The sequence below is a fragment of the Micromonospora sp. NPDC018662 genome (assembly GCF_044391475.1).
GTDB lineage: Bacteria > Actinomycetota > Actinomycetes > Mycobacteriales > Micromonosporaceae > Micromonospora.
On the sequence record NZ_JBISAC010000001.1, the window covers coordinates 323907 to 775074 of the forward strand.

Annotated in this window: 431 protein-coding genes, 5 tRNA genes, 6 pseudogenes and 2 riboswitches (1 of these 444 running past the window's edge); of the genes and pseudogenes, 250 read left to right on the top strand and 192 right to left on the bottom strand. The window is 72.2% G+C overall.

The features are described from left to right. Positions 1-301 precede the first annotated feature (301 nt). Entirely contained in the window at positions 302-1867 is a 1566-nt protein-coding gene (locus ACH495_RS01575; protein WP_396855822.1) for an LPXTG cell wall anchor domain-containing protein, read from the bottom strand. A 169-nt stretch (positions 1868-2036) separates the two neighbouring features. Between ACH495_RS01575 and ACH495_RS01580 the strand changes: the two genes are divergently transcribed. Beyond that, the gene (locus ACH495_RS01580; protein WP_396855823.1) at positions 2037-2522 is read left to right on the top strand and encodes a SigE family RNA polymerase sigma factor; all 486 of its coding nucleotides are present in this window, start codon (positions 2037-2039) and stop codon (positions 2520-2522) included. After that, positions 2519-3565, top strand: a complete 1047-nt coding sequence (locus tag ACH495_RS01585) for an LCP family protein (RefSeq protein ID WP_396855824.1) — start codon at positions 2519-2521, stop codon at positions 3563-3565. Before ACH495_RS01580 ends, ACH495_RS01585 begins: the two co-directional genes overlap by 4 nt. Positions 3566-3571: 6 nt before the next feature. Here the strand turns inward: ACH495_RS01585 and ACH495_RS01590 are convergent, their stop codons facing one another. After that, positions 3572-3784: a hypothetical protein gene (locus tag ACH495_RS01590; RefSeq protein WP_281933614.1), complete on the bottom strand. Its 213-nt coding sequence runs from the start codon at positions 3782-3784 to the stop codon at positions 3572-3574. Positions 3785-3919: 135 nt separating this feature from the next. On the opposite strand from ACH495_RS01590, the gene ACH495_RS01595 reads away from it, so the two are divergent. Further along, on the top strand, positions 3920-4303 hold the full coding sequence (locus tag ACH495_RS01595; protein WP_396855825.1) for a phage holin family protein: 384 nt from the start codon (positions 3920-3922) through the stop codon (positions 4301-4303). Positions 4304-4435: 132 nt separating this feature from the next. Further along, positions 4436-5458 (top strand): class II fructose-bisphosphate aldolase, encoded by a 1023-nt coding sequence (gene fbaA, locus ACH495_RS01600; protein WP_281933610.1) that lies wholly within the window; start codon positions 4436-4438, stop codon positions 5456-5458. A gap of 99 nt (positions 5459-5557) precedes the next feature. Here the strand turns inward: fbaA and ACH495_RS01605 are convergent, their stop codons facing one another. Beyond that, a complete protein-coding gene (locus tag ACH495_RS01605; RefSeq protein ID WP_396855826.1) occupies positions 5558-6769 on the bottom strand; it encodes an LOG family protein in 1212 nt (403 codons plus the stop codon). A 247-nt stretch (positions 6770-7016) separates the two neighbouring features. Between ACH495_RS01605 and ACH495_RS01610 the strand changes: the two genes are divergently transcribed. Then, positions 7017-7445, top strand: coding sequence for a DUF3151 domain-containing protein (locus ACH495_RS01610; protein WP_396855827.1), 429 nt, complete (start codon positions 7017-7019; stop codon positions 7443-7445). A gap of 47 nt (positions 7446-7492) precedes the next feature. On the opposite strand, the pseudogene ACH495_RS01615 reads toward ACH495_RS01610, so the two are convergent. Both ACH495_RS01615 and ACH495_RS01620 read right to left on the bottom strand, forming a co-directional pair. Next, positions 7493-8590 (bottom strand): annotated as a pseudogene (locus ACH495_RS01615) (MinD/ParA family protein); the annotation flags it as partial. A gap of 1321 nt (positions 8591-9911) precedes the next feature. After that, entirely contained in the window at positions 9912-10913 is a 1002-nt protein-coding gene (locus ACH495_RS01620; RefSeq protein ID WP_396855828.1) for a hypothetical protein, read from the bottom strand. Between the two features lie 122 nt (positions 10914-11035). Here ACH495_RS01620 and ACH495_RS01625 point away from each other — a divergent pair, with 122 nt between their 5' ends. The 3 genes from ACH495_RS01625 (at position 11036) to purD (ending at position 14744) form a co-directional block, all read left to right on the top strand. Next, positions 11036-12325: an adenylosuccinate synthase gene (locus ACH495_RS01625; protein ID WP_396855829.1), complete on the top strand. Its 1290-nt coding sequence runs from the start codon at positions 11036-11038 to the stop codon at positions 12323-12325. A gap of 158 nt (positions 12326-12483) precedes the next feature. Next, a complete protein-coding gene (locus tag ACH495_RS01630; RefSeq protein ID WP_396855830.1) occupies positions 12484-13407 on the top strand; it encodes a type IV toxin-antitoxin system AbiEi family antitoxin domain-containing protein in 924 nt (307 codons plus the stop codon). Between the two features lie 89 nt (positions 13408-13496). After that, positions 13497-14744, top strand: a complete 1248-nt coding sequence (gene purD, locus ACH495_RS01635) for a phosphoribosylamine--glycine ligase (protein ID WP_396855831.1) — start codon at positions 13497-13499, stop codon at positions 14742-14744. Here purD and ACH495_RS01640 read toward each other — a convergent pair. From ACH495_RS01640 to ACH495_RS01660, 5 genes are all read right to left on the bottom strand, one after another. Continuing rightward, positions 14728-15930, bottom strand: a complete 1203-nt coding sequence (locus ACH495_RS01640) for a serine hydrolase domain-containing protein (protein ID WP_396855832.1) — start codon at positions 15928-15930, stop codon at positions 14728-14730. The genes purD and ACH495_RS01640 overlap by 17 nt on opposite strands. Positions 15931-16026: 96 nt before the next feature. Further along, positions 16027-17436: a N,N-dimethylformamidase beta subunit family domain-containing protein gene (locus ACH495_RS01645; RefSeq protein ID WP_396855833.1), complete on the bottom strand. Its 1410-nt coding sequence runs from the start codon at positions 17434-17436 to the stop codon at positions 16027-16029. A 154-nt stretch (positions 17437-17590) separates the two neighbouring features. Beyond that, complete coding sequence (locus ACH495_RS01650) at positions 17591-19156, bottom strand: AMP-binding protein (protein WP_396855834.1); 1566 nt, start codon at positions 19154-19156, stop codon at positions 17591-17593. A 128-nt stretch (positions 19157-19284) separates the two neighbouring features. Next, a complete protein-coding gene (locus ACH495_RS01655) occupies positions 19285-20499 on the bottom strand; it encodes an acyl-CoA dehydrogenase family protein (protein ID WP_396855835.1) in 1215 nt (404 codons plus the stop codon). A gap of 2 nt (positions 20500-20501) precedes the next feature. Continuing rightward, on the bottom strand, positions 20502-20954 hold the full coding sequence (locus tag ACH495_RS01660) for an SCP2 sterol-binding domain-containing protein (RefSeq protein WP_396855836.1): 453 nt from the start codon (positions 20952-20954) through the stop codon (positions 20502-20504). A gap of 67 nt (positions 20955-21021) precedes the next feature. Between ACH495_RS01660 and ACH495_RS01665 the strand changes: the two genes are divergently transcribed. Beyond that, entirely contained in the window at positions 21022-21660 is a 639-nt protein-coding gene (locus ACH495_RS01665; protein ID WP_396855837.1) for a TetR/AcrR family transcriptional regulator, read from the top strand. Positions 21661-21674: 14 nt separating this feature from the next. Here ACH495_RS01665 and ACH495_RS01670 read toward each other — a convergent pair whose 3' ends face one another. The 7 genes from ACH495_RS01670 to ACH495_RS01700 form a co-directional block, all read right to left on the bottom strand. Then, on the bottom strand, positions 21675-22328 hold the full coding sequence (locus ACH495_RS01670) for a DedA family protein (RefSeq protein WP_396855838.1): 654 nt from the start codon (positions 22326-22328) through the stop codon (positions 21675-21677). A 24-nt stretch (positions 22329-22352) separates the two neighbouring features. Beyond that, positions 22353-23615: an adenylosuccinate synthetase gene (locus ACH495_RS01675; RefSeq protein WP_396855839.1), complete on the bottom strand. Its 1263-nt coding sequence runs from the start codon at positions 23613-23615 to the stop codon at positions 22353-22355. Next, positions 23612-24571, bottom strand: a complete 960-nt coding sequence (locus tag ACH495_RS01680; RefSeq protein ID WP_396855840.1) for a hypothetical protein — start codon at positions 24569-24571, stop codon at positions 23612-23614. Before ACH495_RS01680 ends, ACH495_RS01675 begins: the two co-directional genes overlap by 4 nt. 10 nt (positions 24572-24581) lie before the next feature. After that, positions 24582-25337 (bottom strand): serine/threonine protein kinase, encoded by a 756-nt coding sequence (locus tag ACH495_RS01685; protein WP_396855841.1) that lies wholly within the window; start codon positions 25335-25337, stop codon positions 24582-24584. Continuing rightward, entirely contained in the window at positions 25334-26086 is a 753-nt protein-coding gene (locus ACH495_RS01690; RefSeq protein WP_396856494.1) for an NUDIX domain-containing protein, read from the bottom strand. Before ACH495_RS01690 ends, ACH495_RS01685 begins: the two co-directional genes overlap by 4 nt. An 84-nt stretch (positions 26087-26170) precedes the next feature. Further along, the gene (locus ACH495_RS01695) at positions 26171-27205 is read right to left on the bottom strand and encodes a MaoC/PaaZ C-terminal domain-containing protein (RefSeq protein ID WP_396855842.1); all 1035 of its coding nucleotides are present in this window, start codon (positions 27203-27205) and stop codon (positions 26171-26173) included. Further along, positions 27206-28561: a 3-oxoacyl-ACP reductase gene (locus ACH495_RS01700; RefSeq protein WP_396855843.1), complete on the bottom strand. Its 1356-nt coding sequence runs from the start codon at positions 28559-28561 to the stop codon at positions 27206-27208. It abuts the gene before it with no gap. A gap of 54 nt (positions 28562-28615) precedes the next feature. Here ACH495_RS01700 and ACH495_RS01705 point away from each other — a divergent pair, with 54 nt between their 5' ends. The 6 genes from ACH495_RS01705 (at position 28616) to purB (ending at position 33919) form a co-directional block, all read left to right on the top strand. Continuing rightward, positions 28616-29908, top strand: a complete 1293-nt coding sequence (locus ACH495_RS01705) for an acetyl-CoA C-acetyltransferase (protein ID WP_396855844.1) — start codon at positions 28616-28618, stop codon at positions 29906-29908. A 94-nt stretch (positions 29909-30002) separates the two neighbouring features. After that, positions 30003-30776, top strand: a complete 774-nt coding sequence (locus ACH495_RS01710) for a TNT domain-containing protein (protein WP_396855845.1) — start codon at positions 30003-30005, stop codon at positions 30774-30776. 41 nt (positions 30777-30817) lie between these two features. Further along, positions 30818-31066: a hypothetical protein gene (locus ACH495_RS01715; protein ID WP_396855846.1), complete on the top strand. Its 249-nt coding sequence runs from the start codon at positions 30818-30820 to the stop codon at positions 31064-31066. Between the two features lie 78 nt (positions 31067-31144). Further along, a complete protein-coding gene (locus tag ACH495_RS01720; RefSeq protein WP_396855847.1) occupies positions 31145-31660 on the top strand; it encodes a SigE family RNA polymerase sigma factor in 516 nt (171 codons plus the stop codon). Next, entirely contained in the window at positions 31657-32409 is a 753-nt protein-coding gene (locus tag ACH495_RS01725; RefSeq protein WP_396855848.1) for a hypothetical protein, read from the top strand. The genes ACH495_RS01720 and ACH495_RS01725 overlap by 4 nt, the downstream gene beginning before the upstream one ends. Positions 32410-32494: 85 nt before the next feature. Next, the gene (gene purB / locus ACH495_RS01730) at positions 32495-33919 is read left to right on the top strand and encodes an adenylosuccinate lyase (protein WP_396855849.1); all 1425 of its coding nucleotides are present in this window, start codon (positions 32495-32497) and stop codon (positions 33917-33919) included. Between the two features lie 146 nt (positions 33920-34065). Here the strand turns inward: purB and ACH495_RS01735 are convergent, their stop codons facing one another. Both ACH495_RS01735 and ACH495_RS01740 read right to left on the bottom strand, forming a co-directional pair. Next, the gene (locus ACH495_RS01735) at positions 34066-34629 is read right to left on the bottom strand and encodes a YbjQ family protein (protein ID WP_396855850.1); all 564 of its coding nucleotides are present in this window, start codon (positions 34627-34629) and stop codon (positions 34066-34068) included. 23 nt (positions 34630-34652) lie between these two features. Beyond that, positions 34653-35336, bottom strand: a complete 684-nt coding sequence (locus ACH495_RS01740; protein ID WP_396855851.1) for a S1 family peptidase — start codon at positions 35334-35336, stop codon at positions 34653-34655. Between the two features lie 458 nt (positions 35337-35794). Between ACH495_RS01740 and purS the strand changes: the two genes are divergently transcribed. The 6 genes from purS to ACH495_RS01770 all read left to right on the top strand — a co-directional run bounded on the left by purS (position 35795) and on the right by ACH495_RS01770 (position 42599). Then, positions 35795-36058, top strand: a complete 264-nt coding sequence (gene purS, locus ACH495_RS01745) for a phosphoribosylformylglycinamidine synthase subunit PurS (RefSeq protein ID WP_396855852.1) — start codon at positions 35795-35797, stop codon at positions 36056-36058. After that, positions 36055-36738 carry a phosphoribosylformylglycinamidine synthase subunit PurQ gene (gene purQ / locus ACH495_RS01750; RefSeq protein ID WP_396855853.1) on the top strand — a complete coding sequence of 228 codons (684 nt, stop codon included), beginning with the start codon at positions 36055-36057 and terminating at the stop codon, positions 36736-36738. The genes purS and purQ overlap by 4 nt, the downstream gene beginning before the upstream one ends. 49 nt (positions 36739-36787) lie before the next feature. Beyond that, complete coding sequence (gene purL / locus ACH495_RS01755; RefSeq protein WP_396855854.1) at positions 36788-39532, top strand: phosphoribosylformylglycinamidine synthase subunit PurL; 2745 nt, start codon at positions 36788-36790, stop codon at positions 39530-39532. A 10-nt stretch (positions 39533-39542) separates the two neighbouring features. Continuing rightward, complete coding sequence (locus ACH495_RS01760) at positions 39543-40292, top strand: 2-phosphosulfolactate phosphatase (protein WP_396855855.1); 750 nt, start codon at positions 39543-39545, stop codon at positions 40290-40292. Between the two features lie 280 nt (positions 40293-40572). Then, positions 40573-42054: a helix-turn-helix domain-containing protein gene (locus tag ACH495_RS01765; RefSeq protein ID WP_396855856.1), complete on the top strand. Its 1482-nt coding sequence runs from the start codon at positions 40573-40575 to the stop codon at positions 42052-42054. After that, complete coding sequence (locus ACH495_RS01770) at positions 42054-42599, top strand: GNAT family N-acetyltransferase (RefSeq protein WP_396855857.1); 546 nt, start codon at positions 42054-42056, stop codon at positions 42597-42599. The genes ACH495_RS01765 and ACH495_RS01770 overlap by 1 nt, the downstream gene beginning before the upstream one ends. A gap of 60 nt (positions 42600-42659) precedes the next feature. Here ACH495_RS01770 and ACH495_RS01775 read toward each other — a convergent pair whose 3' ends face one another. Further along, on the bottom strand, positions 42660-44831 hold the full coding sequence (locus tag ACH495_RS01775; protein WP_396855858.1) for a carboxypeptidase-like regulatory domain-containing protein: 2172 nt from the start codon (positions 44829-44831) through the stop codon (positions 42660-42662). Positions 44832-45021: 190 nt separating this feature from the next. Here ACH495_RS01775 and ACH495_RS01780 point away from each other — a divergent pair, with 190 nt between their 5' ends. From ACH495_RS01780 to amcA, 5 genes are all read left to right on the top strand, one after another. Next, positions 45022-45345, top strand: a complete 324-nt coding sequence (locus ACH495_RS01780; protein WP_396856495.1) for a sterol carrier family protein — start codon at positions 45022-45024, stop codon at positions 45343-45345. 157 nt (positions 45346-45502) lie between these two features. After that, entirely contained in the window at positions 45503-47020 is a 1518-nt protein-coding gene (gene purF, locus ACH495_RS01785) for an amidophosphoribosyltransferase (RefSeq protein ID WP_396855859.1), read from the top strand. 55 nt (positions 47021-47075) lie between these two features. Beyond that, positions 47076-48230, top strand: a complete 1155-nt coding sequence (gene purM, locus ACH495_RS01790) for a phosphoribosylformylglycinamidine cyclo-ligase (RefSeq protein WP_396855860.1) — start codon at positions 47076-47078, stop codon at positions 48228-48230. A gap of 161 nt (positions 48231-48391) precedes the next feature. After that, on the top strand, positions 48392-49483 hold the full coding sequence (gene amcB / locus ACH495_RS01795; protein WP_396856496.1) for a cyclophane-forming radical SAM peptide maturase AmcB: 1092 nt from the start codon (positions 48392-48394) through the stop codon (positions 49481-49483). After that, positions 49464-49676: a multiple cyclophane-containing RiPP AmcA gene (amcA, locus tag ACH495_RS01800; protein WP_396855861.1), complete on the top strand. Its 213-nt coding sequence runs from the start codon at positions 49464-49466 to the stop codon at positions 49674-49676. The genes amcB and amcA overlap by 20 nt, the downstream gene beginning before the upstream one ends. A gap of 148 nt (positions 49677-49824) precedes the next feature. Here the strand turns inward: amcA and ACH495_RS01805 are convergent, their stop codons facing one another. Both ACH495_RS01805 and ACH495_RS01810 read right to left on the bottom strand, forming a co-directional pair. Beyond that, positions 49825-50040 carry a DUF3073 domain-containing protein gene (locus ACH495_RS01805; RefSeq protein ID WP_396772249.1) on the bottom strand — a complete coding sequence of 72 codons (216 nt, stop codon included), beginning with the start codon at positions 50038-50040 and terminating at the stop codon, positions 49825-49827. Positions 50041-50339: 299 nt separating this feature from the next. Continuing rightward, the gene (locus ACH495_RS01810) at positions 50340-51422 is read right to left on the bottom strand and encodes a Glu/Leu/Phe/Val dehydrogenase (protein ID WP_396855862.1); all 1083 of its coding nucleotides are present in this window, start codon (positions 51420-51422) and stop codon (positions 50340-50342) included. A 176-nt stretch (positions 51423-51598) separates the two neighbouring features. Here ACH495_RS01810 and ACH495_RS01815 point away from each other — a divergent pair, with 176 nt between their 5' ends. Together ACH495_RS01815 and ACH495_RS01820 are read left to right on the top strand one after the other, a co-directional pair. Next, on the top strand, positions 51599-52438 hold the full coding sequence (locus tag ACH495_RS01815; protein WP_396855863.1) for a hypothetical protein: 840 nt from the start codon (positions 51599-51601) through the stop codon (positions 52436-52438). Between the two features lie 256 nt (positions 52439-52694). Further along, positions 52695-52904 carry a BldC family transcriptional regulator gene (locus ACH495_RS01820; RefSeq protein WP_007073996.1) on the top strand — a complete coding sequence of 70 codons (210 nt, stop codon included), beginning with the start codon at positions 52695-52697 and terminating at the stop codon, positions 52902-52904. 58 nt (positions 52905-52962) lie between these two features. Here ACH495_RS01820 and ACH495_RS01825 read toward each other — a convergent pair whose 3' ends face one another. Continuing rightward, complete coding sequence (locus tag ACH495_RS01825) at positions 52963-53361, bottom strand: PPOX class F420-dependent oxidoreductase (RefSeq protein ID WP_396855864.1); 399 nt, start codon at positions 53359-53361, stop codon at positions 52963-52965. Between the two features lie 52 nt (positions 53362-53413). Here ACH495_RS01825 and ACH495_RS01830 point away from each other — a divergent pair, with 52 nt between their 5' ends. Beyond that, positions 53414-54193, top strand: a complete 780-nt coding sequence (locus ACH495_RS01830; protein WP_396855865.1) for a class I SAM-dependent methyltransferase — start codon at positions 53414-53416, stop codon at positions 54191-54193. Between the two features lie 52 nt (positions 54194-54245). Here the strand turns inward: ACH495_RS01830 and ACH495_RS01835 are convergent, their stop codons facing one another. Next, positions 54246-54533 carry a hypothetical protein gene (locus ACH495_RS01835; protein ID WP_107157979.1) on the bottom strand — a complete coding sequence of 96 codons (288 nt, stop codon included), beginning with the start codon at positions 54531-54533 and terminating at the stop codon, positions 54246-54248. A 166-nt stretch (positions 54534-54699) separates the two neighbouring features. Here ACH495_RS01835 and ACH495_RS01840 point away from each other — a divergent pair, with 166 nt between their 5' ends. Further along, positions 54700-55557, top strand: a complete 858-nt coding sequence (locus tag ACH495_RS01840) for a 3-hydroxyacyl-CoA dehydrogenase family protein (protein WP_396855866.1) — start codon at positions 54700-54702, stop codon at positions 55555-55557. Then, the gene (locus ACH495_RS01845) at positions 55554-56297 is read left to right on the top strand and encodes an enoyl-CoA hydratase/isomerase family protein (protein ID WP_396855867.1); all 744 of its coding nucleotides are present in this window, start codon (positions 55554-55556) and stop codon (positions 56295-56297) included. The genes ACH495_RS01840 and ACH495_RS01845 overlap by 4 nt, the downstream gene beginning before the upstream one ends. Before the next feature lie 61 nt (positions 56298-56358). Here the strand turns inward: ACH495_RS01845 and ACH495_RS01850 are convergent, their stop codons facing one another. Then, the gene (locus tag ACH495_RS01850) at positions 56359-57696 is read right to left on the bottom strand and encodes an ABC transporter substrate-binding protein (protein WP_396855868.1); all 1338 of its coding nucleotides are present in this window, start codon (positions 57694-57696) and stop codon (positions 56359-56361) included. A 166-nt stretch (positions 57697-57862) separates the two neighbouring features. Here ACH495_RS01850 and ACH495_RS01855 point away from each other — a divergent pair, with 166 nt between their 5' ends. Both ACH495_RS01855 and ACH495_RS01860 read left to right on the top strand, forming a co-directional pair. Further along, a complete protein-coding gene (locus tag ACH495_RS01855) occupies positions 57863-58252 on the top strand; it encodes a hypothetical protein (RefSeq protein WP_396855869.1) in 390 nt (129 codons plus the stop codon). A 29-nt stretch (positions 58253-58281) separates the two neighbouring features. Next, positions 58282-58986: a DUF2786 domain-containing protein gene (locus tag ACH495_RS01860; RefSeq protein ID WP_396855870.1), complete on the top strand. Its 705-nt coding sequence runs from the start codon at positions 58282-58284 to the stop codon at positions 58984-58986. A gap of 22 nt (positions 58987-59008) precedes the next feature. Here ACH495_RS01860 and ACH495_RS01865 read toward each other — a convergent pair whose 3' ends face one another. Continuing rightward, positions 59009-59524: an SRPBCC family protein gene (locus ACH495_RS01865; protein WP_396855871.1), complete on the bottom strand. Its 516-nt coding sequence runs from the start codon at positions 59522-59524 to the stop codon at positions 59009-59011. A 162-nt stretch (positions 59525-59686) separates the two neighbouring features. Here ACH495_RS01865 and ACH495_RS01870 point away from each other — a divergent pair, with 162 nt between their 5' ends. Beyond that, complete coding sequence (locus tag ACH495_RS01870) at positions 59687-60595, top strand: hypothetical protein (protein ID WP_396855872.1); 909 nt, start codon at positions 59687-59689, stop codon at positions 60593-60595. A 681-nt stretch (positions 60596-61276) separates the two neighbouring features. Further along, entirely contained in the window at positions 61277-62719 is a 1443-nt protein-coding gene (locus tag ACH495_RS01875) for a tyrosine-type recombinase/integrase (RefSeq protein ID WP_396855873.1), read from the top strand. A gap of 536 nt (positions 62720-63255) precedes the next feature. Here ACH495_RS01875 and ACH495_RS01880 read toward each other — a convergent pair. Continuing rightward, complete coding sequence (locus tag ACH495_RS01880) at positions 63256-64755, bottom strand: ATP-dependent nuclease (protein WP_396855874.1); 1500 nt, start codon at positions 64753-64755, stop codon at positions 63256-63258. A gap of 853 nt (positions 64756-65608) precedes the next feature. On the opposite strand from ACH495_RS01880, the gene ACH495_RS01885 reads away from it, so the two are divergent. Next, positions 65609-66451 carry a hypothetical protein gene (locus ACH495_RS01885; RefSeq protein WP_396855875.1) on the top strand — a complete coding sequence of 281 codons (843 nt, stop codon included), beginning with the start codon at positions 65609-65611 and terminating at the stop codon, positions 66449-66451. On the opposite strand, the gene ACH495_RS01890 is transcribed toward ACH495_RS01885, so the two are convergent. The 9 genes from ACH495_RS01890 to ACH495_RS01930 all read right to left on the bottom strand — a co-directional run bounded on the left by ACH495_RS01890 (position 66417) and on the right by ACH495_RS01930 (position 73252). After that, positions 66417-66956, bottom strand: coding sequence for a DUF488 family protein (locus ACH495_RS01890; protein WP_396855876.1), 540 nt, complete (start codon positions 66954-66956; stop codon positions 66417-66419). The two genes, ACH495_RS01885 and ACH495_RS01890, sit on opposite strands and share 35 nt — an antisense overlap. A gap of 669 nt (positions 66957-67625) precedes the next feature. Next, positions 67626-67699, bottom strand: a tRNA-Phe gene (locus tag ACH495_RS01895). A gap of 74 nt (positions 67700-67773) precedes the next feature. Further along, positions 67774-67847 (bottom strand) — tRNA-Asp (locus tag ACH495_RS01900). A 33-nt stretch (positions 67848-67880) separates the two neighbouring features. Beyond that, positions 67881-67953, bottom strand: a tRNA-Glu gene (locus ACH495_RS01905). A gap of 155 nt (positions 67954-68108) precedes the next feature. Then, a complete protein-coding gene (locus tag ACH495_RS01910) occupies positions 68109-68900 on the bottom strand; it encodes a polysaccharide deacetylase family protein (RefSeq protein WP_396855877.1) in 792 nt (263 codons plus the stop codon). A 78-nt stretch (positions 68901-68978) separates the two neighbouring features. Next, positions 68979-69926, bottom strand: a complete 948-nt coding sequence (locus ACH495_RS01915) for a MerR family transcriptional regulator (RefSeq protein ID WP_396855878.1) — start codon at positions 69924-69926, stop codon at positions 68979-68981. Beyond that, on the bottom strand, positions 69916-70590 hold the full coding sequence (idi, locus tag ACH495_RS01920) for an isopentenyl-diphosphate Delta-isomerase (RefSeq protein ID WP_396855879.1): 675 nt from the start codon (positions 70588-70590) through the stop codon (positions 69916-69918). The genes ACH495_RS01915 and idi overlap by 11 nt, the downstream gene beginning before the upstream one ends. After that, positions 70587-72068, bottom strand: a complete 1482-nt coding sequence (gene crtI, locus ACH495_RS01925) for a phytoene desaturase family protein (protein WP_396855880.1) — start codon at positions 72066-72068, stop codon at positions 70587-70589. The genes idi and crtI overlap by 4 nt, the downstream gene beginning before the upstream one ends. A 29-nt stretch (positions 72069-72097) precedes the next feature. Beyond that, complete coding sequence (locus ACH495_RS01930) at positions 72098-73252, bottom strand: polyprenyl synthetase family protein (RefSeq protein ID WP_396855881.1); 1155 nt, start codon at positions 73250-73252, stop codon at positions 72098-72100. Positions 73253-73316: 64 nt separating this feature from the next. Between ACH495_RS01930 and ACH495_RS01935 the strand changes: the two genes are divergently transcribed. Beyond that, positions 73317-74243: a phytoene/squalene synthase family protein gene (locus ACH495_RS01935; RefSeq protein WP_396855882.1), complete on the top strand. Its 927-nt coding sequence runs from the start codon at positions 73317-73319 to the stop codon at positions 74241-74243. Next, entirely contained in the window at positions 74240-75562 is a 1323-nt protein-coding gene (locus ACH495_RS01940; protein ID WP_396855883.1) for a cryptochrome/photolyase family protein, read from the top strand. The genes ACH495_RS01935 and ACH495_RS01940 overlap by 4 nt, the downstream gene beginning before the upstream one ends. Positions 75563-75837: 275 nt before the next feature. Here the strand turns inward: ACH495_RS01940 and ACH495_RS01945 are convergent, their stop codons facing one another. Beyond that, positions 75838-76938: a serine hydrolase domain-containing protein gene (locus ACH495_RS01945; protein ID WP_396855884.1), complete on the bottom strand. Its 1101-nt coding sequence runs from the start codon at positions 76936-76938 to the stop codon at positions 75838-75840. Between the two features lie 92 nt (positions 76939-77030). Between ACH495_RS01945 and ACH495_RS01950 the strand changes: the two genes are divergently transcribed. After that, the gene (locus ACH495_RS01950) at positions 77031-78515 is read left to right on the top strand and encodes a dihydrolipoyl dehydrogenase family protein (protein WP_396855885.1); all 1485 of its coding nucleotides are present in this window, start codon (positions 77031-77033) and stop codon (positions 78513-78515) included. A gap of 4 nt (positions 78516-78519) precedes the next feature. Here ACH495_RS01950 and ACH495_RS01955 read toward each other — a convergent pair whose 3' ends face one another. The 3 genes from ACH495_RS01955 to ACH495_RS01965 form a co-directional block, all read right to left on the bottom strand. Further along, entirely contained in the window at positions 78520-79284 is a 765-nt protein-coding gene (locus ACH495_RS01955; protein ID WP_396855886.1) for a crotonase/enoyl-CoA hydratase family protein, read from the bottom strand. A gap of 146 nt (positions 79285-79430) precedes the next feature. Then, a complete protein-coding gene (locus tag ACH495_RS01960) occupies positions 79431-79856 on the bottom strand; it encodes a PIN domain nuclease (RefSeq protein ID WP_396855887.1) in 426 nt (141 codons plus the stop codon). Beyond that, positions 79853-80062: a type II toxin-antitoxin system VapB family antitoxin gene (locus ACH495_RS01965; RefSeq protein WP_396855888.1), complete on the bottom strand. Its 210-nt coding sequence runs from the start codon at positions 80060-80062 to the stop codon at positions 79853-79855. Before ACH495_RS01965 ends, ACH495_RS01960 begins: the two co-directional genes overlap by 4 nt. 111 nt (positions 80063-80173) lie before the next feature. Between ACH495_RS01965 and ACH495_RS01970 the strand changes: the two genes are divergently transcribed. Further along, positions 80174-81025, top strand: coding sequence for a Rieske 2Fe-2S domain-containing protein (locus ACH495_RS01970; RefSeq protein WP_396855889.1), 852 nt, complete (start codon positions 80174-80176; stop codon positions 81023-81025). A gap of 57 nt (positions 81026-81082) precedes the next feature. Here the strand turns inward: ACH495_RS01970 and ACH495_RS01975 are convergent, their stop codons facing one another. From ACH495_RS01975 to ACH495_RS02030, 12 genes are all read right to left on the bottom strand, one after another. Then, positions 81083-82111 (bottom strand): LysM peptidoglycan-binding domain-containing protein, encoded by a 1029-nt coding sequence (locus ACH495_RS01975; RefSeq protein ID WP_396855890.1) that lies wholly within the window; start codon positions 82109-82111, stop codon positions 81083-81085. A 14-nt stretch (positions 82112-82125) separates the two neighbouring features. Further along, positions 82126-82554 (bottom strand): hypothetical protein, encoded by a 429-nt coding sequence (locus ACH495_RS01980; protein ID WP_396855891.1) that lies wholly within the window; start codon positions 82552-82554, stop codon positions 82126-82128. Next, positions 82551-83021: a TadE/TadG family type IV pilus assembly protein gene (locus ACH495_RS01985; protein WP_396855892.1), complete on the bottom strand. Its 471-nt coding sequence runs from the start codon at positions 83019-83021 to the stop codon at positions 82551-82553. Before ACH495_RS01985 ends, ACH495_RS01980 begins: the two co-directional genes overlap by 4 nt. Beyond that, positions 83018-83428 carry a TadE/TadG family type IV pilus assembly protein gene (locus ACH495_RS01990; RefSeq protein ID WP_396856497.1) on the bottom strand — a complete coding sequence of 137 codons (411 nt, stop codon included), beginning with the start codon at positions 83426-83428 and terminating at the stop codon, positions 83018-83020. Before ACH495_RS01990 ends, ACH495_RS01985 begins: the two co-directional genes overlap by 4 nt. A 74-nt stretch (positions 83429-83502) precedes the next feature. After that, entirely contained in the window at positions 83503-83718 is a 216-nt protein-coding gene (locus tag ACH495_RS01995) for a hypothetical protein (RefSeq protein ID WP_343444108.1), read from the bottom strand. A gap of 27 nt (positions 83719-83745) precedes the next feature. Then, positions 83746-84606, bottom strand: a complete 861-nt coding sequence (locus tag ACH495_RS02000; protein ID WP_396856498.1) for a type II secretion system F family protein — start codon at positions 84604-84606, stop codon at positions 83746-83748. Further along, positions 84606-85562: a type II secretion system F family protein gene (locus ACH495_RS02005; RefSeq protein ID WP_396856499.1), complete on the bottom strand. Its 957-nt coding sequence runs from the start codon at positions 85560-85562 to the stop codon at positions 84606-84608. Before ACH495_RS02005 ends, ACH495_RS02000 begins: the two co-directional genes overlap by 1 nt. After that, a complete protein-coding gene (locus ACH495_RS02010) occupies positions 85505-87049 on the bottom strand; it encodes a CpaF family protein (RefSeq protein WP_396855893.1) in 1545 nt (514 codons plus the stop codon). The genes ACH495_RS02005 and ACH495_RS02010 overlap by 58 nt, the downstream gene beginning before the upstream one ends. Next, positions 87039-87863, bottom strand: coding sequence for a ParA family protein (locus ACH495_RS02015; RefSeq protein WP_396855894.1), 825 nt, complete (start codon positions 87861-87863; stop codon positions 87039-87041). The genes ACH495_RS02010 and ACH495_RS02015 overlap by 11 nt, the downstream gene beginning before the upstream one ends. Continuing rightward, positions 87863-88528, bottom strand: coding sequence for an SAF domain-containing protein (locus ACH495_RS02020; protein WP_396855895.1), 666 nt, complete (start codon positions 88526-88528; stop codon positions 87863-87865). Before ACH495_RS02020 ends, ACH495_RS02015 begins: the two co-directional genes overlap by 1 nt. Then, positions 88525-89472 (bottom strand): hypothetical protein, encoded by a 948-nt coding sequence (locus ACH495_RS02025; protein WP_396855896.1) that lies wholly within the window; start codon positions 89470-89472, stop codon positions 88525-88527. The genes ACH495_RS02020 and ACH495_RS02025 overlap by 4 nt, the downstream gene beginning before the upstream one ends. Beyond that, positions 89466-90032 carry a hypothetical protein gene (locus tag ACH495_RS02030; RefSeq protein WP_396856500.1) on the bottom strand — a complete coding sequence of 189 codons (567 nt, stop codon included), beginning with the start codon at positions 90030-90032 and terminating at the stop codon, positions 89466-89468. The genes ACH495_RS02025 and ACH495_RS02030 overlap by 7 nt, the downstream gene beginning before the upstream one ends. A gap of 579 nt (positions 90033-90611) precedes the next feature. Here ACH495_RS02030 and ACH495_RS02035 point away from each other — a divergent pair. Continuing rightward, positions 90612-91385 (top strand): prepilin peptidase, encoded by a 774-nt coding sequence (locus ACH495_RS02035; protein ID WP_396855897.1) that lies wholly within the window; start codon positions 90612-90614, stop codon positions 91383-91385. A 94-nt stretch (positions 91386-91479) separates the two neighbouring features. Here the strand turns inward: ACH495_RS02035 and ACH495_RS02040 are convergent, their stop codons facing one another. Beyond that, complete coding sequence (locus tag ACH495_RS02040) at positions 91480-91947, bottom strand: hypothetical protein (protein WP_396855898.1); 468 nt, start codon at positions 91945-91947, stop codon at positions 91480-91482. Between the two features lie 60 nt (positions 91948-92007). Here ACH495_RS02040 and ACH495_RS02045 point away from each other — a divergent pair, with 60 nt between their 5' ends. Together ACH495_RS02045 and ACH495_RS02050 are read left to right on the top strand one after the other, a co-directional pair. Beyond that, positions 92008-92784 (top strand): SAM-dependent methyltransferase, encoded by a 777-nt coding sequence (locus tag ACH495_RS02045; protein ID WP_396855899.1) that lies wholly within the window; start codon positions 92008-92010, stop codon positions 92782-92784. A 228-nt stretch (positions 92785-93012) separates the two neighbouring features. Next, positions 93013-94146 (top strand): MFS transporter, encoded by a 1134-nt coding sequence (locus ACH495_RS02050; RefSeq protein ID WP_396855900.1) that lies wholly within the window; start codon positions 93013-93015, stop codon positions 94144-94146. 6 nt (positions 94147-94152) lie between these two features. Here ACH495_RS02050 and ACH495_RS02055 read toward each other — a convergent pair whose 3' ends face one another. Then, on the bottom strand, positions 94153-94446 hold the full coding sequence (locus ACH495_RS02055) for a hypothetical protein (RefSeq protein WP_396855901.1): 294 nt from the start codon (positions 94444-94446) through the stop codon (positions 94153-94155). Further along, a complete protein-coding gene (locus tag ACH495_RS02060; protein WP_396855902.1) occupies positions 94443-95342 on the bottom strand; it encodes an RNA polymerase sigma-70 factor in 900 nt (299 codons plus the stop codon). Before ACH495_RS02060 ends, ACH495_RS02055 begins: the two co-directional genes overlap by 4 nt. A 162-nt stretch (positions 95343-95504) precedes the next feature. Between ACH495_RS02060 and ACH495_RS02065 the strand changes: the two genes are divergently transcribed. From ACH495_RS02065 to ACH495_RS02105, 9 genes are all read left to right on the top strand, one after another. After that, on the top strand, positions 95505-95990 hold the full coding sequence (locus ACH495_RS02065; protein ID WP_396855903.1) for a carboxymuconolactone decarboxylase family protein: 486 nt from the start codon (positions 95505-95507) through the stop codon (positions 95988-95990). A gap of 511 nt (positions 95991-96501) precedes the next feature. Further along, positions 96502-96732, top strand: a complete 231-nt coding sequence (locus ACH495_RS02070; protein WP_396855904.1) for a winged helix-turn-helix domain-containing protein — start codon at positions 96502-96504, stop codon at positions 96730-96732. A 189-nt stretch (positions 96733-96921) separates the two neighbouring features. After that, entirely contained in the window at positions 96922-97836 is a 915-nt protein-coding gene (locus ACH495_RS02075) for an endonuclease domain-containing protein (RefSeq protein WP_396855905.1), read from the top strand. Next, positions 97823-98476, top strand: a complete 654-nt coding sequence (locus tag ACH495_RS02080; RefSeq protein WP_396855906.1) for a hypothetical protein — start codon at positions 97823-97825, stop codon at positions 98474-98476. Before ACH495_RS02075 ends, ACH495_RS02080 begins: the two co-directional genes overlap by 14 nt. After that, positions 98476-101649, top strand: a complete 3174-nt coding sequence (locus ACH495_RS02085; protein ID WP_396855907.1) for a helicase HerA domain-containing protein — start codon at positions 98476-98478, stop codon at positions 101647-101649. The genes ACH495_RS02080 and ACH495_RS02085 overlap by 1 nt, the downstream gene beginning before the upstream one ends. 212 nt (positions 101650-101861) lie before the next feature. Further along, positions 101862-102155 carry a hypothetical protein gene (locus ACH495_RS02090; RefSeq protein WP_396855908.1) on the top strand — a complete coding sequence of 98 codons (294 nt, stop codon included), beginning with the start codon at positions 101862-101864 and terminating at the stop codon, positions 102153-102155. After that, positions 102155-102775: an RNA polymerase sigma factor gene (locus tag ACH495_RS02095; protein ID WP_396856501.1), complete on the top strand. Its 621-nt coding sequence runs from the start codon at positions 102155-102157 to the stop codon at positions 102773-102775. Before ACH495_RS02090 ends, ACH495_RS02095 begins: the two co-directional genes overlap by 1 nt. Next, the gene (locus ACH495_RS02100; protein WP_396855909.1) at positions 102762-104654 is read left to right on the top strand and encodes an EAL domain-containing protein; all 1893 of its coding nucleotides are present in this window, start codon (positions 102762-102764) and stop codon (positions 104652-104654) included. The genes ACH495_RS02095 and ACH495_RS02100 overlap by 14 nt, the downstream gene beginning before the upstream one ends. 307 nt (positions 104655-104961) lie before the next feature. After that, positions 104962-106422 carry an endo-1,4-beta-xylanase gene (locus ACH495_RS02105; protein WP_396855910.1) on the top strand — a complete coding sequence of 487 codons (1461 nt, stop codon included), beginning with the start codon at positions 104962-104964 and terminating at the stop codon, positions 106420-106422. A gap of 15 nt (positions 106423-106437) precedes the next feature. Here ACH495_RS02105 and ACH495_RS02110 read toward each other — a convergent pair whose 3' ends face one another. From ACH495_RS02110 to ACH495_RS02125, 4 genes are all read right to left on the bottom strand, one after another. Beyond that, a complete protein-coding gene (locus tag ACH495_RS02110; protein WP_396855911.1) occupies positions 106438-106875 on the bottom strand; it encodes a MerR family transcriptional regulator in 438 nt (145 codons plus the stop codon). Positions 106876-106891: 16 nt separating this feature from the next. Then, on the bottom strand, positions 106892-107932 hold the full coding sequence (locus ACH495_RS02115; RefSeq protein WP_396855912.1) for an NAD(P)-dependent alcohol dehydrogenase: 1041 nt from the start codon (positions 107930-107932) through the stop codon (positions 106892-106894). Between the two features lie 134 nt (positions 107933-108066). Beyond that, complete coding sequence (locus ACH495_RS02120; RefSeq protein ID WP_396855913.1) at positions 108067-109251, bottom strand: helix-turn-helix domain-containing protein; 1185 nt, start codon at positions 109249-109251, stop codon at positions 108067-108069. After that, positions 109241-109405 (bottom strand): hypothetical protein, encoded by a 165-nt coding sequence (locus tag ACH495_RS02125; RefSeq protein WP_396855914.1) that lies wholly within the window; start codon positions 109403-109405, stop codon positions 109241-109243. Before ACH495_RS02125 ends, ACH495_RS02120 begins: the two co-directional genes overlap by 11 nt. A 103-nt stretch (positions 109406-109508) precedes the next feature. On the opposite strand from ACH495_RS02125, the gene ACH495_RS02130 reads away from it, so the two are divergent. Continuing rightward, on the top strand, positions 109509-109910 hold the full coding sequence (locus ACH495_RS02130) for a GntR family transcriptional regulator (RefSeq protein ID WP_396855915.1): 402 nt from the start codon (positions 109509-109511) through the stop codon (positions 109908-109910). Between the two features lie 266 nt (positions 109911-110176). On the opposite strand, the pseudogene ACH495_RS02135 reads toward ACH495_RS02130, so the two are convergent. The 7 genes and pseudogenes from ACH495_RS02135 to ACH495_RS02165 all read right to left on the bottom strand — a co-directional run bounded on the left by ACH495_RS02135 (position 110177) and on the right by ACH495_RS02165 (position 115165). Further along, positions 110177-110592, bottom strand: a pseudogene (locus ACH495_RS02135) (type II toxin-antitoxin system VapC family toxin). Beyond that, positions 110574-110828, bottom strand: a complete 255-nt coding sequence (locus ACH495_RS02140) for a FitA-like ribbon-helix-helix domain-containing protein (RefSeq protein WP_396855916.1) — start codon at positions 110826-110828, stop codon at positions 110574-110576. The pseudogene ACH495_RS02135 and the gene ACH495_RS02140 overlap by 19 nt, the downstream one beginning before the upstream one ends. A gap of 38 nt (positions 110829-110866) precedes the next feature. Beyond that, entirely contained in the window at positions 110867-113080 is a 2214-nt protein-coding gene (locus tag ACH495_RS02145; protein ID WP_396855917.1) for an ATP-dependent RecD-like DNA helicase, read from the bottom strand. 28 nt (positions 113081-113108) lie between these two features. Next, entirely contained in the window at positions 113109-113522 is a 414-nt protein-coding gene (locus ACH495_RS02150; protein ID WP_396855918.1) for a hypothetical protein, read from the bottom strand. A 21-nt stretch (positions 113523-113543) separates the two neighbouring features. Next, entirely contained in the window at positions 113544-114221 is a 678-nt protein-coding gene (locus tag ACH495_RS02155; RefSeq protein WP_396855919.1) for a cytidylate kinase family protein, read from the bottom strand. A gap of 97 nt (positions 114222-114318) precedes the next feature. After that, positions 114319-114651 carry a DUF5713 family protein gene (locus tag ACH495_RS02160; RefSeq protein ID WP_396855920.1) on the bottom strand — a complete coding sequence of 111 codons (333 nt, stop codon included), beginning with the start codon at positions 114649-114651 and terminating at the stop codon, positions 114319-114321. A gap of 340 nt (positions 114652-114991) precedes the next feature. Then, positions 114992-115165 carry a hypothetical protein gene (locus tag ACH495_RS02165; protein ID WP_265008133.1) on the bottom strand — a complete coding sequence of 58 codons (174 nt, stop codon included), beginning with the start codon at positions 115163-115165 and terminating at the stop codon, positions 114992-114994. A 699-nt stretch (positions 115166-115864) separates the two neighbouring features. Here ACH495_RS02165 and ACH495_RS02170 point away from each other — a divergent pair. Together ACH495_RS02170 and ACH495_RS02175 are read left to right on the top strand one after the other, a co-directional pair. Further along, positions 115865-116089 carry a winged helix-turn-helix domain-containing protein gene (locus ACH495_RS02170; RefSeq protein WP_396855921.1) on the top strand — a complete coding sequence of 75 codons (225 nt, stop codon included), beginning with the start codon at positions 115865-115867 and terminating at the stop codon, positions 116087-116089. A 299-nt stretch (positions 116090-116388) separates the two neighbouring features. Further along, entirely contained in the window at positions 116389-116838 is a 450-nt protein-coding gene (locus ACH495_RS02175; RefSeq protein ID WP_396855922.1) for a hypothetical protein, read from the top strand. A gap of 2 nt (positions 116839-116840) precedes the next feature. Here the strand turns inward: ACH495_RS02175 and ACH495_RS02180 are convergent, their stop codons facing one another. Both ACH495_RS02180 and ACH495_RS02185 read right to left on the bottom strand, forming a co-directional pair. Next, the gene (locus ACH495_RS02180) at positions 116841-117773 is read right to left on the bottom strand and encodes a hypothetical protein (RefSeq protein ID WP_396855923.1); all 933 of its coding nucleotides are present in this window, start codon (positions 117771-117773) and stop codon (positions 116841-116843) included. 627 nt (positions 117774-118400) lie between these two features. Then, a complete protein-coding gene (locus tag ACH495_RS02185) occupies positions 118401-119189 on the bottom strand; it encodes a Shedu immune nuclease family protein (RefSeq protein WP_396855924.1) in 789 nt (262 codons plus the stop codon). 569 nt (positions 119190-119758) lie between these two features. On the opposite strand from ACH495_RS02185, the gene ACH495_RS02190 reads away from it, so the two are divergent. From ACH495_RS02190 to ACH495_RS02200, 3 genes are all read left to right on the top strand, one after another. Continuing rightward, positions 119759-121111 (top strand): helix-turn-helix domain-containing protein, encoded by a 1353-nt coding sequence (locus tag ACH495_RS02190; RefSeq protein ID WP_396855925.1) that lies wholly within the window; start codon positions 119759-119761, stop codon positions 121109-121111. 198 nt (positions 121112-121309) lie between these two features. After that, on the top strand, positions 121310-121618 hold the full coding sequence (locus ACH495_RS02195) for a hypothetical protein (RefSeq protein WP_396855926.1): 309 nt from the start codon (positions 121310-121312) through the stop codon (positions 121616-121618). A gap of 270 nt (positions 121619-121888) precedes the next feature. Next, positions 121889-122647, top strand: a complete 759-nt coding sequence (locus ACH495_RS02200) for a DUF5131 family protein (protein WP_396855927.1) — start codon at positions 121889-121891, stop codon at positions 122645-122647. A 32-nt stretch (positions 122648-122679) separates the two neighbouring features. Here ACH495_RS02200 and tcmP read toward each other — a convergent pair whose 3' ends face one another. Together tcmP and ACH495_RS02210 are read right to left on the bottom strand one after the other, a co-directional pair. Next, the gene (gene tcmP / locus ACH495_RS02205; protein WP_396855928.1) at positions 122680-123861 is read right to left on the bottom strand and encodes a three-Cys-motif partner protein TcmP; all 1182 of its coding nucleotides are present in this window, start codon (positions 123859-123861) and stop codon (positions 122680-122682) included. Positions 123862-124089: 228 nt separating this feature from the next. Beyond that, on the bottom strand, positions 124090-124944 hold the full coding sequence (locus ACH495_RS02210) for a DUF4365 domain-containing protein (protein WP_396855929.1): 855 nt from the start codon (positions 124942-124944) through the stop codon (positions 124090-124092). Between the two features lie 1138 nt (positions 124945-126082). Here ACH495_RS02210 and ACH495_RS02215 point away from each other — a divergent pair. The 3 genes from ACH495_RS02215 to ACH495_RS02225 are packed head-to-tail and all read left to right on the top strand — an operon-like array spanning position 126083 to position 129065. Beyond that, complete coding sequence (locus tag ACH495_RS02215) at positions 126083-127651, top strand: replication initiator (protein ID WP_396855930.1); 1569 nt, start codon at positions 126083-126085, stop codon at positions 127649-127651. Continuing rightward, a complete protein-coding gene (locus tag ACH495_RS02220) occupies positions 127648-127845 on the top strand; it encodes an excisionase family DNA-binding protein (RefSeq protein WP_396855931.1) in 198 nt (65 codons plus the stop codon). Before ACH495_RS02215 ends, ACH495_RS02220 begins: the two co-directional genes overlap by 4 nt. Further along, positions 127845-129065 (top strand): tyrosine-type recombinase/integrase, encoded by a 1221-nt coding sequence (locus ACH495_RS02225; RefSeq protein WP_396855932.1) that lies wholly within the window; start codon positions 127845-127847, stop codon positions 129063-129065. The genes ACH495_RS02220 and ACH495_RS02225 overlap by 1 nt, the downstream gene beginning before the upstream one ends. Before the next feature lie 83 nt (positions 129066-129148). On the opposite strand, the gene ACH495_RS02230 is transcribed toward ACH495_RS02225, so the two are convergent. Next, a tRNA-Lys gene (locus ACH495_RS02230) sits at positions 129149-129220 on the bottom strand. 279 nt (positions 129221-129499) lie between these two features. On the opposite strand from ACH495_RS02230, the gene ACH495_RS02235 reads away from it, so the two are divergent. From ACH495_RS02235 to ACH495_RS02265, 7 genes are all read left to right on the top strand, one after another. Continuing rightward, positions 129500-130573 (top strand): LacI family DNA-binding transcriptional regulator, encoded by a 1074-nt coding sequence (locus ACH495_RS02235; RefSeq protein WP_396855933.1) that lies wholly within the window; start codon positions 129500-129502, stop codon positions 130571-130573. Further along, the gene (locus ACH495_RS02240; protein WP_396855934.1) at positions 130570-131859 is read left to right on the top strand and encodes an ABC transporter substrate-binding protein; all 1290 of its coding nucleotides are present in this window, start codon (positions 130570-130572) and stop codon (positions 131857-131859) included. The genes ACH495_RS02235 and ACH495_RS02240 overlap by 4 nt, the downstream gene beginning before the upstream one ends. Next, entirely contained in the window at positions 131859-132812 is a 954-nt protein-coding gene (locus ACH495_RS02245) for a carbohydrate ABC transporter permease (RefSeq protein ID WP_396855935.1), read from the top strand. The genes ACH495_RS02240 and ACH495_RS02245 overlap by 1 nt, the downstream gene beginning before the upstream one ends. 1 nt (position 132813) lies before the next feature. Beyond that, a complete protein-coding gene (locus ACH495_RS02250) occupies positions 132814-133659 on the top strand; it encodes a carbohydrate ABC transporter permease (RefSeq protein ID WP_396855936.1) in 846 nt (281 codons plus the stop codon). Position 133660: 1 nt separating this feature from the next. After that, positions 133661-134734, top strand: coding sequence for a hypothetical protein (locus tag ACH495_RS02255; protein WP_396855937.1), 1074 nt, complete (start codon positions 133661-133663; stop codon positions 134732-134734). A gap of 18 nt (positions 134735-134752) precedes the next feature. Next, positions 134753-136774 carry a hypothetical protein gene (locus ACH495_RS02260; RefSeq protein ID WP_396855938.1) on the top strand — a complete coding sequence of 674 codons (2022 nt, stop codon included), beginning with the start codon at positions 134753-134755 and terminating at the stop codon, positions 136772-136774. Between the two features lie 84 nt (positions 136775-136858). Next, on the top strand, positions 136859-137893 hold the full coding sequence (locus ACH495_RS02265) for an NAD-dependent epimerase/dehydratase family protein (protein WP_396855939.1): 1035 nt from the start codon (positions 136859-136861) through the stop codon (positions 137891-137893). Positions 137894-138007: 114 nt separating this feature from the next. Here ACH495_RS02265 and ACH495_RS02270 read toward each other — a convergent pair whose 3' ends face one another. The 5 genes from ACH495_RS02270 to ACH495_RS02290 all read right to left on the bottom strand — a co-directional run bounded on the left by ACH495_RS02270 (position 138008) and on the right by ACH495_RS02290 (position 142662). Continuing rightward, positions 138008-139204 (bottom strand): hypothetical protein, encoded by a 1197-nt coding sequence (locus tag ACH495_RS02270; protein WP_396855940.1) that lies wholly within the window; start codon positions 139202-139204, stop codon positions 138008-138010. Positions 139205-139279: 75 nt separating this feature from the next. Next, positions 139280-140029 (bottom strand): ZIP family metal transporter, encoded by a 750-nt coding sequence (locus ACH495_RS02275; RefSeq protein ID WP_396855941.1) that lies wholly within the window; start codon positions 140027-140029, stop codon positions 139280-139282. Between the two features lie 39 nt (positions 140030-140068). Then, positions 140069-141268, bottom strand: coding sequence for an enhanced intracellular survival protein Eis (gene eis / locus ACH495_RS02280; protein ID WP_396855942.1), 1200 nt, complete (start codon positions 141266-141268; stop codon positions 140069-140071). Between the two features lie 53 nt (positions 141269-141321). After that, positions 141322-142041 carry a PP2C family protein-serine/threonine phosphatase gene (locus ACH495_RS02285; RefSeq protein WP_396855943.1) on the bottom strand — a complete coding sequence of 240 codons (720 nt, stop codon included), beginning with the start codon at positions 142039-142041 and terminating at the stop codon, positions 141322-141324. Between the two features lie 93 nt (positions 142042-142134). Beyond that, positions 142135-142662, bottom strand: coding sequence for a helix-turn-helix domain-containing protein (locus ACH495_RS02290; RefSeq protein ID WP_396855944.1), 528 nt, complete (start codon positions 142660-142662; stop codon positions 142135-142137). 19 nt (positions 142663-142681) lie between these two features. Here ACH495_RS02290 and ACH495_RS02295 point away from each other — a divergent pair, with 19 nt between their 5' ends. Next, positions 142682-143938, top strand: coding sequence for a benzoate/H(+) symporter BenE family transporter (locus ACH495_RS02295; protein ID WP_396855945.1), 1257 nt, complete (start codon positions 142682-142684; stop codon positions 143936-143938). A 63-nt stretch (positions 143939-144001) separates the two neighbouring features. Here ACH495_RS02295 and ACH495_RS02300 read toward each other — a convergent pair whose 3' ends face one another. The 5 genes from ACH495_RS02300 to ACH495_RS02320 form a co-directional block, all read right to left on the bottom strand. Next, on the bottom strand, positions 144002-144727 hold the full coding sequence (locus tag ACH495_RS02300) for a DUF3800 domain-containing protein (RefSeq protein WP_396855946.1): 726 nt from the start codon (positions 144725-144727) through the stop codon (positions 144002-144004). Between the two features lie 59 nt (positions 144728-144786). Then, positions 144787-145152: a hypothetical protein gene (locus ACH495_RS02305; RefSeq protein ID WP_396855947.1), complete on the bottom strand. Its 366-nt coding sequence runs from the start codon at positions 145150-145152 to the stop codon at positions 144787-144789. A 29-nt stretch (positions 145153-145181) separates the two neighbouring features. Then, a complete protein-coding gene (locus ACH495_RS02310; RefSeq protein WP_396855948.1) occupies positions 145182-145430 on the bottom strand; it encodes a hypothetical protein in 249 nt (82 codons plus the stop codon). 77 nt (positions 145431-145507) lie between these two features. Next, the gene (gene mscL, locus ACH495_RS02315) at positions 145508-145978 is read right to left on the bottom strand and encodes a large conductance mechanosensitive channel protein MscL (RefSeq protein WP_396855949.1); all 471 of its coding nucleotides are present in this window, start codon (positions 145976-145978) and stop codon (positions 145508-145510) included. Positions 145979-146016: 38 nt separating this feature from the next. After that, a complete protein-coding gene (locus ACH495_RS02320; RefSeq protein ID WP_396855950.1) occupies positions 146017-146700 on the bottom strand; it encodes a FadR/GntR family transcriptional regulator in 684 nt (227 codons plus the stop codon). A gap of 49 nt (positions 146701-146749) precedes the next feature. On the opposite strand from ACH495_RS02320, the gene ACH495_RS02325 reads away from it, so the two are divergent. After that, a complete protein-coding gene (locus ACH495_RS02325) occupies positions 146750-148042 on the top strand; it encodes an MFS transporter (RefSeq protein WP_396855951.1) in 1293 nt (430 codons plus the stop codon). Between the two features lie 10 nt (positions 148043-148052). On the opposite strand, the gene ACH495_RS02330 is transcribed toward ACH495_RS02325, so the two are convergent. Next, the gene (locus tag ACH495_RS02330) at positions 148053-148409 is read right to left on the bottom strand and encodes an STAS domain-containing protein (RefSeq protein ID WP_067310147.1); all 357 of its coding nucleotides are present in this window, start codon (positions 148407-148409) and stop codon (positions 148053-148055) included. Positions 148410-148568: 159 nt separating this feature from the next. Here ACH495_RS02330 and ACH495_RS02335 point away from each other — a divergent pair, with 159 nt between their 5' ends. Genes ACH495_RS02335 through ACH495_RS02360 form a run of 6 tightly spaced genes read left to right on the top strand, consistent with a single transcriptional unit; the run spans position 148569 to position 154155 of the window. After that, positions 148569-149429, top strand: a complete 861-nt coding sequence (locus ACH495_RS02335) for an STAS domain-containing protein (protein ID WP_396855952.1) — start codon at positions 148569-148571, stop codon at positions 149427-149429. Then, entirely contained in the window at positions 149429-149842 is a 414-nt protein-coding gene (locus ACH495_RS02340) for an STAS domain-containing protein (protein WP_281943728.1), read from the top strand. The genes ACH495_RS02335 and ACH495_RS02340 overlap by 1 nt, the downstream gene beginning before the upstream one ends. Further along, positions 149839-150258 carry an ATP-binding protein gene (locus tag ACH495_RS02345; protein WP_396855953.1) on the top strand — a complete coding sequence of 140 codons (420 nt, stop codon included), beginning with the start codon at positions 149839-149841 and terminating at the stop codon, positions 150256-150258. The genes ACH495_RS02340 and ACH495_RS02345 overlap by 4 nt, the downstream gene beginning before the upstream one ends. Then, the gene (locus ACH495_RS02350; RefSeq protein WP_396856502.1) at positions 150255-151268 is read left to right on the top strand and encodes a SpoIIE family protein phosphatase; all 1014 of its coding nucleotides are present in this window, start codon (positions 150255-150257) and stop codon (positions 151266-151268) included. Before ACH495_RS02345 ends, ACH495_RS02350 begins: the two co-directional genes overlap by 4 nt. Beyond that, positions 151265-152614 carry a sensor histidine kinase gene (locus tag ACH495_RS02355; RefSeq protein ID WP_396855954.1) on the top strand — a complete coding sequence of 450 codons (1350 nt, stop codon included), beginning with the start codon at positions 151265-151267 and terminating at the stop codon, positions 152612-152614. The genes ACH495_RS02350 and ACH495_RS02355 overlap by 4 nt, the downstream gene beginning before the upstream one ends. Before the next feature lie 2 nt (positions 152615-152616). Continuing rightward, a complete protein-coding gene (locus tag ACH495_RS02360) occupies positions 152617-154155 on the top strand; it encodes a SpoIIE family protein phosphatase (protein WP_396855955.1) in 1539 nt (512 codons plus the stop codon). A gap of 189 nt (positions 154156-154344) precedes the next feature. Here ACH495_RS02360 and ACH495_RS02365 read toward each other — a convergent pair whose 3' ends face one another. After that, on the bottom strand, positions 154345-154968 hold the full coding sequence (locus ACH495_RS02365) for a helix-turn-helix domain-containing protein (RefSeq protein WP_396855956.1): 624 nt from the start codon (positions 154966-154968) through the stop codon (positions 154345-154347). 217 nt (positions 154969-155185) lie between these two features. After that, positions 155186-157279, bottom strand: coding sequence for a S9 family peptidase (locus ACH495_RS02370; RefSeq protein ID WP_396855957.1), 2094 nt, complete (start codon positions 157277-157279; stop codon positions 155186-155188). Between the two features lie 100 nt (positions 157280-157379). Between ACH495_RS02370 and ACH495_RS02375 the strand changes: the two genes are divergently transcribed. Beyond that, positions 157380-158828 carry an FAD-binding oxidoreductase gene (locus tag ACH495_RS02375; RefSeq protein WP_396855958.1) on the top strand — a complete coding sequence of 483 codons (1449 nt, stop codon included), beginning with the start codon at positions 157380-157382 and terminating at the stop codon, positions 158826-158828. Positions 158829-159020: 192 nt separating this feature from the next. On the opposite strand, the gene ACH495_RS02380 is transcribed toward ACH495_RS02375, so the two are convergent. Continuing rightward, entirely contained in the window at positions 159021-161081 is a 2061-nt protein-coding gene (locus tag ACH495_RS02380) for a SpoIIE family protein phosphatase (protein WP_396855959.1), read from the bottom strand. Between the two features lie 180 nt (positions 161082-161261). On the opposite strand from ACH495_RS02380, the gene ACH495_RS02385 reads away from it, so the two are divergent. Both ACH495_RS02385 and ACH495_RS02390 read left to right on the top strand, forming a co-directional pair. Then, on the top strand, positions 161262-165626 hold the full coding sequence (locus ACH495_RS02385) for a HAMP domain-containing protein (RefSeq protein ID WP_396855960.1): 4365 nt from the start codon (positions 161262-161264) through the stop codon (positions 165624-165626). Continuing rightward, positions 165623-166180, top strand: coding sequence for a two-component system response regulator (locus ACH495_RS02390; RefSeq protein WP_396855961.1), 558 nt, complete (start codon positions 165623-165625; stop codon positions 166178-166180). Before ACH495_RS02385 ends, ACH495_RS02390 begins: the two co-directional genes overlap by 4 nt. A 4-nt stretch (positions 166181-166184) precedes the next feature. Here the strand turns inward: ACH495_RS02390 and ACH495_RS02395 are convergent, their stop codons facing one another. Next, positions 166185-166697: a GbsR/MarR family transcriptional regulator gene (locus ACH495_RS02395; RefSeq protein ID WP_396855962.1), complete on the bottom strand. Its 513-nt coding sequence runs from the start codon at positions 166695-166697 to the stop codon at positions 166185-166187. Between the two features lie 53 nt (positions 166698-166750). Between ACH495_RS02395 and ACH495_RS02400 the strand changes: the two genes are divergently transcribed. Both ACH495_RS02400 and ACH495_RS02405 read left to right on the top strand, forming a co-directional pair. Further along, complete coding sequence (locus tag ACH495_RS02400) at positions 166751-167653, top strand: ATP-binding cassette domain-containing protein (protein WP_396855963.1); 903 nt, start codon at positions 166751-166753, stop codon at positions 167651-167653. Continuing rightward, positions 167650-169242 (top strand): ABC transporter permease, encoded by a 1593-nt coding sequence (locus ACH495_RS02405; RefSeq protein ID WP_396855964.1) that lies wholly within the window; start codon positions 167650-167652, stop codon positions 169240-169242. Before ACH495_RS02400 ends, ACH495_RS02405 begins: the two co-directional genes overlap by 4 nt. Before the next feature lie 90 nt (positions 169243-169332). On the opposite strand, the gene ACH495_RS02410 is transcribed toward ACH495_RS02405, so the two are convergent. Then, a complete protein-coding gene (locus ACH495_RS02410) occupies positions 169333-169650 on the bottom strand; it encodes an STAS domain-containing protein (protein WP_107154615.1) in 318 nt (105 codons plus the stop codon). Between the two features lie 237 nt (positions 169651-169887). Between ACH495_RS02410 and hemL the strand changes: the two genes are divergently transcribed. The 6 genes from hemL to ccsB are packed head-to-tail and all read left to right on the top strand — an operon-like array spanning position 169888 to position 175903. Next, complete coding sequence (gene hemL, locus ACH495_RS02415) at positions 169888-171225, top strand: glutamate-1-semialdehyde 2,1-aminomutase (protein ID WP_396855965.1); 1338 nt, start codon at positions 169888-169890, stop codon at positions 171223-171225. Between the two features lie 2 nt (positions 171226-171227). Beyond that, positions 171228-171875, top strand: coding sequence for a histidine phosphatase family protein (locus ACH495_RS02420; protein ID WP_396855966.1), 648 nt, complete (start codon positions 171228-171230; stop codon positions 171873-171875). Further along, the gene (locus ACH495_RS02425) at positions 171875-172450 is read left to right on the top strand and encodes a TlpA family protein disulfide reductase (protein WP_396855967.1); all 576 of its coding nucleotides are present in this window, start codon (positions 171875-171877) and stop codon (positions 172448-172450) included. The genes ACH495_RS02420 and ACH495_RS02425 overlap by 1 nt, the downstream gene beginning before the upstream one ends. Then, positions 172450-173307, top strand: coding sequence for a cytochrome c biogenesis CcdA family protein (locus ACH495_RS02430; RefSeq protein ID WP_396855968.1), 858 nt, complete (start codon positions 172450-172452; stop codon positions 173305-173307). Before ACH495_RS02425 ends, ACH495_RS02430 begins: the two co-directional genes overlap by 1 nt. After that, a complete protein-coding gene (locus ACH495_RS02435; RefSeq protein WP_396855969.1) occupies positions 173307-174926 on the top strand; it encodes a cytochrome c biogenesis protein ResB in 1620 nt (539 codons plus the stop codon). The genes ACH495_RS02430 and ACH495_RS02435 overlap by 1 nt, the downstream gene beginning before the upstream one ends. Continuing rightward, entirely contained in the window at positions 174926-175903 is a 978-nt protein-coding gene (gene ccsB / locus ACH495_RS02440) for a c-type cytochrome biogenesis protein CcsB (RefSeq protein WP_396855970.1), read from the top strand. Before ACH495_RS02435 ends, ccsB begins: the two co-directional genes overlap by 1 nt. A 47-nt stretch (positions 175904-175950) precedes the next feature. On the opposite strand, the gene ACH495_RS02445 is transcribed toward ccsB, so the two are convergent. The 3 genes from ACH495_RS02445 to ACH495_RS02455 form a co-directional block, all read right to left on the bottom strand. Then, the gene (locus ACH495_RS02445) at positions 175951-177297 is read right to left on the bottom strand and encodes a hypothetical protein (RefSeq protein WP_396855971.1); all 1347 of its coding nucleotides are present in this window, start codon (positions 177295-177297) and stop codon (positions 175951-175953) included. Positions 177298-177373: 76 nt separating this feature from the next. Next, the gene (locus tag ACH495_RS02450; protein WP_396855972.1) at positions 177374-178735 is read right to left on the bottom strand and encodes a DNRLRE domain-containing protein; all 1362 of its coding nucleotides are present in this window, start codon (positions 178733-178735) and stop codon (positions 177374-177376) included. A 62-nt stretch (positions 178736-178797) separates the two neighbouring features. Next, positions 178798-179037: a hypothetical protein gene (locus ACH495_RS02455; RefSeq protein ID WP_396855973.1), complete on the bottom strand. Its 240-nt coding sequence runs from the start codon at positions 179035-179037 to the stop codon at positions 178798-178800. 108 nt (positions 179038-179145) lie between these two features. Here ACH495_RS02455 and ACH495_RS02460 point away from each other — a divergent pair, with 108 nt between their 5' ends. Continuing rightward, a complete protein-coding gene (locus tag ACH495_RS02460) occupies positions 179146-180357 on the top strand; it encodes a pectate lyase (protein ID WP_396855974.1) in 1212 nt (403 codons plus the stop codon). Between the two features lie 51 nt (positions 180358-180408). On the opposite strand, the gene ACH495_RS02465 is transcribed toward ACH495_RS02460, so the two are convergent. Next, positions 180409-180879 (bottom strand): MarR family winged helix-turn-helix transcriptional regulator, encoded by a 471-nt coding sequence (locus tag ACH495_RS02465; RefSeq protein ID WP_396855975.1) that lies wholly within the window; start codon positions 180877-180879, stop codon positions 180409-180411. Positions 180880-180942: 63 nt separating this feature from the next. On the opposite strand from ACH495_RS02465, the gene ACH495_RS02470 reads away from it, so the two are divergent. From ACH495_RS02470 to ACH495_RS02480, 3 genes are all read left to right on the top strand, one after another. Next, positions 180943-181497 (top strand): carboxymuconolactone decarboxylase family protein, encoded by a 555-nt coding sequence (locus tag ACH495_RS02470; RefSeq protein WP_396855976.1) that lies wholly within the window; start codon positions 180943-180945, stop codon positions 181495-181497. A gap of 89 nt (positions 181498-181586) precedes the next feature. After that, on the top strand, positions 181587-182180 hold the full coding sequence (locus tag ACH495_RS02475; protein ID WP_396855977.1) for a type IV toxin-antitoxin system AbiEi family antitoxin domain-containing protein: 594 nt from the start codon (positions 181587-181589) through the stop codon (positions 182178-182180). Continuing rightward, the gene (locus tag ACH495_RS02480; protein WP_396855978.1) at positions 182177-183058 is read left to right on the top strand and encodes a nucleotidyl transferase AbiEii/AbiGii toxin family protein; all 882 of its coding nucleotides are present in this window, start codon (positions 182177-182179) and stop codon (positions 183056-183058) included. Before ACH495_RS02475 ends, ACH495_RS02480 begins: the two co-directional genes overlap by 4 nt. A gap of 32 nt (positions 183059-183090) precedes the next feature. On the opposite strand, the gene ACH495_RS02485 is transcribed toward ACH495_RS02480, so the two are convergent. After that, positions 183091-183351 carry a hypothetical protein gene (locus tag ACH495_RS02485; protein ID WP_396855979.1) on the bottom strand — a complete coding sequence of 87 codons (261 nt, stop codon included), beginning with the start codon at positions 183349-183351 and terminating at the stop codon, positions 183091-183093. Between the two features lie 237 nt (positions 183352-183588). Here ACH495_RS02485 and ACH495_RS02490 point away from each other — a divergent pair, with 237 nt between their 5' ends. Both ACH495_RS02490 and ACH495_RS02495 read left to right on the top strand, forming a co-directional pair. Then, a complete protein-coding gene (locus ACH495_RS02490) occupies positions 183589-184380 on the top strand; it encodes a helix-turn-helix transcriptional regulator (RefSeq protein WP_396855980.1) in 792 nt (263 codons plus the stop codon). Continuing rightward, a complete protein-coding gene (locus tag ACH495_RS02495; RefSeq protein WP_281943667.1) occupies positions 184368-184559 on the top strand; it encodes a DUF397 domain-containing protein in 192 nt (63 codons plus the stop codon). The genes ACH495_RS02490 and ACH495_RS02495 overlap by 13 nt, the downstream gene beginning before the upstream one ends. A gap of 12 nt (positions 184560-184571) precedes the next feature. Here the strand turns inward: ACH495_RS02495 and ACH495_RS02500 are convergent, their stop codons facing one another. Then, the gene (locus ACH495_RS02500; RefSeq protein ID WP_396855981.1) at positions 184572-185444 is read right to left on the bottom strand and encodes an alpha/beta fold hydrolase; all 873 of its coding nucleotides are present in this window, start codon (positions 185442-185444) and stop codon (positions 184572-184574) included. 110 nt (positions 185445-185554) lie between these two features. Here ACH495_RS02500 and ACH495_RS02505 point away from each other — a divergent pair, with 110 nt between their 5' ends. Together ACH495_RS02505 and mqnP are read left to right on the top strand one after the other, a co-directional pair. Continuing rightward, positions 185555-187015: a menaquinone biosynthesis decarboxylase gene (locus ACH495_RS02505; RefSeq protein WP_396855982.1), complete on the top strand. Its 1461-nt coding sequence runs from the start codon at positions 185555-185557 to the stop codon at positions 187013-187015. Beyond that, complete coding sequence (mqnP, locus tag ACH495_RS02510) at positions 187012-187914, top strand: menaquinone biosynthesis prenyltransferase MqnP (RefSeq protein ID WP_396855983.1); 903 nt, start codon at positions 187012-187014, stop codon at positions 187912-187914. Before ACH495_RS02505 ends, mqnP begins: the two co-directional genes overlap by 4 nt. Before the next feature lie 28 nt (positions 187915-187942). On the opposite strand, the gene ACH495_RS02515 is transcribed toward mqnP, so the two are convergent. Further along, positions 187943-188908, bottom strand: a complete 966-nt coding sequence (locus ACH495_RS02515) for a terpene synthase (RefSeq protein ID WP_396855984.1) — start codon at positions 188906-188908, stop codon at positions 187943-187945. 100 nt (positions 188909-189008) lie between these two features. Between ACH495_RS02515 and ACH495_RS02520 the strand changes: the two genes are divergently transcribed. After that, the gene (locus ACH495_RS02520) at positions 189009-189653 is read left to right on the top strand and encodes a UbiX family flavin prenyltransferase (protein ID WP_396855985.1); all 645 of its coding nucleotides are present in this window, start codon (positions 189009-189011) and stop codon (positions 189651-189653) included. 60 nt (positions 189654-189713) lie between these two features. Here ACH495_RS02520 and ACH495_RS02525 read toward each other — a convergent pair whose 3' ends face one another. Further along, the gene (locus tag ACH495_RS02525; protein WP_013473529.1) at positions 189714-189980 is read right to left on the bottom strand and encodes a BldC family transcriptional regulator; all 267 of its coding nucleotides are present in this window, start codon (positions 189978-189980) and stop codon (positions 189714-189716) included. A gap of 224 nt (positions 189981-190204) precedes the next feature. On the opposite strand from ACH495_RS02525, the gene ACH495_RS02530 reads away from it, so the two are divergent. The 3 genes from ACH495_RS02530 to ACH495_RS02540 all read left to right on the top strand — a co-directional run bounded on the left by ACH495_RS02530 (position 190205) and on the right by ACH495_RS02540 (position 192949). Beyond that, the gene (locus ACH495_RS02530; protein WP_107154636.1) at positions 190205-190663 is read left to right on the top strand and encodes an Lrp/AsnC family transcriptional regulator; all 459 of its coding nucleotides are present in this window, start codon (positions 190205-190207) and stop codon (positions 190661-190663) included. Between the two features lie 341 nt (positions 190664-191004). Further along, the gene (locus ACH495_RS02535) at positions 191005-191847 is read left to right on the top strand and encodes an SDR family NAD(P)-dependent oxidoreductase (protein ID WP_396855986.1); all 843 of its coding nucleotides are present in this window, start codon (positions 191005-191007) and stop codon (positions 191845-191847) included. A gap of 10 nt (positions 191848-191857) precedes the next feature. After that, positions 191858-192949 carry a PLP-dependent cysteine synthase family protein gene (locus ACH495_RS02540; RefSeq protein WP_396855987.1) on the top strand — a complete coding sequence of 364 codons (1092 nt, stop codon included), beginning with the start codon at positions 191858-191860 and terminating at the stop codon, positions 192947-192949. A gap of 13 nt (positions 192950-192962) precedes the next feature. Here ACH495_RS02540 and ACH495_RS02545 read toward each other — a convergent pair whose 3' ends face one another. Next, positions 192963-193862 carry an SDR family NAD(P)-dependent oxidoreductase gene (locus ACH495_RS02545; protein ID WP_396855988.1) on the bottom strand — a complete coding sequence of 300 codons (900 nt, stop codon included), beginning with the start codon at positions 193860-193862 and terminating at the stop codon, positions 192963-192965. Between the two features lie 91 nt (positions 193863-193953). Between ACH495_RS02545 and ACH495_RS02550 the strand changes: the two genes are divergently transcribed. After that, on the top strand, positions 193954-194514 hold the full coding sequence (locus ACH495_RS02550; protein ID WP_396855989.1) for a TetR/AcrR family transcriptional regulator: 561 nt from the start codon (positions 193954-193956) through the stop codon (positions 194512-194514). Positions 194515-194533: 19 nt separating this feature from the next. Here the strand turns inward: ACH495_RS02550 and ACH495_RS02555 are convergent, their stop codons facing one another. The 4 genes from ACH495_RS02555 to ACH495_RS02570 all read right to left on the bottom strand — a co-directional run bounded on the left by ACH495_RS02555 (position 194534) and on the right by ACH495_RS02570 (position 200873). Continuing rightward, positions 194534-195154, bottom strand: a complete 621-nt coding sequence (locus ACH495_RS02555) for a putative glycolipid-binding domain-containing protein (RefSeq protein ID WP_396855990.1) — start codon at positions 195152-195154, stop codon at positions 194534-194536. 108 nt (positions 195155-195262) lie between these two features. Continuing rightward, on the bottom strand, positions 195263-197221 hold the full coding sequence (locus ACH495_RS02560) for a DEAD/DEAH box helicase (protein ID WP_396855991.1): 1959 nt from the start codon (positions 197219-197221) through the stop codon (positions 195263-195265). Positions 197222-197432: 211 nt separating this feature from the next. Beyond that, positions 197433-199091, bottom strand: coding sequence for a hypothetical protein (locus tag ACH495_RS02565; RefSeq protein ID WP_396855992.1), 1659 nt, complete (start codon positions 199089-199091; stop codon positions 197433-197435). Positions 199092-199199: 108 nt separating this feature from the next. Beyond that, positions 199200-200873, bottom strand: coding sequence for an NlpC/P60 family protein (locus ACH495_RS02570; RefSeq protein ID WP_396855993.1), 1674 nt, complete (start codon positions 200871-200873; stop codon positions 199200-199202). 230 nt (positions 200874-201103) lie between these two features. Here ACH495_RS02570 and mqnE point away from each other — a divergent pair, with 230 nt between their 5' ends. The 3 genes from mqnE to ACH495_RS02585 are packed head-to-tail and all read left to right on the top strand — an operon-like array spanning position 201104 to position 203042. Continuing rightward, positions 201104-202273, top strand: a complete 1170-nt coding sequence (gene mqnE / locus ACH495_RS02575; protein ID WP_396855994.1) for an aminofutalosine synthase MqnE — start codon at positions 201104-201106, stop codon at positions 202271-202273. 40 nt (positions 202274-202313) lie between these two features. Further along, complete coding sequence (locus ACH495_RS02580) at positions 202314-202742, top strand: hypothetical protein (RefSeq protein WP_396855995.1); 429 nt, start codon at positions 202314-202316, stop codon at positions 202740-202742. Between the two features lie 27 nt (positions 202743-202769). Continuing rightward, entirely contained in the window at positions 202770-203042 is a 273-nt protein-coding gene (locus ACH495_RS02585; RefSeq protein WP_396855996.1) for a DUF4229 domain-containing protein, read from the top strand. Positions 203043-203097: 55 nt separating this feature from the next. Here the strand turns inward: ACH495_RS02585 and ACH495_RS02590 are convergent, their stop codons facing one another. Beyond that, positions 203098-204438 carry a C39 family peptidase gene (locus ACH495_RS02590; RefSeq protein ID WP_396855997.1) on the bottom strand — a complete coding sequence of 447 codons (1341 nt, stop codon included), beginning with the start codon at positions 204436-204438 and terminating at the stop codon, positions 203098-203100. Positions 204439-204644: 206 nt separating this feature from the next. Here ACH495_RS02590 and ACH495_RS02595 point away from each other — a divergent pair. The 4 genes and pseudogenes from ACH495_RS02595 to ACH495_RS02610 all read left to right on the top strand — a co-directional run. Next, positions 204645-205955 (top strand): annotated as a pseudogene (locus ACH495_RS02595) (M14 family metallopeptidase); the annotation flags it as partial. A 121-nt stretch (positions 205956-206076) separates the two neighbouring features. After that, positions 206077-206170: riboswitch (cobalamin riboswitch) on the top strand. 107 nt (positions 206171-206277) lie between these two features. Next, entirely contained in the window at positions 206278-207210 is a 933-nt protein-coding gene (locus ACH495_RS02600; RefSeq protein WP_396855998.1) for an ABC transporter substrate-binding protein, read from the top strand. 122 nt (positions 207211-207332) lie between these two features. Further along, on the top strand, positions 207333-208367 hold the full coding sequence (locus tag ACH495_RS02605; RefSeq protein ID WP_396856503.1) for a FecCD family ABC transporter permease: 1035 nt from the start codon (positions 207333-207335) through the stop codon (positions 208365-208367). Continuing rightward, entirely contained in the window at positions 208364-209140 is a 777-nt protein-coding gene (locus tag ACH495_RS02610) for an ABC transporter ATP-binding protein (protein ID WP_396855999.1), read from the top strand. Before ACH495_RS02605 ends, ACH495_RS02610 begins: the two co-directional genes overlap by 4 nt. A gap of 297 nt (positions 209141-209437) precedes the next feature. Here ACH495_RS02610 and ACH495_RS02615 read toward each other — a convergent pair whose 3' ends face one another. The 3 genes from ACH495_RS02615 to ACH495_RS02625 all read right to left on the bottom strand — a co-directional run bounded on the left by ACH495_RS02615 (position 209438) and on the right by ACH495_RS02625 (position 211926). Continuing rightward, positions 209438-210196 carry a VOC family protein gene (locus tag ACH495_RS02615; protein ID WP_396856000.1) on the bottom strand — a complete coding sequence of 253 codons (759 nt, stop codon included), beginning with the start codon at positions 210194-210196 and terminating at the stop codon, positions 209438-209440. A gap of 95 nt (positions 210197-210291) precedes the next feature. Continuing rightward, positions 210292-211029, bottom strand: coding sequence for an ABC transporter permease (locus ACH495_RS02620; protein ID WP_396856001.1), 738 nt, complete (start codon positions 211027-211029; stop codon positions 210292-210294). A gap of 9 nt (positions 211030-211038) precedes the next feature. After that, positions 211039-211926: an ABC transporter ATP-binding protein gene (locus ACH495_RS02625; protein WP_396856002.1), complete on the bottom strand. Its 888-nt coding sequence runs from the start codon at positions 211924-211926 to the stop codon at positions 211039-211041. Positions 211927-212073: 147 nt separating this feature from the next. Here ACH495_RS02625 and ACH495_RS02630 point away from each other — a divergent pair, with 147 nt between their 5' ends. The 4 genes from ACH495_RS02630 to ACH495_RS02645 are packed head-to-tail and all read left to right on the top strand — an operon-like array spanning position 212074 to position 214298. Then, positions 212074-212394, top strand: coding sequence for a type VII secretion target (locus tag ACH495_RS02630; protein ID WP_396856003.1), 321 nt, complete (start codon positions 212074-212076; stop codon positions 212392-212394). A gap of 10 nt (positions 212395-212404) precedes the next feature. Further along, positions 212405-213331 (top strand): WXG100 family type VII secretion target, encoded by a 927-nt coding sequence (locus ACH495_RS02635; protein ID WP_396856004.1) that lies wholly within the window; start codon positions 212405-212407, stop codon positions 213329-213331. A gap of 9 nt (positions 213332-213340) precedes the next feature. Then, positions 213341-213694, top strand: coding sequence for a YbaB/EbfC family nucleoid-associated protein (locus ACH495_RS02640; RefSeq protein ID WP_396856005.1), 354 nt, complete (start codon positions 213341-213343; stop codon positions 213692-213694). A 4-nt stretch (positions 213695-213698) separates the two neighbouring features. Beyond that, the gene (locus ACH495_RS02645) at positions 213699-214298 is read left to right on the top strand and encodes a hypothetical protein (RefSeq protein WP_396856006.1); all 600 of its coding nucleotides are present in this window, start codon (positions 213699-213701) and stop codon (positions 214296-214298) included. Between the two features lie 33 nt (positions 214299-214331). Here ACH495_RS02645 and ACH495_RS02650 read toward each other — a convergent pair whose 3' ends face one another. After that, a complete protein-coding gene (locus ACH495_RS02650) occupies positions 214332-216401 on the bottom strand; it encodes a HelD family protein (RefSeq protein WP_396856007.1) in 2070 nt (689 codons plus the stop codon). A 365-nt stretch (positions 216402-216766) separates the two neighbouring features. On the opposite strand from ACH495_RS02650, the gene ACH495_RS02655 reads away from it, so the two are divergent. Genes ACH495_RS02655 through ACH495_RS02665 form a run of 3 tightly spaced genes read left to right on the top strand, consistent with a single transcriptional unit; the run spans position 216767 to position 219519 of the window. Next, positions 216767-217348, top strand: coding sequence for an ArsR/SmtB family transcription factor (locus ACH495_RS02655; protein ID WP_396856008.1), 582 nt, complete (start codon positions 216767-216769; stop codon positions 217346-217348). A gap of 42 nt (positions 217349-217390) precedes the next feature. Next, the gene (locus ACH495_RS02660) at positions 217391-218743 is read left to right on the top strand and encodes an MFS transporter (RefSeq protein ID WP_396856009.1); all 1353 of its coding nucleotides are present in this window, start codon (positions 217391-217393) and stop codon (positions 218741-218743) included. Beyond that, the gene (locus ACH495_RS02665) at positions 218668-219519 is read left to right on the top strand and encodes a menaquinone biosynthetic enzyme MqnA/MqnD family protein (RefSeq protein ID WP_396856010.1); all 852 of its coding nucleotides are present in this window, start codon (positions 218668-218670) and stop codon (positions 219517-219519) included. Before ACH495_RS02660 ends, ACH495_RS02665 begins: the two co-directional genes overlap by 76 nt. Positions 219520-219524: 5 nt before the next feature. On the opposite strand, the gene ACH495_RS02670 is transcribed toward ACH495_RS02665, so the two are convergent. Further along, a complete protein-coding gene (locus tag ACH495_RS02670) occupies positions 219525-220460 on the bottom strand; it encodes a hypothetical protein (RefSeq protein WP_396856011.1) in 936 nt (311 codons plus the stop codon). After that, a complete protein-coding gene (locus tag ACH495_RS02675; RefSeq protein ID WP_396856012.1) occupies positions 220460-221452 on the bottom strand; it encodes a hypothetical protein in 993 nt (330 codons plus the stop codon). The genes ACH495_RS02670 and ACH495_RS02675 overlap by 1 nt, the downstream gene beginning before the upstream one ends. 371 nt (positions 221453-221823) lie before the next feature. On the opposite strand from ACH495_RS02675, the gene paaA reads away from it, so the two are divergent. From paaA to ACH495_RS02705, 6 genes are all read left to right on the top strand, one after another. Next, complete coding sequence (paaA, locus tag ACH495_RS02680; RefSeq protein WP_396856013.1) at positions 221824-222891, top strand: 1,2-phenylacetyl-CoA epoxidase subunit PaaA; 1068 nt, start codon at positions 221824-221826, stop codon at positions 222889-222891. A gap of 53 nt (positions 222892-222944) precedes the next feature. Then, a complete protein-coding gene (gene paaB / locus ACH495_RS02685) occupies positions 222945-223232 on the top strand; it encodes a 1,2-phenylacetyl-CoA epoxidase subunit PaaB (RefSeq protein WP_396856504.1) in 288 nt (95 codons plus the stop codon). Continuing rightward, positions 223229-223951: a 1,2-phenylacetyl-CoA epoxidase subunit PaaC gene (paaC, locus tag ACH495_RS02690; RefSeq protein WP_396856014.1), complete on the top strand. Its 723-nt coding sequence runs from the start codon at positions 223229-223231 to the stop codon at positions 223949-223951. Before paaB ends, paaC begins: the two co-directional genes overlap by 4 nt. Further along, complete coding sequence (gene paaD, locus ACH495_RS02695) at positions 223945-224421, top strand: 1,2-phenylacetyl-CoA epoxidase subunit PaaD (protein WP_396856505.1); 477 nt, start codon at positions 223945-223947, stop codon at positions 224419-224421. Before paaC ends, paaD begins: the two co-directional genes overlap by 7 nt. Next, positions 224418-225539: a 1,2-phenylacetyl-CoA epoxidase subunit PaaE gene (gene paaE, locus ACH495_RS02700; protein ID WP_396856015.1), complete on the top strand. Its 1122-nt coding sequence runs from the start codon at positions 224418-224420 to the stop codon at positions 225537-225539. Before paaD ends, paaE begins: the two co-directional genes overlap by 4 nt. A 312-nt stretch (positions 225540-225851) precedes the next feature. Next, positions 225852-227684, top strand: a complete 1833-nt coding sequence (locus ACH495_RS02705; protein WP_396856016.1) for an FG-GAP-like repeat-containing protein — start codon at positions 225852-225854, stop codon at positions 227682-227684. A 164-nt stretch (positions 227685-227848) separates the two neighbouring features. On the opposite strand, the gene ACH495_RS02710 is transcribed toward ACH495_RS02705, so the two are convergent. Beyond that, positions 227849-228157, bottom strand: coding sequence for a hypothetical protein (locus ACH495_RS02710; RefSeq protein ID WP_396856017.1), 309 nt, complete (start codon positions 228155-228157; stop codon positions 227849-227851). Positions 228158-228365: 208 nt separating this feature from the next. On the opposite strand from ACH495_RS02710, the gene ACH495_RS02715 reads away from it, so the two are divergent. The 22 genes from ACH495_RS02715 to ACH495_RS02820 all read left to right on the top strand — a co-directional run bounded on the left by ACH495_RS02715 (position 228366) and on the right by ACH495_RS02820 (position 252385). After that, entirely contained in the window at positions 228366-229214 is an 849-nt protein-coding gene (locus ACH495_RS02715) for a helix-turn-helix domain-containing protein (protein ID WP_396856018.1), read from the top strand. 7 nt (positions 229215-229221) lie between these two features. Further along, complete coding sequence (locus ACH495_RS02720; RefSeq protein WP_396856019.1) at positions 229222-229416, top strand: DUF397 domain-containing protein; 195 nt, start codon at positions 229222-229224, stop codon at positions 229414-229416. Between the two features lie 150 nt (positions 229417-229566). Further along, positions 229567-230757, top strand: a complete 1191-nt coding sequence (mqnC, locus tag ACH495_RS02725; protein ID WP_396856020.1) for a cyclic dehypoxanthinyl futalosine synthase — start codon at positions 229567-229569, stop codon at positions 230755-230757. Between the two features lie 423 nt (positions 230758-231180). Next, on the top strand, positions 231181-232434 hold the full coding sequence (locus tag ACH495_RS02730) for a cell wall anchor protein (protein WP_396856021.1): 1254 nt from the start codon (positions 231181-231183) through the stop codon (positions 232432-232434). An 89-nt stretch (positions 232435-232523) separates the two neighbouring features. Then, positions 232524-233237: a demethylmenaquinone methyltransferase gene (locus tag ACH495_RS02735; protein WP_396856022.1), complete on the top strand. Its 714-nt coding sequence runs from the start codon at positions 232524-232526 to the stop codon at positions 233235-233237. A gap of 73 nt (positions 233238-233310) precedes the next feature. Further along, entirely contained in the window at positions 233311-233532 is a 222-nt protein-coding gene (locus tag ACH495_RS02740) for a hypothetical protein (protein WP_396856023.1), read from the top strand. A 134-nt stretch (positions 233533-233666) separates the two neighbouring features. Continuing rightward, positions 233667-234941 carry a geranylgeranyl reductase family protein gene (locus ACH495_RS02745; protein WP_396856024.1) on the top strand — a complete coding sequence of 425 codons (1275 nt, stop codon included), beginning with the start codon at positions 233667-233669 and terminating at the stop codon, positions 234939-234941. A gap of 132 nt (positions 234942-235073) precedes the next feature. Next, positions 235074-235439, top strand: a complete 366-nt coding sequence (locus tag ACH495_RS02750) for an NADH-quinone oxidoreductase subunit A (protein ID WP_089154551.1) — start codon at positions 235074-235076, stop codon at positions 235437-235439. An 11-nt stretch (positions 235440-235450) separates the two neighbouring features. Continuing rightward, complete coding sequence (locus tag ACH495_RS02755; protein WP_091062855.1) at positions 235451-236128, top strand: NADH-quinone oxidoreductase subunit B family protein; 678 nt, start codon at positions 235451-235453, stop codon at positions 236126-236128. Then, positions 236125-236862, top strand: a complete 738-nt coding sequence (locus tag ACH495_RS02760; protein WP_396856025.1) for an NADH-quinone oxidoreductase subunit C — start codon at positions 236125-236127, stop codon at positions 236860-236862. Before ACH495_RS02755 ends, ACH495_RS02760 begins: the two co-directional genes overlap by 4 nt. After that, positions 236859-238184, top strand: coding sequence for an NADH-quinone oxidoreductase subunit D (locus ACH495_RS02765; RefSeq protein ID WP_396856026.1), 1326 nt, complete (start codon positions 236859-236861; stop codon positions 238182-238184). The genes ACH495_RS02760 and ACH495_RS02765 overlap by 4 nt, the downstream gene beginning before the upstream one ends. Beyond that, positions 238181-239278, top strand: coding sequence for an NADH-quinone oxidoreductase subunit NuoE (gene nuoE / locus ACH495_RS02770; protein WP_396856027.1), 1098 nt, complete (start codon positions 238181-238183; stop codon positions 239276-239278). Before ACH495_RS02765 ends, nuoE begins: the two co-directional genes overlap by 4 nt. Then, positions 239275-240591 (top strand): NADH-quinone oxidoreductase subunit NuoF, encoded by a 1317-nt coding sequence (gene nuoF, locus ACH495_RS02775; protein ID WP_396856028.1) that lies wholly within the window; start codon positions 239275-239277, stop codon positions 240589-240591. The genes nuoE and nuoF overlap by 4 nt, the downstream gene beginning before the upstream one ends. After that, entirely contained in the window at positions 240591-243110 is a 2520-nt protein-coding gene (locus ACH495_RS02780; RefSeq protein ID WP_396856029.1) for an NADH-quinone oxidoreductase subunit G, read from the top strand. The genes nuoF and ACH495_RS02780 overlap by 1 nt, the downstream gene beginning before the upstream one ends. Then, complete coding sequence (nuoH, locus tag ACH495_RS02785; RefSeq protein WP_396856030.1) at positions 243107-244462, top strand: NADH-quinone oxidoreductase subunit NuoH; 1356 nt, start codon at positions 243107-243109, stop codon at positions 244460-244462. The genes ACH495_RS02780 and nuoH overlap by 4 nt, the downstream gene beginning before the upstream one ends. A gap of 1 nt (position 244463) precedes the next feature. Then, a complete protein-coding gene (nuoI, locus tag ACH495_RS02790) occupies positions 244464-245105 on the top strand; it encodes an NADH-quinone oxidoreductase subunit NuoI (RefSeq protein ID WP_091583682.1) in 642 nt (213 codons plus the stop codon). After that, on the top strand, positions 245102-245872 hold the full coding sequence (locus ACH495_RS02795) for an NADH-quinone oxidoreductase subunit J (protein WP_396856031.1): 771 nt from the start codon (positions 245102-245104) through the stop codon (positions 245870-245872). Before nuoI ends, ACH495_RS02795 begins: the two co-directional genes overlap by 4 nt. Continuing rightward, on the top strand, positions 245869-246168 hold the full coding sequence (nuoK, locus tag ACH495_RS02800; protein WP_089154544.1) for an NADH-quinone oxidoreductase subunit NuoK: 300 nt from the start codon (positions 245869-245871) through the stop codon (positions 246166-246168). Before ACH495_RS02795 ends, nuoK begins: the two co-directional genes overlap by 4 nt. Positions 246169-246178: 10 nt before the next feature. Then, positions 246179-248107, top strand: coding sequence for an NADH-quinone oxidoreductase subunit L (nuoL, locus tag ACH495_RS02805; RefSeq protein ID WP_396856032.1), 1929 nt, complete (start codon positions 246179-246181; stop codon positions 248105-248107). 64 nt (positions 248108-248171) lie between these two features. Then, positions 248172-249704: an NADH-quinone oxidoreductase subunit M gene (locus ACH495_RS02810; protein ID WP_396856033.1), complete on the top strand. Its 1533-nt coding sequence runs from the start codon at positions 248172-248174 to the stop codon at positions 249702-249704. Further along, positions 249701-251254 (top strand): NADH-quinone oxidoreductase subunit NuoN, encoded by a 1554-nt coding sequence (nuoN, locus tag ACH495_RS02815; protein ID WP_396856034.1) that lies wholly within the window; start codon positions 249701-249703, stop codon positions 251252-251254. Before ACH495_RS02810 ends, nuoN begins: the two co-directional genes overlap by 4 nt. 90 nt (positions 251255-251344) lie before the next feature. Next, on the top strand, positions 251345-252385 hold the full coding sequence (locus tag ACH495_RS02820) for a polyprenyl synthetase family protein (protein WP_396856035.1): 1041 nt from the start codon (positions 251345-251347) through the stop codon (positions 252383-252385). A 291-nt stretch (positions 252386-252676) separates the two neighbouring features. On the opposite strand, the gene ACH495_RS02825 is transcribed toward ACH495_RS02820, so the two are convergent. Continuing rightward, on the bottom strand, positions 252677-253858 hold the full coding sequence (locus ACH495_RS02825; RefSeq protein WP_396856036.1) for an MFS transporter: 1182 nt from the start codon (positions 253856-253858) through the stop codon (positions 252677-252679). A gap of 153 nt (positions 253859-254011) precedes the next feature. Here ACH495_RS02825 and ACH495_RS02830 point away from each other — a divergent pair, with 153 nt between their 5' ends. Then, positions 254012-254794, top strand: coding sequence for an IclR family transcriptional regulator (locus ACH495_RS02830; protein WP_396856037.1), 783 nt, complete (start codon positions 254012-254014; stop codon positions 254792-254794). A 74-nt stretch (positions 254795-254868) separates the two neighbouring features. On the opposite strand, the gene ACH495_RS02835 is transcribed toward ACH495_RS02830, so the two are convergent. After that, positions 254869-256992: a PhoX family protein gene (locus ACH495_RS02835; protein ID WP_396856038.1), complete on the bottom strand. Its 2124-nt coding sequence runs from the start codon at positions 256990-256992 to the stop codon at positions 254869-254871. 267 nt (positions 256993-257259) lie between these two features. Here ACH495_RS02835 and ACH495_RS02840 point away from each other — a divergent pair, with 267 nt between their 5' ends. Both ACH495_RS02840 and ACH495_RS02845 read left to right on the top strand, forming a co-directional pair. Continuing rightward, positions 257260-257754, top strand: a complete 495-nt coding sequence (locus ACH495_RS02840; RefSeq protein ID WP_233219431.1) for a sigma-70 family RNA polymerase sigma factor — start codon at positions 257260-257262, stop codon at positions 257752-257754. Beyond that, positions 257751-258440: an anti-sigma factor family protein gene (locus tag ACH495_RS02845; RefSeq protein ID WP_396856039.1), complete on the top strand. Its 690-nt coding sequence runs from the start codon at positions 257751-257753 to the stop codon at positions 258438-258440. The genes ACH495_RS02840 and ACH495_RS02845 overlap by 4 nt, the downstream gene beginning before the upstream one ends. 88 nt (positions 258441-258528) lie before the next feature. Here ACH495_RS02845 and rarD read toward each other — a convergent pair whose 3' ends face one another. From rarD to eccE, 4 genes are all read right to left on the bottom strand, one after another. Next, positions 258529-259458, bottom strand: coding sequence for an EamA family transporter RarD (gene rarD, locus ACH495_RS02850; RefSeq protein WP_396856040.1), 930 nt, complete (start codon positions 259456-259458; stop codon positions 258529-258531). A gap of 52 nt (positions 259459-259510) precedes the next feature. Continuing rightward, a complete protein-coding gene (locus ACH495_RS02855) occupies positions 259511-259942 on the bottom strand; it encodes a GNAT family N-acetyltransferase (protein ID WP_396856041.1) in 432 nt (143 codons plus the stop codon). Between the two features lie 97 nt (positions 259943-260039). Further along, positions 260040-260426, bottom strand: coding sequence for a phage holin family protein (locus tag ACH495_RS02860; RefSeq protein ID WP_396856042.1), 387 nt, complete (start codon positions 260424-260426; stop codon positions 260040-260042). A 48-nt stretch (positions 260427-260474) separates the two neighbouring features. Continuing rightward, positions 260475-262184, bottom strand: coding sequence for a type VII secretion protein EccE (gene eccE / locus ACH495_RS02865; protein ID WP_396856043.1), 1710 nt, complete (start codon positions 262182-262184; stop codon positions 260475-260477). Positions 262185-262514: 330 nt separating this feature from the next. On the opposite strand from eccE, the gene ACH495_RS02870 reads away from it, so the two are divergent. Together ACH495_RS02870 and ACH495_RS02875 are read left to right on the top strand one after the other, a co-directional pair. Beyond that, positions 262515-262832: a WXG100 family type VII secretion target gene (locus ACH495_RS02870; RefSeq protein ID WP_396856044.1), complete on the top strand. Its 318-nt coding sequence runs from the start codon at positions 262515-262517 to the stop codon at positions 262830-262832. Between the two features lie 22 nt (positions 262833-262854). Beyond that, complete coding sequence (locus ACH495_RS02875; protein ID WP_396856045.1) at positions 262855-263148, top strand: WXG100 family type VII secretion target; 294 nt, start codon at positions 262855-262857, stop codon at positions 263146-263148. Positions 263149-263350: 202 nt separating this feature from the next. On the opposite strand, the gene mycP (ACH495_RS02880) is transcribed toward ACH495_RS02875, so the two are convergent. Further along, a complete protein-coding gene (gene mycP / locus ACH495_RS02880; protein WP_396856046.1) occupies positions 263351-264556 on the bottom strand; it encodes a type VII secretion-associated serine protease mycosin in 1206 nt (401 codons plus the stop codon). Positions 264557-264708: 152 nt separating this feature from the next. Between mycP (ACH495_RS02880) and ACH495_RS02885 the strand changes: the two genes are divergently transcribed. Both ACH495_RS02885 and ACH495_RS02890 read left to right on the top strand, forming a co-directional pair. Next, positions 264709-268161, top strand: a complete 3453-nt coding sequence (locus ACH495_RS02885) for an SseB family protein (RefSeq protein WP_396856047.1) — start codon at positions 264709-264711, stop codon at positions 268159-268161. Beyond that, positions 268158-268523, top strand: coding sequence for a hypothetical protein (locus ACH495_RS02890; protein WP_396856048.1), 366 nt, complete (start codon positions 268158-268160; stop codon positions 268521-268523). Before ACH495_RS02885 ends, ACH495_RS02890 begins: the two co-directional genes overlap by 4 nt. A 1-nt stretch (position 268524) precedes the next feature. On the opposite strand, the gene ACH495_RS02895 is transcribed toward ACH495_RS02890, so the two are convergent. The 6 genes from ACH495_RS02895 to ACH495_RS02920 form a co-directional block, all read right to left on the bottom strand. After that, positions 268525-269457, bottom strand: coding sequence for an alpha/beta fold hydrolase (locus tag ACH495_RS02895; RefSeq protein WP_396856049.1), 933 nt, complete (start codon positions 269455-269457; stop codon positions 268525-268527). 134 nt (positions 269458-269591) lie between these two features. After that, positions 269592-270926: a phosphatase PAP2 family protein gene (locus ACH495_RS02900; protein WP_396856050.1), complete on the bottom strand. Its 1335-nt coding sequence runs from the start codon at positions 270924-270926 to the stop codon at positions 269592-269594. A 110-nt stretch (positions 270927-271036) separates the two neighbouring features. Then, positions 271037-271870, bottom strand: coding sequence for a hypothetical protein (locus ACH495_RS02905; RefSeq protein ID WP_396856051.1), 834 nt, complete (start codon positions 271868-271870; stop codon positions 271037-271039). Positions 271871-272058: 188 nt separating this feature from the next. Beyond that, positions 272059-272460 carry a hypothetical protein gene (locus tag ACH495_RS02910; RefSeq protein WP_396856052.1) on the bottom strand — a complete coding sequence of 134 codons (402 nt, stop codon included), beginning with the start codon at positions 272458-272460 and terminating at the stop codon, positions 272059-272061. 182 nt (positions 272461-272642) lie between these two features. Then, positions 272643-275105: an immune inhibitor A domain-containing protein gene (locus tag ACH495_RS02915; RefSeq protein ID WP_396856506.1), complete on the bottom strand. Its 2463-nt coding sequence runs from the start codon at positions 275103-275105 to the stop codon at positions 272643-272645. Positions 275106-275455: 350 nt separating this feature from the next. Then, positions 275456-278248 carry an immune inhibitor A domain-containing protein gene (locus ACH495_RS02920; protein ID WP_396856053.1) on the bottom strand — a complete coding sequence of 931 codons (2793 nt, stop codon included), beginning with the start codon at positions 278246-278248 and terminating at the stop codon, positions 275456-275458. Positions 278249-278649: 401 nt separating this feature from the next. On the opposite strand from ACH495_RS02920, the gene ACH495_RS02925 reads away from it, so the two are divergent. Together ACH495_RS02925 and ACH495_RS02930 are read left to right on the top strand one after the other, a co-directional pair. After that, complete coding sequence (locus ACH495_RS02925; RefSeq protein ID WP_396856054.1) at positions 278650-283311, top strand: hypothetical protein; 4662 nt, start codon at positions 278650-278652, stop codon at positions 283309-283311. Then, positions 283308-283892 (top strand): hypothetical protein, encoded by a 585-nt coding sequence (locus ACH495_RS02930; protein ID WP_396856055.1) that lies wholly within the window; start codon positions 283308-283310, stop codon positions 283890-283892. The genes ACH495_RS02925 and ACH495_RS02930 overlap by 4 nt, the downstream gene beginning before the upstream one ends. 63 nt (positions 283893-283955) lie before the next feature. Here ACH495_RS02930 and acs read toward each other — a convergent pair whose 3' ends face one another. Then, positions 283956-285944: an acetate--CoA ligase gene (gene acs, locus ACH495_RS02935; RefSeq protein ID WP_396856056.1), complete on the bottom strand. Its 1989-nt coding sequence runs from the start codon at positions 285942-285944 to the stop codon at positions 283956-283958. A 207-nt stretch (positions 285945-286151) separates the two neighbouring features. On the opposite strand from acs, the gene ACH495_RS02940 reads away from it, so the two are divergent. Continuing rightward, positions 286152-286898: an oxidoreductase gene (locus ACH495_RS02940; RefSeq protein WP_396856057.1), complete on the top strand. Its 747-nt coding sequence runs from the start codon at positions 286152-286154 to the stop codon at positions 286896-286898. 39 nt (positions 286899-286937) lie between these two features. Here the strand turns inward: ACH495_RS02940 and ACH495_RS02945 are convergent, their stop codons facing one another. The 3 genes from ACH495_RS02945 to ACH495_RS02955 all read right to left on the bottom strand — a co-directional run bounded on the left by ACH495_RS02945 (position 286938) and on the right by ACH495_RS02955 (position 288612). Further along, positions 286938-287744, bottom strand: a complete 807-nt coding sequence (locus tag ACH495_RS02945) for an HAD family hydrolase (protein ID WP_396856058.1) — start codon at positions 287742-287744, stop codon at positions 286938-286940. A gap of 378 nt (positions 287745-288122) precedes the next feature. Next, a complete protein-coding gene (locus ACH495_RS02950; RefSeq protein ID WP_396856059.1) occupies positions 288123-288410 on the bottom strand; it encodes a hypothetical protein in 288 nt (95 codons plus the stop codon). Then, entirely contained in the window at positions 288403-288612 is a 210-nt protein-coding gene (locus tag ACH495_RS02955; protein WP_396856060.1) for a hypothetical protein, read from the bottom strand. Before ACH495_RS02955 ends, ACH495_RS02950 begins: the two co-directional genes overlap by 8 nt. Positions 288613-288905: 293 nt before the next feature. Here ACH495_RS02955 and ACH495_RS02960 point away from each other — a divergent pair, with 293 nt between their 5' ends. Both ACH495_RS02960 and ACH495_RS02965 read left to right on the top strand, forming a co-directional pair. After that, positions 288906-290129: a helix-turn-helix domain-containing protein gene (locus ACH495_RS02960; RefSeq protein ID WP_396856061.1), complete on the top strand. Its 1224-nt coding sequence runs from the start codon at positions 288906-288908 to the stop codon at positions 290127-290129. Positions 290130-290153: 24 nt separating this feature from the next. After that, positions 290154-290621 (top strand): NUDIX domain-containing protein, encoded by a 468-nt coding sequence (locus ACH495_RS02965; RefSeq protein WP_396856062.1) that lies wholly within the window; start codon positions 290154-290156, stop codon positions 290619-290621. 120 nt (positions 290622-290741) lie between these two features. On the opposite strand, the gene ACH495_RS02970 is transcribed toward ACH495_RS02965, so the two are convergent. After that, complete coding sequence (locus tag ACH495_RS02970) at positions 290742-291221, bottom strand: Imm1 family immunity protein (protein WP_396856063.1); 480 nt, start codon at positions 291219-291221, stop codon at positions 290742-290744. Positions 291222-292139: 918 nt separating this feature from the next. Between ACH495_RS02970 and ACH495_RS02975 the strand changes: the two genes are divergently transcribed. The 3 genes from ACH495_RS02975 (at position 292140) to ACH495_RS02985 (ending at position 295732) form a co-directional block, all read left to right on the top strand. Then, complete coding sequence (locus ACH495_RS02975) at positions 292140-293324, top strand: IS110 family transposase (RefSeq protein WP_396856507.1); 1185 nt, start codon at positions 292140-292142, stop codon at positions 293322-293324. Positions 293325-293598: 274 nt separating this feature from the next. Further along, positions 293599-294081, top strand: coding sequence for a hypothetical protein (locus tag ACH495_RS02980; RefSeq protein ID WP_396856064.1), 483 nt, complete (start codon positions 293599-293601; stop codon positions 294079-294081). A 1081-nt stretch (positions 294082-295162) separates the two neighbouring features. Beyond that, the gene (locus tag ACH495_RS02985) at positions 295163-295732 is read left to right on the top strand and encodes a hypothetical protein (RefSeq protein ID WP_396856065.1); all 570 of its coding nucleotides are present in this window, start codon (positions 295163-295165) and stop codon (positions 295730-295732) included. 934 nt (positions 295733-296666) lie between these two features. Here the strand turns inward: ACH495_RS02985 and ACH495_RS02990 are convergent. From ACH495_RS02990 to ACH495_RS03000, 3 genes are all read right to left on the bottom strand, one after another. Then, positions 296667-298313, bottom strand: coding sequence for a hypothetical protein (locus ACH495_RS02990; protein ID WP_396856066.1), 1647 nt, complete (start codon positions 298311-298313; stop codon positions 296667-296669). Between the two features lie 306 nt (positions 298314-298619). Continuing rightward, complete coding sequence (locus ACH495_RS02995) at positions 298620-299162, bottom strand: hypothetical protein (RefSeq protein ID WP_396856067.1); 543 nt, start codon at positions 299160-299162, stop codon at positions 298620-298622. A 403-nt stretch (positions 299163-299565) separates the two neighbouring features. Beyond that, entirely contained in the window at positions 299566-300156 is a 591-nt protein-coding gene (locus ACH495_RS03000) for a hypothetical protein (protein WP_396856068.1), read from the bottom strand. Between the two features lie 422 nt (positions 300157-300578). Between ACH495_RS03000 and ACH495_RS03005 the strand changes: the two genes are divergently transcribed. After that, positions 300579-300839, top strand: coding sequence for a hypothetical protein (locus tag ACH495_RS03005; protein ID WP_396856069.1), 261 nt, complete (start codon positions 300579-300581; stop codon positions 300837-300839). 499 nt (positions 300840-301338) lie between these two features. Further along, on the top strand, positions 301339-303267 hold the full coding sequence (locus ACH495_RS03010; RefSeq protein WP_396856070.1) for an FG-GAP-like repeat-containing protein: 1929 nt from the start codon (positions 301339-301341) through the stop codon (positions 303265-303267). 67 nt (positions 303268-303334) lie between these two features. On the opposite strand, the gene ACH495_RS03015 is transcribed toward ACH495_RS03010, so the two are convergent. After that, positions 303335-304222, bottom strand: coding sequence for a hypothetical protein (locus ACH495_RS03015; RefSeq protein ID WP_396856071.1), 888 nt, complete (start codon positions 304220-304222; stop codon positions 303335-303337). A gap of 121 nt (positions 304223-304343) precedes the next feature. Next, positions 304344-305021, bottom strand: a complete 678-nt coding sequence (locus ACH495_RS03020) for a hypothetical protein (protein ID WP_396856072.1) — start codon at positions 305019-305021, stop codon at positions 304344-304346. A 308-nt stretch (positions 305022-305329) separates the two neighbouring features. On the opposite strand from ACH495_RS03020, the gene ssd reads away from it, so the two are divergent. The 7 genes from ssd to ACH495_RS03055 all read left to right on the top strand — a co-directional run bounded on the left by ssd (position 305330) and on the right by ACH495_RS03055 (position 310393). Next, positions 305330-306433, top strand: a complete 1104-nt coding sequence (ssd, locus tag ACH495_RS03025) for a septum site-determining protein Ssd (protein ID WP_396856073.1) — start codon at positions 305330-305332, stop codon at positions 306431-306433. After that, positions 306430-307641 (top strand): TadA family conjugal transfer-associated ATPase, encoded by a 1212-nt coding sequence (locus tag ACH495_RS03030; RefSeq protein ID WP_396856074.1) that lies wholly within the window; start codon positions 306430-306432, stop codon positions 307639-307641. Before ssd ends, ACH495_RS03030 begins: the two co-directional genes overlap by 4 nt. After that, the gene (locus ACH495_RS03035; protein ID WP_396856075.1) at positions 307638-308408 is read left to right on the top strand and encodes a type II secretion system F family protein; all 771 of its coding nucleotides are present in this window, start codon (positions 307638-307640) and stop codon (positions 308406-308408) included. The genes ACH495_RS03030 and ACH495_RS03035 overlap by 4 nt, the downstream gene beginning before the upstream one ends. Continuing rightward, entirely contained in the window at positions 308408-309136 is a 729-nt protein-coding gene (locus ACH495_RS03040) for a type II secretion system F family protein (protein ID WP_396856076.1), read from the top strand. Before ACH495_RS03035 ends, ACH495_RS03040 begins: the two co-directional genes overlap by 1 nt. Positions 309137-309159: 23 nt before the next feature. Next, positions 309160-309327 carry a DUF4244 domain-containing protein gene (locus ACH495_RS03045; RefSeq protein ID WP_013283643.1) on the top strand — a complete coding sequence of 56 codons (168 nt, stop codon included), beginning with the start codon at positions 309160-309162 and terminating at the stop codon, positions 309325-309327. 146 nt (positions 309328-309473) lie between these two features. After that, positions 309474-309791: a TadE family type IV pilus minor pilin gene (locus tag ACH495_RS03050; RefSeq protein ID WP_396856508.1), complete on the top strand. Its 318-nt coding sequence runs from the start codon at positions 309474-309476 to the stop codon at positions 309789-309791. A gap of 179 nt (positions 309792-309970) precedes the next feature. Next, positions 309971-310393: an Rv3654c family TadE-like protein gene (locus ACH495_RS03055; RefSeq protein ID WP_396856077.1), complete on the top strand. Its 423-nt coding sequence runs from the start codon at positions 309971-309973 to the stop codon at positions 310391-310393. 117 nt (positions 310394-310510) lie between these two features. On the opposite strand, the gene ACH495_RS03060 is transcribed toward ACH495_RS03055, so the two are convergent. From ACH495_RS03060 to ACH495_RS03070, 3 genes are all read right to left on the bottom strand, one after another. Next, positions 310511-311089: a hypothetical protein gene (locus ACH495_RS03060; RefSeq protein ID WP_396856078.1), complete on the bottom strand. Its 579-nt coding sequence runs from the start codon at positions 311087-311089 to the stop codon at positions 310511-310513. A 208-nt stretch (positions 311090-311297) separates the two neighbouring features. After that, positions 311298-311504, bottom strand: a complete 207-nt coding sequence (locus tag ACH495_RS03065; RefSeq protein WP_107154710.1) for a hypothetical protein — start codon at positions 311502-311504, stop codon at positions 311298-311300. A 369-nt stretch (positions 311505-311873) separates the two neighbouring features. Continuing rightward, on the bottom strand, positions 311874-314396 hold the full coding sequence (locus ACH495_RS03070) for a DEAD/DEAH box helicase (RefSeq protein ID WP_396856509.1): 2523 nt from the start codon (positions 314394-314396) through the stop codon (positions 311874-311876). A gap of 104 nt (positions 314397-314500) precedes the next feature. Here ACH495_RS03070 and ACH495_RS03075 point away from each other — a divergent pair, with 104 nt between their 5' ends. From ACH495_RS03075 to topA, 6 genes are all read left to right on the top strand, one after another. Beyond that, positions 314501-314851 (top strand): STAS domain-containing protein, encoded by a 351-nt coding sequence (locus tag ACH495_RS03075; RefSeq protein ID WP_357295558.1) that lies wholly within the window; start codon positions 314501-314503, stop codon positions 314849-314851. After that, a complete protein-coding gene (locus tag ACH495_RS03080; protein WP_396856079.1) occupies positions 314851-315288 on the top strand; it encodes an ATP-binding protein in 438 nt (145 codons plus the stop codon). The genes ACH495_RS03075 and ACH495_RS03080 overlap by 1 nt, the downstream gene beginning before the upstream one ends. A 298-nt stretch (positions 315289-315586) precedes the next feature. Continuing rightward, positions 315587-317935, top strand: a complete 2349-nt coding sequence (locus ACH495_RS03085) for a sodium-translocating pyrophosphatase (protein WP_396856080.1) — start codon at positions 315587-315589, stop codon at positions 317933-317935. Positions 317936-318037: 102 nt separating this feature from the next. Continuing rightward, positions 318038-318577, top strand: a complete 540-nt coding sequence (locus ACH495_RS03090; RefSeq protein WP_396856081.1) for a hypothetical protein — start codon at positions 318038-318040, stop codon at positions 318575-318577. Next, the gene (locus ACH495_RS03095; protein WP_396856082.1) at positions 318568-319182 is read left to right on the top strand and encodes a hypothetical protein; all 615 of its coding nucleotides are present in this window, start codon (positions 318568-318570) and stop codon (positions 319180-319182) included. The genes ACH495_RS03090 and ACH495_RS03095 overlap by 10 nt, the downstream gene beginning before the upstream one ends. Positions 319183-319479: 297 nt before the next feature. Next, positions 319480-322287: a type I DNA topoisomerase gene (gene topA / locus ACH495_RS03100; RefSeq protein ID WP_396856083.1), complete on the top strand. Its 2808-nt coding sequence runs from the start codon at positions 319480-319482 to the stop codon at positions 322285-322287. A gap of 242 nt (positions 322288-322529) precedes the next feature. On the opposite strand, the gene ACH495_RS03105 is transcribed toward topA, so the two are convergent. Beyond that, positions 322530-323846: a D-arabinono-1,4-lactone oxidase gene (locus ACH495_RS03105; RefSeq protein ID WP_396856084.1), complete on the bottom strand. Its 1317-nt coding sequence runs from the start codon at positions 323844-323846 to the stop codon at positions 322530-322532. Positions 323847-324065: 219 nt separating this feature from the next. On the opposite strand from ACH495_RS03105, the gene ACH495_RS03110 reads away from it, so the two are divergent. Further along, entirely contained in the window at positions 324066-324641 is a 576-nt protein-coding gene (locus ACH495_RS03110; protein WP_281943818.1) for a TetR/AcrR family transcriptional regulator, read from the top strand. A 70-nt stretch (positions 324642-324711) separates the two neighbouring features. Here ACH495_RS03110 and ACH495_RS03115 read toward each other — a convergent pair whose 3' ends face one another. Then, positions 324712-325920, bottom strand: coding sequence for an amino acid deaminase/aldolase (locus ACH495_RS03115; RefSeq protein ID WP_396856085.1), 1209 nt, complete (start codon positions 325918-325920; stop codon positions 324712-324714). 216 nt (positions 325921-326136) lie between these two features. Between ACH495_RS03115 and tmk the strand changes: the two genes are divergently transcribed. The 6 genes from tmk (at position 326137) to ACH495_RS03145 (ending at position 332233) form a co-directional block, all read left to right on the top strand. Next, a complete protein-coding gene (gene tmk, locus ACH495_RS03120) occupies positions 326137-328293 on the top strand; it encodes a dTMP kinase (RefSeq protein ID WP_396856086.1) in 2157 nt (718 codons plus the stop codon). Continuing rightward, entirely contained in the window at positions 328290-329651 is a 1362-nt protein-coding gene (locus ACH495_RS03125) for a DNA polymerase III subunit delta' (protein ID WP_396856087.1), read from the top strand. The genes tmk and ACH495_RS03125 overlap by 4 nt, the downstream gene beginning before the upstream one ends. Positions 329652-329806: 155 nt before the next feature. Then, on the top strand, positions 329807-330136 hold the full coding sequence (locus ACH495_RS03130) for a YbaB/EbfC family nucleoid-associated protein (RefSeq protein ID WP_396856088.1): 330 nt from the start codon (positions 329807-329809) through the stop codon (positions 330134-330136). A 1-nt stretch (position 330137) separates the two neighbouring features. Then, a complete protein-coding gene (locus tag ACH495_RS03135; RefSeq protein WP_396856089.1) occupies positions 330138-330443 on the top strand; it encodes a hypothetical protein in 306 nt (101 codons plus the stop codon). Further along, positions 330443-331111: a hypothetical protein gene (locus tag ACH495_RS03140; protein WP_396856090.1), complete on the top strand. Its 669-nt coding sequence runs from the start codon at positions 330443-330445 to the stop codon at positions 331109-331111. Before ACH495_RS03135 ends, ACH495_RS03140 begins: the two co-directional genes overlap by 1 nt. 261 nt (positions 331112-331372) lie before the next feature. Next, positions 331373-332233 (top strand): stage 0 sporulation family protein, encoded by an 861-nt coding sequence (locus ACH495_RS03145; protein ID WP_396856091.1) that lies wholly within the window; start codon positions 331373-331375, stop codon positions 332231-332233. A 151-nt stretch (positions 332234-332384) separates the two neighbouring features. On the opposite strand, the gene ACH495_RS03150 is transcribed toward ACH495_RS03145, so the two are convergent. Next, positions 332385-332753 (bottom strand): VOC family protein, encoded by a 369-nt coding sequence (locus ACH495_RS03150; RefSeq protein WP_396856092.1) that lies wholly within the window; start codon positions 332751-332753, stop codon positions 332385-332387. Between the two features lie 60 nt (positions 332754-332813). Here ACH495_RS03150 and ACH495_RS03155 point away from each other — a divergent pair, with 60 nt between their 5' ends. Continuing rightward, complete coding sequence (locus tag ACH495_RS03155) at positions 332814-333302, top strand: MarR family winged helix-turn-helix transcriptional regulator (RefSeq protein WP_396856093.1); 489 nt, start codon at positions 332814-332816, stop codon at positions 333300-333302. A gap of 42 nt (positions 333303-333344) precedes the next feature. On the opposite strand, the gene ACH495_RS03160 is transcribed toward ACH495_RS03155, so the two are convergent. Beyond that, the gene (locus ACH495_RS03160) at positions 333345-335081 is read right to left on the bottom strand and encodes a metallophosphoesterase family protein (RefSeq protein WP_396856094.1); all 1737 of its coding nucleotides are present in this window, start codon (positions 335079-335081) and stop codon (positions 333345-333347) included. Positions 335082-335213: 132 nt separating this feature from the next. Between ACH495_RS03160 and ACH495_RS03165 the strand changes: the two genes are divergently transcribed. Continuing rightward, positions 335214-335287: transfer RNA gene (locus ACH495_RS03165), tRNA-Thr, on the top strand. Positions 335288-335535: 248 nt separating this feature from the next. Here the strand turns inward: ACH495_RS03165 and ACH495_RS03170 are convergent. Together ACH495_RS03170 and ACH495_RS03175 are read right to left on the bottom strand one after the other, a co-directional pair. Further along, positions 335536-337314, bottom strand: a complete 1779-nt coding sequence (locus ACH495_RS03170) for a CocE/NonD family hydrolase (RefSeq protein WP_396856095.1) — start codon at positions 337312-337314, stop codon at positions 335536-335538. A 324-nt stretch (positions 337315-337638) separates the two neighbouring features. Continuing rightward, a complete protein-coding gene (locus ACH495_RS03175) occupies positions 337639-337887 on the bottom strand; it encodes an ATP-binding cassette domain-containing protein (protein ID WP_396856096.1) in 249 nt (82 codons plus the stop codon). 444 nt (positions 337888-338331) lie between these two features. Between ACH495_RS03175 and ACH495_RS03180 the strand changes: the two genes are divergently transcribed. Beyond that, positions 338332-338730: a VOC family protein gene (locus tag ACH495_RS03180; protein WP_396856097.1), complete on the top strand. Its 399-nt coding sequence runs from the start codon at positions 338332-338334 to the stop codon at positions 338728-338730. A gap of 142 nt (positions 338731-338872) precedes the next feature. Here the strand turns inward: ACH495_RS03180 and ACH495_RS03185 are convergent. Beyond that, positions 338873-339319 (bottom strand): annotated as a pseudogene (locus tag ACH495_RS03185) (SRPBCC family protein); the annotation flags it as partial. A gap of 140 nt (positions 339320-339459) precedes the next feature. Between ACH495_RS03185 and ACH495_RS03190 the strand changes: the two are divergent. Next, positions 339460-341607, top strand: coding sequence for an acyltransferase family protein (locus ACH495_RS03190; RefSeq protein ID WP_396856098.1), 2148 nt, complete (start codon positions 339460-339462; stop codon positions 341605-341607). Between the two features lies 1 nt (position 341608). Here the strand turns inward: ACH495_RS03190 and ACH495_RS03195 are convergent, their stop codons facing one another. Then, positions 341609-342229: a pyridoxamine 5'-phosphate oxidase family protein gene (locus ACH495_RS03195; RefSeq protein ID WP_396856099.1), complete on the bottom strand. Its 621-nt coding sequence runs from the start codon at positions 342227-342229 to the stop codon at positions 341609-341611. A gap of 167 nt (positions 342230-342396) precedes the next feature. Here ACH495_RS03195 and ACH495_RS03200 point away from each other — a divergent pair, with 167 nt between their 5' ends. From ACH495_RS03200 to ACH495_RS03210, 3 genes are read left to right on the top strand one after another with little or no spacing between them, the layout of a single operon-like run. Then, a complete protein-coding gene (locus ACH495_RS03200; RefSeq protein ID WP_396856100.1) occupies positions 342397-342903 on the top strand; it encodes a DUF2231 domain-containing protein in 507 nt (168 codons plus the stop codon). Continuing rightward, entirely contained in the window at positions 342900-343436 is a 537-nt protein-coding gene (locus ACH495_RS03205; protein WP_396856101.1) for an Hsp20/alpha crystallin family protein, read from the top strand. Before ACH495_RS03200 ends, ACH495_RS03205 begins: the two co-directional genes overlap by 4 nt. A 7-nt stretch (positions 343437-343443) precedes the next feature. Next, positions 343444-344562, top strand: coding sequence for a glycosyltransferase family 9 protein (locus tag ACH495_RS03210; protein WP_396856102.1), 1119 nt, complete (start codon positions 343444-343446; stop codon positions 344560-344562). On the opposite strand, the gene ACH495_RS03215 is transcribed toward ACH495_RS03210, so the two are convergent. Together ACH495_RS03215 and rfaE2 are read right to left on the bottom strand one after the other, a co-directional pair. Further along, entirely contained in the window at positions 344537-345409 is an 873-nt protein-coding gene (locus ACH495_RS03215; protein ID WP_396856103.1) for a glycosyltransferase, read from the bottom strand. The genes ACH495_RS03210 and ACH495_RS03215 overlap by 26 nt on opposite strands. Continuing rightward, complete coding sequence (rfaE2, locus tag ACH495_RS03220; RefSeq protein ID WP_396856104.1) at positions 345406-347217, bottom strand: D-glycero-beta-D-manno-heptose 1-phosphate adenylyltransferase; 1812 nt, start codon at positions 347215-347217, stop codon at positions 345406-345408. The genes ACH495_RS03215 and rfaE2 overlap by 4 nt, the downstream gene beginning before the upstream one ends. 140 nt (positions 347218-347357) lie before the next feature. Between rfaE2 and ACH495_RS03225 the strand changes: the two genes are divergently transcribed. Together ACH495_RS03225 and ACH495_RS03230 are read left to right on the top strand one after the other, a co-directional pair. Next, positions 347358-347915 (top strand): type 1 glutamine amidotransferase domain-containing protein, encoded by a 558-nt coding sequence (locus tag ACH495_RS03225; protein WP_396856105.1) that lies wholly within the window; start codon positions 347358-347360, stop codon positions 347913-347915. Between the two features lie 55 nt (positions 347916-347970). Next, a complete protein-coding gene (locus ACH495_RS03230) occupies positions 347971-349647 on the top strand; it encodes an MDR family MFS transporter (protein ID WP_396856106.1) in 1677 nt (558 codons plus the stop codon). A 144-nt stretch (positions 349648-349791) separates the two neighbouring features. Here the strand turns inward: ACH495_RS03230 and ACH495_RS03235 are convergent, their stop codons facing one another. Further along, positions 349792-350283 (bottom strand): NUDIX domain-containing protein, encoded by a 492-nt coding sequence (locus ACH495_RS03235; protein ID WP_396856107.1) that lies wholly within the window; start codon positions 350281-350283, stop codon positions 349792-349794. 84 nt (positions 350284-350367) lie between these two features. Between ACH495_RS03235 and ACH495_RS03240 the strand changes: the two genes are divergently transcribed. Then, positions 350368-352017, top strand: coding sequence for a fatty acid--CoA ligase (locus ACH495_RS03240; RefSeq protein ID WP_396856108.1), 1650 nt, complete (start codon positions 350368-350370; stop codon positions 352015-352017). A gap of 175 nt (positions 352018-352192) precedes the next feature. Here ACH495_RS03240 and ACH495_RS03245 read toward each other — a convergent pair whose 3' ends face one another. From ACH495_RS03245 to ACH495_RS03260, 4 genes are all read right to left on the bottom strand, one after another. Next, positions 352193-353206, bottom strand: a complete 1014-nt coding sequence (locus tag ACH495_RS03245; protein ID WP_396856109.1) for an NADPH:quinone reductase — start codon at positions 353204-353206, stop codon at positions 352193-352195. A 103-nt stretch (positions 353207-353309) separates the two neighbouring features. After that, positions 353310-353966 (bottom strand): HAD family hydrolase, encoded by a 657-nt coding sequence (locus ACH495_RS03250; RefSeq protein ID WP_396856110.1) that lies wholly within the window; start codon positions 353964-353966, stop codon positions 353310-353312. A 31-nt stretch (positions 353967-353997) separates the two neighbouring features. Further along, complete coding sequence (locus tag ACH495_RS03255) at positions 353998-354846, bottom strand: hypothetical protein (protein WP_396856510.1); 849 nt, start codon at positions 354844-354846, stop codon at positions 353998-354000. Positions 354847-354985: 139 nt separating this feature from the next. Then, entirely contained in the window at positions 354986-355657 is a 672-nt protein-coding gene (locus ACH495_RS03260) for an FKBP-type peptidyl-prolyl cis-trans isomerase (RefSeq protein ID WP_396856111.1), read from the bottom strand. A 186-nt stretch (positions 355658-355843) separates the two neighbouring features. On the opposite strand from ACH495_RS03260, the gene ACH495_RS03265 reads away from it, so the two are divergent. Beyond that, entirely contained in the window at positions 355844-356236 is a 393-nt protein-coding gene (locus tag ACH495_RS03265) for a PPOX class F420-dependent oxidoreductase (protein WP_396856112.1), read from the top strand. 55 nt (positions 356237-356291) lie between these two features. Here ACH495_RS03265 and ACH495_RS03270 read toward each other — a convergent pair whose 3' ends face one another. Then, the gene (locus tag ACH495_RS03270; protein ID WP_396856113.1) at positions 356292-357242 is read right to left on the bottom strand and encodes a Ku protein; all 951 of its coding nucleotides are present in this window, start codon (positions 357240-357242) and stop codon (positions 356292-356294) included. Positions 357243-357328: 86 nt separating this feature from the next. Between ACH495_RS03270 and ligD (ACH495_RS03275) the strand changes: the two genes are divergently transcribed. Together ligD (ACH495_RS03275) and ligD (ACH495_RS03280) are read left to right on the top strand one after the other, a co-directional pair. Continuing rightward, positions 357329-358267: a non-homologous end-joining DNA ligase gene (ligD, locus tag ACH495_RS03275; RefSeq protein ID WP_396856114.1), complete on the top strand. Its 939-nt coding sequence runs from the start codon at positions 357329-357331 to the stop codon at positions 358265-358267. Further along, positions 358257-359171, top strand: a complete 915-nt coding sequence (ligD, locus tag ACH495_RS03280; protein WP_396856115.1) for a non-homologous end-joining DNA ligase — start codon at positions 358257-358259, stop codon at positions 359169-359171. The genes ligD (ACH495_RS03275) and ligD (ACH495_RS03280) overlap by 11 nt, the downstream gene beginning before the upstream one ends. Here ligD (ACH495_RS03280) and ACH495_RS03285 read toward each other — a convergent pair. Continuing rightward, complete coding sequence (locus ACH495_RS03285) at positions 359098-360255, bottom strand: hypothetical protein (RefSeq protein ID WP_396856116.1); 1158 nt, start codon at positions 360253-360255, stop codon at positions 359098-359100. The genes ligD (ACH495_RS03280) and ACH495_RS03285 overlap by 74 nt on opposite strands. Positions 360256-360456: 201 nt before the next feature. On the opposite strand from ACH495_RS03285, the gene ACH495_RS03290 reads away from it, so the two are divergent. From ACH495_RS03290 to ACH495_RS03300, 3 genes are all read left to right on the top strand, one after another. After that, on the top strand, positions 360457-361194 hold the full coding sequence (locus ACH495_RS03290) for a TIGR03089 family protein (RefSeq protein ID WP_396856117.1): 738 nt from the start codon (positions 360457-360459) through the stop codon (positions 361192-361194). A 62-nt stretch (positions 361195-361256) separates the two neighbouring features. Then, the gene (locus ACH495_RS03295; RefSeq protein ID WP_396856118.1) at positions 361257-362102 is read left to right on the top strand and encodes a patatin-like phospholipase family protein; all 846 of its coding nucleotides are present in this window, start codon (positions 361257-361259) and stop codon (positions 362100-362102) included. A 131-nt stretch (positions 362103-362233) separates the two neighbouring features. Then, a complete protein-coding gene (locus ACH495_RS03300) occupies positions 362234-363082 on the top strand; it encodes a GNAT family N-acetyltransferase (protein WP_396856119.1) in 849 nt (282 codons plus the stop codon). An 88-nt stretch (positions 363083-363170) separates the two neighbouring features. Here the strand turns inward: ACH495_RS03300 and ACH495_RS03305 are convergent, their stop codons facing one another. The 4 genes from ACH495_RS03305 to ACH495_RS03320 form a co-directional block, all read right to left on the bottom strand. Then, positions 363171-363602 (bottom strand): hypothetical protein, encoded by a 432-nt coding sequence (locus ACH495_RS03305; protein WP_396856120.1) that lies wholly within the window; start codon positions 363600-363602, stop codon positions 363171-363173. 4 nt (positions 363603-363606) lie between these two features. After that, positions 363607-363744 carry a type II toxin-antitoxin system HicA family toxin gene (locus ACH495_RS03310; protein WP_396856121.1) on the bottom strand — a complete coding sequence of 46 codons (138 nt, stop codon included), beginning with the start codon at positions 363742-363744 and terminating at the stop codon, positions 363607-363609. An 83-nt stretch (positions 363745-363827) separates the two neighbouring features. Next, on the bottom strand, positions 363828-364097 hold the full coding sequence (locus ACH495_RS03315; protein WP_396856122.1) for a hypothetical protein: 270 nt from the start codon (positions 364095-364097) through the stop codon (positions 363828-363830). Further along, positions 364094-364369, bottom strand: coding sequence for a DivIVA domain-containing protein (locus ACH495_RS03320; protein WP_396856123.1), 276 nt, complete (start codon positions 364367-364369; stop codon positions 364094-364096). Before ACH495_RS03320 ends, ACH495_RS03315 begins: the two co-directional genes overlap by 4 nt. Positions 364370-364629: 260 nt before the next feature. Between ACH495_RS03320 and ACH495_RS03325 the strand changes: the two genes are divergently transcribed. The 5 genes from ACH495_RS03325 (at position 364630) to ACH495_RS03345 (ending at position 368823) form a co-directional block, all read left to right on the top strand. Beyond that, positions 364630-364839 (top strand): winged helix-turn-helix domain-containing protein, encoded by a 210-nt coding sequence (locus tag ACH495_RS03325; RefSeq protein ID WP_396856124.1) that lies wholly within the window; start codon positions 364630-364632, stop codon positions 364837-364839. 39 nt (positions 364840-364878) lie between these two features. Next, on the top strand, positions 364879-365124 hold the full coding sequence (locus tag ACH495_RS03330; protein ID WP_396856125.1) for a toxin HicA: 246 nt from the start codon (positions 364879-364881) through the stop codon (positions 365122-365124). Next, positions 365124-365465: a type II toxin-antitoxin system HicB family antitoxin gene (locus ACH495_RS03335; protein WP_396856126.1), complete on the top strand. Its 342-nt coding sequence runs from the start codon at positions 365124-365126 to the stop codon at positions 365463-365465. Before ACH495_RS03330 ends, ACH495_RS03335 begins: the two co-directional genes overlap by 1 nt. A 755-nt stretch (positions 365466-366220) precedes the next feature. After that, positions 366221-367381, top strand: a complete 1161-nt coding sequence (locus tag ACH495_RS03340; protein WP_396856127.1) for a DUF262 domain-containing protein — start codon at positions 366221-366223, stop codon at positions 367379-367381. Between the two features lie 62 nt (positions 367382-367443). Further along, the gene (locus tag ACH495_RS03345; RefSeq protein ID WP_396856128.1) at positions 367444-368823 is read left to right on the top strand and encodes an ATP-dependent nuclease; all 1380 of its coding nucleotides are present in this window, start codon (positions 367444-367446) and stop codon (positions 368821-368823) included. A gap of 121 nt (positions 368824-368944) precedes the next feature. Here ACH495_RS03345 and ACH495_RS03350 read toward each other — a convergent pair whose 3' ends face one another. After that, positions 368945-369127 carry a transposase gene (locus ACH495_RS03350; RefSeq protein ID WP_396856511.1) on the bottom strand — a complete coding sequence of 61 codons (183 nt, stop codon included), beginning with the start codon at positions 369125-369127 and terminating at the stop codon, positions 368945-368947. Continuing rightward, positions 369066-369485, bottom strand: coding sequence for a hypothetical protein (locus ACH495_RS03355; protein ID WP_396856129.1), 420 nt, complete (start codon positions 369483-369485; stop codon positions 369066-369068). The genes ACH495_RS03350 and ACH495_RS03355 overlap by 62 nt, the downstream gene beginning before the upstream one ends. Before the next feature lie 687 nt (positions 369486-370172). Here ACH495_RS03355 and ACH495_RS03360 point away from each other — a divergent pair. After that, positions 370173-371804, top strand: coding sequence for an AAA family ATPase (locus tag ACH495_RS03360; RefSeq protein WP_396856130.1), 1632 nt, complete (start codon positions 370173-370175; stop codon positions 371802-371804). 75 nt (positions 371805-371879) lie between these two features. Here the strand turns inward: ACH495_RS03360 and ACH495_RS03365 are convergent, their stop codons facing one another. Continuing rightward, positions 371880-373559: a DNA repair helicase XPB gene (locus tag ACH495_RS03365; protein ID WP_396856131.1), complete on the bottom strand. Its 1680-nt coding sequence runs from the start codon at positions 373557-373559 to the stop codon at positions 371880-371882. Positions 373560-373669: 110 nt separating this feature from the next. Between ACH495_RS03365 and ACH495_RS03370 the strand changes: the two genes are divergently transcribed. Both ACH495_RS03370 and ACH495_RS03375 read left to right on the top strand, forming a co-directional pair. Then, complete coding sequence (locus tag ACH495_RS03370; protein WP_396856132.1) at positions 373670-374539, top strand: L,D-transpeptidase family protein; 870 nt, start codon at positions 373670-373672, stop codon at positions 374537-374539. A 96-nt stretch (positions 374540-374635) separates the two neighbouring features. Beyond that, positions 374636-374869 carry a hypothetical protein gene (locus ACH495_RS03375; protein WP_396856133.1) on the top strand — a complete coding sequence of 78 codons (234 nt, stop codon included), beginning with the start codon at positions 374636-374638 and terminating at the stop codon, positions 374867-374869. Between the two features lies 1 nt (position 374870). Here ACH495_RS03375 and ACH495_RS03380 read toward each other — a convergent pair whose 3' ends face one another. Beyond that, on the bottom strand, positions 374871-377336 hold the full coding sequence (locus tag ACH495_RS03380; RefSeq protein WP_396856134.1) for a helicase-associated domain-containing protein: 2466 nt from the start codon (positions 377334-377336) through the stop codon (positions 374871-374873). Positions 377337-377373: 37 nt separating this feature from the next. On the opposite strand from ACH495_RS03380, the gene ACH495_RS03385 reads away from it, so the two are divergent. After that, complete coding sequence (locus ACH495_RS03385) at positions 377374-377997, top strand: HAD family hydrolase (RefSeq protein WP_396856135.1); 624 nt, start codon at positions 377374-377376, stop codon at positions 377995-377997. A gap of 28 nt (positions 377998-378025) precedes the next feature. Continuing rightward, positions 378026-378412 (top strand): cold-shock protein, encoded by a 387-nt coding sequence (locus ACH495_RS03390; protein ID WP_073826071.1) that lies wholly within the window; start codon positions 378026-378028, stop codon positions 378410-378412. Here the strand turns inward: ACH495_RS03390 and ACH495_RS03395 are convergent. Beyond that, complete coding sequence (locus ACH495_RS03395; RefSeq protein ID WP_396856136.1) at positions 378373-379203, bottom strand: 1,4-dihydroxy-6-naphthoate synthase; 831 nt, start codon at positions 379201-379203, stop codon at positions 378373-378375. The genes ACH495_RS03390 and ACH495_RS03395 overlap by 40 nt on opposite strands. Positions 379204-380075: 872 nt before the next feature. On the opposite strand from ACH495_RS03395, the pseudogene ACH495_RS03400 reads away from it, so the two are divergent. Both ACH495_RS03400 and ACH495_RS03405 read left to right on the top strand, forming a co-directional pair. Beyond that, positions 380076-380270, top strand: a pseudogene (locus tag ACH495_RS03400) (helix-turn-helix domain-containing protein); the annotation flags it as partial. Positions 380271-380324: 54 nt separating this feature from the next. Continuing rightward, positions 380325-380957, top strand: a complete 633-nt coding sequence (locus tag ACH495_RS03405) for a GNAT family N-acetyltransferase (protein WP_396856512.1) — start codon at positions 380325-380327, stop codon at positions 380955-380957. Here ACH495_RS03405 and ACH495_RS03410 read toward each other — a convergent pair. Together ACH495_RS03410 and ACH495_RS03415 are read right to left on the bottom strand one after the other, a co-directional pair. After that, on the bottom strand, positions 380929-381579 hold the full coding sequence (locus tag ACH495_RS03410) for a futalosine hydrolase (protein WP_396856137.1): 651 nt from the start codon (positions 381577-381579) through the stop codon (positions 380929-380931). The two genes, ACH495_RS03405 and ACH495_RS03410, sit on opposite strands and share 29 nt — an antisense overlap. Continuing rightward, a complete protein-coding gene (locus tag ACH495_RS03415; RefSeq protein WP_396856138.1) occupies positions 381576-383249 on the bottom strand; it encodes an MFS transporter in 1674 nt (557 codons plus the stop codon). The genes ACH495_RS03410 and ACH495_RS03415 overlap by 4 nt, the downstream gene beginning before the upstream one ends. A 65-nt stretch (positions 383250-383314) precedes the next feature. Between ACH495_RS03415 and ACH495_RS03420 the strand changes: the two genes are divergently transcribed. Continuing rightward, on the top strand, positions 383315-384154 hold the full coding sequence (locus tag ACH495_RS03420; protein WP_396856139.1) for a DUF3027 domain-containing protein: 840 nt from the start codon (positions 383315-383317) through the stop codon (positions 384152-384154). Positions 384155-384158: 4 nt separating this feature from the next. On the opposite strand, the gene ACH495_RS03425 is transcribed toward ACH495_RS03420, so the two are convergent. Next, on the bottom strand, positions 384159-384374 hold the full coding sequence (locus ACH495_RS03425) for a DUF2530 domain-containing protein (RefSeq protein WP_396856513.1): 216 nt from the start codon (positions 384372-384374) through the stop codon (positions 384159-384161). 138 nt (positions 384375-384512) lie between these two features. Between ACH495_RS03425 and ACH495_RS03430 the strand changes: the two genes are divergently transcribed. From ACH495_RS03430 to thpR, 5 genes are all read left to right on the top strand, one after another. Then, positions 384513-385994, top strand: coding sequence for an NCS2 family permease (locus tag ACH495_RS03430; protein ID WP_396856140.1), 1482 nt, complete (start codon positions 384513-384515; stop codon positions 385992-385994). Positions 385995-386055: 61 nt separating this feature from the next. After that, on the top strand, positions 386056-386505 hold the full coding sequence (locus ACH495_RS03435) for a MarR family winged helix-turn-helix transcriptional regulator (protein WP_396856141.1): 450 nt from the start codon (positions 386056-386058) through the stop codon (positions 386503-386505). A 69-nt stretch (positions 386506-386574) separates the two neighbouring features. Further along, complete coding sequence (locus ACH495_RS03440; RefSeq protein WP_396856142.1) at positions 386575-387861, top strand: MFS transporter; 1287 nt, start codon at positions 386575-386577, stop codon at positions 387859-387861. Between the two features lie 125 nt (positions 387862-387986). Next, on the top strand, positions 387987-388496 hold the full coding sequence (locus ACH495_RS03445; RefSeq protein WP_396856143.1) for a hypothetical protein: 510 nt from the start codon (positions 387987-387989) through the stop codon (positions 388494-388496). A gap of 4 nt (positions 388497-388500) precedes the next feature. Then, positions 388501-389079 carry an RNA 2',3'-cyclic phosphodiesterase gene (gene thpR / locus ACH495_RS03450; protein WP_396856144.1) on the top strand — a complete coding sequence of 193 codons (579 nt, stop codon included), beginning with the start codon at positions 388501-388503 and terminating at the stop codon, positions 389077-389079. 61 nt (positions 389080-389140) lie between these two features. Here the strand turns inward: thpR and ACH495_RS03455 are convergent, their stop codons facing one another. From ACH495_RS03455 to ACH495_RS03470, 4 genes are all read right to left on the bottom strand, one after another. Next, positions 389141-390127, bottom strand: a complete 987-nt coding sequence (locus ACH495_RS03455; RefSeq protein ID WP_396856145.1) for an aldo/keto reductase — start codon at positions 390125-390127, stop codon at positions 389141-389143. 70 nt (positions 390128-390197) lie between these two features. Next, positions 390198-391289 (bottom strand): septation protein SepH, encoded by a 1092-nt coding sequence (gene sepH, locus ACH495_RS03460; protein ID WP_396856146.1) that lies wholly within the window; start codon positions 391287-391289, stop codon positions 390198-390200. A gap of 188 nt (positions 391290-391477) precedes the next feature. Beyond that, the gene (gene serC / locus ACH495_RS03465) at positions 391478-392605 is read right to left on the bottom strand and encodes a phosphoserine transaminase (RefSeq protein WP_396856147.1); all 1128 of its coding nucleotides are present in this window, start codon (positions 392603-392605) and stop codon (positions 391478-391480) included. A 259-nt stretch (positions 392606-392864) separates the two neighbouring features. Then, positions 392865-393971 (bottom strand): citrate synthase 2, encoded by a 1107-nt coding sequence (locus ACH495_RS03470; RefSeq protein WP_396856148.1) that lies wholly within the window; start codon positions 393969-393971, stop codon positions 392865-392867. 274 nt (positions 393972-394245) lie between these two features. Here ACH495_RS03470 and pdxH point away from each other — a divergent pair, with 274 nt between their 5' ends. From pdxH to ACH495_RS03505, 7 genes are all read left to right on the top strand, one after another. Beyond that, positions 394246-394875 carry a pyridoxamine 5'-phosphate oxidase gene (gene pdxH, locus ACH495_RS03475; protein ID WP_396856514.1) on the top strand — a complete coding sequence of 210 codons (630 nt, stop codon included), beginning with the start codon at positions 394246-394248 and terminating at the stop codon, positions 394873-394875. After that, entirely contained in the window at positions 394872-396164 is a 1293-nt protein-coding gene (locus ACH495_RS03480) for an MFS transporter (protein WP_396856149.1), read from the top strand. The genes pdxH and ACH495_RS03480 overlap by 4 nt, the downstream gene beginning before the upstream one ends. A gap of 15 nt (positions 396165-396179) precedes the next feature. Then, positions 396180-397106, top strand: a complete 927-nt coding sequence (locus ACH495_RS03485; RefSeq protein ID WP_396856150.1) for an aldose 1-epimerase family protein — start codon at positions 396180-396182, stop codon at positions 397104-397106. 2 nt (positions 397107-397108) lie between these two features. Further along, entirely contained in the window at positions 397109-397711 is a 603-nt protein-coding gene (locus ACH495_RS03490) for a nitroreductase family protein (RefSeq protein WP_396856515.1), read from the top strand. A gap of 55 nt (positions 397712-397766) precedes the next feature. Further along, positions 397767-398072 (top strand): type II toxin-antitoxin system VapB family antitoxin, encoded by a 306-nt coding sequence (locus ACH495_RS03495; RefSeq protein WP_107154773.1) that lies wholly within the window; start codon positions 397767-397769, stop codon positions 398070-398072. 4 nt (positions 398073-398076) lie between these two features. After that, the gene (locus tag ACH495_RS03500; protein ID WP_396856151.1) at positions 398077-399237 is read left to right on the top strand and encodes an acyl-CoA dehydrogenase family protein; all 1161 of its coding nucleotides are present in this window, start codon (positions 398077-398079) and stop codon (positions 399235-399237) included. 99 nt (positions 399238-399336) lie between these two features. Then, positions 399337-400101: a DUF4230 domain-containing protein gene (locus ACH495_RS03505; RefSeq protein ID WP_396856152.1), complete on the top strand. Its 765-nt coding sequence runs from the start codon at positions 399337-399339 to the stop codon at positions 400099-400101. Between the two features lie 63 nt (positions 400102-400164). Here ACH495_RS03505 and ACH495_RS03510 read toward each other — a convergent pair whose 3' ends face one another. Further along, a complete protein-coding gene (locus ACH495_RS03510; RefSeq protein WP_343443872.1) occupies positions 400165-400368 on the bottom strand; it encodes a PspC domain-containing protein in 204 nt (67 codons plus the stop codon). Positions 400369-401224: 856 nt separating this feature from the next. On the opposite strand from ACH495_RS03510, the gene ACH495_RS03515 reads away from it, so the two are divergent. The 8 genes from ACH495_RS03515 (at position 401225) to ACH495_RS03550 (ending at position 411806) form a co-directional block, all read left to right on the top strand. After that, on the top strand, positions 401225-402595 hold the full coding sequence (locus ACH495_RS03515; protein WP_396856153.1) for an L-serine ammonia-lyase: 1371 nt from the start codon (positions 401225-401227) through the stop codon (positions 402593-402595). A gap of 65 nt (positions 402596-402660) precedes the next feature. Then, positions 402661-403488 carry an ABC transporter permease gene (locus tag ACH495_RS03520; RefSeq protein ID WP_396856154.1) on the top strand — a complete coding sequence of 276 codons (828 nt, stop codon included), beginning with the start codon at positions 402661-402663 and terminating at the stop codon, positions 403486-403488. Next, complete coding sequence (locus ACH495_RS03525; RefSeq protein ID WP_396856155.1) at positions 403489-404232, top strand: ABC transporter ATP-binding protein; 744 nt, start codon at positions 403489-403491, stop codon at positions 404230-404232. An 89-nt stretch (positions 404233-404321) separates the two neighbouring features. Further along, positions 404322-406268, top strand: a complete 1947-nt coding sequence (locus tag ACH495_RS03530; RefSeq protein WP_396856516.1) for a DUF5941 domain-containing protein — start codon at positions 404322-404324, stop codon at positions 406266-406268. Positions 406269-406284: 16 nt separating this feature from the next. After that, positions 406285-408474 carry a CDP-glycerol glycerophosphotransferase family protein gene (locus ACH495_RS03535; protein WP_396856156.1) on the top strand — a complete coding sequence of 730 codons (2190 nt, stop codon included), beginning with the start codon at positions 406285-406287 and terminating at the stop codon, positions 408472-408474. A gap of 104 nt (positions 408475-408578) precedes the next feature. Continuing rightward, a complete protein-coding gene (locus ACH495_RS03540; RefSeq protein ID WP_396856157.1) occupies positions 408579-409889 on the top strand; it encodes an ABC transporter ATP-binding protein in 1311 nt (436 codons plus the stop codon). Positions 409890-409986: 97 nt separating this feature from the next. Then, positions 409987-410562 (top strand): ArsR/SmtB family transcription factor, encoded by a 576-nt coding sequence (locus ACH495_RS03545; protein WP_396856158.1) that lies wholly within the window; start codon positions 409987-409989, stop codon positions 410560-410562. Then, complete coding sequence (locus tag ACH495_RS03550; protein WP_396856159.1) at positions 410562-411806, top strand: MFS transporter; 1245 nt, start codon at positions 410562-410564, stop codon at positions 411804-411806. The genes ACH495_RS03545 and ACH495_RS03550 overlap by 1 nt, the downstream gene beginning before the upstream one ends. An 11-nt stretch (positions 411807-411817) precedes the next feature. Here the strand turns inward: ACH495_RS03550 and ACH495_RS03555 are convergent, their stop codons facing one another. Then, positions 411818-412288 carry a MarR family winged helix-turn-helix transcriptional regulator gene (locus tag ACH495_RS03555; RefSeq protein WP_396856160.1) on the bottom strand — a complete coding sequence of 157 codons (471 nt, stop codon included), beginning with the start codon at positions 412286-412288 and terminating at the stop codon, positions 411818-411820. A 42-nt stretch (positions 412289-412330) separates the two neighbouring features. Then, positions 412331-412546, bottom strand: a complete 216-nt coding sequence (locus ACH495_RS03560) for a hypothetical protein (protein WP_396856517.1) — start codon at positions 412544-412546, stop codon at positions 412331-412333. A gap of 213 nt (positions 412547-412759) precedes the next feature. Between ACH495_RS03560 and ACH495_RS03565 the strand changes: the two genes are divergently transcribed. Both ACH495_RS03565 and ACH495_RS03570 read left to right on the top strand, forming a co-directional pair. Next, a complete protein-coding gene (locus ACH495_RS03565) occupies positions 412760-413560 on the top strand; it encodes a Scr1 family TA system antitoxin-like transcriptional regulator (protein ID WP_396856161.1) in 801 nt (266 codons plus the stop codon). Then, entirely contained in the window at positions 413551-413739 is a 189-nt protein-coding gene (locus tag ACH495_RS03570; protein ID WP_393512124.1) for a DUF397 domain-containing protein, read from the top strand. Before ACH495_RS03565 ends, ACH495_RS03570 begins: the two co-directional genes overlap by 10 nt. A gap of 264 nt (positions 413740-414003) precedes the next feature. Here ACH495_RS03570 and ACH495_RS03575 read toward each other — a convergent pair whose 3' ends face one another. Together ACH495_RS03575 and ACH495_RS03580 are read right to left on the bottom strand one after the other, a co-directional pair. Further along, positions 414004-414543 carry an AAA family ATPase gene (locus ACH495_RS03575; protein ID WP_396856162.1) on the bottom strand — a complete coding sequence of 180 codons (540 nt, stop codon included), beginning with the start codon at positions 414541-414543 and terminating at the stop codon, positions 414004-414006. A gap of 15 nt (positions 414544-414558) precedes the next feature. After that, positions 414559-415083 carry a hypothetical protein gene (locus ACH495_RS03580; RefSeq protein WP_396856163.1) on the bottom strand — a complete coding sequence of 175 codons (525 nt, stop codon included), beginning with the start codon at positions 415081-415083 and terminating at the stop codon, positions 414559-414561. A gap of 110 nt (positions 415084-415193) precedes the next feature. Here ACH495_RS03580 and ACH495_RS03585 point away from each other — a divergent pair, with 110 nt between their 5' ends. Genes ACH495_RS03585 through ACH495_RS03610 form a run of 6 tightly spaced genes read left to right on the top strand, consistent with a single transcriptional unit; the run spans position 415194 to position 421254 of the window. Then, entirely contained in the window at positions 415194-415598 is a 405-nt protein-coding gene (locus ACH495_RS03585; RefSeq protein ID WP_396856164.1) for a GntR family transcriptional regulator, read from the top strand. After that, the gene (locus ACH495_RS03590; protein ID WP_396856165.1) at positions 415595-416503 is read left to right on the top strand and encodes an ABC transporter ATP-binding protein; all 909 of its coding nucleotides are present in this window, start codon (positions 415595-415597) and stop codon (positions 416501-416503) included. The genes ACH495_RS03585 and ACH495_RS03590 overlap by 4 nt, the downstream gene beginning before the upstream one ends. Beyond that, entirely contained in the window at positions 416500-417564 is a 1065-nt protein-coding gene (locus tag ACH495_RS03595; protein ID WP_396856166.1) for an ABC transporter permease, read from the top strand. The genes ACH495_RS03590 and ACH495_RS03595 overlap by 4 nt, the downstream gene beginning before the upstream one ends. A 53-nt stretch (positions 417565-417617) precedes the next feature. Continuing rightward, positions 417618-418085, top strand: coding sequence for a DUF4442 domain-containing protein (locus ACH495_RS03600; protein WP_396856167.1), 468 nt, complete (start codon positions 417618-417620; stop codon positions 418083-418085). Between the two features lie 47 nt (positions 418086-418132). Then, positions 418133-418885, top strand: a complete 753-nt coding sequence (locus ACH495_RS03605) for a beta-phosphoglucomutase family hydrolase (RefSeq protein WP_396856168.1) — start codon at positions 418133-418135, stop codon at positions 418883-418885. Continuing rightward, complete coding sequence (locus ACH495_RS03610; protein ID WP_396856169.1) at positions 418882-421254, top strand: glycoside hydrolase family 65 protein; 2373 nt, start codon at positions 418882-418884, stop codon at positions 421252-421254. Before ACH495_RS03605 ends, ACH495_RS03610 begins: the two co-directional genes overlap by 4 nt. Before the next feature lie 48 nt (positions 421255-421302). Here ACH495_RS03610 and ACH495_RS03615 read toward each other — a convergent pair whose 3' ends face one another. The 3 genes and pseudogenes from ACH495_RS03615 to ACH495_RS03625 form a co-directional block, all read right to left on the bottom strand. Further along, positions 421303-421482, bottom strand: coding sequence for a hypothetical protein (locus ACH495_RS03615; protein ID WP_396856170.1), 180 nt, complete (start codon positions 421480-421482; stop codon positions 421303-421305). 64 nt (positions 421483-421546) lie between these two features. Beyond that, complete coding sequence (trxA, locus tag ACH495_RS03620; protein ID WP_396856171.1) at positions 421547-421894, bottom strand: thioredoxin; 348 nt, start codon at positions 421892-421894, stop codon at positions 421547-421549. Beyond that, a pseudogene (locus ACH495_RS03625) lies at positions 421864-422254 on the bottom strand (MerR family transcriptional regulator). Before ACH495_RS03625 ends, trxA begins: the two are co-directional and overlap by 31 nt. Before the next feature lie 463 nt (positions 422255-422717). Here ACH495_RS03625 and ACH495_RS03630 point away from each other — a divergent pair. Continuing rightward, positions 422718-423380, top strand: a complete 663-nt coding sequence (locus tag ACH495_RS03630; RefSeq protein WP_396856172.1) for a dienelactone hydrolase family protein — start codon at positions 422718-422720, stop codon at positions 423378-423380. Positions 423381-423411: 31 nt separating this feature from the next. On the opposite strand, the gene ACH495_RS03635 is transcribed toward ACH495_RS03630, so the two are convergent. After that, positions 423412-424602, bottom strand: coding sequence for an AI-2E family transporter (locus ACH495_RS03635; RefSeq protein WP_396856173.1), 1191 nt, complete (start codon positions 424600-424602; stop codon positions 423412-423414). 129 nt (positions 424603-424731) lie between these two features. On the opposite strand from ACH495_RS03635, the gene ACH495_RS03640 reads away from it, so the two are divergent. After that, positions 424732-424914: an antitoxin gene (locus ACH495_RS03640; RefSeq protein WP_396856174.1), complete on the top strand. Its 183-nt coding sequence runs from the start codon at positions 424732-424734 to the stop codon at positions 424912-424914. 63 nt (positions 424915-424977) lie between these two features. Here ACH495_RS03640 and ACH495_RS03645 read toward each other — a convergent pair whose 3' ends face one another. Both ACH495_RS03645 and ACH495_RS03650 read right to left on the bottom strand, forming a co-directional pair. After that, positions 424978-425595 (bottom strand): C39 family peptidase, encoded by a 618-nt coding sequence (locus ACH495_RS03645; RefSeq protein ID WP_396856175.1) that lies wholly within the window; start codon positions 425593-425595, stop codon positions 424978-424980. 143 nt (positions 425596-425738) lie between these two features. Then, positions 425739-426152 (bottom strand): pyridoxamine 5'-phosphate oxidase family protein, encoded by a 414-nt coding sequence (locus ACH495_RS03650; RefSeq protein ID WP_396856176.1) that lies wholly within the window; start codon positions 426150-426152, stop codon positions 425739-425741. Between the two features lie 212 nt (positions 426153-426364). Here ACH495_RS03650 and ACH495_RS03655 point away from each other — a divergent pair, with 212 nt between their 5' ends. Then, entirely contained in the window at positions 426365-428155 is a 1791-nt protein-coding gene (locus ACH495_RS03655; RefSeq protein ID WP_396856177.1) for a trypsin-like serine protease, read from the top strand. 89 nt (positions 428156-428244) lie between these two features. Here the strand turns inward: ACH495_RS03655 and ACH495_RS03660 are convergent, their stop codons facing one another. The 3 genes from ACH495_RS03660 to ACH495_RS03670 form a co-directional block, all read right to left on the bottom strand. Continuing rightward, a complete protein-coding gene (locus ACH495_RS03660) occupies positions 428245-428580 on the bottom strand; it encodes a hypothetical protein (RefSeq protein ID WP_396856178.1) in 336 nt (111 codons plus the stop codon). Positions 428581-428621: 41 nt separating this feature from the next. Further along, positions 428622-429446, bottom strand: coding sequence for a hypothetical protein (locus ACH495_RS03665; RefSeq protein ID WP_396856179.1), 825 nt, complete (start codon positions 429444-429446; stop codon positions 428622-428624). Positions 429447-429588: 142 nt separating this feature from the next. After that, positions 429589-429978, bottom strand: a complete 390-nt coding sequence (locus ACH495_RS03670) for a hypothetical protein (RefSeq protein WP_396856180.1) — start codon at positions 429976-429978, stop codon at positions 429589-429591. Positions 429979-430186: 208 nt separating this feature from the next. Here ACH495_RS03670 and ACH495_RS03675 point away from each other — a divergent pair, with 208 nt between their 5' ends. Further along, the gene (locus tag ACH495_RS03675) at positions 430187-430789 is read left to right on the top strand and encodes a lipocalin family protein (protein WP_396856181.1); all 603 of its coding nucleotides are present in this window, start codon (positions 430187-430189) and stop codon (positions 430787-430789) included. A gap of 74 nt (positions 430790-430863) precedes the next feature. Here the strand turns inward: ACH495_RS03675 and ACH495_RS03680 are convergent, their stop codons facing one another. The 3 genes from ACH495_RS03680 to eccB form a co-directional block, all read right to left on the bottom strand. After that, complete coding sequence (locus ACH495_RS03680; protein WP_396856182.1) at positions 430864-432138, bottom strand: WXG100 family type VII secretion target; 1275 nt, start codon at positions 432136-432138, stop codon at positions 430864-430866. Then, positions 432131-432502 carry a hypothetical protein gene (locus tag ACH495_RS03685; RefSeq protein WP_396856183.1) on the bottom strand — a complete coding sequence of 124 codons (372 nt, stop codon included), beginning with the start codon at positions 432500-432502 and terminating at the stop codon, positions 432131-432133. The genes ACH495_RS03680 and ACH495_RS03685 overlap by 8 nt, the downstream gene beginning before the upstream one ends. Positions 432503-432606: 104 nt before the next feature. Further along, complete coding sequence (eccB, locus tag ACH495_RS03690) at positions 432607-434076, bottom strand: type VII secretion protein EccB (protein WP_396856184.1); 1470 nt, start codon at positions 434074-434076, stop codon at positions 432607-432609. A gap of 139 nt (positions 434077-434215) precedes the next feature. On the opposite strand from eccB, the gene ACH495_RS03695 reads away from it, so the two are divergent. Further along, positions 434216-435409, top strand: coding sequence for a type VII secretion protein EccE (locus tag ACH495_RS03695; RefSeq protein ID WP_396856185.1), 1194 nt, complete (start codon positions 434216-434218; stop codon positions 435407-435409). Here ACH495_RS03695 and eccD read toward each other — a convergent pair. Continuing rightward, the gene (eccD, locus tag ACH495_RS03700; protein WP_396856186.1) at positions 435393-436790 is read right to left on the bottom strand and encodes a type VII secretion integral membrane protein EccD; all 1398 of its coding nucleotides are present in this window, start codon (positions 436788-436790) and stop codon (positions 435393-435395) included. The genes ACH495_RS03695 and eccD overlap by 17 nt on opposite strands. Positions 436791-436945: 155 nt before the next feature. On the opposite strand from eccD, the gene eccCa reads away from it, so the two are divergent. Beyond that, entirely contained in the window at positions 436946-440911 is a 3966-nt protein-coding gene (eccCa, locus tag ACH495_RS03705) for a type VII secretion protein EccCa (protein WP_396856187.1), read from the top strand. 54 nt (positions 440912-440965) lie between these two features. Here the strand turns inward: eccCa and ACH495_RS03710 are convergent, their stop codons facing one another. Next, positions 440966-441442: a hypothetical protein gene (locus ACH495_RS03710; RefSeq protein ID WP_396856188.1), complete on the bottom strand. Its 477-nt coding sequence runs from the start codon at positions 441440-441442 to the stop codon at positions 440966-440968. A gap of 110 nt (positions 441443-441552) precedes the next feature. Here ACH495_RS03710 and ACH495_RS03715 point away from each other — a divergent pair, with 110 nt between their 5' ends. The 4 genes from ACH495_RS03715 (at position 441553) to ACH495_RS03730 (ending at position 443833) form a co-directional block, all read left to right on the top strand. Then, positions 441553-442725 carry a serine hydrolase domain-containing protein gene (locus ACH495_RS03715; RefSeq protein ID WP_396856189.1) on the top strand — a complete coding sequence of 391 codons (1173 nt, stop codon included), beginning with the start codon at positions 441553-441555 and terminating at the stop codon, positions 442723-442725. 176 nt (positions 442726-442901) lie between these two features. Beyond that, on the top strand, positions 442902-443201 hold the full coding sequence (locus ACH495_RS03720) for a hypothetical protein (RefSeq protein WP_396856190.1): 300 nt from the start codon (positions 442902-442904) through the stop codon (positions 443199-443201). A gap of 16 nt (positions 443202-443217) precedes the next feature. Continuing rightward, a complete protein-coding gene (locus ACH495_RS03725; protein WP_396856191.1) occupies positions 443218-443526 on the top strand; it encodes a WXG100 family type VII secretion target in 309 nt (102 codons plus the stop codon). Between the two features lie 28 nt (positions 443527-443554). Beyond that, complete coding sequence (locus ACH495_RS03730) at positions 443555-443833, top strand: WXG100 family type VII secretion target (protein ID WP_396856192.1); 279 nt, start codon at positions 443555-443557, stop codon at positions 443831-443833. A gap of 73 nt (positions 443834-443906) precedes the next feature. Here the strand turns inward: ACH495_RS03730 and mycP (ACH495_RS03735) are convergent, their stop codons facing one another. Both mycP (ACH495_RS03735) and ACH495_RS03740 read right to left on the bottom strand, forming a co-directional pair. Continuing rightward, positions 443907-445145 (bottom strand): type VII secretion-associated serine protease mycosin, encoded by a 1239-nt coding sequence (mycP, locus tag ACH495_RS03735; RefSeq protein ID WP_396856193.1) that lies wholly within the window; start codon positions 445143-445145, stop codon positions 443907-443909. 60 nt (positions 445146-445205) lie between these two features. Beyond that, positions 445206-445550, bottom strand: coding sequence for a helix-turn-helix transcriptional regulator (locus tag ACH495_RS03740; protein WP_396856194.1), 345 nt, complete (start codon positions 445548-445550; stop codon positions 445206-445208). Between the two features lie 171 nt (positions 445551-445721). On the opposite strand from ACH495_RS03740, the gene ACH495_RS03745 reads away from it, so the two are divergent. Further along, positions 445722-446375 (top strand): carbonic anhydrase, encoded by a 654-nt coding sequence (locus ACH495_RS03745; protein ID WP_396856195.1) that lies wholly within the window; start codon positions 445722-445724, stop codon positions 446373-446375. Positions 446376-446436: 61 nt separating this feature from the next. On the opposite strand, the gene ACH495_RS03750 is transcribed toward ACH495_RS03745, so the two are convergent. From ACH495_RS03750 to ACH495_RS03765, 4 genes are all read right to left on the bottom strand, one after another. Continuing rightward, complete coding sequence (locus ACH495_RS03750) at positions 446437-447462, bottom strand: coiled-coil domain-containing protein (RefSeq protein ID WP_396856196.1); 1026 nt, start codon at positions 447460-447462, stop codon at positions 446437-446439. 3 nt (positions 447463-447465) lie between these two features. After that, positions 447466-447597: riboswitch (cyclic di-AMP (ydaO/yuaA leader) on the bottom strand. Positions 447598-447751: 154 nt separating this feature from the next. Further along, positions 447752-449059, bottom strand: a complete 1308-nt coding sequence (locus ACH495_RS03755) for a YibE/F family protein (RefSeq protein WP_396856197.1) — start codon at positions 449057-449059, stop codon at positions 447752-447754. Between the two features lie 140 nt (positions 449060-449199). Further along, a complete protein-coding gene (locus ACH495_RS03760; RefSeq protein WP_396856198.1) occupies positions 449200-449379 on the bottom strand; it encodes an SHOCT domain-containing protein in 180 nt (59 codons plus the stop codon). A 156-nt stretch (positions 449380-449535) separates the two neighbouring features. Next, on the bottom strand, positions 449536-449835 hold the full coding sequence (locus ACH495_RS03765) for a metal-sensitive transcriptional regulator (protein WP_396856199.1): 300 nt from the start codon (positions 449833-449835) through the stop codon (positions 449536-449538). Positions 449836-449915: 80 nt separating this feature from the next. On the opposite strand from ACH495_RS03765, the gene ACH495_RS03770 reads away from it, so the two are divergent. The 3 genes in view from ACH495_RS03770 to ACH495_RS03780 are tightly spaced (at most 35 nt apart) and all read left to right on the top strand, a layout consistent with a single transcriptional unit that may run on beyond the window. Beyond that, positions 449916-450122, top strand: a complete 207-nt coding sequence (locus ACH495_RS03770; RefSeq protein WP_396856200.1) for a heavy-metal-associated domain-containing protein — start codon at positions 449916-449918, stop codon at positions 450120-450122. A gap of 35 nt (positions 450123-450157) precedes the next feature. Next, complete coding sequence (locus ACH495_RS03775) at positions 450158-451099, top strand: hypothetical protein (RefSeq protein ID WP_396856201.1); 942 nt, start codon at positions 450158-450160, stop codon at positions 451097-451099. 16 nt (positions 451100-451115) lie between these two features. Beyond that, on the top strand, positions 451116-451168 hold the 5' end (the start) of the coding sequence (locus tag ACH495_RS03780; RefSeq protein ID WP_396856202.1) for a heavy metal translocating P-type ATPase. It continues 2203 nt past the right edge of the window; 53 of the gene's 2256 nt are visible here — the first part of the coding sequence; its start codon is at positions 451116-451118; its stop codon lies beyond the right edge, outside the window.

Genomic DNA, 451168 nt, shown 5'->3' on the forward strand with positions numbered 1-451168 from the left:
GCGGGGGGGGGGGGGGGGGGGGGGGGGGGGGGGGTGGTCCCCCCCCAGTTGTTGTTTTTTCCTTTTTCTGGGTTTTTGGGGGGTGGGGTTTTTGGGGGGGGCGGGGGGGGGGTTGCGGGGGGAGCCCGACCCGCTCCGGGCGGTCAGGCTTGATCCCTGCGCGGGTCGGGCTCCCCCGGAAACCTGTCGGGGTCGGGCTCCGCGGGCCCCGCGCTGCTTGTGGGTTTGTTCTGTTGTGGGGCTTGGATATGGGAGTGCCCCGCCGATGTGGTGGTCGGCGGGGCACCCGGGGTGTGCTCGGTCAGGCGACGAAGCGGGTCTTGCGGCGGCGGGCCACCACGTAGCCGCCGAAGCCGGCGGCGAGCAGCAGCGCGCCGATGCCGGCGATCAGGCCGGTGGACGAACCGGTGATCGGCAGCGTGCCGCCGTCACCGCCACCCTGGCCGCCGTCGCCACCCGCGGCGGCGTTGACGACGACCTTGGCGGTGTCGTTGGCCGGCTTCAGGTCACGGATGAAGCCGCCGTCGCACTGGCACGTGACATTGATCTTCACCGGCCCGGTCGCGTTGGCGATCACCTTGTCGATCCGGAGCGAGAAGTCCAGCATCGCCGACTCGCCGGCCTTCAGCACGCTGCCGAAGTAGCAGAAGTAGCTGCGCTGGCCCGGCTGGCCCGGCTCGCCCCACTCGTCGCCGTTGCGGGTGATGCAGTTCTCCGGAACGGCGACCGCCGTCGTGCCCTGCGGCACGTCGAAGTTCAGGTAGGTGACCGAGCTGCCCGCCCGGTTGTAGTCGAGAGTCGCCGGGCCGTTGTTACGCAGCCCGAAGGTCGCCTTCACCGTGGCGCCGGCCTTGCCGGTCACCGAGGTGCCGAGCGCCTCGAGGTCGGTGCCGTTCTTACCGGTCGCCGTCACCGTCATGTGCGTGCCGTTGTTCTCCGGCTGCCGGTCGGCCTGGAAGCCCCGGGCGGTCGCCTTGCCGGGGACCGGGGTGAGGGCCAGCTCGCCGTCGGTGCCGGGCTTGCCGACGGTGTCCTGGTAGAAGTCCACGTCCTTCTGGAAGTCCTCGAACTCGGCCGGGGTCATCCAGATGATCTCGCCGTACTTGGAGCTCGGGGCGTAGGTGTCCGCGCCGAGGACGTACGGCAGCGACGCGCTGAAGGTGCTGCCCGAGGGCAGTTCCTCGTCGAACGTGCAGGTGCGCAGCTCGTCGCCCACGTAGGTGCAGTTGTTGAAGTGCTTGGCCGCGTTGAGGCCGTAGTCGTTGTAGAAGATGGCAACGGCGCCCTTGGCGGGGGTCTCGCCCGCATTGCTGACGGTCGTCGCAGCGGCGAAGGCGCCGCCCGGCGCGGCCGACGCCTTGGTCTCGGGACCGGCGGCCAGGTCGACGCCCTCGCCGACCCGGATCTTCGCGTCGTGCGAGACCGGGTCGTAGCCGGCCGCGGTCATGGTCACCTTCAGCGTGCCGGCGTCGCCGTCCTTCGCCTTGGCGGTGGCCTTGAGCTGCACCTCGAAGATGCCGGTCGAACCCCACTCGTAGGCGTCGATGTCGAACGGGTCGGCGCAGAGCAGCACGTACTGCGACGGGGTGCTGCAGTAGGGGTCGTCCGCGGCACTGACGGTCACCTTGCCGGCCAGGTCGGAGAAGTCGTAGCGGACGGCGACGTCGTGCAGCACGGTCGGGGCGGAGCTGTAGATCCGGCTCCTCTCGATCTTGCCGTCGGAGCCGGTGGCGACCGTCGTGTCGCTGAACCAGAGGCCCAGCTTGACCTGGGGGGCCGCGGCGACGGCGGGGGTGGCGGAGGCGGCGACGAACGCGCCTGCGACGCCCAACCCGGCGAGCCAGCGCCGGGTGGAGTTGCTGAGCATGGTGGAGGGTCCTCCCGTGGGGGTGATCAGGTGGAGCCCGTGGAGCTTAAAGATTCCTTAAGTCGATCCGTGGCCCCGCACGGCGAACATTGACCGAACGGTTGATCACGATCGCCGCAATGTTCGGTGCCCCCGTACCCGTCTATCGAGCGGGACACCGGGAGGTGCAGTGACGTACGAGGAGTTCGCCGACGCGCGGCTGGGCGCGCTGCTGCGGTACGCGGTGATGTTGACCGGCGACCCGCACCAGGCCCAGGACCTGGTGCAGGAGACCATGGTCCGGGTCCAGCTCCACTGGCGACGGGTGGCCCGCGCGGACGCGCCGGAACGGTACGTGCGTCGGATGCTCACCAACCAGTTCGTGGACTGGCGGCGTGGCTCGTGGGCCCGCCGGGTGCTGCTGCGTGGCGAGCCGGACGAGGCGGTGCCGGCACCGGCCGACCACGCCCAGTCCGCGGTGGACCGGGACCAGGTCTGGTCCTGGCTGTCCCGGCTGCCCCGACGGCAGCGCGCCGCGCTGGTGCTGCGCTACTACGAGGACCTGTCCGACGCGGAGATCGCCGACGTGCTGGGCTGCGCCGTCGGCACCGTCCGGTCCAGCATCTCGCGCGCCCTGGCCACGCTCCGAGCCGAACACGTGGAGGTCTGCTCATGATCGAGGACGAGCTGCGGGCCGCGTTCGCCCGGTACGAGGCGCTGACGCCGCCCACCGGCCCGGTCCGGGCGGCCGTCGACCGGGCGGTGGCCCGTCGGCGGAGTCACCGCCGACGGGTGCGCCTGGCCGGCACCGCGCTGGCGGTGGCCGCCGTGGCGCTCGTCGGCTTCACCGTGGTGGCGCCCCGACCACCGCAGCCCACGCGTCTCGCCACCGTCCCGCCGTCGCCGGTCCCCGCCACCGCGCTGAACGTGCTGCTGCTCGGCCTGGACCAGGCGGACGCGAGCCGGCGGGCCGACTCGATCGTGCTGGTGCACGTGCCGGCCGACCGGAGCCGGCTCTATCTCGTGTCCATCCCGCGTGACCTGCTCGTGCCGCTGCCCGACGGCGGGACGGACAAGCTCAGCGCGACGTTCGCCCGGGGCGCCGGGTCGGGGGACCTGGCGGCCGGCTACCGGGCCACCCGCCAGGCGGTGACCCGGCTGACCGGGGTGCCGGTGGACGCCGGGGCGGTGCTCACCTACCGGGCCACCCGGACGCTCACCGACGCGGTCGGCGGCGTACCGGTCTGCCTGCCGGCGGCGGTGCGCTCGGTGCACACCGGCCGGCGCTTCCCGGCCGGCTGTCAGCGGCTCGACGGCGCGCAGGCGGTGGACCTGCTCCGCCAGCGGTACGGCCTGCGCGAGGCCGTGCTGGACCGGGAACGCAACGCGCTCCGGTACGCGGCCGGCCTGCTCCACCAGGTGCGCGAGCAGGGGATCACCACCGACCCGGTACGCCTCGGCCGGCTGATCGGTCAGGTCGGGCCGGCCCTGACCACGGACACCGGTGACCTGTCCCTGCCGGCGCTGCTCTCCGTGGCCGGCCGGGCGAGCACGGCGGACCCGGTCGCGCTCGGCCTGCCGGTCCGCTACCAGGAGTGGATGGTACGAGGCTTCGCACCGGACCCGACGCTCGTCGACGGCTTCCTGGACGCGTTGCGCGGCGATCGGCTGGCCGGCTGGACCGCCGCCCACCCGGCGCAGGTCACCAGCCTGCGCTGACCGCCGTCAGCGGTAGTCGTCCTCGTCGGCGCCGACCACCCGGGCCTGCTCCATGGCGTCCCAGTCGGCGACCTCCAGGCCCCGGTGCGGCTCGCCGTCGGTGTCGTCGAGGGTGGCCGGGGCGGCCTGCTCGACCGCGTCGGCCGGCTCGGCCTCGGGGTCCCGCTCCTCCGGAGCGAGGTGGTCGCTCGGGGCGAAGTCCTCGTCGGGCTGTCCCATCGTCCCTCCCTGCGTCTCGTGCCGACCGTGCCCCACCACCGTACGGGCTGGTCCGGGCCACCGCTCGGAGCCGGGCGAAGCGCGGAGTCGGCGATTGCCCCTCCCCGGGCGCGCGCCCGGTGCCAGGATGGGGGCGTGGGCTTCCTCATCCGGCTGGCGATCACCGCGGTCGCGTTGTGGGTCACGACGCTGATCGTGCCCGGGGTGCAGGTCACCGGCCGTAACGGCGGCAACACGGTGTTCACGCTGATCGTGGTGGCGCTCGTCTTCGGCGTGGTCAACGCGGTGCTCAAGCCGCTGATCAAGGTGTTCGGCTGCGTGTTCTACCTGCTCACGCTCGGTCTGTTCGCGCTCGTGGTGAACGCGCTGCTGTTCCTGCTGACCGACTGGATCGCCGGCGTGCTGCGCCTGCCGTTCCACGTCGACGGCTTCTGGGCCGCCTTCTGGGGCGCCATCGTGGTGTCGGTGGTGAGCTGGCTGATCAGCGTCGCCGTGCCGGACCGCCTGGAGGAACGGTGAGCGGTGCCCGGGTCGGTTGTGCCCAGGGTTCGCTCCTACGGGATACTGCCCGCGGTGGACAGCGCGGTCCGGCGCACCCGAGGAAAGACGGCGGCCTGCACGGCCGAGAGCGGTAAGTAAGGAGCGTTCGACATGCCCATCGCTTCCCCCGAGGCTTACGCGGAGATGCTGGACCGGGCCAAGGCCGGCCGGTACGCGTACCCCGCGATCAACGTGACCTCGTCCCAGACGCTGAACGCGGCGCTCAAGGGCTTCGCCGACGCGGAGAGCGACGGCATCATCCAGGTCTCCACCGGCGGCGCGGAATACCTCTCCGGCCCGTCGGTCAAGGACATGGTGACCGGCGCGACCGCGTTCGCCGCGTACGCGCACGAGGTGGCCAAGAACTACCCGGTGACCGTCGCGCTGCACACCGACCACTGCCCGAAGGACAAGCTGGACAAGTTCGTCCGGCCGCTGATGGCCATCTCCCAGGAGCGGGTCAAGAACGGCCAGGAGCCGCTGTTCCAGTCGCACATGTGGGACGGCTCGGCCGTGCCGGTGGCGGAGAACCTGGAGATCGCCGAGCAGCTCCTCGCCGAGGCCGCCAAGGGCAAGATCGTCCTCGAGATCGAGGTCGGCGTGGTCGGTGGCGAGGAGGACGGCGTCGAGAACGCCATCAACGACAAGCTCTACACCACCGTGGACGACGGCCTGGCCATGGTCGAGGCGCTCGGCCTGGGCGAGAAGGGCCGCTACATGGCGGCGCTGACCTTCGGCAACGTGCACGGCGTCTACAAGCCGGGCAACGTGAAGCTCCGTCCCGAGGTGCTCAAGCAGATCCAGGACGCGGTCGGCGCCAAGTACGGCAAGGAGAAGCCGCTCAGCCTGGTCTTCCACGGCGGCTCCGGCTCGCTGCTGGAGGAGATCCGCGAGGCGCTGGACTACGGCGTGGTGAAGATGAACATCGACACCGACACCCAGTACGCCTTCACCCGCCCGGTCGCCGACCACATGCTGCGCAACTACGACGGCGTGCTGAAGATCGACGGCGAGGTCGGCAACAAGAAGCAGTACGACCCGCGGGCCTGGGGCAAGCTGGCCGAGGCCGGCCTGGCCGCCCGCGTGGTCGAGGCCTGCGAGCACCTGCGCTCCACCGGCACCCGAATGAAGTGACGCCCCGCATGTAAGGAGGGGCCCCTTGTTAACAGGCGTCTGTTAACAAGGGGCCCCTCCTCTACCGCAGGCGTTAAAAGGGGGCCCCTCCTTGCACGGTCAGCGGACGAGGAGGGCGACGGCCTCGCGGACGTCGTCGGTGAGGTGGATCGTGCGGGACAGGTCGCCGAACGGGGAGGCGGCGAAGAGCGGCCGCAGCAGCGACTCCACCGGCAGCTCGGCGGTCCAGAACGCGCGGTCGAGGAAGACGTACGCGCCGCTCGCCCCGTCGGTGCCGTAGAACGTCTTGGTGGCGGCCTGGAACACCTCCTGCACGGTGCCGGCCCGGCCGGGCGCGAACACGATGCCGCCGCGGGCCAGCCGCAGGATGGTGTCCTCCCGGATGGCGTTGGAGAAGTACTTGGCGATCCGGCCGGCGAACAGGTTCGCCGGTTCGTGGCCGTACAGCCAGGTGGGGATGGCCAGGCCGCCGGAGCGGGCCCACCCGGTGTCCGGCGCCGCCGGCCGGGGCGTGGGCAGCGACGGGCCGTCCGCGTACCGCTTGCGCACCGCCAGCGCCGCCGCCGTGTACCGGTCGTGGTCGGTGAAGTCCGGCGCGGCGGCCAGCACGTCGATCGCGGCCGACAGCTCCTCGGCCGGCCAGGCCGCCAGGAACGCGCCGAGGTTCGCCGCCTCCATCACGCCCGGCCCGCCGCCGGTCACCACCAGGCGGTCGGCCCGCGCCAGCTCCCAGCCCAGCACCGCCGCCATCCGGTACGCGGCGCTGCCGCGCGGCACCGCGTGCCCGCCCATCACGCCCACCACGGACTGCGGCCCGTGCGCGGCCAGCCACGACCGGGTCGCGTCGGCCAGCGCGTTGTCCACGCCGTGGTCGTGCAGCCGCTGACCGAGCGCCTCGCGTACGTCCGGCAGCGCGCCGCCGTGCGCCCGGAAGTGCGCGTACACCCGGGTGTCGTACATCTGGGTGAACCCGCCCTCGGCGAAGCCGGCGGCCAGGTCGTCGGCGGTGTAGAGGTGGGACGGCTGGGTCGGGTAGGGCAGCCCGGAGAACGGCGGGACGACGTTGGCGCCCCGGCGGACCAGGTCCGCGCCCACCTCGCGGTCGGCGAACCGGCACCCCACGAAGAGCGTGCCGGCGACGTCGACGCCGCGCAGGTCGGGGACCGGATCCAGGTCGAGGCGGAGACCCTGCACGGTCAGGCCGGCGAGGGTCCCCCCGGCCAGCCGGTGGTCGAACTCCGTCCGGGTCTGGACCTCGTCGACGTGGGGCGCGTGCGGCTCGATGACGTCCGCGGGTGGTGGGGTCGGCACCCGCCCATCCTGCCCCCATGCGGCAACCCTCACGCGACAGGAGCCCGGCGGGCACGCCGCCGGGCTCCTGCGTAACCGGTTCCTGGGGAGGCTCCGGACCTGTATTTGTAGTGCAAGAACCACCGCGGCGGCATGGGCCGCGGGTACGTGTGGTCCCGCCGAGGCGTGACGAAACCCTCAGCCGTTCAGCCGACCGGCCGGCCGGACCCCCTCGCGCGCGCCAGGGCGAAGCGGGTTGAATGGGGCGATGCAGAACCTGTTGCCAGAGCCACCGGCCACCCTGCTCCCGGTCTCCGAGGAGGCCGACGCCGCGCTCGCCGCCGCGGCCGAGCAGGGCACCGACGAGGCGTACGCCGAGGTCGCCGCCCGTTTCCCGACCTACAGCGCGGGCTGGGCGGCGCTGGCCGGCCGCGCGCTCACCGCGGGCCAGGTCGTCCCGGCGTACGCGTACGCCCGCACCGGCTACCACCGTGGCCTGGACCAGCTCCGCCGCAGCGGCTGGAAGGGGCACGGCCCGGTGCCCTGGTCGCACGCGCCCAACCAGGGCTTCCTCCGCTGCCTCTACGTGCTCTCCCGCGCCGCCGGCGAGATCGGCGAGGCGGACGAGGCGGCCCGCTGCGCCCAGTTCCTCCGCGACTGCGACCCGGCCGCCGGGGACGCGCTGTCCAGCGACTGACCCGGTTCGCGACGGCCGGCCCACCGCGGGCCGGCCGTCGCGTCGTCCTACAGCCCCTCCGCCACCGACGCGGCGATCTTCAACCAGGCGTCGCGGGTGGCGGCGGAGAGCTGGCCGTAGCGCAGCGGCTCGCCGGTGTCGATGAGTCGCTCGTACGGCGCCAGCAGCACCGCCCGGGTGCGCGCGGCGAAGTGGGCCTGGATGGCCGGCAGGTCGATCTCCTTGCGGGAGGGTGGCATCGAGACCACCGTGACCGCCTGCCGGACCAGCCGCTGCCGGCCGCTCTGCTCCAGATGGTCCAGCATCCGGGCGGCGGTCTCGGCCGAGTCGTTCCGCGCCGACATGGTCACCACCAACTGGTCGGTGGCGTCCATGGCGGCCTGCCAGTTCTGCGCCCGGACGTTGTTCCCGGTGTCCACGAAGATCAGCTTGTAGAAGCGGCTGACCACGTCCCGGATCTCGGCGAACGCGGCGGCGGTCAGCATCTCGCCGCCGGTCGCCGACTCGTCCGAGGCGAGTACGTCGAACATCCCCTCGCCCTGCGAGCGGACGTACTGCGACAGGTCGCCGACCCGCCCCTGCGCGCCCTGGAACTGGCCCAGGTCGCGCAGCATGTCGCGCACCGTACGGGCGTGGAAGTCCTGCTGGGCCCGCATGCCGAGGGTGCCCTGGGTCTCGTTGTTGTCCCAGGCCAGCACGTACCCGCCGCGCTTCTGGCCGAACGTCATGGCGAGCAGCAGGATGGCCACCGTCTTGCCGGCGCCGCCCTTCGGGTTCACCACTGTCACCTGGCGCAGCCCGCCGAAGTTGCGGCGGACCATCTCGATGTCGCGCTTCATCTCCTGCTCGTGCCGGCCGGGCGCGAGCCGGACCAGCCCGATCCGGTTCACCACGGCGCGGACGCCCATGGTGGCCACCGGGTCGACCGGGCGGACCTGACGCCGCCGGGCGAAGTCCTCCGCCGTCGGCGGCACCACCTGCGGCGCCGGCCAGCCTTTCTCCGGATACACCCCGGGTGGCACGGCGGGCTGGTGCGGTGGTCCGGGCGCCGGCGGGTACGGCGGCCCGGTCGTCGGTGGGGCGGAGGCCTGCAGGTGCGGGGGCCCGGTCACCGGTGGGGCGGGCGCCTGGGGGTACGGCGGCCCGGTCGTCGGTGGGGCGGGCGCCTGCGGGTATGGCGACTGTGCCGGTACACCCGGTTGCGGCGGCCCGGCGTGTGGCGCCCCGGCCTGGACCGGGCCGGCCGCCTGTGGCGGCACGCCCGCCCGGGTCGGTCCGCTGTCCTGGGCGGGTCCGTTGGTCTGGGCCGGGCTCCCCGCCTCCTGCGACGCACCGGGCTGCGGCGTCCACCCCGGCGGGTACCAGCCCGGCTGGCCGGGCTGCGGCGGGTAGCTGGCCAGCGGGTAGGCCGCGCCGTTGCCGTACGGCGACTGCTGCAACGGCACGCCCGGCGACGGCGGGAACGGGCCGAGCCGGGGCGGGGCCTCCTCGGCGGGCCCGTCCGGCCCGGGCGCCGGCTGTGCACCGGGCACGGGTGCCGAACCGACCGGCGCGAAGCCGACGGCCGACCCCGCGCTCATCGGCGCACCGGCGGTGAGGGGCGGACCGCCGGTGGTGGTTCCGGCGTCCGGCCTTCCGGGTGCCCCGGACCCGGCCGGGGTGGGGCCGTCCGTCGCGCCGGCGGCCTCGGTGGCGGCGCGCTGCGGCGGCTGCGCCCACGGCGACTCGGCCCGTCCGTTCGCCGGGGCGTCACCGTCGCCGTCCGCCCGCGTCGGGGTCGGGTCGGCGTCGTCCGCACGCGCAGCGGTGGCGTCGGGTCCGGCCGCCGGGGCCCCGGTCCGGCCATGAGTCGTCGCCGATCCGTGCGCAGTGGCCGGTCCGGGTGAAGCGGCACGGCCGTGCACGGTGGTCGGTCCGGGTGAAGCGGCACGGCCGTGCGTCGTCGCCGGTCCGGCCGTGATGGCCGGCCCAAGCGTCGTGGCCGGCCCAAGCGTCGTGGCCGGTCCAAGCGTCGTGGCCGGCCCAAGCGTCGTGGCCGGTCCAAGCGTCGTGGCCGGCCCAGGTGCCGTGGCCGGTCCGAGCGCGGTGACCGGTCCGTGTGTCGTCGCCGGGCCCTGTGCCGTGGCCGCTCCGTGCGTCGTCTCCGGGTGGTGCGCGGGTGCTGGTGGCCCGACCTGACCGGGAACGGGTGCCGCAGTGGCCTGCGGCGGCGGGACCGGGGCGTTGACCGGCGGGAGCGGCCAGGGTGGCACGGCCGGCTGGGCCGGAGCCGCCCACGGCGGCGCGGTGACCACCCCGTCGATCTCCTCGGGTGGCCAGAGCGGCTCGACGTCCCGCTCCGGCACCTGCGGTCGGCCCGGCACGTGGGCCCGGTCGTCGTTCTCGTGCACCACGATTCCTCCAGATCCCTCCCGCCGAGGATAGGCGGTCCGGCCAGCGGGTGGCCCGGGCACGGATCGATCAGGGTCAGCCCGTCCAGACCGCCCAGGCGCCCGGCTCGGTCCACCAGGACCGTTTCCGGCTCAGCTCCCCCTCGACGCCGTCGTCGAGGAAGGGCACCCGCTCGTCCCGGGGTACGACCGCCACGGCCCGGCCCCGGGCCCGGCGTACCTCGAGCCGGACCTTCCTCCGGCCCAACGCGGATCGGGTGACCACGGGCACGGCCACGCCCACCGCGATCCGGCCGTCGGTCGGATCCGGGTCGGCCAGCAGCGTCACCTCGCCGAGGTGCGCGTATCCGCCGGCGTTGCCGATGGCGCACGCCGTGATCGGCTCGGTGCCGTCGCTGAGCACCGTGCCGTCGACCTCGACCCGGGCCCGCCAGTGCAGCGGCCGGCCGGCGTCGTCGGCCGCGCCGAGCAGGGCGCCGTCCAGCGTCACCGAGCCGCCGTCGTTGCGCAGCAGGTCCAGCCGGCGCGCCGTGCCCTCCAGCACCGCCGTGGCCACCGCCGCCGGGTCGCGCGGCAGCCCGAGCTGCGCGGCCAGGTCCCGCGCCGTCGGAGTCCGGGCCGGGTCGAGCGGGAGTACGCCGACCGGCGGCAGGTCGGGCAGCGTCCGGTTCTCGGGCAGGTCGGCGGGGCGGCGGCTGGGCGGCGGAGCGTACCGCCGGACCAGCCGGCGCAGCACGGCGCGTAACTGACCGTCACTGGCCGTGGCGACCACCAGCCGGGTCTTGCCGTCGGGGTCCGGCCAGGTGAGACCGTCGGAGCGGGGCGGGCCGTCGAGGCGGGCCAGCACCTCGTCGATCTCCGCATCCGACCGGGCGGTCACCGTGGTGACCCGGGCACCTCGGGCGGTCAGCGCGTCCGCGCAGGCCAGCACCGGTACGCGCGGCGTCTCGCAGCGCTCGGCGTCGGTCGGGGCGGCGGCGGTCCCGTCCGCGCCACCGCAGCAGGCTCCGCCACTGCCGCAGCCCCCACCGGGAGCGTCCCGCCCCGAGCCGAGGGTGAGCAGCACCACGTCGTACACGAACGAGCCTCCTGCTTCTCGACGAACCCCTGCCGGTCCCGCCGCCACTACTTGTTAGCCTGACACCCCGGGCTCGCCGACCGGTCGCCACCTGGCACCCGAGCCTTCTGGAGGCGGAGAAGATGCCAGCGATCGTGCTCCTCGGCGCCCAATGGGGCGACGAGGGCAAGGGCAAGGTTACCGACCTGCTGGGTGAGCGGGTCGACTACGTCGTGCGCTACTCCGGCGGCAACAACGCCGGCCACACGGTGATCACGCCGGACGGACAGAAGTACGCGCTGCACCTGATGCCGTCGGGCGCGCTCTCGCCGAGCGCGATGATCGTCATCGGCAACGGCGTGGTGGTCGACCCGAAGGTGCTGCTGCAGGAGATCGACGGGCTCGCCGAGCGCGGCGTGGACGTCTCCCGGCTGCGCATCTCCGGCGACGCGCACCTGATCATGCCGCACCACCGGGCGCTGGACCGGGTGGTCGAGCGCTATCTGGGCAGCGCCCGCATCGGCACCACCGGCCGGGGCATCGGCCCGGCGTACGGCGACAAGGTCGCCCGGATGGGCATCCGGCTCCAGGACCTGCTCGACCCGGGCATCCTGCGCAAGAAGCTGGAGCTGGCGCTGCGCGAGAAGAACCAGCTCCTGTTCAAGATCTACAACCGCAAGGCGATCGACGTCGACGAGACCGTCGAGGAGTACCTCCAGTACGCCGAGCGGCTGCGGCCGTACATCGCCGAGACGCGGGTGATGCTCTGGGACGCGCTCGACCGCGGCGAGACCGTGCTGCTGGAGGGTGCCCAGGCCACCATGCTCGACATGGACCACGGCACGTATCCGTTCGTCACCTCGTCGAACCCCACCGCCGGCGGGGCGTGCGTGGGCGCGGGCATCCCGCCGACCGCGATCACCAGGGTCATCGCGGTGAGCAAGGCGTACACCACCCGGGTGGGCAGCGGCCCGTTCCCGACCGAGCTGTTCGACGAGAACGGGCAGCACCTGCGCAAGATCGGTCACGAGTACGGCACCACCACCGGTCGCGAGCGCCGGTGCGGCTGGTTCGACGCCGTGGTGGCCCGCTACGCGTGCCGCCTGAACGGTGTCACCGACCTGGTGGTCACCAAGCTGGACGTGCTGACCGGCCTGCCCAAGGTGCCGATCTGCGTCGGCTACGAGATCAACGGCGAACGCTTCGACGACATGCCCATGACGCAGACCGACTTCCACCACGCCACGCCGATCTACGAAGAGCTCGACGGTTGGTGGGAGGACATCACCAAGGCCCGCACCGAGGACGAGCTCCCGGAGAACGCCCGCCGCTACATCGCAAGGATCGAGGAGCTGACCGGCACCCGCGTGAGCGTAGTCGGAGTAGGCCCAGGCCGAGACGAAAACGTCCTCCGCCACCCCCTCCTCCCCTAACCCTCGTCGAGTCGATCAAGAGGTTTGCGTCAGGATCCGAGCCGATCGAGACGTAAACCTCTTGATCGACAACGCCGGGACGGGATGGGGCGGCTGGTTGTCCACAGGGTTGTCCACAGGGGTTCTGGGGAGATGGGTCTCGGGGGCAGCCTGGGTCGGTGGCTGATCGTGTTTCGTTGAGTCGGGTCGCCGCGCGGCAGGGCGGGGTGGTGACCGCAGCCCAGGCCCTCTCGCTGGGTTTCAGTCGGGACCAGGTGCGTCATCTCGCTCGGTCCGGGCGGTGGATCCGGGTCGCGCGCGGCTGTTTCGTGCCTGTGCCGGAGGTGGATGTCGCCTCGCTCCGGCGGGCCCGGATCCGGGCAGCCGTCGAGAGTCTCGGCACCGGCGCCGTCGCCGTGCTGGACACCGCCGCCGAGCTGCACCGCATCGGCGGCCTGCGTGCCACGTCGGTGGTGCACGTCTCGGTGCCTCCGGACCGTCCGCGTCCGCAGCGTCCGACCGACCCCGATCTGGTGGTGCACCAGCTCACCCTCGGTCCTGACGACGTCGGCACCGCCGCGGGTGTCGCAGTCACGACCCCCACCCGCACGGTGGCTGACGTGATCCTCCGCGCCGACCGCTACCCGGCGGTGTGCGTTGTCGACTCGGCGCTCAACCGGAAGTTGCTCGACGAGTCGGATCTGTCCCTGGTGGCGGCGCTCATCGCCCGGCGGCGGGGTGCCGTGGCGGCCCGGCGCTGCCTCGACGAGTCGGACGGCCGGGCCCAGTCACCCTTGGAGACGCGGGTCCGACTGCGGTGCGTGGACGGCCGCGTGCCCCCCGACGCGTTGCAGTTGGCGGTCCGCGACGACGACGGCTATCTGCTCGGCATCGGCGACCTGGCCTGGCGTGGTGCACGCGTCATCGCCGAGGCCGACGGCCAGGTCCCACACGGATCACCCCGGGCGATCTACGAGGACCGCACCCGGCAGAACCGCCTGGCCAACGCCGGTTGGACGGTCCTCCGCTTCACCTGGCCCGACACGCTCCGCCCCGACTACATCCCGCACACCGTCGCATGCGCCCTCCGGCGGCCTCGTTGATCAAGAAGTTTGCGTCACGAGGGGCCGGAAATGAGACGCGAACTCCTTGATCAACGGGGAGGGGTGGGGTGGTCAGTAGGATGCGGGGCGTGCGGGTTCTTCTGGTGGGTGGTGGGGGGCGGGAGCATGCGCTCGCGCTCGGGTTGGTTGGCGATCCGGCGGTTGAGGGGCTCGTCGCGGCTCCGGGTAATCCGGGGATCGCCGAGGTCGCCTCGCTGCGGGAGGTGAACGCCAGCGATCCGGCGGCCGTGTCGGCGCTCGCCGTCGAGGTGGCGGCCGATCTGGTGGTCGTCGGGCCGGAGGCGCCGCTGGTCGCGGGCGTCGCCGACGCGGTACGCGCCAAGGGCATCGCGGTGTTCGGCCCCGGCGCGGAGGCGGCCCGGCTGGAGGGTTCGAAGACGTTCGCGAAGGACGTGATGACCGCCGCCGGCGTGCCGACCGCCCGCGCGTACACCTGCGTCGACGCGGCGGGCGTGGCGCGGGCGCTGGACGAGTTCGGCGCGCCCTACGTGGTCAAGGACGACGGGCTCGCCGCCGGCAAGGGCGTGGTGGTCACCGACGACCGGGCGGTCGCCGAGCGGCACGCGGCCGAGTGCGGCCGGGTGGTGATCGAGGAATACCTCGCCGGTCCCGAGGTCTCGCTCTTCGTGGTCACCGACGGCGAGGCGGCCCTGCCGTTGCTGCCGGCGCAGGACTTCAAGCGCGTCGGCGACGGCGACACCGGGCCGAACACCGGCGGCATGGGCGCGTACACGCCGCTGCCGTGGGCGCCGCCGGGCCTGGTCGACGACGTGATGCGCGACGTGGTGCACCCGACGCTGGCCGAGATGCGCCGCCGGGGCACCCCGTTCGCCGGCCTGCTCTACGTGGGCCTGGCGATCACCCCCGCCGGCCCGCGCGTGATCGAGTTCAACGCGCGCTTCGGCGACCCGGAGACCCAGGTGGTGCTCGCCCTGCTGGAGACGCCGCTGGCCGGGCTGCTGCACGCCGCCGCCACCGGCACGCTGGGCGCGCACCCGCCGCTGCGCTGGCGCGACGGCGCGGCGGTCACCGTCGTGGTGGCGGCCGAGGGCTACCCGGCGGGCCCGCGTACCGGTGATGCGATCTTCGGCGCGGACCGCGCCGGGATCATCCACGCCGGCACCCGCCGGGACGCCGACGGCACGTTGCGCTCCGCGGGCGGCCGGGTCCTCTGCGGTACGGCCACCGGCCCGGACCTGGCCGCCGCGCGCGACGCCGCCTACCGGTTGGTACGCGGCGTCGAGCTGGCCGGTGCCCACCACCGCACCGACATCGCGGCGGCGGCGGTGGACGGCCGGATCACGATCCCGGGCTGACCGGGGGCGCGGGCGGCAGCATGGCGAGCGCCGCACCGATCACCGCCTGGGCGGTCGGGCTCAGCTCCTCGCCCTTGGCGTCCGTCGCGGTGATCGAGTACTCGACCCGGAACCGGCCGTCCCGGGTGGCGGCGACGCCGGCCAGGTAGCCGAACCGGCTGCCGCTCTTGAACCACAGCGTCTGCCCGCCCACCTGCATGGCGGTCAGGCCGGCGCTGTACTCACCGATGCTGCCGTCGGCGAGCACCGGCCGGGTGAACATCTCGGTCAGCAGCGGCTCCGGCACCACCCGGCCGGCGAACAGCGCGGTCAGGAACGCGTCCAGGTCGGACCGGCTGGAGATCAGGTTGCCGGAGGCGGGCGTGAACGTCTGGCTCCACACCGTCGCGTCCACCAGCTCGGTCCGGCCGTCCCGGGTGACCGCCTGGTAGCCGTGGGCGTGCGGGCCCCGGATGCGCGGGTCGTCGCCCGGGGCGTACGTGTCCCGCAGGCCGAGCGGCCGGGCGATGCGCCGCCGCACCTCCTCGGCGTACGAGTGGCCGGTGACCTTCTCGATCAGCATGCCGGCCACGATGTAGCCCATGTTGGTGTAGTGCTGCCGCGTGCCGGGTTCGAACTCGCGCCCGTTGCGCAGGCCGAGGCGGACGACCTGCTCCGGCGTCCAGGTGTCGTAGCGGTGGGCGAGCTGCCACTCGATCCCGTCCGGCATGGTCGGGCTGGGGATGCCGTGGGTGTGGTTCAGCAGTTGCCGGACGGTCACCGGCGGGTAGTCGGCGGGCAGCAGGCCGGGCAGGTGGTGCTGCACCGTGTCGTCGAGGTCGAGCCGTCCCTCGGCGGCCAGTTGCAGGGTCAGCGCGGCGGTGAACACCTTGGTGACGCTGCCGACCCGGAACCGGGCGTGCGGTGGCACGGGGGCGGGGCCACGCAGGTCCCGTACGCCGGTGGTGCCGGTCCAGCAGCCGGCCGGGGTGGTCACGTGGACCTGGGCGCTGGTGGCGTCGTCGTTCGGCAGGCCGGCGATCGCCTGCCGCAGCGGGGTCGGGTCGAGGGTGCCGGCCGCACAGCCCGGTCGGTGGGAGCCGCCGGGTGACGCGGCGAGGGCGGCACCCGGCACGGCGGTGGCGAGCAGTGTGCCGGCCAGCGCGGCGGCGACCGTCCGGCGGCGGGCCGTATCCATGATCTTCATGGCCTCGATCCTGTCGCCACCGGCCGGCCCGGGGCATCCGGGACGATCCCGCAGCGCACCCGCGATCGTCCTGGGTGGAAACCCCGTAGGTGCCCGCTAGGCGGGGGCGGACCGGTCCCGGGCGACCATCCGGTCGAGCACGTTGGCGGTGGCCCGCTCGATCCGCGGATCGCGGTGGCCGCGCCGGTCCAGCGCCATGGTCCAGCCGAGCGTGCCGCTGGCGAAGACGACCGCGCCCTGCGGCGTCTCGTGGACGTGGCTGCCCTGGAGCCGCCGGCCGCCCTGCTGCGCCGGGTACGGCGACGAGCTGAGCATCGTCCCGCCGGGCCGGGGAACGCCCGCGTTCAGCCCGTCCGCCTCGCCGACGACCACGCCGGGGATGCGGTCCCCGTCGGCCACCCCGGTGCCGGCCCACACCCAGTGGTCGGCGGAGCGCACCACGAGCGGCTGCGGGGTCAGCACGATGCCGTTGTACTGCACGCCGAGCAGCGCCTGCTCCGGCTGGCCGAGGTCGCGCCAGGTGACAGTCGGGCCGGCGGCGTCCTCGCCCGGGTCGGGCCGGGTCTTGGCGCACTCGACCATGCGCTCCGGGCGGCCGTCGGCGGCGGCGCCCACGCGTACGTGCCAGTAGACGCTGTTCGCGCCGAGGAAGGCGAGGCTGGTGCCGCCGGCCAGCCCGGCCTCGACGGCCCGGCGCATCTCGGCCGACCAGTACTCGTCGTGCCCGCAGAACACCAGGCCCCGGTGCCGGGCCGGGTCGAGGCGACCGGAGTGCAGGTCGAAGCTGGTCGCGTAGCTGACGTCGTAGTGGTGGCGTTCCAGCCACCGGATCGCGTCGTGGTCGCGGTCGGCCTGGATGGGCAGGCCCGCGCCGGCGTACGGCCGGTCGAAGGAGACCGCGCGGGCCCGCAGTTCGGGGTCGCGTCGCCCGTCGGGGCGGTAGCCGTTGTAGAGGCTCCGGCCGGCCCGCCGGTCGCGGGGCCACTGGTTGTAGGCCTGCCAGGTGGTCACCGGCAGCACCACGCAGAGCGCGGCCCGCCGGTCGTCGCGCACCACGAAGGGGGTGCCCGCCCGCCAGCCGTCGGCCGAGGTGAAGACCGCCTGGTAGAGGCCGGAGGCCCAGCCCTCGGGCACGCGCAGGCGCCAGGAGCGCGGCCACCGGCAGTCGAGCGCTCCGGTGGCCGGGTCGGCGGGTGGCACCGGCTGCGGCACACCCGCCAGCTCGGGGCTGGTCAGCAGCGTGCGGGCGCCGGCGCCGGCGTACCAGCCGATCCGGTGCACGGTGATCCGGAACGGACCGGCCGGGTCGACCGCGACGTGGAAGTCGATCGTCTCGCCGGGGGCGACGCTGGTCGTCGACGCGTACCCCTGGATCTGACGCCGCCGGTCGTCGGCGGCCCGGCCGCCGTGCGCCGGCCACCAGGGCTCGCCGGCCGCGCGGTTCTCCACCTCGACGGGCGGGACCTGGCGCCGGACCGGCCGGGCCTCGCGGTGCTCGCCGTGCACCGGCTCGAGAGGGCCGAGTGCGGAGGCTGACGCGCCGCCGAGGAGGAGGCCGAGCGCGGTTCGTCGGCGGAGTCGGACCATGGTGTTTTTCCCCGTTCACCCTCTGAAACGGGGGCAAAGGTAGCACCGTCGTCCGTCCTGTGTGGTCAACCGATCAGTCGAAGTAGCGGCGTAGTTCCCGACCGAGCACCTTGCCGGTGGCGTTACGGGGCAGGTACTTGACGAAGATCACGTCGCGGGGCACCGAGAAGCGGGCCAGGTAGCGCCGGACGTACTCGCGGACCGCCTCCGGGTCGAGCGTCTCGCCGGCGCGCAACGCCAGGAACGCGGCCAGCCGCTGCCCGTACTCCGGGTCCGGCACGCCGATCACTGCCACCTCGCGGACCTGCGGCAACCGGGCGATCAGATCCTCCACCTCGGACGGGAAGACGTTCTCGCCGCCCGAGACGATCATGTCGTCGGCCCGCCCGTCCACGAAGAGCAGGCCCTCCGGGTTGAGCCGGCCCAGGTCGCCGGTGTCGAGCAGCCCGTCGCGGCTCTCCCGGCCGGTGCCCGACGTGTAGCCCTCGAAGAGCATCTCGTTGCCGACGAAGATCCGGCCGACCCGACCGTCGCGGACCGGCTGGCCGGCCTCGTCCACGATCTCCAGCCGGGTGCCGTGCGGCGGTCGGCCGGCCGTGGTGGGCGCGGCGCGCAGCTCGGCCGGGCCGGCGATGGACGCCCAGGAGACCTCGGTCGAGCCATAGAGGTTGTAGAGCACGTCGCCGAAGCGGTCCATGAAGCCGGTCGCCAGGTTGCCCGGCAGGGCGGAGCCGCTGACCGCGACCACCTTGAGCGGCGGCCGGGGCTGCGGCGGCGCGACCTCCATCAGCCGTTGCAGCATCACCGGTACGGCGAAGAGCGCGTCGCACGGCTGCCCGGCGAGCGCGGCCAGCGTGGCGGCCGGGTCGAAGCGCCGGTGCAGCACGACGGTGGCGCGCAGCGCGAACGACACCTGGAGGGCGGCGTACCCCCAGGTGTGGAAGATCGGGGCGGCGATCATGACGACGTCCCGCGCGTGCAGCGGGATCCGGTCGATGATGGACACCAGCGGGCCGAAGCCGTGCGGGGTGGGCCGGCGGGCGCCCTTGGGCGTGCCGGTGGTGCCGGAGGTCAGCACGATGGTCCGACCGTCGCGGTCCGGTGGCTGGAGCCGGTCGCCGGGCACCGCGCCGGCGATCAGCTCCTCCTGCCGGCGCTCGTCGACCCGGTGCAGCTCGGCCGGGAGACCGAGCACCCGGTCGGCGAACTCGGCGTCGTGCACCAGCACGCGCAGGCCCTGCTCCTCGGCGACGGTGACCAGCTGGGCCGCGGAGAGACCGGTGTTGACCAGCACGGCGTCCGCGCCGAGCAGCATCGCCGCGACGATCGCCTCGATCAGCCCGTGGTGGTTGCGGCAGAGCAGTCCCACCCGGTCGCCGGTCCGCACGCCGAGGCCGGAACGCAGCGATCGGGCCAGCCGCTCCGAGCGGTCCAGCAGTTCCTGGTACGTCACCGCGGCGCCGTGCTCGTCCACCACGGCGACCCGGCCGGGATCACGGGCGGCGGCCTGGCGCAGCTCCCCGGCGAGGCTCCAGCCCCACCGGCGCAGCGCGTTCAGTTGCGAGGCCACCCGGATCGGGCGGCCCGGGGTGAGCAGTCCGCGTCGGGTCAGCGTGGCGACGATGAACGGCAGGTCCACGGCGCAACCTCCTTCGCGTTCGAGGTCTCCCGATCATGCCGCCGACCTGGTCGGCGGCGCGAGGGACCCGGCCCGCGACGGGGTACGCCCGGCACGGCGTGCCGTCGCGGGCCGGGATCCGGCGGCGATCAGCGGATCTGCATCCCGGAGATGGCCCGGGAGATGACCAACCGCTGGATCTCGGAGGTGCCCTCGAAGATGGTGTAGATCTTGGCGTCCCGGTACCACCGCTCGACCGGGTGGTCGCGCAGGAAGCCCGCGCCGCCGAGCAGCTGGACCGCCTTGTCGGTCACCGAGACGGCCACCTCACCGGCCTTGAGCTTCGACATCGAGCCCTCGCCGGCGGTGAACGGCCGGTTGTTGCGGCCCATCCAGGACGCCCGCCAGACCAGCAGCCGGGCGGCGTCGATCTCCATCCTCATGTCGGCGAGCGCGAACGCGACCGCCTGGTTCTCGATGATCGGCCGGCCGAACTGCACCCGCTCCTTGGCGTAGTCGAGCGCGTACTCGTAGGCGGCGCGCGCCACGCCGAGCGCCTGCGCGCCGACGGTCGGGCGGGACAGCTCGAACGTGCGCATCGCCGCCTGGCCGGAGGCGCGCTGGCCGGACCGGGCCCGGGCCAGCCGCTCGTCGAGCGCGTCCTTGCCGCCGAGCAGGCAGCGGCCCGGCACCCGGACGTCGTCGAGGAAGACGTCGGCGGTGTGCGAGGCGCGCAGCCCGAGCTTGCGCAGCTTGCGGGTGGCGCTGAGGCCGGGCGTGCCCGGCGGTACGACGAACGCGGCCTGCCCGCGCGAGCCCAGCTCGGGCGCGACGGAGGCGGTGACCACGTGCACCCCGGCGATGCCGCCGTTGGTGGCGTACGCCTTCTGGCCGTTGAGCACCCACTCGTCGGTGGCCTCGTGGTAGACGGCGCGGGTCCGCATCGACCCGACGTCGGAGCCGGCCTCCGGCTCGGTGGTGCAGAACGCGGCGACGGCCGGCTGGTCCGCGTCGCCGAAGCACTGCGGCACCCACTCGACGAGCTGGTCGGGGGTGCCGGCGCCGTAGATGCCGGCGACCGCGAGCGCGGTGCCGAAGATGCTCAGGCCGATGCCGGCGTCGCCCCAGAAGAGCTCTTCGCTGGCGATGGGCAGGGAGAGGCCGGTGGGGTCGGCCCAGCAGGTGGCGAGGAACTCGAACCCGTACAGGCCGACCTTCGCCGCCTCCTGGATGACCGGCCAGGGAGTCTCCTCCCGGGCGTCCCACTCGGCCGCGGCCGGGCGCACGACCTCGGCGGCGAAGCCGTGCACCCAGTCGCGAAGGTCCCGCTGTTCCTCGTTCAGGTCGAGCGAGAACTCGGCCATGGTCAGGCCTTGGGGATGTCGAACAGGTTGGCGATGTTGGCCGCCAGGCCCAGGTCGCCCTTGGCCTTCAGCTTGCCGGTCATGAACATCATCACCGGGTTGGCGCCACCGGAGACGATCTTCAGGAACTCGACCGGGCCCATGGTGAGGCTGAGCTTCGGGTCCCGGGTCGGGGTCTCCGAGACGGTGCAGGTGCCGTTCTCGATGACGATCTCGTAGGTGTCGGTGCCACCGTCCGGACGGCCGGTGATGTTCCAGTGGATGACCGCGTTGGTGGAGCCGGCGCGGTCGGCGCGGAACAGCGTGGGCATCCGGTTGAAGACCTCGCTGAGGATCTTGCCGCGCGCGTCACCGGACATGATCTCGGCGATCTTGTCGTCCGGCGTGGACTTGACCAGCTGCGCGAACTCCTTCGGGCCGACGTTCGCGAAGGTGGCCGGGTCGAAGTCAGTCATGGGAAGACACCTCTCGATTTTGGTTACTCCGGCGTAACCTTACGCACGAGTAGGTATGCTTGCAAGGGTGTCCAGCACACCGACGTTCAAGCGCCTCCCCCGAGCCGTACGCGAGCAGCAGATGCTCGACGCGGCGGTCAAGGTCTTCTCCCGACGCGGCTTCCACGCCGCCAGCATGGACGAGATCGCCGACGACGCCGGCATCTCCAAGCCGATGGTCTACGCCTACCTCGGCACCAAGGAGGAGCTCTTCATCGCCTGCCTGCACCGCGAGGGCACCCGGATGATGGAGGCCATCGCCGGCGCCGCCGCCCCCGACCTGCCCGCCGACGAGCGGCTCTGGCGCGGGCTGCGCGCGTTCTTCGGCTTCGTCGGCGCGCACCGGGACGGCTGGGCCGTGCTCTACCGGCAGGCCCGCGGCTCCCAGCCGTTCGCCGCCGAACTGGCCACCATGCGCGGCCGGCTGGTCGAGGTGGTCGCCGGGATGCTCGACCACGCGCTGCGCGCCTCCGGCCGCGAGGTCGGCGCCACCGACCTGGAAGTGGTCGCGTACGCGCTGGTCGGCGCCACCGAGTCGCTCGCCGACTGGCTGGCCGACCACCCCGAGGCCGACGCCGAGAAGACCGCCACCCGCATGATGAACGTCGCCTGGCTAGGCGCCGACCAACTCCTGCGAGGCGTCACCTGGCGCCCCGGTGTGGGGTAAGGCGGGGCCCCCGGTTAACGCCTCCGGTATAGGCGGGGCCCCCTTTTAACACCGCGCCGAGAGGCGGCCCGGGCGTGGGCCCGGCGGCGGGCCCAGCGGACGGCCTCGAACAGGCCGGTGATCGCCAGCGAGATGCCGATGCCGGCGAGCAGCCCGGTGACCGGGTTGTGCTCGAACGCCAGCCCGCCGAAGTAGCCGAGCAGCCCGCAGTAGATTCCCCAGGTGCCGCACGCCAGCGCGTCGTAGAGCAGGAACGAGCGCGCCGGGTAACGGACCGCGCCCATGGTGAGCGTGACCGCGGTGCGGCCGCCGGGGACGTAGCGGGCGGTGGTCAGGATCATCCCGCCGCGCCTGTCGACCGCCCGCCGGGCCCAGTCGGAACTGGCCCGCCGCCGGCTGTCGGCAGGCAGCCGGGCCAGCCGGTGCGCGCCGCCGCCGCGCCCGATGGCGTACGAGACGTGGTCGCCGATCAGCGCGCCGAGCGCGGCGGTCACGATCACCGCGACCAGGTTCGGCTCGCCGCTCGCCGCGAAGACCCCGGCGGTGATCACCACGGTCTCGCCGGGCACCGCCGGGAAGAACGCGTCGACGGCGGTGACCGCGATGATCACCAGGTACACCCACGGCGAGGTCACCGTCTGGTGCAGCAGGCCGAGCACGTCCCCCATGCCCCCATGCTCGACGCTGGGGTGTTAAGCGGGGGCCCTTCCTATACAAAATGCGTTAACAAGGGGCCCCGCCTTCTCCTCAGCGGTGGGGCCATGCGACGTCAGGAGCACGGGGGTGGCGAGCGCCTCCGACACGGCCGCCGGCCAGTCGGCGGGCGCCTCGTCGAGCACCGGCCGGGCCCGCAGCAGCCGCTCGGTGAGCGCCGCCTGCCGCTCCAGGTCACCGGCCGGCCCGGGGACCAGCCGGTCGGGCCCGTCGGCGTACCGCCTGCACATGCGCAACCGAGGGCCGGTCAGGTCGAGGTGGGTCAGCGCCAGCCCGTCCACGCCGCCGGCCACGTCGAGGGCGTACCGGTGGGCGACCGCGTCGAAGTGCCCGAACCGGAACCGGCCCTGCCAGGCGTTGGTGGGGTTGCGCGGGTCGGTGAACGGCAGCGCCGGGTCCTCGGTGACCAGCGGCCCGGGGCCGTGCCGGGTGGTGGTCACCCGCAGCACCCCGAGCCGCTGCGCGGTGCCGGCCATCCCCGCCTCGGCGAGCAGCGTCTCGGCGTTGGCGAACGTCGTGGTGCTCCACGTGGTGTACGGGTGGAAGCCGTGCCACTCGTCCAGCAGCACCCCCTGCGCGCCCTCGAAGACGCAGGTGCCGGCGCGCAGCGCCCCGGTGAGCCAGCTCCGGTCGACGATCGCCACCCGGTCGGCGAACGCCGCGTACGCGGGCAGGCAGTCGTCGACCGGCGGCGCGTCCAGCGCCCCCAGCTCGGCGGTGAGCCGGTCGCGCAGCGCGGTGAGCCGGCGACGCAGCACCGCGGGCCGGTGGCAGTCCGCGACCCGGGGTGCCTCGTCGGGGTGGGCGAGGCCGTACGCGACCGCCTCGCCCACCCCGAGCCCGCAGGAGCCGTGCCGGTCGGCTCCCCGGGCGGTCTCCCGGGCCCGGTTGGCGGCCCGGTGGTACGGCGTGGCCAGCAGCGCCTCCCCATCCACGGTCAGCCGGTCGAACGCGTCGGGCACGCCGACCGCCGCGAGGTGGTCGGCCTCGGCGGCCAACGCCAGCGGGTCCACCACCACGTGCCGCGCCAGGTGCGTCCGGACGCCGGGGCGGAACGTCCCGGCGCCGAACTGCGCGAACGTGTGCTGCCGCCCGTCGCGCAGCACGACGTTGTGCGCCGCCTGCGCGCCGCCGTTGAAGCGGACCACGGTGTGCACCGGCCGGGTCGCGCAGAGCGCGTCCACGACGGTGCCCTTGCCGGCGTCGCCGTAGCCGAGGTCGACCACCATCACGTGGTTCACAGCCGGGTGACCCCGCTGCCGCCGTCGGTCGGGGTGAACGGCAGCGCCGCGACCGCGCGCCGGCCGCCGCCGAGCCCGGCGAGCGCCCGGGAGACGGTCCGGGTGGCGGTCGAGCCGGCCCGGTCCAGGTCGCTCAGGCCGGCGTCCAGGTCGATGGCCTGTTCGCCGAGGCCGACGGTGAGCGCGATGGTCTCGCAGACCGCGTCCAGGTCGTCCAGCTCGACCGCGTTCTGCCCGAGCAGGCCGCGCCAGAAGTCGAGCACCTTGCGGTTGCCGGCGTAGTGGCTGCCGGCGGGGAGCAGGTAGTAGGTGTCCCAGCGTGCGGTGACCTCGTCCACGACCTGCCGGATCGGCAGGTCCTCGGCCAGGCCGCCGCCGATCAGCCGGGTCACCTCCCGCGCCTTCACCCGGGGGTACGCCAGCTCGTCGCCGATGATGAACAGGTAGCCGCGCCGGCCCCGCTTCTCCCAGCTGTCGGTGACCGTGTGCCGGGCCATGAAGTGCAGCGCCAGCTCGTACGACTCCATCATCTGGCCGCCTCCGCCGCCTTCCAGCACGATCCGGCCGAGGTCGTCGTCCATCCGGTTGTCGGACTCGAACTGCCCGACCTGGAGCGGCACCCGGTCGCAGGTGGCGTCGCCGATCGCGCCGAACAGCACCTGCGGGTCGCGGGCGTACCCCTGGCGGAGCAGCAGGCCGAGCAGTTGCGGCAGCTTGCGTTGGAGCACCCGGGGCACGTGTCCCATCGAGCCGGTGACGTCGAAGAGCACCGCGATCGGCGTCGACTGCGGGTGTTCGGCGGAGTCGCGGCTCTCCCGCGTCGCGTCGCGCGGGTCGAGTGCGGGGTGCACCTGCCGTGCCCCGCTGTCGCTGTAGGAGAACGCGCTCCTGCCGGTCCGGCGCCGGTAACGGTCGGCGGCGTCGTACACGTCGGTGGACCAGATTCCGCTGCCCATGGCAGCCTCCCTAGGGGTTGAGGGTGAAGGGTCGGAAGGTGCGCGGCCCGTAGCGCCGCTCCAGCACCTCGTCGAGTTCGCGCAGCAGCCGCCAGGCGTCGTCCGGCCGGGCGGTCAGCGCGGGTTGCCGGCAGCCGGCCGCGAACGCGCGCAGCTCGCGCGGCGCGCGGTCGGCCATCAGCCAGGTCATGCAGCGGGCCGCCAGCGCGAGGTCGGTGCCCGGGCCGCAGGGCCGCTTCCCGGTGACCTCCGGCGGATACCAGTCGGCCGCGTCGGTGACCAGCGCCGGCACCAGCCCGCCCGGCTCGGTCGAGAAGCACCAGTCGACGAGCACCAGGCCGTGCGCGTCCGGCTCGATGAGCACGTTCCGGGGGAGCACCGCGCCGTGCACCACGCCGGCCCGGTGGGCCAGGCCGAGCGCGACCAGCAGCCGCCGCCACATCCAGGCCGCGTCGCGCGGGTCGACCCCGTCCGGGTACGCGCGGCGCACGTCGTCGAGGCTGTGCAGCCCGGCGACCATCTCCAGCTCGTTGACCAGCAGTTCCGCGCCGGTCGCCGGGTCGCGCACCGGGTAGGAGTCGACCAGCCGGGGCACGTACGCCAGGTGGCGGGCGTCGCCCCGCTCGGCGATCCGCCGCAACGCGCGTGCCTCGCGGGCCATCAGGTCGTTGTCGCTCGGGTGCTGCGGCGCCTTGAGCTGCCGGTGATAAGCGGGGGCCCCGCCTCTACCGGAGGCGTTAAGCGGGGGCCCCTCCTTGCACCTCATCGCACGGTCTCCTCGCGGGCGGGGCGCAGCAGGGCGGGGTGGAGGAGTCGGGCGTCGCCGGCGCGGTAGAGCTTGGCGCGGGGGCCGCCGCGGGCGCCGCCGCGTTCGGTGCTGGCGCCGGTGCTCTCCACGAAGCCCGGCACGGAGAGCACCTTGCGGTGGAAGTTGCCGGCGTGCAGCGGGTGGCCCCAGACCGTCTCGTAGACCGCGCGCAGCTCGGTGATGGTGAACTCGGGCGCGAGGAACCGGGTGGCCAGCGGCGTGTACTCCAACTTGGAGCGGGCCCGCTCCAGCCCGTCGTCGATGATCCGGCCGTGGTCGAACGCGAGCTGCCGGCTGGTCAGCGCCGTGACCGGCAGCCAGATCGCCTCGTCGGCGTCGCTGTCGGCGACCGGGTCGGGCAGGTCGGGGGCGAACGCCAGGTGGGCGGCCGAGACCACCCGCATGCGCGGGTCCCGGTCGGGTGCGCCGTAGCTGCCGAGCTGTTCCAGGTGCACCCGGCGCAGCCGCTCGCCGCCGAGCCCGGTCTCCTCGGCCAGCTCACGCCGGGCGCCGGCGGCGAGGTCCTCGTCCGGGTGGACGAAGCCGCCGGGCAGCGCCCAGTGCCCCGCGTACGGCGGCGCGCCCCGGCGGATCAGCAGCAGGTGGAGCGCGTCCTCGCGGATGGTCAGCGCCACCACGTCGACGGTGACCGCGACCGCCGGGTAGTCGCGGGGGTCGTATCCGGCGAGGAAGTCCTGCTCGTCCACGGCGCTCACTCTCTCAGGTTGAGAACAACTCAATCTGAGAACAACTTAACGCAGAAAAGCGGGGACGCCAAGTCCCCACTTTCCTCAGCGGACGGTGCCGACCAGGTGCGGTCGTCCGTCCCGCCCGCCATGCAGCCCGAAGTCCCAGCCCGCGCCCGTGGCGGTGGCATGGAACGCCACCGTGGACGGCAGCGGCACCGGCAGCTTGAACGCCACGTCCACGGTGTACGCGTCCGGCAGCCGGCTCTCCAACGCGGCCAGGCAGCGCGCCTTGCTCCACATGCCGTGCGCGATCGGGCGCGGGAAGCCGAACAGCCGCGCGCCCAGCTTCGAGGTGTGGATCGGGTTGTGGTCGCCGGAGACCCGCGCGTAGTCCGTACCCACCCGCGGCGTCACCCGCCACTGCGCCGAGGCGGCCGGCGGCACCGGGCGGTCACCCCGGTCGCGCCGCGGGCCGCCGCCCGCCGCGCGCTCCTTGCCGAGGTACGTCGAGACGCCGCGCCACACCTCCTCGCCGTCGATCGAGCCGACCAGCACCACGTCGAGCTGCCGGCCCCGGTCGTGCGGGCGCAGGTTCTCCGCGTACGTGCGGAAGCCGACGGTCTCGTCGACCCGGACCGGCCGGTGGACGGTGATCCGGTTGGCCACGTGCACCACACCGGTGAGCGGGATCGGGAAGTCGGCGGCGGTCATCAGCCGCAGCGACAGCGGGAACCCGAGCACGTGCAGGTACGTGGCGGGCAGCCGGTCGGCCAGCCGGAAGCCGCAGACCCGGTCGTAGTCGGCCAGGTGCGCCGGGTCGACCGGCACCCCGGGGACCGCCAACTCCACGGCCGGCAGCTCCCGCCCCCGCCGCCCGCCCAGTCCGGGCACCGCCCCCAGCAGCGCCCGCCGGTACAGCCCACCCGCCGCCGGCATCCGCCCCAGCGCGACGCGCCGCCGCCCGCCCGGCCCCCCACCCGGTTGATCATGAAGTTGGCGGCCTTGTGGATCTCCAGATGTGCCGTCAATTTCATGATCGCCGGAGCGGGGCGGGGCGAACGCGGACAGGTCCTGGGTGGGGCCCGCGATCAGGTCGGGGAGGGTCAGGTCGTCGGGGTCGTGGTCGCGGAATGGCATCTACGCCCCCAGCAGGCTCTGGCCGCAGACCCGGACCACGTTGCCGCTGACCGCGCCGGTCGCCGGCCAGGCGAGCCAGCCGATCGTCTCGGCCACGTCCACCGGCAGGCCGCCCTGGGCCATGCTGTTCATCCGCCGGCCCGCCTCGCGCAGCGTCAGCGGGATGCGCGCGGTCAGCCGGGTCTCGATGAACCCGGGCGCGACCGCGTTCAGGCTGATCCCGCGCCCGCGCAGCACCGGGGCGAGCGAGTCGACCAGGCCGATCACGCCGGCCTTGCTGGTCGCGTAGTTGGTCTGCCCACGGTTGCCGGCGATCCCGGCGATCGAGGAGACCGAGACGATCCGCCCGCCGGCCGGGATCAGGTCGCGTTCCAGCAGCACGTCGTTGATCCGCTCCTGGCTCGACAGGTTGACGTCGAGCACCGAGTCCCAGCGGTCGGCGTCCATCCGGCCGAGCGTCTTGTCCCGGGTGATGCCGGCGTTGTGCACCACCACGTCGACCCGGCCGTGCCGGGACGCCAGGTGCTCGGCCAGCCGGGTCGGCGCGTCCGGCGCGGTCAAATCGAGCTGCACCGCGCTGCCGCCGATCCCGTTGGCCACCGCCGCCAGTTCGTCGCCGGCCGCCGGGACGTCCAGCGCCACCACCTGCGCGCCGTCTCGGGCCAGCACTGTCGCCAGCGCCGCACCGATGCCCCGGGCCGCGCCGGTGACCAGCACGACCTGCCCGGCCAACGGCCGGTCCCAGTCGGCCGGGACGACGGCGGTGCCGGCGCCGACGCGGACTACCTGCCCCGAGACGTACGCGGAGCGGCCGGAGAGCAGGAAGCGCAGCGTGGACTCCAGGCTCACCGGCGTGCCGGCGTCGCCGTGCCGGGTGACGTACACGAGCTGGGCGGTCACACCCCGGCCGAACTCCTTGCCGATGCTGCGGGTCAGCCCCTCCAGCGCGCGCTGGGCGGTCGCCTCCCGGGGCGAGTCGCACTCGGCCGGTGGTGTGCCCAGCACGATCACCCGGCCGCTGGGCAGCAGGGACCGGGCCTGCGGGTGGAAGAAGTCGTAGAGCTGGCGCAGCCCGGTGGAGTCGGTGACGCCGCTGGCGTCGTACACCAGGGCGGCGAAGCGGCTGTCGGCGGCGGTGGCGGCCGGTTCGGTCAGCTCGACCCCGGCGGCGGCCAGGATCGTGCCGGCCGGCTCGGCGAGCCGGCCGCCGGTCGAGGAGCCGAGCAGGACCGGCCCGGGGACGAGCGGGTCGCCCGGCGTGTGCCGGCGCAGTCGGGGCGGGTCGGGCAGCCCGAGGCGCTTGACCAGCGCGCGACCGGCCCCCGTCTGGACGAAGCTCGCGTACCTGTCGGTCATGGGCGTAGCCTACTGGCGAGTAGGGTTGGGGCAACAGCTTCGAGGAGGCCGATCGTGCAGAGTGTCCGGCGGGTCGCGGTGATCGGCGGCAACCGCATCCCCTTCGCCCGGTCCAACTCGCGCTACGCGCAGGCGTCCAACGCCGACATGCTCGGCGCGGCGCTCGACGGGCTGGTCGCCCGGTTCGGGCTGGCCGGCGAGCGGCTCGGCGAGGTGGTGGCCGGCGCGGTGCTCAAGCACTCCCGGGACTTCAACCTCACCCGCGAGGTGGTGCTCGGCTCCCGGCTCGACCCGCACACCCCGGCGTACGACGTCCAGCAGGCCTGCGGCACCGGGCTGGAGGCCGCCATCCTGGTGGCCAACAAGATCGCCCTCGGGCAGATCGACGCCGGCGTCGCCGGTGGCGTGGACACCACCTCCGACGCGCCGTTGGCGGTCAACGAGGACCTGCGCCGCACGCTGATCCAGCTCAACTCGGCCCGCACCCTCGGGGCGCGGCTCAAGCTGGCCGCGAAGCTGCGCCCGCTCCAGCCGTTCAAGCCCGAGATCCCGCGCAACGCCGAGCCGCGCACCGGGCTGTCCATGGGTGAGCACGCCGCCCGGACGGCGCTGCGCTGGAACGTCGACCGGGCCGCCCAGGACGAGTTGGCGCTCCGCTCGCACCAGCGGCTCGCCGCCGCGTACGAGAACGGGTTCTTCGACGACCTGATGACCCCCTACCTGGGGTTGACCCGCGACCAGAACCTCCGGCCGGACACCAGCGCGGAGAAGCTCGGCTCGCTCAGGCCGGTCTTTGGCGCCACCGGCCCGGACGCCGAGCGCGCCACCATGACCGCCGGCAACTCCTCGCCGCTCACCGACGGCGCGTCGACAGTGCTGCTCGCCTCGGAGGAGTGGGCGCGGGCGCACAACCTGCCGGTGCTGGCCTGGTTCTCCTGGTCCGAGACGGCCGCCGTCGACTTCGTGCACGGCGACGAGGGGCTCCTGATGGCCCCCGCGTACGCGGTGCCGCGGATGCTGGCCCGGGCCGGGCTGAAGCTCCAGGACTTCGACTTCTACGAGATCCACGAGGCGTTCGCCTCGCAGGTGCTGGCCACGCTGGCGGCCTGGGAGTCGCCGGAGTTCTGCAAGGAGCGTCTCGGCCTGGACGCGCCGCTCGGCCCGATCGACCGGGACCGGCTCAACGTCAACGGCTCGTCGCTGGCCGCCGGGCACCCGTTCGCGGCCACCGGCGGCCGGATCGTCGCCACGCTGGCCAAGCTGCTCGACCGGAAGGGGAGCGGGCGCGGCCTGATCTCCATCTGCGCGGCCGGCGGGCAGGGCGTGACCGCGATCCTGGAGCGCTAGCTCGATCAGGTAGCTAAACGGACAAGTCCTCACATTAATGCCGAGAACCTCTCAGGATGGGTCGTACTGATCCAGCCCATCTTGGAGGTTCTCGGTGAAGACACGCCGTTGGTTGCTCGCCCTCGTCTCCGGGGCGGCATTCGTTCTCGTACCCGGCGCCGCCCAGCCGGTCGGCGCGACCGCCGCCACCACGCCGGCCACCAGGACGGTCGCCCTCCCCTCGGTCGGCGACGCGTCCGATTCCGGCCGGCCGCAACCCCCGCCCCCGCCCACGCAGAGCCTCTGCCGCCCGGGCACCCCGCCCGTCGCGCCGCCCACCACCGAGTTCTACGACAACAACCCGATGCTCGGCCCGGCCGTGCTGCCGACCGCCTCGCCGGTCGGGCCGCTGCTCGCCGGCTACCAGCGGTTCGGGGCGCTGACCGAGAGCCAGTTCCTGGCGCAGTACACCACCGGCACCCCGGCGGCGTACGTCTACCCGCCGGCCAACGGGTTCGTCATCGCCCCGGACGGCCGCCCGATCAAGCAGGCCCAGACGTTGCTGGCCGGCTACCGGCTCGACCGCTTCGGCTTCACCGGTGGCGCGTTCCTCGCCCCGCTCGGCACGCCGTTCAGCTCGCGCGCGCTCACCCCGCAGAGCCTGAACACCCCGGCGAACGCGCCGCTGGCCAACTACCACACCTACTGCGTGGTCAAGCCGTTCACCGTCGACTCCGGCCCGATCGCGTCGTGGTTCGCCCAGCCCGGCATGGGCACCCAGTTCCAGCTCAACCCCGCGTACCTGCCGCAGGCCGGGGCCATGCTGACCGTGCAGTGGCTGCTCGACAACGGTTTCCTGGTGGAAGAGGATCTGACCGCCGGGGCGTGAGCGCACGCCCGGCCGGATCTCGACGAGACAGGAGGTCGGGCGTGGACCGGCACCAGGTACGCGCCGCGCTGCTCGCGGCCGGGCTGTCCCCGGACGCGTTCGCGCTGGAGGGCGTGCACGAGCACGTGCCGGTCCCGCCCGACTTCTGGTTCCTGCGCCGCGCCCGCGCCGGCGGCTGGGAGATCGGCGCCTACGAGCGCGGGACGTACGACGTCCGGCAGCGCTTCGACACCGAGGAGGAGGCGGGCGACGCGCTCTGGCACGCGCTGACCGGCCGCCCCACCCCGTGAGTGCGTCGCCGAGGCGGGCAACCCGACCGGGGTCGCCTTCCGTCCCCTGGGCATGAGGCGAGCGACGGGCGTTGTTCCGTGACGGGGCGCGACGACGAGTTCCGGGAGTACGTGTCCGCCCGGCTGGAGCCGCTGCGCCGCACGGCGTACCTGCTCTGCCGGGACTGGCACACGGCGGACGACCTGGTCTCGATCACGGTGAGCAAGCTCTACCGCAACTGGCGGCGGGCACGCGCCGCGGACAACCTCGACGCGTACGTCCGGGGGATGCTCACCAACGCCTGGCTGGACGAGCGGCGACGCCCGTGGCGGCGCGAGCGCAGCACCGACGACGTGCCGGACCGGGCGGACCTGACCGCCGGGGAGCCGGCCGTCGGTGAGCGGGAGGCGCTGCTCGACCTGCTCGGGCAGCTCGCCCCGCGGCGACGCGCGGTGGTGGTGCTCCGGTTCTACTGCGACCTCTCGGTCGAGGAGACCGCCCAGGTGCTCGGCGTCAGCAGCGGGACCGTGAAGAGCCAGGCCGCCCGGGCGTTGGCGACGCTCCGCCTGCTCGCCTCGCAGGACTCGGCACTGGAGAGCGGGAGGCAGAGATGACGTACCGGCAGATCTTCGACGAGGCGATCGGCGAGCCGCCGCCATCGGCGGTGGACATCGACACCCTGGTGGCGCGGGAGGAAAGGCGGCGTCGCCGGCTGGTCGGGAAGTACACGGCCTCCGTGGCGACCGCGGTGCTGGCGCTGGCGCTCGGCGCCGGCACGCTGGTCGGGCCGGGTTCGGCCACCGGGCCCGCCCCCGCCTACTCGGCGGCGTCCGCCACGGCGGTGGACCGCGCGGGGCGCCTCCGCTCCGCGATGCTGGCCGCGCTCGACCGGGAGGCGCCCGACCTGCGGTGGGTACGCGGTGCAGGTCCGGTCACCGACCAGGCCACCTGGGGCGGCCCGCTCACCGGCACGCCCCAGTGGTCGGTGCAGCCGTTCCAGTGGGAGTCCATGACCGGCTGGTCCGGGGTCGGCGTGGCGGCGCGCGGCGACGTCCGCTCCTACCTGGGCGTCTTCGTGGGTCGACCCCGGCCCGGCCAGACCGCCGGTCCCCAGCGCTGCACCCCTGGCCCGCTGAAGTGCCGATCCTTCACCGGCCCCGACGGCGAGCGGGTGGTCGTGGCGGACTTCGAGGGCCGGCGCACCGTGCCGGGGCCCGTCGTCCGGATCGTCGAACGGTTCGTGACAGTCGTGCGCACGGACGGGACCTGGGTGCAGGTCGAGACGCACCCGGCTGCCGACCGGTACCTGCTGACGGCCGAGGAGATGATCGGCGTCGCGCTGGATCCGGCGATCCGGCTGTAGCCGGCCGCGTGGGCCCGGCCCGGCCCGTGCTCCGGGCCGGGCCGGGCGGCCGGCGTGGCGGGGGCGCCGTGAAAGACTGAGGTACGTGACGACGATCCCGAACGTGCTCGCCAACCGTTACGCCTCGCCCGAGCTGGTCGCCCTCTGGTCGCCGGAGGAGAAGGTCCGGATGGAACGCCGGCTCTGGCTGGCGGTGCTCCGGGCCCAGCGCGACCTCGGCGTGCCGGTGCCGGACGGGGTGGTCGAGGCGTACGAGCGGGTGGTCGACGACGTCGACCTGGCCTCGATCGCGGCGCGCGAGCGGGTCACCCGGCACGACGTGAAGGCGCGGATCGAGGAGTTCAGCGCGCTCGCCGGGCACGAGCACGTGCACAAGGGGATGACCTCCCGAGACCTCACCGAGAACGTCGAGCAGCTCCAGATCCGGGCCTCGCTGGAGCTGATCCGGGACCGGGTGGTCGCCACGCTGGCGCGGCTGGCCTGGCACGCGGGTGAATACTCCGGCCTGGTGATGACCGGCCGGTCGCACAACGTCGCCGCGCAGGCCACCACGCTGGGCAAGCGCTTCGCGTCCGCGGCGGAGGAGCTGCTGATCGCGTACGAGCGGCTGGAGGACCTGATCGGCCGCTACCCGTTGCGCGGCATCAAGGGGCCGGTGGGCACCGCCGCCGACCAGCTCGACCTCTTCGACGGCGACGCCGGCAAGGTGGCCGAGCTGGAGCGTCGGGTGGCCGGGCACCTGGGCTTCAGCCGGGTGCTGGACAGCGTCGGCCAGGTCTACCCACGCTCGCTGGACTTCGACGTGCTCTCCGCGCTGGCGCAGGTGGCCGCCGCGCCGTCGTCGCTGGCCACCACGATCCGGCTGATGGTGGGGCAGGAACTGGTCACCGAGGGCTTCAAGCCGGGGCAGGTGGGTTCCAGCGCGATGCCGCACAAGATGAACACCCGCTCGTCGGAGCGGGTGAACGGCTTCGCGGTGATCATCCGGGGTTACCTGTCGATGGTCGGCGAGCTAGCCGGTGACCAGTGGAACGAGGGCGACGTCTCCTGCTCGGTGGTGCGCCGGGTGGCGCTGCCCGATGCGTTCTTCGCCACCGATGGCCTGTTCCAGACGTTCCTGACCGTGCTGGACGAGTTCGGCCCGTACCCGGCGGTGATCAACCGGGAGCTGGAGCGCTTCCTGCCGTTCCTGGCCACCACGAAGATCCTGGTCGCCGCCGTGCGTCGGGGCGTCGGCCGGGAGGTCGCCCACGAGGTGATCAAGGAGCACGCGGTAGCCGTGGCGCTGGCCATGCGGGAGCAGGGCGCGGCCGGGAACGACCTGTTCGACCGGCTGGCCGCCGACGGCCGCCTGAACCTGACCCGCGCCGACATCGACGCCCTGGTCGCCGACCGCAACACGTTCACCGGCGCCGCCGAGGCCCAGGTGTCCCACCTGACCGCCCGCGTCACCAAGATCGTCCAGTCCCACCCCGACGCCGCCACCTACTCCCCACCCCCCATCCTCTGACCCCCCTCCCTGACCCCCCACCCCCCTGACCCCCCTCCCTGGTGCCCGCTGATTCACGGAAAGAGTGGCTATTTCGCGCTCGATGGCCGCACTTTCCGTGAATCAGCAGCGACAAGACGGCGACAAGACGGCGTCGAGACGTGGGGTCAGGGGCCGGTGGGGGTTTCGGCGGCGGTGGACAGGTTGGGGGCGCTGGCCGGCTCGGCGATGCCGCCGGGGGCAGTGGCGATCTCCGGGTCGTGGGCCGTCTCGGCGGCGATCATCGGCTGGTCGGGGGGCATGACGTCGGGTGTCTTCGGCGCGACGATCACCGCGGTGCCGTACGCGCAGATCTCCATCCACATCTCGCCGCAGTCGCGGCTGTCGAAGCGCATCCCGATCACCGCGTTCGCGCCGAGCCGTTGCGCCTCCTCACCCAACCGGGCCACCGAGTCGGTCCGCCATCGGGTGAGGTTGTCCGGGGCCATCGGGTCGTAGGCGCCACCGCGTAGGTTCTTGACCCCCTCGCGGTACGGGTTGCGGGTCCTCGCCATCGAGGAGACCACTTCGCCGAGGATCTGGCGGATCTCGTAGCCGGGCAGTTGATCCGTCGTCACGACCAGCACGGTTTCGATGCTGTCAGCCGCCGGCGGCGCGGTTGGGGTGCCGTGGGCACCCGACCGGATGCTGCAAAACGGCGCGGCGCGGACGGTCGGGCGGGTCCCGGCCATCCGCGCCGCTTCGGCGCCAACCGTCAGACACCGGCCACCGAGGTGATCCAGGACCGGTTGTACGCGACACTGCCGTAGTTCTGGATGCTGGAGCCGTCGGCGGTGGAGGCCACGCCCACCTGCTGACCGTTGTAGAACTGCGGGCCGCCCGAGTCGCCACGCCACGCGTTGCCGTTGATCCGGGTGCTCCGGATCGCCTGGCCGCCGTACGCGTCCGTGACGTTGGTGCTGGTCACCTGGACGTTGGCGGTCTTGAGCTGGGGCGACGCGCCGCAGCCGCTGTAGCAGGTCATGCCCCAGCCGTAGATCGAGTTGGTGGAGCCGACCGGCGGGTTGCTGCTGGCCAGCGACACGGTGGAGGTGCTGACCGTGCTGGAGAGCCGGAGCAGGGCCAGGTCGTTGCGGGTGTAGGACGCGCTCACGGTGCGGGTGACGCCGCCCGAGGCGGAGTAGACGCTGCCGACCCGGACCGACATCGTGCCGTTCACGCAGTGCCGGGCGGTGAGCACCCACTGGGACGCGATCACGCTGCCGGAGCAGGTGAACGAGCCGTTGCTGAAGACGGCCGCGGCCCACGGCGCAGACGAGACGGTGCCGCCGCCGATGATCGGCTGCGGGCCGGCCGGCGCGGCGCCGGCGCCGGACGCGGTGGCCAGCACGCCGGCCAGCGCGGTGGTCAGCACGGCGAGCAGGGGACGGAGGCGCATGTCGGGGCTCCTTCGGCGCGGACACCCGGGGTCGCCGGGTGCGGGTCGGTGCCCGCCGGGCGGGGTGGACCGGCGGGAACGTCGATCATTGACATCGACATCTGACGATGCATGCTACGGCCGGGGCGAGTCCCGTCACAAGACATGAATCGAACCGGGTCGATGGGCTGGGGCGTGTCGGCCGGCGTGGCGGCCCGCTGTCGGAAACCGGCCCCGTCGACCGGCGAGACGCGGCGAAATGCCTGGTGAAGGCCGTTATCCAAGCCTCTCGACCGGAGCGCTGCGCAACGAATGCGTATCGACGCCGCAACGAACGCGCAACGGTCTCCGGGGCCCCGCCGTCCACCCCTCGAACTGGCCCCGGCCGGTGCGGGTGGGACGGCATCTGCCAGGTAGGCTGGCTGCGCTCGGCCGTTTGTGGGCCGGCACCCAACTGCGTACACAGTCAGGAGTGCCCAGTGCCTCGCGTCGTCGTCGACGTCATGCTCAAGCCCGAGATCCTCGATCCGCAGGGCCAGGCCGTCGCAAACGCACTGCCCCGGCTCGGCGTCAGTGACGTCGCCTCGGTCCGGATCGGCAGGCGGATCGAGATCGAGTTCACCGGCGAACCGGACCTGGACCGGGCCCGGGAGATCGCCGACAAGCTGCTCGCCAACCCGGTCATCGAGGACTTCACCGTCCGCGTGATCGAGGCCGACGAGAACGCGGGCGCGCACTCGTGACCGCCCGGGTCGGTGTGGTGACCTTCCCCGGCTCGCTCGACGACGGGGACGCGGCCCGGGCCGTCCGGATCGCCGGCGCCGAGCCGGTCCGGCTCTGGCACGGCGACCCGGACCTGCACGGGGTGGACGCCGTCGTCCTGCCCGGTGGCTTCTCCTACGGCGACTACCTGCGTTGTGGCGCCATCGCCCGGTTCGCGCCGGTGATGGAGACGATCGTGGACGCCGCCCGCGGTGGCCTGCCGGTGCTGGGCATCTGCAACGGCTTCCAGATCCTCTGCGAGGCGCATCTGTTGCCCGGGGCGCTCACCCGCAACCAGCACCTGCACTTCCGCAACCGGGACCAGGTCCTCCGGATCGAGGCCACCGGCACCGCCTGGACGAACGCGTTCCAGCCGGGCCAGGAGGTGCTCGTCCCGGTCAAGAACGGCGAGGGCTGCTACGTCGCCGACGCCGCCACGCTGGACCGGCTGGAGGCCGAGGGCCGCGTCGTGGCCCGGTATCTCGGCGGCAACCCCAACGGTTCACAGCGCGACATCGCCGCCGTCACCAACGAGGCCGGCAACGTCGTCGGCATCATGCCGCATCCCGAGCACGCGGTGGAGGCACTCACCGGCCCCTCCCTGGACGGCCTCGGCTTCTTCACCTCGGTGCTCAAGCACCTGGTGGGAGCCCCGGCGTGAGCGAGGGCGATCGTGTGAGTGTGCGGGGCGAGCGCAGCAAGGAGACGTCATGACCACCCATCCGGATCCGGCCCTGCGCGAACCGCGGGGCGTGGCGCCGCAGGCCGGCCCGACCGACGACTGGGCGCCGGGCGTGGACACCGTGCCGCAGGCCGCCGGCACGCCGGAGGAGCTCCAGCCGTACGCCGAGCTGGGCCTCCGCGACGACGAGTACGACCGGATCCGGCAGATCCTCGGCCGGCGGCCCACCCAGGCCGAGCTGGCCATGTACTCGATCATGTGGAGCGAGCACTGCTCCTACAAGTCGAGCAAGGTGCACCTGCGTCAGTTCGGCGAGAAGGCGCCGCCGAGCGACCGGCTCCTCGCCGGCATCGGGGAGAACGCCGGCGTGGTCCGGGTCTCCGACGAGCTGGCGGTGACCTTCAAGGTCGAGTCGCACAACCACCCGAGCTTCGTCGAGCCGTACCAGGGCGCGGCGACCGGCGTCGGCGGCATCGTCCGCGACATCCTCGCCATGGGCGCCCGCCCGGTGGCCGTGATGGACCCGCTGCGCTTCGGCGCGGCCGACCACCCGGACACCGCCCGCGTGCTGCCCGGCGTGGTGGCCGGCGTCGGCGGCTACGGCAACTGCCTCGGCCTGCCGAACATCGGCGGCGAGGTGGTCTTCGACCCCTGCTACCAGGGCAACCCCCTGGTCAACGCGCTCTGCCTGGGCGTGCTGCCGGTCGACCGGCTCCAGAAGAAGGACGCCACCGGCCCCGGCAACGTCGTGGTGCTGATGGGCGCCCGGACCGGCCGGGACGGCATCGGCGGCGTGTCCGTGCTGGCCAGCGCCACCTTCGACGAGGGCAGCGAGCAGCGCCGCCCGTCCGTGCAGGTGGGCGACCCGTTCATGGAGAAGCTGCTCATCGAGGCGTGCCTGGAGCTGTACGACGCCGAGCTGGTCGTCGGCATCCAGGATCTCGGCGGCGCCGGCCTGACCTGCGCCCTGACCGAGACCGCCGCCTCGGCCGGCACCGGCATGCGGGTGTGGCTGGAGCGGGTGCCGCTGCGCGAGCCCTCGATGGAGCCGCACGAGATCCTGGCCAGCGAGTCGCAGGAGCGGATGCTGCTGGTCGTCACGCCGGAGAAGCTGGAGGCGGTGCTCAAGACCGCCGAGAAGTGGGGCGTCTGGGCCACCGCCATCGGCGAGGTCACCGCGCCGTCACCGGACGGCCGGCCGGGCCGGCTGGTCATCACCTGGCGGGACCAGCTCGTGGTGGACGTGCCGCCGGGCTCGCTGGTCGACGACGGACCGGTCTACGCCCGCCCGATGCGCGAGCCGGCCGACCTGATCCTGCTCCAGGCCGACCGGGCCGAGACGCTGCCCCGCCCGAGCACCCCGGACGCGCTCCGGGAAACCGTGCTGCGCATGATCGCCTCGCCGAACCTGGCCGACAAGACCTGGGTGACCGAGCAGTACGACAGGTACGTGCTCGGCAACACCGTGCTCGCCCAGCCGGAGGACTCCGGCGTGATCCGGATCGACGAGCGCAGCGGCCTCGGCGTCGCGCTCTCCGTCGACGGCAACGGCCGGTACGCGCGCCTCGACCCGTACCACGGCACGAAGCTGGCGCTGGCCGAGGCGTACCGGAACGTGGCGGTGACCGGCGCGAAGCCGATCGCGGTGACCAACTGCCTCAACTTCGGCTCGCCGGAGGACCCGGGCGTGATGTGGCAGTTCGCCGAGGCCGTGCGCGGCCTGGCGGACGGCTGCCTGGAGCTGGGCATCCCGGTCACCGGCGGCAACGTCAGCTTCTACAACCAGACCGGCGCGGCGGCCATCCACCCGACCCCGGTGGTCGGCGTGCTGGGCGTGCTCGACGACGTGGCGCAGCGGGTGCCGATGGGCTTCGTGCCGCGGCCGGCCGGCGACCACGACCAGCTCTTCCTGTTGGGCGAGACGCACGTCGAGCTCTCCGGCTCGGAGTGGGCCTGGGTGACCCACGAGCACCTGGGCGGCATCCCGCCGCAGGTGGACCTGGCCCGGGAGCGGCAGCTCGGCGAGCTGCTGGCCGAGGCGGCCCGGGTCGGGCACGTCAGTTCGGCGCACGACCTTTCCGACGGCGGCCTGGCGCAGAGCCTGGTCGAGTCCAGCCTGCGCCGGGGCGTCGGCGCCCGGATCACGCTGCCGGAGCACTTCGCCGACGGCTCGATGCCGTTCGTGTTCCTGTTCAGCGAGTCCGCCGGCCGGGTGCTGGTGTCGGTGCCGCGCGGGCACGAGAAGGCGTTCACCGCCCTCTGCGCCGAGCGTGGGGTGCCGTGGGAGCACATCGGCGTGACCGACCCGGCCGGCGGCGCGCTGGAGGTGCGCGGTCAGTTCCGGATCGGCCTGGACGAGCTGCGCGAGGCGCACGGCGCGACCCTGCCGCGCCTCTTCGGCGGGGCCGAGGCGGCGCGGGTGGAGGTGGCGGCGACCCGTACCGGCACCACCACCGTGCTGCCGGCCACCGCCGAGCAGCCGGTGGGGGTCGACCCGGCGCAGGTCGACGCGGAGCCGATCGCCCGGACGGCCCCGGACGCGCACGCGCCGGCAGCGGCGGGCGACCCGACGCAGCCGGGCGCGGACACCGAGCCCGCCTCGCCCGAAGCCGGGGACGCGCCGACCGGTCCGGCGCCTGTGCCGGCCGAGGGCGAGTCCGCCGAGCCGGCTCCGGCGCGGGCCGAGGCCTCGCCGGCGGAGGTCACCGGGCCCCCGTCCGACTCCGTCCCGGGCGACACCCGTCCGGCTTCCGGCGAGCCGGACCAGCGCTGAGGCCGCGACCTTGGGCGTCTTCACGCAGCCCGGCGCCGGGGCCCGGTTCGACTGGGGCCTGACCGGGGCGGCGGAACTCGGCCGGGTCTGCGCCGTCCTGGTGGTGGTGGACGTCCTGTCGTTCACCACCGCCGTGGAGGTGGCGGTGAGCCGGGGCTCGCGGGTGCACCCGTTCCCCTGGGGTGAGCAGGCGGCCGAGTACGCCCGCCGGGTGGGCGCCGTCGCCGCGGTGGGCCGCCGGCAGACGACCCCGGAGCATCCGTGGTCGCTCTCCCCGGCGGCGCTGCGGACCGCGCCGGTGGTCGCCGACCTGGTGCTGCCGTCGCCCAACGGCTCGGCGATCAGCGCCGCGGCGAGCGCCACCGGCATGCCCGTGGTGGCGGCGTGCCTGCGTAACGCACGCGCCGTCGGGCGGTGGCTCCGCCACCAGGGGTACGGCACTAACGACGCCCCGGTGGGCGTGGTGGCCGCCGGTGAGCGCTGGCCCGACGGGTCGCTGCGCCCCGGCGTGGAGGACCAGCTCGGGGCGGCCTGCGTGCTGGACGCCCTGGCCGGCGTGCCCGGCGGCCTCTCGGTGGAGGCGGCCGTGGCGCTGGCGGCGCTGGCCAGCACGCCGGACGTGCCGGCGGCGGTGCGGGGCTGCGTCTCCGGCCGGGAACTCGCCGAAGGCGGCTTCGCCGAGGATGTCGAGGTCGCCGCCCAGGTCGGTGTCTCCGACGTGGTGCCGGTGCTCCGCCAGGGCTACTTCGCCCCCGCCTGACAGTTTCCTCGCCTTCCGGCGATGTTCTCGCTTCTCGGGATCATCATCCTGCCGTTCGGGAAGCCTTGAGATCTTGGTGCGAGGCGCCCCCGGAGGGGCCATTCCATACCAAGATCTCGGGCCGATGGACCGCCGTCGGCGAGAGTCGTCCGTATGCATGGCGCGCATACCGTGACGCCGGGAAACGGCTTGAATGGTTAGGCTCGATTTCGGACACAGCCACCCGCGCGGAGCGAGGTTGCCGGTGACACACGCGAACTGTCCCCGCTGCGGCGGACGCTTGGCCCGCGACAATGACAGTGGACGGTGCGCGCCGTGCCAGGCCGCCGAGCGGGAGCGGCTGAGCGCGCCGCCGCCGGTGCCGGGGCCATTCTGGGAGCACGAGCCGGTACGGCTGGCGCTGGCCGGGCGGCATCTCGGGCGGGTGATTCGGGCCTACCGCCACCACCCGTACCACGGTCGCACCCCGTTGCCGCAGAGCGCGGTGGCAGCGTGGCTGGGCATCACGCAGGCCCAGTTGAGCCGGGTCGAGAACGGGCCACCGGTCGTTCACCTCGACCGGCTCATCCACTGGGCCCGGCTGCTCCGAGTTCCGGAACAGCACCTGTGGTTCAGCCTGCCCGGCCAGACACCCCCCACCGCCCGCGCGGGCGTCGAGCGGCCGGACCCACAGTCGGTCACATCAGTGAAGACAGCTGGACCGGTGACGCCGCCGATCCGGCTGGATGCCGCGACAACGGCATCTGATCAAGGAGGTGGCATCACGGACCGCCGACAGTTTCACGCCCTGGCCGCCCTGGCCGGCATCGCCACGACCGGCTTTCCCCACCTGTTCGACGGGCCGGCCGACGCACCCCTGAGCATCGGAATGGACCAGGTGCGCCAGGCCAGCTCGCTGGTGGAGCAGTTCCGTCAGGCCGACACGGTAGCGGGTGCCGATCAGCTCTGCGACATCGCCGTCCGGGTCCACTCGCGCCTGTCGTCGTGGGCGACGAAGGCGACCTACAGCCGAGAGGTGGATGCTGCCCTGCAGGCCGCCCTGGCCGATCTCGCGATCGAGACCGCTTGGCTCGCTGTCGACTCCGACCGCAGGCCGGAGGCGCGGCCGTACCTCAACGAGGCGATCACCCGTGCCCGTATCGCGGACGATCCGCGGATGGAGGTGCGCGCCTTCGCTCAACTCGCCCTGCTGGTGCGGGACGCTCACCCCGGCGAGTCGCTGCACAGCGCAGAAGCGGCACTGCGGGCCTCCGCCGGATGGGGAACACCAAGGCTGGCGACGCTGCTTCACCTGCGGACCGCTCACACCTACGCCGTTCTGCGGGACACGAGCAGCTTCAGCCGGGCGATGGCCAAGGCCCGCCGTGAACTGGAACGCGGCACCAGCGAGGACGACATGCCGTTTCTCCACTTCGTCACCGCGCAGGAGGTCAGGGGCATCGAAGGGCTGTCCTACCTCGCGCTGGGCAGAGCCGACCGCGCGGCGGACGCCTTCCGGGCGATCACCGAGAGCATTTCGCCCGCGTTCCGCCGCAATCGCATCTACTACGCGGTCCAACTCGCCGGCGCGCAATGCCGGCTGGGCGACATCAACGAGGCGGCGCGGACGGCGATGGATGCCCTGCCGGACACGTGTCAGGTGAGTTCCCGACGAGTCTGGCGGCACCTTGCCGAAGTCAGGTCGAGTCTGGCGCAGGCGCAGCGCCCAACCGCCCGGAGCCGCGAATTCGTCGACGCCTTCGACCAGGCGGTGAGCCGGTAGTGCGTGACCTGGATCTTCGTCACTACACGGCGGCCGAGGCGATGCCGCTCGTCGAGGGCCTCGTCGACCTGTATTTGCGGGTCTACCCGGACGGCGGGGAGTTCCACAGCGAGGACCGCTACCGACGCCAGCTCTCCACCCACATGGAGCGCCACGGGTGGAGCCTGGTCACCGCCACGGCCGACGGCGAGTTGATCGGATACATCTACGGCTTTCCGCTGCCCGCCGAGACCGGTTGGTGGGCCGGCCTCGAGGAGCCAGTTCCCACCGGTTTCACCGAGGAGACGGGGCGGCGCACCTTCGCCGTCAGCGAGTTGCTCGTACATCCGCGTCGGCGACGTCAGGGCGTGGCGCGAGCCTTGCACGATCAGCTCGTGGGCCGCCGCGCCGAGGAACGCGCCACCCTCCTCGTGGACCCGGACAACACCGTCGCTCGACGCGCCTACGACTCCTGGGGATGGCGGTACGTCACCCACCTCACGCCGAGCTGGGAGAACGCGCCGAGGTTCATGGTCCTTGTCAGCACGGTGCCGCAGTCCGGGTGACCTGACGAGCGTGGCCGCCCGGCAGGAGCCGGACGGCCACGGGTGGCACGGGGAATGTGGTCAGTCGTCCAGCCAGTCGAGGCGTCGACCGCCCCGCTCCGGCGTACCGTCGGCACGGCCTCGACCAGCCTGCGCCGGATCGTCGGGGTAGCCGCCCGGGTTGTCGTAGCCGGGGCCGCGCTGCTGCGGCGGCTCCTGGCCGTACCCGCCCGGCTGGGCGTAGCCGCCCTGCTGGCCGTAGCCGTCACCGTAACCGCCACGCTGGTCGTAGCCGCCCTGCTGGTGGCCGCCGTCGTAGCCGCCGGGCGCGTTGCCGTAGCCGCCGCCGGCCGCGCCGGCCTCGTAGCCGCCCGGCTGGCGGGCGTCGTAGCCGCCGGTCGGGGCGTCGCCGTAGCCGCCCTGCGGCCGGCCGCCGTCGTAGCCGCCCGTCGAGGCGTTGTCGTAGCCGCCGCCCGTGGGCGCGTTGTCGTAGCCGCCCGGCCGGCTGTCGCCGTAGCCCGGGGTATCGCCGTAGCCGCCGGCGGGGGCGTTGTCGTAGCCGCCCGTCGGGGCACCGCCGTAACCGCCGGTCGGGGCACCGCCGTAGCCGCCGGTCGGGGCGTCGCCGTAGCCGCCGCCCGGCGCGGCGCCGTAGCCACCGCCGGTGCCGTAGCCCTCGGCCTGCTCCGCGCCCCGGCCGTACTGACCCGAGCCGGGCTGGTCGTAGCCGCGCCCCTGCTCGGGCTGGTAGGTGCTGGTCGGGTACGGGTCGGCAGCCGGCGCGTACTGGGTGCTGTCGCCGGTGTAGCGGCCGGTCGGCTCGTCGAAGCGTTCGTGGCCGTACCCGCCGCCCTGGGCCGCGGAGTAGCCGGCCGCGCCAGCCGCCCCGGCCGCCCCGGCCGCGTAGTCGGGGCTGCCGTAGCCGGCCCCGGAGGACGGGCCGGTGCCGTAGCCGCTGCCCGAGGAGGGCGCGTTGCCGTAGCCGCCGCCGTAGCCGCCCTGACCGGGCGCGTCGTCGCCGTAGCCGTAGCCGGCCTGGCCCGCCCCGACGCCGTACCCGGTGCCGGGCGGCGCGCCGTACGGGTCCGGCGGGACGTCGTCCACGACCGGGCGTTGGAGCATGGTCGGCGCCTCGCTCATCGCGGCGCCCCCGACCATGGTCGGGGCCGGCCCGGCGCCCATGCCGTTGACCACCCGGGTCTGGTCGTCCACGCCCCGGTAGGCGCCGCGGGCCGCGGGGATCGCGCCCGCCGCGGCGGCCCCGCCCGGACCACCCGGGCCGACCGGCCCGTCGGGACCGTCGCCGTCGCCCTCGTCGTTCTTGCGGCGCATGTAGAGCAGCACGATGGTGCCGACGCCGACGGCGACGAAGAGGCCGCCGAGCAGGATCAGCAGCCAGTTGCCGAAGCCGCCGGAGTCCTCGCTGGCGGTCGACGGCTGGGCGGCCGGCGCCTCGGTGGCCGGGCCCTCGGTGACCTCGTCCTCGGTCACCTCCTCGGACGGCGGCGCGGACTCGCTGGCCGACGGCGTCGCGCTCGGGCTGGCCGACGCCTTGAGCGCCACGCTGATCCGGACGCCGGTCACGGACTGGCCGGCGGCGGCGTTGATCGACTTGGCGCTCGGGGTCGCGCCGTCCGCGGAGGCGCCGAGATCGATCCGGCCCGGTGCGATCGGGTTGTCGGCCGAGCCGCCGAAGCTGAAGTTGCCGCTGCCGTTCGTGTTCGTCCGGCGCTCCTTGCCGGCGCTGTCGCGCAGCATGACGAGGGCGCCGGCGATCGGGTCACCGTCGGAGTTGACCACCTTGCCGGAGACCGTCTTGACGGTCTGCGGCTGCTGCGGCGGCGGAGGAGGAGCAGCCGCGCCCTTGACCGTGACCCGGAGCTGACGCCCGCCGTCACCCGTGACCGTGATTCTCGCCTGCCTGCCGTTGGCGTCCGGCGCGTTCCCGGCGGCGGACAGCGTCAAGCTGACCTGCTTTGTCGGCTGGCCACCGAAGTCGAGCGGACCGCAGCCCCCGCAGGTCACGCCATCCGGCAGGCCGGTCACGTCGATGTCGGCGGACGTCTCACCGTCAGCCAGTCTGACCAGGACGTTGATCGTGCTGCTCTTGCCGGCCTCGATCGTCACGGAGTTGTCGGCGGTGACGATGTTCGCCGCGAGGGCGGGTGTGGCGGGGACGGTGAGCAGGGCGCCGAAGACCAGCGCTACGACCACACCGGCCCGATGCTTCCAGGCACGTCGGTGTGTGGACACGTCCACCGCCTTCCGGGTCTGATCTTCCCGCCGGCCGGTCCGGCCGGGTTGATCACTCACGGTACGAATTACGCCGTCGGCAACTATGCCTTGTCTGACCGGATCATCTCTACCCAGGGCCGGCGTCGGGCGGCCTTCTGTCGGGTCGTATCGTCCCGTCGTGTCCTCTCCGCGCGCTTATTCCGACTCGGTGCTCACCGCCCTGACGGCGCTGGACGAGGGGCGTACGCCCGAACGGCCGGTGCTCCGGGAGGCGGTCCGGACGCTCTTGACCGCCCTCGCGGAGCGCGCTCCCGGCCGATCGGTGGAGGTGCGCGTCCCACCCTACGGCGCGGTCCAGTGCGTGCCCGGGCCGCGACACACCCGTGGCACCCCGCCGAACGTGGTGGAGATGGACCCGGCCACCTGGCTGTCGGTCGCCACCGGGCGGCTCGGCTGGGCGGAGGCGGTCACCGAGGGTCGCGTCCGGGTCTCCGGCAACCGCGCCGACCTCTCCGCGTACCTCCCGATTTAACCGGCCGGGTCCCCACGCTCTGCGGGCGCTTCGTGACTGTCGGTGGCGACGTGTGTTCGCGTACACTGGTGGCCGACGACGGTCCCGGCCCACGGTGCGGAGCTGCCCCCCGACTCCGCCAGGCCAGTCCAGACCCCCCAGCACGAGGGAGCGGCAGGTGCCCCGAGGCGATGGCCGGCTGAGCCACGACCTTGACCCCCAGCGACCCGGCCCCCAGGACGCGTGCGGCGTCTTCGGTGTCTGGGCGCCCGGGGAAGAGGTCGCCAACCTCACCTATTTCGGGCTCTACGCCCTCCAGCACCGCGGCCAGGAGGCCGCCGGCATCGCGGTCAGCGACGGTTCCGGCGTGGTGGTCTACAAGGATCTCGGCCTGGTCGCCCAGGTGTTCGACGAGCCGACCCTGGCCAGCCTGCGCGGGCACGTCGCGATCGGGCACGCCCGCTACTCGACCACGGGCGGCTCGACCTGGGAGAACGCCCAGCCGACGATCCGGGCCACCACCGCCGGCACCACGATCGCGCTGGCCCACAACGGCAACCTGGTCAACACCGCCGAGCTGCAGCGCGAGGTGTCCGCCCAGGGCCTGGACTCCGACGGGTCGAGCAACGACACGTCGCTGGTCACCATGCTGCTGGCCAGCCGGCCCGACCTCTCGGTGGAGGCGGCCGCGCTGGAGGTGCTGCCGCAGCTGCGGGGCGCGTTCAGCTTCGTCTTCATGGACGAGTCGACGCTCTACGCGGCGCGTGACCCGCACGGCGTGCGCCCGCTGGTGCTCGGCCGGCTGGAGCGCGGCTGGGTGGTGGCGAGCGAGACCGCCGCGCTGGACATCGTCGGCGCGAGCGTGGTCCGGGAGGTGGAGCCGGGTGAGCTGATCGCCATCGACGAGGACGGGCTGCGCTCCAGCCGGTTCGCCGCGCCGGAGCCGAAGGGCTGCCTCTTCGAGTACGTCTACATCGCCCGGCCGGACGCCACCATCGCCGGCCGGAACGTGCACGCGGCCCGGGTGCAGATCGGCCGCCAGCTCGCCAAGGAGCACCCGGTCGAGGCCGACCTGGTGATCCCGGTGCCGGAGTCCGGCACCCCGGCGGCCATCGGCTACGCCGAGGAGTCCGGCATCACCTACGGCCAGGGCCTGATGAAGAACCCGTACGTCGGGCGCACGTTCATCCAGCCCTCGCAGACGCTGCGGGCGCTCGGCGTACGGCTCAAGCTGAACCCGCTGCGGCAGAACGTGCGCGGCAAGCGCCTGGTGGTGGTGGACGACTCGATCGTCCGAGGCACCACCCAGCGGGCCATCGTCCGGCTGCTGCGCGAGGCGGGCGCGTTGGAGGTCCACGTCCGGATCTCCTCGCCGCCGGTCAGCTGGCCCTGTTTCTACGGCATCGACTTCGCCACCCGGGCCGAACTGCTGGCCAACGGGTTGGACAACGAGGGCATCCGGCGGTCGATCGGCGCCGACACGCTGGGCTACGTATCCCTGCCCGGTCTCATCGCGGCGACCGAGCAGCCGAAGACCCGACTCTGCCGGGCGTGCTTCGATGGGGAGTACCCGATCGAGCTGCCGGCCGGGAACCTGATCGGCAAGCACGTGCTCGAGGGAGTGGGTCGCCGGGTCGTCGCCGAGGCGGCCGAGCCCACCGGCCCGCTCGTCGCCACACCGACCCATCACCCGTAGCACCACCGACGCGGGTCCGGCGTTCCGGCCCCGCGGAACCACAAAGGGGAGAACCGTGACGCACGTGTCCGAGCGCAGCGGCGCAGGATCCAGCCCGACGGGCGCCGGCGGCGACCGCCAGCCCTGGTCGGCGGGGTCCAGCCGCACGCAGCGCAAACGCTCGGTCTCGTACGCCGACGCCGGGGTGTCGATCGAGGCGGGCGACCGCGCGGTCGAGCTGCTCAAGTCCAAGGTCAGGGAGACCCGGCGCCCGGAGGTCATGGGTGACCTGGGCGGCTTCGCCGGCCTGTTCCGGCTGGACACGAAGAAGTACAAGAGCCCGATCCTGGCCTCCTCCACCGACGGCGTGGGCACCAAGCTGGTGATCGCCCAGCAGCTCGACATCCACGACACGGTCGGCATCGACCTGGTCGCCATGGTCGTCGACGACCTGGTCGCCTGTGGGGCCGAGCCGCTGTTCCTGCTCGACTACATCGCCACCGGCGAGGTCGTGCCGGACCGGGTCGCCGAGATCGGCGCCGGCATCGCCGACGGCTGCCGGTACGCCGGCTGCGCGCTGCTGGGTGGCGAGACCGCCGAGCACCCCGGCGTGCTGCGCCCGGACGAGTACGACATCTCGGCCACCGGCGTCGGCGTGGTGGAGGAGAGCGAGATCCTGCGCCCGGAGCGGGTCGAGGTGGGCGACGTGGTGATCGCCATGCGTTCCTCGGGCCTGCACTCCAACGGCTACTCCCTGGTCCGGCACGTGCTGCTGGGCGCCGGCCGGATGCGGCTGGACGTGGTGATCGACGACTTCGGCCGCCAGCGCACGCTGGGCGAGGAGCTGCTCACCCCGACCAAGATCTACGCGCAGGACTGCCTCAAGCTGATCGCCGAGGCCGAGGTGCGGGCGCTGGCGCACGTGACCGGCGGCGGCATCCCGGGCAACCTGGTCCGGGTCCTGCCGGAGCACGTCGACGCGGTGGTCAACCGGTCGACCTGGAAGCCGCAGCCGATCTTCGACCTGATCCAGTCCAAGGGCCGGATCGAGGACCCGGAGATGGAGTCGACGTTCAACATGGGCGTCGGCATGTTCGCCATCGTCGCCGCCGAGGACGCCGACCGCGCGCTGGCCACCCTGACCGGCCGCGGCGTCGAGGCGTGGCAGGCCGGCGAGATCATCGAGGGCTCCGGCCACGTGCAGATGGTCGGGCAGCACACCCGGGGCTGAACATGTTGATCACCCGGGGCTGAACATGTTGATCACCCTGCGCTGATCAGCCGGGCACCTGATCGGGGGTTCACCCGAGTGGCCGCCGCCGCATAGCCTGAAGGTTCGGTTTTTTCAGGCACGCGGGGGAGGGGTCGATGGCTGCACGCACGCCCCGGGGGATGCGGGGCATCGCCGCCGTCCCCTCGTACGTGGTGATGCAGCCGACGACGCTGTGCAACCTCGACTGCGCCTACTGCTACCTGCCGTTGCGCGCGGCGAACCGGCGGATGCCGGTGGCGGTGGCCGAGGCGGTGGCGGCGTCGGTGAACCGGTGGGCGGCCGGGGGCCGGTGTTCGGTGGTCTGGCACGGCGGGGAGCCGCTGGCGGCCGGCCGGGAGCACCTGGCCGCGCTGCTGGCCCCGTTCGGGCCGGAGGTCGAGCATCACGTGCAGACCAACGCGACGCTGATCGACGACGCCTGGTGCGCGTTCTTCGCCGAGCACCGGGTCCGGGTCAGCGTGAGCGTGGACGGCCCGCGGGCGCGCAACGCCGAGCGGGTCACCCGGGGCGGCGGGCCGGCGTACGACCGGATCGTGGCCGGCGTGGCGGCGCTGCGCCGGCACGGGCTGCCGTTCTCGGCCCTGGCGGTGGTCTCCCGGCCGGAGCCGGGCCTGGCGGCCGAGCTGTACGCCTACTTCCTCGACCTGGGTTGCGAGGTGCTGGGCGTGAACATCGAGGAGACCGAGGGGGTCAACACCCGGTCGAACGCCCGGGACGGCGCGTCGGTCACCGGCTTCTGGTCGGAGCTGGTCGCCGCCTGGCGGCAGGATCCCCGGATCCACCTGCGCGAGGTGGAGTGGTCGCTGCGGTACGCCGGCGCGGTGCTGGCCGGCGCCGCGGACGATCTGCTGCCCCGTCGGCTCGACCCGATTCCGACGGTCGGCCACGACGGCTCGGTGGTGGTGCTCTCACCCGAGCTGGCCGGCTTCACCGACGCCCGGTACGGCGACTTCGGCAGCGGGAACGTGCTGGTCACGCCGCTGGGCGAGATCCTCGCCGACGCCGGGTCGACGCCCTGGGTCGGCGAGTTCCTCAGCGGCGTGGAGGCGTGCCGGGCGTCCTGCGCGTACTTCGGGTTCTGCGGCGGGGGCCACGCCGCCAACCGCTACTTCGAGCAGGGGCGGTTCGACGGTACGGAGACCGAGCACTGCCGCAACAGCAAGATCCGCCTACTGGAGGGAGTGTTGGAGCATGCCCGAGATCACCAGTGACACCGACCGGGAAACGGTCGCCGGCCGGGTGCGGGACGCCGCTGCGGGGCTGACCGCGCTGCTCCACGAGGCGGAGGCGGCGCGGCTGCTGCGGGCGGAGGCGCCCGGCGGCGACGGCGGCAGCGCGGTGTGCGCGTGGAACCACTTCGAGAACATCCCGACGTTCTACAACTGGAACAACCGCCCGCGCTGAGCGCCGGGTCCGCGATCAAGGACCTGCCGGGCGCAGCCGGGGAGGCATCCCGGTGCGGCAGGTCCCTGATCGTCGGCGCTCTGCCGGCTCCGGTTGAGCACATGCGTGAGCACGCGGGGGCTACCGCGTGCTCAGATGTGACCGGAGGTCAGCGGGCCGGACGGGCCCAGGGGTCCGGGTCGTCGTCCGCGTGGTCCTCGTCATCGTCGTCGACATACTCTTTGTAGTCGTCGTCGAAGTTGTGCTCAGACTTACCACTACCCGCCAGTTCACGCTGCAAGGCGGTTAGGTCGGTGTTCGGGGAGTGGTACTTCAACTCCCGGGCCACCTTCGTCTGCTTGGCCTTAGCACGGCCGCGCCCCATGGCTCGACCCCCTCGCACAGAATGCGGGGCAGCCCGAAGGCGGGCCCCGATGACGTCAGGCATCTCTCGTGGCTCTTACGGTACATGGGGATGCCATCGTTCGGCACCTCGGGTCACCGTCGACCGGCCCTGCGCGTCGCAGTGTTCCGACCGTCACAAAGTGTACCCGGTAAGGGGTGATTGCCGGGGCCGGCCGTGACAGCGGTCAAACCGCTACGTAACCACCGAAAACAGCTTAACGCCCAACCCGGGCACGTGCTGCCCGGGGGCGGACCCGCGGCCCGCCCCCGGGCAGCCGTTCACCGCAGGTGGATGGCGCGCAGCCGGCCGACCTCGGCCATCCGGCGCTCGGCGAGCCGGTCCGCGGCCACCGCCGGCGGGACCCCCTCGTCGTCGGCGAGCCGGAGGATCTGCCGCGTGGTGTCGAAGATCCGGGTGGCGCGCAGCTTGGCCCGCTCGAAGTTGAAGCCCTCGATCTCGTCGGCGACCTGGATCACGCCACCGGCGTTCACCACGTAGTCCGGCGTGTAGAGGATGCCCCGGTCGGCGAGCACCTTCTCGATGCCCGGGTGGGCGAGCTGGTTGTTCGCCGCGCCGCTGACCACCTTGGCGCGCAGCACCGGCACCGTGTCGTCGTTCAGCGCGCCGCCCAGCGCGCAGGGGGCGTACACGTCGATGTCGGACGCGACCAGCGCCGCGGTGTCGTCGACCAGTGTGACCTGCGGGTGGGTGGCGCGCACCCACTCCTGGGCGCGCGGGTTGACGTCGGTCGCCACGACCTCCGCGCCGTCGTCCAGCAGGTGCGCGGTCAGGTACTTGCCCACCTTGCCCAGCCCGGCCACGCCGACCCGGCGACCGGCCAGCGTCGGGCTGCCCCAGACGTGCTCCGCGGCGGCCCGCATGCCCTGGAAGACGCCCCAGGCGGTGAGGATGGACGAGTCGCCGGCGCCGCCGTGCTCCACGCTGCGGCCGGTGACGTAGCGGGTCTCGCGGGCGATCACGTCCATGTCGGCGACGTAGGTGCCGACGTCGCAGGCGGTGTAGTAGCGGCCGTTGAGCGACTCCACGAAGCGGCCGTACGCGCGCAGCAGGGCCTCGCTCTTGAGCTGCTCCGGGTCGCCCCAGATGACCGCCTTGCCGCCGCCCAGGTCCAGGTTGGCCAGCGCGTTCTTGTACGCCATGCCCCGCGACAGGTCGAGCACGTCGGCGAGGGCGTCGGCCTCGCTGGCGTACGGGTAGAACCGGGTGCCACCGAGCGCGGGGCCCAGCGCGGTGGAGTAGATCCCGATGATCGCCTTCAGGCCGGACTGCTTGTCCTGGCAGAACACGACCTGCTCGTGACCCGAGGATGACGGGTCGTCGGTGCTGGCGAATACGCCCATGGCTGACTCCTGTGTCGGTGTGCGCCCTTGTGGGGCGCGGAACCTTCGGTGGCACGCCGGCGGGATGATGCCGGTGCCGTTGAGCCTAATATCGGCCGGAACCGTACTGTCGCGCACGTCACGCCGCCGGTGTGACGGCGGCGACGGACGGTGTCGTCTCGTGGGAGGATCGCGCCGTGCCGTCGCTCTTCGCTTCATACCTGCGCGTGTACGAGCCGCTGACCGCCTTCGACCGGGACCGGCAGTCGTACTGGCGTCGGTACGTCAGCGAGGGCCGGGCGATCGCCCCACTGGAGGGGCCGGTCCGGCAGCGCACCTCGGTGATCGAGGCGCTCGGCGCGGGCTGGACCCGGCTGCCCGACCTGCCGGACGAGGCGTACGTCCTGGAGGCCGACGACACGCTGCTGGTCTGCCCCTGGAACCTGCGGATCCGGGTCGCCGAGGCGGCGCTGAGCGCCCGGGACGGCGTGCCCCCGGTGCTCGCCGACGCGTTCGTGCCGCCGGTCCTGGCCGGTCAGGCCAAGGCCGTGGTGGAGGACTGGCGCAGCGGGGCACGGGTGCTGGAGCACGGCGTGCCCCGGGTGCACGAGCAGGTCGCCACCTGGGGGGTGCCGCTGCGGTGGTTCGTGCTGTTCGAGGCCGGCGAGCGGCATCTGGTCACCGACGCGGAGCGACGCGCGCTGCGCTACCGGACGGAGATCTCCAAGGCGCGCCGCCGCTCGTCCCGGGCGCTGTCGGTGCTGCGCAAGTCGGTCGGGGAGGCGCCGATCACCGAGGCGGTCGAGGAGGCCGCCCGCTGGCTGGAGGAGTTCCATCCGCGCTCGGTGGTGGAGCTGGACTACGGCGGCCTGGTGCAGTTGCTGCCGGACGAGACGCTGGTGGCCGACGACTCGACCGAACTGGTCGCGGCGGGCCTCGCCGGGTTGTCCCGGGGCGAGGCCGAGGAGGCTTCGGCGGCGTACGACAAGCTGGTCGCCCGCTGGCGCGCGGTGCAACTTCTGGAACGCTGCAACTGACGGTCGTTTTGCCCCTATTCAGGGTACGGGATACGAGAGTGTCTCGTAGTTGACGCATCACGAACCGTGATCATGAGTCCGAATAAGGTACTTTCTGACGTGTAAAAGTCGTAAAAATCGGGCATGGTTCATCCGTCCGTCTAGGGACCTTCAGCCGTTCGGCCCATGTCGGACATCGGGGACTAGCCGGACCATGGGAGACGCGTCGGCCGGCGGGACCCCGGCCGATGTCTATACATGTGGAGGAGTGACCCCGATGGCATCGCGAACGCACGAACCCGAGCCGCTACTCACACCGGCCGAGGTGGCGTCGATGTTCCGTGTCGACCCGAAGACGGTGACCCGGTGGGCCAAGGCTGGCAAGCTCAGCGCCATCCGGACCCTGGGCGGCCACCGCCGTTACCGCGAGTCGGAGGTTCGGGCCCTGCTTCAGGGGCAGATCCCCCAGCAGCGGCAGGGTGACTGACGACCCGGAGTTTTTCCAGCTTTTCGATGAAGGGCGGTCGGCCGACGGGCCACCGCCCTCAATCGTGTCCGGGGGGCGGCGCGTCCAGCACGATCCGCAGCCCCACCGTGCCGCGCTCGCCCCGGCGCAGCCGGCTGCCCAGCAACGTCATCCGGCCGATCAGCCGGTACTTGTGCTTCAGCAGCCCGCGGACCCGGCGGGAGCGCTCCGGATCGTCGATCGTCGCGTGGCCCGGCACCGCCTCGCCGTGCGGCCGGCCCCGCACGTCGCACGGGGCCACCGTGACCCGGCCGTCCCGCCGGATCCGCTTCACCTTGCCCGAGTCGGACACCGTCCACACCGCCAACGCGTCGCCGTCGCGCACGGCCCACACCGGCGTCGGCACCGCCCGGCCGTCCTTGCGGAACGTGGTGAGCAGGACGTACTTCTCCGCCGCCAGGCGGTCCAGGTCGGTCACGCCGCCAGGATACGGCTGCGACAGCGTCGCCGAGCCCGGATAGCGTGCACCCATGACCGGGGACCCCACGATCGGCGACGTGTTCGGCGAGATGATCCGCGACGCGTACGCGGTGGCCACCGGGGTCGGACCCCGCCCGTTGGCCGGCGGACGGCTGCCCCGCCCGGTCATCGAGATCATCGAACGGGACGACGGGCTGGTCAACGGCGCGCCCGCCGGGCACTACCTGGACCCGCCGCAGCAGTGGCAGCCGCACGACCACCGGGCGGTCGACCGGGTGCACGGGCACGTGCTCGACGTCGGCGTGGGCGCCGGCCGGATCGCGCTGCACCTCCAGGAGCGCGGGGTGCCGGTCACCGGGCTGGACACCTCGCTCGGCGCGCTGCGCGTCAGCCGCCACCGCGGCGTCCGCGAGCTGGTGCACGCCACCGTCGACGAGCACGTCGCGCACGGCCGGCGCTATGACACGTTCCTGCTGCTCGGCAACAACCTCGGCCTGTTCGAGGGGCGCGAGCGGGCCCCCGCGCTGCTGGCCGCGCTCGCCGCGCTGGCCCGCCCCGGGGCGCGCGTGATCGCGCACGGCACCGACCCGTACGGCACCACCGACCCGGTGCACACCGGCTACCACGAGGCGAACCGGCGGCGCGGCCGGCTCGGCGGGCAACTGCGGTTGCGGCTGCGTTACCGGCTGCTCGGCACCGACTGGTTCGACTACCTGGTGTGCTCGCCCGACGAGTTCGCCGAGCTGGTCCACGGCTCCCCGTGGCGACTGACCGACGTGGACGACACCGACCGTCCCTACTACCTCGCCACGCTCACGCTCAGACGTTAAGAGGGGGCCCTTCCCATCGCCTAGGCGATAAGAAGGGGCCCCTCCTTACCTCTCACACCTGGACGGTGGGCGTGGTCTCCTCGGGCGGCAGGCCGCCGTCGCCGTCGACCACCTCGTCCGGCGTGCCGTCCTCGTCGATGTCGACCATGGTGATGTCCACCTTGCCGTCGCCGTCGGTGTCGAACTGGAACAGGTCGGCCTTGCCGTCGCCGTCGGTGTCCACCACCCACACGTCGGTCTTGCCGTCGTTGTTGGTGTCCGCGCGAAGCAGGTCCACCCGCTCGTCACCGCGCGTCTCGACCGTCTCGGTGCGCTCCGCGCTCTCCGGTGCCTGGCTCATCTCGTTCCTTCCTTCGGCGTTGACGGCGATCTTTACCCCGTCCGCCCGGCCCCCACGCATGCCCGGCGTCCCCGTCGGCGCATAGGGTCGCACCCAGGGACGAGCGAGCGGCCGGCCCGGTGCGGCGGAGACCCCGCGCGCCACCCGCCGCGACGAGGGGACAGCGATGAGTGGTCGTTTTGTGGTCGTCGGGGCCGGCACCATGGGCCTCGGCATCGCGTACGTGGCGGCCGGCGCCGGGTACGCGGTCGAGCTGGTCGAGGTGGACCCCGAGCGGGGGGCCGCCGCCGTCCGGCGGCTCGGCGAGCTGTGGGACCGCGCCGTGCAGCGGGGGAAGCTGACCGCCGAGGCGGCCACCGCCAACCGGGTACGCGTGACCCTGCGGACCGGGCTGGCCGAGGTGGCCGACGGGCCGGACGTGATCGTGGAGGCGGTACCGGAGCGGCTCGACCTCAAGCGCGCCGTGCTCCGCCAGGCCGAGGGCCGCCGGCCGGCGCTGCTGGGCAGCAACACCTCCAGCATCCCGATCGCCGCGCTGGCCGACGGGCTGACCCGCCCCGCGGACTTCCTCGGGCTGCACTTCTTCAACCCGGTCTGGGCGATGGCGCTGCTGGAGGTCGTGGTCGGCCCGGCCACCGCGCCGGAGACCACCGAGGCGGCGGTCGCGCTGGCCGGCCGGCTGGGCAAGGACCCCGTCGTGGTACGCGACATGCCCGGCTTCGCCACCTCCCGGCTCGGCGTCACGCTCGGCCTGGAGGCGATCCGGATGGTGGCCGACGGGGTGGCCGCCCCGGCCGACATCGACAAGGCGATGGTGCTCGGCTACCGGCACCCGGTCGGCCCGCTGGAGCTGACCGACCTGGTCGGGCTGGACGTCCGGCTCGACATCGCGCGTACGCTCCAGGTCGCGTACGGGGACCGGTTCGCGCCGCCGCCGCTGCTGGTGGAGATGGTCGCCGCCGGCCGGCTGGGCAAGAAGTCCGGTCAGGGCTTCTACACGTGGGAAGGCGGCGTCAAGCAGTGAGCGGGCTGCGGATCGAGGAGCTGCCGGACCGGCTCGTGGTCACGCTGGACCGGCCGGAGAAGCGCAACGCGATCGACGCCGACCTGGTCGGCGAGCTGCACGCGGTCTGCGCCGAGCTGGAGGCACGCCCCCGGCTGATGCTGCTCACCGGCGGGACGGCCGGCATCTTCGCCGGTGGCGCCGACATCGCCCAGCTCCGCGAGCGCGGCCGGCTGGACGCGTTGGCCGCCATCAACCAGGGCGTCTTCGCGCGGATCCGGGCGCTGCCGCTGCCCACCGTGGCGGCGGTCGACGGCCCGGCGCTGGGCGGCGGCGCCGAGCTGGCGTACGCCTGCGATCTTCGGGTGTGCACGGGCCGTGCGGTCTTCGGTCAGCCCGAGGTGCGGCTGGGCATCCTGGCCGGCGCGGGCGCGACCTACCGGCTGCCCGCGTTGATCGGCGAGGCCCGGGCCAAGGAGCTGCTCTTCACCGGCCGGCGGGTGGCCGCCGACGAGGCGCTGCGGATCGGCCTGGTGAACCGGGTGGTGGCCGACCCGGCGGAGTTGCTGCCGACCGCCCACGGCCTGCTCGACGAGATGGCCAAGGGCTCGGCGTTGGCGCTGCGGCTGACCAAGCTGGCGGTGGACGCGCCGCCGGCCGCGCACCCGCAGCTCGACCTGCTGAGCCAGGCGGTGCTCTTCGAGGACGAGGAGAAGCACCGGCGGATGACCGAGTTCCTGGAGCGGCGCCGGGCGCGTTGAGCCCCGGCACGCCGAGGGCCGCACCGGGGCGCCCCGGTGCGGCCCTCGACGGCCGGACGGCTCAGTTCCGGATCTGCACCCCGGCGTCGGCCAGTGCGGTGATCGCGGTCGCCGACTCGCCGAACCCGATCACCAGCACGGCCTCCGGGCCGAAGCTCTTGATGTCCTTGGCGAGGCCGGTGAAGTCGACAGGCGTCTTCGGGTCGTCCGGCGGCACGTAGGTCAGCAGCTTGACCCGGTCCGCCCCGACCCCGGCCTTCTCCAGCTCGGCCCGGACGTTCTCCTGGAGGCCCTCGCCGTAGGAGTCCTTACGGGCCAGGAGCACGATCTTGCGGGGGCCGTCCCGCAGCATCACGTCGGCCAGCGCGCGGCCCTGGAGGCTGTCCGGCGGGGCGGTACGGAAGTAGAGCCCCTTGTCGTCCACGGTGCTCAGCCCCGCGTCCGTGTTCGACGGCGAGAAGAGGATCCGCCCGGCGGCCACCACGTCCGGCAGCACCGCGCGGGAGACGCCGGACGCGCCGGCACCGATGATCACCGGTACGCCCTGGGCGACGTGCGTGGCCACCGTCGCCTTCGCCACCGCCGGGTTGGTGCCGTCGTCGCCCTCGATGAACTTCACCGGCTCGCCGAGCACCCCGCCGCCCGCGTTGATCTCGTTGATCGCGAGCGTGATCGCGGCGGCCATCGGCGGGTACGCCAGCGCCAGGTCACCGGTCTTCGGCAGCAGGCCGCCGAGCACCAGCGGCGCGTCCTTCGCCTTGCCGCCGCGGGGCTTGCGGCCACGCGGCGGGGACTTGGTGCTCGCCCCGGAGTCCTCGCCGGCACCGACGAACTCGGTCTTCGCGTCGTCGAGCTGCTGATTGTCGAAGTGCAGCGTGCCGTAGCTCGCGGTGGCCGGCTCACCGTTGTCGGTGAAGCCGGCCCGGGTCAGCGACACGCCCCGGTACTCCAGGTCCTGGCCGGCGCGGGCGAGCTGGAGGCAGGCCGCCACCTCGTCGCAGCGCTGGCCGCCGGTGGTCACGCCGACGATCTGCTTGGCGATCTCGGCCGGCGCGGTGGTGCCGGCGAGCTGGGCCGCCAGCGCGCTGATCACCACGGCGTCGTACGACTCCGCGGAGTAGAGGTAGTCGGTCAGCTTCGGATTGACGTTGCGTAGCCGTTCCTTGAAGCTCTCGGGCAACGGCGTGAGCGGGGTGGTGCCCTTCATGCCGTTGAGGAGATTCGCCCGGTCCTTGAGTTCCGCGGCGAAGGAATTTTGCATGTTGCCGTCGGTGCCGTAGAGGCGGACCTGGGTGGTGCCCGCGTCCTTCGGCTCGTCACTCCCGCAGGCGCTGGTAGCGAGCAGGAGCGCCGCGCAGGCCATGGACAGGGCCGCGCGCGACGTGCGATTTCCAAGCATGGTCGTCCTTCCTCCGGCGAAGGTCCGCTGCGCACATTAGCGTGCCGGTGCGGCACGTGGGACTGTGGACCGGGCTCCGTCGGCACCCCGACTGCGGGTATCACTCTCGGTGATCGACATGCTGATTCCGGGTCACCGCTTGACCCCCGGCGTTACTGTTCCGCGGGTGACCGATGACGCACAGCAGACGCTGGACGACGCGACCGCCGTGCTCCGTTCGGCGCTGGCCGGCGACGGCGCCGGTGTGGTCGGCGCCTTCGACGCGGTGGTGGACCGCTCCGGGCTGGCCGGTGCGTACGGGGTGGCCTGGTGCCTGGCCGCCACCATGCTCGGCGACGACGCCCCGGTGGGCGCCGCCGCGCTCGACTTCCCCGGCATCGACCAGGCCGACTACGACACCCGCTGGGTGGCCCGTTTCGTCAGCGCGTACGCCAACGACGACGCCGACACCGGCGAGGCGCTGTTCGGCGCGGCCGCCGCCGACGGGCTGCTGCCCGACTGCCTGCTCACGCTCGCCGGCTCGACCATCGCCACGCTGCGCAGCCGGGCGGACTGACCGCTCCGTCGTTGTGGTACCTCTGACTGATGTCCGAGGCGATGCTCAGCAAGGTGCGCAAGCTGCTCGCCCAGGCCGAGGACCCGGCCTGCACGCCCGCCGAGGCGGCCACGTTCATGGCCAAGGCCACCGAGCTGATCGCCCGGTACGGCGTCGACCGGGCACTGCTCGCGGCCCGTGAACCGGACGGCGACCCGGTCGGCGACCGGACGGTCGAGGTGGTCGCCCCGTACGCCCGGGACAAGGCCGGCCTGCTCGCCGCCGTCGCCGACCCGCTGCGGTGCCGCTGCGTCCGCCGTCGGCAGGGCACCGGCTTCGCCATGCACCTGTTCGGCTTCGCCAGCGACCTGGAACGGGTCGAGCTGCTCTTCACCTCGCTGCTGGTGCAGGCGGCGCACGGGCTGGCCGGGGCCGCCGTGCCGGTCGGGGAGCACCCGGCCGCGTTCCGGCGCACCTGGCTGGCCGGCTTCGCCCAGGTGGTCGCCGAGCGGCTGCGCGCGGCCGAGGCCGGCGCCGTCGCCGAGGCCGGCGTGCCCTCGGTGGCGCTGGTGCTCGCCGACCGCTCCGACCGTGTCCAACGCCGGCTCGCCGAGGTGTACCCGCGACTGCGTACCGCACCGCGCCGCCGGCTCGCCGGTGGTGGCTTCGGCCCGGGCGCCGCCGCCGGCCGCCGGGCCGACCTGGGCGACACCGGGCTGACCGGCACCGGGGCGCGTCCGGGCATCGCCGGCTGACCCGCGGTCGCGCGGCGGCCGGTCAGTCGGTGGCGCGGGTTACCGTCGCCAGGTAGCGGCAGAGCAGTTCGTGCCAGCCGGCGGTGAGCGCCTCGCGGTAGCCCTCGGCGGCCGAGCCGTGCCGGTCGAAGTAACGGTGCTCGACGTCCACCCGGGTCGAGTCGGGGCCTTCCGGGTGGAAGAGCACCTCCACCTCGCTGGCCCGGGCCGGGTCCGGCACCGGCACCCGGTCCGGCCCGATCTGCCAGGTGAAGACCAGTCGGCGGGGCGGATCCCAGGTCAGCACGCGGCCCCAGTCGTTGCGGAAGCCGTACGGGCCGATCTCGTAGAGCATGCCGCCGGCCCTCGGCTCGACCCCGAGCGCGGCCAGCGCCTCCGGCCCGGACCAGGTGTATTCGCGGACCCACCAGTCGGCCAGCGCGCCGGTGAAGACGGCGTACGCCCGCTCGCTGGACGCCGGGACGAGGATGCTGCTGCGCAGGGAGAAACGGTCGGATTCCTGCCGGACCTCATCCGGATCGGCCATCTCCTGTCCCATAAGCCCGGACCATACCGGCTGATGTCTCGCTGTGCAGCTTTGGTTTCGCCCGCTTCCGGACAGCGGGAACGCGGGTTCCCGACCGCGGGACCGGCGGTGGATGTCGTACCCGAAACCGGGTAACCGCCGCTGACCCGGACCGGCCGATGGGGGAGCGGGAGCATGAGCGACAGCGGAGCGACCGACGAGCGGGCCACGCCGCGGGGTACCGCCGGACCGGAACCGGACGTCCTGCTCGACGTGCCGGAGTTGTCGGTCGACGAGATCCGGCTCGCGGTCGACGGGCTCGACGCGGACCTCTCCTTGCGCGCCCGGCTGGCCAACCTGCTCCAACTGGACGCCGGCGTGCGGGTGCACCTGGAGGGCGTCGAGCTGGACATCACCGGGGTCCGGGCCGAGGCGCTGCTGAAGGTACGGCTGGAGAAGCTGGTGCAGATCCTGGACCGGGCGCTGACCACGATCGACCGCAACCCGCACCTGATCGACGCGCTGGCCCGTTCCGTCGGGGTGACCGTCGACGACGTGCACCGGGCGGCCGGCCAGGTCGTGGAGCAGGTGACCGGGACCGGTGAGGTGCTCGACCGGACCGGACAGCAGGTGGCCGAGGTCGATGAGGTGGTCGACCGGACCGGGCCGGCGGTGATGGATCGGATCGAGCGGGATACGCCGTCCGAGTCGGGTGCGCGGGCACCGTACGGGGGCGGGCCGGCGGCGGGATCCTCAGCCCCGGCAGCGGAACGGCCGGCCGGTACCGCGCGGCCGGCCGAGACGGGATCGGTGCGCGAGCCCGGGTCGGAGGCGGTGGGTGACGCCGCCTCCTCGGGGGCCGGAGCCGGGGTCGCCCCCGCCCAAGCCGCCGGGTCCGGCGGCGACGCCGAGCCCGGGACGGGACCGGGATCCGCCGCCCGTGCCTCGCCGGCGGACGGCGAGGTCGGGCCGGGCGGGGCGGCGCAACCGGGGGCCGGGGCAGCCCACCTGGCCGGGCAGGCCGGGCAGACGTTGCGGCAGGCCGGTCGGAGCGTGTGGGAGGCGATCCAGGGCGGCATGAGCCAGCACCGCCCGAGACGGTGAACGCGCGCTCAGCCCGGCCGTGGGAACTGGTGTCCCGGCGCGAGCCGCCACGTCAGATCTTGGCAGGAAACGGCCCTCGGAGGGGCCCGGAGCTTCCAAGGTCTACCGTCGGTGCCCTACGCCGAAATCGGTGCCTACAGCAAGATCCCCACCGGCGTTTCCGCTGGTGGGGATCTCTGTAGCCCGGCGAAAGGCTATGTGGCCAGGGGCGGGGTCGAACCGCCGACCTTCCGATTTTCAGGGGGAGGTTAGTGAGGGCTCTGGCCTGCGCCTATAGCAATTTGTCCGAGTTCTTTATGTATCAGGTTCTACAGAAAGTGACGATAGGGCGCCCCATATCTCGTCTCCTGTGCCCCCATGGGGGCACAGGAGACGAGATATGGGGCGCCGACCTGAATCTAGTTGAGGCGCGGGGGATCGTAGGTGCGCTCTCGGCTGCAGAAGAGCGGAGAGCGCCTCCGGCTGTCGCGGCCTCCCGTCCGGCAAGGGCGGGGCGAGCGGGAGGAGTTGAACCGCCGACCTTCCGACTTTCTGATTGCATTCAGTGAGGAGTGAGGTGCGATATGCGCCGCCGACCGGTGAAAATCTGCGAAGAAATCTCTACGCAGTGTGACGCTATACTGCGTCGAATCCCCTTGGTGCAGGCCCCATGGGCTCACGAGGCGGCGATTGGGAGGCGCGGTGGCGAAGATCGAAATCAGGTCCGGGCGGTACCGGGTTGCGTGGCGCCTGTGCGATAACGACGGCCGGCTGATCCGGAACGAGCACGGGAAGCCGTTATACCAGTCCTCTACCTGGTTGACGGAGAAGCTGGCGAAGCGGGCTCGGGACATCGCCGAGGGACATCGCCACTCGTGGACGGCCCAGCAGGTGGAGCACGAGATCCTCGGACCTCCCGCCGAGGAGCCGACCTCCGGTAGTCCTACGCTCGCGCAGTGGTTCGACCAGTGGCTTGGATCCACCACCCGCATCACGCCGGGCACCCGGGCGACCTATCAGCAGCAGTTCCGTGATCACATCAGCTCGACCTTCGGCCCCATGCCGTTGGACCAGATCACGGCGCTCGACATCGGCAGGTGGGTGAACCGCCGCAGGGCCGACGGAGCGAAGAACACCACCGTCACCCGAGATTTTTCCCTGCTGCAGCAGTGCCTCGACGCCGGGATTCGAGCACGTCACATCGAACGCAACCCCTGCAAGGACACCGACTTTGTCCGCAACCAGACCGCTGACGACGACACCGGCGAAGATGAGGCCGCAGCCTTTTCCCATGACGATTTTGTGTTACTGCGCGAGCGATTCGACAAGAAGTGGCACCCGCTGCTGAACTTCCTCGCCTACACCGGCACCCGTTGGTCCGAGGCGACCGCGGTGGCGACGGAGCACATCGTCGCGCCGTCCGCCAACAGTCCGCGACCGAAGGTGCGCATCAGCCGCGCGTGGAAGCGCACCGGCCTCGGTGCCGAGCGGTACCTCGGCACCACAAAGGGCCGGCGCCGACGCGAGCTGACGATCGACATGGAACTCTTCGAGGACCTCAGGCCGCTGCTGGAGAACAAGAAGAAGGGAGACCTGGTCTTCTCCGGCGACGAGGGCCAGATGATCGACTACTCGAACTTCTACCACCGTGTGTGGCGCCCGGCGATGATCGAAGCGCAGCGCTGCCCATCACACCCGCCACCCATGCGCGGCGAACGAACCCCGGGCCTGAAGGGCCGGTGCCGAGACCACGGCGGGACCAACGACCACGGCAAACCGTGCGGAGCTTGGCTCTCGCCGGGATGGAACCGGTGCGCCAATCACATCGGCGCGCATCCAGAAGCGGTCTCGGACTGCGACTGTTCAGGAATCCTCCGCCTAGAGGTTCACGACGGCGGCCCTCACCGACTGCGCCACTCGTGCGCAACCTGGATGTTCGCCCGTGGCGTTCCACCGCTCGTGGTGTCACGCCGGCTCGGTCACGCCACCCTGGCAATAACCAGCGAGATATACGGCCACCTGATGCCGGACTCAGACGAGGAGGCGGCTGCCGCCCTAGGCGGGATGCGCTCGAAGCCGGCCGTGGAAAAGGCTGCTGACGAGGACGACGTCGACCAAGACGCGGACCTGGGCGAAGAGGAGTAGGCCGTCTGGAGAGGTTCGCCGGCGCGCGGGATCGCCACGGCTTGACAGGCCCACTACGCTCAGTCCGTCGCTACGCGATGCTCAGCACCCAACGGGCGGACTGAGCGTAGTGGGCCCACTGTTGCTGTCGTCCTCGACCCGGAGTGGCAACCAGGCTCCCCCATCATGGGGGCCCCCAGGTCGTAGCCGCTTGGCGCATAAAGATCGAACCCTCGCTCTGGAAGGCACCCTTCCGGTATTTAAGGGATTTGTCCGCATTGCGGACGAAGAAGGACTTAGAATCGATCCTTCTGGACGGCTGGAAGATGTCGTACCCCCGTGTCATCCTTGACTCAGTCGGCTCTTGGAGGTATGCGATGGCTCCCGCCGTGCACTACCAGGTTCGACACGCGACCGCGCCGGCCCCGAATGGATGTCGGTGGTGTGGCGTCGAGCAGCGCTCTCATGGACAGCGGTGGACCAAGGGTGCCGGGTTGCATACGTGGACGACACCGACACCGCAGCAGCGTCTCGCGCGCATGCGATCTCGGCGCGCATCACGCGTCGGGGGGATTGGCCAAATCGATCAGCGCAGTAAAGACGTCGCGTAGTTCCTCTGGGACGTCCTCCGGACGTTGGAGCGTCGCAACTAGATCGTAAACCATCTCGGCTTTGCGCTGCGGTCCCTCCATACTCTCGGTCTTAAACTCCCGCAGGAGAGCATCGCTGAACTTCTTCTCTTGGCGCTTCTCCGCGATCAGCTCCGGAGTCCACGCGTTCCCGTCGTTCCTTGGCCAAGTCTTATTAGCTGTAGTGGCCCACTGTTCATCCGAGAAAAGATACTCCAGCTCTCGGTCGTCACCGCCAATCATGAACCTGTCTCTGTCGGGATCAAGGCCATATTGCTTTATCTTATCGTCGCTGAAAATCTTCTGCTTCTCCCGGCTGTCTGCATCGATGACGAGGGCTACACGCCGGTTATGGGTGGCGAGGAACTTTGCAAACATCAGGGCACCCTCGTTGTTGTTGCATGCCCAGAGCGCGATCCCGGCGGACTGCAGTGGCATTCCCGCGGCTAAGCGGAATAGCACGGGTAATGATTGTTGCTCCGTCGGCCCTTCAACACCTACGAAAAGCCGCTCGTGCAGCAATACGCTGTTGCGCAGCCCTAGTGCCGTAGCGATGCCAGAGAGGTGGCGATCGACCTCCTCGTGCCCCGAGTCGTCCGCCAGGCGCTCCATAACGGTGCGATCATCAACCAAGGTGAGATGAACGATGGAGGATATATCAACGCCGTCAATCAAATTCATAGAGTGCGTAGCAATGATCATGCGCACCTGCGGAAGGGCGCACTGTTCCCGAATAAGTTGCATTACGCGGCGCTGGTGGAAGTAGTCCAGATGCGTGTCCGGCTCGTCGTAGGCGATCAGGACATCTGAGTTGGTCTCGTCTTGGGTGTCCGCGTTCTCGCCTTGGGTGCCGGCCAGGCAAGGGGAGGGTCCTGCTCCCAGCGTGGAGGGTGGGGCTGCGGCCTCATTCCTCAGGATCTCGTTAGCCCATTCCCAAACGGCCAAGCTGATGCGTCGGGCTCGGCCTGCCCCGGCTGCATCCACAGCGACGGCTTCGCCGTCCGTTCGAGCGAGGCGAAGCTGTGCAGACTTGAAGCCGCTGGAAAAGGAGACTGTCGGCAAAACTTCCACTTGGACGAGGTCTGGGCAACGTTGCTTGATGTGTTCGCACAGCTCGGTTGCATCCGCCTGCAAGCGTTCGCTCAGCTCCGTCTCAAGTTCACGGACCCTGACGTTGAGGTCTGGGTCTTCTAGATGTCCCTTATATCGGGCATTCAAGATCGTCTTGACCGCGGTGTCGACCGAGGTCTGTTCGCCGCCGAATCGAAGGAGACGTGGCAGCCGCTCCTCGACGGCCGGCGAAGCAACAACCCAGTCGTCGACGTGAGGCCGCTCCAAGGAGAATTGTTCCAGCAGGTCCAGCCAATCCTGCTTGTTGGTCGGAGTCCTATTGATTGGGACCGAGAACTTTTCCGCCAACTCACGCAATTCGGCAATCTTCTTGCTCCGTAGGTTTCTCAGCTCCAAATCCGCCGGCACTCTTGTGAAGACTTCGAGTATCGGCGAGCAGTTACCCAAGGCGCTCCGGCGTATGCGAGTGACTGGGGGTAGGCCCAGCTGGCTTTGCTCCAGCATGCTGAGTGTGAATGAGCCTTCGACCCAGGTATGGTCAACCCGCTCCCCGCCATCAACTGACGGCTCCTGGGCGCCTGGCAAGGGGTCGCAGGGTTCGATTTCTGCGTAATGAGTAGGCGTGCTTGCGGCTCGAAGGAAGGAGCGGTCCGCGTTCTGGAGCGTATAGGGGCCGAGCAGAAACCCGATAGCATCGAGGGTAGCTGTCTTTCCCCCGTCATTATGCCCCGTGAGGATTGTAGGTGCCCCCAGCGGTATAGGGCCGACTAGCGCCAAGCTTCGGAAGCCGGACACCAGGACTGACTCAAGACGCACGCTGGTCACCTCGTCACAGGAAATTTCCGTACTGGCGCTGCTGTCCGCCAGTGACGCACGAACGGGTCTATCACACCAGAGATGATCATTTCTTGTCGCAACGCGGCATCTGGATCTTTGTGCGTGGCCGTTTGTTAAAAATGACCAAATTGCGTTTATTCGTCCCTCGCGTATCGAGGTTGAGTGCCGCTCCCGCTCCTGTCGACTACCCGACATGCCTGGGCTTGAGTGGAGCGTCGTTCTGTCGAGATCCCGCAGACGACGAAGTGGCAGCTTGCCGGGCGTGAACTCTCAGTCGAGAAGAGCCAGTGACTCGGTGCTTCCGCAAGACCACATTCTGTGGTGCCATCGAAGGGGTGTGCGCAGCATCGCCTGAGAATCTTGGGGGTGTCGGGTGGCTCAGCTATCACTCTTCGGCCCGTCCGGTGAAGAGTTGAATCCCAAGCCGGCAAGCGACGAAGTGGTACGGCTGCGTGTACTCATAACCGTCAAAGCTGCACCAAACCCGTCAGAAAAGTACGGGGAGACGGTGTGTGTGGCAGGGGTGCGGGCGGAGCTTGAGCATCCGGGATGGGTCCGCCTCTACCCGATCAACTTCCGCTACCTCGACTCGACGGAGAAGTTCGACAAGTACGACGTCGTCAGCGTAGACGCCATCCCGGCGCGGGGAGGTGACCAGCGGCGTGAGAGTTGGCGCCCACTAATGGGCACTCTTGTAAGAGAGCGGCGCCTGCCCCCTTGGAGACAGCGAAGGGCCTGGCTGGATTCGTACATCCAACCTTCGATGTGTCAACTCAACCAGGGTGCGCGGAATACGGCGGACAGCCAGTCCTTGGCCTTGGTCCAACCAAGCGAGGTCGGGGACCTGAAGATCAGGCTGCATGAGGGCTGGACTAAAGAGGAACAACGCAAGATCGACGCCTACGTCAACCAGCTTGACCTCCTTGATGACCAGGACCGAACGCCACTGGAGGCACCGAGGTTCCGAGGCGCCTATCGATATCGATGCTGGGACCGGCGTTGCCGGGGGCATGAGCAGGGTCTGTTGGACTGGGAGTTCGTGGCCCTCCAACGACGTTTGCGCCACTGCTCGGACGAGGAAGCACGCGGTGAACTCAAGAAGAAGTTCCTCGACATGATGTGCGCGCCAAAGCGGGACGTCGCCTTCTACGTCGGCAACCAGGCCAAACGCCGGCACGTCTTCAGCGTGCTGGGCGTCTACTACCCCGAGCGCTAACCGACCGCCGAACGGCTTCTGCAAGCACCACGTCTCGGTGACAGCGGTGCTGATCGGCCTCGAAGCACAGCACCGCGACCCGCTCGGCAGCCCCAGCAGCAGCTAGAGCGTCGAGCGCACCAGCGGCCTCCGGTCGACTCAGTAGCGCGGCAAAGACATGGCGAGCCTCGGCGAGCTCGGCTGGCGAGCCGGCGAAGCCTGCACGGTTGCTCTTGGGATTACCCAGCTCAGGCCGGTGTTCGTACGCAACGCCTACGGCGGCAAGCGCCCGCGTCAAGGCCGTCTTACTGAAGCCCGGTTTACGTGATAACGGAGTGAGTCGTACATCCACGAGCCGACTAACCTGCGCGTCGGCGAGTCCGTTCGCGAAGCTGGCGATATCACGCCCCTGGTAGCCAACTCCGATCAAACCGGTCGGCTGCGCAAGTACCTGGCTCTTCATCCTCAGCCCTGCCACGCTCTCCGCAGTAGCGACGACTTCCGGCATCGTCTGCGATCTTGCCATCAACTACCCAGCCTGCCACGGCCGAGGGCCGCAGTCTCGCCGTAAGAGCAGAAAACCGCGTGGGGTCTCGCCCTAGCGGTCACACGCCGCTCCCTCCGTGACATGGCTGATCGCCCGGTGTAGGTCCGACAGGCGGACCGTGACCACTCTGTCTTCGGCTGCGGCGCGCTTTCCGCCAGCGACCAGCTCCCGCAGCATCACCGATGGGTTGGTGCCTCGACGGCTCGCTTCCTCTACCAGCCATCGAGAAAGGTCGTCAGGAAGGCGGGTTGAGTAGACCATGGTCACCTTGCGGGGCGTGGTCTCCACCTCTGCGCCCGACCAGTCGATGGGTTCTTGTGCTGCCCGGGCAGCTTCATCACGATTCATGGTCGCCCTTCCGATGGCTCGGCAGTCGGTGGCCGATCGGTGTCGGGCAGTGGCCACGTCTCTACCTACGGTGATCCCCGTCACGCTCCAGTGCAGTCTACAAGCGTAAACAGCAGCTAACTGTCCCGCCCTGGTCACCTTCAGTAAGATCGGCGAGGCATGTCTCGCGCACTTGAGCCCTTGGGCTCACGACGGGCTCACGGTTGAGCGGACTTCTATCGATGAATGAGGCGGACAAAAAGAAGGGCGGTGACCGCGTTTCCGCAGGTCACCGCCCTTGTAGCCCGGCGAAAGGCTATGTGGCCAGGGGCGGGGTCGAACCGCCGACCTTCCGATTTTCAGTCGGACGCTCGTACCAACTGAGCTACCTGGCCGTGGTGCTCGGCACATGCTACCGCACGGCCGATACGCAGAACGCCGCGCATGATGTGCGCGGCGTCAGCGCTTGCGGTCCTGACGGGACTTGAACCCGCGACCTCCGCCTTGACAGGGCGGCGAGCACTCCAACTGCTCCACAGGACCTTGCTGGTGTTGCCTCCGGCGCGAGCCGGACCGTGCCCCCAACGGGATTCGAACCCGTGCTACCGCCTTGAAAGGGCGGCGTCCTGGGCCGCTAGACGATGAGGGCGGCCCCGCCATCATTGCACACTCGCAACTTCAAGCGGACTTGCTCCCATCCGGCCCCGCCGGAGGCAGGAGAAGCATATGCCATCCCTCCTCGGACGACCAAACCGGTATGGCCGCACCCACACCGCTGAGCGAAGTCGCAGCTCAGTGGCGGTGTCACCGCAGCCGGACGATGCCGTACCGCCGCTTGAGGTCCGGGATCAGCCGCCGGCAGGCGGCCATGGTCTGGGTCCGGTCGCCGCCCGCGTCGTGCATCAGCACCACCGAACCGTGATGGGCGGCCGACTCCACCCGCGTGATGATCTTCTTGGCCGGTGGGTGGTCCCAGTCCTGCGGGTCGACGCTCCAGTGCAGCGGACGCAGGCCCAGTTGCCGGGCGACGACGAGCTCCTCGGCGGTCCACCGGCCGCCCGGCTGGCGGAACCAGGTGATGGGTGCCTTGGGCGCGGCCGCGTGGATGACCCGGTTCGTCCGTTCCAGGTCGGCCCGGATCTCGGCCGCCGGCCGCCGGCCGAGGTCCACGTCGTGCCGCCAGCTGTGGTTGCAGAGCTGGTGACCCTCGCGGACGATCTGGGCCACCAGGTGCGGGTAGCGCTTGGCCTGCTTGCCGACCAGGCAGAACGTGGCGGTGACGTGGGCCGCCCGGAGCTGGGCCAGGATCTGCGGGGTGTAGCGGGGGTCCGGCCCGTCGTCGAAGGTGAGCGCCACGCCCGGGCTGCCGCTGCGTCGGTGCAGCCCGGCCGGGAGCTTCTTGGGCAGCGGACGCAGCTTCGGCTTCGGCGGCGGGGTGGTGCGGGACGGCTGGGGCTTCGGACTGGGGCTCGGCTTCGGCGCGGCCGAGGCGGACGGCTGGGCGGTGACCCGTTGCGGGGTCTTGCCCGAGCCGCCACAGCCGGCGACGAGGAGCACCAGGCCGAGGGCGAACGCCAACAGGGTGCGTGGACGCATCTGTCGCTCCCGGAGGGGGTCGGGTCAGACGGACTTTCCGACCGTAGTGGACGCCACCGGGGAGCGGGAGAGGGGCCCTCAACCCGCCGTCGACTGATCCAGCGAATCCCGTACGGCCACGGCCAGCGAGAGCGCCTCGGCGAGGTCGACCGGGCGGACCACTCCGGCCGGTAGCGAGTCGGCCCGCCACCCGGGACCGGCGGCCAGCACCAGCAGCGGGCGGCGCGGGGCGGCCAGCAGCGCGGCGAGCTGGTGCGGGTCGGCGGTGGCCCGGGTGTGCGACCAGAGCACCACGGCCGCCGGTCCGGTCCGGTTGACGGCCTCGACCAGGGCGGCCACCGGCACCCGGGCACCGAGCATGCGGTAGCTCACACCGATCTCGGCCAGCGCGGCGGCCAGCGCCTCCAGGGGCAGCGAGTGCTGTTCCTCGTCGGCGCAGGAGAGCAGGATGCGGGGCGGCCCGACGGCCGGGTGCGCGCGCGCCACCGAGGCGAACGCCTCGGAGACGCACCGGGACATCAGGTGTTCCACCTCGATCAGGCCGGCGGTGGCGACGTGCCGTTCACCGATGCCGGCGAGCACCGGCCGGAGCAGCCCCTCCCAGGTGGCCACCACGCCGTCCGTGGCGAGTGACTCGGCGATGGTGCGACCGATCGCCACCGTGTCCAGCCGCATGGCGGCCCGGGCCAGGCCACGGGCGACCGGGCCGGCCCGGCCGACCGGGATGGTGGTCCCGCCGCCGTCCCGGACCGTGGTGGCGCCGGCCTTCAGGCCGAGCCGTTCCGGTGGCAGCACGGCCGGCGCCTGCCGGGCCCAGCGGGCCGCCTCGGCGGGTGCCACCCCCTCCACGGTGAGCCGCCGCATGATCTCCAGGCGGGCGAGGTCGGCGGGCGTGTAGCGCCGGTGGTGGCCCGGCACGTGCGCGCTGGGGCCGAGGCCGTACCGCTGGTGCCAGGTGCGGAGCGTGGTGACCGCCACGCCCAACCGGCGCGCGACGGCCCCCGCGCTCAGCGCCTCATCGGCCACCCGACCGCTCCGGTGCCTCGGCGGCGGGCACGCCCGTCCGGGACGACTCGACGGGCACGCCCGTCCGGGACGACTCGACGGGCACGCCCGTCCGGGACGACTCGACGGGCACGCCCGTCCGGGCCGGGTCGGCCGGGTGCAGCAGCCGGTTCACCACGCCGCCCAGCCAGGGCGCGTACGCCCGGGGGTCGGCGTCGAGGTCGGCGATCACCGCGACCGGATCCGCCCAGCGCAACTCGGCCACCTCGTCCGGGTCGGGCCGGGTGGGCAGGTCGGCCGGCACGTCGGCGCGCAGCACGTGGTCGTACTCGAACTCGACCCGGCCGGTGGCCGGATCCTCGGCGTAGTAGAGGTAGATCCCCACCTCGGTCAGGTCGACCGGGCCGAGGCCGAGCTCCTCGTCGAGCCGGCGGTTGGCGGCGTCGGCCAGCGACTGGCCGGGCAGCGGGTGCCCGCAGCAGGAGTTCGCCCAGCGCAGCGGGAAGCGGGTCTTGACCGCGGCCCGCCGCTGGAGCAGGACCCGCCCGGCGGGATCGACCAGCAACACCGAGAAGGCCCGGTGCAGCCGGCCGGGCGGCTGGTGGGCGGTGGCCACGGTGGTCTCGCCGAGCGCCCGGCCACCGTCGTCGACCAGCTCGACCAGGTGCTCCTCCCGCCCGGTCACGACGAGTGTCCGGTGATCCGGGCGGCGGCCAGCTTGCCGCTGATCAGCACCATCGGCACCCCCACGCCGGGCTGGGTGCCGGAGCCGACGAAGACCACGTTGCCCAGCGTGCGGTGCAGGTTCGACGGGCGGAACGGGCCGGTCTGGAAGAGGCTGTGCGCGGCGGCGAACGGGGTGCCGGCGGCCATGCCCTGCGCCGCCCAGTCGGCCGGGGTGACGGCGCGCAGCACCTCGATGCCGTCGCCGAACCCGACGTAGCCGCGCTCCTCCAGCGTGGTCACGAGCTGGTCGGCGTAGCGCTCGGTGAGGTCGCCGGGCCAGTCGAACGGCGCCCGGTCGAGGTTCGGCACCGGGGCCAGCACGTAGTAGGTGTGCTTCCCGGCCGGGGCCACCGACGGATCGGTGCGGCTCGGGTTCGTCACCAGCAGCGACGGGTCGGTCATCAGCTCGCCTCGCCGGATCACCTCGTCGAACGTGCCCTTCCAGGCGCGTCCGAAGTGGATGTTGTGGTGGGCGATCTTGCCATAGCCCTGCTTGCTGCCGATGTGCAGCACCACGCAGGACGGCGAGTAGGTGAGCCTGCGCTGCCGGCTGGACGGCAACAGCTCCTGGTAGGCGACCGGCAGGTCGGGGTTGAGCACCACCACGTCGGCGGGGACGAACTCGCCGTCCGAGGTGATCACGCCGGTGGCCCGCCCGTGGGCGGTCTCCACCCGGGTCACCGTGGTGCCGTACCGGATCTGCACGCCGTGCTTCTCGGCCGCGCCGGCCATGCCGCGGGAGACCGCGTGGATGCCGCCGCGCGGGAAGCTCACCCCGGCCACCGAGTCGAGGTACGCGATGACCGTGTAGATGGCCAGCGCGTCGTGCGGCGACAGGCCGGCGTACATCGCCTGGAAGGAGAAGATCCGCTGGGTACGCGGGTCGCGGAAGAACTGGTTGATCTTCGTCTGGAGTCGCCGGAAGGCGCCGTTGGCGAACAGCTTCAGCAGGTTGCCGGTGATCAGGTCGGTCGGCGCGTCGAGGTTGCGCTCGATGAAGTCGGCCCGCTCCCACTTCCACAGGTTGCGCGCGTAGTCGACGAAGCGCAGGTAGCCGTCCGCCTCCCGGGGACCGCAGACCTTGGCGATCTCGGCGGCCATCCGGGTGGTGTCGGTGATGACGTCCAGCGTCGACCCGTCCGGGTAGTAGGCACGGTAGGCCGGGTCGAGCGGGGTCAGGTCGAGCCAGTCGCCCAGCTCCTCGCCCACCGCGCCCAGCGCCTCGGCGATCAGGTCGGGCATGGTGAGCACGGTCGGGCCGGTGTCGAACTCGTACCCGTCGACGCTGAGCCGACCGGCGCGCCCGCCCGGCACCGGCTCGCGTTCCAGCACTGTCACCTGCCGGCCGCTGCCGGCCAGGTGCAGCGCGCAGGCCAGCCCACCCAGCCCGGCGCCGACCACTACCACCCGGTCGGTCCGTCCGTTGACGGTGCGCATTCCGGCTCCCTTGTTCGCGAGGTTGCTCATCAGGACCGCCGCGCGGTGGCGGCGGTGGCGAGGCCGGTCAGCGCGGTGCGTGCGGTCTCGTCGATCGGTGCGGCGTCCAGCGCGACCAGCGCCTCGGACACCCGTTCGGAGATCATCCGCTCCACCCGCGCCACGGCCCCGGTGTCCCGGACCAGGTCGGTCAGGCGGGCCAGCTCGCGTGCGTCGGCGACCGAGCCGGCCCGGTCCAGCGCGCGGCGCTGCGCCGGGTCGGCGAGCTGCCGGGCCAGCATCAGCAGCGCGGTCGGCTTGCCGGTGCGCAGGTCGTCCCCGGCCGGCTTGCCGGTGGTCGCCGGGTCGCCGTAGACGCCGAGCAGGTCGTCGCGGAGCTGGAACGCCTCGCCGACGGCCAGCCCGTAGCGGGTGTACGCGGCGATCAGCGGGCCGTCCGCGTCGGCGCCGGCCAGGCAGGCGCCGAAGAGCAGCGGTCGCTGGACGGTGTAGCTGGCGGTCTTGTAGCGGGCCACCCGCAGCGCCCGGTCGACCGACCAGCTCGCCGCGTCGTTCTCGCCGAGCACGTCCAGGAACTGCCCGGCGACCGTCTCCACCCGCATCTGGTCGTAGCAGCGACGCACGTCGAGCAGCCGGTCCGCGGGCACGGTGGCGTGCGCCATCAGCCGGTCGGCCCAGACCATGCAGAGGTCGCCGATGAGCACGGCGACGGCCTCGCCGTACCGGTCGGGGTCGCCGGTGTGCCCGGCGGCGCGGTGCCGCGCGGCAGCGTCCCGGTGTGCGGTGGGCCGGCCGCGTCGGGTGTCGGAGGCGTCCATCACGTCGTCGTGCACCAGTGCGAACGTGTGCAGCAACTCCAGCGCGGAGAGCGCGGGCAGCACCGCGGGCAGCGGATCGTCGCCGCCGACCACGCCGCGCCAGCCCCAGTACGCGAACGTCGGACGCACCCGCTTGCCGCCGGCCAGCACGCAGTCGCGTGCGGTCGCGGCGAAACCACCCATCGCTGCGTCGATCTCGGTCAGTGAGTCGACTTCGGCGGCCAGGAACGCCGTCAGCGTGTCATCAACGCCTCTGACCAGGTCTTTCGTGAACGCGGCCAGTACGCCGCGGACCGGATCGTCCGTCGCTTCCGGCTGTGCCGGCGCGACGCGGAGCGCATTACCCGCAACTGCGTCGTTGGCCATGTGAGGGAGCGTACCCTAGGGTTACGAGTTGCGTCGATTGCTGCGTCGAAACCGAGGAGGGCCGGTGGACACCGATCTCACCGCTGCCTATGACCGCTGCCGCGAGCTGCACCGGCGTCACGGCCGTACCTACTATCTCGCCACCCGGCTGCTCCCCGCTTGGAAACGACGGCATGTGCACGCCCTGTACGGCTTCACCCGCTACGCGGACGAGATCGTCGACCGCACCGAGGACCTGCCGCCCGCCGAGCGGGCCGCCAAGCTGCGCGAGTGGTCGGACCGCTTCGTCGCCGGCCTGCACGGTGCGTCGGTCGACGACCCGCTGCTCCCTGCCGTGCTGCACACCATCGCCGTGTTCGACCTGGACCGCGCCGACTTCGCGTCGTTCCTGCGCAGCATGGCGATGGACCTGACGGTGATGTCGTACCCGACCTACGACGACCTGCTCGACTACATGGAGGGCTCGGCCGCGGTCATCGGCACCATGATGCTGCCGATCCTGGGCAGCTCCGACCCGGCCGCCGCCCGGGAGCCCGCCCGCCAGCTCGGGTTCGCGTTCCAGCTCACCAACTTCATCCGGGACGTCGCCGAGGACCTCGACCGCGGCCGGACCTACCTGCCCGACGAGGACCTGGCCAAGTTCGACGTCACCCGCGACGACCTGCTCGCCGCGAAGGCCGCCGGGCGGACCACGCCGGCGATCCGCGAGCTGATCGAGTACGAGGTGACCCGCGCCCAGGCCCACTACCTCGCCGCCGCGCCGGGCATCCCGCTGCTCAACCCCGCCTCCCAGGCGTGCATGCGGACCGCGTACGCGCTCTACGGCGGCATCCTCGACGAGGTGGCCGCCCAGGACTTCGACGTCTTCGTCCGTCGGGCCCTGGTGCCGCAGCGGCGGCGGATGGCGGTCGCCGCGCGGTCGCTGCTCACCCCGACCGGCACGCCGGTGCGGGTGCCCGGCCCGGCGCTCACCCCGGCCCTGGCCGGATGACCGAGCGTACGGCGGTCGTGCTGTTCACCCGCGACCTGCGGGTGCACGACCACCCGGCGCTGGCGGCGGCCGTCTCGGCGTTCGACCGGGTGGTGCCGCTCTACGTGCTCGACCCGACGTTGCAGAAGCTCTCGCCGAACCGCACCCGCTTCCTGCACCAGAGCCTGGCCGAGCTGCGCGAGGCGCTCCGCAAGCGCGGCGGCGACCTGGTCGTCCGGCGCGGCGACCCGGTGGCCGAGACGGTCAAGCTGGCCCGCGCGGTCGGCGCCGAGGGCGTCGGGCTCTCCGCCGACGTCAGCCGCCACGCCCACCGCCGGGAACGCCGCCTGCGCGCCGAGTGCGAGCGGCACCGGATGTTCCTGCGGCTCTTCCCCGGGCTGACCATCGTCGAGCCGGGCGCGCTGCGGCCGACCGGCGGCGACCACTACCGGGTGTTCAGCCCCTACTTCCGCGCCTGGCAGGGCGTGGAGCTGCGCGAGGAGTTGGCCGCGCCGAAGCGGATCCGGCTGCCCGACGACGTCGACCCGGGACGGCTGCCGGAACCGCCGAAGGGCGACAGCCCGGACGCCGCCGAGGGCGGGGAGAGCGTCGCCCAGCGCCGGCTCAAGGCCTGGCTGCCCACGCTCGACCGGTACGACGACATCCACGACGACATGGCCGGCGACGACACCTCCCGGCTCAGCCCGTACCTCCGGTGGGGTTGCCTCTCGCCGCTCGCGGTGGCGAACCGGGCCGGCGACCGGGACGGGCCGTTCGTCCGGCAGCTCTGCTGGCGCGACTTCTACCACCAGGTCGTCGCCGGTTTCCCCGACCTGAGCACGACGGCCTACCGGCGCGGCGCCCGGGAGGACTGGCGGGACGACAGGCACGCGCTGGCCGCCTGGACCGAGGGGCGCACCGGGATGCCGATCGTGGACGCCGGCATGCGGCAGATGCGCGCCGAGGGCTGGATGCACAACCGGGCCCGGCTCATCACCGCCGGCTACCTGACCAAGCACCTCGGCCTGGACTGGCGTCCCGGCCTGGACGTCTTCTTCCGCTGGCTGCTCGACGGCGACCGGGTCAACAACTCCGGCAACTGGCAGTGGGTGGCCGGCACCGGCAACGACAGCCGGCCGTACCGGGGCTTCAACCCGGTACGGCAGGCCGAGCGCTACGACCCGGACGGCGCGTACGTGCGGCGGTGGGTGCCCGAGCTGGAGTCGGTGGCGGGCAATGCGGTGCACCAGCCGTGGCGGCTGCCCGACGAGACGCGGCGCGCGCTCGACTACCCGCCGCCGCTGGACGTCCCCGGCAGCGACCCGGTCTGGCTGCGCTGAACCGACCGGCGCGCGCCTCGGTCACCTTCCGTAACCCAAGCGGCCCAACCGGACGCTGCCTGCGGCCCCCTTTGCTCTGCAGCCATATCCGCATCGGTTACGGAGCGTGGCTGTACGCCCCGCCGCGCCGTATCGGCGCGGCTGCTGAACTGCCAGCTCAAGCAGGTGCTGCGCCATTGGCTGCAGAGCAAAGGCGAAAAATGAGGCACGGGTCTTCCCACCCCGAGGATCACCCTGCGTAAGAGGGCTCCACCGTCACGCTCGGTGGCAACCAGTCATAGGCAGGCGTGCAACGCCTCGGCCAGCTCGTCCACCCGGTCGTGCTCGGCCAGCCGCGCGGTCGCGTAGGCGAACGCGTAGCCGCGCTCCGGATCGGCCCAGGCGCTGCTGCCGCCGATGCCGCCCATGCCCCAACTGCCGTCCGGCTCCCACTGCATGCCGAGCGTCCAGTGCGCGGTCCGGTCCAGCACCAGGTCCGGGCCGGCGTACTGCACCCGGGTCGCCTCGGCGACCAGCTCCGGGCCGAGCAGGCGTACCCCGTCGAGGGTGCCGCCGGCGAGCAGACCCGCGTAGAACCGGGCCAGCGCCGACGCGGTCGCGTGCAGGTTCACCGCCGGGATCTCCGCGGCCCGCCAGCGGTCGCCGTTCACCACCGCCACGTCGCGCCCGCCCGGCGGGTTGTCCAACGCCCGCGCCCGCAGCGATCCGGGCTCGCCGCGCGTCCGGTCCGGCCAGCCCGGATCGCCGTACGACAGGTCGGCGCACCGCCGCCGGTCCGCCGGCCCCAGCCCGAAGGCCAGGTCCAGGCGCCACGGGCCAGCGATCTCCTCGGCCAGGAAACGTCCCACCGAGCGCCCGTCCACCCGGCGGACCAGCTCACCCACCAGGTGCCCGTACGTCCAGGCGTGCTCGCCCGCGACGGTGCCCGGCACCCACTCGGGCTCGGCCGCGGCGAGGTCGGCGCAGAGCAGCTCCCAGTCGGTGACCGCCTCGGCGGGCCGGGGCACCGGGAAGGCGGGCAGCCCGGCGGTGTGGTCGAGCACCTGCCGCACGGTCGCCGGGGTCCGGAACCCCGGCCAGTACGCGGACACCGGGGCGTCCAGCTCGACCCGGCCCCGGTCGACCAGCAGCAGCAGGCACAGCGCCACCACCGGCTTGCCCACCGAGTAGACGTCGACCAGCGTGTCCGGCCGCCACGGCCGTCGCGCCCCCGCCGCCGGTACGACCGCGCCGGGCGGCACCGCCGCGCGGGTGCCGCCCACCAGCTCCACCACCGGGACGCCGTCGTGCCAGACGGACAGCGCCGCGCCGGTCTCCCGGCCGGTGGCGAACAGGTCGTGGAAGCAGTCCCGGACCGGGGCGAAACGCGCGCGCATCCGGCCACGGTAGGCGGTCCCCTCGTTACGGGCGGAGGAATTCCGGTCGGGTCCGGTGGCCGGGGCACCCGGCGGTGCGGAATGCTGGCGGAATGGCAGAGCCGGAACTGGTGGACGTGGTCGTGGTCGGGCTCGGCGTCGGCGGCGAGGAGGTGGCCGGGCGGCTCGCCGAGGCCGGCCTCGACGTGGTCGGCATCGAACGGGACCTGGTTGGTGGTGAGTGCCCCTACTGGGGGTGCGTGCCGAGCAAGATGATGATCCGGGCGGCCAACGCGCTGGCCGAGGCGCACCGGGTGAACGAGCTGGCCGGCTCCGCCGAGGTGCGACCCGACTGGGCGCCGGTGGCGAAGCGGATCCGGGCGGAGGCCACCGACACCTGGGACGACAAGGCGGCGGTGGACCGCTTCACCGGCAAGGGGGGCCGGTTCCTGCGCGGCGCCGGCAGGCTCGACGGCCCCAACCGGGTACGCGTCGGCGACCGGGTCTTCGAGGCCCGCTTCGGGGTGGTGCTCGGCACCGGCACCCGGCCGTCGGTCCCGCCGATCGACGGGCTGGCCGACACGCCGTACTGGACCAACCACCAGGCCATCGAGGTCGAGGAGTTGCCCGGCACGCTGCTGGTGCTCGGCGGCGGCGCGATCGGGCTGGAACTGGCCCAGGTGTTCGCCCGGTTCGGCGTGCGCGTCACCGTCGTCGAGGCCGCCGACCGGGTGCTCGCCGTCGAGGAGCCGGAGGCGTCCGCGCTCGCCGCCGAGGCGCTGCGCGCCGACGGGGTGGAGATCCGCACCGGGGTCAAGGCCGGTCGGGTCAGCCACGACGGGGACGCGTTCACCATCCACGCCGACGGCGCCACGTTCAGCGGCGAGAAGCTGCTGGTGGTGACCGGCCGCCGGGCGCACCTGGAAGAGTTGGGGCTGGACACGGTCGGCATCGACGCCACGCAGCGCTACCTGCCGGTCGACGACCGGATGCACGCCACCGAGGGCATCTGGGCGGTCGGCGACCTCACCGGTGAGGGCGCGTTCACCCACATCGCCATGTACCAGGCCGGCATCGTGGTGGCGGACGTGCTCGACCACGTGCGGCGCACCAGGGGCGGGCCCGACGCCAGCGGCACCGCCAGCGTGGTCGGCGGCGCGGCCGGCGTGGTCAGCGCCGTCGGCGGCGCGATGAGCGCGGGCGGGTCCACGGTCGCGCCGGGCAGCGTCCCGGTGGCCGACTACCGGGCCCTGCCCCGGGTCACGTTCACCGACCCCGAGGTGGGCGCCGTCGGCCTGACCGAGCAGCAGGCCCGCGACCGGGGCCTCAACGTCCAGATCGGCTACACCGACCTGACCTCGTCGACCCGGGGTTGGATCCACAAGACCGGCAACGCCGGCTTCATCAAGCTGATCGCCGACGCGGACCAGGGCGTGCTGGTCGGCGCCACCTCGGCCGGCCCGGCCGGCGGCGAGGTGCTCTCCGCGCTGGTGGTGGCCGTGCACGCGGCCGTGCCGATCAGCCAGCTCCGGCACATGATCTACGCGTACCCGACGTTCCACCGGGCCATCGAGGACGCGTTGCGGAACCTGAAGTGACGCCTCAGCCGGCCGGCGCACCGTGCCGGCCGGCCCCGGCGGCGAACCGGCCGGCGCCGCGCACCCCGTCGACCGCCAGCGACTCCATGCCGTAGGCCAGCTCCACGGCGAGCGCCTCCGGCTCCGGCCGGCCGGCGCCGTCGAGCAGCGCCGCCCGGTCGTTGCGCAGGCAGGTCTGCGGGTGCCGGGCGATCCCGGCGGCCAGCCGCTCGGCCTCCGCCCGGGCCGCACCGGGCGCGACCAGCCGGTTCACCAGCCCCATCGCGTACGCCTCGGCGGCCGGCACCGGCCGCCCGGTGAGGATCAGGTCCATCGCCCGGCTCTCCCCGATCAGCCGAGGCAGCCGCAGCGTCCCGCCGTCGATCAGCGGCACGCCCCACCGCCGACAGAACACGCCGAGCGTCGCGTCCGACTCGGCGACCCGCAGGTCGCACCAGAGCGCCAGCTCCAGGCCGCCGGCCACCGCGTACCCGGAGATCGCGGCGACGACCGGCTTGGACAGCCGCATCCGGGTCGGACCCATCGGGCCGTCGCCCTCGGCCTCGACCCGGTTGCCGCGTGGGGTGCCGATCGCCTTGAGGTCGGCGCCCGAGCAGAACGTGCCGCCCGCGCCCCAGAGCACGGCGACCGCCGCGTCCGGGTCGGCGTCGAACGCGCGGAACGCGTCGGCCAGGGCCCGGGCGGTCGGCCCGTCCACCGCGTTACGGGCCTCCGGCCGCTCCAGGATCACCGTGGTCACGCCGTCCGCGTGCTCAACCCGTACCCCCATAACCCCCCAGCATGCCCGCGACCGCGCCCGACGCGCCAGCGGAGCCCGGGCGCGCTGATTCACGGAAAGAGTGCTTATTCGGGGCGCGATGGGCACTCTTTCCGTGAATCAGCGGGCGGGGAGGGGTGGGTGAGGGGTCGGGGCCGCTACTTGATCGCGTTGGGTGGGGCCAGCCAGCGCATCGGCTGGCCGGTGACCGCGCCGACCTGGTCGAAGTCCCGGTCGTAGTGCAGCAGCGAGAGCTCGTGACATTCGGCGGTGGCGGCGACGAGCAGGTCGACGGCACCGGCCGACCGGTGCGTCCCCCGCGCGGTCAGTTCGCGCTGTGTCTCGGCCGCACGCTCGTAGATCCGGTCGGGCATCGCCACCCAGCCGAAGACGGTCCGGAGCTGATCCACCAGTTGTGCGCGGTCGGCGACGGACCGGGCGGTGTAGAGGAACTCCAGTTCGACGAGTGGACAGACGGCGACCAGCCCGGCGGTCACCGTCTGCTCCCAGCGGTCCAGCACGTCGGGGTCGCGGAGAAGCCGGACCAGAGCACTGGTGTCGATCAGGTAGTCGGCGAGCTTCACGACCGGTAGTTGCCCTTGTCGAGTAGTTCGTCGAAGTCGCCGGCCCGCCCACGACCGGCCAGTTCGGCCAGCGCGCGGGCACGGCGCAGGCGTGCCGCACCCTCGCGGAGAGCCACGTTGACCGTGTCCTTCTTGGTCTTGGTGCCGAACGCCTTGGCCGCGTCCGCCAGTGCCTCGTCGTCGACATCCACCAGGATCTTGGTCATCGCCACCCCCTATATACGGTAAGCGGTAGAAGTATATCCGCCGGCCGTGCGGCGGACCGGGTTTTGCCCGGCGTCCGGTTTGGGGGCTCTGCTGCCGGGAAGTCGGAACAGGTGCGCGAACTACTGACGAAGCTCGAACAGGCCTCCGGGCTCGACCGGGTCAGCGACCGGGTCCAGCGCGTCGTGCAGGGCACGCTGCGCTCGCAACGCGTCCGGGACGCGCTGCACGGCGTCTGGCTGGGTCATCCGCTGCACCCCGCGATGGTGCAGGTCCCGGTCGGCGCGTGGATCTCCGCCGCCGTGGTGGACCTGCTGCCCGGACAGCGCCGCGCCGCCACCGCGCTGGTCGGCCTCGGCACGGTCAGCGCGTTGCCGGCGGCCGTCGCCGGGTGGAACGACTGGGCGACGCTCTCCCGTGACCAGCGCCGGGTCGGGCTGGTGCACGCCGGCGCCAACATCGTCGGCCTGACGCTCTACGCCGGGTCGCTGGCGGCCCGGCTGAACGGGCGGCACGGGCTCGGCCGGGCGCTGGCCTACCTGGGGCTGTCCGCGGCGGGCGGCGGCGCGTACCTGGGCGGGCACCTCGCCTACAAGCAGGGGGCCCAGGTCAGCCAGAGCGTCTCCGAGCTGCACCTGATCGGTGACGGCTGGCACCCGGTGGGCGACCTAAGCAGCCTGCCGCAGCGCGAGCTGGTCACCCGGGAGATCGACGACGTCTCGGTGATCCTCTACCGGCACGGTGACGACGTCACCGTGATGCTGGAACGCTGCCCGCACCAGAGCGGCCCGCTCGGCGAGGGCGAGGTGCAGCAGATCGACGGCCACGCCTGCGTGGTGTGCCCGTGGCACGGCAGCGCGTTCCGCCTCAACGGCGGCGAGGTGGTGCACGGCCCGGCCGCCAACGACCAGGTCGTGCTGCCCACCCGCGTGGTCTCCGGCCGGGTCGAGGCCCGACTGCCCTGATCCGGCCGCCCGCGCCGGCAGCGCATTCGGCAACCGGCGCCCGCCGGCTCGCCGACCTCAGTCGCGGCGGTGCCGTCCGCTGCCCAGCGCGCGGGCCGGCACCGGCCGGCGGCGCAGCCCCAGGACGGCGCCGATCTGCGCGCCCACGATGCTCGCCACCGCCAGCACCGCCGAGATGGCCAACGGGCGGTTGATGCCCTCCTCGGCCGTGGCCCGGGACGCGCCCGCCGCCATGGCCGGCGGCTGCCCCTCCGGCGCCTCCACGGTGGGCGTGGTGTCCCGCGCCGGTGTGTGCGGCGCGGGCTTCGGCTTCGGCTTCGGTGCCGCCGAGGACGCGCCGTCCCCGCCGGGCTTCGCCGGGGCCGGCTTCGCCGGCGTCACCACCAGCCGACCGGCGGCGTGCCGGCGGGCGCCCTCGTCCACCGCGCCGCCGGGCAGTTCGAGCAGTTGACCGGGGCGGATCCGGTCCGGGTCGGCGAGCCGGTTCAACCGGGCCAGCTCCCGGTAGCTGTCGAAGTCGTCCAGGTAGCGGTCGGCCACCTCGCCCAGGTAGTCGCCCTTCGCCACCCGGTACACCGCCGGGCCGGTGGCGTCCGGTGCGGCCGACGCCGGCGTCGCGACCTGCGGCGCGGTGTACGCCGTGGTGACGGCCGGCGCGGCGACCACCGGTTGCGGCGCGGCCAGGGTGGCGGCGCTGGCCGCGGCCGGGCTCGCCGCCAGGATCAACGCCACGGAACCGACAAGCGCGGCGGCGGCCCGCTGCTGGCGGTGCATCCCGGGCAGCTTCGGCGCGGGTCGGCGCAACGCCGACGCGAGCAGTTCCACCAGTACGGAGAACGCGAACGTGGCCCAGCCGAACCAGCCCACCACGGCCAACGCCCGCAGGAAGAGCTGCCCGTCGTCGCGGCTGGTCAACGCCGTACCCACCTCGGCCAGCGTGGGCAGGTGGTCGGGCAGCGGGTTGCCGGCGAAGGCCAGCAGCGCGACCGGTCCGCCGGCCAGCAGCCCGACCAGCACGACGAGTGCGCCGAGCCCGGTGAGGACCTGGCCGGCGCGGTGGACGGCGGAGCGTCGGGGTGCACCCATGGCGGCCTTCCTTCCTACGGTCCGGTGAGCGCCCGAGCGGTGGCCTCACCGGTGACGGTGGCGGTCTTCTGCGCGCCGAAGAGCCCGATCAGGTCCCGGCGGTAGGTGATCCGGACGCGTACCCGGATCTCGGTCTCGAGGCCGACCACGGGGAAGTCGACGTCGTGGCCACCGACCCCACCCGCGGCTCTGAGGTAGTCGGCGACGGCCCTACGGGCGGCGACCTGGTCGATCCGCTTCGGACCGCCCTCGATGGCGCTCGCACGGTCGATCATCTGGCCGCCGCTGCGGGCCGCCTCGGCGGCCAGGTTGTCGGCGCGTTGCAGCGTGCGGAGCTGCCCGGCGCCGTCGTAGGCGAGGCTGACGATGGCCAGCACGCCGGTCATCGCCACGGCCAGGAACAGGCTCACCCGGCCGCTCTCCGCCCCTTGCCGCCCGGTCATCCGCGACTCCGGTAGGTGTCCAGCGGCGAGGTGAAGCGCGCCGCTACCGTCTTGCCGCCCGGCACCCCGGGCAGGCCGGGCGCGCGCAGGTCGTCGAAGGAGACGGTGCAGGTGACCGTCACCGTGACGGTCGCCGGCACGCCGGCCGCGCTCCGGTACGCGGTGGCGAAGGTGGTCTGTTGCCCGGCCACCGACCCGCTCAGGTCCAGCCTCGGCGGGGCGGTGCAGCGCAGGCCGGACCAGTTGAGCTGGTCGCGGGCCGCCTGCTCGGCGGCCTTCTCGCCGGCGCGGGCGTCGCGCGCCAGGGAGGCGGCCCGAGCGGCGTCGTGCGCGGCGGACTCCACCGCCTCGTCGGCGACGGCGGTCCGGCCGGCCACCCCGGCGAGCACCATCAGCCCGATGAACGCGGGGGCGAGCACCGCCACCTCGATCGAGACGGAACCGCGGTCCCGCGATGCCGGCCTCATCCCGTGGTCCAGCGTTCGACGGGACCGTGCGCGGTCTGCGTGACCTCGAAGTCGACGCCCGGGACGACCGACAGGGAACGCCCGCGCACCGTGCAGGTGACGTCGACGGCGGTCTCCACGCAGGTCGGTCCGTTCTTGTCCCAGCCGACCAGCCAGTCGCCGGAGCGGCGCAGGAACGTGATCGCCTGCGCCCGGCCGGCGTCCGGCCCGGCGTCGAACGTGCGTTGCGCGTTCACCCCGGTCTGCGCCGCGTTGAGCGCGGTGGACCGGGCGACGAACCAGACGCCGACCTGGATCGAGCCGAAGAGCAGCACCAGGATCGCCGGCATCATCACGGCCAGTTCGACCGGGTTGGCGCCCCGCTCGCGCCCGCCCGCGGCGAGGCGGGCGCGCAGCGTGGCGGCGATCCGCCCCGGACCGCGCGGACCGGGCCGACCGGCGGGTGCCGGTCGACTCCGGGCCGTACGGGCGGGGCGGGAGGTCACTTCGTCACCACCGGGTCCTTGTGGTCCGGGATGCTGGTCATCCAGTCCCGCGCCTTGGTCAGGGCGAGTCCGGTGACCACGACGGCCACCGCGACCAGACCGAAGATGATCACCGCGGTCGGGACCGGGCTGTCGCCGCGCTCGGCCTGGTGGCGCAGCTCGGCGAGGCGACTCCGGACCGCCGCGTAGACGTAGGTGCTGAACAGTTGCATGACCGTGCTCCTTCTCGGGGGTGGGGTTCACAGGCGGGCGAGGAACGGATAGACGGCGAAGCCGAGCAGGACGAAGACCAGCAGCGAACCGGGGATGTCCAACTTGCTGGTCACCCCCTCGGCCCGGGTCAGGTTGTCGGTGCGGATCTGGTCGCGCAGCGAGTCGGCGCGGGAACGCAACGTCTCGTGCACCTGCGCGCCCTCGCTGCCGGAGGAGCGCATGATGGCGCCCACATCGCCCAGCTCCGGGATGCCGATCCGGTCGGCCAGGTCCTGCAACTCGTCCCACGGCGAGTGCATCTGGAGCTGGGCGAGCCGCAGCGCCTCCCGGATCCGGTCGAAGACCCAGCCGTCGCAGACCGCCGCCGCGCGTTCCAGCGACTGCACCGGGCCGTGCGCGGCGGAGAGCTGCAACGCCACCAGGTCGAGGTAGGTGCAGACAGCCTGCCGGAACTCGTCCCGGGCGGCGTTGGCCTTGTCGAGCACCGAGCGGTGCGCGACCAGTCCGGCGAGCAGGGCCAGGCCGAGGCTGGCCAGCACCGGCACGGCCACCGGCACGGACACCCCGCCGAGGAAGAGCACGGCCGAGAGGACCGCCGGCGTGGCGAACCCGATCAGCGCGGAGAGCAGCACCGACAGGGCGTACTGCTCCGGGGTCCGGTCGAGCAGCGCGAGCTGCCGGGTCGGCGGGCGCAGCCAACGGGCGAAGCCGCCGAGCCAGTCCGGCCCCGCGCCGGCCGCCGGGGCCTGACCGGGCGGCTGGTGCAGCCGGCGCAGCGCCGGGCCGAGCGCCGGGGTGGCCGGCAGCGCCTCGCGGACCACGAGGAAGAGGCCGAGCCCGACCGCCGACCCGCCCAGCACCGCCGCCGCGAGTTGCCAGTTCAGGATCATGCGATCGCCTCCTCCGGATCGGGCGCCGGCAGGAAGCGCGCCGGGCGCGGCGGCTGGCTCATCGACCGCACCCAGACCAGCAGCCCGATGAAGGCCGCGCCGAGCACCGCCATCACGAGCTGGCCGGTGACCGTGCCGTAGGGGCGGATGTAGTCGCTGTTCACCAGCCCGTACGCCAGCGTGGCGAGCGTCATGCCGGTGAGGAAGCGGACCGCGAACCGCGGCTGGGTCCGCTTCGCCTCCACCTCGCGCCGGGTGGCCACCTCGGCGGAGGCGGCGCCGGCGATCGAGCGGAGCACGTCGCCGAGGCGCTCGCCCCGATCGGTGAGGTGCAGGATCAGCGCGGCCACCACCTGGTCGGCCACCGGGTCGGCGATCTCGTCGGCGAAGGCGAGCAGCGCGGACTTCGCCGACCAGCCGGCCTGGAGGCGGGCGGCCAGCGTGCGTACCTCCTCCTGGATCTCCTCCGGCGCGGTGGTGATGGTGCCGACGATGGCCTGCTGGAGCCCCTGCCCGGTGGCCGAGATGTCCTTCAGACGGCGGGTCCACTCGCCGACCGCCTCGACCCGGGCGATGGCCCGCTGCTCGGCCCGGCCGACCGCGAACAACCACGGCACCCCGGGCACCGCGAGCGCCACCAGCAGGCCCACCACCGGCAGGCCGGTGAGCAGGAACGCCAGCGCGCCGGCCACCACCGCGCCCCCGAGCAGCAGTTGGTGACGCCGCTGGTCGGCGTGGCTGGCGCCGGCGCCGGTCCAGAGCCGGCTCAGGCCCGGCCCGGCGCCGCCCGGCGTCGATCCCGGCGGCCGGCGGGTGCCGACCAGCGCGACCACGGTCAGCACCAGCCCGGCCACGCAGGCCGCGCCGGAGACCAGCGCGATCAGCTCGATCTGCGTCATGCCGGACCCCCGTTCGGCCGCCGCCCGAGGCGGGTGTGCCGGGGTCGCCGCCAGGCGCCGACGCCGGCCTCGACGAACCGGGTGAGCAGCCGGGCGTCGTAGCCGACGCGCAGCAGTTGGTCGCGGATCCGCTCCGGCAGGTGGCGGGGGACCGCCCGGCCGTCCGGCCCCGGACCGAAGACCGTGGTGGTGGTGATCCGGTTGCCCTCGCCGACGCCGATGACCTCCTCGACGTGCGAGACGAAGCGGTGCTTGCGGCCACCGATCGCGGTCTCGTCCTCCACCGTGACGTAGACGATCAGGTCGAGCGCGTTGCCGGCCATCCGGCGCGCCTGGTCGACAGTCATCTCCCGGCCGTGGGAGAGCGCCAGCTCGATGATCCGTTCGCTCACCCCGGCCGGGGTACGGGCGTGGATGGTGCACATCGACCCGCGGCTGGTGGTCATCGCCTGGAGCATCGGCACGATCTCCCGGGACCGCACCTCGCCGACGATGATCCGCAGCACGCCCATCCGCAGCGACACCGGGATCAGGTCGGCGATGCTGACCTCACCGGCCGGTCGCCCGTCCGCGCCGCGTTCGCCGTGCCCCTCCCGGGACTCGAAGCTCATCACCGCCCGGTGCTTGTGCCCGCGTCGGGCCGGCAGCAGCTCCCGGCTCTCCTCCAGCAGCACGTACGGCTCGTCGGCCGGGATGTCGTCCATCAGCGCCCGGATGACAGTGGTCTTGCCGGCCCCGGCCAGCCCGGCGACCATGATGTTCAGCCCGGCCCGCATGGACGCGCGGAGGAAGTCGCGCAGCAGCGGGTCGATCATCTCGTCAAGGTCGGGCCGGCCGCCGGCGATGTCCTCCAGGCTCACGTCCAGCGTGTTGTGCTTGCGGATCACCGCGTACGGGCGGTGGCTGACCAGGAAGACCGCGGCGAGCCGGCTGCCGTCGGGCAGTTGCAGGTCGAGCGTGGGCTTGGAGGTGGAGAGCGACCGCTCGGTGGCGCCGGCCCGACGGGCCGCCGCCTGGAGGATCTCCACCAGCTCGTCGTCCGTCTCGGCGATCGGCTCGGACCAGTCGACGCCGCCACCGTGCCGGGTGATGCGCACCTGGTCGCAGCCGAGGATGTGCACCTCCTCGATGGTGTCGTCGACCAGCAGCGTCTGGAGCCGGCCCAGCCCGACCAGTTCGGCGGTCACCTGGTCGAGCAGCATCCGTTCCGCGTCGGCGGGCATCGGCGTGCCGGCCCGGCGCACCGAGTCGGCGTACGCGGAGACCACCGCGACGGCCAGCCGGGCCCGTTCGACCTCCTCGGCGTCGGCGTCGAACTCCCGCCCACGCTGCCAGTGGGTGAGTCGCTCGCTCAGTTCCCGGCGCAGCTCGCGGACGACCGCGAAGTCGACCCGGGGCCGGGGCGGCGCCACCGGCGGCGGGGCGGGGAGCGCCGGGCCGGCCACGTGGTGCCGTCCGTTCGGCGGGGCCAGCGGCGGGACCGTGGAGACGACGCCGGGTTGCTGCCCGCGCGGGTCGTGCGAGACCGGCTCAAACCGCACCGGGCACCCCCGGCGCGCTCACCGCTGGCGTGGCGGTCACGCCGGGCCAGGACAGGCGGGCCCGGCGTCGGTCCAGCAGCGCCCGGACCGGCACCTCCAACGCGCCGGCCGCGCGCATGAGCGGCCGGTTGGCGCGTACGGTGCCGCCGCGGCCGAGCACCTCGGCGGTACGCGGGTCGTGCGGCAGCCGGGCGATCACCGGCAGCCGCAGCGCCTTGCTGATCTCGCTGGTGCCGTGCCCGTCGCCGACCACCAGCAGGCGCAGGTTGCCCGGGGGGACGCGGTGCTCGGTGAGGTCCCGTTCGATCGCCCGGACCGTGGCCCGGGTGGCGGAGAGGTCGGGCAGGTGCGCGCGGGTGACCAGCAGCACCACCGCGGCGGCCCGCAGCAGCGGCCAGGGTGGACCGCCGACCGCCAGCCGACCGCAGTCGACCAGCACGTCGTACGGGGGCACGCCCCGTTCCAGCCCGCTGAAGTAGTCGGCGAACCGCTGCCAGAGCGGGATCACGCTGCCGGCCTGCGCCGGGTCGACCACGCCGGGCAGCAGCAGCCGCTCGCGGTGGGGCGCGTCCAGGTCGACCAGCTGGGACCAGAACGTGCTCTCCAGGCTGCCGTCGCGCAGCTCACCGACGGCCAGCTCGCCGATGCCGCGCGGGCCGTCGAGCGCGCCGCCCAGGTAGCCGGCGAGGATGGAGCCGCCCGACGGGTCGCACTCGGCCAGCACGAGCCGGCGGTGCCAGCTCAACGCGGCGGCCAGCGCGGTGGTGGTGACGCCGGGCGAACCCTTCGCCGAGACCAGGGCGATGATCGCCATCAGGCCGCCTCGGTGAGCACGAGCGCGATCCGGTCGTCGGCGGCCAGCACCACCACCGCCGGCACGTCCCGGACGGCAAGCGCCAGGTAGACCACCACGTCGCCGCTCTCCGGCGTGGCGCTGTCGATCACGGTGGCCGCGAACCGGGTGCCGCCGCCACGGGCCGCGTCGGAGCCGCTGGTGCCGGCGCTCGGCGTGCTGACCAGCAGCACCTTGTCGCCGGGGTGCAGTTCGCGGGCGGGCACCTGGTCGGACGCCAGCCCCAGCGCGATCTGCTGCTGGCCGGGGCCGAGCAGCGGCGCGTCGGTGAGCTGGGCCGGGGTGAGCAGCGTGCCCGGGGTGAGCCGGACCGCGGCGCGCAGGCCGAGCAGCTCCTTCAGCCGGTCGGCCGGCACCGGCCGCAGTTCGCGCCCGCCGGAGACGCGGACCGGCACCAGGTCGTCGGCGGTGATCTGCTGGCCCACCTCGACCGGCCGGGCGACCGCCAGGTAGCTGCCGGTGGACCGGACCGAGGTGACCGCGAACGCCGCGCCCAGCCCGCCCAACGCGATCAGCAGGATCGCCAGGCCGAGCAGGCCGGGCCGGATGCGCCGCTGCCGGACCACCTTGGGCGGCGCCACGGGCGCCTCGACCGGGGTCCCGTTCCGGGCTGCCACCACACTCATCGGGTCACCACCTGGAGTTCGTTGATCTGCACCGGGACGACGCCGCTGACCCGGCTCTGGTCGATCTGGCCGCTCTCCCCGCCGCTGGACGACCACTCGACGGTCCAGAACGTGGTGGCGTAGACCCGGTAGGTGCCGGCCTTGGGGTAGCCGTTGGGCAGGCCGCAGTCGGGTGACGGGGCGCCGGCGTGCGACCCGCTGGAGCTGTAGGGCGTCCCCGGCCCGTGGCACTCGACGTCGAGGCCGTCGCCCATGTGCCAGACGATCCGGCCCACCTTCGCGGTGATCGAGACGGTGAGGCCCCGCTCCGACGCGGAGGCGCTCAGCGGTCCGAAGTAGGAGGCGCCGGGGCTGGCCCACATCCAGACCGGCAGCCCGACCAGCCCCGGCCCCTTGCTGCGCCGGGGCGCGACGGCCGCCCGGGGCGGCAGCAGCGAGATCGAGGCCAGCGCGCGACGGGCCAGTTCCTCCGGGTCGGGCGGGGTGCCGAAGCCGCCCGGCGGCGCGTCGAGCAGCACGTTTCCCTGCTGGCCGGTGGCGCCGCCGACGCAACTGGCCGTGTACCACTGCTTGCCGTCGGGCGCGGGGAGTTGGGGCTCGGTCAGCTTGTAGTAGCAGCCGTCGCTGTTGTTGAACCAGCCCATCACGTCGTCGTAGCACTTGACGACCTGGCCGTTCCACTGGCACTTCGCGGTGCCGCCCCCGTTGCCGCCTCCGCCGCCGTCATCGCCGCCGCCCGGCCCGCCGCCGCCGCCCGGGACGCCCGGGTCGTCGTCCCAGACGTCGCAGTTGGTCTGGTCGGGCGGGCAGGAGCCGCCGGTGTCGGCGGCCCGCGCGGGCGTGCCGGTCAGCGTCAGCAGCACGGCCAGGCCGGCGACGAACCACCGGCGGCGGGGCGTCCCGGCCCGGTGGGCCGGGACGCTCCCTCCTCCCCAGGTCAGCACGGCTGGTCCTGGTGCGCGGCGCCGGAGTTGATCAGCCACCGGCCGTCCGGGTAGCGGGCCGCGGTCGCGGTGGCGAGATACCGTCCGCCCCGGGCACCGGGCACGGCCTTGCGGTCCTTGGCGTAGACCAGCCGGTAGTCGGTCGCGTCCAGGCAGTCCTGGATCTCGACGGTGGGCGTTTCGGCGACCAGGTCGACCGAGACCACAGTGGGGGTGGAAACCAGTTTTCCGGTACGCATCGCGCCGTGCTCCTTCGCGTCACGAATTGCCAGCCGCACCTGGGTCAGCAGCGGGTCGGCCAGAAATCGGTCGAGTGCGGGATGGCGGGGATCGCTGCGGGCGCTCGCCGTCCGGGACGCGGCGAGATAGCCGGAATAGGCGGTGAGTGCCGCTTTTTCGGCCGCCTTCTCCTCGGCGGTGGAATGGGCGGCGGGCGCGGCGGCGCGGCCGGTCAGCGGGCCGGTGGTCGCCTCGGGACCAGTGCCGCAGCCGGCGAGGCCGACCGCCAGCACCAGGCCGATCAGGCAACTTTCCCATCGGTGGGATTGCCATGTGCGCAACGCCGAGCCCTCCTCGGTGCCGGCCCGGTGCGGTCGCGCGGAGCGCTCCGGGCATGCGGAAGTGCGCCCGGATCTGTCGGACCGGACCTCGACCGCCACCGTGTGCATTTACCTGTGCTGATCTTCGTCAAATGTGGAAGTGATGTCTCCGGTCCGCCTCCGACGCCATTGAGCGGGGGTTGCGTCGTACCCAAGGGGCGAGCATAGGCTGACGTCCGCCGATGCAACAGAGGCAATTCACGTGAACACGGTGAGTGAAGATGGGTGGTGGCGGCCGGTGGCGTTCCGGGCGGTGACGAGCGGGTCGTCCACGGCCTTCCCGGTGGTCGGAGTGCGCGCACCCGCACCCGTCCCGCCGCCCCCGCCGGCCGGTCGCCGCGCCGCCGGTATGGGTGGTGTGCACCCCGCTCGTCCGATCCGTCCCACCGGTCGACAGGTCCCGGCACGTGACGCCGGTACCCCCCGCGCCGGGTCCCCGCCGGACGCCGCTTTCCGCGCCATGCGCGACACACCGAGCACGCCGACGTCACTCTGCGTGCTCCGTAGTGGAACCGCCGGCGACCGGACGGGGGAGCCGGCATGACCACCGAACGGGTCCGCCACCCCGACCGGCCGGCCGTCACCCGCCGCCCGCTCGTCCGGCTGCTGGCCACCCTCGCGGTCGTGCCGCCGGTCCGGCTGGCGGTGGCGCGCTACGCCGTACCGCCGGATCGCCCGGACCGGACGGCGTGCGACGCCTGCGGCACGCCGATCGGGCTGGACCGGCCGCTGCCCGCGCTCGGGCCGGCGGCCCGCTGCGCGGGCTGCCGGGCGCGGGTCGGCGCGCCACCGGCGGTGGCGGAGGCGGCGCTCGCGGTCGCCGTCGCGGTGCTGGCGTTGGCCGGCGGGCTGCCCGGCGCGCGTCTGGCGCTGGCCTGGTGGCTCGCCTGGGCGGTGCCGATGGCGCTGGTGGACGCCGCGGCGCACCGGCTGCCCGACCGGCTGACCTGGCCCGCCGCCGGCGGCACCGCGCTGCTGCTCGGGGCGACCGCGCTGGCCGGGCCCGGCCCGACGCCCTGGGTGCGGGCCGTCGCGGCGGGCCTGGCGCTCGGCGCCGGCTTCGCGGCCACCACCGTGCTGTTCGGCGCGCGCGGCTTCGGCCTCGGCGACGCCAAGCTGGCCCTGGGCGCGGGCGCGTTGCTCGGCTGGTACGGCTGGCCGGTGCTGGTGGCCGGGCTGGTGCTCGCGGTGACCCTGGCCGCGCTGGCCGGGCTGGTGCTGCTCGCCGCGCGACGGGTCCGCTGGCGCAGCCACCTGCCGTTCGGACCGTTCCTCATCCTCGGCACCGCCGCCACGCTGCTGCTCACCACCTGAGACGGTTGTGCGGCCACCCCAGCCCGCAGGTAAGGAGGGGCCCCCGCTTAACGCATTCGGTAGAGGAGGGGCCCCCGCTTAACACCCACACCCGTCACGGCTGCTGGGCCGGCACGCCGGACATCCGCTCGACGATCTTCTCCAGCGCCTCGAACGCGTACGCCCAGTTGTGGCACTTGAAGCTGCGCAGCCCGGTGATCGGGGTGCGGCAGTCGGCACAGTGGACGCCGGGCACCGCGTCCGGCACCTCGGTGTTGACGTACTTCCGCTCGCCGAGCACCACCCGGGCGATCATCGCCGTGTCGTGCACCCCGTGCAGCGCGGACGAGACGATGTCGTACCAGGTCACCCGGCGTCCGCACTTCGGACAGTCCGGCTCGTCGCCGCTGACCCACAGCGGCGCCCCGATGCTGTGCGCCGGGATGTTCAGCAGCCGCTCCAGCCGACGTACGTCCGCCTCCGGGGTGGTCCACCGGTGCCGCCCCGGCAGCGAGGCGGGCGAGTCGTAGACGGCGCGGAACAGCGCCGGGTCGACCTCCACGGTCTGCCGTCGATCGGTCATCGGTGCCTCCTGGGAACAACGGGTCAGCGGTTCGTCGCCCAGGGTGCTACACATCAGGGCGTGACGGCTGCTGAAACGCGACCCAACGTCGCCCGGATGTACGACTACTACCTGGGCGGTTGCCACAACTTCGCGGTCGACCGGGCCGCCGCGGAGGAGATCCTGAAGATCTTCCCGGACACCGGCGTGGCGGCCCAGACCAACCGCGCGTTCCTGCGCCGGGCGGTGCGCTGGGCGGCCGAGCGGGGCGTACGCCAGTTCCTCGACGTCGGCGCCGGGCTGCCCACCCAGGGCAACGTGCACGAGGTGGTCCGCGCGGTGAACCCGGACGCCCGGGTGGTCTACGTGGACACCGACGAGGTGGCCGTCGCGTACGCCCGGCGGTTGCTGCCCACCGACGGCGGCCGCACCGTGGTGGTCCGCGGTGACCTGCGGCGGCCCGACGAGCTGCTGGCCGACCCGACGCTGCGCGCGACGCTCGACCTCACCGAGCCGGTGGCGCTGCTGCTGGTCGCGGTGCTGCACTTCGTGCCCGACGCGGACGACCCGTGGGCGGCCGTGGCCCGGCTGCGCGACGCCACCGCCCCCGGCAGTCTGCTCGCGCTCTCCCACCTGACGATGGACGGCGCCCCGCCGTTGCCCGCGCGGGCGGGCACCGAGGTCTACCGGCGCAGCAGCGCGCCGCTGGTGCCCCGCACCCACGCCGACGTGGCCCGATTCCTCGACGGGTACGACCTGGTCGAGCCCGGTCTGGTCCGGCTGGCCGACTGGCGGCCGGACGGCGAGCCGCGAGCGGCGGTGTCGCACGGTTACGGCGGGGTGGGGGTGCGTCGCTGACCTCCCGACGCTATCCAAGTTAGCAAGCATCGGGCGTCTGCGGTATCGGTCGACGAACCGATGAAACCGGTGGGAAATCCCCGTTAGATTCGCCGAGCTGATCTGACGGGGAGGTCACCGGTGTCCACTGTGCCCACGATCGAAAAACGAATTCCGCCGCTGGTCCGGCGGGGACTCGTTCCGGAAACGCGACCACAACGCATTCTCGCGCTGGCGACGTTCGTCAACATGATCGGCAGTGGCGTCTTCATGGTCACCGCCGCGCTCTTCTTCACCCGCGTGGTCGGTATGCCGCTGGCCCAGGTCGGCCTCGGGATGGGCGTCGCGGCCGGTGCCGGCCTGCTCGCCGGCGTACCGGTGGGGCACCTCGCCGACCGGCGCGGGCCGCGGGAGGTCTATCTCGGAATGCTGCTGGTCCAGGGCGCGGCGATGGGCGCGCTGCTGGTGGTCCGCAATTTCTGGCTCGTCCTCGTGGCGCTCTGCGTGAGCGAACTGGCCCGGTCCGCCGGAGGCGCGGCGCGGGGCCCACTCGTCCGCGGAATCGGCGGCGCCGACCTGGCGCGATTTCGCGCATATCTGCGTTCGGTCGCCAATCTGGCCGGCAGTTGCGCGGCGATCGCGACCGGGTTCGCCGTGCAGTTCGACAGCCGCCCGGCCTACCTGGCGCTGGTGCTGACGAACGCGCTCAGCTTCGTCGCCGCGGCGGCCGTGGTCGCGGCCCTGCCGCCGCTGCCGCCGGTGCCCGCGCCGCCCCGCACCGGCCGCTGGGCGGTCATGCGCGACCGGGGATACGTGGCCGTCACCGTGCTCGACGGCGTCATGTCGATCCACCACCAGGTGCTGCTGTTCGCGCTGCCGCTGTGGATCGTCGGGCACACCGACGCGCCCCGCTGGCTGGTCGGCGCGACCGCCCTGGTCAACACCGCGCTGGTGGTGCTGCTCCAGGTCCGGGCGAGCCGGGGCGTGGACAGCAGCGACGCGGCCGGTCGGGCCGTACGCCGGGCCGGTGTCGCCTTCCTCGCCGGGATGGCGGTCGTCGCCGCGACCGCCACGCTGCCCGCCTGGCTCGCCGTCGCCGGCATCGGGCTCGGCGTCTTCGTGCACACCGTCGGCGAGCTGTGGCACACCGCCGGTTCCATGGAGTTGCGGTTCAGCCTGGCCCCGGCGCACGCGCAGGGGCAGTACATGGGCCTGTTCGGGTTCGGCGCCGGCCTGGCGAACGTGGTGGCGCCGACCGTGCTGGCGTTGTTCTGCATCACCTGGGGCGCGCCCGGCTGGCTGCTGCTCGGCGGCGTGTTCCTGGTGGCCGGGGTGGTGACGCCGGGCGTGGTGCGCTGGGCGGAGCGGAACCGCCCGGCGTGACGGACGTCAGTCGAGGCCGCGGTGGGCGGCCCAGAGCGCGGCCGCCCGGTCGGCCGCCGCGGCCACCAGCGCGGCCAGCTCCGGCCGGTCCGGCACCCGGAACGACACGTACGCGCCGCGCCCACCCGCCGTGGGCCGGCCGTACGCCTTCGCGGCGAGCCGGCCGTCCGGCAGCAGCCGGATGTTGAGCGTGGTCAGCGTGAACTCCTCGCCGCGCCGGGTGTCGGTCCAGCGCAACGCGTCCGGGACGGCCACGTTGATGGCGAGGGCGTTGACGTCGGGCGGGGCGTCGCTGCTCATCCCGGCATCGTCGCACGTCGGCTCAGCGTCGTCTCCCGGGTCATCCGGGACAGCTTCTCCGGGTTGCGCACCGCGTAGAGCGCGGTGATCCGGCCGTCGTCGAGGCGTACCGCGACCACCGTGTCCAGCTCACCGTCGAACCGCACGACCAGCGCCGGGTACCCGTTGACCTGCGCCGGCGCCATCGACGCCACGTCGGCGACGCGGCCCCAGCCGCCGGCCAGCAGGCGGGCCACCTTGTCGGCGCCGCCGACCGGGCGTGGAATCGCCTGCTTGATCCCACCGCCGTCGCCGACCAGCACGACGTCCTCGGCGAGCACGGCGAGCAACGACCGCAGGTCACCGGTCTCGACCGCCCGCCGGAACGCGTCGAGCGCGTCCCGGGTCTCGGCCGGTGAGACGGTACGCCGGGGCCGACGCGCCGCCACGTGGGCGCGCGCCCGGTGCGCGATCTGCCGCACCGCGGCCGGGCTCCGCTCGACCGTCGCGGCGATCTCGTCGTACCCGACGTCGAACACCTCACGCAGCACGAACACGGCCCGCTCGGTCGGCGCGAGCGTCTCCAGCACCAGCAGCATCGCCATCGAGACGCTGTCGGCCAGCGTCACGTCGTCGGCCACGTCGGGCGTGGTGAGCAGCGGCTCGGGCAGCCACGACCCGACGTACGACTCCTTGCGCCGGCCGAGCGCGCGGAGCCGGGACAGCGCCTGGCGGGTGGTGATCCGCACCAGGTAGGCCCGCCGGTCCCGGATCTCGTCAAGGTCGACGCCGGCCCACCGCAGCCAGGTCTCCTGGAGCACGTCCTCGGCGTCGGCCGCCGAGCCGAGCATCTCGTACGCGACCGTGAAGAGCAGGTTCCGGTGGGCGACGAAGTCCTCGGTGGCCCGGTCCGTCATGGCTGGCTCCTCCGCTGCTCGACGGCGTTCCCCACCAGACGCCGGTCGCCGGCCCGGTGTGACACGTCGCCGCTGTGGCGGGGGTCACCCGGGCGTGATGTCACGCCGGCCCCACCGCCGGCATCTCGTGTGCGACCGAATGCCATCGGAGAGGACGCCACCATGGAAACCCGGATCAACCTGTTCGAGAACCCGGTCGCCGCCACGTTCTTCAAGCGGTTCGCCAACGCGGGCCTGGTGATCCAGCAGTCGTCGCTGCCGTACTCCGTCCAGGAACTGGTGTCGCTGCGGGCCAGCCAGATCAACGGGTGCGGCTGGTGCATCGACATGCACACCAAGGAGGCCACCGCCGCCGGCGAGAGCGCGGTCCGGCTGCACCTGGTCGCCGCCTGGCGTGAGTCGACCGTCTTCACCGAGGCGGAGCGCGCCGCGCTGGCGTTCGCCGAGGAGGGCACCCGGCTCGCCGACGCCCACCACGGGGTGTCCGACGAGACCTGGGCGCAGGTGCGCAAGCACTTCGACGACGACCAGGTCGCGGCGCTGATCTGCCAGGTCGGGCTGATCAACGCGGCGAACCGGTTCGCGGTGATCGCGCACCAGTCGGGTGGCTCGTACGAGGCGGGGTCGTTCGCCGCCGCGCTGGGCTGACCGACGGGGGATCGGCCCGGCCCGGAGATCGTCTCCGGCCGGGCCGGTGACCGTGTGGTGGTCACCGCCGGTCCGTCGACCGCCGTGCACGCGCATTCTTGCTCGGTCCGGCCGCACTTCCGCTCTCTCCACGCGAGTCAAAGCGAGCCGGTGCGTTGCCGGCCAGTCGCCTAGCCTTGATCCGGTCCCGCGCCCACCGCAGGGACGGGCATTCATCGTGCCGATCCTGGCATCGGGCGCAGTCGCCCACGATCCAGTGCCATCGGATGATTCGCTTCGCCAGCTCCGGCACCCACTCTGACCGGGGCGCCTCCCTCTCGACCATGGCAGCCTCCATAGACAGGCAGGTCCGGGCACGGAGTCATACGTCGCGTGCCCGGACCGCTATCCGGACACTCCGCCAGTTGCCGACCGGAGGAGCGCTACCCGAAACCTGCCATGGATAGCCATTGGTAGTCAAGGACTCCCCATGGGTGATTGAGTAGGGGTGCCGACCGGAGGAGAACCACCAGTGCCACCGCAGTACCGCTACCAGCAGGTAGCCGACGACCTGGCGAACCGCATCAGGTCCGGGGAGTTCCCACCCGGCTCGCGTCTGCCGAGCCGGGCCGAACTCTGCGAGCAGTACGAGGTGTCGAGCTTCGTCGCCGACCGTGTGTACCTGATGCTCAAGATGCAAGGTCTCACGGAGTCGCTGCCGGGTGCCGGTGTGTTCGTGAAGGACAGCGCCCCGGACCAGTGAAGTCCGGGGCACTGTCGGTTTGCGGTCAGCGCGACAGCCTGGCGTGGCCCGAAGCTGATTCGTACCCTGACCCGGGACGTCTCGGTCGACGGTGGGGAGGGGTTCGCGCTGCTGTCGAACCGGAGCCTCGCCGACGTCCCGTCCGATCGCGTCGTCGCCCTGCCCGACGCGGACATCGACGCGCTGGCCATGCTGATCGCCCGCGACCACCCGGACCTCGCCGCCGTGGTGCACCGCCCGGCCGCCCGACCCGCGACGCCGGCGGACGCCGTGCACGCCGCCCTGGACCGGCTCGAACAGGTCGCCGTCGAGCTGCTGCCGGCCTGGCTGCCGGAGATCGCGGACGGAATCCGCCCGGACACGGCCGGGCTCGCGGCGGTCCGGGTCGCGGCCACCGCGCGCGCCCGCCGCGAGCGGTTCCCCGGCTCGTTCCTGCCGGACCTGGCCGTCTTCGCGGTGACCGGTCGGCGGCGGGCCACCCCCGCGCCGCTTCCGACGCGTACCCGGGCAGTGGCGCTGGCCCGCCTCGTCGCCGGCGCGTTCGGGCGGCGGCGGGTGGTGCTGCTCGTCGCCCCACCCGCCGGGGACGGCGGGGTGATCGCGGCCGGGGCCGCCTGGCTCGTGCAGCACGGCGGCCCGGCGGTCTGGCTGGTGGGGGTGGGCGGGGAAGGACTGCCGGAGTTCCGCGTCGCGCCGCCGCCCGCCCTACCCGCCTGGACCGAGACGGTGGTGGGGAGGCCGCACCCGGGCAGTGACGTCGAGAAGCGGCTGGAGGCGGCACTCGCCGTCGAGAGCTGGGCCGCCGGGCGACGGTGGAACCAGAGCTACCAGTCCCACGGCTTGGCCCCGCCGGTGCGACTCGATCTACTGTGGCCGGACGAACGGTGCGTGGTGGAGATCGACGGGCCGGAGCACTGCCGTCCGGTCCACTACGAGGCCGACCGGCAGCGCGACGTCCAGCTTCAACTGGACGGCTACGCGGTCCTGCGCTTCACCAACGCCCGGGTGATCCACGACGTCGGCGCCGTGGTCCAGCAGATCGGTACGTATCTGCGGGCCCGTCGCCGGGACATGGCGGAAGGACGGCATCATGGCCGGCGATGACCTGACGGCATCCGAGAGCGCGATCCTCGTCGTGCTCATGGCCGAGGCGCGGGAGGTGTTGAACACCGAACTCCGTGACCGCTACCACCTGGACGTACGCAAGCCGCAGCGGGACAAGCTCACCCGCCTCCAGTACGTCGCCAGCCGCCGGAGCGGGTCGACGTACGCCCTCCAGCTCGACGACAAGGGCTGGGTACGCATGCAGACCGACCTCGACTTCACGCTGCGCGGCGCGTCCGCGCTCGGTGCCGCGCTGGCCGCCCTCCAGACCAACCTGCGCGAACGCGTCCTGGCACGCAGCGGCTGCGCCACGCTGGCCGAGTTGTTCGCCCTGACCGACGTGCGCGCCCCGGCCACCGCTCCGGCGGCCGGGTCGGCCGGGTCGATGGAGGCGCGTGTCGTCAGCGCCTACCGGGCGCTCGCCGACGAGCCGGGGGCCTGGGTGAGCCTGCGGCGGCTGCGCCCGTTCTTCGCCGACGTGCCGCGCGACGAGGTGGACGAGGCGTTGCGCCGGCTCAGCCGGACCGACGGCGTGACCATCGCGCCGGAGTCGAACCAGAAGACGCTCACCGAGGCGGACCTCGCGGCGGCGCTGCGCCTCGGCGGGCAGGAGAACCACCTGCTGGCGATCGGCGTGTGATGGACGAGGCGGAGCGGTCCGCGCTGGCGGCCCTGCGGTTCGACTGGGCGCCGGTGCCCGACGACGTGTGGCGACCGTTGCCGTTCCACGTCGACGGCCTGCACGTCCCGGTCGTCCGGGACGTGCTCGCCGGGGTGGACGAGGCCGCGTCGAACCCGCACGGCAGCCCGCTCGGTCTGGTCGTACGGGGCCAGCGCGGGTCCGGCAAGACCCACCTGCTGGGGGTGATCCGCGAGCAGGTGCAGCAGCGAGGTGGCTACTTCTTCCTGGTCGGCCTGCTCGACGCCGAGGGTTTCTGGGACGGTGTGCTCGCCGCGATGCTGGACGGCCTGGCCCGGCCGGTGCCCGGCAGCCCGGAGACGCAGCTCAAGCTGCTGCTGCGGCGGCTGTCGGCGTTGGTGGGCGCGCCCCGGACGGCTCGTCGGGCCGTGATGGGCGACACCGAACTCACCCGGGCCGCACTCGACGCGTTCCTGGACGGGCTGGGCGACTTCGACCGGCACGCGGCCCGGACCTGCCAGGAGACGGCGCGGGCGCTCGCGTTGAGCGCCTCCGAGGACATCACCCACCGCGACGTCGCGGAGAACTACTTCCTCTCCGGCGAGGAGATGGCGCCCGGCGAACGCGCGGCCTGGGGAATGCGCCGGGTGCCGCGCCCGGCCCAGCAGATCGTGCAGGACCTGTCCTGGCTGCTGGCGCTCACCGGCCCGTCCGTCGTCGCGATCGACCAGATCGACACGCTGATCGCCCAGTTGGCGATCCAGAGCGACCCGGCGCTGGTGGGCGCCGCCGCGATGAGCCCGGAGCAGGCACTGACGCTGGCCCGGATGGCGGACGGCCTGATGTCGCTGCGCCAGACGACGCGGCGCACGCTGACCGTGCTCGCCTGCATCCCGAACTCGTGGACCATCATCCGGTCCACCGCCGCCGACACGGTTGCGGACCGGTTCCGGGAGACGCCGATGCTGCGGCGCATCGACGACGCCGACCTGGCCCGGGCGATCATCGAGAAGCGGTTCACGCTGCGCTACCAGGGGGTCGGGTTCGTCCCGCCGTACCCCTCGTGGCCGGTGTCCCCGCGCGCCTTCGCCGACGCCGGGTCGTTCACCCCGCGCCAGTTGTTGATCGAGATCGACGGGCACATCCGGGCCTGTCTCGCCGACGACGAGGTCCGGGAGATGACCGCCCTCGGCGAGCCGTCCGCCACGCAACCCCGGGTACCCGGGCCCGATCCGGCGACCGCCACCACCGAGGAGATGGCCCGTTACGACACCCGCTTCGCCGAGCTGCGGGCGGCCGCCGATCTCGTCGCACCGCGCGAGCGGACGTCGGAGGACCGGGCGATGCCGGCACTGCTGACCGCCGGGCTCACCGCCTGGATCCTGGAGCGCGGTGACGCCGGGGCGGCGTTCAGCGTCGATCCGCCGCCGAGTACGGACCCGCCGCTGCACGCCCGGCTGCGCCTGACGCTGGACGACTACACCGAGGACCAGGTGCACTGGTGTTTCCGGGCGATCAGCGACGACCACCACGGCAACGCCGCGCTGGCCCGGCTCCGTAAGGCGTGCGTGGCGTCGGCCCTCGACACCGGCCTGGCGAAACGCAAGCTGTTCCTGCTGCGCAACCGCGGGTGGTCGACCAGCGCGGCCACCCGGAAGGCGGTCGACGCGTGCCACGCGGCGGGCGGTCGGACCATCGGCCTGGACGACGAGGACCTGCGGATCCTCTCGGCGCTGCGGGTGATGCTCGCCGAGACCACCATGGACCTGCGGGGCTGGCTGGCCGAACGGCGGCCGAGCCGGGAGCTGACGTTCCTGCGGCACGCGCTGGTGGACGCCGACGGCTGGACGGCGGCGGCCGGACCGCCACCGGAACCCGCCCAGGCGACGATCGGGCCGTCGATGTCCGCGCCCGAGCCCACGGCAGCGCCCGAGCCGGCGTTCGTCGTCGGCCACGGGTACGACGACGACGCCCCGGTCCCGCTGGCCCTCGAAGCGCTCCGGAAACACGCCACGATCTTCGCCGGCTCGGGTTCGGGCAAGACGGTGCTCATCCGCCGCATCGTCGAGGAGTGCGCCCTCGCCGGTGTCTCCGCCATCGTGCTCGACCCCAACAACGACCTGGCCCGGCTCGGCGAGGCGTGGCCCGAGCCGCCCCCGCAGTGGCGGCCGGGCGACGCGGCCCGGGCGGCGGACTACCTGGCCCACACCGACGTGCTGGTCTGGACACCGCGCCGCAGCTCGGGCCGCCCGCTGAGCTTCCAGCCGCTGCCCGACTTCACCAGCGTGCGCGACGATCCGGACGAGTTCGGCGAGGCGGTCGAGGCGGCCGTCGCGGCGCTCGCGCCACGCGCCCTGGTCACCGGCCGCGCCACCCGGGCGCACCTGGGACTGGCGGTGCTGCGCAAGGCCGTCGAGCACTACGGCCGGCGCGGCGGCTCCCGGCTGAAGGGCCTCGTCGACACGCTGGCCGACCTGCCGGACGGGATCATCGACCTGGAGGACGCCGACAAGATCGGTCTGAGCCTGGCCCAGACGTTGACCGCCGCCATGGTGAACGACCCGCTCTTCGGGGGCGAGGGCACGCCGATGGATCCCGGCGTGCTGCTCACCCCCGCCCCCGGCAAGCGGGCCCGGGTGTCGGTCGTCAGCCTGGTGGGCCTGCCGTCCGACGACGTCCGGCAGAGTTTCGTCAACCAGCTCCAGATGGCGCTCTTCGCCTGGATCAAGAAGCACCCGGCCGGCGACCGGCCGCTGCTGGGGCTGCTCATCATGGACGAGGCGCAGACGTTCGCCCCGTCCGGGGCGATGACCGCCTGTACCCAGAGCACGCTGGCGCTGGCCGCCCAGGCCCGGAAGTACGGGCTCGGGCTGATCTTCGCGACGCAGGCGCCGAAAGGGCTGCACAACCGCATTCCCGGCAACGCGGCGACGCAGTTGTACGGCCTGATGAACAGCCCGATCCAGATCGAGGCGGCGCGCGAGATGGCCCGGGCCAAGGGCGGCGACGTGCCGGACATCTCCCGCCTGACCGTGGGCGAGTTCTATCTCGCGGCCGAGGGCGCGGCGCCGCGGAAGATCCGGACGCCGCTGTCGCTCAGCCACCACCCGCGCAGTCCGCTCACCGTCGAAGAGGTGCTGGATCGGGCGCGCGGGACGGGCCGTGGTGGTTGATCGGTAGCCGAGAGTGACGGAGGACCACGCGCAAATTGCCCCCATGGGATTGTCATGACCACTTCGCGCAGCGTTTCGGCGAGATGACTTTGTGCTGTATGTGCTGCCAGCAGCCTTGATCATCGATCTTCCAGAACATTGTGGACGCGAAGGCGTCTACATCCGCTGCCCGCCACGGATAGTAATTGGCGACCGAAGGGGGCAGGGGAACGATGAACGAAGCGCTGGCGGAACCGCTCACCGGCTATCAGGTGATGGCCGTGGCTGTGGCCGTCGCGGGGGCGGTGGCCGGACTGGTGCGCGCGTGGGTCGCGTACCGAGCACGCATACAGGAGGAACGCGAGGCGACGACACGTACCACAGCCCGGGTCACCTGGTTGATCAGGCTCGCGGAGGCCGACCACGACATGGTGCGGATCGTGGAGCGCGACCGCGACGGGCACCGCGAGGTGGAGTTGGGTGGCCGCAGCGCGGCGAAGGCCGAGGCCGTCGAGGAGGCGGCGTGATGGAGTTCGAGGGCACCGCCGCCCTGACGACGGACCAGGCCGACCGCGAGACGGCGCGGAAGGCTGAGGCCGCTCGCGTGAAGGCCGCGCACGACCAGGAGTTCGCCGTGTTCGCCGAGGCCTCCTACCACCAGGTGGAGCGGATCCTCAGGTCGGCGTGCCGGGACCGCGAGGTGGTCGAGGACGCGCTCAACGAGGCGTACCTGCACGGGCGGGTCAAGTGGTCCGAGCTGCGAGCCCACGACCGGCCGATCGGCTGGATCGTGGTAACCGCCCGATTCAAGATCATGAAGGACCGCCAGCGGTGTCAGCGGGAGGCCGCGATGGCCCCGGAGGACCTGCCGCCGGTACCGCGCTCGAACATCGCCGACGTGTGGGAGGCGCAGGAGACGCTGCGGGGCTGGTTGCACCAGCTCCCGACGCGGCACGCCGAGGTGTTCCAGATGGCGCAGGAGGGATTCTCCAACCAGGAGATCGCCCGCATCCTCGGGCTGACCGAGAACAGCGTCCGCTCCTACAAGGTGGCCGCCCGGCGAGGGCTGCGCGAGTTGGCCGAGAAGGCCGGCTACACCGGCCCGGACGGCCACCGGCGGCAGGGGGAGAGCCGTGGATCTCGATGACATCCTGGCGCTGGCCGAGACCACGCCCAGCCCGCTGGAACTCGCCCGGGCGCGGCGGGTCGCGCGCGCCGCGCAGAGCCAGTACGACGTCTCACTCGCCGAGGGCTACAAGATCCTGGTCGACGCCGACCTCGTCGACCCGTTGACCTGCGACGCAGACGAGGCGGCCCGGGTCGCGCGCGCCGCCCAACTGTCGAAGTTGGGCACCGTCACCTGGACAGCCGGTGGGACCGAGGGCGTCGGGCGGATCTTCTGGTCGGACGAGATGGCGCGGATCTTCGGGCACGCGCCAGGAACGTTCCGGCTCACCCCCGACACGCTTCTCGGCCTCGTGCATCCCGGGGACGCGGGGCGGGTCCGTGCGGCGGTCCGGGCCGTATGGGAGCGGAAGCGTCCCGGCGAGGTCGGCTTCCGGGTGATCCGCCCGGGCGGCAGCATCCGCCACGTGCACTGCCACCTGGAGATGACGACCGACCGGGGCGAGCCGTCCGGAATCATCGCCACCGGTGAGGACGTCACCACGCTCGAACTCGCCCGGCGGGAACGCCGCCGGCTCGCCGTCCGCAGCCGCATGCTCTGCGCCGACCCGGCCGCGCGGGACGCCCTCACCGGTCTGGCGACCCGCGGCTACGTCATCGACGAGGTCGATCGGGCCCGCCGCACCACCGGTGGCGCCGTCGTCGTCGTGGCGACCGAACCCGCCACCCGGCTGCCGGAGGCGCTCACCGACGAGGACCGCGACCAGTTGACCGCGGCGGTCGCCGGTCTCCTGCGCACGGTCGTCGGGAGCGAGCTGACGGGGGGCCTGGTTGGCTCCGGCCTGTGGGGAGTGCTCCTCGCGCCGGCCGGGGACAACGCCGAGCGCCTGGCGGCTCGGATCGTCGAGCGGTTCCGGAACCATCTGTTCAGCGTCCGGCAGAAGACGGTGCGACTCAACACCTCGGCGGGCGTGGTGCATTTCGGCGGCGGGATCAGTGCGAGCGGATTCGACCTGCTCGTCGACGGCGAGCACGCGGCCCGCGACGCCCGCCGCACCACGACCTCCATCACCGTGCTCGACCAGCCGGTCGCCGACGGCGAGCGGGCGGACCGGTGCCGTTCCCGGGTGCGGCACGCGGTCTCGGCGAACAGATTCGCCCTCTACGCGCAGCCCATCGTCGATCTCCAGCTCAACCAGGTCACCCGCCACGAGATCCTGCTGCGGGTGCGGAGTGACACCGGTGAGCCGGTCGCACCCTGGGCCTTCCTCGACATGGCCGAGCGGGTGGGGGAGATCCTCACGGTGGACAAGTGGGTCGTCGACCACGCCCTGGAGTTGATCGGCCGGGGTGCCCAGACCTCCCACTACCAGGTCAACCTCTCCGGCAGGTCGCTCGCCGACCCGGGGCTGCTCGCCTTCGTGACCGAGGCGATCGACCGGCACGGCGTCAAGCCGGAGTGCCTGACGTTCGAGATCACCGAGACCGCCCTCATCGAGAACCGGAACGAGGCGCTGGCCTTCGCGACGGGGATCAGAGAGGTCGGCTGCCACCTGGCACTGGACGACTTCGGCACCGGCTACAGCACGCTCAGCCATCTGAAACAACTCCCGGTGGATCTCGTCAAGATCGACGGGACGTTCATCGTCGACCTCTGTCGGTCGCCGGCAAGTCAGACCCTGGTGTCCATGCTGGTCAAGCTCTGTGCGGCGCTCGGCATCCGGGTCGCCGCCGAGTACGTCCAGGACGAGGAGACCATCGAGCTGCTGCGGAACCTCGGGGTCGACTTCGCCCAGGGTTACCGGACCGGACGACCCGAGCCGATAACCGTCAGCCGGACGGAGGCGCAGACGGTCGAGCTGGAACTGCGGTTCCCACCACAGTGCACCGCGCTCGGCTGATCGTCGTCGGGCGCGGTGCGAGCCGCGGTCCGGACGAGTTGACGGATCTCGGTCGGTCCCGCATCGCCTGACGCACGGCACCCGACGACTGGAAGTTTCGGCGACTGTACCGAGCCGATTTCTGGGCTCATTGACGTTGACCGATCAATATCTCGCGAGTATGTTGCGGTGAAGTTACCGGTAGCTTTCCGGAAGTTTCGGGGCCGGTGATCCGGGCCGCGCACCACCGTCCCGGTGGTGTCCCCACCAGGTGCGCGGTCCGTGCCCACAACCTTGCGCATCCTCGTCCGAGATGAAGAGGAGTGTCATGAAACGTCTACTCAGCCGTGGCCCCCACCGCCTGCTGCTGGCCGCCACCGCCGGCTCGCTGGCCCTGGCCGGAGCCGCGCTGATGGTGCCCACCCCGGCCCAGGCCGCCAGCACGCTGGGTGCCGCCGCCGCGCAGTCGGGCCGTTACTTCGGCACCGCCATCGCCGCGAGCCGGTTGAACGACTCGACGTACAGCACCATCGCGGCGCGTGAGTTCAACATGATCACGGCCGAGAACGAGATGAAGCCGGACGCGACGGAGCCGAACCAGAACCAGTTCAACTTCAATTCCGGTGACCAGATCTACAACTGGGCCACCCAGCGTGGCCTCAAGGTGCGGGGACACACGCTGGCCTGGCACGCCCAGCAGCCGGGCTGGATGCAGAACATGCAGGGCAGCACGCTGCGCAACGCGATGATCAACCACATCAACGGTGTGATGGCCCACTACAAGGGCAAGCTCGCCGCGTGGGACGTGGTGAACGAGGCGTTCAACGAGGACGGCAGCCGCCGCAACTCGAACCTGCAGGGCACCGGCAACGACTGGATCGAGGTGGCGTTCCGTACCGCGCGGGCGGCCGACCCGTCGGTGAAGCTCTGCTACAACGACTACAACATCGAGAACTGGTCGTACGGCAAGACGCAGGGCGTCTACCGGATGATCCAGGACTTCAAGTCCCGGGGTGTGCCGATCGACTGCGTCGGTCTGCAGACCCACTTCACCGGCGGCAGTTCGCTGCCGAGCAACTTCCAGACCACGCTGTCCAGCTTCGCCGCCCTCGGCGTGGACGTGGCGCTCACCGAGGTCGACGTCACCAACGCCTCCACCAGCCAGTACGCCGGGCTGACCCAGGCGTGCCTGAACGTGCCGCGCTGCATCGGCATCACCGTGTGGGGGGTGCGCGACAGCGACTCGTGGCGCTCCGGCGAGAGCCCGCTGCTGTTCGACGGCGGCGGCAACAAGAAGGCCGCGTACACCTCGGTCCTGAACGCCCTCAACGCGGCCGGCCCCGGGCCGACCGCCTCGCCCACGGCGACGCCGACCACCTCGCCGACCACGCCGCCGCCGTCCGGCGGCGCCAGCCGGATCGTCGGCAGCCAGTCGGGCCGGTGCGTCGACGTGCCCAACTCGTCGCAGACCAACGGCACCCGGGTGCAGCTCTACGACTGCCACGGGCAGACCAACCAGCAGTGGACCTACACCTCCAGCAAGCAACTGACGGTGTACGGCGGCGCCCGCTGCCTCGACGCCGCCGGCTCCGGCAACGGCGCGGCGGTCCAGATCTACGCCTGCAACGGGCAGGCCAACCAGCAGTGGAACGTCAACGCCAACGGCACCGTCACGGGCGTGCAGTCCGGCCGCTGCCTCGACGTCTGGGGCACCGCCAACGGCCAGCAGATCCAGCTCTACGACTGCAACGGCCAGGCCAACCAGCAGTTCCGGCTCGTCGCCAACTGACCGACAGGCGGTGGCTCACCGTGGCGACGGTGGGCCACCGCAGTCGTCGGGCAGGTCGTCGTCCTCGCAGGTGCGGCCGTGCGCCATCAGGTCGCGGAAGTCCGCCATCTTGTGCCGCATGACCCGCAGGTCCTCGTCCAGCTCGGCGCGGCGGCGGTGCAGCCGCTCCTCCTGCTCCTGAAGGATGCGCAGCCGCTGCGCGGCGTGCTCCGGGGTGCCGGGGCCGAGCGCCACGAAATGGCGGATCTCCGCGATCGGCATGCCGGTGCGGCGCAGCGCCTGCACCAGGCGGACGAAGCGGACGGCCGCCGGCCCGTACCGGCGGCGGCCGTCCGAGGTGCGCTTCACCAGCGGGATCAGGCCCTCACGCTCGTACCAGCGCAGGGTGTCGAGACTCATGCCGGTCAGCTCCGACACCTCTCGGATGCCGACTGCGGTTGCGGTGGCGGTCACCCGGCAACCGTACGCCTCAGCCCAGGTCCGACAGGTCCAGCACGAACCGCCAGCGCACGTCGTTGCGGGCCAGCCGGTCGAGCGCGCGACCCACGTCCCGCGCCGGGACCTTCTCGACGTCCGCGACGACGCCGTGGCGGGCCGCGAACTCCAGCATCTCCCGGGTACGGGGTTGGCCGGCGCTGCCGGACGCCGCCAGCCGCTTGTAGCCGAGCAGCAGCGCCAGCGCCTCCGGCTCGTACCGGTCCGGGATGCCCAGCATGCAGAGCGTGCCGTCCATCCGCAGCGCCCGCAGGTACGGCGACGGGTCGTGCTTGGCCGACGCGGTGTCGAGGATGAAGTCGAACCGGCCGGCCTGCGCCGCCATCGCCGCCGCGTCACCCGAGACGATCACCTCGTCGGCGCCCAGCTCACGCGCCCCGGCCTCCTTGCCCGGCGAGGTGGTGAACACCGACACCCGCGCGCCCAGCGCCCTGGCGAACCTGACCGCCAGGTGCCCGAGGCCGCCCAGCCCCACCACGCCGACCCGGTCCCCGGCGCCCACCTCCCAGCGGCGCAGCGGCTCGAACACGGTCGCCCCGGCGCACATCAGCGGTGCCGCGCCGGCCGGGTCCAACCCCGCCGGCAGCGGGTACGCGAACGACTCCCGCACCACGTAGTCCCGCGCGTACCCGCCGAGCGTCACGCTGCCGTCGACCCGGTCCCGACCGCCGTAGGTGAGGGTGGGATGTTCCACGCAGAACTGCTGCTCGCCGGCCCGGCACGCGCCGCACGTACCGCACGAGTCGACGATGTTGCCGACCGCGACCGGATCGCCCACCCGGAAGCCGGTCACCTCGCTGCCCAGCGCCGTGACCTCGCCGACGAACTCGTGCCCCGGCACCAACGGCGGGGCGTCGGCGGTCAGCGCCTCGGCCGCGTGCAGGTCGGTGTGGCAGACCCCGCACCAGGTGACGCGGACCGCGATGTCGTCCGGGCGCAGGGCCCGGCGTTCGAACGTGTACGGCGCCCAGCTTCCGCCGGGAGCCGTCAGGGCCATGCCTGTCGTCTGTGCCATGGCGGCGACGCTAGGCGCTGGAGTTCACTCCAGCGCAAGCCTCCGCTCAGCGGGAAGGACACCCGTCGCGAGTGGGCCTCCGACAACGTTCCGTAGGGGATGGTTGATGCTTGGTCAAGCAGGCGGCGCTGCGGTCACGCCCCCGACCCGTCGAGCGCGGTGGCCAGCGGGAGGAGCGTCGCCGGAGCGTCCGGGTTCCGGGCCACCCGCTCGAGCAGATCCCGGGCGGCCGGCCGGCACCGCACCTCGCCCGGGGCGACGCGGTCGGCCGCCACCAGCAGCCGGCCGGCCCCGGCCGGATCGTCCGCCAGGAGACGCCCGCGCGCCGCGTCCACCAGGTGGGCCGCCCGATGCTCGACGGGCAGCCACCGCCAGCCGTCGCCGTCCACGGCCCGCCGGTGCCAGGTCGCCGCCGCGCCCACGTCGCCCAGCTCCACCGCCGCCACCATGCGCGCCGACACAACCGCCGCCGGCCCGAACGCCGTCCGACAATGATCGGACCCGTCGCCCAGTCGGGCCGCCAGCTCGGCCGCCTCGCTGAACCGGCCCGCCACGGCCCGCCCGTCGCCGGTGCGGGCCGCCGCCAGCGCGGCCTGCACGAGCAGCGTGCCGCACAGGGCCAGGTGCGCCGGCGGGTCGCCGTCAAGGCTGATCCGGTACGCGGCGGCGCGCATCACCGGCACCGCCGAGCCGGCCCGGCCGGTGGCCCGCAACACCTGCCCCAGGTGCACCGCCGCCGCTGCCACCAGCACGGGATCCCCGGCCGCGACGGTCATCGCCCGGTCCGCGGCCAGCCACGCCAGATCGTCCTCGCCCAGCTTCAGCAGCAACGACGCGGTCACCCGGTACGCGTCCACCAGCGACACCCGCCCCGCCTCCGGCCGGTGGGCGTGGCTGCGCTGCGCCGCGAGCAGCAGATCCGGCAGCGCCTCCGTCAACCGGGCGTAGCGCGCGTGCTGGTAGGTGCTCCAGGCGTACCCGACGTCGCGGGCGAGTCGATCCGACGACGGCGCCTCCCGTCGTCCGGCGTCCATCTCGTACGTCGACAGCGCCGCCCGGATCCGCCCCACGCCCGGGGTTGTCGAATGCTGGCCGGCGGGACAGGCGCCGGGGCCGAGCAGAACCGCGCGGTCGATCCGCAGGACGGCGGCGACGTCCGCGATGGTGGACACCTTGTCGAGTGCGCGGGCACCGCGCTCGACCTTGTCGACCCAGCTCTTGGACTTGCCGAGCCGGTCGGCGAACACCTGCTGCGACATCCGCCGCCGGCTCCGCCAGTACGCCACCCGCCGACCGATCGGCAACGGCTCACCGCCCATGACGCCGCTGCCGATCCGGTACGGCCCGGGTCGTCTCCTCGACCGGTATCCGCTCCGCCTCGGCCTGAGCGAGCAGCCGGCGTATCGCCGCTTCCCGTTCGGCGGCGTCGATCTCCTCGCCCCTGCCGGGCTTACCGGCCTTCTTCCTGCTCATTTCCACCTCCGGTGACAGTCGAGCCGCAGCACCTATCACTGTAACGACGTAGTACTGTAGATACAATAAGATGTAGGGCTGTCGGACACGTAGCGTCGCGATCGTGATCGACCCCAGCGCGGACCGGGCCGTGTTCCGGCAGCTCGCAGACCTGCTGCGAGACCGGATCACGTCTGGCGACCTCGCGCCGGGGGCCTCGCTGCCCAGCGAACTGCGGTTGGCTCAGGAATATGGGTTGAGTCGCACGAGCGTCCGACAAGCAGTAGCGCTGCTCCGGTCGGAAGGGCTCGTGATCGTGGAACCGCCGCGCGGCACGTTCGTCCGTGCCGTCGAGCCGACGGAGACGGTGACCCTTCGCAAGGGCGACACCGCCACCGCTCGGATGCCGACGCCAGGTGAGCGACGCGAGTTGGAAATGGGCGAGGGCATCCCGGTCATCGTGATCTTCCGTGCCGACGGTTCCCGCGAGCTGTTCGCTGCCGACCGAATCCGCCTAGGAAGATAGGGGTGGGCAGTGGCAGAGGTCCGCTGAAGACGCGTTCGATCCGTCAGCTCTGCCCCAGGCCGCGTTGATCTTGCACTTTCGGCCCATAGAACGCGGCTTATACGCCATTTGTCCGGGCAGTAAGCGCAAGATCGACGCGCTGGTGGGTCGGGGTCAGGATCCGGCTACTCGGCCTGATCCGCTGCTGGTCGCTCCGGTGGTCGAGAGCTTCGAGGACAGGCTGGAACTGGTCGCGGCCAGCCAGGTGGGGGGCGGCCGCCCGCCGGTCAGGGCGCCGCGAGCAGCCGGATCTCGCAGCGGACGCCGCTGGCCTTCGCGAGCCGACCGTCTCCGGTCACCAGGGGGCAGGCCAGCAACTCCGCCGCCGCGACATACGCCGCGTCGTAGGCCGTTACGCTGCCCCGCAACTGCCACATCCGGCCGAGCAGCATCCCGACGCCCACCTCGTCGACGACCAACGAAGGCAGGGTGTCGATCGCCTCCTGGGCCCGAGCAAGACCGAGCTTCCCGCCGAGCACCTTGCCTCTGATCACGGAGACGACTTCGACCAGTAGGTGACCGGGTGCGACCCAGTGCGGATCGCCGGTCAGCTCAGCCCGCGCCGCGTCACCATCGGCCCGTCATCGACCAGCGCATCGGCCAGGACCGACGCATCCACGACCATCACGCGGCGCTTCCCCATGGTCCGCGCTGCTTCCGCTGTTCGTGCAACTCGTCGGCGCTCTCCCCCGGCAGGGAGTGGGTGCCGTCCGACCGGCCGGCGAAGCGATCAAGGGCCGCCGTGTCGCGGAGACGTCGGGCCTGCGTCTCCACCAGCTCCAGCAGGTACGCCTGGAGCGACTGCCCGCGCGCCTTGGCCTGGGCCGCCAGGGCGTCCCGCACCTCTTCCGGCACATCCCGGATCTGGAGAGCAACCATGCATTCATGATGCCTGCGGTTGGTGTCGACTCGGGCTGTCACGCGAGGCGGTGGTTGAGGGCGGTGTGCCGTCGTCCGGCGCCGACGGTACGGACGGCGGCGGCGAGCGCGCGGCGGGAACCGACCAGGACGACCAGTTGCTTGGCGCGGGTGACGGCGGTGTAGAGCAGATTGCGTTGCAGCATTATCCAGGCGCTGGTGGTCAACGGGATCACCACGGCCGGATACTCCGAGCCCTGGGACCGGTGGATCGTCATGGCGTACGCGTGGCTGAGTTCGTCCAGCTCGTCGTAGTCGTACCCGATGTCCTCGTCCTCGTCGGTGCGGACGGTGAGGGTCTGGTCCTCGGGCGAGAGGGCGGTGACGATGCCGAGCGTGCCGTTGAAGACGCCCGCCTGGCCCTTGTCGTAGTTGTTGCGGATTTGGGTGACCTTGTCGCCGATGCGGAACACCCGCCCGCCCATCCGCCGTTCCGGCTGCCCCTCGCGCGGCGGGGTGAGTTTCTGCTGCAACAGCGTGTTGAGCGCGCCGGCGCCGGCGGGGCCGCGGTGCATGGGGGCGAGCACCTGGATGTCGCGGCGGGCGTCCAGGCCGAACCTGGCCGGGATGCGGGTGCAGGCGACGTCGACGGTCAGGGCGGCGGCGGCCTCGGTGTCGTCGCAGGCGAAGAGGAAGAAGTCCGGCAGCCCCTGGAGGACGGGCGGCCGGCCGGCGTTGATGCGATGGGCGTTGGTGACGACGCCGGACTCGGCGGCCTGGCGGAAGACCTGCGTCAGCCGCACCCGGGGAATCGACGGGGCGGCGAGCAGGTCGCGGAGCACCTCACCGGCGCCGACCGACGGAAGCTGGTCGACGTCACCGACCAGCAGCAGGTGCGCGCCGGGCGGGACGGCCTTGACGAGCTTGTTGGCGAGGACGAGGTCGAGCATGCTGGCCTCGTCGACCACGAGCAGATCGACGTCGATCGGGTTGTCGCGGTCGTAGGAGGCGTCACCGCCGGGGCGTAGCTGCAACAGCCGGTGCACGGTGGCGGCCGGATGGCCGGTCAGCTCGGCGAGACGCTTCGCGGCGCGGCCGGTCGGCGCGACGAGCGTGACCTTCGCCTTCTTCGCGATGGCCAGCTCGACGATCGAGCGTACGGTGAAACTCTTGCCGCAGCCCGGCCCGCCGGTGAGCACCGCGACCTTCGAGGTCAGCGCGAGCCGGACGGCCTGTTCCTGCTCCGCGGCGAGGTCGTTGCCGGTGCGGGCCCGCAACCACCGCTGCGCCTTGCCCCAGTCCACGTCGTGGAAGTGGGGCAGCCGGTCGACCCGGTCGCGCAGCAGCCGGGTCAGCGAGGTGGCGAGCGACCGCTCGGCGCGGTGGAGGGGCACCAGGTAGACCGCCGGAACCGGTTCCCCGTCCCTGCCGGGCAGCGCCTCGCGGACGACACCCTCGTCGGCCACCAGGTCGTCGAGGCAGCGGGTGACCAGGTCGGCGGGCACGTCGAGGATCTTCGTCGCGTCCGCGACCAGCTCCGGTTCGGGCAGGTAGCAGTGCCCGTCGTCGGTGGCCTCGGAGAGCGTGTACTGGAGGCCGGCCATCACGCGTTGCGGGCTGTCGTGCGGGATGCCCACCGACCGGGCGATCGTGTCGGCGGTCTTGAAGCCGATGCCCCACACGTCAGCGGCCAACCGGTACGGCTCCTTGGTGACCACGTCGACGGAGGCGTCGCCGTACTGCTTGTAGATCCGCACCGCCAGCGAGGTCGACACGCCGACGCCCTGGAGGAAGACCATCACCTCCTTGATGGCCTTCTGTTCCTCCCACGCGGCGGTGATCTTCGCCGTACGCTTCGGGCCCAGCCCCGGCACCTCGACCAGTCGGGCCGGCTCGTCCTCGACGACCCGCAACGTGTCCAGGCCGAAGTGCGCGACGATCCGCTCGGCGAACACCGGCCCGATCCCCTTCACCAGACCCGAACCGAGGTAGCGCTGGATGCCCTGGATCGTGGCGGGCAGCACGGTGGTGTACGAGTCGACCTCGAACTGCCGGCCGTAGCGCGGGTGCGACGACCAGCGTCCGTGCAGGCGCAGGCTCTCACCGGGCTGCGCGCCGAGCAGCGCGCCGACCACGGTCAGCAGGTCACTGCCCCGGTCGGTGGCCACCCGGGCCACCGTGTAACCCGTCTCCTCGTTGACGTAGGTCAGGCGCTCCAGGACCGCTTCCAGCGTGGCCAGCGGTGGACGGGGTACGGCGGTCACGGCCACCATCCTGCCTTCGACGACCCGGACGACGCGGCTACCAGCTCGCCCGCCAGTGGTACCAGGGCCCGTCGACCCGGTCGAACCGTGGCCCCTCCCATTCGCCGTTGCCGAGGCCGTCGCCCGGCCCGTTCGGGAAGTAACCCCATCCGGAATCGTCGAGGCCGGGGCTGTCGGTGGCATAGAAGATGTAGCCGCCCTCCACCCCGTACGACGACGAGATGCGACACGAACCGATCTTGTCAGGAGCATCGACCGAGTCGAACGCGCCCGGCTCGGTCGGTGGCGGCGGCAGTGTCGCCACCACCTCGTCGAAGCTGGCCCGCTCGAAGCACATCGCGAACGGATTCCACAGCCACGGCACGATGACGATCAGCACCGCTGGCAGCGCCATGAGCGTGACGCTGATGACTGGAATCGCGACGATCCACCACCAGTTCGCACGGCGCACCTGCCGGAGTCTGCCAGACGTTCATCGAGGAACGGAGAACTCCCAGGCCGGCTGCCGGGGCTCGTCGTTGTGCACGACGACATCCGCGTGACCGGTCGGGCGGACCGTGGCGAAATAGAGCCGTTGGGCAGGGATGTACCGCTCACGCCACCGCCGTTCGATGGCGGCCCGGGAGGACACCCGGCGCTCCCGGACCACGGCACGCTCCACGGTCCGGTCGAGCGCGGTCGACACGAAGACGCGCAGGTCCCACCGGTCGATGAGTTCCGGGCGCATCAGGAAGACGCCGTCGAAGACCAGCACGGCGTCGGCGGGGGCGCTCGTGACCGGCGGGGACAGGACAGCATCCGAGGTGTGGTCGTACACCGCGGCTTGGAAGCGTCGGTCCCCACCCGGACCGAGCGGATCCAGCAGCACCCGGTTCAGCGCGGCGTGGTCATGGGTGTCGAAGTAGCAGCCCTCGGCCGAGTACTCGCCGCGTGGGTAGCGCTGGGCCCGGGGGAAGAGGAAGTCGTCGATCGTCGCACGAATGACGTCGCGGCCCCGTTCGCGCAGGACGACGGTCAACTCGTCGGCGAGGGTGGTCTTGCCGGCGGCGGGCGGCCCGTCGATGGCGACCCGCGTCGGGTGGGTGGCGGTGACGGATCCGACGGCTTCGGCCAGGTGGTCGAGCAACTCGTCGCGGGTGCCGTGCTCCATGGGCTGCCGCCGTCCTGGTCTCGCGAAGACTCCGTGTCGGATCGACCCTGCGCGCCAGCCTATTCGCGCGGCCGGTGCCCCGGGGTGCGCGGTCGGCTCACCATTCCCGATTGGCGATCAGTCGCTCGCTGTCGGCGTCAATGAAACCGTAGCTGGTCGCGATGAACCAGAAGTCCTCGCCGATCGCCTCACGCGCAGTCGTTTCGATCTCGCTGCCGGCCTCCTCGAACTCCGCCTCCAGCAGGTTGAACTCGTCCGTCGCGGCGTCGGTGAGCACGTACAGGGCGGCCAGATCCTTCGGCTGCTCCGCCTCGATGTGCTCGCACAACCGCACCAGGATCGCTCGGCCCTTGTCGACGACATGGTTCGGGAAGTAGTCGTCCTCGTACAGCTCGTGCAGGAAGGCGTGAGCTGCCACGTGCTGGTTCATGATCGGCATTATGCTCCCGAGATGTGGCGGCGGGCAGGTCCACGTGATGGGTACCCTCGCCCGCCGTCGGAGCGGGTAGGCGACGACGAGTGGGTTCTGGATGCGTCTGTGGTTGCCAGGGCGACAACGAACGCGCCGGAAGGTTCGGAAGACCAATCAGTGGCCCGTCCGTTGACCTGATGTTCCAAGGGTGGGCCGCCAGGGACTCGAACCCTGAACCTATGGATTGCCGGCGAGCGGGTTTTTTGCGGTGTGGTTCGAGGTCATCCGGGCTGCTGGCTTGCTTCTCGGCCCGGTTCGGTTGGCACGGTTGCTGTACTTCGCTGCTGTACTGCTGGCATCAGACGAGGCGTTGGATACGGACCTTCGGGCGCTCGTTCCTGAGGTGGCCTTGCTTGTGCTGGCGGACCTGCTCGTCCCAGACCTCTTGGTCGTAGTCCGGGTTCGGCGGGATCCACTTGTGGGAGCCGTCGCTGTAGTGGAACTTCTCGTCGCCGGGTCGCAGGATGCTCATCGGGTCCAGCCGAGGAAGCGGTGGTGCAAGTGGCCGGCGGGGACGTGGGCCAGGTCCTGGGCGGCGTCGACGAGCTGGGCGGCCAGGTAGAGGGCGAGTGACACTGGGGCGCGGTCATACTCCGCTCGCAGTTCCCGCCGGCGGGTCTGGCAGGGCCAGTCGGCACCGCAGCCGCCGCAGGTCCAGGCCGGTGTGACTGGGAGGTGTGTCGTCATCGGGGTGCATCCTGGCTCGGCCAGTGGCCGCGGTTGATCGGGATGGGATGACGGCTTCGGCAGGGCAGGTCGCTTCCACAGCGGCAGATGCGGCGCCAGTGCTGCCATGACCAGACGGGTCGGTGCCGGCGGGCGAGGGTGAGTGCCACCGCCAGGACGTACTCGTCGTAGGAGGCGCGCCGCCGGTTGTTGTCCTGCCTCTGGTGGTACCCGGTATCCGGCATGGCACCTGCGGTCGGATCAGTTGCATCGTTCGGTCTGGTCATCACACCTCCCGCCGACGCTTGGGGTCCCGTGGGCACCCGGTCAGCCGTGTCCGGAGACAGGGCACCCACGGCAGGACGACCCGGCCGCCAAGCTGGGTAGCCCCACGAGCAACTTAGGACGCAATGTGCGCAGGGTCAACAGCTACGACACATAGCGTTGTAAGTCGAGCGTGTGGTGTGGTCTGCTTGCACCAGCCGCCAAGCTGGGAGCACCACCTATGTCTGAAGCTGCCTACCTACAGGTCGCCCGGGATATCCGCGAGCAGGTCAGCTCCGGCCAGTTGAAGCCGGGTGACAAGCTGCCGTCGTTCGCCGCCCTCTGCGAGCACTACGAGGTCAGCAACACCGTGATCCGGGCCGCCATGCTGCTGCTCAAGGCCGAAGGGCTGATCGACGGTCGGCAGGGCAAGGGCGTATACATCGCCAGCCCGCTTCCCAAGTAAGCCCCGGTCGCCCTCTGAAGGGCGCGACGTCTCGCTTCTAAGGTCTGGGCATCCTTCCGATTGCGTCCACCGTCGGCCGGCCCGCGCTCGTTGGACCCACGAAGAGCGGTTGATCGTCCGCCCTTGTTCGTCATCGTTGCTACAGGCGCTGCTACACCCCTGGCTGGTCCCGCCTAGATCCTGACCTCTGCAAGCTGGTCGGGTGCAGTCCCTGCCCTGACCAGGTCAGCCCCGTGGGGGACGCACACGGCCGGAGGTGGCACTACGGGCGTGACTGCTGGAGGCAGTACCGTCAGCGCGTGAACCCGGTGGTCAAGTGGAACCCGACCAACATCGGCAACGAGATTCATGGCGGCCAAGTGCCAATCTTCCCAGTTGTTCTGCCAGGCTGGCGGCTTGTGCGGGAGTGGCGCGCCACGGTGCGCGCCTTCGCGGACCAGTGGTCGTCCGTGAGGACAGCGGACGGGGAGTTCTTCTCTGAGTATCCGGCGACGATGAATGGCTGTAGCAACCATCGCTTCCGCCTCCGGTGGCGAAGTGTCGGCGGAGTTCCTGTCCGGTTCGCTTGTGGGACCGTCGCAGGCGACGTGAACACCCTCGTCGAGGAGGAGCTACCAGAGCCGACAGCGCAGGGATGGGCACAACTTCACGGCTGCGGATGGCCCCTGTGGCGGTACGTTGCGCAGAGGGACGGCGGCAACCTCGGCGATATTGCCGTCGAAATCCAGCACTGGGAGGCCGCGGTGTAGGGCTACTCGGTGGGTACACCGGCTCTCTGCATGAGCTCCTTGGCGTAGCCCGTAAGCACCAATCCTAGGGCGCTGTTGCCGGCACCTACGATGGTGTCCACGGTCCGCATGAGCATGGTTCTCACGATGTGTTTGTCCGGCTGGCTCCGCTGCAGCTCGCCTTCGATGACTTCAGCGTTGTGCTGCACGGCCGCGGCTTGTTCGCCTGACAGACCCAGGACGGGCAGCGCTTCTGTGATGGCGTGGATCAGGGCTACGAGTTCTTCGCTGGCGATGCCGGTCGTCGTTGCGGTCTGAGTGACGCGCTCGCTGGCCCATGAGACGTTGCTACCGGACACCGGCCCGTGGAAGTGGGTGATGTTGGCGGCCTGCTCCTTCCCCCGGTTCAGGTAGGCGGCCACGTCTCCTCCTGCCTCGACACACTCTTGGCCTTTCCGTGTCAGCTGGGCCGTCAGTGGTCTGTCGTCCTTTGTTGGGTGCCGGCGGACGATCAGCCCTTCAGCATGGAGGTCGTCAGCCAGGCGTCGGAAGAGCTGCCCCGGAAGGCGACCGCCTTCGAACAAGGCGTAGTTGGTTGATTCGATTCGGTCTATCTCGCACCAAAACTCACGGTAGGGGTCTTTCTCATACAGAAATAGGAGAAGCCCGGTCGCGGCAGCGGCCCTACGCCGAGCTGGATCCTCTCTCCGAGCACGACGGGCCTCCACGTCTGCCCGACCCGCTTCGGTGATGAACGCCGATATTCCATCGAACCCCATGGTCTCCGCCAGCCTGATGAGCCCTTCCTCGTCCAAGGCTCGCAGCGTGCCACGCCACAGGTTCTGCGCCAACTGGTCGGGCTCTTGGCCCAGGAACTCAACGATGCTTGCTACGTCGCCCGGATAGTCGTACAGCCAGTCTAGAAGCTGGGCTCGGCGTACCTGGCTGCCAGTCAAGACCCATCTCCTTCGGGCGCAAGGTTTGAGAACGCCCTTCAGGAGGGTGAGCGGGCGCCATGATGATCCTAATGGCTGCCGGGTTGGCATCAGCCCGGCGAAAGCGCCGCCAGCCAGGCTCACGCGTAGCTCCGTTAGGCCTGACCCGGACTTCACCTCTCGGCCGCCGGCGGTCGCGGGCGATCTACGCATTACGAGTTGGTCCCCGGCTGCTGGTCCGCCGCCTGGTCCTGCTACTCCAGCAGGTATCCCAGTCTGCGATAGTCCGCTGCTGCTCGCCGGATTGGCTGCTTGGCGGTGGGGCTCCGCGTGCACCCACCGAAGGGAGCATGCGGCCCAACCCGCTTTCCTAGTCTGCCCAGTGCGGTTCGTGTCCGGTCGACAGCCTTCGTGCCGCAGGTGCGGGCAAGGGGGTGGACGTTGTCGATCGCCGCTGGTTGGCCATGAACGAGGCGGGAGCTGAGACAACCCAAGCTTCGGCCATCAGCACGTAGGAAGGTTGGCCATCTGCGGGACCAGTCTGACGGCTTGATGGCGGCAGCCGAGGCGTGGTCTTCGCCTACTCGCTCACTCGCTACAGGGCACCTCGCCTAGGAGCTACGAGAGTGCTTGCCTGCAGCGACACCGCTACGTCGACGGATCAAGCATTTCCGCCAAGTTCTCTATCCCAAGAAACAGCTCATCATACGTAATGATGCTGAGATCCTTGAGCGATGTTCGGAATATCTCGAAAGAGCGCCTTTGCGGCTCGGTTAGGGGAGTCTGGTGAGCGTCCCCCGCGATAACGACAGCAGTAGGACTATGTGCAGTCAGCTCCGGTGACTCATGGCGAAGTGAATGAAGGTAGTTCATGAGGGTCATGCGATACTCTAACGCCTGCACGCAGGCTCCAATCAGCTCCGCTGATGGCGGGTAGGCATTGTTGCGGTACTGAGCTCCTGCAAGTTTGGTGGAAGGCGTCTTTAGCTCAACCAGTACAGCATTCCCGCGACATTGAACTAGGAAATCGGCCACTCTGCCGCCGTGGTTCGTTACGGATTTGCCACCAACATAACACTGCTCGTTAAGCACATACGGACGACCGCTTAGGGTGGGCATCAACAGCTCAGGCCGACCCCGAAACAACCTCTGCCAAAAACCTTCGGAAGTGTTAAGCCGCTCAGACTCCCAAATATCCAGCGCCTCTCGAAACCGATTAGCGCGAGAGGGTGGAGCGGCCTCGCCATTGAGGGAGGAAACAATGGTTGCGACGCGGTCGATGTGCCGCTGGCGCATCAAGGCTAACCGCTCTGAGGTGTACTCATCGGGCAGGCGATCGATTAATTCGTGGTGGCTGGGGCAAAGCAAGAGAAGGTTTTCGTGCGACGCCTCCCCTGAAGCAGTCGTTTCGGGGTCGAACCGGGGTGCTCCGGGCATGGCTGACCTTATATAGACAACCTGTAAGATTGGCGTGCCGTCGGGAAGCCGAGATGGGTAAGGGCAGTCGCCGGCTCCGCAGGTCCCGCCGAAGTCGGCATACAGCCTCTTGATGAACGCGCGCCTGACAGCGCCTCGGCGGATCCGCAGCGTCGTGATCCGTTGAATCCGGGGTTCGAAGTCCACCGATCTTCAATACACGCAGTCGCCATGGCTTGTCGAGTGACAGGTCCGAGATTCGGAACCTTGTTCACCACTGCCCCCTAGCGCCTGACGAGCTGGTGGGGCACGGCGCGGACTTGAACCCTGAATCGCTCTGGTGGAACGTCGACCATGTTAGATGGGACGGATCGGCGCGCTGGCCTGGGCGGTGTCTCTCGTTCTCTTACAGCGATTGACAGCCCTTCTCGTGGTCGTTTGTGCCCGCCGTGTGCTCGATGATCTCGTTGAGGCGGCGCCGCTGGGAACACCTGATGCGCGAGCGGTCACGGCGGGCCGGGCAGTATTGCGGTGTCGGAAGACCGGCGGCATCCCGGGCCCTGGCCGGTGCCGGGCAGTAGGGTCGGCGTGTGCTGAACATCGATACGTCCAAGCGGCCCGTTCGTCCCGCTGAGTGGGCGGCGGTGCTGGACGCGATCTACCACGCGGAGCCAGCCGATGAACAGACCTGGCTGGAATGGAAGTCGACACTCAACCTGCGGTCCAAGGAGCAGATGGCCACGATCGTGGCCAAGGCCATCATTGCGCTGGCCAACCGCGATCCGGTAGAGGCCGCCACCCACGTCGCTGGAGTCGGAATTCTGGTGATCGGTCTGGAACCTGGCAACGTGCCCGGGGTTGAGCAGATCGACAACGCCGATCTCGACAAGATGCTCACCACCTACCTCGGTGCTGACGGGCCTGTCTGGCAGCCACACTGGGACCGCTACCAAGCCAAGACCATTCTGATCATCGAGGTCTTCCCTCCAGCATTCGGGGATCCGCCACATGCCTTCCGCAAGGAGTTCAACAACATCCCAGATGGCGCCATCTACGTACGCCGTCGGGCTCGATCCGTTCCAGCCGATCACCGCGACGTACGTCGGCTAGCTGACCGCTACGCCAACCGGCCCGAGGAAAACTCCCTCGATATCGCGGTGGCCGTCGACTACGGCGGCCCCTTGTCCCGATTCACCTGGACCGACGCCGACGTTGATGCATTCATCGAGGTGGAACGGGCTCGGCTACTGGAGCCCCTCGACGAGGTCCCGTCAACTCGGCCAAGGGGGCTCACATTCGCTGGGATGACGTTGGGCACCGATGGAGAGAGCCGCACGGCCCAGCAGTACAAGGACGAGGTTGATCAGTATCTCGACCAAGTGCGCCTCTCTTGGCCGGAAACCATGCGCTCTGTCGCGGCCTACGTCCTGCCCACGACAGTCTTCACGGTGACCAACCTGTCCACCCGCAACTACCGACAGTTGGAGGTCACGCTGCACGTCGCCGGTGACGCCGACGCGGTCGAGGTGGAACAGGACGCGGAGTTGGACCTATGGCAGCTCCTACCAGCTCAGCCTGAGAAGTGGGGAAGCCAAGCGGCAAGCTTGCTTGGCGCAACGTGGTTGCCGTACCGGCCCCCGAGCATGCCCTATGTCGGGCCTGTCGGCCCGGCGACGACCCTGGAGCGCGGCGGAAGCTTTACCCTCATTGTCCGGCCCCTGGATTTGCGTCCCCGCCAGACCGCGGTTCTCGAAGGGGACTACGTCGTGCTCATCCCGGCCACCCGCACGGACGAGGTGATTGTCTCGTGGTCCGCTACCGCCACGAACGTGGATGCCACAGCCCGAGGCCAATTTACTCTCGCCTTCGAGGGACAGGACGTTAACATCTTCGAAGAGTGCATCCGAAGCTTCGCCGAACCACCCGGCAGCGAGGAGCCGTAGCCCCCGTCGTCGGTACCTCGCTTACGAGCTCTGTGCACTTTGTCTGGCAGGGTCCGTCCATGTCCGCGACCTCGGGCGGCTGTCTGCACTCGTCCGCCGGCGACTGTCCTCGTCCCGGCCGGTTGCTGTCAGCGCTGCTGTCACGCTGCTGCCGCACGCGCGGACCGGTAGAATGCAGGAGTCCTCGTCGCACCTGGCGTGGGTCTGGCGGCTCCGTTCGATTCGGGCGTCACCGCAATGCTCGTTGTCCTACTCACGTTCCTAGCCGGGGTTCTGAAGCACTTGGTCGATGACTCCACGAAGCTCGACGAGTCAGCTAACCCGACGGCAAAGAAGGCGAGGACCGACATGGGAGCAAACATGAAGAGGGTGGCCTTCGGCCTCCTCGACACTGCCCACAACATGGGCTGCGCGGTGTCCAGTGGTCTGGCCCAGGCCAGGTGCGACGAGGTCGAGGACCTCGTCCTAGTTCACGAGGCAGACCACCAGTTCACCAACTACAGGTAAGTAGGCGACCGGCGGCCTGGCCATTGGGCCGGCCACGCGTGGTGACCTGGGCAGACGTCGTCATCATTGTTCGTCGTTGGTCGCTCACGATCGACCTACGACGGCCTGGTTACGGCTTGGCCGAATCTCGTGCTGCCTCATGAACGTTGGTCGAGCGGAGCATGAGCAAGGCCGCGCTTCTTGCTCAGCCGCCAAGAAAGATCGCCTCTACGCCTTTCAATCCGTACGCACGTTCGACAGAATCGTCTCAGCCGGCCGGGGAGTGTGGTGATGGCAGACAAGAGCTCCATCGAGTGGACCGAAGCCACGTGGAACCCGACAACCGGTTGTGACCGCATCTCGCGCGGCTGCGATCACTGCTACGCCCTGACCTTGGCGAAGCGACTGAAGGCCATGGGCTCCGCCAAGTACCAGACCGACGGTGATCCGCGCACCTCCGGCCCAGGCTTCGGGGTGGCGGTGCATCCCACTGAGTTGACCCTGCCGTTAAGGTGGCGAGACCCCCGGGTGGTGTTCGTCAACTCGATGAGTGACCTGTTCCACGCGAAGGTCCCCTTCGACTTCGTCGAACAAGTCTTCGAGGTCATGGCGGCAACCCCGCAGCACACTTACCAGGTACTCACGAAGCGAGCGGCGAGACTTGCCAAACTCGCTCCCCGGCTGACCTGGCCGGCCAATGTCTGGATGGGCGTCTCCGTCGAGGACGATGAACAGGCGGAGCGCATCGACCACCTCCGCCAGGTGCCCGCCGCCGTTCGGTTCGTCTCGGCCGAACCGCTACTCGGCCCGCTAGACGACCTCAACCTTGAAGGCATTGACTGGCTGATTGCCGGTGGTGAGTCTGGTCCCGGCTGCCGCCCTGTCGATCCCGATTGGGTGCGATCCCTGCGCGACCAGTGCACCGACGACAGGACGGCGTTCTTTTTCAAGCAGTGGGGCGGCAGAACGGCAAAGGCCGGCGGTCGGGAGCTGGACGGCCGGACATGGGATGAGATGCCGACGGCACGGGAACTGACCTCGATCGGGTAGGGGTCACTCGACGACGGAGGGCTACGGTCGCCCTATGGGCGCCGCAGCTGCTCCTTCCAGAAGTCGCCCTTACCGGTGTTCGCCACAGACGTTCCGCTTAGTAGCTTCACGGCGGCCCTCACGTGAGGGGTGCCAGCCTGACCCAACGTCGTGCCGTAGACCTCCGGTACGTGGTCGGCGGGGCAGAAGGGCCCCAGCTCGTCGAGCAGCCGCTCAAGGTTCGCTTTGATGATCTTCGTCCACTCCGGACCATGCGTCTTGCTGTAACTTCCGATCGTTGGCAACTCGTCGTCGCCAAACAGCGAGCCCTGCCCGTACTTGTCCCCCTTACGTAGCTGCTCCGTCTTCCACGCCACGGACCACTCCACGCCGGCTTTACCTAGGGAGTCTGCGAAGTGCCATGCGCCTTCGTTGCTTGTCGTGAATAGTGCTAACACGTACTTCGGCAACAGGTCCGGCCTAGGTCGTACTGGCATCTTGATCGCCTGGTATCCGGTACCGCTCGTTAGGAGCTTTTCGTATCTTTCGCACACTTCCAGGGCAATCTCTGTCGCCCGTTGGTCATCGCCTTCGTCGCGGACCCTGGCGAAGTGATCCTGCCACCAGTCGCCGCCAAGGAAGCGGTTCAATCGATCTGCGGTCTTTTGATCAGCAGGTGAGAGATCCCCGCGCTTGGAGCGGGCTACCTGGACCGCCCGGCCCATCCTGGCGACGGCCGACACGCTGAAGTGCAGCAGGACCTCGGTAGGCGGCCACGATGGCCGACCGAGCAGGGCGGCCTTGAGCACGTCGTAGTCCAACGCCGGGCCGAACGGGTCGAGAAAGGCGAACAGTGACGCGCCCTGGGCCCGCGTTAGGACTTCAGGCAGGTGCTCGTCAACCGAGCCGGGCCGAACGATGCGTTCAGCGTCGCCACCCTTCTCGTCGAGTACGCGCTTCAGGTTGGCGAAGTTGTCAGGGTTCTGCTCGACGAAGAACCCCAGCACGTTGCGATAACCCTTCACGAACTCTGCACACCGTGACAGCAGCAGCGGCGACCCCGGCTCTCCGTCGTCGTACTCGCCGCGGCCGGCGTAGCCGTCGAGAAAAACCACCCGGTTACCGTCGACACTCTTGCCCGTCTTCGACGCGAACACGACCGGGTACCGGCTCAAGATGCCGTGCTTGAACACAGCAGCCGCCTTCTTAGACGCGAAGAAGTCACTCCCGGCCACACGCCCTCCCCCGGAGCTACTGAAAGTAGCGTCACGCTAGCGGAAGGTCGCTAGATGTGGAAGATCTGCTACCGCTCCCGGGATGCTCGAAGAGCTTTGAAGGAAGCCTCCCCTGCCGCATAACACGTAAATGGTGCACCGATCCACGCAGGGTCAACTGTCGCAAATCCGACTAACTTCCGGCGTAGGATCTCGTCTGGCTGCGGCGGCGGCGCTCAACCACCCGCACTAATAGCCGTCCGGCGGAAAGTCAGATGAATCCCATTTTTCTACCGAGCCGTAAACGCCTTTGTACCAAGCCCCTATCATGCCGGACACCAACCCAAGCAGCGGCCAAGGAAGCGCTTCACCCTCGGCTGCTTCCTCAACCGTGGCCATTGTCAGTAGCATGACAGCTTGATCAAAATTCTCTTCGACCGAATATTCTCCTTCGACGTCGGCGCGAGAAATGTTTTTGTATGCATTCCTAAGCCGTTCATCGAACGCTTTCGTATACCCACCTTCGTCCATGATTCCAACGAATCGCACTGCCTCAAATCCAATGTGGGCCTGCCTCTGCCTGAAAGGGAGGTACTCGTCACCGCTTATGTCCTCCCCCTCTTGCACCTGTGCATGAAGAGCGGCCGCCCGCCTGTTCAGGTGATCCATCCGAGCACGCCAGGTCAGCCGCCGGACGACCAGCTCGTCAAAGACGTTGTCATCGGGGACTCTTAGAGTAATGAAGTCGTCTTTACTCATCAAGACCTCAAACGCATCCAGGCATTGAGCTGGCATCACGTACCAACCGATGTCTCGGGATACGTCCCATAGAACAACCACGACGGTGTCCCCCATGGTGGACCACCTCAACGCATGATCCCGCGACACTTTGACAGACCTATGTCCATTTCTGGGCCTCGCCGCTACACGCTCCCTGCTCTTAACCTGGATCCAGATTTTCGAGAGATCGACCTCACCCCGCCATGAAGTCTGCACGAACAGGTCTTCGCCATAGTCATTCTTCACTTCTTCGACGGCGGCACCCGTATTGGCTAGAACCTTGACCACAGAGGCGACAGCACGAGAAGCCAGCTCATGCTGCACAGGACGATTCGGCATAAGTCAAGCTCCATTCTTAACCGTATAGTCGGGATTCAACCTCAACGAGCAGCTTTCCGCCATCCCGTGTGCCGTCGACCCGCCCTCCTTGGGAGCGGGCCGCCGCCCGGCCCGCCACGTCAAGACGGCCTTGACGCACGGTCGGACGCTGGCGGGTCGGGCGGGGGTCTGCTCGGCTCGCCCGGGTCGACGGCACACGGGATGGCCTGCGCAACCACCCACGGACCGCAAGACGCCGACGGGGTTGCAACCATCTCGGAGCCCGAGCGCCCCCGCGGGAGGCGCAGTAACCGCAGCCCCGCGACCGGCCGCCAGCTCGTCGACGCGGCCGGCGTGCGCTTCCCTGCGCCGCGCGGGCTCGTGGCCGCGCGGCCCGGCCGGCTGCCGGCCCATCACCACCCGGGTCAACGCCCCCTGTCGTTCTGTGGCGGCTCCTTGGGCTTTCCGCTCCCCGCGCCAGCCGCCGGGCGTGTTGCGTGGCCGGAGTCGGAGCGCCAGCGGAGCGACGGACGCGCGCCCAGGCGGCGGCGCGTGCGGCCCGTTCAGGGCCGCCTTGATAGACGTACAGAAAGTCCTCCCACACCGGCCGGCAGCCGGCCGTCCTGCTCCGGTGCAGAGGTCACGGCGGGTTGACGTGTCGGTACCCGGTGCTACTCTGGCGCTCGTCGAGCACGCTAGCGCGGCCTTCCTGCCGGATCGCTGGACTCGACGTCGAAGATGCTGAGCGGCCTTCCTGCCGCTGATGCGGGCCACGTCCCGCCGGCTCTCGATCGCACCGGCCACCATGCCGGTCTCCCGAATCCGTTGAGCGGCCCAGCACGGTCTTTACTGCCGTCCTCGATGGTCCGGATTCGCACACCTCCACGGGTGGGAAGCCTGCGGCAATCCGCCGGATGCCGATATTCCAGGCTCCCCACCCGTGCCGGCTCACTCATCGGGCTCGACGAGCGCGAAAGGACATGACCCATCGGCGGGCAGTGGTACGACCACGTTTCCGCCCTCCGGCGTCAGCCGCCCTCTCGGTGGTGCCAGGAGACATGACGAACACCACCAGCGGACACGCGTCCACGGCTGGTGGTGCTTCGTCTCCCGTCCCTGCCACCCCCTGATGAGGAGATAAGTCGTGTCCACCACCCCGCTCGCCCTCTACCGGCCCGGTCTCGCCGTCGGCCGTGACGCCCAAGTCCTGCACCGCGCTGCCTCGCCAGAGTTCTCCGGCTGGATGGAGCACGCCCGCCCCGCCGGCGGCTGTGCTCGCCCGATCCGCCTCACCGGCACCATCGCCGCCGTCGGCCGGAACACCGGCCGCATCACCGGCCAGCTGCACACCGACGAGCTGCCCGACCGGACGCTCTACAAGGCGTGCGGAAACCGCCGCGAATCGGTGTGCCCGGACTGCGCCTGGGTCTACCAGGGCGACGCCTACCAAGTCGTCTGTCGCGGCCTGACCGGCGGCAAGGGCGTCCCCGACTCGGTCGCCCGGCACCCGGTCGTCTTCGCCACCTTCACCGCCCCGTCCTTCGGCCCGGTCCACCACCGCCACGTTCCTCAACACACCTGCCGCAACCGGCAGCGCTGCGACTGCCGACCCTCCCCCTGCCACCCCCGCAGCAACGCCGGAACCTGCAAGCACGGACAGCCCGTAGCGTGCTTCGCCCGCCACGACGCCGACGATCCGCGGCTCGGACAGGCGTTGTGCCTCGACTGCTACGACCACGCCCACCAGGTCGTCTGGAACTACTTCTCCGGCGAGCTGTGGCGGCGCACCAAACAGGCCATCGACCGCCACCTCGCCACGCTCTGCCGTCGACGCGGTATCCCGAAGGTCGGCATCGTCACCGCCTCCGGAAAGGTCCGCTGGGTGCCGCCCGTGCGGGTGTCCCATGGCAAGGTCGCCGAGATGCAGCGCCGGGCCGCCGTGCACTTCCACGTCCTGCTGCGCCTCGACGGCGTCGACCCCAACGATCCGGACGCCCTCGTACCGCCACCGGCCGGCATCACCGTCGACGACCTGGAGGACGCGATCCACGCCGCCGTCCGGCAGATCACCATCACCACACCCGCGCACCCCGACCGGCCGCAAGGGTGGCTGATCGCCTGGGGCGAGCAGGTCGACGTCCGACGCATCAACAGCAGCGACGGCGAGTTGACCGACGGCAAGGTCGCCGCCTACCTAGCCAAGTACGCCACCAAGGCCACCGAAGCCACCGGCCACACCTCCACCCGGCTCACCCCGGCCACCATCGACGACTACGCCGACCCCGGAGGCGACCACACCGCCCGCCTCATCGACGCCTGCTGGCACCTCGGCCGCCCCACCCACACCGACACCAGCAGCGGCGCCGCAACCACCGACAACCGTCAAGACAGCCTTGACACCAAACCCAACCCCTACTGCGGGCTGCGCCGCTGGGCCCACATGCTCGGCTTCGGCGGTCACTTCCTCACCAAGGCCCGCCGCTACTCCGTCACCTTCCGCCTGCTCCGCGACACCCGCGCCACCTACCGGCGCGAAGAGGACGACCAACCGGCCGACACGATCACCGTCGGCACTCTCACCTACCTCGGGTCCGGCTGGCTCACCGAAGGCGACGCCCTGCTCGCCAATACCGCCGCCCACCAGCGGCGCGAAAGCAGACGCATCGGCCGGGAAGAACTCGCCCACGAGTCGTGGCTAGGGGTGGCCGCATGACCCACGACCTTCGCCCCCGCTGGTACTCGCCGGCCGAGGTCGCCGTCCTGCTCGGCTTCGGCATCTCCAAGGTCAAGATGAAGATCGCCACCGGCGAACTGCGCTCCATCAAGGACGGCAAGTACCGCCGCATCCTCCCCGAATGGGTCGACGACTACATCCGCGAACAGGTCGCACGCCAGGAGGCCGCCTGATGCCCGGACGCGCACGAGCCAACGGCGAAGGCTCGATCTTCCCGTACCGGAACGGGTTTGCCGCGTACGTCTGGGTCGAGAAGCCCGACGGCAAGCGGGGCCGGAAGTGGGTCTACGGCAACACCCGCGAGGCAGTCCACGACAAGTGGATCAAGCTGCACGGGCAGGCCAAGGCCGGCCCGGTGGCGACGCGCTCTCCGACAGTGGGGGAATACGCCGGCTACTGGCTGCGCGAGATCGTCAAGCCGAACCTGGCCCCGGGCAGCTACGTCACCTACGAGGTGGTGGTCCGGCTCTACCTCGTGCCGGGGCTGGGTCGGAAGCGCCTCGACAAGCTTCGGGTCAGCGACGTGCAGACCTGGATCAACGAGGTGGGGCGGACCTGCCAGTGCTGTGCCCAGGGCAAGGACGAGCGGCGAAAGCCCGTCCAGCGTCGCTGCTGCGCCCTCGGCCGCTGCTGCCGGGATCTGCCCTCGGCAACCAGCGTCACCCACCTGCGGACCGTGCTCCGGACACTGCTGTCCCAGGCGATCACTGAAGGGCTGATCTCCCGCAACGTGGCGTCTCTGGTCAAGCTGCCCCCGGTTCGGAAGCGCAAGCGGAAGGCGTGGACGAGCGACGAGGCACGGCGTTTCCTGGAGTCGGCCCGCGCCGACGACGACCCGCTCTACGCCGCGTACGTCCTGGTCCTGGTGCTCGGTCTGCGCAAGGGCGAGATGTTGGGGCTCACCTGGGCTGACGTTGACCTCGACGCGGGGGAGCTGACCATCGATCGGCAGCTCCAGCGGGTCGGTGCCGAACTGCTGCACCGGGAGACGAAGACGGCCGCCTCGGACGCCACCCTGCCGCTGCCGGACATCTGCACTGTGGCCCTCGACCGCCGCTGCGCCGCCCAGGCCGCCGCCCGGGAGGACGCCGGCCCGGCTTGGCAGCCCTCAGACCTGATCTTCACCACCCGCTACGGCCGACCGGTCGAGCCACGGAACTTCAACCGCTTCTGGGACCGGCGCTGCGACGCGGCCGGCGTCCGGCGGATCACGGTCCGGGACGCCCGGCGGACCTGCGCCTCGCTCCTGGCGGACCTGGACGTGCATCCCCGGGTGGCGATGCAGATCCTCCGGCACGCGCAGTTCGCCATCACCATGGAGATCTACACGGTGGTGTCCTCGGCGGCCACCCGCGACGCGCTTAAGCGGCTCGGCAGCGCGCTGGACCGGTAAGCACTACTGCTGTACTTCGCTGCTGTACGAGCCGTGCTGACCAAAACAGCGGCCCCGCAAAGGGCCGCTGACCTGCGGGAGAGTGGGCCGCCAGGGACTCGAACCCTGAACCTATGGATTAAAAGTCCACAGCTCTGCCATTGAGCTAGCGGCCCGCCCGCCCAGGCTACCGGAACCTCCCCGCGCCGGGCTTCCGCCTTCCACCGCCGCCGGGGGAACGAGGTTCCACGGCAGGCGTCGGTCCTGCGGCGGGAGGGGCCGCCCGTCGCGCCCAACCGGCGTCCGTCCGCCGGCAGATCCGCCCGACCAGCACCCTGACCTGCCGCCGGGCCGCCCCATGTCGATCGGGCGCTACCGGTTGTGGAGTTGGTGGAACGGGTCTAACCTCCGTTTCTTAAACCGGTTTAGTCGTACGCCCGACGAGGGAGGTGCCGGTGACCCGGCCAGGTCGACCAACCATCCGCGACGTCGCCCGCGCGGCCGGCGTATCGAAGGGGCTGGTGTCCTTCGCGCTCAACGGCCGACCCGGGGTGGCCGACGAGACGCGGGAGCGGATCCTCACCGCCGCCCGCGCCCTGGGCTGGGAGCCGAGCCACCGGGCCCGCGCCCTGTCCGCCTCGCGGGCGTTCGCGGTGGGCCTGGTGATCGCCCGCCCGCCCGAGCTGCTCGGCGCGGACCCGTTCTTCCCCGCCTTCATCGCCGGGGTGGAGCGGACCCTGTCCGACCGGGGGCAGGCGCTCGTCCTCCAGGTGGTGCCGGAGTCGACCGAGGAGGCCGGCTACCGGCGGTTGGCCGCCGACGGCCGGGTGGACGGGGTCTTCCTGCTCGACCTGCGGGTGGACGACCCACGGCTCGCGCTGCTGGAACAGCTCGGGCTGCCGGCGGTGACCATCGCCCGGCCGATGGCGCCCACCCGCTGGCCGGCGCTGCTGATCGACGACCGGCCGGGCATCGCCGCGGCGGTCGCCCACCTGGTCGAGCTGGGGCACCGCCGGATCGGGCACGTCGCCGGGCCGGACCACTTCCTGCACGGCCGGGTCCGCCGGTTGGCCTGGGAACGGGCGTTGGCGGACGCGGGCCTGCCCGCCGACCTGTGCGTGGCGTCGGACTTCTCGGCGGCCGGTGGCGCGCAGGCCACCCGCACGTTGCTCGACCGGGCCGAGCGGCCGACCGCGATCGTGTACGCCAACGACCTGATGGCCATCGCCGGGCTCGCGGTGGCCCGGGAACTCGGCGTCGACGTGCCCGGGCAGCTCTCGGTGACCGGCTTCGACGACGCGGAGCTGGCCGGCTACGTCAGCCCGCCGCTGACCACCGTGCGGACCGACCCGTTCGAGTGGGGTCGGGCGGCCGCGCACGTCCTGCTCGAACTCATCGACGGCGAGCCCGTGGCCGACGTGGCCACGCCGCCCGCGCAGCTCGTTCTCCGCGCCTCCACCGCACCACCACCGGCGTCGCCCGTCCAGCGGCGCCGTCCCCCCGCACCGTCCCGATCGGAGCAGACATGAAACGCACCCTTCCGGCCCTGCTGCTGACCGCCGCCCTCGTCGTCACCGCGGGCTGCGACGGCAGCGGCGGTGGCGGCGACGCCGCCGAGGCCAACGCCGCCCGCGGGCCGATCGACATCTGGCTCTCCAACAACCAGGAGGAGCTGGCCTGGGGCAAGGCGATGGTCGAGGCGTGGAACGCGCAGCACGCCGACCAGAAGATCACCGCCCAGGAGATCCCGGCGGGCACCAGCTCGGAGGAGGTGATCGGGGCCGCCATCACCGCCGGCAACGCACCCTGTCTGATCTTCAACACCGCGCCGGCGGCCGTGCCGCAGTTCCAGAAGCAGGGCGGACTGGTCGCCCTGGACTCGTTCGACGGCGGCGCCGCCTACATCGCCGAGCGCACCGGCCAGACGGCCGAGCAGTACAAGTCGCCGGACGGCAAGTTCTACCAGCTGCCGTGGAAGTCGAACCCGGTGATGATCTTCTACAACAAGGCGATCTTCGCCAAGGCCGGCCTGGACCCGGAGCGGCCCTCGCTGGCGACGTACGACGAGTTCCTCGCCGCCGCCCGGAAGATCAAGTCTTCGGGTGCCGCGCAGGCCGCCATCTACCCGGCCCCGACCAGCGAGTTCTTCCAGTCCTGGTTCGACTTCTACCCGCTGTTCGCGGCCGAGACCGGCGGCAAGCAGCTCGTCGACCAGGGCAAGGCCCAGTTCGACTCGCCGGAGGGCCAGCGCGTCGCGGAGTTCTGGAAGACGCTCTACGCCGAGGGCCTCGCCCCGAAGGAGAAGTACAACGGTGACTCGTTCGCCGACGGCAAGGCCGCCATGGCCATCGTCGGCCCGTGGGCGATCTCGGTGTACGGCAGCAAGGTGAAGTGGGGCGCGGTGCCGGTGCCGACGTCCACCGGCAAACCGGCCGACCAGATCCGCACCTTCAGCGACGCGAAGAACGTCGCCATGTACTCCGCCTGCCAGAACCGGGCCACCGCCTGGGACGTGATGCGCTTCGCCACCAGCAAGGAGCAGGACGGCGCGCTGCTGGCCAAGACCGGCCAGATGCCGCTGCGCACCGACCTGGCCGCCGCCTACCCGGACCACTTCGCCAAGAACCCGGCCTACCAGGCCTTCGCCGACCAGGCGGCCCGGACGGTCGAGGTGCCGAACGTGCCGAACTCGGTGGCCGTCTGGCAGGCGTTCCGCGACGCGTACTCCGAGTCGGTGATCTTCGGTAAGAAGCCGGTGCCCGACGCCCTCTCCGGCGCCGCGGACAAGGTCGACCAGCTCGCCACCGGCTCCTGATGTCCACCGCCCACACCGCGGCGGCCCCCGCCCCCGGGGCCGCCGCGCGGAGCCCGAGACCGGCGGGCCGGGGCCCGGTGGCGGCCGTGCTGGGTCGCCACCCGGTGGGCATGGTGCTGGCCGCGCCGTACGCCGTGTTCATCGCCGTGGTGTTCGCCTACCCGCTCGGGTTCGCGATCTGGATGAGCTTCCACGACTACTTCTTCGCCGCGCCCGGTGCGGTGGTGGACCGGCCCTTCGTCGGGCTGGACAACTACCGCGCGGTGCTCGCCGACCCCGCGGTCCGCCAGTCGTTCGCCAACATCGGGATCTTCCTGGTCATCAACGTGCCGCTGACCACGGTGCTGGCGCTGCTGCTGGCGGTCGCGCTGAACCGGGTGGTGCACGCCCGGACGTTCCTGCGGGTCGCGTTCTACGTGCCGTACGTGACTGCCAGCGTCGCGGTGGTCGGCGTGTGGCTGTTCCTGTTCAACGCCGACGGCCTGGTCAACTCCGCGCTCGGCCCGCTGGCGCCCGACCCGTCCTGGCTGGTCAACGCCGGGCTGGCAATGCCGGTCATCGCGGTGTTCGTGGTCTGGAAGCAGCTCGGCTTCTTCATCCTGCTCTACCTCGCCGCGCTCCAGAACGTGCCGAAGGAGCTGTACGAGTCGGCGTCGGTCGACGGCGCGGGCTGGTGGCGGCGGTTCCGGTCGGTGACCGTGCCGGCGGTCCGCCCGGCGACCGCCCTGGTGGTCATCCTGGCCACCATCACCGGCGCCAACCTGTTCACCGAGCCCTATCTGCTCACCGGCGGCGGCGGCCCGAACGGGGCGTCCGCCTCGCCGGTGCTGGTGATGTACCAGCGCGGCATCCAGCAGGGCCAGCCGGACGTGGCCGCCGCCATCGGCGTGCTGCTGGTGATCGGGGTGCTGATCATCTCGTTGGTCAACCGCCGGCTGATCGAGAGGGACTGACGTGACACCGACCTCCACCGCCCGGTGGCCAGGACTGCTCCGCTACGTGGCGCTGTTCGCCGGGGCCCTGCTGTTCCTCTTTCCCTTCTACTACATGCTGATCGGCAGCCTGCAGTCCGAACCGGACACCTCGGTCGCCGGGGCGTTCCCCACCTCCGGCCTGACCTTCGACAACTACCGGGACATCAACTCCCGGGTCGACCTGCTCGGCTCGCTGATCAACTCCGGCGTCTTCACCGGCGGTGTCATCCTCGGCACCGTCGTCTTCGGGGTGCTCGCCGGCTATGCGCTGGCCCGACTGCGGTTCCGCGGCCGGGGCACGCTGTTCGCCCTGGTGCTGCTGGTCCAGGTGATTCCCTTCCAGCTCCTGCTGATCCCGCTCTACGTGCTGATCGTGCGCGGCTACGGGCTGGCCGACTCCTACCTCGGGATGATCCTGCCGTTCGCGATCAACACCACAGCGGTCTTCGTCTTCCGGCAGTTCTTCCTGCAACTGCCGGACGAGCTGTTCGCCGCCGCCCGCATCGACGGCGCCGGCGAGCTGCGGCTGCTCTGGTCGGTGGCGTTGCCGCTGGTCCGGCCCGCGCTGCTGACCGCGGTGCTGCTCACGTTCATCGGGCCGTGGAACGAGTTCCTCTGGCCCTTCCTGATCACCAAGCAGGCGGACATGCAGCCGCTGGCGGTCTCCCTGGCCAACTACATCAGCAACGTGGCGGCCCGCGCCGCCAACCCGTACGGGGCCGTGCTGGCCGGCGCCTGTGTGCTCGCCGCGCCGGCCGTCGGCCTCTTCGTGGCCTTCCAACGACACTTCATCTCCACCGACATCGGCTCCGGTGTGAAAGGTTGACATGCGATCCCTCGAGACCACTGTTCCCTACACGCTGACCCGGCTGGGCGTGCTGATGGCGCCCGACCCGGCCGAACCGTTCGAGGCCGCCGGGGTGCTCAACCCGGCGAGCGGGCGTACCCCGGACGGTCGGCTGCACCTGCTGCCCCGGCTGGTCGCCGACGGCAACGTGTCCCGCGTCGGGCTCGCCGAGGTCGAGCTGCGTGACGGCGTACCGGTCGGCGTGCGCCGGCACGGCGTCGTGCTGGCCCCGGACGAGGGCTGGGAGCGCGGCCTGCACAACGCCGGGGTGGAGGACCCGCGCACCACCTGGGTGCCGGACCTCGGCCAGCACCTGATGACCTACGTGGCGTACGGGCCGCTCGGGCCCCGCCTCGCGCTGGCCGTCTCCACCGACCTGCGCTCCTGGCGGCGGCTCGGCCCGGTGCAGTTCGCCTACCAGCCCGACCTGGACACCGACCTCAACCTGTTCCCCAACAAGGACGCGGTGTTCTTCCCCGAGCCGGTGCCCGGCCCGGACGGCCGGCCCTGCTACGCCATGCTGCACCGACCGATGTGGGACCTCGGCTGGTTCCGCCCCGGCGAGGGCGTGCACCTGCCGGCCGGCACCACCGACGAGCGGCCCGGCATCTGGATCTCGTACGTGCCGGCGGCCGAGGTGCACGCCGACGTCACCGCGCTGGCCCGCCCCCGCGACCACCGCGTGGTGGCGCTCTCCGAGTTCCCCTACGAGGAGCTGAAGATCGGGGCCGGCCCGCCGCCGCTGCGGGTGCCCGAGGGCTGGCTGCTCATCCACCACGGGGTGACCGGGTACGCCCCCGCCGGTTGGGACCCCACCACCCAACGCGTCGAGTACGCCGCCGGGGCGATGCTGCTGGACCCGGCCGACCCGTCCCGGGTGCTGGCCCGCACCGCCGAGCCCATCCTCGTGCCGGACACCGAGGACGAGAAGGCCGGCACCGTGCCCAACGTCGTCTTCCCCACCGCGATCGAGGAGGTCGACGGGGTGCGGTTCGTGTTCTACGGGATGGCGGACACGAAGATCGGCGTCGCCCGGCTCGACCGCACCCCCTGAGCCCCCGAGGAGACCATCATGAAACGCCGATCGGTCCTGCTGGGCGGCAGCCTCGCGCTGACCGCACCCCTGCTGGCGCCGGCCTCCGCCGGGGCCGCCACCACCAACGCGTTGACGAACCTGTCCCACCTGGACCATCTGGGTGACCGGGTCACCCCGCCCGCGCAGGCGGGGCACACCACGTACCGGCTCGCCGACACGCCGGCGGTCGGGGTGCTGTGGACGTACGCCGAGCCGACCCCGGACGGCCCGTACCGCCGGGTCGGCGGCGGGGCGTACGACCCGGCGACTGACACCTGGGGGCAGGGCGCCTACAACGCCGACGACATCGCCCGCGCCGCCGTGGTCTACCTGCGGCACTGGCGGTCCACCGGCGCCGCCACCAGCCGCGACGCCTCGTACGCCCTGCTGCGGGGGCTGACCTATCTCCAGACCGCGACCGGGCCGAACGCCGGGAACGTGGTGCTCTGGATGCAGCCGGACGGCACGCTGAACCCGAGCGCCGAGCCGGTCGAACTGCCCGACCCGTCCGACAGCGGCCCGTCGTACTGGCTGGCCCGCACGATCTGGGCGCTGGGCGAGGGGTACGCCGCCTGGCGTACCGCCGACCCCGGGTTCGCGGCGTTCCTGCGGGAGCGACTCGACCTCGCGGTCGCCGCGGTGGAGCGTCAGGTGCTCGTCCGGTACGGCACGTGGCAGGTCGTCGACGGCGAGCGGACGCCCGGCTGGCTCATCGCCGACGGCGCGGACGCCACCGCGGAGGCCGTCCTGGGGCTGGCCGCGTACGTGCGGGCCGGTGGTGGCGCCGGCGCCCGACGGGCGCTGAGCCGGTTCGCCGAGGGCATCGCCGCGCTCTCCGACGGGAACGTCCGGGAATGGCCGTTCGGCGCGGTACGCCCCTGGGCGCTGTCCCGGTCGGTGTGGCATGCCTGGGGTTCGCAGATGCCCGCCGCGCTGGCCGTCGCCGCACGCGTGCTCGACGACCGGCGGCTGCTGCCGGCGGCGGTGGCCGACGCGGCGGTCTTCACGCCGTGGCTGCTCACCTCCGGCGGCCCGGACAACGGGCGGCAACCGACGCCGACGGACCGGTCGCAGATCGCCTACGGCGTGGACTCGCGGGTGCAGTCGCTGCTCGCCGTCGCCGACGCCACCGGGCGCGACGGGTTCCGGCAGCTCGCCGGCATGGTGGCCGCCTGGTACTTCGGCGCCAACGCGGCCGGCGTGCCCGGCTACGACCCGACGACCGGGCGCACCGTCGACGGCATCGCCGGTGACGGGACGGTCAACCGCAACGCCGGCGCCGAGTCGACCATCCACGGCCTGCTCAGCATGCTGGCGCTGGACGCCCACCCCGAGGTGGCGGCGCTGGCCCGGCAGGGCCGGATCGTGGCGCGGGTCGGCGGCTCCACGGTGGAGGCCGAGCAGGCCACGTTGACCGGTGGCGCGGAGGTGGTCACCCCCGACTCGACGTGGACCGGCGAGTCCGCGTTCAGCGGCGCGTACGCCCTGCTGCCGGCCGGCGCGACCGCCCGCTGGCGGTTGCCGGCGGCGGATCAGCCCCGGCTGGTGCTGCCGGTGGTCGAGCTGCGGCCGGGCAGTCGGGCCGTCACCCGGTGGTCCGCCTCCACCGCCGGCCGGGAGCGGCCAGTGGGCACCGTCCGGCACGGGCGGGTCGGTGCCCAGGGGACCTCACCGGCGCCCGGCGCGCTGCTGCCGGTGACGCCGAGCGGCCCGGCGGAGGTGCCGGCCGACGCCGCCGACCTGGTCGCCGTCTCGGCCGGCGGTGACGCAGTGGTCGACGCGGTCCTGCTCGAACCGCTGGTCTCCCGGTACGTGATCGCCGGCCCCGGGTCGACGACGGCGCTGCTGCGCAGTGCCGCCCGCACGCCCCGGACCGTCCCGGTCACCGTGCCCGGCCCGGGGACGGCGTGCGTCGAGACGTACGACGCGCAGGGCGTGCGGCGGTCCCGGACCCGGGCCCGGGGTGGCACGGTGCCGGCGGTGGTGCTGCCCGGCGGCTTCACAGTCGTCCGACGGTGACACGTGCGTACCCGGGCGGGCAGCCGCCCGGGTACGCACGCCCCGGAGCGGTTGCTGTCCGGTTCAGCGGGTACCGCACCGACCATGCGCATCGTGATCGTGGGGGCCACCGGCAACGTGGGGACCGCCGTACTCCGCCGGCTGCGGCAGGAGTCGGCGGCCGAACTGGTCGGCGTGGCCCGCCGGCTGCCCGGGCCGGGCGCCGGTGAGCCGTACGACGACGTCCAGTGGCACTCCTGTGACATCGGCGCCCCCGGCGCGGCCGACGAGCTGGTGCGGATCTTCGCCGGGGCGCGGGCGGTCGTGCACCTGGCCTGGCAGATCCAGCCCAGCCACGACCGGCGCACGCTCTACCGGACCAACGTCGGCGGCAGCCGCGCGGTGATCGAGGCCACCGTCCGGGCCGGCGTGCCCGCCCTGGTGTACGCCTCATCCGTCGGCACCTACGCGCCCGGCCCGAAGGACCACCCGGTCAGCGAGAACTGGCCGGCGACCGGCGTGCGGACGTCGTCGTACAGCCGGGACAAGGCCGAGGTGGAGGCGCTGCTGGACGACGTGCAGCGGGAGCACCCGGAACTGCGGGTGGTCCGGCTGCGGCCGGGCCTGATCTTCCAGCGCGACGCCGGCACGGAGATCAGCCGCTACTTCCTCGGCCCGCTGGTGCCGGTGCGGCTGCTGCGCTACGGCCGGATCCCGCTGGTGCCGTCGCACAGGCGGCTCCGGATGCAGGCGGTGCACGCCGACGACGTGGCCGACGCTTACGCCCGGGCGGTCCTGGGCGACGCGCGCGGCGCGTTCAACGTGGCGACCGACCCGGTGCTGACGCCGGCGCTGGTGGCGCGGCACTTCCACGGCTGGACCGTGCCGGTGGCGGTGCCGGTGCTGCGCGCCGCGGCGGCGGTGACCTGGCGGGCCCGGCTGCAACCGGTCGACACCGGCTGGGTCGACCTGGCGTTGAACGTCCCCCTGATGTCCACCGAGCGGGCCGAGGCCGACCTCGGCTGGACGCCCGCTGTCGACACGGTGACCGCCCTGAAGGACCTGATCGCCGGCATGTCCACCAGGGCGGGGACCGCCGCGCCGCCCCTGTCGACCGACCCCACCCTCCCCGGCCGCTGACCCCCTACCCCCACCCCTCGTTGCCTCGCGCGCTGATTCACGGAAAGAGTGCCCATCCGACCGCGAATAGCCACTCTTTCCGTGAATCAGCGTCACCGCCGCGGCAGCGGCGGGTCAGGAGAGGCGGGACGAGGTGACCGTCGGGGGGCGGGCGCCAAGGAAGAAGATGCCGGGGAAGCCCTTTGTCTCGAAACCCTTGCTGGGGTTGCGGCGCAGGGTGCTGCTGGTGATCGACAGGGTGCCGGTGCGGTTGTTGCTGACGAAGAAGATGGCGCCGCCGCCCTCGTTCGCGGTGTTGCGTTCGACGATCGTGCCGGCGAGCCGCACCGTGAACTCGTTGCCGTCGCAGTAGATCGCGCCGCCGCTGCCGCCGCCGGGCGTGCCGCCCCGGGCCGGGTTCGCGCCGGTGCCGACCGCCTGGTTGTCGCGGAAGACGCTGTTCAGCACCGTCCAGGAGACGCCGATGCTGCTCAGCGCCGCGCCGTTGGCGCACACCCCGCCGGTGAAGGTGCTGCCCACCACGTACACCGGTTTGTTCTCGAACTGGCTGAGCACGCGCAGCGCGCCGCCGCCCAGGTCCGGACCGGTACGGTCGCAGCGGTTGTCGACGAACCGCGAGTTGACCACCTTCACCCGGCCACCGCGGACGAAGATCGCGCCACCCCCGCCGCCCTCGGCCTTCTCGCCTGTCGAGTTGCCCCCGGTGAACGTCAGGTTCTGCACGGTGAGCTGCGGATGGTCCTGGTTCTGGCAGTGCGAGGTGGTGAAGCCCTGCGCCGGGTCGCAGGTGTTCAGGTAGAGGATCCGGCGGCTGCCGCCGCCGCTCAGGGTGACCTTGCCGCCGCCGTCCAGCACGATGCGCGGGCCGTGCGCGTTCACCACCTTGGCGGTGGCCTTCATGGTGATGGTCACCGGTGCCGGGCCGCAGTCGAACGTGATCACGCCACCGGCCGCCACCGCCTTCACCACCGCCGCCGAGGTGCAGCTCGCCGGCGTGCCGCTACCGACGGTACGGGTCGGACGCGAGGTGTCCACCGCCCGCGCCTCGGCCGGTACGGCAGCCCGCCCGGCGGGGTTGCCGGCGCGGAACGCGAGCGTGGCCGGGCTGGGGCTCGGCTTGGCGCTGCCGAAGCCGGCGCGGGCGCTCGGCGAGGCCGCCGGGGCGGCCACGTCCGGGGCGGAGGGGGCGGCGGACGGCGTGGCGGCGGCCGGGGCGGTCCCCCGGTCGGACGCGTCGTCACCACCGCACCCGGGCAGCGCGGCGGTGGCCAGGGCGAGGACGAGCAGGGAGACAGCGGACTTCACGCGCACCCGCCGATGCTAGGGGGACCGGCTGCCCCGGCACGACTCCGACGGCGATCCTTAACCTGCGGCTAAGCCGGGCGGTCAGGCGTGCGAGAGCGCGAACGCGACCAGGAAGCCGAGCACCGTGATCAGGCCGACCAGCAGGTGGGCGTCCTCGAACGCCTCCGGGACCATGGTGTCGGTGATCATGGCGAGGATCGCGCCGGCGGCGAGCGCGGTGATGGTGGCCAGCACCTCCGGCGGGGCGCCGCCGAGCAGCGTGTACCCGGCCAGCGACGCGGCGCCGGAGATCAGCGCGATGGCCGCCCAGAGCCCGAACACGTAGCGCCGGGTCCGCCCGGCCTGCCGCATGCCGGCCGCGCTGGACAGCCCCTCCGGCACGTTGCTGAGGAAGACCGCGATCACCGTGACGAAGCTGACCGGGCCGCCGGCCAGCAGGCTCGCGCCGATCACCACCGATTCCGGTACGCCGTCGAGCAGCGCGCCGACCGCTATCGCGTTACCCGAACCGGGCTGCTCCTGCTCCGAGGGCTGCTCGTCGCCGGAGCGCTTGCGGTGCCGCGCCCCGTGCCGGGCCAGCAGCACGTTCGCCCCGGTGTACGCGAGCGCGCCAGCCGCCGCGCCGATCGCCACCGGCAGCAGGCCGCCCTGCTCGTGCGCCTCCTCGATCAGCTCGAACGAGACGGCGGAGAGCAGCACGCCCGCCCCGAACGCCATCACCGAGGCGGTGGCCCAGCGGGGCACGCGTGCGAAGAACCCGACGGCCGCCCCGATCAACAGGGCGGAACCGGCCAGCAGACCCCAGAATCCCGCTTGCAACCACTCCGGCACGCGCAGGAACCTACCCGCGGCCCGGCGGCGGCAACCCGATCAGAAGTCGGCGAACAGGTACGGCAGTTCACGCGGGAAGAGTCGGCGCAGCTCGGTGGCGGCGTCCACCGGCACCTCGCCCAGCCCGCGTACCGCCACCTCGGCCGGGTCGAGCACCCCGTACGCCAGGGCGGACAGCCCGGCGGCGGTGAGCCGGGCGGTCGGCACGGTGCCCTCGGCGGCGCTGTCGACCGGCAGCACCGCCAGCTTGCCGGTGGTGCCGTCGAGCAGGTGCCGGCCGGCGAGCCAGCGGTCGCCGGCCAGCTCGACGAGCACCCGGCCGACCCCGACCGGCTGGTCGGCGAGCGCCTCCAGGCTGAGCAGCCGGGCCATCGGCGCGGTCGGGTAGGGCCGGGCCACCTGCGCGTCGACGCGTACGTCCAGGTCGGTGAGCCACAACTCGGGCAGCTCCTCGGGCGGCAGTTGGACGCTGACCCGGGCCACCTGCTCGACGTGCCGGGCGAAGAACTGGAGCAGCGACGCCCGGGCGTACGGGTCGTCGAAGAGCAGGTCGTCGGCGATCAGCGTGCCGGCGTGGTCGTCGATCCGGTAGGTCACCGCGCCGACCGTCTCGCCGTGCCGCACCACGCTGAGCAGCCAACGGTCGTCGCGCTCGCGCAGCCCGACCGCGCGGAAGTCGGGGAAGGCGGCGAAGCCGTGCCGCTCGCGCAGGCACCGGTCGGTGTAGTCGCGCCAGCGCGGGTAGCCCGCGCCGATCCGCTCCAGGACCAGCTCGTCGGGCAGCTCGGCGCGGAGCAGCGGCGCCAGGTCCGCGGGGGCGAACACCGCGGTACGCCGCCGGGGCAGCCCGACGTAGCCGAAGCGCTCGTAGAACGAGGCACGGAACGGGTGCAGCGCGCTGAGCTGGTGCCCCTCGTCCCGCATCCCGTCGAGGAGCTGGTGCATCAGCGTCCGGACGTGCCCACGCCGGCGGGCCAGCGGATGGGTGGCCACCCCGGCGACGCCGGCCATCGGCAGCACCGCGCCGCGCAGGTTCTGCCGCATCGGGATCGCCGAGGCCGCGGCGGTGGTGACGCCGTCCTCCTCGACCACCAGCGTCGTGTTCCCCACGTTGTACGGCAGGTAGGCCCGGAACTCGTCGGCCCGGGCCGGCGTCATCGGCGACGCCTCGAACGCGTACGCCTGGAGCGGGAAGCTGGTGGTCAGGCGTTCCTCGGCGGCCAGCCGGCGAATGTGCATCCGTTCATCCCAACGTGCCCGACTCGGGGTCGCAACCCGAATGCGGTCTCCGGTCAGGCGTCGGCGACGTCGGAGATGACCACTGTGACGTTGTCCGGTGCGCCGGCCTGGTGGGCCAGCTTCACCAGCTGCTCGCCGCACTGCTGCCGGTCGCCGTAGGTGGCGAGCGCGGCGGCGATGGCGGCGTCCTCCACGTAGTCGGAGAGGCCGTCGCTGCACAGCAGCAGCCGGTCGCCGGGGAAGACGGTGAGCGCCCCCACCGCCGGTGGCGCGTCCTGGCCCTGCACCGCGCGGGTGACCAGGGAACGCTGCGGGTGGTGCCGGGCCTGGTCGCGGGAGAGCGCGCCCTGGTCGACGAGCGCCTGCACGAACGTGTCGTCGCGGGTGAGCTGGGTCAGCTCGTGGTCGCGCAGCAGGTAGCAGCGGGAGTCGCCGACCTGGGCGAGGACCAGCCGGTCGCCGGCCAGCAGCGCGGCGGTCAGCGTCGTGCCCATGCCGTCGCGGGCCGGGTCCACCGTGATGGCCGCCCGGATCCGCTGGTTGGCGGTGCTGACCACGGCGCGCAGCGCGTCGGCTGCCTCCTCGGCGGCGGTGGGCGGCGTCAGCTCGTCCAGGATCCGGATGACGATCTCGCTGGCCACCTCGCCGGCCGGGAGGCCGCCCATGCCGTCGGCCACCGCCACCAGGCGGTCACCGGCGAGGGCGGAGTCCTCGTTGTTGGTCCGGACGAGGCCGACGTCGTTGAGGATGGCCGAGCGGAGGATGAGCGTCATGGGGACAAGCTTGCCAAGAAGACCGGCTCCGCGTCTCTACGCGCTGCCGGGTCGGTGGAAAGAAATGTCACCGACTTGCATTCCCGGTATCCGTCAACTGTCCTTCCCGGATGGACGCGGATAGCGCAGCAGCAGGCTCGCCCGGACCTGCTCGTCGCCCACCGCGGCGTAGCTGTGCGGGACGTCGGAGGTCCAGCGCAGGTATTCCCCCGGACCGCCGGTGAGCGGGGCGTCCACCGGGCCGGCCCGGAGCACGCCGGAGAAGACGGTCACGTGTTCGGTGACGCCGGCCTGGTGGGCGGGGGAGAGCTGCGCCGGCCCCGGGCTGACCCGCATCCGGTACAGCTCGTAGGTCGCGTCGTGGTCGTGGAACACCTCCAGCAGCGTGGCGCCGACCGCGACCCCGCGTACGGTCGGCGTCTGCTCGGGGGCCGACAGCACGGCGGTCAGCGGCACACCGAGTTGCGCGGTGATCGCGTACAGCGTCTCCAGGGTGGGGTTGCGGACGCCGTTCTCCAGGCCGGAGAGCGTGGCCTTGCCGACCCCGGCCAGCCGGGCGAGCTCGGAGAGCGAGATCCCCCGTGCCATCCGGAGGGTGCGGATCCGCGGGCCGACGTCCATGCGGCTATCGTGCTACATCATGTCGTTCCGTAAACGGAACACGGGAGGAGGCGGCGTGCCCGGTCGACTCCAACCCGTGCTGGCCGGCGTGGTGGCCGCCCTGGTCGGCTTCGCCAGTTCGTTCACCGTCGTGCTGGCCGGGCTGCGCGCGGTCGGCGCCGACCCGGCCCAGGCCGCCTCCGGCCTGCTCACGCTCTGCGTGGCCAGCGGCGCCTGCGCGGTCTGGCTCGGCCTGCGGCACCGGCTGCCGCTCGCCATCGCCTGGTCCACGCCGGGCGCGGCGCTGCTGGTCGCCACCGGGCCGGTCCCCGGCGGCTGGCCCGCCGCCGTGGGCGCCTTCCTGCTCACCGGCCTGCTGATCATCGCCGCCGGGCTGATCCCCGCGCTCGGCCGCGCGGTCGCGGCGATCCCCGGCCCGGTCGCCTCCGCCATGCTCGCCGGGGTGCTGCTGCCGCTGTGCACCGCACCGGTACGCGCGCTGGTCGAGGTGCCCCGGCTGGCCGGTCCGGTGGTGCTCGTCTGGCTGCTGCTGCACCGGTTCGCCCGCCGCTGGGCGGTGCCCGGCGCGCTCGCCGTGGCCGTGGTGGCGATCGCGCTGACCACCTCCGGTCCGGCCCGGCTGGACGTCGCCCCGGTCGTCACGCTGACCGCGCCGGCCTGGACGCTGCCCGCCGTCGTCGGGCTCGCGCTGCCGCTGTTCCTGGTCACCATGGCCGCGCAGAACGTGCCCGGCACCGCCGTGCTCGCCGGCTACGGCTACCGGGCGCCGCTGGGCTCCGCGCTGCGGGTCACCGGGATCGCCACCGCGCTCGGCGCGTCGGCCGGCGGCCATGCGGTGAACCTGGCCGCGATCACCGCCGCGCTCGCCGCCGGCCCGGACGCCCACCCCGACCCGGACCGGCGCTGGATCGCCTCGATCACCGCCGGGCTCGGTCTGGCGCTGCTCGGCCTGGGTGCCGGTGTGGCGACCACCCTGGTGCTGCTCTCCCCACCGGTGCTGGTCGAGGCGGTGGCCGGGCTCGCGCTGCTCGCCGCGTTGGCCGGCGCGGTGTCGGCGGCGGTCGCCCAGCCGGAGACCCGCGAGGCGGCCGTGGTCACGCTGGTGGTCACCGCCTCCGGGGTCAGCCTGCTCGGGATCGGCGGCGCGTTCTGGGGCCTGGTCGCCGGCTGCCTGATGCTGCTCCTCTTCCGCCGCCCGCCTGCCCCGGCTGAAGTGCCCCGCAAACGAGGCGAGGAGGACACCGCGCCTTCGCTTCCCGTCCGTTCTGTGCGGTGAACTGCTAATCTGGGAGACGCAGGAGGCCCGTCAGGGTTCCCGCAACCGCCTTAGGGCCCGCTGTCAAGCGGGCCCTTCGTGCATGGGACGACCGGTCGGGTGCCAGCACCAGGAGTGGTATCTGCGCGGCTCGACCCAGGACCACAGCCGCTGGTTGGTCGTCAACTCCCGGGCGTCCGCCCCCATGCCGCTCGCCATTCTCCGGAAGAGGAAGGTGACGAGATCTGCGGCTTGGACCAGCCGAGAGGCATACGACGGGGCGAAGTGCAGCGTATCGACGATCCTTTTGAGCCGTCGGGAACGGTAGCCGCCGGTTCCGTCGACCCGGTAGCGAGTGAGGTCGGAGCGATGGGTAGCCGGATTGTCGACCTCATCAGCGATTACCAGGGCTAGTTCGTCCCGCATCGCCGCATACCCGTCGACCCGTTCGAGGAGGTGTGAGAGCACCACCTCATGAGCTGGCCGGGTCAGTCCGTATCGCTGCACGAGACCATGACGGTCGACGCCGCGCAGAATGATCGTGACGTCGTATGTTCCGATCGCCTTGAGCGCGGCGTTGTAAACGGCGATCCGGGCACGCGGCGGCACGCCGCTCCATGCTGCGCGCCCCTGGAACAGGTCGTACCCATGAAGTTCGACGGCCCTGTCGGTGCCGTACGCCTTTGCCGCGTCCGTCATCACCTCGTCCAGGGCGGTGCTGAGCGGAATGGCCACGCTGTCCGGGACCAGAAGTGCGCCGATCCAGTACCAGCGATCGGTGTACGACTCGTCCACATAGGTCAGCAGCACCTGGCGAGCCTAGGTTGTCGCCTGCCCCGCCGCCGTTCACGACGCGCAGGTCGTGGTGGTCACTCCTCGGCGGGCAGCTCCGCGGCCGGGACGGTGAGGCGTACCGCGCCGTCGGCCACGGCCGCGATCCGGTCGGCCAGCACGTAGACCGCGCCGGAGCCGGCCGGCTCGGTGGAGACCTTGAGGTAGCCCTCGCGCAGCAGCCGGGCGGCCAGGTCGGCGGGCACGTCCGGCTCGTCGACGGCGGCCGACTCGATCAGCTCGTCCAGGCTGCTGCCCGGATCGACCGGGGCGGGCGCCTCCACGGTCACCGCGGCCGGGTCGCCGCGCTGGACGAGATCCACGGTGCCCACCTCGGCGCCGGTGGAGTCGACCACCCGCATGCCGGTGGTGATCCGGGAGACGGTCTCCTGCTGCTGGCTCATGCCGGAGCGGTTCCCGGGGCGCGCGGGCGCTAAACGGAGGGGGCCCAGCCGCCCGGCGGGCGGGGGGACAGCTCGCGCCACGTGTCGGGCCCGTCGAGCAGCGCGCGGACCGTCTCCTCCGCCTCCTCGACGCATGCGTGCTCGTAGAAGCGGGAGACACCCTCGGCGCCACCGGCGCGCTGCTCCACGTGCCAGCGGTCGCCGTCCACCCGGAGGAAGACGTCCCGCCGGGCGAGCCGGCCCCATTTCCCGTTCCACCAGTGCCTACGCTGCTCCATGGCCGGACTCTATCGAACATGTGTTCGATTCGGGTCGGCCCCCGCGGAATCTCCGCGGGGGCCGATGAGCTATGGCGTCAGCGCGGGGCCGGCGGCTCCTGCCGGCGGCCGAGCACGTCGTCCAGCGCGCCGCGCTGGGCGGGCGTGCCGTGGTTGCCGGCGAGCAGCGCGTCCCGGATCTCGGTGAGCAGCTTCACCTCTTCGCTGGGCGCGGAGGGCGGCGGCTCCTCGCCGCGCTTGCGCCGCTCGGCGAGCCGGTTCATCGGGTAGACGACCAGGAAGTAGAGCGCCGCCGCGGTGAGCACGAACGTGATCGCCGCGTTGACGAACGCCACCCAGTCGAACGGGATCTCCCGGAACTTGGGCGTCGAGCCGGTGAGCCCGTTCTTGTTCCCGGTGATCAGCACGATGAACACGCGTACCAGCGGTTCCAGGAACGACTTGGTCAGCTGCGTGACCACGCCGGTGAACGCGGCACCGATGACGACGCCGACCGCCAGGTCGACGACGTTGCCACGCATGATGAAGTCTTTGAAGCCCTTGAGCATTAGCACTCCCGTGCTGTCCGATTCTCGGTCGGCGCACACTATGCCCCGGTCGGCCCCTCGAGAAAAGCGCCGGCCTCGATCGCTGCCCGCGCCGGATCGCCGGCCCGGATCGCCTCGACCAGTCGACAGTGGTCGACGTACCGCTCGGCGGTCAGTGCCGGACCCATGGCCTGCGCGACGGTGCGGCGCAGCGCGGTGCCGACGGAGGCGTACAGCTCGGCGAGCATGGCGTTGTGCGCGGCGGCCACCACCGCCGTGTGCAGCGCGGCGTCGGCCTCCACGAACTCGTCCACCCGGCCGGAGCGCCACGCGGCCTCCCGGGCGGTGAGCGCGCCGTCGAGCGCCGCCAGGTCCTCGGGGGTACGCCGCAGCGCGGCGAGCCGGGCGGCCTCCACCTCGAACGCGCGCCGGACCTCGATCACCTCGGTCGTCCGGTCGTCGGTGAGCCGGCGGGCCACCACCGGGGCCAGCTCGTCGGTCGACACCACGTACGTGCCGGAGCCCTGCCGGCACTCCAGCACGCCGGCGTGCACCAGCGCGCGGACCGCCTCGCGGACCGTGTTCCGCCCCACGCCGAGCGCGGCCACGAGCTGGGGCTCGGTGGGGATGCGTGCGCCCACCGGCCACTCGCCGCCCAGGATGCGTGCCCGGAGCTGCTCGATGGTCCGGCGGACCCGGTGGCCGCGCGGCGGCACGACGACGGAATCCACTGCGGGTGTCACCGGTTACACCTGCTGCCGAAATTCATCCCATGATTGTAGGTTCGAGGTCATGACACCGCCAACCCCGCCCACCGCGACCGCGCCCACCACCGACGTCACCCCCGGGCCGGCGCCGGCGGGCATCCCGGACCCGCCGGCCGTCTCCCCGGCGCGCGGCGGACTGTTGGTGCTGGTCGGGATGCTGCTGGTCGCGCTGAACCTGCGGGCCGCGGTGACCAGCCTGGGCGCGCTGCTCGACGAGATCCGCGTCGGACTGGGCCTCTCCGGCGCCATGGCCGGCGTGGTCACCACGCTGCCCACCGTCGCGTTCGCCGGGCTCGGCGCGCTCACCCCGTGGCTGGTCCGCCGCTGGGCGGCGCCCCGGGTGCTGGTGCTGGCCATGGTCGCGCTCACCGCCGGGCAGGTGCTGCGCGCGGTCACCGGCTCGGCGGCCGTCTTCGTGCTCACCAGCGCGCTCGCGCTGGCCGGCATCGCGGTCGCGAACATCCTGCTGCCGATGCTGGTCAAGCAGCACTTCCCGCACCGCACCGGGCTGGTCACCGGGGCGTACACGATGGCGCTGACGGTGGGCACGACGGTGGCCGCCGCCTCCGCCGTGCCGGTGGCCCACGCCTTCGGCTCCTGGCGGGCCGGGCTCGGCGTCTGGGCCGGGCTGGCCGCGCTGGCGGTGATCCCGTGGGTGCCGCTGGCGTTGCGGGCGCGCGCCGCGCGCCGCGCCGCCGACCGGGCCGCGACCCCGACGGTCGTCGCCACCCCGGCGCGGGTGCGGCCCGGCCGGACCCGGCTCGGCTGGGCCATGGCGGTCTACTTCGGGGCGCAGTCGCTGAGCGGGTACGCGATCATGGGCTGGCTGGCCCTGCTCTTCCGGGACGCCGGCTACCGACCCGAGACGGCCGGCCTGCTGCTGGCCGGCGTGACCGCGCTGGGCGTGCCGGTGGCGCTGATGATGCCGACGCTGGCCGGCCGGCTGGCCACGCTGCGCCCGCTGGTGCTGTCGCTGACCGCGTTCTCCGCCGCCGCGTACCTCGGACTGGCGCTCGCGCCGCGCGGCCTGGCGCCGCTCTGGGTGCTGCTGCTCGCGCTCGGCCAGGGCGCGTTCCCGCTCATCCTGACCACGATCGGGTTGCGCGCCCGGACCGCCGAGGGCACCGTGGCGCTCTCCGCCTTCGCGCAGAGCACCGGGTACGTGATCGCCGCGCTCGGCCCGCTGCTGGTCGGCATCCTCTACGAGGCGACCGGCGGCTGGACCGCCCCGATCGGCTTCCTGCTGGTGGCGCTCGCCGTGCAGACGACCGCGGGCATGGTGATCGCCCGTCCCCGCTACATCGAGGACGAGCGCTGAGCGGGGTCGGTCAGGAGGAGGCCGGGGTGGGGTCACCCGCGACGGCTTCGTCCACCGTCGGGTAGGTGTGCAGCACCTCGACCAGGCCGCTGACCTCGAGGATGCGCAGCACGCCGCGCTGCGGGGCGGCCAGCCGGACCACGCCGCCGGCCTCGTCGCAGCTGTTCTTGGCGCGGACGAACACCGACAGCCCGGTCGAGTCGCAGAACGACACCTCGGCCAGGTCGAACACGAGGCGGCTGCGCCCCTTGTCGAGCAGGTCGGTGATCTGGTCCTGGAGTTGCGGCGCGGTGGCCATGTCCAGCTCGCCCGCGACCGACACCACGACCACGTCGCCGCGCTGTTCCGTGTGCACCGTCAGGGACATTCGTCGACCTCCTGTGTTCGGTGGAACGGTATCCCACTATGACCGCGCCGCGCAGAACGGGAGCCGGCACAGGTGCTGTCGATCATTTCTTTGTCCCGTGGCAAGTAGTGCGGCAACCCCCGGTGATAGAGTCCGCCCGTCCAGATCTGGGAGGTCAACGTGGCATTGAGCGCAGCACAGGGCGGTCGGCTCGCCGAGCTGCTGAGTCGACACGCAGACCGGTTGACCAACCGCTGGATCGAGATCGTCGCCGGTTCGTTGCGCGGCCGGCTGAGCCGGGCCGAGCTGGCCCGTCAGGTGCAGGAGCTGCACCGGGCCGTGGCCGACGCCGGCCGACAGGGCATCGGTGACCTGGCCGACGAGCACGGCGGAGAGCTGCGGGCGGTGCTCGCCGAGATCTCCACCAGCCGGGCCCGCCAGGGCTTCAGCGCCACCGAGACCGCGATCAGCGTGTTCGCGATCAAGGACGCCCTGCTGGAGCTGATGGAGCAGGAGCAGGGTGACAGCACCCTGCGCGACTTCGTCGCCTTCTCCGCGTTGATCGACCAGATGGGGCTGTTCACCTTCGAGACGTTCGTCCGGGCCCGGGAGAGCCTCATCGCCGACCAGGCGGAGCAGTTGCTGGAACTCTCCACGCCGGTGGTCAAGCTCTGGGAGGGCGTGGTCGCCGTCCCGCTGGTCGGCACGCTCGACTCGGCCCGTGCCCAGGTGGTGATGGAGCGCCTGCTCCAGACGCTCGTCGACACCGGGTCGCCCTACGCGATCATCGACATCACCGGCGTGCCGGCGGTGGACACCCAGGTCGCCCAGCACATCCTCAAGACCGTGGTGGCCGCCCGGCTGATGGGCGCCGACTGCATCATCTCCGGCATCCGGCCGCAGATCGCCCAGACGATCGTCGCGCTGGGCATCGAGTTCGGCGACATCGCCACCAAGGCGAGCCTGGCCGACGCGCTGCGGCACGTGCTGCGCCTGACCGGGGTCGAGACCAGCGCCCGCCGCGCCCGCCGGGAGGCGTGATGGAGCGGGTGCCGATCCTCAAGATCGGCGACATCCTGCTGGTCTCCATCCAGGTCGACATGTCCGACCAGACGGCGATCCAGCTCCAGGAGGACCTGGCCGAGCGGATCGTCGCCACCGGCTGCCACGGCGTCATCATCGACATCACGGCGCTGGACATCGTCGACTCCTTCGTCGGCCGGATGCTCTCCACCATCGCGTCCATCTCGAAGGTGCTGGACGCCGAGACGGTGGTGGTCGGGATGCGTCCCGCCGTCGCCATCACGCTGGTCGAGCTGGGGCTGTCGCTCAACGGCATCCGGACCGCGTTGAACGTCGAGCGGGGCATGGAGCTGATCGCGGCGAGCCGTGCCGACGACTGGGACGCGGCGCTCGTCGACGACGAGGACACCGAGACGACGGCGACGCCATGACCGCGGGCGTCGACCTGGGGGTGCCGGCGACGCAGGCGATCCGCAGCGACGAGGACGTGGTGCGGGTCCGGCAACTGGTGCGTACCACCGCGGTCGCGGTCCGGCTCTCCCTGGTCGACCAGACCAAGCTGGTCACCGCCGCCAGCGAACTGGCCCGCAACACGCTGATCTACGGCGGCGGGGGCAGCGCCGAGGTGACCACCGTCTCCGACGGCCGCCGGCGCGGCGTCCGCATCGTCTTCGCCGACCAGGGTCCGGGCATCCCCGACCTCGACCTGGCCCTCACCGACGGCTACACCACCGGCGGCGGGCTGGGCCTCGGCCTCAGCGGTGCCCGCCGGCTCGTCGACGACTTCGACATCCGAACCGCCGTCGGCGAGGGCACGGAGATCACCATCACCAAGTGGTCACGATGAACACCGACGTGGTCCCCGACCACGGCGTGTGGTTCCGGGTCGACAACGGGGCGACCGCCGGCGGCGTACGCCGGGCGGCCGAGCGGCTCGGTCGGCAGCTCGAACTGAGCGCGCCGCGCGTCGCGGACCTGGCCATCGTCACCGCCGAGATCACCAGCAACCTGGTCAAGCACGCCCGCGAGGGCACCCTGCTGATGCGTCCCGCGCGCCGGGACGGGCGGGCCGGGGTGGAGCTGGTGGCCATCGACTCCGGCCCGGGCATGGCCGACCTCACGGTCTCCTCGGCCGACGGGCACTCCACGGTGGGCACGCTCGGCATCGGCCTCGGTGCGATCGCCCGGCAGTCGAGCCGGTTCGACGGCTACTCGCGGCCCGGCCGCGGCACGGTCCTGACGGTCCAGCTCTGGGACGGGCCGCCACCGGCGCCGGACTGGGCCGGCGGGCTGGCCCGGCCGATCACCGGCGAACAGGACAGCGGCGACGGGTACGCGGTGCGGATGGTCGACGGCCGGCGGCAGGTGCTGGTCTGCGACGGGCTGGGGCACGGCCCGCTGGCCGCCGCCGCCACCGGCGCCGCGGTCGCCGCGTTCCGCTCGGCCCCGGCCGGCCCGCCGGACACCGTGGTCCGGCACCTGCACGCCGCCATCTCGCACACCCGTGGCGCGGCGCTCGCGGTGGCCGAACCCGATTCCGGGACCGGGCAACTGCGCTACGCCGGCCTGGGCAACATCGCCGCCATGATCGTGGCCATCGGCGAGCGGCGGCGCGGCCTGGTGTCGCTGCCGGGCATCGCCGGGCACCAGCGCCCCACGGTCCGCGGGTACGACTACCCGTTCCCGCCCGGGGCGACGCTGGTGATGCACAGCGACGGCGTGGTGGACCGCTGGGACCTGGACGACTATCCCGGGCTGGCCGGTCGACCGCCGCTGCTGGCCGCCGCCGCGCTGCTCCGCGACGCCGGGATCCGCCGTGACGACGCCTGCGTCCTGGTCGCCCGGGGGACCCCATGACCGAACCGCTCCTGCACCTGGCCCTCCGGGTCGAGCAGGACATCTTCCTGGTCCGGCAGCGCGGCCGGGAGGTGGCCGCGGCGATCGGGCTGGAACACCAGGACCAGGTCCGGATCGCCACCGCGCTCAGCGAGGTGGCGCGGGAGTTGCTGCACGGCGTGGCCGGGGCCGACGTCACGTTCGCCGTCGACCGGGACGCCACGGCCGGCCGGACGGAGCTGCGGGTGGACCTGTCACCGGTCCGCCCGTTCCCCGGCGGCCGGTACGAGCCGCGGTCCGGCGCGGTCGCGCGTCTGGTGGACTCGTTGCGGGTGATGTCGGTCGAGGGCGTTACCGTCGTGAGGATGTCCCGACGAGTACCGGACCACGCCGCGGAGCTGACGCCGGAACGCGCCGCCCAGCTCCGCGCCGAGCTGGCCGGGCGCGCTCCGGTCTCCGCGCTGGACGAGTTGACCGCGCAGAACGCCCAGCTCATCGCCGCGCTCGACGAGGTGCGTTCGCAGCGGGACGAGCTGGCGGTGCTCAACGCCGAGCTGCAGGAGACCAACCAGGGCGTGATGGCGCTCTACAACCAGCTCACCGAGGAGCTGGAGGAGACCAACCGCGGCGTGGTGGCGCTCTACGCCGAGCTGGACGAGAAGTCCGCCCAGTTGCGGGCCGCCAGCGAGTCGAAGAGCCGGTTCCTGGCCAACGTCAGTCACGAGCTGCGTGCCCCGGTCACCGCGATCATCGGCCTGGGGCGGCTGCTGGCCGACTCCGCGTCCGATCCGCTGACCGGCGAGCAGGCCCGCCAGGTGGGGCTGATCAGGTCGTCCGCGGGCGACCTGCTGGCGCTGGTGAACGAGCTGCTGGATCTGGCGAAGGCCGAGTCGGGCCGGATCGAGCCGGACTGGTCCGAGGTCGACCTGCGCGCCGTGTTCGGGCAGTTGCGCGGCACGCTGCGGGCGTTGGCCACCCGACCCGAGGTGGAGCTGGTGGTCGAGGAGCCGCCGGCCCTGGCGACGGTCCGCTCGGACGAGGTGCTGCTCGCCCAGGTGCTGCGTAACCTGCTGCACAACGGCCTGAAGTTCACCGAGCGGGGTGAGGTGCGGCTGCGTGCCGAGCGCCGCGACGAGGTGTGGTCGCTCGCGGTCACGGACACCGGCGTCGGCATCCCGCCCGAGCTGCACGAACGGATCTTCGAGGAGTTCTACCAGGTGCCGGGCACGACCCGGGTCGGCGGCACCGGCCTCGGCCTGCCGTACGCCCGGCGGTTGGTCGCCCTGCTCGGTGGCACGCTGGAGCTGACCAGCGAAGCGGGCCGGGGCAGCACGTTCACCGTGGTCCTGCCCGTGGGCGGAGTGTGACGGTGGACGGCGGGCCGGCGACGGTGCTGGTGGTCGACGACAGCGGCCCGAAGCGATACCTGCTGGTGAACTGGCTCACCCGGGCCGGCTTCGTCACCGTCGAGGCCGAGAACGGCACGGCGGCGCTGGAGCGGGTGGCCCGGGAGCCGGTCGATCTGGTGGTGCTGGACGTCCGGCTGCCGGACATGAGCGGCTTCGAGGTCTGCGAGCGGATCAAGGAGGCGCACCCCTCCGTCCCGGTCGTCCACGTCTCCGCGCACGCGGTGGACGTGGTCGACCGGGCGCAGGGGCTCACCCGGGGCGCGGACGCCTACCTGGCCGAGCCGATCGAGCCGGAGGAACTGGTCGCCACCGCGCACGCGGTGCTGCGTTACTACCAGGCCCGGCGGCGGGCCGAGCAGCTCGCCGAGCGGTTGGCCGCGTTGGCCGACGCCACGGTGGAGATGCACGCGGCGCCGAACTTCGTCCGGCTGCTGGAGGCCGCCGCGTCGGGCGCCGCCCGGGTCTTCCGTTCGCCGGCGGCGGTGGTCGCCGAGACGTTCGACGGGGACTGCCTGGCCGGGGTGGCCGCCGACCCGCACACGCCGGCCGGGATCGTGCCGTGGGTGGTGGACGACACGGGCGTGCCGATCGGCACCCGGGTGTGGGTGGACCAGCCGGGAAACTGGCCGCTGGCCGACTGGCCGGAGGGTGACACGGTGACCGTGGCCGCCTCCCGGCTGCGGGAGGACCGGGCCCCGCTCTACGTGGTGGTGCCGACGTCCACCCAGACCGTGCGGACGCCGGTGCTGGTGCAGCTCGCGCAGGCCGTCGCGTCGGCGGTGGAGGCGCAGCGATCGTTCGACGAGGAGCACCGCATCGCGGTGACGCTCCAGCGCAGCCTGCTGCCCCGGCGACTGCCCGAGGTGGCCGGTCTGGACCTGGCCGTCCGCTACGAGCCGGCGAGCGCGCAGACCGAGGTGGGCGGGGACTTCTACGAGCTGGTGATGCTCGACGGGCACCTGCTGGTGGCGATCGGCGACGTGGCCGGGCACTCGTTGCACGCCGCCACCGTGATGGCCGAGCTGCGGCACGCGGTCCGGGCGTACGCGGTCGAGGGGCACCAGCCGGGCATGATCCTGGACCGGGTCAACGAGCTGATGCGGACGCTGCTGCCGACCGAGCTGGCCACCATCTGCGTGCTGCTGCTCCACCCGGGCACCGGGCTGATCCGGATGGCCAGCGCCGGGCACCTGCCCCCGCTGCTGAGCCGCGACGGTCGGGTCGAGTTCGTCTCGCAGTCCGCGGCGCTGCTCGGCGTGCGCGCGCCCCGCCCGCCCGACCTGGAGTTCGTGCTGCCGGCCGGGGCCACGCTCGTCCTCTACACCGACGGGCTGATCGAGCGCCGGGACGCCACCATCGACGACGGCATGGCCGCGCTCGGTGTGGTGGCCACCCGGGTGGACGACGACCTCGACCAGTTCTGCCAGCGGCTGCTGATCGAGCTGGCTCCGCCGGAGATCCACGACGACGTCGCCGTGGTGGCGGTCCGCCGTCGCTGACAGGCGGCACTCACCCACAGTAGTTGCTCGCGATCGTCACTGAACGTGCCCGCCAGCTCGGGGTGATGGGCGTGGGCTTGCGCCCCTTTGCTCTGCAGCCATCGGCGCAGCACGGCCTTGAGCAGGTGTTGTGAGTCGACCAACGCGAAGGTGATCGGGCCGGCGTTGTCACCCTCCGTGCGCGATGCGTCAGTGGCTGCAGAGCAAAGGCGGTCCGAGGTGTCCTCGGTGGTGCCAGTCGCAGTCACCCAGCGCAACATCTTCGGCGGGCACGCCGCGCCGCGCCCGCCACGCGCGGCCGCGTCGGCGGATCAGCCACCGCGCGTCGGCCAGCGATCGGGCGTACGCGGCGGGCGAGACGCCGGCGACGGCGGTGAACTCGCGGACCAGGTGCGCCTGGTCGGCGTACCCCAGCTCGGCGGCGACCCGCGACCAGTCCAGCGGCCCGGTGGTGGCCTGTTCGATCGCCTCCTGGAGCCGGTACCGCCGGATCACCCACTTCGGACCGACGCCGACGTGGTCCAGGAACAGCCGTTGGAGCCGGCGGGTGGAGACGGCGTGCCGCCGGGCGAAGTCGGCGACGCGCAGGACGCCCCGGTCGGTGCGGATCTCCTCGACCAGCGCGGTGGCCTCGGCGGCGGCCGGCACCGGCACCGGCGCCCACGCGGTCAGCAGCTCGTCCAGGCGGCCGCACCGCTCGTCGTCGTCGCCCCGGCAGACCGGCCCGGCGGAGGCGGGCCGGCCGACGCCGGACGTACCGTGGGAGCAGCTGGCCTGGTTCGCGGTGGGCGGGATGGCGGCGGTGCTGCTCACCGTCGTGATCGGCCTGCTCTTCCTGCGCGCCGCCACGTCCGTGGAGGAGCTGCGCACCACCTGAGCCGGCGGGCTCAGCGGCCGAGCAGGCCGGCCGAGCCGGCGACGGCCAGGCCGACCACGGTCGAGCAGCAGCAGACCACCAGTGCGGCGGCGACCACCACGAGGATCAACCAGGTCGGCCCGCGTCGCGCCGCCGGTCGGCCCCCGCCCGACATCACGCCCGGCCGAGGCGGTCCAGCGTCCAGGCGTTGACGAATGCCTCCTCGCGCCAGGCGTCGTACCGGCCGCTGGGCCCGCCGTGGCCGGCGCCCATCTCCGTCTTCAGCAGGTAGTCGCCCTGCGGGGCCAGCGCACGCAGCCGGGCGATCCACTTGGCCGGCTCGTGGTAGAGCACCCGGGTGTCGTTCAGGCTGGTCACCGCCAGGATCGCCGGATAGTCGGCCGCTGTGACGTTCTCGTACGGGGTGTACGACTTCATGTATGCGTAGACCTCGGGGTCGTCCAGCGGGTTGCCCCACTCCTCCCACTCGGTGACCGTCAGCGGCAGCGACGGGTCCAGGATCGAGGTGAGCGCGTCCACGAACGGCACCTGCGCGACGATCCCGGCGAACGCGTCCGGGGCCAGGTTGGCCACCGCGCCCATCAGCAGGCCACCGGCCGAGGCGCCCCGGGCCACCAGCCGGTCGCTGGCCGTCCACCCGGCCTTGACCAGGTGCCGGGCGCAGGCCACGAAGTCGGTGAACGTGTTCTTCTTGGCCAGCAGCTTGCCCTCGTCGTACCAGCGACGGCCCAGCTCGCCGCCGCCGCGGATGTGCGCGACCGCGAAGATGACGCCCCGGTCGAGCAGGCTCAGCCGGGCGATCGAGAACCACGGGTCCATGCTGGCCTCGTACGACCCGTAGCCGTAGATGACCGCCGGTGCGGAGCCGTCCCGCGGGGTGTCCCGGCGGCAGACCAGCGAGATCGGCACCCGGGTGCCGTCGTCGGCCAGCGCCCAGTCGCGGTGCTGCTCGTAGTCGGCCGGGTCGTACGCCCGCCCGTCCGGGCCGGGCCGCACCGGCTTGCGCCGCAGCAGCGTCAGATCGCGGGTGGTCAGGTCGTAGTCGTAGACCGAGTCGGGGGTGACCAGCGAGGTGTAGCGCAGCCGTACCGAGCCGGTGCGGTATTCCGGGTTCGCGTCCAGCCCGACGCTGTAGATCGGCTCCGGGAAGTCGATGTCCCAGCTGTCGTCGCTGCCGACCGGCAGCACCCGCAGCCCGGTGAGCCCGTTGCCCCGCAGCGAGACCACCAGGTGGTTCTCGAACGCGTCGACCGATTCCAGCCGGGTGCCCGGCGTGTGCGGGATCAGCGGCGTCCAGTCGCCCGGCGCGTCGGCCGAGGTGTACGCCAGCGCGAAGTCCTCCGCGCCGTCGTTGTGCAGGATCAGGAAGCGGTGGCCGTGGTGCTCGACCGCGTACTCGACGCCCTGGCGTCGCGGGGCCACGATCGCCGGCTCGCCGGTCGGGTTCGCCGCCGGGATGACCCGGACCTCACTGGTGATCTTGCTGTGGATGTCGATGACCACGAAGCGCTCGGAGCGGGTCAGCTCGACGCCCACCCAGAACCGCTCGTCGTCCTCCTGGTGGACCACCACGTCCTCGCCCGAACCGGTGCCCACGGTGTGCCGCCACACCCGGTTCGGCCGCCACGCGTCGTCCACTGTGACGTAGAACAGCGTGGAGGCGTCGCCGGACCACGCCGTGCCGTAGAACGTGTCGGGCACCTCGTCGGGCAGCAGCTCGCCGGTGGCCAGATCCTTGATCCGCAGCGTGAACCGCTCGTCGCCGGAGAAGTCGGTGGAGAAGGCCAGCCAGCGACCGTCCGGGCTCACGTCGAACGCGCCGAGCGAGAAGAAGTCGTGCCCCTCGGCGAGCTGGTTGCCGTCGAGCAGCACCTCCTCGCCGTCGAGCGGGGCGCCGTCCGCGCTGACCGGGGGCGTGGTCTCGCCCGGGCGGACCGCGCGCCGGCAGTGCACGCCGTACTGCTGCCCCTCGACGGTGCGGGTGTAGTACCAGTGGCCGTCCTTGCGGGTCGGCACCGACAGGTCGGTCTCCTGGGTGCGCCGACGCGTCTCCTCGAACAGCTCGGCCCGCAGCTCGGCCAGGTGCGCGGTGCGCGCCTCGGTGTAGGCGTTCTCGGCGTCCAGGTAGGCGATCGTCTCCGGGTCGTCCTTGGTGGCGAGCCAGGCGTACTCGTCGACGACGGTGTCACCGTGGTGGGTCCGCTCGGCCGGAACGCGCTTCGCCGTGGGCTGTGGGGTCGTGGTCACGGCGCCACGTTACCGGTCGACGGGCCGCCGCCGGGGGGCCGCGCCGCGCGAATCCGCCGACTCCCCGCCAGCATTTTCGAACATGTGTACGATGACCGCCATGGCGGCTGCTGCGCGTTCCACCGACCGACCCGGAGCCCTCGAGATCACCCGGAAGCTGGCCGAGATCTGTGGCCGGCCGTTCGCCCGTTTCGCCGGCCCGGCCGACGAGGTGGCCGGGCGCACCGCCCGCTGGGTGGCCGTGCCGGGCGGCCCGCGTGCCGCCGCCGAGGTGCTCCGGCTGGCGGCGGCGCACGACCTGACCGTGGTGCCGCGCGGCGCCGGCACGAAGATCGACTGGGGCGCCGCCCCGGCCCAGGTCGACATCATGCTCGACACCGGCCGGCTGGCCGGCGTCTGGCACGAGCCGAGGGACGCCGCGGTCGCCGAGATCGGCGCCGGCACGCCGCTGCGGGCCGTCCAGGCCACGCTGGGCCGCACCGGCCGGCGGCTCCCGGTCGACGCGCCCTCGCCGGGCGCCACGCTGGGCGGGGTGCTCGCCGCCGACGAGGCCGGCCCGCTGCGCCACCGGCACGGCGGCCCGTGCCCGCAGCTCGTCGGCGTGCGCTACCTCGACGCCGACGGCGAGCTGGTCAGCGTCGGCGAGCCCGGCACGGCGCGGCTCGGGCGGGCGGCCCCGGCGGCCGGCTCCGACGGCCTGTTCGCCGCCGCTTCCGCCGGTGGTGGTGACGCGGTCCTCGGGCGCGGTGACCTGCCGGGGCTGGACGTGGCCCGGCTGCTCTGCGGCTCGCAGGGCGGCCTCGGGGTGCTGGTCTCGGCCACCATGCGGGTGCAGGCCGTGCCGGCCGGCCGGGTCTGGGTGTCCCGCCCGCTCTGGTCGCCGTTGGAGCTGCCCGACCTGGTCCGCGCGGTGCACGCCGCCGGGGTCGAGCCGGCCGCCGTCGAGCTGGACGTGCCGGCGCCGATCCCCCTGCCCCGCCGCCGGATCCCCGCCAGCCATCCCTCGGTGGCCGGCCGCCCCGACCATCCGGCGGTGACCGGGCGGCCCGCGGTGGGCAGCCTGGTGGTGCTGCTGGAGGGCGGCCCGTCCGACGTGGCGGAGCGCGCCGAGCGGTTGACCGCCGTGCTCGGCGGCGGGGCCGCGGTCAACCACCACGCACCCGAGTGGTGGGGGCGCTACCCGTTCGCCCCGGGCGACACGGCGCTGCGCGTCGACGTGCCGGCCACGGACCTGCACTCCGCGGTCTACGCGCTGCGCGACGCCGCCGGCACCCCGATGCCGGTGCGCGGCTCCGCCGGGATCGGCTCCGCCTATGCCGCGCTGCCCGGTGCGCTGTCGCCGGAGCGGGTCGCCTCGATCCTCACCGCGGTCCGCGACGTGCTGATCGCCCGACAGGGCCGCTGCGTGGTGGTGGCGGCGCCGGCCGAGGTGCGCCGTGCCGTCGACCTCTGGGGCGAGCTGCCCGCGTTGCCGCGACTGCGCAGCGCCAAGGCGCACCTGGATCCGCACCGCCGCTTGGCCCCCGGCCGCCTCCCCGGCGGCCTCTGACCGGGTCGTGTCGCGACCGTCCGGGAAGGCGACGCCCGGACCTTGTCGGGCGTGTCGTCGGCGGCAGAGCAGTGAGGTCGAGAGCGATATACCTCTCGGTCATGAATATGACTCAGAGGTATGCCGCCTCTGGCCCGGCATCCCCGTGGAGCCGTTACCTGGCGTAACCAGAAGCCGAGCGGCCCGGGCGCCTCAGAGGATGTCGTTGCGGAGGACCAGGACGGCTATGTCGTCGCGCGGGGGTTCGGGGGAGAAGGCGATGGTGGCGGCGCGCAGTCGCGCGGCGACCACGTCGGCGGAGTAGCCGGCCAGCGGCGCCGCCGACTCGCGCAGCCGCTCGGTGCCGAACAGCTCCCGGCCGCGCCGCCGCTCGGTCACCCCGTCCGTATAGAAGATCAACGCGTCGCCCGGCTTGAGCGCCAGCTCGGCCGTCGGCGTGGTGATGGTGTCGAGCAGGCCGAGCGCGGTGCCGCTGGCGCCGACGAACATCGCGCCGCCACCGCCGTGCAGCAGCACCGGCCGGTCGTGGCCGGCCAGGTGCAGGGACACGTCGAGCTGGTCGCCGTCGCCGGGCGCGACCGCCGCCAGCGCCAGCGTGCAGTAACGCCCGCCGCCACGCTCGACGAGCGTCTCGTTGAGCCGGCCGAGCACCTCCGGCAGCGGCTTGCCGTCGCCCACCAGCACCCGGATCACGTCCCGGACCAGGCCGGTCACGGTGGCCGCCTGCACGCCCTTGCCGGAGACGTCCCCGACCACCACCAGCCAGCGGTTGTCCGGCAGCGGCACCACGTCGTAGAAGTCGCCGCCGACCTCGGCGTCGTCGCCGGTCGGCACGTACTCGGCGGCGAAGCCGATGCCCTCGACCACCGGCAGCACCGGCGGCAGCAGCGACTTCTGGAGGGCCTGCGCGACCCGGCGGCGCTCGGCGTGGATGCGGGCGTTCTCGATGGCGAGCGCCGCCCGCCGGGCCACGTCCTCCAGCACCGAGACCTCGTCGGGGTCGTGCCGGTGTCGCTGGTGCCGGCCCACGGCGAGCGTGCCGAGCCGCTGCCCGCGGGCGATCAGGGGTACGGCGAAGCCCTCCATCGGCCCGCCCAGCGGCACCTGCGTCTGGCTGCGGGACGCCTCGCGCAGCCGGGACTGGATCGAGTCCGGGCCGGTCTCGGCGAGGACCCGGTGCAGGTGCGGCAGCATCGCCTCGTCGGCGTGGCTGGACGCGGCGAGGCGCAGCCGCCCCCACTCGTCGGTGGTGTGCACCGCGCACCACTGGCCGAGCCGGGGCACCACGAGCTGCGGGACGAGCGCCATGGTCAGCTCGACGTCCAGCGACTGGGCGAGCAGCTCACTCGCCTCGGCGAGGAAGGTCAGCCAGGCGGACCGGCGGACGTCGGCGCGGCGCAGCCGGTCGTTCTCCAGGTGCAGCGAGAGCCGCTCGGCGGCGAGCACCGCGAGCGGTCGTGCGTACGCCGAGGGCGCCGCGTCCAGCTCCAGCTCGCCGGCGTACGGGCGGTGCACGGCGAGCGGGACGCGCAGCAGCTCGTTGCCCTCCCGGGGCGCCCGGCCGTAGCGGGCGAACAGCTGGGTGCCCAGCCCGTCCCCGCGGTCCAGCCGGACCGTGCCGCCGGCCGCGCCCACCATCTCGGCGACCCGGGTCAGCAGCCCGGTGGCGAACTCGGGCAGCGGGTCGTCGGCGTACGGGTCGGGGGTGGTCTGCATCAGCTCGCTCATCGCCGCGGCGCTCGGCGTGCCCTGGTCCGGGCGTTCCGCGGTGGCCCGGGGCGGGCCGGCGGACGGTCGGGTGGGCCCGCTCGGGCCGGGCCGGTCGAGGCGGAACCAGACGCCCTTGCCGGTGGGGAGGTAGGTGGTGCCCCACCGGCTGGCGAAGTGGTCGACGAGCAGCAGGCCGCGACCGCGCGCGGCCACCTCGGTGATGTCGGCGGTGGCGTTGCGGACGCCGACGACGAGCTCGTCGACCGGGCCGGAGGCGAAGTCGGTGACGGTGACCGTGAACCCGGCGGGGTCGGCCTCGACCTCGATGTCCAGTTCGGTGCGCGCGTGCTCGACCGCGTTGGTGGTCAGCTCGGTGGTGAGCAGCAGCGCCTCGTTGAGCAACTCGGGCAGGTCGACTTCGAGGAGCATGGCCCGCACCAGCGCCCGGGCCGCCGCCGGGGTGCGCCGGTCGGCGGGGAGGCGGACGCGTCGGACGTGCTCGTCCGCACCGCCGCTGTGGGCCGGCCCCGCCTCCGCTGACACCTCCGTATCCTCCACCGCCGCCGCCCCGGGTGCCAAGCGCCCCGGCCGAACCGGCGACTCGGGCGGATACCCCCCGTGACGCGCCCGCAGCCGGCGGTGACCTCGACGGATCGCGCGGCAGAATGATGGGATGGCCGCGTGTCGGCACGAGCCGGTGGGCCCCGAGCTGAGCGAGGAAAGATGACCACGGCGAAACAGTCGGTGACCGCGGATCCGTCCGCCGCCGACCACGAGGCGCTCCTCGGCGAGCTGGTCGAGGCGTTGCAGCGGGTGGCTCGCGGCGACCTCCGGGTTCGCCTGCCGCGACGGGCGGGTCGTTCCGGCGAGGTGGCCGACGCGTTCAACGACGTGGTGTCGCTCCAGGAGCGGCAGCATCTGGACCTGCGCCGGATCAGCCGCATCGTCGGCCGGGACGGCCGGCTGACCGAGCGCCTCGACGACGAGGGCCTGGAGGGTTCCTGGGCGGAGGGGCAGCGGGCGGTCAACTCGCTGATCGACGACCTGGGCCGGCCGGCCACCGAGATCGCCCGGGTCATCGTGGCGGTGGCCGACGGCGACCTGTCCCAGCACATGGCGTTGGAGATCGACGGGCGTCCGCTGCGCGGGGAGTACCTGCGGATCGGCCGGACCGTGAACACCATGGTCGACCAGCTCTCGTCGTTCGCCGACGAGGTGACGCGGGTGGCCCGTGAGGTGGGCACGGAGGGCAAGCTGGGCGGCCAGGCCGACGTGCGCGGCGTGGCCGGCACCTGGAAGGACCTCACCGACTCGGTGAACACCATGGCGTCGAACCTGACCGGCCAGGTGCGGTCGATCTCGCAGGTGGCGACCGCGGTGGCGAAGGGCGACCTGTCGCAGAAGATCACCGTCGGGGCGCGCGGCGAGGTGGCCGAGCTGGCCGACACGATGAACTCCCTCACCGACACGCTGCGCCTCTTCGCCGAGCAGGTGACCCGGGTGGCCCGTGAGGTGGGCACCGAGGGCAAGCTCGGCGGTCAGGCGCAGGTGCCGGGCGTGGCCGGCACCTGGAAGGACCTGACCGACAACGTCAACTCGATGGCGTCGAACCTGACCTCCCAGGTCCGCAACATCGCCCAGGTGTCGACAGCGGTGGCGAAGGGCGACCTGAGTCAGAAGATCACGGTGGCGGCGCAGGGCGAGATCCTGGAGCTGAAGGACACCGTGAACACGATGGTGGACCAGCTCTCGTCGTTCGCCGACGAGGTGACCCGGGTGGCCCGCGAGGTGGGCATCGAGGGCAAGCTGGGCGGTCAGGCGCAGGTCCGCGGTGTCTCCGGCACCTGGCGCGACCTCACCGAGAACGTCAACCAGCTCGCCGGCAACCTGACCAGCCAGGTCCGGAACATCTCCCAGGTCTCCACCGCGGTGGCGAAGGGCGACCTGGGCCAGAAGATCACCGTGGACGCGCAGGGCGAGATCCTGGAGCTGAAGAACACCGTCAACACGATGGTGGACCAGCTCTCCTCGTTCGCCGACGAGGTGACCCGGGTGGCCCGTGAGGTGGGCACCGAGGGCAAGCTGGGCGGCCAGGCCCAGGTGAAGGGCGTCTCCGGCACGTGGCGGGACCTGACCGACAACGTGAACTCGATGGCGTCGAACCTGACCAGCCAGGTGCGGAACATCGCGTCGGTGACCACGGCGGTGGCGCGGGGCGACCTGGGTCAGAAGATCACGGTGGACGCCCGGGGCGAGATCCTGGAGCTGAAGTCGACGGTGAACACGATGGTGGACCAGCTCTCGTCGTTCGCGGACGAGGTGACGCGGGTGGCCCGCGAGGTGGGCACCGAGGGCAAGCTCGGCGGCCAGGCCCAGGTGCGCGGCGTGGCGGGCACCTGGCGGGACCTGACCGACAACGTGAACTCGATGGCGTCGAACCTGACCGCCCAGGTGCGGAACATCGCCCAGGTGTCGACAGCGGTGGCGAAGGGCGACCTGAGTCAGAAGATCACCGTGGACGCGCAGGGCGAGATCCTGGAGCTGAAGTCGACGGTGAACACGATGGTGGACCAGCTCTCCTCGTTCGCGGACGAGGTGACGCGGGTGGCCCGCGAGGTGGGCACCGAGGGCAAGCTGGGCGGCCAGGCCCAGGTGAAGGGCGTCTCCGGCACCTGGCGGGACCTGACCGACAACGTGAACTCGATGGGGTCGAACCTGACCAGTCAGGTCCGCAACATCGCGTCGGTGACGACCGCGGTGGCGCGGGGCGACCTGGGTCAGAAGATCACGGTGGACGCGCAGGGCGAGATCCTGGAGCTGAAGAACACCGTCAACACGATGGTGGACCAGCTCTCCTCGTTCGCGGACGAGGTGACCCGGGTGGCCCGCGAGGTGGGCACCGAGGGCAAGCTCGGCGGTCAGGCCCAGGTGCGCGGCGTCTCCGGCACCTGGCGCGACCTCACCGAGAACGTCAACCAGCTCGCCTCGACGCTGACCACGCAGCTACGCGCCATCGCGCAGGTCTCCACGTCGGTGACCCGCGGCGACCTGACCCAGCGGATCAACGTGAAGGCGCAGGGCGAGGTCGCCGACCTGAAGGACAACATCAACCAGATGATCGTCACCCTCCGGGAGACGACCAAGAAGAACGCCGAGCAGGGCTGGCTCGACTCGAACCTGGCCCGCATCGGCGGCCTGCTCCAGGGCCAGCGGGACCTGGGCGAGGTCTGCCGCATGATCATGATGGAGGTGACCCCGCTGGTCGACGCGCAGCTCGGCGCGTTCTTCCTGGCGGACAGCTCCGAGGGCAGCATGCGGTTGCGGCTCACCGCCTCCTACGGCTACGTGGCCCGCGGCCACGACGTGACGTTCGGCCCGGGCGAGGGGCTGGTCGGGCAGGCCGCCCTGTCCCGCCGGACGATCCGGGTCAAGGCGCAGCCGGGCGGGCGGCTGGTGGTGCGCTCCGGGCTGGCCGACACGCCCCCGGCCGACCTGGTGGTGCTCCCGGTGCTGTTCGAGGGGGAGCTGCTCGGCGTGATCGAGTTCGCCGGCGTGACCACCTTCTCCGAGCTGCACCTGTCGTTCCTGGAGCGGCTGGTGCTCACCATCGGCGTCGCGGTCAACACCATCCAGGCCAACCGGCGTACGGAGGAGCTGCTGGCGCAGTCGCAGCGGCTGGCGCACGAGATGCAGGACCAGTCGGCGGAGTTGCAGCGCACCAACGCCGAGCTGGAGGACAAGGCGAAGCTGCTGTCGGAGCAGAAGGCCAACATCGAGACACAGAACCGGGAGATCGAGCTGGCCCGGCTGGGCCTGGAGGAGAAGGCGCAGCAGCTCACCCGCGCGTCGGCGTACAAGTCGGAGTTCCTGGCCAACATGAGCCACGAGCTGCGGACGCCGCTGAACTCGCTGCTGCTGCTGGCGCGGCTTCTGGCGGAGAACCCGGAGCGGAACCTCAGCGCGAAGCAGATCGAGTTCGCCCGGACCATCCACGGCGCCGGCTCGGACCTGCTCTCGCTGATCGACGACATCCTCGACCTGTCCAAGATCGAGGCGGGCCGGATGGACGTGGAGCCGGCCGAGGTCCACTTCTCCGAGATCCGCGGCTACGTCGAGCAGGCGTTCGCGCCGCAGGCGGAGGAGAAGGGGCTGGACTTCCAGGTCCGGGTCAGCCGGGAACTGCCGCCGGCCCTGGTCACCGACGCCCAGCGGTTGCAGCAGATCCTGCGCAACCTGCTGTCGAACGCGGTGAAGTTCACCGACAACGGGGCGGTGACGCTGCGCATCGGGCCGGCCGCCGAGAACGCGGTCTTCGACGTGCCGGCGCTGACCAACGCCCGGCGGGTCGTCGCGTTCACCGTCATCGACACCGGGATCGGCGTCTCGGACGACAAGCTCTCGCTGATCTTCGAGGCGTTCCAGCAGGCGGACGGCACGACCAGCCGGCGCTACGGCGGCACCGGGCTGGGCCTGTCGATCAGCCGGGACCTGGCCCGCCTGCTCGGGGGCACGATCACCGTGTCGTCCGCGCCCGGGCAGGGTTCGACGTTCACCCTCTTCGTACCCGATGTGCTGGCACCGGACGCGGTGGTCGCGCCGGCGCCACCGTCGCCGAGCCGCGCGGGCCTGCCGTCGTCGCTGCTCATGCCGATGGAGCTGCCGCAGCCGCAGGAGACGCCGGCGACCCGCCGGCTGGACGGGGTGACCGTCCTGATCATCGACGACGACGTCCGGAACGTGTTCGCGCTGACGTCCGCGTTGGAACTGCACGGGATGACCGTGTTGTACTCGGACAACGGCGTGGACGGCGTACGCCAGCTCGCCGAGCATCCGGAGGTGGACATCGTCCTGATGGACGCCATGATGCCGGACCAGGACGGCTACGAGACGACCGCGCAGATCCGTCGCAACCACCGCTTCGCGGACCTGCCGATCGTGTTCCTGACCGCGAAGGCGATGCCCGGCGACCGGGAGTCGGCGCTCGCGGCCGGCGGCAGCGACTACATCACCAAGCCGGTGGACCTGGACGAGCTGATCGGGCTGATGGCGTCCTGGATCGGCCGCAGCAAAGGCGAGGAGAACGCGTGACGCAGACGGCCAAGGCCCTGCTGGTGGACGACCGGCGGGAGAACCTGATGGCGCTGGAGGCCATCCTCCAGGGGCTCCCGGTGCAGTCGGTCGCGGTGGAGAGCGGTGAGGCCGCGCTCAAGCAGTTGCTGGTGGACGACTTCGCGGTGATCCTGCTGGACGCCCAGATGCCGGACATGGACGGTTTCGAGACCGCCACCCACATCAAGCGGCGCGAGCGCACCCGGCACATCCCGATCATCTTCCTCACCGCGGCGGACAAGGACGCCCAGCTCGCGCTGCGCGGCTACCAGGTCGGGGCGGTCGACTACCTGACCAAGCCGTTCGACCCGTGGGTGCTGCGGGCCAAGGTGACCGTCTTCGTCGAGCTGTGGGTGAAGACCCGGCAGCTCGCCGCCCAGTCGGATCTGGTCCGGGAGCGGGACGTGCAGTGGCGGCACCTCGCCGAGGCGGTGGACACCGCTACCGCGTTGCTGCGCGCCGACGACGACCCGGCGTCCCGGGAACGGGCCGCGGACGTGCTGGAGCAGGCCCGCTGGGGCAACACCCGCTGAGTGCTCAGCCGCCGTGCCCGGTGGCGGCCCGCCGGGCCCGCCACCGTTCGCCGAGCGACTCCACCTCCTCCTGTACGAAGAGGAAGAAGTCCCGCATCTCGGCGACCCGTTCGCCGGCCGGGGTGCTGCGGCCACGCAACGCGTCGACGCCGCCGCCGGCGATGTCGATGAAGTTCTTGTAGAGGTTGGTCTTGGTGATGGTCGCCTCGTACCAGGGGTTGTCCGGCATCCGGTAGCGGTCGCGCCGGGAGCCCTTGACCGGCTCGCGGACCAGCATGGCGAACTGGGTCAGGTAGCGCACCGCGCCGGAGACGGCCGCCGCGCTGACGCCCAGCCGCTCGCCGATCTCGCCCGCGGTGAGCGGGTCGTCGGCGCTCATCACGGTGAACAGGACCCGGCCGGCCATCCGAGGGAAGCCCACGTCGGCGAAGGCCATCGCCATCCGTTCGACGAAGAGGTGGACCTCTTCCTCGTCGTGGTGGGACGGCTCGGTCATGGTCGGCTCCTCGACACTCACGCTGTGACCCTACAGCCTTCACAAGTTTATGAAATCAGCGTAACTTCCGAAGTATGGAAAACACCATTGAGGTGTCCGGCCTGGTGAAGACGTTCGGCCGGACCCGGGCGCTCGACGGACTCGACCTGAGCGTCCGCACCGGAGAGGTGCACGGCTTCCTGGGCCCCAACGGCTCGGGCAAGTCGACCACCATCCGGGTGCTGCTCGGCCTGCTGCGGGCGGACGCGGGGGCCGCCCGACTGCTCGGCGGCGACCCCTGGCAGGACGCCGTCGCGCTGCACCGCCGCCTCGCGTACGTGCCAGGCGACGTCACACTCTGGCCCAACCTCAGCGGCGGCGAGGTGATCGACCTGCTCGGCCGGCTACGTGGCGGGCTCGACCCGCACCGCCGCGCCGAACTGCTGGAGTCGTTCGAGCTGGACCCGCGCAAGAAGGGCCGCACCTACTCCAAGGGCAACCGGCAGAAGGTCGGCCTGGTGGCCGCGCTCGCCTCCGACGTGGAGCTGCTCATCCTCGACGAGCCGACCTCCGGGCTCGACCCGCTGATGGAGGAGGTCTTCCAGCACTGGGTCCGCCGGGCCCGCCAGGACGGCCGCACCGTGCTGCTCTCCAGCCACATCCTCGCCGAGGTGGAGGCGCTCTGCGACCGGGTCACCATCATCCGGGCCGGCCGCGCCGTCGAGTCCGGCACCCTCGGCGACCTGCGCCACCTGCACCGCACCGCGATCGACGCCGAGGTCACCGCGCCGCTCGACGGGCTGGCCGACCTGCCCGGCGTGCACGACCTGCGGGTGGACGGCCACCGGGTGCGCTTCGACGTGGACGCGGCAGCGCTGGACGCCGCGCTGCGCCGCCTCACCGAGCTGGGCGTCCGCAGCCTGGTCAGCACGCCGCCGACGCTGGAGGAGCTGTTCCTGCGGCACTACGAGACCGCCCCGGCGGAGGTGCTCTCATGAGCGCGTTCACCGGGACCCGGCACCTGGCCCGGCTGATCCTGCGCCGGGACCGCGTCCTGCTGCCGCTGTGGGTGCTGATCCTCGCCGTGCTGCCGATGTCGTACGCGACCAGCTTCTTCGAGCTGTTCCCCACCGCCGCCGAGCGGGCCGCGTACGCCGAGGGCACCGCGCGCAACCCGTCCATCGTCGCGCTGCTGGGCCCGGTCTACGGCGACAGCGTCGGCGCGTTGACCGCCCAGCGCAGCGGCTTCCTGCTGGTGATCGTCGCGCTGGCCAGCCTGCTCACGGTGATCCGGCACACCCGCACCGAGGAGGAGGCCGGCCGGCGGGAACTGCTCGGCGGCAGCGTGCTCGGCCGGCACGCCGCACTGACCGCCGCGCTGCTCGTCACGTACGCGGCCGACCTGCTGCTCGGGCTGCTCACCGCCGCCGGGCTCGCCTCGACCGGGCTGCCGGCCGCCGGCTCCTGGGCGTACGGCCTCGCCGCCGCGCTGACCGGGATGGTCTTCGCCACGCTCGGCGGGCTGGCCGCACAGCTCACCGAGACCGCCGGCGGGGCACGGGGGATCGGCCTGGCCGGCCTCGGCGCCGCGTTCGGGCTGCGCCTGGTCGGCGACACCGCCGGCAACGACTGGCCGAGCTGGCTGTCGCCGCTGGGCTGGGCGGCCCGGGTCCGGGCGTACGAGGGGGACCGGTGGTGGGTGCTGCTGCTGCCGCTGGTCGCCACGGCGTTGCTCGCGGCGCTCGCGTACCCGGTCTCGGTCCGCCGCGACCTCGGCGCGGGCCTGCTGCCGCCCCGACTCGGCCCGGCCACCGCCGGCGGCGCGCTCTCCGGTCCGTTCGGCCTGGCCTGGCGGCTGCACCGGGGGCAGCTCCTCTGGTGGTCGGTCGGGTTCGGCCTGCTCGGGCTGATCCTGGGCGGCGCCGCCGAGGCGGCCGGCCGCTCGGTGGAGGGGAACGCGCGGCTGGAGGAGATCATGGCCCGGATCGGTGGGGCCTCCGGGCTGGCCGATGCCTACCTGGGCGCCACGCTGAGCCTGGCCGGGCTGGCCGCGGCCGGGTACGGCATCCAGGCCGCGCTGCGGATGCGCGTGGAGGAGACCGCCGGCCGGGCCGAGCCGGTGCTCGCCACCGGCACGCGCCGCTCGACCTGGTTGCTCTCGCACGTGGCGTTCGCGCTGCTCGGCCCCGTCGTGGTGCTCGCGGTGACCGGCCTGGCCACCGGCCTGACGTACGGGTTCAGCGTGGGTGACGTGCCGCGGCAGGTGGGCCGGATGCTCGGTGCCGGGCTGGCTCAGGCGCCGGCCGCGTGGGTGCTGGCCGGGCTCGCCGTGCTGCTCCACGGGCTGCTGCCCCGACTCGCGTCGGGCGCGTGGGCGGTGCTGGCCGCCTGCGTGCTGCTCGGCCAGCTCGGCGCGGTGCTGAACCTGAACCAGTGGCTGCTGGACCTGTCCCCGTTCACGCACACCCCCCAGGTGCTCCGCCCCACCTGGACCTCAACCCCGCTGATCCTGCTGACCGCCCTGGCGGCAACCCTCACCCTGACCGGCCTGCACACCTTCCGCCGCCGCGACCTCCCCGTCACCTGACTCCGTGGATCTTGCACTTTCGGCCCCGACGTAAGGGATGAATCACCTAAACGTGGGGCCGGAAGTGCAAGATCGCGGGGAGGGAGGGGGTCAGCGGATCATCAGGGCGCTGCGGAGGCCGGTGATGTCCAGGACGCGGAGCAGGAAGTCGCCGACGTTGCTCAGCATCAGCACGCACTGCGCGTGGCTGGCCTTGCGACTGAGCACCACCAGCGTGCCGAGGCCCTGCGAGTCGCAGAAGGTGACGCCGCCCAGGTCGAGCACGATGCGCGGGGGCGGATCCGCCAGCACCTCGTTGACCACGGTCGAGAGCTGGGCAGCCGTGAGCATGTCGATCTCACCGGCCAGGCGAAGCACGGCTTCGTCACCCGTCCGGTGCACGGTGATGGACAGTTCGGCACGATCCACCCGGTCAGCCTATCGCGATCCCCACCAACGGGCCCGTCGAGCGCTCCCGCACCCCCACCCGCCACCCCCCACCCCCACCCCGCGTGGTCGGCCGCTGTTTCACGGAAAGAGTGGCCATGGAACGCGAAATGGCCACTCTTTCCGTGAAACAGCGCGGGGGTGGGTGGGTGAGGCGGGTAACGCGGGGGACGGGGTGCTGGTGGGGGAGGGGGCGGGCGCTGACACAATGGGGGCATCGTGACCGAGACCTTTTCCGCCGGATCCGGCCGTTACCCGGCCGACGCTCCGGCCTCCGAGGCCCTGTTCGACCGCGCCAAGGCCCTGGTGCCCGGCGGGGTCAACTCCCCTGTGCGTGCGTTCCGTGCGGTCGGCGGCACCCCACGCTTCATGGTCCGGGGGGAGGGGCCGTGGCTGTTCGACGCCGACGGCCGGCGCTACGTCGACCTGGTCTGCTCCTGGGGCCCGCTGATCCTCGGCCACGCCCATCCGGCGGTGGTCGAGGCGCTGCGCGAGGCCGCCGCGCTGGGCACCAGCTTCGGCACCCCCACCCCCGGTGAGGTGGACCTGGCCGAGGAGATCGTCGCGCGGACGCCGGTGGAGCAGGTACGCCTGGTCAACTCCGGCACCGAGGCGACCATGTCGGCGATCCGGCTGGCCCGGGGCTTCACCGGCCGCGCCAAGATCATCAAGTTCGCCGGCTGCTACCACGGCCACTCCGACGCGCTGCTCGCCGCCGCCGGCTCCGGCGTGGCCACGTTCGGCCTGCCCGACTCGCCCGGCGTGACCGGGGCGGCGGCCGGCGACACCATCGTGCTGCCGTACAACGACCTGCGGGCGGTGGAGGAGGCGTTCGCCGCCGAGGGTCCGCACATCGCCGCGGTCATCACCGAGGCGGCGGCCGGCAACATGGGCGTGATCGCGCCCCGCGACGGCTTCAACGCCGAGCTGGCCCGGATCGCCCACGCGCACGGCGCGCTGCTCATCGTCGACGAGGTGATGACCGGGTTCCGGGTCTCCCGCGCCGGCTGGCACGGCCTCGACGCCTCCGACGCCGACCTGTGGACGTACGGGAAGGTCATGGGTGGGGGCCTGCCCGCAGCGGCGTTCGGCGGGCGCGCGGAGATCATGGCGAGGCTGGCCCCGGCCGGCCCGGTCTACCAGGCCGGCACGCTCTCCGGGAACCCGCTCGCCTGCGCGGCCGGCCTGGCCACGTTGCGGCTCGCCGACGACGCGCTCTACCGGCGCCTCGACGAGACGTCCGCCGCGCTGGGCAAGCTCGCCACCGAGGCGCTGTCGGAGGCCGGCGTGCCGCACCGCCTCTCCACCGCGGGCAACATGTTCTCGATCTTCTTCACCGACGCCGACGTGCACGACTACGACAGCGCCCGCACCCAGCAGGTGCCGGCGTTCAAGGCGTTCTTCCACGCGATGCTCGCCGGCGGCGTCTACCTGCCGCCGAGCGCGTTCGAGTCGTGGTTCGTCTCGGCGGCGATCGACGACGCCGCGTGGGAGCAGATCGCCGCCGCCCTGCCGGTGGCGGCGCGCGCGGCGGCAGCGGCCGGAAACGGGGGGTAACCATGGCGGAGACGGTGGTCCACGTGCTGCGGCACGGCGAGGTGTACAACCCGGACGGCATCCTCTACGGCCGGCTGCCCGGTTTCCGCCTCTCCGAGCTGGGCGTGCAGATGGCCAAGGCGGCGGCCCAGGCGCTCGCCGAGCGGACCGTGGTGCACGTGGTGGCCAGCCCGCTGGAACGCGCCCAGCAGACCGCCGAGCCGATCGCGGCGCAGTTCGGCCTCTCCGTCGGCGTCGACGAGCGGCTGATCGAGAGCGCGAACTGGTTCGAGGGCAAGAAGGTCTCCCCGGGGGACGGCGGGTTCCGCGACCCGCGCAACTGGTGGGTGCTGCGTGATCCGGTCACGCCGTCCTGGGGCGAGGCGTACCAGGTGATCGCCGAGCGGATGTTCGCCGCGCTGCACGCCGCTCGCGTCGCCGCCGAGGGGCGCGAGGCGGTGCTCGTCTCGCACCAGCTCCCGATCTGGACGCTGCGCCGGCACGTCGAACGCAAGCGGCTCTGGCACGACCCGCGCCGCCGGCAGTGCGGCCTGGCCAGTCTCACCTCGTTCCACTTCGACGGTGCCAAGATCGCCGGCATCGGCTACTCCGAGCCGGCCGCCCACCTGATCGCGATCTCGCCGACCGCCCGGACGGCCAAGGGGGCCTGATGCTCGCCCGGAGGCTCGCCGCCGCCCTGCTCGCCGCCGTCACCGCCGGTACGGCGCTGGTCGGCTGCTCCTCCGGCAGCCAGGAGAGCCGGTGCGCGGCGGACGGGCTCACCGTGACCTGCGCCCCGGAGCAGCGGTCCAAGACCCCGAAGGTGAGCGGTGAGCTGCTCATCGGCGGCAGCTACGACGTCGCCCGCGACCGTGGGCAGGTCGTCGTGGTCAACTTCTGGGGTTCCTGGTGCGCGCCCTGCCGGGCCGAGGCGGACGACCTGGAGGCCACCTACCAGGCCACCAAGGGCGCCGGCGTGACGTTCCTCGGCATCAACGTGCAGGACAGCAAGGACAAGGCGATCGCGTTCGAGGAGGGCCGGGTCACCTACCCGAGCATCTTCGACCCGTCCAGCCGGCAGGCGCTCAACTTCGACATCCCGCCGAACAGCACCCCGGCGACGGTGGTGCTGGACCGGGACGGACGCATCGCGGTGGTGATCCGCCGCGCGGTGACGCGGGACGAGCTGCGGCCGATCGTGGAGAAGATCGCCGCCGAACGGCCGGCGCCGAACGGCTCCCGCTGATGGGTGAGACGTTCCGCCAGCTCGCCGCGTCCGGCCCGCTGCTGCTCGCGATCGGCGCGGCGGCCCTGGCCGGCCTGGTCAGCTTCCTCTCCCCGTGCGTGCTCCCCCTGATGCCCGGCTACCTCTCCTACGTCACCGGCCTGGCCGGCGCCGACCTGGAGGGTGCAAGGAGGGGCCCCCGCTTAACGGATTCGGTAGAGGCGGGGGCCCCGCCTAACACCGGCGGCGGTGTGAGCGTGGCGGAGCGGGCGGTGGCGCCGGCCCGGACCGCCGCCGCCGTGAAGGGGCGGGTGCTCGCCGGCACGCTGCTCTTCATCGCCGGCTTCACCGCCGTGTTCGTCGCCACCGCGATCCTCTTCTCCGGCGTCGGCAAGCTCTTCTTCCGGTACGAGCGCACGCTGGAGATCGTCATCGGCGCGCTGGTGGTGGTGCTGGGGCTCGGCTACCTCGGGGTGATCCCCGGCATGCAGCGCGAGTTCCGCATCCGCGCCCTGCCCGCCGCCGGCCTGCTCGGTGCGCCCGTCCTCGGCGCGGTCTTCGCGCTGAGCTGGCTGCCCTGCACCGGGCCGACGCTCGGCGCGGTGCTCGGGCTGGCCGCCACCGAGGGGAGCGCCGACCGGGCCGTAGTGCTCGCCGTGGCGTACTGCCTCGGACTGGGGATACCGTTCGTCGTCTTCGGGCTGGGCTTCCAGCGCCTGCTCGGGGTGTTCCGCGCCGTCCGGCGCAACAGCCGCTGGGTCACCCGCGTCGGCGGGGCCCTGCTGATCGTGATCGGCCTGGCGCTGGTCACCGGCGGCTGGCAGAACGTGGTGATCTGGTTGCAGACGCACGTGGGTGTGGGTGAGGTGAGCATCTGATGACGTCCGTGGACGACCGGCCGGCCACCCCGCCGGCCGAGACGCCCCGGCGGCGGGTCAACCCGGTGCTGGCCCTGCTGCGCAACTCGTGGCGGCAGCTCACCAGCATGCGTACCGCGCTGATCCTGCTCTTCCTGCTCGCGGTCGCCGCCATCCCCGGTTCGGTGCTGCCGCAGCGCGGGGTCAACCCGGAGAAGGTCGACCAGTGGTTCGTCGACCACCCCGACCTGGCGCCCCGGCTGGACCGGATCGGCGCGTTCGCGGTCTTCGGCTCGGTCTGGTTCTCCGCGATCTACCTGCTGTTGTTCGCCTCGCTGATCGGCTGCATCCTGCCGCGTACCCGCGACCACGTCCGGGCGCTGCGGATGCGCCCGCCGGCCGCGCCGAAGCGGCTGGAGCGGCTGCCGCAGCACGCGGTGCTGGAGGCCCCGGCCGCCGCCGATCCGGAGGCGATCGCGGCGGTGCTGCGCCGCCGCCGGTGGCGGGTCACCGTCCGGGGCGACGAGGTCTCCGCCGAGAAGGGCTACCTCAAGGAGACCGGCAACCTGCTGTTCCACACCTCGCTGATCGCCGTCCTGCTCGGGGTCGCAGTCGGTTCCTGGTACGGCTGGCACGGCAACCGCATCCTGGTCGCCGGCGCCGACAACGCGTTCTGCAACACCCGCCAGCAGTACGCCGAGGCGTCGCTCGGCCCGCGGGTGGACAGCGCCGACCTGCCGCCGTTCTGCCTCACGCTGGAGAAGTTCGAGGCCGACTACCTCGACTCCGGGCAGGCGTCCCGGTTCTGGGCCACGGTCAGCGTGGACGAGCCCGGCGGCACGCCCCGCACCGCCGGTTTCTCGGTGAACTCGCCGCTGCGGCTCGGCGCGGCCAACGTCTACCTGCTCGGCAACGGCTACGCGCCGGTGCTGAAGTACACCGACCGGTTCGGCACCAGCCAGACCAGCGACGACCCGTTCCTGCGTACCGGTGACCCGAACGCCACCGAGGAGGGCGTGGCCGTCTTCCCGGACGCGAACGTGGACCCGAAGACCGGCACCCGGGCCCCGGACCAGCAGGTCGCGTTCGACGGGCTCTACCTGCCGACCGCCGGTGACCGCGCGCCGTTCGTCGCGTCGCAGTTCCCGGCCGAGCGGAACCCGGCGCTGAACCTGACCGCCTACCGCGGCAACCTCGGGCTGGACGCCGGCATCCCCGGCTCGGTCTACCAGCTCGACCAGCGGCAGGTCGACAACGGCAAGCTGAAGCAGGTCGGCACGAAGCTGCTGCGGCCGGGCGAGACGTGGACCCTGGACGACGGCAGCACACTGGAGTTCGTCGGCACCCGGCCGTACGTGACGCTCGCGATCCGGCACGCGCCCGGCCAGACGCTGCTGCTGGTGGCCAGCGGCACGCTGCTGCTCGGCCTGATGGGGTCGCTGTTCGCGCGTCGGCGTCGGGTCTGGTTCCGGGTGTCGCCCCCCGACGGTGGATCTCCGACGAGCGGTAGTAGCTTGGTGGAGGCCGGTGGGCTGCCGCGCACCGAGCACCCAGGGTTCGCCGACGAGTTCGCGCAGCTCGTCGCCGCGGTCAGCGGCGGCGGGCCGGACGAGCGGCGGGCGCGAGAAGGAGACGAGTGATGTCCGCACTCTCGGATCAGCTGGTCACGTTCGCGATCCTGGCGTACCTGGTCGCGATGATCAGCCACGCCGTGGAGTTCGCGCTGGGCAACGCGCGGAAGGTGGCCGTGGCCGCCCCGGCCCGCGAGCTGGTCGGCGCCGGCGTCGGCGGCCCGGGTGGCACGCTCGACCAGCCGGTCGCGCCGGTCACGTCGGAGCGCCCCGACCGCTCGGCCGCGCGGGCCGCGCTCGCCGGGCGGATCGCCGCCTGGCTCACCGCGCTCGCCGCCGCGCTGCACCTGGGCGCCGTGGTCACCCGGGGCCTCGCCGCCGAGCGGATGCCCTGGGGCAACATGTACGAGTTCGTGCTGACGGTCACCTGGATCGGTGCGGCCGCGTGGCTCGTGGTGCTCTGGAAGCAGCCGTCGCTGCGCCGGCTCGGGCTGTTCCTGACGCTGGTGATGGTGCTGCTGCTGGCGTTCGCCGAGCTGAAGCTCTACGTCCAGGTGGTGCCGCTGATGCCGGCGCTCCAGTCGTACTGGTTCATCATCCACGTGTCGACGATCATCTTCGCGTCGGGCATCTTCCTGCTGGGCGTGGTGCCGGCCGCCGCGTACCTGATGCGGGCCGGTTGGGAGCAGGGGCGGCGCAGCTTCCCGTACACCCTGGCCCGCCGGCTGCCGGCGGCGGCCGGGCTGGAGCGGCTGACCTTCACGCTGCACGCCTTCGCGTTCCCGATCTTCACGTTCGCGGTGATCGCCGGGGCGATCTGGGCCGAGGCGGCCTGGGGGCGTGCCTGGGGCTGGGACCCGAAGGAGACCTGGGCGTTCATCTCGTGGGTGGTCTACGCGGGTTACCTGCACGCCCGGGCTACGCCGAGCGTGCGGCGCAACGTGGCGACCTGGATCGCCGTGGTGGGCTTCCTGACCATGTTGATGAACCTGTTCGGCGTCAACTTCTTCTTCACCGGCCTGCACTCGTACGCCGGCGTCAACTGACGCCGACCGCCGGGAGTCGGGTGACTCCCGGCGGTCGCGTCGTCGGCTCAGCCGATGACGACCGGGGCGGTGTCGTTCGTCGGGTCGTCGTCGGGCCGTGGGTAGCCGTAGGGCACGGCCACCGAGCCCGGCGCGCCCAGCGGGCCGTCGATCCGCAGGTCGACGTCGACCAGGAAGGTGTCACCGGCCGGGAAGACACCGTCCGGCACCGTGCAGTACCAGGTGATCGGTGCGCCCGGGTTCTCCTCGTCGCCGTTGCCCGAACAGTGCTCCGGCGCGTTCGTCACCACCGTCCCGGCCGGTGGGGTGAACGTGAAGCGGGCGGCGCTGTCGCCGGAGACGGTGCCGTCCGGCACGCCCGGCCCGTCGTTGCGCAGGCCGACCCGGACCCGCACCGTGTCGCCGGGCGCCCCGGCAGCGGTCGCGCCGAGCGCCACCACGTCGAACGCGCCGCGGACGGCGCGGAGATAGTACTGACCGGAGGCGGACTGCTGATCCGGGCCGAGCACGTCGACCGTGCCGCCGACCGGGCGCAGCCGCAGGGCCGCGTCCGCCGGGCGACGCCGCAGCACCACGCCCTCGGGCAGCGGACCGGCGGTGACCTCGGGCGCCACGGTCTGCACGATGCGCTTGTCGCCGATCGCGGCGGGGCCGACAGTGGTCGGGAAACCACCGGGCACCTCGTAGCGCCGGCCCGGCGTCAGCTCGCGGCCGAAGTGGCAGACCACGATGGTGCTGAGCTGGCCTCCCGTGCCGTACCGGCAGTTGCGGAAGGCGGCCGGCGCCAGCCCGACCGGGAAGCGGAACGTGGCCCGCAGGCCGGTCACCGGCTGGTCGCCGGCGCTGACCAGGGCCACCGGCACGGCCAGCCGGTCGCCGGTGCCGGCGCCGTCCACGTACGCGTCGACCAGGTCGACGGCATCCGGCCCGGTGCGCACCGTGACGGCCGCCTGCTGGGCCTCGCCGTCGACGCCGTCGGCCAGCGTCGCCCAGCCGATCGTGCCGGCGGCGCCGTCGACCGCACCGGCCACCGCGCGGAGCACGATCGGCACGGTGCCGGTGACACCGCCGAACTCGTCGGTGGTGGCGTCGGCGGGCATCGGGCAGGTCGCCACCGCGCCCGCCCGGTCGCACCCGGCCGGGAACGTGGCGGTGGCGACGCCGGCGAGGCCGCTCACGTCGATGCGGACGCGCGGGTGCACCGCGTCGGCGTCGCTGTAGAGCGAGAAGGCGGCGGTGCGGGCGGGTGCGGCCGGGCCGCCGAGGGTGGTGTCGCCGAGCCAGCCGCCGACCCAGCCGGCACCGGGGTCGGCGGTGGCCGGCGCCGGCAGCGCCGCGACCACCCCGAGCGTGGCCAGCGCCGCCGCGCCGGCCGAAATGCGCAGACGTCTCATCGAACTCCTTGCGGACGGGGACGCCGACCCGAGCGGCCGGCGTCCGCGATCCTATGAGGAGGGTGTGACGGTGGGGTCAGTGGCAGGTGCCGCTGCCGGAGTCGGTGAAGGTCGCGCCGGCCACCGGTAGGAACTGCCACGTGTAGGCGTTCGGGGAGAGCGTCAACTTGAGCACCCCGAACGTGGTTCCGTTCTTGACCTGGCTGTTGGCGGCGGGCTCGGGGAACGTCTTCATCAGCGGACGACCCCCGGTGCCGACCACGAACTCCCGGATGCCCCGGGTCGGGTCGGCCACGCCGGACGGGTTCTGCGGGGCGAACCGCTCGTACTGGTGGTTGTGGCCGTTGATGACGATCTCGGCACCCGCGTCGTAGAGCGCCTGGAAGAGCGGACGCACGTTCGACGACGTCCGGCCGCCGGAACTGAACAGCGGGTGGTGGTACTGGGCCAGCGTGCATTGGTTCGGGTGCGCGGCCAGGTCGGCGCGCAGCCATTTTTCCTGGGGCGAGCCGGCCTGGCAGCCGCCGACGTGGGAGCAGTTGCTGTTCAGCACCACGACGTGCCAGCCGGCCTTGTCGAACGAGTAGTAGCCCTTGCCGGGCGGCAGGACCGGGCCGAAGTAGTCGAACGTGGGGATGGCGCCGGCCGTGAGGTAGTCGTGGTTGCCGAGGATCGGCTTCGTGCGGCTCTTGAACTGGCCCCACGTCGGGCCGTAGCAGGTGGCGAGCTGCTGGGCCGTTCCGCTGTCGGTCAGGTCGCCGCCGGCCATCACGGTGCCGGGCTCGCGGGCGATGATCTGCGCGGTCTGGTTGGCGCCGGTGGTGCTGCACGCGGAGATGTCACCGCCGTTGAGCAGCACGTTGTCCCCGGTCTGCGGCGGCCCGGTGGTGACGATCAGCATCGGCGCGTACGTGCCGGACTCCCGGCTGTCGTAGAACGCGCCGTCCGGGTTGGTGGAGGTCAACGAGAACGCGACCACGCCGTTGCCGGTGACCGCGCTGGTGACGTCCAGCTCGTACCAGGTGTTGCTCCGTACGGTGGCGAGCGAGGCGAGCGGGGCGCCGACGGACGCCGGCCGGTTGGCGTAGGTCAGCGTGCTCTCCGACCAGGACGTGCCGACCTGCTGCGCGGTGCCGCCGTTCGGGCTGGGGGCGTTGGCGGTGTTCTGTACGTGCAGCCGGAGTCGGGCGGTGGAGACCGGGTCGGTCAGCCGGGTGACGGTGAACTGGAGGTAGGAGATCCGGACCGGGGCGGCGCCGACCACGAGCGAGTTGGTGCTGTTGAAGTTGGCGTTCGGGCTGGACGAGCTGACGTAGCTGTCCTGAGTGGCGGCGAACGGGACCGTGGTGGTGGCGGCCGACGCCGGGGGCGCGCCGACGAGCAGCGCGGCGGTGAGGGCCAACGCGGCCAGCCCGGCGGGGAGCGCGCGTCCAGTCATGGGGACCTCCTGGTTCGATGGCCCCCGGCCGTGTCGTCCGGGCAGGTCGGCCGAGACGCAGCCTATGTGCGCAGCGTCACCTGATCGTCACCATGCGTTCGGGGCGGGTGACGGTCGAGCCCGGTCAGCACGCCGGTCACGCGCAGGGTGATCTGGTAGGCCACCTCGGGCAGGTCGGCCAGGTCGAGGCGGTCGGCCCGGAGCGCGAACTGGGCGTGCAGCTCGCGGGCCACCGCGTCGCGGATCTCGGTCTGGAGCGGGCTGAGCCCGTCGGGATCACCCACCACGTACGCGTCGTCCATCCGTCCAGCATGACGGAGGGTGGCCCTTGCCCTGACATCGATGAATGTCTATGGTTATGAGAAAGCGCTTTCTAACACAGAGTACACACGCTTGAAAGGGGAAACCGGATGAGACGCAAAGTCGCCACGCGGTGGCTGACCGGCGGCGCAGCTGTGGTCGCAAGTGCCGTCGTCGCGCTGGCCTTGCAGGTGCCCAACGCCTCGGCCGCGACGAACCTGAGCCTCGGGGCCGGCGCCGACGGCTCCAGCAAGGCCAGTGGCACCAGCTACGGCAACGTCATCGACGGCAACGCCGGCACCTACTGGTCGCCGAGCGGCTCGACCGGCACGGTCTCGGTCAAGTGGGGCAGCGCCACCACGGTGTCCTCGGCCGTCATCGTGCAGGCCTCGGGCGGGGGCTCGATCAGCGGCTGGCAGCTCAAGAACTTCGACACGGGCGCCGTCCTGGCCAGCGGCGGCAGCGCCCCGAGCACCATCACCTTCTCCTCGACGTCGCTGAAGAAGATCTCCTTCGTCATCACCAGTGCGTCCGGCACCCCGCGGATCGCCGAGTTCGAGACGTACTCCAGCGGCGGGTCGACGCCGACCAGCGGCCCGACCAGTGGCCCCACCAGCGGTCCGACGTCCGGCCCGACCGGCAACCCGGGCACGCCGACCGGTGCGTGGCCGTCGTCGGCCGGCTCGGTGAACATCTCGAGCACGGTCAACGTCTCCGGCACCTTCGACGGCGGGATGAAGACCTACTGCTGCATGGGTGACGGTGGGCAGGGCGAGTCGCAGGACCCGATGTTCAAGATCGCCAACGGTGGCACGCTGCAGAACGTCATCCTCGGTTCGCCCGCCGGTGACGGCGTGCACTGCGAGGGCACCTGCACGATCCGCAACGTGTGGTGGAACGACATCGGTGAGGACGCCGCCACCTTCAAGCAGACCAACGGCGGTACGTCCTACGTCATCGGTGGCGGCGCGCGCAGCGGCAGCGACAAGACCTTCCAGCACAACGGCAACGGCACGGTCAACATCTCCGGCTTCTACCTCAAGGGTTCCGGCAAGCTGTACCGCGCCTGCGGCAACTGCTCCACCTCGTACACCCGCAACGTGCGCATCGACAACGTCCTCGTCGACGACATCGACATGCTCGCCGGCATCAACAGCAACTGGAACGACACCGCGACGATCACCCGCGTGGTCGTGATCGGCTCGGCCACCATCTGCGGCAAGTACAAGGGTGTGGCCAAGGGCAGCGAGCCCAGCTATCTCGGTGAGGGCTGGAACGACGCCAACTGCCGGGTCAACCGAAGTGACGTCATCTTCCGGTAGTGGTGTTCAGGAAGGGGCACCCGACGCCGGTCGGGTGCCCCTTCGTGTCCATCACCCGCCGAACCAGCCCGGGACGTCGAGGCGGAACACGTCGGCGGGGACCATCCGGCGCAGGTCGTCCTCGATGGCGGCGACCCGGTCGGCGCCGAGCGTGGCTGCCCACCGGTCGCGCAGCTCGTCGAAGACGACCGCCGAGCGGTGTAGCCCGTCGTGGCCCCGGGCGGTCATCCGGACCAGTTTCCGGCGCGCGTCGGCGCTGTCGTCCACGCGTTCCAGGTAACCGAGCGCGACCAGCCGGTCCACCGTCTTGCCGGCGGCCTGCTTGGAGACGCCGAGGCGTTGCCCGAGGTCGGAGGCGGTGGTGCCGGCCGGTCCGACGGCCTGAAGGACGAAGCCGTGCGCCGGGCGCAACTCGGGGTGCCCGTGCCGGGCCAGCTCGGCGTGCAGGTCGTCGACGAGCGTCCGGAAGCCGGCGAGCAGGAGCAGCGGCAGCGCGAAGCCGGGGCGGTCAGGCGTTGCCATGTTCGACAACCTGGTTTACGGTTTGGTCAACCACGTTGACTATCTTACGAGAGGGGACCGCGGATGTCCCGCTTCACCGCGTACGAACCCGACACCGCACCGGCCGCCGCCCGCCCGGTCATGGCCGGCGTCCACCGCAAGCTGGGCCACCTGCCCGCCGCCGTCGGCCTGATGGCCGGCTCACCCGAACTGCTCAAGGGCTTCCTCGCCGCCAACGCGGCCTTCGAGGCCACCGACCTCGACCCGGTCGCCCGGGAGGTGGTCGTGCTGACGGTCGCCACCCGCAACGAGTGCCACCTCTGCGTGGCCATGCACACCGCGACGCTCACCCGCGACGGCGCCGCGCCCGAACTGATCGACGCGCTGCGGGCCGGCGGGACGCTGCCCGAACCCCGGCTGGAGGCGCTGCGCCGGTTCACCGTCGCCGTGCTCGACCACCGGGGCGCGGTCCCCGACGCCGAGCTGGACGCGCTCCTGGCCGCCGGCTGGCAGCCCCGGCACGCGCTGGACGTGGTGCTCGGCGTCGGGACGTACACCATCTCGACGTTCGCGAACCGGCTCACCGCCGCGCCGCTCGACAAACCCCTGAGCGCGTACGCCTGGGAGCCGGCGGCCTGAAGTGCTGCGCCAAACTACAGATAATTTTTAGTTTAGCGTCAAGACGCGAACAGAAACTAAAAATTATCTGTAGTTTGCTACCCTGACGTGTGTCCGGAGATCGGCAGCAGCATCGGCGCAGGCTGCTTAGCCTCGCCGCCCGTCAGCATGGCTACTTCACGGCTGCCCAAGCGGTGGAGGCGGGCTACTCCCACCAGGCTCAGAAATATCACGTCGACTGTGGCAACTGGGTGCGCGTCGATCGGGGAATTTTTCAGATTCCGGACTGGCCGGCGCATCAGTTCACCCCCCTGGTCCGTTGGGTGCTGTGGAGCGGCGGGAGAGGCGTCGTGAGCCATGCCAGTGCGCTGTCCCTGCACGACCTCGGGGACGTCGACCCGGCAGTGGTGCACCTGTCGGTGCCGCCGCGGTTCCGACGGTCGGCGGCAGGCGTCGTGCTGCACCGAGATCTCCCTCCCGCCGAGCACATCGAGGACCGGGAGGGATTTCGCGTGACCACACCAAGCCGAGCCCTGGCGGAGTGCGCGCAGGGGCGGATCGAGCAGCAGTGGCTCAACGACGCCGTCACTGATGCGCTCGGCCGAGGTCTGACCACACCACGCCGGCTGCGCGCCGCCGCCACGGAACTCGGCCCGACGGCAGAGCTGGGTGTCGAGGTGGCCCTGCATGCGGCCGGCCGATGAGCACGAGATATGCCACTGCTTCCGCCCTTCGTGCCGCTCTCGACGACCGGATAATCCAGCGTGCTCGCGTATCGGGTAGGGACCCGAACTGGCTTCGCCGACGCCTTGCCTTCACTCGTCTCCTGGTCCGACTCGTCAACGACCACGCCGACATCTGGGTGCTGAAGGGTGGCATGGCCGTCGAGCTGCGGCGACCCGGACTGGCACGATCAACGCGCGACATCGATCTGGTCCTCCGCCCGGGTCTGGTCGACGATCCGGCCGACGGGTCGGAACTCCACGAGGTACTCACCGAGGCCCTGCTCATCGACCCCGACGGCGACGGTTTCGGCTACTCCGCCACCGCGCCGACTCGCTCACGGGACGACGCGTACGGCCGTCCAGCCTGGAGGTTCCCGGTCGACTGCCGCCTTGCGGGGCAGCTCTTCGCCAAGATCAAGCTTGATGTGGTGGCGCGCGCCGAAGAACTCGGCGGCGTGGAGTTGCGTGACCTGCCGGACGATCTGGCCTTCGCGGGCATCCCTACGCGTTCGATCTGGGTCGCTGACCTGCGGCAGCAGTACGCCGAGAAGCTGCATGCCCTGACGCGGCAATATGAGACCGGGGAATCCACCCGAGTAAGAGACCTGATCGACCTGGTCCTGCTGGTGGAGGATGGAGTGCCGGCGGATACGGAACTGGTCAGGCGGGTCCACCACGTCTTCTCCATCCGGCGCTCCCACGCTGTTCCGGACGGCTTGCCGGATCCGCCGCCGTCGTGGGCCGTGCGTTACGAGGTCCTCGCTGCGGAGATCGGGCTTGCGGTCACGTCCGCGGTCGAGGCTCACAAGACGGTTCTCCAGTACTGGCAGCAAGCTTGTATCGCTCAGAAGGGCTGAACGCTGCGCCCGGCGCTGACAAGAGGGCCCGCCTAACCTCGGGGGCGGCGGGGGGCGGCCCAGCCAAGGAAGCGTTCGTGCAGCGCGGCGGGCTTCGGTGCATCCTGCGGGGCGAGCCGGTGCAGGTCCTCCACGGCGGTGTAGAGCAGCCCGGCGAGGTGGATGCAGAGGGCGACGCGGCCGTCCACCCCGTACTCGGCCAGGAGCGTGAGTCGGGCGGTGCCGCACGGCCACGGGCCACCGCAGGCCCGGCAGAGCCACAGTGGCCGGTGCGGGTCATGGCGTCGCGTCATCGCACGGTCCTCCCCTCGTCGCCGGTCGTGGAAGAGGGGCCGTCCGCCGCCGACGTACCGGACGGCCCCTCCGCGGTTTCGTCCGTCCTTTCGGGTCGGATCCGAACGATTCCGCTAGCCCCAGTTTCGGGACGGCGGGACTACTGCCGGAAGGCGTATGGTCACCCAGTGTGTCGGGCCGGACGGTCGGTGAGGTCGGTGAGACACGCGGATCGCGGCCGTGAGGGAGGCGTGCGGATGGACGAGCGCTTACAGGTGTTGATCGAGGAGCTGCGGCACATGCGCGCGGCCCGGCGGATGACCCAGGAGGATCTGGCGAAGGCGATCAGCTATTCGCCGTCGACAGTGGCGATGGTCGAGACCGGGGCGCGCAAGCCGCCGCCGGACTTCTGGGAGCGGGCCGACGTGGCGCTCGACACCGGTGGCGCGTTCGGCCGGATGCTGACCCGATTCGGGTCGCCGCAGTGGATGCGGGCGTGGGAGGCCAACGAGCGGCAGGCCACCGTGCTCCGGTCGTATGAGAACACGGTGGTGCCGGGGCTGTTGCAGACCTCGGCGTACGCTCGCGCGTTGTTCCGCAGCGTCGGCCTGTTCCAGGAGGCGGAGGTGGAGCAGCGGGTGGAGGCCCGGCTCGCGCGGCAGGCGGTGCTGACCGCCGAGAAGCCGCCGCAGCTCGTCGCGGTGCTGGACGAGCACGTGCTGCGCCGGCCGGTCGGCGGCCCGCTGGTGATGCGGGAGCAGGTGCTGCGGCTGATGAAGCTGGTCGATGAACGGCCCCGGGTCCGGCTCCAGGTGGTGCCCGCCTCGGTCGGCGCATATTCCGGTGTCTCCGGGGCCTTCGTGCTTGCTACGCTCCCCACCGGGGAGGACGTCGTCTATCTCGACGATCAGCTCAAGGGCCAGGTGATCGACCACACCGAGGACGTGCTGGCGGTCCGGTCGTCCTGGGAGTCGATCGAGGGGGAGGCGCTGCCGCCCCGGCAGTCGATGGAGTTGCTAGCGGAGGTGGCGGAGACATGGCGGACCTGACCGGCGCCCGGTGGCGCACCAGCACCCGGAGCAGCACCAACGGCGGCAACTGCGTCGAGGTGGCCGACAACCTGCCGCGCGTGGTCGCCGTCCGCGACAGCAAGGACCGCGCCGGTGCGGTGCTGACGTTCCGCCCGGCCGCCTGGCGCGCGTTCGTCGAGTCGGCCCGCCGGGGCTGACCCGCCCGCTCGTCAGCCCTTGAGGAACGGCAGCAGCAGGGCGGTGAGCTTCGCCGGCTGCTCCTCGAACAACCAGTGGCCGCAGTCCGCGACCACCTCGCCGGTGACCGAGTCGGCATACCGGCGCACCTGCTCGGCCACCTGGGCGCCGAGGCTGGCCTGCGCGCCGACGGCCAGCACCGGCATCGGCAGCTTCGTGCCCCGGTACGCCGTGTTGTCCGCGACGTCCTGCCCGAACGCTCGGAAGTAGGCGAAGCTGGCCCGCAGGTGTGCCTCGTCGCGCAGGTGACCGGCGTACTCCTCGATGGCGTCCGGGCCGAGACTGCCCTTTTGGATCATGATGGAGTCGGTGAACCGGTCGACCCAGAGCGCCTCCCGGCCGGCGACGAGCTGCTCGGGCAGGCCGTTGGGCACGGTGAAGAAACCGAAGTTCCACACCGCCGGGCCGGCCGCGGTGAGCGCGGGCATGGCGTAGATGCTCTCGTCGGGGATCGGCGCCTCGGTCAGCACCAACCGGGCGACGGCGTCGGGATGGGCGGCGGCATAGGCGTACGCGACCATCGTGCCCAGGTCGTGGCCGACCAGCCGGATGTCGCCCGCCAGGTCGAGCGCGGTGAGCAGCCCGTGCAGGTCGGCGGCGACGGTCTTCTTGTCGTAGCCGCCGGGCGGGGCGTCGCTGGCACCGAAGCCGCGCAGGTCGGGGGCGATCACCTCGAAGGAGCGCGCCAGCTCCGGCAGCACGTGCCGCCACATCCGCCAGCACTGCGGATAGCCGTGCAGCAGCACGAGGGCCGGCCCCTGCCCGCCCCGGACGTAATTGATCTCCACGTCGCCGACCTGGACCCGCAGCTCGCTGAATCCCGCCGGCACCCGCTCGTCGCCCATGCCGCCGATTACCCGCCCGACGGGGCGTTAAAAGGGGCCCCCGCCTCTACCGAATGCGTTAAGAAGGGGCCCTTCCTTGCACCTCAGGGGGGTGGGGGAGGATGGAGGGCATGGGGCGTGGCTTTCCGTACGACGATCTCAAGGACTTTCTCGCGGCGCTGGAACGCGCGGGCGAACTACGGCGGGTGAGCGTCCCGGTCGACCCCACGCTGGAGATCAGCGAGGTGGTCACCCGGACCGTCCGGGCCGGCGGGCCGGCGCTGCTGTTCGAGCGGCCCACCCGCGGCGAGATGCCGGTGGCGGTCAACCTGTTCGGCACCGAGAAGCGTATGGCCATGGCGCTCGGCGTCGAGTCGCTCGACGAGATCGGCGCGCGGATCGGCGAGCTGCTCAAGCCGGAGCTGCCGCAGGGCTTCACCGGCATGATGGGTGGGCTCGGCAAGGTCATGCAGCTCAAGTCCATGCCGCCGAAGAAGGTCCGGACCGCCCCCTGCCAGCAGGTGGTCTACCGGGGCGACGACGTCGACCTCAACCGGCTGCCCGGGTTGCAGGTGTGGCCGGGCGACGGCGGCATCTTCCACAACTTCGGCCTGACCCACACCAAGCACCCGGAGACCGGCAAGCGCAACCTCGGGTTGTACCGGCTCCAGCAGCACGGCCGGAACACGCTCGGCATGCACTGGCAGATCCACAAGAACTCCACCGCGCACCACGCGGTCGCCGAGCGGCTCGGCCAGCGCCTGCCGGTGGCGGTCGCCATCGGCGCCGACCCAGCGGTCGCGTACGCGGCCAGCGCGCCGCTCCCCGCCGACATCGACGAATACCTGTTCGCCGGCTTCCTGCGCGGCGAGCGGGTCGAGATGGTCGACTGCCTGACCGTCCCGTTGCAGGTGCCGGCGCACGCGCAGGTCGTGCTGGAGGGCTACCTCGAACCGGGCGAGCGGCTGCCCGAGGGGCCGTTCGGCGACCACACCGGCTTCTACACGCCGGTCGAGCCGTTCCCGGTGCTGCACATCGAGGCCATGACCATGCAGCGCGACCCGGTCTACCACTCGATCGTCACGTCCCAGCCGCCGCAGGAGGACCACGGTCTCGGCAAGGCCACCGAGCGGATCTTCGCGCCGCTGCTGCGGTTCCTGATCCCGGACATCGTCGACTACGACCTGCCCGCCGCCGGCGTGTTCCACAACTGCGCGATCGTGTCGATCCGCAAGCGCTACCCGAAGCACGCGCAGAAGGTGATGAACGCGATCTGGGGCGCGCACATGATGTCGCTGACCAAGCTGATCGTGATCGTCGACGAGGACTGCGACGTGCACGACTACCAGGAGGTCGCGTTCCGCGCCTTCGGCAACGTCGACTACGCCCGCGACCTGCTCCTCACCGAGGGCCCGGTGGACCACCTCGACCACGCCTCGTACCAGCAGTTCTGGGGCGGCAAGGCCGGCGTGGACGCCACCCGCAAGCTGCCCACCGAGGGCTACACCCGAGGCTGGCCGGAGGAGATGCGGATGTCCCCCGAGGTGACCTCCCTGGTCGACAAGCGCTGGCAGGAGTACGGAATCCGATGACCGCGGTGGCGGAGCGGCCCGGCCGGGTCACGTCCTTCCTGAAGCTCGTCGCGATCGAGCACTCGGTGTTCGCGTTGCCGTTCGCGTACCTGTCGGCGCTGACCGCGATGCGGGTCGACGGCGGGCGGGTCCGCTGGCTCGACCTGCTGCTGATCACCGTGGCGATGGTCGGCGCGCGGACGTTCGCGATGGCCGCCAACCGGATCCTGGACCGGCGGATCGACGCGCGGAACCCGCGTACCGCGAACCGGGAACTGGTCACCGGAGCGGTGAGCGTGCGGACGGCCTGGACCGGCGCGGCCGTCGCGCTGGTGGTCTTCCTGGCCGCCGCCGCGCTGCTCAACCCGCTCTGCCTGATGCTCGCGCCGCTCGCCGTGGTGCCGCTGGTGGTCTACCCGTACGGCAAGCGCTTCACCAACTGGCCGCACGCCATCCTCGCGATCGCCCAGGCGGTCGGCCCGGTCGGCGCGTGGCTGGCGGTCACCGGCACGCTCGACGGCTCCGGCCCGGCCTGGCTGCTCGGCGCCGCGGTCGGCCTCTGGATCGGCGGCTTCGACCTGATCTACGCGTGCCAGGACTCGGAGATCGACCGGGAGATCGGCGTGCACAGCGTCCCCGCCCGGTACGGCCGGCGCTTCGCGCTGCACGCCTCCACTGTCGCGCACGTGGTGACGTTCGCGTTGTTCATCTGGTTCGGCGCGCTGGTCGGCTTCGGCTGGCTGTGGTGGATCGGGCTGGCGCTCACCGCTGTCGCCTTCGCCTACCAGCACCTGGTGGTCAGCCCCACCGACCTGAGCAAGGTCAACCGGGCGTTCTTCACCGCCAACGGGTTCGTCGGCATCGCGTTGTTCGTGCTCGCGCTGCTCGACCTGGTGGTCCGGCTCGGCCTGCGGCCCTGACTCGGCCCTGACCCGGCCCGGCCGCCGGTCAGGGGGTCGCGACGACCGGGTAGCGGGCGCTCTCCAGCGTCCAGTCGACGGTGCCGCGGACCGCGGCGGCCACCCCGTCGAGATGGATGGTGACGGCCTCGTCCAACGCCGGCCCGAACGACGGCACCGCCGCGCGCAACGCCATGAAGCGGCCCATCTCGGTGCGCCAGTGCGCGGCCACCAGGTCGACCGCGGCCGGCAGCGGTACGCCCCGCTCGGCGGCCACCGCGAGCACCAGGTTGTGGCCCCCGCCGGTGGCCCGGTCCCGCTCCAGCGAGGCGATGTCGTTGAACCACGAGAGCAGGTCGTTGGCGAGGTCCGCGTGGCGGCGCAGCGCGGGATGGTGGTAGACCGCGTCGGGCAGCGTCCGCCCGGCGGCGAACTCGATCAGCGGGTACGACACGTACGCCGCCGAGGTGGCCCGACGCAACCGCACGTACTCCGCGACGCCGGGCGGCCGGCCGGCCGACGTGGCGGCCGTCTCCCGCGAGACGCCGTCGAGGTGGTCGGCCACGGCGTCGGCGAAGCGCAGCCGCCAGCGCGCCGGCATCCGGCGGCGCGGCTCCCGCCACGCCTGCACGAGCAGCCGGCGCAGCGGACCGGTGAACCCGGGATGGCGGGCCCGAGGGCCGTCGCGGAGCAGCGCGAGCGTGCCGTCGCGCAGCGCGCGGATCTGCGCCGGGACCAGCCCGTCCGGCCCGTCGCAGGCGTCGTCGACCAGGAAGAACCAGGTGAACAGTGCGGTCAGCACCCGCAGGTCGGGCTCGGTGGCGTCCGGGTAGAGCCGGCCGGCGTACCGGGCGAAACCGGCGCGGGCCAGCCGTCGGCGGGTGCCCGGATCCAGCGGCAGGTCGAGGCGGTCGAGGCGGTCGACCAGCCAACCCTGCACCTCGTCGGCGTACGGGGAGAGCCGGGGCGCGACGGGACAGTCGGAACGCAGGGCCCGCAGCACCGCCGCCGTCATCACCGGGCCCTTCCATGGACGTGGATCGCCGGGTCAGAGAATCCCATGCCGCAGGAAGCCCCGTCGACCCGTCGGACATTTGGCCTGGCACGCTTACGGCATGCGCGAACCATGGGTGGTGGGCGTCTCCGGCGCCTCCGGAACTCCGTACGCGGCGGCGGTCGTCCGGGGACTGCTGGACGCCGGTGCGGCGGTCGACCTGATCGTGTCCCGGGCCGCCCGGCTGACCATCCTCGACGAGACCGGCCGGCCCTTCCGGGACGCGCACTGGGCCGAGGACCTGGCCGCGTGGCTCGACCGCGACCTCACCGGCGCGGACCTACGGCACTGGCCCGCCGGCGACCTGGCGGCCGGCCCGAGCAGCGGCTCCTACCGGGTACGCGGCATGGCGGTCGTGCCGGCCAGCACCGCGGCCTGCGCCGGCATCGCCATCGGCCTCTCCAAGGACCTGCTCCAACGCGCCGCCGAGGTGAACCTCAAGGAGCGCCGCCCGGTCGTGGTGGTGCCCCGGGAGACCCCGGTGACCCGCAGCCACCTGGAACACCTCATCGCGCTGCACGACGCCGGCGCCGTGGTGCTGCCGGCCAGCCCGGGCTTCTACGGCGCCGGGGCGGCGGCCTCCGCGCAGCAGTTGGTCGACTTCGTGGCCGGGAAGGTGCTGGACGCGCTCGGCGTCGAGCACACCCTGTTCCGGCGCTGGTCGGGCACGCTGGCCGCGGACCGCCGGGACGCGGACCGGTCCTGACCCGGCTCTCGTCCGGCCCGGGGCGCGGCCCGCCCCACCGGCCGGACCGCGCCCGCTCGCTCAGTACATGCCGGCGTTCGCCGGTCCGGGGCCGGTCGAAGCGGTCGGGCCCATGTTGCGGGCCTTGCCCATGTCCTCCGCCTCGTCCAGCATGCCCTCCCCCTCAAGCAGAGCCCGCACCTCGGATTCCCGAAACCGGCGATGCCCGCCTGGAGTCCGGATGCTGCCGATCCGGCCGGCCGCTGCCCATCGGGTCACGGTTTTCGGGTCCACCCGAAACAGCGCAGCGACCTCACCCGGTGTCAGCAGGCGATCTCCAGTGTCCACAGCCCCCTCCTCGCGTCGACGAAGCCCCCGGCTGAACACACTGCCCCCGGCCGGTGCGAGCCCAGAGCCGTCATGAGGGACGTATGGCAATTACAGCACCAGCGACCGGGCGTGTCCGCCAAACGCGAAAAACGCACACAGTGCGAAGTTAGTAAATGGTACCGGCGGAGAACCCCCGTGACCGCACATTTCCGGTCCCGGCCCAAAGGATAGGGTCACTCTCCGTGGACACGATCGACCTGGCCCTCGTGGAGCTGCTCAGGGGCAACGCCCGCCTGTCGTACGCCGAGCTGGCCCGGCAGGTCGGCCTCTCCGCCCCGGCCGTGCACGAACGGGTCGGCAAGCTGGAGTCCGGCGGTGTGATCCGGGCGTACCGGGCCGAGGTCGAGCCGGAGGCCATCGGGCTCGGGGTCACCGCGCTGATCGGCATCGTGGAGAACTCCGACGCGGACACCGACGACGTGCTGGAGGCGTTCCGCCAGATCCCCGAGATCGAGTCCTGCTACTTCATGGCCGGTGTCGAATCCTTCCTGCTCAAGGCGCGGGTCGGCACCATCGCCGAGTTGGAACAGTTGATCGTCCGGCTGAACCGCACGCCGGGGGTCGCCTCCACCCGCACCGGCATCGCCCTGTCGACCAAGTGGGAGAACCGCCCCCAGCCGCTCGAACCACCCACCCCCTGACGGCTCACCGGCCGGCTTCGTTCGGCCGGCGCGGGTGCCCTTCTGCTGCTGCCTACAAAGTTGATGGCGCGAACGACTCAGGCGCGCTGGCGGCGCATCCCGGCACCACAAGGGCGAGGCCCCGCGTCTCGCGCCCGCGTCTAGCGCCCGCGTCTCGCGCCCGAATTCACGGAAAGAGTGGCTATCCGAGTCCGAATAGCCACTCTTTCCGTGAAACTGCGTGGGCGTGGGCGTGGGGCGCCACCACCGCTCCGCCGCCATGCCTCGTGTCGGCCAGGTCAGCCCGCCCGGCCCGGCCGAAGGTCTGGCCCGAGGGTGGTGCGGGCGGTTAGCGTGCGTCGATGACGACCTCGGGGCGGGGCGCCGCCGTGGTGACCGGCGCGGCCGGTGGGCTGGGCCGCGCGCTCGCGGCCGCGCTGCACGCCGACGGCTGGCGGGTGCTGCTGACCGACGTCGACGCGGCGGCGGTGGCCGAAGCCGCGAGGCCACTGGGCGGCTGGTCCGCCGAACTCGACGTCCGCGACGAGGTCGCCTGTGCGGCGGTCGCCGGCGAGGCGTCCGGCGCGCCGGGCGGCCTCGGACTGTGGGTCAACAATGCGGGCATCCTGGTCACCGGCCCCTCCTGGGAGCAGGACGCCCAGGTCCGGCGGCGGGTGGTCGAGGTCAACACGCTCGGCGCGATGAACGGCACGCTGGCCGCCGTGGCGGTCATGCGGGAGCAGGGCCACGGGCACGTGCTCAATGTCGTCTCGCTGGCCGGGCTGATCGCCGCGCCCGGCGAGACAGTGTACGCGGCCAGCAAGCACGCCCTGCTGGCGTTCAGCCTCGGCACGCTGACCGACCTGCGGATGGCCGGCGTCCGGAGCGTACACGTGTCGTGCCTGTGCCCGGACGGGATCTGGACGCCGATGCTGCACGACAAGCTCGACGACCCCGGGGCGCTGGCCTCCTTCACCGGGTCGCTGCTGACGCCGGAGCGGGTGGCCGCGCGGGCGGTCCGGCTGGCCCGCCGGCCGCGCCCGGTGGTCAGCCTGCCGCGCTGGCGCGGCGCGCAGGTCCGGCTGCTCGACGCGCTCCCCCGACTTGCCCTGGCCCTCACCCCGGTGGTGCGGGCTGCCGGCCGGGCCGGGCAGCGCCGGCAGGCGCGCCGGGTCCGGGCGGATCCGAGTCGGCCTCGCTTGTAACGTTGCCGGCGTGACTCATCTCGACCGGTGTGACGAGGCCGGCCGGCACTGGCTCACCGAGGCCATCGCCACGGTCGAGGCGGACGCCAACCGCTCCGCCGACACCCACCTGCTGCCGTTCCCGCTGCCCCGGGCATGGGGGATCGACCTCTACCTCAAGGACGAGTCGGTGCACCCCACCGGCTCGCTCAAGCACCGGCTGGCCCGCTCGCTGTTCCTGTACGGGCTGTGCAACGGCTGGATCGGCCGGGACACCACGGTGATCGAGGCGTCGTCCGGGTCGACAGCGGTCTCCGAGGCGTACTTCGCGCGGATGCTCGGGCTGCCGTTCATCGCGGTCATGCCGGCCTCCACCTCGCCCGAGAAGATCGCCCAGATCGAGTTCCAGGGCGGGCGCTGCCACCTGGTCCAGGACCCGGCCAAGGTGGTGATCGAGGCGCGCTGGCTGGCCGAGGACACCGGCGGTCACTACATGGACCAGTTCACCTACGCCGAGCGGGCCACCGACTGGCGGGGCAACAACAACATCGCCGAGTCGATCTACGCGCAGCTCGCGCTGGAGCGGCACCCGGTGCCGGCCTGGATCGTGGTGGGCGCCGGCACCGGTGGCACCAGCGCCACCATCGGCCGGTACGCCCGCTACCGCCGGCTGCCCACCAAACTGTGCGTGGTGGACCCGGAGAACTCCGCGTTCTATCCGGCGTGGCAGGCCGGCGACTGGTCGGTCCGCACCGGTCGTGGCTCCCGGATCGAGGGCATCGGCCGGCCCGGCGTCGAGCCGTCCTTCCTGCCCAGCGTGGTGGACCGGATGGTCCAGGTGCCGGACGCCGCGTCGCTGGCCGCCATGCGCGCCGGCTCGGCGGTGCTCGGCCGGCGGGTGGGCGGCTCCACCGGCACCAATCTCTGGGGCGCGTTCGGCCTGATCGCCGAGATGCGCGCCGCCGGCCGGACCGGGTCGGTGGTGACGCTGATCTGCGACCCGGGCGACCGTTACGTCGACACCTACTACTCCGACGATTGGGTGGCCGGGCAGGGCCTCGACCTCTCCCCGTACCTCACCGCCGTCGACCGGTTCCTGGACGACGGCGCCTGGCCGGCCTGACCGGCGTTTGTCGTCACCGCAGGTCCGGCGGGTAGTCGACAGCGGTCCAGGTGCGGGCCCGGTCCCACAGCCGGCCGGCGAGGGCCGGGTCGTCCGCGGGCGCGACGACGGGGTCGAGGTGCACCCGGTCGTCCCACTTCCGGTTGCGGGGGCCGATGAAGACCCCGCCCCGCGCCCCGGGATCGGTGGCGGCGAACAGCAGCGGAATCGCCGCGCGTTCGGCCGGGCGGCCGATCAGGGCCTGGAGGACCGCCATCGTCGCGCGCTGGGCCGGGTGTCCGATGTCGTCGTTCAACGCGGTTCTCGCCAGGCCGGGATGGGCGACCAGGCTCCGCACCGGCCGGCCGGCGTGCCGCAACCGGCGGTCGAGTTCCAGGCCGAAGAGCAGGTTCGCGAGCTTGGACGTCACGTACGCCCGCGAGGGCGAGTAGGACCGCTCGGCGGCCGGGTCGTCGAAGGGCGGCGCCGCCCGGAAGAGCCGGTAGAGGCCGGACCCGACGTGCACGACGCGCCCGCCGTCGCGGACCAGGTCGAGCAGGCGGCCGGTGAGCGCGAAGTGGCCGAGGAAGTTGGTGGCGAACTGCATCTCGATGCCCTGCGGGCTGAGCCGACGGCCCTGGTGGCCACCGATGCCGGCGTTGTTGACCAGCAGGTCGACGGTCCGCCCGTCCTCGTGCAGGCCGGTGGCGAAGGCGTCGACCGACTCCAGGTCGGCGACGTCGAGCTGCCGCGCCTCCACCCCGGGCAGGACCCGGGCGGCCTTGTCCAGGTCGCGGACCGCCGCGATCACGGTCGCGCCGTGCGCCGTCAACTGTCGCGCCACGACCAGGCCGAGCCCGCTGGTCGCGCCGGTCACCACGGCCATGCGGCCGGTCAGGTCCGGTATGTCGGCGAAGGTCCAGCTCACAGCCATGTCCGCTCCTCAAGGGATGCATGATCCGATCGGATTATCTATCCGATCGACGCCAAGCGTAGCAGGCGAGCGGATGAGTTATCCTTTGGCTGTGTCGACAGGCGTGGGCGGACGGCTGCGGGCGGACTCCGCCCGGGTCCGCGAGCAGATGCTCACCGTGGCCCGGGCCCGGCTACGCGACGGCGACCGCGACCTGCCGTTGAACGCGATCGCCAAGGCCGCCGGCGTCGGCGTGGGCACCGCCTACCGGCATTTCCCCAGCCGGCAGGTGCTGATCGAGGCGCTGGCCGCGCCGAGCTTCACCCGGCTGGCGGCGGACGCGCAGGCGAGCGCCGCCGCCGCCGATCCCGTCGCCGGGTTCGAGCGGCTGATGTCGACCGGGCTGCGGCTGCTCCGCGAGGACCCGGCGCTGGCGGAGGTGCTGGCCGCCCGCGACGACCTCACCCCCGACGCCGCCGCGCCGGCAGCCGGCTTCTTCGACGCGCTCGACCACCTGCTCCACCGGGCCCGGCAGGCCGGCGCCGTCCGATCCGACATCACGGCCGACGACCTGCGCAGCCTGATGTGCGGCGTGCAACACGCGGTGACGATCAGCGACGCGGACGCCGCCGACCGCTACCTCGGCGTCCTGCTGCGCGGACTACGCGCCTGACCGGCCGGCCCGACCACGGTCAGCGCGGGTCGACCCGTTCCGCGAGCCCGGGATAGCGCACCACGAAGCCCTCCGGATCGACCTCCAGCTCGGCGGTGAACGTGTCACTGGCGTACCGCACCCGGCCCGGACCGAGCGAGGTGTAGACCTGCTCGGCGGGGAGCACGGCCAGCCCGGGCAGCAGCACCCACGCCACCGTCACGCTCGTCGCCAGGTCGGCGGGGAGCCGGCCCAGCCCGATCCGGCGGATCGGCAGCGTGTTGGTCAGCGGGGAGCCGCCCAGGTCGACGTCGAGCGCCTCGGCCAGCCGGTCCGGCTCGTCCGTACCGGGCAGGCCTGCGGGCGGATGCCCGGCCGCGCGCAGCGCCGCGTCCAGGTCACCCTCCTCGCCGGTACGCACGCGCCACCCGTCGCCGCCCCGCTCCAGACGTACGCTCCGCGCCCAGCCGGCGCCGTCCGCGTCGACCTCCAGCCGGGTGGTCGACCAGTCCGGCGCGACCGTCAAGCGGTAACGGCAGGTGTAGGGAATCGGGTCCACGGCCAGCGCGACGCCCTGCGCGGTCAGCCCCTGGCGGTCGTCGAGCACCACGTGCTCGGAGCCGGCGGTGTCGGTCCGGGCCCAGAACATCGACTTCGGCATGGACCGGACGTTACGCGACCCGCCGGCCACCGGCAGCGGATGCGCGAACGCCGCCGCCGAGCGGGTGCTCGACGGCGGCGTTCGGAGTGATCGTCCGGAGGCCCCGGATCAGTGGGTACGGGCCGGCGGGCGCCCGCCGAAACCGCGCCGGTCGTCGCGCGGCCGGTCGTCCCGGCCCCGCCCCTCGGGACGGAACCCGCCCCGACGCTCGGCCGGCCGGGCATCGCTGCGCTCCCCGAAGCGCCGCTCGGTGTGGCCGTCCCGGTCCCCGAACGGCCGGTCGCCGCCGGTCCGGTCGTGCTGCCCCCGCTCGCCGAAGCGCCGGTCGTCGGACGGCCGGCCCTCGAAGCGGTCCCCGCGGTCGTCCGACCGCCGCTCGCCGAAGCGCCGGTCGTCGCGGCGCTCGGTCCGGTCGCCGCCGAACCGGTCGCCGTAGCGGCGCTCCCCGGTGGGCCGGTCGCCGTAGCCGCGTCCGCCGGTGGGCCGGTCGCCGTAGCGGCGCTCGCCGGTGGGCCGGTCGTCGTAGCGGCGCTCGCCGGTGGGCCGGTCGTCGTAGCGGCGCTCGCCGGTGGGCCGGTCGTCGTAGCGGCGCTCGCCGGTGGGCCGGTCGCCGTAGCCGCGTCCACCGGTGGGCCGGTCGCCGTAGCGCCGCTCGCCGGTCGGTCGGTCGCCGTAGCGCCGCTCGCCAGTGGGTCGGTCGCCGTAGCCGCGCTCGCCCGTCGGCCGGTCGCCGTAGCGCCGCTCGCCCGTCGGCCGGTCGCCGTAGTGGCGCGGGCCGCGCCCGTCCCGGTCGCCGTAGCCGCGCCCGTCCCGGTCGCCGAAGCGACGGGCCCCACCGCCGCGGCGGGGCTCCGGCTCCGGACGGACCGGTACGCCGCTGGGCTCGCGCGCCCCGGTCAGCTCCGCCAGCGCCTCGTCGCCGGCGCGGACCCGCGCCTGGGACGGCTCGACGCCGGCCTTCTCCAGCATGGCCAGGGTGGTCCGGCGCTGCTTCGGCAGCACCAGGGTCGCCACCGCGCCGGACTCGCCGGCCCGGGCGGTGCGGCCGGCCCGGTGCAGGTAGTCCTTCGGGTCCTTCGGCGGGTCCACGTGCAGCACCAGCGAGACCCCGTCGACGTGGATGCCCCGGGCCGCCACGTCGGTGGCGACCAGCACGTTCATCCGGCCCTCGCGGAACTCGGCCAGCGTCTTGGTGCGCATCCGCTGCGTCTTGCCGCCGTGCAGGCCACCGGCCCGTACGCCGACCGCGGTGAGCTGCTCGACCAGCCGGTCGACGCCGAGCTGCGTACGCGCGAAGACCATGGTGCGTCCCTCGCGGGCGGCGATGGACGCGGTGACCGCGAACTTGTCGTGCGGCGGGATCAGCAGCATGTGGTGGTCCATGGTGGACACCGCTGCGGTGGCCGGCGCGGTCGAGTGGGTGACCGGGTCGGTCATGAACCGCTTGACCAGCGTGTCGACGTCGTTGTCCAGAGTGGCCGAGAAGAGCAGCCGCTGGGCGTCCGCCGGCGTCTTCGCCAGCAGCTCGGTGACCTCGGGCAGGAAGCCCATGTCGGCCATCTGGTCGGCCTCGTCCAGCACGGTGACCTCGACGTCGTCGAGCCGGCAGACACCGCGCGTGATCAGGTCGCCGAGCCGCCCCGGCGTGGCCACCACGATCTCCACGCCCCGGCGGAGCGCGTCGATCTGCCGGTCGTACGGCACACCGCCGACGGCGGTCTTCAGGAAGATGCCCACCGACTTGCCGATCGGCACCAGCGCGTCGTTGACCTGCATGGCCAGCTCGCGGGTGGGGACCAGGATCAGCGCGCGGGGGTGCAGCGGCCGGGCCCGGTTGCGGTCGGCGAGCCGGGCGATCACCGGCAGGCCGAAGGCGAGCGTCTTGCCGGAACCGGTCTGGCCCCGGCCGAGCACGTCGCGGCCGGCCAGCGCGTCCGGCACGGTGGCCCGCTGGATCTCGAACGGGGTGGTGATGCCCTGCCGGGCGAGCGCCTCGACGACCTGCGCCGGCAGGCCGAGCGAGGCGAAGTCGGGGGCGTCGATGATCGGGTCGGTGGACGGGGACATGCCGGTTTCCGCGAAGGTGGTCAAGAAATGCCTTTCGAGCGGGGCGCATCTTCGCGATGGCCCGCCGCGGCGCCGTCACGCCGCCGAATCGCCCGCAAGATCGCCCATGGGCGCGCAGTCGGGCGCGCCGGGTCAGTGATCCCGACAAGTGTACGGCGCTCCACCGACACCGCCACCGCATCGCGTGGCCGTAGTGGGCGGGCTCACCCCGTCAGCGCGCCAGCACGGTGCCGGTCAACCCGCTCAGCGCGTCGTTGGCCAGGAACACCACGAGCAGACTGATGGCGATCAGGGCGGTCAGCGCGATGGCCAGCACGATGATGACCTTGGTGTTGCTGGCCCGGGTGGTCGGGGTGTCCTCGGCCCAGCCCTGAGCCAGGATGTGCCCGGTCAGCGAACCGGAGTTCTCCGACGGGCTGCCCTGCGGGAACGAGACCGTGGCGAAGCCCGGGCCCTCCGTGCCGCCGTACGCGGTGCCGGCCAGGTCCTGGCTGCCGGGCTGCGGGCGTACCGGACGGGTGGCCTCGGTCTGCCGGGCGGAAGCGGCCGGCGGCGGCCAGGTCGGCAGCGCCGGCGCCGGGACGGCCGGGGCCGGCGGCGCCGACGCGGGCGTCGGGGGCCAGACCGGCTGCGGCGCCGGTGTGGCGGCCCAGGCCGGGGGCGACCCGGGCACGCCGGCCATCGCCGGCGGCGGGAACGGGGACGTGGGCATCGCCGGCGGCGGCGGGAACGGGGGGGCGGGCATCGGGCCGGGCGGCGGCGGTGGCGGAGGCACCGCCGGCCCCGGCGGCGGCACGGGCGGCCCGGGCATCGGCGGAACCGGTCCGGGCGGAGTCGGTCCGGGCGGAGTCGGGGCCGGGGCCGGGGAAGGTGCCGGCACCGGGGGCGTCGGGCGGAGCGGGGGCTCCGGCTCGGGTACGGGCGGGGCGGGTGACGGGGGCGTCGGCCCCGGCACCGGGGTCGGGGCCGGCTCGGGCTCGGGACCCGGCGGGCTCGGCGGCTGCACCGGCTCCGGCGGCTGGGCGGGCTCCGGCGGCTCCGGGTTGACCGGGCCGGCCCGGTAGACCTTCGCGGCCGCGGGAGCGGCCGCCACCGAGGCGGCGACCTCGTCGGCCGAGACCCGGCTCAGGCCGGGCACCGACGCGCTGGCCCGCGCGGGCGCCGTCTCGGAGTCGGCACGCGGCGCGGGTGTGGCCCGGCCGGCGAACCGGTCGGCCGGCTGGTGGCGTGCGGCATCGTCGGCCGGGGGATCGTCCCGGCGCACGTCCGGCGACTCCGCGCGCGGCGCGGGCACCTGGGCGGAGCCGGACAGCCGGGCGGCCGGCGAGCCGCCGTCGCCCGGGCCCGCCGCACCGTCGTCGGGGGCGGACCCCGGACGGTCGGCGGTCTCCCCGGTCGGCGTGGGCACCGGCGTCGAGGCGGCCGGGAGCGGGCCGGCGGCGGCCGGGGACGCCGGCAGTGGGGTCGGGGACCCCGGAACCGGCGTCGGCGGCGTCGAGGCGGCCGGTGGGATGGCCGGGGCGGCCGGGAGCGGGACCGGGGAGCCGGCGTCGTCGTCGGTCGTGGCCGGCCGGTCGGCCGCCGCGAAGGCGGACCAGCTGGACGGCGGCGAGACGGTCGCGCCGGGGCGGCGGCGGTCCAGCGGCGGGACGCTCTCCGCCGGGGCGCCCGCCCGGTAGGTGGTGGCGGTGGCCGGCGGACCCGGCCGTTCGCCGCCCGACGGGGGCGGCACGGCCGAGCCGGCCACGCTGACCCGGGCCCGCGCGACGGCCACCGGCCCCGGCTGCGCCGGGCGCTCGTCGGCGTCACCGACGGGGTCGGACGTGGATCCCGGTTGGACCGACTCCGCCGGAACCTCGTGCTCGCCCATCTCGCCCTCCGCACCCACGCTCGCCCCCGACCGTGGCGCCGGCCGGAAGTGCCTGGATCTCACCGTGCCACATTCCGGCCCGGGAGCACAGTCGAGTGGACGGTTGGGTCAGCCGGTGCTGGTCGGGCTGGCCGACTTGCTGCCGGCCGCGCTCTCCGTCGGCTTCGCCGAGCTGCTCGACGGCGCGGCGGCGCTCTCGGTCGGCTTCGCCGAGGTCGAGGACGGTGCGACGGTGGCGGTGCGGCTCGGCGTCGGGCTCGGCGTGTCCGACGGGGTGGGCGTCGGGCTGGTGCTCGTCGAGGGGGTGGGCGTCGGGCTGGACGTGGTCGGCGTCGGCTTCGGCGTGGCGGTCTTCGTCGGCTTCGGGGTCGGCTTCGGCGTGGCGGTCTTCGTCGGCGTCGGCGTCGGCTTCGGCGTGGTGCCGGGCTTCGGCGGGTTGGCCGGCACGGTCGGCAGCGGTGCCGGCGTGGCGGGCGCGGGGACGGCGCCGACCACCCGGGTCGCCGCGTAGAGCCGGGACCACCGGACCACCGAGATCTTGACCACGTCGCCGGTCCTCGGCGCCTCGACCATCTTGCCGTTGCCGATGTACATGGCGACGTGGTGGATGCTGGTCCAGCTGCCGCCGGACGCGAAGAAGAGCAGGTCGCCCGGGAGGAGAGCGGTCGGGCTGACGGTGCGGGAGCGGGTCGCGAAGTATTGGTCCCGGGACACGCGGGGCAGGCCCCGGTAGCCGGCCGACTGGTAGGAGGCGAGCATCAGACCGGAGCAGTCGAACCGGTCCGGGCCCTCCGCCGCCCAGAGATAGGGGTCGCCGAGCTGGGCCAGGGCGTAACGCACGGCGGCCAGGGCCCGCGGGTCGGCGGCCAGGCCGTTGATGCTCTGGTTGGCGACGTACGGGTTGCCCAGCCGCTGCTCGGCGGCGTCCTCCCGGCGCTCGATGTCGAGCAGCTTGGCGGCGTTGTCGCGGCGGAGCTTGAGCAGCGCGGCTTCCTGCTTGTGCAGGTCGGCCTCGACCCGGGTGAACTCCGCGGTCTTCTGGGTGACCCGTCGCTGGACCGAGGCGTGCGCCTCGCGGGCGACCCGCTCGTCGGTGGTGGCGCGCAGCAGCTCGCCGGTCACCGAGGTGGTGGCCCCCTCGGCCTTGTCGCCCCGGGTGATCCGCTGGAGGTCGGAGAACTGGCGCAGGCTGGCGCCGAACTCGCCGGGCGGCAACGCGGCGTCGGCCTTGACCGCGTCGGCGGCGGCGCTCTTGGCGTTCTCCTGGGCCCGGGCCAGCGCGTCCTGCGCCGCCTTGAGCCGCGCGGCGGCGGTGATCAGCTCGGCCTGGGCCGCGTCCCGCTCGCCCTTGACCCGCAGGAGGTTGTCGCCGAGCTGGGCGACCAGGCCGTCGACCTGGTTGATCTGCGCGATCAACGGACCGTCGGCCGGGTTCGCGACGCCCGGCAGGCCCGGTGCGCCGCCGGGGACGGTGGCACCCGGCAGGCCGGGGACGGTCGCGCCGGGCAGGCCCGGAACCGTGGCGCCGGGCAGGCCGGGGACGGTGGCGCCGGGTCGGCCGGTGGTGGCGCCCGGCGCGGCGGGAAGCTGGAGCGGGCCGGTGACCTGTGGCCGGGAGCCGGTGCTGGGGATGGTGTCGGGCAGCGGTTCGGCCCAGGCCGGGGTGGCGAGCGCCGCGGCCGCGATCGCCCCGAGCAGGGCGGACCAGAGCGCCGGGCGCAGCACCGGTGAGATCACCGGTGACCGTCGCCGTCGCCTTCGGGCCTTGGTGCTGTCGACCATTCCGCTCCCCGTCCGGTCTGGTGCGCGCCACGCGTCGTGGGCGTGATGAGGCAGGGCGGCCCTGAGTGTGTGTTCCGCCCCACCCTGTCTTACCTCACCGACGCAACGATGTCGATGTGCGGAGCGTGACGGTCGGTGAACTGGGTCGCTGCGGTCGACCGCGCGGGCGGCGCGTCGGACCCGCGACGTACGCTCGATCGGGACCCCAGGTGGAAGGACGTGGCTTTCGGATGGACGCCGGACTCAAGCGCGAGCTCGAAGCGAAGGTCTACGCGGGGGAGCGGCTGACCCGCGAGGACGGCATCGCGCTCTACGCGAGCGACGACCTGACCTGGCTGGGCCGGCTGGCCCACCACAGGCGCACCGAGCTGAACGGTGACCGGGTGATGTTCAACGTCAACCGGCACCTCAACCTGACCAACGTCTGTTCCGCGTCGTGCGCGTACTGCTCGTTCCAGCGCAAGCCGGGCGAGAAGGACGCCTACACGATGCGGATCGACGAGGCGGTCCGCAAGGCCAAGGAGATGGAGGACGAGCAGCTCACCGAGCTGCACATCGTCAACGGCCTGCACCCGACGCTGCCCTGGCGCTACTACCCCAAGGTGCTGCGCGAGCTGAAGGCGGCGCTGCCGAAGGTCAACCTCAAGGCGTTCACCGCGACCGAGGTGCAGTGGTTCGAGAAGATCAGCGGGCTCACCGCCGACGCGATCCTCGACGAGCTGATGGACGCCGGTCTGGAGTCGCTGACCGGCGGCGGCGCGGAGATCTTCGACTGGGAGGTCCGGCAGCACATCGTCGACCACGCCTGCCACTGGGAGGACTGGTCGCGGATCCACGCGTTGGCCCACGCGAAGGGCATGAAGACGCCGGCGACCATGCTCTACGGCCACATCGAGGAGCCCCGGCACCGGGTCGACCACGTGCTGCGGCTGCGTGAGCTGCAGGACGAGACCGGCGGCTTCCAGGTCTTCATCCCGCTGCGCTACCAGCACGACTTCGTCGACTCGGCGGACGGCAAGGTCCGCAACCGGATCCAGGCCCGCACCACGATGGCCTCCCCGGCCGAGTCGCTCAAGACGTTCGCGGTGTCCCGGCTGCTGTTCGACAACGTCCCGCACGTGAAGTGCTTCTGGGTCATGCACGGGCTCTCGGTGGCCCAGCTCTCGCTGAACTTCGGCGTGGACGACCTGGACGGCTCGGTGGTGGAATACAAGATCACGCACGACGCCGACTCGTACGGCACGCCGAACACCATGCACCGGGACGACCTGCTGCACCTGATCTGGGACGCCGGCTTCCGGCCGGTGGAGCGCAACACCCGCTACGAGACCGTCCGCGAGTACGATGCCGCGCCGTCGATGGCCGAGCGCCGCTCCGAGCCGCAGCAGGTCTGGGCCTGACCCGGCGATGAGCACCGGCAGGTCTGGGCCTGACCCGGCGATGAGCACCGGGGAGCAGCAACGCGGCTTTCCTCGGCGGGATGCCGAGGGGCGCATCCTGACGCTGGGTGACCTGCTCGGCGTGACGCTCGCCGGCCTGGTCATCGGGCTGCTGGCGCTGCTGCTCTTCGAGTGGGCGTTCGCCGCCGTGGGCGCCGGCGGGTTCGGGGGGACCAACGGCTGGCTGGCGGTGATCCTGCCGCTCTGGCTGTTCTGGGACGACTTCCGGGCCTGGGAGTTCGGCGCCGCCCGGGTGCTGGCGGCGCTGGTCGGGCTCGGGGTCGGTGTGCTCGCCGGGCTGCTGGCGGCCGGGCTGGCCGCAGGGTTGCCGGCGTTGTTCACCGGCGCGCTGGCCGCGGCGGTGTTCACCGTGGTCTACGCGGTGATCTGGTTTCATGGCGTGCACTGGCTGGCCCGGCGGACGGGCTGAGGCGGCGGAGAGAGTGGGAATGCGGGCATGAGCGCGGCGGTCAAGTACACGCTGGGCCGGATCGGGCTGTTCGTCGCGGTGCTGGCGGCCCTCTGGTTCATCGAGATGAACATGTTCCTGCGGCTGATGCTGGCGCTGGTCTTCTCCGCCACGCTGTCGTTCTTCCTGCTGAAGGGCTGGCGGGACGAGATGGCCGGGGAGATGGCCGAGGCGGCGGAGCGTCGTCGCGCCGAGAAGGACCGGCTGCGGTCCGCGCTGGCCGGCGACGACCAGCCCGAGCCGGGAGAGCACCGAGGCTGAAGTGGTGAGAAGGGGCCCCTTCTCTACGCCAGGCGTTAAGAAGGGGCCCCTCCTTTCACCAGTTGGTGGAGTTGGGGACGACCGGCCACCGTCGGTCGAGCGGCTTGATCAGGTAGGCGATGCCGCCGGAGCCGGAGGCCACCGTGCCGTTGGCCCGGTACCGCTTGGTCCGCTGCCAGATCTGCTCGAACTGCTCGCGCTGGTAGACGTTGCGGACCGCCTCGTTCGACGACGACGCCGGGTCGTTGACGATCACGTCGCCGTCGGCGGTGAAGCCGACGATCACGAACAGGTGCCCGGAGGTGCCGTAGTTCGCCCCGTCCAGCTCGCTGGCGAGGAACGACTGCGAGGTGACCACCGGGATGCCCGCCTTGATGAACCGTTCCGCCTCGTCCAGCGAGTGCAGCCGGGTGACGCGCGCCTCCAGGCCGGGGAAGCCGGCCGCGTACGCGGTGTTGAACGGCCAGTTGCCGGCGCCGTCGTACTCGTGGTCGTAGGTCATCCGGGCGGCGTGGTCGACGGTCGGGTCGGCGTAGGCGGGGTCGACCCAGGCGGTGTCCTCGGCCGAGGGCTTGCGGCCCCAGTACTCGACCACCATCTCGGTGGAGGTGGGGGAGCACCACGCCTCGCCGCCGCCGTCGTACTCGGGGTACTCGCCGAGGTGGACGTTCTGCGAGTAGCGCGGCACGGCCAGCTCGGTGCCCCAGGCGATGCCGCCCCGGCTCGGCGTGACGGTGAACCGGTCCGGCACGTTCGAGGCCATCGCGCCGACCATCCGGACCTGCGGCGCGGCGGCCTGCCCGGGAGCGCGGTAGAGCGTCAGCCGGAGCTGGTACGAGCGCAGCAGCACCCCGGCCGCGGCGTCGTCGACGGAGAACGTGTCGGTCCAGATGCTCGACCACGGGTCGCCCTGGCCGTCCACTGTGGCCCGTTTGATGTCCTGGTCGCCGGAGGCCCAGCGGCCCATGACGTACCACGGGGTCTGGTCCCCGGTGTTGTAGGTGCCGTGCAGCTCGACCTGGATCCAGGTGCCGGCGGGCGTGCTGGCGTTCCAGGACGCGACCAGCTCGGTGGCGTCGAACCCGATCCGCCGCTCGGGCGAGGTCCAGGTGGCGTACTCCCAGGTGCGGGTGGTGCCGGTGTGTTCGTCGGTGAACGCGGTGGTGCCGGCCGGGCGGCCGATGGTCAGCCCCGGCTGGCGGCCGGGGACGGCGCGGGTGCCCTGGTGCGTGCCGGTACGCCAGTCGGGGTAGCGGGAGAACTCCTGGAAGGTGATCTGTTCGTCGTGGGTGACGCCCGGCCGGGGGCCGTGCGCCTGGGCGGGTGCGGTGGTGCCGAGCAGGGTGAGCGCGGTCAGGCCGGCGAGGGCGACCGTGCGCAGGGGTCTTCCGAACATGGCAGCTCCACGGGGAAACGGCATCGTTGCCGTTCACTGTCGTCCTTGGCGGGAAGTTTCGCCAGATGTTCAGCCATGGAAAATCATTGCCGACGTGAGGATCAGGTCGGGATGGTTCATGGCAACGACGGATGTTGATATGACCATGTGACTGCTGGTGAAGTGTGCGGACAACGGGATCTCCCCGTACCCCGAGGAGGTTGTCCATGGCCCTCCGCACGTCCCCGCTGCGCCGCCGGCTCGCGTTCGTCGCCGCCGTCGGCCTGATCCTGGTCACCGCCGCCGCCGGGCCGGCCGCCGCCCGCCCCGACCCGGACCGGGCCGGTGCGCCGGCCGCCGTCGCCTACCGGGTGCTCGGCCCACGGACCGTCGCCGACCGCACCGCGGTCGCCCGCACCGGCGCCGCCATCGACTACTCCGAACACGGCGTGCTGCACGTCACGGCCACCACCGCCGAGGCGAACGCCATCACCCGGCTCGGCTTCCGGCTGGAGAAGGACGTCGCCCCGGCGCCGGCCGGCGGCGCGACCGCGTACGCGTTCCCGCCCGCCGACTCGAACTACCACGACTACGCCGAGCTGACCGCGGTGGTGAACCAGGTGGTCGCCGACCACCCGAGCATCGCCCGCAAGCTCAGCATCGGCACGTCCTACCAGGGCCGGGACCTGATGGCCGTGAAGATCTCCGACAACGTCGGCACCGACGAGAGCGAACCGGAGATCCTGTTCAACGCCCAGCAGCACGCCCGCGAGCACCTGACCGTCGAGATGGCGATCTACCTGCTCAACCTGTTCACCGACAACTACGGCACCGACTCCCGGATCACAGGCATCGTCAACTCCCGGGAGATCTGGATCGTCCCCACCGTCAACCCGGACGGCAGCGAGTACGACATCGCCACCGGCTCCTACCGCTCCTGGCGGAAGAACCGGCAGCCCAACAGCGGCTCCACGTACGTCGGCACCGACCTGAACCGCAACTGGGGCTACCAGTGGGGCTGCTGCGGTGGCTCGTCGAGCACGAAGTCGTCGGACACCTACCGCGGCCCGTCCGCCTTCTCCGCCCCGGAGACCGCCGCGCTGCGCAACTTCGTCAACAGCCGGGTCGTCGGCGGGGTGCAGCAGATCAAGGCGAACATCGACTTCCACACCTATTCCCAGCTGGTGCTCTGGCCGTACGGCTACACGTACAGCAACACCGCCACCGGGATGACCGCCGACCAGTACAACACGTTCGCCACCATCGGCCAGCAGATGGCGGCCAGCAACGGCTACACCCCGGAGCAGTCCAGCGACCTCTACATCGCGGACGGCACCAGCATCGACTGGATGTGGGGCACCCACAAGATCTGGGCGTACACGTTCGAGATGTACCCCGGCTCGGCCTCCGGTGGCGGCTTCTACCCGCCCGACGAGGTGATCCCGGCGCAGACCTCGCGCAACCGGGACGCCGTGCTGACGCTCTCCGAGTACGCCGACTGCCCGTACCGGGCGATCGGCAAGCAGAGCCAGTACTGCTGACCTCACCCTGCGGTGGGGACCCCGGTCCCACCCCCGCCGGGGTCCCCACCCACTCCCGCCCGTCCGGGCGATCTCCGCTGGTCGTGCGCTACCGTGGCACCGATCGTGCCGCAGCGAAGCCGGTGTGAAACCGGCGCTGTCCCGCAACTGTGATGCCCCGTACGCGCGGCGTCGGCCTCCCGCCGGCGCCGACGGACGTGGGACGAGCCAGGTCGCCTGTGGCCCGGTCGCGACACGCGCTCTCGAGGAAGGGCGCCTCGCGGACGGGCCTTTCCACCTGTCGGCGAAGCACCACGCTCCTCGACCGACAGGAGGACCTGTGACCCGACGTACCCCTCGGCTCTTCGCCGCCGCGCTCGCCGCCGGCGCGTTGCTTCTCGGCGGCTGCGCCGAGAAGACCTCGACCGACACCCCCGCCGCCGGCGCGTCCGGCGGCTCCTTCCCCGCCAGCGTGGGCAACCTGACGCTGGACAAGCGCCCCGAGAAGATCGTCTCGCTGTCGCCGACCTCGACCGAGATGCTCTTCGCCATCGGCGCCGGCAAGCAGGTCACCGCCGTCGACGACCAGTCGAACTTCCCGGCGGACGCGCCGAAGAGCGACCTCTCCGGCTACCAGCCGAACGCCGAGGCGATCGCCGCGAAGAGCCCCGACCTGGTGGTGATCACCAACGACACCAACAAGATCGCCAGTCAGCTCGTCGCGCTGAAGATCCCGGTCCTGCTCACCCCCGCCGCGACCACGCTCGACGACACGTACCGGCAGCTCACCGACCTGGGCACGCTCACCGGCCACCCGGCCGAGGCGGACGCCGTGGTGCGGAAGATGAAGGACGACATCACCGCGCTCACCAAGGACCTGCCCAAGCGCGCCGAGAAGCTGACCTACTACCACGAGCTGGGCCCGGAGCTGTACACCGCGACCAGCAAGACGTTCATCGGCAGCATCTACGCGCTCGCCGGGCTGGAGAACATCGCCGACCCGGCCGACGCCGGCGGCAAGAGCGGCGGCTACCCGCAGCTCTCCCAGGAGGTCATCGTCAAGGCGAACCCCGACTTCGTCTTCCTGGCCGACACCAAGTGCTGCCAGCAGAGCGCGGACACGGTCAAGGCGCGCAGCGGCTGGGCCGGCGTCACCGCGGTCAAGAACAACCAGGTCGTGGCGCTGGACGACGACATCGCCTCGCGTTGGGGCCCCCGCGTCGTCGACCTGCTCAAGGCGATCGTCGACGCCACCGCCAAGGTCCCGGCCTGACCGTGGCCGTACGACCGGTGGACGCCGTACCGGCCGGGACCCCCGACGGGTCCCGGCCGGCCGGCCGGACGCCCCGGCCCCGCCGAGGCGGGACACGCGCCGGCGCGAGCCGGCCGGCCGGGCTGCGCAAGCGCTGGCTGCTCGCCGGTCTGGTGGCGGTCCTGGTCGCGCTGGTCGCCGGCGTCTCGTTCGGCCCGGTCAGCCTGCCGCCCGGCAGCGTCGCCGCCGAACTGCTCAACCTCCTGCCCGGCGTGCACCTGGACAGCGGGCTCACCGAGCGGGAGATCGCCATCGTCACCGAGCTGCGGCTGCCCCGGGTCGTGCTCGGCCTGCTCGTCGGCGCGCTGCTCGCCCTCGCGGGCGGCTGCTACCAGGGCGTCTTCCGCAACCCGCTGGCCGACCCGTACCTGCTCGGCGTGGCGGCCGGGGCCGGGCTCGCGGTCACCGCGGCGATCGTGCTCGGCGCCGGGGTCGGCGGGGCGCTCACCGACCTGCCGGTCGCCATCCCGCTCGCCGCGTTCGTCGGCTCGCTCGGCGCGGTGGCGATGACGTCCCTGCTCGGCGCCGCCGGCGGACGGGACCGCTCCCCGGCCACGCTGATCCTGGCCGGGGTGGCGGTGTCGGCGTTCCTCGCCGCCGGGCAGACCTACCTGCTCCAGGCGAACTCCGACAGTCTCCAGCAGGTCTACTCCTGGCTGCTCGGCCGGCTGGCCACCGCCGGCTGGCACGACGTGCTGCTGGTCCTGCCGTACTTCCTGCTCACCGCCGTGGTGGTGCTGGCGCACCGGCGGGAGCTGGACGTGCTCTCCCTCGGCGACGACGAGGCCACCAGCCTCGGGCTGCACCCGCAGCGGTCCCGCTACCTGCTGATCGCCGCCGCCTCGCTGGGCACCGCCGCCGCGGTCTCCGCCTCCGGCCTGATCGGCTTCGTGGGCATCATCGTGCCGCACACCGTACGGCTGCTCGCCGGCTCCAGCTACCGGGTGATCCTGCCGCTGTCGATGCTCTTCGGCGGTGCGTTCCTGGCGCTGACCGACGTGGTCGCCCGGACCGCCGCGGCGCCCGCCGAGATCCCGATCGGCGTGGTGACCGCCCTGCTCGGCGGCCCGTTCTTCGTCCTGATCCTGCGCACCGCCCGCGGGGTGGGCACATCATGACCGCCGCGGTCGAGGTCCGGGACCTGCGGGTCGAGCTGGGCGGCAGCCCCGTCCTGGCCGGCGTCGACCTGACCGTCGCGGTGGGCGAGTGGGTTACTGTCATCGGCCCCAACGGCGCCGGCAAGTCGACCCTGCTGCGCGCCGTCGGCGGCCTGCTGCCCGCGCCGGACGCCGTCTCCCTCTTCGGTACGCCGATCCGCGCGCTACGCCGCCGCGACCGGGCCCGGGTGGTGGCCACCGTCGCCCAGTCGCCGGTGGTGCCGGCCGGCATGGCGGTCTTCGACTACGTGCTGCTGGGGCGCACGCCCTACATGCCGCCGCTGGGCCGGGAGTCCGCCGCCGACCTGGCGGCCGTGCACCAGGTGCTGGACCGGCTCGACCTGGCCGGGTTCGGCCGCCGCGAGCTGGCCACGCTCTCCGGCGGCGAGCGGCAGCGGGTCTTCCTGGCCCGGGCGCTGGCCCAGGGCGCCACGCTGCTGCTGCTCGACGAGCCGACCAGCGCGCTGGACATCGGGCACCAGCAGGAGGTGCTGGAGCTGGTCGACCAGCTCCGCCGCGAGCACGACCTGACCGTGCTCGCCACCATGCACGACCTCTCCATCGCCGGCGAGTACGCCGACCGGCTGGTGCTGCTCGCCGACGGCCGGGTGGCCGCCGCCGGGCCGCCCGAGAAGGTGCTCACCGAGGACCTGCTCGCCCGCCACTACCGGGCCCACGTCCGGGTCATCCCCGGCGACCACGGCCCCTTGGTGGTCCCCGTCCGCCCCCACTGACCCCCTCCCCGCCCTCTCCGCCCTTCCCACCCGCCCCTCCCCGCCCCTCCCCCGCCCCTCCCCCGCCCCGCCCTTCCCGTCCGCCCCGTCCGCCCCGCCCGCCCCGCCCTTCCCGTCCGCCCCTCCCCCGTCCCGTCCCGCCCGTCCCGCCCCGCCCGCTGATTCACGGAAATAGTGGCTATGTCGGGCCGGATAGCCACTATTTCCGTGAAACTGCGCGCACGGGCGGGGGGAGGGGCGGGCGGGAAGGGCGGGGAGGGGCGGGCGGGGGGAGGGGGAGAGGGGCGGGGCGGGCAGTCAGCGGAGGGTGGAGATGGAGAAGAGGGCGCCGTGGGGGTCGCGGAGGGCGGCGGAGCGACCGGCCGGGTTGTCGCGGGGCGGGACCAGGATGGTGCCGCCCAGCTCGGCGGCGCGGGCCGCGGTGGCGTCGGTGTCCTGCACCGCGAAGTAGACCGTCCAGTACGCCGGCAGGTCGCCGGGCAGCGGCTCGGCCGGCGTCAGCATGCCGGCCACGATGCGGGCGCCGCAGCGCCACCCGATGTAGGGGACCGGCCCGGCCGACCGCTCCTCGGGCTGCCAGCCGAAGACCAGCGCGTAGAAGTCCCGGGCCCCCTCCGGGTCGGGGGTGACCAGCTCGTTCCAGCACATCGCGCCGGGCGCGTTGAACAACTCCGCGCCGCGCATCGCCATCGGCTGCCAGACGCTGAACACCGCGCCGGCCGGGTCGGCGAGCACCGCCATCCGGCCCTGCGCGGCGACGTCGAACGGGGCGACCACCACCTGCCCACCGGCCGCCGCCACCCGGGTGGCGACCAGGTCGGCGTCGTCCGTGGCCACGTACGTCGACCAGACCGGCACCTGGTCCGGCGTGGCGGGTGGCCCGACCCCGGCGACCGCCTTGCCGTCCTTGAGGAAGACGGTGTAACCGCCGGCGTCCGGCACGGTGGAGATCCGGCCGGTCCAGCCGAACAGTTGTGGGTAGAACCGCCGCGCGTCCGCCAGGTCGGGGGTGGCCAGGTCGGTCCAGCAGGGCGTGCCGGGCTCGACGCCGTTCACGGTGACCCCTCTCGCCGGGAGCGGCCCCGCTGGCCCGCCCTGCCGGCATCGTGGCACCACCGGGCCGGCCACCGGGCCGGAACCGGGACAACCGGTCAGCTGAAGCGGCGCCCCTCGTCCCGCCGGTAGGCCCAGCCGGCGACCGCGGCGAGTGCCACCACCCAGACCACCAGCATCACCAGCGCGCGGGGATCGGGCTGCCAGTCGGCGACCGCCGCCCACATCAGCTCCACCGCGCCCCGGGTCGGCAGGTAGGGGGCGACCGCCTGGACGAAGCCGGGCGCCTGGTCCGGTGCGGAGAGCAGGCCACCGCCGAACGCCAGCGGGAAGAAGAGCACCTGCGCCACCACGATCGCCGCCTTGCTCGGCAGCGAGTAGCCGATCGCCAGGCCGAGCAGGGTGAACGGCACCGAGATCACGGCGACCGCGGCGAGCCCGAGCAGGAACTGCGCCGCGGTCACCCGAGCCGCGGTGGCCACCGCCGCGATCACCACCACCGGCACCATCGACAGGTAGGTCAGCACCAGGCCGGCCAGGATCCGTCCGGCCAGCCGCGGCGCCGGCCCGGCCGGCAGGGTCCGGGTGTACGGGTTCCAGGGCTGGTCACGGTCCTCGGCGACGCCCACGCCGTACTGGAAGATGTTGGCGCTCATGGTCGCGAACGTGACCATGGCGGCGGTGGCGTAGGTGGCGCCGGTGGGGTCGTCGCCGGCGAACGGCACCACGAAGAAGAGCATCGCGGCGGCGGGGAAGAACGCGCTGCCCACCACCGCCACCGGGATCCGGACGATCTCCAGGAGCTGGTAGCGGGCGTGGACCAGGGCGAGCGGCACGGCGGTCTCCTAGGCGGGGGTGGGCGCGGGCCGGTCGCCGGCCGTGATGGCGAGGAACGCCTCCTCCAGCGAGGTGGGGCGGACCTCCAGGTCGCGGAACGTCACGCCGGCGGTGACCAGGTCGCGGACGAGCTGGTCGGCGTCGGTGGTGAGGAGGTGGACCCGCCCGTCGACGCGTTCGGTGGCGACCACCCCGGGCAGCGCCGGCAGGTCGTCGGCGACCAGACTGACCCGGCGTACGCCGACGATGCCGCGGATCGCCGCCACCGAGTCGTCGGCGAGGACCCGACCGTGGCCGATCACCACCACCCGCTGCGCCAGCGCCTCCACCTCCTCCAGGTAGTGGCTGCTCAGCAGCACGGTGCCGCCGTCGGCGTGGAAGCCGCGGACCGCCTCCCAGAGCGCGTGCCGCGCTTCCACGTCCAGCCCGGTGGTCGGCTCGTCCAGCACCACCAGCCGGGGCCGGCCGACGAACGCCAGCGCCACGGCCAGCCGACGCCGCTGGCCGCCGGAGAGGCCGCCGGTCTGTCGGCGCACCTGGTCGGTGAGGCCGAACCGGTCGAGCAGCTCGCCCCGGGGCACCGGGTCGGGGTAGTGCGCGGAGACGAAGTCGACCACCTCGCCGACCCGCAGCGTGCCGGGCAGGCCGGTCTCCTGCGGCGTCACCCCGAGCTGCCGCCGGCTGGCCGGGTCGCGCGGGTCGCCGCCGAGCAGCTCGACCCGGCCGGCGGTCGGACGGCGCAGCCCCACCAGCAGGTTGATCAGGGTGCTCTTGCCGGCGCCGTTCGGGCCGAGCAGGCCGACCAGCTCACCGGCCCGCACGGTCAGGTCGACCCGGTCCAGCGCCAGCACCTCGCCGTAGCGGCGGCTGACCTGTTCGGCGCGGGCCAGGATCATCGCGGGCTCCTCGGGCGGAGGGACGGTGCCTCCTCTGTCTACCGTGTGCACGCCAGTCGCACTGCCCCCTACCGGGGGGTGCGCATCACCTAGTCTGGTGGCGCCGTCGACGGCGACGGTGGTTCGACCGGGCACTGGGGAGGGTCCGTGACCAGTCCGAGCAGGAATCTCGACGTCCAGCCGGAGGCGTTGACGGCGTTCGCCGCCGCCTCCCGGGATCGGGCCGCCCGGTTCCGCGAGCTGCACCGGGTGTTCGGCGACGGGCACGTGGCCCGGCACTCCTTCGGCGTGATGCCCGCGTCGTTCAGCCTCGCCGCCGCGTACGCGGAGCAGTTCGAGGCCTGCCTGGCGGGGCTGGCGGAGGGCGCCGAGGTGATGGCCGACATCGCCGAGGGCGTGACCGACACCGCCGACGCCTACACCGGCACCGACGTGGCGACCACCGACCTGTTCACGCCGGGCGCCTGAGGGGGCACCGATGAGCACCGAGGCGCTCCAGCGCAACAAGACGTACTTCGAGCAGATCGTGTCCGGCACGCCCGATCCGTTCAAGCCGCTCTCCAACGCCGTGTTGTGGCCGTTCGAGCAGCTGCTGGAACTGGTCGCCGGTGAGCCGGACGACCTGATGCAGGCCGCCCAGCTCGCGGTGACCACCGGCGAGGCGGTCCGGCGGATCGCCGGCGACCAGGTCGCCGACCGGGCCCGCCTGCGGGGTGCCTGGGACGGCGACGCGGCGGAGAGGTTCCACGCCTCGATGGAGTCCGTCGAGGCGGCGATCGAGGAGTTGGCGCAGGGGCTGGACGGCACCAAGGAGGTGCTCGTCGACGCCGCGAACGCGGCGGTCGACGCGTTCAACCTGCTGGTCGAGCTGATCCTGGAGTTCCTGCTCTGGTTCCTGACCGAGGTCATCATCGCGGCGGTCGCGGCCGCGCTGAGCGCTGGCGTGACGCTGGCCGCCACCGTCGTACGGGTGCTGGCCCGGCTGGCCACCACTGTCGGTCGCATGGTCAAGATCGTGGCCCGGTTCGCGGAGATCCTCACCAAGCTGGTCACCAAGCTGGAGAAGGTCGCCGAGCTGCTCACCCGCTACCGCAAGCTGGTGATGGAGCTGCGCAAGGCCAAGAAGGCGTACAAGGCGTGGAACAGGTCCGGCTACACGAGGGAGGCGTTCGCGTTCAAGATGAAACGGACCGCCATCCTGTTCCCCGGCAAGTTCGCGATCAACCAGGCGTCCCCGGTGAACATCCCGGGCATCGGCGGGGCGCTGCTCGACACCGGGGTCGGCCTGCACGACGTCTCCGACGGCCACAAGGACCGCAACTACCTGGTGGACGGCACCTACCGCGAGGATCTCGGCCCCTACACCAGGGGTGTGCAGAACGTGTTCGACTCGATCGTGAACTGAGAGGCAGCCATGACGTTCCCGGCCCTGGACCGGATCGAGGCGCTGGCCCGCAACCTGGACGGGTGGCAGCGCGAGCTGGGCGCGCGGATGGCCGAGCTGGAGCAGAGCAGCGCCGAGGGCGCGAGCGATTCCGGCCTGGTCACGGTCGTGGCCGCCGCCGACGGCCGGATCCTCTCCACCGACATCAACGCGCGGGCCATGCGCTTCGACTCCTACACGCTGGCCGAGGAGTTCACCGCCGCCGCGAACCGGGCGCAGGAGGCCGCCGCCGCCCGGGTGCGGGAGATCGTCGGCGAGGTGATGGGCACCGCCCCGGCCGCGGAGCGCCCTGCCGCCGACGGCTACGGCCACGACCGATACTGAGCCGATGGACGAGTCCCGATACCGCGCGGCGCTCGACCGGCTCGTCGAGCCGGGCGAGCGCGTGCTGGCCCACGCCAGGGCCGACGTCGGCGGCGGTCTCACCCCGCCACCGCCGCCCGAACCGGCGTCGACCGCCGCTCCCGGCCGACGCACCGTCGGCTCGGTGCTGCTCAACGTGCTCGTCCCGCTGGCGACCTGGGACCGTGGCGACCGCCTGGTGGACCTGATCGGCTGGGGGATCGCCGGTCGGGGCGCGCCCGGCTCGGCCGCGTCCCGCCTGCACCGGGCGCTGACCCCGCCCGGGACCGACCTCAAGGTCCGGGAGACCCTGCTCGCGGTCACCGACCGACGGTTGCTGGTCTGCCGCACCGGCGGGGTGACGCTGCTCGGCGGGCGGGAGGCCGAGGAGCGGGCGCTGGCCGGGACCGAGGTGGTGTGGGCCGTGCCGCGTGCCGAGGTGGCGTCCGCGCGGGTCGGCTGGCACCGGCTCAACCCGAAGCGTCTGCGGCTCACGTTCGCCGACGGCTCGTGGCTCGCCTTCACCGTGCCGATCGCCGAGTCGGGCACGCCGCTACGCGCCGTCGCCGCCGCCCTCGCCGGCTGAGCATCCCGGCGTGGGGCGGCAGCGCCGGCCGGCTCAGGTGACCAGCGGGGCGGGCAGCGGCTCACGGTGCAGCACCGCCAGCCCGGAGACCGCCCGGGTCAGCACCACGTAGAGGCGGTGCAGGCCGCGCGGCTCGGCGGCCACGATCGCGGCCGGCTCGACGACCACCACGTGGTCGTACTCCAGGCCCTTGACCAGCGTCGCCGGGACGACTGTGACGCGCGCCGCGGCCTCGACGTCGTCGGCGGTCGCGGTCTCGACGCCCGCGTCGGCGAGCGCCGCGCGGAGCCGGTCCACCGCGTCGTCGGCCGCGATCACACCGATCGAACCGTCGTGCGCCAGCGCCGCCCGCACCTCGGCCACCGTCGCGGCCGTCAGGTCGTCGGCGGTACGCACGTCGAGCGCCCCGTCGTGGCGCAGTGACCGGGCCGGGGGTACGTCGACGGCGAGCGCCGGCAGCAGCCGGTTCGCGAACGCCACCACGGCGGCCGGCACCCGGAAGCCGACGCTCAGCGGCACCACCGCGGCATCCGGCTTGCCCAGGTGGGCGAGAGACTCCCGCCAGTCGGTCGCGGCCCAGGGCGCGGTGCCCTGGGCCAGGTCGCCGAGGAGCGTGATCGAGCCGTGTTCGCTGCGGCGGGCGATGGCCCGGCACTGCATCGGCGAGAGGTCCTGCGCCTCGTCGACCACCACGTGACCGAACCCGGCGGGACGTTCCAGCAGCCCGGCGATCTCGTCGAGGAGGACCGCGTCGGCGGCGGTCCACCGGGTGGCCTTCGCGGTGCGCCCGACCTTGCCGGTGCGGAACAGCTCCTGCTCCTCGGCGCTGAGCAGCCCGTCGGCGGCGGTGGCGAGCGCCTCGGCGTCGGTGCGCAGCCGGTGCAGCAGCCCGTCCGGGGTGAGCGCGGGCCAGACCGCGTCGAGCAGGTCGGCGACCGGCTTGATCCGGCTCATCCGGCGCAGCCAGGCGTCGGAGGGCGACTCGGCGCGGCGGGCCTCGGCCTGGCGTTGCAGCAGCCCCACCACCCGGGCCCGGACCCGCTCCCGGCCGGTGGCGTAGGGCAGGCCCTCCGCGCGGGTCTCGACGACCAGGCGGTGCAGCGGGTCGAGCCCGATCCGCCAGCGGTACGAGCCGTCCGAGACCATGATCGGCTCGGTCGGCGTACCGATGTGGGCGTCGACGGCGCGACGCAGCACCTCGGCCATCCGGATGTCGTGCTTGAGCGCGGCGGCGGCCGGGTCGTCGACCGCGCGGACCGGAACCCGGGCGACCAGGTCCTCGACGGTGGCCTGCTCGACCTCGACCTCGCCGAGCGCGGGCAGCACCGCCGCGATGTACGACAGGAACGCGCGGTTCGGCCCGACGATCAGCACGCCCGAGCGGCGCAGCCGTTCCCGGTGCAGATAGAGCAGGTACGCGGCGCGGTGCAGCCCGACCGCCGTCTTGCCGGTGCCCGGCGCCCCCTGCACGCAGATCGAGTCGGCCAGGTCGGCCCGGACCAGCTCGTCCTGCTCGGGCTGGATGGTGGCGACGATGTCGCGCATCGGGCCGACGCGGGGGCGTTCGATCTCGGCGGTGAGGATGCGGCTGGCCGTGCCGAGTTCCTCGCCCCGGTCGAGGTGCTCGTCCTCGAAGCTGGTCAGCGTGCCGGCGCTGAAGCCGAACCGGCGGCGCACCGCGACGCCCTGCGGGTCGCGGGCGCTGGCCCGGTAGAACGAGCGGGAGACCGGGGCGCGCCAGTCCAGCACCAGCGGCTCGCCCCGCTCGTCGGTGACGTGGCGCCGCCCGACGTGGTAGTTCCGCCCGGCGTGGTCCGGGTCAGTCTCCCCGCTGTGCGGGCTGTCGGCGTTCCCGCCGAAGTCGAGCCGGCCGAAGAAGAGCGGGGTGGTCGGGTCGTCGGCCAGTTCCTTGACCCGGCGGGCCATGTGCCGGCCGAGCTGCTCGGCGGTGTACGCGTCGCCGGCCACCTTGTCGCCGGTGGCGAAGAGCGACTCGGCGCGCTCCCGCATCCGGCGCAGCGCGGCGCGGGAGGTGTCCAGGTGGGCCCGTTCGGCGACGAGTTCGTCGTCGAGCGGTGTGGTGGTCAGTTCCGGTGCGGGCACTGTGAACTCCCAGGGCTCAACATGATGCTCGCTCGCGTGTCCGGGGCGGTTGGCTGCTTCCGGCGCGGGGACGTCCGCTGCGGTGCGTGCTCACCGCGGCCGTCGGGCGGTCAACCACTATACGGAGGCCTCAAAGCACGCCGCCACCCGATTGCGGCGGTCAGGGCGTGTTACCGGATCTCGTCGCTACTTAAGATCGAAGCGGGCAATGTGGCGACCCAGGAGGTGCTGGCGCGCTACATCGCCGCACTCGGCGGCACCCTCAAGCTGATCGCAGACTTCGGCGACGAGCAACTCAAGGTGGCCTGAGCCGCCACGGCGCCACCTCTCGCGGCCCTCGCCCGTCGGCGCGGGATCATGGGGGCATGACCGAGGCGCGTCCCGAACAGCACCGGGTGACGATCAGCGATCCGCAGGTGATGCGGGCGCTCGCCCATCCGGCCCGCATGGCGATCATCGAACACCTCAGCGCGGTGGAGGGCGGCGCGACCGCCACCGAGTGTGCCGGCATCGCCGGCCTGTCGCCGAGCGCCACCAGCTACCACCTGCGCGAGTTGGCGAAGTTCGGCCTGGTCCGCGAGGCGGCCGGCCGGGGTGACGCGCGGGAGCGGGTGTGGCAGGCGGTGAACGCCTCCTACTCGGTCGAGGCCGGGCCGGACGCCGACCCGGAGACGCACGCCGCCGAGGCGGCGCTGATCGAGGCACACCTGGTCCGCGACGCGCAGCGGGTCCGGGACTGGCTGCGCCGCGTGCCGGACGAGCCGCGCGAGTGGTACGAGTCGTTCTGGTTCAGCGACAGCGTGCTGCTGTTGACCGCCGAGGAGTTGGCCGAGCTGAACGCGGCGGTCCAGGCGCTGACGTCGCCGTATCGGCAGCGGGACCGCACCGACCCGCCGGCGGGCGCGCGCAAGGTGGCGGTGCAGTACCGGGCGATGCCCATCGACTGAGGTGGGTTGCGCGCACCAGTTGTGAAGGATTATTTTCGAAGTATGTCCTTCACAACTGGCTCCTCGCGCTGGCCGGACGTCTGGCTCGCCGCCACCGCCCGCGGCGTCTCGAGCTGCGGCGACTTCCTCGCCGCCACCGCGCTGACGCTCGCGCTCCAGTCCGCCGGCGCCGGCGGGCTCGCCGTGTCCGGGCTGCTGCTCGCCGCGACGCTGCCGCTGGTGGCGCTCGCCCCGCTGACCGGGCGCCTCGCCGACCGGGTGGACAGCCGCGTCCTGCTGGTCACCGCCGGCCTGGTCCAGGCCGCGATCTGCGCGGCGCTGGCCTACGCGACGGCGCCGGTCCTGGTGCTCGCGCTGGTGGCGCTGCTGGCCACCGGGCTCGCGATCACCCAGCCGGTGCTCGCCGCGCTGGTGCCGGTCATGGTGCGGGCCGAGGACCTGCCCCGCGCCGGCGCGCTCAACCAGACCGCCGGCACCCTGGGCGCGCTCGCCGGCCCCGCGCTGGCCGGGCTGCTCGTCGGGCAGTTCGGCACCCGGGTGCCACTACTCGTCGACGCGGTCAGCTACCTCGCGCTGGTGGTGGCCGCGCTGCTCATCCGTACCCGACGGGGTGGCCGTCGGACGGCGGCGGCCGAGGTCGCCGCGGCGGCCACGCCCGCCTGGCGGCTGCGGCGCGACCCGATGCTGCTGGTCATGGTCGGCAGCGTGGCCGCGGTGGTCGGCGCGGTCGGGGCGATCAACGTGATCGAGGTCTTCTTCATCCGGGAGACGCTGGGCAGCACCACCACGGTGTACGGCCTGGTCACCGGTGCCTGGACGCTCGGCATCGTGGTCGGGGCCTGGCTGTTCGCCGGGGTCGCCCGCCGGCTCGCGGACGACGGCGCGCTGCTCGGGGCCGGGCTGGTGCTGCTCGGCGGCTGCTGCCTGGCGGTGCTCGGCTCGGCGGCGGTGCCGTCGGCGTGGCTGCTCGTGCCGATCTGGCTGCTGGGCGGCACCGCGAATGGCGGCGACAACGTCTTCAACAACCTGCTGCTGGCCCGCCGGGTGCCGGAGGCGGCCCGGGGGCGTGCGTTCGCGGTCTTCGGGGCGGCGGTGCAGGGCGCCGCGATGGGCGGCTACCTGGTCGGCGGCCTGCTGCTGGAGGTGGCGGACCCCCGGCCGCTGGTCGCCGGCTGCGGGGTGGTCGGCCTGCTCGTGGTCGCGGCGCTGGCCTGGCCGGTCCGCCGCGCGGTCCGTGCCGAGCGCACCGCCGTGCGGAATGGGCCACTCCCGGGGCTCCCTGCGGCGCGGGACGGCGGTGGCGGGGATACGGTCGGGTCATGGCCGACCGCATCGCCCGCCCCCGGGTGGGGCACATCCAGTTCCTCAACTGCCTCCCGATCTACTGGGGGCTGATGCGGTCCGGCGCGCTGCTCGACGTCGACCTGCACAAGGACTCGCCGGACCGGCTGAGCGCCGATCTGGTCCGCGGCGACCTCGACATCGGCCCGATCACGCTTGTCGAGTTCCTGAAGCACGCCGACGAACTGCTGCTCCTGCCCGACCTGGCGGTCGGCAGCGACGGCCCGGTGCTCTCGGTCAACATGGTCTCCACCCGGCCGCTGGCCGAGCTGGACGGCGGCAAGGTGGCGCTGGGCTCCACCTCGCGGACCGGGGTGCTGCTGGCCCAGGTGCTGCTCGCCGAGCGGTACGGGGTGCGTCCGGAATACTTCCGCTGCCCGCCCGACCTGACCCAGATGCTGCTGGAGGCCGACGCCGGGGTGCTGATCGGCGACGTGGCGCTGCGCGCGCTCTACGAGGCGCCGGGCAAGGGCCTCGCGGTGACCGACCTCGGCCAGGCCTGGCACGAGTGGACCGGGCTGCCGATGGTGTTCGCCGTCTGGGCGGTCCGTCGCGACTTCGCCGCCGCCCACCCGGGGCTGGTCAAGGAGGTGCACGAGGCGTTCCTGCGCTCGCGTGACCTGTGCCTGGCCGAGCTGGACCAGGTGGCCGAGGCGGCGGCCCGCTGGGAGCCGTTCGACGCGGCGACGCTGGCGACCTACTTCCGCACGCTCGACTTCTCGCTGGGCGAACGGCAGGTGGCCGGGCTGCGCGAGTTCGCCCGCCGCGCCGCCGCGTACGGGGAGGTGCCGGCCCTGCCGCCGAGCGGCCCGGAGTTCTTCCAGGGCTGAGCGGGTCAGGTCGGCTCGCGCAGCAGCGCCTCGGTGATCTGCTCGCACGCCTTCATGCCGTAGTCCCACCCGCCGACGCTGAACGGGCTCTTGACCATCACGCCCATCGTCCACGTGTCGCCGATCGCCAGGCAGTTGACGTGGTATTCCTGTTCCTTCTGCCGGTCGATCCAGCCGTTCTTGATGGCGATCTTCTTCTGCTCGGCGGCCGGGAACGCCTTGCGGATGCCGAAGTCGCCCGAGCCGCGGACCAGGCGCATCTCGTTGAGCAGCCACTTCGTCCACTTCGGCCCGGCCGCCCGGCCGTCGTCGATGCACAGGCCGAGTCGCGCGGTGTCGCGCGGGGACAGCAGCGTCCGGCTCCAGCCGCCGTCGGCGGCGACCTTGCTGTCGGTCAACTTGCAGATCGAGATCAGCCGCTTGATCGAGGCCGCGCTGCCGACGCTCTCGTAGAACTGCTGGGCGCGGGTGTTGTCGCTGTCGCGGATGATCCGCGTGGCGTCGTCGAGCTTGGCGTCGCTCGGGGTCTTCCCCGCCTCGGCGCTGCGGCGCAGGTAGTCGGCGACCACCCAGGACTTGATCAGGGACGCGGTGGTGCTGGTCTCGCCCATGTTCCGCGAGCCGATGATCTGCCCGGTCCGCTTGTCCAGCACGGACCAGGCGTACCAGCCCTTGAGGTCGAGGTCGTCGAGCGCCTTGGCCTGGAACGGGAGCGGCTCGAGCGACGGCGACGGGGCCGGCCGGGGCCGGGCGTTGCGGTCGGTGGGCTGCGTGGTGGACCGCTCGGTGGCCGAGTCGGGGTGCGTCGCCGCGGTCGGTCGCAGCGGCGCGCCGGGAACCAGCCGGAGCGAGAGGACCAGCAGGCCGACCAGGGCCACCGCCACCGCGCTGAACGCGAGCGGGCGGCGGTGGCTGCCGGGGCGACGCCGGGTGCCGGCCATCAGAGCTTCCCGACCGGCTGCTGGGGCACCTTCAGCGCGGCGCCGGGCTGCGGGGTCACGAGCTGCGTGGCGACGCTCGCGCAGACCTTCGACCCGTACGACAGGCCGGCGCTGCCCGGGTAGCGCATCATCACCGCGAGGCTCCACCTGCCGGTGATCGCCAGGCAGTTGACGTGCCAGTTGCCGTCGTAGGCGAGCTTGGTCCAGCCGTTCTTGATGCCCACCGGGCCCTGGGCCTTGATCGAGGCGGGCAGGCCGTCGACGATCCCCCACTTGCCGCCGCCGGAGCGGTCCTGTTGTTGTGACACGCTGCCCCGGACCTGGGTCATCTCGTGCAGCACCCACTTGGTCCACTTGGGGCCGGCGGCCTTGCCGTCGGCGATGCAGTCACCGAGCCGGGCGGCGTCCTGGGGGGACATCTGGGTGAAACTCCACCAGCCCTCGTAGCCGGGGACGTTGCCGCGCGTGGTGTCGGTGAGGCCGCAGATCTTGACGGCCCGCTGGAGCACCGGGTCGAGCTTGCCGCCCGGCTGCTTCTGGTAGGAGCCGCCGGCCGCCCGGTAGATCATGTTTGCCCCGTCGTCATCGCTGTCCCGGATGGCTACGCTCGCCCACTTCAGCTTCTCCGTCGATGGTTCCTTGCTGCCGAGTTGGCGCAGGTAGTCCGAGACGATCCAGGCCTTGAGCATCGACTCGGTGGAGCTGGTCTCGCGCATGTTCCTCGCGCCGGTGACGGTGCCGGTCGCGCGGTCCATCAGGGCCCAGGAGAAGAACTCGCCCTTGAAGCTCACCGAGACCGGGGCGTTGGCGAGCGTCGGGGGCGGCGGCGCGCTCGGGGTGGGCGCCGGCACCAGCTCGGTGCCGCCGCCGAGGCCGCCGAGGCTGGCCCCGCCGTCTCCGCCGGCGAGCTTGGCGTACGCGGCGGGCACCAGCATGCCGCCGCCGACGAGAATTGCCACGACGGCGAGCACCAGGGTCACGCGAGGTCGCATGAGTAGGTGGACTCCAGGTGTATGGCCGGGGGGACCGGCGCTTCCGCATGTGTTCGGCCCGATCGCCACGAGGCCGGGGGACGGTGGCCCGAGTGGTGGCGATCAACGGCAGCCGATCGGTGTGCCGGGGGAAGTCTACTTCCGGACCGGCTTTCTGCCAGATCCCGACACCCGGCGACTCGCCAGGTGGGCGGGACATTGAGCAGATATGCGGTGCTTGGGGGGTTTCATTTCCTGCACGTGGTCGATGTCACAGCCGTTTGCCCAGCTCAGTGGCGACCACGGTCGGCTCGCGCGTGGATGCGGAAGGTTGCCGCGGAATCCTGTTACACCCTCTGGTGTCATCCGCTGCGAGCTGTAACACTGGCTTCATGTATGGCAACGACTTCGCCCCGCCCGAGGACGCTCCGGGCGGCGGCCTGCTCGGCGAGGTGGAAGCCGCGGAGGCGGCGCTGCGCGAGGCCGCGGCGCGGGCCCGCCGGGGCGGCCCCGGGCCGGACGAGGACTTCGAGGCGTACTTCGCCGACGTGATCGACGCCGACCAGAAGATCGAACCCCGGGACTGGATGCCCGAGGCGTACCGGAAGACGCTGATCCGGCAGATCGCCCAGCACGCCCACTCCGAGATCATCGGCATGCAGCCGGAGGGGAACTGGATCAGCCGGGCCCCCTCCCTCAAGCGCAAGGCCATCCTGCTGGCCAAGGTGCAGGACGAGGCCGGCCACGGGCTCTATCTCTACGCGGCGGCCGAGACGCTCGGCATCAGCCGCGACGAGCTGGTGGAGCTGCTGCTCGACGGCCGGCAGAAATACAGCTCGATCTTCAACTACCCGACGCTCACCTGGGCCGACGTGGGCGCCATCGGCTGGCTGGTGGACGGTGCGGCGATCGTCAACCAGGTGCCACTGTGCCGCTGCTCCTACGGCCCGTACGCCCGCGCCATGATCCGGGTCTGCAAGGAGGAGTCGTTCCACCAGCGCCAGGGCTACGAGATCCTGCACACGCTGGCGCACGGCACTCCGGCCCAGAAGGCGATGGCCCAGGACGCGCTGGACCGCTGGTGGTATCCGTCGCTGGCGATGTTCGGCCCGCCGGACGGCGACTCCACGCACAGCGCGCAGTCGATGGCCTGGAAGATCAAGCGCTTCTCCAACGACGAGTTGCGGCAGCGTTTCGTCGACATGTGCGTCGGCCAGGCGGAGGTGCTCGGCCTGACCATCCCCGACCCGGACCTGCGCTGGAACGACGAGCGTCAGGCGTACGACTACACCCAGCCCGACTACGCCGAGCTGATGCGCGTCATCAAGGGCGACGGGCCGTGCAACCGGGAGCGGATGGCGCACCGGCAGCGGGCCCACGCCGACGGCGCGTGGGTACGGGAGGCCGCCGCGGCGTACGCCGCGAAGCGGGCCGAGCGGAAGGAACCGGTGGCGGCATGACCGAACGCACCGAGCGGAGCGAGGGCCGTGAGGGCATGCCCGGTCGGCTCGGCATGACCAGTCAGTCCTCGCCCCTGTGGGAGGTCTTCGTGCGGGCCCGGCGCGGCCTGTCGCACACCCACGTCGGCAGCCTGCACGCCCCCGACGCCGAGATGGCGCTGCGCAACGCCCGCGACCTCTACACCCGCCGCCAGGAGGGCGTCTCCATCTGGGTGGTGCCGGCGAGCGCGATCACCGCGTCCAGCCCGGACGAGAAGGACGCGTTCTTCGACCCGGCGGCCGACAAGGTCTACCGCCACCCGACGTTCTACGAGGTGCCGGACGGGGTGGCCCATCTATGAGCCGGTTCGACTTCACGCTCGCCCTCGGCGACGACGCGCTGATCGCGGCGCAGCGGCTCGGCGAGTGGACCTCCCGCGCGCCGGAGATGGAGGAGGACATCGCGCTGGCCAACATCGCCCTCGACCAGCTCGGCGCGGCCCGGCTGCTGCTCACCTACGCGGGCGAGCTGGAGGGCGCCGGCCGCAACGAGGACGACCTGGCCTACCTGCGCGACGACCGCGAGTTCCGCAACTGCCTGCTGGTCGAGCTGCCCAACGGCGACTTCGCGGTGACCATGGCGAAGCTGTTCCTGCTGGCCGCCTGGCAGCTTCCGCTCTACACCGCGCTGGCCGGCTGTGCCGACGACCGGCTGGCCGCGATCGGCGCGAAGGCGCGCAAGGAGTCGGCCTACCACCTGGACCACGCCTCGCTCTGGGTGAAGCGCCTCGGCGACGGCACCGACGAGTCGCACCGCCGTGTGCAGGACGCGCTCGACCAGGTCTGGCCGTACGTCCACGAGCTGTTCACCAGCGACCCGGCGGCGCCGGTCGACCCGGCCTCGCTGCGGGCCGACTTCGACGCCACCGTGGCCGCCGTGCTGGACGAGGCCACCCTGACCCGGCCGGAGACGCGCTGGACGCCCGGCGGTGGCCGGGACGGCGTGCACACCGAGCACCTCTCCTTCCTGCTCGCCGAGATGCAGGTGCTGCACCGCGCCCACCCGGGAGCCACCTGGTGAACGCGCGGGAGGCGGTGGCGGCGGTGGTGGACCCGGAGATCCGGGTGATTACCATCGACGAGCTGGGCATCCTGCGCGCGGTCGAGGAGGAGCCGGCCACCGGCCGGGTCGTCGTCACCATCACCCCCACCTACACCGGCTGCCCGGCCATGGACGTGATCCGCGCGGACATCCACCGCGCGCTCGCCACCGCCGGGCACCCGGACGCCGAGGTCCGCACCGTCTACGCGCCGGCCTGGTCCACCGACTGGATCTCCGACGCCGGCCGGGCCAAGCTGGCCGCCGCCGGCATCGCCCCGCCCGCCCCGCGCGGCGACGACACGGTGGTGCCGCTGACCCTGGCGGTCCGCTGCCCGCGCTGCGGATCCCCGGAGACCACGCAGGTCAGCCGGTTCGGTTCCACCGCCTGCAAGGCGCTGTGGCGCTGCCGCTCCTGCGCCGAACCCTTCGACCACCTGAAGGCGCTGTGACTGTCACCATCACCCGGCCGGTCCGCCGCCGGCCGGTCTTCCACCCGCTGCCGGTCGCCGCCGTCGACCGGCTCACCGACGACTCTGTGTCGATCACCTTCGCGGTGCCGGCGGAGCTGCGGGAGACGTTCGCGTTCTCCGCCGGGCAGCACCTCACGGTCCGCCGCCCGGCCGTCGCCGACGATCCGGAGTCCGGGGAGGCGCGGCGGTCGTACTCGATCTGCTCCACCCCGGACGAGCTGGCCCGGCACGGCCGGTTGCGGATCGGGGTGCGCGAGGTCCCGGGCGGCGCGTTCTCCGCGTACGCCTGCGGCGCGCTGCGGGGCGGCGACACCGTCGAGGTGCTGCCGCCGCTCGGCCACTTCACCTCCGCGTTCGCGCCCGGCCGGGTCCGCCGGTACGGCGCGGTGGTCGCCGGTTCCGGGATCACGCCGGTGCTCGGCCTGGTCGCGACCGCGCTGGCCGTCGAACCGGCCAGCACCTTCACCCTGGTGTACGGCAACCGCACGGCGAACACGGTGATGTTCGGCGAGGAGCTGGCCGACCTGAAGGACCGCTATCCGACCCGGTTGCACCTGGTGCACGTGCTGAGCCGCGAGATGGGCGAGTCGGCGCTGCTCTCCGGTCGGATCGACGCGGACCGGCTGACCCGGCTGCTGGACACCGTCGTGCCGGGCGACGAGATCGAGGAGTGGTTCCTCTGCGGCCCGTACGGGATGGTGGTGGACGCCAAGGCGGTGCTCGCCGGGCGCGGCGTGCCCGACACGGCGGTGCACACCGAGCTGTTCCACGTGGACGCCCCGCCGGAGCCGGTACGCCGCCCGGCCGAGCAGCCGGGCGCGGGCGCCGAGGTGACGATCCTGCTGGACGGGCGCTCGTCGACCTTCACCATGGGCCGGGACGAGCGGGTGCTGGACGCCGCGCTGCGGGTGCGGGGCGAGCTGCCGTACGCCTGCAAGGGTGGGGTCTGCTCGACCTGCCGGGCCCGGGTCACCGCCGGTGAGGTGACGATGGCCCGCAACTATGCGCTGGAGCCGGACGAGGTGGCCGCCGGGTACGTCCTGACCTGCCAGTCCAGCCCGGTGACCGACCAATTGACCGTTGACTACGACGCGTAGTCACCGACCGTGACCACGGGGAAAGAACCATCGCCGCGAAGCGATATACCTGTGAGTCATATTTATGACTTGTGGGTATATCGCTTCGGGTAAGTGCGTCTGCCAGCCAGCGAGGCGCCGAAAGCGCCATGGCGGAACCGGCATGCTGACTGTCGATGACGAGTCGTGACGGGGCAGCGAGCTCGTTCCTGCTCCCGTACATTTCTCCTGGTCATCTTCCCGTGTCGATGCGTGACGTGACGTCTGCGTCGGCGCGGGTGGTCGTCGCCGTGCCCCTACCAGGGTGCGGCGCTCGTCGTCAACGGGGGCAATGTGTCGAATGGACGTGTGGTACGCCGAGGTCGGTGGTGGACGGCGCTGGCCGGCACCGTCGCGGTCGTCGGTGCGGGGCTGGTCGGCGGGGTGCCGGCCGGGGCGGTGAGCGGCGGCAGCCCGGTCACCGATCCGGCGTTCGCCTTCGCCACGAGGCTGGCCTTCGGCGACGACCGGACCTGCTCCGGGGCGCTGGTGAGCGCCCAGTGGGTCATCACCGCCCGGTCCTGCCTGAGCGTGGCCGGTGCGCCGGTGGTGGCCGGCCCGCCGGCCCGGCCGACGACCGCCACTGTGGGCCGTCTCGACCTCACCACCACGGCCGGTCAGGTCCGGGTGGTCAACCGGGTGGTGCCGCACCCGAGCCGCAACATCGCGCTGGTGCGCCTGGCCGGGCCGGTGCCCGGGATCCAGCCGGTCACCCTGGGCGCGACCGCCCCGGCAGCCGGTGACACGCTGCGGGCGATCGGCTTCGGCCGGACCGCGACCGAGTGGATCCCGAACCGGCTGCACGGCGTGGACGTGTCGGTGGCCGCGGTGACCACCGCCGGGCTCGACGTCGCCAACCAGGACGGCTCCGGGCCGACCACGTGCCGGGGCGACGCCGGTGGGCCGACCGTCCGGACCGGCGGCGCCCGTCCGGAGCTGGTCGCCGTGCACGACACGTCGTGGCAGGGCGGCTGTCTCGGTGAGACGGAGACCCGGCGGAACGCGGTCGAGGCGCGCACCGACGACCTGGTGACCTGGATCCGGCAGAACACGCCGTCGAACTGCAACGCGCAGGGCGGCACGGCCGGCACCGGCGACCAGGCCACCGTCGTGCTGCCGGGCGACTTCACCGGCGACTGCAAGGACGACGTGCTCGGTCAGCTCACCAACGGCGACCTGCGGCTCTATCAGTCGTCCGGCACCATCCCCGGGACCCTGTTCCCGACCCCTTTCCCCATCGTCGGCGCCGGCTGGACCGCGGCCGAGAAGCCGCGGGTGATCGTCGGCGACTTCAACGGCGACGGGAAGTCCGACCTGATGGCCCAGTGGGCCGACGGCGACCTGACGGTCTGGGCGTCCACCGGCGACCCGTCCCGGCTCTTCGCGCCGGGCCGGCTGGTCGGCAGCGGCTGGACCCTCACGCAGTACCCCCGGATCTTCCCGGGCGACTTCAACGGCGACGGCCGCACCGACCTCATCGGTCAGGTCGGCAACGGCGAGCTCTGGCTCTGGCCGTCCACCGGTGACCTGTCCGGCGACAGCAGGCTGTTCCAGTCGGCCACCCGGCGCACCGTGGGCGCCGGCTGGACGGCCGCACAGTATCCCCGGGTCTTCCCGGGGGACTTCAACGGCGACGGACGGACCGACCTGATCGGCCAGGTCTCCGACGGCGAGCTGTGGGCGTGGGCGTCCACCGGAGACGGATCCGCCGGCAACCCGCTGTTCCCGGCTCGGCGGACGGTGGGCGGCGACTGGCGGACCTCGGTCTATCCTCGGGTGGTGCCGGCCGACCTCAATGGCGACGGGATCACCGATCTGCTCGCCCACGGCACGGACGGGACGCTGCGGGCCTACCGGTCGACCGGGGACCTGTCGGCCAACGGCCTGCTGTTCCCCCAGCCCCACCCGATCGTCGGCGCCCCGTGGGACAAGGCCAGCAAGCCCCGGATGATCGTCGGGGACATGACCGGCGACGGTCGGGCGGACCTGCTCGGCCAGGCGGCCGACGGGACGCTGACCGGGTTCGAGTCGACCGGTGACATGAGCGCCGACAACCGGCTCTTCGCGGGCAACCGGGGCGGCGTCGGGTCGGGTTGGACCACCTCCGCCCTGCCGCGCCTGTTCTGACCGTCCCGGCTGCCGGCCCTCGCCTGTCTCTGGACGAGGGCCGGCAGCCGGCCGGGACGTATCCGGTTTGCCCCGGGGTGAGAGTGTGGAGCGGATGCGGGCCAGGCGCTGACGGGAGGCTGCCGGGCTCACTTCCAAAGGGCTACTGCCCCGGCAGAATCAAGCTACCTCTCGGCCTCCGGGTCATGTCGTACGTGGGCGGTCCAGTAGGTGAGGTCGGAGTGGTGCTCGGTGAGCGTGACCGGCTCGCCGCAAGCCTCCTCGATCATCTTGACCGCCTCGTCGAGATGCGCCGGCTGGTGATCCCAGTCGTCGTCCAGGAACAGATGCAGCCCGACTTCGCCCCGGTCGTCGCCGAGCGCCTCGGCCGCCTCCGGCGACACCAGCACGACGGTGTATCGGGCCGCCTCGCGTTCCGCCTCGGTGAGCGAGGGCCGGTCGGCGCGGTTGTGTCGGCCGAACCGGTCGATCACGGAGGGGATCGGCCCGGGTGAGTCCGCCGGATCATGTGGCCGGAGCCAGGTGGGTTGATAGGTCTGCATCGAGACTCCCGAAGGCCATGGCGACGGTAGGTCGCAACGTTGCTTGCCATGGTTGCGCTGGCGTGGCCGAGAGTCAATACTCAACGCTACGGCGCGTGTCGTCAGAGTGACGATCGCCGGGTCGACCGGGAGGGACGGCATGGCGAAGGCGAATCTGCCCACCGTGGTCGGGCGTGGGCTCGGCGGTGAGCTGCGCGAGCTGAGGAGGGCGCGAGGGCTCGCGCTACGGCGGGTGGCGGCCCGGCTGGAATGGCAGGCGTCCAAGCTCTCCCGGATGGAGACCGGTGTGCAGGGCATCCAGGCCGCCGACGTTGCCTCCCTGCTAGTGATCTACGGCGTCACCGGGGAGGAGCGCCGGCGGCTGCTCGCGATGGCCGAACGTTCGGCCGAGACCGGCTGGTGGGAGGCGATCGGCGGGCTGTCCGACGAGTCGCGCACGCTGATCCGGCTGGAGGCCGAGGCGGCCGGCATCGTGAACTGGGAGCCGCTGCTGGTGCCGGGCCTGTTGCAGACGCCGGACTACGCCCAGGCGGTGATGGTCGGCTGCGGCGTGCCGCCCGACGATGCGCAGGGACGGGTGGCCGCCCGGCTGGGCCGGCAGGCGGTCCTGAGCCGCCCCAGCCCGCCCGCGCTCCACGCGCTGCTCGACGAGGCGGTGCTGCGCCGGGCGCTCGGCGGCTCTCAAGTGATGGCCCGCCAGCTTCGGCACCTGGCAGAGGCGGCCGAGCGGCCCACGGTCACGCTGCGAGTGGTGCCACTGGCGGTCGGCGCGCACACCGGCCTGGACGGCTCGTTCGCGCTCCTCGACTTCCCGCGCAACCGGTCGGTGGTCTGTCTCGACCACAAGCTGACCGGGCTGTTCCTGGAGGAGGCCGCGCAGGTGGCGCACTTCCGGCGGGAGGCGGATAGGCTGACCGCTGTGGCGTTGAGCCCCGTCGATTCAGTGGCGCTCATCGCGCGGTACGCGGCGGAGCACGAGCGAGAGTGAGCCGAGGATGACCACCTCAGAGCTGTCCGGCGCGACCTGGCGCACGTCCACCCGCAGCGGCTCCAACGCCAACTGCGTGGAGGTGGCGATGACGGCGGCGACGGTCGGCGTACGCGATTCGAAGGACCCGGCCGGACCGATGCTGGCCTTCGACCGACGGGCCTGGGCCGCTTTCGTCGCCGGCCCACTGAGCCGCCCCTGACGGCCCGCCAGTTCGGGGAGGTGGCGGCATTCGGAGCGTCAGGACCCGACCACCTCGGCGTACTGAAGTCGATCTTCCCGCCCTGCGGGGTGCGTCACCCGGCGGCGCACCCTTGCGGGCCTGGGTGACCGGCCGGCGTACCCTCGGGATGTGACGGCGAACCGGGAGATCGACGACATCCTGCAGCGCGGCGCGGACGGCGGGCGGATCACGCCCGAGGAGGCGCTGCTGCTCTACACGGAGGCGCCCTTCCACGCGCTGGGCGAGGCGGCCGACGCGGTACGGCGGCGCCGGTATCCGGACAACATCGTCACCTACCTGATCGACCGCAACATCAACTACACGAACGTCTGCGTGACGGCGTGCAAGTTCTGCGCGTTCTACCGGGCCCCCAAGCACGCCGAGGGCTGGACCCACCCGACCGAGGAGATCCTGCGCCGCTGCGGCGAGGCGGTCGAGCTGGGCGCCACCCAGGTCATGCTCCAGGGCGGGCACCACCCGGACTACGGCGTCGACTACTACGAGGAGCTGTTCTCCTCGGTCAAGCGGGCCTACCCGCAGCTCGCCATCCACTCGATCGGCCCGAGCGAGATCCTGCACATGGCGAAGGTCTCCGGGGTGAGCCTCGACGAGGCCATCGCCCGGATCAAGGCGGCCGGCCTGGACTCGATCGCCGGCGCCGGCGCGGAGATGCTGCCGGACCGGCCGCGCAAGGCGATCGCGCCGCTGAAGGAGTCGGGCGCGCGGTGGCTCGAGGTGATGGAGCTGGCGCACCGGCAGGGCCTGGAGTCGACCGCGACCATGATGATGGGCACCGGCGAGACCAACGCGGAGCGGATCGAGCACCTGCGGATGATCCGGGACGTGCAGGACCGCACCGGTGGCTTCCGGGCCTTCATCCCGTGGACGTACCAGCCGGAGAACAACCACCTGAAGGGCCGCACCCAGGCCACCACGCTGGAATACCTGCGCCTGGTCGCGGTGGCCCGGCTCTTCTTCGAGACGGTGCCGCACCTCCAGGCGTCCTGGTTGACCACGGGCAAGGACGTCGGGCAGCTCGCCCTGCACATGGGCGTGGACGACCTCGGCTCGATCATGCTGGAGGAGAACGTCATCTCCTCGGCCGGCGCCCGGCACCGGTCCAACCTGCACGAACTGATCGGCATGATCCGTTCGGCGGACCGGATCCCGGCCCAGCGGGACACGCTCTACCGCCGGCTCGCGGTGCACCGGACGCCCGCGGACGACCCGAGCGACGACCGCGTGGTCTCGCACTTCTCCTCGATCGCGCTGCCGGGTGGCGGCGTCGGGAAGTCGCTGCCGCTGGTCGAGGCGAACTGACCGCTCCACCGTTCGGCCGGCCGGGGGCGTCGTGCGGCCGGGTGTCGCACCCGTTTCCGGTGGAGCTTCGGCGTGGCCCTCGACGGGCGTGATCGGGAGCCGCTAACGTCCCGGCTCGACACCGCCCGTCCGGGCCGCGAGCTGCCAGATAACAGGTCGGCGGCGACCCGGGCGAGCGTCGTCCCGCCAGCCGTCGTCGCGGCTACGCTGGCGGCGTTCGGCGGACCGTCGTCCTCCATCGGCCCATGAGGGCCGTTCATATAACGCACCGCAGCAGGGGCGGGATGGGTGACCATCCCGCCCCTGCTGTCGGTCGGGCAAGGTGGGAATTCCACCCGTGGGACGCTGGCGCGTCGCCGCGTCGCTCCGGTACCGTCCGTTCGTTCCGTGCCTGATCGGCACGTCCCTACCCTCGGGGGAACCATGACCTTCCGATACCGATCCTCGCTGGCGCGCGCCGGCGTGGTCGCCCTGCTCTCCACCTCGGGCCTCGCCGCCGTCGCCGGCCCGGCGTACGCCGCCGACGAGGCCGACCTCCAGCTCGTCCCGCTCAGCTACCAGCTGGCCAAGGGCGTCGACGAGGCCCGGGCCAAGCCGTTCAAGTTCCAGGTGGACAACACCGCCGGTGCCGTCGACGCCAAGGGCGTCCGGGTCACGGTGGAGACGAAGGGCCTGAAGGACCGCAAGGTCGGCGTGCTGGTCCCGGAGGGCTGCGAGGTTACCGGCACCTCCTTCACCTGCCTGCTCGGCGACCTCGCCGCGGGCACCACCGAGGACTTCGGCATCCCGTTGTTCTCCACCGGCGGCAAGGGTGCGGCCGGCCCGCTCACGGTCTCCATCAGCGCGGCCACCGCCGACCCCGACCTGGAGAACAACGCGGTCGACCACGACATCACCGTGACCGCCCCCGGCTACGACCTCACCACCTGGGTGCAGGACGTGTACGCCGACGTGCAGGTCGACGGCGACGACGCCGGCGAGGCGAACCTCCGTCCGGTCCGGCCGGGGGAGACCGCGCCGCTGGACTGGGCCGTGTTCAACGACGGCAGCCGGAAGGCCACCGGCCTCGCGTACGGCATCACGCTGCCGGCCGGCGTCACCTTCGCCGAGCTGCCCGAGGGCTGCGTCGAGCAGGATCTGGGCGGCTTCGCGCAGGCGTACTGCGAGGACCGGGGCGCGGTGCTGAAGCCGGGCCAGTTCTACACCGCCGGCGTGCGGGTGACTGTCGGCGCGGACGTGACCGAGAAGCTGCTCCGGCCCGGCTTCGTCTTCGCCGCCGGCCTGGACTCCGCATCCGGCGAGCCCGAGGAGGAGCCGCGCGTCGCCAGCTCGGCGCAGCGTCGCGCCTTCGCCGAGGTCGACGACGTCGACAACACCGCCCAGTTCGACGTCTTCGTCGACCCGAACGGGCAGCCGACGCCGACCCCGACGCCGTCCGGCACCCCGACCGCCGAGCCGACCCCGAGTGGTGGCGCGACCGCGGTCCCGACCCCGACCACGGGTGGCGGCAGCGGTGGTGGCGCCGGTGACGGCGGCCTGCCGGTGACCGGCATGCAGGTCGGTCTGATCGGCGGCATCGGCGCGCTCGTGCTGGCCGCCGGCGCGGCGCTGATGGTGCTGTCCCGCCGCCGCAAGGTGGTCCTGGTCGCGCCGAGCGAGGAGCGCACCGGGGACTGAGCCGGGCGCACCGGACACGGCGGGGGCGGGGTGGGCGACCACCTCGCCCCCGCGCCGTACCCGGATGGCGTGGCTGGCAGAGTGGAGGGGTGAACAGTCGTTCCCCGCAGGGCCGGCGCGCCAGCCTGGAGAAGCAGCCGCACGAGGTCGCCGCCATGTTCGACGGCGTGGCGGCCCGCTACGACCTGACCAACACCGTGCTCTCCTTCGGGCAGGACCGGTCCTGGCGGCGGGCCACCCGGGCGGCGCTCGGGCTGCGCCCCGGCGAGCGGGTGCTGGACGTGGGCGCCGGCACCGGCGTCTCCACCGAGGAGCTGGCCCACTCCGGGGCGTACGCGGTCGGCGCGGACCTGTCGCTGGGCATGCTGCACGCCGGCAAGCGCACCCGCCCGTCGGTGCCGCTGCTGGCCGGCGACGCGCTCCGGCTGCCGTTCGCGGATGCCAGCTTCGACGCGGTGACCATCTCCTTCGCGCTGCGCAACGTGAACGACACCGACGCCGCGCTGCGCGAACTGGCCCGGGTCACCCGGCCGGGCGGGCGGCTGGTGGTCTGCGAGTTCAGCACCCCGGTCAACCCGGCGTTCCGCACCGTCTACCTGTCGTACCTGATGCGGTCGTTGCCGGCGGTGGCGCGCGCGGTGTCGAGCAACCCCGACGCCTACGTCTACCTCGCCGAGTCGATCCGGGCCTGGCCGGACCAGGCGGCGCTGGCCGCGCGCGTCGGCGCGGCCGGCTGGGGTCGGGTGGCGTGGCGCAACCTGACCGGTGGCGTCGTCGCGCTGCACCGCGCCGTCCGGAACTGATCGCTCCGGCGGAGCGGCCGGGCATTTCGTGAATGTCCGGCTTGAGAATGGTTCGCGCCGTAGGCTCGCGCCCATGACGGGATCCGACCACGCCGCCGCCACCGACGACGACGCTGCCGAGCTGATCGCGCAGCTCAGGGAGTTGGCCGGCGCGGATCCCGCCGAGGTCCGCCAGGTGGTCGCCGAGGTGCTGGCGGCGCTGGACCGCGCGGCCGGGGGCGCGCTGCGCGATCACCTGCCCGAGACGATCCGGCTCGACGCCGGCCTGGGGCCGGCCGCGCCGGCCCGCCCGTGACCGATCTCCGCTCCCTTACCGGCTGGTTTCCGGGAAGTTAGGACCCCCTCAGCGCATACAGGTGTAACGCCGGTCATAGACTCCAACCCGATCGGCTTGTGAAGCATTTCACGAGCATGCGGGAGGAGGCGCGGATGACCGCGGTGGAGAACGACGCCGACGTCATCGTCGTGGGCGCCGGTCCCGGAGGATCGGCCACGGCATACCACCTGGCGCGGCACGGCGTACGCGTGCTGCTGCTGGAGAAGACGGAGTTCCCCCGGGAGAAGGTCTGCGGTGACGGGCTCACGCCCCGCGCCGTACGGCAGCTCATCCGGATGGGTGTGGACACCTCGCCCGAGGCCGGCTGGCTGCACAACAAGGGCCTGCGGGTGATCGGCGGCGGCGTCCGTCTGGAGCTGGACTGGCCCGACCTGGCCAGCTTCCCCAACTACGGCCTGGTCCGGACCCGGCTCGACTTCGACGACCTGCTCGCCCGGCGTGCCGTCACCGCCGGCGCGGAGCTGCGCACCGGCGTCAACGTGCTCGGCCCGGTGCTCGACGCGGACGACCGGGTGATCGGCGTGCAGGCCGAGACCGGTCCCGGCAAGGAGCCGGCCACCTTCCACGCGCCGCTGGTGGTCGCCGCGGACGGCGTCTCCGGTCGGTTCCCGCTCGCGCTCGGCCTGGCCAAGCGGGAGGACCGACCGATCGGCGTGGCGGTCCGCCGCTACTACCGCTCGCCCGCCAAGCACGACGACGACTACCTGGAGTCCTGGCTGGAGCTGCGCGCCAAGGGCAACGACGCGTTGCTGCCCGGCTACGGCTGGATCTTCGGCCTCGGCGACGGCCGGGTCAACGTCGGCCTCGGCGTGCTCAACTCGTCCTCGGCGTTCGGCAAGACGAACTACCGCCGGCTGCTCACCGACTGGCTCGCCAACACCCCGGAGGACTGGGGGATGACCGACGAGGCCAACGCGGAGGGGCCGATCCTCGGCGCCGCGCTGCCGATGGGCTTCAACCGGGTCCCGCACTACCAGCGCGGCGTGCTGCTCGTCGGCGACTCCGGCGGCATGGTCAACCCGTTCAACGGCGAGGGCATCGCGTACGCGATGGAGTCCGGCGAGCTGGCCGCGGAGGTCGCGGTGCAGGCGCTGGCCCGCCCGGCCGGCGCGGAACGGGAGCGGGCGCTGATGGCGTACCCGCAGGAGCTGAAGGCCCGCTTCGGCGGCTACTACCGGCTCGGCGGGGTCTTCGTGAAGCTGATCGGCCGGCCCGAGGTGATGCGGATGGCCACGAAGCACGGCATGCCGCACCCGATGTTGATGCGTTTCGTGCTCAAGCTGCTGGCGAACCTGACCGACCCGCGCGGCGGGGACGCGATGGACCGGGTCATCAACGCCATGACGAGGGTGGCACCGGCCGTGTAGGAGACCACCGGCCCGCGGTCGACCGACCACGGAGCGGAGAGATCGACCCCCGCCGACCGATGTCGTCAGGGACGTGAATAGTGTGATTTTGGCCAACCACCGAGGTCAGGGAAGGACGAGCAGGGGACAACGATGACGCTCTCTCCTTATGCACCCATCATCGGGCTGTTCGCCCTCGCCGCGGGGTTCGCGCTGTTCTCCGTGGCCGCCGCCCGATTCGCCGGCCCCCGGCGTCTGAACAAGGCCAAGCTCGAGGCGTACGAGTGTGGCATCGAACCGAGCCCGCAGCCGGTCGGCGGCGGCCGGTTCCCGATCAAGTTCTACCTGACGGCGATGCTCTTCATCGTCTTCGACATCGAGATCATCTTCCTCTACCCCTGGGCTGTCTCGTTCGACGCCCTGCCGATCTTCGGCTTCGTGGAGATGGTCATGTTCATCGTCGCGGTCTTCGTCGCCTACGCCTACGTGTGGCGGCGCGGCGGCCTGGACTGGGACTGAGGAGGTAGCAGATGGGCATCGAGGAGAAGCTTCCCTCCGGCGTCCTGCTGACCAGCGTCGAGAAGCTGGTCAACTGGTCGCGGAAGTCGTCCGTCTGGGGCGCCACCTTCGGCCTGGCCTGCTGCGCCATCGAGATGATGGCCGCCGGTGGCCCGCACTACGACATGGGCCGGTGGGGCATGGAGGTCTTCCGCGCCTCGCCCCGGCAGGCGGACCTGATGATCGTGGCCGGCCGGGTCAGCCAGAAGATGGCCCCGGTGCTGCGGCAGATCTACGACCAGATGGCCGAGCCCCGCTGGGTCATCTCGATGGGCGTCTGCGCCAGCAGCGGCGGCATGTTCAACAACTACGCCATCGTGCAGGGCGTCGACCACGTCGTCCCGGTCGACATGTACCTTCCCGGCTGCCCGCCCCGGCCGGAGATGCTCATCGACGCGGTGCTCAAGCTGCGCGAGAAGATCATGTACGAGCCGCTGGGCCCGAACGGCCGCAAGATGCTCGAGGCCCGCAAGGAGCGCGGTGACGTGCCAGTCGTGCCGTACGGCTCGATGCCGTCGTCGTACCGCAACGACAAGGCCCGGCGTGCCGAGTGGACGAAGGCGGTCCGTGAGGGGCGCGAGGAGCAGTTGCGGATCGAGAACTGGATGAAGGCGCAGAACCACCTCCAGACGCAGGGGGGCCCGAAGTGACCTCGCCGAACGACAGGAACAACGACGGCGGCGTGCCGGTGCCGACCACTCCGGTCGGCGCCAGCGGCACCGCGCCGGCCGAGTACCCGCCGGCCGGCCCGGCCGGTCGGGGCATGTTCGGCAACCAGGGCACCGGTGACGTCTCCGGCTACGGCGGCCTGGTCCGCCAGCGCAAGCCGATCGAGGAGGCCACCCGGCCGTACGGGGGCTACTTCGACGAGGTGCGGGACGCGCTGGAGGAGGCGTACCCGGCCTTCGGCGACGCGATCGAGAAGGTAGTGGTCGACCGGGGTGAGCTGACCCTGCACGTCCGCCCGGAGCGGATCGCCGAGGTCTGCCAGGTGATGCGCGACGACCTGTCGCTGCGCTTCGAGCTGCTCTCCTCGGTGTCCGGGGTGGACTACCTGGGCGCCGACGCGCGCCGGCTGCACGTGGTCTACCAGCTCACCTCGATGACCTACCGGCGGCAGGTCCGGCTGGAGGCCGCGGTCTCCGCCGAGGACCCGCACCTGCCGAGCGTCACCGCCGTCTACCCGACCGCCGACTGGCAGGAGCGGGAGACGTACGACATGTTCGGCATCGTCTTCGACGGCCACCCCAACCTGACCCGGATCCTGATGCCGGACGACTGGGAGGGGCACCCGCAGCGCAAGGACTACCCGCTCGGCGGCGTACCCGTCGAGTACAAGGGTGCGGAAATTCCCCCGCCGGACCGTAGGAGGTCCTACCAGTGACCACGTCGAACTACGCGACCGAGCGCGAGACCACCGAGGGCAAGGTCTTCACCGTCACCGGTGGGGACTGGGACCAGGTCGTCTCCGGCACCGACCCGATCAACGACGAGCGCATCGTCGTCAACATGGGTCCGCAGCACCCGTCCACGCACGGCGTGCTCCGGCTGATCCTGGAGCTGGAGGGCGAGACGGTCCGCGAGGCCCGCTCGGTCATCGGCTACCTGCACACCGGCATCGAGAAGAACCTGGAATACCGCAACTGGGTCCAGGGCTCGACGTTCGTGACCCGGATGGACTACCTCTCCCCGATCTTCAACGAGACGGCGTACGCGCTCGCGGTGGAGAAGCTGCTCGGCGTCACCGACGACGTCACCGAGCGGGCCACCACCATCCGGGTGCTGATGATGGAGCTCAACCGGATCTCGTCGCACCTGGTCTGGCTGGCCACCACCGGCATGGAGCTGGGCGCGATCAACATGATGTTGTACGGCTTCCGCGAGCGGGAGTACATCCTCGACATCTTCGAGACCATCACCGGCCTGCGGATGAACCACGCGTACGTGCGGCCGGGCGGCGTGGCGCAGGACGTGCCGGACGACGCGATCCGCAAGATCCGCGACTTCCTGGTGCTGATGCCGAAGAAGCTCAAGGAGTACGAGAACCTGCTCTCCGGGCAGCCGATCTGGATCGAGCGCACCACGAACGTCGCGGTGCTGGACGTGACCGCCTGCGTGGCGCTCGGCATCACCGGCCCGGTGCTCCGCTCGGCGGGGCTCGCCTGGGACCTGCGCAAGACCATGCCGTACTGCGGGTACGAGACGTACGAGTTCGACGTGCCGACCCACACCGACGGTGACGTGTGGGGCCGCTACCTGGTCCGACTGGCGGAGATCCGCGAGTCGCTGAAGCTGGTGGAGCAGGCGCTGGACCGGTTGCGGCCGGGCCCGGTGATGGTCTCCGACAAGAAGATCGCCTGGCCGGCGCAGCTCGCCATCGGCGTCGACGGCATGGGCAACTCGCTGGAGCACGTCGCCAAGATCATGGGTCAGTCGATGGAGTCGCTGATCCACCACTTCAAGCTCGTCACCGAGGGCTTCCGGGTCCCGCCGGGCCAGGTCTACGTCGGCATCGAGTCGCCCCGCGGCGAGCTGGGCGTGCACGCGGTCTCCGACGGCGGCACCCGGCCCTACCGGGTGCACTACCGGGAGCCGAGCTTCGTCAACCTCCAGGCCCTCCCGGCGATGGCCGAGGGCGGCCTGATCGCCGACGTGATCGCCGGCGGCGCCTCGCTGGACCCCGTGATGGGTGGTTGTGACCGATGAACGTGTTCACTGAGGAGACGCGGCTGCGGGCGCGGGAGATCATCGCCCGGTACCCGGCGGACCGGTCCCGCTCGGCGCTGCTGCCGCTGCTGCACCTGGTGCAGTCCGAGGAGGGCTACGTCTCCCCGGCCGGCGTCGAGTTCTGCGCCGAGGTGCTGGGGCTGAACAAGGCCCAGGTCGGCGCCGTCGCCACCTTCTACACCATGTACAAGCGCAAGCCGACCGGCGACTACCTGGTCAGCGTCTGCACCAACACGATGTGCGACGTGCTCGGCGGCCAGGCGGTCTACGACACGCTCGCCGAGCACCTGGGCGTCGGGCACGAGGAGACCACCGCCGACGGGAAGATCACCCTGGAGCACGCCGAGTGCCTGGCGGCGTGCGACTACGGCCCGGTGATGACCGTCAACTACGACTTCTTCGACAACGTCGAGCCGCAGGGCGCGCTCGGCGTGGTGCAGGAGTTGCAGGCCGGCGGCCGGCCGATGCCGACCCGGGGCGCCCGGCTCTGCACGCTGAAGGAGATGGCGGTCCAGCTCGCCGGCTTCGCCGACGAGCGGGACGGCGCGGTGGCCGACGGCGGGCCGGGCGAGCCGAGCCTGCGCGGCCTGCGCCTGGCCGAGCAGCACGGCATCTCGGTGCCGGGCTTCGACCCGAGGACGCCGATCCGCAGCAAGGCCGAGGCCGACCGGGCCGCCGCCGAGGCGAAGGCGAAGGCCGAGGCCGAGAAGCCGGCCCCCGCGGCCGAGCCGGCGACGCCGAAGGCGGCCACCGGCAGCACCGCGCCGGACGTGAAGGCGCCGGACGACAAGTCGCCGCAGGTGCGTACCGCCGAGACCCGGCAGCCGGACGCGCGGACCCCGGTCGCGGACGCGCCCGGCACCAAGGTCCCGACGGACGGCCCGGCCCCGGCGCCGCGCGACGCGCGGGCGGCCGAGGCGGCCGGCGTGGCGGCGAACCCGCCGGCCGGCGACGGCAAGCCCGCCGGCGACGCGGCCGGCGCGCAGGAGCGCAACCTCAAGGACGCCGAAGCCGGTACGGACGCCGACGGCGCCGACCCGGCGGACGCGAGCGGAACGGGGGTCCGGAAGTGACCACTCCTCGGCCGGAGACGTTGGCCAAGCTCACGCCGGTGCTCACCAAGCGCTGGCTGTCGCCGGACGCCTGGCGGCTCGGCACCTACGAGAAGCTGGACGGCTACGCCGCCCTGCGCAAGGCGCTCAAGGCGCACCCGGACGACCTGATCCAACTGATCAAGGACTCCGGGCTGCGTGGCCGGGGCGGCGCGGGCTTCCCGACCGGGCTCAAGTGGGGCTTCATCCCGCAGGGCGACGGGAAGCCGCACTACCTGGTGGTGAACGCCGACGAGGGCGAGCCGGGCACCTGCAAGGACCTGCCGCTGATGACCCACGACCCGCACTCGCTGGTCGAGGGCGTCATCATCGCCTCGTACGCGATCCGGGCCAACCGGGCCTACATCTACATCCGCGGCGAGGCCGTGCACGCCGCCCGCCGGCTGCGCAGCGCGGTCGCCGAGGCGTACGCCAAGGGCTACCTCGGCCGGAACGTCCTCGGCTCGGGCTTCGACCTGGACCTGGTGGTGCACTCCGGCGCCGGGGCGTACATCTGCGGTGAGGAGACCGCGCTGCTGGACTCGCTGGAGGGCTTCCGGGGCCAGCCCCGGCTGCGCCCGCCGTTCCCGGCGACCCACGGCCTGTACGCCAGCCCGACCGTGGTCAACAACGTCGGCACCATCGCCAGCGTGCCGTACATCGTGCTGGGTGGCGCGGACTGGTGGAAGACCATGGGCACGGAGAAGTCGTCCGGCCCGATGATCTACTCGCTCTCCGGCCGGATCGCCAACCCCGGCCAGTACGAGGCGTCGATGGGCATCACGCTGCGCGAGCTGATCGAGCTGGCCGGCGGCATGCAGCCCGGGCACGAGCTGAAGTTCTGGACCCCGGGCGGCTCGTCGACGCCGCTGCTCACCGCCGAGCACCTGGACGTGCCGCTGGACTTCGAGGGGGTGGCGGCGGCCGGCTCGATCCTGGGCACCACGGCCACCCAGATCTTCTCCGACCAGGACTGCCCGGTGTACGCGACCTACCGGTGGCTGGAGTTCTACCACCACGAGTCGTGCGGCAAGTGCACCCCGTGCCGGGAGGGCAACTACTGGATGGTCCGGGTCTACCGGCGCATCCTCGCCGGCCAGGGCACCCACGAGGACCTGGACACCCTGCTCGACACCTGCGACAACATCCTCGGCCGTTCGTTCTGCGGCCTGGGTGACGGTGCGACCAGCTCGGTGACCTCCTCGCTGAACTACTTCAAGCAGGACTACCTCGACTACATCGAGGGACGTACCGCGCCGAAGCTGTCGGACAAGTCTCTGGTGGGAGCCCACTAATGACCGACGTAGCCAAGCAGACCGAGACCGTCACGCTGACCATCGACGGCGTCGAGGTCACCGCGCCCAAGGGCACGCTGCTGATCCGGGTCGCCGAGCAGTTGGGCACCGAGATCCCGCGCTTCTGCGACCACCCGCTGCTGGCCCCGGCCGGCGCCTGCCGGCAGTGCCTGGTGGAGGTGGAGGGCCAGCGCAAGCCGGTCGCCTCCTGCACCCAGACGGTCGCCGACGGCATGGTGGTGCGGACCCAGCTCACCTCGCCGGTCGCGAAGAAGGCCCAGGAGGGGGTGATGGAGCTGCTGCTCCTGAACCACCCGCTGGACTGCCCGATGTGCGACAAGGGCGGCGAGTGCCCGCTGCAGAACCAGGCGATGTCCACCGGCCGGACCGACTCGCGCTTCCACGAGCACAAGCGGGAATACCCGAAGCCGCTGCCGATCAGCACCCAGGTGCTGCTCGACCGCGAGCGGTGCGTGCTCTGCCAGCGGTGCACCCGGTTCTCCGAGGAGATCGCCGGCGACAAGTTCATCGACCTGATGGGACGCTCCTCGCACGAGGAGATCAACATCTACCGGGACGACGCGTACGGCGCGGAGCCCGGGGACGAGGCGGGGGACGTCCCCTTCAACTCGTACTTCTCCGGCAACACCGTGCAGATCTGCCCGGTCGGCGCGCTGACCGGCGCGCAGTACCGCTTCCGCTCCCGCCCGTTCGACCTGGTCTCCTCGCCCAGCGTCTGCGAGCATTGCTCGGCCGGCTGCGCGCAGCGCACCGACTGGCGGCGGGGCAAGGTGCTGCGCCGGCTGGCCGGCGACGACCCGGCGGTGAACGAGGAGTGGAACTGCGACAAGGGCCGCTGGGGCTTCCAGTACACCCGCGCGTTCGACCGCCTCACCACCCCGCTGGTGCGCGACGACAAGACCGGTGAGCTGCGCGAGGCGTCCTGGAGCGAGGCGTTCACCCGGGCCGCCGAGGGGCTGCGCGCGGCCCGCGACGCCGGCACCGGCACGGCGGTGCTGACCGGCGGCCGGCTCACCGTCGAGGACGCCTACGCGTACGCGAAGTTCGCCCGCGTGGCGCTGCACACCAACGACATCGACTTCCGGGCCCGCCCGGTCTCCCGCGAGGAGTCCGACTTCCTGGCCAGCAGCGTCGCCGGGGTCACCGACGTGACCTACGCGGACGTGGAGAACGCGCCCGCGGTGGTGCTGGTCGGCCTGGAGCCGGAGGAGGAGTGCCCGATCCTCTTCCTGCGGCTGCGCAAGGCGTACCTGAAGAAGACGCTCACGGTGTACGCGATCGCGCCGTTCGCGACCCGCGGCCTGGAGAAGCTCGGGGCCAAGTTGGCCCGGGTGGTGCCGGGCGAGGAGGCCAGCGTGCTGGCCGAGCACGCCACGGTGGCCGAGGCGCTGGGACAGCCGGGCGCGATCCTGATCGTCGGCGAGCGGCTGGGCGCGGTGCCCGGCGGCCTGTCGGCGGCGGCGGACGTGGCCCGGCGTACCGGTGCCCGGCTGGCCTGGGTGCCGCGGCGCGCGGGTGACCGCGGCGCGGTCGACGCGGGCTGCCTGCCCAACCTGCTGCCCGGCGGCCGGGTGGTCACCGAGCCGGCCGCCCGCGCGGAGCTGGGCGAGGCGTGGGACCTGCCGGCCGGGGTGATCCCCAGCCAGGCCGGCCGCGACACCGACGGCATCCTCGCCGCGGCCTCCGACGGCAAGCTCGGCGCGCTGGTGGTGGCCGGCGTCGACCCGGCCGACCTGGCCGACCCGCGCCTGGCCGAGTCGGCCCTGGACGCGGTGCCGTTCCTGGTCAGCCTGGAGCTGCGGATGAGCGCGGTGGCCCGCCGGGCCGACGTGGTCTTCCCGGTCGCGCCGGTGGTCGAGAAGGCCGGCAGCTTCCTGGACTGGGAGGGCCGGCTGCGGACCTTCGAGCGGGTGCTGGACACCGGCGCGATGACCGACGGCCGGGTGCTGGACGCGATCGCCGCGCAGCTCGACGTGCGGCTCGGCGCCGGCGACGTGCTGAGCGTGCGCCGCGAGCTGGGCGCGCTGCCGCGGACCCGCACCGAGCGGCCGTCCGCTCCCTCGGTCGAGCCGGCCGCCGTGCCGCAGCCCGGCCCGGGCGAGGCCGTGCTGGCGACCTGGCACCAGCTCGTCGACCTGGGCAGCCTCACCGACGGCGACGAGCACCTCGCCGGCACCGCCCGCCTGCCGGTCGTCCGGCTGGGCAAGGGCACCGCCGAGGCGCTCGGCGTGGCCGACGGCGACCCGGTCACGGTCGGCACCGACCGCGGCGCGGTCACCCTGCCGGCGGCGATCACCGAGATGCCGGACGGCGTCGTCTGGCTGCCGACCAACTCACCCGGCTCGACCGTGCGACGCAGCCTCGGCGCGACGTCCGGTCACGTCGTGAAGGTGACCGCGGGCTCTACCGACGGGCCGGCCGTACCGGCCGGACGTGTCGCCGCGGACGCCGCCGCACGGCCGGGTCCGCTCCTCAACGCAGGGGGTGCACACCAGTGAACGCGGTCTATCTCGCGGCGCAGGACCCGACGCTGGCCGACTTCGGCAAGGACCCGTGGTGGCTGGTCCTCGGGAAGATCGTCTTCGCGTTCGCGTTCGGCCTGCTGGCCACGCTGCTCGGCGTCTGGTTCGAGCGGCGGGTGGTGGGCCGGATGGCGGTGCGCCCCGGCCCGAACCAGGTCGGCCCGTTCGGCCTGCTCCAGACGCTCGCGGACGGCCTGAAGATGGCGTTCAAGGAGGACATCCTCCCGCGCGCCGCCGACAAGGTGGTCTTCTTCTTCGCGCCGACCATCTCGGTGATCTCCGCGGTCACCGCGCTGTCGGTGATCCCGTTCGGCCCGAAGGTGAGCATCTTCGGCCACTGGACGCCGTTGCAGGTCACCGACGTGTCGGTGGCGGTGCTGGTGATCCTGGCCTGCTCCTCGATGGGCGTCTATGGCATCGTGCTCGGCGGGTGGGCCTCCGGCTCGACGTACCCGCTGCTCGGTGGTCTCCGCTCCAGCGCCCAGATGATCTCGTACGAGGTCGCCATGGGGCTCAGCATCGTGGCGGTCTTCATGACCGCCGGCACGATGTCGACCAGCGGGATCGTCGCCAAGCAGGCCAACGGCACGCAGCTCAGCATCGGCGGGTTCGACCTGCCCACCCCCGGCTGGTACGCGATCCTGCTGCTGCCCAGCTTCATCATCTTCTTCATCGCCATGGTCGGCGAGACCAACCGGGCGCCGTTCGACCTGCCGGAGGCGGAGTCGGAGCTGGTCGCGGGCTTCATGACGGAGTACAGCTCGCTGAAGTTCGCGCTCTTCATGCTCTCCGAGTACGTCGCCATGGTGACCATGTCCGCGGTCACCACCACGCTGTTCCTCGGCGGCTGGCGGGCCCCCTGGCCGATCACGCTGTGGTCGGGCGCCAACGAGGGTTGGTGGCCGATGCTGTGGTTCTTCGGCAAGGTGATCCTGCTGGTCTTCGTGTTCGTCTGGCTGCGCGGCACGCTGCCGCGGCTCCGGTACGACCAGTTCATGCGCTTCGGTTGGAAGGTGCTGCTGCCGATCAACCTGGTCTGGATCCTGGTGCTTGCCGGGCTCCGCTCGATCGAGGACTGGCAGACCCGGGACCGGCTGCTCGTCACCGCCATCGGCGCGGGCGTGCTGCTGCTGGCCACGCTCTTCTGGCCGAGCCGGAAGAAGCAGCCGACGCCGCCGCCCCAGGAGCAGGTGGACAGCCGGCCGTACGGCAGCTTCCCGCTGCCACCGATGGATCTTCAGGTTCCGCCGAGCCCGCGTACCAGGCGCGTGGTCGCCGAGCGGGAGCCGGCCAACGTCGTCGCCGGCTCCGAGTCCAGGGAGGTGTGACGTGGGCGCGATCACCGGAACGTTCAAGGGCTTCGGGGTCACCTTCTCGCACATGTTCAAGAAGGTCGTCACCACCGACTACCCGTTCAAGCCGCCGGTCTCGGCGCCGCGCTACCACGGGCGGCACATCCTCAACCGGCACCCGGACGGGCTGGAGAAGTGCATCGGCTGCGAGCTGTGCGCGTGGGCCTGCCCGGCCGACGCGATCTACGTGGAGGGTGGCGACAACACCGAGGAGCAGCGCTTCTCCCCGGGTGAGCGGTACGCCAGCACCTACCAGATCAACTACGCCCGGTGCATCTTCTGCGGGCTCTGCATCGAGGCCTGCCCGACCCGTTCGCTCACCATGAGCAACGAGTACGAGCTGGCCCGGGACAACCGGCAGGACCTGATCTTCACGAAGGAGCAGCTGCTCGCGCCGCTGCTCGAAGGCATGGAGCAGCCGCCACACCCGATGCGGCTGGGCGACAGCGAGAAGGACTACTACGTCGGTGCGCTGACCAACCCGGGCACCTCGGCCGGCGCCGAGCACTCGCCGATGGGCCCGGGCCGGTACCAGGTGGAGGAGCACCCCGGCGTGACCTTCCCCGGCGCCGAGCAGGCCGCGCAGCGGTCCGAGGCGGGCAAGGGAGCAGGGGCATGACCACTTCTACGGTGCTCGCCGCGGCGGGCGACGTGACCGGGGGTGAGGAGGTCACGTTCTGGATCCTCGCCCCGCTGGCCCTGATCGGGGCGCTCGGCATGGTCTGGGCCCGCAACGCGGTGCACTCCGCGCTCTGGCTGGTGCTGACCATGCTCTGCCTGGGCGTGTTCTACGTGCTCCAGGCCGGGCCGTTCATCGGCATGGTGCAGATCATCGTCTACACCGGCGCGATCATGATGCTCTTCCTGTTCGTGCTGATGCTGGTCGGCCGGGACGCGTCCGACTCGCTGATCGAGACACTGCGCGGCCAGCGGGTCGCCGCGGTGGTGCTCGGGCTCGGCTTCGCCGGCCTGGTCGGCACCGGGCTCTCCCGCGCGTTGAACGGCGTCCAGGCGGTCGGCCTCGACCAGGCGAACGCCGAGGGCAACGTGCAGGGCATCGCCCGGCTGCTGTTCACCAAGTACGTCTTCGCCTTCGAGTTGACCTCGGCGCTGCTGATCACGGCCGCGGTGGGCGCGATGGTGCTGGCGCACGTGGAGCGGCGCAAGGAGGACAAGATGGACCAGGTCGCCACCATGAAGGCGCGGTTCCGGCCCGGCAACTACCCCGGCCCGAAGCCCGGTCCGGGCGTCTTCGCCACCTCCTCCTCGGTGGCGACGCCGGCCCGCCTGCCGGACGGCCGGCTGACCGACCGCGGCATCTCGGAGATCATGCCGGTGCGCGAGCTGACGGCCGAGGAGACCGCATTGAAGGGGACTGACAAATGACCCCGGACTACTACCTGATCCTCGCGGCGGTGCTGTTCACCATCGGCGCCGTCGGCGTGCTGGTCCGCCGCAACGCGATCGTGCTGTTCATGTGCGTCGAGCTGATGCTCAACGCGGCCAACCTGACCCTGGTCACGTTCAGCCGGATCAACGGCGACCTGAACGGCCAGATCATGGCGTTCTTCGTGATGGTGGTGGCGGCGGCCGAGGTAGTGGTCGGGCTCGCGATCATCATGGCGATCTTCCGGACCCGGCGCTCGGCCAGCGTCGACGACGCCAACCTGCTGAAGTACTGAGGGGCCAGTCGTGGAACAGACTGTGGAATTCGCGGAAGCCGGCGGGCTGCTGGGCAGCGTCTGGCTGCTGGTGGCGATCCCGCTGGTCAGCGCGGCGGTCCTGCTGCTGCTCGGCAAGCGGGCGGACCGCTGGGGCCACTGGCTGGGCGTGGCGGCCATCGGCGCCGCCTTCGTGCTCGGCCTGACCTACTTCTTCCAGCTGCGCGGCCTGGAGAACAAGCAGGTCGAGCAGAGCCTCTGGCAGTTCATCACGGTCGGCGACCTGAAGGTGGACTTCGGTCTGCTCTTCGACCCGCTGGCCGCGGTGTTCGTCCTGCTGATCACCGGGGTGGGCTTCCTGATCCACCTCTACGCCGTCGAGTACATGGCGCACGACGAGGGCCGGCGGCGGTTCTTCGGGTACTTCAACCTGTTCGTCGCCGCGATGCTGCTGCTGGTGCTCGGCAACAACTACGTGATGCTCTACTTCGGCTGGGAGGGCGTCGGCCTGGCGTCGTACCTGCTGATCTCCTTCTGGTACGGCCGGCCGAGCGCGGCCACCGCCGGCAAGAAGGCGTTCCTGATGAACCGGGTCGGCGACGCCGGCCTGGCCATCGGCATCTTCGTCATGTTCGCCATGCTGGGCACGACCCAGTACGACGAGGTGTTCAACGGGGTCGGCTCGCTGACCTCCACCACCGTGCTGGTGCTCGGCCTGCTGCTGCTCCTGGGCGCGGCCGGCAAGTCCGGCCAGTTCCCGCTCCAGGCGTGGCTGCCGGACGCGATGGAGGGCCCGACCCCGGTGTCGGCGCTCATCCACGCGGCCACCATGGTCACCGCCGGCGTCTACCTGATCGCCCGTTCCAACCCGATCTTCTCGGCCAACGAGACGCTCCAGCTCGTGGTGGTCAGCGTCGGCGCGCTCACGCTGCTGATGGGTTGCGTCATCGGCGTGGCGAAGGACGACATCAAGCGGGTGCTGGCCTGGTCCACGGTCAGCCAGATCGGCTACATGTTCCTCGGCGTCGGCCTCGGCGGCGGCGCGTACGCGCTGGCCATCATCCACCTGCTGGCGCACGGCTTCTTCAAGGCCAACATGTTCCTCGGCGCCGGCTCCGTCATGCACGGGATGAACGACCAGGTGGACATCCGCCGCTTCGGTGGGCTGTCGAAGTACATGAAGGTCACCTGGCTGACGTTCATGATGGGCTGGCTGGCCATCATCGGCATCCCGCCGCTCTCCGGCTACTTCTCCAAGGAACCGATCATCGCGTCCGCGTTCGAGCGGGAGGGCTGGACGGCCTGGCTGTTCGGCATGGCCGCGCTGCTCGGCGCCGGGCTCACCGCGTTCTACATGACCCGGCTCTTCGTGCTCACGTTCCACGGTCCGAAGCGGTGGACCGAGGACATCGAGCACCCGCACGAGTCGCCGAAGCTCATGACGATCCCGCTGATCCTGCTCGCCGCCGGCTCGGTGGTGGCCGGTGGCCTGATGACGCTGAACGACGGCGTGGTGTCCTGGCTGACCCCGGTGCTCGGCGAGGAGACCGGTGGCGAGGCCCACGCCGTACTCCCGCACGCCCTGATCACCGTCTTCTCGATCCTGATCACGGTGCTCGGTGCCGGGCTGGCCTGGTTCCTGTTCCGCAACGGCACCGCCACCGAGCCGCAGCCGGCCGGCGTGCTGGTCACCGCCGCCCGCAAGAACCTCTACACGGACACCGTCAACGAGGCGGTCTTCGAGAAGCCGGGCATCTTCCTCACCCGGGCGCTCGTCTTCCTCGACAACCGGGGCGTCGACGGGCTGGTCAACGGCCTGGCCGCCGCGGTGGGCGGGGGCTCGGGCCGGCTCCGGCGGCTGCAGACCGGCTTCGTGCGGTCGTACGCGACCTCGATCCTGACCGGCGCGCTGCTCGTGGTGGCGGCGTTCCTGGCGGTGCAGGCGGGGTGGCTGGCGTGATCGACAGCAACGCGGCCGCCCCCGCCGGCGGGCCACGCAGTCACGACGGAGGTAAGGCCGAATAATGTCCAACTTCCCGTTCCTCTCGGTGCTGACCGTGGCGCCGCTGGTCGGCGCGCTGGTGGTGGCCCTGCTGCCACGTCGGCGGCCGGACCTGGCCAAGCTGGTGGCGTTCGGCTGGTCGCTGCTGGTGCTGGTGCTGTCGGTGGTGATGTGGTTCGCCTTCTCCGCCGGCGGTGACCGGTTCCAGTTCCGCGAGTCGTACGCGTGGATCCCGAACTGGGGTGTGCGGTTCACCTTCGAGGTGGACGGCATCGCGCTGGTCATGCTGATGCTGATCGCGATCCTGGTGCCGCTGGTGATCCTGGCGTCGTGGCACGACGCCGAGTCGTCGAAGCGCTCGGTGCCTGTCTACTTCGCGCTGCTGCTCGTCCTCGAGTGCACGATGATCGGCGTCTTCGCCGCCGCCGACGTCTTCCTGTTCTACGTGTTCTTCGAGGTCATGCTCGTGCCGATGTACTTCCTGATCGGCAGCTACGGCGGCCACCAGCGGCAGTACGCGGCGGTGAAGTTCTTCCTCTACTCGCTGGTCGGCGGCCTGTTCATGCTGGCCGCGGTGATCGGCCTCTGGGTGGTCGGCGGGAAGACGTTCGACTGGCAGACGCTGAGCCAGGCGGAGTTCGCCACCAACACCGCCCGCTGGCTGTTCCTCGGCTTCTTCCTCGCGTTCGCGATCAAGGCGCCGTTCTTCCCGTTCCACACCTGGCTGCCGGACGCCGGTGGTGCCGCCCCGGCCGGTGCGGCGGCGCTGCTGGTCGGCGTGCTGGACAAGGTCGGCACGTTCGGGATCCTGCGCTACTGCCTGCCGCTGTTCCCGGAGGCGTCCCGCTGGTTCGCGCCGTACGCACTGGCGCTCGGCGTGATCGGCATCATCTACGCGGCGCTGCTGGCGGTCGGGCAGAACGACCTGAAGCGGCTGGTGTCGTACACCTCGATCGCGCACTTCGGCTTCATCGGCGTGGGCATCTTCGCGTTCACCACCCAGGCCGGCACCGGCGCGGTGCTCTACATGCTCAACCACGGTCTCGCCACCGGCCTGCTCTTCCTGGTGGTCGGCATGCTGATCGCCCGGCGCGGCTCGGCGTTGATCAGCGACTTCGGCGGCGCGGGCAAGCTGGTGCCGGTGCTGGCGGGTGTGCTCTTCTTCGCCGGTCTGGCCTCGCTGGCACTGCCCGGTACGGCGCCATTCGTCTCCGAGTTCCTGGTGCTGATCGGCACGTTCACGGTCAACAAGCCGGTCGCGGTGATCGCCACGCTCGGCATCATCCTGGCGGCGGCGTACGTGCTGTGGATGGTGCAGCGGACCACCCAGGGCACGCTGAACCCGGCGCTCACCGAGGTCGAGGGCATGCGTCGGGACCTCAGCCTGCGCGAGAAGGTCGTCGTCGCGCCGTTGATCGCGCTGATCGTGCTGCTCGGCTTCTATCCCAAGCCGGTCACCGATGTCATCAACCCCGCCGTCCAGGCGACCATGCAGGACGTCGGCAAGTCCGATCCCGCCCCTGAGGTCGGAAGCGTCCAGGAGGCCGCAAAATGACCGAGCTCAAGCTGCCGTCGATCGACTACGCGGCGCTCGCTCCGATCCTGATCATGCTGGGGGCCGCCCTGCTGGGCGTCCTGGTCGAGGCGTTCGTGCCGCGCCGGCTGCGCAACGCGGTGCAGCTCGCGCTCGCCCTGGTGGCGGCGCTGGCCGCGATCACCATGGTGATCCTGAAGTCCGACGCCCGGCTGGTCACCGCCGGCGGCGCGATCGCGGTGGACGGGCCGACGCTCTTCCTCCAGGGCGCCATCCTGGTCCTGGCCGTGATGGCGCTGCTGCTCGTCGGCGAGCGCACGGTGGAGCGGGGCGGCGCGTTCGTGGCGCACGCGGCGGTCACCGCCGAGTCGCCCGAGGACCGGAAGCAGGCCGACGGCGTCGGCGGGGCCACCGAGGTCTACCCGCTGATCACGTTCGCGATCGGCGGCATGCTGATCTTCGTGGCGGCGAACGACCTGCTGACCATGTTCATCTCGCTCGAGGTCTTCTCGCTGCCGCTCTACCTGCTCTGCGCGCTGGCCCGCCGCCGGCGGCTGCTGAGCCAGGAGGCCGCGATGAAGTACTTCCTGCTCGGCGCGTACGCCTCGGCGTTCTTCCTGTTCGGCGTCGCCCTGATCTACGGCTTCACGTCCGGCATCCCGGGCCGTGGCGCCGGCGTCGACTTCGCCACCGTGCACGCCGCGGTCGGCCAGTCCTCGTCCAGCCAGGTGCTGCTCTTCGCCGGCATGGCGCTGCTCGCCATCGGCCTGCTCTTCAAGGCCGCCGCCGCGCCGTTCCACGTCTGGACGCCGGACGTCTACCAGGGCGCGCCGACGCCGGTGACCGGCTTCATGGCCGCCTGCACGAAGGTCGCCGCGTTCGGCGCGCTGCTGCGGGCGTTCCACGTCGCGTTCGCCGGGGCCTCCTGGGACTTCACGCCGGTGATCGGTGTGGTGGCGGTGCTGACCATGCTGGTCGGCGCCGTGTTGGCGGTCACCCAGACGGACATCAAGCGGCTGCTGGCATACTCGTCGATCGCGAACGCCGGCTACCTGCTGGTGGGTGTGCTGGCCCCCAGCAAGGAGGGGCTGTCCGGCACGATGTTCTACCTGGCCGCGTACGGCTTCTCGGTGCTCGCCGCGTTCGCCGTGGTGACGCTGGTGCGGGACGCCGACGGCGAGGCCACCCACCTGTCCCGTTGGGCCGGGCTGGGCCGCCGCTCGCCGTTCTTCGCGGCGATCTTCACGTTCATCCTGCTGGCGTTCGCCGGCATCCCGCTCACCAGCGGATTCACCAGCAAGTTCGCGGTCTTCGGCCCGGCGCTGGAGGCCGACCAGACCTGGCTGGTGATCGCCGGTGTGCTGACCAGCATGGTGCTGGCGTTCCCGTACCTGCGGGTCGTGGTGATGATGTGGCTGTCGGAGCCGGGTGAGGCGACCCCGACGGTGACCGTGCCGGGCGCGCTCACCTCGGCGGCCCTGATGATCGGCGTGCTCGCCACGTTGGTCCTCGGGGTGGTCCCCGGTCCCCTGCTGGACCTGACCACCGGTGCCGCCGAATTCGTCCGATGACGGAAGCGGTTCCACCCGGGGGCCGGTACGCCGTGGCGTGCCGGCCCCCGGTCCGTATCCCCCTCACCGAGCAGGTCGAACGGGTGTGGCATGGTTGAAGACGTGGTGAACCCGGCTGGCGAGCGTTCAGGTCAGTTCGGCGCGCTCGGCCTGCACCTCGCCGACCCGCGCGTCGAAGCGTCCGTGCTGGGCGTGCTCGACCGGGTCGAGGCGGATCTGCGCGCCAGCGTGGCCAGCGCCGACCCGTTGGTCACCGAGGCGGCCCGACACCTGATGGAGGCCGGTGGCAAGCGGTTCCGGCCGCTGCTGGTGGCGTTGGGCGCCCAGTTCGGCGATCCGGACGCCGCGCAGGTGGTTCCGGCGGCGGTGGTGATGGAGCTCACCCACCTGGCGACGCTCTACCACGACGACGTGATGGACGAGGCGGCCGTGCGGCGGGGCGCGCCGAGCGCCAACGCCCGCTGGACCAACTCGGTGGCCATCCTGGTCGGCGACTTCCTCTTCGCGCGGGCCGCGGACATCGCAGCCGACCTGGGCCCGGAGGCGGTCCGGTTGCAGGCGCGCACGTTCGCCCGCCTGGTGCACGGCCAGATCGCCGAGACGGTCGGCCCGCGCGGCACCGATCCGGTCGCGCACTACCTGCACGTGATCGCCGAGAAGACCGGTTCGCTGATCGCCACCTCGGCCCGCTTCGGCGGCATGTTCGGTGGCGCGCCCGCCGCGCACATCGAGGCCCTGGCCGGATACGGGGAGATCATCGGCGTCGCCTTCCAGCTCTCCGACGACCTGCTGGACATCGCCAGCGAGTCGGTGCAGTCCGGCAAGACGCCCGGCACCGACCTGCGCGAGGGCGTGCCCACCCTGCCGGTGCTGTACGCGCTCGCCGGCGACGACTCGGACGCCGCCAGCGTGCGACTGCGGGAGATCCTGGCGACCGGCCCGCTGGTCGACGACGCGCTGCACGCCGAGGCGCTCACGCTGCTCCGCGAGTCCCCGGCGCTCAAGCGCGCCCGGGAGACGGTGCGCAGCTACGCCGAGGACGCCCGCGCCCGCCTGACCCCGCTCCCCGAGGGCCCGGCACGCCGCGCCCTGGAATCCCTCTGCGACTACATCGCCGACCGCACCAGCTGACCCGGTTGCGGTCGCCGGGCGAACGCGATGTCCGGGCGGCCGGCGGACGCCGGCGCTGTCCCCCGACCGTTACCGAACGTAGTCTCAGCCAGCAACAGGCTGCGATTGAGGCATATACCTCACGGTCATAAATATGACCCCTTGTCATAACCGTCCGATGCAGTATCTTCCTCCAGCGGCCCAGCGGCCCAGCGGCCCAGCGGCCCAGCGGCCCAGCGGCCCAGCGGCCCAGCGGCCCAGCGGCCCAGCGGCCCAGCGGCCCAGCGGCGTGTGTCGTGCGGCGGGCAGGGATCAGGCCGGGCGGGACAGCAGGCGGGCGGCCAGGAGCATGAGCAGGGCCGCGAGGAGCATGGCTCCGGCCGCGGTCAGCCACATCGCCGGGTAGCCGGCCGCGCCGGCCAGCGCCCCGAGACCCAGTGGGCCCAGGCAGCCGCCCGCGTACACGCCGGTCTGGGTGATCGAGGTGGCGGCGGCCGGAGCCTGCGGGTGCAGCCGGACCACCGCGAAGGTCAGCAGCCCCGGCCAGGCCCAGCCCAGGCCGAAGCCGAGCACCACGCCGGCGACCAGCGGCACCGGGCCGGCCACCGCGAGCAGGACCAGCCCCACCGAGCCCGACACCAGCAGCCCGGCGACGACGCCGACGTGCCCGCCGGCCCGCCGGTCGGCCAGCCACCCCACGCCGACCCGGGCGGACACGCACACCGCGCTACCCAGCGTCAGCGTCAGGCCGGCCAGGCCGGGGGAGAGCCCTCGCCCGGCCGACGAGTCGACCAGGAACGTGCCCAACGCGTTCGCCGCGCCGGCCGCCAGCGTCGCGGCCAGCCCGACCACCACCAGCGCGGCCCGGCCGCCGCCCCGGCCGGTGGCGGCGGAGCGGGTCCGCCGGTCCCGACCGGACCGGGGTACGGCCGGCAGCGCGGCCAGCGCAGCCCCGGCAGCCGCCACGAACGCCCAGCGCCAGCCGGCGGTCAACGCGACCGTGGGTACCGCCGCGCCGGCCAGCAGCGTGGAGAGCGGAATGGCTGCCTGTTTCACGCCGAACGAGAGCCCCTGCCGGTGGGCGGGCACGTGCTCGGCCAGCGCGGCGTTGCTGGCGAGCTGGCCGAGTGCGTTGGCGGCGGCGCTGAGCGCGAGCAGCGCCACCAGCGTCGGGTACGACCGAGCCAGACCGGCCACGGCCAGCAGCGAGCCGGCGGAGAGCACGATCGCGGCGCGGGCGACCGGGGCCGGCCCGTACCGCTCGACCAGGGCGCCGGAGGGCACCGACGCGAGCGCGCTGATGCCGAAGTAGACCGAGACGGCCAGGCCCAGCCCGGCCGGGCTGAAGCGCAGTTCGTCGCCGAGTTGCACGGCGAGACCGCCGACCAGGAAGACCGGCAGGACACAGGCGATCGTGGTGACGGTGGCGCCGGCACCGACCCGGACCGGCCGGCCGGCCGCCGGACGGGCGGTTTGCGAAAGAGTTTCGGTCATTGCCGGCTAACCTACGCCGGCCGAGTTTTCGCTGCTGATCGTGTCTGTCGATGCACGTTCTGTGCCCGGTGATCTGACATCCTCGACCCGAACAGGCATTTCGCACTCGGACCTTTTTTCATATGGTGTAAGTCCCCGGCGGCGGAGGTGGTTGTGCGCGACCCTCTGGCGGAACCTTCGGACCTGATCCGCAGCGTCTCCCGCGCGCTTCGAGTGCTCGAGTCGGTCGGCCGTGCGCCGAGGGGCCTCACCGTGAAGCAGATCGCCCGCCGCTGCGAGCTGACCGTCGCCACCACCTACCACCTGGTGCGCACGCTCGCGTACGAGGGCTACGTGATCCGGCGCGAGGACGGGACGTACATCGTCGGCCTGGAGATCGCCGACCGCTACCGCGAGCTGGTCACCGCGTTCCGGGGCCCGCCCGCGGTCGGTGAGGCGTTGCGTCGGGCCGCGGCGGACACCGGCTGGAGCCACTACCTCGGCCGCTTCGTGGGCGGGCAGGTGGCGGTGACCGCGTGCGCCGAGGGGCCGCGCTCGCCGTACCTGGAGGATCTGGTGCCGGGCTTCGACGAGGGCGCCCACGCCACCGCGCTCGGCAAGAGCCTGCTCGCCACGCTCACCGCCGAGCAGCGCTTCCGCTACCTGCGGGAATACGGCATGCGGCCGTTCACCACCGCCACGCTCACCACGGTCGAGGCGTTCGAGGCCGACCTGGCCGCCGGCGACCGGCGCGGCATGCAGCTCGAGCTGGGCCAGTTCCGGCAGGGCGTGGCGTGCGCCGCGGTGCTGGTCGCCCCGGACAAGGACATCGAACGGCGGGTGGTGCTGGCCTGCGCGTTGCCGGCCAGCGAGATGATGACCTCGGCGCGGGTGGTGCGGGCGAAGCTGCTCACCGCCGCGCGGGCCATCGCCGACGGGATCGCCACCGAGAACTGAACGGGCCACCAACCGGAGGCGGATGGTGGCCCGTCAGCGGGCAGGTCCAGCGCCGGACCCGCCCCGGGGTTGGCTCAGCTGCCGACCGGGCCGCCGTCGAGGCGCCAGGTGACCACCACGCCGGGCTTGGCGAAGTCGCCGTCCGGCCAGGTGGAGGCCGGGTTCTCCACCGTCGCGCCGGAGATCTCACCCGGGTGCTGCACGGCCACGAACACCGACCGGTTGTCCCGGGTGACGAACGGGCCGCAGGTCTCCGCGCCGAGCGGCACGGTGAGGAACTGCTTCAGGTGCCCCCGCTCCGGGCCCTCGACAGCTGTGGCGAACAGGCCGTCGTTGCTGCCCAGTGCGTTGCCGTCGGTCGAGATCCAGAGGTTGCCGGTGGCGTCGAACGCGACGTTGTCCGGGCAGGAGATCGGCGAGACCTTCGTCTTGTCGTACCCGGCGAAGTACGTCGAGGCGTCGGCCGGGTCACCGCAGACGATCGGCAGCGACCAGGTGAACGCCTCGCCGGTGTGGTCGCCGCGCTCCTCGACCAGCTCCAGGATCTGCCCGTGCTTGTTGGCGTTGCGCGGGTTCGCCTCGTCGGCCGGCGCCTTGCCGGCCTTGCCCCGGTCGGAGTTGTTTGTCAACGCCACGTAGACCTTGCCGGTGAGCAGGCTCGGCTCGACGTCCTCGGGACGGTCCATCTTGGTCGCACCGACCTTGTCGCCGGCCAGCCGGGTGAACGTGAGCACGTCGGCGGCGGTCATCCCGTCGACGTACGAGCGGTTGCCGCTGACCAGCTTGATCCACCGACCCCGGCCGGCGAAGCCGCCGTCGGCGGGCAGCGTGCCGGTGCCGTCGATCTCACCGGCCGGGCTGTCGCCGGTCAACGTGGCGACGTAGAGCGTGCCGGACTCCAGCAGCGTCAGGTTGTGCTTACGGGCCACCCAGGAGTTGCCCGGCATGAACTTCTTGTCCGAGACGAACTTGTAGAGGTAGTCGAAGCGCTCGTCGTCGCCCATGTAGGCGACCACGTGCCCGCTGCGGGCCACGATGACGTTCGCGCCCTCGTGCTTCACCCGGCCCAGCGCGGTGTGCTTGCGCGGCCGGGCCTGCGGGTCGAACGGGTCGATCTCGACGACCCAGCCGAACCGGTGCGCCTCGTTCGGGTGCTTCGCCAGGTCGAACCGCTCGTCGGCACGGTCCCACTTGCGGCTGCCGCTCGGGTAGCGCACGTCGGTGGGGATGCCGTAGCGGGCCAGCTTCGGCTTCAGCTCCTCCGGCGCGCCGTCGCCGCCGACGAAGTACTGGTTGAAGTTCTCCTCACCGGAGAGCACGGTGCCCCACGGGGTGACGCCGCCGGCGCAGTTGTTCAGCGTGCCGACGACGGTCCGGCCCTTCGGGTCGGCGGCGGTCCGCAGCCACGCCGAGCCGGCGGCCGGGCCGGTCAGCTCGAACTTCGTGGCCAGCGCCGTGACCCGACGGTTGTACTCGCGCCGGCCACGCCGTACCGGCCGCCACTGCCCGGTGTCCGCCACCCGCTCCAGCTCCACCACTGACATGCCGTGCGCGGCCATCGCCACCCGCACCTGCTCCACGGTCAGCGCGTCCTGGCTGGTGAAGCCGGGGAACATCAGGTCCTCGTTGGTGTACTCGTGGTTGACCACGAGCAGCGCGCGCTTGCGGTCGATCGGCAGCACGCCGACGAAGTCGTTGTTGTAGCCGAACTGCTTGGCCTGGGCGGCGGCGCTCTGCTGACGCACGTCGAACGCGGGCGCGCCGGGGACCACCTCGTCGCCCCACTTGATCACGACGGCGTGGTCGTACCCGTTCGGCACCACGAGCGTGTCGAGCTTGTTCGGCGGGATCGGCTTGAACGTCAGCGCACCGCTGCCCGGCCGGGCCAACGCGGCGGCGGCCTCGTCCGTACCCGGGGCGGTCGGCGTGGCGGGCGCGGCGACGGCCGGCGCCGCTCCGGCGAGCGCGCCCGCGGCGGTGCCGCCGAAGCCGAGCACCAGCGCGCCGACCGCGCCGGCCCGGACCACACCGCGGCGGGAGACCTCGGCGTCGACCAGGTCGCCGAAGTACGGGTTGTCGGAAGAGTTGGGCACCGGGTGGTCGCAGGCGTTGCCGCACCGGTACAGACAGGTCATCGCGTCGCGGCTGCCGTGGCGGTTGCCACCCAGCAGCGGAAGCAGGCGAGGACGGTCGCTCATGTGGTGGAGCCTCCTGGTCGGACGTCGGACGGCGCACCCGGGCGGTCGGCCCGGGCGCGTACCTGCCGGACGGTGCCAGCACGTGGTGAGCGGCCGTCGGCCCGAACGTGAACCGGATGTGAACAGCTCCGGCCTGACCTGCGGCTGAACCGTTCGGCGTCACGGCACGTATGGAAGGGCGAACGCAACCGCCCGGACGGGCGAACGCGTCACCGGCCTCCCCGCCGCCGGAAGCGAGGTACCGCCATCAGCGACCACGACGCCCAACTGCTGCGCGCGCTGCACGACGAGCACGCCGACGCGCTGTTCGCGCACGCCCTGCGACTGGTCAACGGCGACCGGCCGCGCGCCGAGGACCTGGTGCAGGAGACGCTGCTGCGGGCCTGGCGGCACCCGGAGTCGCTGGACCCCCGCCGCGGCTCGGTCCGCGCCTGGCTGTTCACCACCGCCCGGAACCTGGCCATCGACGCCTGGCGTCGGCGCTCGGCCCGGGTCGGTGAGGTCTACACCGACGAGTTGCCGGAGACCGCGGAGACGGTGGACGAGACGGAGCGCGCGGTGGAGGCGTGGACGGTGGCCGAGGCGCTCAACCGGCTCAGCCCGACCCACCGCGAGGTGCTGGTCGAGTGCTTCTACCAGGGGCGGTCGGTGGCGGAGGCGGCCGCCCGGCTGGGCGTACCGCCGGGCACGGTGAAGTCGCGCACCCACTACGCGCTGCGCTCACTACGGTTGGCGCTGGCCGAGATGGGGGTGACCGGATGACCCGCTGCGAGTTCGCGCACGACGACGGCGCGTACGTGCTGGGCGCCCTCGCCCCGGCCGACCGCGCCGCCTACGAGCGGCACCTGGGCGGCTGCGGGCAGTGCCGGGAGGCGGTCGCCGAGATCGCCGTGCTCCCCGGCCTGCTGGGCCGGCTCGACCCGGCCGGGCTGGAGCAGTTCCTGGAGGTCGGGCCGGAGACCTCGCGCCTGCCCGCGCTGCTCGACGCCGCGCGGGCGCGCAAGCGCCGCGACCGGTCCCGCACCCGTCGACGGTACGCGTCGACCGTGCTGGCCGCCGCCGTGCTGGCGGTGCTGGCCGGCGTCGGGGTGACTCTGATCCGGCCGCCGGCCGAGCCGGCTCCCCGGCCGGTGGCGCTGACCTCGATGCGGCCGGTCGCCGGGACCGCGCCGGTGCACGCCGAGGTGGGGTTGACCGAGACGCCGTGGGGCACCGAGGTCACCATGCACTGCGGTTACGACCGGCGGGCCGGGCACCGCGAGGCGTACACGTTCCGGCTGGTGGCGCACGGCCCGGACGGCGCGACCGAGCAGATCGGCTCCTGGCTGGCCGCCCCCGGCGACGACCTGCGCTTCTCCGGCGTCACCCGCTTCACCAAGGGCGACCTGGTACGCCTGGAACTCCTCCGCGGCGACGAAACCCCCATCCTCGCCTACGACCTCCGCTGACAGTCCCTCCCTCACCCCCCACCCCTCTCGCGCGCTGATTCACGGAAAGAGTGGCTATGCGGCGCGAAATGGCCACGCTTTCCGTGAATCAGCGCGGAAGAAGGGTGGGGGGTGAGGGGGTGGTGGCCCGGGCGGCGGCGCGGGTGTGGCGGGTGTGGCGCAGCGCGTCGGTGGTGAAGACCAGCAGGGCCAGCCAGACCAGGGCGAAGCCGGCCAGTCGGGCCGGGGGCATCGGCTCGTGGAAGATCAGCACGCCGCAGCCGAGCTGGAGGATCGGGGCCAGGTACTGCAGCATGCCGACGGTGGACAGCGGCAGCCGGTTGGCCGCGCCGGCGAAGAACAGCAGCGGGATCGCGGTGGCGGCGCCGGCCAGCACCAGCAGCGCGGTGTGCCCGGCGGAGACGTGCCCGAACGTCGAGTCGCCGCGCGCGGACAACCAGCCCAGGTATGCCAGCGCGGGCAGCGCCAGCACCGCCGACTCGACGAAGAGCCCCTCGGCGGCGGGCAGGCCGAGCCGCTTCTTGACCAGGCCGTAGCCGGCGAAGCTGAACGCGAGCGTCAGCGCCAGCCAGGGCAGCCGCCCGTAGTCGACGGTGAGCACCGCCACCGCGAGCGCGCCGACGCCGAGCGCCGCCCACTGCGCCGGGCGCAGCCGCTCCCGCAGCGCGACCACGCCGAGCAGCACCGAGACGAGCGGGTTGATGAAGTAGCCGAGCGCGGTCTCCACCACCCGGTCGGAGTTCACGCCGTAGATGTAGGTGCCCCAGTTGACCGCGATCAGCGCGGCGGCGAGCGCGATGCCGGCCAGCGCCCGAGGTCGTCGGGCCAGCGTCCGCAGGAAGCCGACGTGGCGCATCGCGGCCAGCAGCAACGCCACGAACGCCACCGACCAGACGATCCGGTGGGCGAGGATCTCCACCGGCCCGGCCGGCCGGAGCAGCTTCAGGTAGATCGGGAAGAAACCCCAGAGCAGGTACGCGCCGATGCCGTACAGATAGCCGAGGCGGAGCTGGTTCACCGCTCCACCGTAAGTGGTGAAACCGGCTCTTGATCCTTTCTGGTGAGCGGTGTCACCGCGCGTCCAGCTCCATGTACCGGTCCGCCGCCACCGGCCGGAAGCCGAGCTTGCCGTACACGCCGTGCGCGTCCAGCGTGGCCAGCATGATCCGGCGTACGCCCAGCTCGGCCACGTGGTCGCGGACGCCGGCGGTCAGCCAGGTGCCCAGCCCGCGGCCCCGCTCGGCCCGGTCCACGTAGACGTCGCAGAGCCAGGCGAACGTGGCCCGGTCGGTCACCACCCGGCCGACCGCGACCTGCCGGCCGTCGTCGGGGCGGTAGACGCCGAAGCCGATCGAGCCGGCGAAGGCGCGCTCGACCGTCTCCCGGTCCCGCCCCCGCGCCCAGTACGCGTCCGTGGCGAGCCACGTGTGCACGCGGCCCAGGTCGAGCCGGTCGGGATCGGTGCTGAGCTGGTAGCCGTCGGCCCGCGTCACTGTGAACACCCGGCCGAGGCTAGTGCCGCCCCCGGAGCCGTTCGCCAGCCAATTCCCGCGTACTGGCCTGCCCGCCCGGTCGGAGCGCCGGGCGGGCGTCGCGGTCTCAGTCGCGGTCGAGGACCGCGCCCAGGATCCAGGTGACGATGCCGACGAGGAGCGCGCCGAGCACCGCCGCCGGCCAGAACCCGTCCACGTGGAAGGGCAGCCCGGCCTCCCCGGCGATCCAGCTGGTGAGCAGGAAGAGCAGGCCGTTCACCACCAGGGCGATCAGACCGAGGGTGAGCAGGTAGAAGCCGCAGCCCACGGTCTTGATGATCGGCTGGAGCACCGCGTTGACCACGCCGAAGATCACCGTGACGAGGACCAGCGTCGTCACCGTCTCGGTGGCGGATCCGGAGTCGAGCGTGATGCCCGGGATGAGCAGCGTGGCGAGCCAGAAGGCCACCGCCGTCGACGCCACCCGGATCAGAAGGCCCTTCAGGAAATCCATGGCCGGGATCGTGCCACGCCGCTCCCCACCGGCGGAAGCGTGCACGCCTCAGTGGCGGGCCGGACGACCGACCAACTGCGACTCGACAGGCGTCGGCGACAGCAGGGCCCACCGCAGCGCCCGCCGGTTGACCACCGCCACCATGTCGTCGCGGATCCGGGTGAGCCAGTCGGCGGAACCGCCGAGACCGAGCGCGGTGCCGGCCAGCTCGGCCTCGGCCCGGTCGAGCGGTTGGAGGACGGCCAGATCGGCGCGGGCCAGCGCCGGGGTGTCCGCCGGGGTCAGCTCGTCGCGGACCACCAGCACCGACTGCCAGGCCGCCGCCGGGCCGGCCTCCGGCGGCACCGGACCGATGTCGACCACCAGCAGCAACGGCCGAAGCGCCGAGCCGGGCGCGCCACCGACCGGCCGCCCCGGCGGGAGCAGCGGCACCGCGTCGCCCGGCCCGCCGACCCCCCGCGCGAACGCCTCCCAGGCGCGTGGCCGGGCGGTCTGCACCGCCACCCGGGCGCCGAGCGCCAGCGCCCGCAACACGAGCAGCTGCGCGGCGGGCACGCCGCCGACCAGCAGTACCCGGGTCGTCGCCGGCCGGAACAGGCGGACGGTGAGCGGGCCGCCGCGCCGGTCGGCGCCCACCATCAGGCCGGAGCCGCCGACCGGCAGGTCCAGCGTGGCGGGCGGCGACCCGGCCGGGGGCACCCCGCCGCCGGTCACCGCCAGCGGCAGGGTGGCGGCCAACCCGGCCAGGTGCTCGCCGTCCAGGCGGCGCAGCTCCCCGCCCGCGTCGCCGGCCACCCGGCGGAGCGCCCGTTCGGCGACCGCCAGCTCCGCCGCGCTCCCGGCGGCCACCCGGACGGTCAGCTCGGTCGGGGGCGGCCCGGCATCGGCACGGGGGCCGACGCAGAGCGCGACAGTGGTGGCGGTGGCCGGCACGGCCAGCAACCGCGGCACCAGCCCCCGGGCGGCCTCGCCGCGCGGATCCGGCCAGCGACGCAGCCGCCAGGTGGCCTGCGGCAGCCCACCCACGGTGAGCAGCGGCCAGGACTCCCGGACCGGGGCACCGGCCTCGTGGTGGGCCAGCTCGGCGATCACCCGCAACGCGGCCGGTGCGCCCAGCGGCCGGCCGACGAGCGGGCCGAGCCGGCGGACGATCCGCCGGGCCGTGCCGGAGAGCGCCCGCAGCAGATCCTCGTCCGACCAGCCGTCGGCCCGCAGCACCCGTACGGCCAGCACCACCCGGGCGCGGCCGGCCAGCCGGCCGTCGGTGAGCTGTCGGTAGGACGTCCCGGCCGGACCGGACGCGACGGCCGGCACCGGGGCGGGCGAGGCGGAGAAGACCAGTTGGAGCCGGACCGGCGGGCTCTCCGGACCGGCGGGCGGGAGCAGGTCGGGCGGTGCCGGCAGCGCCTGCGTGCGGTCGCCGAGCAGGTCGTCCGGGTCGCCGAGCTCCAGCAGCGCGGTCAGCCCGGCGGCGTCGTGCAGCACCGCGGCCGGGCCGCCGGCCAGCTCCGCGGCGTGCACCACCGTGCCCGGCCCGACCAGGTCCAGCAGCGCCGAAGGATCGGTCGCCGGCGGCAGGGCGCGGCGACGGCTCAGGTACGCCGCGCCGACGGTGAGCCACTCGTGCAGCCACCGGCCCCGGAACCGGACCCACGCGGCGGGCAGCAGCAGCACCGCGGCGAGCAGTGCGACGGCGGTCGGCACGACACCCCGCCCCACGGCGGCCACCAACACGGCGGCCGCGACCTGTGTCGTCACGATCTGTCCGGCGCGGACCCGTCGGACCCTCCACTGTGGGGGTGGCACCGGCGCGGGCGCGGGCCGGTCCGTCGTGCTCGCGGTCACCGCACCTCCTCGCCGGTCCGCCGGGCGACGCCGCCGTGGCACATCGTAGTGGGGTCGTTGTCCACAGGGGAGGCCCGGGGGGTAGCAGAACCGGACTGGGACGGCTACCGTCAGCGACGAAAATCGTTGCGTGTGCGCCCGCCGTCTCCCTCCCCCTCCGGCGGCCGCGAGCGCCGCGCCGACGAGTCCACGGTGGTCACGCCGGTGGCCAGCCACGACCGAGGAAACGAGGTGACGTCCGGGATGTCCCAGACCCAGGCAGAAGCCGCGGTGATGCAGCAGACCGCCGCGAAGTTCGAGCAGGTCGACCAGTCGCTGCAAACCATGCTCAGCGGCCTGATGGCCGAGCTGGAGGTGTTGCAGCAGGCCTGGCGAGGCGCCGGCGGGCGCTCCTTCGCGCAGGTCAAGCAGCAGTGGGCGCAGGACCAGGCGACCCTGCAACGGGCACTGCGCGAGACCGCCACCGCGATCCGCACCGCCGGCCGCCAGTACGACGTCTCCGACACCGAGGCCGCCGGCCGGGTGGCCGGCACCAACCGCGACATCCAGCTGCCGCTCTAGATCATCGAAAGGATTCGAACCCATGGAGCACGGTGTGCTGGTCGTCAACTTCGCCGCCCTGCATCAGGCCGGCGCCGACATCCAACGGGCGCTGACCACCCTCGAGAGCCAGCTCGGGCAGCTCGAACGGGACGCGGCACCACTGGTGGCGAGCTGGAACGGCGCGGCGCGTGAGGCGTACGAGCAGCGACAGGCCCGGTGGCGGGCCGCCTCGCAGGACATGCAGGCGATGCTGCGCGACATCAAGCTCGCGGTGGAGGACTCCGCGGCCGACTACCTCGACACCGAGAAGCGCAACGCCAACCTGTTCCACTGAGCCGGGCGCGGCCCGGGTGCCCGTCACCCGGGCCGACCCCTGTCCCCGCTCCGACCCCCGACCCCCCGACCCCGGACCCCGGGTCCCGCCCCGCTTCCGCGATCTTGCACTTTCGGTCACCGGTTCGGGTGTCCTGCCCGTTTCGTCCGGGCGCCAACCGCAAGATCGGCGCTGGGGGTGAGGTGGGGTGGGGTGGGGTGGGTCAGGCTGGGTTGGCGGGGTGCCAGCGTCGGCGTGCTCCCCGGGGCAACACCACGGCCAGCAGCGCCACGAGCGCCGCCGCGCCACCGGTCAGGCCGGCCACCAGCAACGCCCGGTCCTGGGCCGTGGCCCGGCGGGACTGGCGGGCGAGCGCGGCCGGGTCCGGCCGGTCAGCCGGGAGCGCGGCCCCGTGCTCGGGTCGGGTGCTCCCCCCGCCGGGCGACTCGGTCACCGCGCGGTACGGATTGAGCACCCCGGCGCCGTAGCCCTCGCCCCGCCCGGGCGCCGGGTCGGCGCCGGCCACGATCCGCCCGGCGACCTCGGCCGCGTGCAGCCCGGGGCGATACTGCCGCAGCAACGCCGCGGTGCCGGCCACGAACGGCGTGGCGTAACTGGTCCCCTCCGCCCGGCGATGGCCCTGCCGGGGTGCCGCCATCAGCACCTCGCTGCCCGGAGCGACCAGGTCGACGTACGGGCCGGTCTGGGAGAAGGCGGCGCGCGTTCCGTCCCGCCCGATCGCGCCGACGCCGAGCACCCCGTCGTACGCGGCCGGGAAGGGCCGCGGGTCGCCGTTGTCGTGCAGGTTGCCGGCGGCGGCCACCACCACCACGTCCCGCCGCACCGCGTAGGCGATCGCGGCGCGCACCGCCGGGTCGTCCGCGTACAGCACGACGGAGAGGTTGAGCACGTCGGCGTGGTGGTCCACGGCCCAGCGGACGGCCCGGGCGAAGTCGGCCGCGTCGACCGTACGCCCCGAGTCCCGCCCGTCGACCACCTGCTGCTCACTGACCCGTACCGGCAGGATGCGCGCGCCCGGCGCGAGCCCTCGGAACGCGACGCCCGGCCGGGGCGTGGCGGCGATGATGCTCGCCACGCCGGTGCCGTGCCCGGCGCAGTCGCGGGTGCCGTCCCCGCCCGGGTCGAGGAAGTCGGTGCCGGCCAGCACCTGGCCGGCGAGCTGCGGGTGGGAGCGGTCCACCCCCGAGTCGACCACCGCCACCACCACGCCCGCGCCGGTCGCGAGCGGGGCGAGCCGGTCCGGCGCGTACCGTGTCTGGGGCCACGGCTGCTCGGCCACCGGACGGGCCGGCGCGGGCGGCGTGGCGCAGCCGGACGGCGCGCGGGCCGCCGCCGGGGCCGCCGGCAGGCCGGAGACGAGGAGGGTCGCCAGCGCGACCGCGGTCGGGCGCGCGAGGGGCCGAGGCATCGACGACCTCCGTAACGTGTCGACTCCGGAACGGGATGTTAGCGCCTCGCCGACGCCACGGCCGACCGTCGATGGCCAGCCATTGTGATCTTGTTACCACCTTGTAGGTTGTAGGCGATGCCTGTGGCCTGTGCACGGAAGGAGAGGTGGCCGTGACCGGATGGGAGCCGGCCACCGAGGCCGAGGTGGCGATGCGGGACGCGCTGCGGGCGCAGGACCAGCAGCAGTACTTCCGCGTCCTGACCCGCGTCGATCTGGTGCTGCCGGTCGCCGGTGGCCCGACCGCGGGGTGGGGCACCTGGACCTCCGAGGGCCGCACCCACGTGCTGGCGTTCACCTCGGCCGCCGCGTTGCGCGCCAGTCTGGGCGAGAACGCTGGCGCCACGCGCCGCGTCGCGTACCCGGATCTGGCCGCCGGCTGGCCCAACCAGGAGTGGTGGCTGGCGGTCAACCCGGGCCTGCCGATCGAGGGTTACCTGCCCGCGTGGTACGTCGCCCAGCTCGCCCGGGGCGACGTCCGGCTGCCCGGCCGGACCATGGGCGCCCGAGCCCGCCTGGAGCGGGTGGAGAGCGCCGCCCGGGCCGCCCGTGACGGTGTCCCCGGTCCGGTCCGCGACAGCACTCCCGGTCCGGTTCGCGACAGCACTCCCGAGTCGGTTCGCGACAGCACTCCCGGGCCGGTCCGCGACAGCACTCCCGGACCGGTTCGCGACAGCACTCCGGGGTCGGTTCGCGACAGCACTCCCGGGCCGGTCCGCGACGTCGGCGACGCGCCCGCCCGCTTCGGCGTCCCGGAACCCGCCCGCGAGGCGCCGTCCGTCCCGGTTCCCGCCGCCGCGACACCGCCGTCCCCGGCCCCGCCCGGCCGCAGTGGGTGGGTGGCGCAGGCCGAGGAACCCGCGACCGTACCGATGCGATCCGTTCCCCTCCTGGGCCGCCGCGTCCCGACCGCGCCACACCGCCGCCCGGCGCCCGGGGACCACGGCCGCGCCGTGGCGGGCGACGGGCCCGACACCGACGCGCTCGACGGCTGGCTCACCGACCTGCGTCGCCGGCCCGACGAACCGGACCCGTTCGCCGCCGGCCGCGCCGCGCCGGACGAGCCACCGGCCCCACCGCCGGCCCGCTCCTTCTTCGAGCCCACCTCGGGTCGGGCGACCCGGCGACCCTCGCCGCTGGATGCCCCCCGACGATCCGGCGAGCGGGCGACGCCGCCCTCCCGGTTCGCCGGCGGCCAACCGTTCCCGCGGCGCCGTCCGCTGAACGAGCCGGTGCGCGAGGACCAGACCCGGGCGTTCCGGGTGGGGGCGGACGAGCCGACGCCGCGGCCGACCGAACCCACCACACCGTTCCAGCCGGCCCGCCCGCCCGAGGACACCCCCCGGACGCTGCCCCGCCGGCACTCCGGCCCGCCCGCGCCCGACCGGTGGGCCGGCCCGCTCACCGACCGCGACGCGCCGGGCTGGACCCCGCTCGACGAGCCGGCGGAAGCCGAGACGCTGCCGCCGTCGATCGCCGAGCCGGTGTCCGGTCCGCCCGCGCCGCGCCGCGACTTCACGCCGATCGTCATCGAGGGCACCGTCATCGAGGCCCGTGACCTGACCGCGCCCGCGGAGACCGGGCCGGCCACCGAGGGGTACGCCGCCACCGGCCCCGCCGCACCCTGGGCGGAGGCCACCGAGCCGTCCGTACCCTTGGTCGTCGACGTCGACGAGCCCGCGCGGGCCGACGACCGCCGGGCGCCCGAGCCGTTCACCGCCGAGCCGTTCGCCACGGAGCCGGTGCCGGCCGAGCCGTTCGCCGCCGATCTGTTCCCCACCGGGTCGGCGGTCACCGACCCGTTCGTCACCGAGCCGTCGGTCACGGACCCGTTCGCCGGCGAGCCGCCGATCACCGAGCCGTTCGCGACCGGGTTGCGCTCCGACCGGGCCGAGTCGGCGGGGGAGACGACGGCGACGCGTCCGCCGGCCGCCACCCCGCCGTCGTCGTCCCCGGCCACCGAGCCGGCCACGTCGGTGTTCGAGCCGATCCGGCCGACGGCCGAGGCATCCGTCCCGGTGGACGCGGTACCGGTGTCGACCGGACCGGACGATCCGACGGTGTCGCTGTTCGAGCCGACCACGTTCCCGGACGAGCCGACGGTGTCGCTGTTCGAGCCGACCACGCCGCTGTTCGCGCCGTCGGCGTCGCCGGACCAGCCGGGCGCTCCGGCGGCGTCCTCCGTCTCGGAGCCCACCACATCGCTGTTCGAGCCGGTGCCCTCCCCGGCCGAGCCGACGGTGGCCCTGTTCGCGCCGGCACCCTCGGACGAGCCGACGACGTCGTTCTTCGCGCCGGTCGCGGACGAGCCGGCCACTCCGTCGGTCGCGCCGGCCGTGGATGAGCCGACGACGTCGTTGTTCGCCCCCGTCGCGGACGAGCCGACGACGTCGTTGTTCGCCCCCGTCGCGGACGAGCCGACGACGTTGTTCGTGCCGTCGCCGTCGGACGAGCCGACGACGTCGTTGTTCGTGCCGTCGCCGTCGGACGAGCCGGCCCCGTCGCCGGAGACCGAGACGATTCCGTACGTCCCCGCGGAGGGGTCGCCCGTCGAGCCGGCGACCGGCGGAACCAGCCGCCCGGCTGTCGAGCCGGAGTTCGTGCCGGCGAACGAGGTGGAGGAGGAGTTGCTGGCGGCTGCCGCCAGCGGCAACACCGACGGCTTCCTCACCACGCTGCTGCTGGCCCGGGTGCTGTTGCCGGTCGCGTTCGACTCGGCGCCGGGCAGCCGGCCCGGGGATCCGGGGTTCGCCTGGCGCACCGAGACGGTCGACGGCGTGCGGTACGTGGCGGTCTACACCTCGCCGGAGCGGCTCGCCGATCACGCCGCAGGGCCGATCGACACGGTACGGGTCAAGTTCGTCCAGCTCATCCGCCGCTGGCCGGATGTGGCCTGGTCGTTCCGGATCAACCCGGGCACGCCGGTCGGCGCGGCGTACCCGGGCGAGCAGGTTCTCGCGCTGGCCAACTGGGCCGCTGAGGTGGGTCTCGGCGACGACCCGGAGAACGAACCGGAACCGCCCGCCGCCGGGCCGGCGCGCACGGCCGAGCCGCGGCCGGACGCACCGGCGACGAAGCCGACCCGGCCGGTGATCATGCAGAAGGCGATCGCGGCGAGCCAGCTCGCGTACTACCTGGAGCGTGGCTACGACCGGGTCTCCGGTTTCGTGCACCGGGCCGGCGAACTGGCCCACCTGCGTACCCCGGCGGAGCTGTACGACGCGCTCGGCCTGGGCCACCCCGGCTCCCCGTTCTCCCGGGACGCCGAGGAGCTCTACCTGCTGCGCTGGCCGGCCTACCGACCGAGTCTCTACCGGATCCCGTACGGCGGCCAGAACGAGGCCGCGATGCGGGCGATGGAGGGCTGGGTGATCGAGCGGTACCCGTTCCGGGGCAACGGCTTCGCTCCGGGCGAGAGCAGCGACGTGGTCGCCGAGTTCAAGGTGGACAGTGCCCGGTTGCCGCACGGCGCCGAGCTGTGGCGGGTCGCCGCGGACGGCGACGCCCGACTGGTCGCGGTGCTGGACACCGACGCGCTGCTCTGGCGGAAGGCGGACGGGGCGTGACCCGTGACGGCTACGTGGCCCGCTGGCGCGGCCGGGAGTACCAGGCCAGTCCGGACGGCGACGACGTCCGGCTCTACCAGCCGGAACCGGACGAGGGCTTCACCGAGGCACGCCCCGGCCGGTTCGTCCGGGTGGTGCCGGCGGTCGAGGTCGAGGACCTGGCGTACGTGCGGACCACCTGTACCTGGCAGGGGCAGCCGTTCATCGTGCTGGCCGAGCACGAGGGCTGGTTGCGGGTGGAGTACACCGGAGGCCGCTGGCCGGTGGCGGAGGCGATGGGGCTGGAGGCGTTCGACTTCGGCGTCTATCAGGGCTGGGCGCCCGCGACCGAGGTGGCCGGGCTGGGCGAGCAGCGGGTCTGAGTCAGGACTTCGCCCAGCGCAGGATCTCGCCGAGCACCACGTCCCGGGCCTCCACGTGCGGGAAGTGGCCCACCCCGTCGAGCAGCCGCCACTCGTACGGGGCGCTGACGTAGCGGCCGGAGCCCTGGGCGGTGCGGGGCAGCGAGGCCCGGTCCAGTGCGCCGTGCAGTTGCAGCGTCGGCGTGACCAGTGGCTTCTGCATGAGCTTCACGAACCGGTAGCCGTGCAGCCGCAGCGCCGACCGGAACGCCCAGCGGTAGCCTTCCAGGGCGCAGAACGCGGCCTGCGGGATCTGCATCGCCACCCGGCAGCACCGGGCGTAGTCGGCGAAGTCCGGGCCGTCGACCCAGGCCGGCCCGCCCCAGCGGCGCAGCATCTCGGCCACCTCGGCGGCGCCGTCCCGGGTCAGCACGTGCTCGTAGCGGGGAAGCTGGAACTTCAGCGTCGCGGTGGCGGAGGCGAACTGGCCGCGCGGGTCGGCGACGATGGCGGTTCGTAGCCGGAGCGGGTGCGGCGCGCCGAGCACCACGAGCCGGCGGACCAGGGTGGGGTGGAACGAGGCGGCGGTCCAGCCGATGAGGCCGCCCGCGCCGGTGCCGACCACGGTGGCGGACCGCTCGCCGAGTGCCCGGATCAGGCCGGCCACGTCCGCGGCGAGCGTGTAGCCGTCGTACCCCCGGGGTGGCTTGTCGCTCGCGCCGTAACCGCGCAGGTCGACGGCGACCGCGCGGAAGCCGGCGTCGGCGACCGCCGGCAGCATCTCGTGCCAGGCGTACCAGTATTCCGGGAAGCCGTGCAGGAGGAGCACCATCGGGCCGGTGCCCGCCTCGACGACGTGGAACCGGCTGCCGTTGGCGCCGACGAACCGGTGCGTCCACGGCCCCTCGGGCAGGACGCAGGATTCGTCGGCGAATCCGCCGCGCTGGTCGGTCATGGGGCACAGCCTAGGGCCGGCGGTTGTCCGCCGGCCCCGCAGGTGCTCAGGATCAGGGGATTCTCCGGGAGGACACGGAGTCCTCCGGCCGGTGACGCGGGCCGGCGAGGTCTCGCCGGCCCGCGCCGTGCCGGTCAGCGGAGGTAGTTGCCGAACACCCGGTTCGCCACCGCGTCACCGGTGGTCAGCCCGGCGTCGGCGTCCCACCGGTAGTGCACGCCCAGCCAGAGTCGGCTGAGGGCGTTCTCGGTGGCGGCGGAGGAGAACGAGGTGAAGGTGCGCTGCACCCCGACGGCGTTGGGGTCCTCGGTGGTCGCCGTGAAGGTGACCGCGTCGGTGCCGTAGAACCGCTTCATGATGCCCGCCCAGGCCCCGGCGAAGGTGGCGTGGCCGGAGATGTACGCCGGGAAGTTCGGCGAGAAGTGCGTGCCGTCGGCGGCCGTGGAGAGCGGCTCCCAGGCGGCGTTGGGCGTGGTGGCGGTGTTGCCGTCACTCTGTGGCTCCTCGATCGCGGTGTCCGGGCGCCACAGGTCGATGCCGGTCTCGTACTTGGCGTCCCAGGCGGCGATGGAGGCGTCCGCCATGGCCATGGCGACCAGCGCGAAGAGCTTCGCGGTGTAGCCGCCGCGTTGGGCGGCGATGATCTGGGTGTGCGTGAAGAGCTGGCCCGGTGGCTTGTAGGTGCCGTCGAGGTCGTTGGCCCAGAAGAACGCCGCCTGGGTCTGGTCGGTGGTGCGGGAGGTGCTGTTCGACGCCCCGAACTGCCGGACCTCGTTGACCTGGTTGGCGTACGCACTGCTGGTCAGCATCGCGGTGATGCTGGTGAACCCGCCGGGCAGCGGGGGCCGGAACTGCGATCCGGAGGTCAGCGCGAACGGCGTCACCCGGCCCCAGTTCGGGCTGGCGGCGATGCCCTTGGGGCCGGCGGTGGTGGGTCGCCACTGCCCGGCGGCGATGGTCGGGGTGTACGCGGTGTTGTTCCCCGAGCCGTCGTTCGCCCGCGCGTTGATCATGTTTTGTGCGGTGCCCTCGCCGACGCTGGTGCTCCAGCCCTCGGGGCCCGGCTCGCCGACGGGCGGGTAGACCCGGGAGTTGGCGTAGTCGGTGGAGAAGTCCCGGCTGGGGAAGACCGCCTGGAGAACCTTGAAGGCGGCGATGTCCATGTTGGCGTCGCCGTCGTAGTTGAAGTTCGGGATCCGGTTGACCCGCGCGAGGTATGTCGGTTCACCGGACAGCGAGGCGGTGGCGTCGTACATGGCGAGGTGCATCATCGCCCCGGCCCGGGCCAGGACGGTCGGCGGGCCGCCCACGGCCCGGTAGGTCTTGAGCAGGACCTTGTTCCAGTAGATCGTGTGGTCGAAGCCCTGGGGCACGGCGGCCGCCGGTGACTGGACGGCGACCAGGCCACCGACGGCGGTGACGGCGGTGAGCGCGAGTGCGGCCAACCGCCGCAGAGGTGTGCGTTGCAAGGTGGTCCTTCCCCGAAGGTCGATGGAAGTTCCATCGACCTGACTCGATCATCGGGGACGGCGGTGGCGTGCCGGCAGGGCAGAGTTGCCGACGTCCGCAAGCTGCAAGATCAGATCCAGCCCCGGCGTACGGCGGCGATGCCGAGCGTCATCCGGTTGGTGGCCCCGAGCTCCTCCTCCAACAGCTCGAAGTGGCGCCGGACCCAGCGGGTGCTGCGGCCGAGGCTACGGGCGATCGTGTCGTCCTTCGCGCCGGCCGCCGCCAATCGCAGGATCTGGAGCTGGACCCCCGACGGCTGGTCGTCGCCGGTCGCGCGACGCACCCCCAGCGGCAGGGCGTCCACCCAGGCCGCCTCGAAGACCTGGACTCCCAGCGCGACCAGCTCCGGGTGGTGGATCAGCAGTCCCGCCGGCCCGGTCGGCTGCCGGAGGGAGAACAGCGCGACCCCGTCGGCCAGCTGCATGGTGGTGGCCAGGCGGGGCAGCACCCGGAGCCGGTGCCCCGAGCGTGCCTCCTCCGCCGCTCGCCGGTAGGCGGGATCCTCCAGTCGGGCCTGGCCGACGACGCTGCGGTGACCGGCGTCGGCGGGGCCCGGGACCGGGTGCGCGTGCGGTTCCCGACCGGCCGGGTCGCCGTGCAGGAGGCGGCACCCCGCCGTGTCCCGGCCGCACAGCCGCGCGGAGAGCCGGTGGAACTCACCGGCGTCCGGTACGCCGTCGACCAGGAGCGCGGTGTCCGCCTCCCGGGTCAGTCGGCTGGTCCACCACGCCAGCTCGGCGTCGGCCTCGGTGAGCTGGCGCTGGACCCGGTCCAGATCGTGCTGGCTGGCGGCGATGGCCCGACGCAGCCCGTCGAGCAGTGGCGCACTCCGCGCCACGGCGGCGTCGTGGCCGGGGCTACGCGATGGATTCCCGGTGTCGTCGGACAGCATTTCCGTAGGCATGTCGCCACCCCCGTGGACGACGGGGGCGGGTGGTCGGCGTCCTCGTGGAACGGCGACGCGCCTGGCCCCCGAACCAGACATCCACGAGCATGGTTTCCTGTCCGCGCGGGGTCAATGGGCCGTTCCGCTGTTGCCCGTGCCGACCGGTTGTGCTTTTGGTGCGCGTTCCCTCACCCCGGGTGACGGGGCTACGGGCTGACGATCCGCATCGGTACGCCCGGGCCGCAGTCGACCGAACGGTCGCGCGAGGCCAACCGCAACGTCACGAAGTCGCCCTCGCGCAGCTCACCGGCCTCCGGGCCGTGCACGGCGTACTCCCGCCCGTTCTCGTCGACCAGGCCGTAGCAGGGGCCGGGACCACCACGGGTGATCCACCCGGCGACGGCCCCGGTGGGGCGGTTGTCGGTGGGCTTCCTCGGCGGCCCGGCCGGGCGCCGCAGGGTCGGCAGCTCGGTGGCGGAGAGGGGGGTGGGGCGGTCGGCAGGAGCACCGCTGGCGGCCGGCGCGTCCGCCTTCGGGGTGGGCGGCGTGGCCGGCGCGGGTGAGGTGGACGGCGCGGCCGGGGTGGACGGCCGAGGGTCGTCGGGCACGGGTCCTCCGTTCCCGGCGCAGCCGGCGGTGGCGATCAGGACCACCGCGAGGGTGGCCGGCAGGGCGGTGCGAGGCGTCACCCGGATGGGACGCGGGCGAGGGCCGGAAGGTTCCGCGCCGGAAAGGGCGATGCCCGGGCGGTGAACCGCCCGGGCATCGCTGTGGTGCGACGATCCGTTGATCAGGAGATGCGGATCTTCATCGAGGTGCCGTTCTGCTCGACCACGCGGATCTTGACCCCGTTGTTCGGGACCTTGACGCCGTGGTTCGGCAGCTCGGCGAACCAGTACTGCTTGCTGTCGTCGAACAGCGGAGCGGCAGCCTGACCGCGGATGTACTGCGGCTGGCTGTTGAGGTGCAGGGTGAACGAGTCCGCCTTCTTCAGGCTGAACGGCGCGTCGTATACCTGGACCCGGGCCCGCCAGGGCTGGCCGGTCAGGTTGTAGAGCGGCCGCGGACGCGAGTCGATGTACAGGTTCCGACCCTCACCCGGGTGACCATTCGGGTTGCTCGCCGACGCCGGAGCGGTGTTGTTGTCCGCCCAACGCAGGTTCCAGTACGAGATCAGCAGACCCTCCTGGTACGCGTAGTGGTCCACGTAGTCCGGGCGGGTGTTCGCGTAGCCGAAGAAGTACGGGCCGGTCTTGAGGTACTTGTCGTACGAGACGTACGACCGGTTGCCGGCGATGTAGTAGTTGTCGAACTTACGGGTGTAGGTCTCCTCGACGACGCTGAAGCCGCCGGCCAGGGTCCAGCCGTTGGCGCCAGCCTCGGCACCGTCGGAGAACACGGTCTGGCCGTCGGCGGTCACGGTGATGGCGTCACCGAAGAAGCCACCCGCGGAGAGACCACCGTCGGTCTGGTAGCGCAGCCGGAACTGCACGACCTTGCCCGCCGCCGCGTCCATCGGGATGTTGATGTCGACCCAGTTGCCCCTGCTGCTGCCGTCCAGGGCGAAGCGGCCGGGGGAGATCTCCTTCAGCGGGTTCCCGTTGGCCGTGCCGGGCAGGCTCACCCAGCTCTGGCCGCCGTCGAGCGACGCCTCGAAGAACATGTAGTCGAAGTTCGACTCGATGTTGTAGCGGCCCTTCATGGTGAGCGCGGCCGACGACTTGCCCGTGAAGTCAAGGGTGCGGGTCATCGTGCTGTTGAGGTCGTCCGCGTTACCGGAGAAGTACTGCTTCGTACCCTCGAACGGCTTGCCGTTCTGGAACGTGTACTCCCGCTGCGGCAGCACCACGACGGCGCCCTGGGCCTTGGCCGAGTTGTACTCCTGCGGCCCGAGGTCCAGGGTGCGCTTCTGACCGGCGACGACGGTCTCGTAGTCGAGCCACCCGAGCTGGAGCTTGTTCCAGGCGCCCAGGTCGCCACCGCGGTCGCCGATACCGGCGTCGTTCTTCGCGCCGAGCCGGCTCTGGGCCATCAGGGTCCAGTGCTCGTTGTTGTTGTCGGCGCTGGTGCCCACGTTGTAGTCGTCCGGCAGACCGAGGTCGTGGCCGTACTCGTGGTAGAAGACGCTCCGGCCGCCGTTCTCCGGCTGGATCGTGTAGTCGCCGATCCAGACGCCGGTGTTGCCGATCTCGGTGCCGCCGGCCGGGAAGTTGGCCGGGCCGGTGTTGCCCTGGTCGCTGGCGAACGCGTACCAGCGGTGGCTCCAGATGGCGTCCTCACCCTGGATCGGGTCACCGTCGGCCTGGTCGCCGCCGGCGTGGACGATCTGGAAGTGGTCGATGTAGCCGTCCGGCTCGTTGAAGTTGCCGTCGCCGTCGTAGTCGTACCGGTCCCACTCGTCCATCGACTTGACGTCGGCGGCGATCTGGGCGTCGGTGCGGCCCTGCTTCTTCTGGTCGGCGACCCACTGGTTGGCGGCGTCCCGGACCAGGTCCCAGGTGTTGTCGCAGACGTTGCTGTCGCACACCTCCGGGTCACCGGTCGGGTCGTCGTCGGCCTTCGGGTCGTCGGAGCGCCCGTACCGGGCCTCGTTGTACTTGACCTTGACCCAGTTGGTGACCTCGCCGTCGACGCTGTATCGACCCGACGACTGGGCCTCGTAGTACTGCTTCAGCGACTCGTCACCCGGCTTGGTGCCGAAGTAGATCTGCCGGAAGTGATCGGCGCTGAAGTCCGGCTGCCAGATCGTGGAGTTGTCCACCGCCCGGTTGGGCTGCGGGATCTGGTTGACGAGCGGACCGTCGAACTTGGTCGGACCCGCGATGTTGGCGTTGGTGTCCTTGTCCGGGTAGTCCGGGTGCCGCTCGTCGCCGAATTCCGCGAGGATGACGAAGATCTTGTCGGTCCGCTCGCGGGAGAGCTCGACGTACTGGTCCTCGGTCGGACCCTTGCCGGCCTTGGTGCTCCTGGCGGCCTTGCCCGCCGCGGCACCCTCGGCAGCCTTCTCGCCAACCTTGACGACGGTGCTGCCGTTGATCTTCTGGGCCTTCGCCCTGCCCGACAGGACCTCGCTCAGGCCTTCCTGGCGCAGCGCGCGCCGCTTGTCCTCGAGCGGGTTGGGCAGGTCGTGTTCAGCCTGCGCAGGCTCGGCCACCGACGGGGCGGTGGTCGGCAGCTTCGGCGTCGGCGCGGCGCTGGCGGACGTGCCTGCCATCAGCCCCGTCGCGGTCAGCGAAAGCCCGAGCAGACCCACTGCGACTTTGCGCACGTGGTACCTCCGGTGTGAGGGAACCGGCCCCATGGGGGTACGGGCCGGTGGAACGTCCCACAAGTGGGACCCACGGTGAACATAGACACTGCTGGGACTGCTGTGAAGATGTGTGCGTCGATTTGTGGCAACTTTTTGTTGGGGTTGACTTTTGCCGTCACACCCCACCTCGCCACCCCGGCGTTGACCAGCAACGATGCCCGGTCGGCCACATATAGTGAGACCAATGGATATGCGGAAGGGCCGGGAGCGCTACCGCCCCCGGCCCTTCCCTCATCCGGCCCGTTCAGCCCATTTTCCGGTCATCCCGGTTCCGGTTCGACGTTGTCGATCGATCAGCTCCGGGGCGGCACCACGTACACCTGGGCGTACGAGTTGTCCCGGGCGGCCCGCTTGATGATGATCGACGTGCCGTACCCGACACCCGCGTCACCCGGGTTGCCGGTGCCCAGCACGATCGCGCCGCCACCCAGCGTCGAACCGTAGTAGTCGGTCGCCGGGGTGCCGTCCGGGTTCACCACCCGGGTCGTGTACTGCTGGTTGCCCTTCGACGGGACCACCACCGAGGCGTCGTTGTCCCGCGCGTACGGCGAACCGTCACGGATCTCGATGCCCGGGTACCAGCCCTTGTTGTCGGTGAAGCCCCGCACCGGCGCCTGCGCGCCGAACTTCGTGCAGTACTCGCTGTACGGCTCGTCGGCCGCCTCCAGGCACTCCTTGAACGGGTACGTCGGCTTCAGGCCGAACGCGGCGTTCGAGGACTGCGGCCGGCTGGGCAGGTTGTCCAGCACCGACGGGTCCTTCTCGGCCGCCACGCCCTTGCGACGCAGCGGGTCGTTGTGCGAGTCGACGATCAGCAGCCCGCCCTTGGCGCCGTAGCTGGGCAGCGCGGTCATCTGCGCGGTGACGTGGTTGACGTCGCCGAGCTCGGTGTCCCGGTACCAGACCAGCATGCCGGGCGCGTTGTACGCGATCCGGTCGACCTTCCACGCCTCGTGCGAGTAGACGGTGTCGTAGGCGTACTTCAGGCCCTTGTCGAAGCCGTCGAAGTTACGCCACTCGGCCAGGTAGTAGTGCGAGCGCACCTGGGTGCCCGAGTCGACGTGCCAGCCCGCGCCGGTGGTGTCGGTGAACGTGCCGCCGGCCTGGGTCCAGCCGGCCGCGCCGCCCTCGACGTCGTCGCTCCACGTGGTCGCGCCGCCGCCGGTGACCGAGAAGTCGTCGGCGAACCAGCCGCGCTCCTGGAACGCCTCGTCGGTGGCGTACCGCAGCCGCACCTGCACGGTCTGCCCGGCGTACGACGACAGGTCCACGTAGTCGTGGCGCCAGCCGCCGGTGCTGCCGGTCAGGCCGTACTTCTTGTTGCCGAAGTCGACCATCCGGCCGTTCGGGTCGCTGTAGCCGTCATCGGTGGAGACCAGCGCGCCGGAGGAGTCGTACACCTTGCGCTCGGTCCAGGTGGCGCCGCCGTCCGTGGAGACCTCGACGAAACCGTAGTCCCAGTCCTCCTCGATGACGTAGTCGTTCCACATCCAGAACTTCGCGTCGGCGGCGTTCGGGACGGTCACCGTGCGGCTCAGCTTGACGTCCGCCCATGCCTGGTCGGCGCCGGAGTACCACATGTTCGCGCCGCTGTGCGGCTCGGCCAGCGTGATCACCTTGTCCGGCAGGTCGATCTTGATGCCGTCCTCGGTGCCCACCGGCGTACGCGAGGTCTGTCCGAGCTTGACCAGCTTGGCCCGGTCGCCCGGCCCGAAGGTCTTCGGCTCGGCCCAGCCGAGCACCCACTTGTCCCAGAGGCCCATGTGGGTGGGGAGCGCCTGGAAGATCTCGCCGGAGTGCGAGCCGGACGCCATCAGGTCCCAGAAGTCCACGTCCGAGTCGGCGTTGCCGGAGGTGTCGTAGAGGTCCGGCAGGCCGAGGTCGTGCCCGAACTCGTGGGCGAAGACGCCGACGCCGGCGTCCTCCGGCTGCACGATGTAGTTCGACACCTTGAGGTTCGTGCCGGGGATGGTGTAGCCGCCGGCCACCGTGGAGGAGTGCGCCCAGACCGAGTAGACGCCGACGTCGCCGCCGCCACGGGACTTGCCCTGGTTGGCGTGCACCAGCACGAGGTGGTCGATCACGCCGTCCGGCTCGTGGTAGTTGCCGTCGCCGTCGCGGTCGCTCTGGTCCTCGATGTCGTAGTCGGCCCAGGGGAAGTTCGGGTCGGCGGCGGCCAGCGCGTCGATCGCGTCGGTGGCGAGCCGGCCCGCGCCCTGCGGGTTGTCCGGGTGACCGTTCATCGACTGCTCACGGCCGGCGACCCAGTTGCCGTTCTCGTCCTGGAAGCAGCGGGAGGCGGCGTACCAGCCCTCCGAGTGCGGCACCGTGATCCACGGGCTGGCCTGCCCGTCCACGGTGTACGCGTTCTTCGACATCTCCAGGTACATGTTGTGCATGGTCCGGCCGGCGAGGCTGATGCCCGGCTTGCCGTCCGGCCCCTTGAGGTCCTTGCGGACCCGCTCGGTGATGCCCTTCTTGGTGTAGAGCATCTTGTCGTAGTGGGCCGGCGAGAAGTCCGGCACCCACATCGAGTTGTTGTCCTTGTGCGGCAGGGTGGCCGGGTTCGGGATGGTGTTGTGCCGCGGCCCGTTCTGCACCGTGCCGGGCACGCAGGTGCGGTCCTCGAAGACCGTCTTCGGCACCATCACGCCGGTGAAGTCGTCGTTGGCCTTGTCGTTGAACTCCACCAGCAGCGTCAGCAGCTTGGCGGTCTGGGTGTTCTTGGCCTTCTTGATCTTGCGCGGGCTCTGGCCGGTCCGGATGGACTTGGCCTCCAGCTTCGCCAGCTCCCGGGCCGCGATCGGGTTGCCCCCGGCGTACTTGCGGTCGTAGGCGCGAGCCTCGTCCGCCGGCGAGGAGAAGACCCCGTCCTTGCCCTTGGCCTCCTTGCCGCCGGTGTCCGGCTGCACCTCGGGCTCGGCGTAGTTGATGTAGTGCTCGTCCGCCGCGATCGTGGCCGGCGCGGACCGGGACGGCTGGGCCGCCGCGCTGCCCGTCACGGTCAGCGACGAGGCGGCGAGGGCGATGGCGGGCAGCGCGACGAGTAGTCGACGGCGGGCCCGGGACTGCGAACTGGGGAGCATGCCACTCCGTTTCGTAGGGAATGGTGAGGAACCGGCCGTCTCAGTGACGCCTGTCAAAATCTGCCGGTGCGGCTGAAGGTAGCTGACGACGAGCGCCATCGACAGGGGTGGGCCGGCCCCTCTGCCCGTTCAGGTCAATGCCTCCTCCGCCGACCGACCACACCGTCAGTCGATACGGCCGCCCTGGGTGATCGAGTGGTGACCGTTTGTGAATCTTTCATTGACATCCGCCACTGGCTGACGGAACGATCTGTACACCATCGCAGCGGGCCACGGGGGCTCAGCCGCCCGATGGTGTTCGGCACGTCCGGCCTCTCGCCGGACGGCGTAGCCTCCCGTGGCCCTCCACCGGGGGAGGCCGTGTGGTCGCAACACCCGTCGATGTCACACCCCTACTACTCATGCTCGCGTTCGGCGTGTTCGTCGTGGCCGGCGCGCGCCGCCGATCGAGCTGGCCGGTCCGGCTCGCGCTCGCCATCGGCGCCGGACTGTGGATGTCGCTGGCCGGCGGCGCCATGTGGATGGTCAGCCAGGCCACCGCCGCGGCGCTGCCCGCTCCGCCGGCGGCCGTCGACCCGGGCAACCCGTGCGTCGCCAACGCGCCCAAGAAGACCTTCCAGGTCTCGCTGATCAACGTGCCGATCTTCCTCAACCGGTTCGGGGACGTGGTCCCCGAGGGGCGGATGTACGTCCTGGACGGCAACATCAACACGGTTCGGCAGGGCTTCCGGAACGCCGCCAACCCGGCCCAGGCGAACCTCACCGACCTGATCGAGCCGCTGACCGTACGCGCCAACCAGGGCGACTGCGTCGAGATCTCGTTCACCAACCGGTTGCACGAGGCCGCCCCGCCGCTCGACCGGACCGTCCGGGACGCCGCGATCTTCACCCTCCCGGGTGAGGTCAAGCGGGCCGCCGGCACGGCGACCCCGAACCCGCGGGAGTTCGCCCCGGCGCTCTCCGCGCCGAAGATCGACTTCGATCCCACCAGGGCGCCGAACGCGTCGATGCACTTCGACGGCCTCGACTACGACGTCAAGGGCTCGGACGGCAGCGCGGTCGGCTACAACCCGGACTCGACCGCCAAGCCCGGCCAGACCATCGTCTACCGGCTGCACGCCCAGGCCGAGGGCGAGTTCCAGTTCAAGGACGGCGCGGACTTCACCTCGCGGCAGACCCGGCCGGTGGAGTCCGACGGCAAGGTGCGCTTCATCGGCTCGCACTCCTTCGGCGCCTTCGGCGCGATCGTGGTCGAGGCCAGCGACGCCACCTGGGTGGACTCCCGAAGCGGTGGACCGCTCGCCTCCGGCACCCGCGCCATCATCAAGCGGCCCAACAACAAGGACTTCCGCGAGCACGTGCTCTTCATGCACGACGAGGTGGAGGCCGAACCGGGCATCCTCACCCGGTTCTGCCGGGGCGACTCGGCCGACAAGACCGGCACCGAGTGCGTCCAACCGAACGCCACGCAGCTCACCGCGCTCAAGAAGGGCACCCTGCCCGCCCTCGGTGGCGGTGACGCCGACGCGTTGATCTCCTACGGCCCGGAACAGACCCCGGTCAAGCTGGAGTGGTTCGCCTTCAACTACCGGGCCGAGCCGACGTTCAACCGGGAGGAGATCGGATGCCCCAAGGCCACCCAGGCCGGCCAGCGGTACGACGCCAACGCCTGCGTCGGCGAGGAGACCTCACTGTCCTCCTGGGTCTACGGCGACCCGGGCGGCGGGGACCTCGTCTTCGCCAACTATCGGGGTGAGCCCACCCAGGTGCGGCTGCTGCACCCGGCGGAGTTCGAGACGCACACCTTCCACTGGCACGTCAACCGGTGGGCGCAGCACCCCGACGACGAGAACGGCCTCGACGAGATCAGCAAGCCCACCCACGTCACCACCCAGACCAACATCCTGGACGTGCAGGCGGTCTCCCCGGGCACCAGCTACGACCTGATCGTCCAGGGCGGCGCGGGCTCGTCGCACAAGAACAAGAAGGCCACCTTCGGCGACATCATCTTCCACTGCCACCTCTACCCGCACTTCGCCACCGGCATGTGGGGGTTGAACCGCACGCTGGACAAGCTGGAGGACGGCAGCCGCTTCAACCCGGACGGCACACCGATCCCCCAACTGACGCCGCTGTCCGACTTCGACTACCAGACCGAGGTCAACGGCACCAACCCGCCGCCCAGCCCGGTCGCCAGCGTCACCCCGGGCTTCCCGCACTTCGTACCGGGCACGTTCGGCTACAAGGCGCCCAAGCCGCCGCTCGGCGTCACCCAGCGCGCCACCACCGGCGTGTTCCCGCCCACGACACTCGAGAAGGCCGCGGCCGATCCGGGCGCGCAGGTCGCCGGCGGCTTCTTCCAGGACCCGTGCCCGGCCGGGCGCCCGCAGAAGAAGTTCGACATCGCGGCGATCCAGATCGACCAGACCTACAACCCCAAGACGAAGTGGCACAACCCGCAGTCCCGGGTCTACGTGCTGGAATCCAAACGCACGGCGGTGGAGACCGGGGCCGAGAAGCCGGAACCGTTCTCCCCGCTGCTGACGGTCGGGGACTGCGTCACCTACAACCTCACCAACCGACTACCGGTCACCTACGGCGACACGGTCTTCGACCGCAAGCAGACCACCAACGAGGTGGGCCTGCACCAGCACATGGTGCAGTTCGACGTGCTCTCCTCGGACGGCGCGGCCAACGGGTGGAACTACGACCAGGGCGCGGACACCGGCCAGACCATCACCTACCGCGACTTCGTCCACGAGAACACCTCGACGAACTCGTTCCACGACCACTTCTTCGCCAACGTCCACCAGGACGCCGGGCTCTTCGGCGGCGGCACGATCCACGACGCCGGCTGCACCTTCCACGACCCGAAGACCGACGACCCGGTGACGGTCGGCACGATCGTGTCGGTGCACTGCGCCGGCGGCACTGACTACAACGGTCGCCCGGCGAGCGCGCAGGACTATCGGAATGTCTCCCTCTTCATCGAGGACCACGTGCCGATGTTCCAGCCGAACAACCCGGCCACCACCACCGACGACCCGTTCGTCACCGCCCAGGGCGTGCCGATCCAGCCGGCCAAGTTCCCGTCCAGCAACGACGACCAGGGCGTGATGGGCATCAACTACCGGTTGGAGCCGTTCGAGGGCAGACGCGGGGCGGACATGTCCCGGGTCTTCTCCAGCACGACACACGGCGACCCGTTCACCCCGATACCGGAGGCGTTCCAGGGTGACCGGGTCAAATGGCGGATCTTCCAGTTGTCGCAGGAGGAGTCGCACGGCTTCAACATGGACTACCGCTGGCGACAGGAACCCAAGGACACCGACTCCAACGTCGTCGGCGCCCAACACATCGGCATCCTCGAATACTTCGAGATGGACGTGCCGACGACGGACGACGGACCCAAGTACGGCACCCCCATCGACCGCGACGACATGTATTTCCTCGGCGGCTCCGACGACCTCTTCCTCGGCGCCTGGGGACTGATGCGGGTCTACCGGTGCGAGGTGTGGCCACCGAACGATCCCAGCACCGGGGAACCCGACCCCAACCAGGTGACACTGCTCCAACCGCTACCCGACAACCCGAACATCGCCGGCTGCACCGACAACTCGCACGACCTGCCCGGCCCGGGTGACCTCGACTACCCGCCCGGCCAGCCGTGCCCGGCCAACGCGGACGGCAGCATCAAGGCCCCGATCCGCACGTTCAGCATCGTGGCGGTCAACCGGGACATCACCTACAACCAGGCCGGTGACCACGACCCCAACGGAATGGCGTACGCGCTGGAGCAGGACTACGTCAACAACACGATGAAGAACGAACCGTTGGTGATCAGGGCGAACGCGCTGGACTGCGTCGAGATCACGCTGAAGAACCGGCTCGACCCGGCGAAGACGAAGGCGAGCTGCCACGAGGCGCCCGAACCGGGTCAACTCGGCTACCAGACCGGCGTACTGACGTATCCGGCCTGCATCGACCGGCCGCCGGGCGACGAGGCAAACGTGCCGGGCTTCGAACCGCTGCCGGTCAGCACCCGGGTGTCCCTGCACCCGCAGAAGGTGAAACGGTTCGGCTACTCGGCGGGGGTCAACGCCGGCTACACCAACGACGGGCTCGGCAACGACCGGGACGAGACCGTCGGCCCGGGCGAGGAGATCACCTACCGCTGGTACCTCGACGGCGCGGACATCGGCATGTCCATGCTCACCGACATGGCCGACCCGCTGCACCACCAGCACCACGGGCTCTACGGCGCGCTGGTGGTCGAGCCGCGCAACTCCACCCACCTCGACCCGGCCACCGGGCAACCGCTGCGCAGCGGTGTCCAGGCGGTGATCTCCGACCCGGTCGGGCCGGACTACCGCGAGAACATCGTGCTGATGAACAGCGACCTGGCGCTGTTCCGCAAGGACACCAACGGCAACGTCGCCGACGACCAGCCGGTGCCGGACAACTTCGACCTGGTGAAGACGCCGAGCCGGGAGGCCGACGACCCGGAGGACCGGGGCGAGGTGTCGATCAACTACAGCAACGCGCCGTGGTCGCACCGGTGGGCCAACGAACCGAACCTCACGAACGTGTTCAGTTCGGTCACCCACGGCGACCCGTCCACCCCGCTGTTCCAGGCGTACGGCGGTGACCGGACGGTGTTCCGGGTCGGGCAGGCGGTGGGCAAGCCACGCTCCACCAGCTTCGCCCTGCACGACCACATCTGGCGCCGCGCGCCCAAGGACGCCGGCTCGCCGCTCGCCGCCAGCCAGGGGCAGTTCAACCCCGGCGTCTCGTACGACGTCGTGCTCGACCCGACGGTGGCCGGCGGCGCCGGTGGCCGGCGGGCCGCGCCCGGCGACTACCTGTACCGCTCCGGCACCCTGGCCCGGCATCTCACCGGCGGGCAGTGGGGCATCTTCCGGGTGCACGCCACGGCCCAACCCAACCTGATCGCCCTGCCCGATCATCCGATCGGCACAGCGGCGGTCGCGCCGGCGAAACAGCCGGCCGCCCGGTCGGCGGAACGCGCGCCGGCCGAGCGGCGGAAGCGGGAGACACGGTGAGCGCCAGCAAGCTGCGGCTGCCGGACGAGATGCTCGGCCGCCCCGCCCGGGCAGGACAGCCCGGGCGGGGCGGGCGGCGACGCCCGCACCGCGGCCCGCGTCCCTTCCGGCAGGGCATGATCCTGGGCATCTGCCTCGGGATGACCGGCGCGTTGCTGGTGGGTGTGCTCGGGTTCCTGATCACCCGCCCGACCGGGTCGGCGACGCCCACCGCCGCCGGTCCCGCCTCGGCCGCGTCGAAGGAGCACGCGGCGAGCCCCGCGCCGCAGGCCGCCATCGACGTCCGCGCCGAGCACCTGGGCGACCTGCAGATCCGGATCGAGGCGCAGGTCAGCGCCCCGGGCAGCTACGACCCGATCACGAAGGGCCAGGTGGTGGCGTACACCGACATGGTGGCCATGCCGATGGCGCACAAGCAGGGCCCGCTCGTGATGGCCGAGGTGGCCGGCAAGCCGGGCGTCTACCAGGCGCTCGGGAACGTGCCGATGGCCGGTGAGTACAACGTGCGGGTCGAGGTCCGGCAGCCCATGGCCGCGACCGCGAACCAGCGGCTCCAGGTCGGCACGGTGACCACCTCCTAGGCGCGGTACGACGAACGGGGGCGGGCCGCATCGCGCGACCCGCCCCCGTTCCGTCACCCGGCGTCAGTCCTCGTCGGACTTGCCGCCGCTCATCCCCGACGAGATCAACTCCATCACCGAGGAGTCCTGCAACGTGGTCACGTCGCCCAGCGAGCGGTTCTCCGCCACGTCCCGCAGCAGCCGGCGCATGATCTTCCCGGAGCGGGTCTTCGGCAACTCCGGCACCAGCATGATCTGGCGCGGCTTGGCGATCGGGCCGAGCGTCCTCGCCACGTGGTTGCGCAGCTCGGCGATGAGCTGCTCGCCGGCGTCGCCGGAGATCTCCGTGCTGCCGCGCGGAATGGCGAACGCGACGATCGCCTGCCCGGTGGTCGGGTCGGTCGCGCCGACCACCGCCGCCTCCGCCACCGACGGGTGGCTGACCAGCGCCGACTCCACCTCGGTGGTGGAGATGTTGTGCCCGGACACCAGCATCACGTCGTCGACCCGGCCGAGCAGCCAGACGTGCCCGTCGTCGTCCTTCTTGGCGCCGTCACCGGCGAAGTAGACCCACTTGTCGCCGGTGTTGGCGCCCGCGCCGAACCGCGACCAGTACGTCTCCAGGAACCGGTTGTCGTCGCCCCAGATGGTGCGCAGCATCGACGGCCACGGCTCGGTGAGCACCAGGTAGCCACCCCCGCCGTTCGGCACCGACTGGCCCTGGTCGTCGACCACGTCGGCGACCACGCCGGGCAGCGGGGTCATCGCCGAACCGGGCTTCGCCTCGGTCACGCCCGGCAACGGCGAGATCATCATGGCCCCGGTCTCGGTCTGCCACCAGGTGTCGACGACCGGCAGCTCACCGTGGCCCACGTGCTGCCGGTACCACATCCACGCCTCGGGGTTGATCGGCTCACCGACGCTGCCGAGCAGACGCAGCGACGACAGGTCGTAGCCGGCCGGGACGTCCTCGCCCCACTTCATCATGGTGCGGATCAGGGTCGGCGCGGTGTAGAGGATGCTGACCTGGTACTTGTCGACGATCTCCCAGAACCGGCCCTTGTGCGGGGTGTCCGGGGTGCCCTCGTACATGACCTGGGTGGCGCCGTTGGAGAGCGGGCCGTAGACGATGTAGGAGTGCCCGGTCACCCAGCCGATGTCGGCAGTGCACCAGTAGACGTCCGTCTCCGGCTTCAGGTCGAACACCGCGTGCGTCGTGTACGACGTCTGGGTCAGGTAGCCGCCGGTGGTGTGCAGGATGCCCTTCGGCCGGGCCGTCGTGCCGCTGGTGTAGAGGATGAAGAGCGGGTGCTCGGCGTCGAACGGCTGCGCCTCGTGCTCCGGCGCGGCGGTCTCCACCGTCTCGTGCCACCAGTGGTCCTTCGCCGACCAGCCGACCTCCTCGCCGGTGCGGCGCACCACCAGCACGTGCTCCACCGACGGGCAGTTCGCCACCGCCTCGTCCACGGTCGGCTTGAGCGCCGACGGCTTGCCCCGACGGAAGCCACCGTCGGCGGTGATCACCACCTTGGCGCTGGCGTCCTGGATCCGGTTGGTCAGCGCGTCGGCGGAGAAACCGCCGAACACCACGCTGTGCGTGGCGCCGATCCGGGCGCAGGCGAGCATCGCCACCGCGGCCTCCGGGATCATCGGCAGGTAGATCGCCACCCGGTCGCCGGCCGTCACGCCCAGCTCGGTCAGCGCGTTCGCCGCCTGACAGGTGAGCCGGTGCAGATCCGCGTACGTGACGGTCCGGGTGTCGCCCGGCTCGCCCTCCCAGTGGATCGCCACCTTGTCGCCGTGACCGGCCTCCACATGCCGGTCCAGGCAGTTGTACGCCACGTTCAGCCGGCCGCCGGTGAACCACTTCGCGAACGGGGCGTTCGACCAGTCGAGCACCGTCTCCCACGGCTGCGCCCAGGCCAGCCGGCCGGCCTGGCGCTCCCAGAAGGCGAGCCGGTCGGCGGCCGCCTCCTCGTACGCCTGGGCGGTCACGTTGGCGTTCGCGGCGAGTTCGGCCGGCGGCGGGAACTGGCGCGTCTCGTTCAGCAGATTGGCCAATGCCTCGCTCATACGGTGACTCCTTCGTCGCGTGACCTGCGTCTCCCTACTCCGGGGAAGGTTAGCCGCGCCATCCCGTACCCGCGACCGCCCCGCCCCGCCGCCGCGCCCAGCGGCGCCCCCTCCGCGCTGAGGTGTAAGGAGGGGGCCCCGGTTAACGCCTCCGGTAGAGGAAGGGCCCCTTCTTAACACCCCCGACCGTGTCGCTAGCGTGACGGGGTGACCACTGATCCGCTCGCCCCGCTGCTCGCGCTCGCCGACGTCGCGCCCGCCGTCGAGCAGGCCCGGGACCGGGTCGACCAGGCCCACCGGCACCGGGCGCTGCGCCGCCAGGGCGGCCCGCTCGCCGCCGAGGTCAGCCTCCGCTCGGCCGTGGCCAGCGCCGCACTGGAGGGCCGGGAACACGACCGCGAGGAGGTACGCGCCGGCACGGTCACCGACCCGGTGCTCCAGGGCGCGTTGCGGGTCGCCGGCGCGCTGCCCGGCCTCAGCGACCTCTGGCCGAAGGCGCCCCGGCAGGTGCTCGCCCGACTGCACGTGCTCGCCGCCCGCGACGTGGTGACCGAGGAGGAACTGGGACGCCCGGTGGCCGACCCGGTGGTGGCGGCCCGCCTCGACGGCCTCGCCGGCCTGGTGGCCGGCGGCACGGCGGTGCCGCCGCTGGTGCTGGCCGCCGTGGTGCACGGCGAACTGCTGAACCTGCGCCCGTTCCCGGGCCCCTCCGGCGTGGTCGCCCGCGCCGCCGCCCGACTGGTGCTGATCTCCACCGGGTTCGACCCCCGCGGGTTGGTAGCGGTGGACGTCGGGCACCGCGAGCGGGAACCGGAGTACGTCGGCGCGGCCGGCGCCTTCGCCACCGGCACGCCGGACGGCCTGCGCTCCTGGCTGCGGCACTACATGGCCGCGGTGGAGGTCGGGGCGGACCAGATCACGCTCATCGGCGACGAGATCCTCGCCGCCTCCTGACGCTGCCGCTGCCTTCCGGCGCGTGCTGACCGGACCGGGTCAGGCGGTGGGCGCGGCGGCCCGGGTGCGGCGGTGCCGGCCGTACCAGGCGATGCCGATGGCGACGCCGACACCCACGCCCAACGCCGCCGCCGCGACCGGCACCGCCGGCCGCTCCCGCAACCGACGGCCCAGCGGGATCGGGTGCCGGAACTCCAGCACCGGCCACGCGTTCTCCATCGCCAGCTTGCGCAGCGCCCGGTCCGGGTTGACCACGGACGGGTGCCCCACGCACTCCAGCAACGGCCGATCACTGTACGAGTCGGAGTACGCGTACGACTCGGCCAGGTCGTAGTCGCGCGCCTGGGCCAGCTCGCCCACCGCGTCGACCTTGCTCGGGCCGGCCGCGTAGAACTCGACCTCGCCGCTGTAGCGGCCCTCGACGACCGCCATCCGGGTGGCGATCACGTCGGTCACCCCGAGCAGCTCACCGATCGGCCGAACCATCTCCTCGCCCGACGCGGAGACCAGCACGACATCCCGGCCGGCGGACTGGTGCTCCTCGATGAGGGCGGCCGCCTCGGCGTACACATAGGGGTTGATCAGCTCGTGCAGCGTCTCCGCGACGATCTGGCGGACCTGTTCCACCGGCCAGCCCTTGCAGAGCGTGGCCAGATAGTCCCGGGTGCGGGCCATGGTCTGCTCGTCGGTGCCGCCCAGCCGGAACATCAGCTGCGCGTACGCCGACTTGACCACGTCACGCCGAGTGATCAGCCCGTCCCGGTAGAACGGCCGACCGAACGCCAGAGCGCTCGACTTGGCGATGACGGTCTTGTCGAGATCGAAGAAAGCGGCACCACGGCCCACGGCGCGAAAGTCTAGCCGGACGGGCCCCCCAGGGCCGCCCGGCCCGGACCCCTAACCTGAGGTGCACCCAGCCGAGTGACGGCGGTCACATCCATGCGTAAGAAATTAGCTTTGCGTGGAGTGAACACCACTCGACGTATAAGGGTCGGCTGCGGCATGCTTGTCCTCGCGACGGGAGTTCACGTCCCGTCGTAGTTGAAGACCCTCGGCGGTTGCACCCCCCGTAACCGCTGAGTCGGTTCGGCTCGACCCCCCCGGAGCCGAACCACCCGACGACCCCCGTCTCCCCCCGACGGGGGTCGTCCCTTTGTGGGGAGCGCTCCCGGCCTGGTGGAAGTACCTTGCCCGGCTCGGCCGGGTCGATCGCCGGGCGGAAAGTCAGCGATCGTCAGCCGCGCCCGCCCTCTCGTCGGCACTTCGTCCGTCACCAACCGGACCGTGAGGAGCGAACAGCCGAACGGGTACGAGGATCTGCGTGTGCTCGCCCCGCCTGTTACGAGGTGCCACCTTGATGCCCTCCACCCAGATCCACTGCTCGCGTTCGGGGCGGTTAAGCACCAGGCGGACGCCGGTCATCCGGAGCATCATCGGCCCGTCGGATGGGCGGTAGCGGTCGGCCGCCTCCACCCGGAGCACATGTCCAAGCCGTATCCGAAGGTCAAACACCACGACTCCTTCTCGTTCGCGCCGGCGGCGGCGTGCTCCTCTGAAGGCCGGTAATCTGCGCGAAGACCTCCCGCTTCGCCGACGCCTGCCCGTCAGTCGGGTTGATGACGTAGCCGATCAGCCACACCCAGCCGTCATACGCCGGCCAGTCACCGATCGCGGTCACCCGCAGCCACAGCGCCCGATCGCCGCCGAACTGCACCGATGCGCGACCGTCGAGGAAGAGCAGTTCACCCGGCTTGGGCGCACCTACCGGAACCGGGTGCCTTCTGCGGGGCGCCGGGGTGGGCGGGCTCTCTCGGGACCGGCGTTCGGGTCGCGGTCCCATGCCAGCACCCACCCCGGGCCAGCCTCAGCAGGTCGCCGGGGGACCGGAGCCCGGCAGTTGGTCGAATACGTTCAGCCCCGTCATGGAGACAGGTTGTGGCACATACCGCCCAGTGACCCGGAAAATCCTTCCGGGGTAGCAGCCGGACGAGGGGAGAAGGTGAAACGGTGCACCGGACAACCCACACCCTGACCATCGGCGAGCGCATCGCCTGGTACCGCCGCCGGCGCGGCCTGTCGCAGGAGGTCCTTGCCGGGCTCATCGGCCGCACCGCCGATTGGCTCGGAAAGGTCGAGAACAACCGCATCGAGCTGGACCGGCTCTCCGTCATCAAGTCCCTTGCCGAGGTCCTGGACGTATCCCTTGGTGACCTCCTCGGCGAACCTGTGCTGCTTGACTGGACCGCCGACACCGGCACCGACACCGTCCCCGCTCTCCGGTCGGCGCTGATGAACTACCGCGCCATTGCCCCGTTCGGCGGCACTTTCCACGACGAGCCACCGACCGTTGCCATGCTGCGCAAGGACGTCGGCGCGCTCTGGGACGCCTACCAGGACTCCCGATTCGGGTACGTCACCGGCCGACTACCCGACCTGCTCCACCGCGCCCAGGCCGCCGCCGACCGCCACGAGGGCGACGACCGGGACCAGGCCCGCCGGCTCCTCGGCCTTGCCTACCAGCTGACCGCCACCCAGCTCACCAAGCTCGGAGAGGTCGACCTCGCCTGGATCGCTGCCGACCGCGGCTTGGCAGCCGTCCGGCCCACCGGCGACCCGCTCATCACCGGTTCTCTGTTCCGGTCCGTCGGTCACGCCCTGCACGCCACCGGCCGTTACGCCGAAGCCGTACGTCTCACCGAAGACGCCGCCGGCTACCTGGAGCCCCACCTGGCGCACGCCTCGCCGGCCCTGCTCTCCGTCTACGGCACCCTGTTCCTGTCCGGCTCCATGGCCGCCGCCCGCTCCAACGACGCCGGCACCACCCGCACCCTCCTCGCCGCGGCAGAGCACGCCGCCGACCAGCTCGGAAACGATGCCAACCACCTCTGGACCGCGTTCGGCCCGACCAACGTCGCCATCCACCGCGTCGCGACAGCAGCCGAGCTGGGCGATGTACAGGTGGCCGTCGACCTCGGCCCGCGCGTCGACACCACCGGACTCCCGATGGAACGTCGGGTACGGCACGCCCTCGAAGTCGCCCGCGCCTACAGTTCGTGGAACCGCGTCGACGACGCCCAAGCCGTGCTGCTCGAAGCAGAGCAGATGGCGCCCGAACAAGTCAGGCATCACTTCCTCAGCAGGCAACTGGCGCTGACCTGGGTCCGCCAGCAGCGCGGTAAGCCGCCGGCCGAGCTTGTCGGCCTGGCTCGCCGGCTGAAGGTGCTCGACTGAACCTTCCACATCTAGGCTGCCCTGGTGACGGTCAACGAGATGCCACCCGTGGCGACCCCACGCGTCGCCGCCGGCGCCCTGTTCTTCGACGACGAAGGCAGGGTGATGCTCGTGCGCCCGAGCTACAAGAAGCACTGGGACATCCCGGGCGGTTACGTCGAACCCGGCGAGTCGCCGCGGGCTGCCTGTGTACGGGAGATTCGAGAGGAGCTCGGCCTCACGCCCGCACTCGGACCCATGCTGGTCGTGGACTGGGCACCCGCCGAGCGCGAGGGCGACAAGCTCCTCTTCATCTTCGACGGCGGGTCACTCGGACCCGCCAGCGAGCGCGAGATCCGCTTCGCGGACGGCGAACTCACTGACTGGCGCTACGTAGGCGAAGAGTCCTTGGAAGAGCATGGCCCGTCGCGACTGGCCCGCAGGATCCGTACCGCAATCGCGGCGCGTCGGGGCGGTGCTTCCGCATACGCTGAGCACGGCAGCGCCATCTGAGGAAGCCAGTAGCGTGGCAACTAACGCATTTTACGACAGCAGCGACATGCCGATGATCTGATGTGGGCGCGCGGCTCCCAAACGCTGGTGCGACTGGGGCCATCGGCTGACGTGCCCGGCTCAGTCGTGGCGGTGGCCGTTCAGGTCGCCGCGTGCCCAGCTGACTCGTTCCGGCCGGTCGCCGGTGTCCCCGTAGCAGAACTCTTCCACGGCCAGACGAATCTGGGGTATGGGCAGCGTGCTGCGAGGACTGTGGATCAGTCCAGCATCCGGGTTCGCCACGACCTGGGGGTCGGCCTTCGGTGGTCTTGAGTTGTCGGTCAGCCAGACGTGCTCATAGATGCCGCCGCGTCTCGGGCTGCGGGAATCGACGCACCACATCAAGGCTCCGTAGCCAGCGGTCTTGTTGACCGCGACGGCGAGCCAGGTGTCCGACGTCAGCTCATCGTCACTGACTGGTCGGTCGGCGATGCCGAACCAGGCAAGATCGTCAGATGGGAGCCGGTCCATCGTTAGCTCAACCAGTTGAGCCTTCTCCTCCCACGTCGTCGCGTGGCGCCAGGCCTCATCGAACATGCGGCTGCTCACCGACAGAACCACGCCCGACACCGTAGCGATCCTGCCAGGCCCCCCTCGAAAGGTAGGACCACAGCCGTCTGCCGGGATGCGCGCACTATCGCGGACCGTGAGGAGTTCCGCAGGGCTTTGAGGATCACGTCAAGTATCTGGTGGGACGCAGTGTCAAGCATGTCCCGTGACGGGACAACGTCCGCAAGGACACCACTGCCGAAACACTCTCTTCAGGATCAAGCGCGTTCCGCGCGGCGCGGGCCGGGGCGCGGCAAACGGCTCCTGCGGAGCCGCCGCCCCGGCGCAAGGGCGCCGGGGCGGAAAAATCAGCCGGCCCGAACCCCACGCCCCGCCCCGCGCGTCACACCTGGGTCAGTGAGGTGACCCGGTGGCGAGTCCCGAAGGACGACCAGGGCCAGGCGGACACCTTCCACCCGATGCCGGCGATCCCGGAGCAGCACGAGATCCGGCAGGCCAACCGCAGCGGACGAAGTTGCCGAACGGTTCCGCGCGGTCGCTCAGGCCCAGGGTGGGGAAGGGATGGAGGTGGGTGTGGGGGTTGTGGGGTGAGGGAGGGTGCGGGTTAGAGCTGTGCCTCCGGCGGGGGCCAGACGACTCCAGGATGGAGTTGCCGAACGGTTCCGGTAGGAGAGTGGTTGAGGTGGGATGCCATCCCGCCAGCCACCGACCCAGGCAAGCCGAGCAGACCAGGGCCAGGGTGACAAGGTCGTTCCTTAGGGTTCTTTTGTCTGGATGGTGTTCCGGGCCGCCGGGTTGGTTGGGTGTGGCTCAAGGTCGTTTGCCGTCAGGTGGCTATGGACGAGCGGCCGCCCAGCCAGCCCAGGGCGCCCTTGGCCGCTGATTGAGATCTGCGAGTCGTCGCTTGCTAAGGAACTGCCGGCGGGGTCGTCCGAGGTGACCTGGAGCTGGGTGCTTCGGGAGGACGACTTGGCGCAGGTATGGATAGGCGTGGACGCGGGCAAGCAGGCTCACCACGCCGCGGCGGTGGACGTGGCCGGGCGTGTGCTCTGGTCGACGCGGGTGGCCAACGATCAGCAGGCGATCGCGGACCTGGTCGGCCGAGTCGGCGCGGATGACGAGGTGGTGTGGGCGGTCGACCTGATCGGCTGCGAGACCGCGCTACTTCGGGCGATGTTGGCGCTTGCCGAGCAGCAGACGGTGTATATCCCAGGCCGCACGGTCAAGACGATGGCTGCCGGGTTCGCCGGCGAGGCCAAGACCGACGCCCGTGACGCGGTGGTCATCGCCAACACCGCTCGGATGCGGCGTGACTTTCTGCCGGTGGAGACACCGACGGAACTGATCGCCAAGCTGGCACTGTTGGTGGCGCACCGCGCCGACCTGGTCGAAGACTGGGTCCGCACCGTGAATCGGCTGCGCCGCCTGATGCTCGGAATCTCCCCGGTATTGGAACGCGCGTTGACCTTCACCAACGTCGCGACGCTGATTCTGATCAGCGCCTATCAGACGCCCGAGCAGATCCGCGCCGCCGGACGCGACCAGCTCATCGCTCATCTGCGCCGGCATCGGGCGGTGAGCGCCGTCAAGGTCGCCGATCAGGCGCTGGCAGCCGCGGCTGAGCAGGATCTCACCCTGCCGGGACAGGACACCGCTGCTGCGCTCGCCGGTGAGCTGGCCAGTCATCTGCTGCACCTGCACCAGCGCATGAAGAACACCGACAAGGCCATTGAACAGGCGTTCGGCACCCACCCGCAGGCCGGCATCATTCGCAGCCTGCCCGGCATGGGGTCGTTGGCGGCCGCGGAGTTCATCGTCGCGGTCGGGGACCTGTCGACCTTCGCCAGCCCCGATCACCTGGCCGCCTACGCGGGCCTGGCACCGGTGGCCCGTGACTCTGGCAAGCGGGTCGCCAACCTACGCCGGCCACAACGTTACAACCGGCGACTGCGCCACGTGTTCTACATGTCCTCGCTGAGCACGCTGCGGATGAACGGCCCGAACCGGGACTACTACCAGCGCAAACGCACTGAGGGGCGCAAACACCAGCAGGCGTTGATCGCCCTCGCCCGTCGCCGCGTCGACGTGCTGTGGGCGCTGCTGCGCGACAATCGCTGCTTCCAACTCCAACCACCGCCACCAGCGCCCGTCTAACTCACCGATGAAACGTCCGACCTGCCGGACCTGGCCAGCGGGGCGCTGCCCCGCACCCCGACCCTCCCTCGGAGACCACCAACCGGGCTCTCCTCGGCCGGGCACCCACAGGGCAGCCCGAGAACCCCGGCCGGGTCAAGGCCAAGCCGCTACGCGGTCGCCTCCGGCGAGCCTTGACCCGACCGAGAACCTCGGGCAGGGACGAGCCTGCCCGACCGAGGAGACCCCTACCGCAGGGGCGCGTGCACCGCTAACAGCCAGGCACAATCCGACCGTGACGATCACGATCACCAACTACCGAGACCTGTTCGCCAACATCCGCAAACGCCCCAAGATGTGGCTCATCCGAGAAGACTTCGCCAGCGTCGTGGCCTTCATCGAAGGGTGCGACCAGGCAAACGCACGGACCTTGCTGACCGGCTTCCAACCATGGCTGGTCACTCAAGCCGGCTGCCTCGACAACCACGTCTGGTGGAGCATCGTCGCTCACCTGACCGAACCCATCGGCCCCAAGAACTTCCGCGACATGGGCCCGGATCTGGACGCCCGCACCGTCGAGAGCCTGTTCGACCTCCTCGACGAGTTCCTGGAGCTACGCGACGAGCACGACGGCATGAACCGTATCTTCGCCGCTCACGAACAGTGGCGCCGCCTCCGCGAACAGGACGGATGCAGCGCCACCGACGCACCCACCTGCCCTGGCGTCCCATGGCCCCGAGCCGCCAGCCGGATCAAGGCCAACAGCCTCAACCCTTGACAACAACCATTGAGACTCGTCCGGTAGGGCGCTCCACCTTGTCACCCTGGCCCTGGCCCGCTCCACGATGTGTGGGTCGGCGGCAGACGGGATGGCATCGGCGAATGCCGCCGCTAAGTCGATCGACAAAACTCCAGCGCGACTGAGACGATCTATGCCGTGACGACTGGAACGAGTGCCGTCGAGCGGCGAATCTGGATTCCAGCCAAATTTTTGGATTGGCACCACGACTCCTCCAGCACTCAGCCGCTCAATCCCGCACATCTGGAGCGCGCCTATCTAATGTGTGAGCATGCCAACGTTAGGCTCGGCACGTCCTGCACGGAATTCGACCGAGTTGACATTATCACGACCCTAAAGCGTGCCGTAACGCAACGCGTTGGTGCACTCAAGAAAGCTTACGGGTTCCATCTATTCCCTATCCCTGACAAGCCTAAAAGAGACCTCGATTTGTTGCACAGGCTTGGGCTTATTAGGCCGGTCATGCTTCGGAGTTTGATCGAAGTTCGCAATACACTCGAACACGAAGATGCGGATCCGCCTGACGAGGAAGCCTGCCGCAACCTGGTGGAGTTCGTCTGGTATTTCTTGAAGTCCACCGATCCGCTCCTACGTGGCCGCATGTTTGAGGTCTCATACGCGGAAAGCTTGATTCGGCCAAGGCGGAAGGGCTTGGAGAGTTGGCACGGCACTGTCCAGTACCGCCATCCTGACGAGGGTCCGCCCGAGGTTCAAATGCGTCTACCGCGGTCCGCGATCAAAGATTCCAAGGTAGATCAGCATCTGGAGATTATCGAAACGGGGGAGCGGCTTAATGCTCCGAGGTCGGAATCCTTTGTCATTGTCAAGGGTTTAATTGTAGGCCCCGAGTCGATATTGGAGCATCTTTGGGTAAGTTATTTCAAGGGCCCTCCCCATATGTGGGTGAATGCTGAAAGGGTGTCCTAAGGTCTAGGAGTAAGGAGGGGATGGTGAGGCGAAGGTGACTGGCAATAGAAGAGGGATACCCGCGTCAGTGGAGGCGGCCCTCTGGGCGATCAGCAATGGTCGGTGCTATGGCCCGGGTTGCCCTATGCCGGTAATGTTCGAAGTGCGTCCAAGCGTGTACCGCAAGAACGTGCAGATTGCCCACATCTACGGCGTGCGGCCGAGCGCGCCAAGGTACGTGATGGGAATGCAGGACTCGGAGCGCGACGCCTTCAGGCACCTTTTGTTGCTCTGCCTGCCTCATCACGCGGAGATTGATGACAGGAAGACCGGAGAAAAGCTGTATCCTGCGGAGGTTCTCCTTGATTGGAAGCGCAAGCATGAGGGCGAGAATAATGCGGAACTGAATCGCATAGGCCCGGTCGATGAAGACGTTTTCATGGAATACGTAACGGAGATCTTTGAGCCTCCACTGAAGCGTTTGGAATCGATAGCTGAGCAGCTAGAAAGGACGGGCACCCTTAATGCGAGCGCCGCAGTTGAGCTTCGCCGAATTGTTTCAGCTTTGACTGAAAACCCTGTGGGTTTGGATGCGCGATCGGTTCGGATTCTCGCGGATGCTGTGGACCGACTCGGCGGCAAAAGCTTTTCGCGAGCGGTCACTCAGTTCTCTGACGCAGCAACTATTATGGCGAGGGCGACGCGGCGTTTGCCCGAGCGTTGATCGGAGCAAGCGAGGTCAGCCGGGCTATACAGCCATCAGTACAGCCAAGCCCACCGACGGATCCAGCCCGAGACCGACGGCAGGCGACAGGGTGAGCAGGTGAGCAGCAGTCACCGACGCTGGCCGACAACAGTCTTGATCTTTGCAAAGCCGGGGGTGCGTCACGCTTGCGGCTTGCCCTGCGGGCGGCCTCCGGCCGTCCTCGGGCACCCGCAGCACCTCCTGCAGAGTGCAGGCAACGATCTTGGCTGTTCCCGAGGCGGTGAGCATCCTGAATGGGCAGATCATGGCCACTATGGTCTGTTTGCCGCAGTTGTCTTCCTGAGCAGGATGCCGCAACCTCCGGGCGTCAAATCTCGCCAGCATCCGTAGCGCCAACGACCGACACGACACTGGCGGCGCAGCAAAGTGGTTCCTAGATTCTGCATTTCTTAAAGGCGGCCCAGAACGGGCCGCACGCGCCGCCGCCTGGGCGCGCGCCGGCCGCTTAGCTGTCGGACGCGGCCGACACGCCTACGCCCGGCGGCTGGCGCGGAAGCGTGAAGCCCAAAGGGCCGCCGCAGAACGACAGAGGCGTTGACCGGGTGTGGGTGGGCCGGCAGCCGGCCGGGCCGCGCGGCCACGAGCCCGCGCGGCGAAGGGGAGCGCACGCCGGCTGCGTCGGCGAGCTGGCGGCGGTCGCGGGGTTGCGGTTACTGCGCCTCCGGCGGGGGCGCTTGGGCTCCGAGATGGTGGCAACCCCGTCGGCGTCTTGCGGTCCGTGGGTGGTTGCGCAGGCGATCCCGCCAGCCGACGACCCGGGCAAGCCGAGCAGACCACCGCCCGACCCCCGGCGTCCGACCGTGCGTCAAGGCCGCCGTGAGGTGGCGGGACGGGCGGCGGCCCGCCACCCGCAGGGCAGGTCGACGGCAGACAGTGAGGATGGTGGGTTCTTCTACTGAGGGGTTTCCTCCCAATCATCCTGTGTCAGGCGTCGAATGTAGATGTGCTCCTCCTCGATGCACTCCCATAGCCCTTCAGGATCCACTGGCTTACCGACAGATGCTTCCAATTCAGTTCGATTAACCAGTCGCATTTTCGGGGCGTAGAACTGAATGTATCCGAGGTCGAGTCGAGTCCCGCCAAACTCCATGCCGAAAGACTCGAAGCGAGCCAGTAGTGCGCCGCCACCACTAAACCTTGGGTCGGCAAGGAAATCCTTCAGTCGATCTCTTCTAAACTGCATCTTGAGGGCGTGGTAGGGCCACTGTGCCTGATCATCTCTGACAAGCGTCACTAGCATTTCAAGCTCGCGTAGATCTTTGGCTCCCAGCCCTTCGGGGACTGGAAACTGCTGCTGAAGAGACTTTTGTAGTTCGTCAAGCGCGATGATCAGGCGAGCCATCGGCTGATCTTCTGGGAAAACGTCCTCATTGAGATCGCAGAAACCGAAGACTGCGTGACCCATCCGGAACTCCACGCGATTTCCCGGCGTTAGAGCGCGGATAAGTTCCGCGACCGGCCGTACCGCATAGGGGAAGCGCCCAACGGGAGAGGAGATCTCGAAATCAAATGTCCCCGAACTTGACTCTTCGGCTGTGTCCATAAGAAATCTGACCGTCAACATTCCAGAAGGGTCTTGTCCGGAAACCGTAATTCCCCGACTGCCCCGTACTCGACTGCTCAGCTGAATTAACAGACTTGCTAGCGATTCGCCGTCTGCAGTTCGAACCTCAACCGCGCAGGGAAGTGGTAGTCCCTGATTGTCTTCGATGGACTGGATCTCGAGCTTGCTGGTGACGGCTGGCTGATCCCATCCGAACGCCCGTTTTGTTTCTTCGGAGGCTTGGATGTTGAAGTCCTCTATGTAGTCGCCAGGCACGGCAATATTCCCACCGTATTCCAAGACGCGTTTTAGTCGACGTGCTACGGCTTTCGCTTCGGGATCGTCAGTCCGGAAGGAGAAAACTGGAGTAATGGAAATGGGGTCGAGGGTGGCGGCGTCAGGGCGCTTCGCTGAATAGCGGATGGTGTAGCCATCTGGTCCCGTTGCGACATCTGCTCGCCAAAATGGCGACAGCTCATCAAGTCGAGTAGAAAAGACGCCAAGGCGTTTGATGGCATCTTGCAACCCGTTAGCCATCACTGCTTGTTCGTGCCCAAGCTCTCTGGCTCGCTGTCCCAGAACATAGAGCGGGCCTTCGACGTATCTAATTAGATCTTCGCGCTTGGCGAATTCGTTGTCGAGCCAATCCCGCCCCCGCCATTCAAGTTGGATCTCGGGGAACTCTGCCCGGAGCCCGTCGAACCATTTCTCCTCTGAGGGTGTTGGCTCAAGAGGCATCACTAAAGCCCAGCGCGCAGGTTTGTGCTTGGCTGCCCTCTTTAGCGAATGCTTGATTCCACGCTTTTGGCTAGCGCCTAGACGATCGGTATAAGACTTTACCTCGAAGATCACAAGCCCGTCGGGGGAATCCCAGCGTATGTCCCGACCATCATCACCACCTGAGCCATCGATGCCCTGCGCGGTTGGGTGCAGGTCGCGGATGAGCAACTTAACTGCTCGCTCGACGCGGTCCCGGTGATCTTGCCAACGGATCATGCCAGACTCCCGGCGTACGGCTGTTCGAAGGGTGGCGCCGACTCTACCGGTCGCTGAGGACTGAGTAGATCCTCCACGCCGAGTGCGCTGGTTCCACCGGGCGGATTGCGGTGGAGGAGATCGAGATGCGCGAGGTCTGAGCCTTCACGCCTTCGCTGCGTCAGGCCGTCGCGAGGCCGTGGAGCGTCGACCAACCGTGCCTAACGGTGACGGTCGATGTCTGCCGTTTGCGCAGCTCAAGTGGGCGATAGACGCCCTTTACCTGATTGGGCCAGCGCCCGGCGACAGTTCAACGCCAAGTGTCAGTCAGTAGCCGACGAGCAGCACCCCTTCAAAGGGGAGCTGTAGCCGCTGGCTGGCGTAGATGGCGTTGAACTGGTTCCGGGCGTCCCGGAACGCTGGCACCGATGCTTCACGGCCTGCGCTCTGATGGCGGTAGGCGATCGGTAGCAAGAGGGCAAGGTAGCGGGCGTCGAGGATGAGGCTCGTACGGACGATGTCTCGGTAGACAGCATTGCCGCGAGCGCCGCGGCCTGCTTCCGCTTCTAACACGATTCCGTGGCCATCGTGGAAGGCGTCGATCTCGTAGAGCACCTCTGCCTGCCCGTTGTCGCCAAACAGGACGGGCCGACGGATCTTCCCGGCAGCGGTCTTGCCTGTCTCAACCATGAATCCCAGGCTCTGTAGTCCACCAGCAAGATGACGGAGCACCATGTCGCTGGTGACGCCCAGGCGAGGCTCAAGCGTGGAGATGGCCGGGGCAGCGTCGTGGATTACGGATAGGAAGCTCTCAACCCACTCGGGTGGCCGAACATTGCGAGGGTAGTAGTTCCATACCGGGTAGGACATCAGGGCAGGGTAGCGGGTCCGCAGCAGCGCGGTGTTGAACCGGTGACTAGCCAGGTGTCGACAGCAACGGCGACAGCAACCGGCCCGGATGAGGACGCACTTCCACCGAGGCGTGGGGACGGTCGTCCGAGGTCGCGGACGCACACAGACGACGTCGGACGACCCGCACAGAGCTTGTAAGCGAGATGTCGTGGCGCAAGGGACTGCCCCGAAGTGATGCTCTGATGAGGCGTCGCTCCCAAAGCATTCGAGGCAGCAGCCAATGCGGCGCGAGCCGTAGCGGGCGTACAGGTCGGGCCTGGCAGGGCGGCGAAGTGGCGGATCGGTGCCCTGGCGGCGAACGTGTAATGCATGGGTCAGCCCCGTGGCGCTACGGTCAGGGCTAGTCGCGCGCGACGAGGGGTCATCTCGCGGTGTTGCTCGGCGTAGCGGGGACGTCCGCCGCCGGCGCTGGGTGCAGCAGCGTGCGCAGCTTCTTGCGCCCACCGAGACTTAAGCGCGATTGCCGTCGCTTGTTGCGTGTCTGCCTCGCCTGTCTGTCTAGCTGGACGGCTAGTAGTCTGAAGAATTCGAAAGCGGCACCTGTTCCGGAATTTATATCGTGGTTGTCCACGTAGGTAATGTAGGTGCGCACGTAGGCGTCTTGGTGCGCGCGAAGAATGGCATAGCCGAGTGTCGTGCCGTGAATGTCGTCGATCCCAATTAATCCGCGTTTCCATCCATGGCCTAGGCTGTTGAAAAGGTCCAGAAGTCGAATGAGTCGAATTTCTGGCGCTCCTCCCAGCCATGCGGTGGTCGCCGGATCGAAACGGAACCGCCCGTAATCTATCTCAATGAAGAGGCGGAGGGCCTCCGAGTCGTGCACGAAATCGTTCGAATATTGCCGCACTAGGGTAGCCCGATCGAGCGCGCGGGAGCGCCTGCTGGTCAAGATGTAGGTGCCAGCAGCGACTACCACCGCTGCGCTTGCAGCCAGGTCGTGAACGGGAATCATTTAGCTGGCACCCCGTTCCAGGGGCTTGTAGAAAAGGGGATATTCCATGACGCTTGGCGGACGAGTTCAACGCTGACCGCGCGTCGACCTCCGGGGGAAAGCCAGCTCGACGGCGGTCCTTGGCGGGTGTTAAGGAAGAGTGCCGCGCCCCTCAGTCTTACCGCGTGAGGTACTCCCGCAGGGGCGCTCATGTGAGCCTGAAAGGTCACTTGCAGCATGGCGCTGCTCCCGTCCGGAGCGCTGTCTGCCATGGACCTCACCTCCAGTGACGACCGTATATGCGGCTGTCAAGTAGCTGGCCGGTGCTGGAGGGTTAGTTTGGACCGAATGGCTAGGGCTGAGGCCTCCATTGACGGAGGTGACAGGTGATGGCCTGGCGCTAGGCTCTACCTCAATTGCCGAGCAGTAAGAGGGGTGCTGGCGTGGGCAACTCGGCGTGGGGCAACGGCTACCACCAGGGTTTCGGTGACGGCCTTGCCGAAGGTTCCAAGGGTGCCATGGGCGGATGGATCGTTGCTGGCGCGACGATCGTGGTGAGTCTCGCCGCGTTCGGCTACCGGGAACTTAAGGGGAGGAGCCTCGCCGAGCGCGAGCAGGAGATTTCTGCCGAAGAGTTGAGCCCTGTCGGCAAGGGAGGCGCGGGCGACGAGCACGATGCGGGCAGGGGCACCACAAGCGGGTAAGTCGCCGGTCTCGCTGTACGCGCGAACGGCCCGGCGGCGCCTGCTCGCCGACGAGGGATGCTAAGGGTTCCGCCCCGGTGGCCGATGGAACGGCTGTCTTCAGCGCTGTCGGGAAGGCGCTGACTCGCGGAATACTTGCAGTGCTTGCACGGACGGATCCCCCCGCGAGCAGCCACGGCCGGCGAAGTCAGCAGATCGTCAGCGGACGCTGTAACGCATCGCGGCTTCCGATGACGCTCAAAGCTGAAGCCGGTACGTCTGACCACGCGGTACGGCGCTCGATCACACTCGCTGCAACATCAGGTCACTTTCCCCGACGGGGGTCGTCTCTTTGGGCCGCCGGCCGTCGCGCTCCCCGCCGGGCCTCCGCCGACCTCGAATCCGCCGCCCCCACAGAGTCGATCATCAGCCCTATGATCTGGACGCACCGTCACAGGTTCGTCACATAGGAGTGCTCTTGACCTCTCACAGGAGAAAACCGGCATGGCGGCTCACCCGCATGTCGGCAGTCGTGGTCGTCGCCGCACTGGCGGCTGCCACCCCGGCGCAGGCGGTGAGCGGAGGCACCGCGGTGCCCGACGGCGCCTACCCGTACCTCACCAAGGTGGCAGTCGGCGGCCCCGACCCCCGCGCTTGCACCGGCGCGCTGGTCGATCCGGGGTGGGTCGTCACCGCGCGCAGTTGCTTCGAGGCCGCCGGTCCGCTGACGGGTGCCGGTGCGCCCGCCAACCCCACCACGGCCACCATCGGCCGTACCGACCTGACGGGAACCGCCGGCGTCGTCGTGCCGGTCACGCGTCTGGTGCCCCACCCGACGCGCAACGTCGTTATGGCGAGACTGGCCACCCCGGTTCCGGACATCACGCCGGTCCGGATCGGCGGTGCCGCGCCGGCCGTCGGGGACGTGCTGCGTCTGCTCGGCTACGGCCGTACCGGGACCGTGTGGGTGCCGGACCGTCCGCATTCCACGACGGTCGAGGTGACCGGCGTGTCCGCCACCACGGTGGCCGTTCAGGGGCAGTCGGGCCAGGCTGACCCCTGCAAGGGCGATGCCGGCGGCCCTGCGTTGCGGGAGGCCGCCGGGCAGGCGGAGCTGGTCGCCGTGCACGACACGTCGTGGCAGCACGGCTGCCTCGGGGTCACCGAGACCCGGCAGGGAGCGGTGGAGGCCCGGTTGGACGACCTCGCCGGTTGGGTGCGCGCGACGCTTCTGGACCCGGCCGCCGACCCGCTGCCCAAGCACGCCATCGACCTGCGCTGGCAGCCGCTGGCGGGGGCGACGACGTACGAGATCTACGGCTCGACCACCGCGGGCTTCCCGGCCGACGCCGCCAACCTGCTGGCCAGCATCCCGGGTACCACCTTCCGCCACCAGGCGCTCCCGGGGCGGCAGAAGTGGTACTACCGGATCGTGCCGGTCGACTCGACCGGTGCGCGGGGTGAGCCGTCCGCCGAGTTCTCGGCGACGACCGCCGTGTCGCCGGTCAGCGACTTCGACGCGGACGGGAAGGACGACGTGGTCGCCTTCGCCCAGGGCGCCCTGAAGGAGGTCAACGTCGCGCTCTCCACCGGCACCGGGTTCGGCACCCCGGCCCTGTGGAAGAGCAACTTCTCGTACGACGGTGAGATCCCGGCCGTGGGCGACGTGAACGGTGACGGCAAGACCGACGCGATCACCTTCACGCAGGGGACGAGCAAGGCGGTCTACGTCGCCCCGTCCACCGGTTCCGGGTTCGGGGCCGCGGTGTTGTGGAAGAGCAATTTCTCGTACGACGGTGAGGTTCCGGCCGTGGGGGATGTGAACGGTGACGGTCGCGACGACGCGGTGACGTTCACGCAGGGGACCACGCGCACGGTGCAGGTCGCGCTCTCCACGGGCACCGCGTTCGGCGCCGCCGCGCCGTGGAAGACGAACTTCTCCTACCCGGGCGAGAAGCCCGCGCTGGGTGACGTGAACGGTGACGGCATGGCCGACGCGATCACCTTCACGCAGGGAGCGAGCAAGGCGGTCCACGTCGCCCTCTCCACCGGTTCCGGGTTCGGGGCCGCGGTGTTGTGGAAGAGCAACTTCTCGTACGACGGTGAGGTTCCGGCCGTGGGTGACGTGAACGGTGACGGTCGCGACGACGCCGTGACGTTCACGCAGGGGACCACGCGCACGGTGCAGGTCGCGCTCTCCACGGGCACCGCGTTCGGTGTCACCGCGCCGTGGAAGACCAACTTCTCGTACCCGGGTGAGATTCCGGGTGTCGCGGACTTCAACGGTGACGGCCGGGACGACGTGGTCTCCTTCAGCCGAGGTTCGGCGGCTGACGTCTGGGTCGCTCGCTCCACCGGCACCGGCTTCGGCACGGCGGAGAAGTGGCAGGACGTGTTCGCCCCCGGCGTCCAGGTTCCGGCCCCGCGCGCCCAGTTGGTGACCGACTAGAGGTCCGGCGTCAGGACGGACGAGGGCGGTCGGGCCGGTACCGGCCCGACCGCCCTCGTCCCGGCTGTCAGGACTTGCGCAGGTTGACCACTGTGGTGTCGTTGACCTCGACGTACCGGTCGTACTCGCTGTCGTACCCCTGGGCCCTGGTGTCGACCTCCACCTTGCCCTTGACGAACGGCACGGTGCCGGTCGGCGTGGCGGTGGCGGTCCAGGCCGCCGGCGTGCCCGGGACGCAGTTCACCCGGGTGCTGAAATCGCCCCGGACGATGGTCTTCTTGACGATCTCGGTGACGGTGCCGGAGAGCGCCACGGAGGTCGGCTGGTTGCAGGTGACCGTGCCGTGCACGACCGCCTTGCCGCTCACCGTGCTGGCCGTGCCGTCGGTGGCGACGGCGAGCGCGAGGTCCAGCGGCGCGGGGGCCGGCGGGTTGGCGATGTGCACCTCGCCGCGGGCCGCCGCGGTGTCACCCTCGCAGTGCTGCTCGAAGGTGGCGTCGAACGTCTGGACGTAGCCGTTCGGCCCGAAGACGGCGTTGAGCACGGTGAACGTGCCGGTCAGCTCATTGCAGCCGCGGCCGTTCCCGTCCAGGCTCAGGCCGGGGCCCGCGCCGTTGAAGGGGTAGCGGGTCGCGTTCTCGTAGGTGCCCGGGGTCAGCGGCTGGCTGCCCGGGGCGTCGAAGTCCAGATACCACCAGTCGCCGCCGTAGCCGTTGACGTTGACCGACACGTGGCTGGTGTCGGTCGACGCGGCGGTGGTGAGCTGGTCGCCGTCGGCGACGGAATAGGCGTACGACCCGCCGCCGGTGATGTAGTCGCCCTGGTCGCCGCTGAAGGCGACCGAACCGGACGCCACCTGTTGCGCCTGTGCCGGCGCGGCGGCGACCAGGCCACCCAGCGCCCCCGTGATCGACAGGCCGGCCGCCAGGGCCGCCCTCCGCCAGGTCTTGTGCATCCCCGCTCCTCTCGGTGAGACAGCTGGACGGTCGTACCGCCCGGAAATTGCCGTCGATCAATTACCGCACAGAGTGGTGATGTCGTTACGCCGTGACGACAAAGGCGTCCATAAGGGATGGTCAGCGGATCACGGCGCGCAACGTCTGCCGGGCCGGCTCGAAGCAGGCGAGCGCGCGGCCCTGCTCGTCGGTCACCACCCAGGGGTGGCCCAGGTACGTCTGCTGCCGGTAGGACTGCCCCGCCTGGAGCACCGCGTACCGCTGACGCCGGCCGTCGTAGTCCAGCCAGTTGACGACCACGGGCGCGGTCCGGGCGTTGACGAAGTCGACGAACGTCTCCGGCCCGCCTCCGCTGGAGCGCAGCGTCGGCTCCCGGGACGCCGGCAGCGGGGTGAGTTCGCCGGGCCGGGGCGCCGGCGGCGCCGTCCGGCTGACCGACGGCTTCGGCGCGGGTGGCCGGGCCGCCGCGGTGGTGCGGCGGGGCGGGGCCGGCGAGCGGGTCGGCAGCGCGGCGCGGGTGGAGAGCGACACGGGCGCCGGAGAGTACGACTCGGTCGACAGCTCCGCAGCCGGCGTGCCGGGCGAGGCCAGGATCGCCTCGCCGCCGGCCGGGGGTGGCAGGTCGGGGCGACGCGGCATGGCGAAGAAGCTGAGCGTGCCGACCAGCACCACCACCATGATCCCGATCGCCACCGAGGCGAGGGTGGCCGGGGACGGGTCGCGGAGCCAGGCCTCGCCGCCCGTCGGCGTGTCCGGTCGGGCGTGGCGCCTTCCTGTGCCGTGCGGTGAATCGGTCATGGCCTCGATTCCGCGAGCCGGTGCCGTCCGTTCCGCGGCAGGGGGCTCCGATTATGCGGGACGGGCAGTGTCCCCAGTCAATGGCTGTCGGTGCCCCCGGTTCCGGCTGGTGAGCCCGGCCGGACCAGTCGTCCGGGCAGCGGTCGCCGCCGATCCGGCAGTGCGGATGCATAGCAGATCGACTCGTTCGCCGAGGTCTGTCCACAAGCCCCTCCGTTGTCCACAGGAGAGCGGCTGCGGCACCCGCGCGGCCGGTCGGATGGGCAGGCTCCACCACGGCACGTCCGAGTCCGACCGTTGGAGGCAGCATGCCGCCCCGCACCCCGCTCCCGCCGTACCGTCGATTGCCGCTGCTCGTCACGGCCGACGGTGAGCTGCTCGACGAGCTGTTGCGCCTCGCCGCGGCCGGCGGCACCGAGGTCGAGCTGGCGGCCGACCCGGCGGCCGCCCGCGCCCGCTGGGCGCCCGCGCCGCTGGTGCTGGTCGGCGCCGACCAGGCGGCGGCCTGCCTGCGGGCCCGCCTCCCACGGCGTCCGCGCACGGTGCTGGTCGGGCGCTCCGGCCAGCTCGATCCGGGTACGGAGCTGGCCGAGCTGATCGGCGCCGAGCACGTCGCGGCGTTGCCCGCGGCGGAGCCCTGGCTGGTCGACCGGTTCGCCGAGTGCGCGGCCGGGCCGGTCGGCGCGGGCCCCGGTCGGGTCGTGGCGGTGCTCGGCGGGCGCGGCGGCGCGGGGGCCAGCGTGCTCGCCGGCGGGCTCGCCGTCAGTGCGGCCCGGGCCCGGCTCCGCACCCTCCTGGTCGACGCCGACCCGCTGGGCGGCGGCCTCGACCTGGTGCTCGGGTGGGAGCAGCTCGACGGGTTGCGCTGGCCCGAACTGGCCGGCGCCGACGGCCGGGTGGATCCACCGTCGCTGGTCCGCGCGCTGCCCAGCCGTGGCGACCTGGTCGTGCTCTCGTGGGACCGGGGCGACCTGCGGCACCTGCCGGCCGAGGCGATGGCCGCCACTGTCGACGCCGGCCGGCGCGGGCGGGACCTGGTCGTGCTCGACCTGCCCCGGCATCTCGACGACGCGGCCGTGATCGCCCTCCAGGCCGCCGACCGGGCGTTCCTGGTGGTGCCCGCGGAGCTGCGCGCCACCGCCGCCGCGGCCCGGGTGGCCGCCGTCGTGGCACCGCAGTGCGCCGACCTCTCGGTGATCGTGCGCGGCCCGGCACCCGGCCGGCTCCGGGCGGCCGAGGTGGCCCGCGCGCTCGGCCTGCCGCTGGCCGGCACGCTCCGGCCCGAGCCCGGCCTGTGCCGGGGGCTGGAGCGCGGCGAGGCACCGGGCGCCACCGGCAAGGGCCCGCTCGCCGTGCTGTGCCAGCGGCTCGTCGACGAGCTGACCGGTCGGCCGGCGGCGGGCGCGGCGTGACCGGCCCGGCCGATCCGGGGGAGCTGGCCGCCCGCGTCCGACACCGGTTCGCCGCCGAGGCCACCCCGGTCACCTCCGCCGCGGTCGTCTCCGCGGTACGCGCCGAGCCGGGCGCCGGCGTGCTCGGCGACACCACCCTGCTGCGGATCGCCGACCGGGTGCACGACGACCTGGTCGGAGCCGGCCCGCTCGCGCCGCTCCTCGCCGACCCGGAGGTCACCGACGTGCTGGTGAACGGCGTCCGGGTCTGGGTCGACCGGGGGCGGGGCCTGCACCAGGTGGCCGTGCCGCTCGGCACGGTCGACGACGTACGCCGGTTGGCGCAACGGTTGACCGCGGCCGCCGGTCGCCGGCTGGACGACGCGTCGCCCTACGCCGACGCGCGACTGCCGGACGGCACCCGGCTGCACGCCGTACTGCCGCCGGTGGCGACCGACGGCCCCTACCTGTCGCTGCGCACCTTCCGGCAACGGCCGTTCACCCTGGCGGAGCTGGTCGACCACGGCACCGTGCCGCGGCCGGTCGCCCCGCTGCTCGACGCGGTGGTGGCGGCCCGGCTGGCCTACCTGGTCACCGGCGGGACCGGCTCCGGCAAGACCACGCTGCTCAACACGCTGCTCGGGCTGGTGCCCGGCACCGAGCGGATCGTGCTGGTGGAGGACGCCGCCGAGCTGCGCCCGGTGCATCCGCACGTGATCGGGTTGCAGGCGCGTACCGCGAACGTCGAGGGTGTCGGCGCGGTCGGCCTCGCCGACCTGGTCCGGCAGGCGCTCCGGATGCGACCGGACCGGCTGGTGGTGGGCGAGTGCCGGGGCGCCGAGGTGGTCGACCTGCTGGCCGCGCTGAACACCGGCCACGACGGCGGGGCGGGGACGCTGCACGCCAACGCCCCGACGGACGTGCCGGCCCGCCTGGAGGCGCTCGGGATGCTCGGCGGGCTGCCGCGGGTCGCGTTGCACGCCCAGGTCGCCGCCGCGTTGCAGGTCGTCCTCCAGGTACGCCGGACCGGCGAGGGCCGGGTGCTCGACTCGATCGGCCTGCTCCTGCCGGACGGCCCCGACCGGGTGGTGACAGTGGTTCCGGCCTGGATCCGTGGCCGGGGCCTCGGCCTGGCCGCCCGGCCGCTCGGCAACCTGCTGCGCGAGCGGGGGGTGCCCGTGCCACCGGTCCTCCGCGCGGTCTGGCCCGGCCGGGCAGGCCCCTCGTGACCGGGCAGCTCGTGCTGGTGGTCGTGCTGCTGGCGGGTGCCGCGGTGACGGTCGGCTGGCCGGTACGCGCCGGCCGGGCCCGACAGCGGGCGCTCCTCGACCCGGGTCCCGCTCCCGGCAGACGGTCCACCCCTGACCAGCCCGCCCCGGCGTCGGGCGGTCGGGGTGTGTTCCGGACCGTGTCCGTCCGGCGTGCCCTGCCGGCGGCGGCGCTGCTCGGTGGCGGGGTGGGAGCGGTCCTGGGCGGTCCGGTGGCCGCGCTGGCGCTGGCCGTCTACGGCACGCTCGCGGCCCGGGCGGCGCTGCGCCGACGTACCCGGCGGGCGGCCGAGCAGGACCACCGTTGTGATCTCGATCGGCTGGGTGCGGTCGCCGCCGATCTGCGGGCCGGCCTGCCGGCCGGTCGCGTGCTCGACGACGGCGCGGGGCGGATCGCCCGGCTGGCCCGGGCCGCGGTGCGGTTGGCCGACCGGACCGGAGCGCCGCTGGCCGACCTGCTCGAACGGATCGAAGCCGACGCGCGCGCGGCCGACCGGGGGCTCGCCGCTGCCGCCGCCCAGGCCGCCGGCGCGCGGGCGACGGCGTGGCTGCTCGCGGCCCTGCCGCTCGGCGGGATCGGCCTCGGTTACGCCATCGGCGTCGACCCGGTAGCCGTGCTCCTGCACACGCCGGTCGGCGGCGGCAGCGCCGTGGCGGCCGTACTCCTGCAGGTCGGTGGGCTGCTCTGGGCGGAGCGGCTCGGCGCCGGGCCCGGGCGGGCGACCTGATGTCCCGTCAGGTGGTGGCCGCCGTCTGCCTCGGCGGCGCCGCGTCGCTGCTCATCGTCACCGGGGCCGCAGTCCGCCCGGCCCGGCGGCTGCGCCGGCTCGCACCCACTCCTCGGCGGGGCCGGCCGGGCTGGTGGCCGGATCGGGTCCGGCTGGGCGCCGGCCTGACCGCCCTGGCCGTGGCGGTGACCGCCGGTGGCTGGGCCGGCCTGCTCACCGGGCTGCTGGCCGGCGTGGCCGCCGACCGTCTGCTGCGCCGGATCGAGCCCCGCGCCGTCCGGGAGCGCCGGCTGCGCGAAACCGCCGACCTGCCGCTCGCCGCCGATCTGCTGGCTGCGGCGCTCCGGGCGGGCGCACCTGTCGACCGCTCGGCGCTCGCGGTCGCCGAGGCGCTCGGCGGACCACTCGCGGACCGGCTCGGCCGGGCGGGCCGCACGCTGGGCCTGGGCGGTACGGCGACCGAGGCGTGGGCGCACCTGCGCCCCGTCGCCGGGGCGGAAAGCCTGGTCACCGCCGCGGTCCGCTCGTCGAACAGCGGTGCCGCGCTGGCCGGCTCGCTGACCCGGCTCGCGGACGACCTGCGGGCGGAACGTTCGACCGCGGCCGAGGCGGCGGCCCGACGCGCGGGCGTGCTCATCGTGCTGCCGCTCGGGCTGTGCTTCCTGCCCGCCTTCATTCTCGCCGGTCTGGTGCCGGTGATCGTCGCCGTCCTCGGTGACGTGCTGTGAACCATCGAGAAGGGACGTACGACATGCGCAAACTCCTCACCCGCCTGCGGGGCGACGCCGGCATGAACACGGCGGAGTACGCCGTGGGCACGCTCGCGGCCGTCGCCTTCGCCGGGATCCTGCTGAAGGTGCTCACCTCCGGCAACGTGCAGTCCGCGCTGACCGCCGTCATCGACCGGGCCTTGAAGTGACCGGGCGCCGGTGGGCCGGCCGTGGCCGGTGGGCCCGCGTTCCGGCCGCCCCGGAGGCCGGTGGCGGAGCACCGTACGTCGACCGGTGCGACACCGCTCGCCGCCGCCCCTGGGGCGCCCGGGAACGGGGCTCGTTCACCGCCGAGCTGGCGGTCGGCCTGCCGGCGTTGATGCTCCTTCTCGTCGCCGGCCTCACCGCGGTCGACGCGGTGACCACGCGAGCCGGCTGCGTCGACGCGGCCCGGGAAGCGGCACTCGCCGCCGCGCGGGGCGAGCCGGGCCCGCCCGCCGGCGCCCGGTACGCCCCGGCGGGCGCGGAGGTGACGCTGGCCGTGACCGGTGACCGGGTGACCGCTACCGTCCGGGCACCCGTCGGGACGTTCGGCACGCGCCTGCCCCGGTCGACCGTGTCGGGTGTCGCGGTGGCCGCCCTGGAACCCGGCGCCCCCGGACCGGTGCCGTGAAGCCGGCGACGCCGTCACCGACCGTCGGCTGGTCCGCCGCCGTGCCGCGTCCGGCTGGGTCGCGTCCTGGTGGGCCGCGCCTTGCCGGATCGCACGTTGCCGGGTCGCGTCCTGGCGGGCCGTGCCTTGCCGGATCGCACGTTGACGGGTCGCACCCGGACGGGTCGCGTCTTGCCGTGGTGGGCCTTGCCAGGCCCCGCACTGGCGAGCCGCGTCCAGCCCGGTGGTTCGCCGGCCGGTCGGCGCCCGAGCGCGGTGGGGCGACAGTGTGCCTGCTCGCCATCGGCCTGGTGTTCGTGCTCGTCGGGCTGTTCGGCGCCGGGCTCGGGGCCGCTCGATGCGCGCGCCACCAGGCCCGGGCGGCGGCCGACTTCGGCGCGCTCGCGGGCGCGAGCCGGGTGCTCGACGGGACGGACATCGCGTGCGGCTCGGCCGATGCGCTGGTGTCCGCCAACGGCGGCCGGATGACCGGTTGCCGGGTCGACGGCCTCGACCTGATCGTCACGGCGCAGGTGCGGGTCACGCCGCTGCCCGGGCTGGCCCGCGTCGCCACCGCGACGTCGCGGGCCGGCCCGGTGCGCGACGTCACCGCCGTGCCATGACCGTCCAGCCGCCCAGCGGCTACTCGGCGGTCAGGCGGTCAGGCGGTCGGGCGGTCGGGCGGTGAAGACCGCCGGGACGCCTGCCGCCCGAGCGGCACCGGCACCGGCACCTCAATGTCAGCGGGACTGGAGCGCGTCCAGGCCGACCGCCATGGCGATCACCAGGCGGCGATCGATGTGCGGGTGCTGGATGTCGACGACGTACCGGTCGCGCAGGCCCCACTTCTTGTCGACCGAGAACACCGGCTGGCCGCCGGCCAGGAAGTCGAAGTGGTAGGGCAGCCAGGAGAGCGAGTCGACGAAGCGGCGCAGCAGCGCCACCGGCAGGCTGCGCTCCTGCCCGGTCGCGGGCGGCAGGCCGGGCTGCTCGACGTGCCAGGTCGACCGCAGCAGCGACTGGGCGAAGTCCTTGCGGAACAGGCCGATGGGGGTGCCGGCGTGGTCGGTCACGTCGTAGGTGGCACCGAGGTCGAGCCGCTGGCGTGCCTTGAAGCCGAGGAGGGGGTACTGCTTGGTGTCATCGGTGTAGATGGTGACCTGCTCCTTGAAGGCGAGCCGCTTCTGCTGCGCGAACGCGAGCAGCCCACCCTCGGAGCCGTCCGGTGCCACGGCGTGCACCTCGTACTGGTTGACCATCATCCGGATCCGCTGGCGGACGATGAACCGGTGTTGGGCCTGCAGGTTGTCGAGCGACATCTGATCTCCTTCGAGGGGTCGCCGGAGTCTCGCACAGCGCCGCCACCTGCGCGCACCGGCGGCCGTGGTGCTGGCGAGCACGATCGACTCCTGCACGCCGAAGTGGCGGTATCGGTCATCGTCCGACACCGCCACCTCGGCGAGCTGGCGAGGCTCCCCCGGTCCGACCGCCCTCACCGCACACGGCGGCTCGTACGGCGAAGGGCGGTCAGCGTCCGCCGTCGACAGTGGCCTTCATCGCCCACGTGTTGAGCACCTGGTGAATGCCGCGCAGGCGTTCGTTGATCTGGTCCAGCCGTTCCGCCTGGGCCAGGTTCGCGAGCGCGGTACCCAGTGCAATCTGCTGGTCCGGGGTAAGGCTTTCCTGGTCAATGGTGTAGAGCAGCTCGACGGTCTCGGCGATCGTGTCGGCCACGGCGGCACCTCCGGCGGACGGGTCTCGGGTCGCGACTGCGCTACCGGAATGATGCATGGAAGCGCTCCCATACATCAATGCCCCGCTGCGCCCGTCCTCATGCCCCCGTCCCACCAACCAGACTCACTTCTCCCGCCAACCCGGCCGGAACCGACAGCACCTCTCCCGCGCACTGCCCCCGTCGATCGTGCACTTTGTGCCCAGGCGTATCGGGCGAAACGGGCGAAGTGTGGGCCGAAACTGCAAGGTCGACGGGGGTGGGTAGGGGCCTGCACGCTGGTCGAGCATCGGAGCAACCTGTCGGTGATGGGGAGAGCGGTCGCTCGCCGGGCATCACCGCCTCGGCGGGAGACGAGTGATCGGACGAGATCAGTCCGTCGTGTTGCGGTCGGCCGCCGGCGCCGGCCGTCGGGCCGCCCGGTCGTCCTGCCGTGGCAGCACCCCGCCGCACTCCGCCCCCGGCCTCGACCCGCCATCCGCCGTCGCGCTGCCGGCCGTCGTGCTGTCGGCCGCCGCACCGACGTTCTTCGCGCCGGTGGCCGCGGCGGCGAGGTTGGCGAGCACCACGTCGAGGACCTTGACGGCCTCCGGCTTGGCCAGCGGGTTGTTGCCGTTTCCGCACTTCGGGGACTGGACGCAGGACGGGCACCCGGTCTCGCACCCGCACTCGACGACGGCGTCGCGGGTGGCGCGCAGCCACGCGGTTGCCGTCCGGTACGCCCGCTCGGCGAAACCCGCCCCGCCGGGGTGGCCGTCGTAGACGAAGACGGTGGGGGCCTCGGTGTCCGGGTGCAGGGCGGTCGACAGCCCGCCGATGTCCCACCTGTCGCACGTGGCCATCAGCGGCAGCAGGCCGATCGCGGCGTGCTCGGCGGCGTGCAGCGCCCCCGGTACGTCCGCCGCCTGCACCCCGGCGCGGGCCAGCGAACCGGGGGAGAGCGTGAACCACACCGCGACGGTGCGCAGCTCCCGCGCGGGCAGGTCGAGCGGGCGGGTGTCGATCACCTCGCCGGTGGCGATGCGACGCCGCTGGTACGACACCACCTGGCTGGTCACGTCCACCTCGCCGAGGAACAGCCCGACCGGGCCGGCGTCGGTGTACGAGCGGACGGAGACCACGGAGAGCGAGGTGACGTCGCGGGCGTGGGTGGACCAGTCCGGCTCCTCGGCGTGCACCAGCGCGCACCCGTCGGCCAGGTCGAGCGCGTCGACCACGTACGAGACGCCCTGGTGCAGGTAGACCGCGCCGGTGTGGAGCAGGAAGTGCGCGGAGCCGCCGTCGACGGTGCCGAGCAGCCGGCCGGTGGACTCCTCCACCACGCAGACCGGTGCGCCGCCCTCGCCGCGCAGGTCGACCTCGGGGCGTTCCCGGTGCCGCCAGTACCAGCCGGTGGGCCGCTGCCGCAGCGCGCCCGCCTCGACGAGCGAGTCCACCGCCTCCTTGGCGCCCTCGCCGAACAGGTCCAGGTCGGCGGCGGTGAGCGGGGCCTCGTGCGCGGCGCAGGCGAGTTGCGGCGCGAGCACGTACGGGTTGGCCGGGTCGAGCACCGTCGCTTCGACGGGTCGCCCGAACAGCGCCTCCGGATGGTGCACGAGGTAGGTGTCGAGCGGGTCGTCCCGGGCCACCAGCACCGCGAGCGCCTCGTCGCCGGAGCGTCCGGCCCGGCCGGCCTGCTGCCAGAGCGAGGCGCGGGTGCCGGGCCAGCCGCAGATCAGCACCGCGTCCAGCCCGACCAGGTCGACGCCGAGTTCGAGCGCGTTGGTGGAGGCGAGCCCGAGCAGGTCGCCGTGCAGCAGCGCCCGTTCCAGCTCGCGGCGTTCCTCGCGCAGGTAGCCGGCCCGGTAGGCGGCCACCCGGTCGCCGAGCCCGGGCACCGCCTCGTCGAGCGACCGCCGCGCGTTCGCGGCGACCACCTCGGCGCCGCGGCGGGACCTGACGAACGCGAGCGTGCGGACCCCCTCGACCACGCTGTCGGCGAGCAGGTCGGCGGTCTCCCGCAGCGCGGAGCGCCGGACCTGGACGAGTTCAGCGTCAACAGACGAATCCGAGGGCGGCAGCAGCGGCGGCTCCCAGAGCGCGAACGTCACCCCGCCGCGCGGCGACGTGTCCTCGGTGACGGCGGTGACGGGCAGGCCGGTGAGCCGCCCGGCCGCCGTCGCCGGGTCACCCGACGTGGCCGAGGCCAGCAACAAGACGGGGGTACGCCCGAAGCGGGCGCACTGTCGACGCAGCCGCCGCAGCACGTGCGCGACGTGTGAGCCGAACACGCCCCGGTAGGTGTGGCACTCGTCGACCACCACGTACGCGAGCCGGCGCAGGAAACCGGACCAGTGGGCGTGCCCGGGCAGGATGCCGTGGTGCAGCATGTCCGGGTTGGTGAGCACGAACCGGGCGTGCCGGCGGATCCACTCCCGTTCGGCGCGCGGGGTGTCGCCGTCGTAGGTGGCCGGGCGTACCCCGTCGAGGTCCAGGCCGGCGACGGCGCGGAGCTGGTCGGCGGCGAGCGCCTTGGTCGGGGCCAGGTAGAGCACCGTGGCGCGCGGGTCGGCGAGCAGCGTGCTCAGCGCGGGAAGCTGGTACGCGAGCGACTTGCCGGACGCCGTGCCGGTGGCGACGACGACGTGCTGCCCCGCGTACGCCAGCTCGGCGGCCTCGGCCTGGTGGCGCCACGGCGCGACCACGCCGCGTCGCGCGAACGCCGCCCGCAGTTCCTCCGGCGCCCAGTCGGGCCACGGCGCCGGCTCGCCCGCGCGGGCCGGGACCCGCTCGACGTGGGTGACCGGGTCGGTGACGTGGCGCAGCCGGAACCGGCGCAGCAGCTCGTCCGGCGCGCGCCTCGGGCCGGGGCTGTCGTCGGTCACGTCCTGCACTCTCGCACTGGTGTTCGGAATTGGGAACGGCTGGGTGGGGGTATGGGGAGGGCCAGGCCGGTGACCCGAAGTGGTCGCACGGGGGGATGGTTAGATGCCCAGGAGAGTTTACCGAGGAGGGGCCGATGGAGCTGTCGCTGGCGACCCGCACCGTGGGGGAGCACACGGTGCTCGAGGTCGGCGGTGAGGTGGATGTCTACACCGCACCCCGCCTGCGGGAACGGCTCATCGAACTGATCGACGGTGGGGCCCGCCACGTGGTGGTGGACCTGGGCCGGGTGGACTTCCTCGACTCGACCGGGCTGGGCGTGCTGGTCGGCGCGCTCAAGCGGCTGCGGTCGGCCGGCGGTTCGTTCGCCCTGGTCTGCGACAAGGAGCCGCTGCTCAAGATCTTCCGCATCACCGCCCTGGACCAGGTCTTCCCGCTGCACCCGACGGTCGACGCGGCGATCGCCGCCGACACCACCGGCGCGTGATGGCCACCGTCAAGCTCTCCTTCTCGCCGGCGCCGGTCCACGTGCGCACCGCCCGGCTGGTCGGTGTCGCGGTGGCCCGCCGGGCCGGGGTCCGCGAGGACCTGCTCGACGAGGTGCGCCTGGCCATCGGCGAGGCGTGCACCCGGGCGGTCGCGCTGCACCGGCAGTACGGGTTGGGCGAGCTGGTCTACGTGGAGATGTCCGACGGCGGGCCGTACACGGTGCGGGTGGTGGACCGGGCCCCGATCGAGGCGGGCCTCGGGTTGGCCGCGCTCGGGCCGGACGAGCTGGCGAAGGAGTCGTTGAGCGAGGACGCGCTCACCACCGGCGTGGGCTTCGCCCTGCTCGCCGGTTTCGTGGAGGACCTCCAGGTCCGCCCGGTCGACGACGGCGTCGGCACCGAGGTTCGGATGGCCTGGCCGACCGGCCGCGTCTGACCTCGTCCTCCGTCCCGCAGGCCGCGTTCCCCGCACGGGGAGCGCGGCCTCGTCGTGTTGACCGGCCTATATATCAGATTTCCTCGCATAACACAGTTACGAAGATCATCGAGACACGGTGCCCCCTCGCTGTGACCCTCGCCACGCCGGAGGGCTACAGTACCCGGGTTGTCAGCAAGTGATCGCTCCCCGCAGCCAGCGGGAACGGGTGGATGGCGCGCGCTGGCGAGTTCGCATCCAGGCGTCGGCCCGTGCGTCTCCACGAGCCGACGCGAGTGTTCGGTACAGGAGGACACAGATGTCCGGGACCTTGGCCGCCGACGGCGGCGCACTGTCCCTTACCGGAGCCAACGTGACGTACGTCGTCATCGCCGCGGTCATCGCGCTGGTGGCGCTCGTCTTCGCCGCCGCCTTGACCAAGGCGGTACTGGCAGCCGGTACGGGAACCACCAACATGCAGGAGATCTCCGGAGCGGTGCAGGAGGGCGCCTCGGCGTACCTGCTGCGGCAGTTCCGCACCCTGGCGATCTTCGTGGTGATCGCCGTCGTGCTGCTGTTCCTGCTGCCGGTGCACGACACCGACGGCAACCAGACGCTGGTGAAGATCGGCCGGTCGGCGTTCTTCGTGGTGGGCGCGCTGTTCAGCGCGTTCATCGGCGGCGCCGGCATGTGGCTGGCCACCCGCGCCAACCTGCGGGTCGCCGCCGCCGCCCGGGAGCGCGAAGGTGGCCGCGAGGGCGCCATGAAGATCGCCTTCCGCACCGGCGGCGTGGTCGGCTTCCTCACCGTCGGCCTCGGCCTGTTCGGCGCGGCGCTGGTCGTCATCCTGTTCCGCGGTGACGCCCCGACCGTGCTGGAGGGCTTCGGCTTCGGCGCCGCGCTGCTCGCCATGTTCATGCGGGTCGGCGGCGGCATCTTCACCAAGGCCGCGGACGTCGGCGCGGACCTGGTCGGCAAGGTCGAGCAGGGCATCCCGGAGGACGACCCGCGCAACGCCGCCACCATCGCCGACAACGTGGGTGACAACGTCGGCGACTGCGCCGGCATGGCCGCCGACCTGTTCGAGTCGTACGCGGTCACGCTGGTCGCCGCGCTGATCCTGGGCCGCGCCGCGTTCGGCGAGGACGGCCTGGTCTTCCCGCTGATCATCTCCACCATCGGCGTGCTGGTCGCGATCGTCGGCGTGTTCATCACCCGGCTGCGCGCCAGCGACCGCAACGGCCTGACCGCGATCAACCGGGCCTTCTACCTGTCCGCGGTGATCTCCGCGGTGCTGGTGGCGATCGCCGCGTTCGCCTACCTGCCGGCCACGTTCGGCGAGCTGGAGGGCGGGCTGACCGACGTCGACCGCAACCCGCGACTGGTGGCCATCGGCGCGGTCGTGATCGGCATCGTGCTGGCCGCCGCTATCCAGGCGCTGACCGGCTACTTCACCGAGACCAACCGGCGCCCGGTGCAGGACATCGGCAAGAGCTCGCAGACCGGCGCCGCCACCGTCATCCTGGCCGGCATCAGCATCGGCCTGGAGTCGGCGGTCTACTCGGCGCTGCTGATCGGCGCCGGCGTCTTCGGCGCGTTCCTGCTCGGCGGCAGCTCGATCACGCTGTCGCTGTTCGCGGTCGCGCTGGCCGGCACCGGCCTGCTCACCACCGTCGGCGTCATCGTCGCGATGGACACGTTCGGCCCGATCTCCGACAACGCGCAGGGCGTGGCCGAGATGTCCGGCGACATCGACGAGCACGGCGCGCGGACGCTGACCGAGCTGGACGCGGTCGGCAACACCACCAAGGCGATCACCAAGGGCATCGCGATCGCCACCGCGGTGCTGGCCGCGACCGCGCTGTTCGGCTCGTACACCGACACGCTGCGGACCTCGTACGAGGACGCGGGCGTGGGCGACGTCGGCACCGAGATCCTCAACGCGCTGAACGTGGCAAACCCGCGCAACCTGGTCGGCCTGATCATCGGCGCGGCGGTGGTCTTCCTCTTCTCCGGCCTGGCCATCAACGCGGTCTCCCGCTCGGCCGGCGCCGTCGTGATGGAGGTACGCCGGCAGTTCCGCGAGCTGCCCGGCATCATGGACCGCACCCAGCGGCCCGAGTACGGCAAGGTCGTGGACATCTGCACCCGGGACGCGCAGCGCGAGCTGCTGACCCCCGGCCTGCTGGCCATCCTGGCCCCGATCGCGGTCGGCTTCGGCCTCGGCCCGGGCGCGCTGGCCTCCTACCTGGCCGGCGCGATCGGCGCGGGCACGCTGATGGCGGTCTTCCTGTCCAACTCCGGTGGCGCGTGGGACAACGCCAAGAAGCTGGTCGAGGACGGCGCGTACGGCGGCAAGGGCTCCGAGGCGCACGCCGCCACGGTCATCGGCGACACGGTCGGCGACCCGTTCAAGGACACCGCCGGCCCGGCGATCAACCCGCTGATCAAGGTGATGAACCTGGTCTCGCTGCTGATCGCCCCGGCCGTGGTGGCCTGGAGCGTGGGTGACGACAAGAACCCGGCGCTGCGGATCACGATCGCCGTGGTGGCCGCGCTGATCATCGCGGCGGCGGTGGTGTTCAGCAAGCGCAAGGGCGTGGTGATGGACAGCTCGGACCACGGTGCGGGCACCCCGGACCAGCACCCGGAGACGATCGGCGCCTGAGGCGGTGGGACGGTTCCCGGCCGGCCACGGCCGGTCGGGAACCGTCCCGTGCACGAAACCTGACCGGTGGCGGTTCGCCTCGGAGGTCGTACGCTGCAACGCATGCGCACGCGCCGGGCGGCAACCGCCGGAAAGCTCACGGTGGTCCTGGCCACGCTGGTCCTCGTGGTCGCCGGCTGCGGCGGCCCCAGCCCGCGGGCCTGGGCCGCGTCGGTCTGCCAGGCGCTCACCCCGTGGCGCGCGGAGATCTCCAAGCTGACCAGCAGCACCCAGCAGCAGATGACCGCGCAGACCACCCCGCCCCAGGCCAAGGAGAACCTGGTACGGCTGTTCGCCGGCGCCGAGGCGGCCAGCGAGACGGCCCGGCGCAAGGTCGAGGAGGCGGGCGTGCCGGAGGTCGACCACGGCACCGAGGTCTCCGCCGGGTTCCGCGGCTCGCTGAGCAAGATGCGGGACGCGTACGGGCGGGCCCGGACCACCATCGACGGGCTGGACACCGCCCAGGCCGGCCCGTTCTACGACGGCGTGCGCGCCGCCGTGGACACGCTGAACCAGGAGTACGACGCGAGCGCGCTGGACACCAGCAAGCTCAACTCACCCGAACTCAAAGAGGCCTTCGACGAGGTCCCGGAGTGTCGCTGACGCCGCCCTCCCCGAATCCGAACCCGGCCCGCCAGCCCTCGCTGTTCTCCACCGAGGCGGCCGATCCCGCGCTGGCGGACCTCGCCGGCCTGCTCGCCGGGCCGGGGGAGGTGGTGCGGATGGGCGGCACGGCCCGGCTCTCCGTGGTGGTGGACGCGGCCTGGCGGGTGCACGTGCTGGTGGCCGAGCTGGGCGCCCGGGGCGTGCCGGCGAGCTGGGAGCCGACCGGGGACGGCCGGTACCGGGTGCGCACCGCGTACGCGAGCACGCTGACGCCGCTGGCCCGGGGCTGGCTGCACGGCGCGGCGAAGCGCCCGCCGCCCCGGTTCCACCTCGACGGGCGGCGGTTGCGGCTCTGGGCCGCCGCCGCCGGGGCCGCCGAACCGGCCGGGTTCCGGCTCGGGCTCGGCCCGGCCGACGAGCAGTGCTGGCCGGCGGTGCGCGCCGCGCTGGCCGCGGTGGGGCTGCCGGCCGCGTTCGTGGAGCCGGGTGAGGGCGGGCCCGCGTACCGGATCGGTGGGCGTCGGGTGACCCGGCTGGCGGAGCTGGTGGGGGAACGACCTCCGGCGGCGCCGGCCGCCGACTGGCCCGGCCCGGACGGCTGACCCGCCGGCTGTCCGATCGCGGACCGGCCCGCGCGGTTTGCGCAGGAAAACGACGCGCGTCGCGTCCGCCGGGGGGTGCGTGATCGTCACAGTGACCCGCCCGGCGCCCTACCCACGGTGTACGGTGGCGCCGTCCGGCAGGGTACGGCCGGTGCCGCCGGGAAGGTGGCCGGTCCGCCGCCCACGAAACCCGGGACGCGGACGGCGCGTTACGTTGGACGTCCGGGCCGACGGCGGTCCGGGCGGTGCAACACGGCCCGAAGCGGGCATGGCGTAGGAGTGAGGTCGGGGAGAGACGTGCCGAGCAACGCTGGAACCACCCGTCTGGTCATCGTCGAGTCACCGGCGAAGGCCAAGACGATCTCGGGCTACCTCGGCCCGGGGTACGTCGTGGAGGCCAGCTTCGGCCACGTCCGGGACCTGCCCCGCAACGCCGCCGACGTGCCGGCGAAGTACAAGGGTGAGCCGTGGGCGCGGCTCGGCGTCGACGTCGACAACGGCTTCCACGCGCTCTACGTCGTCTCGGCCGACCGCCGCCAGCAGATCAACAAGCTGGTGAAGCTGGCCAAGGAGGTCGACGAGATCTTCCTGGCGACGGATGAGGACCGCGAGGGCGAGGCGATCGCCTGGCACCTGGTGGAGACGCTCAAGCCCAAGGTGCCGGTCAAGCGGATGGTCTTCCACGAGATCACCAAGCCGGCCATCCAGGCCGCGGTGGCCAACCCGCGGGAGATCGACCGCGACCTGGTCGACGCCCAGGAGGCCCGGCGCATCCTGGACCGGCTCTACGGCTACGAGGTCTCCCCGGTGCTGTGGAAGAAGGTCATGCCGAAGCTCTCGGCGGGCCGGGTGCAGTCCGTGGCGACCCGGATCGTGGTCGAGCGGGAGCGCCAGCGGATGGCGTTCCGCACCGCCGAATACTGGGACATCCTGGCCACCCTGGCGGTGGCCAAGCCGGGCGAGGGCCCGCGCACCTTCAACGCCACGCTGGTCGCGCTGAACGGCGACCGGATCGCCACCGGCAAGGACTTCGAACCGACCACGGGCCGGGTGCGCGCCGGCGCGGGCGTCGTGCACCTCGACGAGGGCGGGGCCCGTGGGCTGGCCGCCCGCCTGGCGGACCGGCCGTTCACGGTCACCCGGGTCGAGGAGAAGCCCTACCGCCGCCGCCCGTACGCGCCGTTCATCACCTCCACGCTCCAGCAGGAGGCGGCCCGCAAGCTGCGGTTCTCGTCGCAGCAGACGATGCGCACCGCGCAGCGGCTCTACGAGAACGGCTACATCACCTACATGCGTACCGACTCGGTGAACCTGTCGGAGACCGCCATCACGGCGGCCCGCCGGCAGATCGTCGAGCTGTACGGCGAGCGCAGCGTGCCGCCGGAGCCGCGCCGCTACACCGGCAAGGTGAAGAACGCGCAGGAGGCGCACGAGGCGATCCGACCGGCGGGCGACAACTTCCGCACCCCGGGCGACGTGGCCAAGGAGCTGTCCGGCGAGGAGTTCAAGCTCTACGAGCTGATCTGGCGGCGCACCATCGCCTCGCAGATGACCGACGCGGTCGGTTCCAGCGTGTCGGTGCGCATCCGGGCCGTCTCCTCCGCCCAGGAGGAGGCCGACTTCGGCGCCACCGGCAAGACCATCACCGACCCGGGCTTCCTGCGCGCGTACGTCGAGTCGAGCGACGACGAGAACGCCGAGGCGGAGGACGCCGAGCGGCGGCTGCCCACGCTGGTCAAGGACCAGCCGCTGACCGCCGACGAGTTGGCCGCGCAGGGCCACCACACCCAGCCGCCGTCCCGCTACACCGAGGCGTCGCTGGTCAAGGCGCTGGAGGAGCTGGGCATCGGCCGCCCCTCCACGTACGCGTCGATCATGCAGACCATCCAGGACCGGGGGTACGTCACCAAGCGCGGCCAGGCGATGATCCCGACGTTCCTGGCGTTCGCCGTGATCGGGCTGATGGAGCGGCACTACCCGCGCCTGATCGACTACGACTTCACGGCCAGCATGGAGAACGAGCTGGACGAGATCGCCGGCGGTGACCACGCCGCTGTCGACTTCCTCACCTCCTTCTACTTCGGCAGCACCAACGGCGCCGGCGACCAGGCCATCGCGCACGCCGGTGGGCTGAAGAAGCTGGTCACCGAGAACCTCAGCGACATCGACGCGCGCAGCGTCAACTCCATCCCGCTGCACACCGACGACGAGGGGCGCGAGGTCGTCGTCCGGGTCGGCCGCTACGGGCCGTACCTCCAGCGGGCAGTTCCGGGCTCGGGAGAGGGTGAGGGCGAGGAGGGCGGCTCGCCGGGCGACCGCGCGCCGATCCCGGAGGGCCTGGCGCCCGACGAGCTGACCCCGGAGAAGGTGCACGAGCTGTTCCTCGGCGGCGGGGGCGAGCGCAAGCTCGGTGACGACCCGTCGACCGGCGAGCCGATCCTGCTCAAGTCCGGCCGGTTCGGCCCGTACGTGGCCAGCGGGGAGCGGAAGTCGTCGTTGCTGCGTTCGCAGTCGCCGGACGACCTCACGCTGGACCAGGCGCTGCGGCTGCTCAGCCTGCCCCGGCTGGTGGGCGTGGCCCCGGACGGCGGGGAGGTCTTCGCCAACAACGGCCGCTACGGCCCGTACGTCAAGCGTGGTGACGAGTTCCGTTCGCTGGACTCCGAGGACAAGATGTTCACCGTCACGCTGGACGAGGCGCTGGCGCTGCTGGCCGCCCCGAAGACGCGCCAGCGCCGGGCCGCCGCGCCGCCGCTGCGGGAGATGGGCGTCGACCCGCTCACCGAGAAGCCGCTGGTGATCAAGGACGGGCGCTTCGGACCGTACGTGACGGACGGGGAGACCAACGCGTCCCTGCGGCGCGCGCAGACGCCGGAGGCGCTGACGCTGGAAGAGGCGTCCGAGATGCTCGCCGAGAAGCGGGCGAAGGGGCCGGCGCCGAAGAAGAAGGCGACCAAGAAGGCCGCCCCCGCCAAGAAGACCACGGCGGCCAAGAAGACGACGGCCGCGGCGAAGACGACGGCCGCGGCGAAGACGACGGCCGCGAAGAAGGCCCCGGCAAAGAAGGCGGCCCCCCGGAAGGCGACCTCAATCCCCAACGAGTGAATCGGTGGCTGCGCCCGCATCTGGTGCCGGGCGTGTCGCGCTGGAAACGAAGCATCGCAGTTGAGCGGTATGCCCCCTGGTCATAATTATGACCCAGAGGCATACCGCATTTTTCTGGGGTTTCTTCCGCCGCCCAACACGGAGAGTGATCGAGGTCGGGGCGCGCTGCGGGCTGGAACCGGCCAGCCAGGTGGGTGTTCTGAGACGCCGAGTGGGTGGGGCGGGCACGTACCAAGATCTCGTCAGGAACCGAGGACCTGGCGCAGATAGGCGTTCTCGAAGACGTTGTTGGGGTCCAGGCGGGCGCGGAGGGACTGGAAGGCGGCGAATTTCGGGTAGGCGGGGGCGAGCGAGGCGGCGTCGCGCCAGTGCAGCTTGCCCCAGTGCGGGCGACCGCCCAGCTCGGTGGCCACCTGCTCGAACGCGCGGAAGTACGGCTCGTACGGCATCCCCACGTACTGGTGGACCGCCACGTACGCGGAGTCCCGCCCGTAGGAGTGGGACAGCCAGATGTCGTCGGCGGCGGTGAACCGCACCTCGACCGGGAACAGCACCTTGAACGGCAGCCGGTCCACGATCCGGCGCAGCTCCGCCAGCGCGGTGGGTAGCGCGTCGCGCGGCAGCCCGTACTCCATCTCCACGAAGCGGACCCGGCGCGGGGTGCAGAAGACGTGGTCGGAACGGCCGGTGTAGGTGCGTTCGGTGAGCGCCCGCGCGGAGACGGCGCTGATCCGGGGGGCCAGGGCGGGCACCGCGCGGCCGAGCCGGCAGGCCCCGGCGAAGACGGTGTTGGCGAGGAACTCGTCGTCCAGCCAGCCGCGCCAGCGGGGCAGTGGCCGGTCGTCGGCGGGCACCCGGTCGTTGGTCTTGACCTGCACCCGGTCGGTGTACGGGAACCAGTAGAACTCGGCGTGGTCGTGTGCCTCGTAGAGGCCGGGCAGGTCGTCGAGCACCTCGGCGAGCGCGGCCGGCCGTTCGTGTGCGCGCAGCACGAAGGCGTCCACGCAGCGCAGCGTGACCTCGACCAGGATGCCGACCGCGCCGAGCCCGACCCGCGCGGCGTCGAACACGTCGGGGTGCTCGTCGGCGGAGCAGCGCAGCACCTCGCCGGTGCCGGTGACCAGCGTCAGCCCGGCCACGAAGGTGGAGAGGCAGCCGAGTGCCGCGCCGGTGCCGTGGGTGCCGGTGGAGAGCGCGCCGGCGATGGTCTGCGCGTCGATGTCGCCGAGGTTCGGCACCGCCAGCCCGTGCCCGGCGAGCAGGTCGTTGAGCGTGTGCAGCGTCATGCCGGCCGGTACGGTGACCAGGCGACGCGCCACGTCGACGGTGACGTCGGTCGCCAGCTCGGCGAGGTCGAGCCGGTGCCCGTCCGCGACGGCGGTGGCGGTGAAGGAGTGACCGCTGCCGACGGCCCGGACCGTCGTGCCGTCGGTGGCGGCGCGGCGGACCGCCTCGGCGACGTCCGCCACGCTCCGGGGGCGCACGGTGACCAGTGCCGTGCTGCGTTGGTTGCCGGCCCAGTTGGACCAGTCGGCGGGGGTACCGGCCATGGCGAACACTCCTCGACATGAATATGAACTGAATTCATATCAGGAACGTTGTGCCTGGTAAATACCGCAATCGAGGCCGGCTCGTTGTACCGGTAGTCACAGACTCGTGACGTGCGGATATGTTCAACCGTCGAAGGGGGGTGGCGCCGAGTGTCCACACCAGCCGCCACGACCGGGCCGCTGCGTCGGGTACCGGTGCAGGGTCGAAGTGTCGCGCGCGTCCAGCGGATGCTGGACGCCTGCGCCGAGCTCGTCGACGAGGTGGGGTACGAGGGTCTGACCACGACCCTGCTCGCCGAGCGCGCCGAGGTGGCGATCGGATCGGTCTACCAGTTCTTCCCGGACAAGCGGGCGATCGTGCAGGCGCTGACGCTGCGCACCATGGAGTCCTACCTCCAGCGGCTCGACGAGCGCTTCGCCTCGGACGACCTGACCCACTGGTGGGACGGGGTCGACGCGGCGATCGACGAGTACATCTCGATGCACCGCACGGTGCCCGGCTTCCGTACCCTGCACTTCGGCGACGTGGTCGACCTGCACCTGCTGGACGACCAGCGGGACAACAACGGGGTGATCGCGGAGCAGCTCGCCCGCGTGCTCACCGAACGGTTCGGTCTGGCCGGCGTGCCCGACCTGCGGTTCCACCTGGAGGTCGCGGTGGAGGCCGCCGACGCCCTGATCAAGCTGGCGTTCCGCCGTCGGGCCGACGGCGACGAGCGGGTGCTGGTCGAGGCGAAGGCGCTCATCCGGGAATACCTGCACCGGCAGGTCGACGCGCCGACCGAGGCGGTCCCCCAGGGCTGAGCGGCACGCCGAGCGGCGGGTTCCGAGAGTGCGCCCGGGGCCCGCCGTCGTCATGTCACGGCACGTCCGTTCAGAGGAACGCGTGGCCCTCGCCCCGGTAGGTGGGCACGGTCGCCACCACCGCGTCGCCGTCGACCAGGTGCACCTCGTTGACGTGCTCGCACACCTCGCCCGCCTTGGCGTGGCGGAACCACACCCGGTCGCCGACCCGCAGGGCGTCCGCCGCGTCGCCGGCGAGCGGGGTCTGCACCTCGCCCGCGCCCTCCGCGCCGAGCAGCCTCAGCCCGTCCGGCAGCCACGGGCGCGGCAGCCGGCTCTCGGCCGCCGGGCCGGAGGCGATCCAGCCGCCGCCGAGCACGGTGGCCAGCCCGGGCGCCGGCCGGCGGACCACCGCGCAGGCGAAGAACGCCGCCGGGGTGGGCCGCCAGGCACGGTACGCGTCGAACAGCGTCGGGCCGTACAGGCCGGAGCCCGCGGTGACCTCGGTGACCGCGGGGTCGGCGCTGGTGGCGGCCACGCTGCCGGTGCCGCCGCCGTTGACGAACTCCAGGTCGGCGTGCTCGCGTACCGCGGCGACCGCGGCCGAGCGGCGGGCCAGCAGTTCCCGGTACGACCCGCGCTGGGCGACCCGGATCGCCGAGCCGAGCGCCGCCTGCCCGGGCGGGGCGTCTCCGAGGCCGGCGATCTGTGCCTCGTACGACATCAGGCCGACCAGCCGGAAGCCCGGCCGGCCGGCGACGGCGGCGGCGAGCGCGCCGGCCGCCCGGGCGCTGTGCACCGGGGAGCGGCGCACGCCGACGTGCACCCGACCGCGCAGTGGTCGCCAGGAGGCGTCCAGGTCGAGGCAGATCCGCAGCGCGGGCCGGCCGCCGGGTGGGCACACCCGGTCGATCAGGTCGAGCTGCCCGACGTCGTCGACCATCAGGGTGACCGCGTCGGCGAGCGCCCGGTCGGCGGCCAGTTCGGCGAGCGCCCCCCGATGCGCGGTCGGGTACGCGACCAGCACGTCGTCGGCGACGCCGGTGCGGGCGAGCCAGAGCGCCTCGGGCAGCGTGAAGGCCATCACACCGTGCCAGCCGGGCCGCTTGAGCGCGCGGGTGAGCAGCTCGCGGACCCGCACCGACTTGCTCGCCACCCGCAGCGGCTTGCCGCCGGCGCGGCCGGCCAACGCGTCGGCGTTGTCGTCGAACGCGGAGAGGTCGACCACCGCGTACGGCGGGTCGAGGTGGGCGGTCGCCCGGTCGAGACGATCGCGAAGTTCGGCACGGTCGATGGCCACGTCTGCACGCTAACTGTCCGGACGGCAATGCGAAATACCCTCGCGTCTGTCCGGGCTGCGGGCGGTGGTCCCGGCGGCCTAGGCTCGGCGAACAGGCGATGTCACGGGGGGCGACGCCCTCCGCGCGGCTAGAGTGTTCCACCGGGGATGCCCAGACCTGGGCCGGCACGTGGAGGTACGGCCATCGAAAGCCAGAAGAACGGCGAGTCGTCCGGCGTGTCGTCGTCCGGGACAGCCGCCGACCGGTCCGGGTTCGCCGCGATCCGCTCGGTGCTGCGCATCCGGCCGTTCCGCCGGCTGTGGATCGTGCTCAGCGCGGCCTCCTTCGGCGACTGGCTCGGCCTGCTCGCCACCGCGCTCTTCGCCGCCTCGCAGGTCTCCGGCAGCACCGCCCAGGGCGCGGCCTTCGGCGGCGTGACCGCGATCCGGCTGCTGCCGGCGCTGGTGCTCGGCCCGGTGGCGGGTGTCTTCGCCGACCGGTTCGACCGCCGGTGGACCATGGTCATCTGCGACCTGCTGCGCTTCGTGCTCTTCGCCTCGATCCCGCTCTACGCGCTGACCGGCGCGGCGGGCGGCCTGGTGGTCGGCTGGGCGCTGATCGCCACCTTCCTGATCGAGTCGATCACGTTGCTGTGGATCCCGGCCAAGGAGGCCGCGGTCCCGAACCTGATCCCGCGCACCCGGCTGGAGGCGGCCAACCAGCTCACGCTGATCACCACGTACGGCCTGACCCCGGTGGCCGCCGCCGTCGCGCTGGCCGTGCTGACCCGCGGCCTGCCCAGCGCGGTCGGCGGCAACCTGCCCGACTGGGCCCAGCCGGCCCAGCTCGCGCTCTGGTTCAACGCGTTCTCCCGGCTGGCCACCGCGCTCGTGGTGGCGTTCGGGATCAAGGAGATCAGCGAGGCCCAGCGCGGCGAGGCGGAACGCACCGAGCAGAGCATGTTCCGCCAGTTCTCCGAGGGCTGGAAGTTCATCGGCCAGACGCCGCTGGTCCGTGGCCTGGTGCTGGGCATCTTCGGCGCGTTCGCCGGCGGCGGCATCGTGGTCGGCACCGGCAAGTTCTTCGCCAACTCGCTCGGCGCCGGTGACGCCGCGTTCTCGCTGCTCTTCGGCGCGATCTTCGTCGGCCTGGCGCTCGGCATCGGGCTCGGCCCGATGATCGTGCGGGACATGTCCCGCCGCCGCTGGTTCGGCATGAGCATCGTGCTGGCCAGCGCCTCCGTGCTGGTGCTCGCGTTCGCCATCCACCTGTCCATGGCCATCGTCGGCGCGATCCTGGTCGGCGCCGGCGCCGGCATGGCGTTCCTGGCCGGCACCACGCTGCTCGGCGGCGAGGTCGCCGACGAGGTGCGCGGCCGGGTCTTCGCGGTGGTGCAGATCGGCACCCGGCTGGTGCTGATCCTGGCCATCGCGCTGAGCAGCCTCCTGGTCGGCGTCGGCGGCTCCCGCCAGCTCACCATCGCCGACCTGGGCATCTCCATCTCCTCGACCCGGCTGCTGCTGCTCGCGGCCGGCGCGGCCGGCATCTTCGCCGGGATCAGCGCGTTCGGCCAGATGGACGACAAGAAGGGCGTACCGGTCCTCGCCGACCTCTGGGGCTCGATCCGGGGCCGCCCGCTGATGCCGGCCGAGCCGTTCGTCTCCTCCGGCCTCTTCGTGGTCTTCGAGGGCGGCGAGGGCGCCGGCAAGTCCACCCAGCTCGCCGCGCTCGCCGAGCGGCTGCGCGACGGGGGCCGCGACGTGGTGGTCACCCGGGAGCCGGGCGCCACCGGGGTCGGCGAGCGGATCCGCTCGCTGGTGCTGGGCACCACCTCCGACGACGCGCCGTCGCCGCGGGCCGAGGCACTGCTCTACGCCGCCGACCGGGCCCACCACGTGGCCACCGTGGTCCGTCCGGCGCTGGTCCGGGGCGCGGTCGTGATCAGCGACCGGTACGTCGACTCGTCGCTGGCCTACCAGGGCGCCGGCCGGACGCTGCCGGTGGACGAGGTCTCCTGGCTCTCCTCCTGGGCCACCGGCGGGCTCAAGCCCGACCTGGTGGTCCTGCTCGACGTCGACCCGCACACCGGGCTGGGCCGGGTGGCGTCCCGCAACGAGGACGCCGACCGGCTGGAGGCCGAGTCGGTGGCGTTCCACGAGCGGGTCCGCTACGCGTTCCTCGACCTGGCCGCCGGTGACCCGAAGCGTTACCTGGTCCTCGACGCGTCCCGCCCGGTCGAGGAGATCGCCGACGCGGTCGCCCGTCGGGTGGACGAGTTCCTCGTCGACCCGGCCGGGATCGTGCACCCACGCCCGGCCCAGGGCCCGGACACCTCGGTCCAGCCCGAGTTATCCGAATCGGAGCTGGTGACGATGGAGCAACGCCGACGATGACGGACGTCTTCGGCGACCTGGTCGGGCAGGACGAGGCGGTGGTCACGCTGCGGCGGGCCGCCGCCTCGGCCGCCGCGCTGCTGCGTGCCGCCACCCCGGTGGCGGTCGGCGCGGGCGCACCGGCCGGCGGCGGAGACCCCGACGGGTACGACGACCTCGACGCGCTCGCCGAGCAGTTCGACGAGCCGGGCGACCCGGACCGGCCCGGCGACCCGGACCGGCCCGGCGCGACCGCCGACCCGGGCGCGCCGGTGCCCGACGCCGCCGACCCCGGTGCCGGCATGACGCACGCGTGGATCTTCACCGGGCCACCCGGTTCCGGCCGGTCGGTGGCCGCGCGTGCCTTCGCCGCCGCCCTCCAGTGCGTGCACGGCACCGGCTGCGGCCACTGCCCCGGCTGCCACACCACGCTCGCCGGCACCCACGCCGACGTGCGGCTCGTGGTGCCCGACGGGCTCTCCATCGGCGTCGGCGAGATGCGCGCGCTGGTGCTGCGGGCGGCGAGCACGCCCTCCGGCGGCCGCTGGCAGATCGTGATCATCGAGGATGCCGACCGGCTCACCGAGGCCGCCGGCAACGCGCTGCTCAAGGCGGTCGAGGAACCGCCTCCGCGTACCGTCTTCCTGCTCTGCGCCCCGTCCACCCACCCGGACGACGTCTCGGTGACCATCCGGTCGCGGTGCCGGGTCGTGCCGCTGCGCCAGCCGCCGGCCGGCGCGGTGGCCGAGGTGCTGGTCCGCCGGGACGGCATCGCCCCGGACGTGGCCGAATGGGCCGCCGCGGCCGCCCAGGGGCACGTGGGCCGGGCCCGGCGGCTGGCCCGTGACCCGGAGGCCCGGCAGCGGCGGGACGCCGTGCTGGCCGTGCCGCGCCGGCTCACCGGCGTGGGCGCGGCGTTCGACGCCGCCTCGGCGCTGATCGAGGCCGCCGAGGCGGAGGCCGCCGCCTCGGTCGCCGAGGTCGACGAGGCGGAGCGGGCGGCGTTGCAGACCGCGCTCGGCGCGGGCGGCACCGGGCGGGGCGCGGCCGGGGCCATGCGGGGCGCCGCCGGCCAGCTCAAGGACCTGGAGAAGCGGCAGAAGTCGCGGGCCACCCGGGCCCAGCGGGACGCGCTGGACCGGGCCCTGGTCGACCTGGCCGGCTTCTATCGGGACGCGCTCACCATGGCGTTGCGGGCGCCGGTCGCCCCGGTGCACACCGACACCGCGACGCTGGCCGCCGCCGGCGCGCAGAAGTGGGATGCCGAGGGCTCGCTGCGCCGCCTGGAGGCGGTGCTGGAGTGCCGGGCGGCGATCGAGACGAACGTCAAGCCGCGGATCGCCGTCGAGGCGATGATGCTGTCGCTCTGGCGGGGCTGACCCCACCCGCACCCCACGCTGTCCACAGGGCATCGACACGCGCGATTGACGTGCGGTACGGTCCGGTGAATGCCGTGGTGACCAAGGCGGCACGCTCAGTGAGGGTGACGCCGGGTGGGGCCGGCGGCGCCGACCGGCCGGGGAGGAGTCCGCCGATGGCGCGGGGGGAGATCGACGAGGCCTGGATCGAGGAGGCGGTGCGGCGTTATCGCCGCATCGAGGCACTCCAGGTCGAGTTCGACCAGGCGGTCGCCACGGTCGAGGTCACCGTCCGTTCACCCGACGGGCTGGTCGAGGTGGTGGTCACGGCCGGTGGGCGGATCACCGACGTCCGCTTCCTCGGCCCGCTGCACCAGCGCAACCCGCGCGACGTGGCCGGTTCGGTGCAGGCCGCGGTGAGCGCCGCCGCGGACGCGGCGCAGTGGGCCCGGGAGAAGCTGCACAACGAGACGTTCGCGGCCTACCGGCCGCTGGCGGGAGCCTGACATGGAATCGCTGCGCGCGTTGGCCGCCCGCCTCGACGACGCCGCCGCCGGCCTCGCCACACTGGCCCGCACCGTGACCGCCACCGACCCGCCGCACCCCGCGTTCGGCGCCCACGCCGCCGGCCGGCCGGGTGAGGTCGGGCGCGCGCTGCACCGGCAGTGGACGGCCGCCACCGCCGACCGGGCACGCGAGGCACAGGCCGCCGCCAACCGGCTGGCGGCCGCCGCGGCGGCACTGCGCAGCGCGGCCGAGCGCTACGCGACGGCCGACGACGCGGTCGCGCGCCGGCTGGCCCGGGAGGCCTGATGGACGCGCTGGACCGCCTCGCCGAGCCCGGCCTCGACCTGCTCACCCGCGTCGACGCGCTGCTCGCCGCCGGTGCGCCCGAGGGGCACCGGCTCTGGCCGCTGCTGCGCCGGATGCAGGTGCTTCCCGGTGCGGCCGTGCGGGAGTTCCTCGACCTGCACCCGGCGCCGCTGACCGGCGCCGGCCACGCCGTGCGCCGGCTCGTCCGGGGGTACGACGACACCTGCGCGGTGCTCACCGACCCGGTCGCCTGGTCCGGAACCGCCGCGTCCGCCTACGACGAGGCGCGCGGCGCCCTGCTCCGGCATCTCGACGAGGGGCCGGAGAGCCTGGTCGGGCGGCTGGAGTCGACAGCGGGCTACGCGGACGCGCTGGCCGGCTGGGTGGAGAGCAGCCGGGCGGCCCTGGCGCGGGCGCTCGCCGAGGTGGTCGGCTCGGCCGAGGCGGTCACCGTGCACGCCGCGACCCGGCCGGGGGTCGAGGCCGGCCCGGCCGGCGCGTCGGCGGCGGCCGAGATCGCCACCCGGGTGCTAAGCGTGCTCGGGGTGGCCTACGACGGGGCCGAGACACTGCTGCGCCAGTGGGGGCCGAGCCTGGCGGAGACGACCTGGCGGGACCGTGCCGTCGCCGCGCCGCGCTACGGCGGCACCACCCGGATCGGCTACTGACGGTCCACGGCGCCGCACGCCGCTCCGGCCGTGGCCGGGCACCGGCGTGCGACGCCGTGGCCTTTCCCTGCACCCCCCGCAGGTCTGCCTTCACTCAACGCGGTGGATGGGCGTTTGTCCCGGGGCCGGCCCAGGTTTCAACCGTCCGGGCGAGGCGCGGGGGCCGATTCGGTCGGGTCGACCGGGATGGATCGCTGCGCGGTGTGACCGGACGGCGACCGGTGGGCCGTCCGACCGCGCGGGTCCGCGTAGGGTAGGCGCATGGGCATGCTCTGCGCGGTCAGCTTCAACCGGTACGGGCGCCTCTACTACCTCGATCCGGGTGAGCTTCGCCCGCAGGTGGGAGACCGGGTGCTGGTGCCCACCGACGACGGTCCCGAGGTGGCCGAGTGTGTCTGGGCCGCGCAGTGGGTCAGCGAGGACACCGACGGTTTCCCGAAGCTGGCCGGGCTGGCCGGCGACGACGACCTGCACCGCGACGAGCTGCTGCGCCGGCGCAAGGCCGACGCGAAGGTGGCCGCCAAGCGGCTGATCCGCGAGCACGGGCTGCCGATGAAGGTGGTGGCCGTCGACCACGTCCTGGCCACGCCGGAGACCGGCAGCGACCGCACGACCATCTACTTCACCGCGCCGCACCGGGTGGATTTCCGTTCCCTGGTCCGCGATCTGGGCGCGACGCTGCACTGTCGGGTCGAGCTGCGGCAACTCTCCGCCCGCGACTCGGCGCGAGTGCAGGGCGGCATCGGTTCGTGCGGGCGTGACCTGTGCTGTGCCACCTTCCTCACCGACTTCGAGCCGGTGACCATCCGGATGGCGAAGGACCAGGACCTGCCGCTCAACCCGCTGCGCATCTCCGGCGCGTGCGGCCGCCTGATGTGTTGTCTCAAGTACGAACATCCGCTGTACGTCAAATTTGCCGAGTCCGCCCCGGCGATCGGCGCCCGGGTTACCACTTCCGAGGGCGACGGCAAGGTCGTCGGCCACAGCGTCCCGAGAGACGCGGTGACTGTGCGCCTGGACTCCGACGGCTCGCGCTCCATGTGCTCCCGCGCCGACGTCTGCGGCTCCCGCCGCGCCTACGAGACCCGTGACCAGTCGGGCGCGGAGGGTGCAGCGCGATGATCGGCTTGCCTGCTCGTTCCTGACTGTGATCCCCAACCACTTCGGGTCAGACCCGGTCGCCGCACCCGTCTCGCCAGCAGCCGGATGTCGATCACCACGGCCTCACCCCACTGGGGACCGGTGGCCAACGCCGGTCCCCAGTGGCCGGCGTTCAGGAGCGGTCGTGGAGGGTGACCTGGTATCCGTCGGGGTCGGCGAAGGTGAACGTCCGGCCGAAGGGGCCGTCGATCGGTGCGGAGACGATGGTGTGGCCGTCGGCGACGAGAGCATCGTGAATGGCTTGGACGTCGGTGGCATGGAGCCAGATCGCCGCCCCGATGCCGGGCTGGGCGACGGATCCGAGGTCGGTGCCGGGAAGGACGTCGCGGAGTGCGAACGCGATCGGTTTCGTCTGGAAGACGACGGCGTGCGGAGGTCCGACCGGTGAGCGGACAAGGCCGAGATATTTCTCGTAGAACGCCTGCGAAGCATCGAGGTCGCGTGCCTGGAGTGAGATGAAGTCGGGGCCGGTGACGGGCATGGTGGCGTTCCCTTCGAGCGTGTCAGTTTTCTGACATCGAGGCTATGTCAGAATGCTGACATGAGTCAAGGTGGTGTCGGTGTCAACCTGGAAACGTCCCTCGGCTACTTGCTGAAAGAGGCGTCGAGCGTCCTCCGCTCAGCCATGGAGGAGGTGCTGCGGCCACTCGGCATGAGCGTGACGCACTACTCCTGTCTCGAACTGCTGGCTCAGCGGCCGGGCCTGTCGAACTCCGAGCTCGCGCGGGGTGCATTCGTGACCCGGCAGTCGATGAACGTACTGCTCCAAGCCCTGGAGCGAGAGGGCTACGTGACCAGGCCCGCGGACCCGCCGGTCGGGAAGGCGCTTCCTGCGCGGCTCACGCCTCGCGGCCGGCGGAGCCTGGAGCAGGCGACCGTGGCGGTCCGGTCCGTCGAGGTCAGAATGCTGGCCGGCATGACCGGGGCCGAGCAGTCGGAAGCGTTCCGGATCCTGAAAACCATGATCCGGTCCCTGCGCGATGGCGGCGACGGTGTCGTCCGCTCCGAAGAACTACCTCCGACGGGGTAGGGGCATCCGCCGTACCAGCGGTTCCAGGAGTCCCTCCGGCGGTCAGCGGAGGGTGATGGGAGGTTCGGCCAGGCGGGGGGTCAGGGGGGTCTTCGGGGTCAGCCAGGGGGCGGTGGGGGACTGGTCGGGGTTGAGCTGCCAGGCGTGGGAGACCTTGTCCAGGGCGATCGGGTAGATCGTCAGCGTGCCGTCGGGGTCGAATCGGAACCGGAGGAACGCCTTCGAGTCCTCGATGCCCTGAGCGGCGAACAGCTCGTTCAGGTTCACCCCGAACGCGCCCGCCACCAGCAGGTAGAGCGCCACGAGCTGACTGGCGACCAGCCCACTGACCGGGCCGTAGAGCACCACCGCCGCGACCGCCGGCAGCGGCCACGGCCAGTCGTAGAACGGCAGGTGCAGCCAGAGCCAGGTGCCGCCGGCCGCCAGCACCACCTGGGCCAACCCGTGCGTCACCCCGAGGATCCAGTGCCGGGCGTGCCGCTTGCCGCCCGCGCTGGGCGGCTTCGCGAAGAACGCGGCGCCCAGCAGCGTCACCGCGAGCATCGCCACCAACGGGACGCTGAACAGCCGCTGCGCGGTGGAGTCGGCCCGCTGCGTCGTCACGCCGGCCATGGCCAGCATCAGCAGCGTGTGCAGGGTGCCGAGCAGCGTGGTGAAGCCCGGGTTGCGGAACGGCAGCCGGCCGAAGATCCCCCAGCCGTACCGGCGCGAGCGCGCCCGGTCCGGGTAGCGGGCGGCCAGCTCGTACTCGCGGGTGCTGCTGGCCCGGCGGGTCAGCGTGTCCCGCGGCGGCACCTCCAGCCGCTCCCGAAGGTGGTGGGTGGGGTAGAGGTACGCGCCACCGCCGCCGCAGGTGATGAGCTGCCGCTCCGGGTCGGCGTACCGGGCGTAGTGGTGCAGGTCGCCGGAGACCAGCACCCGGACCTGGGCCCCGGTGGGCGCCACGATGGTGCGGATGAAGTAGTCGACCGAGTCGTACGCGTTGGGGTGGTCGGCGGCCTTGACCCACGTCGGCGCCGGCACCGCGAGGAGCACCCGGGACTGCGGGGTGAGCTTGCGGGCCACCGCGTCGAAGTAGGTGAGCTGCGGATCGTCCAGGTATGAACCGGACTGGTCGTCGAGGCCCAGCAGCCACCATCCGGCCGGCAGCTCCACCGCGAAGTAGGAGCGGGACTGGCCGGTGCCCCAACCGGCGAAGTGGCGGTCCCGGGAGCGTACGAACAGCCGCAGGAAGGCGGTCAGGCCGTCGTACCAGTCGTGGTTGCCGGGCACCGCGAACAGCGTCGGCCGCTCCGGCGGGGCGACCGGCAGCGCCGCCTGGTACGGGCCCTTGCACCGGTCCTCGTACGCCTCGTAGCCGGCCGACGGGTAGACCTGGTCGCCGCCCATCACCAGGGTCTGCGCCCGGGGCAGCCGGTGCCCGTCCACGGTCAGCTCCGGCTGGGCGAGCAGATAGGCGATCGAGTACGTGGCGTCGAAGCCGTCGCCCAGGTCGGCCACGTAGTCCAGCCAGAGCCCGCCATCCGGCCCGACCTGTCGGAACGTGTCGTCGCCGAAGGCGTTCTGCAGTTCCCGCTTGTCCAGGTACGCCCCGAACAGCATGGCCAGCAGCGTCCGCAGGCCGGTGCTGATCAGCAGCAGGGGCGCGAGCCAGGGCACCGGCCGACGCGGGGTGAATCCCAGCTCCCGTGGGTCCAGGCGGTGCGGCCGACGGCTGGCCCGCTCGCCCGGGCGCGCTTCCGGATCCGGCTGTCGCGGCGGTACGTGATGGTCGGTCACGTGCCGGAGGGTAGCCCGGACCGGGCGGGAAGTCTCTCCCGTGCCGGGGCCATCGGGCCCGGTTGTCCGGTTCCGGACCAGGGGGATCCGGTTCGGCATCCGGCGGTGCGTGCCGTACACTTGGCGATCGTTGCCGCCTTAGCTCAGTCGGCTAGAGCGACGCACTCGTAATGCGTAGGTCGACGGTTCGATTCCGTCAGGCGGCTCAAGAAGAGGTCCTGGCCAGCATCAGCGCTGGTCAGGACCTTATTTTCTTCGATGAAGACTTGAGTCGCCCCGCTCACGGCGGGTCGAGTCGCCACCGCGACCGGGCCCACCATCCGCACCGCCGTCGCCACCCACACCGCCACCGCCGGCACACTCATCTCCGCTGGGTGATGCCTGCATCGGCCGCGTGGTCGCTCGGTAGCCTCCATATCCGGTGTGGATGGCGTTCGGCGGTCTCATCTTGGGCTCAACGACGGGGCGCGGGGACGGCGAAGCTGGGCTTGCCGATGGGCATCTTCCCGGTGGTGGAGAGCGCGGTGTAGGTGTCGAGGTACACGGCGCGGTCGCCAGCCGTCGGGCGGTCGTCGCGCGGGTCATCCAGGTCGAGGTTGAGCCGGAGGTCTTCGACGGTGATCTTCCGGTTGGAGGGTGCGTCGGCCCAGTCGCTGAACGGTCCGGGGGCTTGGATGGTGCCGATCTGCACAGCGAGGCGGTGGCCGGCGGCGAGGGTCCAGTCGTTCGATTTGAGGTCGAAGGCGAGCTTGCCGCCGTTCACCAGTGCCACCTGTTCGTTGAAGAAGATCCCGGTGCCGTCGGGGGCGACGTCGTAGAGCCGGACCATCAGGTTGCCGTGGCCACGGGCGGTGAGGGAGAGGCGGGGGGTGCCGGTCACCCGGGTGGCCTGGCGCAGCGGCTGCGACCAGCGGTAGAAGCTGTTGCCGGTATCGACCTTGGGGTCGCCTTCGGCGCTGTCGTCGAGGTATCGGCCGTCGGGCAGCGCGAGGGTGGGCGAGCTGTCCACGACCGGCCAGGTGTCCTGGGCGCGCCACCGGCCGTTGTTGTCCTGGATGGCGTACGCGGGGTAGGCGACCGTCGGCTTGACGCCGAGCAGGTGCTGGTCGAAGAAGGAGATGGTTTCAGCGAACCAGCTGTCGCGACCCATTTCCAGCCGGCCGTCAGCGGCACGTTCGTTACCCCGTTTGTGGTCCCACGGTCCGAGCCAACCCCGCTGCGGGCCCTGGTGGTTGGTGAGATACTCCTCCATCGCCTCGGGTTCGGTGTTCCACTCGGTGAAGCCCTGGGTGATGAAGAGCGGGGTGTCGCTGCCCTTGGCCTGCCGGGCCAGGTCGCGGGCCTGCCAGTACTCGGACTCGTAGGCGGCGGTCAGGTACTGGATCGAATTGACGGCCACGCAGGGGTGCGTCTTCTCGTACGCGGCGTTGGTCCGGTAGCGCTCGTCGTCGTCGGGCAGCTGGGGCAGGGCGGCGATCCGGTTGTAGCTGGTGGCCACGTTGCCGATGGTCGAGCGGGGTACGCCGTTGGAGCGGATGTTGCGGTACAGGTCCCAGATGGGTTCCTGGGCGACGACCGCCTTGAGGGCATCTTGGTCGAGGTTGTTGCCGATCAGGCCGGTGATGGCGTCGTAGGACTTGCCGTACATGCCGACGGCACCGGTGGACCAGGGCTGGGTGGCGGCCCAGTCGATCGCAGCCTTGACGTCGGCCTGCTCGCCGGGGCCCTGGAAGTCGAGGCATCCGGTGGAGCCGCCGAAGCCGCGTTGGTCGACCATGACGAACGCGTAGCCGCGGGAGAACAGGTCGGTGCCCTCGATGAAGTCGTAGAAGCGGTTCGAGGGGCCGGTGTGCGGGTGCTTCTCGTCCTCAAGCTGCCCGGAGTGCCCGAAGTATGCCCCTACCGACAGGATCACCGGCACCTTCTCGCCCTTGGGCAGGTTCTCGGGCAGCAGGACGTCGGCGTGCAACTCGACGTCCGACCCGTCGGAGGAGGGGAAGTAGTGCTGTGTCCACCGGGCGCCCTTGGCCACCCGCTCGTTCTCGGCGTGGGTGACCGCATCCTCGGCGGTGGCGACCGCCGGCGCCGCCGAGGAGGACTGCGACCAGGCGCCGAGGCCGGCCAGCAGGGACATCGCGGCTCCGGCAGCGACGAGGCGGGGAACAGTGATTCGCGATATGAGCGGCTTTTTCGGGTTGGTGGTGCGCGGGTCGGGTGTCGCGGGCTTGTCCACGATTGGCTCCTTGAGTTCGTAGGCAGTAAGTAGCTGACGACCCGAGCGAGTCGGGTGCGGCTGGAAAGGACCGGCAGCGCCGGTGCCCCGGCCGGCAGGTAAAGGCGGATGACGGCCGGCAGGAAGGGGCGCGCAGCTTGGCCAGGTGCCCTTGCGGTGGCGAAGTCCAGCCGTCGCTTCTCCCCGCCGGAGAGCTAGGTCGCCCCCGGCCGGCCCAGCCGGTCAGGTCGACGAGCCCCGATAGGCGCGGTCCTCACCTAGCTCGCGGAAGCACGGTGATGGCCGCGGTGACGCTGTTCACGACCGTCGCCGTCACGGTGCGGGTCACGGCCGGGTGGCGCCGTTCTCGCGCAGTCGGTCGACGGTCGCCCAGAGGGCATCGCGGGAGGAGGTGTCCGGGCCGGTGGTCGGCTCGTCGAGGAAGAGCAGCTCGGGTGTCCCGTGGGCGGCGGTGGCGAAGTCCAGCCGACGCTTCTCCCCGCCGGACAGTTGGGCTACCTTGCGGTCGGCCCGGTCGGTGAGGTCGACGAGGTCGAGCAGCCGGTCGACTTCGATGACGGGTGAGGTGGACATGCACCCATCACAGCGCGGACGACGCCGGCCCGGCAGTGGCGCCGCGTCACCGCCGAATGTGACGTGGTGTCACTGCCATGGTCCGTGGCCACCTGCGCTGACGCGTCCGCCCATGCGCTGGCGGGCGATGCTGCTCGTGCCCGAGCCGGAGTTGCCCCGGACGCACCCGAGAATCGTGTCCGGGTTGTCGATGGGTTCAGCGAGCACGATGCCTCGAGTAGGCGAGCCGGCACCGCCGCCTGCCGGTCCGTCAGCGCCTGCCAGGTAGGGCCATCATCGCAGGCTGCCGCACGCCCAGCGCGGCCGGCACCGTCGAGACCGTACAGGGCGTACAGGGCGTACAGGAACCGCCTGCCGTCCACACCGCGCCGACCGATGAGTACGGGCCGGCCGCCCGGTCCATGATGGTGACAGTTCCTCCCGCGCCGACCTGGAGTGGAAACCATGGCCGATCCGACCGTGACCGTCAGCCTGCCGATCGCCGACCGCGTGACGTCACACCGCTTCTACGCCGAGGCCCTCGGCTGGCCGACGATCGGTGAGCCGGCGGCGGACGGCGTTCCCGAGCCGCTCCAGTTCGCCGTGCACGACGGGCTGCGGTTGATGCTGGTGCCGAGCGGCGGCTTCGGCTGGGTCATCGGCGACCACGAGGTCGCCGAACGGGGCCGCAGCGAGTGCGTGCTCGGCCTGACCGCCGCGAGCGCCGACGAGGTCCGGCACATCGTCGAGCGGGCCCGGTCCGCGGGCGCCCACGTCGTCACGCCGCCGGCCGAGCAGCCGTGGGGGTACGCCGGCACGTTCGCCGACCCGGACGGCCACCTGTGGATGGTGACGGTGGCCTGAGCCGGGCGTCAGCCAGCCGCCCGCGCGCGTACCCGGGTTCGGTCTCCTCCGGCGGCGGTTCCTCGTCGGTGTCCGCGCGGTGCCGATCCGTCGGCGCCGACAGCTCCGCCTCGTCGGAGGTGTCGGGGATGCCGCCGGGAGCGATCGTGCCGCGCCAGCCGCCCGAGGCCACCTGCCGGTCTTCGATGTACTCCTTGAACCGCTCCAGGTCGGATTCGGCCTGGCGGTCCACCATGTGCAGTTTGTCGCCGGCCTGTTCGAGCAGGCCCTCGGGGTCGTACTCGAGCAGGAGTTGGACCCTGGTGCGGCCGGCGTCGATCGGTGCGAACCGGACCATGCCCGCGTTGGTGGTGCCGCTGGTGGCCGCCCACGCCACCGCGCGATCCGGCACCTGCTCGAGGATGGTGGCGTCCCACTCCCGTTGCACGCCGGCGATCTCGGCCACCCAGTGCATCCGCCGGTCGTCGAGCTGGCGCACCTCCCGCACGCCGCCCATGAACCGCGGGAACTCCTCGAACTGGGTCCACTGGTCGTAGGCGGTGCTGACCGGCACGTCGACGTCGATGGACTTCTCGACCTTCCTGGTCATGACCACTCCTTGTCGTCCGTTGTCTGCACCGGAATCGGTACCCCGGCAGTGGTGGCCCAACCGGGCCGTCCGCCATTGCCCACTTTCGTGAGAGCCGCTATCGTTCCCTGGCCCAGACGCCCCGGAGCTTGAGGATCACGGTGACTTCCCCGGAGTTGACGAACCAGGTTGCCCGGGACGGTTCCCGCACCGAGGAGGCGACCGGGCGCGCCCCGAGCCGGTTCCGGGGCGACGTCGCCGGGCTCCGCGCCGTGGCCGTCGGGGTGGTGCTGCTCTACCACGCCGGCCTGTCGTTCCTGCCCGGCGGCTTCGTCGGGGTCGACGTCTTCTTCGTGATCTCCGGCTTCCTCATCACCGGGCAGATCGTCTCCGAGATCGAACGCACCGGGCGCCTCTCCCTGATCGGCTTCTACGCGCGCCGGGCCAAGCGGATCCTGCCCGCCGCGACGGTGGTGCTCGCGGCGACCGCGGTGGCGGTCCGGCTCTTCGTGCCCCGCGGCGACTGGCAGGCCATCGGCGGCGACATCGCCGCCGCGGCGGTCTACGTGGTGAACTGGCGGTTCGCCGACCGGGCGGTCGACTACCTCGCCGCCGACAACGCGGTCAGCTCGCCGGTGCAGCACTTCTGGTCGCTCGCCGTCGAGGAGCAGTTCTACCTGGTCTGGCCGTTGCTGATCGTGCTGGCGATCCTCGTCGCGCGGACGCTGCGGCGGACGGACGTACGGCCGGTCCTGTGGATCGGTCTCGCGGTCCTGGCGGTGCCGTCGTTCGTCTGGTCGATCGTCGAGACGGCGAACTCGCCGGCGCGCGCGTTCTTCGTCTCGACGACCCGGTTGTGGGAACTCGCCGTCGGGGCGGGCGTCGCGCTGATCGCGACTCGGGCCGCGCGGATGCCCCGGACGGTGGCCGTGGTCCTCGGGTGGCTCGGCCTGGCCGCGATCCTGGCGGCGGCGCTGCTGGTGAGCGGCAAGACGGCCTGGCCCGGGTACGCTGCCGCGCTGCCCACGCTCGGTGCCGCAGCGGTCGTCGCGGCCGGCGCGGCGGCGGGGTCGCGCGGGCCGGTGCTGGTGCTCGGCACGCGCCCGTTCCGCTGGGTCGGTGACCTGTCCTACTCGCTCTACCTGTGGCACTGGCCGATGCTCATCGTGGCCGCCGCCCGCTTCGGTGAGCTGTCACCGGCCGAGGGGCTGGCGGTGGCGCTCGCCTCGGTGGTGCCCGCCTGGCTCACGTTCCGGCTGGTGGAGAACCCGCTGCGCTACTCCCGGAAGATCGCCACGTCGCCGCGGCTCGCGTTGAGCCTCGGGGGCAACTTCACCCTGGCCGGGATCTGCGCCGGCCTGGCGCTGGTCCTGTTCGGCGCCTGGGCGGCCGCCGCGACACCCACCAAGGGCCGGTACGCGCCGGGCGCGGCGCTGCTGTCCACCAGGCCCGGGACCGCCCCGATCGGTCCGGTGCCGGAGCGGTTCGACGTGATCACGCCGGATCCGCTCCAGATCCGGCAGGGGTTCCTGGACGTGCCGGACACGAAACGGGACGGGTGTTTCCAGCAGGTCGTCGGCGCCGAGGTGCTGTCGTGCACGTACGGCAACCCGCAGGGCGCCACCACCGTCGCCCTGGTGGGCGACTCCAAGATGGACCAGTGGTTGCCGGCGTTCCAGGTGCTCGCCGCGCAGAACGACTGGAAGTTGGTGATCGCCGCCAAGGCGAGCTGCGCGTTCACCAGCGCCCGCATGCTCATGGCCGACGAGTCGGGCCGGCCCTACACCGACTGCGTCGAGTGGAACCGGGCGCTGCTGAGCAGGCTGGTCGAGGAGCGTCCCGACTACGTGGTCACCTCGCAGTCGGGGTCGACCGCGCTGGACGCCGGGGGCGGGGGCGGATCGGTCGACGCGATGGTGGCGGGCGTGCGGGCCTCGTGGCGGAAGCTCGACGCGGTGGGCACGCAGGTCGTCGTGCTGGCCAACAATCCCCACCCCGGCGGCGCGGTCACCTGCGCCGACAAGAACCGCAAGCGCCTGTCGGCCTGCGCGTTCGACCGGGTACGCCACGACCAGGACCCGGCCTACCGGATGCAGCGCCGGGCGGTGGCCGGGGTGCCGGAGGTCAAGATGATCGACCTGTTCGACGCCATCTGCCCGACCGACAGGTGCCCGGTGGTGTTCGGCAACATGCTGATCTACCGTGGCGGGTCGCACATCGGCGCCGCCTACGTGCGGACCACCGCCCCGCACCTCGCCCGGGCCCTGTCCGACGTGGGCGTGCCGGCGGTGTACGCGCCGCAGAAGTGAGTCAGGCGTAGAGCTTCCGGGCGTATTCCGGACCGTAGTGGCGCTCCAGGTCGGCCAGGCTCTCCGCCGGCGCCTCCACCTCCTTGACCAGCCGGGCCCGGGACGGCAGCACGTCCGGCCGCCAGGTCTCCGGCTGCCACAGCTCGGAGCGGAGGAACGCCTTCGCGCAGTGGTAGAAGATCTGCTCGATCGCCACCTCGACGGCGAGCAGCGGCCGGTGGCCCTTGACCTCCAGGTCGGCGAACCACGGCGCGTCGCGGATCAGCCGGGCCCGACCGTTGATCCGCAGCGTGTCGGTGCGCCCCGGAATCAGGAAGATCAGCCCGACGTGCGGGTTGGCCAGGATGTTGAGGTAGCCGTCGGCACGCCGGTTGCCCGGCCGTTCCGGGATGGCGATGGTGGTGTCGTCCCGTACCAGGGCGAAGCCGGGCGGGTCACCCTTGGGGGAGACGTCGCAGGCGCCGTCCGCGCCGGCGGTGGCGATCAGGCAGAACGGCGAGGCGGCCAGCCACTCCCGGTCGCGCCGGTGCAGCGTACGGCGCTCCTTGGCGACCGCCCGCGGCATCGGCGGGCCCAGCAGGTCGCGTAGTTCCTCCGGATTGGTGATCTCCTGTGTCGTCACGTTGTCCTCCCCCGTCCGTTGACCTTGACGACGGTTCCGGCCCGCGACGGGTCGGGATCCGTCATCGTCAGTCTAGGAGCACGTCGGCCGCCGGGTTTGCCCCCGAAACCGGCGAGTAGGGACCGGAACACGGCGCGTGTCCGGAACGCGAACGGATGGAGGCCGAGATGGAGAGTCGACTGAAGGTGCTCGGCCATCCCGTGCACCCGATGCTGGTGATGTTCCCGGTGGCGCTCCTGGTGACCGCGGTGATCTTCGACGTGGTCGACACCGTGGGCGGGCCGGACTTCCTCGGCGAGGTCGCCTACTGGAACATCACCGTCGGTCTGATCGGCGGCCTGCTCGCCGCCGCGGCCGGCGCGTTCGACCTGCTCGCCCTGCCGACCGGCACCCGGGCCAAGCGGGTCGGGCTCCTCCACGCCGCCGCCAACATCGCGGTGATCCTGCTCTTCGCCGCGGTCTGGGCGGTCCGGCTCAACGCCGAGTCGCGCACCGCCGGCGGCGCGCTGATCGCCATCGAGGTGGTCGCCGTGGCGATCCTCGGGATCAGCGCCTGGCTGGGCGGCGAGCTGGTGGACCGGCTCGGCGTCGGCGTCGACCCGGAACACGACCTCAACGCGTCCAGCTCGCTGCGGCCCACCTCGACGACCCGGCGGATCGGAGACGTGCGATGACGGAGCAGGACGGCGGCCGGGGCTGGCGGGGCCGCCAGCAGGGCTGGGACCCGATGGGCGAGCTCCAGGCGCTGCGCGCCGAGCTGAGCCGACTGGTCGGCGGCCGTTCCGGCACCCCGGACGTGGACGTCACCGAGATGGCGGACGGCTGGCAGGTGACGGTCCGGCTGCCCGGCGTGGCACCCGAGGAGGTGGCCGTCGAGCTGGACGAGCGGGAGCTGTGCGTCCGGGCCCGCTCGGAGGCCGAGGTCAACGCCGACCAGGGCATCCCGGGCGGGTTCACCACCCGGGGCTTCGAGTACCGCGTCGACCTGCCGTCGCGCGTCGACCCCGAGCGGATCGACGCGGTCATGGACCACGGCCTGCTCCGGGTGCGGCTGCCCCGGGCGGCCCGGCCCGCGCCGCGCACCATCACCGTCGGCCGCACCGGGCCGCGCGACACCGTCGGCCGTACGCCGACCCCGGCCGACCCGGCCGCGGACCGGGAGCTGCACCACCCGGACACCACGCTCGACGAGACCGACCGGCCGTAGGGGCGGAGTGACCAGCCTCCCCCTTGGGCCGGTGGGCGCGTGGGTGCCGGACGTCGAGCGGATCGCCGTGCTCCGGGCCAACGCGCTCGGCGACTTCATCTTCGTGCTGCCGGCGCTGGACGCGCTGCGCGCCGCGTACCCGTCGGCGGAGATCGTGCTGCTCGGCGCGCCGTGGCACGCGAAGCTCTGGCGCGACCGCCCCGGCCCGGTGGACCGGGTGCTGGTGGTGCCGCCCCGGCCCGGCATCCGCGAGCCCGGCCCGGACGAGCCCCCGGTCGAGCCGGCGGACTTCCTGGCCGCCGCCCGCGCCGAACGGTTCGACCTGGCGGTGCAGGTGCACGGCGGCGGGGCCAACTCCAACCCGTTCGTCTCCGGGCTCGGCGCCCGGGTCACCGCCGGGCTGCGCGCCGAGGACGCGCCGCCGCTGGACCGCTGGCTGCGCTACGTCTACTACCAGCACGAGGTGATCCGCTACCTGGAGGTGGCCGCGCTGGTCGGGGCGCCGGCCACCACCGTCACCCCGGTGCTGGCGGTGACCGACGCGGACCGGGCCGAGGCGACGGCGGTGCTCGGCGCGCCCACCCGACCCCGGGTGGCGCTGCACCCGGGCGCCACCGACACCCGGCGACGCTGGCCGGCGGAGAGCTTCGCCGCGGTGGCCCGCGTGCTGGCCGGGGACGGGTACGAGGTGCTGGTCACCGGCACGCCCGCCGAGCGGGAGACGGTCGAGGCGGTGGTCGCGGCGGCCGGCGTGCCGGTCCGCCCGCAGGTCGGCACGTTGAGTCTCGGCGCGCTCGCCGCCGCGTACGCGGACTGCGCGTTGGTGGTCTCCAACGACACCGGCCCGCTGCACCTGGCCGCCGCCGTGGGTGCGCCCACGGTGGGCGTCTTCTGGGTCGGCAACCTGATCAACGGCGCGTCCCCGCTGCGTGGCCGGCACCGGCCGATCGCCGCCTGGACCACCCGCTGCCCGGTCTGCGGCGTCGACTGCACGCCCGGGATCTATCCGCACCGCCCGGGCGACGGCGACTGCCCGCACCGGGTGTCGTTCGTGGCCGACGTGCCGGTCGCCGAGGTGGTGGAGGCGGCCCGCGAGCTGCTCACACCTCCGCGCCCGACTCGTTGAGCACTACCTCCCACGCCTCCACGTCCCGCTCGGTGACAGTGGTCGGCGACTCCAGGTGGTAGGCCCCGCTGGGCAGCACGCCGGCGCCGCCGTGGCGCTCCAGCACCGCGAGCTGGGCGGCCACGTCCTCGCCCTGGTGCCGCTCGGGCAGCCGCTCCCAGAAGTCGAAGCCGCCGGCCTCGACCAGCTTGGCCCGGTCGTAGAGCACGCAGCCGCCGATCCAGGACACCTTGTACGCCCGCCAGGCGCCCGCCGGCAGGTCGAGCTTCGCGGTGACGTGCAGCAGGTTCGCCGCCGGGTGGATCGACGCCCGGTGCCACTCCGGCGTGCCCGGCCGGATCCGCTCCGGTTCCGGCCGGCCCGGCCACTCCTCGTAGTGCCGGTGCGTGTCCGGGCGGACGTCGTCGGTGTAGGAGAGCCCGTGCACCGCGTTGCCGACGAACCCGCAGCCCAGCTCATCCAGCGCGGTGACCAGCCGGGACAGCGTGCCCGGCTCCAGCCACACGTCGTCGTCGAGGCAGAGCACGGCGTCGGCCGCCGAGCGGGACAGCAGGTAGGAGCGGTGCTCGGCCAGCCCGCGCCGGGGCAGCCGCCGGGTCAGCAGCACCGGGTGCCCCCGGTGGCGCAACGCCCGCACCATGGTGGCCGCCGCCGGGTGCGCGTACGCGGGCTCGCCGTCGGACTGGTCACTGACCACCACCCCGAACTCGGGTACGCCCTCCTGGGCGGCCAGCCCGGAGAGCGTGACCGCCAGTTCGGCCGGCCGGTTGCGGGTGGGGATCAGCACGTCGAGCCGGCGCGGGTGACGGAACTGCTCCGCGGTGCCCGGGTCGAGCGGTCGGGTCACGCCGGCCTGCTCTCGCCCACGGCGGGGCCCACCGACGACTGGGCCCGGATCCGGTCGATGATCGCCGACGTGGAGCGGTCCGGCACGTAGCCGAGCGTGCGCACCTGGCCGCCGAGCCGGCGCACCAGCGGCGCCTCCGGCACCATCTCCGGCGGGTAGTCGCCGCCCTTGACGTAGACGTCCGGGCGGACCGCCTCGATCAGCCGGGCCGGCGAGTCCTCCTCGAAGACCACCACGTGGTCGACGCAGGCCAGCGCCGCCAGCAGCGCGGTGCGGTCCTCGACCGGGTTGACCGGCCGGTCCGGGCCCTTGAGCCGGCGTACGCTGCCGTCCGAGTTGACCGCCACGATCAGCAGGTCGCCGAGCGCGCGGGCCTGGGTCAGGTAGCGGACGTGCCCCGGGTGCAGCACGTCGAAGCAGCCGTTGGTGAACACCACCGACCGGCCCGACCGCCGGTGCTCGTCGACGAGCGCGGCCAGCTCGTCGGCGCCGACCAGCGCCGGGTGCCCGGCCTCCTCGCCGCCGGTGCCCAACGCGGTGAGCAGGTCCTCCCGGCGGCACACGCAGGTGCCGGTGTCGGCGACCGTGATGGTGGCGGCGAGCTGGGCGAGCTGCGCGGCGGTCGGCAGGCCCGCCTCGGCGGCCAGCGCCAGCGTCATGGCCGCCAGGTACGCGTCCCCGGCGCCGACCGCGTGACTGGCCGGGACCGGCGTGCTGTGGCTGCGCCGGGGTGAGCCGTCGGCGCCGCCGACCACCGCGCCCTCGGTGTCCAGGGTCACCGCGACCACGTCCGCGCCGGTGTGCGCGCGCAGCTCGGGCAGGCGCGACTCGGCCAGCACGGCCCGGTCCACGCCCTCGCCGACTGCCGCGTTCACGGTCACCCCGGTGCCGGTGACGCTGAGCCCGTTGCGGGTCAGCGCCACCCGCTCCTCGCCGGGCGTCGGCTCGCCGGTCGGCCCGGACGCCGTCGACGGCCCGGCAGCCCCGCCGGCCGTGCGCTCGCCGGCCTTCCCGGGGGCGGTGCCGACCATCAGCTCGGACGGGCCGTCGGCCGCCGCCGGGTGGTCCAGGTGCAGGTCACCGCTGCGGACAGCGCCTCGCTCGGCGTGCGCGAAACCGGCGGCGGCGCGGGCCAGCAGCCGGGTCGCCTCGGCGAAGCTCGGCGTCACCACTGTCGGGTTGAGGCCACGCCAGTCGGCCAGGTCGTGCGCGTCCAACGCCACCGTGCCGTACCGGTCCCGGTTGGCGACCAGCCAGGCGCGCACCGCCGACGGCAGCGCGCCCAGGCCGTAGTCGCAGACCACAAGCGTGAGCGGTTGCCCGGGGGCCACCGCCCGCAGCTCCTCGGTGGCGCAGTGCAGCGCGGTCAGCAGGCGGGCCACCCCGTCGTCGTCGAGCGCGTCCTCCGGGCCGCCGGAGTCCTCCCGGAGCAGGATCTGGTTGCCGGCGAGCATCCGCCGCTTGACCGGGGTGGGGCGGCCGGGCTGGCTCACCGTACGGTCCCAGACCGCCGCCCGGTCCAGGCAGTCGTGCAGCTCGTCGCCGGCCACGTCGGCGCCGACCGGGGCGACCAGCGCGGCCCGGCCGCCGAGTGCGGCGACGTTGACCGCGGTGTTCGCGGCGCCGCCGGCGGCGGAGATCCGGCGGCGCAGGGTGAGCACCGGCGCGGGCGCCTCCCGGCAGAGCCGCTCCGACTCGGCGAAGCGCCACTCGTCCAGCATGGCGTCGCCGATGACCAGCACGGGACGCTCCTGCCAGCTCGCCACCACGGTGGCCAGCCGGCGATCTTCCGCTGCTGCTCCTGCCATGCCCCTCCGGGTCCCCCGGCGCGGAGCGGGCAAACCTGGCCGGCCGGCGGGCGAGCTGCGACGCGGGCCACCCAGTGCGTCCGGTTTCCGGGCATCCGCCGGGGGAATCGTCCAGACACACCCCGGAGAGGAGAAGCAGCATGGCAGCGACACTTCAGGGCAAGCGGATCGCGTTCCTGGCCGCCGACGGCGTCGAGGAGGTCGAGTACACCAAGCCGCGCGAGGCGGTGGAGAACGCCGGTGCCCAGGTGGAGCTGGTCTCCATCGAGTCCGGCTCGATCCAGGCGTTCAACCACCTGGACCACGGCAAGCAGTACCCGGTCGACGTCACCACCAAGGAGGCGGACGCCGGGGCGTACGACGGGTTGGTGCTGCCCGGCGGCGTGGCGAACCCGGACTTCCTGCGGGCCGACCCGGACGCGGTCCGGTTCGTGAAGTCGTTCTTCGACGCCGGCAAGCCGGTCGGGGTGATCTGCCACGGCCCGTGGACGCTGGTCGAGGCGGACGTGGTGCGCGGTCGCCGGATCACCTCCTGGCCGAGCCTTCGCACCGACCTCACCAACGCCGGCGCCACCTGGGTCGACGAGGAGGTCGTCACCGACAACGGGCTGGTCAGCAGCCGTAAGCCGGACGACCTCCCGGCGTTCTGCGCCAAGATCGTCGAGGAGTTCGCCGAGGGCCGGCACACCGCCGGCTAGAAAACTCATCCGCCCACCGGGGGCATGATCCGCCCCCGGTGGGATAGGAAGCGGGATGACCGCCCAGGCCGCTGCACCCGCGTTGCCCGCCCGCCAGATCCGCCTGCTGATGTTCGGTCTGATGACCGGCATGCTGCTGGCCGCGCTCGACCAGACCATCGTCGGCACCGCGCTGCCCACCATCGTCGGCGAGTTGGGCGGCATCGACCACTACTCGTGGGTGGTGACGGCGTACCTGCTGGCGTCGACCGCCTCGACGCCGCTCTACGGCAAGATGGCCGACCTGTACGGACGCCGGCCGGTCTTCCTCTTCTCGATCGGCGCGTTCCTGGTCGGCTCGCTGCTGGCCGGGCTGTCGCGGGACATGACCCAGTTGATCGTCACGCGGGGCGTGCAGGGGCTCGGCGCGGGTGGCCTGATGACGCTGGCGTTCGTCATCATCTCGGACGTGGTGCCGCCCCGGGAGCGGGGCCGCTACCAGGGTCTGTTCGGCGCCGTGTTCGGCGTGTCGTCGGTGGCCGGCCCGCTGGTCGGCGGCTACTTCGCGGAGACCAACTGGCGGTGGATCTTCTATCTGAACGTGCCGCTGGCGATCCTCGCCATCGTGGTCTGCTGGCACGTGATGCGGCTGGTGCCGTTCCAGCGCCGCGAGCACACCGTCGACTGGCTCGGCGCGGCGCTGCTGGTCGCCGGCGTGAGCTGCCTGCTGCTGGCGCTGAGCTGGGGCGGCAACTCGTACGCCTGGGGTTCCGGCGTGATCGTCGGGCTGTTCGTGGCCGGCGCGGTGCTGGGTGTGGCGTTCCTGCTCCAGGAGGCCCGGACCCGGGAGCCGATCCTGCCGCTGCGGCTGTTCCGCAGCCGCACGTTCGCGCTGGCCAACACCGCCGGCTTCGTGCTCGGCCTGGTGATGTTCGGGTCGATCATCTTCATCCCGCTCTATCTCCAGATCGTCAAGGGCGCCTCGCCGACCCGTAGCGGCCTGCTGATGCTGCCGATGATGGCCGGCATCATCGTCACGTCGATCCTGACCGGCCGGGCGATGAGCCGGATCGGCCGGTACAAGTGGTTCCCGGTGACGGGCGCCGCCGTGCTGGTGGTCGGCATGCTGCTGTTCCGCCAGCTCCAGGTGGCCACGTCGCTCTGGGCCGCGTTCGGCTACATGGTGGTGATCGGGGTCGGGCTGGGCCTGTGCATGCAGTCGCTGATCCTGGCCGTGCAGAACGCGGTGGACGTCCGCGACCTGGGCGCGGGCACCTCCTCGGCCACGTTCTTCCGCTCGCTGGGCGGTTCCTTCGGGGTGGCCATCCTGGGCGCCGTGCTGTCGACGCGGCTCACCGCCGGCCTGGCCGACCGGCTGCCGGGCGCGCTCGCCCAGCTCCCGCCGCAGCAGCGGGCGGCGGTGGCGGCCGGCGGCGCGGAGAACATCTCGATCAACGACCCGGCCACCATCCTGGCGCTGCCCGGCCCGGTACGCGCCGCGATCCAGTCCTCGTTCGTCGACGCGCTGCACCTGGTCTTCCTGACCACCGGGCTGATCGCGGTGCTGGCGGTGCTGGTCACCCTGGCCATGCCGAACCACCAGCTCCGCGGCGCCGGCCCGCAGGGCGACGCCACCGGCGGCGCCGACCCGCTGGGCGGCAAGGCCGCCGCGCCGGGTGGCAAGCCGCTGCCGAAGGAGTCGAAGGACGAGGCCGCCGCCGAGATGGAGGCCAAGTCGCAGACGATGCTCTGAGCGCGGACCGCGACCGGAGCGCCCGGAACGGTTATGCCCGACAGCAATATGACTGTGCGGCATAATTATGCCGCACAGTCATACTCGTCTTTGCCGGACCCTTCTTCCGCGTCGCGACACGCCGAGCGCCGCGACACGCCGGGTTCACTTGAGGATCAGGCGGTTGGTCTGCTCGAAGACGTCCAGGTCGGCGAGCGTCTCGGAGACGCTGGACGAGAGTGGGGCGGGGAACTCCGCCGGGCGGAAGAAGCCGGCGTCGGTGGTCTCGTCAGTGAACCGGGACAGCTCGCCGTCCCACTCGTCGACCCGGAACGCGGCGGTGAAGACCTGGTAGGTGTGGCCGTACATGTTGGTGTGGGTGCGGTCCGGGCCGGTGTAGAGCGCGAACGCGCTGACCCGCAGCGCGCGGAGGCCGGTCTCCTCGCGGACCTCGCGGACCGCGCAGTCGGCGATCGACTCGCCCAGCTCCATGGCGCCGGCCGGCAGCGCCCACTGGCCGTTGTCGGAGCGCTGGATCAGCAGCACCCGGGCGGCGTTGTCGCGCACCACGGCGCGGGCGCCGACGAACATCAGGGTGCGGTCACCGGCCAGCGCGCGGAGCTGCCCGACGTACGAGTCGGCCCAGGAGATGCTCACCCGGACAATCTACGCAGCAATCCCGGCCGGCTCGGCCGTTCCGGGGGTTCCGCTCGTGTGAACGGCGACACTACGTTGTTACCCATGCGTAGCACGATGATGGACGCCCCGCTCCAGGTGGCCCGGATCCTCGAACACGGCGCCACCGTGCACGGCACGGCGGAGGTGGTCACCTGGACCGGCGCCGAACCCCGCCGGATGACGTACGCGGAGGTGGGGCGCGTCGCCGCCCGGCTGGCGCACGCGCTGCGCGACGAGTGCGGCGTGACCGGCGACGAGCGGGTCGCCACCTTCATGTGGAACAACAACGAGCACCTGGTGGCCTACTTCGCGGTGCCGAGCATGGGCGCGGTGCTGCACACGCTCAACCTGCGCCTCTTCCCGGACCAGGTGGCCTACATCGCCAACCACGCGCAGGACCGGGTGGTGCTGGTCGACAGCACGCTCATCCCGCTGCTCGCCCGCGTGCTCGGCGAGATGTCCACGGTGCGGCACGTGGTGGTGGTCGGCGGCGGCGACCCGGCCCCGCTGGTGGCCGCCGCCGGCGACCGGATCACCGTGCACCACTGGGACGCGCTGCTGGCCGACCGGCCGGAGGTCTTCGACTGGCCGGAGGTGGACGAGCGGGACGCGGCGGCGCTCTGCTACACGTCCGGGACCACCGGCCACCCCAAGGGCGTGGCCTACTCGCACCGCTCGATCTACCTGCACTCGCTCCAGGTGTGCATGCCGGAGGGCTTCGGCCTCGGCCCGAAGGACCGCGAGTTGGCCATCGTGCCGATGTTCCACGCCATGTCGTGGGGCCTGCCCTACGCGGCGTTCCTCTCCGGCGCCTCGCTGATCATGCCGGACCGCTTCCTCCAGGCCGAGCCGATCGCCGCGATGATCGCCGCCGAGCGGCCCACGCTGGCCGGCGCGGTGCCGACCATCTGGACCGACCTGCTGGCCTACCTGGACAGCCACGACGTGGACACCTCCTCGCTGACCGAGGTGATCGTCGGCGGCTCCGCCTGCCCGCCGGCGCTGATGCACGCGTTCCACGACCGGCACGGCATCGAGGTCATCCACGCCTGGGGGATGACCGAGATGTCGCCGCTGGGTTCGGTCTCCCGCGCCCCGGCCGGCGCGACCGGCGACGACGCCTGGCGCTACCGCTACACCCAGGGCCGCGTCCCGGCCGGGGTGGCCGCGCGGATCGTCGGCCCGCTGGGCGAGCCGCTGCCCGCCGACGGGACGTCAGTGGGCGAGCTGGAGGTCCGCGGGCCGTGGGTGACCGCCCGGTACGTGGGTGACGACGTGCCGGACGCGGAGAAGTTCCGGGACGGCTGGCTGCGGACCGGGGACGTCGGCACGCTCTCGCCGGACGGGTACATCACGCTCACCGACCGCGCCAAGGACGTGATCAAGTCCGGCGGGGAGTGGATCTCCTCGGTGGAGCTGGAGAACGCGCTGATGGCGCATCCGGCGGTGCTGGAGGCGTGCGTGGTGGGCGTGCCGGACGAGCGCTGGGACGAGCGACCGCTGGCCACCGTGGTGGTCCGCGAGGGCGCCTCGGTCACCGCGGAGGAGCTGCGGGACTTCCTGGCCGGTTCGGTGGCCCGCTGGCAGTTGCCCGAGCGCTGGGCGTTCATCGACGCGGTGCCGAAGACCAGCGTCGGCAAGTTCGACAAGAAGGTGGTGCGCTCGCGGTACGCCGACGGCGGGCTCGAGGTGCGGGAACTGTCCGCGCCGTAACGCTTTCCGGCGTACCGTCGCCTACACAGGTAGGAACACGTTTCCCACGGACATTCCTCCCAGAGGGCGGCCCCGGCGTTCGCACCGCGCCGGGGCCGCCCGTCCGTTACGGGGTGACCCGCACCGTCATTGTTGCGAAACTTGTTCGCCTCTGTCCCGATGTCGGGGAAATCCCCTACTCGTCGGCGGTGCTGACCAGCACCTTGCCGATCGCGCCGTCCCGTACCGCCTGCTGCGCCGACGCGGTCTCGGCCAGCGGATGCCGGTGCAACGGCAGCCCGGCCTCCTCGCCGACCCGGATCGCGCCCTGCGCCACCGCCGCCGCGATGTCGGTCACCGCCTGCGCCTTGGCCACCTTCGGCGCGGTGTAGACCAGCACGAACTGCCAGCGCGCGTTCGGACCCATCAACTGCCGGATCGGCAGCGTCACCTCGTCGCCGCCGTCGTCGGCGTACACGCAGACCGCGCCGCCGGTGCGCAGCATCCGCACGTCGGCGGCGGCGTTGCGGGCGGCGGAGACCTCGACGATCGTGTGCACCCCGTCGGGCGCGACCTTGCGGACCTCCTCGACCACGTCCTGCTCGCGATAGTTGATCACGAAGTCGGCCCCGGCCGCCGCCGCGAGCTGCGCCTTCTCCGGCGTACTCACAGTGGTGATCACGCAGGCGTCGGCCCAGCGGGCGAGCTGGATCGCCGCGTTGCCCACCGCGCCCGCCCCGCCCTGCACCAGCACCACGTGGTCGCTCAACGCGCCGGCGTGCAGCGTGTCCGGCATGAACTCACCGGCGGTCAGGCAGCGGTGCGCGGTCATGAACGGGATGCCCAGCGCCGCGCCCAGGTCGAACGAGGCCGAACCGAGCGGCACCGCGTGCCGCACCGGGACCACCGAGTATTCCGCCGCGGTGCCCCAGGGGCGCTGCCAGGCCGCCTCCCACACCCAGACCCGCTCACCGATCAGGATCCGGTCGACGCCCTCACCGACCGCCTCCACCACCCCGGCGCCGTCCTGGTGCGGGATCTGCCACCCGGCCGGCAGCGGCCACGCCTCACGCGCCTTCCAGTCCGTCGGGTTCACCCCCGAGACGGCCATCCGCACCAGCACCTCACCCGGGCCGGGCTCCGGCACCGGCCGCTCCACCAGCTCGAGCACCGAGGCGTCCCCGCTGCGCTCGTACACGATCGCCCTCATCGTCGTCCCTCCGCCGTCGTCGTCCGCTGCGCTACCCGAACCCGGCGCGAACATGTAAGGCGGGGCCCCCGCTTAACGCTTCCGGTAGAGGAAGGGGCCCCGCTTAACACCCCAACCCCGCGAGCAGCTCGGGGGTGAGCGCGTCGATCGAGGGCAGCAGCACGGCGGCGAGCGCCTCGGCGTCCGGATCCAGCGGGTACGACAGGTGCGGCACCGCCACCACCCGGCACCCGGCGGCCGCCGCCGAGCGGACCCCGTTGGACGAGTCCTCCACCGCCACGCACCGGGCCGGGTCGACACCCAGCCGCGCCGCCACCGCCAGCCAGACGTCCGGCGCCGGCTTGCCCCGGGCGGTCTCCTCGGTCGACAGCGTCGCGCCGAACGAGTCGGCCAGGCCCGTCGCGTCCAGCGCCGCCGCGATCAGCCGAGTCGGTGAGGAGCTGGCCAGCCCCAGCGGCCACCGCGCGGCCGTCCGGCGCACCACCGCGTCGGCGTCGTCGATCAGCGGTACGCGCTCCGCGTACCGCCGGGTCATCTCCGCCACCACCTCGGCGGCGACCTGCTCGGCCGACCGGTCGACGCCCAGCTCGCCGCTCAGGTAGGCGGCCCACTCGCCGGTGCTCATGCCCATCAGCCGGCGCTGGGTGTCCGGCTGCCAGACGCCCCCGTGCTCGGCCACGTACGCCCGCCGGACCTCCTCCCAGACCGGCTCCGAGTCCACGATCACGCCGTCCAGGTCGAAGAGCACCGCGTCCACCATGCCGCCATCCTGCCCCAACCGGCGGCCCGGCTCACCCCGGCAGCGTCGCTCCGGTGCCGCGCTGCGCCGGCAGCCCGATCGGCGCCTGCGGCGGGATGATCGTGCGGCAGCGCGTCGCGACCGGTTCGAGCAGCTCCCGCAGCCGCCCCGTACGCTCCGCGCCCAGCGCCCGCCACGGGCCCGCCGCGGCCCGGTCGGTGGCCTCCTCGACGGCCCGGAACGTGGCGGTGGCTTCCGGGGTGGGACGCCGGTCGGCGGTCAGCCAGCCCTTGTCGACGAGCCGCTCCTCGGCCGCCGACCACTCCTCGTCGGTCCAGCCCCGGGCCGGCTGGTGGAACTCGCGCGACTGGTCGACCCGGCACCGCCAGGCCACCACCTCGACCGGCTCCAGCCCGGTGCCGACCAGCGCGGCCACGTGCCCGTCACCCCGGTGCTCGCGCAGCGTGGCGGCGGCCTGCCAGAGCCGGGCCAGCGGGTACTCCCCGCGCGGCAGGGCGGCGTTGACCGCGCCGAGCACCCGCCCGGCGGTGTCCACCCCGTCGGCCGCCTCCTCCAGCAGCTCGGCGGCTTCGACCAGGTGCGACTCGGGCAGCTCGTAGGTGAACTCGGCGAGCGCCTGCACCGCGCCGGTGAGCCGGGCGCGCAGCGCTTCCTCCGGCGTGGCCAGCCGCCACACCGACGGCAGCGCGCGGGCCACCATCGGCGGCGCGAAGCTGAAGAACGCGGCGGTCACGGTCGGCGCGTCGACCGGCCCGAGCGGCGCAGCCCGGCCGGCGAAGTAGCCACGCCAGTAGCCACGCAGCCCGACCGCCTCGAACGCGGACCGGGCCCGTGGGTGGAAGTAGGTCACCGCGTGGACCGGCTCGAACAGCGTCCACATCTGCCGGGCCACCCCGGGGTCGTCCAGCGCCGCCACGTGCACCTCCGCGTCGGTGGTCAGGGCACCGCGGACGGGTGGACCGCCCGCGGTGACCATGAACCTACTGCCGGTGGGTGACCGGGCGGAAGCCTGGAGTGATCTACTGCGCAGCCAGCACGTCGACGACGAAGCGCAGCGGCCCGGCCGGACGGCCGCCCTCGGCCTTGTCGCCGTACGCCAGGTCGGCCGGGAGGTCGAGCTGCACGCGGCTGCCCACCGGCACGCCGACCAGGCCCTGGTCCCAGCCCTTGATGACCTGGCCCACGCCGATCGGGAAGGTGGCCGGCTGGCCGTTGTCCCAGGACGCGTCGAACTGCTTCCCGTCCTTGTAGAAGACGCCCACGTAGTTCGTGGTGATCGTCTGCCCGGCCTTCACCGCCGGTCCCTTGCCCTTGACCAGCGTGGTGACCGTCAACTTCTTCAGCTCGCCCGAGCCGGCCTTGACGGCCGGCTTGGTCTTCAGCGCCGGGTCGATGTTGGCGGGCAGCTCCGGCGCGGGCGGCGCGCTGGGCTCGACCTGGTCGGCGGGCACGGTGGGGCTGGCCGAGGAGGCGGTGCTGGCCGGCTTGTCGTCGTCCCCGCTGTTCAGCCAGACGAGACCACCGACCAGGGCCACCACGGCGAGCACACCGGCGGCCGCGCCCAGCATCGACTGCCGACGCCGTCGCGCCTCGGCGGCCTTCTTCTCGGCCAGCTGGGCGGCCAGCCGCCGCCCGGCCTTGGTGGCCGGGGCGGCCTGGTCCTCCGACCGGTTCTCCACACGCTCGCTCACGTCGACTCCCTGCAGGTGGGGGGTGGGTGCGCCCGGCGGGCCGCCGCCGAGGCCAGCGCACACGGTACCCGCCCGCACCCCCACAGCGACGAAAGGCGGGGGCCCTTCTTAACGTATTCGGTATAGGCGGGGCCCCTTCTTAACACCCGGGGCTGGAGCGGACACCGGGCGGGTACGTTCTCGAACATGGCGATCCTCACCGAAAACGACCTGGCCCTGCTCGGCGAGCCGCAGCTCGCGCACGTGGCCACCATCGAGTCCGACGGCACCCCGCACGTCACCCCGGTCTGGGTGGACACCGACGGCGAGCACATCGTGTTCAACACCGCCAAGGGCCGGCAGAAGTACCTCAACATGACCCGCAACCCGGTGGTGGCGGTGTCGGTGGTGGACAAGGCGGACGACTACCGCACGCTCTGGGTGAAGGGCACCGTCGAGTTCGTCACCGAGGGCGCCGACGAGCACATCGACCGGATGGCGAAGAAGTATCTCGGCCAGGACACCTATCCGTTCCGCCGGGCGGGCGAGGAGCGCGTCATCGTCCGCATCACCCCGACGGAGAAGCTCGGCCGCGGGTGATAAGAAGGGGCCCCGCCTATACCGAATACGTTAAGCGGGGCCCCTTCCTTACCCCTCAGGCGGGTTTCTTCTTGGCGGCGGTCTTCTTCGCCGGTGTGGCCTTCTTCGCCGGCTCGGCCTTCTTCGCCGGGGTCTTCTTCGTGGCGGTCTTCTTGGTGGCGGTCTTCTTCGCGGAGCGGGCCGACGAGATCGGCGTCGGCTCGGCCCCGCCGCCGGACGGCGCCTCGCCCCGGGCCGCCCGGGCCCGCTCGACCGACGCCTTCAACGCGGCCATCAGGTCCACCGCCGCGGCCGGCGCGGCCTCTTCCTCCGCCGGCTGCACCACCTCACGGCCCTCCACCTTCGCGTCGATGACCTCCTGCAACGCCGCCCGATAGTCGTCGGTGAAGGCGTCCGGCTCGAACTCGCCGGCCATCGAGTCGATAAGCGAACTGGCCATCGCCAGCTCCGGCGGACGGACCTTCAGGTCCTCGTCCAGGAAGCCGAAGTCGGGCCGGCGGATCTCGTCCGGCCAGAGCATCGTGTTGAGCAGCAGCACGCCCTCGCGGACCCGCAGCGTGGCCAACTGCTCCCGCTGGCGCAGCGCCACCTTGACGATCGCCACCCGCTCCGAGTCGCTCAGCGCGTCCCGCAGCAGCACGTACGGCTTGGTGGCGGTGCCCTCCGGCTCGAGGAAGTAGGCCTTGTTGTAGAGGATCGGGTCGACCTGCTCGGCCGGCACGAACTCCAGCACGTCGATCGCGTGCGAGGTGCTCAGCGGCAGGTCGGCGAAGTCCTCGTCGGTCAGGATGACCATCTCGCCGCCGCCGATGTCGTAGCCCTTGGCGATGTCGTCGTAGGTGACCTCCTCGCCGCAGACCGAGCAGGTGCGCTTGTAGCGGATGCGGCCCCCGTCCTCGCGGTGCACCTGATGGAACCGGATGTCCTTCTCCTCGGTGGCCGAGTAGACCTTCACCCCGATCGACACCAGGCCGAACGACACCGCTCCTTTCCAGATGGCCCGCATTCCCGCGCTCCTCTCCCCGGTTCCCACCAGAATCGCAAACGATCGAACGGGACGCACGCCCTTCCGCGTGCAACTACAGTCAGGAGGTGCCCGGCGCGCCGTTGAAGCCGATGCTCGCGATGACCGGGCAGCTCCCGGCCGGTGCCGCATGGGCGTACGAGTTCAAGTGGGACGGGGTCCGCGCGCTCGCCGACATCTCCCACGGCGACCGGCACTTCTACGCCCGCTCCGGGGTCGAGATCACCACCGCGTACCCGGAGTTGCTCAACCTGGCCGAGCAGGTCGACGACGCGCTGCTCGACGGCGAGGTGGTGCTCTTCACCGACGGGCAGCCCTCGTTCACCGCGCTCGCCGAGCGGATGCACGTCCGCAACCCGGCCAAGGCGGCCCGGCTCGCGGCGACCGTGCCGGTCACGTACATGATCTTCGACCTGCTGCGGCTCGACGGCGTGGACCTGACCGCCCGGCCGTGGCACGAGCGGCGGGCGGCGCTGGAGGCGCTCGGGCTCGGTGCCGCCCGGTGGGCGGTGCCGCCGGTCTTCACCGACGGCCCGGCCACCTACGCGGCGGCCGGCGAGCACGGGCTGGAGGGGGTGATGGCCAAGCGGGCCGACTCGGTCTACCGGCCCGGGGTGCGCTCGCCGGACTGGGTGAAGGTCAAGCTGGAGGTCACCGGCGACTTCGTGGTCGGCGGCTGGCGGCCGGGCGCGCGCCGGATCGGCGGCCTGCTGGTCGGCGTGCCCGGCCCGGACGGGCGGCTGGTCTACCGGGGGCGGGTCGGCGGCGGGATCGGCGCGGCCATCGAACGGGAGCTGCTACGCGAGTTGGAGCCGCTGCGTGCCGGCGTGTCGCCGTTCGCCGCCGGCGTGCCGCGCGAGGATGCCCGGGGCGCGATCTGGGTATCACCCCGGGTGGTGGTGGAGGTCAAGTACGGCCAGCGCACCCCGGACGGGCGGCTGCGCTTCCCCCGGATCCTGCGCCTGCGCCCGGACAAGCCGCCCGAGGAGGTCGACGATGCCGGCTGAGCGGTTCAAGGTCGAGGTCGAGGGACGCTCCCTGGAGCTGTCCAACCTGGACAAGGTGCTCTTCCCGCAGGCCGGCTTCACCAAGGGCGAGGTGATCGACTACTACACCCGCATCGCCCCGGTGCTGCTGCCGCATCTGCGCGACCGCGCGCTCACCCGGATCCGCTTCCCCAACGGCGTCGACGGCGGCTCGTTCTTCGAGAAGAACGCGCCGGCCGCGACCCCCGGGTGGGTACGCACCGAGAACCTGCCCGCCCCCGGGTCGTCCAAGGGGCGGGAGACCATCGACTACGTGGTCTGCGACGAGTTGCCCACGCTGGTCTGGTTGGCGAACCTGGCCGCGCTGGAGCTGCACACGCCGCAGTGGAAGGTCGGCGAACACCCGGACATGATGGTGGTCGACCTGGATCCGGGCGCCCCGGCGGCGTTGCGGCAGTGCTGCCAGGTGGCCCTGCTGATGCGCGACCGGCTGGCCCTCGACGGCGTCGACGCCTACCCGAAGACGTCCGGGAAGAAGGGCATGCAGCTCTGCTGCCCGATCGCCGGCACGCAGGACGCCGACCTCGTCTCCGGCTACGCCAAGCGGATCGCGCAGGAGCTGGAGCAGGCGCACCCGAAGCTGATCGTGTCGAAGATGGCGAAGAACCTGCGCCCCGGCAAGGTCTTCATCGACTGGAGTCAGAACAACGCGGCGAAGACCACTGTCGCGCCGTACTCGCTGCGGGCCCGCGAGGTGCCGGCCGCCTCCACGCCGCTGACCTGGGACGAGGTGGCGGCCGGCGCGGCCGGGAAACGGCCGGCGACGCGGCCGTACACGGCCACCGAGGTGCTCAGGCGGGTGGCGAAGCAGGGCGACCTGCTGGCCCCGCTGCTCGACGGCGGTCCCGAGCTGCCCGCCCGCTGACCCGCCACCACGCGCCGCCGACCAGCAGCAGCACGATCACGCTGATCGCCACGTCACCCGCCAGGTCCGCCGCCGGCGACGCCGGGGAGTAGGTCGGCACGTCGTACGCGAAGGCGGCCGCCGCGAACACGCTGGCCGAGCCGGCGGCGAGCACGTGGCGCTGCCCCCAGCCGGCCCGCCGGGACCAGCGAGTCAGCAGCACGGCGGTGAGCAGCGCGAGCGCGAGCGCGAGCCCGACTCCCGGCCAGCCCGGCACGATGCCGGCCCCCAGGTAGGCGACCAGCACGACCAGCGCCGGCCAGACCGGCCAGGGCGCGGCCGGTGCCTTCCGGGCCACCGCCGGCGTCGACCCGGTGCCGGCCGATCCCGCCCGGTCGACATCCGGGCCGCCGGCGCCCGCCGGGTCGGCCGCGCGGTTCCGGTCGGGGTACGGCCCGGCGGCGGGCCGGTCGACGGGTCGCCCGGCGTGCCGTAGGGCGGCGGCGATCAGGGCCAGCGCCACGCCGGCCGCGACCGCGAGCTGGACCGGCGAGGCCAGGAAGCCCTTGCGTCCGCCGTCGTCGGCGAAGACCAGCAGGCTGCCGCCGAGCCAGAGCAGCGCGGTCACGACCAGCCCCGGACGGCCCAGCCAGGGCCGCGACCGGCGACCCGCACCGAGGTACGACTCGACCAGCGCGATCGACGCGCAGATGGTCAGCGCCACGTGGTTGCCCACGTAGTCGACCGCCTGTCGGGCGCTGAACCCGAGGCCGGGAACGAGCGTCGCCTCGGCGGTGGCGCGGGTGCCGGCGAACTGGGTGTCGTCGAGGAACCCGGGGTTGAACAGCGACTGGTCGACCAGGCCGGCCTGGACCACGCCGAAGGCGGCGGCGAGCAGGACGATCCCCGGCCAGCCCAGCCCGAGCCGCCGGGCGGTCTCCCGGATCAGCAGCGCGGCCCCGCCGTACATCGGGGCGAGAATCACCACGACGAACGGCATGCCGACGAGCGTGAACCCGCCCCAGGAGCACTCGGCGGTCCAGGGCGCGAGCAGCAGTAGTGCGACGGCCGGCGCGAGCCGCCGGCGCAGGGGTTCGGTCGTCATGTCCGCACCGTGCCGCAACGGTCCGGCTACCGGATACGGCCATCGGCCGAGGGGTCCGCGACCAAAGTCGATGGTCGTCGACCTGACCGGTGCCCTCGCCGGTGGAAGGCGTCTCCGGCGGCATTGCGCGGGGGTTGGCCCTCCTGGTGGACCGCTTCGCCCGGCTAGGGTGAGGCGATCCGCCCGGGAGGAGCACGTCCGATGACCACATCCGCGTCCGTCCCCGTCGCGACCGACGAGCCGCTGCTCAGTTATCTCGACGACGCCACCGGTGAGCGCACCGAGCTGACCGCGCCGGAGCTGGGAGCCTGGGCGGCGCGCGGTGCCGGGCTGCTGCGGGACGGCTGTGGGCTGCGCTTCGGTGACCGGGTGGCGGTGCTGCTGCCGCCGCACTGGCGTACCGCGGCGGTGCTGCTGGGCGCCTGGTCGGTCGGGCTGACGGTCTCGTTCCGGCCCCGCGCGCTGGCCGGGCTGCCGGCGCTGGAGCCGGGCGCGGACCGGCCCTTCGACGCGGTGTTCGTGACCCCGGAGCGCCTGGACGACTGGCTGGAGGACGTCCCCGAGGGGACCCACCGCTACCTGGTCGGTGTGGGTCCCGACGCCCTCGACGAGGTGCCGCCGGGCTGGCTGGACTGGTCGGCCGAGGTGCTGCGGCACCCCGCCGACCCGCCGGACTATGCCGCCGTGGACCCGGCCGACCCGGCCACCCCGGACGGCACCAGCTTCGGCGCGTGGCGGCGACTGGCCGCGGAGATCGCCGCACAGCTCGACCTGCGCCCCGGCGACCGCCTGCTGGTCGACGCGGCCGAGCACGAGCAGCCCCTGAAGTGGCTGCTCGCCCCGCTCGCCGCCCGCGCCACGATCCTCATCCACGCCCACCCCGACCGTACGCGGTGGGACGCCCACCTCGCCGCCGAGAACGTCACGCGCGTCCTCTGATCGGGTCGGCCGGGAGAGTGGCGGGGCATTCCGGGCCGGCCGGCTGTGCCAGGCTGGCGATCATGACTGACGCACTCGTGCTCGCCGGCGGCGGCGTTGCCGGCATCGCCTGGGAACTCGGCGTGCTGCGTGGCCTCGCCGACGCCGACCCGGCCCTCGCCCGTCGGATCCTCGCCGCCGACCTGATCGTGGGCACGTCCGCCGGCTCCTCGGTCGCCGCCCAGATCACCAGCGGTGTCCCGCTCGACGAGCTGTACGCGGCCCAGCTCCGACCGGAGACCGCCGAGATCGAGGTCGACGTCGACACGAATGCGCTCCTCGCCGAGTACGCGGCGGCGCTGGCCGGTGTCACCTCGCCCGACGAGGCCCGCCGCCGCGTGGGTCGGCTCGCGTTGGCGGCGTCCACCGTGGAGCCGGCCGCCCGGCTCGCCGCGATCGACGCCCGACTGCCGCGGCAGGAGTGGCCCGACCGGCGGGTCCTGCTGCCCGCCGTCGACGCCGAGAGCGGTGAAGAAGCGATCTTCGACCACGACTCCGGGGTCAGCCTGCGCGACGCCGTGGCCGCGAGCTGCGCGGTGCCGGGCATCTGGCCCCCGGTCATGATCGACGGTCGCCGGTACATCGACGGTGGTGTGCGCTCGACGACCAACGCCGACCTCGCCGCCGGGGCGGACCGCGTACTGGTCATCCAACCGAGCCTCGCCGGCTCGCCGCAGCCCATGGGCAGCCTCGACGCGGAGATCGCCGCGCTGGCGCCGGCCGTCGTCGAGGTGATCAGCGCCGACCAGGCTTCCGTCGACGCCTTCGGCAGCAACCTGCTCTCCCCGGCGACCCGGGCCGCGTCTGCGCGCGCCGGCCGAGTCGTCGGCAAGGCGCAGGCAGCCGCCGTGGCCCGCGCCTGGATCTGACCGTCGGCGCGCGGCGTGCCGGCCCCCGGTAGGACCGCCGCCGCCAACCCGCGCCGCCGGTCGAAAAGGAGCGGCGCGGCGCGTCGGTCCACCCGTACCCTCGGCGGGTTCGCGACAGGCGGGAGGACGGGGTGGACGGTACGACCTGGCGGAAGTTGGGCGCGGCGGACCTGCCGGCGCTGGCCGGGCTGGCCGAGGCGGCCCTCGCCGCCGACGGGGGACTGCCGCTGCTCACCACCCCACCGTTGCTGCGGGCGCGATTGCTCCAGCCGCGTACCCTCGGCGCCTGGCACGGCGGTGACCTGGTCGCGGCCGTGAGCGTCGGCGCGGACCGCGCGCCGGTCACCGCCTGCGGGCTGGTGCATCCCGCGTGGCGGGGGCGGGGGGTCGGCTCCCGGCTGCTGGACTGGGCCGGCGAGCAGGCGGGCGACGCGGGGCTGCTGCTCACCACCGAGACGTGGACCGCCGGCGCGGAGGCGCTGTTCGCGGCGCGCGGCTTCACCCGGACGTTCCTCGAGTGGGTGCTGCGGCACGACCTCGACGCGCTGCCCGACGTGGCCGCGCCGGACGGTGTGACGGTGGAACCGGCGACGCTCGGGCCGGAGCTGTTCGGCGCCTACCGGGCGTCGTTCGCCGACCGGCCCGGCTTCGTCGAGCCGACCGCCGAGGAGTGGTTGGGTGACCTGCGCGACGACGAGGACTACCGGCCGGAGTTGTCGCTGGTCGCGCGCGGGCCGGACGGCGACGCGGCCGGCTTCGTCACCGTGCTCGACACCTGGATCGACCAGGTCGGCGTGGTGCCCGGCTGGCGCGGCCGGCGGATCGGCGCGTACCTGGTGGCTCACGTGCTGCGCGGGCTCGCCGAAGCGGGCGCGGACGCGGCGTGGCTCTGCGTCAACGACGACAACCCGGCGGCCGGGCTGTATCGCCGGCTCGGCTTCCGCGAGGCTGGCCGTCGCGCGCGCTACCTGTGCCGCTGACGGACGACCCGACGCAGGGGGTGTGAATTGTCGACGACGTCAACGAACGGGAAGTGGGCGAGCGGTCTGCCGAGCGGAGACCGCACGTTCACGCTGCGGCGGCACCCTGGCCCGGTGGGTACGCCTGCTCTCCACCCTTGTCGGGGATGCTGGCGGCCCTCTTCGGTGCCAGCTGTGACACGCGCTGCGCGGAGATGCCGAGAAGAGCGCCCGCGTCGCGCACCGTGTAACCCTTGGCGAGCAGGGCACGTACGGCAGTGATGGTGGCTTCTTCAGCGGACTCTTCAGCCTTCCGCAGGGCACTACGCGCCTTGCGTGCCCGCGTAACCTCCTGCGGCATGTCGGGTTGCACCTCGACATCGAAGCTCTGAGGGTCGACGTCAAGGAGGAGGGCGATGGCTTCGCGGGCCATGCCCTCCACCTGGTCGAGCCGACGCGCCTGGGAGAACAGGCCGCTGAGCTCAGGCACGGTGATGGCCCACCAACCCCCGCTGCGTACGCACGTGGCGGTGTACTTCATTTGCCTACCTCAATCCGAGGCTGCGCAGGATGCCCCGCGCGGTGAGTTCGTTGATCTCCTTGTGTCGCGGTATGACGACGTTCCGCGGGCCGTACCGGTAGACCGTATGGCTGCCACCCTCGCGAACCTTCACACCCAACATCTAGTCTACTAGATGGTTTAAGTTAAACGGACTAGACGTGCGACTGAGGTCCGACCTCCTACGAACGTGATGGCGTGGACGGGTCAGCGTCGGGGGAGCCAGGGCGCGCGACGGGCGCACGCCGAGACGTGATCCACCGGTAGCGCACACCGCCCACCGCCGTCCGGCAGCGGCCGGTCGCAGAACACCCAATGGTGTACGCACTGCGCGTCCTCCGCCGACACGGTCACCCCGCCCGGCTCCACCCGGGCGCTGAGCTGGGCCAGCACCCGGGCGGCGGTACGGGCGAAGACGCGCGCCCGGTGCAGGTCCGGCGCGGTCACCGGCAGGTGGATCACCCAGCGCTCGGTCATCGGTACCGGTGCTGCGCCGACTGGGCGCTCTGCCAGGCGCGGAGCGCGTTCTTGACGCGGACGTTCTCCTCCCGCAGCGCGACCACGGTGGTCTGCGCGACGGCCAGTTCGTCGGCGACGCGGTGCAGGAAGGCGCGGATCTCGGCCGGGTCGAGGCCGTGCCGGCGGACCGTGAAGCAGCGCTCCCGCACCTGGGCGGGGCGCAGCGGGGAGCGGTACGGCGGTGGAGGTTCGTCGGGCCGGCGGGGTAGCCGGCGGAACGGGTTGCGCACGAGGTGACCGCCCTTCGGGGAGGGTCGCTGGTGGCGTGGGGTCTCGGTGGCGATGCGAGACCGGTACGAGAGGCGCCAACCGACCGCAACAGCACCGCATCACCGAGAGCGACGGTATTGCCACCGAGTCACCTATGTCAAGCATGTCTTCGATTCACTTGTGTCACCCTTGCTACATGTGTTGCCTCTGTCGAAATTCTTGATCGATACTGGGCGGGCCAACCGACTGCAAGGGGCCTGACGTGCCTATCCCGCCCACGATGGACGAACTGCTTGCCGACCTCTCGAAGAAGATCAAGGACGGCACCTACCCTCCTGGCTCCCAGCTTCCCTCCGGGCGGAAGCTGGCCGATGACTACGACGTGTCGCAGTCGACGATCAGCCGGGCCGTGGCGCGGCTGCGGGAGCAGGGCGTGCTGGTGGGCCGCCCCGGTCGAGGCGTCTTCGTCGCCGAGTCCGATCGCCACTGATTCTCAGTCTTCTGGTACCGAATGCGGTACCATCGGTTCGTGCCGTCCATAGCCAGGCTCGTCGAAGCGATGCGGAAGACCCAGCAGAACATCGCATACAACGATCTCTACCGGGTCTGCGAGCACTACTTCGGTAAACCGCGTCAGGCCGGCACCTCGCACGCGGTCTTCCGGATGCCGTGGGCGGGCGACCCACGAGTCAACATCCAGGACGACAAGGGCAAGGCCAAGGCTTATCAGGTACGGCAGGTGCTCAAGGCGATCGACAAGAAGGAGGCCATGTGATGTCCGAGTCCCGTCCCGAGATCTCCCACTACACCTACCGCGTCACGTGGTCGGCCGAGGATCATGAGTTCGTCGCCACCTGCGCCGAGTTCCCGTCGCTCTCGTGGCTGGCCGCCAACCAGATCAGGGCGCTGCAAGGGCTCCAGGATCTGCTGCGTGAGGTGATCGCCGACATGGCGGAGCAGGGCGAGCAGGTTCCGGAGCCGCTGTCGGAGCGCACCTACTCGGGCAAGTTCAACCTGCGGGTCGGCGAGAGCCTGCACCGCGAGTTGGCCACGCACGCCGCCGAGGAGGGCATGAGCCTCAACCAGTACGTGCTAAGAAAGCTCAGCGCGGCCTGATCGGTATCGGGCGAGTCGTTTCTGCCATCAGCTCGGGAGGGGACGGACAGCGGCACCGCCCAGGAACGATGCGCCGACCTGCTCGGTGCACCACGTCCCTCAATTCCGCAGGAACGCCCCCGCGGCCACACGCGTGACCGGTTTCTCGGGAGCCACCGCCTGCGCGTCGGGCGGCGACATGCACAGCGCCGCCCGGAAACTAGAAGCCGGGCAGGGGCCGGTCGCAGGACAAACAGGTATCCTATGCCCTGCTGATCCTTGACCACAACTCTTTAGATCCGATATTGGTGTCGGGTCTTCGTCGCACGCTTCGGGAACGGGAGGGGTAGATCCGTAGACTGCCGCGCGGCGGGGACCAACCCGGCCCTGCAAGCACGATGGGCGGAGACGGCAACGGGGAGCCGAGAGCGAGGTCTCGACGGCGTTGACACGGCGAGGCGGGCCCGACACGAGGGGTGTATGTCAACTGACTGAATCAGCCCTGGATCATCCAGAAAGACCGCGAGCCGCCGATTCACCTATGGCAAGTACGTCTTCGAGTCAGTTACCCACCTACATCATCGACACTAGGTGTGTTGCCTAGGTCGAAGCTGCTGATCGATAATGAAGGTGCCCGCCGGACGCTCTGAGATTCCGGCTAAACCGCCACGGGAGGTTCTTAGAGCGTTGGGCGAGCCTTGTCCGGCTAGGCGAAAGATTCGGCGGACGGGCAATCTTCCGGTTTGCGCCACCGTCGTTCGAATGGAGCCCACCTCTTGCGTTTCCAGACAAGCGACCCTGACATCGCGACGATCTACCGCCGGATCAATCGCAAAGTCATCGACCTGCAGCCAGACTTCCAGCGCGGCGAAGTTTGGTCAACTCCCAAAAAGCAGAAGCTTATCGACACAATCTTGCGTCAATGGCATGTGCCGCCTATTCATCTTGTCGCGAAGGGCGAGGGGAAGTTTGATGTTTTAGACGGCCAGCAGCGATTGACGGCCATTCGTGATTTCATGCGAGGTGATTTCCCGGTAGATGGATCGGTGGAACCGTCGATCGACTCTATAAAAAGCCTTGACGGTCTGCGTTTTGGTCAGCTTCCTCTGGGAGTTCAAGACGAGTTCGAAGCATATGCAATTCGAGTGTTCGAATTGCGTGACTTCACGCCTGATGAGCCTCATGAACTGTTCTTTAGATTGAACCAGCCGGTCGCACTGACTGAGGCTGAGAAGAGGAACGCCTTTGTGGGCCTTGCCCGCAATCAGGTTAAGGGCCTCGTTGAGTGGGCGCAATCGCATGGTATGACACAGCAGCGTTTAGGCTTCTCCAACGCCAGGATGGCTTATGACGACTTGCTCTCGAGGTTCCTGGTTACGCTTGAACAGCGCGGATTCACGGAGAAGATTACCTCTGCCAGAGTCGCAGCCCGCTACCGGGAACACCGGGCTTTCGAAGGGCCCGTAGTAGATAGAGCGAAGGAAGCTCTTGCCTTCTTTCTCAGCATTCCAGGGCTGGGTGGACAACATAAGATAAAGCCAAATAAATCTACAATCCATACATGGCTCTGTGTGGCAGCGCGCCTAGCACGGGATGGCCAGCTCGAGGAGCTGCAGAATGCTCTCGTTGAGACTGTCCTTCTGGTTGAGCGGTGGCGCGCACACAGAGAAGCGCTGCTCGGGATTCCAAATGAGGTTCCCTTGGCGATATTTAATGACCGCGCCACCGCTCGAGTTGCTGATGTGTCATCTGTAATCCTACGGGATTGCTGTGCGTGGATGATTCTCCAGTCAGTGCAAGGTGCCCATCCGTATCTTGAATTTGTGCGAGATGGGTTAGGGGATGCCTGGAGCGATCTTGGGCTTACGTCAGACCCTGATCGCACACTTATTGGGCGAGCTTCGCGGATTGGCTGGGGGGGTCCGGGATGGTTGTGAGGTTCGCCGAACGGCAGTCCCGTCTAGTAAGGCTGAATGCGCGAAATTACTCTACTCAACTTGTGGCTGCACAGCTGCGAACTGTAAATGGGGATACTCAGCGGCTCTCCTTTTCGCCAGGGCTGACCGTTCTTTCTGGTGGCAACGGTGCTGGTAAGTCCACATTGCTGGGCGCCCTGCATCGGTGCTTGGCGGGTGAATTGGCCGACGATTCCCAATCGATCCCAGGAGTTCCACCCTGGTTGGAATCGATTGAGGTGACATTAATAAGGGGCGGAAGTGAAACCAAATTCTCGTCCAACTTCCGGCCAACTGACCTGTCGGTGGGTCAGTCGTTCGAGGTTTTCTACATTGACCCCGCAGCGGAAACCGAAGAAATCCTTCGTCAGGTTCGGCTGGATGCGCAACCTCGGGATCTTCTAGAGGGCGTGGACCCTTCTCCGTTTGCCAAGTCGCAGGTGGAGTATCTTTCCTACGTCCTGCGTCGGGAGTACAGCGAAGTATTAGCTTACGAGATAACTGAGTTCAGTTCTGACGATACGCCGCGCCCGTTTTTCGAAGTAACTTCCATGATGCAGCGGTATTCTCTTCTGAATATGGGTAGAGGGGAATTGTCGGCTGCGTATCTCATCTGGAAACTGTGGTCATTGCCTCCCGGTTCGGTAGTGCTGCTCGAAGAGCCGGAAAACCACCTCGCCGCCTTCTCGCAACCGCAACTCGCTGATATGGTTATCGCCTCAATTGTTGAACGTGACCTTTGTATGGTGGTATCGACTCACTCTCCTGGCTTTTTTCAGCGCCTCCCTTCGAAACACGTATCGTTGGTCTCTTCATTGCCGACGCCGCAGGTAGCGTCTAATCTTGGGACTGCCGAGATTGCATCTCATCTGGGATTGTCTCCTGTGGTTTCCGCTATTGCGCTAGTGGAAGATCGGGTGGGTGCAATGGTCCTTGCCGAACTAATAGCAATGTTGGACTCGGAGCTTGTTCGCTATCTTGAAGTGCGTTTCGTAGCAAACGGCGAATCCGGCATAAATAAGGTACTGCATGAGATGGCTGGTCAAGGTGGTGAATTGGTTACGTTCTTAGGCATATATGATGGTGACCAGCGCGGGGCTGTAAAAGACACTGGAAAAATTGCCTATCTAATCGGCGATGCGGCACCAGAAGTTGTATTGAGAGGTGCATTTTCGGCGTGGCGAGCAGGGGGCTTCTCCGATTGGACTCCTGCATTTCCAGGTGGCGCATCACGGCTTCGCTTAATTTTGGAAAGGCTCGATGGTCGGGACCTTCATGATTGGGTAATCGAATTGGGGCGAGAAGTTGGCGGCCTGCAGGCTGCGGTCCGAGCGGCAGTCGAACTTGCTTTAAAGGACGAGACGCTGAGGGGCCAAGCGGTTGGACTCGTAGAGTGGCTTCGCAACAAGGCTGTCCGTCTCTAGTGCCTCGTCATGCAGCCTTGAACGGGCAATCCGGGTGGTGGATCTTGGAGTTCGCGGCGAATTCGGTCTTTGATCGGGGTCGTTGTTTGCGCCAGCGGGCGTAGTTGCCGATGGCGGCGTCCTACTCGGTGTGGCTGCGGTGGTCGGTGCCGCTGAGGGCGAAGTACCGCACAGCGGCGAACTCGGCTTCGATCCAGTTCAGCCAGGACGCGTAGGTCGGTAGGAAGACCAGGTCTGTCTGGTTAGCCGCGGAGAAGGCGCGGACCTCGGGGTGCTTGTGCGGGAAGAAGTTTTCCAGGATCAGGTAACGACGCTGGTCCGGGCCAGCGGCGGCGCAGCGTCTTGAGGAAGGCCAGGAACTCGCGCCAGCGTTTGCGGTCGCGAATGCGGTAGTGCAGGCGTCCGGTGGTCAGGTCCAGGGCGGCGATCATGTGCCTGACGCCCTGGTCGCGCGCGTAGGTGGCCCGCAGCCGTACCGGCTTTCGCTGGGTTCGCCAGGCTCGGCCGAGTCGAGGTTGTAGGTTCAGCGACCCGAACTCGTCGACGCAGATCACCCGGCCGTCCACGGGTGGGTGGTCGTAGAGGTCCAGGATCCGGCGCATCTTCGTAGTGAAGTCCGGATCGGTGCTGGCTTTCCAGGTCTTGGTGGCCTGCCACGGCATCCCGCGCTCGTGCAGGATCCGCCGGATCGTCTCGACGCTGATCGTCGTGACGTAGCCGGCGTCGATCAGGTAGTCGCGCAGCTTGGCCAGCGACCAGCAGGAGAACGGCTGGCCGAGGAGGCGGAGGTCGCGCCGGGCGATGCGCAGATCCAGTCGCGGGTCTGCTCATCGATCCGTCTCGGTGCACCCCGCTCCATTTTGGGTCCAGCGCGTCGAACCTCCGCTCGTTGGACGCGTGGATCACGTCCCGCACGTAGTCCTCGGTCACCTACAGCAGGTGGGCGATGTCCGGCGCCGGCTGACCGTGGGCGGACATCAGCACCACGATCGCCCGGCGCAGCTTCACCGGGTCCTTCGCCGTCCGAGTAATCCGCTGCAGCCGCTGCCCCCCGGCACCTGCTGGACGAACACTTGCGGGCGTCTGCCCACCGGCCACCACCTCCCCACAGTGATGGGAGACAGCCTGCCCGACGGGTCCTGAGAACCGACCGATTGCACGATCAACGTTCCAAGGCGAGGCACTAGAAGCTGTGGTGGGCGATAACTACCCGGTCAACAGTGGCTACGGACGCGTAGGCGCCTGCCGGCACTGTTAATAAGGGGCAATACGTAAAGTCCGGGCATAAGCCGGCCGCGGGGGGCGTCCTCATGCTATTCATAAGCCGGATCGGTCGGTACAGTCAGCTGGTGCGTCTAAAGACAATGAGTTTCAACGGCTTCAAGCGCTTCACGCAAGCAACCATCGGCGGTCTCCCGTCTCATGCGAAGCTGATTGTCCTTGCAGGACCGAATGGCTCCGGAAAGTCATCAATCTTCGACGGTCTGAAGACTTGGCATTGGGCAAATGGGGCTCCCGGCATGAATTGGGATGAGACGTATGGCACCAAAGTGGGCACTGCCTCTATATCGTGGCCGCAACATGTTCAGGTCTCGTTTCACGAGCCGCTGCCCGAGGGCGCGGACCGCAAGAAGCTGATTTACGTGCGGAGCGCTTTCCGCAACGAGGCCGACTTCAACGTGTCTAGCTTTAATCGGTTGGCTTCACCGCTCGACGCCCCGAAAGTTTCTCGGCTGATCGATAACGATGCAAGCGTCTCGGACAACTACCAGCGACTCATCATGGCGACAATCGACGGCGTCTACAGTGATTCCGTGCCGGACGACATGACTAAGGCCGAACTTCGAGGCCGCATTATCGGAAAAGTTCAGGAAGCTATGATGGAGGTATTCCCGGACCTCCAACTTACGGGCGTTGGAGGAGTGGGCGCCGCTGTTGATGCCGGAACCTTCTACTTCGCCAAGGGCTCCGTCAATGCCTTTCTCTATAAGAACCTGTCGGCTGGAGAGAAGGCAGCCTTCGATCTTTTGCTGGACCTCGTCGTGAAACGCGAATACTTTGACAATACAATCTGGTGCATCGATGAACCGGAGACGCACCTGAATACGCGTGTTCAGGCGAAGCTTCTGCGCGCCATGCTCCACCTTCTGCCCGAAGCCTGTCAGTTAATCCTTGCTAGTCACAGCATCGGATTTATGAGCGAAGCTTGGAAGATGGCAAAGGAGCACCCGGGATCTGTAGCCTTTATCGATCTGCAGGGGGTTGACTTCGATCAGCCCGTTATTCTGCGTCCAATTGCGCCATCTCGAGATTTTTGGGCACGGACCCTAGACGTCGCTTTGGGAGACTTAGCTGAGCTGGTCGCGCCAGCGGAGATTGTTCTCTGCGAAGGTCGACCCGTGAGGGAGCAACGGGATCGCAAGGCAGAGTTTGACGCGAGTTGTTATAGGCGGATTTTTGCTTCCGAATTCCCGAATGTGGATTTTATGTCGGTAGGTAACAGCTATGATGCTTCGGTTGATCGACTGGAAATCGGGCGGACAATCCAGGCTATTGCCACCGGGACAAAGGTGGTAAGGCTGATCGACAGAGATCATAGGAGTTTGGAGGAAGTGCGGGAACTCGAAGCTGGTGGAGTGAAGGTGCTTGGTCGCCGTCACATTGAGTCCTACTTACTTGATGATGAGGTGATCGCCGCTCTGTGCGGTAAGGTTGATCAGGAGGAGAAGATAACTGATGCTCTGGCTGTCAAAGCTGGTGCAATTCGAAACAGCATCGCTCGGAATAACGACCCGGATGACATGAAGTCGGCTGCCGGGGAGGTATTTGTCGGGCTTCGTCGTCTGTTGGTGCTCACAAAGGCAGGTAGCGATTGGGTGGCCTTCGCGCGGGACACCCTCGCTCCGCTAATCGGCCCTGAGATGCAGGTTTACCGTGAGTTGAAGGAAGAGATTTTCGGCGACATAGCCAAGGCTGAATAGCTGAAAGCCGTAGCTCACGCGGTAGTCTTCGGTGAAGGATGCGGTCGGGGACTTGACGGGTGAAATGCCCGTGGATCAGTCCACGCTCGGCAGCGACGGGCCGAGCACGTCGTCGGCGTCCACGATGGTGTACGCGTACCCCTGCTCGGCGAGGAACCGCTGCCGGTGCGCGGCGTACTCGGTGTCGATGGTGTCCCGCGAGACCACGGTGTAGAAGTGCGCCTGCCGGCCGTCGGCCTTCGGCCGGAGCACCCGGCCCAGCCGCTGCGCCTCCTCCTGCCGCGACCCGAACGTGCCGGACACCTGGATCGCCACCGCCGCCTCCGGCAGGTCGATGGAGAAGTTCCCCACCTTCGAAATCACCAGAGTCCGCAACGAGCCGGCTCGGAACGCGTCGAACAACCGCTCGCGTTCCTTGTTCGTGGTGGAGCCCTGCACGATCGGCGCGTCCAGATATTCGCCGAGCTGGTGCAACTGGTCGAGGAAGCCGCCGATGACGAGGACCTGCTCGGAAGGGTGGCGTGCCACCAGCGCGCGGACCACCGGCAGCTTGGTGCGGGCCGTCGCCGCCATCCGGTAGCGCTCCTCCGCCTCCGCCGTCGCGTACGCCATCCGTTCCGCGTCGGTCAGCGTCACCCGTACCTCGGTGCACTCCGCCGGGGCGATCCAGCCCTGCTGCTCGATGTCCTTCCACGGCGCGTCGTACCGCTTCGGGCCGATCAGGCTGAACACGTCGCCCTCCCGGCCGTCCTCGCGTACCAGCGTCGCGGTGAGGCCGAGCCGGCGGCGGGCCTGGAGGTCCGCCGTGAAGCGGAAGATCGGCGCGGGCAGCAGGTGCACCTCGTCGTAGACGACCAGGCCCCAGTCGCGCGCGGAGAACAGGTCCAGGTGGGTGAACGCGCCGCCGCGCCGCGAGGTGAGCACCTGGTACGTGGCGATGGTGACCGGGCGGATCTCCTTGCGCTCGCCCGAGTACTCGCCGATCTCCTCCTCGGTCAGCGACGTGCGGGCGATCAGCTCCCGCTTCCACTGCCGACCGGCCACCGTGTTGGTCACCAGGATCAGCGTGGTCGCCTTCGCCTCGGCCATCGCCGCGGCCCCGACCAGCGTCTTGCCGGCGCCGCAGGGCAGCACCACCACGCCCGACCCGCCGGCCCAGAACGCCTCCACCGCCTCCCGCTGGTACGACCGCAGCGTCCACGGCTTCCCGCCGTCGGCGCCGGCCTGGTCCAGCTCGATCGGGTGCGCCTCGCCGTCCACGTAACCGGCCAGGTCCTCCGCCGGCCAGCCGAGCTTCAGCAGCGCCTGCTTGAGCCGGCCCCGCTCGGACGGGTGCACCGCGATGGTGTCGTCGTCGAGCTTCGCGCCGAGCATGCCGGCGAGCTTCTTGCTCTTCGCGACCTCGATCAGCACCACCCGGTCCAGCGCGCGCAGCACCAGCCCGTGCACCGGGTCGTTGGCGAGCTGGAGCCGGCCGTACCGGTCCATCGTCTCGGCCACGTCGACCAGCAGCCCGTGCGGCACCGGGTAACGCGAATACTTGATCAGCGAGTCGACCACGCCCTCCGCGTCGTGGCCGGCCGCCCGCGCGTTCCACAGGCCCAGCGGGGTGAGCCGGTAGGTGTGCACGTGCTCGGGGGAGCGCTCCAGCTCGGCGAAGGGCGCGATGGCCATCCGGCAGGCCTGCGCGTCCGGGTGGTCGATCTCCAGCAGCAGCGTCTTGTCCGACTGCACGATCAGTGGTCCACCGCTCACGCCGTCCAGTGTTGCACGCCGGGGAATGTTAGAAAAAAGTCTCGCTGGACAGGCAACGTCACACTCGCCCCAGACGTCTAGCAAGCGGGACAACTGTCCAGGGAGGGCCCATGCAGCGTGTCCGGTTCTTCGCCCGGGTCGCCGGCCTGGCGGTGGTCGTGCTGGTCGGCGTCGGCGCGTGCGCGCTCGATCCGCAGACGGAGGGCGCCGGGGTCACCACCCCGGCGCCGGTCGGGCTGACGGAGGGAGCATCGGGGGCGAGCGCGCCGCCCACGCCCGAACGGTCGACCACGTCCCCGTCGGCGCAGCCGAACCGGACGGCCACGCCGAAACCCTCCCGGTCGCCGTCGGCGACCGCCTCCCCGAAACCCACGTCGAAACCGAGCCGGTCCACCGGGTGCCCGCAGGGCGAGCACCAACGGGCCGTGGAGCGCTACCTGAGCCGGCTGGGCGGTTTCGGGACGCTGACCGTGGACGGTGCGCAGTCCGCCGCCGACTGCGTCGCGATCAAGAAGTTCCAGACCCGGTACGGCATCAGCCCGGCGTCCGGTCGCGCCGGCCCCACCACGTACGACGTGGCGAAGCGGCTGGCCGACACCGACGTGTCGCGCTGCCGGGCCGGTGCCCGGCTCACGTTCTGCGTCGACCTGACCCGGCAGACCGTGTGGGCGATGCGCGGCGGCACGGTCGTGCTGGGCCCGACCGTCACCCGCACCGGCATGTCCGGGTACGCCACGCCGGCCGGCACCTACTCGGTCGGCGGGCGGAACCTGCGCGAGTGGTCCAACCCGTACGAGGTGTGGCTGCCCTACTGGCAGCAGTTCAACGGCGGGATCGGCTTCCACGAGACCACCACCTACCTGCACAACGGCGCGATCGGCTCGCACGGCTGCGTCAACCTGCTGCACCGCGACGCGGTCCGCCTCTGGGAACTGGGTTCGATCGGCACCCGGGTGGTGGTGTTCGGCCGCCGGCCGTGACCGGACCGTCCGGATCAGGGTTTTAACCCCTGTCCGCGCGGTTCGGTCGGTGCCACTCTGGAAGCCGGGTCCACCACGGGGCGGGGAGGGGCTGGCATGACCGTCGATCAGGACGTGCTTCCCGAAAGCGAGCGGACGCCGCAGCAGGTCTCCACCGCGGAGGTGGTCGGCTACGCGACCGCCGCCGCAGGCGTGTTCGGTTGGTTCCTGTTCGGACTGCTGGTGCAGCGGCAGGGCTTCGTCGACTCGGTCGGCGAGTCGGCCGGCGCGGCGTTCGGGCTGCTGCTGGCCGTCTCGGTGATCGGCACGTTACGTCGCAACGGGGAGTGACTCACTCCTCCAGCACGGCGGCCGTGATCCGGTGCAGCGCGAACGTGTGCAGCATCTCGGTGCGGTCGTCCTCGGCGCGCAGATAGCCGGCGCCGATCGAGACCGGCCGGACCAGCCGGGACGCGGTCGCCCCGTGCGCGTCGACGTAACCCACCCAGACCAGCGCCTTGTCCCGTACCGCCTGCTGGAGCACGGCCAGCGCGTCGCCGTGCCCGGTCACCGGCGTCGGACCGGTGGCCGCCGGGCCGCCGCGGACCACCGCCGGCGCCCGCCGCGCCGCCCGGGCCGCCGCCTCGCCCCGGCGGATCTGCTCCACCACGCCGAGCAGGCGGGGCATCGGCAGCTTCGGCGTGGCCAGCGGGTCCACGGCCCGGCCGGTGAGCGGCGTCCGGGCCGGCGCGCGCCGGTTCTTCGGCCGGGACAGCACCGTCGCGCCGGTGGCGTCCTCGGGCACCGGCGCGTACCCCGCGTCGCGCAACGCGAGCAGCATCCGGTTCACCTGGTACGGCGTGACCAGCACGGTGGGGGCCAGCCGGCGGAACGCCAGCGACTCCAGCCGCCGGTCCGCCTGCACCTCGCTGAGCAGCGCCTCGTCGTCGCTGCGCACGTAGCCACCGGCCGACCCGACCCGCAGCCCGCCGTGTCGGCGGGACACGTCGTCAACCAGGTAGGTCAGCCCCTGCGGCACCGGGGTACGCGACCGGCGGCGGAACAGCGCGTGCAGGTCGTCGGCGGTGTACCCGGCGTCCAGGGCCCGCCGGATGCTCGCCGTGGTGACCCGGTGCACGCTCGCCCCGCCCGCCGACTCGTGCTCGGCCACCACGTCCAGCTCGGCGGCGAGCGCCGGGTCGGGCGGGCCGGGCACCACCACGCTCAGGTCGGCCTGCACGAGCACGTGGTCGACCGGGGCGGGCAGCAGCCCGTCCAGCGCGCGTACCGCCGTCGACGGGTCGCCCGACTCGGCGTCGGAGCGCAGCCCCAGCGGGTCGTCGCCGCGCTCGTCGGCGTCGGTCAGCTCGGCCAGCAGCAGCCGCCCGTACGAGGTGAGCGCGCCCAGCCCGGTCACCCCGAGCCGGGCCGCCTCGGTCAGCACGTCGCGGTGCGCCGTCTCCCGCCCCCGGGCCCGTCGGGGCGCCCGCCAGTCCAGCAGCGCCAGCACCTCGTCCGGCGTCGGCGCGGTGGCCTGCGGCAGGTCGGCGAGCACGGCGAGCACCGCGCGGCGGGCGGCCGGTGCGCCGGCGCGTTCCGCCTCGGCCGAGAGCACCGAGATCGGCCGGTCCCGGTCGTCCCGCTGGCCGACCAGGCCCACCTGTCGGGTCATCGCCAGCCACGCCCGGGCGAGCTGCTCCCAGCGCTGGGCGAGCGACGCCGCGCGCCACACCTCGTACCCGCCGGTGGGCGCGATCTGCTGGTCGCCGCCGTAGCGGGTGGTGGCCGCGCCGGTCAGCTCCAGCTCACCGGTCAGCCCCGCCGCGTACGCCACCTCGAAGATCAGCGCGGTGGTCGGCTCGTCCAGCCCGAGGACCCGGGCGAGCCGGCGCAGGTCGCGCACCCCGACGCCGCCGGACCGCAGCACCGGGGCCGGCTCGACGACCAGCGCCTCCAGCAGCGCCTCGGTGTGCCGGACCACCTCCATGGTCTGCCCGGCCCCGGCCGAGTCGACGGCCTTGGTCTCCCGGGGCGGGCCGGACACCGCGGGCGGGCTGGTGCGCAGCGGGCCGAGCGGACCGGTGTCGCGGCGCAGCACCAGCCCCACCTCCCGGGGCAGCTCGACCGTGCCGTGGCGACCGCCGGACATCCGTACCAGCAGGTGGTGCTCGACCAGCCAGCGGATCGGGGAGCCGGTGGGCGTCCCGCCGTTGACCAGGTCGGGCGGGAGCACGTCCTCTCCGCCGGTGGCGGGGGCCTCCAGCGCGCCCGGCGCCACGGTGCCGACCGGCGGCCCGCCGGCGAGGCGGTCCAGGACCGCCCGGGCCGAGGGCGGCGCGGCGAGCAGCGCCCGCCGCAGCTTCGCCGGGTCCGCGCAGAGCGCCGCCGCGCGCGCGTCCAGCTCCGCTGCCGGGCGACCCAGCCCCGCCGGGTACGGGGACACCTCGTCGACGCCGCCCACCACGGTCAGGTCGTGCTCGGGGCCGTACAGCAGGAACCGTGCCCGGAGCCGGTCGACGGCGGCACGGACCGCGGTCGGGGCGGGTGGGTGCGGCCCGGCGGTGGCCATGGCGAGGATCTGGTCGGTGGAGGTGGTGCCGTCGGGGCCACGGGTGAGCCGGGCGGCGTCGAGGATCTGCAGGGTGAACTGGTCCAGCCCGTCGAGCGCCCGGGCCACGGAGACCCGGGACTGGGCGCGCAGGGCGAGAGCGGACACGTCCGCCGGCACCGGCACGACGAGGTCCGGCCGCAGTTGGAGCAGGGCGGCCAGCGACTCGTCGGGGAGGGCCCGCAGATGGTCGGCGAGTGAGGTGGTCATCGTCGTACCACGCTAGCCCGCTGGGTACGTTCTCGGCATGCCTCCGCTGATGGTCGGCTTCGACCTCGACATGACCCTGGTCGACTCGCGCCCCGGGATCGCCGCCGCCTACCGCGCGTTGACCGAGCGCACCGGCGTGCCGGTGGACGCGGAACTGGCCGTGTCCCGGCTGGGTCCGCCGCTGCGTACCGAGCTGGCGCACTGGTTCCCGCCGGAGCGGATCGAGGAGGCGGTGACGCTCTACCGCGAGCTGTATCCCGCGTACGCGATCACGCCGACGGTGCCGATGCCGGGCGCGGAGGCCGCGGTGCGCGCGGTGCACGAGCGCGGCGGCCGGGTGATGGTGGTGACCTCGAAGATCGGCCGGCTGGCGAAGCTGCACCTGGACCACCTCGACCTGGCGGTCGACGAGTTGGCCGGCGACCTGTTCGCGGAGCAGAAGGCGACCGCGCTGCGGGAGCACGGCGCGACGCTCTACGTGGGCGACCACGTGGCCGACATGGCGGCCGCGCGGGCGGCGGGAATCCCAGGGGTGGGAGTGGCCACCGGACCCTGCTCGGCGGCCGAGTTGAGCGCGGCCGGCGCCGAACTGGTGCTGGATGATCTCGGGGAATTCCCGGCGGCGGTGGACCGGATCATCGGGCTAGCCTTGGAGGGGTAGACGGTTCGAGTGGAGCGGGGTTCGACAGGTGCCGACGGGTCGAGTGAAGTGGTACGACGCGGCCAAGGGATACGGGTTCGTCACCAGTGACGAGGGTGGCGACGTGTTCCTGCCCAAGGGCGCGCTACCGGCGGGTGTCGCCGACCTGAAGGGTGGCCAGCGGGTCGATTTCAGCGTGGTGGACAGCCGGCGGGGCGCCCAGGCCATGGGCGTGAAGCTGCTGGAGGCGCCGCCGTCCGTGGCGGAGCTGCGTCGCCGGCCGGCCGAGGAACTGCACGGCCTGGTCGAAGACATGATCAAGGTGCTGGAGGCGAAGGTCCAGCCGGACCTGCGCCGGGGTCGCTTCCCGGATCGCAAGGCCGCGCAGAAGATCGCTCAGCTGGTCCACGCGGTGGCGCGCGAGCTGGAGGTCTGAGGGACGAGCCCGGCGTCGGCGGCCCGGCCCAGCAGCGCCTCCACGGCGGCGAAGCCGGCCTCACCCAGGTCGGCCGTGAACTCGTTGACGTAGAGGCCGATGTGCCGGTCCACCACGTCGGGCTCCATCTCCTGCGCGTGCGCGAGGACGTACCCGCGGCTGGCCTCCGGGTCCGCCCAGGCCTGCCGCACCGACTCGCGGATCCAGGCGGCGGCCTCGACCGGGTCGACCGCGCCGCGGCGGGCCAGGATCGCGCCGAGCGGGATCGGCAGCCCGGTGTCGCCCTCCCACCACTCGCCCAAGTCGACCAGGGCGGTCAGCCCGTGGCGCGGGTAGGTGAAACGGGCCTCGTGGATCACCAGGCCGGCGTCGTACCGGCCGGCCGCCACGCCCGGCATGATCTCGTGGAACGGCACCACCTCGATCCGTTCGGGCGCCTGCCCGGCAGCCCAGAGCCGGAACAGCAGGTACGCCGTGGTCCGCTCGCCGGGCACCGCCACCGTCGCGCCGGACAGGTCGGCCCGGTCGCCCCGGGTGAGCACCAGCGGGCCGCAGCCCCGGCCCAGCGCCCCGCCGCAGGGCAGCAGGTGGTAGTCGTCGAGCAGCCACGGCAGCGCCGCGTAGCTCACCTTCACCAGGTCGAACGCTCCCCGCTCGGCGGCCGTGTTGGTGACGTCCACGTCCGCGTAGGTCACCTCGACCGGCGGCGCGCCGGCCACCCGGCCGTGCACCAGGGCGTCGAAGACGAACGTGTCGTTGGGGCAGGGGGAGATCGCCAGGGAGAGCGCCACACCCCCACCGTAACTCCGCCCGCACGTCCGCCCGCCACCTGATGTGCCGAGACTCCGGCCACGTGCTCCTTACCCCCGAGGAACCTTGGCCCTGGACGGAACCTGGTCCCGGGGGCGTCCCGGCCCTGATCCCGGCTGGGGTCCTGATCCTTGCTTGCCCGTCCTGGGAAGCATGTGTCCTTCCCGTCCCGGCCGGCTGATGTCCCTCTCGGATCGCCTTTCGAGCTGATATCAGAAACGACTCAGCCTTTACCCCGCCATGCCCGGCCACGTCGGCTCGTCCACTCCACCCCTCCGCCTCGCGCCGTCGGCCCGGCCCGCCTGCTCGGCCCGGCCCGCCTGCTCGGCCTGCTCAGGCTGCTCAGCCCGCTTAGCCCGCTTAGCCCGCCCTTCCGCCTGACTCGGCCGGCTCGGTCCGCTCGGCCGGCTCGGTCCGCTCGGCCGGCTCGGTCCGCTCGGTCGGCTCGGTCCGCTCGGTCGGCTCGGTCCGCTCGGTCGGCTCGGTCCGCTCGGCCGGCTCGGTCCGCTCGGCCGGCTCGGTCCGCTCGGCCGCCTCGGTCCGCCCGCCAGTTCGCCTGGCTCGGCCCGCTCGGCCGGCTCGGCTCGTTGGTCCGGCCCTGCTTGGCCCAACCGCCCGCTGGACGGGTTCGGCCTCGCTCAAATCCGGCCTGGCCCGCCCCGGGTCCGGCTCGCCCCGCCGCCACCCTCGACCGTCAAGGAGCAGGGCGCTAGCGGTGATATCACCAACGACTCAGCTCGAAAGGGCCGCAACCATCCACACCTTGTCCCCCGTCCGAGCCGATGTCCACAGGGTTATCCACAGGAAGGCCGGCCCTGTTGAGAGTGTGACCCGTGGTCGGGACCATGGTGTGGTGGGTGAGCCAATTCCGTCGAGCGGCCAGGGGGCCGACCTGGGAGAACTGCTCCGGCGACTGCGACGGCGGTCCGATCTGAGCCAGCGTGAACTGGCCGGACGAGCGGGTCTTCCGCAGTCGGCGCTCGCCCGGATCGAGTCCGGTCGGGCTACGGATCCGCGTTACCGCACCGTGGAGCGCTTGGTGCGGGCAGCCGGCGCCCAGATGGCCGTCGAGCTCGGGCCCGGGCATGACACCGGAGCGGGGGTGCCGACCGAACCGGGGCCGGTGCCGCACGACGACCTGCGTGACCAGGCGGGTCGCCGTTATCCCGCGCACCTCGACGTCTGGGAGGTGCATGAGCCACGGGACTGGCCGGGAGCCTGGTGGGCCGAGTGGTATTCGCTGCCGCCGCAGCTGTGGCCGTTGCCGCTGCCGCCGGCCAGCTACCGGCTGAATCGGGACTACCGGGACGAGCGTCGTGAGCGTGAGCGGGTGCGGCGAACGGTGACGGTACGTCGGGTCACCGGCCCGAGCGTGCCGGCCACGGCTTGGCGGTTCGTGGCGGAGCTGCCCGGCGGCGAGCTGATCGGTGAGTTGCGGGCGCACGACGAGAGCCCACACCTGCGATGGGGTGACGGCATGCTTCCGGAGGCACCGGAGACCGTGCTCGACGGCGTGCTGGTCATGGTCGCCTACCGGCGCTTGGGCATCGGCCGGCGTCTCGTCGAGGCGCTGATCGCCGCGCTCGCCGCGAACGGTCCGGTCTGTGTCCGGGCGTTGACCGAGCAGCCGGGAATCGACCTTCTACGCGCGTGCGGGTTCGAGATCGAGCCGAGCCGGCCGGCGGCGATGCGGTTCGACCAGACGGTCAGCGGAGTGCGGCAGCGGCGGTGGTGAGCGCGGTGAACGCCTCGCGCATGCGCCACGCGCCGCGGTCGCGGGGGCCGATCGGGTTCGAGATCGTCCGCAGCTCGGCGAAGGGGACGCCGGCCTGGGCGGCGGCCACGGCGACGCCGTACCCCTCCATGGCCTCGGCCACGGCGTCCGGGTGCTGGTCAGCGAGGGCTGCGGTGCTGGCGGCGGTGCCGGTCACGGTGCTGACCGTGAGCACGGTGCCGACGGTGGCCGCCGGCAGGGCGGCGCGCAGCGTGCCCAGCAGCGTCGCGTCGGCTGGCACGGTGCGGCCGACGCCCAGCAGCTCGGGGGGCATGCCCAGCTCCTCGACCGGGATGAACCCGGCCGGCGACTCGGCACCGAGGTCGGCGGCGACGCTACGGTCGGCCAGTACGGTGCCGCCGACCGCGACCCGGCCGACGAAGCCGCCGGCGATCCCCGCGCTGACCACCGCCCGGAACGGCCGGCCGGCCGCCTCGGCCAGCGCCAGCAGCCGCGCGGTGGCGGCACCGGCGACGGCCGGGCCGACACCTACCGGTCGTACCGTCACGGTCGGGTCGGTGAGGCCGGCGCGGACCGCCTCGGCCTCGGCGGGCACCGCCGTGACCACCAGCAGACCGGTCACGCCACCGGCCCCCGGGGGTCGCGCCGGGTCTCGTCCTCGGCCGCGCCGGGCCCGCCGACCGACGAGGAGGGGCGGTAGATGTGGAAGCCGGGCGGCGCGAGCGCGTCGTCGTCCGGCGGGGGCGAGTCGACCCGCTGCGGGGCCGGCGAGGTGGGCGCCGGGTCGTCGAACGAGGTGACCGGCGGGGCGGCCGGCGGCATCGCCAGCTCGTCGTCGCCCAAAGGCCGGCCACTGCTCAGCTCGTCGTCGCCTAGCGGGCGGCCACTGCTCGGCTCGTCGTCGCCCAAAGGCCGTCCGACCAGGTGCTCGCCGCGCAGGCGGCCGGCGATCAGCACCCCGCGCAGGGCCACCAGGGCGGCCACGCCGGCGGCGACCGCCACCCCGATCAGGCCGGTGAACGGCACCAGCCCCAGCCCGCCGCCGGCCACGAACGCGAGCATCAGCGCGGTCTCCGAGTGCGCGAAGGAGCTGGCCCGCAGCCGCTCCGGGATCCGCTCCTGGATCGAGGCGTCCACCGCCAGCTTGGCGATCCCGCTCATCATCGCGGCCACCAGGCAGAGCAGCGCCACCATGGGCAGCGAGAACTTGATCGTGGCGAGCAGCGCCACGCCGGCCACGATGATCGTGCCGCTGGACTGGATCGCGGTCGGGCGGTGGATGCGCAGCCGGGTGCCCAGCGCGGTGGCCAGGAACGTGCCCACCGCCAGCGCGCCGCCGACCACCCCCAGCGCGGCCTGGGCGCCCAGCTCGCGGCCGAAGAAGTCGGTGGTCAGGTCGCCGGCCTTGATGGCGAAGGCCAGGAAGAGCAGCAGGAAGCCGTAGATCCCGCGCAGCGCCGCGGCCCCGATCAACGTGGCGATCACCAGCCGGCCGGCGGGGCGGCCCCGGCCCAGCGGGCGCTCGCCGTCGCGGCGGCGCATCGCCCGCAGCGGGTGCGGCATCCGCTCCGGCGGCTCCGAGTCGGCCTTCGGCGGCAGCCGGAGCGAGATGACCATGCCGACCAGGAAGATCACCGTGGCGACCCGGAGCGGCCACTGCGGCCCGAACCAGAACGCGGCCAACCCGATCGGGGCGACCAGCGCGCCGGCCACCGTGCCGTAGACGCTGGCCCGCGCGCCGACCTGGGACAACCCCAACCCGTCGGGGAGCAGTCGGGGCACCGCCGCCGACCGGGCCACCCCGTAGGCGCGGGAGAGGGCGAGCACCCCGAACGCCGCCGGGTAGAGCCCGAGACCGCCCATGTAGTCGGAGATCAACCAGGCCAGGAACGCCCGGCCGAGCATGGTGGTGGCCAGCGCGTACCGCCGGCCGTGGCGGAAGTGGTCGAGCAGCGGGCCGACCACCGGGGCGAGCATGGCGAACGGGACCATGGTCACCAGCAGGTAGAGCGCGACCTTGTTGCGTGCCTCGCCGAGCGGCACGTCGAAGAAGATCGTCCCGGCCAGGCCGATGGCGATCAGCGTGTCCCCGGCGCAGGAGAGCGCGTGCAGGTCGAACAGGCGGACCATGCCCACCTCGTTGCCGGCGCTGCGGGCCCGGGCGGTGCCGGCCCGGCGGGTCATCCAGCGCCCGCCGTGCAGCGACCCCCGCAGCAGCAGCCGGGTGGCGCGGATGCCGGTGCCCACGGTCCGCCCGAGAAAGGAGCGGCCGGAGCGGGAGGACAGCGCCATGTGTCCCATCCTCGCCCATCTGCTCCACGCGTGCCGCCTCACCCGGAGAGAACCCGCCGACGGGCATGGGGAACAATGGACAGGTGACCAGGCCCGCCTCCGCCCGCGCTCCCCGGCTCGACCAGGTCTGCGCCGCCGCCGTCGAGGTGGCCCGCGACGCCATCACCGAGGTGGAGCCGACCGACGTCGGCGATCATCTCCAGGCCGTCGCCGAGGGCGACCGGGTCGTCACCCACTACTTCGACTGCCGGATGGCCGGTTACCGCGGCTGGCGCTGGGCCGTCACGGTGACCCGGGTGCCGCGCAGCAAGCACGTCACCATCTGCGAGACCGTGCTGCTGCCCGGCCCGGACGCGATGCTCGCCCCCGGCTGGCTGCCCTGGCAGGAGCGGCTCAAGCCGGGCGACCTGGGTCCGGGCGACCTGCTGCCCACCCCGGCCGACGACGAGCGGCTCGCCCCCGGCTACCTGCTCTCCGACGACCCGGCCGTGGAGGAGACCGCCTGGGAGCTGGGCCTCGGCCGGGCCCGGGTGCTGTCCCGGGAAGGGCGCGCGGAGACCGCCCAGCGGTGGTATGACGGCGACCACGGGCCGGACGCCGCCATCTCGGCCGCCGCGCCGGCCGCCGCGCGCTGCGGCACCTGCGGCTTCTACCTGCCGTTGGCCGGCTCGCTGCGGCTGACCTTCGGGGCGTGCGGCAACTTCTTCGCCCCGGACGACGGTCGGGTGGTGAGCGCCGACCACGGCTGCGGCGCCCACTCGGAGACGCTCGTCGACACCGCCGAGACGCCGGTCGCCGAGCTGCCCACCATCTACGACGACAGCGCGGTCGAGGCGATGTCCGTCGGCCGGGCCCCCGGTGCCGGGGAGGCGGCCGAGCCGGCGGAGCCGTACGCGCACTCCTGACCGGTCAGCGCTGACGCTCGGCGGCCGCCCGACGGCGACGCCGGTTGGCGTCGTGCCGCATCATCGTGGCCAAGCCGGGAAAGCCCCACAGAAAACCGGCGAGGCAGGTCCAGAGCCAGTTCTGGTGCCCGTGCGCGGTGAGCCAGCCCCGGCAGAAGATCAGCAGCACCAGACCGGCCACCGCCCAGGCGATCAGCCCGGCGACGGCGAACGGCACCATCGGCGGGTCGAGCGGCTCCGGCCGCGGCTGTTGCTCCTGGGGCACCGGCCCAGCGTACGTGATCGTTCTTTCCTGTCCGCCGGGTGATCTGGCACGATGCGCGCGACAAGACCGGTTGATCGACAAGATGAGGACCCGATGTCCATTGCCCCGCCGGCGGACCACGGCACACCGCCCGATCCCGCGCACCCGCGCAACGCGTTCGACCGTTTCTTCGAGATCTCCGCCCGCCGGTCCACCACGGGCCGGGAGATCCGCGGTGGCTTCGCCACGTTCTTCACGATGGCGTACATCGTGGTGTTGAACCCGCTGATCCTCGGCGGCGCGGAGGATGCCGACGGGCGCACGCTCGCCATCCCGGCGCTGGCCGCGGCGACCGCGCTGGTCGCCGGCCTGATGACCATCCTGATGGGGGTGGTGGCCCGGTTCCCGATCGCGCTGGCCGCCGGGCTGGGCGTGAACGCGCTGGTGGCCTTCGAGATCGCGCCGCAGATGACCTGGGCGGACGCGATGGGTCTGGTGGTCATCGAGGGTGTGCTGATCGGCATCCTGGTGCTCACCGGGCTGCGCACCGCGGTGTTCCGTTCGGTGCCGACGCAGCTCAAGACCGCGATCGGCGTCGGCATCGGCCTGTTCCTGACCATCATCGGGCTGGTCGACGCCGGGTTCGTCCGGCGGGTGCCGGACGCGGCGAACAGCACGGTGCCGGTCGGGCTGGGCATCAACGGCAAGATCGTCAGTTGGCCGATGCTGGTCTTCGTGGTGGGCCTGCTGATCACCGTGGTGCTGGTGGTACGCCGGGTCCGCGGCGCCATCCTGATCGGCATCCTCGCCTCCACCGTGCTGGCCGTGGTGGTCGAGGCGATCGGCAACATCGGCCCGTCCTTCGTCGACGGCAAGCCGAACCCGAAGGGCTGGGCGCTGAACGTGCCCGAGCTGCCGAAGCAGGTGGTGGACCTGCCGGACCTGTCGCTGCTGGGCAACTTCAACGTGCTGGACTCGTGGACCCGGGTGGGCTGGCTGGTCCCGCTGATGTTCGTCTTCACGCTGCTGATCACGGACTTCTTCGACACCATGGGCACGATGGTCGCGATCGGCCAGGAGGGGGACATGCTCGACGAGCAGGGCACCCCGCCGCGCGCCAAGGAGATCCTGCTGGTCGACTCGATCGCCGCCGCCGCGGGTGGCGCGGCCTCGGTGTCGAGCAACACGTCGTACATCGAGAGCGCGGCCGGGGTCGGCGAGGGTGCCCGGACCGGCGTGGCCAACCTGGTCACCGGCGGCCTGTTCCTGCTGGCCATGTTCCTGGCGCCGCTGTCGGCGATCGTGCCGTTCGAGGCCGCGTCGACGGCGCTGGTGGTGGTCGGCTTCCTGATGATGACGGCGGTCCGGACCATCGACTGGACCGACTACGAGATCGCCATCCCGGCGTTCCTCACCATCGTGCTGATGCCGTTCACCTATTCCATCTCGAACGGCATCGGGGCCGGCGTGATCAGCTACGTGCTGGTGAAGCTGGCGAAGGGCAAGGCCCGGGAGGTCCACCCCCTGCTGTACGGCGTGGCCGCGCTCTTCATCCTCTACTTCCTGCGCGGACCGATCGAGGCCGTGCTGCTCTGACGCTGGTGAGCCTGGTCATAACGCACGTCGTTAGCCAGGCTCATTAGTTAGGCTAACGAGTGTGACGGAGCGGACGGTGACGGCGAGACGCGTGCCACCGGCGCAGCTGGCCCCCCAGCTGCGAGATGCGATCACCCGACTCAACCGGCGGGTCCGACAGGCCCGACCGGTCGGCGACCTCACGGTCACCCAGCTGTCGGCGCTCACCAGCCTCAAGTTGGCGGGTGCCCTCACGCCACGGGAACTGGCCGACGTCGAACGGGTGCAGCCGCCGACGATGACGAAGATCGTCGCGAAGTTGGAGGAGCGCGGCCTCGTGCAGCGCACCCCCCATCCGACCGACGGACGGCAGGTCATCCTGGCGGCGACCGAGGGGGGACGGGCCGTGCTCGACCAGTTCGAGCGCGCCCGCAACGAATGGCTGGCAGGTCGGCTGGCCGCGCTCACCGAGGACGAACGCGACACGCTCCGGCGGGCCGCCGACATCCTCCAGGCGATCGCTCGCGGCTGACCCCGCGTCGCGCGGTCCGCTTCGTCAGTTGTCGATGAGGCGTACCCGACGCGAGGAGGCGCACCTAGAGTGCAGGCCAAGCTGAGCACGATGTTCCAGTCCCTACGAGTCCGCAACTACCGGCTCTTCGCCACCGGGCAGCTGATCAAACTGATCGGCGTCTGGATGATGTTCATCGCCCAGGACTGGCTCGTCCTCGAGCTGAGCGACAACTCCGCCACCGCGCTCGGCGTGGTCACCGCGTTGCAGTTCACCCCCGTACTCCTGCTCACGCTGCTCTCCGGCCGCCTCGCCGACCGGTACGACAAGCGGATGCTGCTCTTCGTCGCCAACGCGTTCTGGACCGTGCTGGCGCTGGGGATGAGCCTGCTGGTGGTCACCGGCGTGGTGCAGCTCTGGCACGTGTTCGCGTTCGCCGCGCTGCTCGGCGTCGCCAACGCGGTCGAGACCCCGGTGCGGCAGGCGTTCGTCTCCGAGCTGGTCGGCGTGACGCTGCTGCCGAACGCGCTCTCGCTCAACGCGGCCGTGTTCAACTCCGCCCGGATCGTCGGCCCCGCCGTCGCCGGCCTGGCCATCGCCGCCTTCGACGTCGGCCCGGTCTTCCTCTTCACCGCGCTCAGCTCCATCGCGCCGCTGGTCAACGTGGTGCGGATGCGCCCCGCCGAACTGCACCGCAAGGACCTGCCGCCGGCCGGCGAACGGGACCAGGCCCGGGTGGTGGACGGCCTGCGCTACGTCGCCCGCCGCCCCGACCTCCTGCTGCCGATGGTCGTCATGTCGGTGATCGGGATGAGCCTGTTCAACTTCCAGCTCACGCTCGCCGCGCTGGCCAAGACCGTGTTCCGGACCGGCGCCGCCTCGTTCGGCCTGTTCAGCACCGCGCTGGCGGTCGGCGCGCTGGTCGGCGCGCTCGCCGGCACCGGCCGGCGCAGCCGGCCCTCGGTCTGGCTGGTGCTGGGCGCGGCGGTCGGCTGCGCCAGCTTCGGCACGCTGGTCGGGCTCGCCCCGGCGTACTGGATGGTGGTGACGCTGCTGCTGCCCACCGGGTTCTTCATGGTCTTCTTCGCCCAGGCCGCCAACCAGCGGGTGCAGCTCGGCGTCGACGCGTCCTTCCGGGGTCGGGTGATGGCGCTGTGGGTGCTGGTGTTCCTGGGCACCAACCCGGTCGGCGCGCCGATCATCGGCTGGACGGCCGAGACGTTCGGTGCCGGGGCGAGCATCTGGATCGGTGGCCTGATCTCGCTGGCCGCCGCGCTGCTGGCGCTCACCTGGCAGTTGCGCCGCTCCGGCGCCCGACTGCGGCTGCGGATGCTGCCGATGCCCCGCTTCTACGTGGTGTCCCCCGGGGCCGAGTGAAAGGCGGGGCCCCCTGTTAACGCATTCTGTATAGGAGGGGGCCCCGCTTAACGCCCCCCGCACCCGTACCGGCCGGTTTCGGCAAACGGGTGGCGGGGGTGGTCGGCAGGGCTTAGCGTCGATGTGTGGGATTGGGGCAGGGGCTGCTGCTGGCGCTGGCGATCCTCGCCGTCTGCTGCCTGCCCGCCCTGTTCGCGCTGGTCTTCTGCGCCGACGAGATCATCGACCGGCTCGCCTGCGGGTGGGCCGAGTGGCTGGAGCAGCGCCGTGAGCGCCGCACCATCGCCCGGCTCGACCGCGCCATCGAGGCCGAGGCGCTGACCCGCGACATCGACCTGACCGAGTTCGAGCGGGAGGGCCGCCGCCCGTTGGAGCAGCTCGCCACCGACCTGCGCCGGCTCGGCGGCCACCGGCTGGCCGCCGCCGACCGCTCGGTGGTGTGGCACGGCGCGGTCATCGAGGCGTACGACGAGCGGCTGCGCGCCGCCTGCCACGCCCTCGGCATCGCCGAGCACCTGGCCGAGCTGAACGGCGTCGACCGGGAGATCGAACGGGTCCGCGTCGAAGGGTTGCTGCACGCCGCCGGGCTGACACTGCCGGCGGCCCGGGCGGCGCACCACCAGCGGCATCGCTGACCGGGTGCGGCTCTTCGCGGCGATCTACCCGCCCCCGGCGGCGGTCACCGACCTGGCGGCGCGGGTCGCCGCGCTTCGGGTCGGCCGCGCGTCCGCCGCCGGCGTGCCCGTCCGGCTCGCCGACCCGGCCCACCTCCACCTCACGCTGGCGTTCCTCGGTGAGGTGCCGGACGACGGGCTGGTCGACGTGGAGAGCACGCTGGGGCTGGCCGCGGAGTCGTTCCGGGCCGGCCGGGGCAGCTCACCGCGGCTGCGCCTGGGCGGTGGGGGCAGCTTCGGGCAGGGCCGGTCCACCGTGCTCTGGGTGGACGTGCGCGGCGAGACGGAGGCGCTGGACACGCTCGCCCGCCTGATCCGCGACGGCCTGCGCCGGGCCGGGCTGCCGCACGACGAGAAGCCGTTCCGGGCCCACCTGACCATCGCCCGCCCCGGCGACCGCGTCGACCCCGCCGACGTGCACGCCGACCGGGAGACGCTGCACGAGTACGCCGGCCCGGAGTGGCCGGCCGACGAGTTGGTGCTGGTCCGCAGCCACCTCGGCCCCAGCCCGCACCACACCCGCCTCGCCGCCTGGCCGCTCTGACGTTTGTTAAGAGGGGGCCCCGCCTATGCAGAATGCGTTAAGCGGGGGCCCCTCCTTACGCCTACCAGGCCCAGGCTTCGGGGCCGGGGCCGCCGTTGCCGACGGGCGGGAACAGCTCGTCGAGGCGGGTCAGGGTGGACTCGTCCAGGTCGACGTCGAACGCGCCGAGGTTGCGGTCGAGCTGGTCCAGGGTGCGCGGACCGACGATCGGGGCGGTCACGCCCGGCCGGGACAGCAACCAGGCCAGCGCCACGTCCGCCGGGTCGTGGCCGAGGTCCGCGCAGAGCTTCTCGTACGCCTCGATGGTGCTCCGGTGCTCGGCCAGCGCGTCGGCCGCGCGGCCGGCGGTGCCGCGCGCCGCGCTGCCCTCGGCCATCTTCCGGATGATCCCGGAGAGCAGCCCACCGTGCAGCGGCGACCAGGGGATGATGCCCAGCCCGTAGTGCTGCGCGGCCGGGATGACCTCCAGCTCGACGTGCCGGGTGAGCAGGTTGTAGATGCTCTGCTCGGAGACGAGACCGAGGAAGTTGCGCCGGCCGGCCGCGGCCTGCGCCTGGGCGATGTGCCAGCCGGCGAAGTTGGACGACCCGACGTAGAGCACCTTGCCCTGCGCGACCAGCGTCTCCATCGCCTGCCAGATCTCCTCCCACGGCGTGGTCCGGGAGACGTGGTGCATCTGGTAGAGGTCGATGGTGTCGGTCTGGAGTCGCCGCAGCGAATCCTCGCAGGCCCGCACGATGTGCCGGGCGCTCAGGCCCTGGTCGTTGGGCCACTCGCTCATCTTGCCGTAGACCTTGGTGGCCAGGACGACCTTGTCCCGCCGCCCGCCGCCCTGCGCGAACCAGCGGCCGACGATCTGCTCGGTGATGCCCTCACCGAGCTTCCAGCCGTAGACGTTCGCGGTGTCGAAGAAGTTGATCCCGTGCTCCAGCGCCCGGTCCATGATGGCGAAGCTGTCCGGCTCGTTCGTCTGCGGCCCGAAGTTCATGGTGCCGAGGCAGAGCCGGCTCACCGACAGGCCGGTGCGTCCCAGGTTCGTGTACTCCATGGGTCCACCCTGGCACGCGGACACTTCGAGTGCCTCACTTCGCGTGGGCGTTCCAGGGTGGACCGGTGGATCAGGAGGACTCGCGGGCCGCCGGGCCGCTGCCGAAGAGGACATCGTCCCAGCTCGGCAGCCGCTTGCGCGGCTTGCCGCCGGCCTCGCCGGACTCGGTGCCGGAACCGCCGGACGCCGGCGGGTTGCCGGTGCGCCGGGGTCGGAGCACGGCCAGTGACGGCACGGCCGGGATCTCCTTCGGCGCGTCCGAGTCGTCGTCGAACGCCGAACCCTGCCCGCCGCCGAGCAGCGCGGCGGCACCCCCGGCGACCGCCCGCTGCCGGGGCGCGTCGGAACCGGCCAGCGCGGCCGGGGAACGGGTGTCGAGCCCCCGGCCGGACGTGCCGCCGAGCGGCCGGTCCAGCGAGGCGAGCAGCGCGTCCCGGCCGGCGCGGATCGGGTCGCGCCCCGGCCGGGCCTGCTCGACGCCGGACGGCAGACCGTGCCCGCCGCCCCGGTTCGGCTCGCCGCGCGACGGGCCGGGCAGCGCGTGGCCGCCCCGCTCGGGCGCCGGCTCCTGGCCGAGGATCGGCGTGGGCCGCTCGGCGCAGAGGTATTGCGCCATGTCGTCGTGCGCGACGACGTTCTGCCGGGACTTGTCGAGATCCCACACCGCCTGGGCGGTGGCCTTGCCGGACGGCCAGGTGGCGATGATCCGCCAGGTGCCGTCGTCGCGGCGGTAGGCGTCCCAGGAGATCTTCTCGGTGTCGATGCCGTGCTGGGCCAGCCGGCCGTTGACCACCTCGGCCAGCGGGGTCGGCTTCTCGGCACCCTTGAGCCGGGTGCGGCGGGCGTGCTGGGCGAGCATGGCCCGCTCCTGGAGCACCGGGCCGGCGTAGCGCAGCACACGGTCGACCGGCACGCCGGCGATGCGGGCGACGTCCTCAGCGGACTCGCCGGAACGGATCCGGGCCTGGATGTCGCGCGGGGACAGCGACGGCGTGGGATCGGTGGAGGCCGGCACCACCGCGAGCGGGGGCGCGCCCGGCTCGGCGTGCAGCACCGAGGCCACGCGCTCGTCGATCGGAAGCGCGAGCAGGCGGCCCACCTCGTCGGTGAGCACCAGGGCCTGGCCGTCCTCGGAAAGGGCGACGAAGCGTACTGGGCGCATGGGCTTGCCTCCGTCCCGCTTCGCTGGCCGTCACGCCACGAGCCGGCCACCCGGGCGTCCCCACCACCGTACGCTCATCTACCCGACGATGGGGACTGCGACACCCCGGCATGTCGCGACTGAGCTGCGGCGATGATCACGGTGGGTGGCCGCCGGAGCCCCGACGACCACCCTCCGTGACGGCGTGATCAGAGTCGCTCGACCACGTAGTCGATGGACGCGGTGAGCGCCTCGACGTCGGCCGGCTCGACGGCCGGGAAGAGCGCGACCCGGAGCTGGTTGCGGCCGAGCTTGCGGTAGGGCTCGGTGTCGACGATGCCGTTGGCGCGCAGCGCCTTCGCGATCGCGGTGGCGTCCACCCCGTCGGCGAAGTCGACGGTGGCGACCACGTTGGAGCGCAGCGCCGGGTCCGCCACGAACGGGGTGGCGAACGACGAGCGCTCGGCCCAGCCGTACACGATGCCGGCGCTCTCGGCGGTGCGCTTGGCCGCCCAGGCCAGCCCGCCCTGGGAGTTCATCCAGTCGGTCTGCTCGGCGGCCAGGAAGATGGTGGCCAGCGCCGGCGTGTTGTAGGTCTGCTCCAGCCGCGAGTTGTCGATCGCGGTGACCAGGTCCAGGAAGGCCGGGATGTAGCGGCCCGAGGACTTGATCTCGGTGGCCCGGGCGAGCGCGGCCGGCGACATCAGCGCCAGCCAGAGGCCGCCGTCGGAGCCGAAGCACTTCTGCGGGGCGAAGTAGTAGACGTCGGTCTCGGCGACGTCGACGTCCAGCCCGCCGGCGCCGGACGTGGCGTCGACCAGCAGCAGCGAGCCCTCGTCGGCGCCCGGCACCCGGCTGATCGGCACCGCCACACCGGTGGAGGTCTCGTTGTGCGGGGTGGCGTAGACGTCCACGCCGGCCTCGGCGACCAGGGCCGGCGCGCTGCCCGCCTCGGACTTGCGGACGGTCGGCTCACCCAGGAACGGCGCGTCCTTGACCGACTTGGCGAACTTCGCGCCGAACTCGCCGAAGCTGGCGAACTGGGCCCGGTCGCGGACCAGGCCGAACGTGGCGACCTCCCAGAACGCGGTGGTGCCACCGTTGCCGATGATCACCTCGTAGCCCTCGGGGAGGGAGAAGAACTCGGCGATGCCCCGGCGCAGCCGGGCGACCTCGTCGCGGACCGTCTTCTGCCGGTGCGACGTGCCCAGGTAGCTGGTGGCGACGTCGGCGAGCGCGGAGACCGCCGCCGGACGGACCTTGGACGGGCCGCAGCCGAAACGGCCGTCGGCGGGCTTGAGGTCGTCGGGAATCCGGATGGTCGGTGCGTCAGCCACGGTTGTCTCGATCCTTCCGCATGGGCGAGGGCGGGCCCTTCCTGCGGGCGCGGACCGACGACCGGCTCGTGCGCCGGGCGCACGGGGCGGCCGGGATCCGAACCCGGCCGGCAGCGCTGCCGGCCTTCATCCTCGCACCCGCCCGGCCGGCACCACCCGCTGGTCCCACCCCTCGTGCTGAGGCGTACGCCACAGCGCGGGCGTTAAGAAGGGGCCCCGCCTATGCCGAAAGCGTTAAGCGGGGCCCCCTCCTTACACCTCAGACGCCGTGCGGGATGGCGTCCCAGCCCTCGACCTGCTGCGGCTTGCGGGTGCCCGGGCCGACGTAGGTGGCGGACGGGCGGACCAGCCGGTTCAGCTTCTTCTGCTCCAGGATGTGCGCGGACCAGCCGCCCATCCGGGCGCAGGTGAACATCGAGGTGAACATGTGCGCCGGCACCTCGGCGAAGTCCAGCACCACGGCCGACCAGAACTCGACGTTGGTGGCGAGGACGCGGTCCGGGCGGCGGGCCTGCAACTCGGCCAGGGCGGCCTTCTCCAGCGCCTCGGCGACCTCGAAGCGCGGTGCGCCCAGCTCCTTGGCGGTGCGCCGGAGCACGCGGGCGCGCGGGTCCTCGGCCCGGTAGACCCGGTGACCGAAGCCCATCAGCCGCTCGCCGCGGTCGAGCACGCCCTTGACGTACCCCTCGGCGTCGCCGCTGCGCTCGACCGCCTCCAGCATGCTGAGCACCCGGGACGGCGCGCCGCCGTGCAGCGGGCCGGAGAGGGCGCCGATGCCGGAGGAGATGCAGGCCGCGGCGTCGGCGCCGGTGGAGGCCACGATCCGGGCGGTGAAGGTGGAGGCGTTCAGGCCGTGCTCGGCGGCCGAGATGAAGTACGCGTCGACGGCCTTGACGTGCCGCGGGTCGGGCTCGCCACGCCAGCGCTTCATGAAGCGCTCGACGATCGTCTCCGCCTTGTCGATCTCCTTCTGCGGCACCGCCGGCAGGCCCAGCCCGCGCGCCGACTGGGCGACGAAGGACAGCGCGGTGACCGACACCCGGGCCAGGTCCTCGCGGGCCTGGGCGTCGGAGATGTCGAGGAGCTGGTCGAGCCCCCAGTAGGGGGCCAGCATGGCGACCGCGGACTGCACGTCGACGCGGATGTCGCCGGAGTGCACCGGCACCGGGAACGGCTCGGCCGGCGGCAGGCCGGGGCCGAACCGGCCGTCCACCAGCAGCGCCCAGACGTTGCCGAAGGAGACCTGGCCGATCAGATCCTCGATGTCCACGCCCCGGTAGCGCAGCGATCCGCCCGCGCGGTCGGGCTCGGCGATCTGGGTCTCGAAGGCTACGACGCCCTCCAGGCCCGGCTTGAAATCGGACATGTCGTCTCCTGGCTTCCGGCTCGGTGCGCCCGGCGGGCTGGTCCAGCCCCGCAGCTCAGGCGACCCTCGAGAGGATGTGGTTCGGAACATCTTGACCGATGGGTAACCGGCTGCGCGACCCGCAGCCACTGTGCGCCACACGACATCCCCGCCGGTGGACGCGGGTGCGGACAGGAGAAGACTAGGCGCCGGGGCCTGGCCAGCGTCGGGGGACGCCGGTACGCCCGGGAGAGGAACGGCGAGAGTGACAGGCGACACACCCGCTCCGGCCGGCATGCGTAACGAGTACGCCGCCGACCTGGGCCTGACCGAGACGGACCTGGCGCCGGACTGGCACACCCAGTTCGCCCGCTGGTTCGCCGACGCGGTGGCCCATCCGCTGCCCGAGCCGAACGCGATGGTGGTCGGCACCGCCGACGACCAGGGCCGGCCCAGCGGACGCACCGTGCTGCTCAAGGGCTACGACGCGGAGGGCTTCGTCTTCTACACCAACCACCGCTCGCGCAAGGGCGTCGAGGTGACCGCCAATCCGTGGGCCAGCCTGGTCTTCCCCTGGTTCCCGATGCAGCGGCAGGTGACCGTCACCGGTCGGGTGGCGCACGTCGACCGGGCGGAGACCGAGGCGTACTTCGCCAGCCGGCCGCGCGGCTCGCAGCTCGGCGCGTGGGCCAGCACCCAGTCGGCGGTGGTGCCGGACCGGGCGGCGCTGGACGCGGCGTACCGGGCGGCGGCGGAGCGGTTCACCGACGTGGAGCCGATCCCCGCGCCACCGCACTGGGGCGGGTTCCGGGTCCACCCGGAGACGGTGGAGTTCTGGCAGGGCCGGGCCGGCCGGCTGCACGACCGGCTGCGGTTCCGGCGTACCGCCGACGGGGTCTGGGTCGTCGAGCGGCTCGCGCCGTGACGGAGGTCACCAAGGCCCGGTCGCGCGGACCGCGCCGCTGGGCGATCGACCTGCGCCCGTTGGGGGTGCCCGCCTACCGGCGGGTGTGGCTGGGCAACGCGGTGGCGATGTTCGGCTTCCAGTTCACCGCCGTGGCGGTGCCGGTGGAGATGTTCGACCTGACCGGCGGCTCGTTCTGGGTGGGGCTGCTGGGCGTCGCCGGGTTCGTGCCGCTGCTGGTCTTCGGGCTCTGGGGCGGCGCGGTCGCCGACGCCCGGGACCGGCGGCGGGTGCTGCTCGCGGCCGGCACGCTGCTCTGGGCGGCGACGCTCGGCCTGCTGGTGCAGTCGCTGGTCGGCGCGCGCAGCCCGGTGCTGCTCCTGCTGCTGGTGGGCGTGCAGGCGGTGGCGTTCGCGATCACCTCGCCGGCCCGCAGCGCGATCCTGCCCCGGCTGGTGCCGGCCGAGCTGGTGCCGGCCGCGACCACGCTGAACTACACCACGTTCACCGCCGCCGCGGTCGCCGGTCCGCTGGCCGCCGGGCTGATCTTCGCCACCTGGCGGGTCGACGCGGCGCTGCCCGTCGCGTACGGGCTGGACGCGCTGCTGTTCACCGTGTCGCTCTGGGCCACGCTGCGGCTGCCGGCGATGCCGCCCGAGCCGGACCCGGACGGCGGCGTCCGCAAGGCCGGGCTGAGCAGCATCGTCGACGGGTTCCGCTATCTGGCCACCACACCGGTGCTGCTGCTCTCGTTCGCCATCGACCTGATCGCGATGATCCTGGCCATGCCGCGGGCGCTCTTCCCGGAGCTGGCCCAGGACCGCTTCGGCGGGGGCGCGGCCGTCGGCTGGCTCTACAGCGCCATCGCCATCGGCGCGATGGTCGGCGGCCTCACCTCCGGCTGGATCGGCCGGGTGCGCCGGCAGGGGCTGGCGCTCACCGTGGCGGTGGTCGGCTGGGGCGTGGCGATCGCGCTCGCCGGGCTGGCCGGCCGGCTCTGGCTGGCGGTGCTGCTGCTCGGCGTGGCCGGCGCCGCCGACCTGGTCAGCGCCACGCTGCGGCAGTCGATGCTGCTGGTGTACGCGCCGGACCGGATGCGCGGCCGGCTCCAAGGCGTGAACACCGTGGTGGTGGCCGGTGGCCCGCGCCTGGGCGACCTGCGGGCCGGCGCGACGGCCGCCGGCTTCGGCACCGGTGTCGCCATGGTCGGTGGTGGTCTCGCCGCCGCCGTGCTGGCGGTGCTGCTGGTCGCGGCGTTCCCGGCGCTGCTCCGCTATCGCGCCACCACTGCCACCGAGAACCGTCGGTGACGGTAGGGTCGCCGAATGGGGATCGACGAGCGGGCACCGTCCGGAACACAGTGGACCATCTCCGCCGACGGCCACGAGGCCGTCGTGGTGGAGGTCGGCGGCGGGTTGCGGGCCTACCGGCACGACGGGGTGGACTACCTCGACGGGTACGCCGAGGACGAGCTCAGCCCCGGCTCGGCCGGGCACGTGCTGGCGCCCTGGCCGAACCGGATCCGGGACGGCGCCTACACGTTCGGGGACCGCTCGCTCCAGCTCGACCTGACCGAGCCGGAGCGGCACAACGCGCTGCACGGCCTGGTCAACTGGGTCCGGTGGGAGCTGGTCGAGCAGTCGCCGGCGAGCGTGACGCTCGGCTACGACCTGCCGCCCACCCCGGGCTACCCGTGGGCGCTGCGGCTGCGCAGCCGGTGGAGCGTCGGCCCGGACGGCCTGCGCGCCGAGCACGAGGTGACGAACCTGTCCGTCGAGCCGGCGCCGTTCGGTTTCTCCGTGCACCCCTACTTCCAGCTCCCCAAGGTGGGCGTGGACGAGCTGCTGCTGCGCGTGCCGGGGCGCAACCGGGTGCTGCTGGACGGCCGGCTGCTGCCGGTGGGCGCCACCGCGGTGGCCGGCACCGAATACGACTTCACCGCGCCCCGGCCGATCGGCGACCTGGTGCTCGACCTGGCCTTCGGCGACGTCGAGCGGGACGCCGACGGCGGCTCGGCGGTGACGCTCGGCGCGCCGGACGGCTCGTCCGGGCTGGCGATCTGGGCGGATCGCGAGTTCGGCTGGTGGCAGGTGTTCACCGGGGACACGCTCGGCGGTGAGCGGCACCGCCGCTCGGTCGCGGTGGAGCCGATGACCTGCCCGCCGGACGCGTTCCGGTCCGGCCGGGACGTGATCACGCTGGACGCCGGGCAGACGTGGCGCGGCGCCTGGGGCGTCCGGCCGGGCCGCTGAGCGTGGAGTTCGCCGAGGTCGTCCGGCGTCGCCGGATGGTCCGCAACTACGACCCGGACCGGCCGGTGCCGCCCGACGTGGTGGACCGCCTGCTGGCGCACGCGGTCCGGGCCCCGTCGGCCGGGTTCGCGCAGGGCTGGGGCTTCCTGGTGCTGGAGGACCCGGCGGACCGGGCGCGGTTCTGGGCGGCCACCACACCGGACGGCGGCGGTCGGGAACGCTGGCTGGCCGGGATGCGCCGGGCCCCGCTGATCGTGGTGCCGCACGCCAACCGGGACGCCTACCTGGACCGGTACGCCGAGCCGGACAAGGGCTGGGCGGACCGCGCCGAGGACCGCTGGCCGGTCCCCTACTGGTACGTGGACACCGGCTTCGCGGCGCTGCTGATGCTGCTCACCGCCGTGGACGAGGGGCTGGGCGCCTGTTTCTTCGGCATCCCGCCGCAACGCGTCGGGGCGTACCGGGACGCGTTCGGGGTGCCGCCGGAACTGCATCCGATCGGCGCCGTCACCATTGGTTATCGAGCCGTCGACCACCGGTCACCGTCACTGCGCCGGGGGCGACGCCCGGTGGATGATGTGGTCCGGCGGGGGCGGTGGAGCTGAGCGGTTAGGCTGGCAGCCACATCGTCAGCCCGGCCTTGGGGGAGGAGAGCACGCGGTGATCTTCAGGGCGGTCCGGGACGGGCGTCCCTACCCGGAGCACAACTTCACACTGAAGCAGTGGGCCGAGATCCCACCGCGTCCACTGCGGCTGGCCGAGCTCATCACCACCAAGCGGGAGCTGGCGCTGGACAAGCTGCTCGCCGAGGATTCCACCTTCTACGGCGACCTCTTCCCGCACGTGGTGCAGTGGAACGGCGGCCTCTACCTGGAGGACGGCCTGCACCGGGCGTTGCGCGCGGCGTTGCAGCAGCGCAACCAGATCCATGCCCGGGTGCTGGTCCTCGGCGACCAGGGCGAGTGACGCCGTGACCGCTCTCGACCTGCTCGACCTCGACGCCTCGCTGAGCGACGAGGAGCGGCAGATCCGCGCCGTCGTGCGCCAGCTCGTGGCCGACCGGGTCCGCCCGCACGTCGCCGGATGGTACGAGGACGGCGACGTGCCGGCCCGCGAGCTGGCCCGCGAGTTCGGCAAGCTGGGCCTGCTCGGCATGCACCTGACCGGGTACGGCTGCCCCGGCGCGTCGGCAGTCGCGTACGGGCTGGCCTGCCTGGAGCTGGAGGCCGGCGACTCCGGCGTCCGCTCGTTGGTGTCGGTGCAGGGCTCGCTGGCCATGTACGCCATCTGGCGCTTCGGCAGCGAGGAGCAGAAGCAGCGCTGGCTGCCGGCCATGGCGACCGGCGACGCGATCGGCTGCTTCGGGCTGACCGAGCCGGACCACGGCTCCGACCCGGCCTCGATGGCCACCCGGGCCCGCCGCGACGGCGACGACTGGCTGCTCACCGGCGGCAAGATGTGGATCACCAATGCGCCGATCGCCGACGTCGCGGTGATCTGGGCCCGCACCGACGACGGCGTGCGGGGTTTCGCCGTACCCATGGACACGCCGGGTGTGACGGCGCGCGAGATCCGGCACAAGATGTCGCTGCGCGCATCGCTGACCGGCGAGATCACGCTCGACGACGTGCGGCTGCCGGCGGACGCGCAACTGCCCGGCGCCACCAGCCTGAAGGCGCCGCTGAGCTGCCTGACCGAGGCCCGGCACGGCATCGTCTGGGGCGCGCTCGGCGCGGCCCGCGACTGCCTGGAGACCGCCCTGGAGTACGCGACCACCCGCACCCAGTTCGGCCGGCCGCTGGCCGGCTTCCAGCTCACCCAGGCCAAGCTCGCCGACATGGCGGTGGAGTGGAACAAGGGGCTGCTGCTGGCGCTGCATTTGGGCCGGCTCGCCGACGCCGGGAAGCTGCGGCCCGAGCAGGTGAGCGTGGGCAAGCTGAACAACGTCCGGGAGGCGCTGGCCATCGCCCGGCAGTGCCGCACCATCCTCGGCGCGAACGGCGTCTCGGGGGAATATCCGATCATGCGGCACGCCAACAACCTGGAGAGCGTGCTCACCTACGAGGGCACCTCGGAAATCCACCAGCTCGTCATCGGCCAGCGGCTGACCGGGCTGTCCGCGTTCGCCTGACCTGCGGTTCCACCCGATCATGGCACTCGGCGAGCGGCTGTCGCACGGTGCCCGTACCGTCATTGTCAGTCGATGTGTCGGACGAGGACGGTGAGGGCGATGGCCCGCGACGGTGACACCCAGCAGCCCACCAGGGAGTTCCCGGAATACCCGACCAGCGAGTCCCTGCACGACCGCGCGGACGCCCCGCCCGAGGTCGGGCCGGGCGCCCGGCCACCGGTCGGTGGGCCGGCGCGCGGCCTGCTCTGGGTGCTCGGCGCGGCGGCACTGGCGGTGGTGGTGCTGCTCGGCGTGCAGGCGACCGGTCTGCTGCCCGACTTCCGCAACCCGTTCGCCAAGGAGCAGACCGACCGCAGCCAGCCGCCGCTGCTCAAGTCGATTCGCGACCTGAGCCGCTACGTCGCTGCGGAAGGCAACTTCCAGGTGGTGGTCGACGTGCAGAAGGACCGGCGCAACGTGCCCGACTTCCTGCTCAACGAGCGCACGCTCTTCGTCGGGGCGGGCCGGGTCGAGGCGTACGTCGACTTCTCGAAGATCGCCGACGGGGCGGTGGTGGCCTCCGACGACGGCAAGTCCGTCGAGATCAAGCTGCCCGCGCCGCAGCTCGGCGAGACCGACCTGGACATGGACAAGAGCTACGTCTTCGCCGAGGAGCGCGGTCTGATCAACCGGCTCAACGACCTGGTGGCCGGTGACCCCAACCGGCAGCAGCAGGTCTACAAGCTGGCCGAGGACCGGATCACCGCGGCGGCCCGGGACAGCGGGCTCGCCGCCCGGGCGCAGGAGAACACCCGCAAGATGCTGGAGGGCCTGCTGCGCTCCCTCGGCTACCAGAACGTGACAGTCACCTACACGGCGCCCTGACCTCGGGTCACGCGGCCCGACCGCCCCGCCCCGGCCGGCTCCGGCCGGGGCGGACGCGTCGGGTCAGCGGGTGGCGAGGTGGCGGTCCTCGTTCGGCATCAGCACCCAGAGGATCAGGTAGACGATCACCTGGGTGCCGGGCAGCAGCAGCGACAGCAGGAACAGCAGCCGGACCATGCCGGCCGACATGCCGAACCGCCGTCCCAGGCCGGCACAGACGCCGGCGATCATGCGCCCCTCACGGGGCCGGACCAGTTTGCGACTCATCGTCGTCTCCCACTTCTGCGGCGATCCGCCGCGCTGATTCCACGGTAGAAAGGGGTGCGCGCCGCGCCCTCGGCCCCGAGGAGGATCGGCGACCCGGGCACCCGTAGGTGCTTACCCCCGCGCACCCCTCCCGACGCGTCCACCGGCGTCCACCGGCGTCCACCGGCGTCCACCGGCGTCCACCGGCGTCCACCGGCGTCCACCGATGTCTGCCGATGTCCCGGCGGGTGAGCGGCCACCCCCGATCCGCTCGCCGCTGCACCATCCCCGCTCCGCTTCCCGCCCGCCTGCCCGCCTAGCTCCCGCTCCGGTTCCCGCCCGCCCGCCTGGCTCCCGCTCCGGTTCCTCGTCTCGTCCAGCTCCTGCTCCCGGCCGCCCTGCTCCCGGCCGCCCTGCTCCCGACCTTCCGCTTCGCCCCGCCTCCTCCGCCTCCCGCCCCGGTCGCTTCCGGCCCCTGCTTCCTGCTTCGTCGATCTTGGAGTTACGGCGCCACGGGCACTTCAAGACAGTTCGACTGCATGATGAGATTAATCTTCCGGTATATGAGAGACGTGAAGATCTTGGAAGGAAAGTGCCCCTGGAGGGGCCGTTTGGTTCCAAGATCTCGGAGCCGGGAGCCGGGAGCCGGGAGCCGGGAGCCGGGAGCCGGGAGCCGGGAGCCGGGAGCCGGGAGCCGGGAGCCGGGAGCCGGGAGCCGGGAGTGGGGCGGGGTGGGGACGGGTATTGAGCTGGGCGGGTAGGCTCGCCGGTCGGGCGCCCCCACCCCGGGCGCCGCGCCACCGGCCCGTCGAGCGGGCACGTGGCAGACACCGGTTCGGATCCGCACAACGGGGACGACGGCGAGGAAAGTGCAGCCATGATCAGTGTTTTCGACCTCTTCAGCGTCGGTGTCGGGCCGTCCAGCTCGCACACCGTCGGGCCGATGCGGGCCGCCCGTACGTTCGTGGGTGGCCTGAAGGCCGACGGGCAGCTCGCCGACGTGGCCCGGGTGCAGGCGGAGCTGTTCGGCTCGCTCGGCGCCACCGGCCACGGCCACGGCAGCGACCGGGCGGTGCTGCTCGGGCTGGAGGGCGAGGCCCCGGAGAGGGTCGACACCGACTCGGTCGGTGAGCGGGTCGCGCGGATCCGGGCGGAACGGCGGCTCAGCCTGCTGGGCAGCCAGGAGGTCGACTTCGACCCGGACCGGGACCTGGTGCTGCACCGCCGGCGCTCGCTGCCGTACCACCCGAACGGGATGACGTTCGCGGCGTTCGACGCGGCCGGGAACGAGGTACGGACGCGGACCTACTACTCGGTCGGCGGCGGGTTCGTGGTGGACGAGGCGGCGGCCGGGGCGGACCGGATCAAGCCGGACAGCACCCGGGTCCGGCATCCGTTCCTCACCGGGGCGGAGCTGCTGGCGGTCACCACGGAGACCGGCCTGTCGATCAGCGAGGTGATGCTTGCCAACGAGGTGTCCTGGCGCAGCGAGGCGGACGTCCGCACCGGGCTGCTGGACATCTGGCGGGTGATGCGGGAGTGCGTGGAGAGCGGCTGCACCCGTGACGGCGTACTCCCGGGTGGGTTGAAGGTCCGCCGTCGCGCCGCCGAGCTGCGGCGCGGCCTGGAGGCGGAGACCGGCGCGGACGACCCGCTGCGCGCGATGGACTGGGTGACGTTGTTCGCGCTCGCGGTCAACGAGGAGAACGCGGCCGGCGGGCGGGTGGTCACCGCGCCGACGAACGGCGCCGCCGGGATCATCCCGGCCGTGCTGCACTACTACACCCGCTTCGTGCCGGGCGCGTCCGACGAGGGCGTGGTCCGGTTCCTGCTGGCGGCCGGCGCGATCGGCGTGCTGTTCAAGGAGAACGCCTCGATCTCCGGTGCCGAGGTCGGCTGCCAGGGTGAGGTCGGCTCGGCGTGTTCGATGGCGGCGGCCGGGCTGGCCGAGGCGCTGGGCGGTACGCCGGAGCAGGTGGAGAACGCGGCCGAGATCGGCATGGAGCACAACCTGGGGTTGACCTGCGACCCGGTGGGTGGGCTGGTGCAGATCCCGTGCATCGAGCGCAACGCGGTGGCCAGCATCAAGGCGATCACCGCGGCCCGGCTGGCGCTGCGCGGCGACGGCGTGCACCACGTGTCGCTGGACAAGGTCATCAAGACCATGCGGGAGACCGGCGCGGACATGAAGGTCAAGTACAAGGAGACGGCGCGGGGCGGCCTCGCGGTCAACGTGATCGAGTGTTGACCCTCGTTGGGGTGACCACTCGCTGACGGCCGCCACGCCAGCAGGAAGAGGGCGACGATGGGCCGGTGACATCAGGCGTTGCGGCGCTCTGGTCCGCCCGCACCTCGCTGCGCATCCTGGTCCGGCGGGATCTCGCGGTGAAGTACCAGCAGTCGGTGCTCGGCTACCTCTGGTCGCTCATCGAGCCGCTCGGCATGGGCCTGATCTACTGGTTCGTCTTCGGCGTGCTCTACTCCGGCGCGACCCGGCGGCACCTGGGTGAGGCGGCCGGGTCGTACCCGCTGTTCCTGATCACCGGGATCTTCGCCTGGATGTGGGCCAGTTCGGCGCTGACCGAGGCGGCCGGCGCGTTGACCGGGCAGGCGCGGCTGATCACCACGATGAACCTGCCGCGGCCGATCTTCCCGATCGGCCGGGTGGCCGGCCGGTTCGCCGAGTACCTGGCCGGCCTGCCGATCCTGGTCGCCATCGCGGCGCTCTACGCGGCCCACGGGAAGATCCACCCGGGTTGGAACCTGCTCGCCCTGCCGTTGGCGGTGGCCGTGCAGTTCGTGCTGCTGGTGGGGCTGGCGCTGCTGCTGTCGGCGGGCAACGTGCTGATGCGCGACATCGAGCGGACCATGCGGCTGATCATCCGGTTGCTGTTCTACGCCACCCCGATCATCTATCCGTTCAACCTGGTCCGGGACTCCGCCATGCCGGGCTGGCTGAAGCTCGCGTACGAGCTGAACCCGCTGGTCGGGATCTTCCAACTGCACCACGCGGTCTGGTACCCGGACGAGTTCCCGGACGCCCGGCTGCTCACCGTGACGGTGGCCGGCAGCGTGCTGGTGCTGGTGTTCGGCTGGTGGGCGTTCCGCCGCCTGGAACCGGCCGTGTTGAAGGAACTCTGAGTGGCCCCGATCATCGAGGCGGACGGGCTCGGCATCCGGTTCGTGCGCAACCGACGCCGGCAGTTGCGGCTGCGGGAGCTGATCGTGCACCGGGGCGCACGCGACCCGGACGCCGGCCGGTTCTGGCCGCTGCGCGACCTGTCGTTCCGGATCGAGCCGGGCGAGACGGTCGGCGTGGTGGGACGCAACGGCACCGGCAAGAGCACGCTGCTGCGACTGATCGCCGGGGTGCTCATCCCGGACGAGGGTCGGATCTCGGTGCACGGCCGGGTGGCGCCGCTGCTGGAACTCTCCGCCGGGTTCTCCGGTGACCTGACCGGCCGGGAGAACCTGTACCTGGTGGGCGGGCTGCACGGGCTCTCCTCGGCGTACCTGCGGCGGCACTTCGACGAGATCGTCTCGTTCGCCGGTGAGCAGGTGGAACGCGCCATCGACACGTCGGTGCGGCACTACTCGTCGGGGATGAAGGTGCGGCTGGGCTTCGCGGTGATCGCGCACCTGCCGCACCCGGTGTTGTTGGTGGACGAGGTGACCGCGGTCGGGGACGCGGAGTTCCGCGCGAAGTGCTATGCGACCATCGAGCGACTTCTCGCGGAAGGACGCACGTTGGTGCTGGTGTCACACAACGACAAGGACCTCACCCGGTTCTGCCGTCGGGGGCTCTACCTCGACGCCGGACGGCTGATCGTCGACGGGACGATCGACGAGGCGCTGGCTGCCTACGCCGACGCGGCGCAGCGGTGACGCTCGCGATCGTGCTCGCCGCCGGGCCGGCGGCGGGCCACCCGACCGACCCGACCGACCCGACCGGTCCGGGCCACCCGACCGACCCGGTGGCGGGCCGGCCCTCCGGGGAAACGCTCACCGAGCGCCTGGCCGCGCAGTGGCGCCGGGCCGGGGCGGACGACGTGCGGTTCGCCGCCGACCTGGGCGAGCTGGCCGACCTGGTGGCCGGTGCGACCGGCCCGGTGCTGGTCAGCGGCGTCGACCTGGTGGCGCACACGGCCGTACTCAGACATCTGGCGACCAGCCCGGTCGGGTCGACGGTGGCCCTGGTGCTCACCGACCCGCCGGCCGGCGGACAGGCGGTGGTGCGCGAGGAGCGCGGCCAGGTGGTCGCGGTCGGCGACGCGGCGGACGCGACAGGCGTGTTCGGCGGCGCGCTGCGCGTCGGCGCGGCCGACCTGCCGGCGCTCGCCGACGCGGCCCGCGCCGCAGCCGCGACCGACCCGGCCGCGCCCGCGGCGTCCGGCGTCGAGCCGGCCGGTCCGGCGGTCGAGCCGGGCGAGCCGCTGGGCGCGGTGGACCGGCTGGTGGCCGGGCTCGCGGCCCGCGGCACGCTGATCTTCGCCCATCGGGTACGCCTGCTCGTGGCGCACCGGGCCGGCGACGCGGCCGGACGGGCGACCGCCGAGGCGGAGGTGGCGGCGGTCGACGAGGACCGGGCCGAGCTGAAGCTGTCGGTGAAGGAGCGGGACGACTTCTTCACCACGTTCTTCGTCAGCACCTGGTCGCCGTACGTGACGAAGGCGGCGGCCCGGATCGGGATCGGCCCGACCGGCGTCACCATGGTCTCGGTGGCCTTCGCGGTGGCCGCGGCCGCGCTGTTCGGCGCCGGTGGCCGGCCCGCGTTGGTGGCCGGCGCGGTCCTGCTCTACCTGGGGTTCGTGCTGGACTGCGTGGACGGGCAGTTGGCCCGCTACACCCGGCACTTCAGCGCCTGGGGCGGCTGGCTGGACACGATGGCCGACCGGTTCAAGGAGTACGTGGTCTACGCCGGTCTCGGCTTCGGCGCCACGCATGCCGGGTTCCGCTACGGCTGGGCGCTGGCGCTGGCCGCGATGACGTTGCAGACCGTGCGGCACATGACCGACACCTGGTACGGCGCGCTGCACGACGAGGCGGCCCGCCGGCCGAAGGTGGTGACCGCTGACGCGGGTGGCATCGGCGGGAAGCTGAACGCCGCGTCGACCCGGGTGCAGGCGGACACCGGCTCGGTGTCGTACTGGCTGAAGCGGACCGTGGTCTTCCCGATCGGTGAGCGGTGGGCGTTGATCGCGGTGGCCGCCGCGCTGTTCGGGCCGCTGGTGGCGCTCTGCGCGGTGCTGGTCTGGGGCACGTTGGCGTTCGCGTACACCGGCGGGTTGCGGACGTTGCGGGCGCGTTGGATGCGGGTGCCGGTGCTGACCACCGTCGACGCGGGCCTGCACCGCGACGACGGCCCGCTGACCCGGACGCTGCCGGCGGCGCGCCGGCCGCTGGCGCTGGCGGTGCTGGCCGCGCTGGGCGCGGCGGCGCTGCTGGTCTGGGCGCTGTGGGCGGTGCACGGCGGGCGCGACCTGCCCGGCTGGGGCGCGATTCTCGCGTTGGTGCTGCTGCTGGGCGCGGCGCAGGGTTCGCGGGCGCCGCACGCCGGGGCGTTGGACTGGCTGGTGCCGGCCGCGTTGCGGGCCGCCGAGTACCTGTTCGCCGTCGCGGTCGGCGTGGCCGGGCGCGCGCCGGCCTGGCTGATCTTCGGGTACGTGCTGGTGCTCACGCTGCACCACTACGACCTGACGGCCCGGCTGGAGAAGCGGCAGTCGGCGCCGCCGCTGCACGCCGCCACGCTGGGCTGGGAGGGGCGCTCGCTGCTGCTGGCAATCGCGCTGATAGCCGGAATTGCGAGTGTTGCTCTGGCTACACTCGGTGCGTACCTTCTCGTGGTTTTTGTCGCGAGTGTGGTCCTCGCCTGGGTGGTCCTGCCGGCCCGCGCCCGTGGGGGTGCCCCCTCGCCGGGCTGACGGAGGGCGGGCCGGGGTGACGCTGATCAGCTTCGTCGTGCCGGCCTACCGGGTGCAGGGCTACCTGCGGGAGTGTCTCGACTCGATCCTCGACCAGCCGTTCGGCGACCTCGAGGTGATCGGGGTGGACGACGCCTCCCCGGACGGCAGCGGCGAGATCCTGGCCGAGTACGCGGCGCGCGACGCCCGGGTCCACCCGGTACGGCTCGCCGAGAACGTCGGGCTCGGTCCGGCCCGCAACGCCGGGCTGGACCGGGCCACCGGCGAGTACGTGTGGTTCGTCGACGGGGACGACTGGCTGGTGGCCGGCACCCTGCCGCACGTCGCCGACCGGCTCCGCGACACCCGTCCGGACGTGCTGGTCGTCGACCACGTCCGGGCGCACTGGAACGACGTGGGCACGAGCAGCGCCATGCGGGACGTCTTTCCGGTGCCGCCGGGCGCGGCCACGTTCGCGTTGCGGGACCGGCCGGAGACGCTGCGCCTGCTGCACACCGCCTGGAACCGGCTGGTCCGCCGCGAGTTCCTGGTCGAGCGCGGGCTGCGCTTCGCGCCGGGCTGGTACGAGGACGTCTCGTTCAGCTATCCCGCGCTGATGGCCGCCGACCGGATCGGGGTGCTGGACCGGGTCTGCCTCCACTACCGGCAGCGCCGTACCGGTGCGATCACCCGGACCCGGGGCGACCGGCACTTCGAGGTGTTCGCCCAGTGGCACCGCGTGTTCCGGTTGATGGACCGGTGGGCGCCGGCGGTGGACGGGCTGCGGCCGGCGGTCTTCGAGCGGATGATCTGGCACTACCTGACCGTGCTCGGCAACGGCGAACGGATCGCGCCGGAACTGCGGGCGCCGTTCTTCGCCCAGATGCACGAGGACTACGTCCGCTTCCGGCCGCCCGGTGGCTACCCGGTCCCGCCCGGCGTGGAGGGGCTGAAGCACCGGCTGGTGGCGGCCGGCCGGTGGCGGACGTTCAGCGCGCTGCGCGGCGCCCACCAGGCCGGGGAGACCGCGCGGCGGACAGCCGGTCAGGCCCGGCGGCGGGTGGCACCGATCGTGCGGCGGACCGCCCGGCGGGCCCGTGACACCGCGCTGCACGAGTACTACCGGGCGGAACTGCGCCGCCCGGTCGACCCGACGCTGGCGGTCTACGCGGCCTACTGGTACCGGGGGTACGCGTGCAATCCGGCGGCGGTCTACGAGGCCGCCCGCCGGCTCGCCCCGCAGGTACGCGGCGTCTGGATCGTCCGCCGCGACCGGGTGGCCGCGTTGCCGTCGGGCGTGGAATACGTGGTCGCCGGCACCCGGGAGTACCACCGGGTGCTGGCCCGCGCCCACTGGCTGGTCAACAACGTCAACTTCCCGGACTTCGTCCGCAAGCGTCCCGGCTCGGTGCACGTGCAGACCCATCACGGCACGCCGGTGAAGGTGATGGGCCTGGACCAGCAGCGTTACCCGGTGGGCGCGATGGGCATGGACTTCGCCGACCTGCTGCGCCGGGTGGACCGCTGGGACTACAGCATCACCGCGAACGCGTTCTCCACGCAGATGTGGGAGCGGGCGTACCCGGCCGACTACACCACGCTGGAGGTCGGCTACCCGCGCAACGACCGGCTGGCCCGGGCCACCGCCGACCAGTGCCGCCAGGTCCGCGCCGCACTGGGTGTCGACCCCGACGAGTACGTGGTGCTCTACGCCCCGACGCACCGCGAGCACCTGCCCGGCTGGCGGCCACCGTTCGACCCGGACCGGATGCGCGACGTGCTGGGCCCGACCGGGCGGCTGCTGATGCGCAGCCACTACTTCCACGACCGGGCACGGCAGCCGCGCGGCCCGGCCGCGGGCGGTGTGCTGGACGTCAGCGGGTACGACCAGGTGGAGGATCTGTACCTGGCCGCGGACGTGCTGGTCACCGACTATTCCTCGGCCATGTTCGACTACGCCGTGCTGGACCGGCCGATAGTCGTCTACGCGCCGGACTGGGACGCGTACCGGGTGGCCCGGGGCGTCTACTTCGACCTGCTGGCCGAGCCGCCGGGCGCGGTCGCGGTGGACTTCCCGGGCCTGCTGGACGTCTTCCGCTCCGGCGCGGTACGCGGCGAGGCGGCCGAGCGGGCCCGGGCGGCGTTCCGGGCGCGGTTCTGCGCGCTTGACGACGGGCACGCCGCGGAGCGGGTGGTCCGCCGCGTGTTCCTCGGTGAATCCACGTAATAGGACTGTCACGAGACGAACATGGCACGTTTACCCGATGTGCGAATCCGATGATCCTGGTCACAGTCATTCCCGGGTTCGGGCGAGCGACTGGGGAGGTGACGGTGACCACCGTCGCGCTCAAGGATGTCACCAAGGTGTTCCAGGACGGAACGATCGCGGTCGACAACATAAATCTGGACGTCAACGACGGCGAGTTCATGGTGCTGCTGGGCCCTTCGGGGTGCGGCAAGTCCACCGTGCTGCGGATGGTGGCCGGCCTGGAGGATCCGACCTCGGGCGCGGTCATGCTCGGCGGCGAGCTGGCCAACGACCTGCCACCGAGGGACCGGAAGATCGCCATGGTCTTCCAGGACTTCGCGCTCTATCCGCACATGACCGTCGGCGACAACATCGGCTTTCCGCTGCGGCTCTCCGGCATCGAGCCCGGGCCGCGTGGCGAGCGGATCCAGGACGTGGCGGGCGCGCTGGGCATCGGCGACGTGCTCGCGCGCAAGCCGAGCCAGCTCTCCGGCGGCCAGCGGCAGCGGGTGGCGATGGGTCGGGCGATCGTCAGGCGGCCCGGCCTGTTCCTGATGGACGAGCCGTTGTCCAACCTGGACAGCGGGTTGCGCGCCGAGCTGCGGGCCGAGATCTCCGCGCTCACCCGTGAGCTGGGCGTCACCACCATCTACGTCACCCACGACCAGGCCGAGGCGCTCACCATGGCCGACCGGGTGGCCATCATGCGCAAGGGCGTGCTCCAGGACGTCGGCACCCCCACCCAGGTGTACGGCCGGCCGGCCACGCTCTACGTCGCTGCGTTCCTGGGCAGCCCCCGGATGAACCTGCTGGAGGCGTCCGTCTACGTCCACCTCGACCGGTACGTCGCGCTGAACCTCGGTGAGCAGGCGCTCTACCTGCCCTGGGACGACATCCGCAGCCGCGCGGTGGCGCACTACCACGGCGAGCGGATCGTGGTCGGGCTGCGCGCCGAGGCGCTCACCCCGGTCGCCCCGGACACCGCCGGTGACGTGCTGCACGGTCGGATCCGCTACCTGGAGCACCACGGTCACGAGTCGCTGGCCTTCCTCGACATCGGCGCCACCGCGATCGTGGTCGACGAGATGGGCACCCCGGTCGAGCGCACCGTCCCCGGCCAGCGCAGCCTGCGCCGGTTCGGCCAGGTGATGCAGCGGCTCACCGGCCGGGCGGCGGAGACCGCCGCGCCGGAGCCGGCGCCGAGCGGCAGCGGTAACCGCACCAGCGTGCTGCCCGACCCGGGCCGGCACCACCGTCGCCCGGCCGAGTTGGCGGTACGGCTGGCCCCGTACCCGGCGGTGTCGTCCGGGCACCCGCTGGCGGTGCAGGTGCGGATGGACGCGTTGCACTTCTTCGACGAGCGCGGCGACCGCATCGACGTCGGCTGGAGATGAAAGGAGGGGCCCCCGCTTAACGCTTTCTGCATAGGAGGGGGCCCCGCTTAACACCATGCGGCAAGCCAACATACCTTGGCCAAGGTATGTTGGCTCCATGTCACCCCAGCAGAAGCGGCAGATCACCGACCCGCAGGCGCTGCGCGCGCTCGCCCATCCCGTCCGGCTCAAGCTTCTTGAGCTGCTGACCGTCGACGGTCCGGCCTCCGGGCGGAGGTTGGCGGACCGGACCGGCGAGTCGACGGCATCGGTCAGCTACCACGTCGGCCAGTTGGCCAAGTGGGGCCTGGTCGAGCCGGCACCCGAGTTGGCGGACGGCCGCGAACGGCCCTGGCGGGCCACCAGCCGGGGCATCACCTGGTCCGCGACCGGCGACGGCTCACCGGAGTTCGTGGCCGCGTCCCGGGCGCTGCGGGAGCAGTTCATCGCCCAGCGACTCGCCGCGCTGGAGGCCTACCAGCGTCGCCAGGACGACTTCGACACCGCCTGGCAGGAAGCGGCGTGGGTCGGCGAGGACGTCGGCCATCTCGACCCGGACGAGCTGGTCGAGATGACCGAGCGCATCAAGGCGGTCGTCGGCGAATACACCGCCGCCGCCCGGCCGCGCAGCGCCCGCGCCCGCCGCGTCGCCTTCTTCGGGTACGCCGTCCCCACCGACGACGGCCCGAGCTGATGCTGCGTACGCCGGGCCTGCTCGCCCTGTTCGTCGCGAAGCTGCTGTCCACCTTCGGTTCCTGGCTCACCCTGCTTGCGCTGCCGTGGTTCGTGCTGGTGACCACCGGTTCGCCGGTGCGGATGAGTGCCGTCCTGGCCGCGGAGTTCCTCGGCGTGGTGAGCCTGGGCCTGCCCAGCGGTCGGGTGGTGGCCCGGCTCGGGGTGCGCCGCACCATGCTGATCTGCGACGCCGCGCGCGCCCCGCTGATGGCGCTGATCCCGCTGCTGCACCAGGCGGACTGGCTGAGCCTGCCGGCCCTGCTGGTCGTCTCGTTCGGCCTCGGCGCGTTCACCGCTCCCTACGTCTCCTCGCAGCGGCTCATCCTGCCCGAGCTGCTCGGCCCGGCGCGCGGCACCGACGAGAAACTGCTGGCCCGGGCCAACGGCCTGATCGACGGTGCGACCCGGATCGCCGCCCTCGCCGGGCCCGCGCTCGGTGGCCTGCTCATCGCCCTGCTCGGCCCGGTCCAGGTGCTCTCGATCGACGCCGGCACCTACCTCGTCTCGTACCTCATTCTGATCGCCTTCGTCCGCCCGGCCGCCACCGCGCACCGCGCGGCCGACCCGGCGGGCGGGCGGGGCGCCACCTTCGCGGGCCTGCGCTACGCGCTGCGCCACCCGGCGCTCCGGCTCTTCGTGCTCGCCCAGACGTTCGTGACCCTCTCGATTCCCGCCGTGTTCATCTGCCTCCAGGTGCTGGTCAAGGACGACCTGGGCGGCGACCCTCGGACGTTGGGGCTGCTCACCTCCGCGAACGGCGCCGGCCTGGTCGTCGGCAGCCTGGTGGCCGTCGCCGGTCTGGGGCGGATGACCAGACCCGCCCTCACCGCCGCCGCGCTGTTGCAGTGCGCCCCGCTGTGGCTGCTGCTCGTCGATCGGGTGTCCGTGGTGGCCGGTGGGCTGTTCCTGGTCGGCCTGGCCACGCCGGTGCTGGCGGCGACCATCAACACGCGCGCCACCGTACGCGCCCCGGCGCTCCTCCGACCGCACGTGATGACCGCGGTGACGACCACCGAGAACCTGGCCGCGTTCGTCGGCTACACCGCTGCCGGGCCGGCGTTGCAGCTCAGCGGGCTGCGGCCGGTCTTCGCCGGGATAGCCGCCCTGGCCGCACTCGGCGCGGTCAGCTTCACCGCGGCCCTGCACGTCGACCGGCCGGCACCGGCAGCACCGGCTCGGCGCCCGGCGGACGTCACCGCGTGACCGGGCGCGCCTCAGGCCGGGGCGGAGCCGTCGGTGTTCCTGATCATCCGGTGGAGCACCTTCAGCGTCGTGACGTAGTCCGCGTCGTCGATGCCCTCGTGGATGCGGGCCCGGATGGTCGGCGCGTGACGCTTGAGGTCGATGCGAGCGGCCTCCCCGGCCTCGGTGATGGACAGCCGTCCGTCCTCGTCGCGGACCAGCCAGCCGCGCTCCAGCAGCACCTGCGACTCGGCCGCCAGGTCGTCCTCGGCCCGCAGGTAGGAGCGCATCGCCTGCCGCAGCTCGGCGACGGTCAGCCCGCCGCCCTGCGGCAGCAGGTCGTTCGGGGAGAGGTTGCGCAGCAGCCAGAACTGCGGCTGCGTGAAGCCGAGTTCGGCGTGCCGTGCGCGGGTGAAGGCGATGAGTGACTCGTAGGCCACGCCGGTCCAGTAGGCGGCGGGCTGGCCTGCCAGTTCGGCGTCGGACATCTGCGGCGTCGTCATGGGAGCGAAGGTAGAACATCAACCCGGCTTCAGCTCAAGGGTTCACGCCTGGCGCCCCCAGGCGACGAAGCGGGCGAACATGTCGGCGGGAGCCGGGGCGCCGGCCGGGTTCAGCCGGTAGAGGTCGCGGGTCGCCTCGTAGAACAGCCCGCACAGGTAGAGCGACAGGCCGACGTTGTTGTCCTCGTACTCGTTCTTGAGCAGCAGGCGGGCGGTCGGGCAGGGCCACTGCTGGCCGCAGGCCCGGCAGCACCACATCGGACGCAGCGGTGTGTGCGGCGCGGCATGCCGGGGGTACGGGCGTTGGTTGGTCACGGGCGCTCCTCTCGATTAGCGGGTTCCGGACGAGTTCGGTTCCGCTGCGTGACAGTCTCGTCACCGCGTCGCTAGGGTCGGAAGGCGTTCCACCCCCACCTTCCGGGCCGTCCGATCGGCCGTCTTCCGTGTGCAGCCGTGTGCAGAGGTGTGCAGATGATCCGTATGGCGTTGTGGGAGCTGTTCGCCGGTGAGCTGCGCCGGCTCCGTGCCGAGGCCGGGCTGACGCAGGAGGCGTTGGGCGAGCGGGTGAGCTATTCGGCGTCGCTGGTGGCGGCCGTCGAGCAGTGCCGCCGCGCGCCGCGTGCCGAGTTCACCGAGCGCTGCGACGAGGTGCTCGACGCCGGTGGCCTGCTGGTCCGCATCCGGGCCGCGCTGGTGCAGGAGTCGCTGTTGCCGTGGTTCCGCGAGTGGGTGGGCATCGAGCAGGAGGCGACCGCGCTGCGCAATTACGAGCCGTTGGTGATTCCGGGCCTGTTGCAGACCGAGGAGTACGCCCGCGCGCTGCACGACGGCGCGAGTCCGCTTGTCGGTGAGGCGCTGGAGCAGCAGGTGGCCGCGCGGCTGGCCCGGCAGGCGGTGCTGGATCAGCCCGCGCCGCCGCAGTTCGTGGCCGTGCTCGACCACTCGGTGCTGACCCGCCCGGTCGGCGGCCCGAAGGTGATGCGGGAGCAGTTGGCGCACCTGGTCGAGATGGGCCGCCGGCCCCGGGTGCACCTGCACGTGGTGCCGGAGACGGTCGGGGCCCATCCGGGGCTCAACGGCGCGTTCGTGCTCGCCACCCCGGCCGACGGCGACGACGTGGGCTATCTCGACAACCAGTTGCACGGCACAATCGTGGAACGGGCGGTGGACGTGAACTCCCTGCGGCAGACCTGGGAGTCCGTCCGCGCGGAGGCGATGCCGCACGGGGCGACCCTGGCGGCGATCTCGGAGGCGGCGAACCGATGGAGCTGACCGGCGCGACCTGGCGCACGAGCACCCGCAGCAGCGGCAATTCCGGCAACTGCGTCGAGGTGGCGGACAATCTGCCCGGCGTGGTCGGGGTCCGCGACAGCAAGGACCGGCAGGGGCCGGCGCTGACGTTCACGCCGGCGAGCTGGGCGGCGTTCGTCGCCCACACCAAGCGCGCCTGACCGGCCCCGCCGCCGGCGCTTGCCGGTGACGGAGGGAGGGCCGTGACCGTTGACGGGTGCCGGCGCGGACATCGGGCAGGCCGCTCGCGCTACATGGGCTCAGTCGGTGTGGCGGCCTCGGTCGCGAGTACGACCGGCATGTCCGGGTAAGGATCCCTGATCGGTGCACGGCCGTCATGTCCTAATGTCTCTTATGAAGAGACAAGGCTCCCTCCGAGCGGGCTCATTGTCTCTTATTAAGAGACAATGAGCCGTCGCGCCTCGTCAGGAGACCGACGGCGGCCAGCGACGGGTGCGCCACTCGTCCCAGCTCGCGAACCCGGCCGGTGGGGCGTCGACGGGTTCGCTGCCGTCGAGTTCGCCGGGCGTGGGGACCTCGATGGTGGCGGCCCACCCGGCGAGCTCCTCGTCGGACATGGGCCACGTCGTGTGCGGCGCCTCGGCCTGCCGCTGATCGCGTCGCCTGCGCTGCTCGGCGGCGGCGAGTGCGAAGTAGTGCAGCTCCACCGTCGCGCCGAGGTCCGCCGCGGCCTGCCGCAGCGCGGAGCGTTCGTCCCGACTCCAGAGGCCGAAGTCGAGCACGACGTTGATGCCGAGTTCGAGCGCGCGCAGGCCGACCTCGATGAGCCGTCCCTCGATCACGTCCTGGGCCGACGACGGGTTCTCGGGCCCGTAGAGAGCCTTCGCCCACTCGTCCTTCGTCAGGCGAAGCGCCTGCCGCTCCCGCTCGATGCGCCGAGCGGCGGTGGTCTTGCCGGTGCAGGGGAGCCCCACGGTCAGGAACAGCGTCGGTCGCCTCGTCATCGCCACACTCAATGGTCACGTCTTGCGGCGTAGTTCGCGGAGCACGCCGTGCCGGCGGAGCGCCCACGCGAGGCGACGGGCGCTCGGGTGCCGTACGAACAGCACGGCCGCCCGGCGGACCAGGCCGAACCGGTCGTCGCTCACCTGGCGGTCGATGGCCTGCCAGATCAGCTCGCGCACGTCGGCGCTGTCCAGCATCGCCCGCACCTCGCGGCGTACCGCGGGGTCCTCGGTGGCCGACGTGATGGCGGTGACCCGGGCCGGTCGGTCCGAGAGTGGCTGCACCGCGGCGGCGACCAGCGGCCGGCGGACCGTGTCGCGCTCCAGCAGCAGCAACACCGCTTCCCGGACCTCGGTCGTCGCCAGGCCGGACCGCAGCAGGCCCAGCAGGCTCCGCTCGACCTCGCCGTCGTGGTCCGGGACGGACAGCGCGGCCAGCAGCACTGTCACCTCGTCGAGGTCGACGAGGTGGCGCAGCCCGGCGCGGAACTCCGGCAGCCCCCACGCCACCGTCAGCCCTCTCGCGAGATCGCGGTTCATGGGCCACTCGCTACCCGGAGTCGGCAGCCGGTGAAACGCCCGAAGCGCCTTGCCATGGTTATTAGCTGGTGTTCTACTTAACCATAACAATCCTGAGGAGGGCTCGTCAGGTGATCAACTTTCATGTCGACCGGTCCAGCAGTGTCCCCGCGTACGCCCAACTGGTGCGGCAGGTCCGCGAAGCGCTCCGGATCGGGACCCTGCAACCGGGAGATCAGCTCCCCACCGTGCGCAGCGTGGTGACCTCGTGCACGGTCAACCCGACCACCGTGCTCAAGGCCTACCGGGAGCTGGAGCTGTCCGGCCTGGTGGAGGCGCGGCAGGGGGCGGGCACCTTCGTCAGCGGGACGCTCGGCAACGCCGATCCCCACGTCATGGCGCGGCTGCGGAGCAGCCTGGCCCGGTGGCTCGGCCAGGCCCGGGAGGCCGGTCTGGAGGACGAGGACGTCCAGGCGCTGCTCGCCTCCGTCATCGTGGAGAACGCGACGCGCCAGAAGCGGGAGGGTGCGGCGTGAGCGGCCAGTCGAGCGCCGTCGAGGCCCGCGAGCTGAGCCGGCGCTACGGCCGCGTGTGGGCGCTCCGGGAGTGCGGCTTCCAGTTGCCCGCGAACCGCATCATCGCGCTCGTCGGTGCGAACGGCGCGGGCAAGTCGACGTTGCTGAGCATCATCGCCGGCACGTTGGCGGCCACCAGCGGCACGCTGCTGGTGCACGGCCGACCGGTGGTGCGGGGCGGGTCCGTCGACGGCGGGAGCAGGGTCGCGATCCTGGCCCAGGACAAGCCGCTCTACCGCGACTTCACCGTGTCGGAGATGCTCCGCTTCGGCCGGTCGACCAACCGTGTGTGGGACCAGCGGCGGGCGCTGTCCTGGCTGAGGCGCTTCGACATCCCGCTCGACCGTCGCTGCGGCAGGCTGTCCGGCGGGCAGCGGGCGCAGGTCGCGCTGGCGGTCGCGCTGGGCTCCCGCCCGGCGGTGTTGCTGCTGGACGAACCCCTCGCGAACCTGGACCCGGTGGCCCGTACCGAGGTGACCGGCGAACTCATGGCGGAGGCCGCCGACGCCGACATGACAGTCATGCTGTCGACCCACATCATCGCCGAACTCAGTGGCGTCGGTGACCATCTGCTGCTGCTCGACGCGGGTCGGCCCGTGCTCACCGGCGACGTCGAGGAGCTGCTCGACGACCACGTCCGGCTGACCGGCCCACGGGCTGACCAGCCACCCGGTCCGGGCACGGTCGTCCAGGCGCAGCACACCGAACGCCAGTCCACCTTCGTCCTCCGGCTGCCGACGACACCGACGGCGCACGCCGTCGTGGCCCCCGGTTGGACCACCCAGCCCATCACCCTGGACGAGCTGATCCTGACCTATCTGAAGGCGTCGTCCACCGCACCGCACGAGCGGGAGGCAGCCGCATGAGCCCGGTCACCGAAGTGTCCGCCCCCACGAATCGCCGGGACGACCTCGGGCACGCCGGAGGCGTACGCGGTCTGCTCTGGCTGACCTGGCGTCAGCACCGGTGGACCCTGATCGGCACGCTGGTCCTGGCCGCGGTCCTGGTGGGCTGGATGACCTACCTCTCCGTCGAGCTGACCAGCCTGTGGCACCAGTGTCACGAGACGTTCTGCCCCGACAACTCTCCCCAGGCCGATCGGCTCGCCGGGTCCTCGCCCCTGGTCCTGGCCATGGCCGCCCTGTTGCGGGTGGTGCAGTGGATGCCGCTGCTGATCGGCGTGTTCGTCGGCGTCCCGGTGCTGACCAGGGAACACGAGCAGCGCACCCTGCTGCTGGCCTGGAGTCAGGACGTCTCGCCGGAACGGTGGCTGTGGACCAGGCTGGCCGTGCTCGGCCTGTTCGTGGCGGCGGTGACCACGGCCGTCGGTGGGGTCAGCGACCATCTGGAGCGGACCCGGGCCCTGGTCGGTCCGGTCAGCCTGTTCGAGTACGAGCCGTTCCTGAACACCGCGATGCTGCCGGTCGTGATCAGCCTTTGCTGGTTCGCGATCGGGGTCGCACTCGGCGCCGTGCTCAGGCGCACGCTCGCGGGCGTGTTCGGCGTGATCGTGGGCTTCGTCGGCCTGACCTACCTCGTCCAGTGGCGCTATCCGACGCTGATGACGCCGCTGTCCGCGCACCGCCCCATCGGCGGGCCGAACCTCGATGTGCTCCGGGACAACGCCCTGGTCGTCAGCGGCGGCATGATCGACTATGGGATCGACGGGCCGTCCGGCGCGTTCGACGCCTCCGGGCGTGAGCTGACCGGCGTCGAGCTGCAACGCCTCTGCCCGCCCGACAACGGCAGCGGCCGGACGCTCGCCTGTTTCGCGGAGAACCATCTCGAACAGCACCTGCTCTATCAGCCGGGCAGTCGGATCACCGACTTCCACCTGATCGTCGCCGGCGGCTACCTGGGCCTGACCGCGGTGGCGCTCCTGACCGTCTGGTGGATCGTCCGCCGTACCGATCTCAGCGCGGGCTGACGTCGGCCGGCCGCCGGCTTGCCCGGGAAGTTACCGGCGAGTAGCGTTCGGGCATGTCCATCGACTCTCGCCAGGTGGCGGCCGGTCTCCTCGAAGCCGTGCCGTTCGCCCGTACGCTCGGCATCGAGGTCGTCGAGGTCGCGCCCGAGGCCGACGGCGGGGTCCGCGCCGTGGTGCGGCTCCCCGACGACCCGGCACACCACAACCACGTGGGCGGCCCGCACGCCGGCGCCATGTTCACCCTCGGGGAGACCGCCTCCGGCGCGGTGGTGCTGGCCGCGTTCGGGCAGGTGCTCGACCGGGCCGTACCGCTGGCCGTGACCGCGACCATCGGCTACCGCAAGGTCGCCATGGGCCCGGTGCTGGCCACCGCGCGGCTCGGCCATCCGCCGGCCGACGTGCTGGCCGAGCTGGACGCCGGGCAGCGGCCCGAGTTCGACGTCGAGGTGGAGATCGGCACCGAGGACGGCACCGTCACCTCGGCGCTCACCGTGACCTGGACGCTACGCCCGAACCGCTGACACGCGAATCGGGTTTGCCCGGTGACCCGCCTGGATAGATTCAGGCAATGCTGGGCCTACCCGCGCACGTGACCGCGTGTCTCTTCGATCTGGACGGCGTGCTGACGCAGACCGCCAAGGTGCACAACGCCGCCTGGGCCGAGACGTTCGACACGCTCCTGCGTCGCCGGTCGACAGAGACCGGCGAGCCGTTCCGCCCGTTCGACAGCGGACCGGACTACAACCGGTACGTGGACGGAAAACCGCGTGCCGACGGGGTGCGATCGTTCCTGGCCTCGCGCGGCATCACGCTGCCCGAGGGCACCCCCGACGACCCGCCGGACGCGGACACCGTCAACGGCGTCGGCAACCGCAAGAACGTCGTCCTGCTCCAGCGCATCGCGCACGACGGTGTCGAGGTCTACGACGGCTCGGTGCGCTACCTGGAGGCCGCCACCGAGGCCGGGCTGCGCCGGGCGGTCGTCTCGGCGAGCGCCAACTGCGAGGCCGTGGTGCACGCCGCCGGGCTGGACCGGTGGTTGGAGGCGCGGGTCGACGGCGTGGTCGCCCGGCAGCGCGGTCTCCAGGGCAAGCCGCACCCGGACACGTTCCTGGCGGGTGCCCGGATGCTCGGCGTCGACCCGGCGAACGCGGCCGTCTTCGAGGACGCGCTCGCCGGGGTGGCCGCCGGGAAGGCCGGCGGCTTCGGGTACGTGATCGGCGTCGACCGGGTCGGCCAGGCCGACGAGCTGCGCGCGCACGGCGCCGACGTGGTGGTCACCGACCTGGCCGAGCTGCTCACCACGGAGCCGACCCCGTGATCCGGGAACGGTCGTACCCGGTCGAGCCCTGGCACGTCCGCGAGGTCCGCCTCGACATGGACGTGCTGGCCCAGTCCGAGTCCGTCCTCGCGCTCTCCAACGGCCACATCGGGCTACGCGGCAACCTCGACGAGGGCGAGCCGCACGGCCTGCCCGGCACCTACCTGAACTCGTTCTACGAGCTGCGCCCGCTGCCCTACGCGGAGGCCGGCTTCGGCTTCCCCGAGTCGGGGCAGACCATCGTCAACGTCACCAACGGCAAGCTGATCCGGCTGCTCGTCGACGACGAACCGCTCGACGTCCGCTACGGCGAGCTGATCGACCACGAGCGGGTCCTCGACCTGCGCGCCGGCACGCTCCAGCGGGAGGTGCACTGGCGGTCCCCGGCCGGCCGCGAGGTCAAGGTCCGCAGCACCCGGCTGGTGTCGTTCACCCATCGCTCGGTCGCGATGATCAACTATGAGGTGGAGGCGGTGGACGGCCCGCTGCGGCTGATCCTCCAGTCCGAACTGGTGGCGAACGAGTCGCTGCCGCCGCAGAGCCGCGACCCCCGGGTGGCCGCCGTGCTCGAATCGCCGTTGCAGGCCGAGGAGGAGCTGACCACCGACGACGGTGGCCTGCTCATCCACCGCACCAAGGTCAGCGGCCTGCGGGTCGCCGCCGGCATGAGCCACGACGTGCACGGCCCGGAACACACCACTATCGAAACCGAGGGGTACGAGGACTGGGTCCGCACCACCGTCGGCTGCGTGCTCAAGCCCGGCGAGAAGCTGCGGGTGGTCAAGTACCTGACGTACGGCTGGTCCAGCCGGCGGTCCCTGCCGGCGCTGCGCGACCAGGTCGGCGCCGCGCTGTCCTCCGCCCGCCTCGACGGCTGGGACGGGCTGCGCCGCGCGCAGCGCGAATACCTCGACACGTTCTGGGACGCAGCCGACGTGCGCGTCGAGGGCGACCCGGAGGTGCAGCAGGCGGTCCGCTTCGGCCTCTTCCACGTGCTCCAGGCCGGTGCCCGTGCGGAACGGCGGCCGATCTCGGCCAAGGGCCTCACCGGCCCGGGGTACGACGGCCACGCGTTCTGGGACACCGAGATGTTCGTGCTGCCGGTGCTCACGTACACCCAGCCGAGCGCGGTGCGGGACGCGTTGCAGTGGCGCTACGACACCATGGCCCAGGCGCAGGAGCGGGCCCGCACGTTGAACCTCAAGGGCGCGGCGTTCCCGTGGCGCACCATCGAGGGGCCGGAGTCGTCGGCGTACTGGCCGGCCGGGACCGCCGCGTTCCACATCGCCGCCGACGTCGCCGACGCGCTGCGCCGCTACGTGCTGGTCACCGGCGACGAGGCGCTGGAACGCGAGATCGGGCTGGAACTGCTGGTCGAGACCGCCCGGCTGTGGCGCTCGCTCGGCCACCACGACCGCGCCGGCCGGTTCCACATCGACGGGGTGACCGGCCCGGACGAGTACACCGCGGTGAAGAACGACAACGTCTACACCAACCTGATGGCGCAGCGGAACCTGCTCACCGCCGCCGACTGCGCGATGCGTTACCGCGACCAGGCCATCGACCTCGGCGTCACCGAGGAGGAGGCGGCCGCCTGGCGGGACGCCGCGCAGGACATGCACGTCCCGTACGACGCGGAGATCGACGTGCACGAGCAGGTGGAGGGCTTCACCCGGTTGCAGGAGTGGGACTTCGAGCACACGCCGCCGGAGAAGTACCCGCTGCTGCTGCACTACCCCTACTTCGACCTGTACCGCAAGCAGGTGGTGAAGCAGGCCGACCTGGTGCTGGCCATGCACTGGCGGGGCGACGCGTTCAGCGCCGCCGAGAAGCTGCGCAACTTCACCTACTACGAGCGTCGCACGGTCCGGGACTCGTCGTTGAGCGCCTGCACGCAGGCCGTGCTGGCGGCCGAGGTGGGCTTCCCCGAGCTGGCCCACCGCTATCTGCGCGAGGCCGCGTTGATGGACCTGCACGACCTGAACGAGAACACCCGCGACGGGGTGCACATGGCGTCGCTGGCCGGCGCCTGGATCGCGCTGGTCGCCGGCTTCGGCGGGCTGCGCGACCACGACGGAACGCTGTCCTTCGCACCCCGGCTCTCCAGCCGGCTCAGCCGCCTGGAGTTCTCGTTGCAGTGGCGGTCGATGCGGCTGCGGGTCGACGTCCGGCCGCACCAGACCACGTACTCGCTGCGCAACGGCGGGCCGGACACGGTGCTGGACCTGCTGCACCACGGTGAGCCACTGCGGGTCACCTGCGCCCGGCCGGTCACCGTGCCGGTGCCGCCGGTGCACCCGTCCGGGCCGCAGCCGGAGCAGCCGCCGGGCCGGGCGCCACTGATGCACCTGCCGGAGCACGCCGGCTGAGGTCGCGCGGTCCCACCCCGGAGGGCGGGACCGCGCTGTCCGCGTACCTCAGAACTGGCGGCCGTTGGACGGACGTCCGCCGGCGTCCCGCGGCGCCATCGCCCGCGGGTCGTCCGGGGTACGCGCCGACGCGGCCTGGTCGGCCCACTCCGGCGAGCGTTCCAGCTCCCGTTCGCGGCGTTCCTGGTCGGTGCGGTCCTGCTGCCGGGACCTGTCCTGTTTCGCCATCTTCAGATCCTCGCGATCGGTCGGGGTCCGTGGTCACGGCGCGCGTTCCCGCCCGAGGCGTGACTCAATCGTCGAGGTGGCGGGCGAAGCTCAGCCGGAGGTGGTTCTTCGGCCGGGAACCGACGATCGAGCCGACCACCTCACCGTCGCGGAAGACCAGCATGGTCGGCGCGGACATCACCCGGTGGGCCCGTGCGGTGTCCGGGTTCTCGTCGATGTTCAGCGTGACGAAGCGCAGCGCGTCGCCGAACTCCTCGGCCAGCTCGGCCAGGTGCGTGGACACCACCCGGCAGGGCGGGCACCACTCGGCCCAGAAGTCGACCACTACCGGCCGGTCGGCGGCCAGCACCGTCGCCGCGAACGTGGCGTCGGTGACCGCGGTCAGTCGGCCGGCCTGCGTGTCCTGAGGCATGTTTCCTCCCGATGGGCGATCGCGTGGGCGAGTTGGTCGTGCAGCCGACGGCGGACCGCGCCGAGCCGGTCGAGGTAGTCGTCCACCTCGGCGAGCTTGCGTCGCAGCACCGCCACCGAGTCGGGGCAGACGTCGCCGGAGTCGTGCCCGGCGCGCAGGCAGGCGACACGGTCGGATGTCGTCCAGCCCGAAGCCGATCGCCAGCAGGGACCGGATCTCGTGCACGACGCGCAGCTCCGCCTCGTCGTAGACCCGGTAGCCGTTGGCGGACCGGCGTGGCCGGACCAGCCCCTGGGTCTCGTAGTAGCGCAGCGTGCGGGCGCTCGTACCGGCCCGTTCCGCCAGCTCCCCGATCCGCATCCGCGCCCCCCTTCGTCTCTGCCACGCCCGACGCTAAACCTTGTCGCCGACGTCAAGGCAACCCACGCGCGCCGCGCTGTCGCCCCGGAGATCTTGGTACGAATCGGCCCCTATGGGGGCCATTTCGTACCAAGATCTAAATCTTTCTCGCGCTTTGGAGGACCCGGCGAGGCGAGAGGGCTCGCCGGTCCCTGCCGCCCGCCCCGTGCTCATACGCCTGCTTTCGCCCTCGCCGCGGCCCGCAAGGCATCCCTGCGCGTCATGCCGAGGAGGCATGACGATGTCGCTGAGTCATAGCCCATGCCGAGCCGCAGTGCCCTACCGCTCGCGCGATCCGCCTTGAACACGAAACACGTAACGAGGCGCTGGCCAGCGACGGTGATCATGATGTTGATGAGTTGGGGAGCGCTCTCTGTGCCGTCGACTTCATGATCGCCGGGAGGTGGGGTATGCCGGGGCGGAGGTGAGGGGTGTGCGGGAGGTTTCGGTACCGGTGGTGGAGGGTGGGCTCACGGGGGACGTGTCCGTTCCCTCCGGGGCGGGCGGCGTGGTGCTGTTCGCCCACGGGAGCGGCAGCTCGCGGCAGAGCCCGCGCAACGTGGCGGTGGCGCGGGCGCTCCACGCGCGCGGGCTGGCCACCCTGCTCGTCGACCTGCTGACGGTGGACGAGGAGGCGCGCGACGAGGTCACCGCCGAGCTGCGCTTCGACATCGGGATGCTCGCCGAACGGCTGGCCGGCATCGTCGACTGGATGGGCGCCGACCCGGAGCTGGGGCGCCTGCCGATCGGGCTCTTCGGCGCCAGCACCGGCGCGGCCGCCGCCCTGGTCGCCGCCGCGGCCCGCCCCGACCGGGTGGGCGCGGTGGTCTCCCGGGGCGGCCGGCCGGACCTGGGCGGCAGCTCGCTGACCGCGGTACGCGCGCCCACGCTGCTGCTCGTCGGCGGGCTGGACGAGCAGGTGATCACGCTCAACGAGCAGGCGCGGGACGAGTTGGGCGAGGTGGCGGAGCTGCGGATCGTCCCCGGCGCCACCCACCTCTTCGAGGAACCCGGCACGCTGGAACAGGTGGCCGACCAGGCCGGCGCCTGGTTCGTCGCCCACCTGCGCCAGCCGCACCCGGCCTGAGCCGCCGCCCGGCTGCCGCCGCGCCGGCCGCTCAGCCGGTGGCGTCGGCGGCGCGCGCGGTCCCGCCGGCCCGGTGCCGCTGCACGGTGTCCAGCACCCGCCAGAGCACCGCGGCGATCGGCACCGAGACGAACGCGCCGGCGACCCCGGCGACGAGCGTGCCGGCGGTGACCACCACCAGGATGACCGCCGGGTGGAGCTGGACCTGCCGGCGCATCACCAGCGGCTCCAGCAGGTTGCCCTCGATCTGCTGCACCGCGATCACCGCCGCCAAGGTGAGCAGGGCGGTGGTCGGGCCGTTCGCGGCCAGCGCGACGAGGACCGCCACCGCGCCGGCCACGGTGGCGCCGATGATCGGCACGAACCCGCCGAGGAACGTGATCAGGGCGAGCGGCAGCGCCAGCGGGACGCGCAGCACGACCAGCGCCAGCCCGATGCCGATGGCGTCGATCGCCGCGATGATCATCGTCCCCCGGCTGTACGCGCCGAGCGTCCGCCAGCCGGCCCGGCCGGCCTCGGCGGTGACCTCGCGACGCGGTCCGGTCAGCCGGCGCAGCACCCAGTGCCACATCGACCGGCCGTCCTTGAGCAGGAAGAACAGGAGGACCAGACCGAGCAGCAGCGCGCCGGCCACCTCGGCGACCTTCTGCGCACCGGCGACCGGGTCGGGGGCGCCGGCGCTCACGCCCTGGCGGATCTGCTCGACCAGCTTGTCGAGCTGCTGGTCGCTGACCGGCAGCGTGGAGGTGACGAAGTCCCGGCTGCGTTGCAGGCCCTCGTCGAGCTGCTGGCTCAGCTCCCCGAACTGACTGGCGGTGAGGTTCCAGACCAGGACGCCGGCCCCGACCAGGACCCCGAGCAGCAGCAGGACGGTGAGCAGCGCGGCGAGCGCGGCCGGCACCCGGAGCCGGCGCAGCCGCACCAGCACCGGGTCGAGCAGCGCGGTCAGGAACAGCGTGCCGGCCAACGCCACGGCCAGCGGCGCCAGCAGCACCGCGATCCGCCCGAGCAGCCACAGCCCGGTGGCCACCACCAGGAGACAGAGGCTCCAGGTGACCGCCGTCCGCACCGGCCAAGGCAGCCCCGCCCAGGTCTGCCGCGGCCCCGGGTGTGGCAGCAGCACGGAGCCCCCGGAATCGGACCGCCCGGTGTCGGACCGTGCGGTGTCGGGTCGGGCCCCGGCGGGGCGGGCCGGGTCGGGCGTGCCAGCGTCGTCGTCCACGTCGCCTCCTCGATCGTGGCCGTTGGTACCCGACGCGGGTGAATCCGACACCCGGGCCGTCGACGCCCGGCCGGTGTTTGCGCCCCCGGCCGCAGGGAAGGCTTTCAAGGTACCGAAGGGAGATGCGACATGAGTGACTTCATGGACAAGGCCCGGGACTTCGCCGACAAGCACGACAAGCAGGTGGACCAGGGCATCGAGAAGGCCGGTGACATGGTCGACAAGCGCACCGGCGGCAAGTACGACCAGCAGATCGACAAGGGCGTCGACATGGCGCAGCAGCGCACCGGAGAGGGCGACACCGGGCGCTGAGCACCCGAGGACGAATCCCGGGCCGCCCCGAACGGGCACCCGGGATTCGTCGTGTCCGGCGCGTCAGGCGCTGTAGCCCCGGCCGGCGATCCAGTTGGCCAACTCGGTCACGCTCATCCAGTACGTCGGCTCGTCCGGCCGGGCCGGGTCGGCGATCAGCACCGTGTTCCCGTCGTCGGTGTAGCGCACCACGGTGACGTAGTGGCCGGGGTAGCTGTGCTCCACCCCGTCGACGTCCCGCGCGCCGCCGAGGATGTTCGCCACCACCGGGCGGTCGGCGTCCACGGCGGTCCGGATGTCCGCGCGCAGCCGCGCCACCTGCTCGCGGGTGGCCACCTCGTCGCGGATCTCGGTGGTCCGGTACTTGCCGCCGGTGTACTCGTTGAGCACCCGGGTGACGTCGACTGCCGAGTCGGTGCCGTTCTCGGTGGTGCCGAGCTTGGCTGCCAGCTCGTCCTGGCTGACGTCCCGGCCCTCGGCCGAGAGCGCGATCCGGGTCGACGCCGGCCCGCAGTAGAAGAAGTTCGGTTGTGCCTGGTACTCGTAGTCGGCGCTGCGGTCACCCTTGCCCTTGACCGGGGCCGGGGCGGCGTGCGCGGCCGTGACCGGGCCGGCCACGGCGCTGCCGGCGGCGGCCAGGCCGGCGACGGAGAGCAGGCACCTACGGACGATCGGGTTCATGCGAGGCTCCATTCGGGGGTCGACGCTCCGCGACGGGAGACGTGGCACCGGGAGTGGCGCTCGGCGTACGGGGAGTGCAACGGCCCAGGTCGGTCGCCCATTTCCGGGCGTGGTCGCCGCCACCGTGGAACCGGACGAACGACTCAGTCGGGCAGGCTTCCCAACAGGCGGGTCACCGCGATCTCCAGCACCACCCGCTCCGGGTTCGGGCGCGGCGTGCGGTAGCGCTCGGCGTACCGGCGCTCGGCCTCGGCCACCGACGCCGGGTCGCGCCGCACCACCGCCCGCCCCTCCACGGTCAACCACCAGCGGCCGTCGACCTGGCACACCGCCACCGGCGTGCCGGCCGGCCCCGCGGCGGCCACGTGCCGCGCCTTCGCCGAGCCGCCCGAGGTGATCACGCGGGCCAGGCCGGCCTCCGGGTCGAAGGTCACCCCGACCGGTACGACGTGCGGGGTGCCATCGGCGCGCAACGTGGTCAACGTGGCGAGGTGCCGGTCGGCGAAGAAGCGCGCGACGCGCCCGTCGTGCGGATCCAACCGGTGCTGCCCCGCCATGCCGTCTCCTCGCTCGTCCGGAGCCGATCATCACATGCCGGGCCGGCGGTGCGCCGGACGACGAGACATATTCCATGCCCGATGTCCGGCGCAAGGGCTGCCGCGTGTGCTCTTCTTCATGCCAAGGTGGACAGTGGGTGAATCGAACGCTTCATAAGGTGACCCCGTGCGCCCACCGTGCGGTGGGCGTCGTTCGAATCGGGGGAAACGTCGTGTCACTGCCGTACCGCCGGGTCGCCGTTCGCGGCGCCGGCCTGCTCGCCGCGGTCCTGCTGGCCGGGGCAGCCGCAACCACACCCGCCCAGGCCGTCACCGGCGGCGCTGCCGTCACCGACGGCTCCTACGCCTTCGCCGCCAAGATCTCGATCGGCCCCGCCGACCGCTCGTGCAGCGGTGCGCTCGTCGACCCCTGGTGGGTGCTCACCGCCAAGAGCTGCTTCAGCTTCGACGGCCAGCCCGTCGTCGACGGCAAGCCGGCCCGGCCCACCACCGTCACCGTGGGCCGACCCGACCTGACCGCGTCGACGGGTGCCACGTCGTCGGCCTTCCGGGTCGTGCCGCACCCCGACCGCGACGTCGCGCTGGTGCGGCTGACCCGCCGGGCGGACGTCGCACCGGTGGCGCTCGGCCCCGCGCCGGTCGTGGGCGAGCAGCTCACCGCCGCCGGCTTCGGCCGTACGGCCACCACCTGGGTGCCGGACCAGCTGCACGCCGGCCCGTTCGAGGTGCAGAGCGTCGGCGCCACCACGGCCGGCATCCTCGGCACCGGCACGGCCGGGATCTGCCGGGGCGACCTGGGCGGCCCGACCGTCCGCACCACCGGCGGCACGCCCCGGCTGGTCGGCCTGCACCGCTCCTCCTGGCAGGGCGGCTGCCTCGCCGAGACGGAGACCCGCCGGGACGCGGTGGACACCCGGGTCGACGACCTCGGCCCGTGGCTCGCCGCCACCATGCCGCAGGGGCCGGCCACCGACCAGTACGCCGACATCAACTTCCTGTACGTCTACGCCAACGGCGACATCGCGCCGCAGACGTTCCCGGCCACCTCTACCGGCGGGTTCGGCAGCCCGCTGGGCACCTGGCGGGGCGGCGCCGGCGCGTACGCCACGGACCGGATGAAGGTGTTCAACGACGACTTCGACGGCGACGGCGTCGACGACGTCGCGGTCATGTCCACCACCACCGCGAACGCGTTCGCGCTGGACACGTTCGTCACCCGCCCGGACGGCACCCACGGCGCACCGGTCCGCTCCTGGACGTCGCCCAACTTCGGCCACCTGACCAGCATGAAGATGGCGTCGGGCGACATCAACGGCGACGGCCGGGCCGACCTCACGGCCTTCTACGGCTACGCCAACGGGGACGAGGCGTGGATCAACTGGCTCGCCCGACCCGACGGCGGGTTCGACGCCCCGATCGAGGCGTGGCGGGCGCCGAACTTCGGCAACTGGGCCAGCACCAGCGTCTTCGCCGGCGACGTCACCGGCGACGGGCGGGCCGACGCCAGCCTCTTCTACGCGTACGCCAACGGCTCGATGGCGGCCATCACCTGGCCGGGGCAGGCGGACGGCAAGTTCGGCGCCGGCTACACCTCGTGGTCCGTCGCGGCGGACAAGGCGCCGGGTGCCCTCGCCACCCTGAAGATCGTCGACGGCGACTTCACCGGTGACGGGCGGGCCGACGTGGCCGCCCTCCAGACCAAGGACAACAAGCTGCGCCTGCTGACCTGGACCGGCAAGACCGACGGCACCTTCACCGACCCGGTCGAGTCGTGGTCGTCGTCGATCTTCGGGCAGTTCGCCAGCATCAAGCTGGTCGGCGGCGACTACAACGGTGACCGGCGGGACGACCTGGCCGTCCTCTACAAGTACCCGGACAACGGGCTGGGCCTGCACACGTTCACCTCGACGCCGGCCGGCGGGTTCACCGTGCCGTTCGGGTCCTGGCGGGTCGGCTCGGGCGTCTACGGATGGTGGCCGAGCATGCGGATGGACGGCGAGTAGCGCCGACCGGACGACGCCCTGACCGGCGTCCCTCCGCCGCGTGCGGAGCGGCGTCGGTCAGGGTCGGCGCCCGTGTGGAGCGGCGTCGGTCAGGGTCGGCGCGGCGGGGCGGCCGGCAACGGCGTGGCCGGGGCGTCGCGCGTGACCCGTTGCGCCGCCCGGTGCTTGGCGGCCAGCCGACCCAGATAGAACAGCGCGCCGGCCAGCACGCCCATGTCGTCCAGGTAGATCGGGTCGGGAAGCAGGTCCACCGGCAGGATCGTGTAGATCAACGCGCCGTAGAAGGCCACCTTGCCGCCGGCGCCGAGTGTGCCCAGCATGCGACGGGTGCGGACCACCCGGATCGCGAGCAGCACGGCGCCGACCAAGGTCGCGACCGCGACGACGGCGGCGAGAACGACGAGCACCCACGCTTCACGGGACACGACACCACGCTAGCGGAGCCGGGCCGCCGCCGCCCGGACGGTCAGTATGCCGGCACGGCCGCCCGGCCCCGGGCCACCGGGGTCAACTCCCGGGTGGTCTCCGCGACCGGCAGCTCCCGCGTGTTCTCCGGGCCGGTGAAGCCCACGATGGAGAGTGCCGCCTGCGGCTCGGCGACCGGGTGCAGCGCCGCGAACGCCTCCTCGTGCAGGCTCCGCGCCGCGGCGGCGGCCGTCTCGGCGGCCCGCCACGCGGCCTGCTCCCGCTCCGACGCGGCATGCTGCCGGGCCCGGAGATTGTCCCGCACCAGCCGGCGCAGCAGCAGCTCCTGCTCCACCGGGTGCCGGCTCGGGTCCCAGCCGCGCCCGCCGAGGATGTCGCTGAGCTGCTGCACGCTGATCTCCTTGCGCCACTGGGCGTCCAGCGCCGCCCGGTGCAGCCAGCGCTCCCGGTCCGCGTACTCGGCCGGGGTGCGGGCGGTCCGGGGCAGCGGCAGCGCCGCGGCGGCGGCCAGCCGGCGGACGTCCTCCTCCGCGGCCTGGCAGGCCAGCCAGGCGGCTTCGGCCTCGTCCTGGGCGGCCAGCCACTCGGCCCGGCGCCGCTCGGCGGTCACCGTCGCGCGGGACGCGGCCACCGACACCTCGTCCGCGTACCGGGTCCGTTCCCGCGTCCGCTCCCGGTCCTGCTCGGCCCGGTCGATGCTGCTCGGCCGGGCGGCCTCACTGATCCGTTCGCCGAACACCGAACGGAACCGGGTGGGACGGACGACCAGCGCGGCGATCACGACCGCCGCCACGGCGAGCAGGGCCAGCCAGATCACGGCGGCGGCGGGGACGTCCGGCAGGACGGTGGAGAAGACGGTCTGCATACCAGCACCTCGCGGTGGAACGATTGACGATCGACGGTGGGGGCCCGGGCGTCGGGCGGAGTGCGCGGCGGGGCGCGACGGAATACGCGGGTGGGGCGGCCTTCGGTGGGGCCGCGCCGGGGCGTACCGGAAAGGTGGCCCGTCAGGCGCGCGGAGGCCCGCGGCGGGCGATGGCCGCCCGGCCCGGGTCGGCGGCGACCGTGACCTCGACGGCCGGGGCCGGCGCGGCGAACGCGTCGTCGGCCCGGTCGACGGACGGCCCGGTGGCCGGCTGGGTGACCGCCCACGGGGCGGCGGCCTCGGGGCCGGCAACCGACGTGGTCGACGTGGCGTCGTGGCCGGTGTCGACGGTCGACGGTGCCCGGGTGTCGGTCACCGTGATGCCGGCGGGACGCGTCGCGGTGCCGGCGTCGGCGGGCGTGGCGGCGATGCCCTGGAGGCCGGCGATCAACGCGAGGGTGGTCACGGCCGTGCGGGCGATCCGACGCAGCATCGCCGTCCAGACGGACGAGGCGAACGCTACGGGCAGCACCCCCTCAACCTATCGGTTGATGCCCGCTCGCGCAGCTCGACGATCTTGCCGGTTGGGTGAGCCGCCCCACGGATCGCTGTGGACAGACCTTTTCCTTCGCTCCGGGCACCGGCGCCGGATGCATCGACAGCGATGAGATTAGTGACAGTTTTCGGCAGGTCGGGTGGGGCACACTGCGGCGGACGATCCCCCACCGCGAGGAGAAGCCATGGGCGCACGCCGCACCACTACCGCACTGGTCGCCGCGCTGACCGCCGCCACCGTCCTGGGCGCCACCCCGGCCCACGCCGCGACCACCGCTGTCGACACCGGGCCACTGCGCCCGGTCGCCGACGTCGACGTCGACCGGTACGCCGGCGACTGGTACCAGGTCGCCGCGATCCCGCAGTGGTTCGAGATCCAGTGCTTCAAGAACGTCAAGGCCCGGTACGACGTCCAGCCCGACGGCACCATCGGCGTCCGCAACACCTGCCGGACGATCCTCGGCACCACCAGCACGGTCACCGGGCGGGCCCGCAGCGAGAACCCGCCCGCCGACTCGGCGCTGACCGTCACCTTCGTCCGGCTCGGCGACCGGTGGATCTATCTGGGCGGCCCGAACTACGTGGTGATCGGGCTGGACCCGGACTACCGCTGGGCCGTCGTCGGCGACCCGGACCGCAGCAGCGGCTTCGTGCTGTCCCGCCAGCCCGCGCTGGACGCGGCGCAGCTCGCCGACGTGCAGGCCACGCTCACCGACAACGGCTACGACCTCTGCGACTTCCGTACCACCCGGCAGGACGGCGGTGCCCGGGCCGGCGCGTTCTGCTGACCGGCTTGTGCTGCTGACCGGCCGCGACGGCGTGGCATCCGCCCCCGGGTGCCGCGCCGTCAGCCGTGCCGACGTCAGTTGCCGTCGAGCACCGGCGGCGGGGCGGCCTTGCCGTCCCCCCAGACCATCTCGTCCTCGGTGAGCCAGGTCAGCCGGCCCTCGGACTCGTCGTCGTCGGAACTGCCGCGGGCGCCCAGCACCCCGTTGCGGCCGGCCAGCGCGGGCCGCCCGGTGGCGCCGGCGCGGTTGGCCGACCTGCCCTCCGTGTCGACGACCAGCCCCCGGCCGGAGGTGAGCCGCCCGGTGCCGGCCGCCGAGCGGCTCTCCGCGCCGGGCACGCCACCGAACCGGCCGGCGGAGGCCGCGTTGGAGCTGGTGCCGGCGAGCGCGCCGGTGCTCAGCACGCCCGGACCGCCGAAGAGCCCGCCCCCGCCGGCCGGCACGGTCGGGTTGGCGCCGCCGGGGCCGAAACCCGGGCCGCCGCCGATCGTCGGACCGCCGGTGGCGGTGGTCAGCGGGCCGGCGCCGGCAAGCGAGGTGCCGGTCGGGTCGACAGTGCCACCGGTCGTGACCGAGCCCGGAGCGCCCGCGCCGGGGTGGCCGCCCGGGTGGCCGCCGCCCGGTGCGCCGTCACCCGGCGTGCCGCTGGTCGGGGCCGTGTGGTGCACGCCCGAGGTGGTCGCGGTGCCGTGCGCCCCGGGACCGAAGCTGCCCAGGCTCGGGCCGGACGACGGCGTCTTGACCGACGGGCCGTCGTGCAGCGTCGGGTCCTTCGGAACGTGGTGGCCAGGCAGCTCGCTGCCGGGCGGCTCCGGCGCGACGACCCGGCCGTACGCCGAGAAGTCGTAGCCCTCGGCCAGCTTCGCCACCACCTGCACCATCCGCTGGTGCGCCTTCTCCTGCTCGGCCTCGTCCTGCTGGTGGCCGATGATGCCGCCGATCACCGCGCCCGGGCCGCCGCCGAGCAGGAAGCCCTTGCCGGCGCCGGAGAGCAGCTTGTCGTGGTCGTCGGTCTTCTCCGGGCTCTCCGCCTCGGCCTGGGCGGCCCGCAGGTCACCGGCCATCATGTCGAGCGCCTGCCGGATGCCGGTCATGCCCTCGGCGAGGTTGCCGGAGTAGCCGGCGACCATGGTGAGCCGGCGCTGGAACTCGCGGCTCGCGTCACCGGTCCAGGTCTTCGCCAGCGCGTCCAGGTCGGCGGTGAGGTCGCGGGACAGGTCGTCGAGCGTGCCCTTGAGGGAGGTCCAGCGGGCGCTCAGCCCCTCGATCTGCGCCGGGTCGCCGGCGTTGACGCCCTGGTAGAGCTCCTCGTGGCTGACGTGCTCGTAGCGCCGGGTGTATTCAGACACGGGGATCCTCCTTCGGCTGCTTCATCGCCTCGTTCAGCCCGGTGAGGGCGGCCGCGATGTCGGCGGCCGCGGCGGCGTTGCGGGCCTCGGCGGTCCGGTAGTTCGTCATGATCGTCGCGGTCGCCTCGCGGGCGGCCAGGACCGCCCGGCGCAGCCGGTCGACGTGCTCGACGTAGCTCTGGTGCGTCTCGGCGTAACGACGTGAGTTGTCGGTCGCGTCGGTGAACGTGCCGAGCGCCGGCGGCCGGCACTGCATCTCGGTGTTGAGCGTGCGCAACACCGACTCGGCCTGGTGCAGACGCCGCTCGAGCCGCCTGTGGAAATCCTCCAGGGAGAGCATGTCGACTGTCGTGCGCCCGGTCATGGCGGAATCCCCGTCGTCCTCGTCGAGAGCCGGTGGCCACGCTCAGATTAGTCCAACCGCGCCAACCCGGGTGGCCCCTGACGGCTCCGCTCCACGTCGGCCGGTCAGCCGCCCTGGACCGAGGCCGCCCCGCCGTCGGGCGCGGGTGTCGCGGCGCGCTCCGGCGTCGCCGCCGCATCGAAGTACGTCATGGCGTCCGCGCGGGCCAGGGTCGGCCCGGTCGGCACCAGCGCCAGCAGCGAGGCGGGCACCGGCACCGGGCTCACGTCGCCGTAGCCGAGCGCGCTCCGGGCGTCGCCGGCGGCGGTGCCGAGCGGGTAGCGGACCCCCTGCGCGGTGATCAGGTAGACCGTGGCGCCGGCCGCCGGCTTGCCGCTCTCCCCGGCGGTGGCCTGCACCAACGCGCCCTTGCCGCCGGGCAGCAGCACGCTCTCGGCGGTGCGGACCGCGTCCCGGGCGCCCTGCCGTGTCGGCAACGCGGTCGCCGCGATCAGCTCCGCCGGCGGGGAGTCGAAGACCTCCAGCGTGGTGGCGGGCGGCTGGCCGACCGGGCCCGGCCGGTAGGTGGCACAGAGCACGGTGCGGCCGGGGCGGACCTCGTGCAGCGTGGGCATCCGGGCCGGCAGCCCGTCCGCCTCCAGCCGCTGGTCGGTGTAGAGCCGGCCGGCCTCGTCCGGCGTGATGTCGGTGACCCCGCCGCCGCCACCGAGCAGCAGTCGCGCGGCGACCTCGCCGACCGCCGCCAGGCCCTGCCGGGTGAGCACGTAGAACTGGCCGGCGGCCTGGTAGACCTGGCCGATCCGGGCCGGCCGGTCGGCCACGGTCAGCCCACTCGGGCCGCCGTCCCCGCCGATCGTGGGCTTGCGCAGCGCCGGGCCCACCGGCACCGCGTTGAGCAGTTGCTGGCCGACCGCGAGGTTGGCCGCGCCGGCCATCCGCAACGCCACCAGCGCCTGCTCGTCGCCGGCCACCCGCAGCCGTGAGCCGCCGGTCAGCAGCCAGCGGGCCTCGCTCGTGCGGACCAGGACGGCCCGGTCGGTCAGCGGAGTGCCGCCGGTCAGCGGCCGGTCGATCAGCAGCCGGGTGGTCGAGCGCTGCGGGTCGTTCGGATCCGGTACGTCGCAGACCGACCAGGGGAGCCCGACCAGCGACCCGCGGTCGGGCAGGTCGTCCGGCGCGCCCACGATGCCGACCAGCCGGCCGCGGGGCCGGTCCCGGATCGACGCCTGGGACATGGTGCGCACCTCCGCCGACGCGTCGTCGACGACGAGCCGGGCCGAGGCGTAGTTGAGCGTCGGGTGCAGCACCCGGTCCTCACCGAACCAGTAGGTGGCGCCGGTCTCCCGCTCGATCACCACGGTGTTCGGTTCCAGCGGGGCGGAGTTGCTGGTCAGCTGCCCGTACGCGCCCACGCCGCCGAGGACCACCGCCGCGGCGATGACGCTGCCGAACACCGCCATGCCGAGCCGGCGCATCGGCAGGTCGTTGGTCTCCGGGTCGCCGGAGAGCAGCGCCGACACGATGCGGCGGGTGACGAAGCGGTACGCCTGCACCTGATCGCGGCGGGTCCGCATGACTAACCTCCACGGCCGGGGTGGGTCCCGCGACGATCAGGTCCGAACAGCGCCGCGGGCTTCCCTACGATAAGGGGCCGTCGGGGGTGCGCCGGACCCCGTCCGCGCCCGGCGACGCACCCCGCCGGCAGGTGCCCCGATGTCGGAGAAGGGACGCTCACCGATGACGCAGCTCCAGGCGCCACCCGGTCGTACGGCCACCGCCCCCGCCCCGGCGGACCGGCCGGTCACGCCGGCGGACCGGCGGCGGCGGGGCCGCCTCGGGTCGGTCGTCGTCGGTCAGCTCGTGGTGGTCGAGTGCGCCGCGCTCGCCGTCTGGTTCGCCACCGCCGGCCCGGCCTGGCTGCTGCCCACCGTGGCGCTGCCGGCCGTGGTGGCCGTGGTGGCCGCGTTCGCCCGGCGGGGCGGCCGATGGTGGTACGAGGACCTGATGCTCCGCCGCCGGCTGCGTCGCCGTCGGGGCCGGGCCCGGGGCGCGCTGCCGGGCGGTGACCCCCGGCTGGCCGCGCTCGCCCCCGAGCTGACCGTGGTGGAGCTGACCGAGCGCGGCACCCGGCTCGGCATCGGCCAGGACGACCGGGGCTGGTTCGCCGCGGTGGCGCTGACCGGCCGGCCCGGCGCGCCCGCCGGATCGATCGAGGCGGCGACCGTGGACCGTGCCCTCGCGGTGCTCGCCGACTTCGCCGGCCCGGTCACCCAGACCCAGGTCGTCTCGCACACCCTGGTCTGGTACCCCGCGCCGGGGGCGCCACCGGCCGCCCACCGCACCGTGTGGGTGGCGTTGCGGCTGGCGGTGGGCGACGCCCGGGCCGAGACGGTGAGCCGCGGCGGCGGCCTGCGCGGTGTGCACCGGACGGTGGCGGCCGGGGTGGGCCGGCTCGGCAAGGCGTTGCACGCCGCCGGCCTCGGCCACCGCGTGCTGGGCCGCGACGAACTGCACGCGGCGGTGGTCGCCGGGGCCGGTCTCGACCTGGCGCCGGAGTCCCCCACCGAGACCTGGACCGGCCTGCGCGGGGGCGGCTGGACCCAGCGCTGCCTGGCGCTGCGGGTCCGCCCCAACGGTTCGCTGGGCGCGTTGGTGGACGCGGTCACCGCCACCTCCGCGCCCTCGCACACGGTCGCGGCGGTGGTGCTCCCCGGTGGCCGGCGGGTCCCCCCGCTGCTGCGGGTGGCCGCCATGGACGGGCACGCCGAGGCGCTGGTGAAGGCCGTCCGGGAGATGGCCCGCCGAGCCGGTGTGCCGGCCCGCCCGCTGGACGGCCAGCACGGGCCCGGCGTCTACGCCACCGCGCCTGTGGGCACCGCGATGGGCACCGTCACGGTCGAAGGTTGACGATCCAGCCGTACGCGCCGCAGACCCAGACGGCCAGCGGCACCAGCGCGACGATCAGCAGGATCTCGACGATGTCGAGGATGCGTCCCCAGACCGGGGAGATCCGCTTGCCGGCCACGGTGAGCCCGTAGACCAGGCTGATCACGGCCAGCACGGTCAGCCCGCCGAGGATCAGGCCGAGCCGCACCGGCAGCGAGCCGGCGTCGAAGACCGCCGTGGCGACGAGCCCGAGGCCGAGGGTGCCGGCGACCAGCACCGGGGTGCGCTGGTTGCGGCCGAGGAACGGGCGGGCCCGCAGCAGCGACAGCAGGGCGAGCACCAGGCAGAGCAGGACCGCCGGAAGCCGACCGTCGGTGGCCAGCACCACCTCGCCGCCGAGCACCAGCAGGGCGACGGTCCACAGCAGACCGGTGAGGAACCCGTCGGCCCGCTCGCTGTCGCGCAGCACGGACGGGCCGTCCACCGACTCGGTGTCGGTCTTCAGGTCCTCCGGGCCGGTCGGGATCGACGGCACCGGCAGCCGGGCGAGCCGGTAGGCGAGCATCGGCAGCGCCGGCAGCGCGCCGAACGCCACTGTCGACACCACCGCTGCCGACGCGGCCGCGTCGATGCCGAAGGCCAGGCTGAGGACCGCGCCGAAGCCGACCGCCGCGCCCACGCCGACGGTGCCGAGGAACAGCGGCATCCGGTCCCCGACGGCGAGCGCGGCGAGCGCGCCGAAGAGCACCACGGCGGTGCCGGCGAGCAACACGTGCGGGCTGGCCAGCGCGTCGAGCGGCCGGTCCCCGGCGAGCACCAGCAGGCCGCCGACCCCCGCGTAACCGACCCCGACCAGGGCCAGCACCGCGCCGGTGCGGCTGTCGCCGGCCGCCCGGGACAGCACCGCGGCGCCGACCAGCAGGGCGACCGCGACCACCAGGGCGGCCACCGCGCCGGGCAGGTGCGGCGGCCCGGCGAACAGCGCCGCGACCGCGCCGGCGGCCAGCGCCGAGGAGGCGAGGAGCACCGCGTACGCCCGGGTGGTGCCCACCTGCCAGGCGCCGGCGCGTTGCGTGGTGGAGGTGGCGACGGCGTCCACCACGTCGTCGAAGACGATCTCGGGCGCGGTGGCGGCCCGCGGGTTGAAGTAGAGCACCTCACCGTCACGGACGCCGAGCTGCGCGGCGGTGCGCCCGCCGTCGAGCGGCTGCCCGCCGAGCCGGGACAGGCTCCACCCGCCGTGCCGCACCCCCTCGTCGGCGAGCTCCTCGCCGGCGTAGCGCAGCAGCGTGGGCAGCAAATCGGCCAGGGGCACGTCGGACGGCAGGGCCAGGTCCATCCGGGTCCGTGGCGCCACGATGGTGATCCGGCTCAGCCCGCCGGTCGCCGCCTTCGTCGCCACAGTGGCCTCCTCGTGCTCGCCTACGATCCGCCCCGGCCGTCGACGTCGCCCCACGGGTCCACGACGCCCCCGGGAGATTACCTACGATGGCGGTCGCACAGGTCGCCCACCCGACGCTCGCCGGCGGTGGCGGACCTCTGGGTGAGGGGAGAGCCGTGAGTACGGTGGTGTTCCGCCGGCCACCGCGTCAACCGGGGCCGGCGATGCCGCGCGGTGAGGTGCTGCTGGAGTCCCCGCCCGAGCTGCCCGAGCCGCAGGCCAAGGGCATGGGGCAGGTGCTGATGATCCTGCCGATGCTCTGCGGCGTCGGCGCGATGGCCTTCCTCTACGCCGGCCGTGGTGGCGGCATGATGACGTACGTGGCCGGCGGCCTGTTCGGCGTGTCCATGCTGGGCATGGCGGTCGGCACGCTCGGCAACGGCGGCAACGACAAGGCCGAGCTGAACGCCCAGCGGCGCGACTACATGCGCTACCTGGCGCAGATGCGCAAGCGCACCCGGCGGGCGGCCGAGCAGCAGCGCGCCGCGATGACCTGGCGGCACCCGGAGCCGGACGCGCTCTGGTCGATCGCCGCCTCGCGCCGGCGGTGGGAGCGGCGACCCACCGAGGACGACTTCGGCGAGGTACGCATCGCGCTCGGCCCGCAGCGGCTGGCGGTGGAGATCGTGCCGCCGGAGACCAAGCCGGTGGAGGACCTGGAACCGATGAGCGCGATCGCGCTGCGCCGGTTCGTCCGCGCCCACTCCAGCGTGCCGGACCTGCCCACCGCGCTGTCGCTGCGCGCGTTCAGCCGGGTCGCGGTGCGCGGCGACCGGGAGCCGGTGCTCGACCTGGCGCGGGCCGCGCTGGGCCAGCTGGTGACGTTCCACGCCCCGGAGGACCTGCTGGTGGTCGTGGTGGCCGCGTCGGACCGGCAGCCGGACTGGGACTGGGTCAAGTGGTTGCCGCACGCCCAGCACCCGGTGCGTACGGACGCGGCGGGCGCGCGCCGGCTGGTCTTCGCCGCCCTGGCCGAGGCGGAGTCGGCGCTCGCCCACGAGCTGGGTGGTCGTCCCCGGTTCGCCCCGGAGGCGAAGCCGCTCACCACCGCGCCGCACGTGGTGGTCGTGCTCGACGGCGGCGAGGTCTCGGCGACCTGTGCGCTGACCGGGCCGGGGCTGCTCGGCACCACAGTGGTGGACCTGTCCGGCACGGTGCCTCGGGACGCCGGTCGCTGGCTGCTCGGCCTGGACGTCGGCGACGGCACCGGGCTCGGGCTGATCGGCGCCGCCACCGCACCCCGGCTCGGCCGGCCGGACCGGTTGACCCGGCCGGCGGCCGAGGGGCTGGCCCGGCAGATCGCCCCGTTCCGGCTCTCCCAGCAGCAGGGCGCCAGCACCGACGAGCCGCTGGCCCGCAGCATGGAGTTGCCCGACCTGCTCGGCGTCGGCGACGCGGCCACCGTGGACACCGCGCAGACCTGGCGTCCCCGCAGCCACCGGGACCGGCTGCGCATCCCGCTCGGCCTGGGGCCGGACGGCAACGTGGTCGAGTTGGACTTCAAGGAGTCCGCGCACGAGGGCATGGGCCCGCACGGCCTGGTCATCGGCGCGACCGGCTCCGGCAAGAGCGAGCTGCTGCGGACCGTGGTCGGCGCGCTGGCCGTGACGCACTCCTCGGCGGAGCTCAACTTCGTCCTGGTCGACTTCAAGGGTGGCGCCACCTTCGCCTCGCTGGACGCGTTGCCGCACACCAGCGCCGTGATCACCAACCTGTCGGACGAGCTGCCACTGGTCGACCGCATGCGCGACGCGCTGGCCGGCGAGATGAACCGGCGGCAGGAGGTCCTGCGGGCGGCCGGCAACTACGTCTCCCGCTACGACTACGAGAAGGCGCGGGCGGCCGGCGAGCCGCTGGAGCCGATGCCCAGCCTGCTCATCATCTGCGACGAGTTCTCCGAGCTGCTGGCCGCCAAGCCGGACTTCATCGACCTGTTCGTGATGATCGGCCGCCTCGGCCGGTCGCTCGGCGTGCACCTGCTGCTCGCCTCGCAGCGGCTGGAGGAGGGCAAGCTGCGCGGGCTGGACACCCACCTGTCGTACCGGATCGGCCTGCGGACGTTCTCGGCGGTGGAGAGCCGCATCGTGCTGGGCGTGCCGGACGCGTACGAGCTGCCGAGCGCGCCCGGCCACGGCTACCTGAAGACCGACACGGCCACCATGCTGCGGTTCCGCGCGGCCTACGTGTCCGGCCCGTACCGGGCGCCGGGGCAGGTGGAGCGCTCCACCCGGGCGCAGGTGCAGCGCCGGGTCGTGCCGTACGGCGTCGACCACGTGCCGGCGCCGGCGCTGCCGACCGCGGCGGAGATCGCGCCGGAGCCCGAGCAGTCCGGCGACGGCCGGGCGGTGGCCATGTTGGACGTGCTGATCGACCGGCTCCGGGGTCGGGGACGCCCCGCGCACCAGGTCTGGTTGCCGCCGCTGGCCGAGCCGTCCGGGCTGGCCGAGCTGCTGCCGGCGTTGAGCGTGCACCCGACGTTCGGCCTGACCACCGCCGAGTGGCCGGGCCGGGGCCGGTTGGCCGTCCCGGTGGGCATCGTGGACCGGCCCTACGAACAGCGCCGCGACCCGATGATGGTGGATCTCGCCGGGGCCGGTGGCAACGTGGTGATCGTGGGCGCCTCGCTCAGCGGCAAGAGCACCATGCTGCGTTCGCTGCTGGCCTCCCTGGCGCTCACCCACACGCCGCGCGAGGTGCAGTTCTTCTGCCTCGACTTCGGCGGCGGCGCGTTGCGCAGCCTGGACGGGCTGCCGCACGTCTCGGGCGTCGCCGGGCGGCGCGACGTCGAGGCGGTCCGCCGGACGGTGGCCGAGGTGGTCGCCGTGCTCGACGAGCGGGAGAGCCGGTTCACCCAGCACGGCATCGACTCGGTGGCGAGTTACCGCCGGCGGCGGGCCGCCGGGGAGTTCGCCGACGACCCGTTCGGGGACGTGTTCCTCGTCGTGGACGGCTGGAACACGCTGCGCCAGGAGTACGAGGAGCTGGAGCAGACCGTCACCAACCTGGCCAACCGGGGGCTGGGCTTCGGCGTGCACGTGGTGGTCACGGCGGTGCGCTGGGCGGAGATCCGGATCAACCTGCGGGACCTGCTCGGCACCAAGCTGGAGCTGCGGCTCGGTGACCCGGCCGAGTCGGAGATCGACCGGCGGGCCGCGCAGAACGTGCCGGTGGGCGCGCCGGGCCGCGGCCTGACCCGCGACAAGCTGCACTTCCTGACCGCGGTCTCGCGGATCGACGGCAGGCGTGACATCGAGGACCTGACCGAGGCGTCGGTGGCGCTGGCCGGGCACGTGGCGGCGAACTGGCCGGGCCGGCCGGCGCCGAAGGTGCGGCTGCTGCCGCGCCGGCTCACGGTCGGCGAGTTGGCCACGGTGGTCGATCGGGCCGTCCCGGGCATCCCGATCGGGGTGAACGAGTCGGCGCTGGCCCCGGTCCACCTGGACCTGGCGGGCGAGCCGCACCTGACCGTGTTCGGCGACGCCGAGTGCGGCAAGACGAACCTGCTGCGGCTGATCGCCCGGGGGATCGCCGAGCGGTACACGCCGGCGCAGGCGCGGCTGGTCATCGCCGACTACCGGCGCGGCCTGCTGGGCGCGGTCGAGGGCGACCACCTGCTCGACTACGCGCCGTCGAACCAGGTGTTCAGTCAGGGTCTCGGCTCGATCCGCAGCGCCCTGCAGAACCGGCTGCCGGGTCCGGACGTGACCACCGCGCAGCTCCGTGACCGGAGCTGGTGGCGGGGGCCGGAGCTGTACATCCTGGTGGACGACTACGACCTGGTCGCCTCCGGCGGGAGCAATCCGCTCAGCGCGCTGCACGAGCTGCTGCCCCAGGCGCGGGACATCGGCCTGCACCTGATCGTGACGCGACGGGTGGGTGGTGTGGCCCGGGCCCTCTACGAGCCGGTGCTGCAACGCCTGCGTGAGCTGGATTCGCCGGGCCTGCTGATGTCCGGCAGCCGGGAGGAGGGCGCGGTCTTCGGCAACCTGCGACCGAGTCCGCAGCCGCCGGGCCGGGGCACCCTGGTCCGCCGCCGCGACGGTCAGCAGTTGATCCAGACCGCCTGGACGGAGCCGGCCTGACCGGACGCGCTGGCACGCAGGCTGACGGGGTCGACTGGGGCGTCGCCGAGGACCTCAGGCAGGTGGCTTGGCCGGTGCGACGTTGCGGAACCGCTCATGCGCCGACTGCCGGCTGATGCCGAGCGCCTTGCCGATCTCAGCCCAGGAGAGCCCGGCCTCCCGGGCCGCCGTCACGGCCCGTTCGGTCAGCGGCCGTTGCCAGCGTTCCACCTCGGCCAGGACGCCGAGCGCCTGCAACGGCCAGGTCGTGGCGAGCTCGGCGACGTTGTCCCGGAGAGTGTCGGAGCGGCCCAGCAGCCAGCCGGGCGCGGTGGCGGCCAGGATCGGCCTGATGTGTCCACCCCACTCGGAGGTGGCCATCCAGCGCCCCTCGTCGGCGGCCGGATAGTCGCTGGTTCCGATCCAACCGCAACGACACCGGGCCCGGTATCCGACGGTGTCGGCCGGGGCTGCGGCGTCGGTACTCAGCGTCCCGTCGGGCAACCGGAACCCGATGAGGTCCGCATGCCCCGGAACCATTTCCTCCGCCATCCCGCAAGCATATGTTCGTCAGGGTTCCCTGACTTACAGTGTCAGGATATCCTGACGCCCATGCCTGGACTGGTCGTCGTCCGCGCCCGACGCTCCAAGAGGAGAAGCACATGTCCCTGGTCAGTGGCACCGTCGCGACGGGTTACGAGCCGGTTCGGGAGGCGTTCCTGGCGAACTTCGAAACGCGGTCCGAGATCGGCGCGGCCCTCAGCGTCTACCGGCACGGCCGGGAGGTGGTTCGGCTCTGGGGCGGAGTCGCCGATCCCACCACCGGTCGCGCCTGGAGGGAAGACACCCTCCAGGTGGTCCACTCGGCCACCAAGAGCGTGCCCGCCGCCTGCGCGCACCTGCTCGCCCAGCGCGGGCAACTCGACCTGGACGCACCCGTCGCCGACTACTGGCCGGAATTCGCGGCGGCAGGTAAGGGCAACATCCCGGTCCGCTGGCTCCTGTCCCACCAGGCGGGGCTGCCGGTGCTCGACCGTCCGGTGCCGCGGGAGCCGGCGTTGACCTGGGAACCGGTCATCGCCGCGCTGGCCGCACAGGCACCGGCCTGGCAGCCGGGTACCGCGCACGGCTACCACGGGCTCACCTACGGCTGGCTGGTCGGCGAGGTGGTACGTCGCGTCTCCGGCCGCAGCCTGGGCACGTACTTCGCCGACGAGATCGGAAAACCACTCGGCCTGGACTTCTGGATCGGCCTACCCGCCACCGAGGCGCACCGGGTCGCCCGGACCGTGGAGCAGCCGACCACCCCACCCGCCGCCGAGGCGGTGCCGGAAGCGCTACGGAAGGCGCTCGCCGCGTACACCGATCCGACATCGCTGGTGGTCCGGTCGGTGATGGTGACCGACCCGCCGCTCGACCTCACCGATCCACGTGCCTGGACGGCGGAGATCCCCGCGGTCAACGGCATCTGCACCGCCGCCTCACTGGCCCGCTTCTACGCCGGGCTGATCGGCGAGGTCGACGGCGTCCGGATCCTCGACGCGGCTACCCTCACCGCCGCCACCCGTGAGCAGGCCAGCGGAATCGACCGCGTGCTGATGGTGCCGACCCGGCCGGCGCTCGGTTTCGGCCTGCCGCTGCCGGAACAGCCGTGGTGGTCACCCACCGCCTTCGGCTTCCCCGGCCACGGCGGCTCGCTCGGCTACGCCGATCCGGCCAGCGGCGTCGCCTTCGGGTACGTGATGAACGGACTCCGCATCACGATGGCCCCAGACCCCCGGACGGCCACCATGATCGAGGCAATCGGCGGCGTCGTGTCCCACCAACCGGCCTGAGCCCTGCCGACAGCATCCTCATCGGACCCGGCGTGACAGAGATCCGCCGGGTCCGTCTGCCGCGGCTCGTCAAACTCATCCCCTACGGTCCCGACATGCGCCGCCACGTAGGCCAATTCGGGCACAAGTCCGACCCGGCCCGTGGCCTGCGGCGCTGAGCGGGAGGGCGGCCGACGATGGCGAACACGGTGGACGTCGACGCGATCCTGGTGGTGGTCGAGGGCGCCCTCGGGAAGCCGCTGCTGTGGTTGGTGGCGGCGCTGCTGGTCGCGGTGCTGGTCTTCGGCGTGACGATGCTGGTCAGGACGCGCGGCGACCACCCGCACCGTCCACTTCGTAGGGTGCGCCCCGGATCCCGTTGGCAGGGCTGCGCAGGTTGGATGTCGTCCGCTACGGTTCGGATGATGTGTCCGTCGGTGGGGTGTGTTCGCCTTGCCGCGGGGGAGGGGCGCGGCGGATCCGCCGCCACAAGATGACGGAAGGGTGTGAAGCATGGCGTTCGAGGTCAGTGCAGCGAGCCTGCACACCGCCGCGAGTGACGTGCGGTCCACGCGCAGCGATGTCGACGGTGAGCTCAAGAAGCTGTGGAACGTGGTCGACGACCTGGCCATGGCCTGGAAGGGCCAGGCTTCCACGGGCTTCCAGAGCCTGATGACCCGCTGGACCGAGGACACGAACAAGCTGCTCACCGCGATGGACAACATCGCGGACCTGCTGGACAAGTCCGGCACGACGCACCAGGTCAACGACGAAGATCAGCAGCAGATGCTGGACAAGTTCCACGCTGCGCTCAACCCGTGATCCGCGAAGACAGGCAGAGGAGGAATCGATGAGCATCAAGGTTGACTACGCTGTCCTCGAGAGCAGCAACCAGCAGATGCAGGCCATCTCGCGGACCATCGACGAGAAGCTGGACACGCTGCGGGCCATGCTGACCAAGCTCGAGTGGGAGGGCCAGGACCGGGTGGCCTACCAGCAGCACCAGGCCCAGTGGGACGCCGCCGTGCGGGACATCAACAAGGTCCTCAACGAGATCGGCGGCGCGGTGGGCATCGCGCGCGAGAACTACATGACCACGGAGATGAGCAACTCCAAGGTCTGGGGCTGACCCCTCGACCGGTCCACCGCGGCTCCGCTCCGGCTCCCGTCGGGCGGAGCCGTGCTGTGTTCCGGGTCTCCGGTCAGGCGTCCCGGGGGATGTCGCGCCGGCCGGGACGCCATCCGCGCCGCCGGCCGCGTGCCAGGATCGGGCGCACCGTCAGCAGCACGCCGGCCAGCAGCGCGCCGACCACGGCGACCCAGACCGCCACGATGCGTTGCCGAGCCAGCGGGTCGGCGTGCGGGGCGGGCGGGGGCATCGCGCCCAGCGGCGGGTCGTTCCGGGTGCCCAGCAGGCTGGTCACCGCCCGGTAGGGATTGACCATCCCGTAGCCGACCTGCGGGTTGTGCCCGTCGGGCGGGTTGTCCGCGGTGCGGGTCAGCCGGTAGGCCACCTCGTCGGGGCTGATGTCCGGGTACGCGGCGCGGACCAGCGCCGCCGCCCCGGAGACGTACGCGGTGGCGAAACTCGTCCCGCCCTGCGGCTCGGCCCGGTAGCCCGGACCCTGTGGCGCGGGGCCGACGATGTTCAGGCCGGGGCCGGCGAGGTCCACGTAGTCCGCGCTGACCGAGCTGCCGACGTGCCCGCCCTGCTCGTCGATGCCGGCGACGGCGATGACCCCGGGGTACGCCGCCGGGTAGGCCGGCCGGTCCTCCCGGTTCTCCTGCCGGTTGCCGGCGGAGGCGACCACCACCACGCCCTTGCCGAGGGCGTAGGCGACCGCCGACCGCAACGCCGGGTCGTCGAGCGTGACCAGGGACAGGTTGATCACGTCGGCGTCGTGGTCGACCGCCCAGCGGATCGCCCGGCCGATCTCACCCGGCACGTCCGGGTCGAAGTTCTCCTTGTTCTCCGCCAGCACCCGCAGCGGCAGGATCCGGGCCTCCGGCGCGATGCCGGTGTAGGGCGAGCCGCTGCCCTCCCGGCCGGCGATGATGCCGGCCACCATGGTGCCGTGCCCGACCAGGTCGCACTGCCCGCGCAGGTGGACGAGCTGGTTGAAGTCCTCGCCGGGCAGCACCCGGCCGCGCAGCAGCGGGTGGCTCGGTGAGACGCCGGAGTCGACGACCGCGACCGTGACGCCCTGCCCCTTGCCGACCCGCCAGGCGGCGGCCGGATCGAGCCGGCTCAGCGCCCAGGGCACCTCGGTGGGGGCCGGCCCGCCGGTGGGCCCGCACTTCGGCGCGGCCACCGCGGGTGCGGGGACCGCCAGCGCGCCGCCGACGAGGGCGGCCACCGCCGCTCCGGCCAGGACGGACCCGATCCGATGTCCGGTACGGAGGCGCCCCGTCGTCCGGTCCGGCCGCAAGCTGTCGCGCACGCGGTGAGATTACCGTCGCGACCGGACGCGTGCGGGGCGTGGGCGTGCGCCCGGCCGCGGTCACCGCTCGGTGGTGGCGTCCATGGCCGACTGGTCGGCGGCGAAGAGGTCGAGCAGCGCCCCGACCTGCTGGTCGGCCTCGGCGGGGTGCCGGAAGCGGCCGTTCGGGTTGATCGTGTACTCGTTGCGCCGGCCCACCCGGGTGCGGTGGAGGTAACCACCGGCCTCCAGGTCGGCGACGATCGCCTGGGCCGCCCGCTCGGTGACGCCCACCTCGTCCGCCACGTCCCGCAGCCGCGCGGTGGGGTTGCGCGCGATGGCCAGCAGCACGTGCCCGTGGTTGGTGAGGAAGGTCCAGTGCCGGCGGCTCCCGTCCTCACCTGGTGTGGTCGCCATGGTGGCCATCGTATGGCGTTCGGGGCAGTTGGTCGGAACCGGAGCGCGGCGCGGCCGTGACGCCTGAAATGCGTATCACGAAATCTTGACGTGCCTTCGGTCCCGTGTGACGGTGGGTCGCGAGGCCGACACCGCCGCCGGCCGGCCCGGTCGTTCCGCCCGAGGACGAGGTGAGCTGCGATGACCCCGAGTACCCCCGATGAGGCACTCGCCGAACTGCGGGCCGGTAACCACCGGTTCGTCACCGGCGTGCCGCAGCACCCGAACCAGGACGCCGGGCACCGGGCCGCGGTCGCCGAGGGCCAGCACCCGTTCGCGGTGATCGTCGGCTGCTCCGACTCCCGGCTCGCCGCGGAGATCATCTTCGACCGCGGTCTCGGCGACCTCTTCGTGGTGCGTACCGCCGGGCACACCGCCGGCCCCGAGGTGCTCGGCAGCGTCGAGTACGCGGTGACCGTGCTCGGCACGCCGCTCGTGGTGGTGCTCGGTCACGACTCGTGCGGCGCGGTCCAGGCGGCCCGGGAAGCGGTCCGCACCGGCTCCGCGCCGGCCGGGCACCTGGGCGCGGTGGTGGACGCCGTCTCGCCCAGCCTGCTCCGGGCCGCCCGGCAGGAGGTCGCGGACCTCGACGGCATCATCGACGTCCACATCGCGCAGACCGTGGAGACGCTGCTGGCCCGCTCGACGGTGCTGGCCGAGCGGGTGGCCGGGGGAGCGTGCGCGGTGGTCGGCATGTCCTACCGGCTCAGCGGCGGCGAGGTGCGGACGGTGGCGCAGTCGCCGGCCCCGCTGCCCGCGCCGGCCGCACCGGCGGACCCGGCGCTCGCCGGCTGACCGCACGCCGGACACCCGAAAAGGGGCCGCCCGAAGGCGACCCCCCATTTTCGCGTACGCGTCAGAGCAGCGACATGTGCACGTGGTCGGTGTGGTTCGACGGTCCGCTGTAGGAACTCCAGCCGGTGGCCGGGAACCAGATCTGCCGGTTCCAGATCACGTAGTAGATGCCCAGCCGGTCGGCGTTGCGGATGAGGAACGCGGCCACCTCGTTGCCGTACCGGCGGGTGTCGTTGTTGTGCCACGGTGCGAAGCCGCTGTTCTGCAACGACCAGTCGCACGCCTTGCCCTTGGGATGCTCCCACGGCCCGCCGGGGCGGTAGCAGCCCACGAAGCGGTTGAAGCCGGCGCGCTTGACCTCCTTGTACGCGTGCAGGGTGCGCGGCGTGACGCAGCCGGAGGTGGTCGGGTCGTTCTCGCTGCACGACTCGGACTTCCATCCGCCGTCGGCGGTGCGGCCGGGGCCGATCTTGGCGACCGGTGAGGTGGCCGAGACCAGACCGCCGGTGAAGCCCAGCCCGCCGACCAGCTTCAGCGCCTTCTGCGCCTCGACCTTCTCGCGGGCCATCGCGTTCGTCTGCTTCTCCTGCTCGCGCACCTCGGCGTCGAGTGCGATCTTGGCCTGCTCGGCGCGCGTCTTCACCTCGTTGATGGCGGCGAGCCGCTGCGCGTTGAACAGGTTGAGCTCGTCCAGGGCGCTGGCCCGGCGGACGAACGAGTCGGGCGAGTCGCTCTCCAGCAGCATCGCCATCGCGCCGACGCGACCGGTGCGGTAGGACTGCGCGGCGATCTCGGTGACCTGCGGGCTGAGCGCGTCGAGCTGGTTCTGCGCCGCCTTCACCTCGAGCGCGAGCTGGAGCTGCCGCTTGCGCGACTTGTCCAACTTGGACTTGGCCTGGAGGTAGTTCCGGTTGGCCGCGGTGACGGCTTCGCTGATGAGCGGTGGGTCGTCGTCCTCCGCGTGCCCCGAGGGGTTGGGGGCGGCGGTGTGCGGGGCTGCCGAGGCCGGGGTCGGGCCGGCCAGCACGGCGAGCGCGGCGAGCACGGCCACCACGGGTGTCAAGCAGCGGCGCAGGGGTGCCGTCACAGTGTTCCCTTCCGTCGGCCGCCGACCGGGTTAGCTGACGGGTTCGGGACGGAAGTGGCCCCTACCGCTCGCGCGGATTCACCCCATGTACCTGGTTCCCCGGCTCGCCCGGAGGCGATTGGGCGGCGGCACCGCAGGCGCGGGTGCGCGCCTTCGGCGGTGACCGGCAGCGAGGTTACCCGAGATGTCGACCGGGGATCTACGCCCGGAAGCCGACCAATCGCGAGAATTCGACATTGCCCAGCGTGACCAGCATCGCGTTTGACGCGGGCCGTCACGCAGCGGAGTGTCACCATGCGACATCCGTACTTCCCCGGTCGCCGGGCCACCGGTCGGCCGGCGTCCCGCCGAGCGCCTCCAGCGCCTCGCCGCGGGCCGCCGGTGGCCGGGCCGGCGGCGGCGTCGACGCCCCGGCCGACGGCGTGCGCCGCCCGGCGGTGGCCACGACCGCGGCCAGCGCGGTGGTGAGCGGTACGGCGGCGATCAGCCCGAGCGTCGCCACCGCGCTGCGGACGATCTCCTGGGCGAGGAACTCGCTGGTGAGGATCTCGCCCACCGGGCGGGAGTCGGCGACCAGCAGGAGCAGCAGCGGCAGCGAGGCGCCCGCGTACGCCAGCACGATGGTGTTGACGGTGGACGCGATGTGCGCCCGGCCCACCCGGGTGGCCGCCCGGTAGAGCTGCCGCCGGGACAGGTCGGGGTTGGCGTGCGCCAGCTCGGTGACGGTGGCCGCCTGGGTGACCGTGACGTCGTCCAGCACGCCGAGCGAGCCGATGATGATGCCGGCCAGCAGCAGGCCGTGCAGGTCCACGTCGCCCCGGAACATGGACAGCGTGGTGGCGTCCTCGCTGCCGAAGCCGGTCAGGTGGGTGGCGGCCGTGGCCAGCGTGCCCAGCACGCCGGTGACCACCAGGCTGCCGAGCGTGCCGAGCACCGCCACCGACGTCTGCGCGGTGATCCCGTGGGTCAGGTAGAGCACCACGAACATGATCAGGGCGGCGCCGACGATCGCCACCGCCAGCGGGGACCGGCCGGCGCCGATCCCGGGCAGCACGAAGCCGAGCAGGATGGCGAAGCTCGCCACCAGCCCGCCCAACGCGGCCAGCCCGCGCCAGCGCCCGAACGCCACGATCGCGGCGGCGAAGAGCGCCACCAGCCAGATCAGCGGCGTACCGCGCTGGTGCTCGGCGATGTTGTAGGCCTTCACCGACGGGTCGGCCGGGTCGGTCAGCTCGACCAGGATCACCTCGTCGCCGACCTCGACCCGGGGCGCCCCGGGGCCGTTGGGGACCGGCGTCTCGACCTGCCGGCCGGCGTCCGGGCCCTGCTCCGCGGTGACCGTCACGGTGCCGCACCGGCCGCCGCCGCCCTCGGGCGCCTCCGGCGTGGGCGGGCAGGGCTCGGTCACCACGCGGGTCACCGTGCCGTGGTGGCGCGGCACGTTCTCGCCGCCGGCCGGTTCCGGGCCGCCGCCCCGGGGCCAGAGCACCAGCGCCGCGATCACGGTGAGCACGAAGAGCGGCACCACGGTCGCGACCAGGAGCCGGCGTACGCCCGGCGGCGCGGCGGGGGCGGGACGGGTGTGGTCGGCGCCCACGGCGGCCCTCCCAACGGGTCGCGGCGCACCGGGTCACCGGACCGGTCGGGCACCGGTCGGCGCGGACGCGTCCTGACCACGCCCGGGTCGCCGCCGGCCATGGTAGCCAGGCCGGGTCGGGCCACCCCGGCAGGCGCGGATCAGCTCAGGCCGGCCCGCCGGCTCCGGTAGTCGTCCTCGTCGATCTCACCGCGGGCGTACCGCTCGTCGAGGATGCGCCGGGCCGTGCCCGGCCTCGCGGCGTCCGGCCCGGGCAGCCGGAACACCAGCCAGACGAGCCCGGCCAGCACCGCGAGCGCCAGCAGCGCCCAGATCCACATCCAGCCCATCATCGGGCCCGGCCACATCATCCGGCTGCCCTCCGTCCGTCACGCCTGGCCGGCGGTTCGCCGGCCCGGCCGTCACCTCGACGGTACGGCGGCCGGGGCGTGACCGGACCGGGCCGGGCGGCCCGTCCGCCGGGCCGGAGGTCCCGGTCAGCCGCGCTTCATGAGGCGGCCCACGGCGGCCATCATCTCGGTCGCCATCTCGTCGGCGCGGCCCTCGGCGGCGCCCTCGTGCATGCAGTGCCGGGCGTGGCCGTCGAGCAGGCCCAGCGCGACCTTGTCCAGCGCGGCCTGGACGGCGGAGATCTGGGTCAGCACGTCGATGCAGTAACGGTCGTCCTCGACCATCTTCTCGACGCCCCGGACCTGCCCCTCGATGCGGCGGAGCCGCGCGAGCAGTTGGTCCTTGCTGGCGGTGTAGCCCCGGACCGGGGTGGACGGCGTGGTCATGCGTCGAGGATAGCGTACCCCCCAGGGGTATGATAACGTTCGGCTCGTACCCCCAGGGGGTATCAGGATCGGAGGGCGAGATGGACACCACCTACCAGGTGCGCGGCATGACCTGCGGGCACTGCGTCACCGCCGTCAGCACCGAGCTGAACGCGCTGCCGGGCGTCACCGACGTCCAGGTCGACCTGGCCACCGGCCGGGTCACCGTCACCAGCCGGGAGCCGCTGGACGCGGACGCCGTACGCGCCGCCGTGGACGAGGCCGGCTACGACCTCGCCGGGGCGTGACGGGTCCCCGGACCCCGCAGAGCCGAGGAGACACCATGAACACGGCGACGAAGCTCAGCGGCTTCGCCCTCGGCCTCGCGGCGGTGTTCGCCGGGGCGTACGGGATCGGTCACGTGGCCGGTCCCGCCGCCCCGGCCGCCGAGACCCGCCACGACGCCACCGACGCCGACCACGGCGACCCGGGTCACGCCGGAGGTGCGGACGCCCACCTGCCCGGCGGGCTGCTGGTCTCCGACCGGGGCTACACGCTCCAGCCGACGGCCGCCCCCGAGGGGCAGTTCGCGTTCCGGATCACCGGCCCGGACGGCGCACCGGTCACCCGCTACGACGTGGCGCACGACAAGCGCATGCACCTGATCGTCGCCCGCCGCGACCTGTCCGGCTTCCGGCACGTGCACCCCGAGCTGGCCGAGGACGGCACCTGGCGGGTCGCCTCGCCGCTCGCCGGGCCCGGCGTCTGGCGGGCGTTCGCCGACTTCACGCCGACCGGCGGCGAGCCGCTGACGCTCGGCGTCGACGTCACCGTTCCCGGTCCGCTGGCCGCCCGGCCACTGCCCGCGCCGGCCACCACCGCCACCGTCGACGGCTACACGGTCACGCTCACCGGCACCCCGGAGCCCGGCCGCACCAGCCGGCTCACGCTGACGGTCAGTCGGGACGGCCGCCCGGTCACCGACCTCCAGCCCTACCTCGGGGCGTACGGCCACCTGGTGGCGCTGCGCCAGGGCGACCTGGCCTACCTGCACGTGCACCCCGACGGCACACCCGGCGACGGGCGGACGCCGGCCGGCCCGGCCGTCACGTTCGCGGCCGAGGTGCCGTCGGTCGGGGCGTACCGTCTCTACCTGGACTTCCGGCACGGCGACGCGGTGCACACCGCCGAGTTCACCGTCCTGGCCGGCGACCCGGCGCCGGCACCCACCACCGCACCGACCCCGGACGCCGGACACGGCACGCCGGGGCACGGGCACAGTTGACCGGGGAGGTGTCGCGATGACCACCACGGGAAAGGCGCTGCCGACCGCGCCGAACCTGATCGAACTCGC

Coding starts and splice junctions, on each gene's coding strand:
- ACH495_RS01980 (WP_396855891.1), bottom strand. CDS start 82,554: ATGACCGGGCGGCAAGGGGCGGAGAGCGGCCGGGTGAGCCTGTTCCTG.
- ACH495_RS02490 (WP_396855980.1), top strand. CDS start 183,589: ATGGACGAGCGCTTACAGGTGTTGATCGAGGAGCTGCGGCACATGCGC.
- ACH495_RS02460 (WP_396855974.1), top strand. CDS start 179,146: ATGAGACGCAAAGTCGCCACGCGGTGGCTGACCGGCGGCGCAGCTGTG.
- ACH495_RS02845 (WP_396856039.1), top strand. CDS start 257,751: ATGACCCGCTGCGAGTTCGCGCACGACGACGGCGCGTACGTGCTGGGC.
- ACH495_RS03770 (WP_396856200.1), top strand. CDS start 449,916: ATGGACACCACCTACCAGGTGCGCGGCATGACCTGCGGGCACTGCGTC.
- ACH495_RS02810 (WP_396856033.1), top strand. CDS start 248,172: ATGTCCAACTTCCCGTTCCTCTCGGTGCTGACCGTGGCGCCGCTGGTC.
- ACH495_RS02425 (WP_396855967.1), top strand. CDS start 171,875: ATGCTCGCCCGGAGGCTCGCCGCCGCCCTGCTCGCCGCCGTCACCGCC.
- ACH495_RS02835 (WP_396856038.1), bottom strand. CDS start 256,992: ATGAGCGACCGTCCTCGCCTGCTTCCGCTGCTGGGTGGCAACCGCCAC.
- ACH495_RS03290 (WP_396856117.1), top strand. CDS start 360,457: ATGACCACATCCGCGTCCGTCCCCGTCGCGACCGACGAGCCGCTGCTC.
- fbaA (WP_281933610.1), top strand. CDS start 4,436: ATGCCCATCGCTTCCCCCGAGGCTTACGCGGAGATGCTGGACCGGGCC.
- ACH495_RS01910 (WP_396855877.1), bottom strand. CDS start 68,900: ATGCGTCCACGCACCCTGTTGGCGTTCGCCCTCGGCCTGGTGCTCCTC.
- ACH495_RS02545 (WP_396855988.1), bottom strand. CDS start 193,862: ATGGCTGTGAGCTGGACCTTCGCCGACATACCGGACCTGACCGGCCGC.
- ACH495_RS03130 (WP_396856088.1), top strand. CDS start 329,807: ATGGCGCGGGGGGAGATCGACGAGGCCTGGATCGAGGAGGCGGTGCGG.
- eis (WP_396855942.1), bottom strand. CDS start 141,268: ATGCACATTCGCCGGCTGGCCGCCGAGGAACGCCTGACCACCAGCTTC.
- ACH495_RS01740 (WP_396855851.1), bottom strand. CDS start 35,336: ATGCGCCTCCGTCCCCTGCTCGCCGTGCTGACCACCGCGCTGGCCGGC.
- ACH495_RS03125 (WP_396856087.1), top strand. CDS start 328,290: ATGACGGACGTCTTCGGCGACCTGGTCGGGCAGGACGAGGCGGTGGTC.
- ACH495_RS02355 (WP_396855954.1), top strand. CDS start 151,265: ATGACCGAACCGCTCCTGCACCTGGCCCTCCGGGTCGAGCAGGACATC.
- ACH495_RS03720 (WP_396856190.1), top strand. CDS start 442,902: ATGGCGAACACGGTGGACGTCGACGCGATCCTGGTGGTGGTCGAGGGC.
- ACH495_RS02560 (WP_396855991.1), bottom strand. CDS start 197,221: ATGTCCCCGTCCACCGACCCGATCATCGACGCCCCCGACTTCGCCTCG.
- ACH495_RS03150 (WP_396856092.1), bottom strand. CDS start 332,753: ATGCCCGTCACCGGCCCCGACTTCATCTCACTCCAGGCACGCGACCTC.
- ACH495_RS02290 (WP_396855944.1), bottom strand. CDS start 142,662: ATGGACGTCGGCCCGCGGATCCGCACCCTCCGGATGGCACGGGGGATC.
- ACH495_RS02200 (WP_396855927.1), top strand. CDS start 121,889: ATGGCAGACAAGAGCTCCATCGAGTGGACCGAAGCCACGTGGAACCCG.
- ACH495_RS02505 (WP_396855982.1), top strand. CDS start 185,555: ATGGGGCGTGGCTTTCCGTACGACGATCTCAAGGACTTTCTCGCGGCG.
- ACH495_RS03580 (WP_396856163.1), bottom strand. CDS start 415,083: ATGAACCGCGATCTCGCGAGAGGGCTGACGGTGGCGTGGGGGCTGCCG.
- ACH495_RS02585 (WP_396855996.1), top strand. CDS start 202,770: ATGAGCGCGGCGGTCAAGTACACGCTGGGCCGGATCGGGCTGTTCGTC.
- ccsB (WP_396855970.1), top strand. CDS start 174,926: ATGTCCGCACTCTCGGATCAGCTGGTCACGTTCGCGATCCTGGCGTAC.
- ACH495_RS03155 (WP_396856093.1), top strand. CDS start 332,814: ATGAGTCAAGGTGGTGTCGGTGTCAACCTGGAAACGTCCCTCGGCTAC.
- ACH495_RS02350 (WP_396856502.1), top strand. CDS start 150,255: ATGAACACCGACGTGGTCCCCGACCACGGCGTGTGGTTCCGGGTCGAC.
- ACH495_RS01820 (WP_007073996.1), top strand. CDS start 52,695: ATGGCATCGCGAACGCACGAACCCGAGCCGCTACTCACACCGGCCGAG.
- ACH495_RS03040 (WP_396856076.1), top strand. CDS start 308,408: ATGTCCCGTCAGGTGGTGGCCGCCGTCTGCCTCGGCGGCGCCGCGTCG.
- ACH495_RS02655 (WP_396856008.1), top strand. CDS start 216,767: ATGACCGAGGCGCGTCCCGAACAGCACCGGGTGACGATCAGCGATCCG.
- ACH495_RS02055 (WP_396855901.1), bottom strand. CDS start 94,446: ATGAGCAGCGACGCCCCGCCCGACGTCAACGCCCTCGCCATCAACGTG.
- ACH495_RS03550 (WP_396856159.1), top strand. CDS start 410,562: ATGCTGCGTACGCCGGGCCTGCTCGCCCTGTTCGTCGCGAAGCTGCTG.
- ACH495_RS03710 (WP_396856188.1), bottom strand. CDS start 441,442: ATGGCGGAGGAAATGGTTCCGGGGCATGCGGACCTCATCGGGTTCCGG.
- ACH495_RS02455 (WP_396855973.1), bottom strand. CDS start 179,037: ATGGACGACGCGTACGTGGTGGGTGATCCCGACGGGCTCAGCCCGCTC.
- ACH495_RS02400 (WP_396855963.1), top strand. CDS start 166,751: ATGGAAAACACCATTGAGGTGTCCGGCCTGGTGAAGACGTTCGGCCGG.
- ACH495_RS02895 (WP_396856049.1), bottom strand. CDS start 269,457: ATGACCGACCAGCGCGGCGGATTCGCCGACGAATCCTGCGTCCTGCCC.
- ACH495_RS02995 (WP_396856067.1), bottom strand. CDS start 299,162: ATGTCCTACCCGGTATGGAACTACTACCCTCGCAATGTTCGGCCACCC.
- ACH495_RS02420 (WP_396855966.1), top strand. CDS start 171,228: ATGGCGGAGACGGTGGTCCACGTGCTGCGGCACGGCGAGGTGTACAAC.
- ACH495_RS02825 (WP_396856036.1), bottom strand. CDS start 253,858: ATGACCGAAACTCTTTCGCAAACCGCCCGTCCGGCGGCCGGCCGGCCG.
- ligD (WP_396856115.1), top strand. CDS start 358,257: ATGCCGGCTGAGCGGTTCAAGGTCGAGGTCGAGGGACGCTCCCTGGAG.
- ACH495_RS02085 (WP_396855907.1), top strand. CDS start 98,476: ATGGACGAGGCGGAGCGGTCCGCGCTGGCGGCCCTGCGGTTCGACTGG.
- ACH495_RS02500 (WP_396855981.1), bottom strand. CDS start 185,444: ATGGGCGACGAGCGGGTGCCGGCGGGATTCAGCGAGCTGCGGGTCCAG.
- ACH495_RS01975 (WP_396855890.1), bottom strand. CDS start 82,111: ATGGGTGCACCCCGACGCTCCGCCGTCCACCGCGCCGGCCAGGTCCTC.
- ACH495_RS03760 (WP_396856198.1), bottom strand. CDS start 449,379: ATGTGGATCTGGGCGCTGCTGGCGCTCGCGGTGCTGGCCGGGCTCGTC.
- ACH495_RS03200 (WP_396856100.1), top strand. CDS start 342,397: ATGGAGAGTCGACTGAAGGTGCTCGGCCATCCCGTGCACCCGATGCTG.
- nuoN (WP_396856034.1), top strand. CDS start 249,701: ATGACCGAGCTCAAGCTGCCGTCGATCGACTACGCGGCGCTCGCTCCG.
- ACH495_RS01695 (WP_396855842.1), bottom strand. CDS start 27,205: ATGCCATTCCGCGACCACGACCCCGACGACCTGACCCTCCCCGACCTG.
- ACH495_RS01930 (WP_396855881.1), bottom strand. CDS start 73,252: ATGGCCAACGACGCAGTTGCGGGTAATGCGCTCCGCGTCGCGCCGGCA.
- ACH495_RS03010 (WP_396856070.1), top strand. CDS start 301,339: ATGTCGGCAGTCGTGGTCGTCGCCGCACTGGCGGCTGCCACCCCGGCG.
- mqnE (WP_396855994.1), top strand. CDS start 201,104: ATGGACGCCGGACTCAAGCGCGAGCTCGAAGCGAAGGTCTACGCGGGG.
- ACH495_RS02470 (WP_396855976.1), top strand. CDS start 180,943: ATGTCCCGCTTCACCGCGTACGAACCCGACACCGCACCGGCCGCCGCC.
- ACH495_RS03110 (WP_281943818.1), top strand. CDS start 324,066: ATGCTGGACGCCTGCGCCGAGCTCGTCGACGAGGTGGGGTACGAGGGT.
- ACH495_RS02535 (WP_396855986.1), top strand. CDS start 191,005: ATGACGACCTCGGGGCGGGGCGCCGCCGTGGTGACCGGCGCGGCCGGT.
- ACH495_RS02860 (WP_396856042.1), bottom strand. CDS start 260,426: ATGGATTTCCTGAAGGGCCTTCTGATCCGGGTGGCGTCGACGGCGGTG.
- ACH495_RS02255 (WP_396855937.1), top strand. CDS start 133,661: ATGCGATCCCTCGAGACCACTGTTCCCTACACGCTGACCCGGCTGGGC.
- ACH495_RS02240 (WP_396855934.1), top strand. CDS start 130,570: ATGAAACGCACCCTTCCGGCCCTGCTGCTGACCGCCGCCCTCGTCGTC.
- ACH495_RS02445 (WP_396855971.1), bottom strand. CDS start 177,297: ATGAGACGTCTGCGCATTTCGGCCGGCGCGGCGGCGCTGGCCACGCTC.
- nuoK (WP_089154544.1), top strand. CDS start 245,869: ATGACCCCGGACTACTACCTGATCCTCGCGGCGGTGCTGTTCACCATC.
- ACH495_RS01835 (WP_107157979.1), bottom strand. CDS start 54,533: ATGAGCCAGGCACCGGAGAGCGCGGAGCGCACCGAGACGGTCGAGACG.
- ACH495_RS03230 (WP_396856106.1), top strand. CDS start 347,971: ATGACCGCCCAGGCCGCTGCACCCGCGTTGCCCGCCCGCCAGATCCGC.
- ACH495_RS01940 (WP_396855883.1), top strand. CDS start 74,240: ATGACCGAGCGTACGGCGGTCGTGCTGTTCACCCGCGACCTGCGGGTG.
- ACH495_RS02165 (WP_265008133.1), bottom strand. CDS start 115,165: ATGAGCATCCTGCGACCCGGCGACGAGAAGTTCCACTACAGCGACGGC.
- ACH495_RS02905 (WP_396856051.1), bottom strand. CDS start 271,870: ATGCCTACGGAAATGCTGTCCGACGACACCGGGAATCCATCGCGTAGC.
- ACH495_RS03315 (WP_396856122.1), bottom strand. CDS start 364,097: ATGACCGAGCGCTGGGTGATCCACCTGCCGGTGACCGCGCCGGACCTG.
- ACH495_RS03745 (WP_396856195.1), top strand. CDS start 445,722: ATGACCCCGAGTACCCCCGATGAGGCACTCGCCGAACTGCGGGCCGGT.
- ACH495_RS03225 (WP_396856105.1), top strand. CDS start 347,358: ATGGCAGCGACACTTCAGGGCAAGCGGATCGCGTTCCTGGCCGCCGAC.
- ACH495_RS03140 (WP_396856090.1), top strand. CDS start 330,443: ATGGACGCGCTGGACCGCCTCGCCGAGCCCGGCCTCGACCTGCTCACC.
- paaB (WP_396856504.1), top strand. CDS start 222,945: ATGACCAGTCAGTCCTCGCCCCTGTGGGAGGTCTTCGTGCGGGCCCGG.
- ACH495_RS01700 (WP_396855843.1), bottom strand. CDS start 28,561: ATGACCGACAGGTACGCGAGCTTCGTCCAGACGGGGGCCGGTCGCGCG.
- ACH495_RS03385 (WP_396856135.1), top strand. CDS start 377,374: ATGCCTCCGCTGATGGTCGGCTTCGACCTCGACATGACCCTGGTCGAC.
- ACH495_RS02870 (WP_396856044.1), top strand. CDS start 262,515: ATGTCCCAGACCCAGGCAGAAGCCGCGGTGATGCAGCAGACCGCCGCG.
- ACH495_RS03765 (WP_396856199.1), bottom strand. CDS start 449,835: ATGACCACGCCGTCCACCCCGGTCCGGGGCTACACCGCCAGCAAGGAC.
- ACH495_RS02795 (WP_396856031.1), top strand. CDS start 245,102: ATGACCACTTCTACGGTGCTCGCCGCGGCGGGCGACGTGACCGGGGGT.
- ACH495_RS02245 (WP_396855935.1), top strand. CDS start 131,859: ATGTCCACCGCCCACACCGCGGCGGCCCCCGCCCCCGGGGCCGCCGCG.
- ACH495_RS01625 (WP_396855829.1), top strand. CDS start 11,036: ATGCCAGCGATCGTGCTCCTCGGCGCCCAATGGGGCGACGAGGGCAAG.
- ACH495_RS01685 (WP_396855841.1), bottom strand. CDS start 25,337: ATGAGGTGCAAGGAGGGGCCCCCGCTTAACGCCTCCGGTAGAGGCGGG.
- ACH495_RS03455 (WP_396856145.1), bottom strand. CDS start 390,127: ATGGAGTACACGAACCTGGGACGCACCGGCCTGTCGGTGAGCCGGCTC.
- mqnP (WP_396855983.1), top strand. CDS start 187,012: ATGACCGCGGTGGCGGAGCGGCCCGGCCGGGTCACGTCCTTCCTGAAG.
- ACH495_RS02155 (WP_396855919.1), bottom strand. CDS start 114,221: ATGGAGCACGGCACCCGCGACGAGTTGCTCGACCACCTGGCCGAAGCC.
- ACH495_RS03250 (WP_396856110.1), bottom strand. CDS start 353,966: ATGGTGGACGCGGTGCTCTTCGACCTGGACGGCGTGATCGTGGACTCG.
- ACH495_RS01590 (WP_281933614.1), bottom strand. CDS start 3,784: ATGGGACAGCCCGACGAGGACTTCGCCCCGAGCGACCACCTCGCTCCG.
- ACH495_RS03555 (WP_396856160.1), bottom strand. CDS start 412,288: ATGACGACGCCGCAGATGTCCGACGCCGAACTGGCAGGCCAGCCCGCC.
- ACH495_RS02075 (WP_396855905.1), top strand. CDS start 96,922: ATGCTGATCGCCCGCGACCACCCGGACCTCGCCGCCGTGGTGCACCGC.
- ACH495_RS03605 (WP_396856168.1), top strand. CDS start 418,133: ATGCTGGGCCTACCCGCGCACGTGACCGCGTGTCTCTTCGATCTGGAC.
- ACH495_RS02170 (WP_396855921.1), top strand. CDS start 115,865: ATGTCTGAAGCTGCCTACCTACAGGTCGCCCGGGATATCCGCGAGCAG.
- ACH495_RS02480 (WP_396855978.1), top strand. CDS start 182,177: ATGAGCACGAGATATGCCACTGCTTCCGCCCTTCGTGCCGCTCTCGAC.
- ACH495_RS03725 (WP_396856191.1), top strand. CDS start 443,218: ATGGCGTTCGAGGTCAGTGCAGCGAGCCTGCACACCGCCGCGAGTGAC.
- ACH495_RS02555 (WP_396855990.1), bottom strand. CDS start 195,154: ATGCCGAAGTCGATGTTCTGGGCCCGGACCGACACCGCCGGCTCCGAG.
- ACH495_RS01660 (WP_396855836.1), bottom strand. CDS start 20,954: ATGACTGACTTCGACCCGGCCACCTTCGCGAACGTCGGCCCGAAGGAG.
- ACH495_RS02920 (WP_396856053.1), bottom strand. CDS start 278,248: ATGCTCCCCAGTTCGCAGTCCCGGGCCCGCCGTCGACTACTCGTCGCG.
- crtI (WP_396855880.1), bottom strand. CDS start 72,068: ATGCGCACCGTCAACGGACGGACCGACCGGGTGGTAGTGGTCGGCGCC.
- ACH495_RS03510 (WP_343443872.1), bottom strand. CDS start 400,368: ATGAGTCGCAAACTGGTCCGGCCCCGTGAGGGGCGCATGATCGCCGGC.
- ACH495_RS02050 (WP_396855900.1), top strand. CDS start 93,013: ATGATCGGCAGTGGCGTCTTCATGGTCACCGCCGCGCTCTTCTTCACC.
- ACH495_RS03695 (WP_396856185.1), top strand. CDS start 434,216: ATGTCGGAGAAGGGACGCTCACCGATGACGCAGCTCCAGGCGCCACCC.
- ACH495_RS02115 (WP_396855912.1), bottom strand. CDS start 107,932: ATGGCACAGACGACAGGCATGGCCCTGACGGCTCCCGGCGGAAGCTGG.
- ACH495_RS03640 (WP_396856174.1), top strand. CDS start 424,732: ATGAGTGACTTCATGGACAAGGCCCGGGACTTCGCCGACAAGCACGAC.
- ACH495_RS03375 (WP_396856133.1), top strand. CDS start 374,636: ATGACCGTCGATCAGGACGTGCTTCCCGAAAGCGAGCGGACGCCGCAG.
- ACH495_RS02225 (WP_396855932.1), top strand. CDS start 127,845: ATGCCCGGACGCGCACGAGCCAACGGCGAAGGCTCGATCTTCCCGTAC.
- ACH495_RS03060 (WP_396856078.1), bottom strand. CDS start 311,089: ATGTCGCTCGACAACCTGCAGGCCCAACACCGGTTCATCGTCCGCCAG.
- ACH495_RS02465 (WP_396855975.1), bottom strand. CDS start 180,879: ATGGCAACGCCTGACCGCCCCGGCTTCGCGCTGCCGCTGCTCCTGCTC.
- ACH495_RS03775 (WP_396856201.1), top strand. CDS start 450,158: ATGAACACGGCGACGAAGCTCAGCGGCTTCGCCCTCGGCCTCGCGGCG.
- ACH495_RS03075 (WP_357295558.1), top strand. CDS start 314,501: ATGGAGCTGTCGCTGGCGACCCGCACCGTGGGGGAGCACACGGTGCTC.
- ACH495_RS01995 (WP_343444108.1), bottom strand. CDS start 83,718: ATGCAACTGTTCAGCACCTACGTCTACGCGGCGGTCCGGAGTCGCCTC.
- ACH495_RS02090 (WP_396855908.1), top strand. CDS start 101,862: ATGAACGAAGCGCTGGCGGAACCGCTCACCGGCTATCAGGTGATGGCC.
- ACH495_RS02645 (WP_396856006.1), top strand. CDS start 213,699: ATGGACGAGTCCCGATACCGCGCGGCGCTCGACCGGCTCGTCGAGCCG.
- ACH495_RS01850 (WP_396855868.1), bottom strand. CDS start 57,696: ATGCTTGGAAATCGCACGTCGCGCGCGGCCCTGTCCATGGCCTGCGCG.
- ACH495_RS02990 (WP_396856066.1), bottom strand. CDS start 298,313: ATGATCCGTTGGCAAGATCACCGGGACCGCGTCGAGCGAGCAGTTAAG.
- ACH495_RS03090 (WP_396856081.1), top strand. CDS start 318,038: ATGCGCACGCGCCGGGCGGCAACCGCCGGAAAGCTCACGGTGGTCCTG.
- ACH495_RS03335 (WP_396856126.1), top strand. CDS start 365,124: ATGTCCGAGTCCCGTCCCGAGATCTCCCACTACACCTACCGCGTCACG.
- ACH495_RS02160 (WP_396855920.1), bottom strand. CDS start 114,651: ATGAACCAGCACGTGGCAGCTCACGCCTTCCTGCACGAGCTGTACGAG.
- ACH495_RS01805 (WP_396772249.1), bottom strand. CDS start 50,040: ATGGGGCGCGGCCGTGCTAAGGCCAAGCAGACGAAGGTGGCCCGGGAG.
- mscL (WP_396855949.1), bottom strand. CDS start 145,978: ATGCTCAAGGGCTTCAAAGACTTCATCATGCGTGGCAACGTCGTCGAC.
- ACH495_RS02345 (WP_396855953.1), top strand. CDS start 149,839: ATGACCGCGGGCGTCGACCTGGGGGTGCCGGCGACGCAGGCGATCCGC.
- ACH495_RS02780 (WP_396856029.1), top strand. CDS start 240,591: ATGACCGACGTAGCCAAGCAGACCGAGACCGTCACGCTGACCATCGAC.
- ACH495_RS02720 (WP_396856019.1), top strand. CDS start 229,222: ATGACCACCTCAGAGCTGTCCGGCGCGACCTGGCGCACGTCCACCCGC.
- ACH495_RS02715 (WP_396856018.1), top strand. CDS start 228,366: ATGGCGAAGGCGAATCTGCCCACCGTGGTCGGGCGTGGGCTCGGCGGT.
- ACH495_RS03135 (WP_396856089.1), top strand. CDS start 330,138: ATGGAATCGCTGCGCGCGTTGGCCGCCCGCCTCGACGACGCCGCCGCC.
- ACH495_RS02060 (WP_396855902.1), bottom strand. CDS start 95,342: ATGACGGACCGGGCCACCGAGGACTTCGTCGCCCACCGGAACCTGCTC.
- ACH495_RS03205 (WP_396856101.1), top strand. CDS start 342,900: ATGACGGAGCAGGACGGCGGCCGGGGCTGGCGGGGCCGCCAGCAGGGC.
- ACH495_RS03430 (WP_396856140.1), top strand. CDS start 384,513: ATGTCCATTGCCCCGCCGGCGGACCACGGCACACCGCCCGATCCCGCG.
- ACH495_RS03685 (WP_396856183.1), bottom strand. CDS start 432,502: ATGACCGGGCGCACGACAGTCGACATGCTCTCCCTGGAGGATTTCCAC.
- paaA (WP_396856013.1), top strand. CDS start 221,824: ATGTATGGCAACGACTTCGCCCCGCCCGAGGACGCTCCGGGCGGCGGC.
- sepH (WP_396856146.1), bottom strand. CDS start 391,289: ATGCGCCCAGTACGCTTCGTCGCCCTTTCCGAGGACGGCCAGGCCCTG.
- ssd (WP_396856073.1), top strand. CDS start 305,330: ATGCCGCCCCGCACCCCGCTCCCGCCGTACCGTCGATTGCCGCTGCTC.
- ACH495_RS02330 (WP_067310147.1), bottom strand. CDS start 148,409: ATGTCCCTGACGGTGCACACGGAACAGCGCGGCGACGTGGTCGTGGTG.
- ACH495_RS02220 (WP_396855931.1), top strand. CDS start 127,648: ATGACCCACGACCTTCGCCCCCGCTGGTACTCGCCGGCCGAGGTCGCC.
- ACH495_RS02660 (WP_396856009.1), top strand. CDS start 217,391: ATGTCCTTCACAACTGGCTCCTCGCGCTGGCCGGACGTCTGGCTCGCC.
- ACH495_RS02405 (WP_396855964.1), top strand. CDS start 167,650: ATGAGCGCGTTCACCGGGACCCGGCACCTGGCCCGGCTGATCCTGCGC.
- ACH495_RS02515 (WP_396855984.1), bottom strand. CDS start 188,908: ATGACGGCGGCGGTGCTGCGGGCCCTGCGTTCCGACTGTCCCGTCGCG.
- ACH495_RS02120 (WP_396855913.1), bottom strand. CDS start 109,251: ATGGGCGGTGAGCCGTTGCCGATCGGTCGGCGGGTGGCGTACTGGCGG.
- ACH495_RS02305 (WP_396855947.1), bottom strand. CDS start 145,152: ATGAGCCAGCAGCAGGAGACCGTCTCCCGGATCACCACCGGCATGCGG.
- eccB (WP_396856184.1), bottom strand. CDS start 434,076: ATGCGGACCCGCCGCGATCAGGTGCAGGCGTACCGCTTCGTCACCCGC.
- ACH495_RS02640 (WP_396856005.1), top strand. CDS start 213,341: ATGACGTTCCCGGCCCTGGACCGGATCGAGGCGCTGGCCCGCAACCTG.
- ACH495_RS03485 (WP_396856150.1), top strand. CDS start 396,180: ATGGGGATCGACGAGCGGGCACCGTCCGGAACACAGTGGACCATCTCC.
- ACH495_RS03285 (WP_396856116.1), bottom strand. CDS start 360,255: ATGACGACCGAACCCCTGCGCCGGCGGCTCGCGCCGGCCGTCGCACTA.
- ACH495_RS02570 (WP_396855993.1), bottom strand. CDS start 200,873: ATGGTCGACAGCACCAAGGCCCGAAGGCGACGGCGACGGTCACCGGTG.
- ACH495_RS03295 (WP_396856118.1), top strand. CDS start 361,257: ATGACTGACGCACTCGTGCTCGCCGGCGGCGGCGTTGCCGGCATCGCC.
- ACH495_RS03675 (WP_396856181.1), top strand. CDS start 430,187: ATGGGCGCACGCCGCACCACTACCGCACTGGTCGCCGCGCTGACCGCC.
- ACH495_RS02755 (WP_091062855.1), top strand. CDS start 235,451: ATGGGCATCGAGGAGAAGCTTCCCTCCGGCGTCCTGCTGACCAGCGTC.
- mycP (WP_396856046.1), bottom strand. CDS start 264,556: ATGCCTCGGCCCCTCGCGCGCCCGACCGCGGTCGCGCTGGCGACCCTC.
- ACH495_RS02185 (WP_396855924.1), bottom strand. CDS start 119,189: ATGCCCGGAGCACCCCGGTTCGACCCCGAAACGACTGCTTCAGGGGAG.
- ACH495_RS02015 (WP_396855894.1), bottom strand. CDS start 87,863: ATGGCGATCATCGCCCTGGTCTCGGCGAAGGGTTCGCCCGGCGTCACC.
- ACH495_RS03595 (WP_396856166.1), top strand. CDS start 416,500: ATGAGCCCGGTCACCGAAGTGTCCGCCCCCACGAATCGCCGGGACGAC.
- pdxH (WP_396856514.1), top strand. CDS start 394,246: ATGCGTAACGAGTACGCCGCCGACCTGGGCCTGACCGAGACGGACCTG.
- ACH495_RS02040 (WP_396855898.1), bottom strand. CDS start 91,947: ATGACCGATCGACGGCAGACCGTGGAGGTCGACCCGGCGCTGTTCCGC.
- acs (WP_396856056.1), bottom strand. CDS start 285,944: ATGAGCGAGGCATTGGCCAATCTGCTGAACGAGACGCGCCAGTTCCCG.
- ACH495_RS03715 (WP_396856189.1), top strand. CDS start 441,553: ATGTCCCTGGTCAGTGGCACCGTCGCGACGGGTTACGAGCCGGTTCGG.
- ACH495_RS03515 (WP_396856153.1), top strand. CDS start 401,225: ATGATCAGTGTTTTCGACCTCTTCAGCGTCGGTGTCGGGCCGTCCAGC.
- ACH495_RS02375 (WP_396855958.1), top strand. CDS start 157,380: ATGGCGGCTGCTGCGCGTTCCACCGACCGACCCGGAGCCCTCGAGATC.
- ACH495_RS02875 (WP_396856045.1), top strand. CDS start 262,855: ATGGAGCACGGTGTGCTGGTCGTCAACTTCGCCGCCCTGCATCAGGCC.
- ACH495_RS03570 (WP_393512124.1), top strand. CDS start 413,551: ATGGAGCTGACCGGCGCGACCTGGCGCACGAGCACCCGCAGCAGCGGC.
- ACH495_RS02820 (WP_396856035.1), top strand. CDS start 251,345: ATGGTTGAAGACGTGGTGAACCCGGCTGGCGAGCGTTCAGGTCAGTTC.
- ACH495_RS02745 (WP_396856024.1), top strand. CDS start 233,667: ATGACCGCGGTGGAGAACGACGCCGACGTCATCGTCGTGGGCGCCGGT.
- ACH495_RS01985 (WP_396855892.1), bottom strand. CDS start 83,021: ATGAGGCCGGCATCGCGGGACCGCGGTTCCGTCTCGATCGAGGTGGCG.
- ACH495_RS03355 (WP_396856129.1), bottom strand. CDS start 369,485: ATGCCGTGGCAGGCCACCAAGACCTGGAAAGCCAGCACCGATCCGGAC.
- ACH495_RS03420 (WP_396856139.1), top strand. CDS start 383,315: ATGGGGAACAATGGACAGGTGACCAGGCCCGCCTCCGCCCGCGCTCCC.
- ACH495_RS02340 (WP_281943728.1), top strand. CDS start 149,429: ATGGAGCGGGTGCCGATCCTCAAGATCGGCGACATCCTGCTGGTCTCC.
- ACH495_RS02670 (WP_396856011.1), bottom strand. CDS start 220,460: ATGGCCGGCACCCGGCGTCGCCCCGGCAGCCACCGCCGCCCGCTCGCG.
- ACH495_RS02610 (WP_396855999.1), top strand. CDS start 208,364: ATGACCGCCGCGGTCGAGGTCCGGGACCTGCGGGTCGAGCTGGGCGGC.
- ACH495_RS01965 (WP_396855888.1), bottom strand. CDS start 80,062: ATGACCAAGATCCTGGTGGATGTCGACGACGAGGCACTGGCGGACGCG.
- ACH495_RS03730 (WP_396856192.1), top strand. CDS start 443,555: ATGAGCATCAAGGTTGACTACGCTGTCCTCGAGAGCAGCAACCAGCAG.
- ACH495_RS02105 (WP_396855910.1), top strand. CDS start 104,962: ATGAAACGTCTACTCAGCCGTGGCCCCCACCGCCTGCTGCTGGCCGCC.
- ACH495_RS02750 (WP_089154551.1), top strand. CDS start 235,074: ATGACGCTCTCTCCTTATGCACCCATCATCGGGCTGTTCGCCCTCGCC.
- ACH495_RS03560 (WP_396856517.1), bottom strand. CDS start 412,546: ATGTGGTGCTGCCGGGCCTGCGGCCAGCAGTGGCCCTGCCCGACCGCC.
- ACH495_RS03600 (WP_396856167.1), top strand. CDS start 417,618: ATGTCCATCGACTCTCGCCAGGTGGCGGCCGGTCTCCTCGAAGCCGTG.
- nuoE (WP_396856027.1), top strand. CDS start 238,181: ATGAACGTGTTCACTGAGGAGACGCGGCTGCGGGCGCGGGAGATCATC.
- ACH495_RS02140 (WP_396855916.1), bottom strand. CDS start 110,828: ATGGTTGCTCTCCAGATCCGGGATGTGCCGGAAGAGGTGCGGGACGCC.
- ACH495_RS03615 (WP_396856170.1), bottom strand. CDS start 421,482: ATGGCGAAACAGGACAGGTCCCGGCAGCAGGACCGCACCGACCAGGAA.
- ACH495_RS01725 (WP_396855848.1), top strand. CDS start 31,657: ATGACGTACCGGCAGATCTTCGACGAGGCGATCGGCGAGCCGCCGCCA.
- ACH495_RS03380 (WP_396856134.1), bottom strand. CDS start 377,336: ATGACCACCTCACTCGCCGACCATCTGCGGGCCCTCCCCGACGAGTCG.
- ACH495_RS03645 (WP_396856175.1), bottom strand. CDS start 425,595: ATGAACCCGATCGTCCGTAGGTGCCTGCTCTCCGTCGCCGGCCTGGCC.
- ACH495_RS02065 (WP_396855903.1), top strand. CDS start 95,505: ATGGAAACCCGGATCAACCTGTTCGAGAACCCGGTCGCCGCCACGTTC.
- ACH495_RS02590 (WP_396855997.1), bottom strand. CDS start 204,438: ATGTTCGGAAGACCCCTGCGCACGGTCGCCCTCGCCGGCCTGACCGCG.
- ACH495_RS02020 (WP_396855895.1), bottom strand. CDS start 88,528: ATGAGTGTGGTGGCAGCCCGGAACGGGACCCCGGTCGAGGCGCCCGTG.
- ACH495_RS03240 (WP_396856108.1), top strand. CDS start 350,368: ATGCGTAGCACGATGATGGACGCCCCGCTCCAGGTGGCCCGGATCCTC.
- ACH495_RS03505 (WP_396856152.1), top strand. CDS start 399,337: ATGGCCCGCGACGGTGACACCCAGCAGCCCACCAGGGAGTTCCCGGAA.
- purL (WP_396855854.1), top strand. CDS start 36,788: ATGACCACCCATCCGGATCCGGCCCTGCGCGAACCGCGGGGCGTGGCG.
- ACH495_RS02080 (WP_396855906.1), top strand. CDS start 97,823: ATGGCCGGCGATGACCTGACGGCATCCGAGAGCGCGATCCTCGTCGTG.
- ACH495_RS03045 (WP_013283643.1), top strand. CDS start 309,160: ATGCGCAAACTCCTCACCCGCCTGCGGGGCGACGCCGGCATGAACACG.
- ACH495_RS01810 (WP_396855862.1), bottom strand. CDS start 51,422: ATGGGCGTATTCGCCAGCACCGACGACCCGTCATCCTCGGGTCACGAG.
- ACH495_RS01865 (WP_396855871.1), bottom strand. CDS start 59,524: ATGGGACAGGAGATGGCCGATCCGGATGAGGTCCGGCAGGAATCCGAC.
- ACH495_RS03415 (WP_396856138.1), bottom strand. CDS start 383,249: ATGGCGCTGTCCTCCCGCTCCGGCCGCTCCTTTCTCGGGCGGACCGTG.
- ACH495_RS02675 (WP_396856012.1), bottom strand. CDS start 221,452: ATGCGACCTCGCGTGACCCTGGTGCTCGCCGTCGTGGCAATTCTCGTC.
- ACH495_RS02125 (WP_396855914.1), bottom strand. CDS start 109,405: ATGAGCAGGAAGAAGGCCGGTAAGCCCGGCAGGGGCGAGGAGATCGAC.
- ACH495_RS01585 (WP_396855824.1), top strand. CDS start 2,519: ATGATCGAGGACGAGCTGCGGGCCGCGTTCGCCCGGTACGAGGCGCTG.
- ACH495_RS03470 (WP_396856148.1), bottom strand. CDS start 393,971: ATGTCCGATTTCAAGCCGGGCCTGGAGGGCGTCGTAGCCTTCGAGACC.
- ACH495_RS03015 (WP_396856071.1), bottom strand. CDS start 304,222: ATGCACAAGACCTGGCGGAGGGCGGCCCTGGCGGCCGGCCTGTCGATC.
- ACH495_RS03575 (WP_396856162.1), bottom strand. CDS start 414,543: ATGACGAGGCGACCGACGCTGTTCCTGACCGTGGGGCTCCCCTGCACC.
- ACH495_RS02580 (WP_396855995.1), top strand. CDS start 202,314: ATGAGCACCGGGGAGCAGCAACGCGGCTTTCCTCGGCGGGATGCCGAG.
- ACH495_RS02450 (WP_396855972.1), bottom strand. CDS start 178,735: ATGACTGGACGCGCGCTCCCCGCCGGGCTGGCCGCGTTGGCCCTCACC.
- rfaE2 (WP_396856104.1), bottom strand. CDS start 347,217: ATGGCAGGAGCAGCAGCGGAAGATCGCCGGCTGGCCACCGTGGTGGCG.
- ACH495_RS02385 (WP_396855960.1), top strand. CDS start 161,262: ATGACCACGGCGAAACAGTCGGTGACCGCGGATCCGTCCGCCGCCGAC.
- ACH495_RS03565 (WP_396856161.1), top strand. CDS start 412,760: ATGATCCGTATGGCGTTGTGGGAGCTGTTCGCCGGTGAGCTGCGCCGG.
- ACH495_RS02285 (WP_396855943.1), bottom strand. CDS start 142,041: ATGACGCTCATCCTCCGCTCGGCCATCCTCAACGACGTCGGCCTCGTC.
- ACH495_RS01610 (WP_396855827.1), top strand. CDS start 7,017: ATGCAGAACCTGTTGCCAGAGCCACCGGCCACCCTGCTCCCGGTCTCC.
- ACH495_RS03175 (WP_396856096.1), bottom strand. CDS start 337,887: ATGTCCACCTCACCCGTCATCGAAGTCGACCGGCTGCTCGACCTCGTC.
- ACH495_RS02565 (WP_396855992.1), bottom strand. CDS start 199,091: ATGGGCGAGCACGAGGTTCCGGCGGAGTCGGTCCAACCGGGATCCACG.
- ACH495_RS01890 (WP_396855876.1), bottom strand. CDS start 66,956: ATGGCAAGATCGCAGACGATGCCGGAAGTCGTCGCTACTGCGGAGAGC.
- ACH495_RS03245 (WP_396856109.1), bottom strand. CDS start 353,206: ATGAGGGCGATCGTGTACGAGCGCAGCGGGGACGCCTCGGTGCTCGAG.
- ACH495_RS03180 (WP_396856097.1), top strand. CDS start 338,332: ATGGCCGATCCGACCGTGACCGTCAGCCTGCCGATCGCCGACCGCGTG.
- ACH495_RS02635 (WP_396856004.1), top strand. CDS start 212,405: ATGAGCACCGAGGCGCTCCAGCGCAACAAGACGTACTTCGAGCAGATC.
- ACH495_RS03545 (WP_396856158.1), top strand. CDS start 409,987: ATGTCACCCCAGCAGAAGCGGCAGATCACCGACCCGCAGGCGCTGCGC.
- ACH495_RS03270 (WP_396856113.1), bottom strand. CDS start 357,242: ATGCGGGCCATCTGGAAAGGAGCGGTGTCGTTCGGCCTGGTGTCGATC.
- ACH495_RS01945 (WP_396855884.1), bottom strand. CDS start 76,938: ATGCGCGCGCGTTTCGCCCCGGTCCGGGACTGCTTCCACGACCTGTTC.
- ACH495_RS03305 (WP_396856120.1), bottom strand. CDS start 363,602: ATGAAGTACACCGCCACGTGCGTACGCAGCGGGGGTTGGTGGGCCATC.
- amcA (WP_396855861.1), top strand. CDS start 49,464: ATGCCCGAGATCACCAGTGACACCGACCGGGAAACGGTCGCCGGCCGG.
- ACH495_RS01860 (WP_396855870.1), top strand. CDS start 58,282: ATGTCCGAGGCGATGCTCAGCAAGGTGCGCAAGCTGCTCGCCCAGGCC.
- ACH495_RS02260 (WP_396855938.1), top strand. CDS start 134,753: ATGAAACGCCGATCGGTCCTGCTGGGCGGCAGCCTCGCGCTGACCGCA.
- ACH495_RS01655 (WP_396855835.1), bottom strand. CDS start 20,499: ATGGCCGAGTTCTCGCTCGACCTGAACGAGGAACAGCGGGACCTTCGC.
- ACH495_RS01680 (WP_396855840.1), bottom strand. CDS start 24,571: ATGGGCAGCGGAATCTGGTCCACCGACGTGTACGACGCCGCCGACCGT.
- ACH495_RS02435 (WP_396855969.1), top strand. CDS start 173,307: ATGACGTCCGTGGACGACCGGCCGGCCACCCCGCCGGCCGAGACGCCC.
- ACH495_RS02295 (WP_396855945.1), top strand. CDS start 142,682: ATGTCGTTCCGTAAACGGAACACGGGAGGAGGCGGCGTGCCCGGTCGA.
- ACH495_RS03145 (WP_396856091.1), top strand. CDS start 331,373: ATGGGCATGCTCTGCGCGGTCAGCTTCAACCGGTACGGGCGCCTCTAC.
- ACH495_RS01840 (WP_396855866.1), top strand. CDS start 54,700: ATGAGTGGTCGTTTTGTGGTCGTCGGGGCCGGCACCATGGGCCTCGGC.
- ACH495_RS03085 (WP_396856080.1), top strand. CDS start 315,587: ATGTCCGGGACCTTGGCCGCCGACGGCGGCGCACTGTCCCTTACCGGA.
- ACH495_RS03080 (WP_396856079.1), top strand. CDS start 314,851: ATGGCCACCGTCAAGCTCTCCTTCTCGCCGGCGCCGGTCCACGTGCGC.
- ACH495_RS01670 (WP_396855838.1), bottom strand. CDS start 22,328: ATGGGGGACGTGCTCGGCCTGCTGCACCAGACGGTGACCTCGCCGTGG.
- ACH495_RS02730 (WP_396856021.1), top strand. CDS start 231,181: ATGACCTTCCGATACCGATCCTCGCTGGCGCGCGCCGGCGTGGTCGCC.
- ACH495_RS03310 (WP_396856121.1), bottom strand. CDS start 363,744: ATGTTGGGTGTGAAGGTTCGCGAGGGTGGCAGCCATACGGTCTACCGG.
- ACH495_RS02265 (WP_396855939.1), top strand. CDS start 136,859: ATGCGCATCGTGATCGTGGGGGCCACCGGCAACGTGGGGACCGCCGTA.
- ACH495_RS02520 (WP_396855985.1), top strand. CDS start 189,009: ATGCGCGAACCATGGGTGGTGGGCGTCTCCGGCGCCTCCGGAACTCCG.
- ACH495_RS02095 (WP_396856501.1), top strand. CDS start 102,155: ATGGAGTTCGAGGGCACCGCCGCCCTGACGACGGACCAGGCCGACCGC.
- ACH495_RS03000 (WP_396856068.1), bottom strand. CDS start 300,156: ATGATTCCCGTTCACGACCTGGCTGCAAGCGCAGCGGTGGTAGTCGCT.
- ACH495_RS03370 (WP_396856132.1), top strand. CDS start 373,670: ATGCAGCGTGTCCGGTTCTTCGCCCGGGTCGCCGGCCTGGCGGTGGTC.
- ACH495_RS01950 (WP_396855885.1), top strand. CDS start 77,031: ATGGCAGAGCCGGAACTGGTGGACGTGGTCGTGGTCGGGCTCGGCGTC.
- ACH495_RS02035 (WP_396855897.1), top strand. CDS start 90,612: ATGACCACCGAACGGGTCCGCCACCCCGACCGGCCGGCCGTCACCCGC.
- ACH495_RS03255 (WP_396856510.1), bottom strand. CDS start 354,846: ATGTGGACGCTGTTCGAGCCGGTCCACGCGGTGACCTACTTCCACCCA.
- ACH495_RS02145 (WP_396855917.1), bottom strand. CDS start 113,080: ATGGTGGCCGTGACCGCCGTACCCCGTCCACCGCTGGCCACGCTGGAA.
- ACH495_RS01870 (WP_396855872.1), top strand. CDS start 59,687: ATGAGCGACAGCGGAGCGACCGACGAGCGGGCCACGCCGCGGGGTACC.
- ACH495_RS03325 (WP_396856124.1), top strand. CDS start 364,630: ATGGACGAACTGCTTGCCGACCTCTCGAAGAAGATCAAGGACGGCACC.
- ACH495_RS02485 (WP_396855979.1), bottom strand. CDS start 183,351: ATGACGCGACGCCATGACCCGCACCGGCCACTGTGGCTCTGCCGGGCC.
- ACH495_RS01830 (WP_396855865.1), top strand. CDS start 53,414: ATGACCGGGGACCCCACGATCGGCGACGTGTTCGGCGAGATGATCCGC.
- ACH495_RS01735 (WP_396855850.1), bottom strand. CDS start 34,629: ATGGCCGGGACCCGCCCGACCGTCCGCGCCGCGCCGTTTTGCAGCATC.
- ACH495_RS01575 (WP_396855822.1), bottom strand. CDS start 1,867: ATGCTCAGCAACTCCACCCGGCGCTGGCTCGCCGGGTTGGGCGTCGCA.
- ACH495_RS02495 (WP_281943667.1), top strand. CDS start 184,368: ATGGCGGACCTGACCGGCGCCCGGTGGCGCACCAGCACCCGGAGCAGC.
- ACH495_RS03740 (WP_396856194.1), bottom strand. CDS start 445,550: ATGGCCACCATGGCGACCACACCAGGTGAGGACGGGAGCCGCCGGCAC.
- ACH495_RS03425 (WP_396856513.1), bottom strand. CDS start 384,374: ATGGTGCCGTTCGCCGTCGCCGGGCTGATCGCCTGGGCGGTGGCCGGT.
- ACH495_RS03650 (WP_396856176.1), bottom strand. CDS start 426,152: ATGGCGGGGCAGCACCGGTTGGATCCGCACGACGGGCGCGTCGCGCGC.
- ACH495_RS02625 (WP_396856002.1), bottom strand. CDS start 211,926: ATGATCCTGGCCCGCGCCGAACAGGTCAGCCGCCGCTACGGCGAGGTG.
- ACH495_RS02985 (WP_396856065.1), top strand. CDS start 295,163: ATGTTCGAAGTGCGTCCAAGCGTGTACCGCAAGAACGTGCAGATTGCC.
- ACH495_RS02740 (WP_396856023.1), top strand. CDS start 233,311: ATGACGGGATCCGACCACGCCGCCGCCACCGACGACGACGCTGCCGAG.
- ACH495_RS02325 (WP_396855951.1), top strand. CDS start 146,750: ATGACACCGCCAACCCCGCCCACCGCGACCGCGCCCACCACCGACGTC.
- ACH495_RS02430 (WP_396855968.1), top strand. CDS start 172,450: ATGGGTGAGACGTTCCGCCAGCTCGCCGCGTCCGGCCCGCTGCTGCTC.
- paaC (WP_396856014.1), top strand. CDS start 223,229: ATGAGCCGGTTCGACTTCACGCTCGCCCTCGGCGACGACGCGCTGATC.
- ACH495_RS02925 (WP_396856054.1), top strand. CDS start 278,650: ATGCTCGCGTTCGGCGTGTTCGTCGTGGCCGGCGCGCGCCGCCGATCG.
- ACH495_RS03665 (WP_396856179.1), bottom strand. CDS start 429,446: ATGCAGACCGTCTTCTCCACCGTCCTGCCGGACGTCCCCGCCGCCGCC.
- ACH495_RS01955 (WP_396855886.1), bottom strand. CDS start 79,284: ATGGGGGTACGGGTTGAGCACGCGGACGGCGTGACCACGGTGATCCTG.
- amcB (WP_396856496.1), top strand. CDS start 48,392: ATGCGGGGCATCGCCGCCGTCCCCTCGTACGTGGTGATGCAGCCGACG.
- ACH495_RS02665 (WP_396856010.1), top strand. CDS start 218,668: ATGGCCGACCGCATCGCCCGCCCCCGGGTGGGGCACATCCAGTTCCTC.
- ACH495_RS03020 (WP_396856072.1), bottom strand. CDS start 305,021: ATGACCGATTCACCGCACGGCACAGGAAGGCGCCACGCCCGACCGGAC.
- ACH495_RS02310 (WP_396855948.1), bottom strand. CDS start 145,430: ATGGAGCAGCGTAGGCACTGGTGGAACGGGAAATGGGGCCGGCTCGCC.
- ACH495_RS03265 (WP_396856112.1), top strand. CDS start 355,844: ATGGCGATCCTCACCGAAAACGACCTGGCCCTGCTCGGCGAGCCGCAG.
- ACH495_RS01640 (WP_396855832.1), bottom strand. CDS start 15,930: ATGAAGATCATGGATACGGCCCGCCGCCGGACGGTCGCCGCCGCGCTG.
- trxA (WP_396856171.1), bottom strand. CDS start 421,894: ATGCCTCAGGACACGCAGGCCGGCCGACTGACCGCGGTCACCGACGCC.